The sequence below is a fragment of the Stenotrophomonas sp. GL_101 genome (assembly GCF_057835675.1).
The window spans coordinates 2,781,784-3,237,560 of the sequence record NZ_CM174432.1; the positions used below are offsets into that span (position 1 = coordinate 2,781,784).

The following is a 455,777-nucleotide window of genomic DNA, read 5'->3' on the forward strand; positions in this document are numbered from 1 at the left end:
CCCTCACTCCCGGCGACAGCGTGGCCCTGGCCGGCCAGCCCTTCGTGGACAGCGCCACGCCCGGCGTGGCCACCACCGCCACGGCCATGCACGGCAACCGCACCGCCAGCGTGCAGGTGCATGGGGTGAGCGAGCAGTACTTCCGCGTGCGCGGGCTGGCGTTGGGCCAAGGCAGCTTCTTCGGCCAGCCCGGGGTCGTGGGCTACCAACAGGTCGCGGTGATCGATGTGAATACCCGCGAGCGCTTCTTCGCCGCCCGCGAGAACCCCATCGGGCAGACACTGCTGCTGGGCAACGTGCCGGTGCGGGTGATCGGGGTGACAAAGAAAGACAGTGCCAGCGTCGGCGATGCCTCGGTGCTGAGCGTGTGGGTGCCCTACACCACGGTCATGGCGCGCATGCTGGGGCAACGCCACGTCTCCAGCATCAGCGTACGGGTGTCCGATGCCATCACCATGCAGGCGGCCGAGACGGCCATCGCCGGCCTGCTGACCCGGCGCCATGGCAGCCGCGATTTCTACATGAGCAACAACGCGCAGATCCGTGAGTCCATCGAGCAGACCACCGGCATCCTCACCATGATGATCGGCTCCATCGCCGCCATCGCCCTGGTGGTGGGCGGCATCGGCGTGATGAACATCATGCTGGTGTCGGTGACAGAGCGTACCGGCGAAATCGGCGTGCGCATGGCCGTCGGCGCGCGCCGCAGCGACATCCTGCAGCAGTTCCTGATCGAGTCGGTGCTGGTGTGCCTGCTCGGCGGCCTGCTCGGCATTGCCGTGGCGCTGGGGCTGGGGGTGATCCTGGACATCGCCGACGTGGGCTTCAGCCTGGTGTTCTCGGCCAGCTCCATCGTGGCCGCGTTCACCTGTTCCAGCCTGATCGGCATCGGCTTCGGCTTCCTGCCGGCGCGGCGTGCCGCGCAACTGGACCCGGTAGAGGCGCTGATTCGCTAGGGGGTAAGCAACCGGCAGGTTCGCGCAATGTTGCGCGCGCCTACTTGCAACACCGGGCACATCTGCACGAAGGAGCATTACCCATGTTTTCCCCCGCTGGACGAAACGCCCTGCTACTGGGCGCAGTGGTGCCATTGCTGGCGCTGTTGAGCTGCCCCACGGTAGCGCATGCACAACGCGGCGATGCCTATCGCCCCGACTGGAAGCAGCACCAGGACGACCGCAGCCGCGATGACTACAACGCACGCGAACGTGAGCGGGAACGCGAACGCGAACGTGACCGCCGCGATGATGCCAAGGCCAAGGGCATCGTGGTGGGCGTAGTGGGCACGGCCGTACTGGCCGGCGTGATCGCCGCCGCTGCCAACCGCGAAAAAGAAAAGCGGCAGCGTGCCGATTACTGCATCAACCGCTACGGCAACTACGACCGCGCCAACGACACCTACCGCGGCCAGGATGGCTACACCTACCGCTGCCGCTGAACCCAGGCCTGCGCAACGCCCCCCACCCAAAGGAACACCCATGCCACTTCACAACCTTGCCCTGCTCGTCACGCTGTACGCGGTCACCCACGTAGCAAGCGCCGCCACCCCCGATGCCAAGCAGGCCTACATCGACAGCACCTTCAGCGCCATGGACGCCAACGGCGATAGCCGCGTGGACAAGGCCGAGTTCACCCGGTTCCAGCAGGCGCGTTTCAACAAACAGGCCGACTCCATCGACGTGGCTTTCAAGGAAATGGACAAGAACAAGGACGGCAAGATAAGCAAGGAGGAAGCAGCGATCGTGCCGGAGATCGCGCAGTACTTCGGCGGCCTGGATACCGACGGCGATGGATTCCTGTCGCTGAAGGAAATGCAGCAGGCCATGGTAGCCGCGCAGACGGCCGATACCGCGAAGTAATGCCCTCATCGGCGGCCCGGGTAACCGGGCTCGGCGGGCATGGCCGGGGCCATGGCCCAGCAGAGAAATCTCCTATCTCGCCTTACGCCGCACTTCCAGAAGCAACGCTTCCTGCGCCTTCCCGGACAGCTTGCCGAACTCATCGATGAGCTCGGCAAGCTGGTCAGTTTCCGCAAAGAGATAGGCAACGGAAACGCCCAGGGCGCGCGCAATCTTCTGCGCCGTCTCGATGTCGCAATTGTGCACGGCCCGCTCGTACCGGTTGATGCGAACGCCCGCAACATCTTCTGGCAATCCGGTAATCCCCCCGCAGGTTAGTAGCAGCCAGAAGTGGAATTTTCTCGTAACCTAACCCGAGGAGATCCCATGAAGAAATCACGATTCACCGACAGCCAGATCATCGCCGTACTCAAGCAGGCCGAGGCCGGCACGCCTGTCCCGGACCTTTGCCGACAGCATGGCATCAGCTCAGCGACGTTCTACAAGTGGCGCAGCAAGTTCGGCGGCATGGATGCGTCCATGGTGTCCCAGCTAAAAGAACTGCAGGACGAGAACCGGCGGCTGAAGAAGATGTACGCCGATGCCCAGCTCAGTGCCGAGCTGCTGAAGGAAGCGCTCTCAAAAAAATGGTGAGGCCATCTCAGCGTCGCGAGATGGCCAGACTGGCGGTCCAGGCAGGCATCACCAGCATCGTTCATGCGTGCAGGACGTTCGAGGTGAGTCAGACCTGCTACCGCTATCAGGCCAAGGCCTGCCAAGAAAATGCGATCATCGCTGACTGGTTGCTCAGGCTGACCAGCGCCTACCGCGATTGGGGCTTTGGGCTGTGCTTCCTGCACCTGCGCAACGTGAAGGGCTTCGCTTGGAACCACAAGCGCGTGTATCGGATCTATCGCGATTTGGAGCTGAACCTGCGCATCAAGCCGCGTAAGCGCATCGTCCGAGAAGTGCCGGCGCCGCTAGCGGTTCCGAAGGCGGCGAACCACACTTGGCCGATGGATTTCATGCACGACCAACTGGCTGATGGACGCAGCTTCCGGATGCTCAACGTACTGGATGATTTCAACCGGCAGGGTCTGGCGATGGAGGTCGACATCTCCTTGCCTGCGGCGCGCGTTATCCGCAGCTTGGAACAGATCATTCAATGGCGCGGAAAGCCTCGCGCCATACGCTGCGACAACGGGCCCGAGTACATCAGCGGAGCGCTGCAAGCATGGGCCGAGCAGCAAGGCATTGCGCTGCTCTACATCCAGCCAGGCAATCCTCAGCAGAACGCCTACATCGAACGCTACAACCGGACCGTGCGTTACGCTTGGCTTGCCAGCAATCTGCTCAATGACATCCAGCAGGTCCAGGACATCGCCACCCGTTGGCTATGGACTTACAACCACGAGCGCCCGAACATGGCGCTCGGCGGCATCACGCCAATGCAGAAGCTTGCACTGGCAGCGTAGTTCCACTTTTGGCGACCGCTAAAAGCGGGGGGATTACCCATGACCACGCCGACGCTGGACGCACTGGGCGTGCGTGTCTAATCAGTCGAAACAGAATCCAGCTCCGAGATAGATGAAGGCCCCTTAATCCTGGAGGATGGATTGGCCCTCTCTGATCGGCGGAACAGCTCGGACAGTTTGAGCCTCAGGCCAGGCACCTCTTTTACAGCCTCGTGAAACTCTCTGGACCGCAGCAGCTCATGGAACGGGCTACCTGCAACCTGCTCCTCCACTAACCTCAAAGGAATTTCATCCAGGCGACTCATCGCAATTGAGAACAACTGCGCCTCCATAAGGTCATCCAAACGGGCTGCCTCCGATCGGTAGCCTTCATATGCAGCGGCAAGCGCCGCCTTGTATGCGTAGTCCTCCGCCAGCCGGAAACGCTGGCCTGTCTGCTTCGTAGCCACCCAAGCAAGCCAAACCGGTGCCGCAAGTGACAGGCTAGCAAGTGCAACTTGAGCCACTAGGAAGGGCCAGCCGCCATTCGGAACTTTAGTTGCCGCATCAAGGATCGTGGGAAATCTGACGAATCCGATCCCAATCGCAGTCAAAAGTGCAACGATAAGTACCCCACCCCAGACATATACAGATATCCCCAGCGATCGAGCCCGCGAGTCAAATGAACGAGCTAAGCCTTCGGACGTTGCTGCAGCATATGCCGCACCCACCCTTTTCATGACCTGGTCCGCTTCGGAGAGAAGCGTCTCGATCTGCAGCCTCTTCTCACCAATCTCCTTCAACGCAACTACTGCTTCCTTCTCGCACTCAACCGCACTGACTTGTGCTTGACGGGTATCCTCAAGTGCTCGCTCAAGATCCTCGCGCGTAGTATCAAGATCTGTGGCGATATCATAAGCGCGCGCGATGCGCTCTAGCTTTCTATCAACGTCATCAACACCCCAGTTCGTCTTATCCAACCGGCGTCGCGCACTATCGACGTCACGCTTTAGGCGACCAGGCAAAGTCCAGATCTGACTGACAACCTTGGGATCAATAAAGCTCTGCAGGTGCACTTCCAGCGTTAGAAGCAGCCCCTGGAAAGAAGAAATTACGAGCGGATCATTCTGCAGGTGCGGAAGTAGCCGTGACCTGGCATCATCCACCTTAGCCTTAAGATCGGGAAGATAGACTGACGCTCGTTCTGGATCTACTGTCGACCAGTCGTAGTCCATGTAGCGCTTTCTGAGAATGTCGAAATTGTCTCTTATGTCATCCGCGTCAATGACTGGACCATAAGTCCCAAAGCTAACGAACTTGGTCTCTGCCCATTTTTGAGTGAACTCGTCGACAAGTTGAGTCATCGCCTCGAACAGCCGCGCAGCTGCGTCAGCGGGATCAAATCCTTCCATGCGTCACCCCCCAAGTGGATTTGAATCGTAGGCTTAGCTGGATTCCCATGCAACCCGCTACTGCTCTCGCGCGAATTGGAATGCCCAGAGCCACATCCTGACTATCGTCTTTGGAAGAAGCGGTGGGAACCACTTTCCTTGAACAGCCCCAGCCTTCGGCGCATACATACGGAAAGTTAGCGAAAATCCCTTGTCGGAGGTTGCAGGCAATAGGAACGGACCTCGGTAGAGCGGGAACCACCAACAGGCTAGTTGTGCCATCCTCATTTTCCTCCAGCGGCGAAACGTTGTTGAGGTTGTAGCGCAGGAAGGTCGTCCTTGGAGAATCGGATCTCGCAGGTCTCGCGGCCATCGAGCGGCTTTCGGTCGCTTTCGGTCGCTGTCGGTCTGTCGGTCTGTCGGTCTGTCGGTCTGTCGGACGAAGTAGATCGCCTCATCCACTCGATTAGCCCAAAGAACCGTAGTTGATGACGTTGTGTGCCATCACGTCATCCCGAAAATGCTTGCCCGAATGCGGCAGGGCAGTTGATCCGAAGCAGGCCGGACCTTAGACCCAGCCGCCGACACGCAGCCGCTCCACATGTTAATCTTTCTCATTCTCACCTCCCCTCCCACCCCGATGACCCGCCCGTCGCTTCGTCTCTCCGCCCTGGGCCTGTCCCTGTCCTTCGCCTGCATTTCGGCCCACGCCGCTCCACCCACCTCCCCCTATGTGCAGCAGCTGGACGCGGTGCAGGTACTCGGACGCGCCCAGACCCTCTACCGGGTGGACGACGCCACGGTGGGCACGCGTACGGACACGCCGCTGGCGTTGGTGCCGCAGTCCATCCAGGTGGTACCGCGTGAGCTGATCGAAGACCAGGCGGCCCGCCAGATCACCGACCTGTATCGCAGCATCAGCGGCATCAGTTTCTTCAGCTATGCCGGCGTAACACTGCGCGGCTTCCGCCAGGAAAACGTGCTGTATGACGGCCTGCGCGGCGACCCCTACGCCGGCTTCTCGGTGCCGCAGCTGTTCAACATCGAGCGCGTGGAAGTCCTGAAGGGACCGGCCGGCGCCCTGTACGGCGGCGGTGATGCCGGCGGCGTCATCAACTACGTGACGCGCAAGCCCAAAGCCACACCCGAGCGCCGCATCGAACTGCAGGCCGGCAACAACGGTTTCCGGGCTGCTTCGATCGAGGCCACCGGGCCGATGAACACCGTTGGCAGCGTGCGCTACCGCGCCGGGCTGTATGGCGACACCGAACAGGGCGTGCGCTGGAACGCGGACAGCGAAAGCGTGATCGGCGATGCATCGCTGGCCTTCGACGTGGGTGACACCGGCGAGTTGACCCTGCAGTTCACCGACATCACCCAGAACCTGGGCGGCAACCGCCTGCGTGGCGTGCCGGTGGACGACAACGGCAGTTTTCTCACCGACCGTCGTTGGAACCACAACGAAGCCACCGACTTTCTCGACATGCGCGCCAAGGTTGCGCTTGCGCAGTACCGCTTCTCGCCCAGCAGCAATCTGGACGTGGATGTGGGTGCCCGCTGGTTCGAGAACAACGAGCATCAGATCTACCATGAGCCGATGGGGCTGATCGACCGCAACCGCGACGGCGTGCCCGAATGGATGACCCGCCAGCTGCGCAATCAGATTCGCGACAACGATGCATTCACCGCCAACGGCAACGCGGTGTGGCGCGTCAGCACCGGCAGCATCGAGCACAAGGTGCTGTTCGGCGCCGATGTGTACCAACAGGATGCCGACTTCACCGCGCAGACGGCCAACAGCGCCGACCTGGCGCGGGGTGCCGGCCCGGTGCCGGGCATCGACCTGTTCAACCCGGTGTATGGCGCAAGTTCGTGGCGCGACCACAACCTGGCCGCCCTGCCCTGGCGCAGCACGAGCACGCGCAGCAAGCGCTATGGCGGCTACCTGCAGGACGAACTGACCCTGACCCCACGCTGGCATGTGCTGGCCGGACTGCGCTGGGACGGTTTCAAGGACGATGACCGCGTTGCCGGCACCAGCGTGGACGGCAACGACATCAGCTGGCGGCTGGGCAGCACGTATACCGTGCGGGAAGGCGTCAATGTCTACGCCAACATCGCCAGCGGCTTCATGCCCCAGAGCGCGGCCAACCAAAGCGCCGAGGCGGGCGGCCCGTTCGATGCCGAGCGCAGCAAACAGTGGGAAGTCGGGTTGAAATCCCTGCTGGCCGAGCGCGTCACCCTGAACCTGGCCGCTTACCGGATCGACCGCAGCAATATCGTGCAGGCCACCGGCGAGATCGTGGACGGCGTCAACCAGCTGGCCGCCCTTGGCCTGGTGCGCAGTACGGGCATGGAGCTGGATCTGCTGGCCGATGTCACCGAACGCTGGGTGCTCAACCTGACCTACGCCTACAACGATGCGCGGGTGAAGGATGCCGGCAGCAACGGCATTACCAATGCCTCCGGCGATCGCTTTGCCAATGCGCCGCAGAACAAGCTCGGCCTGTGGACACGCTACGACCTGCCGGCGATCAACTCCGCCATCGGCTTCGGCGCCGATTACGTGGATGAGCGCGTCAGCCTGGATGGCCAACGGGTAAAGCCTTACACCGTGTTCGACATGAGCTGGAAGACGCAGTGGCAGCAGTGGCAGTTCCAGGCCAACGTCAAAAACCTGTTCGACAAGGTCTATGCCGCCAGTGGGTTCACCGAGCGCACCGGCCACTTCCCGGGTGAACCACGCCGCGTGTACGTCCAGGCTGCGTACTCCTTCTGAGCCTGCCCATGCGCCAGCCTGCGCCAGCGCACCCCAACCGCCCTGCGCGCAGCGGGAGTGGGCGCCGGCTGTGGTTCGACCTGCACAGTTGGCTCGGCCTGAAGCTCTGCCTGTTCATGGGCTTTGTCTGCCTCACCGGCACGCTGGCGGTGTTCTCGCAGGAGATCGACTGGCTGCTGCACGCCCCCATGCGCGTGGCCGATGGTGGTGAGCAAGCCGGCTGGGGGCCCGTCATCCATGCCGCGCAGACGGCACATCCAGACTGGGAGCTGGAAGGGATCTCCGCCGGGCACACGCGCCTGTTCGCTGCGCGCGCGCAGATGCGCCTGCCCGATGGCAAGCGACGTTTTGTCTGGATCAACCCTTATACCGCGCAGGTGACCGGCGACACGGGCTGGTTCAATACGCAACGGCTGCTGCGCAACACCCACCGCCACCTGATGCTGCCGGTGGCCTGGGGCGTGCCACTGGTGGCGGCGCTGTCCATCCCGTTGCTGCTGTCGCTGTTGAGCAGCCTGTATATCTACAAGAAGTGGTGGCGTGGTTTCTTCAAACGGCCCGACGCCTCGCGACCGCGCCGCCTGTGGGGCGATGTCCATCGCTTGGCCGGGGTGTGGTCACTCTGGTTTCTGCTGCTGATCGGGTTGACCGGAGCGTGGTATCTGATCGAATCACTCGGCGGCGATGCACCGGCCGCGCCGACCATGCGACTGGCCAAGGACGATGACCGCGCTGCCGCCGTAGACCCGGCCGCCGTCGATGCCGCGGTGCAGACCGTCCGCCAGCAATGGCCTCGCCTTGAAATCCTCGGCGCCATCCCCGCGCGCGATGGCGGGAGCATCCTGTTCCTGGGCGAGGCCGACGCATGGCTGGTGCGGGAGCGGGCGAACAACATCGCCATCGATCTGCATACCGGGCAAGTGATCGGCATGCATGACGGCCGTGCGCTGGGGGTCCATCAGCGCATCGCCGAAATGGCCGACCCCCTGCACTTCGGCAGCTTCGGCGGTTGGCCGATCCGAGTGCTCTGGTTGCTGGCCGGCACGCTGCTGACTGGGCTGTGCTTCACCGGCGTGTATCTCTACGGACTTCGCACAGTGGATTCGCTGCGATCAGCAGCTAAGAGGCGGCAGACATGAGTCATGAAAAACTGCCCGGCCCCTGGCGCGCGGCGTGGCACGGCATGGGTCGCTGGCGCTGGCTGTGGCTGGCACTGCTGCTGGTGTGGGCGTTGCTGGTGCCGCTGGAGGCTATGAAGTAGCAGCGATTGTCGCCTGTGCGTGCTTTCCGCATCACAATCACGACCCATCAAAAATCCCCATTAAGAATCAGCGACTTATGCGTGATTGGCGGAGAGAGTGGGATTCGAACCCACGGAAGGTTTGACCCTTCGCCGGTTTTCAAGACCGGTGCCTTAAACCGCTCGGCCATCTCTCCGTATCGCTGACGCTATCCGCGTCCCGCGTGCCCCGGTCATTGCAACCGGGACATCCGGTCGGGGCAGCGCCCCGTCCGGCATGGCTCCCCGGCATGGGCCGGGGGTGGCATTTTCGCATTTCCGCCCGGTTTTGCCCAGCCGGTGTGCGCTCCTACCCCGCGCGAGCGCCCTGGTCAGGCTGACTGAACGAAACCCGCCTGCCACGCTCCCAGTAAGTTCCGTGTAAGTCCAAGCAGCCAAAGCTCGTAGCGCCTCCCAACGATGCTACCCGCATGCTCAAGTCTGTGCTCGCCCTTCCGCTGCTTGTCCCCACCATTGCCCTGGCCCAAGGCGTTTCCAGCAGCAGCGACCTGCTCGCCGGTGCCAAGGACGACCGCTGGTCAGTGGGCGTGGCGGTGGCCGTCCGCGACAGCCCCTATGTCGGCGAAGGCACCCGTGTGCGCCCGCTGCCGCTGGTCACCTACGACGGGGATCGCTTCTTCTGGCGCGGGATTTCTGGCGGAATCCACCTCGTGCAGGGCAGCGCGTTCTCGTTGGACGCGGTGCTGGCAGGCCGCTTCGACGGGTTCGACATCAAGGATCTGTCCCGGGCCGGGCTGGCCCGCAATGGCCTGGACGCCACCACTCTGGAGGACCGGGACGACGCACTGGACGCCGGGCTGGCGGCCAGTTGGCGTGGACAAGCCGGGGAGCTGAAGGTCAGTGCCCTTGCCGACGTAACCGACACCAGCGGCGGTTACGAACTCGCCGTGGACTACGCGTATGCCCTGCAGTGGGGCCGCACCACGGTCGTGCCTGGCGCCGGGGTCCGCTGGATGTCCAGCGACCTGGTCAACTACTACTACGGCACCCTGGACGAAGAAGTCCGCCGGGGTGCGCCGCGCTACCAGCCGGGCTCGGCGGTGGTTCCGCAAGTCAGCATCGGCTTCTCGCGTCCGCTGGGAGACAAGTGGCGCGTGCTCGGCGGCGTGGACTACAAGTTCCTGCCCAGCGAACTGGCCGACAGCCCACTGCTCGAGCCGGATTCAAACGGGTCTGCCGGGATACGCCTGGGAATCTCGCGAAGCTTCTGATCGTCCATACTGGACGCTGCGCCCCCATGGCTACGTCCTTGCCCATCCCGGCCGTTTCCAATCGAATCGCCCTGGTGGAGGACCACCCCCGCCTGGCCATGCTGGTCGAGCGGGGCCTGGGCGCAGCGGGTATCGCCGTGGATACCTTTGCCACCCTCGAGGCGGCCTGGCACGGCTTGCTTCGCCTTCCCTATGCGCTGGCGATCGTGGATCGCGGGCTGCCCGATGGCGATGGCCTCACCCTGATCATGCGGTTGCGTGCAGCCGACAACCAGCTGCCGTGCCTGATGCTCACCGCCAAGGACGCACTGCATGATCGCGTGGCCGGTCTTGACGCAGGTGCCGACGACTACCTGCCCAAGCCCTTCGCGATAGAGGAGCTTACCGCGCGCGTGAGAGCGCTCATGCGGCGTCCTGTGGAGTACCGGGAGCCGCAGCTTGCCTACCAGGGCCTGCAGGTGCTGCCGGCACTGGGCTGCATGCGGCACCGGGAGGAGCAGGTCAGCCTGGCACCCGCAGAGCTGCAGCTGATCATCCTGCTGGTGAGGTCCGCCGGCCAGATCGTGCGGCGAGCCGCGCTGGAGGCAGCGGCGTGGGGTGTTTCAGAGGCGGTTACCCCCAATGCCCTGGACGTGGCGTTGCACCGGTTGCGGAAAAAACTGGGCACGATCAATGCCCCGCTGACCATCCTCAACGTCCGAAACCTCGGCTTCTCCCTGCTCCACACCGATGCTGCGTAGTCTCACCGGCCGCCTGATGGCCGGCACCATGCTGGCAGTTCTGGTCGCCGCAGTGGCCGCCACCGGGGTCATGCTGGCAATGACCTCGCCCCGGCAACCCGACCGCCTGCTTCGCGCCGAAGTGCAGGAAGAGCTTGAGCACCTGATGGAAGGCCTGCGCACGGATGCGGCGGGAAACCTGCAGGTCGTGCTGAAGCCGCAGAACGCCACCTACGATGCAATGACCAAGGACTCGGCCTACTTCCTCGCCGATGCCACGGGGAAGACGGTGCTGCAGAGTTCACCAGGCCCGGCACTGGATGCGCTCAAAGCCCTGCCGTCGGGCGTTCACGACATGATGGTGAACAGCAATGGCATTGCCGTGCGGCTTTACGTCATGGAAGCGCCCGTGGACTATCGGGGCCAGCACTACACCGCCCGGGTGGCGCGCAGCGAACGACTCGTGGAAACGCTGAGCGAGTATGCCGGCAGGCTCTACCTCCGGGCGGGCTTGGTTACCCTGCTGCTGGCACTGCTCACCTTCACCATCGCGGTGTACTGGACCATCAGGCGGATGCTCCGCCCGCTTCGACAGGCCTCGGCAGTGGCCGCGCAGGTAGGGCCGCGGAACCTGGGGACAAGGCTTCGCACCGAAAACCTGCCCGCTGAAGTGATCCCCGTGATCGATGCCTTCAACGCCGCTCTGGCGAGATTGGAGAATGGGTTCCGGGTTCAACAGGACTTCCTGGCCTCTGCGGCGCATGAACTGAAGACGCCGCTGTCGTTGTTGACGGCCGAGATTGAACTGAGTGGTGCGGCCAACAGGGAGGTGCTGCTGCAGGACGCCGGGCACATGGCACGCCAGATTCATCAACTACTGCACCTTGCCGAAGTCAGCGAGGTGCACAACTACACCTTCGAGCCGGTCCGCCTTGCGCTGATCCTCCAAGATGCTGCCGACTACCTGATACGCATGTCCGGACAACGCTCGGTGACCGTGGATGTGCGCGACCTGGCCGGAGAGAGGCCTCTGCTGGCCGATGCGTCGGCGGTGTTTGTACTGGCCAAGAACCTGGTCGAGAACGCAATCCACCATGCGCCCGTTGGCGGCAAGGTGCACGTTGAGCTGTTTCCTTGGGGCTTCTGCGTGCGGGACTATGGCCCCGGCGTTGCACCCTCGCACCAAACGCTGCTCTTCAAGCGCTTCTGGCGCGCCAATCCCCGCGACAGCGCCGGTGCCGGGCTTGGTTTGGCGATCTGCATGGAGATCTGCACGTCGCACGGCTGGGACCTTCGTTATGAGGCCGCTCACGACGGCGGTGCACGCTTTGTCGTGGAAACGAGCACGGCCGCGGCATCCCCAGGGGACCTGGCGTCCTGATACGGAAATGCCTCACCCGCGCTATGGCCAGTCTCAATACGCGAGACATGTCTCTGGGAAGATGAGTCACCTCCTCCCGGACGTCTGTATGAGCAATCCTCACTACACCCACATTCCCAGCACACTGGAGTTTCTGACCAAGCTCAAACGGCCTTCTACGCCCCCAAGCGTGTTCGACAGGATCGAGCGTGGAGTCTTTATGATCACCGTGCTCCTCGCTGGACTAATGCTGATCTCAGCAGGACTGGGAACGGTGGGAGTATTTTCCAGAGAGATCGTTCGCATTTTGACGCTGTCCATCCTCATAGGGGTCTTGGTTCTGTTCCTCCTGTGGGCGGTTTCTCAGATCGTAGAGATGGTTCTGGCGCTCCGCAGCGGCTATCGCCGCGCCGCCGACCGGGTGGATCTGGAAATCGAGCAGGACCAGGTCATCGTTGAAGAGTTGACGCAATGCGACCCGTTCAACTTGCGCGAGCGATCCAAACACTTGGAAGCCAAGGCCAAGCGCCTTACCCGTCACGCCGGAATAGGCCCCGTTCTGGCCGCCATCGGCGTGGTGGTCATCAATGTCCAAGACTCGGCGGAAAAGGCGGAGCTGTTCGCTCGACTCAACGCCGTGCCCCTCTTTGTCTATTCGGGAAGTCTCGGCGTCCTGTTGGGAGCCGCCACCCTGATGGTGTTTGCCGGGAAGTTGGAACACATCGCAGGGCTTCTGTCACTTGCAGCCGACAGGCTAGATCGCAGGTAGCGGCATCTGCGGATAGCGTGCGGGGCGCTTCTTTGTATGGCGGAGAGAGTGGGATCGGATCACCACCGATCTAACCGATTCTATCCGTTGCGGAAAGCTTCTTCGGCAGGTTTCCTTGGGATGTTTCCTCGATCATAGCCAGTCTTGAGTACGGTTGGTACCGCCCTGCAGGTGGCCAAGCCTCCCGGTGTCGGCACCGTTGGCCAACGATCTAGTGACCCAAGGCGCCCCGATGGCTGCGGGTGCGGAGATACATCTAAGGGCGAGATCTAAGGTCGAATTAGAAGTTCAGATATGTGAAATTCCTCTCATTTCTAATTTGGCGACTATGGGTATGGGTGCTTGGATGGGGCCGTCCACTAACGAAAAGGAAGGCTCTATGCACCACGACACACAGCTCCACATCGCCAGCCAATTGCTCAGCGCCCTCCTGGTTCAGACGTCGAGTCGGGACATCGACGATCGCGACGTAGATATTCGGCATGCTTTGGATGTCGCCGCCGAACTGATGAGGCAGTGGGGACCGACCACGCCCCCAGGGGGCTGCACTCCCCCGCCCGCAGCCGGCAGATCGCAGAGAATGCCCGTTGACCGCTCGCTCCCACCACCGGAGATGCCAGAATCAATGGAGCAATGGCGGAGCAGCAGGATCAACACACCGATGCCCGGTCCGAAGCCAAAGCTGGGCAGACGACCTGGTCTGCACTGAGTAAGAAGTGGCCCCGCAACTGCGGGGCCACTCGCTTTATGGACTCGGCGGCGCCGACGGACGCGATGCCGAACCAGGCCGAGGCACTTCCGGGACCCTGCGCACCGATGGCGACACGAATGCGGGCAACTCACCGCAAGACTGAGCCAACTCCGACGCTTGTTGAAGAATGTCCCTTTCGGCGGCATCCAGCGCCGGCTGAGTCGCCATCTCTTGGGCCTTAGCCAACTCGATTGACCGCATCTCGAGCACAGCCAGACGCCTTTCTCGGCGCTTGGCCCATTCCTTGGGCGACCACTGGCTCCCTTCTCGTGGGTGGTCCGCGTTGAAGCCCTCCCACTGCTGCTGCGCCATGTGGTGAAGCCGGTCTGCTCGCCGAACCGCGCTCTCCCTCCGCCCCCTTCTCAGCAACGCCTGCTTGAGCGTGCGGATCTTGACCGCAACAGGTGCGACCAAGGGGCGTGCCTGGGCGGTGTCACCAAAGCGGACCACGTGACGGCGCACACCCGCAAGCCACTCCCGAACAACGCCCAAAGCCAAGTCCGCGCGGGCTTGGGTAATCTCCCACAGGTCTCTCAGTGCAACATCAATCCACTCGAGGCAGTTCCACTGCCTCGGGGGGCGCTCTGACCCCAATACCCCGTTCTCAATGGGAGGTAAGCGAATGCCCATCACTCCCTCAATCCTGAGATCGCCGACCACGAGGAACGGCGCGTCAGACTTCTGCTTGGCTCGCTCAGCGAGGGCTGCCCGGTGATCGTGCGTGGGAGGAAGTCCAATGGCCCGACCCTCTGCCACAGCGTCGTGGATCAGCGATTCGAACTCTTGGTCGTTTTCCTGCTGAATCGACAGATTGGTCTCTTCAACGTGGGTGGCCTGACCTCTCCTGGCAAGTGCCGTCGCGACCTTTCCTTGATGACGGGTAGGCTCCCTAGATAGCAGCGTTGCCCGAAGTGGATCCCCCTCCAACAATGCCATCTGAGACTGTTCTTCCAAGCTGCGATGGTCCACGCGGGAACGGATGCCAGCCGCCTCCAGATGCGAGTTGATCGTGGACGCCACGGCCTCGCGAACCCACTCCACCTCGATACGCCCCGTCGGCCCACCATCCAACTCTTTGGTCTTGTCACCAAACCCTTCTTCAGTGATCCGCCGTGTGCTCGCCAGGATGTGGACGTGGTGGTTCACACCATCAGTGGTCGGCGGCGAATGGATGCTTGCTTGGACGACGAACCCATAGCGGACTACCAGCACGTCAGCAATAGCCCAAGCAAGTTCACCGCGCTGTTCGGCATCGAGCTCGTGTGGCAGCGACACTTCGAACTCGCGTGCAATCGTGGCGTCTCGGCGACGCTCGGCTGCTTCGACCGCGGGCCAGAGTTCGCCTGGAATCAAGGCCCATGGTGGCGCCTCTGGAGGGCCCAGACACGTGCTTGCGACGACACCACTGCGGCGCTGATAGTCGTGCACTTGTCCTGTCTGAAAGTCTTTAAGGCGCAGACCGCCGCGATAGGCGGCCGCCGCGACGGCGGACTGGCCTCTGGCACGGCTGAAGGTTTTGACGCTGGTGTGGTAGATAGCCATTGAGATCTCCGTGATTGGTCGGAGTCTTTATGCTTTTGTTTTTTCTCTTCGCAAGCGGGAAACCGCTTGGGGTTCAAGGGGCGAAGCCCTTTGCGCACGTGTAACAGAGTTACACCTAAGTGCGCTCTTGCATTGTTCTTTTAAGCATGTCTTTTCAGCGCTCGCTCCTCGTTGCACATCCGTACATCTACAGATGAAGGCGATCTTGACGATGCTGGCTTCTTTGGTTGACTGGTTCCTATCTCAAGCAGGAACTCGACATGATCGCAACCAATCACTACCACGAACGCATCCAGAGGGCCACCGAGCGGCTCGCCCAGCTTCAGGCCCGCGAGCTCTTGGCATCCCAACGCCAGGCAAGCAAAGCCAAGCAGGCGCAGCGTCAGGAAGAAGCGCGCCGCCGTCGCAGCGTTGCGTCGCTTGTTTACCTAGCCGGCGCGGAAGTGCTCGATGACGCAGAACTCCTCGGGGCGCTTTTGATTCACCTGCAGAGCCGCAGGGATGACGAGATCCGAAAGGATGCGCGTGACGTTGGCCAAGCTAAGCTGCAGGCCTCGACTGCTCCGCATTGAAATAGTCGACCTAAGCGCTGGCCGCCTTAATTGGACGGCCAGCCTGACGGCCTCTTCTTTCTACCTTGTCTGGGAACTGACTGAGAGCAGGCGCAGCCAAGGCTTTTCTATATGGCCCAGGCTACTACGACCTTCCCGAGGCCCACCGCCGCTCCCAACCCTCCGAGCAGGAGAAAAGCTGCGGGCACACAACAACCCATGGCCTTCCCTATTTTTTTCTGGCGTCCCGCACGCGTCAGCGGCACACCGATCTGCCTGGATAGCTTGGATTTCGCGGCTGACAGGCCGCTGGCTCGCTTCCAAGAAAAACCCGGTATTCCTCTCCGCCTTCCCATTGCATCCTCCCTGAGCAGCAGATCGCTGACAACTCTCACGGCGCTAAAACTCAGAGCCGGACCCTAGGGAATACCTTATCGCAGGGGCACGCAAGAGTCCCGCAGCGCAAGCTTGCGGGGCGGTGCGACAGATTGCCGCATGGGCCAACACACACAGTCCACGGGGTGGACAAAAGGATGTCTACGGCTACCCGTGCACTATCCCTCCTCGGAGGTTTCGCGCTCGCTTCTTTCAGATTCGGGAGCCGTATTCAGCGAGCCCCAAGACTCGCCCGCGCAGGCGCAGCCTGCGGTAGATAGGCCTGCCGCGACCGGCCTCCGCTGTTGAACTCAATCTGGCACCGGGTGGTTTTAGGACTCGCTTCGGTGCGGTAAACAATCTTTGGGGCTAACGCCGGGGGACCATGCGGCTTCTTGTCTGCATACAGCCGCTGGCCGTATCAATCTTTACCTCCCTCTGGCGATACTATGTGCTTCAAGGAAGCGCCGTAGGCAGGGGGCCACATGGCGAGAAGGAAGCAATCCGCCGCGGGCTGGATCGTCGGTGTCTTGGTCGTTATTTGGCTGATTCCAAAAGAGATTTGGATCGGTCTCGGCATCGCCACGCTCATAGGACTAGTCCTGTGGATCTGGCTCAGATGGCGGACTGAGAAGAAGGAAGCCCCAGCTATAGCACCGCTATCAGAGCCCACGCTGGCAGAGCTGATCCAGTCTTCGGCGCCCAAGGCGGTGCCCAAGGAGCCCATCAGTCGGCCGACGTCCATCCGTGATGAGGCAGCTATTGCTCATGTCGGGCCATTGAAGGCTTCTGGTCCGCCCCTCCTCCCCTCTTCTGGCTTGGGGGGAGCACCGTCCCGAGCGCCCGAACCGGTTTCGCAAGGCGCAGCGGCCGGGGCCCCAGACACAATTGAAATGAGCCTCTCGCCCACAAACGCGGGGACATCCCCGAGCGGCCCTTCCAACGCCCCCGTTGCCATGGCCGATGAGCTCGACCTAAGCCCGGATCTGTCGGTCTCGCAGCTGGAGCCAAGCAACCTGAGCCTGGAGACTTCCTTTCATTCCGCCTCCCAGAAGAATGCTGGAAATCTGGCAGAGGTAATGAAGGCCGTAGCCGAGCGCTCTGCTGCAGGAAAGGCTGCCCGGACCTTTAAGGAACAGGTGCAGGTTCAAATTCCCGCCGCATCAGACCTAGGACAAAGGCTCGCAGCAGCTTTGACGGCCCATGGGACTCAGGCGGCTGGCGAAAGCCGGCCCGGAAACTTGAAGGAGGTGAAAGCACATATTGCCAAGCAAGGAGCGTCCTACACGGGCCCCAACCAACTTGAGACGGAACTGAGGAGCAGCGCTCACGATGATCGCGGACCGCCGCAAGAGCCGCAGGCGCTGCCTCCCATCGCCAGAGCTGTCCCTCCGCCATTGCCGTCAGCACCCGGAATCGCTAAGGGAATGGAAGAGCTGCACCGCGTCGCCATCGTTTCTGACACTCCCTCCAAGGAATTCACCGTCCCTCGTCCGCCGGAAGGCTGGGCGAAGACCCGATGGCTAGGCGCCGATGAGACGGTCGAGATCGGGGGCGTAGCCATTCGAGGCGGCCTCTTCTACACGGGCGTCAAGCTCGACTCCCCCAATGGCGACACCGAGCCCAGCCTTGTCAACAGCGTCCTGGCCGTCGCCCCCTATGGCGATTACAGGGGCTCGACCAACTACTGGCTGGCCTACGCGCAGCTGTCTCCTAGCGAGCGGCGGGCCTACCTGACCTGGCTGGCATCTGACCGAACCGACGGCAATTGCTCAATCAACTATGTCCGTCTTTACTTCTTCGGCCTGGAGCGCCGCGTCCTGCTCGACTCGGTGACCGAGCCAGAGTCGAGAAAGGACTGGCCAGCTATCAAGCACGCCCTCCGAAAGCTGGGCTCCGCTTACGGGGAGATCTACGGTCCTATCCGTGGATACACCAACAGCTTGCTGGACTGGATGGAGCTGGATTCGGTCGAAGAGAAGCTCTACTCAAAGCCAGTTCCTCCCTTTGATCGCTCCTACGAACTCCCCTTCTACCTCCGCTTGGCTCTGGGCCAGTGTTCGCTTGACCGGGCACCCGTCCCTGCTTCACTGGCTCTGGCCTGGATTCGGCTAAACCCGGAGGTTTCGCTGCGAACCGCGGCAGTCCGGTGCGCCGATGAGTTCGATCGCCTGTTTGTAGAGCGGTATCACGAGCTGTTTGGCAGCGGCCTGGTGCTTCCCAAGAACCGCACCAAGCTGAAGTTCGCACGGCAACCAGCTTCGCCCGCCCTGTATGGCGCCTCCCTCAAGCCCAAGACGTTCGGAGACGTTCCTGACGTCACGGCCCTTCGTGCGCCACTGAAGGGCCTGCTCGAGGTTGTTCAGCAGTGTACCGACGAGCTCGGCCCCTACAGCCGATTGGTTGGCAGATCTTCCGATTCGAAGGATGCGCTGGAAGCGCTGCTTTTGCTGCCGCCCAGCATTTGGCCTGAGAGCCAAAGAAGCACCCTCCGTTCAATTGCAGAGGACGTCCAAGCCGGCAACATGACGATCCAGTTGGCAGAGCTGAGCGCTCGGTTCGGCCCAAGCCTCGGCCCTCTCGGCAGGGAAAGGGTTCGCGATCTAGCCCGGGTATTGGAAAGCATGAATGTCGGGATGGAGCCAAATGTCTTGGAGGGAGCACGGGCACCGTCTGAAGCCGATCCGATCGTGATCTTTGCGCTTCTACCTGGTCAGTCGCACAAAACAGATGCCGCAGCGTATCAAACAGCCATCCTTACCCTGCAGCTCGCCTCGGCGGTTGCCCAATCAGACGGCTCCTTCAGCGCGCAGGAGCTGGCGCATCTCTCCCTAGAGATCGACGGCTGGTCTCACCTTAGCGTGGCAGATCACGGTCGACTGCGTGCTCACCTGGACTTGCTTGTCGCGTCGCCCATTTCCCTGCCATCACTGCGGAAAAAGCTCGATCCGCTGGACAGTGCCACCAAAGAGGCGATTGCGGCTTCCATGGCAACTCTCGCCCAAGTGGACGGAATGGTGTCGCCGGAGGAGGTGCGCTTTCTAGAGAAGGTCTACAAGGCCCTAGGTGTCGAACCCAAGCGGATCTTCAGCGACATCCATGCGCCGAGGCCGGGCAAAACCCAGTCCCAGTCCACTCAGTCCGCTTCGTTGCAGCTGGATCCCGAGCGCATCGCCGCGCTGCAGCGCGACACGGCCAAGGTGTCCGCCCTCCTTGCGAACATCTTCACGGAGGACGAGCCCAACTTCAGCCACGAAGATGCTCCTTCTGCATCTCTGGAGGAAACGCCTGAGGTCGGCAACGGCCTACTTGGCCTGGATGAGTCTCACAGCGCATTGCTCCGGCTGATGCTTTCTCGCCCGAGCTGGACGCGTGCCGAGCTCGAGGACGGCGCTGCAGACCTTGAGTTGATGCTGGATGGTGCGCTGGAGCAGATCAATGATGCCTCCTTCGACGCCTATGACATCCCCTTCTCCGACGGCGATGACCCGTTGGAGATCAATCCCGAGTTCATTGAGAAGATCGAGCAATGAGTAACCCTATTCGAACTAAAGACCGCGACGCGGTCGTCCAGTCTCTTCGCGCTGGCGTTGTCCCCCGCGCAGGACAGCACCTGATACAAGTTGGCCGCGCTCGCGAGGTGGAGACGCTGGTCGGCGACATCGACCGGCTCGCCGATGGTGGGTCCTCCTTCCGCTTAGTGATCGGAGAATACGGCTCCGGCAAGACGTTCTTCCTCAACCTGGTTCGCGCCATTGCCATGGAGCGAAAGCTGGTCGTAGCCAGTGCGGACCTGAACCCGGATCGCAGGCTTCATGCATCAGGCGGACAAGCCCGTTCGCTGTATGCGGAACTGATGCGGAATCTGGCGACGCGAACGAAGCCAGAAGGCGGCGCATTGCCCGCAGTGGTCGAGAAGTTCATCGCTACTGCAAAATCCGAATCCAAGGCAAAAGGTGTCCCTACCGAACAAGTCATCCGCGCCAAGCTGGAACAACTGACGGAGCTGGTCAACGGCTACGATTTTGCGGACGTCATTGCGGCTTACTGGCGCGGGTTCGAGGAAGGAAATGAACAGCTGAAATCCGATGCCATCCGGTGGCTTCGTGGTGAGTTCACGACCCGTACGGATGCCAAGGCCGCGCTCGGCGTGCGCACAATCGTTGACGACGCATCCGTCTATGACCAGCTCAAACTCATGGGCAGGTTCATCCACCTCGCCGGCTACAGCGGGTTGCTCGTATGCCTAGATGAGTTGGTCAACCTGTACAAGCTGGCCAACGCTCAGGCACGAAATTCCAACTACGAGCAGCTCCTGCGCATGCTCAACGACTCGCTCCAAGGAACGGCAGTTGGCTTAGGCTTCGTGTTGGGCGGAACTCCTGATTTCCTGATGGACACTCGCCGCGGTGTCTACAGCTACCAAGCGCTGCAAAGCCGCCTCGCACAGAACACCTTTGCCACGAACGGCCTGGTCGACTTCAGCGGACCTGTGGTCCGCCTCTCCAGCCTTACTGCAGAAGACTTCTACGTTCTTTTGACCAAGATCCGCCACGTCTATGCCGGCGGCGACCAGGCCAAGTATCTCCTTCCTGACGAGGCCGTTCATCAGTTCATGGAGCATTGCGCCAACCGCATCGGCGACAGCTTCTTCCGCACCCCTCGGACCACCATCACCGCCTTCATCAATCTGCTTGCTGTGCTTGAGCAAAATCTTGGCACCGACTGGCAGTCCTTGATCGGCGCGGTCGAGGTCAAGCCTGACCTTGGCGGCCAGGGCGACCTTGATGTGGTCGAAGATGACGAACTGACCTCTTTCAAGCTGTGAGTACATGAGCACCTCCAGCGCCTTCCATTCGCTTCATCCCGGCGTCCAGCGCTACCTATGGGCGGAGCAATGGGAAGCATTGCGGGAGGTGCAGGAAATGGCCATTCCGGTCATCCTGCCGGCAGATCGCGATGTCGTCATCGCAGCCAGCACCGCATCAGGAAAGACCGAAGCAGCGTTCCTTCCGGCCCTAACCCACCTTCTGAACGGCGATACAGATGGACTGATCGTCTACATCAGCCCCCTCAAGGCACTGATCAATGACCAGTTCGGGCGGCTGGATCGCCTATGCGAAGATCTGGATATCCCCGTTTGGCCGTGGCACGGAGACATCGGCTCAACTACAAAGCAGCGCTTCTTCAGGAAGCCAACGGGCGTCTTGTTGATCACCCCCGAATCCCTGGAGGCGATGCTGTGCAATCGCGGCACGTCTGTGGCGGGCATCTTCAAGGAAACAGCCTTCGTCATTGTCGATGAGCTCCATGCGTTCATTGGAAGTGAGAGAGGAAAGCAACTCCAGTCGCTCATGCATCGTGTGGAGGTCGTCCTGGGACGGAGAGTCCCTCGGATTGGGCTGTCGGCAACTCTAGGAGACATGCAGGCTGCGGCGTCCTTCCTCCGCTCAGACGGCAGGGCCGCAATCGTCGATGCCCCGTCGGGCAACAACGAACTCCAGCTGATACTTAAGGGGTTTGAAGAGCCTCCTGCCCCCCAAGATGCCAAGCACGAAGAAGTGGCACCGCTAGCCGTTGCCAAGCATCTGCATGAGGTGCTTTGCGGCACGAACAATCTGATTTTTCCCAACAGCAGACGCGAGGTAGAGCGCTACACCCACCTCCTGAACGAGATCAGCGAGCAGGCCAATCGCCCGCGGGAGTTCTGGCCGCACCACGGCAATCTTTCCAAGGAGATTCGCTCAGACACGGAAGCTGCGCTCAAGCAGAAGGAGCGCCCAGCAACCGCAATCTGCACGAATACGCTAGAACTGGGGATCGACATAGGCGCCGTGAAGAGCGTGGCTCAGATCGGGACGCCGCCTTCCGTCGCCAGCCTGCGGCAGCGCATGGGTCGATCAGGTCGCCGCAAAGGCGAGCCGGCTATCCTCCGCGGATACGTCATCGAGGATGCGATCGACTCCAACTCCGATCTGAAGACCCGCCTGAGGCTGGACACCGTTCAGTCCATCGCTTCTGCATTGCTCCTCATCGACAAGTGGTTCGAACCACCCGTCGCCGGCGGCGCTCATCTGTCGACACTGGTGCAGCAGCTTTTGTCTGCAATCGCCCAGTATGGCGGGCTGCGCGCCCCTCAAGCGTATCAGCTGCTGTGCGCGTCCGGCGCGCCGTTCCAAGGGCTCTCAAGCGAATCGTTCGTAGAACTCCTGCGCCATCTTGGGAAGCAGGACGTGCTCACCCAGGACAGCTCCGGGTTACTCCTCCACGGGCTGATCGGCGACAAGCTGGTCAATCACTACTCCTTCTACGCTGCTTTCGTGGCGGACGAGGAGTTCCGCATTGTCGCGGCGGGGAAAACCCTGGGAACCTTGCCAATCACGCAAATGCTCGCGGCCGGCCAGCGCATCCTCTTTGGTGGACGCACCTGGCTAGTGGAGCAGGTCGATGAGGCACAGAAGACGATTTACGTCTTGGCAGCCAAAGGTGGAAGCCCCCCGATCTTTAACGGAAGCGGAGGGCGTGTGCATACCCGTATACGTCAGACGATGCGTGCGCTCTATCGCGGTGAACTACGTCCAACATTTCTGGACGCTACGGCGAGCCGCTTCTTGGAGGAAGGCAAGAGCGCCTATGAGCACCTGGGGCTCGACGAGAACGTCCTACTGGACCAAGGAAGCCATTTCCTCCTCCTCACATGGGCTGGGGACGCTGCCAACGAAGCCATTGCGTGCCTCCTCGGCGCGAGAGACGTCAACGCACAGGCCGGCCGGCTCGGCGTTGAGGTCACCAAAGGCTCGCAGACCCGCAACCATCTGCTGGAAGAAATCGCAGCAATCGCGTCACAGCCTGCACCAATGAGCGAGGAGCTGCTGGTCAAAGCCAAGAACCTCGCCAGCCAAAAATGGGACGGCCTGCTGCCCCCGCGCCTTCTCAAGCACTCCTACGCTTCGCTGCGCTTGGATGTAGCTGAGGGCATGGACTGGCTGAGGGCATATCAGACTGTCAGTCAGACCGGACCTTGAGGCGCACCCTCAAAGGCCCGTCCAGCCACCTAAAGCGTGGAGGGCTCAGTAGAAGAATGCCCGAAACGGGATCTGCGGGTGGCGCTTTGGGCGCGTGAAAGACCTGCGGAGTTCGCTCCCAGCTCCTCCGCCCCATCGTGGGGCGGACGAGCTCGCCTGCTGAAACGTCGATACTTCTGACCCTTCAACTTGTCATATCACTGATCATCATCCGTTGCCCGACTCCCGGTAGGCGGATCTTTTGGCCTAAACCTGCCAGGCCTCTCAGTTCGCCTGACAGCCTTGAGGACCAGGTCCCTGAGGTCTTCAGACAGGTTCGGAACCTTCCTTAGGGCGTCGCGAAACATTGGCGACGCAAAGAATTCGGCATAAGGGCTCCCGTGGTCAGTCTCTGCCATGAAACGCAACGGCTCTTGATCAAGGTGGCGAAGCGCAGACCCAAATAGGTCTTTTTCAAAGTCCGGGTCGATACGTGAAGCCTCGCGCCGATAGCCCTCGTAGGCTGTCGCCAAGGATGCTTTAAATGAATAGTCCTCGGCTAGACGGAATCGCTGAGCTATCTGACGGGTCGCCAGCCACGCTACCCACAGCGGCGCAGCAAGGGAAAGCGTCCCAAGGGCGACTTGAACCCAAAGCAATGACATGAACTACTGGGCCGTCGGGTCCTTCGTCAGTTCGGAGATTGCTTGGACTCTCAGGTAGCCAAGATAGGCACCGGCGCCGAGCGCGCCGATCAAAAGCCCAACCCACCATCTGACCGATACCCGGAGGGCGTTTGCCCGACTATTGAAAGCCTCAGCGAGCGCATGGCTGGTCGTGGCGCGATACACGGCCTCGATCCCGTCCAGCACCTTTTTGGCCTCGACCTCCAATGCCTCCATCCGAGTGAACGACGACGCAGCATCATCTGCTGCAACCTTAGACTTCGACGCAGCTTCAACTGCAGACTGATGTGCTGCGGCAACGTCCTTGCGTGCATTTGCAATCATTTCAGCATCGACCGGAAGGTCGCCGATCAGCTGTGCGCCCTGCTTGATTTCGGCCAACTGGGCTTCGAGGGCCTCTCGATCCACAACAATGGCATCCAATGCCTTCCTGGTTAGCTTCAGTTGACGCCGCAACCTACCCGGCAGCGTCTCTGGGTCCGGCTCGGCCCAAGCCCCATTTGGGAACAGAGTGCGCTCCCACTGATTGAACGTCTCAAAATACGCCCAACCTCCCTGACCTATGTTACCGCTCGTTAGATTGCCCAAATTCCCAGTAAGCATGCTGAGCTGGGCCGGAAGGCTGGCGATCAAGACCGCTTGATCTTGCTCGTCACCATCACTGGAATCGAAGCTAAGATCGGCATCCCTAATCCGCTGGGCCAATCGTGCCGGAACAGCGGCAACTTCTTGGGGCGTCAGCGCAGGCGCCATCCAACCAATCTGCTGTTGAAGGGGGTTGGTCACCCCACTAAACGTCCGCTCCACCGCGGATGCAAAATCATCCAACGCACTGCACGCCGCTTCGACCTGCTCATCCATAGATAGCCCCCCCGTCGTCAGCGCATTGTAGGGGCAGATGCCGCCTCAGGCGCAACCCGGCGTCATGCCAACTCGAAAGGAGATACTGGCCCAAAGCCACTCGGCCAGGCGCCCGTCGCTTGGTTAGGCAGGCGCATTCAGCTTCTATCGTCATTACGATAGAACCTGGCTCGGGAAATCAATTGGCTTAAAGTGACCAACTTCTGCCCAGCACACGGTCCACCGAGGATCAGACTCCCTAGCCACCAAAAGGACGCCGGCAAACGGCTTGACATCCTTTGATATCGCCATATGGTCTGCCGGCCGGAGACCACTATGCGCGCCCCATCGATTCGATACACCGTCCGCTATTTCACCTCTTTGGGCTACACCATCGAGCAAACAGACCCCAAGTTTGGCCTAGGGGATTGGAAGATCAGCGGCGCCGGATTGCCCCTAGATGGCCGCACCTTCAGCACTAGGGTCTTGCTCTGGGTTGAGTGGATGGATTACGTCGCCGAACGGATCTATGAAGACTTCGTAATCAAAGAGATTCAGACCCATTGGATCAATGCCAATCACGCAGACAGGGTGGCGTTTTCCGCAGAACTCAGAGAATGGGGCCGTGGGGTACTTTCACCCAGATTGGAGCAAATTGTCAGTAGCGCACCAGGGTGGAACACCGACAAGCTGCCTCCCGACTGGAAGAAACGGATTAGAAAACTGCTTGGCAGCGACCAAACCTATCGACCCCTCTGGCTCGTGCTTTGGGAGCTAGACGGACAAGTTGTCGGCAGCAGTTTATCGGACGGATAATGGCGCCACTCTTCCTGGGAGACGGCTGTGCCAAATATTCTCCATGCTTCACTTGAGCTAGCCACAGCGCTCATTTCGGCAATGAGCAAGTCCCAGCGCGAGCATGAGGAAACGCTCACCGGCACGCTGCTTGGATCCCTGCTGAGCTCCAACACCCTGCTCAGCCTTGTCTCCGCTCATTTAGACATCATGCCCACGAAGTGCTGGTGGGGCTCTTACAGCAAGTACCAATCAAAGGAGCAGGATGAAACCGAAGCAGGCAGTGGCGCCGATTTCGCACTTCTGACGCTGCTCGAAAGCGGCGGAGCGCGCCTCGCGATATTTCAGGCTAAGCGTGGCGAACTCAAAGATGGAGGCTGGGTGTTCGACGCAAATCGAGTACCCCAGAAGCGAAAAAAGCCTGGCGCCAAGGACCGCCGGTCGCAGATGATCGTTCTGACTGAGACAGCAAAGCGTTTGGCGACTCTAGCCCCACTCACAATAGACGAGGCGTCTCAGCTTTTGCCAACGGCGCCGAGTGAGCCTACTCCGCAAGAACTGGCTCAGACAGATCTGAGCGAATTTGACTGGATCCATTACCTCATCTACACATCCGGCGGCACCGAGTCCATTGCGTTGCGTCACCTCAGCGAAGCCTACCTGAAGGAGGTTGGAGGCCAGAGGTCGCCAACCACCGTGCACTTAGATAGGCGAATCGTTCCGTTTGTGAAGGTTGTTAGTAATGGTTGCGGGATCGAGGGAACTCATTGGTTGAATTTCAAGGATGCTGGGACCGCAATCATGGCGCTGCCCGCCCTATTGCCACTCGTCCCTGTGGTGGTAGGAGATTCGACCGGTTCGCATGGTCCCATGCTAGAGGCGGCGCTTGGCCTAGCCCCGCTTTCCCTCGATCTCAGCGGCGGCGAAGTGGAAGCGCTGATCGCGGCACTGAACGCTGCGCCAGGGGAACCCGAGTGGATACCTCGAACGCCAAGCTGACCTGACCAGCAGACACCACCACGGCAGTCGAAGGGCCTCGGAATGCCGTCCGCAACCATTGGAGCCCATTTGCTGCGCTGGCAACGCTGACCCGAGTCTCAAACGGGGCAAAGCGCTTGCTGACTCTCTCCTCCTACGCCTGGACAGATAATTCGAGCAAGTGCCGCAAAGCGCCTGCTCGATCTTCCCAGTGGTCGACGTTCCAGGACGGGTGGTAAACCCAAGTCATCCACGCCGCCCCACCTTCGTACTTCAACCTCCATACTTCGCGTTCCTCCACGTAGCGGCGCTTGCGAGCGTCTTGATTGACACGCGCGGCACGAAAGAGAGGAATACGCTGTGCGACCTCACCATGGCGGAACTGGCGCCATGCAGTCCGACCGAGCACAAGAATGACGGTGGGACGCAAGACGGGAAGCACCGTCTTCACCAAGACGTCCCCACCTAGGCGCAACTGCTCGTTGCGAGGCCTGTGACCCGCGTGAGACCCGGCGAAGGCCTGCGAGAGATTTAAGAAGCTTACGTGTCTCCAGGCATCAGCCGCTATCTCAACAGGAGGCAACTCCTGGCAAGTGACGATGCGATCCAACTCATCGAAGAACTTTCCGCCGCCTTTCCGCTGACATGTTGCCATGTCATTAAAGGTGCCGCGGGTGAATCCACGAGTGACCGCAGGGTCATCAGTCGAGCCTTCGCAGCGGTAGTGCGACTCGCCCAAAAGAAGCACACGGTGTCCTCGAGGACCAGCCATGTAGTGCTTTCCGACGTACGGCAGAAAGGCGACAGACTCCGGCCAGGCCTCTTCTTGCAGCGCGAATGGATCGATCATTTAACTATCCCCAGCAGTGGCCATGACTCATGGAGGCGGTAGCTCGATCGCACGATCGTCGCCGAATCAGAAGGGGTTCTTACTGGCCTCCACAGTAAAGACGCTGATGCTCGCCAGCACCTTGCGGCGTTCGTTGTATCGACGCCCCAGACACCCGTCCAGCACATAAGTGCCGACGTTCGTGCGCACCACCTTATTGCCCTTGTCCTGATTCCAGATGTTGTAGAGCGAGCCGCTCCGGACTTCTTCCGTTCCGCCGGCGTAGCTGGGACATCTCTCCACGGTCCGACTGTCTGTGACCTGTGGCGCGCCAAACTTTTCCTCAATTTGTGCGGCCACCGTTTTGACCAGCGCCTCGCTGTCGTCCAGGTTTACATACATGCTAGTCAGCGTACCGCCATTGAACGTCAACGTTGCTTTTAGAGGGCCGTCGCTCCAAGGGGTCTGAATCTTCGTATCAAACCGCTCTTCCCCGGGCTTCAACTCCACCGGCCTGCCACCCGGGCTTTGGTATGGCCCAAGAGGAGCGGCCAAATGAACGCCACTTTCAGGAAGTGCCGTGACCTGCTCGGGCGTCAAGCCTAATTGGAGCGAACCGATGCCAGTCGGCCCCTGCGCCCAAGCGTCCATGCAAACGAATACTGCCAAACAAAGGAGCCAACGACCGATCTTCATTCCATCCCCCTAAAACGTGATTAGTCCGAGCTTAGAAAGCTCAAAAACGTAGTCTTGACTATCCAGAACCATCTGTCATTTGACAAAGAGTACTGAGGCCACTGCCCGAGACCCTTGCAGAAAAAGAGACTAAGAGCCCAACTGCGCGAGCTCGTCGCGCATCACTTCACCTCCCCCAGCGGCAGAAGCCGCTCGACCTCCTCCCGATTCCTTAGAACGATCTGCTGCCTGGTCGCTGGACGAGCACACTCCTCTTCTGCCAGTCCCAACTGCTGCAGAACATAGAAGAGCAGCGATTGCCGACACGTTAGTACGCACTCTCCGTCCGTCATCCCATAGTCGAGCTCGATCACTGCGCGGTGGGCCGCTTCCAGACCAGGGTGAGGGGCCAGAACCAACTGAACCATGGTCGACCACGCTAGGTCCTCCCCTCCCCTGCTGCGATCTACCTCTCTTCCCGATACTTCTAGAATTCGAGACAGCAAGAAGTCCCGAAACTCGCCTTTCTGGTGGCAGTAAGCCCGCATGTGCCACCGATACCCATCACTGGCGAGCGCGTGAGGCGTCAATAGACGCTCGGATGGGACAGGGTTCGAAAGAGACTGGTAGCGCACGTTGAGCGCCCGATTCTGCCTAATTGCCTCAACGACACAGATGACAACAGACGCATCCAGTCGCCGCCAAGGCCTCGGCACGACTGCGACTGGCGGATGACCACCAAGAAAACTGCCGTAAGGAAGGTCTGGGCTCACAGCCACCCTGAGCAGATCCTCGAGGTAGCGGACGTGGGAGCTAGAAGGAAAAACCGCGTCAAACGCCGCCGACGTCCGGTAGACCCTGTCGCTGGAGTCGTACTCTAGGTTACCTGGGGCACGGCGCTGATACTCGGCCAGGTCGAGCGATGCTTGGGGCGTAGAAATCCCGAAGAACCCCGTGAGGTCGCTCCTATTCAGCTGCCCACCCCACCTAAGTCTGTAGTCGATGAACTCCAACCGACGCTCCTGGCCCCAGCGAGACCCGGACCTAGCGCCGAGCGCGGGAAGCTTAGGATGCGTTTCTTGGACGTTGCTCATGTGGATCACCCGGACCGGATAAATACTAGACGCGCATAGTATCTATGCGTATAGTTATGCTACGTGAAGAGACCGTGACGTGCAATCCGGCCTCCGATTCGTCTACGCCGTGCCCGAAATGCAAACAACAGAAAAACCTTTGTGAACCATGGATCTGGTGGACGAAGTCGCTCTTTTTTGCGCTGACCGAGATGCCGGACTTCATATAACTATGGAGTAGTAGCCGCATGCCGCTTACCAACACCCAGCTTCTCTACTATGACAGCAACGTGCTGCGCCTTCCCGCGGACAAGCGCACGGAGTACCACCAGCAGGTTGATCGTCTGATCGGCGCCTTGAGCAAGCGGGTGCACGACCAGACGGAGATCAAGATCACGAAAGTCGTGAAGGCTGGCTCCTTCGCCAAGTACACCATCCTACGTAAGACGTCAGAAGATCCGGTGGACGTAGACGTGGTGTTCTACATCTCCGGCCGTTCAGTGGACCAAGAAACCCTGAGCAGCCTGAGCGAGCTGATCTACAAAGCACTTATAGAGCTCTATCCAAACAAGTCGGTCGAAGACTTTGAGATCCAGCGCAAGGCCGCCACCGTAACGTTCATTGGCTCGGGCCTGAGCGTCGACATTGTTCCAGTCATCGAGGACTCGTCGAAACCCGGCTTTGGGTGGCAGTTCGACATCCATGACGGGACAAAGATTCAAACCTGCGCTCCCTGCCAAATAAAATTTGTCAGGGACCGGAAGGATGTCGACAAAGACTTCCGAACCTTGGTGCGACTGGCGAAGAAGTGGCGCAACCATGCTTACATCAAACCGCTCAAATCGTTTGCCATCGAACTGATCATGGCTCACGTCCTGGCGAAGTATGGCAAGGATGGAACGATTGAGAAGCGATTTAGGGACTTCCTGCTCTACATTGCACAGTCAGGGCTTAAGGAGAAGATCTCCTTTCCCGAGAACGGCTCCGTTGTTCCCACCTTCGAACATCCCGTAGTCATCCTTGATCCGGTGTGCAGCAGCAACAACGTCGCGAGCAGGATTTCCGAGGCCGAACGCCAAGCAATTGTCGACGCGGCAAGCGAAGCCTGGGAAACCGCAAACTTCGCCTCCGCAGAGAACGACACTGAGATTTGGAAGGAGATTTTTGGACCTCGATTCAAGGTGGAGGACGACGCGTGAGTCAGACCAGCACTTCTACTAATACCTACTCTGTCGCCGACATCGAAGCAGTGATGCGTCGAGTCACAGCAGACTTGGTCATGATCGCCTCGAGCACGGGTGCCATTACGGAAGCGAAGGCTCGCAACTGGGCGCACGACATGGAGCTCTTGGCTAGCAAGGGCTACTTGCGCATGGCTGACCTGACCCTGCTAAGCGGCGGTATTGAGCAAATGGCGACTCGCTTCACTGTCGAAGCAGAGTCTGGAAGCCTCAAAATGAATCGCCCCGGTGGGCTCATGTGGCCGAAGGTGGCCAACCCCGACCTGCGTATCGTGCTTTTCTACAATGACTCTTATGACCAGGCGGCCAGAGAGAAGATGCGAGACAAGCTGAAGGTCGGTTGGGTTACCTCAACCGCAGACACCAGCCATTCGTCCCTCAGCTTGAGTTCGAATCGCAGCTACTCAAGCAACTCATATGGAATGCAGCGCGAGGACTATAGCCGATGAGCCAGGAAAGTGTATTCGATGCAAAGATCGTCCTCCCGGACCCGAAGCTCGCCCTGCGCGAGAAGACGCTGCTGGGATTCAATGATCGATACGACAGGATCCATGATCAGCTTCGGCTGCTTCTCAGCCTGAGCGAGCTCGATGCGTGGAGCAAGAAGCACCACAAGAGCAAGATTGCCCTGTGCGGCCTCGTATCCGAGCAGTACCCCCTGGTCATCTTCCATGGTGACGTAGGGACTGGCAAAACGGCGACCGCCGAGTGTGTCGTTAATCGCTTGGCGAAAGAATCGCGGACCGAGGACTCGCTTCTCTTCAGACTCAGTAATCGAGTTCGCGGCGGCGGCAAGGTCGGTGAAATGGGCACTCTCCTCAATCAAGCGTTTCAAGAGGTATGTCAGTCGGCGGGCAAGGCGCGCCGAGCCTTCCTGATCATTGACGAAGGTGACTCAATCGCAGCATCGCGCTCCCAAGAGAACAGCCACCATGAAGACAAGGTGGCAGTCAACACTCTGATTCAGGGCGTCGATGATCTCCGTCGTTACGGCGGACGGGTCGTTGTGATTCTTTGCACGAACCGACTCTCTGTACTCGATGCGGCCCTGCGCCGTCGGGCCGCAGTGGTTGAAGAGTTTTCCCGTCCCACCGACAGCGAGCGCCGCCAACTTTTGACGATGGATCTGGAAGGGCTCTCACTCACGACGAAGCACATCGAGCAGCTTGTAGCCGCCACTGGGGCGCAAGGTGAACAGCCTGGCTGGACGTACTCGGATATCCGAACGCGCCTTTACCCGACGGCCATGGCTCGCGCCTTTCCTGATCGCCCACTGTCCTTCGAAGACATCCATAGCGCCGCAACATCACTTCGGCCGTCTCCAGTCATGGAGGACCGGTAATGGCGCCCCCCTCCCTGCTTGGCCGGCGAATCCACATTGCCGGGAGCATCTCCAAAGATTCCTGCACGGCCGCCCCCCAGGAAGTGGAGCGCGCGAGACAGAGCGTCGAGCTCTTGGTCAAGGAGCTGGTGGCCCGCGGTGCAGCATTCGTGGTGCCGATCGACGCCGAGAAGCCCCGTGAAGATGGGTTGCCCATTTGCTTTGACTGGCTAGTCCTAAAGACGATCTTTAACAACTTGGCGTCGCGGCCTGCGAGTGCCACCGGCCCTCTCGTCTTTGCCGTAAAGCACCATAAGAACGAGGATCAAATCCCGGAACAGTACGAAGATCTATGGGCTACGATGCGCTCGTCGGACTTGGTGCAGATTGAGTCTGCTGCGCATTGGAACATGAATGCCAAGCGAATGGAGGCGCAGGCTCGCCATGGCGACATCCTGATTACGTTGGGTGGCGGTGAAGGCGTTCTCTTCTTGGCCAATCTTTACCATGACGCAGGAAAGCCAGTTGTTCCCCTGACGTTCAAGCTGGAATCTGCAACAACGGGCTCGCAGAAGATCTTCGATTTTGCGTCCACCAGCAATAACGCCAAGCGCCTTTTCCTAGTCGAGGGAGCCCCCAATGAGCACGGCTGGCTGAACCGAATCGAGGTCACGTCGCGCAAGGCAGTCGCCGATTGCGTCAAGGATGTGATCGGACTGGTCGAGTCGCTGGTACCTCCACGGGCTTTTGTCGTGCGGCTCCTTAACCCGAGTCACCCGGACTTCGAGAGCGTCGAGAGCTTCTTCGACAACGTCGTCCAGCCTGTGATGGAGAACGAGCTGGGCTACAGACTGACGGTGGTCGATGGCCGCCAGTCATACGACCACGCCCGCATCGACGAGGAGATTTTTGCAAAACTGCATCGCAGTAGGGTCGTTCTGGCCGACATCACAGGTGGACGTCCCAACTGCTTTATCGAACTCGGCTATGCGCTCGGCCGAGGGCTGCCCACGATGTTGATGGCAAAAGAGGGGTCGGATCATCCCTTTGATATCACCACCCTGTCCGGCCATCACTGGAAGCCCACGGGAAGCACGGTAGAACGTCGGAAGGCATTTCTTGAACACTGGAACGCCATCAGGAATCGCCCCTCCCTTGTCCCTACCGAGCCGCTGATTCCATGACAAAGAACCTGGAAGTTTTCATTTCCGTTGACGTCGAAACGGCCGGCCCCATTCCGGGAGAATATGCACTGCTCTCCATTGGCGCTTGCGATGCATATCAGCCAGGACGCACCTTTTCGTGCCAACTCAAGCCCACTACTCGCAAGGCTGATCCTAAGGCGTTGGAAGTGGCCGGGCTTTCATTGGATGAGCTGGATCGGACAGGCCTTGAGCCTGAAGCTGCAATGGGGAAGTTCCGTGACTGGGTACTGGAAGTGGCTGGCGCGGAAGCCGATCCAGTCTTTGTAGGCTTCAATGCCGCGTTTGACTGGTCCTTTGTCAACTACTATTTCCACCGATACCTGTCCACTAACCCGTTCGGATTTGCCGCGCTGGACATTAAATCGCTCTACATGGGGGCAACGAATTGCACGTGGGCAGGTACCAAGTCCAGCCACATAGCCAAGGCGCTTCACCCTAAGCTCGAAGGGACACACGATGCCCTTGAAGATGCGCTTTACCAGGCCGAACTCTTCCGTCGAATCCGATCTGTAGAACGGTAGCGACAAGCCACGAGGCGGAGGGGCCCTCCGCCCCGCTTGAGCAATCATCGGCTCCGCCTCTCCTAGACCTCCCCAAGTCTAATGAAGAGATTCAGTTGAGCTCAGCTAGGCGAGCACGGTAGGCGTCACTAACGCACGAACTGTCCCCGCACGCGTCGCGCACCTCCCTTCTCCAGCGTCCTTGGTCCGTGCTTATAGAGCTAGGATCGGCGGAATGGGAACGTGCCACCTTGAAGGCCTCGGCCGTTTCGCTATCTAGCCGGGCCAGCTCACCATCGGCACATATCATTTGCTCCACTGACGATGATGCCCTGGAGCAGTCAAAGCTAGGGCTGGGGGCGCCCAACGACGGCTCGACCTCCTCGACGTCCGTGTAATCATCTGACTTTACCGATGCCAGGTCGTCAAAGTCCTCCTGCGCCGCGGGTGCGGGCTCACTTGCAAGCGGAGCCGCGGCGGGCTCAGGCGCTTTCTGCTTGCTTTGAAGGTTGGAGCGGATCGCAGCTCCGATGCCGATGAGATCACCAGGAAGCACGCGCACCTCCGCCAAGTGGTCCCCGTCGACGACTTGAGAGGTGTACTCGAGCCGAAGTTTGTAGACGTCCTGGCCGGGGTTGTTGAACGGAGCGGTGAGGTCCGCCTCGCAGCTGTAGCGGCTGATTGCCTCGTCAAAGCTGGTGGGGTGCGCCAAGGAAATGGCCAGAACCTCTCGCAGCGCCTTTGCGTCCAGGGAGGCTGCGGAACTGCCCGCGCCCAGCTCCCGCTGGATGATGCTTCTGATCAAATCCAGCGTGCTTTCATCACCGCAAGCCGGAGGCTTGCTCGCGCCGCAACCGGCCAGCAACAGTGGTATCAACGCCACACTAAAACCAACGATCTTTCTCGACATCCTGTCCTCGCGCATTCTGGCTGGAATAACTTGATGCTCTATCGGCTAAATGCGTCGTTTCTTTAGCTTTCAGAGCCTACAAGCCCCCAGGGGACCCATCCGGGCACTATGCGCCGCCAGTTAAGCCTTAGGAGCTGGGCCACAAATACAGGGCAGCGCGCTCGTCGTCTAAAGCTACACAAGCCCATCAGTCCGATAGGCTCCGAGTCGCCTTACAACCGCTTTGGAACCGGGAGCAACCCAAGAAGGAGCCGTTGCGACCGTTCCGCGACTGAAGCACCCCTTGCTTGCATACGGGGCATTGGGCACCTGCCCGTGTGCTCGCCGGCAGTCGCTGGGTTCGAGGTTTGACCTGGAATTTCAAAGGCGCGTCTTGGTCCGCCTTGAGCTTGAAGGTGCAAGCAGGGAAGCGACTGCATCCGTGAAAGTCGCCGTAAGGTCCCGACCGCAGCTGCAGGATCCCACGCCCACACTGTGGGCACGGCTCCAAGGCCTCACCATCGATGGGTTCGATCTTGAGGTGCCCTTGCTTCACCAACTCCACCAGAAAGCGCGAAGGCTGGCTGAGGGTCGTATACAGCCTAACCTGCTTACGGGCACGGGTCATGGCCACATAGAACAAGCGCCGCTCCTCCGCTACAGGGAAGGGGTCGGGTGCCGGCATGGCTAACTGCAGCGCAGGGTCGTCTTGGATCTGGCTCGGAAACCCTCGGTTGCCCTCCACCACGTTCAGGATGAAGACGTACTCTGACTCCAATCCCTTGGAACCGTGGGCAGTTCGATACTCGATGCTCAGCTTGTCGCCGAAGCGGCGTTGCCACACGTCCAACGCACCCGGCCTGTCATCCCGGTAGCGCCCCAGAAGCATGACGGTGATGTGACGCCCCTTGAGCGGCGTCAGCTTCCCGCTTACAGCCAGGTGGTGCATATGGGCCAATTGCTTCTCCACATGACCCACGATGCTCGCCTGCTCCGCGAACCCGTAGGCAAGGAGTGGGGTCTTGGTCAACGGATTGGTGGTCTTGACATTTTTCTTGATCTGCGCGGGATTGGCCTGGATGAACCGGCTGGAGATATCGCAAAGTTCCGGGGGGCACCGGAACGTGGTGCCCAGGGACAAGCGCGTGGCGTGGGCGAAAGTCTTCTCAAATTCGGTCATCACGGTAATGTCCGATCCAGCGAAGCGATTGATGCCCTGCCAGTCGTCGCCCACCACGCAGAGGTGCGCTGGCGGATCAGATTGGTTCGACAACGCCTTCAACAGCCGAATGCGGGCCCGTGAACTGTCTTGGAACTCATCGGCCAGAATAAGAACGAACGGGCTCTTGTAGGCACCAGACTCCACGTGCCCCGCGGCCAAGATCAGCATGTCCTCGAAGTCAATGAAGTTGCCGCGCTGGAGGCGCCGCTCCCATTCCTCGGCGATCCGCTCGTAGAGCGCCAAATACATGCGTAAGCGTGCACCAAACCCGTCCTGAGACTGGGCTATCAGTGCGGCTTGCAGATCTTGCCGGGTAAGACCGTTGTTCTTGACGTGCTGCTGGAACACCCGGAACGAGCGGGCCAAGTCCTGCGCCTGCACAGGCGACAGTCCTCCCCCCTCCCTGTCAGGCTCAAATACCAGGCGCACACCGCGCGCCAGCAGTGCCTTTGCCAAGGTAGGGATGGCCTCGCCGATCAGCAGGCCATGCGATGTGGTCTCAAACAGGGCCGTCCCGAACTTGGCGTGGAGCTCCCGTTTCCACTCGACCCCCGCCAGATAGTCCTTGAAATGCTTGGGCGCATGCCCTTTCCCGTTAAGGGCGAAATGCTCGTGGTACAGCTGAATTTCTGGGTAGTAGAAGTCTGGAAAATACTGCCGGAACTGGTGATCGGCCGTGTCGTGCTCGTAAGCACGCTCATACTCGTAGGTCACGCCGTTGTAGAACAACCAGTCGGCGATCGTACGCTCCTCTTTGCTTTTGACCACCTCACCACGGGCCGTACGGAAGCCACGCACGCCGTTGCCGTAGGCCTCGGGCTCGTCCGGTTGGCCCCATTTGCCAACATCCCGCGCGTATACGGTCCGGAACATGTCCCAGTCACGTTTGAATGCCTTGTCCTGTTCGCACAGCACTTGAATGATGTCGCCCACCTCCCTTACATCAGCGCCGGGGTTACCGGGATCGACCCAAGGGGCAAGGGACGGCTTCTTGCCCGTGGCCTTCGCGATAACGTCAATGCCAAAAGCGTGGAAGGTGCTGGACCGGACACTCTCCACCTGAGGCACCCCCCTCAACTGCTCTGCAATGCGAACGCCCACTTCCTCGGCGGTAGCCTTATTAAAAGCCAGCAGCAATATCTGCTCGGGCTTGGCCAAACCTTGGTGCAAGGCATAGCCAGTCTTGGCCACCATCGTGGAGGTCTTGCCCGACCCAGCCGCGGCGACGACCATCACCGCATCGTCCATGCAGATGCAAGCAAAGATCTGTTCTTCGGTGAGGGGGTTCTTTTCCACCGTCTTGAAGAAGCTATCGCACGCGACCCTCTGGATCTCCATGTGTTCGCTATTCGAATTCCCATAGCGCAGCCGCAGGGTTTCCTCCGGCGATGACTCCCCAACAGCCTGCTTCCAAGTCTTGGTTTGATGCTTGGGGGCTGGGTGGGATGCCAGAAACCGACTCGCCGTCCCCTTCGGGATCCAGCGCCCTTGACCGGCAAAGGCCAGAGCTTCTTCGATCCATCGCTTGAACTTCTCATCGAAGGCGGCCTGCGATTGGGCTGCGTTGACACGAGCTTCCTCCGCCACCTTTGGATCGACCGGGCGAGGCTTAGGCGGCTTCTTGCCGAAGATCGCGCCCAGAAGCCACAGCACCCCAATGAATATTAGAAACTCCACTGCCCCACCCTCGGTCTTTCTGCCCCGCGCCCTGGGGGACCAATGATGCCATGAGGACGCCAATCCACGGCGAATATCGCGCAATCTGACCAGTTATGTATCGAGGCCCACCCGTCCACAAGATTATTGAGGGTGTGCTGTTGTTGAACGAAATCCGGCCAACTGTGCGCCGACCGAGGAGGCTCGGGAGGCCGCGTTCGTCTGGCGAAGCAGCAGGTCATGATTGGCTGAGAGGCAGCGTAATCCGAGGCCAATGCCCCAGTTGACCACGGAATCGGCTCCAACGACAGGCTTGGAGTCCAGCCAACCAGACCCCTAGAATAGGCCCAGAGCCTGTAGGAGCCGCCCTTAGCTTTGCTGGGCTCAGCCTTCCAAGGCCACGACCACACATTCCATCGGAAGACGCGACCAACGCAAGGAAGAACATGCGCACCCCAACCGCACCCACCATCCTTGCACTACTCATGGCGTTGGTCTTGACGGCTTGCGACAGCAGCCGCGGCCTTCGCACAGAAGTGGAAAGGCTTGGCGAACAAGTTACCCGGAGTCGCGAGCAATGCGACCAAGCCCGCGAGCTGGAAACCCGAGACTCCAACGAGGTTCGACAGCGTCTGATACGCATTGGCGAGCTGAAGGCCGACGAGGAGTGGGACAAGTTGGTCAACACAGGAGAAGCCGGCACTACTGAGCTGCTCATCCAGGCAAAGAGGCGGATGTCGGACCCTGATTACCAAGCCAAGCGTGATCGAGAGTTGGCAGACCTCGATCGAGAGATAGCCCTATATAAAGAGGACCAGCCTCGCCGACGCGAAGATCGGCAGAACGCATGCGCGGCGTTGATCGCCAGCAATGAGGCTTATCGGACGGCGAAAGCAAGGCTCACCGATGCCACCGAGAGCTCCAAGTAGACCTGTGTATCGCTCCCTCTTGGACGAGCATTCTCACCGATCTTCCGTTGCGTCGCGCGACTCAATGCGGTCTTGAGCGGCATATGCCCCCTTTCAAAGGTCGGCGCAACCGGCTGAGCCGACATTAGTAGGCTTACCACACCCTGTCGGGGCCTACCAAGGAATGTCGTCGTCGAGTTCGGTGGCAGCTACCGCTCCAGTCTCTTGGCCCGCCGCGGGGGACATAACTTCCAACAACCGCTCACCTTGTGCCAGGAGGTGGTCGTAAGTCATAACGGTGATCCCATGCATACGCCGGTTGAGCCCATGGAGCGCTCGTTGCTGTTCATCGCTCCAATCATGAGAGCGCCCAATGACGATCGTCGCCCGCGGGTGATAGGCCACTACTTCCTTGTGGTCGAGAAGCCCTCTAGCAGCGAACTCGTGAAGCATGTCTAAGTATCGGTGGCATTGCCCCAATGCCTTGGACACATCGGCGGAGAAATAGAAGTTCTTGTGCGCTTTGTCGTAAAGCAGCACGTCCATGTCCGGCCGCTTCAGTTCTACGATGTCCCTGTAGCCTGCGATGACGTTAGGCAACATTAGGTCGATGTTGTCGCCCGTCGTAATCGACCGCACCTCATCCCGGACGACGTAAGCGTTCCCGAAAGCCCAACAATGCTTCTCACACCACGCCTGGTAGACCTGCTCAGCTGATTCTCTACGTCCCAGGCTGGAGCGCAGTTCAGCGACCGCGGATCGCATTTCATTGAGGCGAATGGACCCTCGCAGCGCCACTGTCAGCTCTTGGGTCAGCTCCGTGCTGGCGAGGTGCTCGACCAGCTCAGAGTGCGATAGGACTTTGGTCAGCGCACCAACCAGTGACTGCGGATCATGACCGGTAAGGTCGACTGCCCCGTTCGCCACCTTGATAAGAATGAACTCCCCAGCCTCAGACTGCTGGGCCAAAGGCAGATGGGTCTGAAGGTACTTAAAAAGCTGGAGAGTGGCTTCTTCGGTGAGAGTAAGCGATTTCAGCTTGTCCTCAACCAAGGGGCGTCCTTTCCCGCCCTTGAAGCCCTCCAACTTCACCGAGAACCCAGTGCGATCACTGTGCGGGATGAACCATCCGATTGCTTGAAGGAGGCTTTGACTGGTCTCGTTCAACACAACAGGCGGGACGAAGTCGACCTTACCGCTACTGGCCTGCTTCCTGACCACTTTTGATATCGAGGACGATTTGCTCATCTCGCCAGCTTTTTCCAGTGACAGAATGGCGTGTTGAAAGAAGCCGCAACTGAAGCGGCCAGCTTGAAGTCGAGGGTATCACCCCTACCAAAGAAGAACTCAAGCCTAGATAGACACTCCGGCCCAGACGGATAAGGCATGGGCGTGCGGACCGCAGATGTGGCCCCACCTTGACGAAGCAGCAGCCTGCGCTAACTTGACTAATCCCAGGAGGGCATCATGAACAGCAATGAGAAGCGACCCAAAAAACCAGAGAGACCAAACGCTGACGAGCTAAAGACAGAAACTCGAATCGTCATTGGGATTTTCGTGGTTGGCATAGCAGCGATTTATGCACGCTTCGCCGGGTGGATAAGCTGACGAAGCTAGGAAATTCTAACAAACTGCTCAGCGCAAAGGAGTAGCGTTCCGACGATGATGCCGGCAGAGCCAATGTAGGTGCGCTTAGAAGTGACCCGTCCTGCCATAGGTTGACACCTGTGGCGGATGATCTGGCCGCCGTCAGGCGGCCAGAGACGCCCGATGCACCGCATCGGGCGTTTGCATTTTAAGCGACAGGTGCGGCCGCTCGGCGTTATAGATCCCCACCGACTCGGCGACCATCTGGCGTGCCTGCAGCAGGTCCCGAGGCCGGTGCAGCAGGAACTCGCCCTTCAAAATTCCATTGACCCGTTCGGCCAGCGCATTCTGGTAGCAGTCGTAGCCATCGGTCATCGAGCAGGTCACCCCATGCCTGGCGTGGATCTTCTGGTAGTAGTCCGAGCAGTACTGGATACCCCGGTCGGAGTGATGGATCAGCTGCTGCCGCGTTTTTCGTTCCTTCAGCGCCATCTGCAGTGCTTGGGCGACCTGTTCGGTCTGCAGGGTGTCGTGCACGCTCCAGCCCACGATCCTGCGCGACCACACATCGGTAATCAGGCTCAGGTATACAAATTTCCCCTGCGTGGGCAGGTAGGTAATGTCGGCTACCCAGACCTGCTCACTGCCGGTCGGTACCACGCGCCCTTCGCCGGGCTTGAGAAGATTGGGGTGCCGCCGGAAGCGGTGATGGCTGTCGGTCGTCTTGTGGTACGCCCGCCGCATGGGGACCAGCAGCCGGGCATCACGAAGGACGCCAAACAGACGGTCGCGCCCCATTGCCACTCCCGATGCTTGAAGCGTCGGTCCAATCAGATGATGCAGCTTGCGCGTGCCGATGCGCGGCTGGCGCGCTCGATAGCCACCTACCAGCGCGAGCGCCCGAGCACCGTCGGCCAATTGCCGCTGCTGACGATGGCCTGCCTGATAGTACGCTTGGCGACTGATACCAAAATGCCGGCAAGCCCTTGCCACGCTTACGCCTTGGAGGCGCCTTTGCGTGAGGACTTGCCGGAAGGCTTTTTTACGATGCGCACCCCGTAGTCTTCCTTGAGCACATCCACGATGGCCTCGAAAAGCTGCGCCTTCTCGGTCGCCTCCCGCAGCTGAACCTGCAGGACTTTGATCTGTTGTTCCGGTGTCAGCGGCTTGGCCGTTCCGGACTTGGGAGCTGTGGTCATGGGGGCAGATGATGCCCCACCTGACCAGTCTTGCCGACCATGTCGCCGAAGCCACGACAGCACGGTGCTCCGTCCTTGGATTCCGTAGCGCTCCTGGGCCTGCTTGTAGGTCAGCTCCCCACGCTCGACCTGGTCCACCACCGACAACTTGAAGGCCAGCGAGTAATCCCGCTGGCTGCGCCTGATTGTTGAATTCATTGAACATTCCTCTTCCTGTGGGAAAAGGTGTCAACTCAATTCAGGACGGGTCAAAGATCTCAAAAAAGCCTGAGCAATATTCTTCGAACTGATCATCGCTCGGCCAGCGTCTTCAACCTCGGAAGTGCTCCAGCGCCGCTCGATTTCATCCTTCGCTTGGCTCAAGCTCCTCTTCACCTCAAGCTCCGAGATAACTTCTACGATAATGTCCACTACCTCTGATCTCGTTGTATAACGCGTCGGGCTTTGACTCTCATCTGAAATAACCCTTCTTGCATGCGAGATCAGCTGGCTAGGCAATATCACGCCGGATGCAATACAGGCTGTTCCGCCGATAACGCATAGATTCCCGAGCCTGACCAGCAGCCCATTTGTTGGCGGCCAAAATGTCAGGGCGATCAAAAGCATGAAAAGCGCAAGATACACATAGGGGAGGCTGTCATAAACGCACTCACGCCATCCTCTAGTCCCCGCATTTCCCACGCCCTCAGCACTGCTTGATTGGGTGTCCGGTTCCTTCCATGCCATAACTTTCCCTGCGGCTCCTTGAGGCTGGAGGAACTATATCCCATTGGCTGGTTGCAGTAGGCTGCGCCTTGCCTATTTCGAGGATTTCAGCCCCACGCAGCAGCGTAAGATCCGCGAAGCGATCGGACGGAACGTCAGTTCGAAGCCGCCTAAACGAGCCAAGGCCGCCAGGGCTCAAAAGATAGACCTGACGCTCCGGTTCTGGCTGCCCTTCAGCGGTGAGACGTGGTCTGGCCGAGGGCGCCCGCTAAAGGCATTCCTTGCCTGGGAGGGAACCGTCGCACATACCGAGTGGAAGAAGCGACACCCCGGCGAGTGATTTCCCCCTTGCCCGGGGTGAGCCAGGCCGTAGCTGAACTGCTTCGACCCCCCAGCTTATCGACAGCCCCGCTGTCGACACATCTTAGGCAGACCCGCGAGGCCCCGCCCCTCTTGTTATCAAGAGACTTCAGAGCCTTGGAGAGGTGATGAGTCTGGGCGTTGAGCCACGCTGGATCTGGTGGGCAGGGGCCTGAGCTCCGCCCAAACCACAACTCTCACTCCGAATCGCCATTACCACCCAACAAATACCCCACGAAATAACCAAACATTCATCCTAGGTACAGCTTAATTTACTAACTAAAATTGGCTGTTTTGTTAGGAAAGTCATTATTGAACAGTATAGTCGATCTCCGGAACATGGCTAGCACGCAACTGAAGAAGCCCTTTAAATATAGGCATGCTGGCGGCATTTGCGAACACAAGAATGCACGCTCCCTTGCCCATCGGAGCGTCCCCTACCCCAATCCTAAAGGTGTTATTCCGCCCATGCGACTCCAGGCGACCACGAATTGACTTGACAAATTGCTCCCGTATCAAGATTGCAGACACCAACGGAAGCAGCCAAAGTGGAAAGCGCAAAGACCACACCAAACCCATCTCAGCTCGACGCCACCGACAGCGTCATTAAGATTGACTTCGTGAAAGTCGGAAGAGTTAAGTTCTGCGGCGTCGAAATAAGCAATGCAAAGTCCAGAACAAATTTTGAAGAACTTCTTCGCTTCGCTCTAGACAAAACCGCGCGCCCCGGGGCACGCAGAAACGGCACGATCTACCCGCCCACACTGCCACTAGCAACGCCGGCCGGATTGTTGTCAGAAGAGATAGCGGACTATCTGCTGCATATGAAACGCAGGAGCATTCGGTCCGGCTCTATCGAGGCATCCGCTCGATCCCTCTCAAACCTTCAGAAGGTTTGTGGAGACATCCGTGTCACAAACATTGAAAGGCATCACATCTACATGCTCTGCGACCTCTTGAGGTGGCAGCCACGATCGCGCGCCCATTCGGATAGGGAACTGAAGCTTCTTCCCGCTAAAGAGCTGATAGAACTGGGCAAAAGCATGAACGTGCCTCCCCCTGCCGCTTCTAGCTTTGCGCTTCAGCGAGCACTCTTGAGCGCCTTCTTCAACGCGCTACTCAGTGCAAAAGCCATTGCTGCCTCACCGATGGATGCGTTCGTCAAGATCCGAAAGGATCTTGTCGGCGTGCAACCGAAGCGCAATCGCTCGCTTGGCAACGCGGAGCTACAGCGCATCTTCGAACAGTCCAACTTTGTACCCTGGGCAAGGAAATGGCCCCACCGATGGTGGGCGCCGATCCTCGGGCTCTACACCGGCGCTCGTATCGGCGAGATTGCTCAGCTCAAGGTCGCGGATATCGCCTTAGAGGAAGACACATGGTTTATCTACCTCCGCGTCACCGCTGACGATGACCTTGCGGGGGCGAAAGGCACGAAGAGCAGACAGAGCCTGAAGGGACCCTCTTCTGTACGAAGAGTTCCAATAGCACAGCCCGTGCTGGACGCTGGTCTCTTGGAGTTCCTGGAGGACATCAAGGAGTGCAGGCATCCGCGCCTCTTCCCGCATCTATCTGCGGGTATCAACCAAAAGACCGGTGAAACAAACGCGCGCTACAGCCAGGCATTGGTACACCAGTTCGGCGCTTACATGAAAACACTTGGCTTCTCGAAAGGCGTCAGCTTTCACTCATTCCGCCACACACTGATCAACTCCCTGATCAGCAAAGGATACACAACGTCGCAGATTGCGGTGATCACCGGCCACTCAACTACTGGACAAGTGAGGGAGGACCAAGCACCTGTTATCAGGGGAGCTTATGAGGGCATGCTGCCGGAACAAGCCCGCCCGTTATCGGTGAAGATGCTCGAGGACTTCACGCCCCCAGTCGTTCTGCCAAAGTATGTACGAGGACAGTTCAAGGAGCGACTGCGGGACAAGAAGAGCTTCTACCCGTAGGTGAGTCGGGAAGATGCGATTAGCGGGCCCTTTCTGCCCTAGGCGGCACCTGCAAATCGGTCTTGTTGACACCGATTGTCGCTCGGTCCATTATTGGTCCTGACAACACCACTTTTGGAGTCGAGATGGACACGACCGTCACCACTGCCCGCGCCGCGGAGATAGTAGGCATCGGCTACGAGGGCTTTCGTAGCTACCTGAAGCGCGGGCTCTTAGGCCGCAGTGGTGTCCTCATCCCGATGGTGGGCAAGGACGCTGCCGCCCCGGATCTCAGCACTGTCCGCGCATCTTGGAAGCGATTTGGCTTCACTGATCTCTGCCTGATGCGGCTGGCGAAGCAACTGATCGAAATGGGGCTGACCTACGACCAGGCCAACTCGGTAGTGTCCCAAGAGGGGCTGAGGCGGCTGTTCCGGACGGGGTCACCTTCCACCGATGCGGCTTTGGTCTGTTCCCCTCCCTACCACGACTACTGGGTGTTCAAAGGGGACGAACGGAGGCACCTCCTTGATCGGCTTTCCGAGATTGGAGACGCTGCGATTCTCATCAACCTTGGTGCCACGGCCACCCATGTTTGGCGGCAGCTCTCCGAAGATCTAGACCCCGCCCAATGAGAGGATGCGCGCCGCTAGCTCAACCGCCGAGTCGTACTCCCCTCGGTCCCGCGGCCCGCTCAATGCCGCACCCGTTTCGATCGAGCTGGCAAAGCCACTCGCCACGGCACCTCAGTGCGGGCTACAGGTTGAAGATCAGGCCCACAACGCCTCTTTGTTTAGGGCTTGCCGCGCCCCCTACTTACACCGTATAACCCGATTGCCAGTCGCAGAAGCGCAGGCGTTGTGCTCGGCCACCTTAGGGGCCGGGTGCCCGAGGTCCACCCAATGGGGGCGCGGGAATCCTTATCGATTCCGGAGTCCACCATGACCAGCAAGACCCTTAGAACTCTCCGCACCCTTGCCTTCCAGGCACAGTCTGGTCGTTGCTACTACTGCGGCTTTGAAATGTGGGAGGCCTCCCCGGATGAACTAGGCCTTCGCCCACGTTCGGCTGCTCCGTTCAGATGTACCGCTGAACACCTAGTGGCCAAACAGGACGGGGGCAAAGACTCCAAGCACAACGTGGTAGCTGCTCACGCCACCTGCAATCACCGCAGGCACAAACGGGCAGCGCCTGCCCCGTCTGCAGAAGAGTTCAAAGTACTGGTGCTCCGTAGGGTCGCGCAGGGAAAATGGTGGCCCTCTGCAAGGATGCCTTGGCATGACATTTGAACCCTCCTCACTAGATCAGATCCGATGGTCTGACCACAACGTCGTAGCGTTCGCTGGCTTAGACATGCATGCACTCACCATGTTCCGCGACGAAGTGGTGGCTCCTTCGCTGGATGCTTTGGAGCACAAGATCTCCGCCATGGAGCAAAGCGAGAACTCGGCCGAAAGAATCTTTGGAGCAGACTCATATGCAGCGCTTCATCACCGGACAGTTGAAGGCTTTCTGTTGACCACTCAATCCATGCATGAGAGAGGGATTCGGAGCCTTCTCCTTGCGATCGCTAAACACCGGGCGTGGGACGCTCCCGCTCAACGAGGAATCCAACGCAGCGACTGGTCTGAAGAAAAGGCCACCAGCGTTCCGGGACACTTCAAGAAGCTGCTAGACGCTCCGATTCAGCTCTTCGGAGACTATCAAGACCTCAAGGTGCTCAGAGTATTGGCTAACGCTCTACGCCATGGGGATGGATCTTCCGCCGAAGAACTCCATATGTTGTGCCCATCGCTCTGGTCCCATTGGCTGGCCCCCGGCACCGTGCTGAGTATCGCCGGCATCGAGATCAGCGTCCCGGCTGATGCGCCATCCCACCCCCTCTTCTCCGCTATTACGCTCCCTCGCAGTTTGTTGGATCAGATGCTTTTCTCTGTTGTCGCCTTCTGGGAGGACATAGAATTTGTTAGATGCAACTCCTTCTCCCAGAGGGATGCATCGACCGAGAACCACATTGAGGCACTCCGAAATAAGCGTACTCACCGGCACTCGGCTCGTGTGTGGAGTCCGGGATGATGTCCGGGCGACCTGATCCATGGACATGGCAAAGCGCCCCCATGCTCAGGACTACCGATCCGCCAAAAGCAGATCCGAGGGCAGCGAAGACAACAGTTTGTCCTGGCTATCGGACCGATAAGAACTAACGAATTCAACGCAGACGAAGCATCGTGGAGGCTATCTCTTCCCGACGGAGAGATATCGAATGCACAGTCTGAAGATCGCGGCCCTGGCAGTCTTACTTACATCCAGCCAGCTTGCTGGCGCTCAGAACCCGCTTACTCGAGACAATGGCGCCAGCGTGGGCGACAACCAGAACTCCCAAACCGCTGGCGCAACCGGTCCCGTGCTGCTGCAGGACATCCAGCTCATCCAGAAGCTCCAACGCTTCGACAGGGAACGCATTCCTGAGCGGGTTGTGCACGCACGAGGCACCGGAGCACATGGAGAGTTCACCGCGACAGCCGATGTTTCATCCCTCACAAAGGCAGCACTATTTCATCCGGGCCAAGTGACGCCGGTCTTTGTTCGCTTCTCTTCGGTCGTTCACGGCACCCATTCGCCGGAAACCTTGCGTGACCCCCGCGGGTTTGCGACCAAGTTCTACACATCTGAGGGTAATTGGGACTTGGTTGGAAACAACTTCCCCACGTTCTTCATTCGCGACGCGATCAAGTTTCCGGACATGGTGCACGCGTTCAAGCCAGATCCGCGGACCAATCTCGACGACGACTCGCGTCGTTTCGACTTCTTCTCACATGTCCCGGAGGCAGTGAGGACTCTGACCCTGCTGTACTCGAACGAAGGCACACCTAAGGGCTACCGCTTCATGGACGGGAACGGCGTCCATGCATACAAGCTGGTCAACGCAGAGGGCGGAATCCATTACGTCAAATTCCGATGGAAGAGCATGCAGGGCCAGTCGAACTTGACCCCTAAAGAGGTCGCAGAGGTCCAAGGTCGGGACTATAGCCACATGACTACAGATCTGGTGGCAGCCATCAAGCGCGGCGAGTTTCCTCGATGGGAGCTTCACATCCAAGTTCTAACACCTGAAGCACTCGCCGGCTTCGAGTTTGACCCGCTGGACGCAACGAAAATCTGGCCGGGCGTTCCGGAAGTAAAGATCGGCGAGATGGTCCTGAATAGGAACGTCGAGAACTTTTTCCAGGAGACCGAGCAGGTGGCAATGGCCCCTGCCAACGTGGTTCCAGGCATTGAACCCTCCGAGGACCGACTCCTGCAGGGCCGGGTCTTTGCCTATTCCGATACGCAGATGTATCGCGTCGGCGCCAACGGCATGAGTCTTCCGATCAATCGTCCAACGATGGCCGTCAATAACGGAAATCAAGATGGCCCAATGAATCACGGGCGCACGACCAGCGGCATCAACTACGAGCCAAGCCGGCTGTCGCCGCGACCTCAGCCAACTGCAAGTCGCTACAGCTCGTTGCCACTTTTCGGCAGCACGCAGCAAATGAAGATTCAGCGCGAGCAGAACTTCCAGCAGGCTGGCGAGCTGTTCCGCTCATACACCAGGAAGGACCAACAGGATCTTATCCAAAGCTTCGGTGAGTCCCTGGCCGGTACCGACGATGTCAGCAAGCACATCATGCTTTCCTACCTGTACAAGGCCGACCCTAATTACGGCAGCGGTGTGGCGCGGGTGGCCGGTGGCAACCTTGCGCGAGTCAAGCAGCTAGCTGCCGCACTTGAGAACTAGCACCTCTACCTACACTGCGCATCGCAACCAGTCGCGATGCGCTAAAAGCCGAGTATGGACATGCGAGTTCTCTACACAATTGCATTGCTATTAGTCACTGCGACCGCTGGTGCCGCCGGTACGGGCCAGCGCCCTCCCCCGCCCCAAGTGGACGCTCGAGCCCAACTCAACGAGATGTTGCTAGACGCCGCACGGGCCGGCCACCAGGCGATGCTGGCCGAATTCATCAGCGCTGGCTTTGACCTCAATGTTAAAGACAGCAAGGGCTACACCGCGTTGATCTTAGCGGCCTATCACGGACATGCGCCTGCGGTCGAACAGCTTCTATCGGCCGGTGCCGACCCATGCGTACAAGACAGTCAAGGGAACACGGCACTCATGGGGGCAATCTTCAAGGGGGAGATGAAGATTGCGAAACGGCTACTGCAATCCAAGTGCGCACCAGACCAACGAAACAGATCCGGTCAGACTGCGGCAATGTATGCCGCCCTGTTCCAAAGGTTAGAAATCCTGGATGAACTGAAGGCCCGAGGCGCAAGGACTGACGTCCAGGATGCTCGTGGAAATTCAGTTGATACGCTGCTGCAAGGCGAGTTCCGGAACGTCCCGAGTCGGTGAGATGGCTCCAGTCTTGGCTTGGAAACAGACGGATCCCCTGTCCTACATGGAACAGTTCATATGCCAGCGCCACGCCCCGAGGTTACCCCCTACGCTGTGGCTGGTACGCCACCCCGCGCTTCTCGCGAACTGCAGAACGCGCCCGACCACTGGCCGGGCGCGCGTAAGCGAAACGAACGCACACTGACTGGCTGAGCGGCAGGCTCAACTACCCTTCTTATGCTTGTGGGGCTTAAGGGCGTCTGTGTTTCCCGGCGTAGCTTTGTTGTCCCTTCTACGCTGATCGGGCTTGCCAGTTGACTTGGCGATAGGCTTCGGACCAGGCTTGATTGCCATCACTTGCGCTCCTCAGATTGTTGGTTGTTAAACACGAATTGAGTGCTGCAGAGCCGATTGCTGAGCGTTTGGGGTTAACCCATTTGGCCGGATTCATCCAAACGCACCGGGAAGCATACAACGTCCTAGGAAAGGGACATCCAACCAACTACGTCCTCACCGCGATACTAACGCCGTTCACGGCCAACGGCATCGTTAATTTCCGCCAACACTAGCTCAAGCACCTACCTCACCAGGCTGCTAACTTCTTGTTTATCCCTTGCCGAGCAACGATTCAGCCGTCCTTGACTCTGTAGCAGGACGCCTAAGAGGTGGGCATCTATGCCCGCAGCGCCACCCAGTAGCATGCGCGCAACAAAGAAAGCGGCGAGCTGGCCGACCCACCAATGCGAAAGCGCGAATATACCGCCTTGAACCAACTGACTGTCGGGCCCTACTACCCAGCTGTATTCGCGCGAACATTGAGCTTCCAGCGGATATCCCCTTCATTGAGCTCATGCTGATGATGATTCTGCGGAGGGAACGGATCGCTCTTGTTCGCGGCAATCTCGCGCTTACAACCGACGACGTCCCCCCAAGATTGAGTAGCGCAGCTGTTTGGAGTCCAATCCTCAGTGACAAGGAGATTGGACGTGAAGAAACGCTTTTCCGAAGAACAGATCATCGGCTTCCTGCGCGAAGCAGAGGCCGGCATGCCCATCAAGGACCTGTGCCGTCAGCACGGCTTCAGCGAGGCTTCGTACTACCTGTGGCGCAGCAAGTTCGGTGGCATGAGTGTGCCCGACGCCAAGCGGCTCAAGGACCTGGAGGCTGAGAGCACGCGCCTGAAGAAACTACTGGCAGAGCAGGTTTTCGAGAACGACGTCATCAAGGATGCGTTGCGAAAAAAGTGGTGACCGCCCCGGCGCGCAGGCTGCTGGTGCGGAGCATGGTCGAGAAGGGGTTGAGCGAGCGGCGAGCGCTGACGGTGGTGCGGATGAGCGCCAGCGCGCTGCGCTATGAGCCTCGGGCCGACCGCAACGTTGAGCTGCGCGAGCAGATCGCTGCGCTGGCGCATCGGCACAGACGCTACGGGGTGGGCATGATCCATTTGAAACTGCGGCAGAAAGGGCTTGTCGTGAACTACAAACGAGTGGAGCGCCTGTATCAGGAAGCGGGCCTGCAGGTGCGTCGCAGAAAGCGTAAGAAGGTGCCGATAGGCGAGCGCCAGCCTCTCCTGCGGCCGTCCGCTGCCAATGAGGTGTGGTCGATGGACTTCGTGTTCGACCGCACCGCGGAAGGCCGGGTGATCAAGTGCCTGACCATCGTCGACGACGCCACCCACGAGGCTGTGGCCATCGAAGTGGAGCGGGCAATTTCCGGGCAAGGCGTGTCCAGGGTACTGGACAGACTGGCCATGCAGCGCGGCTTGCCACGAGTGATCAGGACAGACAACGGCAAGGAGTTTTGCGGTAAGGCGATGGTGGCCTGGGCTCACGAAAAGGATGTTGCCCTGCGTCTGATCGAACCGGGCAAGCCGAACCAGAATGCGTACGTCGAGTCCTTCAACGGACGGCTGCGCGACGAATGCCTCAACGAGCACTGGTTCCCGACGTTGCTTCATGCCCGTACCAGTATCGAAAGCTGGCGGCGCGACTACAACGAAGAAAGACCCAAAAGAGCGCTTGGCGGTCTAACACCCGTCCAGTACGCCGCCCAGTTGGCGGCGAAGAAAGATAACATCAGCACCGGACTCTAAACCCGCCCACTACTCAAGCCGGGGGGACGTCGCCGAGACAACGATAGATACCAGACACAGGAACCTTCTTCCCGGGACCGTAGACCGTCTTCCAGTGCTCTTGCGTTGCATCCCCATTTCCAACTACTGACGTATCGGTAGTCCAAGACATCCTCTTCTCCTTCCAGTTCATCCCAAGGCAACAATGCACTTCAAACAACGGCCCGAGCCCGGGCTAGTCCTGTTCAACAGCACCACGCCTGATCAGGAACGCTGAAAATTCCTCGTCAGCCGACTCCCTTGCATGCTCCAGTGCTCCACCCTCGTCAATGCTGGCTCCGCGTTCAAGTAGCAGCGTGGCGACTTGGACCTTTTGCTCAATGCTTAGAGCTTCATCCCGGGCAACCCATACCAAAGGTGGCTCATCATCCTCGTCCTCGGTGCAAGGATAAGTATCCGGCGCGATCCCTGCATCCAGCAGTGCTCCGACCACCTCCAGGTCAGCCTCCAAGCAGGCATGATGCAACTGAGGAAACGCGAGCTCCCTGGCCCGCGCCTCCAGGTCAGGTGACAGGCTCTCAACGGCGTTGAACATGTCGTCAAACACCGTCTCGAAGTCGGCGTTCGATGCATAGGCCTCTGCCCAGCCCAAATCGCTGGCCACCCTAATCAGGTCTTCCTTGCGCATGCACTTGCTCCTCATCTAGCCACTAGGAGTTCTCTCGCCTTCATTTTGCTTCCGCAGCGTAAACCACGGCTGTCCCCCCTGGGGTAGCCTTCCTCACTTGCCAGACCACTCGACGACGCGCTCGGGTCACGCCCACATAGGCAAGCCGCAACGCCTCATCCGCACTCGCGTCATCGTACGAGTAGCCCACGTACATGCCGCTTGCCGCGTAGAACATGTTGCGCAGCGGATGGGATTCACCGGGTGCGCAGTCGCCCACCATGATGGCGACGTCGGCCTCCAAGCCCTTGGCCTGGTGATAAGTACAGATCCTCATCCCAGGGAATCGAGAAGCCGGCATTGCCTTGACGAGACGCTGAGACAAGGCTCTGCTCCGGGTCATCACAATCACCTTTTCAACCGACTTCGACTTCATTGCGACTGCTGATCTGTAGTGCAATGAAATCTCACTCTGCAGGTGCGCAACTTCAGCATCATTGGACAGGAATCCGTCCTTTGGCGCGTACTGCTGCAGCGATACACCATGGTCACCCGGCAGCTGTTCGACTTGTGGGAAGCACGTCTTCTCCACTTTTGCCCGGACCTTGGCGATCAGCCGCTCGGCGTCCCTGACTACTGGTGGCACGGATTGGAAGTTGGCGGTAAGAACAAGCTCTCGCGCTGGACCGAGAGCGCGGTGTGCCGGGAAATACTCAGCGAACTTGATAAAGAGCTGCGGCGCGCTCCCCCTCCAACCGTAGATGGATTGCCAGTCGTCGCCGATCGCCATGATGCTCACTGGCTTGCTTGGGTTTTCCACGAGGATACGGCGCTGCATCGCTTTCAGCCACGATGCAATCTGAGGCGAGATGTCTTGGAACTCATCAACCAGTAGATGACGCAGACTCCCAAGCCTTGCCAGATCAAAGCGCGCCGTTTCAGCCATGGATGTCAGTGCCAGGAATGCCTGGTTGAAGGTATGCAGCTTCTGAGACTCCATCTCGGAGCGCAAGTGCGGCCAAAAACGCGATAGAGCACTCAAAAAATGGGCATTTGCGTCCATTACCTGCGGCGCGGGCATTGCACCTATCAGCTGGTTCACCTCTGTACCGAGGGTTTCAATGAACGAGCCTTGGGTAAACAGGGCCTCATAGATCAAGACCTCCTTCATCTCCCCTTGTAGCCTCAAGGGAAACACGGGAGCATCAAAATCGCCGTCCAGGCTGGCGGCCGCACGCAGGTGTTTCTGCCTAAGCAGGAAATTCTTTAGATCGGACTCTGACTGGATCAGGATGTAAGGCTTTTCGGCATACCTTGAGATGATCTTGTACTTCTCAGCAACGGCCTGAGCCAATGGGACATCGTTGACGCCCTCGGCCGACACCAATGCCACCCGCTGCTGCTCCTCGGCCGAAGGCGGCAATCCCAGCAAGATGGGAATTCCTGTCCCCTCCTCCACGCCATTGGCAAACAACACCCTTCCGCCAAGTGAGGCTGGGATTGGAGTCAGCTCAGCCCTGACGCCACTGAATGGCCACCCGTCCGCCTGCCAGAGACTCTGAACCATCCGGATAACCGCGCTGTCCCGCTTCTCCGCATAGAAGAAGCGACCCGGCTTCAGTTCCTTACCGGAAACTTGCGGTCTCACCACAGAAAGCTCAGCTCGCAGGATCGAGATGACGTCCGCACGAAAGTCTGGGTCTCGTCTGAATAGAGATCCATAGGCACTAACCAACAGCTCCGCCTGCTTGTCATTTAGGCGTGAGGACGTCATTGGGTTATCAACATCCTCCTCTCCCAGCTGCAAATCCGCTTCGGATTGACCACCAATAAAGTCGAAGAATTTTCTGCCTGGAAGGGACGTAGCCGCAAGGCCACAAAGGACAGAGTGGAATGTTCGTACACGCCGCTCAGCCCATTCCTTCGATAGGGGCCTGCCGCGCCAGTGCGAAAGTACCCGCCTTAGCGACAGACGCAACTCCTCGCACGAGGCTCGCGTGAAGGAGATGATTGTTAGATCTTCGTCAGAGATCCCCAAGTACTCAAGCATGAAGACCACGCGCAGCACCAAGGTCGTTGACTTGCCCGAACCAGCACCTGCTGAGATGCAGGTCGCAGGATGGTCCGCGAGTATCATCTGCCACTGCTCATCCGTCGGAGCACGCACAACGCCCGACGAAACGGCAACGCTCACTGCTTTGCGCATCTCCACTTCCACACTCTTGGTGGGAAAGGTTGAAGGTCCGTATAGGCCAGGATCCAACTGCTTGCGCTCCGGCGGCGCAGCATCTTCAACGAGATACACAAGTTGGCCTTCGTCAAAGCCCATCCTGAAGCCTTCTGAGCGCCCGTCTTCTAGACCCTTGTTAAACCCATCCTGGAAGGACTTATCACAAAGTCTCTCGACTTGATCCCGAGCGAGCGCCAAAAGCACTCTGTCAACGACCCCCTTGACTCGCGCCAATAGAGATCCATCGATTGACGACATCTGATACACCCAACCTAAGGACGACTGATGGTAAGCCTACCAAAACTATCGACCGATGATTGGCGTCAAAATATCGTCGCACTTCGATTGCTACAAACCAACTTTTTGCATGGAAAAAGCAGACCGCTTCCACAGCCGTAAATTCATTGTCAAAGATCCGGCACCTAGCAGTCACCGGACTCAATCTTTGATCAAGCCGTCTTTCTTGCAGCAGGACGTCGCGCCGCGACTGCCTTCTTAACCGTTTTCTTAACGGCCTTCTTGGCAGGCAATTTCTTCGCCGCGGCCTTTTTAGCTGCACCGGAACGCGTGCGCGCCGAAGCTGCTGTCCCTGCGTAACGTGCGGGCTTATCGCCTGCAGCGTCGGCAACAGACGTGGATTTCTTCGCTTTTGCCCCGGCTGCAGATCCTCCAATTTTGGCAAGCAGAGTGTTCAGCACTTGCTTGGCTACGCTATCTTGGAAGATCGAGAGAACGTCGGCGTACTTCCTAGGGGATTTAGAGTCCTGCTCCGCCTCCGCCACGATGCCCTTCTCGATGTACTGCCGAAAAAGATCGTTCTTGCTCGTGTTGGAGGAAAAGGCCTGTTGCTTAAGCCAATCATCCAGCATGGGATCGATATAGATCGTGCGAAGTACAAGATTTCTAGAGTTGGCAGAATTAGAGTCAGCCATTGCGGGCACCGTCACGATAGGACCTGTACATATGTATACGCCCGGGCTAGACCTCTGTCAAATGGTCTTCAATCACTCTGTGTGCCATGCCCCCCAAGGACATCAGGCTTTGAAAACCGGGGCCAATAGTGCTGGCGAGCATTGGAGCGTAGAGACGCGGCAGATCCCAGGAGGGGCCGGCCAACCTAAGGCTTCCAAGCATTCCTGAGCGCAACGCCTCCTTCAACTCTCCCTTGTTTGAGCCCAGAACTGATTCGTGCTCTATAAGACCGAGCCACCAAGCTTCTTGGAAGCCGATGGCATCAAAGACAACTTGAGCTGGAACATTCAACGGCGGCCCATCCGGCTTCGACACGCTGACGCGATAGCTGCCGTCTTTCTCTCCAAACACTCTCTCTGCAGTGCCGAATTCAAACTTGACTGCAGTAGCCATCGACACCTGCTCCATCACTGTGGACCAAACCACACCACGGTTCAGTCGCTCAGCGAATTTAGACTTTGACGTTTCAGGAAGAGACGCCCAAGCATCTTCGTCATTGAATAGTCTGTTCTCAAAGACACTATCGCCTCGCGTGTAGAAGGCAGGCTGACTGGAAATGATCACAATTTCCCTGTCTTTGAATCCATTTCTGACCAGCCACCCCAGAATTGCAGCGGCGGTCCCGCCTGCCCCCAGGATCGCAATCGGCCCCGAGTTCGCCCCCCTTGGACTTGGTCGATCCAACGCCCTCTTAACTGCAGCCAAGCGGTTCCACATGCTCTGGCCGTCGAATATTCTCGTTGCAGATTGCGGCGCCTGGACTCGATTTGCTGGTCCCGGCCCGGTCACCACGATGCTGTCGAACACCCCCGGCTCAAGCCTAGGAGCTGATGAGCGGCGGGCACGCACTCTCCAGTCTGCCTTTGAGGGAAGCAGCCCAACCACCTCCGCATTGACCACTCGAGCTTTTGATTCTCCAATTGCCCAAACGATGTACTCCGCGAACATCTTGTGCGACGGCGGCAACCGCCCACCATCGACCCACTTCACAAAGGCGTTGTCGGACCGTGACAACAGGAAGCTGCTCCAAGAGTAGTTCTGGTGTATCGCCGCGCCGATGGTGGGGCGTGCCTTTGGATAGGGATACCCAAGATCGCGCTCGATCGGTGTACACAGGCGTTGATCTCCATCTGTATACCCACCGCGTCCGGTCCAGCTTGCTCCGACGTGGGCTTTCTCGAAGATCGTCACTTCGATCTTCTGGAATCCCCCCTCAGCGTTCATTACGGCAGCACGAGCAGCTATTGCTGCCGCCTTTGCCCCTCCACCGACAACGGCAATCCTCTTCGGATTCAAGAACCTTCTCCCTAATCGATTGATCCGCCCAGGCAAGGGACCTCGAGCAGAGTTGATCTTCCCTGAGCTACTACGAGGTAGATTTGTTCTCCAAGTCTCGAATTCTCTGGAGGGCTTCCTTCTGCTGGGCTGGCGGAAGTCGGGAGACCAACAAGATGATGTCGGCCAAAACCTCTGGTGTCGCATAGAAGTACGCCAAGGGCAGCCGAAGTGCCTTTGCCAGCGCCTCAGCAGTCGCTGGGTCTGGATCATGCTGACCGGTCTCATAGCGACTCACGCGGGTAGCCCCCGATACGTGGTCGACCATCCCGATGCGCTGCGCCAACTCAGCCTGCGTCCACCCCAAGGCCATCCGAGCGCTTCGGAGCCGTCTGCCGTAGATCGTGGCCGGCGTTTTGGGTTTAGGCATCTAGAACGTTGCACGAAAGCTGAATTCCCTTAAGTGTGCCGCTTGGCTGTCGTCCATACATCTGCGATTATCGTAAATGCCGCCGGGTTGGCGGTCTACAGGGGCTGCATATGAAGTACTCACGACACGGAGCGGTCGCCTCGCTCCTTGCACTGTCTTTCTCCCTCCCCGCCCTCGCTCAAGAACAGGAGCCGGTAGCTGCAAACAAGCCTGGGTTCTTCCGCCAGCTTGGTACCAGCCTTAAGGACGCCGGGCAGCAGGCCATCGGCGTCAAGTCCTCCCCCACTAACCGAGCGGCGCCTGGACGCTCGAACGACATGGGAGCCATCTACACGCCTGTCAGCGGAGGCGGGAAGCTGCCCGGATTGTTCAAACGTGACAATCATCAGTTGGCCCAGCAGGGCAAGCTCGACTGGCCCCGGGTGGCACTGACCTACACCGAGTGGGGCGCGTCCCTGCCCTGCTGGACGGTCGAAGCGCAGATCTGGACCAGCGCCACGGCGTCCACGACCGAGGTCTTCCGGACCTGCGCCAATGCTGCAGTGACAGATACCGACGATCTGGGCGACACCGCCGAGCTGAACACCTCTGCACTGTGGAAGGGGCGGGACACCCTCACCGGGGTCCGCGTGCCCGCTGGCAAGCCCAACACCGGGGCCAGACGCTCCACCGGCCCCAACCCGCCTGCCCAGCCCTTTGTCGTCAACGTATCCCGCCCCGGCGTTTCCGACCGCGCCGTTGACGTGGCTCTCCGAGTCGCCTGGGTTTCGGGCTTCATCCAGACCGCCGACCTGCACCCCGGGGCCAGTGGACTACTGACCCCGTTCAAAGACGGCCGTCTGTGGATCGCAGGATTCAACGCCGATGGCAATCGCGACCGCTGAATACCGGGGCCTGGGCGCCCACCAATAGGAAGAGAATCGACATGAAAGTATGGATCCTGGCCGCTGCGGCGGCTCTCTGCCTGACCGCCTGTAGTTCAACGCCTTCCGAGGCGGAAGCCCGCCAAGCTCTGGCCGACCTGATGGCCCAGAGCGCCTCGGCCCCCGTCCTCACGATCGATGGGTTCTCTCTGACCGGGTGCACGAGGGCCAAGGACGCGGCCGGCTACCGGTGCGACACGCGAGGCACCGTCGTGGTGGGCATGATGGGCAACCGAGTGCCGCTTCCTGTCGACAAGACTTTGCGCTATGCGAAGGCGAACGGATCTTGGAAGGCCTACGCCCAATGACCGCCATTCCTACACCCGCAACCGGCACCACTCAGCTCAATCACAAGAGGCTGCTGACCCCGCGCGATCGCTTCTTCTGGTGGTATTCCCTGACCCTGCTCTTCCTCGGACCTTTTGGCTTCGTCGTCGGGCCGCTGATGGCCCGGCGAGGAACGCGGAAGGCAGAACGCCTGCACTCTTCGGCGGCCTGGGAGGCTCGGCAGCGGGACCACGGCTTCACTTGGTGGCAGTGGTGGATCATGACGCCGCTGACTCTTATGGGAGCCCTCTGGGTGTTCGGAGTGTTGAGTGGGTTGCCCATGACGCTCCTAGTGCTCTGGGCGCAGCTGACCCAATCCTAAGAAGCTTCGCCGGATCAAAGAAGGCCCCAAAGTTGGGGGCCTTCTCGTTGGCGTCGCTCAGAGCGCAGGGGTCAAGTAGCGCCCTTCCACTTCCAAAGTGGCTTCAGAGCGCCCGACGATGCTGCCCTTGGCGACCTCTTCTTCACTCACTAGGGTTCAGTGTTGGCTTATCACAACGATGATGAAAGCATGACTTGCGAGGACCGCGTATCCGCCCTGCTTGGATTTCCTCTTCTTCCCCCTTGGGACCGGCTGGTCAAGCTTCTGTGTGCTCAGGGTGCCGATCCTATGGAGGTGATGGCCGTCTTGGCTTGGTCCTACCTTGACGCCTCTAGACAAAATGGGGAAACAACACTACGTGCAGGCCCCTTTCCCACCATAGCTCGAGACATCAGCTCTGATCAGCCATTGGCGCCAATGCTACTTACCAGAGCATTGAATCAAGTGGGAAGGAGCGCGATTCATCTTGAAGAGTCAACGTGGAACATCCTGATGGCGAAGCTGATCAAGGTCGGCTTGGGCGACCTTCATGCCATCTGCTGGATGTTTGAGGAATATGCCCTGGGCAACTTAGGCCTTGATACACTCGAGGCTCACATAAGGCGATACCGCGTGCTTTTTCGGCCCTAGTCGGAAGCATGGACACGCCTTGGTCTGGCGACGCGTGAAGGCACTTCGGGCTGTTGCCAGAGTCGCAACTCATCCAAGCTCTTCTCGCTCACTTTCACGTCATGGTGGACGCGACTCCAGTCAAGGAATCCGTTGATCAGCGCCCGGCTAGCCCCGCTTAGTCTCTGCAGCTCTGATATATCGACAGGAACTGCCTGGGCCCACCCCATCCGGTTGAACATGATTCGCGTCATCAGAGGACGATGGCGAGCGTTTGTGCGGAGGTGCTTCATCAACAAGGAGAGGTCCACTTAGCAATCCTCCCCTATGGGACCTACAGGGATGCACTGAACAATGTTCAGCAGTCCGATGACCATTGTTTCGTCCAAGCCCACATAGAGCGGGGGATCCGCTGCACAGTAATTCAAGAACGATCGGGTCACCGCGTGGTTCAGCGACCCCAGGGCCATGAGTTCGCTGAGATCCACTGGGTAACCGTCGGCGTCGAACAGTGTGTTCAGCCCTACTCTCGCCATGATCAGCACGTCCCCAGCAGGCTCGGTAAGCGCACTTTTCTTGACATGCTGAATGAAGGAAATTGGATCCATGGCCAAGGCGCTGAAGGGTGAGTTCAGAACCTAGCTCGAATGCGGCGGTTGTCAATCTGCCACTGCTATGTGGAGGTAGAGCTGGCGCAAGGCCGGCTGGTGGCGCCATGGCCGCAGGGCAAGGCGGTGTCCAAGACGTTCTGCCTGGTGCTGCCCGAACCGATCGGCCTAACTACGGGCCCAGTGAAGGCGTTCGCGCAGTGGCTGCTAGCGGAAGTTGGCAAGGGCGGAGCTGCAGATGTGGCTTGGGACACGAGGCCGCGACTCCACGATTGAAACGCACGGATGTAGTCGCATGTCCGGTTTCAGCCAACAGCGGAAGCAGACATCATCAGCAGCACACGGAGTAAGCAGAACTTATCGGAGGGCGAGTGACCAACCCACCTTCGTGCGCGGACTTAGGTACTGCTTTTACCCCCGTTCCTCGTAAGCGTTCGAGCTCGCTCCACCCTGAAAGGCGGTGGGTGTCGTTGCCGTTACCTGCCTGAATGCGGCCGAGAAGGCAGCGGTACTGGCAAAGCCCGCCTGCGTTGCAACAGCAGGGATGCTCTTGCCTCGCGACAGTTGCTCCATTGCCCATACGATCCGCGCCCGCTGTCGCCAAGCCTTCAGCGTCATCCCCGTCTCCAGCGGAAACAGCCTGCTGGCGGACCGGGCCGAGGTCGCGGCGCGGGATGCCAATACGGAGACCTCCAGCGCATTCCGATAGTCTGCCAAGGCAAGGTCTGTTAACCGTCGGCCCAAGGCGCTTTTCGGTATCGGCAAAAAGGTCGGTGCGTCCTGCAGCACGGTCAGCTCATGCAGCGCCAGCCGCACCATCAGCTCGGCCTTCTCGCTTCCAGGGTCGACTGATACGGCCTCGTCAAGGACGGCTCGCAGCAACGGCGTCACCTGCGAGACGAACGCCCGCCCCGGGAACGACGGTGGCGCCCAGTCCCGGATCGCCTCCTTTCGCCAAAGGATGATCCAAAGCTCAGCCTCGGTGAGGATATCCAAGCGATGAGGAACCCCCGCCGGTACCCACGCGACGAGCTGGGGTGGGACGAGCCATACGCCTTCGTCTGTATGCACCTGTACCGTTCCCGACGCCGCGAAGGTGAGTTGCCCTTCGTCGTGGACGTGGTGGGGCAGGTCCGAGCCCTTCGGCTTCAATGCCCGGTGGATCGTGAAAGCGTCCTTCAAGTCTTTGGCCTGTGTGCGATGTGGATTGGCGTCACATCGAAGAAGCTTATCACTATCCTTTCCAGACATTGATGGCCAAGCGAATGAGACTGGAGCGATGACGATGACGATGACGATGACGATGACAACGACGATGAAGAGTGTGCTTATCCGGGCTTATGGGTCCAACGATCAGGTCGAGCTCGCCGAGGTAGCCCGGCCCGTACCCAAAGCGGGCGAAGTCCTGATAAAAGTGGGCGCCGCCGGCGTCAATCCTATCGACTGGAAGATCCGCGCCGGAGCAGGGCAGCGCATGGGCATGACGCTGCCGATTCGACTTGGGAGCGAGGTTGTCGGCACGGTCCAGGCATTGGGCCCGGGCGTCGACCATTTCCGGGAAGGCGAATTGGTGTATGGCATGGTTTCATCAGGCGGCTTCTCGCAATACGCCATCGCCCAGGCAAGCCATCTGGCTCGAACCCCGGGCAATCTCGACATTGTCCATGCAGCCGCCCTGCCCCTGGCGGGCACCACTGCCTGGCAAGCGATGTTCAACGAAGCCGGGCTCTCGGCTGGGCAGCGACTTCTGATCACGAACAGTTCTGGCGGCGTGGGATCTCTCGCAATTCAGTTGGCCAAGGCGCATGGCGCGCACGTCACCGCAGTGGCCTCAGCGCGCAACGAGGCGTTTGTTCGAGGTCTAGGCGCTGACGAATTCATCGACTACACCCGGGAGCCGTTCGAACAGGCCGTCCACGATGTGGATGTGGTTTTCGATACGATGGGTGGCGACACCTTCCAGCGAGCTTTCAAAGTCCTGAGGAAGGGCGGCTCCATGGTGACCATTGTTGCCTTCCCTCAGGATGAAGCGGAGCGCTTTGGCGTGACCGTGAAGCGATCCTTTACTCTGCCAAACGCCGCCAGCCTCAAGGAAATTACTGCGTTGGCCGAGAGGGCAGAGGTTACCCCGCATGTTGAAGCGGCGTTCCCTCTCGCTGAGGCAAGGCAGGCGCTCGCGCTGTCCGAGGCTGGCCGGTCCCGAGGGAAGATCGTCCTGACGATTGCGTAGTGGTGCAGACGCAATCATCCATGGTTCTTTAGAAGAAGCCTGTCGCTTGCGGTTTCCGCTATAGGCCAGAAGCGGACACTCGCCCTACCCCGATAAACATCCCTAATCAGCCAACGACGTCCGCTGGCAGCACTTGGCTCTCCCGGAATGACGCGGCGCACCGTGCCTTTGTTCAAAATTTCGAGCACGTTGGCTCCATCCACCTGACTTTGGCTCTATTTGATGGAAACGTGGCGACTGAAGGAATCGAGACGCATGTTGAGGCAAGCATGCTCCGAACCCTTGCCCCAAACAGCATAAGACAAGGTTGGCACTTCGGAAAACCGGTACGGGCTGACAGCTTGGAAGCACTGCCTCCGGCAAATGCCAGCGAGGGCGCTTAGATGCCCCAACCCATCTACTCACGCGCGTCCACGCCATGTCCGACCGGCAGATCCAGCAAAGGCCTACCGTTCTTGTCCCAACGCACTGGCTGCACGCGCGGGGAACGGTTGGCCGTGCAGCCCATTTCAGGTCCTGGGTTGGCATGGTAGATGATCCACGGGGTGCCATCAGTCATGTGGAAGAAGCCGTTGTGGCCGGGTGCGTACACATTGCCTGCCGGATTTTTGACCAAGATGGGTTGCTTGGCTTTTGACCAGGTCTTGGCATCCAAAGGATCGGCGCCCGCCTTGGCGTGCAGCAGGCCAATTGCGTAGTCATCGGACCAACAGGCGCTGCCTGAATACGTCAGAAACAGATCCCCTTTGGGTCCCTCCAGGAATTCCGGGCCTTCAAGGATCTGTCGGCCGCCCTGCCGCTCCCAGGCTTGGTCGGGGCGCGCGATGATGGTCTCCGCGCCACTCAGCGTCCAGGGATTGGACATGGCCACGATGGCCAGCACGCTGTCCGGACCGACATACGGGGAGTAAACAAAATAGCGCTTGCCCGCGGCAGTGAAGGTCGTGCCATCTATTCCGGGATGGGCGGTGGCCAAGCGGCCTCGGTCGCGCCATTCGCCCGTTGTGGGATCGGCGCTGCTGTTCTCCAGTACGAACACGCCGCGATGCGCGTCTTCCTGTCCTTCGGTGACGCCACTGGCGGCGGCCGTATAGTAGATGTACCACTTGCCCCCGATACGATGCAGTTCGGGCGCCCAGATCGACATGGCGTTTGGCCCGGTCGCCGGCGGGCGCCACACCGTGATTTCCCGTGCCGCATCGAGCTTCGCAAGATCGGTGGTGGCTCGGATCGCCAGGCGATCGCCGTGCGTGCCCATGTAATAGAAGACCTGCCCTTCCCTGGTGATCCACGGGTCCGGGCCCGAGTCCAGCAGCGGATTGTCCTTCGCCGGATCGAGCGCGGATGCGCCTGCCGATGCCTGCAGGAGCGCCGCAATCACTAGCGCACGAAGCGTGCCGTTCACCATGTTCCCCTCCCGTGGAATGCCGCGCTGGCGGACTTGCCAGTGCGGCGCAACCAAACCATATAATCGGACAATAGGCAACCCCAGTCCATTTCACCTAAGGATCAGCCATGCAGCAGCACGACACCGACAGCATCATTGGCATCAACTGGGGCAGTTCAAATCTGCGCGCGTACCTGATCGGTGCCAATGGACGGATGCTGGGCTCGTACGACGCGCCTGTGGGGGTGGCCAAACTACAGCGCGAGGGCATGGCCGCTGCCGCCAGCGCGATCCGGACACGCTGGCCCAACGCCAGTCGTGCCTACGCTGCCGGCATGATCGGCTCAAACGTGGGGTGGGTGGATGCGGGCTACGTGGAGTGCCCTGCAGGCGTTGAAGCGGTGGCACAGGGCCTTGTGCCAGCGCGCATCGGCGAGCTTGAGCTGAGCATCGTCCCGGGCATGGCATGTGTGCGCCCGGTCGACGAGGCGCCGGACGTGATGCGCGGCGAGGAGACGGAGCTGCTTGGCCTGCTGAGTGGTGGCAACGTGGGCCCCGATGCCATGGTCGCCCTGCCCGGCACGCACACCAAATGGATCCAGCTCAGCAACGGACGCGTAGAGAGTTTCATGACCGCCATGTCGGGCGAGTTGTTCGACCGTCTGGCCAGCGGCGGCCTGCTTGCGTCGGCCTTGGAAGGACCGGGGGCGGTGGGCCCCTCGTTCGCCGAAGGAGTGCGTACGGCAGCGGATGGATCGCTCGGGTTGGGTGCCCTGCTGTTCGGGGTGCGTGCACGAATGATCCGTGGCGTACTGCCCCGTGATCAAACCAGTTCGTACCTGCGCGGCCTGCTCGCGGGTGCTGAAATTTCCGACGCACTGGCGTTATTTCCTGCCCTGCGAAGCGCGTCGGTGCCGCTGGTGGGCTCGGGTCCGGTGACCCGCCTCTACCAGGCAGCGCTGGCAGAACTGGGCATCGCAGCGCACACCGTTGCGTCTGCCGAGGCGGTTGTACGCGGGTTTTCCGCCATCCACGCCATCGCCAACAGCCCGCGCTGAGCCACTGGCCCAAAACGCTTGCTGCGTCGCAACGTGCCTATTGTCTGATTATATGTTTTTGTACGCTCCACGACATCGAGAGGGGTCTTGGGCAATGCGTGCTGGCAAGGGGAAGACTGCAGGATTGATCGGCGCTTTGGCGCTGTCCGTGGTGGGGGCCGCAGGCGCCCAGGAACGCACCGTGGTGGGCAAGACCGCCGACGGCACGCAGGTGGAATCGATCCTGCTGCGCGATGGCAGCGGCATGCAGGCGCGGGTGCTCACGTTGGGTGCGGCGCTGCATTCGCTCGAAGTGCCCGACCGCGACGGCAAGTTCGCCGATGTGCTGCTGGGCGACGGCAACCTGCAGGCCACGCTGGACAACCCGCAGTACTTCGGCACCATCGTGGGGCGCTTCGCCAACCGCATCGCCAAGGGCCGCTTCACGCTGGATGGCAAGACCTACCAGGTGCCGGTCAACAACGGCGTCAACAGCCTGCACGGCGGCACCCGCGGCTTCGACAAGGTGGTCTGGAAGATCGTGGAAGCCACGCCCGACCACGCCACGCTGCAGCACGTGAGCCCGGATGGCGAAATGGGCTTCCCGGGCACGCTGACCGTTACCGCCACCTATGCACTGAAGGGCAATGGCCGACTTGAGATCGACTACCGCGCCACCACCGATGCGCCCACCATCGTCAACCTGAGCAACCACGCGTACTGGAACCTTTCCGGTGAAGGCTCCGGCTCGGCGATGGAGCACGAGCTGACCATTCCGGCCAGCGCGTATACGCCGGTGGACAAGACGTTGATTCCAACCGGTGTGCTGCAGCCGGTGGAAGGCACCGTGTTCGATTTCCGCAAGGCCAAGCCGATCGGCCGCGACCTGCGCCGGGGCGATGAGCCGCAGCTCCTTATCGGCCAGGGCTACGACCACAACTGGGTGATCAGCAAGGCGCCGGTGCGTGACCTGCGCGAAGTAGCGCGCGTGCATGACCCGCGCTCGGGCCGGGTGATGACCCTGCTCTCCACCCAGCCGGGCCTGCAGTTCTATTCGGGCAACTTCCTGGATGGCAGCACGGTGGGCAAGAGTGGCCGCGTGTACCGCCAGGGCGATGCCATCGCGCTGGAACCGCAGCTGTTCCCGGATACGCCCAACCAGCCGGCGTTCGGCTCGGCGCGGCTGGCGCCGGGGGAAACCTATCTGAACCGGATCGTCTACGACTTCTCTACGGACCGCGACGCAACACCGCGCCGCTGATTCCGCGCACCGCGCACCCGCCAGTCACCGCACCGGCACCGCTACCACCACGTAATGCCCGCCTCCCGGTTCACGCCAGGACGGGCAGCCCATGACCCAAGGAGATGCATCCCATGCGAAAGTGGCTTTCCCCCTTGCTGGCGACGTTGCTCGCCGTGGCGCCGATGGCGCATGCGAACGATGGTACGCGCTGGACACCGGCCGAAGCCGACGCATGGTATGCGAAGCAGGAATGGCTGGTCGGCGCCAACTACACCACCTCCAACGCGATCAACCAGCTGGAGATGTTCCAGGCCGACACCTTCGACCCGGAAGCGATCGACCGCGAGCTGGGCTGGGCACACGAACAGTTCGGCATGAACACCATGCGCGTGTACCTGCACGACCTGCTGTGGCAGCAGGACCCGCAGGGCTTCATCAAGCGCGTGGATACCTTCCTGAGCATTGCTGAAAAGCATGGCATCCGCCCGATGCTGGTGCTGTTCGACAGCTGCTGGGACCCGGACCCGAAGCTGGGCCCGCAGCACCGCCCCATTCCCGGCGTGCACAACTCCGGCTGGGTGCAGAGCCCGAGCCGCCACATGCTGGTGGACCCGGCCAACGACAAGCACTTCCGCGAGTACGTGGAAGGCGTGGTGGGCGCGTTCGCCAACGACAAGCGCGTGCTGGCCTGGGACCTGTGGAACGAGCCGGACAACCCCGGTGGCGGCAACTACATGGACAAGCAGCTGAAGGGCGAGCAGGAACGCATTGCCGAACTGCTGCCGCAGATCTTCGATTGGGCCCGCGCGAAGAAGCCGACCCAGCCGCTCACCAGCGGCGTGTGGATCGGCGATGACTGGTCGCCGGGTGCCGCTTCGCTCACCTCGATCCAGCGCACCCAGCTGGAGCGCTCGGACGTGATCACCTTCCACAACTACGAGCAGCCCGAAGCCTTCGTTTCGCGCGTGGCGCAGCTGAAGAAGTATGGCCGCCCGCTGATCTGCACCGAGTGGCTGGCGCGCGGCGCCGGTTCCAACGTGGACACCATCCTGCCGATCGCCCGCCGCGAGAACATCGGCATGATCAACTGGGGCTTCGTTGACGGTGCGATCCAGACCCGCTTCCCGTGGGACAGCTGGCAGCGCCCGTACACGATGGAGCCGCCGACCGTGTGGTTCCACGACCTGCTCAAGGCCGATGGCACCCCCTACCGGGCCCGCGAGGCGGAGCTGTTCCGCAAGCTCGCCAAGACCCCGCGCAAGTCCGTTCCCGCTTTCTGACACCCATCCGCCCGCCATCGCCTGATGGCGGGCCACCTACCGCGCTCGCTTTCCGGAATCCGGAGATACCGCCATGAACCGTCGTTCTTCCCGCACCCTGCTTTCCCTGGCCATCCTGTCCGCCCTAGCCCTGCCCGCCCTGGTGCAGGCGCAGGATGCGGCGCAGCCGACCGCCGTTGACCTGGATACGGTTACCGTAACCGCCCTGCGCCAGAGCCTGCAGACCGCACAGACGATCAAGCAGGAAGCGGCGATGGTGGTGGATTCTGTCGTGGCCGAGGATATCGGCAAGCTGCCCGACAACAGCGTGGCCGATGCGCTGCAGCGCGTCACCGGCGTGCAGATCGCCCAGGGCAACCAGGGCGAAACCACCGGGGTGGTGATCCGCGGCCTGCCGAATGTGATCAGCACGCTCAACGGCCGCGAGATCTTCAGCAGCTCCGGCCGTGGCTACGCGTTCCAGAACCTGCCGGCCACCGCGATCAAGAGCTTGAACGTGTACAAGAGCAGCGAAGCCAGCCTGCCGCTGGGCGGCATCGCCGGCCTGGTGGACATCCAGCTGCGCCGCCCGCTGGATTTCGATGGCGCCGAGATTGCCGGCACCGTGACCGGCACGCACAGCAAGTACACCGGCGATATCGATCCCAACGCCAGCCTGCTGCTGAGCAACCGCTGGGATACCGACGCCGGCGAGATCGGCGCGATGGTCAACTTCGGCTACATCGGCAAGCGCTACGCCTACGATGCGGTGTGGGGCGATTTCCCGAAGGTGCTGGAAAACCCGGACGGTACGCCGATGCGCACCGACGACGGCAACCTGATCGCCGCTCCGAACGGCTGGGGCACCAACTACAACCACGGCGACCGCAAGCGCAGCTCGTTCAACTATGCGCTGCAGTGGAAGCCGACTGAAAACACCGAGGTCTACGTCGAAGGCCTGTACGACTATGTGCGCGACGACTACGACCAGGCCTTCCTCTTCAGCTTCCCGGTCGGAGTGGTTCCGCCCACGGGGCTGCAGGTAGGCAACAACTGCTACGCCAACCAGCTGGAGGGCCCGCTGGCCGGGCAGACCATCTGCGACGCCAGCAGCGGCTCCTGGACCGGTGACACCTATGCCGCCAGCAGCACCCAGGCGCACAAGCAGCGTGGCCAGGACATCCAGAACGCGCTGGGCTTCAAGTGGAACGGCGACCAGCTTCACCTCTCCACCGAGGTCACACGCACCTCCGGCTACTATCGGGATGAGAACTTCATCATCGATACCTTCATGAACGGGCCGATCACCACCGTGTGGGATGGCACTGCCGGCAAGCACCAGAACTGGTACCTGGCCGGCAACCCGGCCATGGATCCGTCGCGCTTCTACCTCAACGGCCTGTTCCAGACCTGGGGCGAATCGCGCGGTGAAGAGAACAGCTGGCGCGGCGATGGCAAGTTCGATTTCCTCGATGGCCCCATCGCGTTCCTGCAGTTCGGGCTGCGCTACGCCGACCGCAATGCCAGCGCCAAGGGCAGCGTGGAAATCAGCACCCCGCCCCCGGGCGGCGCCGGCACCGGCAACATCACCGCCAACCCGAACCCGGACAACCAGGTGGTGGGCCTGTTCCCGGCCAACAGCTTCTTCTGCAGCAAGCGCGGCAACTCGGCGCTGAGCCAGTCCTTCCTCACCCCGTGCTACGACTACCTGATCGACAACGCCGACGCGCTGCGCAACTTCTACGGCCTGCCCGACGGGCTGGCGGCGGAAAATCCGGGCCGCTTCTTCGACATCCAGGAGCGCAAGTCGGCCGGTTACCTGCAGGCCAAGTACGATTTCGATGTGTTCGGCCTGCGCGTGGACGGCCTGGTGGGCGTGCGCGCGGAGAAGATCAAGCGTGAGCTCAACGCCTTTTCCTTCGATGCCAGCACCGGGGTGTACAGCGCCATCACCCGCAACACGCAGGACACCAACACCCTGCCCAATGCGAGCATGAACCTGCACTTCAACGACGAATGGCAGCTGCGCCTGCTGGCCGCCAAGACGTTGAGCTACCCGGACTTCGGCGCGTTGAACCCGTCGATCTCGCTCAACCCGGGCACCGTGAACCGGGCCGGCGTGGCCAGCAGCGGCAACCCGGACCTGAGCCCGATCGAGTCGACCAACTACGACCTGTCCCTGGAGTGGTACTTCTCGCCGGTGGGCTACGCCAGCGCCGGTGTGTTCTACCGCGATATCGACGGCTACATCCAGAACTACATCACCAACGTGGTCATCGCCGGGGAAGACTACGAGCTTTCCTCGCCGCAGAGCGCCGGCAGCGGCCACCTGCAGGGCGTGGAGTTGGCTTACCAGCAGACCTTCGATTTCCTGCCCGGTGCGTGGGGCGGCCTGGGTGCGCAGTTGAACTACACCTACATCGACGGCGACACGAAATCGCCGGAGTTCATCGGCGGCCCCATCATTTCGCGCCCGCTGCAGAACGTGTCCAAGAACAACTACAACGCGGTGCTGTTCTACGAGAACTTCGGCCTGTCCGCGCGCCTGGCCTACGGCTACCGCAGCCGCTACATCGACTTCTTCACCCAGCCCACCGTGGCCGGTACCGAAGACCAGGTGGAACCGGCCAGCTCGCTGGACTTCTCCATCAGCTACGACGTGACCCCGCGCGCCACCGTGGTGTTCTCGGCCACCAACCTGCTGGGCAACAACCTGCACCAGTTCTGGGGCAGTGGCGATACCCGCCCGCGTGACATCCGTTACCAGGACAAGACCGTGGGCATGGGCTTCCGGTTCAAGCTCTGATGATGACCTCCCCCATGTCAATGCACGCCCCCTTTATGCCACCCTTTTGTCGGATAATAGGAGTGACCGCAGTCTGCGGAGCACCAAGCCAAAGGGGCGCCTGTGAAACGGATCGAGGTACGCAACCTTCACGACCAAGTCACCCAGGAGATCGGGCAGCGCATCATCAGCGGCACGATCAAGCCGGGCGAGTACCTGCCCAAGGAAGAGCTGTTGGCGCAGACCTTGTCGGTAAGCCGCTCCGCGCTTCGCGAGGGGCTGAAGGTACTCGGCTCCAAGGGGCTGATCGAAACCAAGCAGAAAACCGGTTCGCGGGTGCGCGAACCGCGGTTCTGGAAGCAGCTGGACAGCGACATCCTGGCGTGGCGCTGTGCGCTGATGCCCACGCAGGACTTCGTGGACAAGCTGGTGGAAATGCGCGAAGTGATCGAACCTGCGGCGGCCGCCTCGGCCGCGCAGCGGCGTTCGCCCGCACAGCTGGCCAAGATCAAGGCAGCGTACCAGGCGATGGCCGATGCGCCCGACCAGGACGCGTGGGCCAAGGCGGATCTGTCCTTCCACGAGAGCGTGCTGGAAGCCACCAACAACGAGCTGCTGGGGTCGCTGTTCTCGGTGATCGATGCCGCGCTGGGCACGTTCTTCCTGCTCTCGGCGCAGACCGCAAAGGACTTCAAGTACTCGCTGCCAAGGCACTTCGACGTGTACGACGCAATCCGGCTGAAGCAGCCGGACGCGGCGCGCGCGGCCATGCTGGACATGATTGCCGATTCCCGGGCCAACCTGAAGGGAATCCGCGCCCCACGCAAACCCCCTCGCTGAAGGAAATCCCATGAGCACCGCCTGGATGCAACCCCTCCCATTGGTTGCCATCCTGCGCGGGCTCACCCCGCAGGAGGCACCCGCCATCGGTGCCGCATTGGCCGATGCCGGTTTCCATATCCTGGAAGTGCCGCTGAACTCTCCCCAGCCCCTGGAGAGCATCGAGCTTCTGGCCAGACAGCTGGGCGACCGCTGCCTGATCGGCGCGGGCACCGTGCTCACCACCGCCCAGGTGGATGAGGTGGCCAACGCGGGCGGCCGCATCATCGTGATGCCGCACGCCGATGTCGAGGTCATCGCCGCCGCGCACGCCAAGGGCATGCGCTGCACCCCCGGCGTGGCCACGCCTACCGAGGCGTTCGCCGCGCTGCGCGCCGGTGCCGATGCACTGAAGCTGTTCCCCGCCGAGCAGCTGCCGCCGCCAGTCCTGAAAGCCTGGTCCAGCGTGCTGCCCGCCGGCACCGCGCTGCTTCCCGTGGGCGGCATCACCCCCGAACGCATGGCGGCCTACCGCCACGCGGGCGCGGCCGGGTTCGGCATCGGTTCGGCCCTGTACGCCCCCAAGACCCCGCCAGCAGAAGTGGCGCGCCGCGCTCGCGCGTTCATCGACGCATGGAACAGCACCAACACGGACCCCCACGCATGAAAATCACCGCCATCACCACCTACCTGGTGCCCCCGCGCTGGCTGTTTGTCCGGATCGAAACCGATGCCGGCATCATCGGCTGGGGCGAGCCCATCGTGGAGGGCCGCGCGCATACCGTGGCCGCTGCGGTGGAAGAGCTTTCCGACTACCTGATCGGCAAGGATCCCCGGCACATTGAAGATCACTGGAACGTGCTGTATCGCGGCGGCTTCTACCGTGGCGGCCCGATCCTGATGAGCGCGCTGGCCGGTATCGACCAGGCCCTGTGGGACATCCACGGCAAGGCGCTCGGCGTGCCCGTGCATGCCCTGCTGGGCGGCCCGGTGCGTGACCGCATCCGCGTGTATTCGTGGATTGGCGGTGACCGCCCGGCCGATACCGCGCGTGCGGCCAGCGAAGCGGTGGCACGCGGTTTCACCGCGGTGAAGATGAATGGCACCGAAGAAATGCAGATCGTCGACACCCATGACAAGGTCACGCGGGTGCTGGAAAACGTACAGGCCGTGCGCGATGCGGTCGGCCCCGATATCGGCCTGGCCGTGGACTTCCACGGCCGCGTGCACAAGCCGATGGCGAAGGTGCTCATGCGTGAGCTGTCGCCGTTTGGTCTGATGTTCATCGAAGAACCGGTGTTGTCCGAACACCTGGAGGCGATTCCGGAACTGGCGGCCCTCTCCCCCGCCCCGATCGCACTGGGGGAGCGCCTGTACTCCAGGTACGATTTCAAGCGGGTGCTGCAGGCGGGCGGCGTGGACATCCTGCAGCCTGACCCCTCGCATTCGGGCGGCATTACCGAAACCCGCAAGATCGCAGCTATGGCAGAAGCGTATGACGTTGCCATCGCCCTGCACTGTCCCCTCGGACCGATTGCTCTGGCCGCCAATCTTCAGCTGGATGCGGTCTGCTACAACGCCTTTATCCAGGAGCAGAGCCTGGGCATCCACTACAACGCCAGCAACGACCTGCTCGATTACCTGGTTGACCGCTCGCCCTTCGACTACAACGAGGGGTTCGTCAAGATTCCCAATGGCCCCGGCCTGGGAATCGAGATCAATCAGGCTTACGTCGACGAGCGAGCCGCTGAAGGCCACCGCTGGCGCAACCCTATCTGGCGCCATGCCGATGGCAGCGTGGCCGAGTGGTGAGCGCGGTGAAGACCATGACCCATTACCCCAGTTTAAAGGGCCGCGCGGTATTGATCACCGGCGGCGCTACCGGCATTGGTGCCGCTTTCGTGGAGCATTTCGCCCGGCAGGGCGCAAAGGTGGCGTTCTTGGACATCGATGACAGCGGCGCCCAAGCACTGCTCGATGAGCTGCGTGACGTTGAGCCGGTACCGCATTACCTGCGCTGCGACATCACGGATATCGAGGCCTTCCGAGCCACGATCGCCGAGGCCCGTGGCTTGGTGGGGCCGTTTTCAGTGCTCATCAACAACGCGGCCAACGACGCACGCCATGCCTTGGCCGACACCGGCGTGGCCGATTTCGAGCGCAGCGTGGCGGTCAATCTGCGCCACCAGTACTTCGCGATCCAGGCCGTGGCGCCGGACATGCGGTCGCTGGGCGGTGGCTCGATCATCTGTCTGGGGTCGACCGGCTGGATGATCAAGAACAGTGGTTACCCGCTGTACGCCATGGCCAAATCCGCGGTACACGGGCTGGTGAACGGGCTGGCCCGCGAGCTGGGCCAGGACCGTATCCGCATCAACGCGCTGGTCCCTGGCTGGGTGATCACCGAGAAACAGCAGCGGCTGTGGCTGGATGCGGAGGGTGAAGCGCAGCTGCGGCGCTCGCAATGCCTGCCGGGTTACCTGCGTGCGGACGATCTTGCCCGTGCCGCACTGTTCCTGGCCGCCGACGACAGCCGCATGTGCACCGGCCAGGACTTCATCGTGGACGGAGGCTGGGTGTGACCGCCGCGATGAGCGTGGCGGCTCCCTCGGGAAACACCCTGGGCGAAGGCGTGCTGTGGTGCGACCGCGAGCAGGCGGTGTACTGGACCGATATCCAGCAGTCGAAGTTGTGGCGCTACCGTCCACAGGACGGGGCAATCACCCGCTGGCCGATGCCGGAGCGTCTGGCCGCGATGGCGCTGTGCGAAGCGGACGGTTGGCTGCTGCTCGCCCTTGCCTCCCGGCTGGCGTTCTTCCACCCCGAACGCAACGAATTCCGCGACCTGCAGGACCTGCATGGACTGGCGCCCGCTGATACACGCGCCAACGATGGCGCCTGTGATCGTCAGGGCCGATTCGTGTTCGGCATGCTGCATGAGCCCGCCGAAGGCCCAAAGCAAGCGGTAGCGCCGTTCCTCCGCCTCAATGCGGACCTTACTTTAGAAACCCTGCCGCTGCCGCCGGCCGCCATTTCCAACAGCATTACCTTCAGCCCCTCAGGCGACACGATGTACTTCTGTGATTCGCTGCAGAAGCAGATCCTGCGATGTGATTACGGCAAGACGCTCGGGCCGGCGCAGCTGTTCGTTGACCTGCAGGCCGAACCCGGCGAGCCCGACGGCAGCACCGTCGATGCCGAAGGCGGCCTCTGGAACGCCCGGTGGGGCGATGCACGCGTGGTGCGTTACCTGCCCGACGGTACCGAGGATCGCTCGATTGCCACGCCGGTCAGCCAACCGACCCGCCCGGCCTTCGGCGGGCCTGGACACCGCACGCTGTTCATCACCAGTGCGCACGAGGGGCTGGATGCCGCTGGGCGTGCAGCCGACCCCCTTGCCGGCCACCTGCTCTCCATAGAAAACGCCGGTATCGCCGGCCTTCCTGAAGCCCGGTTCGCCGGCGACCCCAACAGCTTGCCGCCCCGCGCACCGCGTGGGACTTCCGCGGAGATTCCATGAGCCTTTCCACCCTTGATATCAGCATCGTGCTGGCCTACCTGGCGGGCATTTTCATCCTTGCACAGTGGGTATCGCGCGAGAAAGCCGGCCAGCAGAAGTCTGCGCAGGACTACTTCCTGGCCAGCCGCAGCCTGCCGTGGTGGGCCATCGGCGCCTCGCTGATCGCAGCCAACATCTCGGCCGAACAAATCATCGGCATGTCCGGTTCGGGCTATGCGATCGGCCTGGCCATCGCGTCGTATGAGTGGATGGCCGCGATCACCCTACTGATCGTCGGCAAATGGTTCCTGCCGATTTTCCTGCGCAATGGCATAACCACCATGCCGCAGTTCCTGCAAGAGCGTTACGGCAACCGCATCCGCACCCTCATGGCGGTGTTCTGGCTGGGCCTGTATGTGTTCGTCAACCTCACATCGATCCTGTGGTTGGGTTCGATTGCCATTGCCGGTGTTGCTGGCCTCAACCAAGATGTTGCACTGGTGCTGCTCGGCGCGTTCGCGCTGGCTTACCAGCTGTACGGCGGCCTGAAGGCGGTGGCGCTGACCGATATCGTGCAGGTGTGCCTGCTGGTGCTGGGCGGCCTACTGGTGACCGTGATCACACTAAGCAAAATCGGCGATGGCAGCGTCAGCGACGGTTTCATGCAGCTCTGGCAGCAGCACCCGGAGCGGTTCGAGATGATCCTGAGCAAGGAAAACCCGTTCTACAAGGACCTGCCGGGCCTGTCGGTGTTGCTGGGCGGCATGTGGATCGCCAACCTCAGCTATTGGGGTTTCAACCAGTACATCATCCAGCGTGCGCTGGCCGCCAAGAGCCTGCGGGAGGCCCAGAAGGGCGTGGTGTTCGCCGCGTTCCTCAAGCTGCTGATTCCGGCCATCGTGGTTCTGCCCGGCATTGCCGCGGTGATGCTGGCGCCGGATCTGGAGCGACCCGACGCCGCCTACCCCACCATGCTGGCCCTGTTGCCCAGCGGCATCCTCGGGCTGGTCTTCGCGGCGCTGGTAGCGGCAATCGTCGCGTCGCTGGCCTCGAAGATCAATTCGGTGGCGACCATTTTCACCTTGGATTTCTACGCCAAGCGCGCGCCGGACGCCTCGCAGGCGAAGCTGGTGCGGGTGGGCCGGATCGCCGCCTCCATCGCCATCATCGTGGCGGTGCTGACCGCACGCCCATTGCTGGGCGGATTCGACCAGGGCTTCCAGTACATCCAGGAGTTCACCGGCTTCTTCACGCCGGGCATCGTGGTGATCTTCCTGCTGGGTCTGTTCTGGAAACGTGCCAATGAGGCCGGCGCACTGGCAGCCGCAGTGGGTTCGTTCTTGCTCTCGCTGGTGTTCAAGCTGCTGTGGCCGTCGTTGCCATTCCTGGACCGCATGGGCGTGGTGTTCCTGGCGACCCTGCTGCTTGGGGTAGGTGTTGCGCTGGCAACCCGCGCCAGTGGCGACCGTGATCGCATCCGCACCGATGACGTGGGCTATGCCACCTCCCCGTCGTTTAACGTCGCCTCGTTTGCCGTGTTGGCGATCCTGGTGGCCCTGTATGCAACTTACTGGTGATGGACATGCAACTGACGCTTCCCCTGCGCACCCTGACGCTGGCCGTGCTGACAGCCGTTGCACTACCTTCGCTGGCGACCGAGGTGACCTGGACCGATACGGTCACGGTCGATGCGGAGAACGCGGGCTGGGGCCGTCTGGCACGCCTGCCGGACGGACGCTGGCTGGCGGTCACGACGCGCTATCCCGGCAGCGAGACCACCACGCTGCAGCTCTCTGTCAGCGACGACAACGCCCGCACGTGGGCGCCACTGTCCCGGGTGGAAGAGCCCAAGCGAAAGCTTGACAACGGCGAGCTAATCGTCCTGCCCGAAGGTCGCGTTCTGTTGGCCATGCGCTCGCTCATCGATGGAGTGTCTTACCGCCTGAACGTGTATGCCAGCGACGATCAGGGGCGTAGTTGGAGCTTCCTCAACACCATTACGCGCAATGAAAGCCCCGCCGGTCGCAAGGACCGCGGGGTGTGGGAGCCAGTTTTCACACTTCTGGAAGACGGCACCTTGTCGGTGGTCTACGCTGACGAAACCCGTGCGGACGAGCGACCGTCCTACAATCAAGTGGTGTCGCAGCAACTGTCCAGTGATGGTGGGCACACCTGGAGTCCGGCGATGACGATTGCCAGCCAACCCGGTGGCGGTCTGCTCCGGCCTGGCATGCCTGTAATGGCGCGGCGCCCGGACGGCGGATACCTGATGGTGCTTGAGACATGCGGGGATGACCCGCAGTGCCCGGTGTCCTACAAGACATCTCCGGACGGACGCAGCTGGCCCGCAGGCCTTGGTACTCCGCTGGCGGACCAGCGCTGTGGCCCCCATGTCATGAGTACCCAAAGTGGGACCATGTTTGTCACCTCCTGCTCCAACGAAGTCAGCTCAAGCGAGGATGGCGGTGCCAATTGGAAGACAGTGAGGCCGCCCGCATGGCCGATCGGCTTCCGCCACTCATGGCCGGCAGTAGTCGAATTCGGCCCGCAGGAAATTGGCGTGGTCAATGTGGTGGGCGGGAGCGTGAAAGTCCGGTTTGGAACATACACGCCGCCAGATCGCCATTGAGACGATCTGCTTCACGTCGCCCTCCACTGCTCGACGCCATGTCCACCGTGGATCCGCTGGGCGGGAAGGTCGAAGATGAAGCACGGGTTGATGGGCGGTGGAGAACCGACCGCGTCCAGTCGCGCGCTTTGCTCGAGTGAGAGATTGATGGTCAATGACGCGATGTTCTCAAGCAACTGCTCCACCGCGTTCGCGCCCATCAGTATTTCCGATACTCCCGCGCGGCTGGCGGCCCGTGGCAGCGCGCCCTGCGCCATGGGTCGCCCTACTTCCTCAGCGACGGATCGAAGCATGCCAATGGCGCGCACGCAGCGATCTTGTCCCTCTCGTAGTTTCCGGTCAGCAACCCTGCCCCAAGCGGTCCTCAGGCGACAGTACCCATCCCCAACGCGTTGCCTGCGGGGCAACTTCCAGTTCCCGTTGCAGCTACCGCCGCAGGCGAACAACTGCTGCGCTCGCTGCAACCCGCGCTGGTGCAGATTTCCGACGGCGTCAGTGCTCTGGCAGAGTGGCGCGGGAGCCCGTCAGGGCGCATCAGGCTGACGCCCCTCTCCTATGCCGCGCGTATGATTAGCGAGCCTCGGCTGCCTGGCTTCCTGCGCGATAACTCCGATGTCCGGGTGGAGGTCGTCATCGATGACCGACCAGTCGACCCTGTGGCTACCGGTTTGATGCTGGTATCCGCTTGGGGAGCGCCCTTGGAAGACTGGTACCAACCGCTGCCGGGTTGCCATTTGTACTACCCCAACCGCCACAGCACTCCGGCGTTGCGCGCTCATCAACGCGCTCCGATACGAGGTGCCGTAGACCATCAAGGCCCCTCAGAACTATCTTGGTGCTGGCTGATCCAGCAGGCCGCCTCCCATACGTGCGACCAGCGTTCGCAGTGCTGAGCTGTCCAATGCTTGAACGGAATAGCACAGCCCTATACGCCTCATCATCTGTAAACCGTTGGTTGGCCGCATCACCACCCCTGCCACGCCACGGGTCAGAGACTGGGGCGCTACGCAGCAGCCCACCCCGGCGGCCACCAGGTTCAAGGCCAAGCGCATCGAAGCCGCATTGGCGGCGGGCGTGTTTGCCGCAGCGCCATAGTACGGAAGCAGGCGCTGGTGGGTGCCGTGCTCAGGACACACTACCCAAGGCAAGGCAGCGTTGACTGCGGATCCTGCCGGAACAGCCAAGACATAGGGATCAGTTGTCAACTCAAGAAAGACCTCGTCTTCGCAGCAGTCGTCTTCCGTGGATAACCGGGCTTCTCCATCGCACCCTTCCACCAGCTTCACGAACAGCAGCGGGACGATCTCCCGTGCCAATCCAATGAACGCTGCAATATCTTGTGCGGCGATGTCCTTATCGACGCCGATCTCCAGTTCCGAGGTGCGTGCCCCATTACGGAACTGTCGAGCCAGCGCATCGGTCTGAGAGAGGATGCGGCACGCTTGGGGGTAAAGAATTCGGGCATCTTCGGTTACCGAAACGCCGCGTGCTTTCCGTTCAAACAATTGCGTTCCCAGAAGGTCTTCAAGGCTCTTGATCGTGCCCGATAACGCTGGCTGGCTCACATGGAGGCGCCTCGCTGCGCCGGTGATGTTGCGCTCTTCGAACACCGCCACGAAAGCCCTGAAGTGGCGCGTATCCATAAGTAATCCTGATTTCAGCCAGAAGAATATTGTATTTTTCCCCGCCAATTCAAAGGCTTAATCTTCTTCGAATAGTGTTAAGTATACCCGCCATCACGCAAAGGAACGAGCATGTCAGCCACCAAACCTCTCATCGTCATCACAGGCGCCAGTTCCGGCATCGGCATGGCCGCTGCCCGCCTGTTTTCGGCTCACGGCCACCCTTTGCTACTGATCGCGAGGCGGCTCGAGAACATGCAGGCACTGGACTTGCCCAATTCACTGGCGCTGTCCGTAGACGTGACAAAGCGCAATGCATTGGCCGCCGCCGTGCAGGAGGCAGAACAGCTTTTTGGGCCTGTTGATGCGATTGTCAACAATGCCGGAGTCATGCTGCTCGGTGACATCACCCGCCAGCACCCGGACGAATGGGACCGCATGGTTGATGTGAACATCAAGGGTGTGCTGAACGGCGTGCATGCAGTTGCGGAAGCTATGGCGGCGCGCGGACGAGGCACCATCATCAACATCAGCTCCGTCGCAGGCCGCAAAACGTTCCCGAACCACGTCGCCTATGTGGGGACCAAGTTCGCTGTGCACGGTCTGTCAGAGAACTTGCGCGAGGAACTCTCCGCGCATGGGGTACGCGTGGTCACTGTCGCCCCGGGTGCCGTGGAGACGGAACTGCTCGGACACACGACAGATGAGAGCATCAAGACTGGCTATGAGGCATGGAAGGCAGACATGGGCGGCAAAGTGCTCTCAGCTGAAGATGTCGCCAATGCAATCCACTACGCGTATGCGCAGCCCGCGGGTGTCTGCATCCGCGAAATTGTCTTGGCCGCGACCCGCCAGCAGTCCTGAACAGCGCTGACTGACATCGGACAACCCCGAACGCCGGGGTTCTGGAACGCCCGATCAATGGGCGCTCCAGTAAGTTTCAAACCAGCAGGCCGCTGAAGCGACTTGCCATACATCCGCGACGGCGTGCGGCGCAGGACACTACGAGCGGCCAAGCTAGCGGATGCTTCGCAGACGCCAGAGAATCCTCAGCCGTCTGCCCGAGTCAAGCGCGTGAAGCACCGCCTATTCAAGCGTTCTGCACCAAGCTCTTCCGCAGAGATTGCGAAAGTGGCTGAAACTCATCGTAAAGGGCCATCACTTGGCTCTGCTTCGGGCACCCTCATGCAACGGGCGTTGATGAGATAAAGCCGGATGAAGGTACGAGCTCTGGCGACCCGTCGCGGCCAGCAGTCGCCGAAATGTGGAGCAAGCGAACCGCCGCGGCGTTCGCCGGTGCTCCGGATGCCTCACTGGCACAATCATTGAATCAGCATCACTCCGTGGAGCCAGCGCTACTCCAAGCAATTGATGGTGCGCGCCATCGGCGACTATTCCGGGGCACTCCTTCCACAGCGCGGGCGGAGTGCAGGTTTAGACAACACGAAAAAAGCAGTGTGGACGCAGCAGCACCAGTTGCCAGTTGCCTGCCGCCCGTCTTGTCCCGGGGCGGCACACTGCAACATCCCTGATAGAATTAACCGATCGGCCGGAGCGCTCAATCGCCCGAATCGCGCAAGCTGCCCAACTTCCGCGGACTCATCAATGAGACGAAAGCGAAGCAAATCCACGATCATCACGCGCGGGCCACGCAGTGTCATATTTAACGAAGCATCTAAATCTTCAGCAACTTATTCTAACACTGGCCAGCCTCTCGGCACTGGTGATGCTCTTCAATACGACTGCAGCCAGCTACCAGGTCCAGCGCAAGCAGCTAGTTGACAACGCCCTGGAATCAAACCGGGTTTATGCCAGCAAGTTAGCGCAAACAACCCAGTATTTCATTTCTGAATCGAAACAACAACTAGCATACAGTGCCGCGCACCTGGGGCAAAACGCAAACGACATCCGAATGCAGCGAATGGAGGTCGAACGCCTCAAAAGGCAATCAAACTCTTTCAGCTCGGTGGCCGTCATCGATTCAAGTGGCGTCGTACGCGCCACTGCCCCTCATATGCCAACCTTGCAGGGAACTAGATTGACCAGCGCATCCAATAAATTGGCACTGGAGCTTCAATCACCCCTGATCAGCAGCCCATTCGTCGCACCAACTGGAAATCTGATAGTAACGATTTCGCACCCGATCTTCGATAAGAACGGGAGTTATTCTGGATACCTCACCGCCTCAGTGCATCTGGAGGAGCAGAACGTTCTACATTCTCTCTTGGGTACGCATTTCTATCGAGACGGCTCATACCTTTGTGTCGTTGGGCGAGATGGGACGCTTCTCTACCACCCGGAGCGCGAACGCATCGGGGAGTCTGCCATCAGGAATGTGGCTGTCCAAGCAGTCATCCAAGGGCGGGCAGGCGCTCTTCAGGCGACCAATAGCCACGGCATTCAAATGCTTGCGGGCTTTGCCCCCGTCCCCGAGGTAGGCTGGGGCATCGTTGCCCAACGCCCTTTGGCATCCACACTCGCCCCCCTGGGGGGGCTTGTATCCAATGTCATGTGGAAGGCGGCGCCCCTCAGCATCCTCTCGCTGGTGCTTATCTGGTTCTTCTCACGCAGGATAGCGACTCCTTTATGGCAACTGGCACGGGCTGCCCAGCCTACAGACGTTGCCGACTCGATCTCCAGAACTCGCGCCATCAATGCTTGGTACTTCGAGGCAGCCCAGTTGAAAAGTGCCGTGCTCATCAGCTTCCAGGATCTGAATGACCGAATTGGAAAGCTTGATTTAGCAGCACTAACGGACCCGCTTACTAGAATATATAATCGAAGGGGGCTTGAGCGATCCTTGAGTGAGCTCGGCCTGTCGGGGATGGCCTTCGGCGTCATTACTATTGATGTGGATCACTTCAAAAGCATCAACGATAGATTTGGCCATGAAGTCGGCGACCTTGTAATTACTGAAGTGGCCAGGCGCATGAGGAGCAATGCTCGCCCGGAAGACATTCTATGCAGACATGGTGGCGAGGAGTTCATTATTCTTTTGCCGGGAACAGACTCAATAGACACTTTGAAAGTTGCAGACAGACTTCGGAATGCAATAGCGGATCACCAGTTTCCTGTCGCCGGCCGAGTGACCATCTCGGCAGGAGCAAGCCATTTCCCTGAAACAGAAATCGATGCTGACTTGGTGATTCGCCAAGCAGACAAGGCTCTTTATAGCGCCAAGAGGGCGGGAAGGAACCAGGTCATACTCTATCGAAAACATGGCCAATCCAAGGAGTAGCAAGAAGCCCACACTCATGGAACATGGCGTCCGACGGCAGGCAATGCGAGAGATCAGATGTCTATTCTGACGCCGTACAAAGTCGAGGCTGTTCCTTCTCTGCCTTGACCTGACAATCCAAATGCTGCTTGCCGCCGATCTGCGTCGGAGGTAAGCAGCGCTGCAGCTGAAAAGGCCTGTTGAAGGTACTGCGCTCACATCGTCAGCTTCCTGACTGAAGCCGAAGCCGATGATGATAGAAATTTATAAAGGCGCCCATCTGGTTGCTGGCCAGCTCGTCGCCTGTGTTGAGCGTCAAGCAGTGGGGCATGTCGTATGCGAAGTCTGAGCAGATGGTCGTCTGCTCGCGCACAGACTGCGGCGCGTTGCCATAAAACCTACCAGTTGGTAGAGTGGCTGCAGATCCACCTCGGTATTCCTTTGTGCACACAGAGCTTTCTCCCAAAGCCGCTGAGATCGTCGCCTATACCCGTACTCTTCTGGAAGCCGGCGGATATAACAGTTTCAGTTACGCTGACATTGCCATTCAGGTAAACATAAGCAAGGCCAGCATCCACCACCACTTTCCTAGCAAGGTCGACTTGGTGCGTGAAGTGGTGTCGCGTTACCGTGTCGAGGCCCGTGCAGGCCTATCGTTACTGGAGCGCGAGCTCGACGACCCGATGGGCGAACTCTCCGCCTATTCGGACTACTGGTCTTCCTGCATCGTTGGCGGGACGTCTTCGTTCTGCATCGGTGCAATGCTGGCAGCGGAGCTACCCACCCTGCCCCCAGATGTAGCGGTAGAGGTGCGCGGGCACTTCGATGACCTCAGCGGATGGCTAACCACTACGATGGAGCGCGGACTGGCCAGGGGCCAGCTACAGTTGCGCGGCTCGCCTCAGGTGGAGGCCAGGGTGTTCATGGCCGCAGTCCATGGCGCGATGCTCGCTGCCCGCGGCTTGGGCGACCCACAAGCGTTCGAATCCTTGGTTCGGGTGACCCTGGACCGGTTGGCACCTGGCAATTGACGATTGCACCACAGAGAACAAGCTTTCATGACCACCAAGGCATTGCAGCAACAATTAGCGTTCCTACGCGAAATCGACCAGCTTAAGGCTGTCGTGCGCCAATCCCCGCTACTGGATCGCAGTCGCCGGGAAAATTCCGCCGAGCATTCTTGGCACTTGGCCATGTATGCGCTCGTGCTGGGAGAGTACGCAGCCGGGACGGTCGATATGAGTCGCGTACTGACGATGCTCCTACTGCACGATATCGTGGAGATTGACGTAGGCGACCTGCCCATCCACGGCGGCAACTCCGCCGCGCTGCAGGCGCAGCAAGAGGCGGCCGCGGCCGAGCGGCTTTTTGGAATGCTGCCGCAACCACAGGGCGCTGCCATGCTGGTGCTGTGGCAGGAGTTCGAACAGGCCCATAGTACCGACGCGAAGTTCGCCAAGGCACTTGATCGTTTTCAGCCGCTGCTGGCAAACGTTTTCTCCGGCGGCGGCACTTGGACGGAGAACGGCGTATCGATGGAACAGGTGTTCTCGCGCTACGGACCTGTGATCCGTGAAGGCGCACCGGGACTATGGGCGGTATGCGAGCAGTGGGTCATTGCACATTTCCAAGGCCAGCCCATTCCCCGTTGATGTTCTGCCCATACTGGGGCGCACCGAGCGTACAACGGCTTGGTGGCAGGCCGTTCGGCCAAGAATGATTGCGCTGGTTCCGGCGCGATCGATATCGATCCACTCGACGGCACGGTATCACACCTCGGTGCTCATACATCACGCATGTGGGCGATGGGCGATGGGCACGGTAGCCAACGACGTTGGCTTTACGATCGCAGACAGACTGTCAAAGGGGACCCCGCTGCGTCAACGTCGGAGCACCAGAGTCTCGGGCAGACAGGGTATTTGAGTCAGGAAGGGAGGGGTTAGTTCGCAGCGTCACATGAACGGAATGCAACCGGACCATGAAACGGAGGAAGTAACTCATTGACGCCCTACCTACTAGTAGGCCAGTATCAGGTCGTCGGCGCCTGCCTCTCTGAGAGTTCACGTACCGGCTCCCTACCTACTGCGTGGTCGGGCAAACCTGCCACCACTGTTCCCTTCCCGGAGATCCGTCATGCCTGCCACCTCCCACCCCGCTCCTTCAGCAAATCTCTGGCTTCAACGCTACTACTTCTTGCGTGCGGGGGTTTCCATCACATGGATCGCCCTGGCCGTGCTTCTCGGCAGGCAGAATCCGGCCATCGGTGCTGCGCTGCTGGTGCTGTACCCGGCATGGGATGCCCTGGCGAACTATGTTGATGCGCGTCGTACCGGCGGTTTAGGCGCGAACAGCACGCAGATGTTTAACTTCATCATCAGCGTGGTGACCGCCGTTGCCATCGGCATCGCCCTCAGTGCCGGCATGGTCGCCACGATCAAGGTCTTCGGTGTCTGGGCGATCCTCTCCGGCTTGCTACAACTGGCTACGGCTGTGCGTCGTTGGAAGAGCGCAGGTGGCCAGTGGGTGATGATCCTCAGTGGCGCACAATCGGCGGCCGCCGGTGCCTTCTTCTTTAAGCAGGCAAGCAGTGGGATCCCCTTGGATGTCACCACCGTGGCACCGTACGCCGGTTTGGGGGCGTTCTATTTCCTGCTCTCGGCCATCTGGGTGGCCGTCAAGAATGCGCGAGCGCGTTCGGCCGTACAGGCGGGCTGATTCTGTGAGGGATCTACCCCGCCGCTATCGTGATCTACGCGCGCGCAGCATCGCTCTGGCCGTCCCGCTCAGTGTGGAAGACCAAGCGGCTCAATCCATGCCAGATGCCAGCCCGACCAAGTGGCATCTGGCGCACACCAGTTGGTTCTTCGAAACGTTCCTGCTGGCGCCGCACCTCCCGGGATACGCTGCATTTGATCCTATGTTCGGCTACCTGTTCAACTCTTACTACGAGGGCGCTGGTCCGCGGCCGCCGCGTGCCGAGCGCGGCCTGATGACGCGACCATCCGCGCGCGATGTAATGGCGTATCGCGCCCATGTCGATGCTGCAATGGACATGCTGCTTCGCGCGTTGCCGGCCGTTTGCACGGAACTGGTAGAGCTTGGACTGGCGCATGAGGAACAGCACCAGGAACTGATCCTCATGGACGTGCTGCACTTGTTTTCCCGCTCGCCGTTGTCGCCGGCGTATCGGTCAGAACCCCCTTCCCGCCCCCTGTCTGTCGGGCCCATGCAATGGGCGGACATCGCCGGGGGGCTGGTGGACATCGGCGCCAGCGGCAGCGACTTCGCATTCGATAACGAAATGCCACGACACACGGCCTTCCTGCAGCCCTACGCTCTCGCGGATCGGCTGGTCAGCAATGGGGAATGGTTGGCCTTCATCGCCGACGGCGGCTACCGGCGGGCCGTACTGTGGCTCGCCGACGGTTGGGCAACCGCCCAGGCGCAAGGCTGGCAGGCGCCGCTGTACTGGCGCGATGAAGGCGATCACTGGAGCACCCTCACGCTGCACGGTCGTACCCCGCTGGACCCAGGCGCCCCCGTACGCCACGTGAGCTACTACGAGGCCGATGCCTACGCCCGCTGGGTCGGCGCGCGTCTGCCCAGCGAAGCGGAATGGGAACACGCCGCGACAACGCTGCCTAGCCTGGACGGCCTGTACGACCAGACCTGGCAATGGACGCGCAGCTCCTACCATCCCTACCCCGGCTTCCAAACCCCGTCGGGGACCGTGGGCGAGTACAACGGCAAGTTCATGGTGGGACAAATGGTGCTCCGCGGCGGCTCGGCGATCACTCCGCCTGGCCACACAAGGGCCACCTACCGCAATTTCTTTGCGCCAGCCCAGCGCTGGATGTTCAGTGGCGTGCGCCTAGCGCGTGACGCCGAACCTTCTGCGACAGCGCTGTCAAACCCATTCCTCCACGACGTGATGAGAGGCCTGTCGGCGACCCACAAGTCCCTGCCGGCGAAGTACTTCTACGATGCAGAAGGCTCACGCCTGTTCGAGGCGATCTGCGCCACGCCCGAGTACTACCTTACCCGGACGGAACTGGCCCTGTTGCGGACTTCGGCGGCAGACATCGCCCGCCACATCGACACCGATACGGTGCTGGTGGAGTTCGGCAGCGGGGCCAGTGTAAAAACACGTGTGCTCCTCGAGGCCGCCCCTCAGGTTAGTGCCTACGTGCCAATCGACATCAGCGCATCCGCGCTAGCGCAGGCTGGTGCGGCAATCGAACGTGACTATCCCGACCTGAAGGTAGCCGCACTGGCCGCGGATTTCACCACGGCCACCGCCCTGCCTGCCATTGTTCATAGGCATGCGCGCTTGGGCTTCTTCCCTGGCTCTACCCTGGGCAATTTCACCGCTGGGGAATCGGTTGCCTTGCTTGCGCATCTGCGCAAGCTGCTCGGTCCCGGCACTCAGCTCCTGGTCGGCGCCGACCTGGTGAAGGACAGCGATACGCTGTTGGCGGCGTACGACGATGCCGCCGGAGTCACCGCGGCATTCAACCGCAACCTGCTGGCGCGCATCAACCGCGAACTGGGCGCCGACTTCGATCCGGACGCATTCCTGCACCGTGCGCGTTGGAATGCCAGCGAATCCCGCATGGAAATGTGGCTGGTAAGCAGTCGCGTGCAAACCGTACGGCTTGCCGGTCATGCCTTTCACTTCACCCTTGGCGAAGGCCTGCACACCGAACACTCCCACAAATTCACGCCGCAGCGTCTGGCGGCGATCGCAGAATGTGCAGGCTGGAAGATGAAGCACCAATGGCTGGACCATGACCAGCCCTTCGGGCTGTTCCTGTTGTCGGTAGCCTGACCGCTGTTCCAGCAACAACCCCAGCAGGAGTGCACGATGCCACACAAACCTACCCTCGCCGCCGACACAGCGGATGCCTTCGACGCCATCATCATCGGTGCTGGCCAGGCCGGCCCCTCTTTGGCTGCCCGCCTGCAGGACGCCGGTATGCGGGTGGCGATCATCGAACGCCACTTGGTGGGCGGCACCTGCGTGAACACCGGCTGCAAGCCCACCAAGACGCTTGTGGCCAGCGCGTACGCCGTGCATCTTGCCCGCCGCGGCAATGACTATGGCTTTTCCACTGGTCCAGTCCAAGTGGACATGGCAGCGGTCGCTGCGCGCGCGCACAAGGTTGTGCTCGACTCCCGCAAGGGCAACGAAGACTGGCTGGCTGGCATGGCCAACGTCGAGCTGATTCGCGGGCACGCCCATTTCGAGGCGCCGCGCGTGGTGGCTGTGGATGGCCGGCGTTTGACCGCCCCGCGCATCTTCATCAACGTCGGCGGGCGCGCGTCCGTACCGGACATACCTGGCCTGGACAGCATCCCCTACATGACCAACACCGGGATCGTTGCGCTCGACGTGCTGCCCCAGCACCTGATCGTGGTAGGCGGCAGCTATATCGGACTGGAGTTCGCACAGATGTACAGGCGCTTCGGCGCAGCGGTGACGGTGATCGAACGCGCAGACCGATTGATCGCGCGCGAGGACAAGGATGTTTCCGATGCCGTACGCGGTATTCTCGAAGACGAAGGTATCAACGTGCACACCGGTGCCAGTGAGATGCGCTTCCTGCCGCATGTCGACGGTGCCGCAGCGGGCTTCACTACTTCCGGAACGGAATCCATCATCAGCGGCAGCCATGTACTGATCGCCATCGGCCGACGGCCCAACACTGATGACCTTGGCCTGGAAGCTGCGGGTGTAACCTGCGATGCGCGCGGCTACATCACGGTGGACGCACAACTACAGACCAGCGTACCCGGCATCTGGGCGATGGGGGACTGTAACGGGCGCGGTGCCTTTACCCACACTGCCTACAATGATTTCGAGATCATCGCGGCCAATCTCCTTGACGGCGATGCGCGGCGACTGGACCAGCGCGTGCCCGGCTATGCACTGTTCATCGATCCTCCGCTGGCGCGTGTGGGCATGAGCGACACCGAGGCGGTGCGGTCCGGGCGCCGCCTGCTGGTGTCCAAGCGGGCGATGGCCCGCGTCGGCCGTGCAGTTGAGAAGGGCGAGACCAAGGGCTTCATGAAGGTGGTGGCCGACGCAGACAGTCTGCAGATACTAGGCGCGGCCATCCTCGGTACTGGTGCCGACGAAGCCATCCACGGCATATTGGACATGGTGAGCGCCGGTCGTCCCATTGAGGAGCTGCGGTGGGCAGTGCCGATTCACCCCACGGTCTCCGAGCTGATCCCGACCCTTCTGCTGGGACTTGAACCTCCCACTCCCTGAGCGGGGCCGCGTGGTGGTTGACGCAGGGTCGCGGCCCACTTAAAGTCTGCGCCGCTGCCCCGCAATGGGGCCGCCGCAGGCGTTATCGTCATCCAACGCGCCCATACCCGGGAGGGCCTCAGCAGAGGGAGCCCGGAGCACAGGCGCCACGGTTCTGTCCTGCCTTTCCCTTCCAGACAGAAGGGATGCATCAAGCCGTGGCCTTTCCCAAGCACACTCTGGAAAGGCACCATCATGATCCTCACCGGCAACACCATCCTCATCACTGGCGGCAGCCGTGGCATTGGCCGTGCATTGGCCGAAGCGCTGCATGACCGCGGAAACAGCGTCATCATCACCGGCCGCGACTCGACCCGGCTGGGAGCCATCAGCGCGCAGCGTCCGGGCATCACTGGCCTGACGCTGGATCTGGGCGATCACTCATCGCTGGCGAACCTGGCTGACACCGTCCACGCCCGTTTCCCCAATCTGAACGTGCTCATTGCCAATGCGGGGATCTCACGTGCCGAAGATCTGGTCAGCGGTGGCTGGGATGCGCACGATGCCGAGGCTATCGTCGACACCAACATCATGGGTGTGCTGCGCATCGTGTCCACGTTCCTGCCGCTGCTGACGAAGCAACGCAGTGCGACGCTGATGGCGACCAGCTCGGCCCTGGGCTTCCTGCCACTGGCCAGCTTCCCCACTTACTGCGCCAGCAAGGCGTTTCTGCATTCGTGGTTGGTGTCACTGCGTCACCAGCTTCGGCACCTGCCCGTGGAAGTACTCGAGCTGTGTCCGCCGTACGTCCAGACTGGACTAACTGGTCCTGGGCAGGCCAACGACCCGCGCGCCATGCCCGTCGAGGAATACGTGGAGCAAGTGTTGCACAAGCTAGAGCAAGGCGATCATCCGCGCGGGGAGGTTCTGCTCGAACGTGACCAAGGACGGCGCTGGGCTGAGCGGGATGGTACTTACGATGCGCTGTTCGCGCTGATGAACACCCCGTAAGCCCGTCCGAGGCGCTGCATATGAGGCTGCTGGACTACCTCCGGCGGCGAGTCAAGTGGCCGTTGGGTGCGACGCCTGTGCCCACCCGCGGCCGCTCCTGGCGAGGGGGTAGGCAGTCACTTCACCTTGAACCTATTAGTTGGTAGACTGAATTATGCATGCGGGGCTGGCCACGCCAATGTGGTTGCAAGATCCGAACGAGGGCCAGATATGACGAACATCCGTGGGATCTCCCCCGCCTTTTATCCTCCTGTAGCCGCTGGTTATTCCAAGCTGGGTCTCTCTGAAGAAAGCGGCGCCGGTGGCCTGATGGTGCCAAGCTACCGATCATCCGTCGGGCCTTTAGCCATCCATCAGAGATCTCCTGTGGCGTATCCAAATCTCCCACCAGCGCTTCCGCCAGGCCAAACGGATGTCGATGCGCTCCTTCAACAGATACATGCTTCCAGCAGGCTGCAGATCTTCTCATCATCCAGAAACGGCAGAACTGCCCCGGCCGCTTCTACAACAGATACTACTGAGGACGAGTCCGCATCCCAGACGGAGCGCGCAACGACACATACTCAGCCAAGTGCCCGATGCCGGGATAGGCACCCATCCGAGATATGCGGCGAGGACGAAGTAATCGAATGCTTCAGGACGGGGGAGCTTCTCGATCCGAACGAGGTTCCAGTCATGCCCATGAAGGAAGGGGGCATGCCCTCGGGAGCGGCACCTGGTCAGCCAGAGAGATTGATTGTCTGGCAACTCCCGCAAGCATTTCTACTATTCGTTCAGCCCTCACCGGGGCGGCGGCGAAAGCAACGACGATTAAAGGAAAACTCCCAGTCCGCCGGGGGAGTGTCGGATCCTGACGTCGACGTGGATTAGGGAGCCTGGCGGACTTCAGAGAGATTCCCCGGGCCTGCGTCTCACACAGCAAGCCATAGAACTCCTGTCAGTATCCCTTCCGCGCAGGGCCGATAGTCCGCGCCAAAATAAACACTGAGGGTCAGCGGCAGGGCATTCAGCAATCACGTTGCCGAATTGGAATCATGTGTGTCTGTTGGCCTTGCAATGCCGGCATCTACCAGTTTGATTCCCCGCCGTTTCGCTCTTGAAGCAACTCAACTAGCGCCTTAAGGCCCGAAGGTACGTGTCGATGTCCAGGATAGTAGAGTGAAAGCCCGGGGAACTGAGGGCACCATTCTTCCAGGATTCGCTCAAGACTGCCCTCGGCCAGTGCCGCGATTGCAAGATGTTCTGGAACGAATGCAATTCCGATTCCGTCCACCGCGACATCCACCATCAGTGCCTGATCTGTCAACGTGATCGGCCCATCGACATTGACTCGCTCGGAGACCCCGTAGCGTTCGAACTCCCAACGATAAATTGCGCCGCTCTCAAATCGGAAGCGAATGCAATCGTGTTGATTCAGATCCTGAGGCGACAGAGGCCGGCCGTGCTCCTTAAGATATTCAGGAGATGCAATCGCGGCGAATCGCATCGGCTTGCTCACGGGTACTGCAACCATGTCTTTGGGGACGGCTTCGGTAAGCCTGATGCCCGCATCGAATCCTTCCGCCACGATGTCGCTCAAACGACCATCGCTTACGATGTCAAGATGAACGTTTGGATGTTGGCGGAGGAAACGGGCAAGGACGGGCTTTAGCACCATTCGTAAGGCACCCTCGCTGGCATTGATCCGAATCGTTCCACGTGGCGTCTCGGACGCGGCATCAACCGACTGCAGTGCTTCCTCGATAGAAGCCATCGCTGGCCTCAGCCTCTCAGCTAGCCGCTCACCGGCATCGGTCAGGGACACGCTACGTGTGGTGCGATTGAACAGACGGGCATTCAACCGATCCTCAAGTGTCTTGATCGAGTGGCTGATTGCTGACGGCGTGATGTTCAACTGGGCCGCAGCGCTGCGGAAGCTGCAGTGTGCGGCTACAGCCAGAAACGCAGTAAACGCAGCGAGGTCCATACCCTGAGATTGATGAGCAGGTTTCACCATGGTGTGAATTATTGACGCGATTGTTTTGATAGTCAACGCGCTCTACGCTCTGGCTCAGAGGCACTAATTGGTTCGGGGAGTGGCCTCGAACGATGTCTCTACAACGTCCCCGCAGGAAAACGCTTGGCCCAGGCAGGTCCTCGGCGTTGGTAAATCGAGACAGGACAAGATGATGAATACGATGAAGGCAATTGTGATGACCGGACCAAATCAACCTTGGGAAGTCCGGGATGTGCCGATTCCTACCGCCGAGCCCGGGCAGGTGTTGGTCAAGGTGCACGCATCGGGAATGTGCTACACGGATGTGTGGGCTACCCAAGGCTATGGCGGCGACATCTATCCCCAGACGCCAGGCCACGAAGTCGTTGGCGAGATTGTCGAAGTGGGCGCCGGTGTGCACACGAGAAGGGTGGGAGATCGTATCGGTACCACTTGGGTACAATCGTCATGCGGCCGTTGCTCCTACTGCCGCGAGAATCGCCCCCTGACGGGGCAGACCGCGATGAACTGCGACCTGCCCCGCACTACCGGCTTTGCGGCTCAGGGTGGACACGCGCAGTTCATTGCCATCTCTGCGGAGGGCACCGTGCTTCTGCCAGATGATCTGGCCTACGTGGATGCCGCGCCGATGATGTGCGCCGGCTATACCACTTGGAGCGGCCTGCGTGACGCGGCCCCAGAGCCGGGTGAGAAGATCGCAGTGCTTGGGATCGGTGGTCTTGGCCACGTCGCGCTGCAGCTATCCAAGGCCTGCGGCTTTGAGACCATTGCGATTACCCATTCTTCGGACAAGCACGCGCTCGCCCTTCAGCTTGGTGCCGACCATGTGGTCAGCACAGGCAGAGAGCTGAAGGACCTCGGTGGTGCCGATATTCTGCTGGTCACGACGAACGATTTCAATTCGGCTGAAGAGGCCCTCGTCGGCCTGCGTGTCGATGGTCGTGTCGTTCTGTGCGGGCTGGACTTTAGTCAGCCATTCTCGATTTCGTCGGAGGGAGTTCCCTTCCATATGATGCGTCAGCGGGTGATTGGTTCGACTCATGGTGGCCAGCGTTACCTCGGTGAGGTGCTGGATATGGCCGCCAAGGGCAAAGTGAGACCCTTGGTTGAAACCTTTGAGCTCGACCAAGCGCGCGAAGCCTTTGACCGCCTGGCTTCCGGGAAGATGCGATTCCGTGGCGTATTCCTGCCATGGGGGCGTACGCAATCCCTCTAAAAGCTGTAAATCTCGCCCAGCACAACGTTGGGCGAGACCATTCCGGTTTTATAAGTCTTTGCGACACGACTGGCTGCCGAACTTAAGACGCACGGCAGAGTCGATGTCTGGTTAATGCCCGATATCAGACGGACTCGCATCACCTGCCCTGTTGACTTGACCGCTTGCACTTGCGCGGGGGCGCGACGCACTCGAGTTCAGGATCGCAATCAGCAGCGCAACCACGCTGAAGGCCAGCAACTGCACGCTAACGAGAGGCCAGCCCCCCGTACTCCAGGCCCATACGCCGCAATAGGATCCAATCGCGCCGCCGATGAAGAAAATTACCATGAAGACCGTGTTGATACGGCTGTTGGCATTCTTGTCGAGCTTATAGATCTGCGCGAGGTTGTTAACCTGGGTTGCCTGGACGCCAATATCCAGCAAAAGCGTTGCGGCGATCAGGGCGAGTACGGAATGCTGCCACCACTGGCCGCACAAGACACCAACGACCATAATGAGAACGGTCAGCACCTGCATACGTTCAGGACTAGTTCGGTCCGCCAGTCGCCCGATGATGGGGGCCACCAAGGCCCCTGCGATCGCCACCAAACCAAACAATCCGATCTGGCTGCTATCGAACGAGAACGGCTCCGAGCTGAGATGAAACGTCAGGGTGGTCCAAAATGAACAGAAAGCGCCGAAGACGAGTGCGCCCAGAAAGGAGAGCCGTCGAAGCTTGACGAACCGCCGGAACTGAGAGAGGGTCGACGCCATAAGGGAGCCATAGCTGCCTTTGTGCGTGCCGGGCTGGCTTGGAAAGACAGCATGGATAAGCAGAACGATGAGCAGTGCGAGCGCTGCTGACAAGCCGTAGACCCAACGCCACCCGAGCCAATCGGCAAGATATCCGCTGACGACGCGCGAGGCGAGAATGCCGATCAAGGTCCCGGTGAACACAAAACCGACAACCTTCCCCTTGGTTTGAGATGTCGCCATTGACGCCGCCATCGGGACGACGATCTGGACTGCTACCGCAAATACCCCGATCGCAAAACTCGCGATATAGAGACTGGCGAGGCTCCCGGAAACTGACATACCAATCAGGGCCGCTACGAGCAGAACCTCAAGACAGATCACCAGCTTCTTTCTGTCAATCATGTCGCCCAGAGGCGCCAGAAAAAGTAGGCCAAGACCAACACCCACCTGGGTCAACACCGGCAGGTTGCCAATTTGTGAATCGGTCAACGCAAGAGAGTCACGGATCTGCGACAGTATCGGCTGACAATAATAGACATTGGCGATTGTCACGCCCGTGGTGACAGCCATGGCAAACACCTGCCAGCCGAGCCGATCGGCTTTCGCATTAAGTTTCGTAGTCATTGGGGATTGCCTGTATGTGGCTGGGTCAGCCTTGAAGTGGGAACGGCGACCGAGCCGCCGGTCCCATTAAGACTTTTAGCGATCCAGGCTCGCCATGAGGACGTATTTGACTTCCACATATTCCTCGATGCCGTAGTAGCTCCCCTCCCGGCCAAAGCCGGACTGCTTGACGCCGCCGAACGGCACGGAAGCGGTCCCGACGGATGGCGAATTCAGGATGACCATGCCTGCCTCGATGTTGCGCGACAGTCGGAAAGCCCGAGCCAGGTCTTTGGTATAGGCGTAAGCCACCAGGCCATATTCCGAGTTGTTCGCGCGCCGAACGACCTCATCTTCGCTTTCAAATCGATAAAACGAGAAGACAGGTCCGAAGATCTCGGTCTGGGCGACCTTCATCTGATCTGTAACCTCGGCCAGGATCGTCGGTTCGTAGAACAAACCGCCCTTCGCATGGGGTTTGCCCCCGAAAGCCACACGTGCACCGGAAGCCCTGGCATCTTCGACAAGTTCGCAAACCTTGTCGAAACCGATCTTGTTGACCAGCGGACCAACCACGAACTCATCCTGCATACCCTGGTCGACACGAAGCTTGGCTACCCGTTCGGTAACAGCGGCAACAAACCTGTCGTAGATGCTGTCGTGGACGTAGATGCGGTTCGGCGAAATGCACACCTGGCCCGAATTTCTGAGCTTGGCAGCGACAATGCCGGCGACAGCATCGTCGAAATGCGCATCGTCGAAGACGATGAACGGAGCGTTGCCGCCAAGTTCCAGGGTCATCTTCTTGAGGTTCTTGCCGCAGGCCTCTGCCAGCAGTTTGCCGATGGCCGTGGAACCTGTGAACGAGATCTTGCGGATCCGGTCGTCACCGGTAAACAGAGGACCGATTTCGCGCGGGTCACCGGTGACCATCTCGAAGACACCCTCCGGAATACCGGCCTTGCGAGCGTATTCAAGCAGCTTATAGGCAGTGAGCGGGGTCTCTTCGGACGGCTTGATGATCATCGTGCAGCCGGCGGCGAGCGCAGTGGCGATCTTGCGAGCGATCATCATGAACGGGAAGTTCCACGGCGTGATCGACGCGGTCGGGCCAGCAGGCTCTTTGAAGACCAGAACGGCCGCGTTGTTCGCGTGTGAGGGAATCGTGTCACCGTACACGCGCTTGGCTTCCTCCGCATACCATTCAATGAAGCCGAGCCCGTATTCGACCTCACCCAGGGCTTCCGAGAGGCATTTGCCGTTTTCCTTGACCATGATCTCGGCAAAGACGTGTTTGTCGTCACGCACTAGTTCGAACCAGCGACGCAGGAGGTCGCCGCGCTCCTTTGCAAGTTTGCGAGACCAAACCGGGAACGCTTCGCAGGTGCGATCGATTGCGGCTTTGACTTCATCGACCGAGAAATGCGGGACTTCGCCGACAAGGCTTCCATCGGCGGGGTTATAGACCTTGATCATCATATTCTCTCTTTCTGAGGTTGACCCAAAGCATCGATCGACGTTCAGTGGTAATCCCCCCGCAGGTTAGTAGCAGCCAGAAGTGGAATTTTCTCGTAACCTAACCCGAGGAGATCCCATGAAGAAATCACGATTCACCGACAGCCAGATCATCGCCGTACTCAAGCAGGCCGAGGCCGGCACGCCTGTCCCGGACCTTTGCCGACAGCATGGCATCAGCTCAGCGACGTTCTACAAGTGGCGCAGCAAGTTCGGCGGCATGGATGCGTCCATGGTGTCCCAGCTAAAAGAACTGCAGGACGAGAACCGGCGGCTGAAGAAGATGTACGCCGATGCCCAGCTCAGTGCCGAGCTGCTGAAGGAAGCGCTCTCAAAAAAATGGTGAGGCCATCTCAGCGTCGCGAGATGGCCAGACTGGCGGTCCAGGCAGGCATCACCAGCATCGTTCATGCGTGCAGGACGTTCGAGGTGAGTCAGACCTGCTACCGCTATCAGGCCAAGGCCTGCCAAGAAAATGCGATCATCGCTGACTGGTTGCTCAGGCTGACCAGCGCCTACCGCGATTGGGGCTTTGGGCTGTGCTTCCTGCACCTGCGCAACGTGAAGGGCTTCGCTTGGAACCACAAGCGCGTGTATCGGATCTATCGCGATTTGGAGCTGAACCTGCGCATCAAGCCGCGTAAGCGCATCGTCCGAGAAGTGCCGGCGCCGCTAGCGGTTCCGAAGGCGGCGAACCACACTTGGTCGATGGATTTCATGCACGACCAACTGGCTGATGGACGCAGCTTCCGGATGCTCAACGTACTGGATGATTTCAACCGGCAGGGTCTGGCGATGGAGGTCGACATCTCCTTGCCTGCGGCGCGCGTTATCCGCAGCTTGGAACAGATCATTCAATGGCGCGGAAAGCCTCGCGCCATACGCTGCGACAATGGGCCCGAGTACATCAGCGGAGCGCTGCAAGCATGGGCCGAGCAGCAAGGCATTGCGCTGCTCTACATCCAGCCAGGCAATCCTCAGCAGAACGCCTACATCGAACGCTACAACCGGACCGTGCGTTACGCTTGGCTTGCCAGCAATCTGTTCAATGACATCCAGCAGGTCCAGGACATCGCCACCCGTTGGCTATGGACTTACAACCACGAGCGCCCGAACATGGCGCTCGGCGGCATCACGCCAATGCAGAAGCTTGCACTGGCAGCGTAGTTCCACTTTTGGCGACCGCTAAAAGCGGGGGGATTACCCAGTCACGTTCTGCTTCGGGTTGTAAGTCGAGCGGATATCCGCTCGACGGTAGAGTGATGGGATCACTCGCGGTGAAACCGCATTCCGACGTGATGCAGGACGTCGTCGATGAATTCGCCGTCGGCGGTAAAGCCGGTATCGTCCCAATATTCGATGTGATTACCGGATACTTCGTATCGCCCCTGATACGCGCTCTTCCTGTTGCCGCGGGCTTCGTCATAACGCCCATTGGGCAACAATTCCTGACGAATGTATCCGTTCTCCGTGACCCACATGCCGACAAAAGGATGGGGGGCGTTGCTATCTGTCGTTTCCATCTTATGGTCCTGGATCAATGCTGCTTGCGCGGGTACGTTGCCGAAACTGGAGCTAATGGCCGCGATGAAGAATGTAAGCGCGCTTATTCGCATGAGCCTGTCCTTTCTGTTGACCGAAATATACGCAGCCATCAAGAAGATATCCAATATATGGCGTGTTTCTTGTGATACTCTGTATGTATCGTTATTTCGGAGAGCGCAGATGGAGCTAAGGCACTTGCGGTACTTCATTGCCGTGGCGGAAGAAGGCAATTTCCGGCGAGCGGCCGAGAGGGTCGGAATCGCGCAACCTCCGCTTAGCAGCCAGATCAAAGACCTGGAGGAGGAAATCGGCGTACAGCTTTTTCGTCGGCTGCCTCGAGGCGCCGCGCTGACCGAGGCAGGCGAGGCATTCCTGGCGGAAATCCAGGTTGTCTTCGGCCAGATCGAATATGCCAAGAAGATGGCGCTAAGGGGTGCCGCCGGGGAATCGGGGCGGTTGAGGGTAGGCTTTACAGGGTCAGCGGCATTCAACGAAGCCGTCCCCAAAATCATACGGTCGTTTCGACGCGCTTATCCAGGGGTCGAACTGACGCTTGTAGAACTCAACACGGTGCAACTATTGGACCAACTGAGGCATCGCTCGATTGACGCCATTTTTATCCGTCCAGGACCGAAGGCGCCGGAAGGACTGACTGTTACATCCCTACCGGAGGACGCGATGATGGTGGTGGTTCCATCGGGTCACAGGCTCGCGAGCGAATACGCGATCCCCTTGAACGCGTTGAAGGATGAGGCTTTGGTCTTGCATTCCCGTGCACTCGGGCCTGATCTCTACGATGAGGTCATTGATGCTTGCCGACGGGTCGGTTTCGAACCGATCATCGGACAGGTCTCACCCCAGATCACTTCGATTGCAAACCTGGTTGCAGTCGAGCTTGGCGTTTCCATCGTTCCAGCGCCTTTGTCCAACGTCAACGTACCGGGGGTGGTCTTCTTGCCGATCGTCGGGGACGCGCCGCGTGCCAGGCTCGCGTTGGCGACGCACCCCGATGATCATTCCGTCGTGACGCGAAATTTTCGAGAGCAGGCGCGACAGAACATAAAACGGTTGCGAAACGATCCATCGCCTCGATAGCTGTTGGATCGGTATCGCCCCGTCTGGAGCTGCGACCGGCTTAGCATTCGGGCAGAAATCGAGATCCTTAGACAAGCCCATAAGCACGTTCGGCCCACGGGAGATCGAGATCTCGCTCAACAAGCAACTTACGGGCGAGAGTTCGCCGCTGCCAATTTCATCCAAATGGGGAGCAAGTTCCTCGGCTGGCCCATCGTATCCAGAACCCCTGCCCGGATTGCACCGCCGGCGTGGTATCGAAACGGCGGTGGACGGCGTCTTGTGGAAATCATGGCTGGACATGACCACTTTGATGCTCTTTGCATGCGCCTGGTCAACCAAGGCAGTGACGACCTCGGGGGCGCAGAACATCTCCACGTCTAGAAGATCGATGAAACCGGCCTGGATCAACTCGCTGTACAGCGCACATCGCGAAGCACTTCGAGAACTCGCTCGACGAACTGCAAGAACGCAACCCGAGCTACGAAGGCTCTTTCCGTCGAATCGACGCCAACCGCTTCTTCTCCACGATTTACCACGAGGGGAACGACGTTGCTCGGGCAACGATCTACCTGGGGGGAATGCTCGGGGGCATCAACTACAGTCAGGGTGAGACGCTCGATAGCAACTCTTACAACGAATCACTATCGGTTGACTGCGATGATCAATCCCTGTTCCTCACCAGCATGGGCATGTCCGCGTATGGTTCAAATCGGGGTCAGAAGCTGACGCAAGAGGGAGCGGCGGAGCTGCTCTGGAAACAGCTTATTGGTCCCCTTCAAAGCCGTAGCAACCATCCACGCAAGCGCTGAGATGATATCGACCAGCGAGTTCACTGTAGGCAGTGCAGTTCCTGCGCTCCTCTTTCGCTCATACTTCCTAGGCACGATTCAGAGGAGGCTCTGCTTATCGGCGCTTCCAGCAACGGCAAGAGCGCGGCTCTCGTCCTGAGCGGCAGTCAGCAGTTCACCTGGCATCAGGCCGACGGCGAGGGCAATGCGCACGGGCTGGTTTTCGCCGGGGTGCGAATTGAGATCGATGAAAAGAGCGTTTTCAGTCTTGAAGACTCTCAGGCCAAACCGGGCCACCTCGTTCGAAAGGAAACGGTCTTACTTGTGAGGGCCAAGGGAAAGACCGGGGCAGCCAACTTTGTTGTGCTTGAAAGCGATCTGATTTCAACCGGGACACTTTCGGCTGGATTCACAAAGTGGCAAGTCGTTCTGGGCAGTGGATACGAAAAGCGTGTTCTTTGGCAGGTCGGACAGGGTCCTGATGCGGAGCCTAGATCCTCTCGGTAAACGAACTCCACCAAACCCTGGGTCGAGCGATGCGGCTACTCCTCTGATCGAGGCTTAAAGGCGGCACTAGAGCTCCGCCAAATCGGTGATGGTCGCCTGCCCCTTGCGAAGATCGGCTACCAGCAGCCTGCCTCCAGCAACGGTCCGACCCACGCTTTCGTTGAGGTAGGCCGCCTGCAGCCGGCCGGCCTCCAAGACGGCCGCAAGTTCGAAGCTATCTTTCCGCCCCCGCAATGGTTCCCCAGGTGACGCTACGCCGCCTTCCAATGGCCGCACCCGTGTCGGACCACCGCCCGCATCCTTGGCATAGGCCGTGGCCATCATCCGGCCGTTCTTCGGTGACCAGCCGCCCAGCACAAGCTCGCTGTGCAGGATGTCCCGCGTCATGCCCGCCTCCGCAGCCGCTTGAAGGTAGTTCGGCCAAAGATGGTCCATGACCAACCCCAGCTCGGCCATGAGTTGCTCCATGGTGAAATCGGTGCGGAAGCCGGCCTGAAGGCACAGCTCGTAGATCTTCAAGAAAAACTGGGCGGAGCCGCGGCTGGCTAGCACCAGGTTGTGCTGAGGGATGAGCAAGAGCTTGGCGCCCGACGACGGCGTCCGGGTCAGCGCGTCCTCAGCCCACGTGTCGACCGCGACGAGCAGTTGGTCGGGGCGTAGCAGCACATTGAGGATGCTCATGGGATAGACGTCAGCCGAAAGAGGGAGGCTATCGCCGCGGCGCCCTGACTGTCCACCCGGCCTCATGCCTGGCTAGATCATGCGTCAAGCGGGGGAAACAGCCAGCTCGATTTCGTGGCAGGTAGAGCTACATCCTGGTCAGCGGCTCCTCGAATCCCCCCACATCCTTAAGCCGGATGACAACCATCATGCTCAGGTCGGGCGGCTCAATTGAACGCTAATGGTGTGGGCCGACGCCACCCCGAAAGACAGCACTTTTCTAGCGAAGCTCCGCTCAATCTGAACTGCCAATAGGCGGACCGCACTACACGTATGTTGATCAACCTCATACCCTTCAGTACCACATCCATCTAGTCAATAGGGCGCCTACAGATCCACACCAACATCGTAACCAAGTGCACGCAATGCCTTACTGGTTCGACGGTTACGCGGGGGAAACGCATCAGGATTCATCCAGCCGATCAGCTCCCCTAAGATACTGGTCTTCATGTGGGCCAGACGCCAGGCAGGCGAGTTGCACGCGGTCCATAGCCGATCCACGGTCTCTGCAACGGTACCGCCCCAAGCAACATAGTGGATCACCTCCAACGGGGACCTTCCTTCTGCAGTTCGTTGGCTCCACATCCATCGAGCCAGCCCCTCCGTCTTCGCCGCGATTGTCTGATAGGGCTGCAGACCCAACAAGGCGTTGGACACGTGCATGGCATGCTGGTTGAACGCATGAACTCCCGCGACACTCTCTACCCACTCCTGCTCACTCAAGGATAGGACGCGATCGCGCGCAAAGTTCTGCCGAACGACAGGTGCCAGGTTGTTGATAGTCCACATCTCTTGGGAAACGTCGAAGTCGCTCCGCTTCCACCAGCTCAACTGAGCCAACAAAGCAGATGTTGGGTTCTTGCGGTTGCGCTCATGGAACGTCATGTAGGCGTCCTTCTCGCCGCTGCCGCGAACTTCCCTGTAGTAATAGGCGTGTAGAAATTGGTCAGCCTGGACCCCCGGCGGAACCTGTTCGCCTATCCAGGAAGGCCGATTCTCAGGCAAGGAAACGAAGCTGGCGATGTCACGCATGATCTGAAGCGTGGCGATCCATTCGTCATAGAATCGCCGAAATGCGTCGTTAGACTTGAGATCTGTGGGCACCCCAATTGGGTTCAGGGCATGCTTGACTGTTGGATCGGCATCATCGAACCGCTGCTCAATCTTTCGTAGCTGGGCCATCAACCCGTCCCGTTCCTTCTCGATCGCCCGCTGCGCATCCAGATGCTCTTGGCGCAGAGGCTCGGATCGCGCCCTAAGCCCGCTAAAGAATGCCAACAGCTGTATCACCATGCCAGATGTCTCAAGCTCCTCGTCCGGAACGAACACTCCACCCTCGTAGTTCTTGTTCCATGCACGGTCAGTTAGGTTGGCCGAACCAATGTATGCCCCCTGCCCTACCCACCAGATCACTTTGGCATGCAGGTAAGTAGGCACCACACGCCACGATAGGTTGGCCAAATGCCTCGGCTGCAAGGCCCACTCAAGCAACTGCGTGTCGATGGGACACGTGCCATCGTATCGGCCGAAGAACTCCAGCGACTTGCCCTTCCTGAGGCAGTCCTCAAACCACCACCGCTGGTCGTTACCGGCATATGCCACCGCAGCTATGACGTTGCTGCAGCGCTGAATGCTGTTGATGTGTGCATTGCGCAGCAACTTACCAGTCAGCGGCTGTCCTACAAACTCCATGATATCTCCCCTGCTCTTCCAACGGCTACGATTGAAACCCATGGGCGAGACTACACGCGATTCTACTGCCTGCGGTGGAACTCCAATGATCAATGGTGGACTAACGCCACTGGTCGCGACCCTGTTGCCTGCTACCTACTGCGGCATTTCGCCTGAGCGATACCACCCTCGCCAGGCGAGTGCGGCGAGACTCCCTTGACCAACGAAAATTTCGCGTTATAAGCAGTGCCTACAAACACCGGTCTGCGCTATGGACATCGAGTCATTTTGGAATCAAGCATTCATTTCCCTGCTCACGCGGCTGCCTGCCGATGAGGCAAAGGATGAAGCGACAAAGGCAACCCAGCTGTGCATTGCCTACTGGCAGAGCAAGTCTCACGATAGAACAATAGATGGAAGAGACCTATGGCAACATCAACCCATAGCGATGGTGCCTGAGATCATTGCAACAGTACGAATACCTCGTCAGGGAAATGTCACTTTCTTCCCGGAATCTTCAAGCTCCGGCGGTAATCCCCCCGCTTTTAGCGGTCGCCAAAAGTGGAACTACGCTGCCAGTGCAAGCTTCTGCATTGGCGTGATGCCGCCGAGCGCCATGTTCGGGCGCTCGTGGTTGTAAGTCCATAGCCAACGGGTGGCGATGTCCTGGACCTGCTGGATGTCATTGAACAGATTGCTGGCAAGCCAAGCGTAACGCACGGTCCGGTTGTAGCGTTCGATGTAGGCGTTCTGCTGAGGATTGCCTGGCTGGATGTAGAGCAGCGCAATGCCTTGCTGCTCGGCCCATGCTTGCAGCGCTCCGCTGATGTACTCGGGCCCATTGTCGCAGCGTATGGCGCGAGGCTTTCCGCGCCATTGAATGATCTGTTCCAAGCTGCGGATAACGCGCGCCGCAGGCAAGGAGATGTCGACCTCCATCGCCAGACCCTGCCGGTTGAAATCATCCAGTACGTTGAGCATCCGGAAGCTGCGTCCATCAGCCAGTTGGTCGTGCATGAAATCCATCGACCAAGTGTGGTTCGCCGCCTTCGGAACCGCTAGCGGCGCCGGCACTTCTCGGACGATGCGCTTACGCGGCTTGATGCGCAGGTTCAGCTCCAAATCGCGATAGATCCGATACACGCGCTTGTGGTTCCAAGCGAAGCCCTTCACGTTGCGCAGGTGCAGGAAGCACAGCCCAAAGCCCCAATCGCGGTAGGCGCTGGTCAGCCTGAGCAACCAGTCAGCGATGATCGCATTTTCTTGGCAGGCCTTGGCCTGATAGCGGTAGCAGGTCTGACTCACCTCGAACGTCCTGCACGCATGAACGATGCTGGTGATGCCTGCCTGGACCGCCAGTCTGGCCATCTCGCGACGCTGAGATGGCCTCACCATTTTTTTGAGAGCGCTTCCTTCAGCAGCTCGGCACTGAGCTGGGCATCGGCGTACATCTTCTTCAGCCGCCGGTTCTCGTCCTGCAGTTCTTTTAGCTGGGACACCATGGACGCATCCATGCCGCCGAACTTGCTGCGCCACTTGTAGAACGTCGCTGAGCTGATGCCATGCTGTCGGCAAAGGTCCGGGACAGGCGTGCCGGCCTCGGCCTGCTTGAGTACGGCGATGATCTGGCTGTCGGTGAATCGTGATTTCTTCATGGGATCTCCTCGGGTTAGGTTACGAGAAAATTCCACTTCTGGCTGCTACTAACCTGCGGGGGGATTACCCGGCCAAGAGTCTTGACAGCCTTAAGGTTCTTGGTGGAGATGATCTTTAACTCTTCTGAAATCGCCCATCCCGCAGCGACCTTTCGACTCAAGCTTGAGTACAAGATTGCGTTTTCCCCTTGATGCTTTACCGCATATCGGGTTCGAAATGGCATGGTCGAATCCCCCTCGAATGATGCGAATTCAATTAGCTCAATCCCTGTCGATTGGCTAAAGAATCGAACACTAACAACCTCGACGATCTTGTCACTCAACTTCGCCACCAAGTCCGACACTTTTGCTTGGTCTCCTAAGACCTTAAACTGAGACGCCAGCCACAGATGATCGGCCTGCGGCCCTTCCACAATGTTGACCGAGGCATCAGTCAACACAAGCACCGGCACCTCTTCCAGCGACACGCCAACTGGGTTGAGATGAAATAGAACGACTTCTTCCTTTGCGTTTTCTGACATTGACCCCTCCTACAACACGTTAGCCGCGGTTTTAACTCCAAGGACACCAGCGGATTAGCCCATGTTGAGAGCACCCCGCATATCGGTGAGTCTGTAGCTCAACCGTTTCAACCCTGGCGACGTTGCGCCGAGCCCATTCAACTTCTCTACGACGGTGAAAGCTCTGCTGTAAGTTGAGTGGTGCTCATCATCAAGCTCGTGCCCCACGATTTGCGCCCTCAGCTCCGACACCACCCCGGCGCCCTGCAGCTCCTGGATGAAGGTCTTTCGCAGCGAGTGAAAACCCCGCTTCGCGGGTTCCCACTCTTTGCTTACATCGGCCAGGTGTCGGCTAAACGCCTTGGTAATCCAGTTGCCCTGGCCGTTCACCGCTTCTGCCTTGGCGGCCGGGAACAGCCTTACCTCGCCCGACTCGCGTTTACCAGCGACCCAGCTTAAGAACTCCATTTGGAGAAGCTCGGGATGCAGGGGTACCGTGCGAAGGCTCACCTCCGTTTTGACCTTCTGGTGCTCGCCCTCGTCTGAGATGCGAATGCACGGGACGCCGTCCTCTTCGAACACGTCCTTGATAAGGAGCTGCCCCACTTCGGAGGCACGCGCGCCCGTGTAGAGCCCAATGAGCGAGGCCCAGCGAGCCGATTCAGACAGTTTGGCCAGCGCCTCAGGAGCGAACAGAGCCTGGATCTGCGCCCTATCGTAGGCTTTGAAACCCAGCTTCTTCCGGGCGCGCTTTTCGCGCTGGGAGTAGCTCACATGGCCGGAAGCCGGGTTGTCGCCCCGCGGGTAGTGACCAGACGCCATAGCCCACTCGAAGAACCCGCCCTTGCCGCCGATGTAGGACTGCTTGTTCGTCAGAGTTGGCGTAGAAGCCCCCTTCTCTCGCATGTCCTGATACCAGCGGGCCAAGTCCGATCGCGTGATGGTGTGGACCTTGGCCTTTGGGCCCAGGAACGCCACCAATGCCTCGATCGCGGTCTTCTTGATCGTGTAGGTCTTGGGCAGCGTCGAGCCCTTGAGGGTCGCCAAGAACGCATCGCGCGCCTTTCCCAGCGTGATCGTCTCGATCGCCTGAGCCGGTGGTGCTGCTGGTGCGCGGGTCGCCTGTGGCCAGACCTCGCGAGCGGGCCCCCGGTGGGCTGCTGCAGGTTGCTGGACCGTTGCCGCCATCGCTTCCAACTCCATAAGCTGCCGGTAGAGCTTCAAGTCCTTCGGGCTGTCGATCTGCCACTGCTCCGTGACCGTCCCATCCGTTGCCCGAGTCCGGTTCAACGTGAGCTCTCGAAGGTTCTCAGCGCTCGTCAAACGATCAATCAGAAGGTCAGCGTCCGTTTTGCTGAGCTTGGCCACGCGTTGATCCTTCAACTGTGCGAAGAGCCGAGCATAGCCTGCGCCCAGCACGACCGCACGCACGTGGGCCTGAGCCAGGTCTTTCGTTCGAAGGGTGCGTTTGATCAGCCGGCAGTCGAGCACGGCTTGGAGGTCAACAGGAACGCGTTGGACGAACGACCAGCGACCAGTCTCGGACCGACTCAAATGGTGAGGGATGCGCATGCGATTGTCGCCTCTGCATGCTTTCCGCCTACCAATCAGGACACATCAAAAATTCACATTCAGAATCAATGACTTATGCGTGATTGGCGGAGAGAGTGGGATTCGAACCCACGGAAGGTTTGACCCTTCGCCGGTTTTCAAGACCGGTGCCTTAAACCGCTCGGCCATCTCTCCGTATCGGTGACGCTACCGCGTCCCGCGTGCCCCGGTTATTGCAACCGGGGCGTCCGGTCGGGGCATCGCCCCGTCCGGCATGGCTCACCGGCACGGGCCGGGCGGCGCATTTCCGCACTGGTTCTGCCCACCCGGCGCGCAGCGGGCTCAGCCCGCATCCACCGCCAACGCACCCAACGCACTGGCCTTGATCTTCTCCTTGGCCCGCTCGCATGCGCCATCGCAATGCAGGCGCGAGGCCTCCAGCTGCGGCGGCAGGTGCTCGGCCAGGAAGTCGATGAACACGCGCACTGCCGGCAACAGGCCGCGGCGCGAGGCGAACACGGCGTGGCACACGCCCTGCGGCAGCGACCATTCCGGCAGCACCACTTCCAGCTCGCCACTGCGCACGGCGTCGGCGCAGACGGTTTCAGGCAGCATGGTGATGCCGAAGCCGTCCTTGACCATGCTCTGCAGCAGCGGGAAATCGAAACCGGCCACGCGCGGCTGCAGGTCCACGCGGCGTACCGCGCCTTCCGGGCCGTGCAGTTCCCAGCGTTGGCGCGCTTCGTCTTCGCTGATGCTCAGGGTGACGTGGTTGGTCAGCTCGTCGGGGTCCTTGGGGCGGCCGGCACGGTCGAGGTACTTCGGGCTGGCCACCAGCAGTTCCTGCACCTGGCCGAAGCTGCGCATCACCAGGCTGCCGTCATCGTCCAGGCGCGAGCGCACGCGCAGGGCGACGTCGTAGCCTTCATTGATGATGTCCACCCGGCGATTGCTGATGTTCAGCTGCAGGCGCACCTTGGGGTACTGGGCCAGGAACTTGGGTAGCAGCTTGGGCAGCTGCATCTGCGCCAGCGAGACCGGCACGCTGACGCGCACCAGGCCGCGCGGCTCGGCACTGAGGCGGTCCACCACTTCGCGTGCGGCCTGGGCCTCGGCAAGCATGGTCTGCGCGTGGCGGTGCACGCTGGTGCCCACGTCGGTGACCGCGAAGCGGCGCGTGGAGCGCTGCAGCAGGCGTACGCCCAGGTCGGTTTCCAACTGGCTGATGCGGCGGCTCAGGCGCGACTTGGGGATGCCCAGCGCACGCTCGGCGGCGGCGAAGCCACCGTGGTCCACCACCATGGCAAAGTAGTAGAGATCATTGAGGTCTTGCATGTTGAAGTTCCAGATATAGAACAATACGTGGCATTCAACCACCTTTATCCCAAATTGGCAACAACCTATTGTAGGCCCTGTCGGCGGCGATCTACCCGCCCTTCCCTGCAGCCCCCAAGGTGATTGCCATGAAGCTTCTTCACATCGACGCCAGCGTGCTTGGCGAAAACTCCGTCTCCCGCCAGCTCTCCGCGGCCGTGGTCCAGCAATGGCGCGACCAGGTGCCGGCGCTGGAAGTGAGCTACCGCGACCTCGACGCGCAGCCGGTGGCCCACCTGCGCAGCAGCTCGCTGGCCCAGTCCGACGCGGCCGAAGTGGCCGACGCCGAGCAGGTGCTGGAACAGTTCCTGGCCGCCGACGTGATGGTCATCGGTTCGCCAATGTACAACTTCAGCGTGGCCTCCACACTCAAGGCGTGGATCGACCGGCTGGCAGTGGCCGGGCGCACCTTCAAATACACCGACACCGGCCCGGTGGGCCTGGCCGGCGGCAAGCGGGTGATCGTGGCCAGCAGCCGCGGCGGCCTGCACACCGGCGCGCCGAGCGATTTCCAGGACCCGTACCTGCGCCAGGTGTTCGCGTTCTTCGGTATCGACAACGTGGAGTTCGTGCGCGCCGAGGGCATCGCCTATTCGCCGCAGCACCGCACCGATGCGATCGCCAATGCGCTGGCCGCCCTGCCGCAGCCGCAGGACGCCGTTGCCGCCTGAGACGTTCCACCCACGCCACTCCCTCCCCTCGTCGTGGTGGCGTGGTGCGCAGCGCCGGTTTTCTCTCCCCTGCCGGTGTTGCGCCTGATGGCCCCTTTTGGGGCCATCTTTTTTTTGTTCTTCTCCCCTGTGAGGTTGGGTTGACCCATCGGGCGACAGCAGCTTGTGAGGCGTCTTCGCTTGGCTATGTCGCGAGCATCGAGGGCCGCTGGGCGGCCGGCAGGCCCTTGTGCAAATGTCCCCCGGCCGACGCCTGCGGCGACGACCTCCTCCTTTATTTTGCCAAGGACCTGCCGGCCGCCCAGCGGCTCGGCTTGCGGTACGCACAGGCGCCCTCCGATGCCCCTTGCAGAGGTAGGTCACCACCGTTGGTGGTGACGCTCATCGCTGCAGGCCGGCGCCGGGGCGTCGCACGCAAGGGCATCGGTGGTCTGAAACGTCGGCGTTGGCCTGTCCTGCGCTGGCTGTCATGGTTACTCTGAACGGCCATCCGCCGGACACCCCCGCATGCCGTTCATCGTCACCGACCCGCACCGCAGTGAATTCCCCCAGCCGATCACGCTCAAGCGCGGTGACGTCCTGCAGGTAGGCGAACGCTATCAGGGGCCCGAAGACTGGAACGACTGGTATCTGTGCGAGGCCGCCGGGCAGGTCCCGGGCTGGGTACCGGCGCAGGTGATCGTGCGCGATGCGGCCGGGGCTGCCGTGGCAGGCGAAGATTACTGCGCGCACGAACTGGACGTGGATCCCGGGCAGGCCGTCGAGGGCGGGCACGTGCTCAATGGCTGGGTGTGGTGCACGCCGGTGGGCGGCGGCATTGCCGGATGGGTGCCGCTGCGGGTGTTGCGCGCGGTGTGAGCAAGCCGCCCCGCCGGGGGCAACAAAAAACCCGCCTTTCGGCGGGTTTTTGCTGGCTCAGGCGATGGTGTCGATGCCGCCCATGTAGGGCTTGAGCGCGTCGGGCACGGTGATGCTGCCGTCGGCGTTCTGGTAGTTCTCCATCACCGCGATCATCGCCCGGCCCACGGCCACGCCGGAGCCATTGAGGGTGTGCAGCAGCTCGGGCTTGCTGGTTTCCGGGTTGCGCCAGCGCGACTGCATGCGGCGCGCCTGGAAATCACCACAGTTGGAGCACGAGGAGATCTCGCGGTAGGTGTCCTGCGACGGCAGCCACACTTCCAGGTCGTAGGTTTTCACCGCGGCAAAGCCCATGTCGCCGGTGCACAGCAGCACCTTGCGGTACGGCAGGCCAAGCTTTTCCAGCACGACTTCGGCGCAGCGGGTCATGCGCTGGTGTTCGTCATCGCTCTGCGCCGGGGTGCAGGCGACCACCAGTTCCACCTTCTCGAACTGGTGCTGGCGGATCATGCCGCGTACGTCGCGGCCGCCGCTGCCGGCTTCGGCGCGGAAACACAGCGAGTGGGCGGTCATGCGCAGCGGCAGGCGCTCGGCGTCGATGATGTCATCGCGCACGATGTTGGTCAGCGGCACTTCCGAGGTCGGGATCAGGTAGCGGGTGGACTCGCCCACCGCAGTCTTGAACAGGTCGTCCTCGAACTTGGGCAGCTGGCTGGTGCCGCGCAGCGAATCGGCGTTGACCAGCAGCGGCACGTTGGTTTCTTCATAGCCATGCTCGCCGGTGTGCAGGTCCAGCATGAACTGGGCCAGCGCGCGGTGCAGGCGCGCGATCGGGCCACGCAGCACGGTGAAGCGCGACCCGGACAGCTTGGCTGCCGTTTCCGCATCCAGCCAGCGGTTGCGGGCACCCAGCTCGACATGGTCGAGCACCGGGAAATCGAAGCTGCGCGGGGTGCCCCAGCGCTGCTGCTCGACGTTCTCCGATTCATCCTTGCCGGCCGGGACATCCTCGGCCGGCAGGTTGGGGATGCCCAGCGCGATCGCTTCGATCTTGTCGCGCAGCTTGTCCAGGGCCACTTCGGAGGTGTTCAGTTCATCGGCGAACGCGGCCACCTCGGCCATGATCGCCGAGACGTCTTCGCCCTTGGCCTTGGCCTGGCCGATGGCCTTGGAACGGCTGTTGCGCAGGCTCTGCAGTTCCTGGGTACGCACCTGGATGCGCTTGCGATCGGCCTCCAGCGACTCCAACCCGGACACATCCAGCTCGAAGCCGCGCGCGCTGCGCAGGCGTTCGGCAAGGTCGGCGGGGTGTTGGCGAAGCAGGGCTGGATCGAGCATGGCGGCGGGTTGGTTGCGGGTCTGGAGGGGGATTATCGCCTGTTATGCGTTTTTCTGCCGCCCGGTTCATTCCGGCCGTGGCAGAATCGGGGGGTTCACAACGGTATGGCTCATGTCCGCTTCCCGCTCATCGACTGGCAAGAACATCACCTTCCACCTGCCCCGCCGCAGCCTGCTCATTGCCGGGATCGCCTTCGGCGTCGGCATCGCGCTGTTCCTGGTGGTCTGGCTGAGCAGTCGCAACGACGACTTCTACAAGGCCGGCCCGGCGCAGACGCCGCAACAGGTGGCCGAGGTGGAACCGTTGCCCGAACCGCTGGCTGCAGCGGCCGGCTCCAGCGACATGCCCGATGCCAAGGCGCCACCGGCCGATGCCGAGGTGCCCAAGCTGGTGGAAACCGCCCCGCCGCCGCCACCGCCGGCCGCCGTCGCGCCGGCACCGCAAGCCGCACCGACGGCGATGTCGGCAAACGACCGCCCGCAGCCGATCGCCGACCAGTCGCCGCCGCCGTCGTACCCGCCGGCAGCACTGCGCCGGGGCGATGCCGGAACCGTGGTGGTGCGCGTGGACGTGGATGCCACGGGCTACCCCAACAACGTCACCCTCATCCAGCGCAGCGGTTCACGCGAGCTGGATCGCGCGGCCACCGATGCGGTACGCCGCTGGCGCTTCCTGCCCGCGCAAAGCAATGGCCAGCCGGTGCCTGGCAGCCTGGAAGTACCGTTCGACTTCAAGCCGCAGTGACGGCCGCGTTGCGTGGCCATCACGCAACGCTGATGCGGCAACGACCGGTCAAGCTGAACCTCGCCGGCAATGCAATCGCCGCGTTGACGTTGCGATGACACACCGACAACCGCACCCGGGCAAGACTGTTGGCGTCAACTCGACACGAGGAGTCAGCCATGAGTGTTACCCACCCGGACATGCATGCGTCGCCGCAGGACCCGCGCGATATCACCGATGAACCCAACCGCCGTGGCACCTCGCCATGGCTGTGGATGGCGTTGATCGTGGCAATGTTCGCCGCAGCACTGGTCTGGCTGCGTTACGCCAACCCCGACGACACCGCGACCGCCCCGGTGGGCGAACGCATGTTGCCGGCTACTGAAACCCCAGTCGCCACGACGCCGGCCCCGGCCGCACGCCAGGCCACGCCAGCCACCCACAGCGACCGCAAGACCGCAGCGGTGGTACGCAACCGAGAAGCGCGCCCGATGGCTGGCAACGCCAAGCCGGCCTATCCCGCCTCGGCACTGCGTAACGGTGTGCAGGGCAGCGTGGTGGCCAGCTTGAACGTGGACCCGCGCGGCCATGTCACCGATGCCAGCATCGTGCAGCGTAGCGGTGCGCGCAATCGCGACCTGGACCGTTCGGTGCTGACCACCGTGCGTGACTGGACGTTCGAGCCGGCCATGAACAACGGCCGCGCCGTCGCCAGCGTGGTCCGCGTCCCGGTGGATTTCCGCACCGAGCGCTAAGTGGATGCGTTGAGGTAGCAAAAAGGGAGGCCAGTGGCCTCCCTTTTTTTGGGTTCTGACCCGTCCTGAATTGAGTTGACACCTTTTCCCACAGGAAGAGGAATGTTCAATGAATTCAACAATCAGGCGCAGCCAGCGGGATTACTCGCTGGCCTTCAAGTTGTCGGTGGTGGACCAGGTCGAGCGTGGGGAGCTGACCTACAAGCAGGCCCAGGAGCGCTACGGAATCCAAGGACGGAGCACCGTGCTGTCGTGGCTTCGGCGACATGGTCGGCAAGACTGGTCAGGTGGGGCATCATCTGCCCCCATGACCACAGCTCCCAAGTCCGGAACGGCCAAGCCGCTGACACCGGAACAACAGATCAAAGTCCTGCAGGTTCAGCTGCGGGAGGCGACCGAGAAGGCGCAGCTTTTCGAGGCCATCGTGGATGTGCTCAAGGAAGACTACGGGGTGCGCATCGTAAAAAAGCCTTCCGGCAAGTCCTCACGCAAAGGCGCCTCCAAGGCGTAAGCGTGGCAAGGGCTTGCCGCCATTTTGGTATCAGTCGCCAAGCGTACTATCAGGCAGGCCATCGTCAGCAGCGGCAACTGGCCGACGGTGCTCGGGCGCTCGCGCTGGTAGGTGGCTATCGAGCGCGCCAGCCGCGCATCGGCACGCGCAAGCTGCATCATCTGATTGGACCGACGCTTCAAGCATCGGGAGTGGCAATGGGGCGCGACCGTCTGTTTGGCGTCCTTCGTGATGCCCGGCTGCTGGTCCCCATGCGGCGGGCGTACCACAAGACGACCGACAGCCATCACCGCTTCCGGCGGCACCCCAATCTTCTCAAGCCCGGCGAAGGGCGCGTGGTACCGACCGGCAGTGAGCAGGTCTGGGTAGCCGACATTACCTACCTGCCCACGCAGGGGAAATTTGTATACCTGAGCCTGATTACCGATGTGTGGTCGCGCAGGATCGTGGGCTGGAGCGTGCACGACACCCTGCAGACCGAACAGGTCGCCCAAGCACTGCAGATGGCGCTGAAGGAACGAAAAACGCGGCAGCAGCTGATCCATCACTCCGACCGGGGCATCCAGTACTGCTCGGACTACTACCAGAAGATCCACGCCAGGCATGGGGTGACCTGCTCGATGACCGATGGCTACGACTGCTACCAGAATGCGCTGGCCGAACGGGTAAATGGGATATTGAAGGGCGAGTTCCTGCTGCACCGGCCCCGGGACCTGCTGCAGGCACGCCAGATGGTCGCCGAGTCGGTGGGGATCTATAACGCCGAGCGGCCGCACCTGTCGCTTAAAATGCAAACGCCCGATGCGGTGCATCGGGCGTCTCTGGCCGCCTGACGGCGGCCAGATCATCCGCCACAGGTGTCAACCTATGGCAGGACGGGTCATCATCGCGGAATAGCGTGGAGCTTTTGCCGGCTCCCGTTACCCTTGAAGCCTGAAATCAGGGCCTCAGGGGTCAGGTCATGCTGGATCGGAAGACGATTGAGAGGCTGGGTGGCTGGGAAGGCTACCGGGTGGAGCGGATCGCCTGGCCGGAAGGCGACAGCCGGACCGTCACTATCTACCTCAAACCCACGGCCCGCACGATGCATTGCGAGCACTGCGGGAGCCGATGCCGGCAAGTGCACGAGACGACGGTGCGCCGGGTACGCGATCTGCCCCTGATGGCATTGCGCGTTGCGCTGGTGGTGCCGCGACGGCGCGTCTGGTGCCCCCAGTGCGCTGGGCCGCGCCTGGAGAAGTTGAGCTGGCTTGGCCGCTACCAGCGGGTCACTGACCGGCTGGCCGAAGCGGTCAGCCAGTTGCTGGTATCCAGCAATATCCTGGCCGTGGCACGCTTTTTCCAGTTGGGCTGGCATACGGTCAAGGCACTGGATAAAGCCTTGTTGCGTGAGTCTGTCCAAGCCCCGGACTGGAGCCAGATCCACTACCTGGCGATGGACGAATTTGCGCTGCACAAGGGTCACCGCTATGCAACGGTCGTGGTGGATCCGATCAGTCGCCAGGTACTTTGGCTGGGCAACGGGCGCTCCCGCGATACGGCGCGTGCCTTTTTTGAGCAGCTTCCCCCGGGCGTTTCCGAGCAATTGCGCGCCGTGGCGATCGACATGACGACGGCCTATGAAGTGGAGATCCGGGCCAACTGTCCCAATGCCGAGATCGTCTTCGACTTGTTCCATGTGGTGGCCAAGTACGGTCGCGAAGTGATCGACCGGGTTCGCGTGGACCAGGCCAACAAGCTCCGGCACGACAAGCCTGCGCGCCGTGTCATCAAATCCAGCCGATGGCTGCTACTGCGCAATCGCAGCAACCTGGACCGGCATCAGACGGTGCGGCTGGATGAGCTGCTGGAAGCAAATCAACCGCTCCTCACCACCTATCTGATGCGTGATGAGCTCAAGCGACTGTGGTTTTACCGCCATCCCGGATGGGCCAGGAAGGCTTGGAACCAGTGGCTGGAGCAGGCCCAGCGCAGCGGAATCGCCGCCTTGGCGCTGTTTGCACAACGGCTCAAAGCCTATCTGCATGGGATCGTGTCGCGTTGCCGACACCGCCTCAATACCAGCATCGTCGAAGGCATCAACAACACCATCAAGGTCATCAAACGCCGGGCCTACGGCTATCGGGATCAGGAGTACTTCTTCCTGAAAATCCGTGCAGCGTTCCCCGGTATTCCGCGATGAACCTTTTTTTGTGCACGTACAGGACCATCGATGCGAGCGCCCGGCCGTAGCCGCGTTCAATCAACCCTGGCGCAGGCCGAATCCGGCGCCGGTGGCCAGGCCGTCGAAATCCGGGAACGAGGTGGCGACGTTGGCGATGTCGTTCACCCGCACTTCGCCGCCGCTCAGCTGGCCGGCAATGGCGAAGGCCATGGCGATGCGATGGTCGCCGTGGCTTTCGATGGTGCCGCTGCCCAGCACGGCACCGCCGTGGATGGTGGCACCGTCCTCGGTTTCGTCCACCTGCACGCCCAGCGTGCGCAGGCCGGTGGCCATGGCGGCAAGCCGGTCCGATTCCTTGACCCGCAGTTCGGCCGCGCCGCGCACCACGGTGGCGCCTTGCGCGGCCGCGGCGGCGACGAACAACGCCGGGAATTCGTCGATCATGTCCGGCACCAGCGCTTCGGGAATCTCCGCGCCGTGCAGCGGCGCATGACGCACCACCAGGTCGGCCACGGCTTCGCCGCCCTGCTCGGCGTGATTTTCTTCACGGATGTCCGCGCCCATCAGCCGCAGCGCGGCCAGCAGGCCGGTGCGGCGCGGGTTGAGGCCCACCGCGCGCAGGCGCAGGGCCGAGCCGGGAATGACACTGGCGGCGACCAGGAAGAAGGCGGCCGAGGAGAAATCGGCCGGCACCACGATGTCGGTGGCGCGCAGGCGCTGGCCACCCCGCAGGCGGGCCTGGCCCGGCGAAAATTCGATGTCCACGCCAAACGCGCGCAGCATGCGCTCGCTGTAGTCGCGCGTGGGGTGCGGCTCGCGCACGGAGGTGTCGCCCTCGGCATACAGGCCGGCCAGCAGCACCGCGGATTTGACCTGCGCACTGGCCACCGGCGAGGCGAAATCGATGCCGTGCAGTTTTTGCCCGCCGTGTACGCGCAGCGGCGGGGTGCCGTCGGCCTCGGTGTCGATCTTCGCGCCCATCAGCGCCAGCGGGCCGGTGACGCGGCGCATCGGGCGGCGTGAGAGCGATTCATCGCCCACCATCACGCTGTCGAACGGCTGGGCAGCCAACAGCCCGGCCAGCAGGCGCATGCCGGTGCCGGCATTGCCGCAGTCCAGTGCCGCGGCCGGGGCCTTCAGGCCATCCACGCCCACACCGTGGACCACGCGCTGCGATGGCGACGGCGTGTCGATGCGCACGCCCATCTGCGAAAAGATCGCGGCGGTGGCGCGGGTGTCTTCGCCTTCCAGGAAGCCGTCGATGTGCGACACGCCATCGGCCAGCGCGGCGAACATCACCGAGCGGTGCGAAACGGATTTGTCACCGGGAATGGTCAGGCTGCCCTGCAGGGGTTGGCCCTTGTGGGCGATCCAGTACGGCGTAGCGGTCATCATTGATCCTGTGTGGCGGCAGCGCGCGGACGCGCCAGGCAATGCGGAGGAAGCCGTGGCGCCGGGAACGGCGCCAGGCCGGTGCGTCGCGCGCGGCGCGCGGCGACGCGGACAATCAGGGCACGGCCACCGGATAGGAGCCGAGGATCTTGATCTGCGCCGAATGGGCTTCCAGCTCGGCCAGTGCGGCCTGCATCGCTTCGTCTTCGACGTGGCCGGCCAGGTCGATGAAGAAGCCGTATTCCCACTTGGCGTTGTGCGAGGGCCGCGACTCGATGCGGTTCATGCTGATGCCATGCCGCGCGAACGGGCTGAGCACGTCGAACAGCGCGCCGGGCTTGTCATGGATGAACACCAGCACCGAGGTGCGGTCGTGGCCAGAGGTCGGGAAGATGTTGCGGCCCACCACCAGGAAGCGGGTGGTGTTGTCGGCATCGTTCTGGATCGGCTTGGTGACCACTTTCTTCAGGCCGTACACGTGCCCTGCACTCTCGCCGCCGATGGCCGCCGCGTCGTCGGCATTGCGCGCACGGCGCGCGCCTTCGGCGTTGCTGGACACCGGGATCTTCTCGGCCTTGGGCAGGTGCGCACGCAGCCACGAGGAGGTCTGCATGAATGACTGCGGGTGGCCGTAGACGCGTTCGACATCCTCCAACCGGCCACTGCGCGACATCAGGTACTGCTGCACGCGCAGTTCCACTTCGCCGCAGATCTTCAGGTTGGAGGTGAGGAACATGTCCAGGGTGATCTGGATGGTGCCCTGCCCGGAATTTTCCACCGGCACCACGCCGAAATCGGCGTTGCCCGCTTCCACTTCCTGGAACACTTCTTCGATGCTGGCCAGCGGCAGGCCCAACGCCGAGCGGCCGAAGTGCTTGAGCACGGCCTGCTGGCTGAAGGTGCCTTCCGGGCCGAGGTAGCCAATCTTCAGCGGCTCCTGCTGGGCCAGGCAGGCCGACATGATTTCGCGGTAGACATGCACCAGCACTTCATCGCTGAGCGGGCCTTCGTTGCGGTCCACCACCATGCGCAGCACCTGCGCCTCGCGCTCGGGACGGTAGTAGTCCACGGCCGCGGCGAGCTTGCCCTTGGCCTTGCCGACCTGGTGGGCGAAGTTGGCGCGCTCGGCGATCAACGCCTGGATGCTGCGGTCGATGTGGTCGATCTTGGCGCGCACGTCCGACAGCACCGGCGCAGCGGTAGCCGGCACGGCCTTGGCGGGCGCGGCCTTGGCAGGTTTTACGGCCTTGGCGGGCTTGGCGGGCTTGGCAGCACTGGCCTTGGGCTTGGCAGGTTTGGTGGCCATCTGGGGTTCCAATTGCAGTGGGGCGCGAGGCCCCGGTAAAAACGAAAAAACTCAGCCGTGGCGTTGCTGGAAATCAGCCATGAAGGCGGCCAGCGCCTCGGCGCCCTCCACCGGCATGGCGTTGTACAGCGAGGCACGGATGCCGCCGACCGCGGCGTGACCCTTCAGCGCCAGCAGGCCGGCCGCCTTGGATTCACTGACGAAGCGCGCGTTGAGCGTCTCGTCGGCCAGGAAGAACGGGATGTTCATGCGCGAGCGTGCCGAGGCCACCACGTCATTGCGGTAGAAGCCGCCGGACTGGTCGATGGCCGCGTACACCCGCGCCGACTTGGCCGCGTTGCGCCGGGCGAACTCGGCGACACCGCCCTCGGCCAGCATCCACTGGAACACCAACCCGGCCAGGTACCAGTTCCAGGTCGGCGGGGTGTTGAGCATGGAGTCGCGGGTAACGTGTGAGCGGTAATCGAAGATGTCCGCGCGCGGCTGGCCGCTGCGCTCGAGCAGGTCGCGGCGCACGATCAGCACCGAGACCCCGACCGGCCCGAGGTTCTTCTGCGCGCCGGCGTAGATCAGCCCGTACTTGCTGACATCCAGCGGTTCGCTGGCGATGGACGAGCTGAAATCGGCAAACAGCGGTACGTTGCCCACCTCCGGGGTGTCGCGGAATTCGACGCCGTGGATGGTTTCGTTGGCGGTGATGTGCACGTAGGCCGCATCGTTGGACAACTGCCAGCTGTCGCGCGCGGGGATGTCGTGGAAGCCGTTGGCTTCGCTGCTGGCGGCGATGTTGACGTTGACGTAGGGCTTGACCTGCTTGATCGCCGTCTTGCCCCAGTGCCCGGTGAGCACGTAGTCGACGGTCTGCCCCGGCTGGGCGAAATTGAGCGCGAGCAAGGCCTGCTGGGTGGTGGCACCCCCGGCCAGGAACAGCACGGCGTAGTCATCGGGAATGCCGATCAGGCGGCGCAGGTCGGCGTCGGCCTGGGCAGCCACGGCCATGAACTCCGGCCCACGGTGGCTCATTTCGACAATGGAGGCGCCTGCGCCATTCCATTCCAACATCTCTTCCTGCGCCTGGCGCAGGACCGATTCCGGCAGGGTTGCAGGGCCGGCACTGAAGTTGAACGCGCGCGTCATGTCACACCTATAGGGCAAGACCCCTAGTATGCCGCAGCGCACCAGGCTTTAGGCCTTGCAGGACAAGGCGAATTTGGTTGCATCCGAATCTATCGCGGAGATGCGCGCTGAGCCGGTGGTGGTCCATGGCCGGGCATCCCGGTTCCGTGCCGGCGGATGGGTCGCGCGCGTCACGACCAACGGTCGTGACTTACCGGGAAACGCAGATTACCTGGCCCCGAACCACAGCAGGCCGCTGATCGCGGCGGCCAGCAACAGGGCGCTGGCCAGCAGCCAGGGCCAGCGGTTGACCCGTCGCGGCTGGGCCGGGACATCGGTGGAGGTGGGCAGGTCGAGCAGGTCGTCCTCGTCCTCGCTGATGATCCGCTTGCGCCCATCGTGCGGGACTTCCAGCACGAAGCGGTGCTGGGTATCGAACACCAGCTGGTCACCCGGTTGCAGCCAGCAATGGCGAACCGCCACGCCGTTGACCCGGGTCGATTCGCCCGCGCCCAGGTCGCGCAGCAGCAGGCGCTCGCCATGCCGTTCAAGGCGGGCGTGCTGCTCGGCGAAGGCCGGGTCGTCGATCACGATATCGGCATCGGCACCACGGCCGATCATCCGCGGGCGGTCCAGGATGAAGCTGCGCCCATGGTGCTGCCCCCCCACCGCACGCAGCAGGCGCTGGTCGTCCCTGCCCTCGTCGCTGCGCGCAGGTGCCTGCTCCAGGGCCTCGCACTCGCCCTGGATCAGCATCTCCACGCCGTCGGCGTAGACCGCATCGCCGGCGCGCAGCAGCGCCATCCGTCGCACCGGGCGTCCGTTGACGTGCATGCCGCGGATCCCGGTGGCCACCTGCAACCACAAACCGCGGTCGTCCAGGCAGAACTGCGCAAGCAACAAAGTGCCCACGGCCGCGTCGCCGAGCCGGACACTGCCCGACGCATGCCGCACGATACGCTGCACCCCGGGCCGCAGCGGCTGGTCGGGGTGTTGGCGATTGGTGAAGTGAACTAGCAGATCTTGCACGCGGCGCAGACTAGCAGGTTGGACGTCATCGCAGAAGAAATGTGACGCAGACCTTGGAGTTGTCGCAGAGGATGCGCACAATGCTCGCCCTTTCCCCGCTGCCTTCCGCCAGGAGCTTCCATGTCCAGCATCGATATCCGCCACGCACATACCCTGCCCGCCGACGGCGCGCGCCAGGCCATTGAAGAGGTGGCCGCCAAGCTGTCCGAACGCTTCGGCCTGCAGAGCAGCTGGGTCGGCGACGTGCTCAACTTCAACGGCTCCGGCGTGGACGGTGCGATTGCACTGGAACCGGGCCAGGTGCGGGTCACCGCCACACTGGGCTTCCTGCTGTCGGCAATGAAGGGCATGGTCGAAAGCGAGATCCAGCGCGTGCTGCAGGAAAAGCTCGGGTAATGGCGGCAGCTGAACGCCGCTTGGCCGGACGCGGCGGCCCTCACGCCGCACAACGCCAACGCTGATTAGCATCGGGGTGTCCACCCACAGGATTGCCCCATGACCGCACACGACGACTTCGACGACCGCGATACCCGCAGCCCCGACGACAAGCCCTCGCTGCAGGAACAGGCCGAGCGCTTCTCGAAGCGGCTCAGCGGGTCGGCCCAGCAGGTATGGCTGGCCGGGCTGGGTGCGTTTGGCCGCGCCCAGGCCGAGGGCAGCCGCGTCTTCGACACGCTGGTCAAGGAAGGCGAGACCATCGACGCACGCAACCGCGAGCAGGCCGGCGATACGCCGCGCTGGCGCGACAACGTCGAGGAACAGCTCGGCGAGGCGCGCGAGAAAGCCTCAGGCACGTGGGACAAGGTGGAAAAAGCCTTCGACGACCGTGTCCAGGGCGTGCTTAAGCGCCTGCACATCCCCTCCGCCGAGGACGTGGCCGCGCTCAATGCGCGCATCGATGCGCTCAACGCCCGGGTCAACCGCGCCGAGGCCCGCAATGCCTCGCCCAATGCCGACCCGGCGCCGGGCACCCACCAGTCGCCCGGCGGGGCCTGAGCGCCCCCGGCACGCCCCGCCTTGCCCTCGATTGTTGCAAAGCAGCACAACTTTGTTGACAATCAGAACCGACCCGCCAATCGCTTCCCGCGCCGTTTGTTCCCTCCCCTCACGGCTTAGGATTGGCGGGTTTTTCGTGTCTGCGGCAACGAAAGTGAGACGCTCGTCACCAGCCGCGCGCGCGGGCCGCGACCCTACCGGTCCCGAGGCGCCACAGACGGCACTGAGCGCATATAAACTGTCGGGCGCACCTCCGCGTTTCTCTCCTAGCGCCTCATGTTCTCCTGGATTCTGGCTTTACTGTTGGCCCTCATCGTCTGGTCGCTCTGTGCTGCCTGGTTCTGGCTGGTCAAGCGCCGCCGCAAGGAGACCCAACTGGGGCTCAACGCCCTGGCCGGCATGCACTGGCGCGACTTTTCCGAGATTGTCCGGCGCGCCATGCGCGAACAGCGCGGCCTGCAGGACCTGGCCGGCGAAGCGGAGGACAGCCGCGAGCCGCGCAGCGATTTCCTGATGCAGGGCGAGCCGCACCGCTGGCTGGTGTCGTGCAAGCACGGCCGCGCCTACCGGATCGGCACGGCGGCGGTGAACGAGCTGGGCGCCGCGGCGCGGCTGGCCGGCGCCCGGGGCGGCATCCTGATCACCGAAGGCAGGGTCGAGCGCGATGGCCGCGTGGCCGCTGAAAAACAGGGCGTGGAAGTGCTCGACGGGCACCTGCTGTGGCCGATGCTCAAGCCTTACCTGCCCGGCGACATGGAAGCGCAGATCCACAATGCCGCCCGCCACGAAGCGATCCGGCGGACAACCATCGCCGCGCTCGGCTCGCTCACCCTGGGCCTGCTGGTCGGCATGGGCTACCTGACCTCACGGCTGGAGCACGCACCAGCGGCCGCAGGCGTGACAACGCCGTCCGTGCGCCCGGACGCTGCCGCGGCGGCGCCCGGCACGCCCACTGCCACCGCCGATACCGCGCCTACGCCCGCGCCCGCCGACACCCACCCCAGCGTGCTCGGCACCGATGCCGACCCGGACCCCGTCACGCTGGCGCGTTACCAGAAGGAACTCACCCGCACCCTGGCCACCCAACCCGGGGTGGTCAGTGCGTTCTGGTTGACCCGGCAGACCTTGTCGGTCAACCGCAGCGAGGAGATCGACGCGATCTGGCCGCAGATCTGCACCGAGGTGAAGCGCTACCCAGCCCTGCGCACCGTGCGCATCCAGCTCAATCCGCGCCCGGGCATGGCCGAGCCGGTGCGCTGGCGCCAGTGCGCCACGCTCTGACCGCTTACGCCAGCGTGCCAGCCGGGGCGATCGCGGCCGGCACCCGGCGCAGCGCCGATGCGCTCAGCGCGCGCCCGGCGAGAAGCGTGCCACCAGGTCCCAGGCATCGCCCAGGAACATCTGCCGCACGCAGGTGATGGGCTGCTCGCCGCGCCAGGTGAGGCGGTCGATCACCAGGCAGGCCGTCCCCGGCTTGACCTCCAGCAGCGCGGCGGCGGCCTCGTCGGCCCCCCAGGCGCTGATGCGGTGCTGGGCACGCGTCCACGACACGTTCTGCAGCAGCCAGCTGCCCGGCGCGGTGGTCTGGAAATCCACCGCCAGCACCTCCGGCACGCCCACGGGGCTGATCAGCCGGTGTTCCAACGCGAAGGGACGTCCATCGGCGCGATGCAGGCAGCGGATCGCCAGCAGTTTCTCAACGCCGGACAACGCCACCTCCTCGTCAACATCGGCATCGGGACGCCGGTAGGCGCGTTCCAGCAACTGGTAGCCATACACGTGGCCGCGCGCGCCCACCGCCATGGCGATATCGGGGATTTCCAGCGCCACCTGCTCCAGGTGCGGCGGCTGCCGCGCCACGAACGAACCGGCGCGGCGGCGGCGCTCGATCATGCCGCTCTCGGCCAGCGCGGTCAGCACCTTGTTCACGGTCATCCGCGAGCAGCCGTACTGCTCCATCAGCTCGTGCTCGTATGGAATACGGAAGCCCGGTGGCCACTCACCACTGAGGATGCGGCTTTCCAGCTCGGCGCGGATGCGCTGGTTGAGGGTTTCTGCTTTCTTGCCCGTCACTCGGGAATCCTGAAGGATGCGGCCGGCACTCAGCCGGCCGACAACAACGTACGCAATGCACCCGCGAAGCGTGCCGCCACCGCATCACGCTGCAGGTGGCGGCCCTCGCGGACCAGTTGGCGACCGTGGCGCCACACCGAACGCACCGCGCCATTACGTGCGGCGAACACCCAGCTGTCAAGCAAGGCGTCGCCGTCGCGGGCGACCAGGGCCGGGTGGCTCGGATCCAGCTCGACCACGTCCGCCGGCGCCCCCACCTGCAGGCCACTGGCCACGCCCAGCGCCTGGCCGGCACCGGCCAGGGCCTGCTCGAACAGCCAGCGGCCGCTCGACTGGCCATCGCCGGGCGCCAGCACGTTGCGCCCGCGCAGCTGCAGCCGCTGGCCATATTCGAGCAGGCGCAGCTCTTCGGCCGCATCGATCAGCACGTTGGAATCCGACCCGACCCCGAAGCGGCCACCGCCGCGGGCGAAGGCCTGCATCGGGAACAGCCCGTCGCCCAGGTTGGCTTCGGTGATCGGGCACAACCCGACCACCGCGCGGCTGGCCAGGATGCGCTGCACCTCGGCGTCATCCACGTGGGTGGCATGCACCAGGCACCAGCGCTGGTCCACCGCCACGTTCTCATACAGCCACTGCACCGGCCGCTGGCCGCTCCACGCCAGGCAGGCGTCCACCTCGCGGGTCTGTTCGGCGATGTGGATGTGCACCGGCCCCTCGGTGAGCGGCAGCAGCGCGCGCAGTTCCTCGCCGGTCACCGCGCGCAGGCTGTGCGGGGCGATCCCCAGTACCGCATCATCCAGACCGCGCAGCGCGCGCGTGCAGCCCTGCAGCAGCGCGGCGAAACCGTCGAGGTCGTGGATCAAGCGGCGCTGTGCCGGATTGGGCGCGGCACCGCCGAAATCGGCGTGCGCATAGAACACCGGCAGCAGGGTCAGGCCAATCCCACTGGCCTGCGCGGCGGCGGCAATGCGCTCGGCCATTTCAGCGCGGTTGGCATACGCCACGCCATCGGCGGCGTGATGCAGGTAATGGAACTCACCGACGCGGGTGAAGCCGGCCTCCAGCATCTCCACATACGCCTGTTCGGCAATTGCCTGCACCGCCTCCGGTTGCAGGTGGGCCAGGAAGCGGTACATCAGCTCGCGCCAGCTCCAGAAGCTGTCGCCGCGGTTGCCGCCAATCTCGGTCAGGCCCGCCATGCCACGCTGGAACGCATGGCTGTGCAGGTTGCCCAGCCCCGGCAGCGCGATGGCCAGGGCGGTGTCACCGGCCTGCGCGGGCACCCCGGCGCTGACCTCGGCCAGCGTGCCGCCCGCGCAGACGAGCCGCACATCGCGGGCCCAGCCCTGCGGCAGCAATGCCTGGGCGGCATGGAAAACGAGCGGCGGATGGAGCGCGGCGGCGGGGTTGGCTGGCATCACTGGACATCCCGGAAGTGGCACCTATATTGTATAGACATATAAGCCGATGTGGTTGCTGCCATGCACGTTGACACCCTCTGGTACCACGCCCACCTGATCACCGTCGATGGTCCCGGCCTGGGCGTGATCGTCGATGGTGTGATTGCCGCCACCGACGGCCGCATCGTGCATGTCGGCCCGGCCGGGTCGGACGCGCACCTGCAACCGGCCCGGCGCATCGACTGCGCAGGGCGCTGGATCAGCCCCGGGCTGGTCGACTGCCACACCCACCTGGTCTACGCCGGCAACCGTGCCGGGGAGTTCGAGCAGCGCCTGCAGGGCGTGAGCTACGCCGACATCGCGCGCGCCGGCGGCGGCATCGTCTCCACCGTGCGCGCCACCCGCGCGGCCAGCGAGGACGAGCTGATCGCCGCCAGCCTGCCGCGGCTGGACGCGATGCTGGCCGAAGGCATCACCACCGTCGAGATCAAATCCGGCTACGGCCTGCGCCTGGAGGATGAAACCAAGCAACTGCGCGTGGCGCGCGAACTGGGCCGCCTGCGCGCGGTCGAGATCGTGCCGACCTTCCTCGGCGCGCATGCGATTCCGCCGGGGCGCGAGGCCCAGGAGTACATCGACGAGGTCTGCAACGTGATGATTCCTGCGGTGGCCGCGCAGGGCCTGGCCGAAGCGGTGGACGTGTTCTGCGAGAACATCGCCTTCAGCGCCGCGCAGGCCGAGCAGGTTTTCATGGCCGCGCAGCGCCACGGGCTGGCGATCAAGATCCACGCCGAGCAGCTCAGCAACCAGCACGGTGCGGCGCTGGCCGCCCGCCATGGCGCGCTGTCGGCCGACCATATCGAACACCTGGACGCCGAAGGCATCGCCGCGATGCGCGCCGCCGGCACCGTAGCCGTGCTGTTGCCCGGCGCCTTCTACTTTACCCGCGACACCACCCTGCCCCCGATCGCCGCCCTGCGCGCGGCCGGCGTGCCGCTGGCCCTGGCCACCGACTCGAACCCCGGCACCTCGCCACTGACCAGCCCGCTGCTGGCGATGAACATGGCCGCCACCCTGTTCCGCATGACTGTGGACGAGTGCATTGCCGGCTTCACCGTTGAAGCGGCGCGTGCGCTGGGCCGCCACGACCGGATCGGCCGGCTGGCGGTCGGGCTGGACTGCAATCTGGCCCTGTGGGACATCCAGGCACCTGCCGACCTGGTGTACCGCATGGGCTTCAATCCCCTGCACGCGCGCGTGATGCGCGGCATCTCCCTGTGAACTTTGTGATGTCTGGAGCTTCCATGAGTACGACCCTGACCCTGCACCCCGGCGCAGTGACGCTTGCCCAATGGCGCGCGATCTTCGATGGCGCCCGCGTGCGCCTGGACCCGGCCTCGGCCGCGGCCGTGCTGCGCAGTGCGCAGACCGTGGCCGACATCGTGGCCAAGGGCGAGCCGGTGTATGGCATCAACACCGGCTTTGGCAAGCTGGCCAGCGTGCGCATCGAGCGCGACGACCTGGCCACCCTGCAGCGCAATATCGTGCTGTCGCATGCCGCCGGCGTGGGTGAGCCGATGCCGGCCCCGGTGGTGCGGCTGATGATGGCGCTGAAGCTGGCCAGCCTGGCCCAGGGCGCCTCGGGCATCCGCCCGGAAACGCTGGCGCTGCTGGAGGCGTTCCTGCAGCACGACATCGTGCCGGTGATTCCCTGCCAGGGTTCGGTCGGCGCATCGGGCGACCTGGCCCCGCTTTCGCACCTGGCCAGCGTGATGATCGGCGTGGGCGAAGCGTACGTCGGCGGGCAGCGACTGCCGGCCGCCGAGGCCCTGTCCACGCTGGGGCTGACGCCGTTGGTGCTGGGCGCCAAGGAAGGCCTGGCGCTGCTCAACGGCACCCAGTATTCCACCGCGTATGCACTGGCCGGGCTGTTTGCGATCACCACCGTGTTCCATGCCGCGCTGGTCACCGGCGCGTTGTCGGTGGAGGCGGCCAAAGGCTCGGACACGCCGTTCGACCCGCGCATCCATAGCATCCGTGGCCAGCGCGGGCAGATCGCCACCGCCGCCACGCTGCGCACGCTGATGCAGGGCTCGGCCATCCGCGAATCGCACCGCGACAACGACGTCCGCGTGCAGGACCCGTACTGCCTGCGCTGCCAGCCGCAGGTGATGGGCGCGGCGTTCGATGTGATGCGCCAGGCCGCCACCACGCTGGCGATCGAAGCCAACGGCGTGTCCGACAACCCGCTGGTGTTCACCGACACCAACGAGGCACTGAGCGGCGGCAACTTCCACGCCGAACCGGTGGCCTTCGCCGCGGACATGCTGGCCATGGCGATCTGCGAAATCGGCTCGATCAGCGAACGCCGCACCGCGATGCTGGTCGACCCGGCGCTGTCGGGCCTGCCGGCCTTCCTGACCCCGAAGCCGGGCTTGAACTCGGGCTTCATGATCCCGCAGGTGACCGCCGCCGCGCTGGTCTCGGAAAACAAACAGCGCGCCTACCCGGCTAGCGTCGATTCGATCCCGACCTCGGCCAACCAGGAAGACCACGTGTCGATGGCCGCGCATGGCGCGCGCCGCCTGCTGCAGATGGCCGAGAACGCGGCCAACGTGGTCGGCATCGAGCTGCTGGCCGCTGCCCAGGGCTGCGACTTCCACAACGGCCTGCGCTCCAGCGATGCGCTCGAAGCGGTACGCGCCCGCCTGCGCACGCAGGTGCCCACGCTGCAGGACGACCGCTACTTCCACCCGGACATGCTGGCGGCCACCACGCTGGTGCGCAGCGGCGCGCTGGCCGAAGGCCTGGCCGACGTGCTGCCGCAGGTGGAGCCGCTGGCATGAGCGCGCACCCGGAGTGGCTGCAGGTGCATGAAGGCGATGCGCCGCTGATCGTCAGCTTTCCGCATACCGGCAGCGAGCTGCCCGAGGAACTGGCCGGGGATTTCGTCTCGCCGTGGCTGGCACGCCGCGATGCCGACTGGTGGGTGCATGAGTTGTACGACTTCGCCCGCGGCATGGGCGCCACGTTGGTGCGCTCGGCGATCTCGCGCTCGGTGATCGATCTCAACCGCGACCCCAGCGGGGTGTCGCTGTACCCGGGCCAGAACACCACCGGCCTGTGCCCGCTGACCAGCTTCGACAACCAGCCGCTGTACCACCCCGGCCGCGCGCCGGACGCGGCCGAAATCGCGCGCCGCCGCGACACCTATTTCGCGCCGTACCACGACGCGTTGAGCACGCAGATCGCGCGCCTGCGCCAGCGCCACGGCACCGTGGTGGTGTATGACGCGCACTCGATCCGCTCGCAGATCCCGCACCTGTTCGACGGGCAGCTGCCGCAGTTCAACCTGGGCACCGCCGGCCCGTCGGGCGCGGTGGATACCTCGTGCGACAACACGCTCAGTGACGTGGTGGACAACCTGCTGCGGATCAGCGGCATGAGCCATGTGCGCAACGGCCGCTTCAAAGGGGGCTGGATCACCCGCCACTACAGCGACATCCCCGGTGGCGTGCACAGCCTGCAGATGGAACTGGCCTGCCGTGGCTACATGCACGAACCGGCCCCGGACCAGGTGGACGAACACAGCTGGCCCACCCCGCTCGACCCCGACCACGCCGCACCGCTGCGCCACACCCTGGCGCAGGTGCTCAACGCCTGCCTTGAATTCGCCAGCAACCGGAGCGCCGCATGACCCGCAACGACCCGTCCCGCACCATCATCGCGCCGACCGGCACCACGCTCACCGCCAAGAGCTGGCTGACCGAAGCGCCGCTGCGCATGCTGATGAACAACCTGCACCCGGACGTCGCCGAGCGCCCGCAAGAACTGGTGGTATACGGCGGCATCGGCCGTGCCGCGCGCGACTGGGAAAGCTTCGATGCCATCGTGGAAGCGCTCACCCGCCTGGACGATGACCAGACGTTGCTGGTGCAGTCGGGCAAGCCGGTCGGCGTGTTTCGCACGCATGCCGACGCACCGCGCGTGCTGATCGCCAATTCCAACCTGGTGCCGCGCTGGGCCAACTGGGACCACTTCAACGAGCTGGATAAGAAGGGCCTGGCGATGTACGGCCAGATGACCGCCGGCAGCTGGATCTACATCGGCGCGCAGGGCATCGTGCAGGGCACCTACGAGACCTTCGTGGAGATGGGCCGCCAGCATTACAACGGCAGCCTGGCCGGCAAGTGGTTGTTCACCGGCGGGTTGGGCGGCATGGGCGGCGCGCAGCCGCTGGCCGCAGTGATGGCCGGCGCCTCGTGCCTGGCGGTGGAATGCCGCAAAAGCAGCATCGAGATGCGCCTGCGCACCGGCTACCTGGACACCTGGACCGACAACCTGGATGAGGCGCTGCGCCTGATCGAGGAATCCTGCACGAAGAAGCAGCCGCTGTCGGTGGGCCTGCTCGGCAATGTCGCCGACGTGCTGGACGAACTGCTGTTGCGCGGGGTCAAGCCGGACCTGCTGACCGACCAGACCTCCGCGCACGACCCGGTCAACGGCTACCTGCCGCAGGGCTGGACGGTGGAACAGTGGGATGACAGGCGCGTCTCCGCACCGAAGGAAGTGGAAGCGGCCGCGCGCGACTCGATGGCCAACCACATCCGCGCCATGCTGGCGTTCCACGCGCTCGGCGTGCCGACCGTGGACTACGGCAACAACCTGCGCCAGATGGCGCTGGAAGAAGGCGTGGCCAACGCGTTCGACTTCCCCGGCTTCGTGCCCGCCTACATCCGCCCGCTGTTCTGCCGCGGCATCGGCCCGTTCCGTTGGGTCGCACTCAGTGGCGACCCGGAAGACATCGCCAAGACCGATGCCAAGGTCAAGGAACTGATCCCGGACAACCCACACCTGCACCGCTGGCTGGACATGGCCGCCGAGAAGATCAAGTTCCAGGGACTGCCCGCGCGTATCTGCTGGGTGGGCCTGGGCGACCGTGACCGGCTGGGCCTGGCGTTCAACGAGATGGTGGCCAACGGCGAGCTCAAGGCGCCGGTGGTGATCGGCCGCGACCACCTGGACAGCGGCAGCGTGGCCTCGCCGAACCGCGAAACCGAGGCCATGCGCGATGGCTCCGATGCGGTGTCCGACTGGCCGCTGCTCAACGCGTTGCTCAACACCGCCAGCGGTGCCACGTGGGTGTCGCTGCACCACGGCGGCGGTGTGGGCATGGGATTCTCGCAGCATGCCGGCATGGTGATCGTCTGCGACGGCACCGACGCGGCTGCCAAGCGGATCGCGCGCGTGTTGTGGAACGACCCGGCCACGGGTGTGATGCGACATGCCGATGCCGGGTATGAGATCGCGCTGGACTGTGCGAAGGAGAAGGGGCTGGATCTGCCGGGGATTCTGCGCTGACGGAGAAACGTCCCGACCAACGGTCGGGACCTACCGGGTAGCTGGTGCGCCTGGCATCGTCCGGCGCCTACGCCCTGTGTGGCTTGACCTGGTATGGCCCCGTGACCAAGATGCGGCAACGCCGCTGAAGGATCACCGGATGTACCGCACGCTTGCCGCTGCACTGCTCTGCGCCTTCTCTCTCGCCCCAGCTGCATCGGCGCGGGACACCGATGGCTCCCTGCCAACGCAGCTGGACGCCCAGCTGCAGGCCAATCGCGAACGCTACGGCGTCGCCGGCCAGGCCGTGCTGGTCGCGCACAACGGTAAGGTGCTCTATCAGGGCGCCAGCGGCGAACGCGATCTGGCAACCCATGCGCCAGCGACGGTCGACAGTGTGTTCGCCGCCCAGTCGATGGCCAAACTGCTGACCAGCACGCTGGTGATGCAGTTGGTGGAACAAGGCAATGTGGACCTCGATGCACCCGCCAGCCGCTACGTGCCGCACCTGCCAGCAACGTGGCAGGCGATCCATGTGCGCGATTTCCTCAACCACAGTTCGGGCGTGGCCGAGTACTACAGCAAGCAGAACGGGCAGTGGGTCAGCAACGGCTACCGTGGGCTGGCGCCAACCCTCGATGCGGCGTTGGCGGTGGCTGGTGCGGTGCCGATCCAGTTCGCGCCGGGCAGCCGTGTCCTCTACACCCAGACCAACTACCTGGTGCTCAGCGCCCTGTTGGAAGCGCACTACGGCAAACCCTATCCGGCCATCGCCCGCGAGCGCATCCTACAACCGCTGAAAATGCACAGCACCTGGCTCGGACGTTCGGGCGTGCCGCTGGACCGCGCAGCCACGACGTACATCGGCAAACAGGGCCAGCTGCAACCGGCCAACGAAGAACCGTGGCCCAGTTACGGCGGGGGCCACGCCGACCTGCAGACCACCGTGGGCGACATGAATCGCTTCCTGCAGGCCATCGCCACCGGCAGGCTGGTGCGGCCTGAAACGCTGGAAGCACTGTGGCAGCCACGAATGCTGGCCGACGGTGGCAGCAATTTCTTCTCCACCGGCTGGGATACCGTCCGCAGCGATGGCTACACCCACGTCGGGCACGACGGCGGCACCCGTGTCCGCGCGCGCCTGAGCTACAAGAACACCCTGGCCGACGGCTACTGGGTGTTCGTGTACTTCACCAACGGCAGCGCCAACAACGCCTGGTCGAGCACACTGGTGGACAGCACGATGGCCCTGGCCGCACCGGTGGAATTCCCCCACGCGGTGCTATCTGAACGACTGATCGGGTATGCCCTGGACGGCGATGACGGTGGCGAAAACGCATTGCGCATCTGGCTGGGCCAGCACAGCGGGATCCCAGGCAATGAACGGGAGCGGGCGATCAACGCCGCGGGCTATGCCATTCACGAGAACCTGGGCGCACGCGCAGCGTTGAAGGTGTTCACCCTCAACACCACGTTGTATCCAGACTCCGCCAACGTCTGGGACAGCCTGGCCGAATGCCATGCAGCGCTGGGCGAGAAGGACATTGCCGAGACGTTGTATGCCAGGTCACGCGCGCTCGCAAAGCCAGGGGTGTAGCGCCGGGCCGATGCCCGGCTCATCACCAGGAAAGGGCAGCCCTGCACCCGCACAGCAGGCGAGCGGTTCCAGGCTGCCGCCGCTTCCCTGCGTGTCACGGCTGAAGTGAAGCGGAGAGCCACGGGGTGACGCCACGGCCGCAACCTGTTAACTTTCGCGGCCATCGCGTGGTTTACAGCCCTTCCCGGCGGCTGACGCGTGATTCCTTTCCTGTCGCTCCGTACGCATGTCCACTACCTCCAATCGCCCCACCCTGCTTTCCTCCGCCTGCGCTGTTGCCGTAGCCGCCGCTGTGTCGGCCACCGCCCACGCTGCCCCCCAGGCCACTACCCTCGACGCCATCAACGTCACCGCCGCCAGCGAGACCGAACAGGCGCGCACCGCGCTCAAGCGCGTGCCCGGTGCCGGCAACGTGATCGACCTGGCCCAGGCCGACCGCCGCCTGTCCAGCAGCGCCGATGTGCTGGCCTACCAGCCCGGCATCAGTGCGCAGTCGCCCGGTAACGAAGGAACGAAAGTCTCGATCCGTGGCTCGGGCATCAATCGTGGCCCGGGCGCGCATGCGTCGGGCATTGCGGTGTCGCTGGATGGCCTGCCGTTGACCGGCGCGGGCGGCACGCCGTACGAATTGCTGGAGCCGATGTGGCTGAGCCGCGTGGAGGTACTGCGCGGGGCCAACGGCTTCGAGCGCGGCGCACTGGCACTGGGCGGGGCGATCAACTACGTCAGCCGCCGTGGGCGTGATTCGGCCGGGCTGGAACTGCAGTACGAGGCCGGCAGCCGCGGTTACCAGAAGCGCAGCATCGGCTACGGCGGCGTGTCGGGCGATGTCGATTACTACCTGGCCTACACCGATACCGAATCGGACGGTTATCAGTACCACGCCCGCAGCGATGGCAAGGGCGCGATGGCCAACGTGGGCTGGCAGATCACCCCGCAGCTGGAAACCCGCTTCTTCGTGCGCTATCGCCAGACCGATCACCAAACCCCTGGGCGCCTGACCGGCGACCAGATCCGCAACGACCCGCGCGCGGCCAATCCGGCCAACCTTGCCATCGATGCGCGCCGCCCGCAGCCGGGCAGCACCTTCATCGGCAACATGACCACCTGGCAGATCGACGCAGCGTCCTCGCTGCAGGCCGGGCTGGTGTACCACCACTACCCGATGGACTTGAACGAAAGCCTGTACCGCCAGCAGCTGGACTACAGCAACCTCAACGCCACGCTGGACTACCGCCACCGCCACATGCTGTTCGGGCGCGACAGCGTGACCACGCTCGGCCTGCGCGTCACCCATGACCTGGACGCCGATGTGCGCGAAACCCTGCGCCTGCCCAACAACGGCTACGCCGCCGGCACCCACACCCGTGATTTCTCCCACCACGGCACCGACAGCACACTGCACCTGGGCAACGACCTGGCACTGAGCGATACCCTGCACCTGCAGTCCGGCCTGGCCCTGGTCAACACCCGCCGCGACGTGCAGGTGACCTGGCCGGCCACGCCGGAGCGCCTGAAGAACACCGGGTGGGACTACGCCCCGCGACTGGGCTTCACCTGGCAGCAGACGCCGCAGTTGCAGTGGTTCGGCAACCTGAGCCGTTCGGTGGAGCCGGCACATCCGTGGTCGATGATCTGGGGCTCGAACAAGTACTTCGGCGCCGGCAACGGTGCCTCGACCGGCCGCCAGCGTGCCCCGGTGAACCTGGACAACCAGACCGCCACCACGCTGGAACTCGGCGCGCGCGGTGACAGCGTGCTGGGCCACTGGGAGCTGACCGGCTACTACGCCCGCGTGCTGCACGAACTGCTCACCGTGGAAGTCCAGCCGGTGCCGAATCTGTTCGTGGCCGAGAACAACGCCAGCCCGACCGTGCATCGCGGCATTGAAGCGGGTCTGGACAGCACGTTGTGGCAAGGCCGCGACGGGCGGCTGTCGCTGCGCCAGGCGTACACCTTCAGTGATTTCCGTTATCGCCACGACGCGCTGTTCGGCAGCAACCGCCTGCCCGGCCTGCCGCGCCACTACTACCAGGCCGAACTGCGCTACGACCATCCCACGGGTTTCTACGCAGCAGTGAACACCGAGTACGCGTCGACGATGTTCGTCGATTACGCCAACAGTGTCAGCGCCGACAGCCATGCCATCGTCGGCAGCCGGATCGGCTTCGACGCCCCCGGTGGGCGCTGGCAGGCGTGGGCGGAACTGCGCAATATCGGCGACCGCCACTATGCGGCCACCGTCACCCCCGGCTACGACGATGCCGGCAAGGATGTAGCGCGCTCGACGCCGGGCGAAGGACGCGGCGTGTATGCCGGTCTACGCTGGCGGTTCGACTGAGGGCAGATCGGCCGGACACCCTTGGCGTCGGAGGACGCCGCCCCATGGCTCGGCGTCAACCGGGCGGCTGGGCGGCATGATCCAGCAGGAACTGGCTCACCCGCCGCCGCAGTTCCAGGTCGTCGGTGTGCCGGGCCACCTCGTCGGCACGCAGGGCGAAATCGTAGGCGGTTTCCGGCTCACCCCGTTCAACATGGCGTTGCGCCAGCTCCATGCAGATCGACGCCTCCGCCTCGGGCGTGCCCAGCTGGCGCACCTGCTGCAACGCGCGCTGGTACAGCCCGATCGCCACGGCATCGTCGCGGGTGAAGTCGGCCAGCGTTTCCCACAGGAACGGATGGTCGCGCCCGGCATCGGCCATGGCATGGCAGAACTCACGCAGCTCGCCGTGCAACTGCCATTGCGCACGCGTGTCGCCCCGGCCGGAGGCGTCGGCAATGGCGCGCGCCAGGCCGAGTACGTGCTGGTGGATGTCGTCGGGAATATCCATGCCGCCCATCCTAAACCGCCCGCGATCACGCAGGGGGCGCATGTTCGTGCAGTGCCGGGGCGGTCAGCCGATGATCGAGCCCAGCCGGAAATACGGCAGGTACAGCGCGAACACCGTGCAGATCGCACCGAGCGCCAGCGAGCCCATGCCCAACAACGCTGCCAGCCGGGGGCCGACGCGCGAGGGCGCGAACCACCACGCGGCCAGCACCAGCACCGGCAGCAACCAGACCAGCGCAAAGGTGTTCGCGTACAACCGGGTGCCCCACCCGACATCGGCGCCGAACGACCGGTAGGCCTCGATCAAGCGCGGCACGGCCGTGGTGCCGACCACGGTCACCAGCACGGCGGTAAGCCCGCTGCTGGCCAGGCCGGTCAGCAGCCAGCCCACGCCACCGCGGGCCGGACGTGGCGGCAATGCCGGCATCAGTGGCTCGCTTCCTGGCGGGTGACCGCTTCCAGCCGGTGGCCGTCAGGGTCGATCACGAACGCTGCGTAATAGGTGTCGCCATAGTCCTCGCGCAGACCCGCGGCACCGTTGTCGCGTCCGCCCGCCTGCATTGCCGCGCGGTGGAACGCGGCGACGGCATCGGGCGAGTGCGCGGTGAATGCCAGATGGAAACCCGGCCCCGGCGCTGTGGCGTCATCGCGCAATTTCAGACACAGCAGGTCCTGGTCATCGACCAGCCCGTAACCGATCGCGGTGTCGTCGACAAACACGCGGCGGTAGCCCAACGCGCCGAGCGCGGCGTCATAGAAGCGCCCGGCGGCGTCCAGGTCGCGCACGCCCAGTGAAATGTGATGCAGCATCGAAAGCCATCCTTGCCAAGTGCGTCGCGCATGGTAGCCCGGCCATGCGCGGCTGCGCATACCCCCCAGCACCCCGCCGCCGACACGCTCAGTCTGCAGGACACTCCACCATTGCCTGCAACTGCTGCGCGACGCGATCAAACGGTGCGATATCCTGCATCGCCCGGCTCATCGCCACCGCGCCTTCCACCGCGGCAATGATCACCGTCGCGCGCATGGCCGCCTGCTCCGGCCCGTGCCCGGCGTCGATCAACGCCTGGCCAAGCCGCTGCTCCCAGCGCGCGAACACCGCCGCTGCAGCAGCCCGCGCCTGGCTTGGCACCGCCTCCACGGGTTGCTCCACCGACGCGGCCAGGACCGGGCAACCGGCCTCGAAGTGGGTCCGCAGCAGGCGCTCGCGCCACATCTGCAGAAACTGCTGCAGGCCCTGTTGCGCACCGGCCTGCAGAACGCGCTCGAGCAATGCATCGACCTTGTCGCCGGCCAGGGTGGTGGCGAGTGCCAGCAGCTCCTGCTTGCCGCCGGGGAAGTGATGGTAGGTAGACCCCAGCGGCGCGTCGGCCGCCTTGGTCACCTCGCGGATGCTGGTGGCGTTGAGGCCGACCCGCGCCAGCATTTCCGCAGCGGCGGCAACCACGCGCTGCGGTGCATCGGTAGGGCGAGGGCTCATGGCGCCGATCCTTGCTAAGACAGTCGTCATAGATTAGCGTAAACACTCTATAACAGTCGTAATAATTCAATGAATCTCTGGTTCCGCCTGGTGCACCTGCTGCTGTGCAGCTTCTTCCGGCCCACGCTGGCCGCCCCGTTCGGGGTGTCGCGACTGCCGTTGCGGGTGCTGCCCAACGACCTGGACAGCAACCTGCACATGACCAACGGGCGCTACTGGAACCTCTTCGACCTGGGCCGGCTCGACCTGATCCTGCGCATGGGGCTCGGGCGCGTGGCGCTGCGCGAGAAGTGGGCGCCGATCGTCGGCGCCGGCACCATCCAGTTCCGCCGCGAGCTCAAGCCCTTCCAGCGCTTCACCCTGGAAACGCGGCTGGTGGGCTGGGTTGGCACGCGGGTGATCATGGAGCAGCGCGTGCTGTTGGGAGACGGAAAGATCGCCACCCGCGCGCTGCTGGTGACCGGCATCTACGACCGCCGCCAGCGCCGCTTCGTCGACATGCCGCGGATGATGCAGGCGATCGGGGCCGAGTGCCCGCCCTCGCCCGCACTGAGCGCGGCAGCCGAGGCGCTGCTGGCCGCCGATGCGGCATTGAAGCTGGACGACGGCTGAGCCCGGCAAACCTGTTGCCCAGCGTGGCCCGGCGCTAGCGGAGGGCTTTCTGCACGGCCGCGTTGGCCAGCGGCGCCATGCGCGCATAACCGGCGGCGGTGGGATGTACACCGTCGGTGGCCAAAGACCGGTCCAGGCCACCTTCGCGATTGGCCAGCGGCGTGTAGTAGTCCAGATACACCAGGTGGCGTGCACCGGCATACGCGCGCAGTGCGGTATTGAGCGCGCGCACCTTCGGCGCTGGCCGCGCGCCCGGCTGCCACGGATATTCACTGACCGGCAGTACCGAGGACAGCACCACCGCAATGCCGTTGGCCTTGGCCAGCTCCACCATGGAGTGCAGGTTGTCTTCGATCATCGCCTGGCTGGCTGGCCCGGTATTGCCGGCGATGTCATTGGTCCCGGCGAGGATCACCACGACGGCCGGCCGCAGCGCGATCACATCCTGGCGGAAGCGCAGCAGCATCTGCGCGGTGGTCTGCCCGCTGATGCCACGGTTGATGTACCCCTTGCCGGGAAAGAACGTGGCACTGCCGGTACGGCCCCAGCCTTCGGTGATGGAGTCGCCGAAGAACACCACGCGCGGTTTGCCTGCCGGCGCAGGTGCCAGCGCTGCATTCTCATCGCGGTAGCGCTGCAGCTGCGCGAAATCGCCCACCCGTTGCTGCAGGAATCGCACCTGATCCGGGGTGAGCTGCGCAGGCGCGGCCCGCAGCATCGGGTTGACCGCCGGTGTGTCGGCAGCATGGGCTCCCGGTGCGGACAGCGTGGCCAGCAGGATCAGCAGGGCGGTGCTTCGCATCGGTCGATCTCCCTCACAGATGGATGCGACCGATGATGCAGCAGCGGCGCCCCGCACGGAAGCCGGGCGCCTACCCGCCTGCCGTGCGCCATTCCAGCACCGTCGCACGCACCGCCATGGCCTGCTCGATCCGCTGCAGGCAGCCGGCCGTGGGGCTGACCAGGCACCACTGCTGGCTGTTGCGCAGCACCGGCAGGTCGGCATGGTGATCGGTATAGGCCATCGCCCACGGCGGTGCGTACCCGCGCGCGGCCAGCATCGGGATCTTGTTCTCGCCCAGGCAATGCTGTTCGCTGACCCAGCCCCCCAGCAGCGGGCGCAGCGTGGATGCCACCAGCGGCACCTCGCCCAACCCACCGCGCGCCAGCAAGGCGCGCGCCAGCGGCTCCCAGCAGCCGGTGGCGATCACCACGCGGTCGCCCTGCGCCAGGTGTTGCTGCAGGCATGCCACCGCGTCATGCAGGAACAGCGCCTCGTTGCCGGCAAACACCGCATCGGCATGCGCCTGTGCCAAGCCATCCAGGCATTGCGCACTGCGGCCGAAGGTCGCCAGCCACACCGCGAACCGAACCGGCAGGCGCCGCGTGCGCGCCGGCAACAGCAGCGGTGCCAGCACGGGAACGGCCAGCAGCAGCACGCCCAGCCGCCACCGGTCGCGCCGCAGCAGGCCCTTGAAGAAGCGGCTGGCGGTCTCCCAACGGGTCAGGGTCAGGTCGAAATCAAACACCACTACGCTGCCTTGCTGCATCGGTGGCCTCCTTGGCGCGGAGGGGCATTGTTGGTCAGTGCCTGCTCCGCGTCCAGCGCCTGCCAGCAGGTGCACTACAGCTGCGGCATGTTCTTGGTAACGCAATGGATGCCGCCCCCGCCGGCGGCGATCGGATCGATATCCAACGGCTCGATCACCCGGCCGGGATACAGGCGCGCCAGCAGGTCACGGCAATAGCGGTCGGCCGCGGCATCGCCGAACTGCGGGACGATCACCGCACCATTCACCGGCAGGTAGTTGATGTAGCCCAACGCCAGGTCCGGGTTGTCGCGGGTGTAGATGTTGTCGCGCCCATTGCGCGGTGGCGGCAGGGTGTGCACCTGCAGGCGGCCGCCGTCGGCGTCGGTGGCGGCGTTGAGGATCTGCAGATGCTCGCGGGTGACGTCGTAGTCGTAGGAATCCGGGGCGTTGTCCAGGTTGGCCACCACCACGCCCGGGCGAACGAAACGAGCGTAGAAATCCACATGCGCATCGGTGATGTCCCGGCCCTTGATACCCGGCAGCCAGATCACTTTGCGCAGGCCCAGCTGCTGCCTCAGCTCGGCCTCGATCGCCGCCCGGCTCATGCCCGGGTTGCGGTTGTCATTGACCCAGCAGCTCTCGGTGAGGATCGCCGTGCCATGACCGTCCACTTCGATCCCGCCCCCCTCGCCCACCAGCGTGCTGCCGATCAGGCGCGCCCCCAGTTCCCCGGCCAGCGTCTCCGCTACGCCGGTGTCGTTGGCATGGCGTTGCTTGCCGCCCCATCCATTGAAGTTGAAATCGACCAGGCCCAGCCCGCCTTGGTCGTCGACCACGAAACACCCGCCGTAGTCGCGGACCCACACATCATCAAGCGGCATCGGCAGATACTCGACGCCCTGCTCGCCGCAGCGGCGGCGCGCCAAGGCCAGCTGCTCCGGCCGGCACAGCACCGTCACCGCCTGGTGGCGGGCGATGGTGCGGGCCAGCGTAGCAATGCAATCATTGACCGCCGCAGCGCTCTCGCCCCATACCGCCGGGCGGGCCGCGAAGGCCACGATGATCCGCTGCTGGGGGCCATGTTCGTCGGGCATGTACCGGCCCTGTGGCTGCGCGGCCATGGCTGGCGGCAGCGCCGACCCCAGGCCGAGCGCGGCCATGCCGCCGGCACCGGTGGCCAGGCCAAGTTGGGTGAGGAAACGACGGCGGGAAGACATCGCGAAACTCCAGGGGGGCACAGAGAGGTGAAGGTTGGCTTATCAGGCGACGCGAACGGGCTTGCCTGCCTGCGCCCAGCGTAGGCTTGCCTGACTGGCGAAACAAACGATAGATTCTGCAGACAACTGGTTAGCTGGACTTATCAATGACCCTCAAACACTGGCCTCCGCTGCACGCCCTACGCGGTTTCGAAGCCGCCGCCCGGCTGGGCAGTTTTCATCGCGCCGCCGAGGAACTGCACCTCACCCAGTCGGCGATCAGCCAGCAGATCCGCGGGCTGGAGAGCGCGCTGGAGCAGCCGCTGTTCTTCCGCCAGGGCCGCAGCGTGAGCCTCACCGATGCCGGCGCCGACCTGCTCGGGACCACCCAGGCCATGCTGTGCCAGCTGGCGGGGGGCATCCGCCGGCTGGACCAGTACCGCAAGCCCAACCAGTTGATCGTCAACACCACGCCGGCGTTCGCGCGGCATTGGCTGGTGCCGCGCCTGGCCGATTTCCAGCGTCGCCAGCCACAGGCCGACCTCTGGCTGCTGACCACTGACGAGGCGCCGGACATGGACAGCCAGACCATCGACATCGCCGTGCGCGATGATCTGGATGCGCAGGCCGCATGCCGTCATCGCGTGCTGCTGGACGACCGCCTGTACCCGGCGTGCCACCCCACCGTGCTGGCACTGCCGGTGGCCGCGCGCACCACGCTGCACGGCGAGCGCGAGATGGACTGGAGCCACTGGCAGGTGCAGGGCGGCGTGGATGTCGGCCAGCAACGCCAGGGCCTGAATTTCTCCGAGCCGGGGCAACTGCTGGATGCCGCCGGCCAGGGCCTCGGCATTGCCCTGGTCAGCGAACTGCTGGCCACGCGCCTGCGCGGCCAGGGGCTATTGCAGCCGCTCGTTGAGCAGACGGTAGGCGGCCCGCGCTGGAGCTGGCTGGTGCATCGCGACAGCGAAAGCGATCCACTGGTTGCGCAGTTCTGTGCATGGCTGCTGGAGGCGCTGGAATAGCCAAGCGGCGCCGTGTCTTCGCTTGGCTGTAACGCAAGCCGAGCCCGTTGGCGGCCGGCAGGCCCTTTCGCAAATGTCCCCCGGCCGACGCCTGCGGCGACGGCCTCCTCCTTTATTTTGCCAAGGGCCTGCCGGCCGCCAACGGGCTCGGCTTGCGGAACGCACAGGCGCATGCGCACTCCGATGTTTGCCGGGGCCCGTCGTGGTTCCCGACACGCGGGCACCGATACCCTTCCAGGTAGGTCACCACCGTTGGTGGTGACGCTGATCGCGGGCGTACCGACCAACGGTCGGTACCTACCGGGCGTTTTTCACGTAGGTATCGAACCAGTTGAGCATTTCGTAAACCAGCTGCTCGTTCGATTCCAGCGCGGTGTACCAATGCGGTTCATTGGGCAGCATCACCAACCGCGTGGTGCCGCCATTGCCGCGGATGGCCTGGTACAACTTGCGCGACTGGAACGGCTCGGTGCCCGGGTTGGCATCGTCTTCGCCATGCACCAGCAGCAGTGGCAGCTTGATCTTGTCGGCATAGAAGAACGGCGATGCCTTCAGGTACACGTCCTGCGCCTGCCACACCGAACGCCGCTCGTTCTGGAAACCGAACGGGGTGAAGGTCTTGTTGTACGAGCCACTGGTGGCTACACCGGCCTTGAACAGGGTGGTGTGCGCGATCAGGTTGGCAGTCATCAGGCCACCGTGGCTGTGCCCGGTCACACCGATGCGGTTGCGGTCGACCACGCCCAGGTCCACGGCCTTGTCCACCGCTGCCTTGGCATCGGCTTCCAGTTGTTCCAGGTAAGTGTCGTAGGCGTTCTTCGGGTCGCCCACGATCGGGAACGAGGCGTTGTCGATGATCGCGTAGCCGGCCAGCAGCATCAGCCGGTACGGCGCCAGCCGGGTGAAGGTCTGCTGCGAGCCGGACACCTGCCCGGCCTGCGCGGCGTTGGCGAAGTCGGCCGGGTACGCATACAGGATCGCCGGCACGCGCTGGCCTTCCTTGTAACCCGGCGGTGTGTACAGGGTGAAGGACAGGTCCACGCCGTCGGCACGCTTGTAGGTGACCAGGCGCTTGTGGATCTGGCGCACTTCCGGGGTCGGGTCGGTCAACCGGGTCAGTGCGGTGGCGGTGGAGGCGTATTGGGCCTCGCCCTCCTTCGCCGTTGCCTCGCGCTCCCCCTGCTGGCGCAGGAAGGCGTTCGGCGGGTCCATCACCGACTGGTGCCAGGTCAGGTAGCGGCCCGGGGTCGAGGTCAGGCCAAGCACCTGCTCATAGGCATCGGTGCTGCTGCGGAACAGGCGCTCGCTCTTCAGCGAGCCCAGGTCCAGCCGATCCAGGAACGGGCGGTCGCCCTGCGGCGACGCCCCCTGCCCGCGCAGGAACACGAACGGGCCTTCCTGGCGTACCACCGAGGCACCGTTGGGCAGGCGCTTGAACACCAGGTTGCCCGGGTCGGCGTACTGCTCATCGCTGGACAGGTCCCACAACAGCCGGCCCGCTTTCTTCGGCTGGTCCACATCGACGATGCGGGTCTGCCGCCAATGCCGGTTCTCGTCGTTTTCGAACACGAACGACACCGCCGGATCGGCACTCCAGGCAATGCCTTCAAAGCGCTGCGCGGTGCGTGCGATCTCCTGTGGGGTGCCGGTGAACGGTGCCTTCAACGACAACACGCGATCGCGATGCGGCACGGTCACTTTCCAGTCGCCCTTGTCCAGTGCTTCGGCATAGACCAGCGTCGCCGGATCGGTAGCGCGCCAATCGAACTCACGCGGACCTTCGGGCACACCGTGCACCGGCACGCGGTCGGCCAGCGGCAGGCTGGCGACCGGCGTGGCGCGGCCATTGCCGATGTCCAGCACCGCCACGTCATTGGCGAAGCGCTGGTAGGTCACCGCATGCGAGAACGGCGCCTTGAGCGTTTCGGTAAGCACGTGCACGCCATCCGGGGCGGCACTGACCTCGTTGTACAGCGCCGGGGCAGCCACCGGGCGTACGCTGCCGGCCACCGCATCGACCACCGCCAACTGCGACAGCCCGTAATAGCCGAACAGCTTCTCGTCGTGCGCGCTGGTCAACGTATCGCGCGCTTCATAGGTGCTGCTCTCGCCGCTGCTGCCCAGCGACTCCTGCACGTCCGGGCCGCCCGGGCCATTGCCACTGGTGGGCGCCGGGCCCTGGTTGGCCGGCACCAGTTTGACCAGCAGCTGCTGCCCACCGCCCAGCCACTGCAGCGTGTAACCGAAGATCGGGTTGAGCTGCACGTTCGGAATCTGCTTGACCTGCCCGGTGCTCGCATCGCCCACCCACAACTGCACCGCGGTAGCCACCGCATTCTGGAACGCAAAATGCTGGCCATCGGCCGACCACTGCGCCGCACCGGCGCAGCCCTGCGGCAAGGTCACCGGGGTGTGCTTGGCGGTGCCGACCTCCACCAGGGTGAAATCGGCGACGCAGGCCGGAATGCCGTAGCCGCCCTGGGTATCGTGGCGGCTGCGGTTCTTCGGCTCCAGGCGCACCCCGGCCAGCTTCAGGTACGGCTGCGCCACGCGCTCGATCGACGGATAGGTCTGCGCGGTGGTCAGCAGCAGGCGCTGCCCGCTCGGGTCCAGGCTGGGCATCGGCGGCGGCGGCGCCTTGAGCACCTTGAGCAGGTGTTCGGGCGGCTTGGCGTAGTCGGCGAAGGCCGGCGCAGCGGCCAACAGGCCGAGGGTGGCCACGGCAACAGCCGAAGCCAGCATGGAGCGGCGGATGAGCATCCTGATTCCCTTGCAGTGATGGGGTCCCGGGGCCATGCGTGGGCCCGGGCAGACCCAGAATCTAGCACCGGCCCATCGCCACCGGATGGGCCGAAAGCACTAGCCGCCCAATCCGGCAAGGCGGCCGGCCATCGAGGCTCCGGCACGCCCAGGCCCGCGTCAGGCAGGCGTCGGGGTACGCGGCGTCAGCACGCCCCGGAAATCAATGGGAATGGCAAACCCCTCCAGCTTCATCCAGGGCGCCGGGTCGGCCTGCACCTGGATGTCGAAATCGCGGGTGATCAGCGCGCAGAACAGCACCAGCTGCGCGTGACCGACAGCGCTGCCGATACAGGCGCGCGATGAAAACCCAAAGGGCACGTAAGCCCCTTTGTTGGGCTGTCTGCGCGAAGGCAGCCATCGGTCCGGGTCGAACACATCCGGCGCATCCCAGTACTCGGGGGAATGATGCTGGAAATAAGACGACAGCTCGTAAGCGGCGCCCTTCTTGATCGACACCCCGTCGGCCTCGATGTCATGCCAGGCGGGGCGACGCAGCGCAAACAACCCCGGCCAGACCCGGATCGTCTCCTTGACGAATCGCGACGTGCACGGCAGTTCCCGCATCGGCAGCGTATACAGGGCATCCAGGGGCAGCGCGGTGGTCTCCGCACGGATCCGCTCGCGCCACTCCGGGTAGCGGTGCATCGCATAAAGCAGGCTGGCGGCGGTGATCCCCGGGAGGCCGGACATACCGGCCAGGACGGTCGAAATCAGATAGGCCACCCGATCCACGCCGATCCGGTCGACCAGGGGCAGCAGCGACTGCAGGAAGTCGTCGCGCGGGGTCGCTGCGCGCGTACGCTGCTTGATCTGCCGGGCCACCGTGCGCGCGGCCTTGCGCGACAGATGGAAATTCAGCACCCGGCGCAGGAACGAGAAGTCCTGCAGGACGATGCCGTTGTAGCGGGTTTTCTGCTCGCCGATCAAGGCATCGGTATCGCGCGGGCTCATGCCATCGATCAGCAGCGGCAACAGCGGTTCGGAGATGGCCCACCAGCTGAGCTCGCTCAAGTCGTGGACCGCGCCACAGCGCTGCGACAGAAATGCATGCATGCGCCCATACAGGGTGCGCATGTGCTCCGGCGCTGCAAGCCGGCCGCCCTGCTCGCTCAGTAATGCACGCACTTCGCGCCAGGCGACGGGCGCCGCCGATCCGCGCAGGCCCAGGTAATCGATGAGCGAATCGGGCACCGTGTGCTTGTCTGTATTTGCCTTGTCGACCTTGACCGCCAAGGCCGGATCGAAAATGCCGATCACGTCGTTTTCAAACGTGAGAACCGGCCCCTCCTGGCGGACCCGTTCAAGCAGGTGATCAATTGAAATGACTTCCGCGCCCGCGCCCCGATCGACCATATCACCCCCTGAAATACCAGGGGCGGCCATTGACCACCCCTGGCATGATCACGAAAAAAACGCGGCGTCGGTGCGCTTAGAAAATGATCCAGTAAATGTACTTCGAACGGATGCTCTGGGTCGGACTGTGCGAACGCAGGTTCAGTGAAACCTGCAGGGCGCGAACAAGATTAGCCATGGTATGACTCCTTATGTTTCGTCGTGGTTCCGATATCGACTACCAGATGCTGGATGTCTGGCGCCTCCTTTTAGCACGCAAACCCCGGCGCGGCAGGCACTTTTTGATCCTTGGCGGGCTGCCGCCGGAAAACGCTCTGATTTCACATTCCGTCTCGCATATCTGGCGAGACTGGCGTCACAAATCCCGTCGCCCCGGCCCCACTGCCCGTCACGGTAAGATGGCCCGCACTCCCTCCATGGACACCCCGTGCGCACCCTACACGCGCTTCGCTACATCACGCCGCTGCGCGAAGGCGGCTCGTTGCCTGCCGTGGTCGAAACCGACGACGACGGCATGGTCGTGCTCAAGTTCCGTGGCGCCGGCCAAGGCCCGAAAGCACTGATCGCCGAGCTGATCGCCGGCGAGCTGGCACGCACGCTGGGCCTGCCGATTCCGGAGATCATGTTCGTCGAACTGGATCGCGAGTTCGCCCGAACCGAACCCGATCCGGAGATCCAGGACCTGATCCGCGCCAGCGAGGGGCTCAACCTGGGCAGCGATTACCTGCCCGGCGCGATCAACTACGATCCGGCGGCGATGCCGGTCGATGCCGACCTGGCCTCGCGGATCGTGTGGTTCGATGCATTCACCAGCAATGTCGACCGCACCGCGCGCAATCCCAACCTGATGGTCTGGCACCGCAAGCTGTACCTGATCGACCACGGCGCGGCGATGTACTTCCATCACGACTGGGCCAACGCCGGCGACGCCTGCGAGAAGCCGTTCGTGCTGATCCGCGACCATGTGATGCTGCCGTTCTCCACCAGGATCGCCGAGGTCGATGGCGCACTGGCGGCCTTGCTGACCGATGCGCAGATCGAGCGCATCGTGGCCCTGGTGCCCGACAGCTGGCTGGTGGACGAGCCCGCCTTCGACAGCCCGGTCGCCTATCGCCAGGCCTACATCGATTACCTCAAACGCCGCCTGCAGGTGCGGGCCGTGTTCGTCCAGGAGGCCGCCCGTGCGCACGCTGCACACCTATGACTATGCGGTGATCCGCGTGGTGCCGCGGGTTGAGCGCGAGGAGTTCATCAACGTCGGGGTGATCGTCTCCTGCCCGGGAGCAAAGCACCTGGAAGCGGCGATCGAAATCGACCCGGCGCGGATCCAGGCGTTCGCGCCGGCACTGGACATGGAGGCACTGCAACCGTGGCTGGATGCGATCGTGGCGATCTGTCGCGGCGACGCCAATGCCGGGCCGATCGCGCAGTTGCCGGCCCGCGCGCGGTTCCACTTCCTCACCGCCAAGCGCAGCTCGGTGGTGCAGATGTCCAGCACGCATGTGGGGCGCACCGCCGAACCGGCAGGGGTGGTGGAACATCTGTTGACCAGGATGGTGCGGGTGCCGCGCTGATCGCGCGCGCCCCGTCACGATGAGCCCCCCGTCACGATGAGCCCCCCGTCACGATGAACCCCGTCACGATGAACCCGAGGTAGAGCCGACTGTTAGTCGGCTTTGTCGGCTTCATCCAATGCCCACCGGCACCACGCATGCCGATACTCCCCTACCCTTGTAGTGAGATTGGCGCGAACCGGGTTGCCAAGAATGTACATCGCCTGGTCTCGCAATGATTGCTCGGATCGTACTGCGTGCTCATAGTAGCCGGCCTGCCACACCGCACCGGCGCTACCCCGTCTCTGGTTGAGCAGAAAGCCGCTGCGTGCCTTGAAGCGTTGCACGCAATACCCAAGCGTGTGGCCGCGAAGCTGCGCAAGCCAGTGCACGTGATCCGGCATGACTACCCAGGCGATGGAACAGGTCAGTCCTTCCTCGTCCATGGCACGGAGCAGGCGCATGACAATTCCAGCAGCCTCCTCGTCCGTGAATGCAGGTTGCCGACGAAGGCAGACCATTGTCATCGCGTAGACGTTTCCGACCATGGATCGACGACCAAGCTGGAGTCTTGGGCTGCTCATGGCTGCAGCATGCCGAACGCAACTACGTGCCGGCATCGGAGGACGTCGCGCCTTCGGGTGGGGATTTCCCCGGGTGTGTCGGGTGTATCGGGTGTGCCGGGTGTGCCGGGTGTGCCGACCGGGTCGACCGGGTCGACTGTGTTGGATGGGCGCCCGGGCAGCACCCAGGCATCCGTCCGCCTTTAGGTCACCCCTTCGGCAACGCGTACGCAATCACGTAGTCGCCGGCCGGGGTTTCCATGAAGTGATGGCCGCCGGCCATGATCACCACGTACTGCCGTCCACCGAATTCGTAGACCATCGGGTTGGCCTGGCCGCCTGCGGGCAGCTTGGCGTGCCACAGTTCCTTGCCGGTCTTCAGGTCGATGGCGCGCAGCAGGTCGTCGGTGGCCGCGGCGATGAAGATCAGGCCGCTGGCGGTGACCACCGAGCCGCCATTGTTGGGCGTGCCGATCTCGATCGGCAGGCCGGAGCGGATGCCGAACGGGCCGTTGCCGCGCGCACTGCCGAACGGGCGGTCCCACAAGGTCTTGCCGGTACGCAGGTCGACCGCGCGGATGCCACCGTACGGGGGCTGTTTGCACAGCAGCTTGGTGAACGGCAGGCGCCAGCCGGCGTTGACGTCGATGGCGTACGGCGTGCCCACCTGCGGGTCGCCGGCGCCCTCTGCACCGCCCTTGTCGGCGCGTACGTCCTCGCGGGGTACCCAGCCGAGCTTGTCGGCCTTGGCGCGCGGCACCAGCAGGTTGTAGTTGGGCATGTCGTTGTAGTTGGCTACGATCACCCCGCGACGCGGATCGACCGCGACACTGCCCCAATCCGAACCGCCGTTGTAACCGGGGTATTCGATGGAATGACGGTCGGCCGTCGGTGGCGTGTAGAACCCTTCATAGCTGGCCTTGCGGAACTGGATGCGGCACACCAGCTGGTCGATCGGGGTGATGCCCCACATGTCGCGCTCGGTCAGGTCCGGCTTGCGCAGCGTGTGGTACAGCGAGAACAGCTGGGTCGGCGAGCGCTGCTCGGGCTCCACGCCACCGGCAGGCACCTTGCGTTCTTCGGCGGCGGTGAGCAGCGCGCCGGTGCGGCGGTCCAGCACGTACAGGTCGCCCTGCTTGGTGGGCAGCAGGATCGCCGGCACCTTGCCGGCGGCGGTCGGGTAGTCGATCAGCGTGGCCTGCGAGCCCATGTCGTAGTCCCACACATCCTTGCGCACCGCCTGGAAATGCCAGGCCGGCTTGCCGGTGTTGACATCGATGGCGACCAGCGAGGTGGCGTACTTGTTTTCGTTCTCGGTGCGCGAGCCGCTCCAGTAATCGCCGGCCGAATTGCCCATCGGCAGGTAGACCAGGCCCAGTTCGTCATCGCCGGTGGCGGTGGTCCACATGTTCGGGGTGCCGCGGGTATAGGTTTCGCCCGGCGGCGGCGCGCCGTTGCGTTCGGGCTTGACCATGTCCCAGGCCCAACGCAGCTTGCCGGTAACCGCGTCATAGGCCTGGATAACGCCCGACGGTGCATCGCGGCGCTGGCCATCGAGCACCTGATGACCGGTGACGACCACGCCCTGCACGATGGCCGGTGGCGAGGTGATGGAGACATAACCGGCCGGGCTGTCGCCCATGCCGACGGTGATGTCGACCTGGCCATTGTTGCCGAAGCCTGCGCACGGCTTGCCGGTGGCCGCATCCACGGCGATCAGGCGGCCATCCAGGGTGCCTTCGATGATGCGTGCCGCGCACGCGCTGCGGGGCAACTGGGTCAACAGCGGCACCGCCACCTGCCCGCTGGCCAGGTCTGCGGCGACATCGGCATCGGCGCTCTGCTGCGCGCTGGCCGGCACTTCGTAGTACGACACGCCCCGGCAGGCGGCGGTATAGGGAATCGACTTGTCCTTGATCTTCGGGTCATAGCGCCAGCGTTCGGTGCCATCGGCAGCATTGAGCGCGACCAGATGGTTGCGCGCGGTGCACAGGTACAGCGTGTCGCCGACCTTCAACGGGGTGGTTTCCGCGCCCCAGCGCTTCTCCGGCAGGTCGCCGGTGCGGAACAGCCAGGCCTGCTCAAGCGTGCCGACGTTGTCCGGGGTGATCTGCTGCAACGGCGAGAACCGCGTGGCGGCATTGTTGCGGCCATAGGCGGCCCAGTCGCCGTCGGCGGGCCTGTCGGCCGGCTGCAGTGGGGCTTCGGCGGTGGGCGCCAGGCCGGTACTGGTCATCGGCTCGGGAAACTGGCCATCGGCTGCAGTGATGCCGTGCGGCACGAATGCCAGGGTGAATGCCGCCACGAACACCAGCGCCAGCACACCGGCAATACTGCGTGAGACCCGGCGCTGGAACGGCCGGTCCAACGTGGGCAGCAGCAGGGCGAGCACGAAGCCGATCCCCACCACCAGGCCCAGGCGCGGTACCCAGCGCCAGTAATCGCTGCCCGACTCCCACGCGGTCCACAGCAGCGTGCCCAGGAACACCGCGCCGAACCACAGCGCGCCGGCCCGCCGGTTGCCCCACAGCAACACGCCGGCCACCAGCAGGCCCACGCCCGCCAGCACGTAGTACCAGGAGCCGCCGAGCGCGGCCAGCCAGGCGCCGAGCCCACCGAGCACCAGGCCCAGCAGGACCAGCACGATCGACAGCAGGGTGATCAGCACGTGGCGGCGACGCCGCGGCGCGGAGGAGGATACGGGGGGCGAAGCGGACATCGTGCTCTCCAGACAGCGCGGCCGGCGCGCAGCCCGGTCGCAGATGGAATGCCATCGCGGACGCGAAGGTCCGCTGGTTCGGAAGTTGTTATCCCACCGCCGCCGTGAAGTGCATGCGTTCTTTCACCCGGCCGCCATGATCGGCAAGGCCCCCGCCCGACCGGCGCCACCTACAACGACGCCGGCACAAGGCCGGCGTCGTTGGGGTCCTGCAGTGCAGCGGCGATCAGCCCTGCGGTATCTCTTCACCCGCCACCGGCGGCACCGCGACAGCGGCATCGTCGGCAACCGGGACGCCATCCACCCCGTCATCGTCTTCGATCGAGGCATCCATGCGTTCCACTGCCTGGAGCTTCTCGTCCTTGGACAGACGGATCAGGGTGACGCCCTGGGTGTTGCGGCCCACGCGCGAGATTTCCGACCCGCGCGTACGCACCAGGGTGCCGCCGTCGGAGATCAACAGCACTTCGTCGGCGGCGCCCATCAGTACCGCCGCCACCAGCTTGCCGTTGCGCTCGCTGGTCTGGATGCCGATCACACCCTGGGTACCACGGCCCTTGCGCGGGTAATCCGGCAGCGGAGTGCGCTTGCCGTAGCCGTTCTCGGTCGCGGTGAGGATATAGCGCGCGGTGTCGTCGTCTGCCCCGTTTTCGATGACGATATCGCCATCGACCACGGCCTCTTCGACGCTGCTGTCGTCCTCGTTCTCGTCTTCGCTGCCGCCGGCGCTTTCCGAGACGATCAGGCTGACCACCTCCTCGCCCTTGGCCATCCGGATGCCGCGCACGCCGGTAGCGGTACGGCCCATCGAGCGGACCTTGTCTTCAGCGAAGCGCACGGTCTTGCCGTTGGACGCGAACAGCAGGATGTCGCGCTCACCGTCGGTGAGGCCGACCCCTACCAGCGCATCGCCCTCGTCGAGGTTGATGGCGATCTTGCCGCGCGCCAGACGGAAGGCGAATTCGCCGAGCGGGGTCTTCTTGACCGTGCCGTTGCGGGTGGCGAAGAACACGTACTGGCCATCGGCATACTCGCGTACCGGCAGCACCGCCTGCACCCGCTCACCGGCTTCCAGCGGAATCCAGTTGATGATCGGGCGGCCACGGGCGTTGGGGCCGGCTTCGGGCAGCTGGTGCACCGGCAGCCAGAACACCTTGCCCGCGCTGGTGAAGGTCAGCAGCGTGTCGTGCGTGTTGACCAGCCACAGCTGTTCGATGAAATCCTCTTCCTTGGTCGACGCGGCGCTGCGGCCACGGCCACCACGGCGCTGGGCCCGGTAGGCGCTGACCGGCTGGCGCTTGACGTAGCCGGCGTGCGACAGGGTGACCACCACGTCTTCCGGGGCGATCAGGTCGAGGATGTCCAGGTCTTCTTCGCTGTGGCGGATCTCGGTGCGGCGTTCGTCGCCGAACTCGGTACGCACGTTGATCAGCTCTTCGCGGATCACCTGCAGCAGGCGGTCCGGGTCTTCCAGGATATGGATCAACCCGGCGATGACTTCCAGCAGCTGCTTGTATTCGTCGGTCAGGCGGTCCTGCTCCAGCCCGGTGAGGCGGTGCAGGCGCATTTCCAGGATCTGGGTAGCCTGGATCTCGGTCAGCTGGTAGCCGCCCTCGAGCAGGCCAACCCCCTTGGGCAGGTCATCCGGGCGCGAGGCTTCGGCACCGGCGGCACCCAGCATCGACCCGACCAGACCCGGCTCCCACAGGCGGGCGAGCATGCGTTCACGCGCCTCGGTGGGGTTGGGCGAGGTCTTGATCAGTTCGATCATCTCGTCGATGTTGGCCAGCGCAACGGTCAGGCCTTCCAGCACGTGCGCACGGGCACGGGCCTTGCGCAGCTCGAACACGGTGCGGCGGGTCACCACTTCGCGGCGGTGGCGCACGAAGGCCTCGAGCATCTGCTTGAGGTTCATCAACTGCGGGCGGCCATCGACCAGCGCCACCATGTTGATGCCGAACACCGACTCCATCTGGGTCTGCTGGTAGAGGTTGTTCAACACCACCTCGGCCGACTCGCCGCGCTTGATCTCGATGAAGATGCGCATGCCGTCCTTGTCGGACTCATCGCGCAGTTCGCTGATGCCTTCGAGCTTCTTTTCCTTGACCAGCTCGGCGATCTTTTCGATCAACCGGGCCTTGTTCACCTGGTACGGAATTTCGCTGACGATGATCGATTCGCGGCCGTTGTCGGCCACTTCGATATCGGCCCTGGCGCGGATCCGCACCCGGCCACGACCGGTCCGGTAGCCGGCGACGATGCCGGCGGTACCGTTGATGATGCCGGAGGTCGGGAAGTCCGGGCCCGGGATGTACTCCATCAGGCCGTCGACATCGATCTCGGGGTTTTCAATCAGCGCGATGCAGGCGTTGATCGATTCGGTCAGGTTGTGCGGCGGGATGTTGGTCGCCATGCCCACCGCGATACCGGCCGAACCGTTGACCAGCAGGTTCGGGAACCGGGTCGGCATGACCGTCGGCTCCAGTTCCTTTTCGTCGTAATTGGGCTGGAAATTGACCGTTTCCTTGTCCAGGTCGGCCATCAGCTCGTGGGTGAGCCGGGACATGCGCGCTTCGGTGTATCGCATCGCAGCAGCGGAATCGCCGTCGACCGAACCGAAGTTACCCTGGCCATCCACCAGCATGTAGCGCAGCGAGAACGGCTGCGCCAGGCGCACCAGGGTGTCATACACCGACTGGTCGCCATGCGGGTGGTACTTACCGATGACGTCACCGACGATACGCGCCGACTTGAAGTAAGGCTTGTTGCTGTGCGCGTTCAATTCGCTCATCGCGAACAGCACGCGGCGATGCACCGGCTTGAGTCCATCGCGTGCATCTGGCAGGGCGCGGCCCACGATCACGCTCATCGCGTAATCGAGGTAGCTCTTGCGCATCTCGTCTTCCAGGTTGACCTGGATGATTTCCTTGGCGGTTTCTGCCATTCGGGTTCCGTTGTCTGGTAGCGGTCCAGTCCGTCGCACCGGCCCTTTCGGGGCGGCCGCGCCGGAATCTCGATTAACCCTTGGAGTCTACCACAACGGCCCGTCCCCTACCGCCATTTACGGGGGTTTTACCGGCAAGAATCAGGAACTTACGGGGGCGTTGCGGGCGGCGCCTGTACCGACCAACGGTCGGTACCTACCGGGGGGCGACGCCGGTACCTGCCGGGGTAGACGCCGGTACCTGCCGGGGTCGACGTCGGTACCTACCGGGGTCGACGCACCCTGCCGAACCCAACCCGGTAGGCCACGACCGTTGGTCGTGGCGGGCGCACCGCGCCACCCCACGCCCGGCCGTTACCCGAACGCGGCCTGCATGTTCACCTGCGTCGGATTGAGAATCACCCCACGCTCGGTCACGATCGCATCGATCAGGCTGCCCGGGGTAACGTCGAAGACCGGGTTCCAGGCGGCGATGCCCTCGGCCACGGTGCGCGTGCCCCCTACTCCGTACAGCTCGCCCGGGTCGCGCTGTTCGATCTCGATCTGGTCACCATCAGCGGTGTCCATGTCCACCGTGGAGGACGGTGCCACCACCATGAACTTGACCCCGTGGTGGCGCGCGGCGATGGCCAGCTGATAAGTACCGATCTTGTTGGCGGTGTCGCCATTGGCGCAGATCCGGTCCGCGCCGACGATCACCCATTGCACCGCACCGGTCTTCATCAGGTGCGAGGCAGCCGAATCGGCGATCAGGGTGGCATCGATGCCGTCCTGCTGCAGCTCCCACACCGTCAGGCGCGCGCCCTGCAGCCACGGCCGGGTCTCACCGGCGAACACGCGCGCGATGCGGTGCTGGGCCATGCCGGCGCGGATCACGCCCAGCGCGGTACCAAAGCCGGCGGTGGCCAGCGAGCCGGTGTTGCAGTGGGTCAGCACGCCGCTGCCGGTGTCGATCAGGCCGGCACCCAGCGCGCCCATGTGGCGGTTGGCGGCCAGGTCTTCATCGGCGATCGCCTGCGCCTCGGTCACCAGCACCTGCTTCCAGTCGGCCGCGGCCGGGGCCAGCGCGCGGCGCATGCGCGCCAGTGCCCAGGCCAGGTTCACCGCCGTGGGGCGCGCGGCGTTGAGCCGCTGCAGGGCCGGCTCCAGCTTGGCCAGCGCCTGTGCGCCGTCGTCGGCCTGCACCTCACGCGCGGCCAGCACCGCGCCCCAGGCCGCGGCAATGCCGATCGCCGGCGCGCCGCGCACGGTGAGCGCGTGGATGGCCTCGGCCACCGCGTCGCTGTCGCGGCATTCCACGTGCTCCACCACAAACGGCAGCTTGCGCTGGTCCAGCAGCTGCAGGGAATCGCCGGTCCACAGGATCGGGCGGATGTGGTCGTAACGGGCGTAGTCGATGGCGGTGGATGCGTTCATGGCGTCATTGTAGCGGCGCGCTGGCGCATCGCCATCGCCGCGCCTCAGTTGACCTGGAACTCGGCGCGGCAGCCCTTGTCCACCCACACCCCGCGCGTATCCCAGCCCCAGCCGCGGCCTTCCTCGCACGGGCTGCCGGAGAGCTGCTTGCTCAGCTGCACGCCCTTGCTGATGGTGGCACCGCAGAAGCGGCGCTGGCGCGACTTGGATTCGCACACCAGGGTGCGCGGAACGTCGAGGAAGCCCGAGCCATCGGCGGCGCCCACTTCGAAGTCGCCCTGGCACCCGCGGGTCACCCACACCTCATTGCGGCGCACGCCCCAGCTGTGGCCTTCACGGCACGGCATCGACGACAACTGGCGCAGCAGGCGCACCGGCGCGCCCTGCAGCACCACCGGGCAATTCTGCGGGCGGCCATTGGATTCGCAGCGCAGCACCCGGCGCACCTTGCGCGTGCCGGCGTCGGCACGGTTGCCGGCAACCCGGCTGCGGAACTCCGCGCGGCAGCCCAGGGTCACCCAGACACCGGAGCGGTCGGTGCCCCATTCGGTGCCGCGGATGCAGCTGTTGTCGGACAACTGGCGGATCAGGTCGACGCCCTTGTCCACCGGCATGTCGCAGTGCACCCATTCCATGTCACGCGATTCGCAGCGCACCACCTGGCCGGCGTAACCGGTTTCACCGGCCTCGGCCGCCACCGGCAGCATCGCGCACAGCACCAGTGTCCACCACGTCCAGCGCGGCACACTCCATGACGGCAGGTCGGCAACTTCCAACAGCTTCATCAACACAATCCCCGCCGCAACTGAACGATCACTGGAATACCTTCGGGTATCCAGTGTGATCAGAGCATCATCATGCGGGCCGCGCAAGACACGCCTGCGTCATAGCGTGCGACATCCCCAACCGTTCAGGCATGCGCGAAGTCGATCGCCAGCACGTCACCAATGCGACCGGTGCGGTGCATCGCCATCAGCAGGCGGTCCACGCCCACCGCGACACCGGCGCAGTCGGGCAGCATCGGCAAGGCCGCGAGCAGGCGTTCATCCAACGGCGGCAGCACGTCGCCGCGCGCGCGGCGCACCGCGTGGTCACGCTCGAAGCGCGCGCGTTGTTCAGCTGCGTCGTTCAGTTCGTGATAGCCGTTGGCCAGCTCCACCGCGCCGAGATACAGCTCGAAGCGTTCGGCCAACGGCGGCGTGCCAGGGCGCACCCGTGCCAGCGCCGCCTGGCTCGCCGGCCAGTCGTGCACCACGGTCATCGTATCGACATCGAACCGCGGCTGGATGCAGTGGGTCATCAGCAGGTCGAGCCAGTCGTCGCGGCCGAGCCCGTCGGCATCGATGCGGACATCGGCCAGCGGCGCCTGCAACTGTTCCAGACTGGCCTCGAACGGGTCCACGCCCAACTGCTGCTGGTACAGGTTGCGATACTCGATTACCTGCAGGCGCGCCGTGCGCTGTACCAGGTCGAGCGCGGCACGCACCAGCGCGACGGTCTCGCCGATCAGGCGATGGTGATCCCACCCCACCCGGTACCATTCCAGCAGGGTGAACTCGGGGTTGTGGCGGCCACCGGCTTCGCCATTGCGGAACACCCGGCCCAGCTCGTAGCAATCGCCGATGCCGGCGGCCAGCAGGCGCTTGAGCGGGTACTCCGGCGAGGTGCGCAACCAGCGCTGCGGCGTGCCGGCATCGACGTGGCCGCTGAAGCGGGTATGGAAGCTGTCGATGTTGGGTTCGGTATTGCCCGCTTCGGACAGGATCGGGGTTTCCACTTCGAGTACGTCGCGCTCGGCGAAGAACTGGCGGATCCGCGCGTTGAGCGCGGCACGCTGGCGCAGCGCGGCGATCATGCCCGCGCGTCCTTCAGCCGCTCGGCCAACGGCAAGGTCAACAGGTCGCGGGTGTCATCGACATAACCGGTGGCCAGGTACAGTCGTCGCGCCAGTTCGTTGTGGTGGTTCACTTCCAGGCGCATGCGTTGCACGCCGCGTGCATTGGCCCGTTGTTCCAGGATCGCCAGCGCCTGCTTGCCACGTCCCCGCCCGCGCGCGGCGTGGCTGAGGTACAGCTCGTCGAGCAGCGCGAAGTGACCGCCCTGCTCCAGGCTGAATCCCATTGCCAGCGCGGCGTAGCCCACCACGTGGCCGGCGTCGTCCAGCCACAACAGCACCTCGCCGTTGCGCGGCTCGCGCAGCAGCGCATCCAGCGCGCCGCGCACGCGGGCGTCATCGAAATCGAGCTTGTCTTCGCTGTAGAAATCGCGCATCAGGCCGATCAACAACGCGGTGTCGGCAACGGTGGCGACGCGGAAATCCAGGGGTGCGGTCTGCATGGGCGGCCTCGTGTAGTGCAGTCAGTGCTGTGCGAGGAAGGCGACCAGGCGGGCTTCATCCCACACCTCGATGCCCAGTTCCTCGGCCTTGGTGAGCTTGGACCCGGCATCGGTACCGGCCACCACGAACGAGGTCTTCTTCGATACGCTGCCGGCCACCTTGGCACCGAGCGCTTCCAGCCGGGCCTTGGCCTCGTCGCGGGTCAGCTGCGCCAGGCTGCCGGTGAGCACCGCGGTCTGGCCGTCCAGCGGACCGGCAACCTGCGCGGTCGGTTCCGGCGCCAGGGCCAGCAGCTGCTGGCGGTACGCCTCGGCCTTGAGCAGCATCGGCCCGTGGCCATCGCTGTCCAGCCACTCGGCCAGGCCGAGTGCGACCTCGTTGGGCAGCCCGGCCGCAACGAAGCGCACCGGCTCGGCATCCAGCAGGGTCGCCGCATCGGGCAGCATTGCCGTCAGCTTCTCCGCGCGCAGGCGGGTGATGCCCGGGATTTCGGCGTCCACCAGCAGCTGGGCGAAATCCAGGCCGTCGCGCAGCTTCGAGGTCGGCAGATGCACGTCATTGATGCGCACCTGGCCCACCTGCAGCAGCGCGTCGATCGCTTCCTGGTTGCCGGGCTGTTCAAAGAAGTGGCCGAGTGAGCGCGCCACTTCGCCGCCGATATCCGGCACGCGCTTGAACAGCGGCCACGGCAGGTGCCGGATCAGTTCCAGGTCGCCAAACCAGGTGGACAAGCCCTTGGCGGTGTTCTCGCCGACCAGTGCGATGCCCAACGCAAACAGCAACCGCTCCAGCGTGGTGTCGCGGCTGGCATCGATCGCGGCGATCAGGTTGTCGGCCCACTTGGTGGCGATCTTTTTGGTGTTCCAGGTGAACGCGGCCGGCAGGGCCAAGGCCTGCGCGCGCCAGCCGTCGTTGCTGCCGTCCAGCGCGAGGATGCCACGCAGGTAATGGCCACTGCCTTCCGGTGGCAGGTGCAGGCCGATCTGGTTGGCCAGTGCTTCCGGGGAGTCGGCATCCAGCACCAGCTTGAGGTGCAGCAGGTGGTCGCGCTGCAGCTGGTAGAGGTCGGCGACGCGGCGCACGATGCCGGCATCCACCAGGGTTTCGATGTAGCGGCCGCCCAATCCGTCGATATCCATCGCGCGGCGCGAGGCGAAGTGCGCGATGGCTTCCTTGCGCTGCGCCGGGCAGGTCAACTCGCCCGAGCAGCGCCAGGCGGCCTGGCCTTCCTCGCGGACGATCTCCGAGCCACAGACCGGGCATCGGGTCGGCATCTGCCACGGCGAGGTGCCCGCCGGTCGGCGGTCGAGGATCACGCTGACCACTTCGGGGATCACATCGCCGGCACGGCGCACGATCACCGTATCGCCGACGCGCACGTCCAGGCGTTCGATCTGGTCGGCATTGTGCAGGGTCGCGTTGGAAACGATCACCCCGGCCACCGCGACCGGCGCCAGCCGCGCCACCGGGGTTGCCGCGCCGGTCCGGCCGATCTGGATTTCAATCGCATCCACCGTGGTGGTCTGCTCCTGCGCCGGGAACTTGTGCGCGATCGCCCAGCGCGGTGCGCGCGAGACGAAGCCCAGGATGTCCTGGCCGACGCGGTCGTCCAGCTTGTAGACCACGCCATCGATATCGAAGGCCAGGCCATCGCGACGCGCGCCGATGTCACGGTAATAGGCCAACAGGCCATCGCTGCCCTCCACGACCTGGCACAACGCACTGACCGGGAAGCCCCAGTCGCGCAGCTGCGCCAGCGTGGCCGAATGGGTGGGCGGCAGCTCACCGCCCTGCACCTGGCCGGTGCCGTAGGCATAGAAGCTCAATCTGCGCTTGGCGCTGGCCTTGGGATCGAGCTGGCGCAGCGAACCGGCCGCGGCATTGCGCGGGTTGGCCAGCACCTTGCCCTCGTGCAGGCGCGCCTGTGCGTTGTAGGCCTCGAAGTCGGCACGCGCCATGTACACCTCACCGCGCACTTCGAGCACCGCCGGCCAGCCGGTGCCCTGGAGCGTCTGCGGGATCACGCTGATCTGTCGCAGGTTGACGCTCACGTCCTCGCCGGTGGTGCCATCGCCGCGGGTGGCACCCTGCACGAACTGGCCGTTCTCGTAGCGCAGGCTGATCGCCAGGCCGTCCAGCTTCGGCTCGGCGGAAAAGAACAACGCATCGCGGCGCAGGCGCTCGCTGATGCGGCGGACGAAATCCTGCACTTCCTCGTCGCTGAAGGCATTGCCCAGCGACAGCATCGGCACCGCATGGCGCACTTCGGCGAACCGCGAGGACGCCTTGCCGCCCACCTGCAGGGTCGGCGAATCGGTGCTGGCCAGTTCCGGATGGGCCTGCTCCAATGCCTCCAGTTCGCGCACCCACTGGTCGTACTCGACGTCCGGAATCAGCTGCTCGTCGCGCTCGTGGTAAGCCTTGCCGGCCTCTTCGATCTGGCGGCGCAGGGCATCGACACGTTCGGCGGGGCTGGGGGGCATGCGGCGGCAATCCTGACGGGGCGGTTGATTTTAACGCCCCCCGAGGCGCGACGGGCCGCTTCAGCCACATGCAATGCAGGGAAACTTGCCGATCGCCAGCCGCAGCGATAGCGTGCGCTGATTCCTCTCTGCCAGGTGCACCGTGACCGCCGCCACCGTCCCTTCCCGCCGCTCCTTCCTGCACCTGGCCGGCACCGGGCTGGCCCTGTCCGGCCTGGGGTGGTCCCCCACCCCGGCGACCGCCGCGCCGGCCGCATCCAGCACCGCCAGCGATGGCCCGGTGCTGCTGAACTTCAACGAATGCCCGTATGGCCCCGCCCCCGCCGCGCAGGCCGCAGCGCGCGACAGCGTGGCCGGCAGTGGGCGCTACCGGTTCGCCCTGGCCGGCGAACTGCGCGACCTGTTCGCTGCCCAGGAAGGCCTCGACAACGCGCACGTGCGACTGTATCCCGGCTCCAGCGAGCCGTTGAACCGCGCTGCGATCCTGTGGACCTCGGCCAGCGCGGGGCTGGTGGTTGCCGACCCGACGTTTGAAGCCCTCGGCGACCTCGCCGCCGCCCGCGGGGCCACGGTGGCCAAGGTGCCATTGCGCGGTGACGGCGCACATGACGTGCGCGCGATGGTCGCCGCTGCCGCCCGCATCAACGCCGGGCTGCTGTACCTGTGCAACCCCAACAATCCCACCGGCTCGATCACCGCAGCGGCCGACATCGCCTGGCTGCTGGCCAACAAGCCCCGCCAGACCCGCGTCCTGGTCGACGAGGCCTACCTGCAGTACAGCGCGCAGCGCTCGGTGATCGGCCAGGTGCTGCAGCGCGATGACGTGATCGTGCTGCGTACGTTCTCCAAGTTGTACGGCATGGCCGGGTTGCGCCTGGGCGTGGCCGCCGCGCACCCGGACCGGCTGCGCGAGCTGGCCAGCCTGGGCGACAACCCACTGCCGGTGCCTGCGCTGGCCGCAGGCCTGGCCAGCCTGCGCGAACCCGGGCTGGTCGCGCTGCGGCGTACCGAAAACGCGCGTATCCGCCAGGCCAGCGTGGCATGGCTGGGCCAGCGCGGCTTTGCCTGCGTGCCCTCGGAAGCCAACTGCTTCGTGGTCGACGTGCAACGCGATGGCACCGCATTCGCCGCCGCCATGGCCGCGCGTGGCGTGGTGATCGGCCGCAGCTGGCCGATCTGGCCGCAGCGGGTGCGGGTGACCGTAGGCACCGAAGCGGACATGGCGCGCTTCGGCGAGGCGTTCGCCGCGGTGGTGGGCGCGTAGCACCCCATTCGGGGAAATGCCGTGGGTGCCGTGCCATTGATCAGGCGCCCCCTTGAGTCAAGGGGGCGCGCCGACAGGCGCGGGGATATGGCGGAAACATGCGGAACCGGTGGCTTGCAACGCAAACCGCAGGTCGCCTTACCAGCGCGGTGCCTTGGTAAGCGGCGGGGCCTGGTGCTGGCGATCGTAGGCGCGCAGTTCGTCGCGGATGTGGGCGATGCGCTGGCGGCCGAGGGCGTTGCGGCTGTCATCCAGTACCACGCCGTCGAGCAGCTCGCCCATGCGCTGCACGGTGGGCAGCATTTTTTCCCAGGCATCCAGCGCGGTCAACGGTGCCGGCAACGTCAAAAAGAAGGCGATCGCCGGGGTTTCCATCTCGCGGATGTTGGCCATGTCGAAGCTGCCCGGCTTCATGATGCTGGCCATCGAGAAGATCGGGCCGCGCTCGGGATGGCCTTCCACCAGACGGTGGAACACGTTCATGTGGCCAAACACCAGCCCGGTCTTTTCGGCCGCTACCACGATGTCTTCGCCGCGCAGCTGCTCGCCGGCGCGGGCGGCGACGAACAGCGAAACGATCTTGTCGAAGTCCTGGTTGGCGCGCTTGCCCAGGTCGCTGGCGCCATCGACCTCGGGCAGGCCCAACTCGGCCTGGGTCACCCCGTCCTCGCCGGCCGCACCACTGACGGCGGGATCGGCGGTGCCAGCCTCGCCCAGGCTGGGCTCACGGCGCTGGCCGGTGCCCCCCTCGGCCGCGTCCACGCGACGGCCCTGGGACTTCTTCTTCGGGCGGCCAAACAGGAAGATCGCGGCGATCAACAGCAGGCCGGCGGCCAGGATGCCGATGCGGAGCAGTGCCATGTCGGACATTCGGTGGGGGTCTCCGGCTAAATACGTTCAGATAAGCATGGCACGTCAGGCGGCGCCCGCCAATCGTGCCGCCTCTTCCAGGTCCACGCTGACCAGGCGGCTGACGCCCGGTTCGCGCATGGTCACGCCCGACAACTGGTGCGCGGCCTCCATGGTGGCCTTGTTGTGGCTGACGAACAGGAACTGCACCTTCTCGCTCATTTCCTTGACCATGTTGGCCAGACGACCGACGTTGGCTTCGTCCAGCGGGGCATCCACTTCGTCCAGCAGGCAGAACGGCGCCGGGTTGAGCTGGAAGATCGCAAACACCAGCGCCACCGCGGTCATCGCCTTTTCGCCACCGGACAGCAGCGAGATGCTGGACACGCGCTTGCCCGGCGGACGCGCCATGATGGTCACACCGGTGTCGAGAAGGTCTTCACCGGTCAGTTCCAGGTAGGCATGGCCGCCGCCGAACAGGCGCGGATACAGCTGCTGGACGCCGGCGTTGACCCGGTCGAAAGTGTCCTTGAAGCGGCCGCGGGTCTCGCGGTCGATCTTGCGGATCGCATCTTCCAGGGTATCCAGCGCGGTGGTCAGGTCGGTGTTCTGCGCGTCCAGGTAGTCCGACCGCTGCGCGGCTTCGCCGTACTCCTGGATCGCGGCCAGGTTGACCGGCTCCAGGCGGCGCATGCGCCCGTCGATCTGCTGCACCGACTGCTCCCAATCGCCGAGGCGCGCCTCGTCGGGCAGGCTGTTGATCACGTCCTGCAGCACGAAACCGGCCTTTTCCACCGCGGCGGTGAGCTGGTCGGCGCTGAGCACCAGGGCCTGCTGGTCGAGCTTGCGCTGGGAAATGCGCTCGCGCTGGGCCAATGCCTGTTCGTCGCGCTGGTGGCGGGTCTGCTCGAAGCTGCGCAGTTCCGCATCGATGCCTTCGAGCAGGGTGCGCGCTTCGCCAAGCACGCGGTCGACACGGACGCGCTCGCCGAGGGCGTTCTGGTGCTCGGCCTCCAGCGTCTGCACGGGCGAGTCGCCGTGATCGAGCTGCGAATGCAGTTCGCCCAGGCGCGAGTCGAGCTGGCCACGCTGGCTGCTCATGCGCTCCAGCGCCTGGCTCAGCGCGCTGACCTGGGTTCGCTGCGACTCCAGGGTGAGGGCCAGCGAATGGGCGGCCTCGCGCACGTTGCGGGCCGCGTCGCGGGCCTGGTCGCGGGCATCGGTGAACTGGCGGCGCTCGGCTTCCAGCGCCTGCCGCACCGACTCCAGGTCGCCCATGCTGTTGACCGCATCGTCCAGCCGCGCGCGCGCTTCGCGTACCTGTTCGCGGCCAAGGTCGAGGTTTTCCAGTAGTTGCGACAGCTCGCCTTCGATGCGATCAATGCGGGTGCGTGCGGCCTCCACCTTGCCCTGCTGGCTCTGCAGCTGGCCGCCGAGTTCGGAGACACTGCGGTGCGCAAGGTACAGCTGGCGCTGCGCATCTTCGCGCTGTTGTTCGCCGGCCAGCAGCTGGTCGCGGAATCCGGCCAGGCGTTGTTCCAGGTCGGCTTCGCGCTCCTGCAGGCTGTCGATCTGCTCACGCAGGGTGACGATGTCGCGCTCGCGCAACAGCGCGCCCTGCTTGGCCGCACCGGAACGCGACACCCGCACCCAGCCTTCGCCGAGGCGTTCGCCGCTGCGGGTGATGATCGAGTCGCCTTCGGCCAGCTGCGGCAGCAGGGCACGGGCCTGGTCGAGGTCGTCGGCGGCATGCAGGCGGGCCAGCAGGCGACGGATCGCGGTGGGGCCCTGCACTTTGGCCGCCAGCGAGGTGGGCGCAACCTGCAGGGGTTCCTGCCCGGCGGCGACCAGGGCAATGCGGCCGTCGCCGAGTTCGGCCAGTTCGGCGACCAGGTGTTCGGGGGCATCCACCAGCACGCCTTCGATCAACTGGCCCAGCGCGCTTTCGACCGCATTCTCCCAACCGCTTTCCACGCTCAGGCGTTCGCCGACGCGGGCACCGGAATCGAGCTTGCGGGCCTTCAGCCAGGCCACGGCCGCGCCCTGCTCCTGGCCGAGTGCGGCCTGCTGCAGGGTTTCCAGCGAGGACAGGCGGCCGCGGGCGCCCTGGGCCTGCTTGCGGATATCGGCCAGCTCGGTCTGGCCGCTGCGCTGGCGGTCCTGCAGGCCAGCGACGGCGTGCTTGCGTTCTTCCACCTGTTCGTTGAGGCCGTCGAGCGCGCCCTTCTGGGTTTCGTGCTGCAGCTGCAGCGCTTCAAAGGCCAGGTCGAGAGCGTCAAGGTCGAGACCGGTGCGTTCGGTGGTCAGTGTTTCGCGGCGGCGGTCGGCTTCCAGCACCTGTCGGTCGAGATAGTCGACACGGGTACGTTCGACTTCGCCCGTGCGCGAGGCTTCGGAGGTCGTGCGGGTATGGGATTCCCAGCGCGCCTGCCAGTCGGCCAGCCTGGCCTCGGCGTCGCGCAGGGATTCCTGTTTGATGTCGTTTTCTTCCTGCAGCTGCTCGAGCTGGGGTTCGGCCAGGTCAACCGCCTCGCGCAGGACCATCAGCTTGGCTTCGTCGCCGCTGATGTGCTGGCCCAGTTCGGCGAGCGCCTGCTGGGTTTCGTCGCGGGCCTTGTTGAGGCGCTGCGACATTTCACGCTGGTGCTGGATCTGCTGTTCCAGCCGGGCCAGGGTGCTGCCCACCTGGTAGACCTCGGCCTGGGCGGTGCTGAGCGCATCGGCCGCTTCTTCGCGGCGGACGCGGCTGGTTTCGATGCGGGTTTCGGCGTCACGCTGTTCGGCGATCAGCTGCTGCAGTTTGGTTTCTTCGCGCGACAGCGCTTCGCGCAGGCCACCCAGGCGGGTATCCAGGCCGCGGAATTCCAACGCTTTCCACTCGGCATCCTTGACCTTGCGCTCTTCCTGCAGGGCTTGGTACTGCTCGGCCTGGCGGGCCTGGCGCTTGAGGTGTTCAAGCTGCTTGCCGATCTCTTCGCGCAGGTCGCTGAGGCGGTCGAGGTTCTCGCGGGTGTGGCGGATGCGGGTTTCGGTTTCCTTGCGGCGCTCCTTGTACTTGGAGATGCCGGCGGCTTCTTCCAGGTACACGCGCAGGTCTTCGGGGCGGGCTTCGATGATCTGGCTGATCATGCCCTGTTCGATGATGGAGTAGCTGCGCGGGCCCAGGCCGGTGCCGAGGAACAGGTCGGTGATGTCGCGGCGGCGGCACTTGGTGCCGTTGAGATAATAGTTGCTGGTGCCGTCGCGGCTGACCAGGCGCTTGACCGAGATTTCGTTGAACGAGGCGTACTCGCCGGAAATGGTGTGGTCGGAGTTGTCGAAGATCAGTTCGACGATCGCCTGGGAAACCGGCTTGCGCGCCGAGGAGCCGGAGAAAATGACGTCGGTGAGGGAGTCGCCACGCAGGCGGCTGGCCGAACTCTCGCCCATGACCCAGCGCACGGCATCGATGATGTTGGATTTGCCACAGCCATTGGGCCCGACCACGCCGGTCATGTTGGTGGGCAGGTGCAGCGTGGTCGGATCGACGAAGGATTTGAAGCCGGACAGCTTGATCGTGGACAGACGCATGGCGTGGTTGGTTTCCGGGCCGGAGCCTTCAGCAGGCCCCCGCCATGGTGGATGTCGGGGCGATTTTGACCTTCAAGCCATTGATGTTGCTGGAATTCAACGATCCTGAGGGTGACGCGATAGCCCGAGTATAACGGGGCGGGTGTTCCACGGGCGGGAGGGCCGGGAAAGGCTCGGAGCCGAGGCCAGAGCAAGGCTCGCATCTCGTCTCCACCAGGGCGGGCCGGTGTGGGTGGAATCGCGGGACACGCCGTAAACCCGTCCTTGGGGGCTCGTGAGCGCCATCCATGGCGCTCAACGGTCCCGCGACCCCACCCACACCGACCCAAGACAGTGGGCTGGTATGCATGGGAAAAGCCCAAGGCGGCGGCTGCACGCCCCGACTGCCTTCCCCTCATCCCAACCACTACTCAATATCTCGAATGACGCAGCACGAATGAATGATTGCAGGTGCAGCTGCAGTCACCACCCGCCCGCACCAGAAATCTCGGCAGAGGGTGCCGGGTAGCCTTGGCCGGGACCGTAAGCGGCATGGATGCCGCTTACGAGCCCCCATGGACGGGTTCACGGCGTGTCCCGGCCAAGGCTACCCGGCACCCTCCCTCAGATAACCGACGCGCCGGCTGTTGCTGTTGCCGTTGCTCGGCACTGGCTTTTCAGCTTCTAAAAAGAACCAACCCCACAAACAAAAACGGGCACCCTCGCGGGCGCCCGTTTCAGCGATTCCAACCTTTCGGCAGGGATCAGGCCTTTTCGGCTTCCACAACCACCTTGACGGTGGTTTCCACGTCGGCGTGCAGGTGAACGGTCACCTCGTACTCGCCCACGTTGCGGAAGGCGCCTTCGCCCAGGATCACTTCGCTCTTTTCCAGCGGCAGGCCGGCAGCGGTGAAGGCTTCGGCGATGTCGCGCGGGCCAACCGAACCGTACAGCTTGCCTTCCGTCGACGCGTTGGCGGCGATGGAGACGCTCTTGCCTTCCAGCTTGGCCTTGCGGGCTTCGGCGTCAGCGTGGATCGACTGGGCCTTGGCTTCGTAATCGGCGCGCTTGGCTTCGAACTCGGCAACGTTGGTGGTGGTGGCCGGAACGGCCCTGCCGGTCGGGACGAGGAAGTTGCGGCCGTAGCCCGGCTTCACGTCGACCAGATCGCCCAGACCGCCGAGGTTGGTGACCTTCTGGAGAAGAATCAGCTTCATGGTGTAGCTCCAAATATGTATTCGTTAGCGAGGCGTGGCCCCGCAGCGATGGCTGTCCGAATATCCGAACGGCAGACCGTGAAACCGCCCGACGCTTTGCAGCGCGGGCGGCCAGGTCCACGAAAGCGGCGACCGAAGCCGCCGGCTTTCATCAGATGTCGTGATTGTCGGTGTACGGGATCAGGGCCAGGAAACGGGCGCGCTTGACGGCCGTTGCCAGCTGGCGCTGGTACTTCGACTTGGTACCGGTGACGCGGCTCGGCACGATCTTGCCGTTCTCGGTCAGGTACTGGCGCAGGGTGTTGAGATCCTTGTAATCGATCTCCTTGACACCTTCGGCGGTGAACTTGCAGAACTTGCGGCGACGGAAGAACTTGGACATGTCAGTGCTCCTTAAGCGGCCGAAGCGGCGTCTTCGCCGGCTTCGGTGTCAGCGGCGGCGGGGGTGGTGGTTTCACCTTCTTCGTCATCACGACGACGACGTTCGCCACGCTCGGGCTTCTCGCCCTTCTCGTCCTTGCTCTTCATGATCAGCGACTGCTCGGTGTCAGCTTCGTCACGCTTGATGACGAGGTTGCGCAGCACGGCGTCGTTGAAGCGGAAGCTTTCCACCAGCTCGCTCAGCACGGCCTGGTCGCACTCGATGTTGAGCATCACGTAGTGGGCCTTCACCAGGTTCTGGACCGGGTAAGCCAGCTGACGACGGCCCCAATCTTCCAGACGGTGGATGGTGCCGTTGCCGTTCTCGACCAGCGCCTTGTAGCGCTCGATCATGGCCGGGACCTGTTCGCTCTGGTCGGGATGGACCAGGAACACGATTTCGTAATGACGACTCATGTGTTTTAACCTTTCGGATGTGGCCCTCGCGGGCCGGACAGCCCCCCGCAGATGAACGCGGTGGGGCAAGAGCCCTGCCCGGAATCAGGCAGGAAGCCGCAAATTATGGCAGCAACCGGGCTTCACGGCAAGCCAGCGTGGGCATTGCCGTCACCGGGGGGCCGGATTCAGGCCTTGTCGGCCTCGGTGGTGAAACTCTCGCCGCAGCCGCACTCGGCGGTGGCGTTCGGGTTCCTGAACGTGAAAGTCTCGCTCAGCCCCTGCTTGCCGAAGTCGATTTCAGTGCCGTCCACCAGCGCCAGGCTGTCGGCGTCCACGTAAACGCGCACCCCGTCCTGCTCGAACACGGTGTCGCCTTCGCGCTGGTCGCGGGCCAGGTCGGTGATGTGGCCCCAACCGGAGCAACCGGTTCGGGTGACGCCAAAACGCAGGCCCAGCGCGCCCGGGGTCTGGGCGACGAACTTCTGCACGCGGGCAAAGGCAACGGGGGTAAGGCTTACAGCCATGACGGGCAACTCCAGCGGATCGGGACCATTATAGGAGCCTGGGCGGGCCAGAAATGCCTCGCAAGCAGAACGCTGCACCCGTTAAACTCCTCATTCAGAGATCGAGTCGATCAACAGAGGATTCAAGTCATGACGGTGGTCAGCGTTGAACATGCGCTTGCCGGGAAAATCCCGGAAGGCGGCGAGGCAACCGTACGCGGTTGGGTACGGACGGTGCGCGGCTCGGCGGCGCTGGCCTTCGTCAATGTCACCGACGGCTCCTGCTTTGCCCCCATCCAGGTGGTGGCCAATGACACGCTGGGCAATTTCGACGAAATCAAGGCGCTGACCCCGGGCTGCTCGGTGATCGCCCGTGGCACCCTGGTCAAATCCCAGGGCAAGGGCCAGTCCTTCGAGATCCAGGCCAGCGACATCCAGATCGTCGGCCTAGTCGAAGACCCGCTGACCTACCCGATCCAGCCCAAGCCGATGAGCGCGGAGTTCCTGCGTGAAGTGGCGCACCTGCGCCCGCGCACCAACCTGTTCGGCGCGGTCACCCGCATCCGCAACTGCCTGTCCCAGGCCGTGCACCGGTTCTTCCACCAGAACGGGTTCAACTGGATCAGCACCCCGATCATCACCACGTCCGATGCCGAGGGCGCCGGCCAGATGTTCCGGGTCTCGACCCTGGACATGGCCAACCTGCCGCGCAACGACAAGGGCGAGGTCGACTTCAGCCGTGACTTCTTCGGCAAGGAAACCTTCCTGACCGTGTCCGGCCAGCTCAACGTGGAGGCCTACTGCCTGGCGCTGAGCAAGGTCTACACGTTCGGGCCGACCTTCCGCGCCGAAAACTCCAACACCACCCGTCACCTGGCGGAGTTCTGGATGATCGAGCCGGAAATCGCCTTCGCCGACCTGGCCGAAGACGCGCGCCTGGCCGAGCAGTTCCTGAAGTACCTGTTCCGTGCGGTGCTCGATGAGCGTGGCGACGACCTGGCCTTCCTGGCCGAGCGCGTGGACAAGAACGCGATCACCAAGCTGGAAGACTTCATCAACGCGCCATTCGAGCAGATCGACTACACCGAGGCGGTGAAGCTGCTGCAGAAGGCCGACAGGAAGTTCGACTTCCCGGTCGAGTGGGGCCTGGACCTGCAGACCGAACACGAGCGCTGGCTGACCGAAGAACACATCGGCCGCCCGGTGGTGGTGACCAACTACCCCGAGCACATCAAGGCGTTCTACATGCGCCTGAACGATGACGGCAAGACGGTCGCGGCGATGGACGTGCTGGCCCCGGGCATCGGCGAGATCATCGGTGGCAGCCAGCGCGAAGAACGCCTGGACGTACTGGATGCGCGCATGGCGCAGTTCGGCCTGGACCGCGAACACTACGGCTGGTACCGCGATTTCCGCCGCTACGGGTCGGTGCCGCATGCCGGTTTCGGCCTGGGCTTCGAGCGCCTGGTGGTATACGTGTGCGGGCTGGGCAACATCCGCGACGCCATCCCCTACCCACGCGCGCCGGGCAGCGCCGAGTTCTGACCGGCTACGGAGGCACTGGACCATGACCTTGTTTTTCGCGCTGTGTTTCGTCGGCGTGGCCATCGCCGGGTTCAGTGCTTTCGTGATTTTCTGGCCGCTGACCCTGATCCATATCCGTGATCGCCACCCGCCGCTGGCCGAGCGTTTCGGCACCGGCGCGTTCCTGCGCCCGGACGCGCTGCGCTGGCTGCTGGGCCGCGACTACCGGCACACCCCGGACCGCTCGCTGTCCGGGCTGGCCGCGCCGGCCTGGATATCACTGCTGACCTTGTTGGCCGGACTGGGCATGGCCGCCCTGCTCTGGCTGCTTTCGATGGTAATGACATGAACGACACCCTTTCCAACAACGACTCCTGGTTCCTGGCCAGTCTCGGCAATACCCTGATCTGGGCGCGCCTGCGGGTGCGTACCGGCGGCACCGCCGAAGTGCTCGACAGCGATGGCAATACGCTCAGCTACGACAGCGAAGACACCGCCCGTTCGCAGCTGTTCGATGCCGAGTTCGTGGCCTATGACGGGCTGGACGAAGAAGACGCGCTGATCCGCGGTTTCTCGCTGCATGAAGTGCAGCCGCCACAGGCCGGCAGCGACGACGCGCTGCAGGGCCGCATGGTGCAGAGCCTCGGCGCCCGCGCGTAACCGGCGATGTTCACCCCTTCGGCCTTCGCTGACACCGACCTGACCTGGCTGGACCGGCTGCTGGCGCGCGATGCGTTCGTCACCCTGGTGACCAACGGCGCCGACGGCTACCCGCAGGCCACGCGCCTGCCGGTGGTGTACACGCGGGATGCCGACGGCACCCTGATCGAGGGCCACTGGGCCAAACCGAATCCACAGGCCGGCCACGCCGGCCCGGCCACGCTGCTGGTGAACGGCCCGCACGCGTATGTGTCGCCAGGCTGGTATCCGGACAAGGTCGCGCAGGCGCGCGTCCCCACCTGGAACTATGCCGCGGCCGAACTGCGCGGCGTGCTGGAGCCGGTCACCGACCCGGACGCGCTGGTGGCGATGCTGGATGCACTGAGCACGCATTACGAAGGCACGGTGGGCGGCGACTGGGACCTGCTGCCGATCGAGCCGCGCCAGCAGCGCATGCTGGCCGGCATCGTCGGCTTCCGCTTCCGCCCGGCCCAAATACAGATCAAGCTCAAACTGAGCCAGAACCACCCGGAGGCGAACCAGCGCAGCGTGATCGACGCGCTGTCGACGCTGGACGCCCCGGCTTCCCGCGAGCTGGCGCAGTGGATGCGCTGGCGCCGCGACGGCGACACCGCCGGCTGACCCTTCCCGTTTCCCGCGACGCCGCGGCCAGGCTGGCCGCGCCTTGCCCCCCACCCTACGTCAGGGACACCTGCCCCATGAAAGACATCCACAAGCTGCTGCAGAACAACCGCGAATGGGCCGACCGGATCGAGAAGGAAGACCCGGAGTTCTTCCACCAGCTCGCCACGCAACAGCATCCGGAATACCTGTGGATCGGCTGCTCGGATTCGCGGGTGCCGGCCAACCAGATCATCGGCATGGCCCCGGGCGAAGTCTTCGTGCATCGCAACGTGGCCAACGTGGTGGTGCATACCGACCTGAACTGCCTCAGCGTGATCCAGTACGCGGTGGACCAGCTGAAGGTGAAGCACATCCTGATCGTGGGCCATTACGGTTGCGGCGGCGTACACGCCAGCCTGCACAACACGCGCGTGGGCCTGGCCGACAACTGGCTGCGGCACGTGGGCGATGTGGCGCAGAAGCACGCGGCGATCATGGACGCGATCGAGGACCCGGAGCTCAAGCACGCGCGGCTGTGCGAGTTGAACGTGATCGAGCAGGTGGTCAACGCGTGCCGTTCGACGATCGTGCAGGACGCCTGGGCGCGCGGGCAAAAGCTGATGGTGCACGGCTGGGTCTACAGCCTGCGGGACGGCCGGGTGCGCGAGATGGGCATTGACGTGGGCGCGCCGGAAGAGCTGCAGCCGGCTTACGAAAAGGCGTTGTCGTACGTGCCGCGCAGCGGCAAGCGCGACTGACCCTTCCCCACTACGGACATCGCACCATGCTCCCCATGCCGATCAACCTGCTGGGCTGGATCGAAGAACACCGGCATCTGCTGAAGCCGCCGGTGGGCAACAAGATGATCGAGAACGGGGACTTCATCGTGATGGTGGTCGGCGGGCCGAACAGCCGCACGGACTACCATTACGACGAGGGCCCGGAGTGGTTCTACCAGCTCGAAGGCGAGATGGTATTGAAAGTGCAGGAGGATGGCGCGGTGCGCGACATCCCGATCCGCGCAGGTGAGATTTTCCTGCTGCCGGGCAAGGTGCCACATTCCCCGCGCCGCCCACCCGGTGGCGTGGGGCTGGTAGTGGAACGCAAACGCCTGCCGCACGAGCAGGACGGGTTGATGTGGTTCTGCGAGCGCTGCAACCACAAGCTGTACGAAGAGTATTTCGCGCTGGAAAACATCGAAACGGATCTGCCGAAGGTGTTTGCGCGGTACCACGCGTCGGTGGAGCTGCGCACGTGCGGCACCTGCGGGCATGTGGACCCGCTGCCTGGGGTGGGTGTTGTTGAGGGGTGAGGGGCTGAAAAGCTGAAAAGCAACAGCGCAAGCAACAGCAACAGCAACAGCAACAGCCCAGGATCTGCATCATCCTGGCTTGGCCGGTCCGTGTGGATTGTCGGGGCACGCTGCAAGTACATCCTTGTAAGCTCCGTCGCCGCATCCATGCGGCTCAGGGCCCCGCCAACCCACACGGACCGACCTCTGACAGTTGATTGGTGCGGATGGGACGGCAAGTGCAGAGCACAGCGCTCCGGCTGCCGATGTGCCGCCCTCATTGGATGGCAGCGCGGGGTGAAATGGATGGCAGCCGGGCAGAGCCCGGCTCTACCTGCCCACTCCATCCCCTCCCTACTGTTTCGCCGGGCAGCGCCCGGCGCCGCGTGCCCGCGTTTCCCGTGCGCACCGGCCCTGTGTCAGGGCGTGGTGCGGGTGGGTTGCCGGGACCGTGTGTTGCCATGGATGGCAACACCGAGCCTCCATGGACGGATTTACGGCGTGTCCCGGCAACCCACCCGCACCGCGCCAGCCCAGCCACCGCACAGACAGCACGCTTGTGCCGTTGCCGTTGCCGTACGCCTCGAAAAAAACACAAACCACCCCACCCCATACCAGATTCAGCCCACACCGCCACCACCCGGATAAACTGTCCGTCACTGTCACCGCCGGTTGCACCATGTCCGACATTCTCAGCCGCACCCATGCCGTTGCCCTGGACGCCGCCGATCCCTTGCGCGCCATCCGCAACGACTTCCTCTTCCCCCAGCACAACCACCGCGACCAGACCTATTTCGTCGGCAACTCGCTGGGCCTGCAACCGCGTGGCGCGCGTGCCGCCGTGCAGGAAGTGATGGACAAATGGGCGTCGCTGGCCGTCGAAGGCCACTTCACCGGCGATACCCAATGGCTGCACTACCACCGCCTGGTCAGCGAACAGCTCTCCCGCATCGTCGGCGCACTGCCCAGCGAAGTGGTCGCCATGAACACCCTCAGCGTCAACCTGCACCTGATGATGGTCAGCTTCTACCGGCCCAGCGCCGAGCGCCCGGTCATCCTCATGGAAGCGGGCGCCTTCCCCACCGACCGCCATGCGGTCGAAGCGCAGATCCGCTTCCATGGCTTCGATCCGGCCACCGACCTCATCGAAGTCCAGCCCGACGAAGCCAACGGCACGATCTCCCTGCAGGCCATTGAACGGGCCATCGCAGAACATGGCCCCCGCCTGGCCCTGGTGCTCTGGCCCGGCGTGCAGTACCGCAGCGGCCAGGTGTTCGATCTGGACGCCATCACCCGCATGGCCCGCCTGCAGGGCGCGCGCGTCGGCTTCGACCTGGCCCATTCGGTTGGCAACGTGCCGCTGCAGCTGCACGATATCGCCCCGGACTTCGCGGTCTGGTGCCACTACAAGTACCTCAATGCCGGCCCGGGCGCCGTCGCCGGCTGCTTCGTCCACGAACGCCACCACCGCGACACCAGCCTGCCCCGCTTCGCCGGCTGGTGGGGCCACGAAGAGGCCACCCGCTTCAAGATGGCGCCCCAGTTCGTCCCCGCCGTCGGCGCCGAAGGCTGGCAGCTCAGCAACCCGCCCGTGCTCGGCCTGGCGCCCTTGCGCGCCGCCCTGGACGTCGTCGACAAGGCCGGCGGCATCACTGCCATGCGGGAGAAGTCGCTGCGCCTGACCGGCCTGCTCGACGCCCTCGTGCGCGCCCGCCTGCCCGGCGTGCTCGACGTACTCACCCCGTCCGAACCCGAGCGCCGCGGCTGCCAACTCTCGCTGCGCGTGGCCGGTGGTCGCGAGCAAGGGCGCAGCCTGTTCGAATTCCTGCAGACCGTCGGCGTGCTCGGCGACTGGCGCGAACCGGATGTCATCCGCATCTCGCCCACCCCGCTGTACAACCGTTACCAGGACCTGCACCACTTCATCGACGAAGTGGCCGCCTGGGCCGGCCACTGAGCCGCGCCTCCTCCCCCTTGCGGATATCGACGTGATCGCCACCCCCTCCCGCTCGTTGAGCATCATCGGCGCCGGCCTGGCCGGCTCCCTGCTCGCCATCCTGCTGTCCCGCCAGGGCTGGCGCATCACCCTGTATGAGCGTCGCGGCGACCCCCGCGTCAGCGATTACGAATCCGGCCGCTCGATCAACCTGGCGCTGGCCGAGCGCGGGCGCAATGCGCTGCGACAGGCCGGTGTCGAAGACGCGGTGATGGCCAAGGCCGTCATGATGCGCGGGCGCATGGTGCACCCGCGCCAGGGCGAGCCACAGCTGCAGCGCTACGGCCGCGACGACAGCGAAGTGATCTGGTCGATCCATCGCAGTGACCTCAACACCACCTTGCTGCAGCTGGCCGAGGATGCCGGCGCGCAGGTGCACTTCCATCGCCGCCTGCATACCGTCGACTTCGATGCCGGCTACGCCCGCTTCATCGATGATCGCGACGACCAGCCGCACGACATCCGTTTCGATACCCTGATCGGCGCCGATGGTGCCGGCTCGGCGCTGCGCGCGGCCATGAACCGCAAACAGCCGCTCGACGAACGCATCGATTTCCTCGACCACTCCTACAAGGAACTGGAGATCCCGCCGACCGCCGACGGCGGCTTCCGCATCGAGGCCAATGCCCTGCACATCTGGCCGCGCGGCCACTACATGTGCATCGCCCTGCCCAACGACGAAGGCACCTTCACCGTCACCCTGTTCCTGCCCAACGAAGGCAACCCCAGCTTTGCCACCACCTCCAGCGGTGCCGAAGCCGAGGCGTTGTTCGCGCGCGATTTCCCCGATGCACTGGCGCTGATCCCGAACCTGCGGCGCGACTGGGAACAACACCCGCCGGGCCTGCTGGGCACGCTGCACCTCAAGCACTGGCACCTGCAGGGCCGCGCCGTGCTGATCGGCGATGCCGCCCATGCGATGGTGCCGTTCCACGGCCAGGGCATGAACTGCGCGTTCGAAGACTGCATCGCACTGGCCACCCACCTGTCCCAGCAGGACACACTGGCCGCGGCCTTCACCGCCTTTGAGGCCGACCGCAAGCCCAACGCCGAAGCGATCCAGCAGATGGCACTGGAGAACTACCTGGAGATGCGCGACCGCGTCGCCGATCCCGCCTTCCTGCTGCAGCGCGAGCTGGAACAGGCGCTGCAGGCGCGCTGGCCCACCCGCTTCGTGCCGCACTACACCATGGTCACCTTCCTGCACACGCCGTATGCGTTGGCGCGGCAGCGCACCGACCTGCAACGGCGCATCCTCGAAGACGCCACTGCCGGGCTCGACAGCCTGGACCACATCGACTGGACCGCACTGGAGCACATCGTGCATACGCAGCTGCCGGTCCTGGAAGGAGCACGATGACGCGCGCCGACAGCTTTTTGTTCTACGACCTGGAAACCTTCGGCCAGGACCCGCGCCGCACCCGCGTTGCGCAGTTTGCCGCGATCCGCACCGATGCCGACCTGAACATCATCGACACCCCGGTCAGCTTCTACGTCAAACCGGCCGATGACCTGCTGCCTTCGCCGGTGGCCACGCTGATCACCGGCATCACCCCGCAGCATGCACGCGCGGTGGGCATCAGCGAGGCCGAGGCGTTCTCCCGCATCAACGACCTGATGGCGCGCCCGGGCACCTGCTCGCTGGGCTACAACACGCTGCGCTTCGACGATGAGTTCGTGCGCCATGGCCTGTTCCGCAACTTCTTCGATCCCTATGAACGCGAATGGCGCAATGGCAATTCGCGCTGGGACCTGCTGGACATGATGCGCCTGCTGCACGCGCTGCGCCCGGACGGCGTGGTGTGGCCGCAGCGCGAAGATGGCGCCACCTCGTTCAAGCTCGAGCACCTGGCCACCGCCAACCACGTGCGCCAGGGCGATGCCCATGAGGCGCTGTCGGATGTGCATGCCACCATCGGCATGGCGAAGCTGTTCAAACAGGCCCAGCCACGCCTGTGGGACTACGCGCTGAAGCTGCGCGACAAGCGCTTCGTCGGCAACCTGCTGGACCTGGACGCGATGCAGCCGGTGCTGCACATCTCGATGCGCTACCCGGCCCAGCGCCTGTGTGCGGCCCCGGTGCTGCCACTGGCGCGTCACCCCTACATCAACAACCGCATCATCGCCCTGGACCTGGAGGGCGACATCGACAGCGTATTGAACCTGCCGGCCGACGCCATCGCCGCCCGCCTGTACACCCGCGCGGCCGACCTGGCTGAAGGCGAGCAGCGCATCCCGCTCAAGGAAGTGCACCTCAACAAGGTGCCGGCGCTGGTGGCCTGGAACCACCTGCGCCCCGCCGACCACGCCCGCCTCGGCCTGGATGTGGCCGCGATCGAGGCCAACGCCGCGCGCCTGCGGGCGCTGGGCCCCGCGCTGGCCGAGAAGGTGCGCCAGGTGTATGGCGGCGAGCGCCCCCCGGCCGTCAATGATGTCGATGCCTCGCTGTATGACGGCTTCCTCGCCGACGGGGACAAGGCGCTGATGACCCGCATCCGCACCAGCCCGCCAGCCGAGCTGGCCAGCTTCGCCGAGCGCCTGCGCGACCCGCGCATGCCGGAACTGCTGTTCCGCTATCGCGCCCGCAACCACCTGCAGACGCTGGACGATGCCGAACGGCAACGCTGGAACGACTACCGCCGCCAGCGCCTGCTGGGCGACACCGCGCTGGGCGAACAAAGCCTGCCGCAGTTCCGCGACCAGTTGGACGCGCTGGCCACCGAACACGCCGACGCCCCCGACAAGCTCGCCTTGCTGCAGCAGCTGCGCGACTGGGGCACCGACCTGGAGAACAGCTTGTGAGCGCGTATTTCAGCAACGCCAGCTTCACTTTCCTGCGTGGGCTTGCCAACAACAATGACAAGACCTGGTTCAACGAACACAGGCCGCAGTACGAAGACCATGTGCGCCAGCCGTTCCTGCGCCTGATCACCGACCTGCAACCGGACCTGGCCACGGTCAGCGAGCACTTCCGCGCCGACCCGCGGGGCGTTGGCGGGTCGCTGTTCCGCATCTACCGCGACGCGCGCTTCTCCAACGACAAGTCGCCGTACAAGAACTGGCAGGGGGCGCGCCTGTTCCATGAGCGGCGCAAGCAGGTGCCCGCGCCGTCGTTCTACATCCACCTGCAGCCGGGCGCAAGCTTCGTCGGTGCCGGGCTGTGGCATCCCGAACCGGCCACCCAGCGCAAGGTGCGGCACTTCATCGTCGACAACCCCGGTGCCTGGAAGGCTGCCGCGCACTCGCCGGTGCTGCGCAGGAAGTTCGATTTCGAGGAAAGCGAAAAGCTGGTGCGCGCGCCGCGTGGTTTCGAGCCGACGTTCGAGTTCATCGATGACCTCAAACACCGCAACTGGGTGTTCCTGCGCGCGTTGGACGACGCCACCATGACCGGCCCGAAGCTGCGCCAGACCCTGGCCAAGGACCTGGCCACGCTCGGCCCGTTCGTGGACTATCTGTGCGCCGCCCTGGACCTGGAATTCTGAGCACCGTGCCCGCCCCGGTCGCCATGGAAAAGCGCCTGCTGGGCCGCAGCGGCGTGCAGGTCTCGCCGATCGCGCTGGGCTGCTCGGGCTTCTGGGGCAACCGCCGCTTTGCCGAGGCCGATGCCGAACGCATCGTGCGCCGTGCGCTGGAACGCGGGGTCAACCTGTTCGATACCGGCCACAACTACTCGGCCTTCAACGCCGAACCGCGGCTGGGCCGGATTCTGCAGCGCGCGTTCGCCAGCCATCCACGCGATGGCCTGGTGATCTCCAGCAAGGCCGGCACCCTGACCGGGCAGGCCGGGATCAGCGGCGCCGAACAGCGCGATTTCTCCCCGGGGAACATCGAGCGCAGCTGCGCGACCTCGTTGCGCAACCTGCATTGCGACCACCTGGACATCTTCCAGCTGCACGGCATCGGCATCGACGAACTCAGCGATGAACTTCTCGGTGCGCTCGACCGGATGCGCCGCAACGGCATGTTCCGCCTGCTCGGGATCAACACCCATACCGGTGCGATCATGCGCCACATCGCCGCGCACCCCACGTTGTTCGATGTCGCCCTGATCGACTACAACGTCCTGCAGCAGGACCGCGAGCCGCTGATCGCGGCCATGCACAGCGCCGGCATCGGCGTGCTCGCCGGCACCGTACTGGCCCAGGGCCACCTGCTGCCGCCGCGTGCGCGGCTGCCACGGCTGGCCGACGCCTGGTACCTGGCGCGAGCATGGCTGAAGCCCTCCAGCCGCCAGTTGATGCGCAGCGCGCGCGGCATGCAGAAGGCTGTCGCCGGGGTGCGCTCGCAATCGCCCGGGCAGACCGCGTTCGCCTACGTCCTGCAGAACCCGGGCATCGCCAGTGGCGTGCTGGGCACCACGCGGACCGGCAACCTGGACCAGATCCTGGATACCCGCGTGGACGCGCTGCAGCCCGATGAACGCGCACGGCTGGTGGCCGCCTTCCAGCGGGCGGGACGCTCACCCAGCCAGTAACGTTCACACTTGCCGCGCCGTGGTGCGGCAAGCTCGGCATGTTTCCCTGCAGGTATGCACCGATGAAGAAACTTCCGTGGCTGCTGCTGGCCCTGCTGCTGGTGCTGGCGGGCGTGTTTTTCAGCGGCCCCTACCTGACCGTGCGCGGCCTGGGCCAGGCGATCGAAAACCGCGACACCGCCCGTCTGGACCGCTACGTCGACTTCCCGATGCTGCGCGCCAACCTGCGCGCGCAGCTCAACGACTACGTGGTCCGCCGCGCCGGACCGCAGCTGCAGTCCAACGTGCTCGGTGCATTGCTGCTCTCGGCCAGCGAGAAGCTGAGCGGTACGGCGGTGGATGCCATGGTCACGCCCACCGGCATCGGTGCATTGCTGGAAGGCCACACACTGTGGAAACGCGCCAGCAACGACCTGGAAAGCAACGACGCCTACGCCGCCCCGCGCAAGCCGCGCCCGCTGCAGGGCGCCGAGCACCGGTTCGAGTCGTTGTCACGGTTTACCGCCACCGCGCGTACGCCGCAGGGCGAACCGGTGGTATTCATCCTGCAGCGCTTCGGCCTGCGCTGGAAGCTGGTGGATATCCGCCTGCCGTTGGCCGACCCAGCCCGGTAGGTACCGACCGTTGGTCGGTACGGGGCCGTGCCGATCATTTTCACGCGCCACGACCAACGGTCGTGGCCTACCTTTTACGTCGCGTTGCCGATCATTGCCCTGCGCCATGCCCCACGCTCGTGGCCTACCCGTCGTTGGCCACGCCATGCGGGACGTGCCCGGCGGCCACGCTCTGGTGCTGGCGGGCGCTGTCGATGTTGTGCTGCGAATCATCGAAGAAGATATCCGCGCCAAACGCTTCCAGGAACGGCCCTTTGTGCCGCCCCCCCAGGAACAGGGCCTCGTCCAGGCGCACGCCCCATTCGCGCAGCGTGCGGATCACCCGCTCATGCGCCGGGGCCGAGCGCGCGGTGACCAGCGCGGTGCGGATCGGTGCATCTTCGCCGGCCGGGAACACCGCCTGCAGCGTGTGCAGGGCCGACAGGAAATTGCGGAACGGGCCGCCGCTGAGCGGCTCGCGTGCGTTCTCGCGTTCATGCCGGCCAAAGGCCTCCACGCCCTGCTCGCGCGAGATGCGCTCGCTTTCATCGCCGAAGATCACCGCATCGCCATCGAAGGCGATGCGCAGCTGGCCCAGCGGCCGGCCCAGGTCCACCTGCTCGGCCGCCGCGATGGTCTCGCCCGGCGGCTTGGGCAGGATGGTGGCCGCGGCGATGCCGTGCAGCAATGCGCGCCGCACCGATTCCGGGTTGGCCGACAGGAACAGGTCGGTGCCGAACGGCTTCACGTACGGCCAGGTCGGCTCGCCCGCGGTGAAGGTCGCGCGGATGATGCCCAGCCCGTAGTGCTGGATCGAATTGAAGATGCGCAGGCCCGTATCGGCTGAATTGCGCGACAGCAGGATCACCTCCACGCGCGGCTGCTCCGGCGACTGCCCCTGGTTGAGCGCCAACAGCTTGCGTACCACCGGGAAGGCCACGCCCGGGCGCAGCACATCGTCCTCGTGCTTGCGCTGGTACTCGGCGTAGGCGTCCACGCCCTCAGCCTCGAACAGCGCATGGCCCTCTTCCAGGTCGAACAGGGCGCGCGAGGTCACAGCTACGGTCAGCAAACGGGGGGTGTTGTCGCCCATGGCAGTCAGCAATCCAATGCGGCCGCAGCGGCCGGCCAGCCATTGTCCCACAGTGCATGGCCACTACGGCCAGGCCGGCTCAGAACATGAACTGTTCGCTGAGAATGCGGTCTTCGAGGTTGTGTTCCGGATCGAACAGCAAGGTGACCCGGCGCTCGCGCGACTCGCGGATGGTCACTTCGACCACGTCGCGGGTCTCGTGCGAATCGGCGGTGACGCTGACCGGGCGCTTGTAGGGGTCCAGCACGCGGAAGCGTACTTCGGTATCGGCCTTGAGGATCGCCCCGCGCCAGCGGCGTGGGCGATACGGTGCCAGGGGGGTGAGCGCGATGGTGTGCGAGCCCAGCGGCAGGATCGGGCCATGCGCGGAGTAGTTGTAGGCGGTGCTGCCGGCGGGGGTGGCCACCAGTACGCCATCGCCGATCAGCTCGGCCACGCGTTCCTGGCCATTGAGGTCCACGCCGATATGCGCGGCCTGGCGGGTCTGGCGCAGCAGCGAGACGTCGTTGTAGGCCAAGGAGCCGGTGGTGGTGCCCGATTCGGTGAGGGCGAGCATTTCCAGCGGGCGCAGGTGGGCCGGTTCGGCCCGTGCGATCCGCGCCGGCAGGTCTTCGTCGTCGCGGAACTGGTTCATCAGGAAGCCGACCGTGCCCAGTTTCATCCCGAACACCGGCTTGCCCAGCGCACCATGCCGATGCAGGGTCTGCAGCATGAAGCCATCGCCGCCGAGCGGGCACAGCACGTCGGCCTGTTCGGGCGGGCAATCGCCGTAGCGGGCCAGCACCTGTGCCAGCGCCTGCTGCGCGGCCTCGGTGTTGCTGGCCAGGAAGGCGATACGGGGGGAAGCGCTCATCAACGATCCGGTGCGGCGGGTTGTTGCCAGAGCATACCCGCCGCGTCCCCGGTAGGCCACGACCGTTGGTCGTGGCGTGGGGCTCCGGTCACAGGCGCGAAGCCGCAATTCGCTCGGGCTTGCCGCGAGCGTCCGGGGCCCTTGGGCGGCCGGCAGGCCCTTGTGCAAATGTCCCCCGGCCGACGCCTGCGGCGACGGCCTCCTCCTTTATTTTGCCAAGGGCCTGCCGGCCGTCCAAGGGCTCGGCTTGCGGAACGTGCATCAGCGTCACCACCAACGGTGGTGACCTACCTCCGCATGGGCATCGGCGGCCTGCCGGCCGCCAAGGGGCTCAGCTTGCGGAACGAAAGACAAAAAAAACGGCCCCGCCGAGGCGGAGCCGTTTGCTTTTCATGCGTCGTGCAGACCCTTCAACACTGTCTGGGGCAGAGCCCCCCCTGAGTCGGGGGGGGCGCGCCGAAGGCGCGGGGGTTTGGTAGACCGATCCGCATGGGGCCCACGGTTTGCAGCGCAAACCGTGGGGCGTCAGCGCGAAAAGCGCTTACGCACCATGCGCGGCCAACTGACCAAGGCGCTGGACGGCGACCGACACGGTCGGGTAGTCCAGCGTCTTCTGCTCGGCCAGTTCGGCCAGCATCGACAGCGTGAAGCGCAGGCTGCTGTCGTCACGACCGATCCATGCCGCCACCTTGGCTTCGGCACTGCTGCCCTTCATCGACAAGACCTGCGCAGCCAGGTTGCGCTGGTGCGCGGCCAGCTCGTCACGCAGCACGCCACGGGCCACCGCGTGCCAGCGGCCATTGACCTCCAGCGCGTCGATCTGCTCGAACAGCCACGGCAGCTGCAGCGCGTCGCCCAGGCGGAAGTGGACCTTGGACACGTCCACCGGCTTGAGCTTGCGGGTACGCGCCAGTTCGATGATGTCGAACGCCGGCTCCAGGAACTGCAGTTCGGACAGCTGCTGCGACAACGCAGGCGGCAGGCCCTTGTCCTTCCACTCCTGCACGCTGGCCTCGTAGGCCGGGCGCTGCAGGTCCGAGAGTACGCCCGAGGCGACACGGATGTCGTTGAACGCGGCCTGGTAGCGGTTGACCGCTTCGGTGATGCCCGGCATCGCGCCGGGGCGCGACAGCAGCCAGCGCACGAACGAACGCTGCAGCTTCCAGATCACTTCCAGCGCATCGATCTGCACCGATTCGGGCAGGGTGCCGTCGAGCGCATCGATCTGCGCCCACAACGCACGCGCGTCCAGCGTTTCACGGCTGATCGTGTAGGCCTTGGCGACCTCGGCCACGCTGCGGCCGGTGTCTTCCTGCATGCGCATCAGGAAGGTGGCGCCCATCCGGTTGATGGTCTGGTTGGTCACGGCCGTGGCGATGATTTCGCGCTTCAGGCGGTGACGCTCCATCGCGTCGGCGTACTTCTTCTGCAGCGGCGTCGGGAAGTAACGCTGCAGCTCCTTGGACAGGTACGGATCTTCCGGGATGTCCGATTCCAGCAGCTGCTGGAAGGCCACCAGCTTGGAATAGGACAACAGCACCGACAGTTCCGGACGGGTCAGGCCCTGGCCACGCGCCTTGCGGGCCGACAGCTCCGCATCGGAGGGCAGGTACTCGATCTGGCGATCCAGCAGGCCCTGCTGCTCCAGCGTGCGGATGAAGTGCTGCTTGGAGCCCAGGCGTTTGACCGCCATCCGCTCCATCAGGCTCAGCGCCTGGTTCTGGCGGTAGTTGTCGTTGAGCACCAGCACGGCCACTTCATCGGTCATCGATGCCAGCAGCTTGTTGCGCTGTTCAACGGTCAGCTTCTTGGCCCGCACCACGTCGTCGAGCAGGATCTTGATGTTGACTTCGTGGTCGGAGGTGTCCACGCCGGCCGAGTTGTCGATGAAGTCGGTGTTGAGCAGCACGCCGGCCTGGGCCGCTTCGATGCGGCCCAGCTGGGTCATGCCCAGGTTGCCGCCCTCGCCCACCACCTTGCAGCGCAGCTCGCCACCGTTGACGCGCAGCGCGTTGTTGGCGCGGTCGCCCACATCGCTGTGCTGCTCGCTGGCGGCCTTGACGTAGGTGCCGATGCCACCATTCCACAGCAGGTCCACCGGGGACTTGAGGATCGCGCTCATCAGGTCGTTCGGCGACATCGCCTTGACCGACTCGTCCAGGCCCAGCACCTCGCGCACCTGCGGGGTCAGCTCGATCGACTTCAGGGTGCGCGGGAAGATCCCGCCGCCCTTGCTGATCAGCTTGGCATCGTAATCGGCCCAGCTCGAACGCGGCACGGTGAACAGGCGCTCACGCTCGACGAACGTGCTGGCGGCATCCGGGTTCGGGTCCAGGAAGATATGCCGGTGGTCGAACGCGGCGACCAGGCGGATGTGGCGCGACAGCAGCATGCCGTTGCCGAACACGTCGCCGGACATGTCGCCGACCCCCACCGTGGTGAAGTCCTGGCTCTGGCTGTCGCGGCCCAGTGCACGGAAGTGGCGCTTGACCGACTCCCACGCACCGCGCGCGGTGATGCCCATGCCCTTGTGGTCGTAACCGACCGAACCACCGGAGGCGAACGCGTCGCCCATCCAGAAGCCGTGCGCGATGGCCAGGCCGTTGGCGATGTCGGAGAAGGTCGCGGTGCCCTTGTCGGCGGCCACCACCAGGTACGGGTCATCCATGTCGTGGCGAACCACGTCCACCGGATGCACGATCTTGTTGTTGACGATGTTGTCGGTGATGTCCAGCAGGCCCTGGATGAACAGCGTGTAGCAGGCCACGCCGTTGGCGAACACCGCATCACGGTCGCCGTTCACCGGCGGGGTCTTGGCGAAGAAGCCGCCCTTCGCACCGACCGGCACGATGACCGTGTTCTTGACCATCTGCGCCTTGACCAGGCCCAGCACTTCGGTACGGAAGTCTTCGCGACGGTCCGACCAGCGCAGGCCGCCGCGGGCCACCGCGCCAAAGCGCAGGTGGGTACCTTCCACGCGCGGGCCGTACACGAAGATTTCGCGGTACGGGCGCGGCTTGGGCAGGTCCGGCACCAGTGCCGAATCGAACTTGAAGCTGATGACGTGGCCCGGACGGCCCTGCGCATCGGTCTGGTAGTAGCTGGTGCGCAGGGTCGCATCGATCACGCCCATGAAGCTGCGCAGGATACGGTCCTCATCCAGGCTGGACACGCGGTCCATCAGCTTCAGCAGCGCATCGCGCGCGGCGTCCATCTGTGCCTTGCGGTCGCCCTTGCGGGCATCGACCACGGTCTTGAGCACCTTCAGGGTGGCCTCGTCACCGCCGGCCAGGACATTCAGGTGCGCACGCAGCTCGGCCTGGCCGTCGGCGATGGCATCCTTGCTTTCATGCCCGGTGGCCGGGTCGAAGCGGGCTTCGAACAGCTCCACCAGCAGGCGCGCCAGCAGCGGGTAACGGGTGAAGGTGCCTTCCACGTAGGCCTGCGAGAACGGCACGCCGGTCTGCAGCAGGTACTTGCAGTAACCGCGCAGCATGGCGACCTGGCGCCAGTGCAGGCCGGCGGCCAGCACCAGGCGGTTGAAGCCGTCGTTCTCGGCATCGCCGTGCCAGACACGAGCAAAGGTTTCGCCGAAGGCTTCGTCCACGCTCGGCGCGTCGATCGCACCGGCCACCGATTCCACTTCAAAGTCCTGCACGTACACCGGCGCGTTGTCCACCGTGAGGCGATACGGACGCTCGGCGATCACGCGCAGGCCCATGTTCTCCATCATCGGCAGCGCGTCCGACAGCGGGATGTCGTCCAGCTGGCGGTACAGCTTCAGGCGCAGGCCATCGCCACCTTCGCGCTGCACGGCCTGCAGGCTCAGGCGCAGGTCGTCCGGACCGGTCAGCGCGTCGAGCTGGCTGACGTCGTTGGCGGCGATCTCGGTGCTGGAGTCTTCGATGTAACCGGCCGGCAATGCCTTGCCGATGCGTGCGGCAATGCGCAGGCCTTCGCTTTCACCGTGGCGTGCCACCAGCGCTTCGCGCAGGTCGTCCTGCCAGTTGCGCAGCACCTGGGCCAGCTTCTGCTCCAGTTCGCGGGTGTCCACTTCCAGGGTCTGGCCAGCCTTGGGGCGCACGATCAGGTGCACCTGGGCCAGCGGCGATTCGCCAAGCACCACCGAGCTGTCCACGTACTCGCCCTGCAGGGCGTCCTTGAGCATGGCTTCGATGCGCAGGCGCACATCGGTGTTGAAGCGTTCACGCGGCAGGTAGACCAGCGCGGAGATGAAGCGGCTGTACTTGTCGCGGCGCAGGAACAGGCGGCTGCGCACGCGCTCCTGCAGGCCCAGCACGCCCATGGCGGTGCGGAACAGCTCATCCTCGCTGGACTGGAACAGTTCTTCGCGCGGCAGGGTTTCCAGGATGTGGCGCAACGCCTTGCCGCTGTGGCTGGACGGGGCCAGGCCGGACTGCGTCATCACGTATTCGTGGCGTTGGCGCACCAGCGGGATTTCCCACGGGCGGCGGTTGTAGGCGCTGGAGGTGAACAAGCCCAGGAAGCGCTGCTCGCCGATGATCTTGCCCTTGGCGTCGAATTCCAGCACGCCGATGTAATCCATGTAACCGGAGCGATGCACGCGCGAACGGGCATTGGTCTTGGTCAGGATCAGCGCGTCCTTCAACCCGGTGGTGGCGTTGAGACCCTGTGCGGCGAGGGTCTTGACCGGACGCGCGGCGGACTTGTCCTTGCCGCGCATCAGGCCCAGGCCGGTTTCGTTGAGCGGCGCCAGCACCTCTTCCTTGCCCTGCTTCTCCACGCGGTATTCGCGGTAGCCGAAGAAGGTGAAGTGGTTGTCGGCAGCCCAGCGCAGGAATTCCTGCGCTTCGCTGCGCGATGCGGCGTCGACCGGCAGCTGGCGGGTACCGAGGTCGTCAGCCAGGCTCCTGGCCTTGCCGCGCATCGCTTCCCAATCGCCGACGATGGCACGCACTTCGTCCAGCGCCTTGATGATCGCCTTCTCGACGTCGGCCATGGCGTCGGCCGGCTGGCGGTCGATCTCCAGCAGCATCACCGATTCGGTGTTGCCCTCGCCCACGCCGGTCAGCTTGCCGGCCTTGTCGCGTGCGAAGCGCAGCACCGGGTGGCCCAGTACGTGCACGCCCACGCCATGCTCGGCCAGCGACATGGTCACCGTGTCGACCAGGAACGGCATGTCGTCATTGACGATCTGCAGCACCGTGTGCAGCGATTCCCAACCGTTGCCCTTGAGGGTCGGGTTGAACACGCGCACATTGGCCTTGCCCGGCTTGCGGACACGCGCGAACTCCAGCGTGTCTGCGGCCAGTGCGGCCCATTCCTCGGCGGTGTGGTGCGGGAACTCGTCCGCCTCCATGCGCTTGTAGAAATCGGCGGCGAACGCCACTGCCTCGGCCTGCCCGGCCGCCGGGTAGCGCTTGCGCAAGGCCGTGTACACCGGCTCCAGCGAGAAGCCCACTGGCGAAACAGTCTGCGTATCGGCGGGGGGGGATGTCTTTTTCACGGTCTTGGCTGCTGGTTTCTGCGATTTCATGACGGAGCGGTGCGTGTTGCTCAGTTGGGAAAATGAAATTGTAGGCCTACCGCACAAAAATACCTTGCTGCAGGACGGAATAAGTCGATTCGGGTTGGGTGGCGTTTACGTCGAGCATGACAATCCGTCCAGGTACGGGCGCGCATGTCGGGATTCTGCGCAATCGAGCATCGACCACTTCCATGGCAAGCTGAGGTCAGCCCTCAGCTGCGGCGCAAACACAAGGCTTTTCCAATTCTGAACTGGACGGTATAGTCCACCGCGTGAATCCCCCACACCCCGCCGCCAGCACCCTGGATGCGCGCGACCAGCGCGTGTTCGATGCCGTGCGCGACCTGTTCGCCAGCCAAGGCATGCAATTGAGCATGGACGCGGTGGCACAGCAGGCCGGCTGTTCCAAGCAGACCCTCTACAGCCGCTACGGCAGCAAGCAGGAACTGCTGCGCCGGGTGATGCAGCGGCACGTGTGCCGCGCCACCGCCGGATTGCGCGCCAAGGACGGTGAGGACCTGCGCAGCAACCTGCTGCAGTTCGCCACCGACTACCTGGAACACTCCACCCAGCCGCACGTGGTCCAGGCCCACCGCCTGATCGCCGCCGACGCCGGTCAGTTCCCGCAGGAGGCCCGTACGCTGTACCGCGATGGCGCGGGGGCGGTCGCTCTTCACCTTGCTGAATGGCTACAGACGCGCATCGCGCGCGGCCAGCTCAGGCATGACGACCCGCACTTCATGGCCGAACTGCTATTGAGCATGATCGCTGGCCTGGATGTAGAGAAACAGCGCTTCCACTCCCCCCATCGTGCTGACGCGCCCCGGCGCCAGCAGTGGGCCGAATTCTCCGTTGACAGCTTCCTGCGCGCGTTCGTGACGCTGGAAACCGCCGCGGCTCCGCATTCAAACCAACACCGGAGTTTCTCCTGATGATCGCCCCACTCCGCACCCTTGCCCTGACGTGCGCAGTCGCTGTTGCACTGACCGCCTGCAAGAAGCCCGAGCAGCAGACCCCGCCACCGCCGGAGGTGGGCGTGATCGAGGCCAAGCCGCAGACCCTGCCACTGCAGCGTGAGCTGGTCGGCCGGCTGTCGCCGTACCGCAGCGCCGATGTGCGCGCCCGCGTCCCCGGGGTGCTGCTCAAGCGGGTCTACCAGGAAGGTGCCGACGTCAAGCAGGGCCAGGTCCTGTTCCTGATCGACCCGGCGCCACTGCGCGCCTCGTTGAATGCCTCGCAGGCCGAACTGGCCTCGGCCCAAGCCACCTCCGCCAACGCCAAGGCCGCGGCCAACCGCGCCCGTTCGCTGGCCCCGCAGAAGTACGTGTCCAAGTCCGACCTGGATGCCGCTGAAGCGACCGAGCGTACTGCCGCGGCGGCCGTGCAGCAGGCCCAGGCAGCCCTGACCAGCGCCCGGATCAACCTCGGCTATGCCGAAGTGACCGCGCCGATCAGCGGCCGTGCCGGCAAGCAGCAGGTGACCGAAGGCGCACTGGTCGGCCAGGGCGATGTGACCCTGCTGACCACCGTGGACCAGCTGGACCCGTTGTACGTGAACTTCTCGATGAGCGTGGACGAACTGACCCTGATGCGCGCGGCGCAGGCCAAGGGTCAGCTCGCCCTGAGTGGCGATGGCAAGTCCACGGTGCAGGTCAAGCTGGCCGACGGTACGGTCTACGACCAGCCGGGCACGCTGGACTTCTCCTCGACCACGGTCGACCCGGCCACCGGCGCGGTGTCGCTGCGCGCGGTACTGCCGAACCCGCAGCAGATCCTGCTGCCGGGTGCCTTCGTCAGCTTCCAGGCGACCCTGGGTGAGCGCAACAACGCCTTCCTGGTGCCGTTGCAGGCGCTGCAGCGCGATACCACCGGCGGCTATGTGCTGGTGGTCGGCAAGGACGGCAAGGTCGCCCGCAAGAACGTCACCAGCGCAGGCCAGCAGGGCAGCAACTGGCTGGTGACCGCTGGCCTGGATACCGGCGACCAGGTGATCGTGGCCGGCGTGCAGAAGGTCAAGGAGGGCGACCCGGCCAAGGCCGCTCCGTGGAACCCGGCCGCCGCCAATGGCAATGGCCCGGCGCCCGTCGCTGGTGCGCCGGCCGCCGCCGGTGCCAAGCCCGCCGCTGCTCCAACCGATGCCGCTGCCGACAAGGCAGACGCCGCACCGGCCGCCGAACCGACCAAGCCGTAACGGGAAGCCTCCGTCATGCCTAAATTTTTCATTGAACACCCGGTATTCGCCTGGGTGGTCGCGATCCTGATCTCGCTTTCGGGCGTGATCTCGATCCTGGGTCTGGGCGTGGAGTCCTACCCGAGCATCGCGCCTCCCCAGGTGACGGTGAGCGCCACCTACCCCGGCGCCAGCGCCGACACCACCGAAAAATCGGTCACCCAGGTGATCGAGCAGCAGCTGACCGGTATCGATCACCTGCTGTATTTCAGTTCGTCCTCGGCCTCCAATGGCCGTGCCTCGATCACCTTGACCTTCGAGACCGGTACCGATCCGGACATCGCCCAGGTGCAGGTGCAGAACAAGGTGTCGCTGGCCACCCCGCGCCTGCCCACCGAGGTGACCCAGCAGGGCGTGGTGGTGGCCAAGGCCAACGCCGGCTTCCTGATGGTGGTGGCGCTGCAGTCCGATACGCCGACCATTGATCGCGATGCGTTGAACGACATCGTCGGCTCGCGCGTGCTCGACCAGATTTCGCGCATCCCCGGCGTGGGCAGCACCCAGCAGTTCGGTTCCGAGTACGCCATGAACATCTGGCTCAACCCGGAAAAGATGCAGGGTTATGGCCTGTCGGCCAGCCAGGTACTGGCCGCGATCAAGGACCAGAACGTGCAGTTCGCGGCCGGTTCGCTGGGTTCGGATCCGTCCCCGGCCGGTCACTACTTCACCGCCACGGTCTCGGCCGAAGGCCGTTTCAGCTCGCCCGACGAGTTCGAGAACATCATCCTGCGCGCCAATCCCGACGGCTCGCGGGTGATGCTCAAGGACATCGCGCGGATCGCCTTCGGCGCCAACAACTACGGCTTTGATACCCAGTACAACGGCAAGCCGACCGGCGCCTTTGCGATCCAGCTGCTACCGGGCGCCAACGCCCTGAACGTGGCCGGTGCGGTCACCGCCAAGATGGACGAACTGTCGCCGAGCTTCCCGGCCGGCGTGAGCTGGTTCTCGCCGTACGACAGCACCACCTTCGTCAAGATCTCGATCGAGGAAGTGGTCAAGACCCTGATCGAAGCGGTCGCGCTGGTGTTCCTGGTGATGCTGATCTTCCTGCAGAACTTCCGCGCCACCCTGATTCCCACCCTGGTCATCCCGGTCGCCCTGCTCGGCACCTTCCTGGGCATGAGCATCATCGGCTTCACCATCAACCAGCTGACCCTGTTTGCGATGGTGCTGGCGATCGGCATCGTGGTCGATGACGCGATCGTGGTGATCGAGAACGTCGAACGCATCATGACCGAGGAGAAGCTGCCGCCCAAGGCTGCTACCCAGAAGGCGATGACGCAGATCACCGGCGCGGTGGTGGCCATCACCGTGGTGCTGGCGGCGGTGTTCATTCCGTCGGCCCTGCAGGGCGGTGCGGCCGGCGAGATCTACAAGCAGTTCGCGCTGACCATCGCCATCGCGATGGCGTTCTCGGCATTCCTGGCGCTGGGCTTCACCCCGGCCCTGTGCGCGACCTTCCTCAAGCCGACCCACAGCGACAAGCCGAACATCGTCTACCGCACCTTCAACAAGTACTACGACAAGATCAGTGGCACCTACGTGGGCCACATCACCTCGGCGGTGCGCCACGCACCACGCTGGATGATCCTGTTCGTGGTGCTCACCGTGCTGTGCGGGTTCCTGTTCACGCGCATGCCCGGCAGCTTCCTGCCCGAAGAGGACCAGGGCTATGCGCTGGCGATCGTGCAGCTGCCGCCCGGCTCGACCAAGTCGCAGACCAACGAGGCCTTCGCGCAGATGCGCGGCATCCTGAAGGACAAGGAAGGCTTTGAAGGCATGCTGCAGGTGGCCGGCTTCAGCTTCGTCGGTTCCGGTGAAAACGTCGGCATGGGCTTCATCCGCCTCAAGCCGTGGGATGAGCGCAAGGTCACCGTGCCCGAGTTCATCCAGAACATGAACGGCGCGTTCTTCGGCATCAAGGAAGCGCAGATCTTCGTGGTCAACCTGCCCACCGTGCAGGGCCTGGGCCAGTTCGGCGGCTTCGACATGTGGCTGCAGGACCGTGGCGGCGCCGGCTATGAACAGCTGACGCAGGCGCGCAACATCCTGTTGGGCAAGGCAGCGGAGGAGACCGAACTGCTCACCGGCGTGCGCCCGAACGGCCTGGAAAACGCGCCGCAGCTGCAGTTGCACGTGGACCGCGTGCAGGCGCAGACCATGGGCCTGTCGGTGTCGGACGTGTACAGCACGATCCAGCTGATGCTGGCCCCGGTGTACGTCAACGACTTCTTCTACGAAGGCCGCATCAAGCGGGTGACCATGCAGGCCGATGGCCCGTACCGGACCGGCGCGGAGTCGTTGAACAGCTTCTACACGCCCAGCGCGCTGCAGAAGAATGCCGATGGCACCCAGGCGATGATCCCGCTGAGCACCGTGGTCAAATCCGAATGGATGTCCGCACCGCCGTCGCTGAGCCGCTACAACGGCTATTCGGCGATCAACATCGTCGGTTCGCAGGCACCGGGGCGCAGCTCGGGTGAGGCGATGCAGGCGATGGAGCGGATCGTCAGCGATGACCTGCCGGCCGGCTTCGGCTACGACTGGTCGGGCATGTCCTACCAGGAAATTCTGGCGGGTAATGCGGCCACGCTGCTGCTGGTACTGTCCATCGTGGTGGTGTTCCTGTGCCTGGCCGCGTTGTATGAAAGCTGGTCGATCCCGGTCGCGGTGCTGCTGGTGGTACCGCTGGGCGTGCTCGGCGCACTGGCGTTCTCGCTGGCGCGCGGCCTGCCCAACGATCTGTACTTCAAGATCGGCCTGATCACCGTGATCGGCCTGGCTGCCAAGAACGCCATCCTGATCGTGGAGTTCGCGGTGGAGCAGCGTGCGGCGGGCAAGACCCTGCGCGAAGCCACCATCGAGGCCTCGCGCCTGCGCTTCCGCCCGATCCTGATGACGTCCTTCGCCTTCATCCTGGGCGTGGTGCCGATGGCCATTTCCACCGGTGCCGGTGCCAATGCCCGTCACGCAATCGGTACCGGCGTGATCGGCGGCATGGTGTTCGCCACGTTCCTGGGCCTGTTGATGATCCCGGTGTTCTTCATCGTGGTCCGCCGCATGCTGGGCGACAAGCTGGACGAACCGTCCAAGGAGTTCGTCGAGCGCCAGAGCGAAGCCAACGCGACGCACCGCCCGGATCGTTGATCCGGCGGTGAGGCTACCCCGCCGGTAGGTGACCACCGTTGGTGGTCACACTGAAACGAGGAAGCCCCGGCGCGAGCCGGGGCTTTTTTGTGGGCGGTGCATCGCCGGGGGTACAGCCTTTCATCGGCGGGCGAATGTTCGGATGCATGCGTCGATCCGGTAGTGCCGGCCGCTGGCCGGCTCCTCCAGATACGTGCCATGCACGGACCGCCTGGTTGCCGGCCAGCGGCCGGTACTACGCTGTTCTACATGCACCGCTTGGTTGCCGGCCAGCGGCCGGCACTACGGTGTTCTGCACGGACCGCCTGGTTGCCGGCCAGCGGCCGGCACTGCCGCTCAGCGCAGCAGCGCCACCACCGCGCAGGCGACCACGATCACCAGCGACGGCCACTGCATCGGCACGAAGAAGAAATGATGGCGGGCACGCTCACCCGGCGCACGTGGGCCGCGATTGAGCACCAGACCCAGCAGCACATTGATCGCCGCACCACTCCCGAATCCGATCAGCAGCTGTGTCAACGAGGTATTGCCCTTGGCAACGGCAGGATCGGGCCACAGCCACATCAGCAGCAGCAACGTGGCGATGGGGGTGAGCAGGGTCAGGAAACCTGCGCCTCGGTAAATCAGCATGGGATGTCCGGCAAAAAAACGAGGGCACATTCTGCCTCAATCGGCGTGCCGACCAACGGTCGGCACCTACCCCTGACGTCCACGCCTCACCATGTCGTGATCGACACATCGTTATCCATCTGTAGACGGCGGCACGGTCTTCGGTGACCAGTAGGGATACAAAAGACCCTCACGCGATCCACGCCGGATGACCGGCCCGTCGCGCTCAACGGGGGAGAAACGCCATGAAGCACCGTGTTTTCGCTACCACGTCACTGTCGCTGCTGCTGGGAGCCGGACTGTTCCTGTCCGGCGACGCGCACGCCGGTGGACTTGTCGTCTGCGACAACTGCGTCAATCCACGCCAGATTGCCGCGAGCTCAGGCACCGGAACCACGCTCGTGGTCGATCTGGCCCAAGTAAAGCTCCATGGCTTCGAGGTCGAGTACGACCGTGAGCTAAAGCGCTACAGGGCCATCACTACGGCAGTTCCGTCGCCGGTATCCAGTGCCTTCCAGCGCATCATGGGGCTTGCCCATCTGGATGCGTCTGCCAGTGCTGCAGGTGCGGGGGGCAATGGAGCAGTCGTTCCCATCCATCCTGACGATCCCGGCCTGGCCAATGGAATTGCGTTCCCGGAGGAGTTCAAGGACTACCGCGCCTACGACATCATCGAGTCCGCCACAGCGCGCGCAAGGCTTGGCAGCAGCATCGGCGCAGCGTTCTCCGGCGCAACAACCAACAGCACTGCCTGGAATTCGATCTCCACTACCCTGTCATCGGTTGGCTTGAGTTTCGTCAGCCGCCTTTTCGGCGTCGATTCGGTGACCTACAGGATCACGTGGCGCGATGGATCGCAAACCGAGCTCATCATTGAGCCGGATTCGGTCCATCAGGCGCGCTACCTGAAAGGAAAGAGCCGGGACGCGCAAGGAAATCCGCTACCTGACGCTGCGGCAATCGGGCCCGATGCCGGCGACATTTTTGCAGGGGACCACTACTTTCCGGATCGCCGCTCCATGCGCGAGTGGATGCAAGCCGCGAAACTATACGGCATGCGGATAGACGAGTCCGGGATTGAGACCCTGCGGCTGCGCTGCACCTGGAACGGCGAAACGTTGGCGTGTACCAACGGGTAGGGTGAGCGTCATGGCAACGTTGAGCCACTTTTGATTCTTGGGTCTCGCCCGCTGACATCAATCCGGGCGGCGGCTGTCAGAGAATGGGCGCACTGCGCGCACAATCGATCATTCCACGGATGCAGCCCACCAACGAGGCGGCGCCATCCAGGCGCCGCCCTGGGCTCGCTCAGCGCAGCCCGGTCTCGTTGCGCGCGATCACCAGGCGCTGGATCTCCGAGGTGCCCTCGTAGATCTCGGTGATCTTGGCATCACGGAAGTACCGCTCCAGCGGCATTTCCTTGGAATAACCCATGCCGCCGTGGATCTGCACGGCCTGATGGGTGATCCACATCGCCGCTTCGGATGCGGTCAGCTTGGCGATGGCCGCTTCATTGCTGAAACGCTTGCCCTGGCCCTTCACCCATGCCGCGCGCAGGGTCAGCAGCAGCGCTGCATCCAGCTTGCACTTCATGTCGGCGATCTTGGCCTGGGTCATCTGGAAGGTACCGATGGCCGCGCCGAAGGCCTTGCGGTCCTTCACGTACTCCAGGGTCGCTTCATAGGCCGCGCGGGCAATACCGATGGCCTGCGAGGCGATGCCGATGCGGCCGGCGTCGAGCACGCCCATGGCGATCTTGAAGCCCTCGCCTTCCTTGCCCAGCACGTCGTCGGCGCTGGCCACGTAATCCTGGAACTCGATCTCGCAGGTGGCCGAGGCACGGATGCCCAGCTTCGGCTCGGTCTTGCCACGGTGGAAACCGGCCTTGTCGGTGTCGATCATGAAGGCGGTGATGCCGCGCGCGCCCTGGTCCGGGTCGGTCATCGCAAACAGCACGATGTACTTGGCGACCGGGCCGGAGGTGATCCAGCTCTTCTTGCCGTTGATGACATACGTGCCATCGGCCTGCTTGAACGCGCGGCAGCGCATCGCGGTGGCGTCCGAGCCGGACTGCGGCTCGGTCAGCGCGAACGCGCCGATGGCGTCGCCTTCGGCGATGGCGCGCACATACTGCTGCTTCTGCGCTTCACTGCCGTGGGTGAGGATGCCGTTGCAGAACAGCGAGTTGTTGACCGACATGATGGTCGAATGCGCGGCGTCGCCGGCGGCGATCTCCACCATCGCCAGCACGTAGGCAATCGGGTCCATGCCCGCACCGCCGTATTCGGCCGGCACTTCGATGCCCATCAGGCCGTTCTCGCCGAGCAGGCGGATGTTGTCCAGCGGGAACTCGCCCGTACGGTCATGGTGCTCGGCACTGGGCGCGATCTTTTCCTGCGCGATGCGACGTGCGACGTCCTGCAGCATCAGCTGCTCTTCGGTGAAACTGAAATCCACAGCACCCTCCCGGGAAAATGGTGCCGCGATTGTACCGGGAGGCAGGGAATCACGGCTGACTTGACCGCCATGCGGGGAAGGGACGAAAATATCTCTATATCGCGATAGGTAGATATTCATGGATCTCGAGGATTGGTCGGTCCGGCTGAAAGTATTCGCCGACGCCACCCGCGTACGCCTGCTCACCTTGCTGGAGCAGGAAGAACTCACCGTGGCCGAGCTGTCGGCCATCACCACGCTGGCACAGCCGCGCGTGTCCACCCACCTGGCCCGGCTGAAAGAGGCCGGGCTGGTCCGTGACCGCCGCGCCGGGGTGTCGGCGTATTACCGCTTCGACGACGCCGCGCTGGACCCCGCGCAGCGCGCCTTGTGGCACGCGCTGAGCACCGGCAGCGACGACCCGCTGCTGCGCCAGGATGCTGAACGCGTGGCCGCGGTACTGGCCAGCCGGGCGGCCGACCAGAACTGGGCCGACAGCGTGGCCGGCGACATGGAACGCCACTACTCCCCCGGCCGCACCTGGGAGGCGCTGGCGCGCACCGCGCTGCCGCTGCTGGAAACCGGTGACGTGCTCGACATCGCCTCCGGCGACGGCGTGCTGGCCGAACTGGTCGCCCCACACGCCAAGCGCTATGTCTGCATCGACACCAGCGCGCGCGTGGTAGCCGCCGCCAGCGAGCGCCTGCGCCGGTTGGCGAACGTGGAGGTGCGCGAGGGCGACATGCACGCGCTGCCGTTCAAGGACCGCAGCTTCGACCTGGTGGTGCTGATGCATGCGCTCACCTATGCCGCCAAGCCCGCCCAGGCCGTGGCCGAAGGCGCGCGCGTGCTGCGCCCGGGCGGCCGCCTGCTGCTGTGCAGCCTGGCCCGCCACGAACACAAGGCGGCCGTGGACGCCTATGGGCACGTCAACCTGGGCTTCAGCGACAAGGAACTGCGCAAGTTCGCCGAAAAGGCCGGGCTGGTCGTGTCCAACCTGGAAACGGTGACCCGCGAGAAGCGCCCGCCGCATTTTGAAGTCATTTCGCTGATCGCCAGCAAGCCCTGAGGCCCGCCATGCCGTCCCTGCCCTGGCTGCACCCCGAACGCGTCCACGCCCTGCAGGACGCACTGACCCGGCGCATCCTGATCATCGATGGCGCCATGGGCACGATGATCCAGCGCCATGGGCTGCAGGAAGAGGATTACCGTGGCGAGCGCTTCGCCGGCGGCTACGACCACGCGCACGGCCCCGGCTGTGCGCACCCCGGGCAGGCGCCCGAGGGCCACGACCTGAAGGGCAACAACGACCTGCTGCTGTTGAGCAAGCCGGAAGTGATCGCCGAGATCCACACCGCCTACCTCCAGGCCGGCGCGGACCTGGTGGAAACCAATACCTTCAACGCCACCTCGGTCAGCCAGGCCGACTACCACCTGGAACACCTGGTCTATGAGCTCAACAAGGCCGGCGCCGCCGTGGCCCGTGCCTGTTGTGACGCGGTGGCGGCGACCACGCCGGACAAGCCGCGCTTCGTGATCGGCGTGCTCGGCCCGACCAGCCGCACCGCCTCGATCAGCCCGGACGTGAACGATCCCGGCTTCCGCAATACCAGTTTCGATGCGCTGCGCGAGACCTACCGCGAAGCCATCGACGGCCTGATCGACGGCGGTGCGGACACGATCATGGTGGAGACCATCTTCGACACACTCAACGCCAAGGCGGCGCTGTTCGCCATCGAGGAAGCGTTCGACGACCGCGGCGCGCGGCTGCCGATCATGATTTCCGGCACCATCACCGATGCCTCCGGCCGCACCTTGTCCGGGCAGACCGCCGAGGCCTTCTACGCGTCGGTCGCGCACAGCCGGCCGCTGTCGGTGGGTCTGAACTGCGCGCTGGGGGCCAGCGACATGCGCCCGCACGTGGAGACCCTGTCCATCGTCGCCGACTGCCTGGTCAGCGCGCACCCCAACGCCGGCCTGCCCAACGCCTTTGGCGAGTACGACGAAACGCCCGAGGAAATGGCCGCCACGCTGCGCGAGTTCGCCAGCGCCGGCCTGCTCAACCTGGTGGGCGGCTGCTGCGGCACCACCCCCGGCCATATCCGTGCGATTGCCGAGGCGGTCGCCGACCTGCCGCCGCGTGCCCTGCCCGCCGCCCCGCTGGAGGATGCCGCGTGAGCGCATCCGCCGCCCGTTGTCGTTGACCCTCCTCCGCCAGCCCGTGCCCGCCTGACCATGACGCCTTCCCGCCCTACCCGCCTCTCCGGCCTCGAGCCGCTGGTGATCACGCCGGACCTGCTGTTCGTCAACATCGGCGAGCGCACCAACGTGACCGGCAGCGCGCAGTTCCGCAAACTGGTCAAGGAAGAACGTTACGAGGAAGCGGTCGAGGTCGCGCGCCAACAGGTGGCCAGCGGTGCGCAGATCCTCGACGTCAACATGGACGAGGGCCTGATCGATTCCGAGAAGGCGATGACGCGCTATCTCAACCTGATCATGTCCGAGCCGGACATCGCGCGCATCCCGGTGATGGTCGACTCCTCCAAGTGGAGCGTGATCGAGGCGGGCCTGAAGTGCCTGCAGGGCAAGAGCGTGGTCAATTCGATCTCGCTCAAGGAAGGCGAGGCGCAGTTCATCGAGCACGCACGCAAGGTGCTGCGTTACGGCGCCGCCGCGGTGGTGATGGCCTTCGACGAGGAAGGCCAGGCCGATACCTGTGCGCGCAAGGTCGAGATCTGTACCCGCGCCTACCGCATCCTGACCGAACAGGTCGGGTTCCCCCCGCAGGACATCATCTTCGATCCGAACATCTTCGCCGTCGCCACCGGCATCGAGGAGCACGACAACTACGCGGTCGACTTCATCGAAGCCACCCGCATCATCAAGCGGACGCTGCCGCACTGCCATATCTCCGGCGGCGTCTCCAACGTGTCGTTCTCCTTCCGTGGCAACGAGACCGTGCGCCAGGCGATCCACTCGGTGTTCCTGTTCCATGCCATCACCGCCGGCATGGACATGGGCATCGTCAATGCCGGCGCGATGCCGATCTACGACGAGCTGGAGCCGGAACTGCGCGAGCGCGTGGAGGACGTCATCCTCAACCGTCGCCGCGACGGCACCGAGCGCCTGCTGGAGATCGCCGAGCGTTACAAGGGCAAGAAGGGCGAGGTCAAGGGCGAAGACCTGGCCTGGCGCGAAAAACCGGTCGATGCACGCCTGGCGCATGCGCTGGTGCACGGCATGGATGCCTGGGTGGAAGCGGATACCGAAGAAGCCCGGGCACGCTCCACGCGCCCGCTGGATGTGATCGAAGGGCCGTTGATGGACGGCATGAACGTGGTCGGCGACCTGTTCGGGGCCGGCAAGATGTTCCTGCCGCAGGTGGTCAAGTCCGCGCGGGTGATGAAGAAGGCGGTGGCCTATCTGCTGCCGTTCATCGAGGCCGAGAAGGCCCGCAGCGGCGACACCGCCAAGAGCAATGGCAAGATCATCATGGCCACGGTCAAGGGCGACGTGCATGACATCGGCAAGAACATCGTCGGCGTGGTGCTGGCCTGCAACAACTTCGAGGTGGTCGACCTGGGGGTGATGGTGCCAGCGCAGAAGATCCTCGACGCCGCGCGCGAGCACAACGCCGACATCATCGGCTTGTCCGGGCTGATCACCCCGTCGCTGGAGGAAATGAGCCATGTTGCCCGCGAGATGGAGCGCCAGGGCTTCACGATGCCGTTGATGATCGGCGGTGCGACCACCTCGCGCGCGCACACCGCGTTGAAGATCGACCCGCATTACAAGGCGCCCACGGTGTGGGTGAAGGATGCCTCGCGCGCCGTCGGCGTGGCCCAGTCGCTGATCTCGCGCGAGCTGCGCGCGGCCTTCGTGGCCGCCAATGAAGCCGACTACGCCGACATCCGCCAGCGCCACCGCAACCGTGGCGATGCCAAGCGGCTGGTCACCCTGGCCAAGGCGCGCGCGCAACGCTTCGCGGGCGGCTGGGCCGAGTACGTCCCGCCGGCCCCGCGCAAGCCGGGCCTGCACGTGCTGGACGACTACCCGCTGGCCGATCTGGTCGATGTCATCGACTGGACGCCGTTCTTCCAGGCCTGGGAACTGGCCGGCAAGTATCCGGCCATCCTCACCGATGAGATCGTCGGCACCCAGGCCACCGAACTGTATCGCGATGCGCGCGCGATGCTGGCGTGCATCGTCAAGGAGAAGTGGCTGACCGCGAAAGCCGTGTTCGGGCTGTGGCCGGCCAACAGTGTCGGCGACGACGTGCATCTGCGCACCGACGCCGGCCCGGCAGTGCTGCACTTCCTGCGCCAGCAGGTCGACAAGCCAGTGGAGCGCCCGGATTTCTGCCTGGCCGATTTCATCGCCCCGGCCGACAGCGGCAGGCAGGACTGGATCGGCGCGTTCGCGGTGACCGCCGGCATCGGCATCGATGCCCACGTGGCACGCTTCGAGGCCGACCACGACGACTACAACGCGATCCTGCTCAAGGCCCTGGCCGACCGCTTCGCCGAAGCGCTGGCCGAGCGCCTGCACCAGCACGTGCGTACCGACTACTGGGGCTACCAGCCCGAAGAGCAGCTGGACAACGAGGCATTGATCGCCGAGCAGTACAGCGGCATCCGCCCTGCCCCCGGCTACCCGGCCTGCCCCGAGCACAGCGAGAAAGGCACGCTGTTCCGCCTGCTGGATGCGGAAAACAACGCCGACATGCAGCTCACCGAGAGCTTTGCGATGCTGCCCACGGCGGCGGTATCGGGCTATTACTTCAGCCATCCGCGCAGCCAGTATTTCGTGGTCGGCCGGGTCAGCCGCGAGCAGGTGAGCGACTACGCCAAGCGCAAGGGCGTGGACCGCGTCCAGGCCGAACGCTGGCTGGCGTCGAACCTGGATTACGACCCCGAGTAAGACCGGCAAGCCACGACCAACGGTCATGGCCAACCCGGTAGGTGCCGACCGTTGGTCGGCACATCCATCACCGCGCGCGATCCACACGCGCCACGACCAACGGTCGTGGCCTACCCGGTAGGTGCAGACCCAGCAAGGTAGGGGCCGACCCAGCAAGGTAGGTGCCGACCGTTGGTCGGCACATCCATCACCGCGCGCGATCCACACGCGCCACGACCAACGGTCGTGGCCTACCCCTACCAGACCAGGTCGTCGGGCACCTGGTAGGCCGGATCGGCGTAGGGATCCTGTTCGGCACTGGCATTGGGGTCTACCCGCAACGCCACCGACGGGGCGAAGATCGCTTCGGCCTCGTCCAGTACCGCCGCGCTGACCAGCATGTAGCGCCCGTTCTGCTGCAGTACGCCCAGCTCGCCGGCGTTGAGCGCCTTGAGCTGGTCGGCGTTGACGTACACGCGCTTGATCTTGCCGCCATAGTTGAAGTGGCGGGCGATCTCGGCGCCGGCGTCGTTCAACGACTTGCCTTCCAGCAGCACCTCAAGCTTGGCCTTGGCTTCGCGGCGCAGGCGCGCTTCCTCCTGCTTCAGGCGCTCCGCTTCGATGCGGTCGTCTTTTTCCTTCTGCGCGCGGATCGCATAGGCCTTGGCCAGGTCGATGTCTTCGCGCGAGCGCGGCTTGCCCTGGCCGGGATTCTGGCCCTGGCCAGCACGGCCGCCGCCGGGACGGCCCCGGCCCTGCGGACCGCGGCGGGCGGCATCGCCCTCGCGCGGTGGACGTGCGGCATCACCGCTGCGGGCGGCAGGACGTGCACCGTCGCCGGGCTTGCCAGGCGGGCGTGCGCCCTGGGGTTTGTTGCCCGGCCGGCCATCGCGGCGGGCATCGGGTTTGCGTTCGGGCTTGGGCGCGGATTTGAATCCAAGGCCCAGCAGCTGGTCGCGGAGTGTATCGCTCATGACGTGGGATCGATCAGTAGTGCGGGGGCGGCGGCTCTTCGCCCGAATCGGAATACAGCGCGTTGCGGACCTTGCCCAGGTCCTCCAGCAGCAGGCGGGTCAGGTCGGCGTTGCGGCTGCCTTCGATGCGCGCATCGGCCAGTGCTTCGCTTACCTCGGCCAACGCCTGTTCCTGGAAGGACACGCGCATTTCCAGCTCGATCAGGCGCGCTTCCAGCGCCTGCTCACGCGGTGTGGGAATTGAATCATGCATGCAGCGAACGTCCCCGGCCAATGCCGTAGTAGGCCAGGCCCGCCGCTTCGATCTCCTGCGGGTCGTACAGATTGCGGCCGTCGAACACCACCGCGTCGTTGAGCATCTCGCGCAACCGGTTGAAATCCGGGCTGCGGAACTGCTTCCATTCGGTCACCACGACCAGTGCATCGGCACCGTCCAGCGCGTCGTAGGCGTTGTCGCAGAACACCAGGTCATCGCGCTCGCCGAAGATCCGGCGTGCCTCGTCGGTGGCTTCCGGGTCGTAGGCGCGCACCTGCGCACCGCCTTCCCACAACTGCGCCAACAGGCGGCGGCTGGAGGCCTCGCGCATGTCATCGGTGTTGGGCTTGAACGCCAGCCCCCACACCGCGAACGTCTTGCCGCGTACGCCTTCGTCTTCGCCACGGTCGTAGTGGCGCTGGATCAGCTGGTAAAGATGCCCCTTCTGCGCATCGTTGACCGCCTCCACCGCGTTGAGCAGCTTGGGCTCATGCCCGTACTGCTGCGCGGTGCGGGCCAGCGCCTGCACGTCCTTGGGGAAACACGAGCCGCCATAACCGGCGCCCGGGTAGATGAAATGCCAGCCGATGCGCGGATCCGAGCCAATGCCCTGGCGGACCTGCTCGATATCGGCACCGACTTTCTCGGCGATGTTGGCGATTTCGTTCATGAACGAAATCTTGGTCGCCAGCATCGCATTGGCGGCGTACTTGGTCAGCTCGGCCGAGCGCACGTCCATCTCCACCACGCGGTCGTGGTTGCGGTTGAACGGTGCGTACAGGCGACGCATCAGCGCCACCGAATCGGGGTTGGCCGCGCCCACCACGATGCGGTCAGGCCGCATGCAGTCGGCAACCGCGTCGCCCTCCTTCAGGAATTCCGGGTTGGAGACCACGTCGAACGCAATCTCCACCCCACGCGCGGCCAGCACCTCGGCGATGGCGGCACGTACTTTGTCGGCCGTGCCCACCGGCACGGTCGACTTGTTCACCACCACCGTCGGCACGCACATGTGCGTGCCGATGGTGCGGGCCACGGCCAGCACGTACTGCAGGTCGGCACTGCCGTCCTCGTCCGGTGGCGTGCCCACGGCGATGAAGATCACCTGGCCATGCGTGATCGCGCTGGCGGCATCGGTGGTGAAGACCAGCCGCGACGCGGCGTGGTTGGCCTTGACCATCGGCTCCAGGCCCGGCTCGTAGATCGGGATGACGCCCACGTTGAGGCCATCCACCTTGGCCTGGTCGATATCCACGCAGACCACCTGGTGGCCGACATCGGCCAGGCAGGTACCCGTCACCAGACCGACGTAGCCGGTACCGAAAATCGCAACACGCATGTCCGTTGGGACTCCAGTTCCGGTTACGGAAGAACGTTGAGCAGTTCGACGTCGAAGGTCAGCGTCGCGTTCGGACCGATCGGACCGCCCGGGGTGCCCTGTTCGCCGTACGCCAGCTCACCGGGGATCCAGAAGCGGTACTTGGAACCGGTCGGCATCAGCGACACGCCTTCCGACCAGCCCTTGATCACCTGGTCCAGGCCGAATTCGATCGGCTGGCCACGCTGGTAGCTGCTGTCGAACACCGTGCCGTCCAGCAGTTTGCCTTCGTAGTTCACGCGGACCTTGCTGCTGGGCAGCGGGCGCTCGCCCGAACCCGGGCGCAGCACCTGGTACTGCAGCCCCGACGCGGTGGTGACCACGCCCGGAACGGTCTTGTTCTTGGCCATGAAGGCATTGCCTTCGGTACGGTTGGTACCGCCCTGGGCGGCCGCCTTGGCCTGCACTTCGGCCTGCTTGCCGGCCATGAACCCTTCCAGCGTGGCCTTGGCCTGCTCCGGGGTCATCTTGGCGGTGCCCTTGTTGAACGTGGTGGTGACCGCGTCGAACAGCGCATCCAGGTCCAGGTCATCCTTCAGCGGCGCCAGCGACGGGCCGACGGCGTAGCTGCCCAGCATCAGGCCGACCTTCTCACGGTCCACCTTCGGCGGCGCGGTCCCCGGGGCCACGCCCGGCACCGGCTGGCCGCTCTGGGCCATCATCGCCTGGCGCAGGGCGGCATCGGTCTTCTGCGCCTCTTCCTGCGAAATCAGCGGTTCCTTGCCGGCGAAGGCATTGGTGACGCCACGACGCAGCGCAGCCAGGTCGATCTCACTGGAAATCGGTGCGAACGAATTGGCCACATCGATGCCGATGGCGTAGCCGAGCTTTTCCCGTTGGGAGTTCAAAGCGGAAGTCTCCTTGGCAGCCGCGGGGGCGGCCGGTTGTTGCGACATCGCGGTACCGGTGGCACCCATCGCCAGAATCAGAACCGACGCCGCGGCGCCGCGCATTCCCATCTTCATTCGCTGCATTCCTGAAAGTAACTGGACGCCGACGTCGGCGCGAAAGCAATCATTGTCGCACGCACATACGAGATGTCGAGGTGCTCAGCGCTTGGACGTGACCGACAGCTCGCGTTCAATGGCCGCCACCAGCGCCTTGTCGTCCGGCGTGACCTTGCTGGGGAACTGCGCCACTACCCGTCCATCGCGCGACACCAGGTATTTGTGGAAATTCCAGCCCGGCGCCACGCCGGTGGCGGCCGCGAGGCGCTGATACAGCGGTGTCGCATCCGGGCCGGTGACCTGCACCTTCTGGAACATCGGGAACTTCACGCCATAGGTAAGCGTGCAGAATTCCTGGATCTGGGCCTCGTCACCGGGCTCCTGGCCCTTGAAGTCGTTGGACGGGAAGCCCAACACCGAGAAGCCGCGCGCCGCATAGGTCTTCTGCAGCGCCTCCAGGCCCTCGTACTGCGGAGTGAAGCCGCACTTGCTGGCGGTGTTGACCACCAGCAGCACCTTGCCACCGAATGTTTTCTGCAGATTGACCTCGGCCTTGCCGGCCAGCGGCCGGTAGCTCAGGTCAAGCAGGCCGGCAGCCTGGGCACTGGTGCCGGCGAGCAGCCCGCCCACCAGCAGCAACACCCCCCAACGGCGGGCACGGCCACCGACCAGGTGGCGCAGGGACAGCAAAGGACGGATCTGGGGCATTGCAACACTCCGCGAAAGAGGCAAAACGGCGGGAACAAGGGTTGCAACGCACTGCCACAGCAGCGTTTGCAGCCAGCTCCGCACTATATCACCGGCACTTTTACCCTTGCGTGGCGACGGCCCTGCACGCGCCTGGCCAGGTGGACCGGCACCGCCGCGCGCCGATCACCGGCGCGTTTGAATGGCCCTGCCTGGCGGTTTGCACGGCCGACCCGATGTGCCGCCGCCGCGCCCTGAACAGGCAACCGCTTGCCCTGGCGTTGACGCTACTGAACGACGGCAACGTCCGCCACGCCCCTGAAATTCACTTTATTTTGTTAAAAATCAATTGCTTGAGTTAATCGAATTGCGACTGTCATGCCCCTGCCATCAGTTGGGGGTGATACCTGTTGCACTTCGGCGTGCCGGTGTTATAGTTGAATACAACACCAGTCACCTGATGCAGGGGAAGCCCATGAACCACATGCGCCGCCAGTCCACCAAAGCCGTCACTGCCGCCTCCGTGCTGCTGTTGCTCGGCTGGTGGGGTACCCCTGCCGGAGATCGTGGCGGCATCACCGCCACCGGTGCGTTTGAAGGCCCGCAGGACGCAGGCGTCATCGAGGCAGGGACCGCTGACGGCGCCCCCACGCCCCCCCGCCGGCTGCACAGTTCCCTGTCCATGCCTTACTTCTCATTCGCACAGTCGCTGAACCCACGGAGCTGACCATGAGCGATATCCAATGGAGCGATGGTGCTCCGATCTACCGTCAGTTGAAGGAACGCGTGATCGCCATGATGCTTGACGGCATCATCAAGCCCGGCGACGCCCTGCCTTCGGTTCGACAGGTGGCCGCCGAGTACCAGCTCAACCCCATCACCGTGTCGCGCGCCTACCAGGAACTGGCTGACGAAGGCCTGGTCGAGAAGCGTCGCGGGCTGGGCATGTTCATGACCGAAGAAGCGGCCACGCAGCTGCGCAGCAGCGAACGCGACCGCTTCCTCAACGAAGAATGGCCACTGGTGCTGGAGCGTATCCAACGCCTGGGCTTGAATATTGACGAATTGCTGCCCCAGGGGAAATCCTCATGAATGCCGTTGCAAGTGATGTCGTCATCTCCGCCCGCGGCCTGCGCAAGGCCTACAAGCAGACCTTGGCGCTGGACAACACCAGCTTCACCATCGCCCCCGGCCGGATCACCGGCCTGATCGGTCCCAACGGCGCCGGCAAAACCACCCTGCTCAAGGCGCTGCTCGGCCTGACCGCGGTGGAAGGCGAACTGCAGGTGCTGGGGCTGGACCCGGCGGTGCAGCGCAACGCGCTGATGAACGATGTGTGCTTCATCGCCGACGTGGCGGTGCTGCCGCGCTGGATGAAGGTGCGCGAGGCGATCGATTTCGTCGCCGGCGTGCATCCGCGCTTCGACCGGGCCCGTTGCGAACGCTTCCTGGCCTCGACCAAGCTGCAACCCAGGCAGCGTGTGCGCGAACTGTCCAAGGGCATGATCGTGCAGCTGCACCTGGCGCTGGTGATGGCCATCGACGCCAAGGTGCTGGTGCTGGACGAACCGACCCTGGGCCTGGACATCCTGTACCGCAAGGAGTTCTACCAGCGCCTGCTGGAAGACTATTTCGACGAGCAGAAGACCATCATCGTCACCACCCACCAGGTGGAAGAAATCGAGCACATCCTCACCGATGTCATGTTCATCCGTGACGGCCGCATCGTGCTGACCACCGACATGGAAGACGTGGGCGATCGCTACAGCGAAGTGCTGGTGTCGGCCGATGCGCTGGAGGCGGCACGCACCCTGCAGCCGATCGACGAACGCTCGCTGCCGTTCGGCAAGACCGTGCTGTTGTATGACGGGGTGCCACGCACCCAGCTCGCGCCCCTGGGCGAGATCCGCAGCCCCGGGCTGGCGGACCTGTTCGTGGCCATCATGAAGGGAACCTACGCATGAACACCGTCCACCACCCCATCAGCAAGGCCACCACCTTCAAGTGGCTGCTCAAGCGCGAGTACTGGGAAAACCGCGGTGGTTTCCTCTACGCACCGCTGATCGCCGGCGCCATTTCGCTGTTCATGAGCCTGATCGGCATCGTGGTCGGCCTGTGGGGCCTGCGCCGGGCCGCGCAGAGCGGAAACCTGCAGATCGACAACGAGAGCATCAACGTCAACGGGCTCGACCTGAAGATGCTGACCGAGAAGCTCGATCCCAAGGACATGGCCGATCTCGGCAATGCGTTGGACCTTACCCTGCTGCTCAGCTCGCTATGGCCGTTCCTGGTGCTCGCCTTCGTGGTGTTCTTCTACTGCCTGGGCGCGCTGTACGACGACCGTCGCGACCGCAGCATCCTGTTCTGGAAATCGCTGCCGCTGTCCGATGCGCAGACGGTGCTGTCCAAGGCGCTGAGCGCGCTGCTGGTGGCGCCGGTGATCGCGGTGATCGCCTCGGTGCTGACCATGTTCGGCTTCATGCTGATCCTGTCGGTGGTGGTGCTCACCCAGGGCGGCAACCCGATGACCCTGATCTGGGGCCCGGCCAGCCCGCTGAGCTTCGTGCTCAGCCACCTGTCGTGGATCCCGGTGTACCTGCTGTGGGCGCTGCCGACGGTGGGCTGGTTGCTGATGTGCTCGGCATGGTCGAAGACCAAGCCGTTCCTGTGGGCGGTGATGCTGCCGCTGTTCGCCGGGATCATCGTCAGTACCACCCATCTGATGAACCTGTTCAACATGACCAGCGGCTGGTTCTGGCAGCACATCGTCGGCCGCCTGCTGCTGGGCACGCTGCCGGGCAGCGATGTGTTCTACCGCGGCGACCAGCTCCGCGCGGTGGTCGGCGACCGTGACAACCTGGTCGCGGCGCTGTCCCCGGCCAACCAGCTGGCCGTGCTGTCGATGCCGGAACTGTGGATCGGCGCGGCTGCAGGCGTCGTGTTCATCATCATCGCGATCCGCCTGCGCCGACGTGCCGGCGAAATCTGACCCCTGCCGCCTTGCGCACTGCCCCTTACTGACCGAGGAACACACATGATCCGCACGCTCGCTGTTGCCTCCCTGCTGTTGCTGCCGCTGTCGGCGCTTGCCGATGAACCGCAGTGCAAGTTCAACGAACCGCGTGAGCTCAAGCTCGACCTGGCCGGTGCCAAGGCGGTGGTGTTCGAGGTCAACCAGCACGACATCGACCTGCAGGCCGGTCCCGGCCCGGCCACGCTGAGCGGGCGCGCCTGTGCCTCCGACGCCGACTGGCTGCGCGACCTCACCGTGACCCAGCAGAAGGTGGACGGAAAGCTGGTCGTGCGGCTGCAGCGCGAAGGCCGTGGCCGCAGCATCTCCCTCAGCGGCAGCAGCTATGCCTACCTGGACATCCGCGGCAGCATCCCGGACAACATCCTGGTGCAGATGAAGGTCGGCTCGGGTGATGCCAGCGTCAACGGCGCGCACTCGCTCAGCGCCGACGTCGGCTCGGGCGACATCAAGCTCACCGCCATCAAGGGCCTGGTGACCGCGGCGGTGGGTTCTGGCGATGTGGTGCTCGACGGTGCCGGTGCGTTGAACCTGCTGTCGATCGGCTCGGGCGACTTCACCGGCCGCAACATCCGCGAGGATGCCAAGGTGGGCAACGTGGGGTCCGGGGATCTGAAACTGGACGGCGTGGGCGGCAACGTGTCGATCAACGTGGTCGGCTCCGGCGACAGCGATGTGCGCCGGGTCAAGGGCAATGTCAGCGTCGGCAACGTGGGCTCCGGTGACACCGAACTGCGCGACATCGGCGGTGGCGTGAGCGTGGAGCGCCATGGCTCGGGCGATGTGAAGGTGCGCGATATCGGCGGCGACCTGCGCGTGGGCAACAGCGGCAGCGGAGACATCCAGCACAGCAACGTGCGCGGCCGCGTCGAACTGCCGCGCGGCAAGTAACCCCCTTCCGGACGGACCGACCCCATGAACAAGCGACTGCTCCTCCCGACCCTGCTGCTCTGCCTGCCGCTGGCGGCCTGCAGCCCGCCGGAAAGCGGCAAAGGCAAGGCCCCCACCGACCCCGGCGCGGCCGCACCGGCCACCGCTGCGATCGAGTCCAGCACCATCGGCAAGACCGTGCAGAACGCCACCGACCGGGCGCGCAAGGAGATGGCCCAGGGCAACATCAGCATCTCCGACAATCAGTCCAACAAGGCCGAGATCACCCCGCTGGGCGAGTTGCTGATCAACGGCCAGACCGTGCCCACCGATGCCAGCCAGCGCGCCCTGCTGCTGGACTATCGCAAGCAGGTCGAAGCCCTGGCCGGGGCCGGCATGGACATCGGCGTGGCTGGCGCGAACCTCGGCGTGAAGGCTGCGGGCGAAGCATTGAAGGGCATCTTCTCGGGCGATACCCAGGGTATCGAGGAGCGGGTCAATGCCGAGGCGAGCAAGATCGAGAGCCAGGCCAAGCAGCTGTGTTCGCTGCTGCCGGCGATGATGGCCAGGCAGCAGGCGCTGGCCGCCTCGCTACCGGCCTTCAAGCCCTACGCCAGCATGGAACAAAGCGATATCGACGACTGCGGCAAGTAAGTGCGCCGGCTGCGACGTTCGGTCGCAGCCCGGCCCGCATGCACGGGGGGAGGACTACACTAGCCCTCCCCCTTTTTTGTGCATTGCCTGCCATGAAGAAGCTATGCCTGCTGCTGTTGGCCCTGTTCTGCCTCGGCGCCACCGGCTGCGACCAGGAGTACCGCAACCACCGTGCCGAGCGCAGCAAGCCGAAGATCACCGTCAGCGACGGCATGCTCACCGTCCGCCGCGCGCCGGCGCCGAACATCATCGTGCTGCCCAACGGGCACATGAAGATCGACGAGATCGAAATTCCGCTCGACCCCAGCCAGCAGGCGCTGCTGCAGGGTATGTTCGGCCAGCTGCAGGTGCTGCGCCAGAACACCCTCACCGACGCCCCGCCGGACCCGGCCAAGCGCTCGGTCAAGATCCAGGTGCCCGATGGCATGCAGCCGATTCCGCCTGACCTGGTGAAGCGCATTCCGGAGTTCAAGGATTACACCGAGACGTTCGACAACCTGCAGGCCGATCGGCACTGACAAGGGGGTCGCGCGGGGGTCGGCGGGTCGGGCGCTGGGCCCCCATACCCTTTCCGGCGAATGTCCTCCGGCGTCGGCCTGCGGCCGCCCCCTCCCCCTTTATTTCGCCTCCAAGGGCATGGGGCCCAGCGCCCGACCCACCGACCAGCACCAGAAAAGCCTGGCTTCCCCCTGCTTACCGCACGCCGAGCCCCGTAGCGGCCGGTAGGCTCCTGGGCAAAATAATGGAGGAAGCCGCCACGCGGCCGGGGGACATTTGCGCCAGGGGCCTACCGACCGCTACGGGGCCCTCACGCTCGCGGCACGCCCGAACGGAGACCGCCTGACCCCGACGACCCCGCCACGCGCGCGTCGCCGTACGCCATCTGCCATCTGCCATCTGCCATCGAGCAAGACGCTCGCCTCCTTTGGAAGAAGAATCAAAAAAAACGGGCCTTTCGGCCCGTTTTTTTGTTTGCTCCGGGCCTGCCGATCAACCGCCGCCGCTGCTGCCAGCATGGATACCACCGGCAGTCAGCGCCGCCGGATCCAGCAGCTTGCGCAGCTCGGCCTCGGACAACCCGCTGTCTTCCAGCGCCACGTCCAGCACCGGGCGCTGCTCCTTGTAGGCGCGCTTGGCGATTCCCGCGGCCTTTTCATAGCCGATGATCGGGTTCAACGCCGTCACCAGGATCGGGTTGCGGTCCAGCGCCTCACGCACCCGGTCTTCGCGCACGGTCAGCCCGCTGATCGCGGTATCGGCCAGCAACCGGGTGATGTTGCCCAGCAGGCCGATCCCATCCAGCAGGTTGGCCGCAATCAATGGCAGGGTCACGTTCAACTGGAAGTTGCCGGTCTGCCCGGCCACGGTGATCGCGGTGTGGTGGCCGATCACCTGCGCACAGACCATCACCATCGCCTCGGGGATCACCGGATTGACCTTGCCCGGCATGATCGAACTGCCCGGCTGCAGGGCCGGTAGTTCGATCTCGCCCAGCCCGGCCAGCGGACCGGCATTCATCCAGCGCAGATCGTTGGCGATCTTGATCAACGCCACCGCCAACGCATTGAGCTGGCCGGACAGCTCCACCGCGTCGTCCTGCGCCGCCAGCCCTTCGAACTTGTTCTCGGCACTGTCGAACTTGATGCCGGTCTGCTGCTTGAGCAGCTTGGCCACCTTCTCGCCGAAGCGCGGATCGGCGTTGATCCCGGTGCCGATCGCGGTGCCGCCCAGCGGCAACCGGCGCAGACGCTTGAGGCTGTCTTCAATGCGCGCCTGCGCCGAGGCCAGCTGCGCCGACCACGCGCCGAATTCCTGCTCAAAGGTCAGCGGCATCGCATCCATCAGATGGGTACGCCCGGTCTTGACCACCTTGCGCAGGCTGCGGCCCTTCTTGTCCAGGGTCTTGCGCAGGTGCACCAGCGCCGGCAGCAGGTGCTCGTGCACGCCCAGCAATGCCGATACACGCAGCGCGGTTGGAATCACGTCATTGGAGCTCTGCCCCTGGTTGACGTGGTCATTGGGGTGCACCGCCAGCTTGCCGGCCTTGCCGGCACGGTTGGCCAGCGTGGCGATCACCTCGTTGGCATTCATATTCGAGGAGGTGCCCGAACCGGTCTGGTACACATCGATGGGGAAGTGCGCATCGTGCTGGCCTGCGGCCACTTCGCCCGCCGCCACCTCGATCGCCTTGCCGATGTTCTTCGGCAGGTGGCCCAGCTCGACATTCACCGCCGCTGCCGCGCCCTTGACCAGCCCCAGCGCGCGGATGAAACCGCGCGGCATGCGCTGCCCGGACACCGGGAAATTGTTCACCGCGCGCTGGGTCTGCGCGCCCCACAACGCATCGGCGGGAACCTGCAGTTCACCCATGCTGTCGTGTTCGATCCTGAAACCCTTGCTCATTGCATCACTCCGCGTTTCTTTCGGTTTGGAAAGGGAACCTGCGGCTGGCAACGGGCCTGATTCCCTGGCTGGCGGCTCAGCGCACGATACTCCGAGGTGCCGGAAAAGCCCACGTGCAGCGGCGTCGCCCGGTACCGGCGGAGCGTGTCCGTTCATGCCCGGATCGGCCGCCCCGGGCCGCTCGACAGACCGCCCGCGTTGGGTCGCGCGGCCCCGCGCGCACGGGGCACGGGCCGAGCCGGCCGGGGCAGCGTAGAATGACGGCCCCCGCCGTCATTGCCCTGCGCCCGCCATGTCCGAATTCGCCCTGCTCGCCCTGTCCCCGCTCGATGGCCGCTACGCCGGCAAGGTCGACGCGCTGCGCCCGATCTTCTCCGAATACGGCCTGATCAAGGCCCGCGTGAAGGTCGAAGTGGAATGGCTGCTGGCCCTGGCCAACGAGCCGGGCATCGTCGAGCTGGCCCCGTTCTCGGCCACCGCCACCGCCCGCCTGCGTGCCCTGTCCGACGATTTCGCCCCGGCCCACGCCGCCCGGGTCAAGGACATTGAGCGCACCACCAACCACGACGTCAAGGCGGTGGAGTATTTCATCAAGGAACAGCTCAAGGCCGATGCCGAGCTGGGCCCGGCGCTGGAGTTCGTGCATTTCGCCTGCACCAGCGAAGACATCAACAACCTCAGCTATGGCCTGATCCTCGAGCAGGCCCGCCGCGAGGTGCTGCTGCCCGCGCTGGACAACGTCACCGGCCTGCTGCGCACGCTCGCCCACGCCCAGGCCCAGCAGCCGATGCTGTCGCGCACCCACGGCCAGACCGCCTCGCCCACCACCCTGGGCAAGGAAGTGGCCAACGTGGTGGCACGCCTGGAGCGCCAGCGCCGGCAGATCGCCGCGGTGGAACTGACCGGCAAGATCAACGGCGCGGTCGGCAACTACAACGCCCACGTCATCGCCTACCCCGCGGTGGACTGGCCGGCCTTCGCCAAGCGCTTCGTGGAAAGCCTGGGCCTGGTGTTCAACCCCTACACCACCCAGATCGAGCCGCACGACAACGTCGCCGAGATCGGCGATGCCGCGCGCCGCGCCAACATCATCCTGATCGACCTGGCCCGCGACATCTGGGGCTACATCTCGCTGGGCTACTTCAAGCAGAAGCTCAAGGAAGGCGAAGTGGGTTCCTCGACCATGCCGCACAAGGTCAACCCGATCGACTTTGAAAACGCCGAAGGCAACTTCGGCATCGCCAACGCCCTGTTCGAGCATTTCAGCGCCAAACTGCCGATCAGCCGCTGGCAGCGCGACCTCACCGACTCCACCGTGCTGCGCGCGGTCGGCACCGCCTTCGGCCACAGCCAGGTGGCGCTGGATTCCCTCGCCAAGGGCCTGGGCAAGCTGACCGTGAACCCCGAACGCATCAACGCCGACCTGGACGCCTCCTGGGAAGTGCTGGCTGAAGCGGTACAGACCGTCATGCGCCGCCATGGCCTGCCCAACCCCTACGAACAACTCAAGGCCCTCACCCGCGGCCAGGGCATCACCGCCGAGTCGATGCAGGCCTTCGTGGAAACCCTGGACCTGCCCGAAGACGCCAAGCAGGGCCTGCGTGCGCTGACCCCCGGCGGCTACATCGGCCTGGCCGCCGACCTGGCCAAGGCGATCTGAGGATCGCGCCAACGATGTGAGCCCGACCCAGCGTCACCACCAACGGTGGTGGCCTACCGGGGCCCGGGCATCGGGACCCGCGTGTCGAGCATGCGTGGATGCCGCTCTTTGCGTCCTGCAAGCCGAGCCCCTTGGCGGCCGGCAGGTCCTTGGCAAAATAAAGGAGGAGGTCGGCGCCGCAGGCGTCGGCCGGGGGACATTTGCGAAAGGGCCTGCCGGTCGCCGAGGGGCCCCAACGCTCGCGGCATGCCCGAACGACGAGGCCGTCGACGCAAAGCGTCACCACCAACGGTGGTGACCTACCAAGGGTATTGGTGCCCGCGTGCAGGGCACGCGGCACCCCAAGCAGACCGGCAGATCCACGCCATGCATGGATAGCGCTCTTCGCGTCCCGCAAGCCGAGCCCCTTGGCGGCCGGCAGGTCCTTGGCAAAATAAAGGAGGAGGCCGGCGCCGCAGGCGTCGGCCGGGGGACATTTGCACAAGGGCCTGCCGGCCGCCAAGGGGCCCCGACGCTCGCGGCATTCCCGAACGAGGAGGCCGTCGGCGCAAAGCGTCACCACCAACGGTGGTGACCTACCGGCGTCAGGCATCGGGACCCACGTGTCGAGCATGCGTGGATACCGCTCTTCACGCACCGCAAGCCGAGCCCCTTGGCGGCCGGCAGGTCCTTGGCAAAATAAAGGAGGAGGCTGGCGCCGCAGGCGTCGGCCGGGGGACATTTGCACAAGGGCCTGCCGGCCGCCAAGGGGCCCCGACGCTCGCGGCATGCCCGAACGAGGAGGCCGTCGGCGCAGAGCGTCACCACCAACGGTGGTGACCTACCGGGGCCCGGGCCCCGACGCTCGCGGCATGCCCCCACAGAGACACCGCGACACCCCACCGCAGGTGCACATCCGGCCCAACCAGCGGACAATGGCCCTGCTCGCGCCGGCACTGCCGCGCCCCGCTTTCCGTCTACACGCTGCAAGGATTCCCCCATGGCCGCCCGCAAAACCAAGACCCCCGTCATCGAAATCCAGGCCCGCCCCGGCCTGCCGCTGGGCATGCCCGCCGCCGTTTTCCTGCGCGACTACTGGCAGAAACGCCCCCTGCTCATCCGCGCCGCCTTCCCCGATTTTGAAACCCCCGTCCAGCCCGAAGACCTCGCCGGCCTGGCCTGCGAAGAAACCGCCCTCTCGCGCCTGATCAGCCATGACCGCGCCACCGACGGCTGGACCGTCCGCACCGGCCCCTTCCAGGAAGAAGAATTCCCCGGCATGCCCGACCACGACTGGACCCTGCTGGTCCAGGACGTGGACAAGTGGGATGCCGACGTACGCGCGCTCATCGCCCACTTCGACTTCCTGCCGCGCTGGCGCATGGACGATGTCATGATCAGCTTCGCCGCCACCGGCGGCTCGGTCGGCGCCCATGTCGACCAGTACAACGTCTTCCTCCTCCAGGCCCATGGCCACCGCCGCTGGGAGATCGACGCCAGCGAATCGATCAAGGGCAAGCGCCCCCCGCTCGACTTCCGCGACAACGTCGAACTCAAGCTCCTGCGCCGCTTCAAACCCACCCACGCCTGGGTGCTGGAGCCGGGCGACATGCTCTACCTGCCGCCCAACGTCCCGCACAACGGTGTCGCCGAAGACCCCTGCCTGACCTTCTCCTTCGGCATGCGCGCACCGGCCTCGGCCGAACTGATCAGCGACTACCTCGATACCCTGATCGAAGGCGCCGACGAGTCCATCCGTTACCAGGACCCGGACCTCAAGCTGCCCGAAGACCCCAACGAAATCAACGTCCTCGCGATGAACCGCGTGGTCGAGGCGCTCAACGCCATCCGCATGAACGACCCGGACAAACTCGGTGACTGGTTCGGCCGCTTCATCACCACCTACCGTGCGGCCGGTGAAGTGATGGCCGGCGGCGAACCGATCCCGCGCGACAACGTCGAAGCCGCCCTCGCCGCGGGCCTGCAACTGCAGCGCCACCCGTGGGCACGCATGGCCTGGCGCCGGGCCAAGCGCGGCGCCAGCCTGTACTGCAGCGGCCTTGCGTTCGCCCTGCCGGTCAAGGATGCGCAGGCACTGGCTGGCGCCGAGGACATCGGCGCCGCGCGGTACCGCACGCTCTCGGCCAAGGGCCGCGACGCGGTGCAGGAACTGCTCGACGGCGGCTACTACCAGCTGCTGGACCCACAGGCGTTCGAGGACGAGGACGAAGACGACGGCGATTTCGCCGAGTACGCCATCGTCGACGCCAGCGACACCCTCGCGGTGGTCGAGGACAACGTCGTGCAGGCAGACGTCCACGAAGTGACCATCCACGAAGACGGCATCGAGGTCGTGGTCGACTTCGACGACAGCGATGAGCCGGACGGCCAGGCCAGCGGCACCTCCCACTGAGCATGGCAGCGGCCTTCCAGGTCGGCCTCGTCCACTACCCGGCGCAGCGTGAAGCGCTGCACCGGGTCCGGCACCAGGTGTTCGTCGACGAACAGCAGGTACCGGCCGCGCTGGAGATCGACGCGCTCGACCCGCTCAGCAGCCACGTGCTGGCCCACGATGCCGATGGCCAACCCATCGGTGCCGGCCGGCTGACCCCGGATGGCCGCATCGGGCGGATGGCGGTGCTGGCCCGGTGGCGCGGCCAGGGCGTTGGCGAGGCCCTGCTGCTGGCCCTGGTCGACGCGGCCCGTGGCCGTGGCTGGGCCGAGGTCAGCCTGCACGCCCAGTTCCCCGCCCGCCTGTTCTATACCCGGCAAGGCTTCCTGCCCGAGGGCGAGGTGTTTGAAGAGGCCGGCATCGCCCACCAGACCATGCGCCGGGTACTGACCGGCGCGGCCAGCATCGACAGCGCCGAGCAGGCCGTGGCGATCACCACCGCCCTGGTCCACCGCGCGCGTCGCCAGCTGTGGATCCAAAGCCGCCAGCTCGACCCCGGCCTGCTCGACGCCGCCCCGGTGCTGGAGGCGCTGCGCCGCTTCGGCACCGCCCGGCATGCCAAGCGGGCCTGGCTGATCGTGCACGATGCCGGTGCCATCCAGCAGGCCGGTTCCCCCCTGCTTGGGCTCATGCAGCGCCTGCCCAGCGTGTTCGGCGTGCGCCAGGTCAGCGATCCGATCGACCGGGCGCTGGCGTCGGCGTGCCTGCTCAACGATGCCGGCGACTACTACTTTCGTCTGAGCGGGCACCGTTTCGACGGCGAAGCCGCGCTCACGCTGCCGGCACGTTCGCGACCGTTACAGGACGGTTTGCAGCGCATATGGGAACGTTCGCGGGAATGCAGCGAACTCCGCGCGATCGGCCTGTAGCGCACGCCACCGGCTTGAACCTGTCTGGGAATGACACCGCAGGTCCCGTGCAGGGCCGTACGGTGCCCCTTCCTGTCCCGATGGGGGTACAATTTGACCGTTATAGACCGCCTGCGCAGGGCTATTCACTTTTGCCCGCGTGGATCTTCGAAGCCTTACCCCACAAGCGAATCCGACCCTCCATCGTGGACAATCTACTGAAGCAGTTTGCGCAGTCTTCGCAACTCGCCGGCGGCAACGCCTCCTATATCGAGGATCTGTACGAGCAGTACCTCGTTTCTCCGGACAGTGTCGATCCCAAATGGAAGACCTACTTCGACGGCTTCAAGGGCCGCGAAGCCGGTGACATTCCGCACTCGGCCGTCATCGCCCACATTGCCGACGCTGCCAAAAACGCTGTCAACAGCGGTACGGCCACCGGTGCCGGTGACGAGCGCGAGCGCAATGTCGGCCGTCTGATCACCGCCTACCGGTCGCGTGGCCACCTCGGTGCCCGCCTGGACCCGCTGGGCCTGACCCCGCCGACCAATACGCCGGACCTGGGGCTGCCGTTCCACAGCCTGTCCGACAGCGACCTGGGCAGTGAATTCAGCACCGGCGGCGTCGCCGGCCAGCCGCGCATGAAACTGCGCGACCTGCTGGAGCGCCTCAAGGCGACCTACACCGGTTCGATCGGTGCCGAGTTCATGCACATCTCCGAGGTCGAGCAGCGCCAGTGGCTGTACCAGCGCCTGGAGCTGGCCGGTGGCAACTACAACCTGGATGCCGACACCCAGCGCCGCACCCTGGACCGCCTCACCGCGGCCGAGGGCCTGGAGCGCTACCTGCATACCAAGTACGTGGGCCAGAAGCGCTTCTCGCTGGAAGGCGGCGATTCGCTGATCCCGATGATGGACACCATCATCCGCGACGCCGGCAAGGATGGCGTCAAGGACGTGGTGATCGGCATGGCCCACCGCGGCCGCCTGAACGTGCTGGTCAATACGCTGGGCAAGAGCCCGCGCAAGCTGTTCGACGAGTTCGAAGGCAAGTTCGAGCACGACGAGCACGCCTCGGCCGGTGACGTGAAGTACCACATGGGCTTCTCGGCCAACGTCGCCACCGACGGCGGCCCGGTGCACCTGGCGCTGGCGTTCAACCCCTCGCACCTTGAAATCGCCGATCCGGTGGTAGCCGGTTCCGTGCGTTCGCGCCAGGAGCGCCGCAAGGACACCGCGCGCAGGCAGGTGATGCCGATCCTGATCCACGGCGACGCGGCCTTCTCCGGCCAGGGCGTGGTGATGGAGCTGTTCCAGATGTCCCAGGCCCGCGGCTTCGCCGTCGGTGGCACGGTGCACATCGTGGTCAACAACCAGGTCGGCTTCACCACCTCCAACCCGCTGGACACGCGCTCCACGCGCTATGCCACCGACGTGGCCAAGATGATCGCCGCCCCGGTGCTGCACGTGAACGGCGATGATCCCGAAGCGGTGGTGTTCGCGGCCAGGCTGGCCTTCGAGTTCCGCCAGGCCTTCGCCAAGGACGTGGTCATCGACCTGATGTGCTACCGCCGTTGGGGCCACAACGAGGCCGACGAACCGGCGATCACCCAGCCGCTGATGTACCAGGTGATCCGCAAGCACCAGACCACCCGCGAGCTGTACGCCGCGCAGCTGGAACAGGCCGGCGTGATCGCCGCCGGGGCCGGCAAGGCGCTGGTCGATGCTTACCGCAACAAGCTCGATGCAGGTGAAGTCACCACCGAACTGGCCAAGGTCGAAAAGACCCCGCCGAGCAGCCCGCTGTTCGTGGATTGGCCCAAGCTGCTGGAAGGCAAGCTGTCCGACCCCATCTCCACCGCGGTGGGCATGGACAAGGTCAAGCAGCTGGCCATGATGATCAACACCGTGCCCGAAGGCGTGGAACTGCACTCGCGCGTGGCCAAGGTCTACGACGACCGCCGCAAGATGGCCGCCGGCGAGATCCCGGGCGACTGGGGCTTTGCCGAAAACCTCGCCTACGCCACCGTCCTGGACGAAGGCAACAGCCTGCGCCTGGTCGGCCAGGATGTCGGCCGCGGTACGTTCACCCACCGCCACGCAATCCTGCACGACCAGAAGACCGACAACTACTACCTGCCGCTGCGCCAGCTGGTCGAGTCGCCGGAACAGGCCACCATCATCGATTCGCTGCTCAGCGAAGAAGCGGTGATGGCCTATGAGTACGGCTTCTCCACCACCGATCCGAACACCCTGTGCATCTGGGAAGGCCAGTTCGGCGATTTCGCCAACGGCGCCCAGGTGGTGATCGATCAGTTCATCGCCGCCGGCGAAGCCAAGTGGGGCCGTATCACCGGCCTGACCCTGCTGCTGCCGCACGGTTACGAAGGCCAAGGCCCGGAGCACAGCTCCGCCCGCCTGGAGCGTTTCCTGCAGCTGTGCGCGCTGGAAAACATGCTGGTCTGCGTGCCGTCGACCCCGGCGCAGGCGTACCACATGCTGCGTCGCCAGATGCGCATGACCACCCGCAAGCCGCTGATCGTGATGTCCCCCAAGTCGCTGCTGCGCCACAAGCTGGCCGTGTCGACCCTGGACGAACTGGCCAATGGCGAGTTCCAGCACCTGATCCCCGATGCCAAGGCCGAAGCCAAGAAGGTCAAGCGCGTGGTGCTGTGCTCGGGCAAGGTCTACTACGACCTGCTGGAAGACCAGACCAAGCGTGGCCAGGACGATGTGGCCATCATCCGCGTCGAACAGCTGTATCCGTTCCCGCGCGTGGCCCTGGCTGCGGAACTGAAGAAGTACGGCAAGGCAGCCGACGTGGTGTGGTGTCAGGAAGAACCGCAGAACCAGGGGGCGTGGTACCAGATCCGCCACCACCTGCAGTTCTGCCTGGCCGATGGCCAGAGCCTGCATTACGCCGGTCGTGCCCGCTCGGCATCGCCCGCCGCTGGACACATGGCTGACCACATCCTCGAACAGCAGAAGCTGATCGCCGATGCGCTGGTCAACCCGTTCAACGACACGTTCGCCGAATAACTCCCCCTCATTCTAGAAAAGACAAATCAGGAAGCTCCCGCATGGCCACCGAAGTCAAAGCCCCGGTACTGCCCGAATCCGTCGCCGACGGCACCATCGCCACCTGGCACAAGAAGGTCGGCGATGCCGTCAAGCGCGACGAAAACCTGCTTGACCTGGAAACCGACAAGGTCGTTCTGGAAGTACCGTCGCCGGTTGATGGCGTGCTGAAGGAAATCAAGTTCGAGGTAGGCGCCACGGTGACCTCCAGCCAGATCGTGGCGATCATCGAAGAAGGCGCCGTCGCCGCTGCCGCCCCGGCCGAAGAGAAGAAGGCCGATGCGCCGGCTGCGGCGCCGGCCGCTGCTGCACCGGCCGCTGCCACCGCACCGGCGGCGTCCAAATCCGCTGCCGATGCCCTGCCCCCGGGCGCGCGCTTCTCGGCCATCACCGAAGGCGTCAACCCGGCCGACGTGTCCGGCACCGGCCGCCACGGCGCGGTAACCAAGGAAGACATCGTCAACTTCGCCCGCAACGGCGGTGCCGGCAAGGCCGGTGGCGCACGTCCGGAAGAGCGCGTGCCGATGACCCGCATCCGCAAGCGCATCGCCGAGCGCCTGATGCAGTCCAAGAACACCACGGCGATGCTGACCACCTTCAACGAGGTCGACCTGTCCAAGGTCTCGGCCGCGCGCAAGGACCTGCAGGACGAGTTCGTCAAGGCCCATGGCATCAAGCTCGGCTTCATGAGCTTCTTCGTGAAGGCCGCCGCCAACGCGCTGCAGCGCTTCCCGCTGGTCAATGCCTCGATCGATGGCGAGGACGTGATCTACCACGGCTACTCGGACATCTCCATCGCCGTGTCCACCGAGAAGGGCCTGGTCACGCCGGTGCTGCGCAACGTCGAGCGCATGTCGTTTGCCGATATCGAAAAGACCATCGCCGACTACGCCAAGAAGGCCCGTGACGGCAAGCTGAGCCTGGAAGAACTGCAGGGCGGCACCTTCACCGTGACCAACGGCGGCACCTTCGGTTCGCTGCTGTCCACGCCGATCATCAACCCGCCGCAGAGCGCCATCCTGGGCATGCACGCCATCAAGGAGCGTCCGATCGCCCAGAACGGCCAGGTCGTGATCGCGCCGATGATGTACCTGGCGCTGTCCTACGACCATCGCATCATCGATGGCAAGGACTCGGTGCAGTTCCTGGTGGACATCAAGAACCAGCTGGAAAACCCGGGCCGCATGCTGTTCGGCCTGTAAGACCTGCGACCCCTCCGATGCGCTGCATCGGAGGGGTTCGTCGTTCCGGGTGCGGCATCCCCGCCCCCTTCCCCGGCGCAAGGCGCCACCGGCTTCCTGGTGAAGCTCGGGAATGCATCAAGGACTTTTCAAATGGCTGAACAATTCGACGTCGTCGTCATCGGTGCCGGCCCGGCCGGCTACCATGCCGCCATCCGCGCCGCGCAGCTGGGTCTGAAGACCGCCTGCATCGACGCGGCCCTGGGCAAGGACGGCAAGCCGGCCCTGGGCGGCACCTGCCTGCGCGTGGGCTGCATTCCGTCCAAGGCGCTGCTGGATTCCTCGCGCCAGTTCTGGAACATGAGCCACATCTTTGGCGATCACGGCATCAGCTTCAAGGATGCCGAGATGGACGTCGAGGCGATGGTTGGCCGCAAGGACAAGATCGTCAAGCAGTTCACCGGCGGCATCGGCATGCTGTTCAAGGCCAACAAGGTCGCCGCGTATTACGGCTTCGGTGAGCTGCAGCCGGGCAACGTGGTCAAGGTCACCCAGCACGACGGTTCCATCGTCGAGCTGAAGGGCACCAACGTCATCATCGCTGCCGGTTCGGACTCCATCGAACTGCCGTTCGCCAAGTTCGACGGCGACACCATCGTCGACAACGTCGGCGGCCTGGACTTCACCGAAGTGCCGGCACGCCTGGCGGTGATCGGCGCCGGCGTGATCGGCCTGGAGCTGGGCAGCGTGTGGAAGCGCCTGGGGTCGGACGTGACCATCCTGGAAGCACTGCCGGAGTTCCTGGCCGCCGCCGATGCCGAAGTGGCCAAGGCCGCTGCGAAGGAATTCAAGAAGCAGGGCCTGGACATTCGACTGAATGCCAAGGTCTCCAAGGCCGAAGTCGTGGGCAAGGGCAAAAAGAAGGAAGTCGCCCTGACCTACACCGATGCCGAAGGCGAGAAGAGCCTGACCGTGGACAAGCTGCTGGTGGCCGTCGGCCGTCGCGCCGCCACCAAGGGCCTGCTGGCCGAAGGCACCGGGGTCAAGATCAACGACCGCGGCCAGATCGAAGTGGACGCGCACTGCCACACCGGCGTCAACGGTGTGTGGGCGGTGGGTGACTGCGTGCGCGGCCCGATGCTGGCGCACAAGGGCTTCGAGGAAGGCATCGCGGTTGCCGAGCTGATCGCCGGCCTGCCGGGCCACGTCAACCTCGACACCATCCCGTGGGTCATTTACACCGAGCCGGAGCTGGCCTGGGTCGGCAAGACCGAGCAGCAGCTGAAGGCCGAGGGCATTCCGTACAAGGCCGGCAGCTTCCCGTTCGCCGCCAACGGCCGTGCCGTGGCCATGATCGAGCCGGCCGGCTTCGTCAAGGTGCTGGCGCATGCGGAAACCGATCGCGTGCTGGGCATGCACCTGGTCGGCGCCAACGTCTCCGAGCTGGTCCACGAAGGCGTGCTGACCATGGAGTTCAACGGCTCCTCCGACGACCTGGCCCGCATCTGCCACGCGCATCCGTCGCTGTCCGAAGCGGTGCACGACGCGGCCATGGCCGTGAACAAGCGCGCGATCCACAAGGCCAACTGAGCCCTGCGGTCCGCATAACGAAAAACCCCGCCAAGGCGGGGTTTTTTGTACCTGCGTAACGGCTGCTCCGCGACACCGGTAGTGCCGGCCGCTGGCCGGCTCCTCGATCAACCTTCCGTGGAGCCGGCCAGCGGCCGGCCCTACCGGGTGCGCGATGGCCTCAGCAACACTGCAGCCCCAGCCAGGTCTGCGACAGATCCCGCGCGGCCAGGTCCTGTCGCCGAATCCAGGCGTACAGCATCCCGGAATCGCCCCACATCGCCTCATCGTCCGAATCCAGCTGCAGCAGCAGCGACCAGTCGGCCGCACCCTCTTCCAGCGCAGCGCGTCGCGGATCCTGATACCCGCTCGGGTTGCCGCAATACAGGCCATGGCTGACCAGCTGCGCTTCCAGTGCCATGTCGCCCTGCACGTTGTGCGACCAGCCGCCCAAGCCGTGCCGTTCGCGCGGCGTCGGGGAACCCAGGTCGGCAACATCCTCCACCAGCGCGTAGTAGCCCTCCTCGGCCGCGTCATCCCAGCCCAGCCCGGCGTCACGCAGCGCCTGCGCCACCTTCTCGCCCTCGGACGAGCACGGATGCGGCAGGCTCCAGGTGCGGTGGAATGCCAGCGCGGACGGTGCCAGCGCTGCCTCTGCATCCGGCGCAGGCAGCCGCTGCAACCCGCCCGGCGCGAACAGGTGGACGCAATGCCCACTGCGATCGGCCGGGTCAAAGCCCCACGGTTGTGTGTCCGTGTCGTAGAAGAACGACAGCACGCCCTGTGCAGGCAGGTCCAGCCCGCACTCCAGACCCTGCAGGTCGGCCAGGTTGATCTGCAGCAGGAAGTCCAGCGCCCTGCCCTTGTGGGTGGGCCATGCGAAGCCTGCGGGCACATCCGGCCCGCCGCCGATCCGGGATGCGCCGATCGGTGCATCCGTCTCCGCCCGGCGGCTGAAACCCACGCGCGGCCGCAGCCATGGCAGCAGCGTGCCGGCATGCGGGCCAAGCCCATGCGATGCGCAGAGCGCACTGAAATCCTGTTCGGGTAGCGTCACGACCATATCCCTGTCTGAAAGCAGCCAGCAGTCTAGGCGCAGCACCCGCGCGCAGGGTAGTGCCGGCCGCTGGCCGGCTCCACGGATGGTCGTAGTGCCGGCCAGCGGCCGGCCCCCCCGGGTTGCGGGTCAGGCTGCCAGTGGGCGGCCGCCGCCCAGCAGGCGCGCCGGCAGCATGAACAGCGCGCGCAGGAACGCGAACAGCGCCGAGAAGGTGATGCCCACCAGGCGGAACGGCAGGCTCAGCAGCCACACGAAGGGCCAGGCGACCAGCGCCAGGATCGCCAGCGGCCAGCACAGCACGAACAGCAGGCACCACAGCCCCAGCGCGAACAGCGTCTTCATCGTCGGTCTCCACCGGTACCGGGCGGCAATGCCCGCAGGCTCACGTTGCCGCTGCACCGCCCGCGCGGCAAGCGGGATGCGACGAACGCCGACCTCGGCCGACGAAAGCGGGAATACGCCGATGAGCGCCAAGGGAAGAATGACCGCCGCGCTCGTAGAGCCGAGCGTTGCTCGGCTGAACCACCAGGATCGCCGGCCGCAAGAGCAGCCGAGCAAGGGCGTACCGACCAACGGTCGGTACCTACCAGGGGAATCGTCGGCCGTCCCGACAACCGATGGGTACCCACCGGGCCCATCGTCGGCGTACAGGCCCGGTCAATTGTCGGTAGCACACGACCGTTGGTCGTGTGCCCCGGATCATTCGAACGAACCCACCGAGTCGTGCGACAGGTTGTCGAAGCGGGTGTATTCACCGAAGAACTTCAGTTTGCACGAACCGGTCGGGCCGCCGCGGTGCTTGCCGATGATGATCTCGGCCAGGCCCTTGTCCGGCGAGGTTTCCTTGTTGTAGTAGTCGTCGCGGTAGATGAACACGATCATGTCCGCATCCTGCTCGATAGCGCCGGATTCGCGAAGGTCGGCCATCACCGGGCGCTTGTCGGTACGCGTTTCCAGCGAGCGGTTGAGCTGGGACAGCGCGATCACCGGTACGTTGAGTTCCTTGGCCAGGCCCTTCAACGACCGCGAGATTTCCGAGATTTCGGTCGCGCGGTTTTCGCTGTTGCCCGGCACGCTCATCAGCTGCAGGTAATCGATCACGATCAGGCCCAGGTCGTGCTCGCGCTTGAGGCGGCGGCATTTGGAGCGCAGGATCTCCGGCGACACACCGGGGGTGTCGTCGATGAAGATCTTGGTCTCCTTCAGCATCCGGATCGCGCCGGTGACCCGGCTCCAGTCCTCGTCCTCCAGCTGGCCGGTACGCAGGCGCTGGGCGTTGATGCGGCCATTGGAGGAAATCAGGCGCATCGCCAGCTGCGAGGCCGACATTTCCATCGAGAACACCGCCACGCCCTTCTTGGACTTGATCGCGGCGTACTCGGCGATGTTCAGCGCCAGGGTGGTCTTGCCCATTGCCGGACGCGCGGCCAGGATGATCAGGTCGGTCGGCTGCAGGCCCGAGGTCATCGCATCGAAATCGGTGTAGCCGGTCGGCAGGCCGGTGATGTTGCCGCCGTTCTCGAACCGGCTGCGCAGTTCTTCGAACGCATCTTTCAGCGCGCCAGGCATCGCCACGAAATCGGTACGCCCGCGGGCGCCCTGCTCGGCGATCGCAAACACCGACTTTTCCGCCGCCGACAGCAGCTCGCTGCTCTCACGCCCTTCGGGCTGGAAGCCATCGTTGACGATGTCGGTACCGACCTGGATCAGCTGCCGCAGCACGGCCTTGTCGCGCACGATCTCGGCATAGGCGGAGATGTTGGCGGCCGACGGCGTGGTGCTGGCCAGCTCGATCAGATAGGCACCGTCGCCCACCAGTTCCATCTTGCCCTGCGATTCAAACCATTCCCCCAGGGTGACCGCATCGAACGGGCGGTCGCGCTCGGACAGCTCGCGGATCGCACGATAGATGGTCTGGTGGTCGCGGCGATAGAAGTCGGCTTCGGTCAGCTGGTCGTTGATCCGGTCGTAGCTTTCCGGGGCCAGCATCAGCCCGCCCAGCACCGCCTGCTCGGCCTCGATCGAATGCGGCGGCACGCGCAGCTGGTCGAGGCGCATTTCATCGCGATCGAAGCGGTCACCGCGGTCTTTGCGGTCGGAACGGAAGCCAGAACGGGCGGACATGAGGGGGCGTGTTTCCTGCGGTGCGGAGCGTGGGACATGGTAGGCACGCGACGGCCCCCACAGCCATGCACAACCCTGTGGATAAGCGGTGGATGAGCTGGGTATACCGGCCGTGGCCGGCAGCATCGGACGATGCCGTCGCATTGCGTGCGACGGGCGCCGTTGCGGCGCCCGTCGTACCACCATTATCGCAGATGCGCCCGGCTCAATGCTGACCGCCGTGGGTGGCCACCCAGGCCAGGAACCGGTCCATGAACCCCTGCAGGAACGCCTGGGTGCTTTGGTTGCCGATGTTGCCCTCGGCATCGATCAGCCCGTCCTTGAAGTGCAGGAACACCTCCGGCTGGCCCAGCACCGGCATGTCCAGGTAGGCCAGCACGTTGCGCAGGTGCTGCTGGGCCAGCGCGGTCCCGATCACCCCGATCGAGGCCCCCACCACCGCCGCGGGTTTGCCGGCAAACGCGCTGTCGCCATACGGCCGCGAGCCCAGGTCGATGGCGTTCTTGAGCACGCCGGGGATGGAACGGTTGTACTCGGGGGTGACGAACAGCACCGCGTCGGCATCGCGGATCTGCTGCTTCAGGCGCACGCCCTGGGCCGGGTAGTCCGTGTCGACATCCTGGTTGTAGAGCGGCAGGTCGCCGATCGCGACGTGCTCGAAGCGGGCGCGGCCTGCGGCCAGCTTCTCCAGCGCGTGTGCCAGCGCCTTGTTGTGCGAGCCCTTGCGCAGGCTGCCCACCAGTACCGCGATCTTCACTTCGGCCATGGGAGGTCTCCTTGGGTGGGAAGGCCACAGCGTAGGCGGGGCCACCGTTGGCAAGGGTGAAGGGGGGCGGAAAGGCGTGACGACCAACGGTCGTCACCTACCGGGATCATTTCCGCCGTCGCCCGACGCGGTCACCCCGCCCCGTTGTCCACCGCGATCACCCGCCGTCGTCGCCCGACGCGAACACCCACCGCCGTCAGCCGCGCTCGACGCCCGCACGCACCTGCTTCCAGTGCGCCTGCCAGGCCTGGAACATCAGCACGTTCCACAAATGGGTGTGCCACTTGCGTTCGCCCTGCTTGAACTGCTGCCACAACGGAGCCACCGCAGCCACGTTGAACACGCCCTCCTCGGCCAGCCGCGCCGGATCGAGCAGCGCATCGGCCCAGCCGCGCAGGTCGCCCTTGAGCCAGGCACTGACCGGCGCGCCGAACCCACGCTTGGGCCGGTGCACCATGTCCTGCGGTACGTAACGGCCCAGCACGCGCTTGAGCAGGTACTTGCTGACCCCGTCGCGGTGCTTCATCGACAGCGGCAGCGACCAGGCGAACTCGGCTACCCGCCAGTCCAGCAGCGGCGCACGCGCCTCCAGGCTGACCGCCATGCTGGTGCGGTCGACCTTGCACAGCAGGTCATCGGGCAGATAGGTGTTGAAATCGGCCAGCATCATCGCATCGGCCGGGGAACCGGCGCCGTGCAGCGGGTCGGCCAGGTCATAGAAGCTGCCGGCCCCGGCCGCGCCGATGACCGCCGCGACCGGGTCGCGCCAGCGCGTGATGCGGTTGCGGTATACATCGCCGATGCCGCGCGCGCCGGTCTCGGCCAGCAGCGCGGCCAGCCCGCCGGTGCGCGACGCCTCGCCCTGGGTGTGCGCGTGGGCAGCCATCCAGCGTCGCAACGGGGCCGGCACCTTGCCCAGCAGGCTCCAGTTGCGCAGGGCGCGCTGGTAGCGGCTGTAGCCGAAGAACAGCTCATCGCCCCCGTCGCCGGACAAGGCCACCGTGACCGAACCACGGGCCAGCCTGGCCACCAGCGCGGTCGGCACCTGCGAGGCATCGGCGAACGGTTCGTCGAACATCGCCGGCAGCTGCGGCACCACCGCCAGCGCGTCGGCCCCGCTGACATACAGCTCGGTGTGGTCGGTGCCCAGGTGCTGCGCCAACGCCTTGGCCAGCGGCGCCTCGTCGTGGTCGGACCCCTGGAAACCGATGCTGAAACTGTGGATCGGCGAGGACGACTGCGCCTGCATCAGCGCCGCCACCACCGACGAATCGGTGCCGCCGGACAGGAACACCCCCACCGGCACGTCGGCGACCATGCGCAAGCCGACCGCATCGCGCAACAGGCCATCCAGCTGCGCCTCGGCGTCCTCGTCGCTGCCGGCAAACGGTGATGCCAGCGCCTGCTGCATGCGCTCGCGTGCATTCCAGAATGGCACCTGCTGCTGGTCGGGGCGGTGCGCGGCGGCACCGGCAGCCACCGCCGCGGCATCCAGCCGCAGCGCGCGACCGGGCATCAGCTTGAAACAGCGCTGGTGGATGCAGTGCGGGGCGGGAATGTAATCCAGCCGCAGCAGCAGGGTCAGCGCATCGCGGTCGACCTCGTTGTCGAATGCCGGGTGCTGCCACAGCGCTTTCAACTCCGAGCCGAACACCAGCGCGTCGCCGGCCCAGCCGTAGTACAGCGGCTTCTTGCCAACCCGGTCGCGAGCCAGCCACAGGCACTGCTCGGCGTGGTCCCACAAGGCAATGGCGAACATGCCGTTGGCGCGCTGCAGGGTTGCATCGATGCCCCAGGCCACGAACGCGGCCAGCAGCACTTCGGTATCCGAATGGCCACGGAAGACATGGCCGAGGGTGTCCAGTTCGGCCCGCAGCGCAGCGAAGTTGTAGACCTCGCCGTTGTAGGCCAGCACGTAACGGCCATCATTGGAGGCCATCGGCTGGTGCCCCAGCGGCGACAGGTCCAGGATGCTCAGGCGCCGGTGCGACAGCGCGATGCCCTGGCCGGCATCGGCCCACACCCCGCTGTCATCGGGGCCACGATGCAACAGCGCATCGCCCATGCGCCGTGCCAAGTGCTCCAGTGCTGCCTGCTCCGCTACCGGAGCCGGCAACAGCATTCCTGCCAATCCACACATGCGTCAGAGATCCTGCGCCAGTACCCGGGCGGCGCTTACCAACGCATTGTCGCTTGGAAGCACGCACAATGCTGCCCCCGCCAGGGGCGTGTAGGTATCGGCACCACTGACCCGCTGCAGCGGCAGGTGGCCCAGCCCGGCCTCCACCAGTGCGGTGATGATGCCCTCGCCCACCCCGGCACTGTGCCGGCCTTCGTCCACCACCAGTACGCGCTGCGCATCGGCCGCCTGTGCGGCGATGAAGCCGGCATTGAGCGGCACCAGCCAGCGCAGGTCCACCACCCGCACCTGCCAGCCCAGTTCGGCCTCGATGGTGCGCGCCGCGCGCAGGCTCATCGGCACCCCGTTGCCATAGCTGAAAATCACCAGGTCGTTGGCCTCCGGCACATACACCCGGCCCTCGCCCGGCAGCAGGGTCTGCTCCGGCGCGGGATACGGGAACAGCCACTGGCCATCCCCGGGCGCGTAGAGATCCTTGGTCATGTACAGCGCGATCGGTTCCAGGAACACCGAGACGCGCCCGTCCACCTGCGCCAGCGCGGCCAGGGTGCGCAGCATCATCGCCGCATCGTCACCGCGCGACGGACAGCCAACCACCAGGCCGGGAATGTCGCGCAGCGCGGTGATCGAGTTGTCGTTGTGGAAGTGGCCGCCGAAGCCCTTCTGGTAGCCCAGCCCGGCGATGCGCACCAGCATCGGGTTGCGGTACTGGTCGTTGGAGAAGAACTGCAGCGAACAGGCCTCGCCGCGCAACTGGTCGGCGGCGTTGTGCAGGTAGGCCAGGTACTGGATCTCCGGGATCGGCAACATGCCCAGGGTCGCCAACCCCTGGGCCATGCCCAGGATCATGGTTTCATCCAGCAGCGTGTTGAATACCCGGCGGGGGCCGAATGCCTTCAACAGGCCTTTGCTGACCGTGTAGACGCCGCCCTTCTGGGCCACGTCCTCGCCAAACAGCAGCGTGGACGGGTACTTGGCCATCAGCTCGTGCAGGCCCTGGTTGATCTGGATCGCCAGGTGCCGGGGTGGCTGTCGCTCGGGCAGCTGCGCCTCGCCGCCAAAGGCGGCCTGCCGCGCCTCGGCCGCGGCCACGCGCCCGGCTTCGGCCTGCACCGCCGCCGGCGAGTACGGCGCCAGTGGGGCCACGATATCGGCCAACGTGCCCAGCTTGGGCCGGCGGTCGGCGTCGTCGGCCGCGGCAAAGCAGCGCGCGCGGATCGCCTCGTAGCGCTGCAGCAGCGCCTCGCGCGACATCCAGCCCGATTCCAGCGCGATCTGTGCCGAGCGCAGCAACGGGTCGGCCGCTTCGGCCGCGCACAGCTCGGGCAGCGGCCGCCACTCGATCTCGAAATCGGTGCCGGCATGGCCCATCAAGCGCGTGGTGCGCAGGTGCAGGAAGGTCGGGCGGCGCGTGCGCCGGCAGTGCTCCAGCGCACGTTCCACCTGCGCATGCCCGGCAGCCAGGTCCAGGCCATCGGCAAAGAAGTAGTCCAGCCCAGGACGGTGGCTGAAGTTCTGCGCGATCCAGCCGTCCGGCGTCCTTACCGAGATGCCGATACCGTTGTCTTCGCAGACGAACAGCACCGGGGCCGGCAGCCGCTGGTAGGCCGCCCATGCCGCGGTATTGAACGCCGTCTGCGCGGTGGCATGGTTGGAGGACGCATCGCCGAAGGAACAGATCACCACGCTGTCGTCGGGAATCGGCAGGCGATGGCCGATGCGCCGCGCGCTCTCGATGGCCATCGCGGTACCGAGCGCCTTGGGCAGGTGCGAGGCGATGGTGGAGGTCTGCGGCAGCACCCACAACGGTTTGCTGCCCCAGACCTTGTGCCGGCCGCCACTGGCCGGGTCATCGCAGCTGGCGGCGAAGGACAAGGCCGCGTCCAGCACCGGATCCATGCCGGGCAGCTTGCGGAAGCGCTCGGCCATGAACGCGCCGGAGCGATAGTGCAGGAACGCCGGATCGGTATGCCGTGCCAGCCGCGCCACCAGCGCATTGCCCTCGTGGCCGGACGAACCGATGGTATAGAAGACCTTGTTCTGCACGCGCAGCACGCGCGCCATCAGGTCCAGGTGGCGGCTGACCAGCTGGGATTCCAACAGATCATCGAACCCCTGCGCATCCAGCGTACTGCCGGGCAGAATCGGTGCATCCGCAGCGGGGCGCGGGGCGGGGTCGCCCTGCCAGTGCTGGACGAACTGGATGAAGTTGGTATCGCAGATCTCGGCCCGGTTCAGGGCTTTCATGCGTGCGGGAATCGGATCGGGAACCACGGCAAACATCCATCACCCTCCGTGAGGTGCTGCAAAAGCGGCCAACCCGGAGTCTCGCCGCAACCCGCGCCGCTTGCCAAGCGCGGGTGCAGCATGGCGCTCAGCCGGCGCGGCGGGCCCGCCACTGCGTGCGCGACTGGCCCCAGACCTCGATCGGCTTGCCATCATGCGGCGGTGGCAGTTCACCCATGCGCAGCAGCGTACTGCCGAGCTTGCGCGCCACCGCCTTGGAGTTTTCGTTGGCCGCATCGATGGTGTGGATCACCTCGTCCCAGCCCAGCGTATCGAACGCCCAGTCGATGCTGGCAATGGCCGCTTCCGGCGCATAGCCCTTGCCCCAGCTTTCGCGGCGGATGCTCCAGCCCACTTCGGTGCCGGGCCAGTCCAACGGCTGCCACGGCCCCATCCGGCCGACCCATTGGCCCGTGCTTTTTTCGATCACCGAGAACATCGAAAAACCATACAGGTGCCAACTGCCGGCCAGGCAGCTGAAGCTGCGCCAGGCCTGCGACGGTGACTGTACGCCCCCAAGGTGTTGCATGACCTGCGGATCGGTGCAGAAGCGCAGGAACGCGTCGAAGTCTTCGACGCGCGGTGGGCGCAGGATCAAGCGCTCGGTGTCCAGTTGCAGGTCGAAGATGCTCATGCCGGGGCCTTGTACGAATACCGTCCTGGATCTTCGCAGAATCATCGCGCCGGTCCCAGCGACCGCCGTCGCGGTATTGCCGGCCGGCACCGCGCCCGCAAAACGCAACAGGCCGGCAAGTGCCGGCCTGTTGCTCGCTGCGGTCAACGGCGCGACGTTACTGCTTGTTCGAGTCCAGCGCGGCCGTCTGGGTGACCAGCTGGCCATCGATCACCGGCAGGCGATCGCTGGTCGGCTTGCTGGCCATCTTCACGGTCTTCTCGGCGCCGTCGTAACGGTAGGTCACGTTGTAACCGGTGACCGCGTTGGTGGTGCCCATCGCGATGCGGTTGCCCGGCTTGCTGGCCATGCGCATGGTGCCGGTGGTGCCGTCTTCATTGCGGTAGGTGACGTTGTAACCGGTCACCTTGGTCGACTCGGACGTGGCCGTCTCGGTATGGCACTGGCGCTCGGTACGGTTGACCACGCGGCCGCCCACATGGCGCTTGTCCACCTGGTTGCCGATCAGCCCACCGGCCACCGCACCGGCAGCGGTCGCGGCCTTCTTGCCGTTGCCGCCGCCCACCTGGTTGCCCAGCAGGCCGCCGATCACCGCACCGGCGACGGTGCCGCCGACGTTGCCATCGCGCTCGGGCAGGCGCTCCTGCACCACCACGTCCTGGCAGACTTCATGCGGGGTCTGGGTGGTCGAGGTCTGGCGCACCGGTTCGGTGCCGATCACGGTGGCGTAGGCCTTTTCTTTCTGGGTCAGCGGGTCGACCTTGACGATGTCGGCGTATTCCAGCTTGCCGGCCTTGTCTTCCACGGCGAGCGCATCGGTACGTGCACCGTCGTCGGCCAGCGGGGTGGTGTCCAGGGTGGGACGAGGCTGGGTCGCGGTCACCGGATCAGCTGCGGACGAGCCACTCTTCATGAAAGCGGCGGTGGCGATGCCGCCAACAAGCAGCGCGCCAGCGGCGACCAAAGCAGTAGTGGTAGTACTTTTCATATCCGGCTCCCTGCGGACGATCCGCAACGTTCATGAGCGAATTCCAGCACGCCATGCCTGAACGGAATCTCCACATTGCGCACACGCTGCGTTTACCCATTCAGGTTCCAGCCCGATAGTGCCCGTGATAGCGTTTACAGCATCTGTCGAGGAGTGCGTCATGGCCAATCCCCTGCTGCTGCCAGTGCTCGAGTGGGCCCGCCGGTTGCGCTACCCCACCCTGTTCAAACTCACCGCAGGCCTGTTCGCGCTGACCCTGTTGATCCCCGACCCGGTGCCGTTCGTGGACGAGATCCTGCTCGGACTGGGCACCCTGCTGCTGGCCAACTGGAAGCATCGCAGCGCCGCGCTGCCTCCGGCCCTTCCGGGCAAGCGCCGCGCGTGAGGCTGGTCGACAGCCACTGCCACCTGGACGCCGGCGCGTTCGACGCCGACCGCGCCCAGGTGATCGAACGCGCGCGCGCCGCGGGGGTCGGTACCCAGATCGTGCCGGCGGTGACCGCCGCCAGCTGGCCGACACTGCGCGACACCTGCCGGCTCGCCGAGGGGCTGCATCCGGCCTATGGGCTGCACCCGATGTTCCTGCACGAACACCGTGCCGGGCATCTGCTTGAACTGCGCGGATGGATCGAGCGTGAGCGTCCGTGCGCGGTGGGCGAATGCGGGCTGGATTTCTTCGTCGAAGGGCTCGATGCACAGCTGCAGCAGCAGTACTTCGTCGGGCAACTGCGCCTGGCCCGGGAGTTCGACCTGCCGGTGATCGTGCATGCCCGCCGCGCGGTGGAGGCGGTCATCGCGACGATCCGGGCGGTGGGCGGCCTGCGCGGAGTGGTGCACAGTTTCCCCGGCAGTCCCGAACAGGCCGCGCAGCTGCACAAGCTGGGCTTCCTGCTGGGCCTGGGCGGGCCGTTGACCTACGACCGTGCGCAACGCCTGCAGCGGTTGGTGACCCAGATACCGCTGGAACAACTGCTGCTGGAAACCGATGCGCCCGACCAGCCCGATGCGGGCATCCGGGGCGAGCGCAACGAACCGGCGCGGCTGCCGGTGATCCTGGAAACGGTGGCGCGGCTGCGCGGGCAGCCGGCAGACCAGATCGCGATGCAGACCACCGCCAACGCTACCCGGTTGTTCGGCCTACCGTAGAGCCGACCGTTGGTCGGCTTATTGTCGAACCGACCGTTGGTCGGCTTATTGTCGAACCGACCGTTGGTCGGCTTATCGTCCAGCCGACCGTTGGTCGGCTGCTTCTGGTATTGGATCGCGCCAAACGCAGCCGACCAACGGTCGGCTCTACGCGGCGGCAGCGGGCTTCTTCATCAGCATCTCCAGCGCCTTGCCCACTGCGGCGAATGCGAACGCGCCGGTGATGTGGGTGGCCGCGCCCAGCCCCGCGCCGCAGTCGAGCTTCAACGCCGCATCGGCACCGAGCTGCGGGCGCACCCCGCACACCGTCCCATCGGCCTGCGGGTACTTCACGTTCTCCAGCGAGTACACCGCCGGCACCCCGAAATAGCGCGAAGCGTTCTTCGGGAAATTGAAATCGCTGCGCAGCTTCTTGCGGATCAACGCCATCATCGCGTCATGCTCGGTCCGCGACACGTCACGGATCCGCACCAGGGTTGGATCGGTGCGCCCGCCCGCCGCGCCCACCGTCAGGATCGGCAGCTTGCGCCGACGACACCAGGCGATGGTCTCCACTTTGACCCGGAAGCTGTCGCAGGCATCGATCACCAGGTCGAAATCACGGTCCAGCAGCGCCACCATGTTCGACACTGTCAGGAACGCGGCGATGGCATCGACGGCGATGTCCGGGTTGATCGCGCGGCAGCGCTCGGCCATCGCCTCGGCCTTGTTGCGCCCGTACTGGCCCGCCAGCGCCGGCAGCTGCCGGTTGGTGTTGGACACACAGATGTCGTCGGCATCGATCAGGGTCAGGTGCCCCACCGCGGTGCGGGCCAGTGCTTCGACCACCCACGAGCCAACCCCGCCCATGCCCACCACGGCCACCCGGCGGGCCGACAGCAGGTCCACCGTGCCCACCCCATACAGCCGGTCGATGCCGGAAAATCGTTCGCGAAGTACGTCGTTCATCGGCATATTCTACGGGCCCTGCGGCGGTCGGTACGCCACGTGGACAGGACAGCGCGTACGATCGCGGCAGCCACCCTCAAGGAAGCCCCTGCCATGTCCGATCCGACCGCCCCCCGCCGTGCCTCCACCGCCTACCGCTATCTGTTCGTCGGCGTGCTCGGCCTGTTCATCGGGTTGATCGCCACGGTCATGGTGTCGCGCGCCATCCAGGCCCGCCAGGATCGGTTCCCGGACGCGCTGATGCAGGTGATGAGCCGGCAGCTGCAGCTGATGCAGGACGCCCAGGCGCAGAACCGCTGCACCCTGGCCGACAGCATGCCGCGCGTGCAGACCCTGCGCTCGCTGTCCAACGACCTGGACCTGGCCTTTCCCGGGCTGAGCGACAGCCAGGGCTTCCAGCAGCACGCCAGCGCCCTGCGCGCCACCCTCAACCAGGCCCTGGCCGCGCCGCCCACCGACTGCACCGCGATGGGCCAGCTGGTCGAAAAGATCCAGGCCGACTGCAAGGCCTGCCACCAGGATTTCCGCTGATTCATCTGCCAGCCACGCTGGCCGCCGAAGATTGGCGCGCTGTTCACGTTGCACAGGACACGATCTGCGGCATGCGCCCCAGACGCATTCGACCACCCCTCTGGCCAGGAGATACCCCATGAAGATCCAACTCATCGCTGCCGCCGCCGTTGCCACCGTTGCACTGGCCGGCTGCGCGACCACCTCGCCGGGCTATGGCAGCGGTGGTTACAACAACGGCTACGGCAACAACAACAACGGCGGCTACAACACCGGACGCTGTGCCGACTGCGGCATCGTGACCCGTATCAACACGGTGGCCTCGGGCCGCACCGCGCCGTCGGCCACCGGCGCGATCCTCGGCGGCATCGTCGGCGCCGTTGCCGGCCATGAGATCTCCGACCATACCGGCGGCAGCCGTGGCAACAAGAACATCGCCGCCGCTGCGGGTGCGGTCGGTGGCGCGCTGGCCGGCAACCAGATCCAGAAGAACGTCACCAACGATACCTACGACATCAGCGTCCGCATGGATGACGGCCGCACCGTGGTGGTCAACCAGCGCGACCTGGCCGGCATCCGCGAAAACACCTACGTGCGCGTGGTCAACGGCAAGGTGATCCTGCGCTGAGCCAGCCCGGCCACCGCCGCTGCCGCAATGAAGAAGGCCCGCTTGCGCGGGCCTTCTTGTTACCCGCACAAGGCGGGACTTACTCGGCCTGGACCTTGTCGGCCTGCAGACCCTTCTGGCCCTGCACGACCTCGAAACTGACGGTCTGGCCTTCTTTCAGGCTCTTGAAGCCCTGGCTTTCGATGGCGCGGAAGTGCACGAACACATCCTCGCCATTTGCGCGGCTGATGAAGCCAAAACCCTTGGCATCATTGAACCACTTGACAGTACCACTCTCACGATCAGCCATCTCACTACTCCCTGGTGTCTCTTTTCTTGTTGTTGGATACGCCTGGTTGGGCGGCTGACAGCAAGGGGGAAGCGAGGTGCAACGATGCAGCGGATCCAAAGATCTACCATCATCAGGCCACGATCCACGGTGACCTTGCCAAGCTCAGCGCCTGCAACTTAACCCGGGCAAAACCAAAAATCAACTGGCAAAACCTTCACATGTCAACCCTTTTTCACAAACCATACCGGACAGCATGGACTATTCATTCATCTTCTATCTGCTAGCGGCGGCGTTGGTACTGGTGGGCATCGCAGGCGTCGTGCTGCCGGCCCTTCCCGGCATTCCACTGGTGTTTGCCGGCTTGCTGCTGGCCGCCTGGAACGACGGCTTCAACCATGTCGGCTGGATTCCCCTGACCGCCCTGGGGGTGCTGACCCTGCTGTCCTTCGCGGTGGACATCCTGGCCACGGTGGTGGGCGCGCAACGGGTCGGGGCCAGCCGCAAGGCGCTGTGGGGCACCTTCGTGGGCAGCATCGCGGGGCTGTTCTTCATGCCGATCGGGTTGCTGGCCGGCCCGCTGCTGGGCGCGCTGGCCGGCGAGTACTGGCATACCCGTGAACTGGGCCGGTCCACCAAGGTGGGCTTTGCCACCTGGCTGGGCATCCTGCTCGGGCTGGCGCTGAAGATGGCGCTGGTGGTGGCGATGCTGGGGTTATTCGCCTTCGCCTGGCTGGTCTGAAACCGACCCGTTCACACCCTGCGCACAGCCCTGCCGGGCATAAACGCCCGGGCGGGACCGCCGTACCGCGCTGGCGGGATCGTCAGCCAACAGCGACACTGTCCCGGCAACCCCATTCATTCCTGCCACACGGCCGCGCCTTCATGATCCTTCGTCCCCGCTCCGCCCTGTTCACCGCCCTGGCCCTGGCCAGCCCCACCCTGCCCGTGATGGCGCAGGAAGCGGCGCCCACCCCGGCTTCCCCCGAGGCGTGCGCGCTGGTGGATACCGATGCGGCGCGACTGGCGTGCTACGACAAGCTGTTCGGGCATACCCGCGGGGTGACCGTGGCCGCCGATGCGGCGGCCACGGCCGCCCAGCAGGCGCGCCGCGAGGAACGCCAGGCCGCGCGCAGCGCCGAGGCCGGTGCACCGGCTACCCAGCGGGTCAAGCAGCGGCTGGGCGAGCTGTTCCAGAACGATGGTCACGAGGATGCCCTGGCCAACGCCGGCAAGGGCTCGCTGCTGGACAGCCGCTGGGAACTGGCGCAGGACTCCAAGCTGGGCGCCTTCCAGCTGCGCGCCTACAAGCCGGTGTACCTGCTGCCGGCGTTCTGGACCAGCGACAAGAACCAGATGCCGCAGTCGCCCAATCCGGCCAACCAGGTCACCACCCCGCAGCTGCTGGACAGCAACGAGTTGAAGTTCCAGCTGAGCTTCAAGACCAAGGTGGTGGAAAACCTGTTCGGCGACAACGGCGACATCTGGGCCGGCTACACCCAGAGTTCGCGCTGGCAGGCTTACAACGCCGAGAATTCGCGCCCGTTCCGCGAGACCAACTACGAGCCGGAAGTGATGCTGCTGTTCCGCAACGGCTACTCCATCGGCGGCTGGCGCGGCCGCATGAGCGGCATCAGCCTCAACCACATGTCCAACGGCCGCGCCGACCCGCTCTCGCGCAGCTGGAACCGGGTGATCCTCAACATCGGCCTGGACCGCGAAAACTGGGCACTCGTGCTGCGCCCCTGGTACCGCCTGCCGGAAGACCGCAAGGACGACAACAACCCGGACATCGAAGACTACATGGGCCGTGGCGACGCCACCCTGACCTGGAATCGCAACGGTCACGAGGTCTCACTGATGGCGCGCCACTCGCTGCGCGGCGGCGATCGTTCGCACGGCGCGCTGCAGCTGGACTATGGTTTTCCAATCAGCAACCTGCTGCGCGGCCATGTGCAGGTGTTCGACGGCTACGGCGAAAGCATGATCGACTACAACCACAAGGCCACCTACGTGGGCGTGGGCGTGTCGCTGCTGGAGTGGTACTGATGTCGGTGACGATCTGGCACAACCCGCGCTGCAGCAACTCGCGCGGGGCGTTGGAGATCCTGCACCAGCACGGCATCGAGCCGACAGTCATCGACTACCTGAAAACCCCGCCGGACCGCGAGACGCTGCATGCCCTGGTCACCGCGATGGGGATCGGCGCGCGCAGGCTGCTGCGCGACAAGGAAGCGGCCTACACCTCGCTGGGCCTGGCCGATCCGATGCTTGACGATGCCTCGCTGATCGAGGCCATGCTGCAACACCCGGAACTGATCAACCGCCCGATCGTGCGCACCCCGCTTGGGGTGCGCCTGTGCCGTCCCCCGGAAACGGTGCTGGACATCCTGCCACCCGGATAATGCCGGGCGCTGCGCGGCATCGGCCCACGCATTGATGACTCACCCGCCGCAGCGGCTCATGCAGCGGTCGCGATCTTCGCCACACCCAAGCGCGGGCAGCCGGTTACGGCAGTAGTCGATGCTGGCCTCGCACGATCGCCGCAGGTCCGGGTTGTCGATCTTGTCGCAACGACCCTCCCGCTGTGTGGCCACGCCGACGCCGCAACTGTCGCTGCTGCCGGCGCCGAGCCCCGCTCCGCTGGCCATGCAGCTGTCATGGCGGCGTTGGCACTGCGCCATGCACTGGTTGGCGGCGGTGACCTCGCGCAGGCCTGGGGGGTCCTGGTAACCGCCGTCGCTGCTGCAGGCGGCCATCAGCAGCGCCAGCGCTGCAGCCAAAAGCGTCCTTGGCACGGTGGTGCTCCTTGTGGATGAGTGGGGCCGGCAAGCGCCAGTCAGGCCCACAGCCTGCACGCCTGACTGTAGCAGCGGACAACGGCCGGCGACCAGTGCAGACAGCGCGGAGGTTCGCGCGGGCAGCGCGTTATCGGCACAATGGCCGCGTCCCGCACGGAAGCACCTGCTTGAACGCACACCCCCGACGTTCCTTCTTCGCCCATGGCTCGGCGCTGCTGGGCCTGCTCAGCCTGCTGGGCGTGGCCTGCTTCCACTTTCCCGACCTGCTGACCAGTCGCGAGTTCCGCGCGGTCTACAACGAACATTTCGCCCGGCACGTGCTGCTGGTGGGGCTGGCCGCCGCCTTCATCCTGGGCACGCTGGCGATCGTGCGCGACCGCAACAAGCGTATCGCCCTGATCGGCGTCGGCAGCGCCACGCTGGCGGTGCTGCTGGGCGGCACCAACGTGCAGTTCGATGACATCGGCCAAACGCCCTACTCCCTGGGGCTGGACTGGTTCGTGCTGTCGCTGTTCTTCTCGGCCCTGGTGTTCGTGCCGCTGGAGCGTTACTTCGGCAAGCGTACGCTGTCGCCATTACGGCCGGGCTGGCGCACCGACGTCAGCTATTTCTTCATGAGCCACGTGCTGGTGCAGTTCATCCTGATCCTGGTCACCGCGTCCACCGCCACGGTGGCCGGGCTGGCGGCGTTCCCTGCGCTCAAGCAGCTGATCCAGTCGATGCCGATGTGGCTGCAGTTCCTGCTGGCGGTATTCGTGGCGGACATGGCGCAGGCGCTGCTGCACCGCGCGTACCACAACATTCCCTGGCTCTGGCGCTTCCACGCCGTGCACCACTCCAGCCGGCACATGGACTGGCTGGCCGGCTCGCGCATCCATTTCCTTGAAATCGTGATGACCCGCAGCTGCGTGCTGCTGCCGCTGCTGGTGCTGGGTTTCTCCACCCCCGCCGTGAACGCCTACGTGATCCTGGTCGGGCTGCAGGCGGTACTGGCGCACGCCAACCTGGGCATCCGTTTTGGCTGGCTGGAATACCTGCTGGTGCTGCCGCGCTACCACCACTGGCACCATGCGCGGCAGCAGGATTACGTGGACGTCAATTACGCCATCCACCTGCCGCTGGTGGACATGCTCATGGGCACCTTCAAGCTGCCGCGTGACCCGGCCCACTGGCCGCACGAATACGGCGTGATGAAGCTGGAAACGGTGCCCAAGGGCCTGCTCCAGCAGCACATGATGCCGTTCCGTGCACGCAGGACCTTCGACGAATACGTCGACTGACCAGCGCTGCCCTCAACGCCAGTCGGTGATGCCTTCGCGGCGGTACACCTCGACGAACGCCGGGCGCGCTTTCAGCCGATCGGCGTAAGCCTTGAGCACCGGCCAGGTGTCACTCGGGGTGGGCATGTTGCGCGACCAGCGCAGCAGCATCACCAGCATGAAATCGACCACCCCGGGCTGTTCGCCCAGCACATACGGGCCGCCGGCCTGCAGGTGGTCGGCAAGGCGTTGCCAGGCCGCTTCCAGGCGCTCACGCGCGCCCTGCCGGGTTGCCTCGACGTTGTCGGCACCGGCCATTTCATCGGCATAGAACCACGCGCGATAGGCCGGCTGCACGGTGTTGGCGCACCAGAACATCCAGCGGTAGGCCTCGCCACGCGCGGGCGTGCCCGGGGCCGGCAACAGCCCGGCCTGCGGGTGCAGGTCGGCCAGGTGCAGGGCAATGGCAGGCGCTTCGGTCAGCACCTGCCCGTCCAGCACCAGCGTGGGCACCACGCCGGCCGGATTCAGCGCGAGATAGGCCGCCGATTTCTGCTCGCGCTTGTCGAAATCCAGCAGCACCAGTTCGTGCGGCAACGCCAGCTCCAGCAGCGTCCAATGCACCACCAGCGAGGCGGTGCTGGGGGAACCATACAACGTGGTGGCCATGCGCGGATCCTGTCGAGGGAAGCAACCGAGTATGCGCTCACCGCCATCGCCGGTGATGGATACAGATGCACGGTGCCGCGCACGGCCACTGTGGCTGTTGGCCCGCGCGGGCGGAGCCTAGCATGCAGCGCAACCTTCCTGCCCCGAGTGCGGCGCCATGCCAGAGCCTACCCACCTGCTGACCTTCGCCCTGATCTCGCTGGGCATGGTGCTGACCCCCGGGCCGAACATGATCTACCTGGTGTCGCGCTCGATCTGCCAGGGCCGCGCTGCCGGGCTGGTGTCGCTGGGCGGCATTGCCCTGGGTTTTCTGGTCTATCTGCTGTGCGCGGCACTGGGAATCACCGCGCTGCTGATGGCGGTACCGCATGCCTACGACGTGCTGCGCATTGGCGGCGCGCTGTATCTGCTGTACCTGGCGTGGCAGGCGTGGCGCCCGGGCGGGCGCTCACCGTTCCAGCTGCGCGAGCTGGCGCGCGATAGCCCACGCCGGTTGTTTGCGATGGGGCTGTTCACCGCGCTGCTCAACCCGAAGATCGCGGTGCTGTACCTGTCGCTGCTGCCGCAGTTCATCCAGCCCGACGACCACGGCAGCGTCATGGCGCAGTCGCTGTTGTTGGGCACGGTGCAGATCGCCACCAGCCTGGGGGTCAATGCGTTGATCGTGCTGGGCGCCGGCAGCATCGCCGCCTTCCTGGCTGGCCGGCCGCGCTGGCAGACGCTGCAGCGCGGGTTGATGGGCACGGTGCTGGGTGCGCTGGCGGTGCGGATGCTGGTGGAGACGCGGCGTTGAAGGCGTACCAACCAACGGTCGGTAGCTACCCTCCGGCGGCATCGCGGCCTGTTGCGGCCGGCAACGAAAAACGGCGCCCTGAGGCGCCGTTTTCGTCATGACCCGTACCGACTCACCGTCGCTACCGGCAGGCTCAGGCCACCACCACCGGAATCTTGCCGATCCGGGCCTGCCACTCGCGCGGTCCGGTGATGTGCACCGACTCGCCGGTGGAATCCACCGCCACGGTCACCGGCATGTCCTGCACGGTGAACTCGTAGATCGCTTCCATGCCCAGGTCGGCAAAGCCCACCACCTTGGCGGCCTTGATCGCCTTGGACACCAGGTAGGCCGAACCGCCGACCGCCATCAGGTAAGCGGACTTGTTGTCACGGATCGCCTCGATCGCGGCCGGGCCGCGCTCGGCCTTGCCGACCATGCCCAGCAGGCCGGTCTGTTCCAGCACCTGGCGGGTGAACTTGTCCATGCGGGTCGCGGTGGTCGGGCCGGCCGGGCCCACCACTTCGTCGCGCACCGGATCGACCGGGCCCACGTAATAGATGAAGCGGCCCTTGAGGTCCACCGGCAGCGGCTCGCCCTTGTCCAGCATTTCCACCATGCGCTTGTGCGCGGCATCGCGGCCGGTCAGCAGCTTGCCGTTGAGCAGCAGGGTCTGGCCGGGTTTCCAGCTGGCCACGTCTTCGGAGGTGATCGTGTCCAGGTCGACACGGGTGCCCTTGGAGGCGTCGTAGGTGATCTGCGGCCAGTCTTCCAGCGACGGCGGATCCAGCATCACCGGGCCGCTGCCGTCCAGGGTGAAGTGCGCATGGCGGGTGGCCGCGCAGTTGGGGATCATCGCCACCGGCAGGTTGGCCGCGTGGGTCGGGAAATCCTTGACCTTGATGTCCAGCACCGTGGTCAGGCCGCCCAGGCCCTGCGCACCGATACCCAGCGCGTTGACCTTGTCGAACAGCTCCAGGCGCAGCTCTTCGGCGCGGTTGGAGGCGCCACGGGCCTTGAGCTCATTGATGTCGATCGGCTCCATCAGCGATTCCTTGGCCAGCAGCATCGCCTTCTCGGCGGTGCCGCCGATGCCGATGCCGAGCATGCCCGGCGGGCACCAGCCGGCGCCCATGGTCGGCACGGTCTTGAGCACCCAGTCCACGATCGAGTCGGACGGATTGAGCATGGCGAACTTGCTCTTGGCTTCCGAACCGCCGCCCTTGGCCGCCACGATCACCTCGACCGTGTCGCCCGGCACCACCTTGACGTTGACCACGCCGGGGGTGTTGTCCTTGGTGTTGATGCGCTTGCCGGCCGGGTCGGCCAGCACCGAGGCGCGCAGCTTGTTGTCGGGATAGCTGTAGGCGCGGCGCACGCCTTCATTGGCCATGTCTTCCACGCCCATGGTGGCATCGTCCCAGCGGACGTTCATGCCGATTTCCAGGAACACGGTGACGATGCCGGTGTCCTGGCAGATCGGGCGGTGGCCTTCGGCGCACATCCGTGAATTGATCAGGATCTGGGCCATCGCTTCCTTCGCGGCCGGCGATTCCTCGCGCTCGTAGGCGGCGGCGAGGCTCTTGATGTAATCGACCGGGTGATAGTACGAAATGTACTGCAGCGCGTCGGCGATGGACTGGATGAGGTCTTCCTGCTTGATCGATGTCACGACTTGCTCGCTTGCTGGAGGCTGGCGGGGATTCAGCCCATTATTTTACCCCCCTCGCGCCGCCAAGGGGCATCGGCCGTGGCGCGCTCCCCGCCATCGCGCCGGCACGCCGTCTGCGGCACAGTGGCCCTACCCCTGTCACAACCGCGCCCCCGGCGGCGTCCTCCCGTCATGACCCCGACCGATACCTTCCAGATCCACCGCCCCCGCCTGTTCGCCCTGGCCTACCGCCTGCTGGGCAGCCGCAGCGACGCCGAAGACGTGGTCCAGGACGCCTGGCTGCGCTGGCAGGGCGCCGACCTCGCCAGTATCCGCGACCCCGAAGGCTGGCTGGTGACCGCCGCCACGCGCCTGGGCCTGGACCGCCTGCGGGCCCGGCGCAACGCCCGCATCGAGTACGTCGGGCCGTGGCTGCCCGAGCCGCTGGAGATCGCCCTGGACCCCGATCCGCTGCACGACCCGGCCCAGCGGCATGCGCTGGCCGACGAGGTGTCGATGGCCTTCCTGGCCCTGCTGGAGCAGCTGGGGCCGGACGAGCGCGCCGCCTTCCTGCTCAAGGACGTGTTCGATTACGACTACCCCGACATTGCCCCCCTGCTCGACCACAGCCCGGCCAACTGCCGGCAGCTGGTCCACCGCGCCCGCCAGCGGCTGCAGGCCGGCAAGTCCCGCTTCGCGGTCAGCGCCGGGCAGCACCGCGACCTGCTGACCCGCTTCATGGACGCCTCCCAGCGCGGCGACCAGGCCGCGATCCTGTCGTTGCTACATGCCAATGCCGAGATGGTGTCCGACGGCGGCGGCCGGGTCACTGCCGCCATCCGCCCGTTGCTCGGCGCCGAACGCATCGCGCAGCTGTACTGGGCGATCGCGCGGCGCAACGGGGCGCACCCGGCCCGGATCGGCTACGTCAACGGCGAGCCGGCCATCCTGCGTTTCCAGGGCGACCAGCTGCACTCGGTCACCCTGGTCAGCATCGACGGCGACCGTATCGCGCGGGTGCTGAGCGTGCTCAATCCGGAAAAACTCACCGCCCTTGTCACAGCGCGCGACGCGGGCGCGTCCTCCTGATGAAGACGGCCAACGGGGCCGTCATGGAGTCCACCATGTCCGCTTCTCCCCGCGTTCCCTATTTCCGACTGGCCAACGAGGCCATCAAGGGCCTGCTGGCCACCAGCAAGGCCGTGCATGAGAGTTCGATCGACCCCACGTTGATGGAGCTGGTGTTCCTGCGCGTGTCGCAGATCAATGGCTGCGGCTACTGCATGGACATGCACGGCACGGCCCTGCGCAAGGGCGGTATCGAACCGCGCAAGCTGGACACGCTGCCGGCCTGGCACGAAAGCCGTTTCTTCGACGCCCGCGAACGCGCCGCGCTGGGCTGGGCCGAAGCACTCACCCGGCTACCCGACGGCGCGCCCTCCGACGCGGCGTTCGATGCACTGGCGCCGCACTTCGATGAAAAGGGCATCAGCGACCTGAGCGTCGGCGTGGCGGTGATCAATGCCTGGAACCGTCTGGGCGCGGGGCTGCTGCCGCCGCTGCCGTGACCATCCACTGGCTGACAACGTCACTGACAGATGGCGCATTCAGACGCATCTGAATCGCAGCCCAGCGGCGCGCACAGTGGGCGTGTGCCATGGAAGGCCGCGTGACAGTCGAATTCTGGCCTGCTTGCGTCAATGCGCGAATTGCTTGCCAATTGAAATCTTGGCATTTTGCAATTGTTCCTATGTCGCGCCGAAATCCGGCAGGAAGGGGTTAGGTTTCCGCCCCCTTCCTGCCGGACGCCCTGCATGCCCGTCGCCCGCTCTCGTAATTGGACGCCCTCTTCCCAGGCGTGGATGCCCTCTTTCATCCTCGCCATCCTGCTGCTGACGGCGCTGCCGGTAGCCCTCCTGATCGAATGGCCCGACGCCTACGACGCGCGCCTGTTCGCGGCGTTGGGATTGTTCACTCATATGGGGCTGGCGGCCTGCGCCTGTTGCCTGCCGGGTTGGCTATGCGGCCGGGTTGCGCGCCTGTCGCCGGCCGCGACGCCGTTGACACTGGTGATTGCAACGGGATGGATTCTGCTTGTGCTGGTGAACATGCGGGTGTTCCAGCTGTTCGGTTTCCATCTCAATGCGCTGGTGCTGGCATTGCTGGTGCAAGGCGGGCTACTGCAGCAGCTGGGGCTGACAACGGGCGTCTGGGTGGGCGCGGTCGGCGCGGCGCTGGGCCTGCTGGTGCTGCAACTTCTGCTGGTACGCCACCTGCGGCGCGTCCAACGCCACCGTCTGGCGCCCCTGTGGCTGGGCACCCTGTTGCCGCTGGCCGTTGCCACGCAAGGCATGGCCATCTGGTTCGACGCGCGCGGGCGTAGCGATGCGATGTCGGCCATCCAGGCCGTTCCGTGGGCGCACACAGCGACTGCGCGACGGCATCTGGTCGATTGGGGACTGGCGCCGGCTGATGGCACGCCGCCGCATGTCACTGGCAAAGCACAGGAAAGCGCGCTGCTCAACGCACGCGCGCCCCTGCAATGCGGCGCGCATGAACCGCTGAATGTGCTGATGATCGTAGTGGACTCGCTGCGGCATGACATGCTCGGCCCGGAGCAGATGCCCCATACGTTTGCATTTGCGCAACATGCCTGGCGCGCCGACCGTCACTACAGCACCGGCAACAACACCATGCACGGGCTGTTCGGCTTGTTCTATGGATTGCCAGCCCTGCACACCAACACGATGATCCGCCACCGACGCGGTCCCGAACTGGTGCGACAACTGGATCTGCACGGGTACGACTTCCACCTGTATGGCGGCGCTTCGCTGCAGGGCGCCCGCTTGGACAGGGCGGTGTTCGCCGAACTGGATGCCCCGCTGCATACCGCGCCTGCCCACGTGCCACAGGATCAACGTGACCGCCATGTCACCGAGCAGCTTTCCAGCGCCATCCAGGCACAACCGGCCGGGTCCCCTTTCTTCGGCTTCCTGCTACTGGACAGCGCCCATACGCCTTACGCGGTGCCCACCATGGCAGAGAAGCGCTTCCTTCCCCAGGCAAGTGCGGGCGACCATCTCTCAGCGACACCCAGCTGCGCGTGCCACTGCTGGTACGGTGGCCCGGCCGCGCTACCGGCGTCCAGCCGGCCACTACCAGCCACATGGACCTGGCACCGACCCTGCTACGCCACCTGCTGTCCTGCACGACGCCGATCGAGCACTATTCGGTCGGAAGCGACCTGTTTGGGACGCTGCCGCCGCACCGGCCCTTGCTGGTGGAATCCTGGACCACGCGGGCGGTGCGCTTCGGCGACGACACGTGGCTGCTGCGTCCGTATGGCCTCGAAGCGCGTGACGCCCGCTATCAGATCGTCCCCGGTGCAACGCCCAGCGCCGAGGTAAGTGCCGCGCTTGTCGCGCAGATGCAGTTGCCCCAGGCACCAGCAAGCGCTGGCGCCCCGCCATGACCGCCACGTCCTTGCGGCGCAGGTGAAATGGTGGCGGGATCGCCCTCTGCGGCTGGACCCTCGCCAGACCGGCATCCAGCAGCCGGTCATGCCGGCCGCTGAACGGCTGCAGGTACTTCCAACCACTTCGCGTGCCGACCAACGGTCGGCACCTACCGGTTGGGATGGGTGCGCGCTTTGGTGTCGTGGCATGCAACGCATTCATCCCTCCGCCACGGCGCGGGCGCGCACAATAGCGCCCATGCCTGCCTCCCCCGCTGCCGGTGCGCCCGGCGAGAAGAATCCCAGCCTGCGCGAACGCTTCCAGGCGATGCGCAACCTGCCCCCGTTCCTGCGCCAGGTGTGGCAGACCAGCCCCGGCCTGGCCAGTGCCAGCCTGGGCCTGCGCCTGATCCGTGCGTTGCTGCCGGTGGCGATGTTGTACGTGGGCAAATTGATCATCGACGCGGCGCTGCACCTGAGCCAGCACGAGGCCGGGTTCCCGCCGTTCGGCGAGGCGCTGTCCAGCGGCCTACTCAATCCACTGCTGGGCCTGCTGGCGCTGGAGTTCGGCCTGGCGATCGTCTCCGACCTGCTGGGCCGCGCGGTGAACTACGCCGACAGCCTGCTCTCGGAGCTGTTCACCAACGTCACCAGCGTGCGCCTGATGGAGCATGCCGCCGAGCTGGACCTGGAGGATTTCGAAGATCCCGACCTGCAGGACAAGCTGGACCGCGCGCGGCGCCAGACCATGGGCCGGATGAACCTGATGAGCCAGCTGTTCGGCCAGGTCCAGGACAGCATCACCGTGGCCAGCCTGGCCATCGGCCTGCTGGTCTATGCACCGTGGTTGATCCTGCTGCTGGCAGTGGCGCTGGTGCCGGCGTTCATCGGCGAATCGCACTTCAACGCAGCCGGCTACTCGCTCAATTTCCAGTGGACGCCCGAACGCCGCCAGCTCGACTACCTGCGCCAGATCGGGGCCAGCGTGGAAACCGCCAAGGAGGTGAAGATATTCAACCTGCATCGCTTCCTGATCGAGCGCTACCGCTTCCTCGCCGACAAGTTCTTCCACGCCAACCGCGCCCTGGCGCGCAAGCGCGCGTTCTGGGGCACCCTGCTGGCCGCATTGGGCACGCTCGGCTACTACACCGCGTACGCCTACATCGCCTGGCGCACGGTGCGCGGCGATTTCTCGATCGGCGACCTGACCTTCCTGGCCGGCAGCTTCCTGCGCCTGCGCCAGTTGCTGGAAGGCCTGTTGATCGGCTTCTCGCAGGTGGCCGGGCAGGCGCTGTACCTGGATGACCTGTTCTCGTTCTTCCAGATCCAGCCGGAAATCCATTCGCGGACCGATGCCGTGGCGATCCCGCAACCGATCACCCAGGGCTTCGTGTTCGAGAATGTCGGCTTCCGCTATCCCGATGCCGAGTCGTGGGCGGTGCGCCATCTCGACTTCGACCTGCGCGCCGGTGAAGTGCTGGCACTGGTCGGCGAGAACGGCGCCGGCAAGACCACGCTGGTCAAGCTGCTGGCGCGCCTGTATGACCCCGATGAAGGCCGCATCCTGCTGGACGGCCGCGACCTGCGCGATTACGACCTGGACGACCTGCGCGCCAACATGGGGGTGATCTTCCAGGACTTCGTGCGCTACAACCTCAGCGCTGGCGAGAACATCGGCGTCGGCTGGGTCGAGGCGATGACCGACGACGCCCGCATCCGCGACGCGGCCCGCCGCGGCATGGCCGAGGAGGTCATCAATGCCCTGCCCAACGGCTACGAACAGCTGATCGGGCGCCGCTTCAAGCAGGGCGTGGACCTGTCCGGCGGGCAGTGGCAGAAGATCGCCATCGCCCGTGCTTATATGCGCGATGCACAGGTGATGATCCTCGACGAACCTACCGCCGCACTGGACGCGCGCAGCGAGTTCGAGGTGTTCCAGCGCTTCAAGGAACTGTCCGACAACCGCACCGCGGTGCTGATCTCGCACCGCTTTTCCTCGGTACGCATGGCCGACCGCATCCTGGTGCTGGCCGGCGGCCGGATCGAGGCCAGCGGCACCCATGCCGAACTGATGGTCCAGGGCGGCCGTTATGCCGAATTGTTCGAGCTGCAGGCCGCCGGGTATCGCTGAAACCCCCTTTCCACATGCCTTTTCGGCCAGTCAATGAGAATTTATCTCATTTGAGATAAACTGGCCGGGACAACACAGATCAGAACCCCACCCCCATGTCTTCCGCTTTCGGCGCCGAAACGGTGCTTGAGGTCCGCCACTGGACCGACGCCTACTTCAGCTTCACCACGACCCGCGACAGCGGTTTCCGCTTCGAGAACGGCCAGTTCGTGATGATCGGCCTGGAAACCGACGCGCGGCCGCTGCTGCGTGCCTATTCGATCGCCAGCGCGAACTGGGAAGAAAACCTGGAGTTCTTCAGCATCAAGGTCCAGGACGGCCCGCTGACCTCGCGCCTGCAGCACATCCAGCCCGGCGACAAGGTGCTGGTCGGCAAGAAGCCCACCGGCACCCTGCTGATCAGCGACCTGCACCCGGGCAAGCACCTGTACCTGCTGGGGACCGGCACCGGCCTGGCGCCGTGGCTGTCGGTGATCAAGGACCCGGAAACCTACGAGCGCTTCGACAAGGTGATCCTCACCCATGGCGTGCGTTACGAAAAGGACCTGGCCTACCGCGAGCTGTTCGAGAAGGAACTGCGCGCGCACGAATTCCTCGGCGAGATGATCGGCGACAAGCTGCTGTATTACCCGGCCGTCACCCGCGAAGCGTTCCCCAACCAGGGCCGCCTCACCTCGCTGATGGAAAGCGGCGAGATGCAGAAGACGCTCGGCCTGCCGCCGCTGGACCCGGAGAACGATCGCGCCATGATCTGCGGCAGCCCGCAGATGCTGGCCGACCTGCGCAGCGTGCTGGACAGCCGTGGCTTCCAGACCTCCCCGCGGATCGGTACCCCGGGCCATTACGTGTTCGAGCGCGCGTTCGTCGAAAAATAGCGCCGGGGGGTGGGTTATATTCCGCGACAGCCCGGCGCCGCGCCGGTGCCCAGACGGAGTACTGCCGATGATCTGGATGATCCGCCCCTTCCTCGCCAGCCTGCTGCTTGCCCTGGGCGTGGCCGCCCATGCCGCCGCGCCGGTGGCGCCGTCGCCGAAGGTCGGCGAGATTCCACCGCAGCTCCTGGGCAAGGACCGTCAAGGCGAGCAGGTGGATCTTGGCAGCCAGCGCGGCAAGCTGGTGATCGTCACCTTCTGGGCATCCTGGTGCGGCCCCTGCCGCAAGGAACTGCCGGTACTGGGCAACCTGCAGAAGGCGATCGGCCGCGATGCGCTGCAGGTCTATGCGGTCAACTTCAAGGAACCGCGCAGGGATTTCAACAACGTCGTGCGCAATTCCAAGGTGCCCCCGCTGGAGTACATCCACGATGCCAAGGGCACGGTCAGCGAGCAGTACGGCATCCAGTCCATCCCGCACATGTTCATCATCGGTCCCGACGGCACCATCGCCCATGTGCACCGCGGCTACTCCGAAGCGAGCCTGCCGCGCATCATCGAACAGATCCTCGGCCAGCTGCCCGAATCGGTTCGCAACCGCCCGCCGCAGGGGTAAGCGGCACGCACGCGGCCTGCGCGGCCACCACGGCCAACGCTCAGCCCAGCGCGGCCTGGATATCCCCGCGCAGGGAGGCCGGCGTGTCGGTCGGCGCATAGCGCTGCAGCACCTGCCCGTCACGGCCGATCAGGAACTTGCTGAAGTTCCACTTGATCCCGCGCGTGCCCAGCACGCCGGATTTCTCCGCCTTCAGCCACTGCCACAGCGGATGCGCGCCCTCGCCATTGACCTCGACCTTGTCTGACAGCGGAAAATCCACCGCGTAGGTCAATGAGCAGAAATTCTGGATCTCCTCGGCATTGCCCGGCTCCTGGTGCCCGAACTGATCGCACGGAAATCCGATCACCACCAGCCCCTGCGCGGCGTACTCCCGCCACAACGCCTCCAGCCCTTCGTACTGCGGGGTGAAACCGCATTTACTGGCCACGTTGACCAGCAACAACACCTTGCCCCGGTATTGCTCCAGCGCCTGCGGCTGGCCGGTGAGATCCACGAACGAGAAATCGAAAGCGGTGGTCATGGCGGAGATCCTGCGTAAAAAACCATCTTAGCGCTGCCATCGGTGATGCGCCGCCTTGCGCTGTTCGCGTTCAACATGCCTTTCGACACAAGCCCGCCCCCCTCACCCCGGGTTAACCTCGGGCACTTGTCTGACTGGAGAACTCCCCCTTGACCACTCGTCTATCCCTCGCCGTCGCCGTGACCCTCGGCCTTGCCCTGCCCGCCTATTCAGCCGTTGCCGCCACCCCGGCCGCCGCCAATGCCCAGCAGGCCAACCCGTTCTTCGCCGACAGCCCGCTGCCGCTGCACTTCCCGCAGTTCGACAAGATCAAGGACAGCGATTTCGCGCCCGCCTTCGATGCCGGCATGGCCCAGCAGCTGAAGGAAGTGGACGCGATTGCCAACAACAAGGCCAAGCCCACCTTCGACAACACCCTCATCGCCCTGGAAAAGAGCGGTGACACCCTGGATCGCGCCACCACCGTGTTCTTCAGCCTGGTCGGTGCCGACACCAACGACACCCGCAAGAAGCTGCAGGCCGACTACTCGGCCAGGTTTGCCGCCCATAGCGACGCCATCGCCCTCAACGGCAAGCTGTTCGCCCGCATCCAGGCCCTGTACGACACCCGCGCCCAGCTCGGCCTCGACGCCGAAGGCGTGCGTCTGGTCGAAAAGTACTACGACAGCTACGTCCGCGCCGGCGCCAAGCTCAACGAGGCCGACAAGACCAAGCTCAAGGCGATGAACGCCGAACTGGCCAACCTGGGCACCACCTTCAGCCAGAACGTGCAGAACGAAGTGAATGCCTCGGCCGTCGTCGTCGACGACGTCAAGCAGCTCGACGGCCTGTCCCCGGAGCAGATCGCCGCCGCCGCCGAAGCGGCCAAGGCCCGCAAGCTCGACGGCAAGTACGTCATCGCCCTGCTCAACACCACCGGCCAGCCGCCGCTGACCAACCTGCGCAACCGCGACCTGCGCCAGAAAATCTACGAAGCCTCGACCACCCGCGGCAGCCGTGGCGGCCAGTTCGACAACACCGCGCTGGTCTCGCGCATCATGCAGCTGCGCGCGGACAAGGCCAAGCTGATGGGCTTTGCCAACTTCGCCGCCTACAACCTGACCAACCAGACCGCCAAGACCCCCGAAGCGGTCAATGCCATGCTCGGCCAGCTCGCCCCGGCCGCCGTTGCCAACGCCAAGCGTGAAGCGACCGACCTGCAGGCCATGATCGACAAGGAACAGAAGGCGGCCGGCAAGCCGACCTTCGCGCTGGAAGCATGGGACTGGGCGTTCTACAGCGAGAAGGTCCGCCAGGCCAAGTACAACTTCGACGAATCCCAGCTCAAGCCCTATTTTGAACTGAAGAACGTGCTGGAGAACGGCGTGTTCTTCGCCGCCAACCAGGAATACGGCCTGAGCTTCAAGCAGCGCACCGACCTGCCGGTCTACCACGACGACGTCACCGTCTATGACGTGTTCGATGCCGACGGCAGCCAGCTGGCGATCTTCATCTTCGACCCGTACGCGCGCGCCTCCAAGCGCGGTGGCGCCTGGATGAACTCGTATGTCTCCCAGTCCGCACTGACCGGCTTCAAGCCGGTGGTCGCCAACCACCTCAACATCCCCAAGCCGCCGGCCGGCCAGCCCAGCCTGCTGACCTGGGATGAAGTGACCACCACCTTCCACGAATTCGGCCATGCCCTGCACGGCATGTTCTCCAACGTGAAGTACCCGTACTTCTCCGGCACCGCCGTGCCGCGCGACTTCGTCGAGTTCCCCTCGCAGGTCAACGAGATGTGGTCGGACAACCCGGCCATCCTGAAGAACTACGCCAAGCACTACCAGAACGGCACCGCCATGCCGCAGGCACTGCTGGACAAGGTGATCGCCGCGGCCAAGTTCAACCAGGGCTTCGCCACCACCGAGTACCTGGGCGCGGCCATGCTCGACCAGCGCTGGCACCAGATCGGCCCGGACCAGGTGCCGGCCGCCAAGGACGTGATGGCCTTCGAGCGCAACGCGCTGGAGAAGGACGGCATCTACTACGCGCCGGTTCCGCCGCGTTACAGGACCCCGTACTTCAGCCACATCATGGGCGGCTACTCGGCCGGCTACTACGCCTACATCTGGTCCGAAGTGCTCGACGCCAACACCCAGAAGTGGTTCCGCGAGAACGGTGGCCTCAGCCGCAAGAACGGCGACCATTTCCGCGCGACGCTGTTGTCCAAGGGCGGCAGCGTGGATGCGATGGAACTGTTCCGCAACTTCGCCGGGCACGAGCCGCAGATCGAGCCGCTGCTCGAGAAGCGCGGCCTGACCAGTGGTGACGGCAAGAAGTAAGCGTCGGCTGCAACGACGCGCAACAACGAAAACGCCCGGCATTGCCGCAATGTTGTTCACTTAAGAAAAGCGCCGCGATCCCATCAGGGATCGCGGCGCTTTTTGGTTGTTCTCTCCGTTGAGTGGAGAGATTCACTTCAACGGGCAGCAGCAGCGAGCGTGTACGTCTTCGCTAGGGTGTATCGCGAGCTTTCGGTGCCGCTTGGCGGCCGGCAGGCCCTTTCGCAAATGTCCCCCGGCCGACGCCTGCGGCGACGACCTCCTCCTTTATTTTGCCAAGGACCTGCCGGCCGCCAAGCGGCGCGGCTTGCGGTGCGCAACGGCGCACGCCGAAGGTTGGCGTGCGCCGTTGCGGTTTTCCGCGCGCGGGCACCGAAAGGTAGGTCACCACCGTTGGTGGTGACGCTGACCCGAACCACGCATGCCTGGCCAGATACGGGAGGCCGAAAAGTTCGGCGGGCGGAAAAAACGCTGGGCAGAACGCAGGCGGCCTCCCGGAAGCATGGAATTGCCCTGCCTTCCGCAAGCCGAGCCCCTTCGCGGCCGGAAGGTCCTTGGGCAAAATCAAGGAGGAGGCTGCCGCAGGCGGCCGGGGGACATTTGCACCGAGGGCCTGCCGGTCGCGCAGGGGCCCGAATGCTCGCGGTATGCCCGAACGACGCCGCGGCCGCTTAAGTGAACAGCACTACGGCACTGCCGGGCGTTTTCATGTCCAGGCCCCGGGTACGGGCCCCGGATCAGTGCGCCTGCGGATCGAAATACGCCTGCCACGTAGCGTGCGCGGCGGTCATTGCCGATGCCTGCGCGAACACCGCCTGCGCCTGCTCGGCCTGGCCGCTGTTGAGCAGTGCCACGGCCAGATTGAAGCGGGTATTGGCATCCTGACTGCCTTGGCCCACGGCGTGGCGCAGGCACTCGGCCGCACGCAGGTACTCGCCCTGGTCGCACAACACCGCACCGAGGCCGGTCAACAACACACTGTCGCCAGGGTGCAGGGCGAGTGCCCGCTCCAACGTCGCGCGCGCCGCGCCCAATGCCGCATCGGCATCAGTGCTACCGGCGAAGGCGGCGTCCACATGGCAACGTGCCTGGAAAAGAGCGCGGCGTGCCGCTGGAAGGGAAGCCTCTGGCATGGCGACAGCGTACGTTGATCGAGGGAATGCAGTCATCGGGCGCCGCCCTTACCGCGGGGCAATGTAACCACCGGGCACGCCCCCCGGCGACAGCACCAGCTGCCACAATTGCGAATTCCGGCAACGAAAACTTGCCATCGAAGCCGCCAGGTAGAACCGCCACATGCGTTTGAAGCGTTCGTCATAGCGCTGCGGATCCAACCCCGGCCACGCGTTCTCCACATTCAACCGCCACGCCTGCAGCGTACGGTCGTAATCGGGGCCAAAACTGTGCCAATCCTCCAGCACGAACAGGCCTTCGTATGCGTCGGTGATCTGCGCGGCCGAGGGCAGCATCGAATTGGGGAAGATGTAACGCGCAATCCAGGGATCGGTGCGGTGGCGCGAAAGATTGCTGCCGATGCTGTGCAGAAGGAACAGTCCATGCGGGTGCAGGCAGCGCCGTGCCATCTCGAAGTAGCCGCGATAGTTCTTGTCGCCGACATGCTCGAACATCCCGACCGACAGGATCGCATCGAAGGTTTCGGCAACCTCGTGGTAGTCCTGCAGGCGGATCTCGATCGGCAGCCCGGCGCATAGCTGCCGCGCGTAGTCGGCCTGCTCCTGGGAGATGGTGATGCCCACGCCGGAGACACCATACCGTTCGGCGGCAAACTTCAACGCTTCGCCCCAACCACAGCCGATGTCCAGCACGTGCTGGCCCGGGCGCAGTCCCAGCTTGCGGCAGATCAAATCGAGCTTGGCTTCCTGCGCGGTGTCCAGGTCCAGCGCGTCGCGCCAGTAGCCGCAGCTGTACACCAGGCGCTTGCCCAGCATCGCTTCATACAGGTCATTGCCGAGGTCGTAGTGGCGGCGGCCCACTTCAAAACTGCCACTGCCCGCCTGCAGGTTGAACAGCCGTGCCTTGAGCGCATCGGCCACTTCACGCCAGCCGTGCACGCGCTCGTCCAGGTGGGCCTGCATGAGATGGGCCAGGAAGTCGTCCAGCGAGGGCGCGTCCCACTGGCCGTCCATGTAGCTTTCGCCCAGGCCCAGCGAGCCGTGGGCCATGACCCGCGTGTAGAAACGCGGGTCATGCACATCGATATCGTGGGGGCGGTCACCGCCGACGGTGACCCCCGCTTCGCCCAGCAACTCGATGACGCGCCGTTGCAGTCCCGCGTCCACATCGCCTCCTTCGGTCAGCCGCGGGCAAACAAGCCCGCATAGGCGGTGCCGACATGCGGAGCCAGCACGCTGGCCGGCACATCCACGGTCTGCGTGCCATCCGAATACGGCCCCACCTGGTAGGGCGGGAACACGAAACGCACCGCGCTGATCTTGCCGTCCGTCCCGGTCAGCGGCTGGAACTGGCTGAAGTTCTCCGCGCTCGGCTCGGTACCGTCGGCAATCATCCGGCTGGCGCTGCGCAGCGATTCCTGCAGCTGGCCCGGCTCCATGTCCTCGCTGCTCAAGCGCGTCGCCACGCGCTCGCGCAGTTGATCGCCGATGTAATCGGCCACCACCTTCCATCCCTTGCCATCGGCGACCAGCTTGTCGGCGGTCAGCATCTGCTGCTGCTCGGGCAGCCACACGAAACGGGCGACCAGCGGCTCACCATGGGCACCGCCGGTATAGCGGCTGCCATCGGCGCTCACCACCACAAGCTGCGGGGTTTCCAGCACTTTTTCGAAACTCAGCGACAGCTCGTAGGGCATGGTCGGCTTGTCATTGCCGAGCCCGTCGACGGCCTGCTGCAGTTCCGCGCGCGCACCGCTGGCGTAGTCCGACAAGGCCTTGGCCAGGCCCGGATAGCGGACGATGTCCGGCGGGTAGGTAATCCCGACCACGGCCTGCGGCGAGGTTTCGATCACGTCGCGCAGTTCCAGCGGCGCTGCTGGCACCTCGGCAGGCGCTTCAACCGCACCCGGCTGCGTCGCCGCAGCGCTGTCGGCAGCGGCCGGTGCGTGATTGTCAGCGTCGCGCTTGCACCCCGCCAGCAGCACCAGGCCCACGGCCATGGCCAACGCGCTGGCGCGCAGCGCGCGACGGTCTACTACGATGTTCATTGCAATCCCCTTGTGAATACCCAGCATCATGATCCTTCGTGCCTGAAGCCACACCGGCCGCATTCAGCCGGCCAGCAGGTCATCATATTCCTCGTGCCGCTGCATGAAGGCTTCGGCGTACGCACACGCCGGCACCACTTTGTATTTGTGTTCGCGCGCATGCCGCAACGCCACCTTGGTCAGTTCACCGGCAATACCACGCCCGCCGATGGGCTCGGGGACTTCGGTATGGGTGATGACCATGCGCTTGCGCCGGCTACGCGTCTCGATCCGATAGTCCAGCACCGCCAGATGCCCCTGGATACGGGCCTGGAAGCGCTGATTGGCCACATCATGCTCCACCTCATAAGCCAATCCGGGCGGGGTGACCGAAGCCATGGGCGATGTCTCCTGCAGCGACTGAGGCGATAGTGCGCAGCACAGCGCCATGATCGCGTGAAGCCTGAACAGGGGCAAGCATCGACGCTGCGCGTCACATCCGGTCGCCCCCTGACCGGGGAGGGCCGATTGCCCGACCGCGTCGCCACGTGCCCGGCCATCGCCGCGCCTGCACGAAAGCGCTTATGCGGGCGCCGCTAAAGTCCCGCCCATTCAAGCCGATATCGAAGACGGACAGGGCGTGAAAGCTGGCACGAGTTTTGCGACACCTGCCTGCCCGTTTCAGCTCTACAAGGAGGTCCTCATGGACAACGCATCTACCTCCCCCGCACCATCCGACGCCGACAGCTCATTGCTGGAGGGCCTGTTCCAGCTGGCCGTGAATGGCCAGAACCAGGGCTGGGAATTCGACCAGATCGACAACGAGGTCTACGCGCGCCTGCTCAGCACCTACGGTGTGGACGGCAAGAAGGCCGCCTGAGGCCAGCGCCACGACCAACGGTCGTGGCCTACCTCCACCTTGGCCTGTGCGTCACGACCAACGGTCGTGACCTACCCTGCCTTGGTCACGACCTACGGTCGTGACCTACCCATGGGTTGCCGGGGCCTGGCCCTGGTAGGTACCGACCGTTGGTCGGTACGCCGGCATCCTGCTCACCCCAGCGGGCGGAAGCTCGGGTTGCCCAGCTCGCGCAGGAAGTGCTGGAAGATGCTCGGCCGCATCGCCAGCAGGAAGATCACCCCGAACGCCGCACCGGCCAGGTGCGCGCTGTGGTTGATCCGGTCCCCGCCGCGCTTGTCCATCCAGATGCTGTAGCCCACGTAGAACACCGCGTAGAGGATTGCCGGGGCCGGGATGAAGAACACGTAGATCACGCTCCACGGGCTGAGCAGGATGAAGGCGAACAGCACCGCCGACACCGCGCCGGACGCGCCCAGGCTGAGATAGTTCGGGTTCTTCTGGTTCTTCAGGTAGCTGGGCAGGATCGAGACCACCAGCGCGCCGAGATAGAACGCTGGATAGGTGAGGTAGCTGCCGGTCAGGTTGACCATCAGCGCCTCGATCTGGCCGCCGAAGAAGAACAGCGTGATCATGTTGAACGCCAGGTGCGCCAGGTCCGCATGGATGAACCCGTAGGTCACCAGGCGGTCGTACTGGCGATGGCGGTCCACCGCCGGCGGCCACAGGATCAGGCGGTCGCCGAGTTTGCGGTTCTTGAAGGCCATCCACGACACGATGACGGTGATGGCGATCAGCAGCAGGTTGACGGGGGTCATGTCAGGGCTCAGGCGGTACGGTAGTTGTCGACCATACGATAGCGCCTGGCATACCAACCAAAGGCCAACGCCGCCACGAACGCGAATCCGGCGAAGAAGAACATCAGGAACGCCGCCTCGCTCAACCCGGTACTGGCGATGTTGCGGGTCACCGCTTCATTGCGCACCGCCGCGTTGGACAGCAGCACCCACAGGTTGCCGATGGTGGTGGTGAGGTTCCAGAAGCTCATCACCACGCCCTTCATCGCCTGCGGCGCCTGGCTGTAGGCAAACTCCAGGCCGGTGGCCGAGACCAGCACTTCGCCGAAGGTCAGCAGTGCGTAAGGCAGCATCTGCCAGAAGATCGACATGACGTTGCCGCCATCCATCATCACCTGGATGCCGCCCACCACGATCCACGCCAGGCCGCTGAAGGCGATACCGGCGGTCATCCGGCGCAGTGCGGTCGGCTCGAAGCCGAACCGGCGCAGCGCCGGGTACAGCACCAGGTTGTTGAACGGAATCAGGATCATCACCAGCAGCGGGTTCAGCGCCTGCATCTGCGAGGCGGTGAACCATGACGGCATCGCCATCTGCTGGCCCTGCAGCACCCAGGTCGAGGCCTTCTGGTCGAACAGCGAGAAGAACGGCGTGGTCAGCGCGAAGATCACCAGCACGCGCAGCACCGAGCGCACGCCCTCGACCGCCTCGGCCGGGTGGACGCCGCGGGCGCGGTCGAGCTGGATCCAGGTGCCGCCGCCGACACCGGCCAGGACCAGCACCAGCGCGATGCACAGGCAGATCACGATGCCCAGGCTGCCGACCAGGCCCAGCGAGGCCACCGCCAGCACCGCGCCGAGGATGGCCAGGGTACGGCCCGGACGGCCCTTGCCCGGCACCTGCGCGGAGAGTGCGGTACGCACCACGTTGCCGAACGAATGCGGGTCTTTGGGCGGCAGCGGCACCAGCACGTAGCGCTTGCGGCCCAGCCAGAACACGAAGGTGGCCACGAACATCAGGATGCCCGGGATGCCGAACGCCCACTGCGGGCCCCAGTTCTTCAGCACCAGCGGGATCAGCAGCGAGGCGAACAGCGAGCCGAAGTTGATGATCCAGTAGAAGGCATCGAAGACGAACTTGGCCAGGTGCTTGTTGCTCTGGTCGAACTGGTCGCCCATGAACGAGGCCACCAGCGGCTTGATCCCACCGGCACCCAGCGCGATCAGGCCCAGGCCGAGGAAGAAGCCGCCGCGGCTGCCTTCAAACAACGCCAGGCACAGGTGGCCCACGCAGTAGATCAGGCTGAACCACAGGATGGTGTGGTACTTGCCGAAGAACTTGTCGGCCAGCCAGCCACCGAGCAGCGGGAAGAAATACACGCCGATCATGAAGCTGTGCATGATGTCCTTGGCCTCGCCCGCGCGGCCTTCGGCGGTGATCTCCTGCAGCAGCAGCGAGGTGATCAGGAACTGCACCAGGATGTTGCGCATCCCGTAGAAGCTGAACCGCTCGCAGGCCTCGTTGCCAATGATGTACGGAATCTGGCGCGGCATCTTTCCCTTGCCTGCGCTGGCGGCTGCGATCGTGCTCATCCTATGGGGCTGTCCTGCGAATACGAAAGGGCGCGAGCTTACCGGAAGCCCTACCCCGGCGCACGCTGCGGCCCTACATGACAGCGAACGGCGAACATGGCTGGGCAATCAGTGCATTTCGTTACGGAAGTCACGAGGCTTCGACGGACAAAGCGTAAACTTATCGTTATGCGCATGATTCCCCCTGCTGTCGCTGAAGGCTGGCCCGGTTGGCTGTTGTTGCTGCTGCTGGCAGCACCGGCCACCTGGGCGCATGCCCGACAGGCCGAGGGCGACAGCCCGCGCCTGCTCAGGGTGGCCACGCTGGAACTGCCCACCCTGGAAGACGGGCAGTGGGAACAACGCCGCGACCAGGTGCTGCAGTTGCTGGAGACGCTGCAGCCAGACGTGATCGCCGTGCAGCGGGTACTGCAGACCCAGGGCCGCAACCCGGCCTGCTGGCTCGCCTCGCGGCTGCGTTACAGCTGCGATTTCGTCACCGCCGACCCACCCAGCCAGCCCCAGCGCCATGGCAGCGCGATGCTGTCGCGGCTGCCGGTCAGCGAAGACGGCGTCACCCTGCTGCACCCGCCCGGGCAATTCAGCGCCGCGGGCATGCTGCGGATCAAGCTGCAGGAAGAGCTGGTCAACATCTACGTGGCGCGGCTGCGCCCGGAGCCGGACGAGGCCAGCGTGCGCCGGCACCAGACCAGCGACCTGATGACCTGGATCGGCGCCACCGCCGATGGCCTGCCTGCCGTGATCGCCGGCGACTTCTCCGCCGATACCGACGAACTGGTGCGCAGCGCCCCCGGTTTCCAGCCGGCGCGCAAGAATCCGGGCGAACGGGTGGACCCGCCCTCGGCGGCCGGCAGCGCGCGCGGACACGGCCTGGACGTCCTGTTCCAGGTCAAGCACTTCGATGGCATCGGCCAGCAGGCCCTGAGGTTGCCGTCGGCGGCCAATGGCGAGGCCGACAAGGGCGCGCTGCGGCTGGGGGTGATGGCGACATTGCGACTGCAGTCGCCGGTAGCGGCCAGCGCGCCGTAACCTACCGTCACCACCAACGGTGGTGCCCTACGCCGTCCGCAAGCCGCGCCCCATGGCGGCCGGCAGGTCCTTGGCAAAATAAAGGAGGAGGCTGGCGCCGCAGGCGTCGGCCGGGGGACATTTGCACAAGGGCCTGCCGGCCGCCATGGGGCCCCGACGCTCGCGGCATGCCCAGACCAGGAGGCCGTCGCCGCAGAGCGTCAGCACCAACGGGGGTGACCTACCGGTAGAGAAAAAACGGCCAGGCATCACTGCCTGGCCGTTCTGTCGTGCATCAAGCGAAATCGCTCAGGCGATCGCGGCCTGGTAACGGCGCTCGACTTCATTCCAGTCGACCACGTTGAAGAACGCGCCGATGTATTCCGGGCGACGGTTCTGGTACTTCAGGTAGTACGCGTGTTCCCACACGTCCAGCGCCAGGATCGGCGTATTGCCGTCCATCAGCGGGCTGTCCTGGTTGGCGCTGCTTTCCACCACGACCTTCTTGTCCGGGGTGACGCTGAGCCAGGCCCAGCCGCTGCCGAAGCGGGTCAGCGCGGCCTTGGTGAAGGCTTCCTTGAACTTCTCAACGCCGCCGAGCTGCGATTCGATCGCCTTGCCGACGTCGCCGACCGGGGCGCCGCCGCCGTTGGGCGACATCACCGTCCAGAACAGGCTGTGGTTGGCATGACCGCCGCCGTTGTTGCGCACCGGGCCCTGCAGGTTCTCCGGCAGCGACTTGGTCTTCTTCACCAGCTCTTCAATCGGCAGGTTGGCGAACTCGGTGCCTTCCAGTGCCGCGTTGACGTTGTTGATGTAGGTCTGGTGATGCTTGGTGTGGTGGATTTCCATCGTGGCCGCGTCGATATGCGGCTCGAGCGCGTCGTAGGCGTAGGACAGCTTGGGGAGGGTATAGGCCATGTGGTTCTCCTGGTAGCTCACTCACCCGGCGAAGACCGGGCGTTGCGCTGACGATGATGGGGATGGCCGCCAAGCTTACCAAGGGCCATGTAAAGGAAAGTAGGTCCTGCGCATGCATCGGCGGGGTTGTTGTTATGCAGTGGTGAGGATGGCAGTGCGATGACGGTACAGTAGCGGCACCACCCACTGTCGCCCTTCCCATGCGCAAGCCATTGCTGTTGCTGGTCGCCATCGTGCTGCTGATTGGCGGCCTGGCCGTGATCAAACTCTCCCAGCGCTCTCCGGTGCCGCAGTTCGCGCCCTCGCTGACCGGGCCCGATGCCGCCGCGCCAGCCACCCGCGCATCGCGAACGGCGCACGATCCGCTGCCGGCGTTCCTGCCGGCCGAAGCGCGCCAGACCCTCGCGCTGATCCAGCAGGGCGGCCCGTTCCCGCACCGCCAGGACGGCAGCGTATTCGGCAACCGCGAACAACGCCTGCCGCAACGCCCGCGCGGCTATTACCACGAGTACACCGTGGACACCCCCGGTGCCGGTAACCGCGGGGCGCGTCGCATCGTGACCGGTGGCAACCCACCCACGGGCTGGTTCTACACCGACGATCATTACGAGACCTTCCGCAGTTTTGACGTGCCACCGGCCGGGAGCTGGAAATGAACCATGATGGATTCGAGCTGGGCCTGCACGACATCAACAACGCTGGCGTCTATGCGATCGGCAATGGCGACGTCGGCCCATTGTCGGCGGCGATGCGTGATGCGGGCCTGCGCGTGGTGCAGATCGACCTGGACGGCTGCCGCGACAAACGCACCCTGTTGATGCGCCTGGCCACGCGGCTGGATTTCCCGACCGGTTTTGGCGGCAACTGGGATGCATTGACCGACAACCTGCGCGACCTGCAATGGCTGCCGGCCAGCGGCTATGCGCTGTTCCTGACCGATGCCGATGCACTGCGCACGCACGCCAGTACCGATTTCGACACCTTGCTGGACGTGCTCGACGACGCCAGCCGCAGCTGGAGCGACACCAACATTCCGTTCTGGGCGTTCGTGGCCCTGCACGATACGGACGTGGACGTGTCGCCGTAACGCCACGCCGGAGGTAGCGCCCTGCGCTACACATGCAATGAAGCTATGCCTCAGCGGCTTCCATTGTCTTCCTGCAGTTCTTTCTTGAACGGGATGTCCGGCGGCGGGCGGGCCACCGCCGGCTGGTCCTGCATGTTCGGATCACTCAGGCCACAGCCGCCGCCGAACTGCAGGATCGAGACCACGCAGGAGATCTTCGAGCTGCTGCCGGGGATCGGTATCTCCACTGCCTTGATGCCCTTGCGCACCCATTCGGCCAACAGCGACTCGTTGGGCGCCCAGTACTTGTCCAGCGAGGTGGGCGTGTAGTTGTACGGCGGCCGCTTGAGCCAGGTGCCGGACTGTGCGATGCGCTCCTTGGTCCAGCCGTCCTTGTCGCCACCGGGCGCGCCACGTTCGGCCGTGCCCTTGCCGTCCTGCGCAGGCACGCGCACGCTGCCGTCGCCCTTGAACAGGGTGCCGCTGTTGCTGCCGGTATCGCTGACCGCGCGCCCGTTGAGGTCGCGGTCCTGCGGGTGGTTGGCCGCCGCCCAGTCGTCACCGCCGGTCGGCGCGGCCCAGTTGTCCGGGTTCTGTGCGGCGCGGGCTGCCGGCTGGCTGGGGGCGTGTGGCGCCGGCGTGCTGGCGGGCGCGGCGGACGACGTGCTCGGCGTGGCGGTGGCGGTGGCGGTGGCAGCTGTCGACGACGGCGCGGCGGTGGCGACAGCGCGCTCGCGCACCGTTACCTCGGGCGTCCTGCCGGCGGGAGCGGCAACCTCGCGCGGCGACACCGCAGGCATCGTTACCGACGGCGAGGTGATCGTGTGGATCTCGCGCTCGCGCACCTGCAGGTCGCGCGGCGGAAGCGCGGCCTCCACGCGCGGCCCTGGGACGGTGACGCTGGGTGTCGGCGCCTGGACCACGCTGACCTGGCGTTCGCGCACGCTCGGATCGGGCGTGCGCAGTGTGGGCTCGAGGGTGCGCAGCGCCGGAACGGCCGCACGCGCGGTCGGCACCTGCAGCGTGGTGACCGTGCGCTCGCGTACCGCGACGTCCTGCGGATCGCGCGGCACCACGCGCACTTCCGTACGCGGCGTACTCGTCGGCGGCACCACGAAATCGGTGGTGGCCTGCGCCACCTCGGTGGCCTGCACGGGCTGCTCCACGGCCGGCGTGGCCGGCGTCGGCGGGCTCGGCGGCGCGTCGTCGGTCGGCACCGGTGCGGCGCTGGGCTGCGGAGCCGATGCCGAGGCAGACGGTGGCGTGCTGGACGGCGGCGCGGCACGCGACGAGGGGGACTCCGCCGCGGCCGCTTCGGCAGCCGCTTCGCTTTCCTGCTGCGTTGGCGCGCCACGGCCCACCAACGCCACCTGCACGCGCCCACTCTCACCGCCCTGCTCCGGCTCGACCGGTGGGCGGATCAGCGCCACCCACAGCAGCAACAGGGCAAACAGCAGATGCAGCAGCAGGCTGACGGTGGCCGAGGTCCAGCGCATCCAGCGCTGGTCGCGCGGCGCCGGTTCCCAGCCTTGCCACAGCAGCCGTCGCAACGCCTGCAGGAAACCCAGGCGCGGCAGGCGGCCGGGCGACCCCGGCAGCGGCCGCTGGGCCAGCTCGGCGATGACGTCACTGGAACGGAACGGTCGTGGCAGCGGCGTCAGCGCGCGCAGCCACAGGCCCCACCCATAAGGCAGGCCCGTGGTTTTTTCCAGGATGCGTTGGTCCGGCTGGCGTGCCAGCAGCCAATCGAGGATGTCGTCAGCCCGGCGCAGAGGCACGCAGTGCGGTCAGGCGGCCGTGCCGCGCGGGATGTACGGCGCGTTGCCACTGTCATGGTCAGTCGCGTCGCGTACCGCGGTGATGCCCGGCACGCGCCCCATCAGGGTTTTCTCGATGCCCTGCTTGAGGGTCACATCGGCCATGCCGCAGCCCTGGCAACCGCCCCCGAAGCGCAGCAGGACCACGCCGTCGGCGGAGACTTCCTGCACGGCCACCTTGCCGCCATGCGAGGCCAGCTGCGGGTTGACTTCGTTCTCCACCACCCAGCGCACGCGCTCGACCAGTGAGGAGGCATCGCCGGGCGCATCGCCCTTGATCTTGGGCGCCTTGATGGTCAGCTGCTGGCTGCCGGTGGCATTGCTGACGATGTCGATTTCGGCACCGTCCAGCCAGCCCACGCTGGCCGCATCGACGTACAGGGTGAAGCCATCGCAGTCCACCGCCCACTCATCGCCGAGCAGGTCGGTTGGCTCGGAGAACTCCAGGCGGGCATCGGCGCGCGGGGTGCCGGCGTCGACGGCGCTCAGGCGCACGCCCATGCCGGGCACGGCCTCGCGCTCGATCAGCTTGCGGAAATAGGTCTGGGCAGTGTCGGAGATCTGGATCATCGGGCTATTCTAGCTACTTACATGTTATGCGCTCATTCGGTTTATACACCGGCCGGCGCATCGTTCAGGCATCTTGCAAGAAGAATGGGAATGGAGGATTTCATGGCCGACCGGATTCCACTGGCGCAGGCGCATTGCATACCGCGCAAGGGCAGCGACCACAAGCTGGGCGAGGCCCGGGTGGCCGAACTGCTGGCCCAGGTGCCCGGCTGGGAGCTGGCCGAGCTCGGCCAGGCGCTCACCCGCACCTTCCGCTTCGACGACTACCACCGGACCATGGCGTTCGTGAATGCCTTGGCCTGGGTGGCCCATCGCGAAGACCACCACCCCGACCTGGGCGTGCACTACGACCGCGCCGTGGTGCGCTTTTCCACCCACGACGTGGGCGGCCTGAGCGAAAACGACTTCATTTGTGCAGCCAAGGCTTCGGGCCTGACGGAGTGATCCCATGAAACTGCAGACCCTCGTGTTGTCCAGCATTGCCCTCACCGCCCTGGTCGGCTGCAACCGACCGGCCGAACCGGCCGCGCCGGTGGCCGCGCCCACCGAAGTGGCCGCCGTGAAGACCCCGCCACCGCAGTACCCGATCGAACTGGCCTGCCAGGGCATCGGCGGCACCAGCACCTTCAAGGTGGTGATCGGCGCCGACGGCGCGCCCGGCGAAGTGACCCTGCTCACCGGCAGCGGCAACGCCCAGCTCGACGAGCAGGCCAAAGCCGCCGTGCAGGGCTGGCAGTTCAAGGCTGCCACCCGTGCCGGCCAGCCGGTCTCCACGACGATCCAGGTACCGGTCAGCTTCAACCCGCCACAACCCAAACCGGACCAGTGCTTCGCGGTCGAAGAGCGGTTGCGCCGAGGCGGTTGAAGCCTGTTCTTGAGGTCAGCTGTCGCCAGCCTCGTCCCCTTCTCGCGCCCCGGTGGTATCGCCCGGGGCGCGTTGCACTTCTACAAGGACGCTGTGGCGCATGCTCGATATTTCCAGTGAAAACGTTTGGATCGCCCTTGGCGTGACCCTGGCTGCCGGCCTGGCCACCGGCCTGGGCAGCCTGATGGTGCTGTTCTCACGCCGCCCCAATCCGCGCCTGCTGGCATTCGGGCTGGCCTTCGCCGGCGGGGCGATGGTGTTCGTCTCGCTTACCGAGATCCTCAACAAGGCGATTGATTCGTTCACCCTGGCCTACGATGCGCGGCTGGGTTTTGCCTACGGCACCGCTGCGTTCCTGGCCGGCGTGCTGCTGATCGTGCTGATCGACCACCTGGTGCCCAACCCGCACGAGAGCCTGGACAAGCAGGACCCGCTGTTCCGCGACAACAACAAGGCCTACATCAAGCGGGTGGGCCTGTTGACCGCGATCGCGATCACCGCGCACAACTTCCCCGAAGGCCTGGCCACGTTCTTTGCGATGCTGGAAAGCCCTTCGGTGGGCATGCCGCTGGCCTTTGCCATCGCCATCCACAACATCCCCGAGGGCATCGCGATTGCGGTGCCGGTGTATTTCGCCACCCAGAACAAGTGGTACGCCTTCGGCGCCAGCCTGCTGTCCGGGCTGGCCGAACCAGTGGGCGCGGCGATCGGCTATTTCGCGCTGTCGGGCATGCTCAACCATGCCACCTTCGGCTGGGTCTTCGGGATCATTTCCGGGGTGATGGTGTTCCTGGCGCTGGATGAACTGTTGCCGGCGGCCAAGCGCTACGCCAAGGGTCACGAAACGGTCTACGGGCTCGTCGCCGGCATGGGCAGCCTGGCGATCAGCCTGGTGTTGTTCAAGTGGTGAGCGCACACCGGTAGGCCACGACCGTGGGTCGTGGCGCTCGGGGTGCCGGGCGGTGATGCGACGTACCGACCAACGGTCGGTACCTACCGGGCGTGGTCGGTAGGCTCGGTCGGTAGGCGACGACCGTTGGTCGTCGCGCACCGCACGGGGAAACTCACCCCAACCGGCTCAATGCCTCGGCCAGTTCATCGGCCAGCGGCGCGTTGAGCAGGTACGGGGTCTTGCCACTGTCCAGTGCGAATTCCAGCGTGGCCGCGTGCAGGAACAGGCGCTTGAGCCCGATCTGCTCACGAAGCCGCTTGTTGACGTCCGGTTCGCCGTACTTGTCATCACCGGCCACCGCGTGGCCCAGGTGCTGGGCGTGCACGCGGATCTGGTGGGTACGCCCGGTTTCGATGCGCACCTCGCAATAGGAATGCCCGCCCTTGCGCTCCAGCACCTTGAAGTGGCTGATCGACTCCTTGCCGATCGCGTTGACCTGCACGTGCCGCTCGCCCCCTTGGCGCAGGCCGACGTGCAGTGGCGCATCCACGGTCATGGTGCCGTCGGGCATGCGGCCCACCAGCAGGGTCAGGTAGCGCTTGCGGATGCCGGCGCCGTGGTCTTCGCGCAGCAGCGCCTGCAGCTCGCTCAGGGCCGAGCGCTTCTTGGCCACGATCAGCAGGCCAGAGGTATCGCGGTCCAGCCGATGCACCAGCTCCAGGGTCCGGCCCGGGCGCAGCGCGCGCAGGGTTTCGATCGCGCCGAAGCTGATCCCGCTGCCGCCATGACTGGCCACGCCGGACGGCTTGTTCAACGCCAGCAATCGATCGTCCTCGAACACGATGGCATCTTCCAGCCGCTTCATGAACGAAGCGGGCGGACCGGCCTTGTCTCCTTCTTCAGTGAGACGGACCGGCGGCACCCGCACTTCATCGCCGGCCTCCAGCTTGCGCTCGGCCTTGGCGCGGCCGCCGTTGACGCGGACCTGCCCGCTGCGCACCAGCTTGTAGATCAGGCTGCGCGGGGCGCCTTTGAGCTGGCCCAGCAGGAAATTGTCCAGCCGCTGTCCAGCGCGGTCTTCCGGAATGGTGATCATACGGACGCTGGTCATGCTTTCAGCGGGTTTGGAGGACGGCTCGGTGTCAGTCATGGGCCTTTTATTCTGTTACACTCGGCTTGCGAGATAAGGGATTGATTTCGTTGGAAGTTGCTCTGGGCCAGAAGCCCGACTTCCCGCGATTCCGGCACAGTGCGCAGCCACCGCCCCCGGGGCGGCCATGTTAGCGGCTCACCGGTGGTCCCGGCCATCGCCGGATGCCTGACAAGCATCTGTGCTGAAAAAATGTCCCTGTGGCGCTCCAGCCTGGCTGACAGCTGCCTCCGGCCCCGTTACACCCAAACCAAGACAAATGAAGCGCTCCCGCGGCCTGCCGTGGTGTCGTAGCGCTGGAAACCCAAGCCGCCCTCCCCGCGCCTGCGCGATGGGCGTCGAAGCGTGACCAGAAGCGAAACCCCATGGCGTTCCGCGCGGTAGCAGCGCGCGAGGAACGCAATAATGAAGCGAATGCTGATCAACGCCACGCAGGCCGAAGAGCTGCGGGTTGCCATCGTGGATGGCCAGACGCTGTACGACATCGACATCGAACAGCCGTCCAAGGAACAGAAAAAGTCGAACATCTACAAGGGCCGCATCACGCGCCTTGAGCCGTCGCTGGAAGCGGCCTTCGTCGAGTACGGTGGCGAACGCCATGGCTTCCTGCCGCTGAAGGAAATCTCCCGCGATTACTTCCAGGCCGGCGTGGACCCCAACAAGGCCGGCATCCGCGAGCTGTTGCGCGAGGGCCAGGAAGTGGTGGTCCAGGTCGACAAGGAAGAGCGTGGCAACAAGGGCGCCGCCCTGACCACGTTCATCTCCCTGGCTGGCCGCTACATGGTGCTGATGCCGAACTCGCCGACCGCCGGCGGCGTCTCGCGTCGCATCGAGGGTGAAGACCGCGCGGCGCTGAAGGAAGCGCTGGACAAGCTGGACATCCCCGACGACATGGGCGTGATCATCCGCACCGCCGGCGTGGGCCGCGATGCCGAAGAACTGCAGTGGGACCTGGACTACCTGCTGCAGGTCTGGAAGTCGATTGCCGAAGCGGCGCTGACCAAGCCGGCCGCCTTCCTGATCTACCAGGAATCGCGCCTGATCGTGCGCGCCCTGCGTGACTACCTGCGCGCCGACGTCGGCGAGATCCTGGTGGACACCGAGGAACTCTACGAGACCGCCCGCGAGTTCATGCAGCAGGTGATGCCGCAGACCCTGCGCAAGCTCAAGCATTACAAGGACGACATCCCGCTGTTCAACCGCTTCCAGATCGAATCGCAGATCGAAGGCGCGTATGAACGCAATGTCCGCCTGCCCTCGGGCGGCTCGATCGTGGTCGACCAGACCGAAGCGCTGACCGCCGTCGACGTCAACTCCTCGCGCGCCACCAAGGGCAGCGACATCGAGGACACCGCCTTCCAGACCAACCTGGAAGCGGCCGAAGAAGTGGCCCGCCAGCTGCGCCTGCGCGATCTTGGCGGCCTGGTGGTCATCGACTTCATCGACATGGCCTCCAACAAGCATCAGCGCGAAGTCGAAAACCGCCTGCAGAACGCGCTCAAGTACGACCGTGCGCGCGTGCAGCTGGGCCGCATCTCGCGCTTTGGCCTGATGGAAATGAGCCGCCAGCGCCTGCGCCCGAGCCTGGGTGAATCCAGCCAGATCATCTGCCCGCGTTGCGACGGCCACGGCCGCATGCGCAGCGTCGAGTCGATGTCGCTGTCGATCATCCGCGTGGCCGAAGAGCATGCGATGAAGGAAAACACCGGGCAGGTGCTGGTCCAGGCCCCGGTCGAGATCGCCAACTACCTGCTCAATGAAAAGCGCGGTGCCCTGCGTGAAATCGAACTGCGCCATGACGCGCCGATCGTGATCGTCGCCGACGAGCAGCTGCACACCCCGCACTACACGGTCACCCGCCTGCGCGACAATGAACTGGGCGAAGAAAGCGGCAAGCCCAGCTACCAGCGCGGTACCCCGCGCAAGCTGCCGGTGCACGCCCTGACCAAGGCCCAGCTGAACATCCCGGTGGCCCCGGTGGTGACCCAGGTCAAGCACAGCCAGCCGGCCCCGGTACGCGACGCACCCGAACCGGAAGCCGCACCGGCTCCGGCCGTCGTCGCTGCCGTCGCCGCCCCGGCCGCCACCGGCGTGGTGGGTTGGCTCAAGCGCATCTTCGGCGGCGAACCGGCCCCGGCCGCAGCCCCGCAGCCGGGCAACCGACCGGCCCAGGATGGCAACCGCAACAACCGCAACAAGGATCGCAACAAGGACCGCAACGGCCGCCGCGATGAGCGTGGCGAACGCAACGGCAATGGCGGCGCGCAGGCGCAGGGCCAGGGCCGTGGCAAGGACCGGGGTGACCGGGGTGACCGGGGTGACCGGGGTGAACGCGGCGGCAAGACCGAGCGTCGCGACGAGCGCCGCCAGGACGCCAATGCCGCACCGGCCAATGCCGCCGCCAGCCAGGTCCAGGCACCGGGCCAGGGCAAGCCGCGTAACGAGCAGCAGCCCAAGGCACCGCGCAACGAGCCGCAGCAGCCCAAGCTGAAGCAGAAGCAGAACCCGCAGCAGTCCAGGCAGGGCGATACCGACAAGGCCATTGCCGGTGACCGTCCGGCCCGCCAGCCGCAGGCCGATGCGCCCAAGCCGGCGAACCTGGCCGCACCGGTAGCCGATGCCGCCGTGATTGCCGCCGTGGCCGTGGGTGTCGCCGACGGCGTCACCTCCCACGCTGCCCCGCAGGACAGTGCCTACGCCGATGCTTCGGTGGCCGCACCGACCGATGAGGCCCAGGTCGCCCAGGCCGATGCCGGCGAACAGGCCGATGGCCCCGGCACTGCCGACGACGCCAATGGCGAAGGCGCCTCGCGCCGTCGTCGCGGCCGTCGCGGTGGCCGTCGTCGTCGTCGTGGCGCTGGCGAGCAGGCTGCCGGCAGCGATGGACTGAACGATGACGCCGGTCTGGACGACGACGCTGACGACCAGGACAGCGAGCTGGACGGTGACACCACCGCCCATGCCGAGCGTCCGGTTGCCAGCAACGGCCAGCCGCAGCCGGAGTTCGATTTCGACGATGAAAGCAGCACCGCTCCGGTCGCCGCGCCGGTCCAGGCACCGCGCCCGGCCCAGGTCGCTGCTGTCGCCGCCATCGCACCGGCGGCCGTGGTCAGCAGCCCGGTAGTGACCGCCGGTCACACCGAGCCGACGCCGGCGCCGGTGGTGGAACCGACGGCTGACGCCGTGGTCGAGAAGGCCCCGGCCTCCTACACCGACCGCGTGCCGTTCGTGGAAAGCCCGACCCCGGCCCCGGCCGTGGTGGCAGTGGCTGCTCCGGCTCCGGTCGCTGCTCCGACTCCGATCGCTACCCCGGCTCCGGTCGCTGCTCCGGCTCCGGTCGCTGCTCCGGCTCCGGTCGCTGCCCCGGCTCCGGTCGCTGCTCCGGCTCCGATCGCTACCCCGGCTCCGGTCGCTGCTCCGGCTCCGGTCGCTGCCCCGGCTCCGGTCGCTGCTCCGGCTCCGGTCGCTGCCCCGGCTCCGGTCGCTGCTCCGGCTCCGGTCGCTGTCCCGGCTCCGGTCGCTGCTCCGGCACCGATCGCTACCCCGGCTCCGACCGCACCGGCACCGATCGTCACGCCAGTGGTGGACGCCCCGGCCCCGGTCGAGACCGTCCGTCCGGTGCAGACCAGCATGCTGGATGCCACCGAAGCCACGCCGGTCAAGCCGGCACCGACCGCACCGGCACCGATCCGCGTGGAAACGGCCGATACCGCGCCGGTGGCGCAGAACGGCCAGCTGTTCGGCACTGCCGCCAGCGAAACCCCGGCCAGCACCGACGCCGCCGCACAGGCTGCCCAGGCTGAATCCCGCGAGGACATCCCCACCGATGTCGCGCAGGCCGACGACGCCAACACGCACGACCGGGAAAAGAACGACAAGGGCTGATCCCGCCTGCGTGATGCACCAAACAGACAGCGGCCTTCGGGCCGCTGTCTGCGTTTGGGGGGCGTGCGAACAAAACGAGGAGTGCGCGCAGCTTCGCTACGGCGCCATGAACCACGCCTGCGCCATCCCCACGCCCGCAACGATCAGGGCGTGGTTGCCGCCGGTACGCCCGGGCTGGGCGCGAACTGCAGCCACGTCCATACCCCGTAGTGGTCCGAGGCCCAGCGGTCGTCGGCATAGGGCTGGTCGAACAGCAGCCTGGCGTCGCGCGCGAGCAGGCGGTCCTGCTGGAAAAAGACGTGGTCGATGCGCGAGGGCGCGTCGTAGTAGTGCCGGTTGAGCGTGCTGGCCTGGGCCAATTCGTTGTTGACGTGCACGCTGCCGTAGCTGTCGCCGTAGTGGTTGCGCAGCGCGCTCAGGTCGCCGGCATCGACCAGCGCGTTGAAGTCGCCGGCGATCACCACCGGGTCATCACCGGCGGTGGCGGCGATGAACGCCAACAGGTCGGCTACCTGCTCGGCGCGGATGCCGCTGCCGACAGCGTCGGAGCGTTCGTTCAAATGGGTGGCATACACGTTGACCGGCTGGCCGTCGACGTCGATGCGCAGGTGCGCCACGGTGCGGTAGTCGCCCAACGGTGCCAGCAGGTGCTCGTTGCGTGCCACGACCTTGCGACGGGTCAGCAGCGCATTGCCGTAGCGTTTGAAGCGGCCGGGCGGATCGGTGGAAACGAACTGGTAGTCGTAGCCCAGCTTGCGCGCCAGCCAGGCGGCCTGGTTACGCACGTGCGGCTTCTGGATCACTTCCTGCAGGGCGATCGCATCGGGCTGCAGGGCCTGCAGTTCGCGCAGGATCACCTTGCGCCGGGCCGGCCAGTCTTCGCGGTCGTGGTGGAGGTTGAAGGTGACCATGCTCATCCCGGGGGCACTCTTGGCCGCCAACGGGACGGCCGACAGCGGTGCGGCCGGGGTTGCCGGCGGCGCCGCCTGGGCGGTACTGGCCAACACGCCGATCAGGATCAGGCCGCCGAGCGCGGCACCGGTTGCCCGCGCGCCGTCGTGCCGGTGGCCGCTCACTGCGCCTTCCGCTCCGCGCGGCGTACCGCGGCCGGAATCTCGATCTCGACCTTGGCCGGCACCTGGGTGATCCGCAGTTCGCCGTTCACCCATTGCGCCGGCTCGCCGTTGACGGTGGTGTCGCCGGGTTCGCCACTGTAGGGCCACGGCAGGATCACCCCGCCACTGGGCGGTACCAGCCCGGCCGACAGGTCCAGTTCCAGCTGCTTGTCGCTGCGCTTGAGTGCGTAGCTCAGCTGGCCGTTCGGGGTCCGCAGGCCTTTGATCGCCACGCCCTTGTCTTCCAGCCAGCGCGTCGGGACACCGGCGGCCAGCACCAGGCTGTCATCGACATCGCGGTTGTAGGCGAACATGTCCAGCGCCGAGCGCACGAAGTCCGATGCCACCCACGCATGCGGCAGGTCGCCGAGGAAGAACGGCTTGCGTGGCGTGTGCGAGACCACTTCGGCCCACTGGTTCCAGGCCTGCGGCGCACGGTCCTTGAAGAAGAACTCGGTGGCCTGCCAGGCGCGGTCGCGCCAGCCCAGGCGCACGAACGCGGCCACGTTGCGCCATTCGTAAGGGGTGTAGTCCTTCCACTCGCGCTTGCCGTCACGGCGCGCCTGGAACTCTGTCCAGTAACGCTCGAAGGTGTTGTTCAACTGCGGCTGCGGCAACCGGCCCTGCTCACCGCCCGGGGCCAGCGCGATGGTGGTGGAGGTGGCATCGAAGTCGCCAAGCTCGGCCGCGCCGGGCAGGTAGTCGATCTTGTGCTGGGCCATCGCCGCCTGCAGCGACGCGCCCAGGTCATCCCGGAACTGGTCGCGCGACTGGCTGATCTGCAGCGCGTCCAGCTTGCCCAGGGTGGATGCGATGACCGCCGCATCCTTGTAGCCGCGCAACGCCCAGAAGTTGTCCCAGTACGAATGCATCGGCTTGGCCGAGTAACCTTCGTGGCTGATCGACACCGGCATCATCCCGTAGAACGCCGGGTTGCGCGCACGGTTCTCTTCGGTGCGCTCGCTCAGGCGCAGCAGTTCCATGTAGTTGTAGGCGCTCTGCACGTGCGGCCACATTACTTCCAGGAAGGTGCTGTCGCCGGTGTAGCGCCAGTACTCGGCAATGTTGAAGATCAGCTCGCCATGGCTGTCGTTCTCGGGCACCGGATCGCTGCCTCGCGAGTCCACGCAGCACGGCACCTTGCCGCTGTCGAACTGGTGCGGCGCATACCAGGTGACGTACTCACGCACCGCATCGCTGCGACCCATGCGCAGCAGGCCTTCGGAAATCATCGCGCCGTCGCGGATCCAGCTGCGCGAGTAGGAACGCGTCCCCGGCTGGATGCTCGGCCCGATGCGCGAAATCAGCATGTGCGCCAGCGCGGTACGCAGCGTATCGGCCAAGGGCTTGCCGGCTGCCGGCACCTGCAGGCTCACCTGGTCCAGCTTGGTGCGCCACATCGAGGCCACCGCCTGCTGTGCCTTGGCGGCATCGAAGTCCCGGGGCATCGTCCAGTCGCCGGTCTGCGGCAGCACCAGGGCGACTTCGCGGCTCTGCCCCGGCTCCAGCGTCCAGCGGTACAGCAGCGCACCGGAGGCCAGCCCGGTGGGATCCTTCACTTCGGTCGTGGTTGGCAGCGCGCCGCTGGCCAGGTGCATCACGTCCAGCTTGCCGTCGAACGTGGTGGCGAAGGTGCTGTCCGGGGTCTGCGCCGGATACACCCGCGCACGCCCGTTGACCTCGATGTCGGTGGCGTCCACCGACAGGGTGTCGATGCGGCTGACACCGCCGACGGTGTTGAGGAACTGGGTGGGCGGGTTGACCTGCCACGGGCGCACGGCCAGTGCCAGGGTGTACTCGTGGGCCACCTTGTCCGGATTGCGCAGGGTGTAGCGGCCCACCAGCTGCGCCTTGTCCGGCGTGCCCTGGACGAAGCCGGTGACCTGCAGCGCGGCCTTGTCGTGGCTCCAGTGGACACTGGCGATCGGCAGGTAATCGTCCTGCAGCGATTGCCGGGTGCTCACGTCGGCCCAGCTCAGCAGCTTTTTGTCGACCACCACGAAGGGCTCGATGCTGAAGCTGGCCTTGGCCACTTCCAGCGCACCGTCTTCGCCGATCAGCGCCTGTTCGCGGCCGCCGTCCAGGCCCAGCAGGGTCCAGTACGGCTGCTCGCCGCTGAACCCGCGCGGCACCGAGCCACGCGGCAGGTCGGCCCCCACCGAGCGGATGAAGTCGTTCGGCGTGGCGGCGAAGTCCAATGGTTTGAGCGAGATGTCGCGGATGCCATAGCGCCAGTTGGGCCCACCCTTGAGGTCGAAGCGCACATAGCGCGCTTCGGTATCGGGCAGCGCCAGCCAGTCGCGGTCACCACCGCCGCCCACCACCTCGCGTACCTCGCGCCAGCTGCGGCCATCCTCGGAGGTGCGCACCACATAGCGGGTCGCCTCCAATCCCGGCAACCACTGGATCACCGCACCGCCGAACTCACGCACCTTGTGCAGGTCCAGGCTGATGGTCTGCTCAGGTACGCCGCCACTGATCCACACCGTGTCCGGCTTGCCGTCGGCGATGCGGCTCTGCAGCGCGGTGGCGGTATCGGCGATCACCGACGGCGCCAGCGCCGAGGTGTCCTGTGGGGGCAGACCCTGCAGGGTCAGCCGGTCGAAGCACACCGTGCCCTTGCCACCGACCTTGTTGTAGAGGGTGAATTCCACCGCGGCGCTGCGGCTGAGCGTGGGGTCCTTGCCCGGCCCCCAGGCCTTGTCGATCTGGCGGGCGCGGTACTGCACGCTGCTCCACGCCTTGGGGAAGATGTAGCCCGGGCGATTGACCCACCACACGTTGTCGCCACTGGCATCGATCAGCTTGAACTGCAGGTCGTTGGCCGGCGAGTCGCCGCGGATCTGGAAACCCAGCTGGTAGTTGGCCGGATAGGTGATGCCCAGCTCGCGGCGGATGCCGACGTAACCGGAGACCTCGTGGAAGTCATAGTCCACGCACAGCGCGCGCCCGCCGCCGTTGCCGGCCACGCTGCGCAGCGAGCCGCTGACCTGGTCGGACACCACCAGTTTCCAGGCCGCCATGTCATCGAAACTGTCCAGCACCTTCGGCGCCGGCAACTCCGCCGGCGCAGCGGCCCGGGCCGCCATCGACCCCACCAGCCCAAGACCCAGAACCACCGCGACGACGGCATGTTTCACCCTTTGACACTCCCCAGCAGCAGACCTTGGATGTAGTAACGCTGCAATGCCAGGAACAGCAGCAGCACCGGCACCACCGTGACCACCGCGCCGGCCATCATCATCTCCACGTCCATGATGTGTTCGCGCGACAAGGTGGCCAGGGCAACCGGCAAAGTGTAGTGCTCCTGGTCGGTCAACACGATCAACGGCCACATGAAATCGTTCCAGGCGCCCATGAAGGTGAAGATCGACAGCGTCACCAGTACCGGCTTGAGCATGGGCAGCACGATCTGGAAGAAGATCCGCATCTCCCCTGCCCCGTCGATGCGCGCCGCTTCCAGCAGCTCATCGGGGATCGAGCGCGCGTACTGGCGTACCAGGAAGATGCCGAACACGCTGGCCAGCGCCGGCACGATCACCCCGCCGAAGCTGTTGACCAGGCCCAGCTGCTTCATCAGCAGGAACAGCGGCAGCATCGCCACCTGCGCCGGGATCACCAGCGCGGCCAGCAACAGCTGGAAGATCCGCTCGCGGCCGATGAAGTTCAACTTGGCAAACGCATAGCCGGCCATGGTGTTGAGCAGCAGCGAGCCCAGCGTGATCGCCAGCGACACCCCCAGGCTGTTGACGAAGTTGTTGGCCATGCCGGTCCGCGCGAACAACTCGTGGTAGTTGGCGGTGGTGACCGAAGACGGCAGCAACGGCGGCGGGAAATGCGCCGCCTCGCCGGTCGGCATGAACGACACCGACAGCATCCACAACAGCGGCGCCAGGCTGACCGCCGCCAGCACCAGCAGGCCACCATTGACCCACCAGGCATGCCAGCGCGACTGGCCGATTTCACGACTCATACCAATTGCCTCTTGCGGCCGAAACGCAGCATCACGCTGGTCACCGCCAGGATGATCAGGAACAGCAGGAATGCCACCGCCGAGGCGCGTCCCAGGTTCCACCACTTGAAGCCTTCCTCGAACATGAAGTACAGCACGCTGACGGTGCTCTGCAGTGGGTCGCCGCGGGTCATCACGTACGGCTCGGCGAACAGCTGGAAGTAGCCGGACACGGTGATCACCCCGACCACCAGCAGCACCGGGCCGAGCATCGGCAGGGTGATGTGCAGGAACTGCTTCCAGCGCGAGGCACCGTCGATGCGCGCCGCCTCGTACAGGTCATGCGGGATCGCCTGCAGGCCGGCCAGGAAGATCACCATGTTGTAGCCGAAGTTCTTCCATACCGCGAACAGCATGATGGTCGGCATCGCCCAGTTGGGGTCGCCCAGCCAGTCGATGGGGTTGATGCCCAGGTGGCCCAGGCCGTAGTTGACCAGGCCGTAGCTGGTGTGGAACAGGTAGCGCCAGATCACCGCCACGGCCACCAGCGTGGTCACCACCGGGGCGAACAGCGCGGTGCGGAACAAGGCCTTGAAACGTGCCGCCGGCGCGTTCAGCAGGATCGCCGCGCCCAGCGATACCGCAATGGACATCGGCACCCCGACGACCACGAAGTAAGTGGTGTTCCACAGCGACTTCCAGAACATCGGGGTCTGCAGCAGGTCGATGTAATTACCCAGCCCGACAAAGCGCAGGTTGTCGCCGTCGGCCAGCGCGTACAGGTCGAAGTCGGTAATGCTCAGCGCCAGCGCCGAGAACACCGGCAGGCCGAAGAACACGCCGATCACCAGGATGGCCGGGCCGGCGAACATCCAGCCGGCAAGGGTGCGCTGCTTCATGGGGTGGCCTCCGAGGCTGCCGTGCTGGGCGGTGCGCTGGGCGCGGCGGGCGCCTGCTGCGCATCGCGTTCATGCATCCAACGGCGTTTGGCCAGGACCTTGTCCACGCGGTCATCCAGTTGCTTCACTGCCACATCCTGATCAAGGCCACCGCGCACCACCTGTTCGGTGACGATGCGCATTTCCTGCACGATCCGCTCCCACTCCAGCACCTTGGGGGTCGGCTTGACCCGCTCGAGCTGGTCGCGGAACGGCTGCGCCAGCGGGTCGTTGGCCAGCGAGGGGTACTCCCAGGTGCTGCGCCGCGGCGGCAGGTCGCCGATGATGGAATGGAAGCGCTCCTGGATGGCCGGGCGCGACAGGAACTCGATCAGCTTCCACGACGCTTCCTTCTGCTGCGAGGAGCGGAAGATCACCAGGCTGGTGCCGCCTGCGATACCGGCGCCGGGGCCGTCCGGGCCGGGCAGCGCGGCGGTGCCCCACTTGCCCTCCAGTTCCTTGGGCTGCAGCTTCTTGAACTCGCGGATATTCCACGGGCCGGACAGGTAGAACACGTTGAAGCCGCGGAAGAACTCATCCCACACATTGGAGATCTGGGTCTCGGACATGCGCGGTGCCCAGCCCTGGGCGAACATGTTTTCGTAAAAACCCAACGTCCTGCGGAAGCCGGGGCTGCGGAAGTTGCCACGGGTATTGTCATCGCGCAGCAGCGGATCCGGCTGCTGCAGGGCGAAGGACAACTGCTGCTCGAACTCGTTGATCGGCATCAGCACCGCGTAGCGCTTGGGGCCCTGCATCTTCTTGATCGCGGCCATCATGGTGTTCCACTCGTCCCAGGTGCGCGGCGGGTGGTCGAAACCGGCCTGGGCCAGCAGGTCCTTGCGGTAGTACAGCAGCCGGGTGTCCACATACCACGGCACCCCGACCAGCTCGTCGTGGACCACGTTGGTGTCCCAGATGCCCTGGAAATAGTCGGCCGGGTCCACCACCTTGGACTGCGCCACGTAGGGCTGCAGCGGCACCAGCGTGTTGAGCTCGGCGAACTCGGGGATCCAGGTATTGCCCAGCTGGCACACATCGGGCAACCCATCGGCGGCGAACGCGGTGAGCAGCTTTTCATGCGCGGCCGTCCACGGGATGTTCTGCACATCGACATGGATGCCGGGGTTTTCGGCCTCGAACTCCTCGATCAACCCGGTCACCACTTCCGCTTCCCGGCCCATCGCCCAGAAGCGCACGGTCACCCCTTCGGGCTCCTTGCGGCAGCCACCCAGCACCACGCTGCCGACCAGCAGCAGCAACAAAGACCAACCCAACCTGGGACGCGACGACACTGGCACTGCTTACTTCCCCTGCTGCTGGTTGCGGTTCGTATTGGAATTGTTTTTCTGTTCCTGGGCCGCTGCCGCGCGCGATTCGGCGATGCCGACCGAGCGTGCCGAAGCGGCCTTTTCATCCTTCTGCAGCTCCATCGGCTGCTGCTCGCCTTCCGGGGTGAGCCAGCCACCGGTGAAACCGGCGCGTTCCAGGCCCTTGCGGATGTGCACGTTCTTCTTCATCACGTCCCAGACGAAATCATTCCGGTAGTTGGCGATCATCGTCAGGATCGGGCCCTGGTCGATGCCGATGTAGTCGCTGGCCACCCAGCCACGGTCGGGCACCATGCGCCCGGTCTTGATCGGGATGTCGTAGTTGAAGCTGGGATTGAACGAATCCAGGAAGCCGTAGCTGGAATAGATGTAGTCGCCGTAGCGCTTGTGCATCTCTTCGGTGGCCGGGATCACCTCTTCCGGGGCGAACACCACCGAGGCGATCGCGGCGGTGGGGGCGATGGTGCCGTCATCGAAGTTCTCGCGCAGGCCGGCGCCGCGCGAGGAGTAATGGCGGAACTGGCGCTGCTCGCCACGGTATTCCTGGGTAGTGTTCTGCGGGCCATCGCTGGCGGTCAGGCCCCACACGTTCTCACCGTAGTCCTTCCAGTTCATCGGGTTGGCGATGGCGTACTCGCGCTGGGCCAGCGCGGCCGAGCGGCTGTTGAGGAAGTAGGTGCTGCCGCGCTCGCGCATGTAGGCATCCTGGATGTCGCGGAAGTCCACCCACACATGCGTGTACTGGTGGCCAAACAGCGGCCCGAAGGACAGGTATTCCTGGCCCTGGTAGACACCCCAGTCGTTGTCGTAGGTGCGCGTCCACACCGTCCACGCATCCGGGCTGACCGGATGGGTGGGTGAGCCGAGCGCGAGGATGTAGACCATCATCGCCTCGTTGTAGCCCATCCAGTCGTGGTCGATGAAGCCACTTTCGGGGAACCAGCCCATCGAGATCAGCGGCGAGCGCTTCTGCAGCCAGGTCCAGTCCACGCGCTTGTAGAGCGTGTCGGCGATGTCGCGGATCTCTTTCTCGCGTGCATCGTCGCCGCTGTAATACGACTGCGCGAACAGCACGCCCATCATCAACAGCGCGGTATCCACGCTCGACAGTTCCACCCAGCTGTCATAACGGCGCCCTTCCTGCATGTCCAGGAAGTGGTAATAGAAGCCCTTGTAACCGCCCTTGCCGGTGCGTTGCGCGCCCATCGGCAGGTCGCGGAAGAATTTCAGCGTCAGCAGGGTGCGGTCCACCGCCTGGGTACGACTGACCCAGCCGTTTTCCACGCCGATCGGATAGGCGGTCAGCGCATAACCGACCGCGGCGATGCTGGCGAACGGGCGTGACGGATAGCGGTCCGGGCTGAGCCCGTTGACCTCGTTGGTGGTGTCCCAGAAGAACTGGAAGGTGCGGCGCTCGATGTCGTCGAACAACGGCGGCAGGTCCGGCTTCATCGGCCGCGGCGGCACGTCGGCCTCGACCAGGATCACCGGCGGCTTCGGCTTGGCCGGTTTGTCCGGCGCCTGCTGCTGGCAACCGGCGATGGCCACGGACAACAACGCCAGCGACACCATCCGAGATGCATTCATCGACCACCACCTTTTGCGCATGTTCGTACTGGAGAGCATAGCCTCAACCAAGCTGAAATCGTTTACAGATCACGATCCAAAAAAATCCGCCGTGGCGGATGGAGGCGTACCGACCACACACCCGCTTGCCCATCATCGAATGGCAAGCGGCTGGGCGGTCCCGCCGGCAGGCCCAGGCCTGCCGGCGGTTGATGGGTACCGGCCAACGGTCGGTACCTACCCGCCCGGCACCGCCCGGAAGGCGGCGCCGGGTCATACGGTCATCAGAAGCGGAAGCCGACCTCGGCCTTCACCTGGCGCGGCGTACCGATGATGTCGCCGGTCTCGTTGTAGCTGGCCAGCAGCTTGCCGTTGGACTTGGTGTAGTTGTAGTTGGAGAAGTTGTCGAAGTTGAAGACGTTGATGATGTCGATGCGAGCGTACAGCTCGGTCTCGCCCGGCATCTTGAACGTCTTGGTGGCCTGCAGGTCCACCGAGCGGTAGCCGAAGATCTTGCCACCGAGCAGGAACTTGCCGTTGGCGTTGGGCACTGCGGCACCCGGGGTCGGCAGGTCATAGCCGGTGGACTGGGTGACCGGATACCAGTCGTTCACCGCCGTCGGCGTGGCCAGGGTGATCTTGCCACCGAAGGTGATGTCCCAGAAGCCGGCATACGAACCGGTCAGCACCAGGCGGTGACGCGGGGCACCGTTGGAGCGGATGGTCGGGTAGTCGCCGATCACGCCGCGGTCGAACGCGTACTTTTCGTTGATGTCGCGGTTGTGGCGCGCGGTGGTCCAGGTGTAGGCGATCGAGGTGCCCCAGCCGCTTTCCTTGGTGAACGGCTTCTGCGCCGACAACAGCACCTGGGTGGCACGGGTCTTGATGCCCTGCTGGCCGATGATCAGGCTGCCGAAGCCCGGCACGTTGCAGCTCCAGGCCTGGCTCAGGCCCGGGTCGGAGCCACCGCACAGGCGCGGGTCATCGAAGAACTGGCCGGTCGGGTAACGGTTGCCCAGGGTGAAGGCGAAGCCGTCGTAGCTCAGCGTGCGCGCGATGGTGGCGTCGGTCAGCCAGTCACCCACCTGGTTGCTCATGCCCAGGCTGAACTGGTCCGAGTACGGCACCTTCAGGTTGTTGTTCAACAGGTCCACTTCCAGGCCGGCATTGCTGGTCGAACCGACCAGCGACTGCAGGTTGCCGATGCCGTTGAGCAGGTTCGGGTCCCAGTCGTAGCAGGCGGCCTGGCCGTTGAGGCAGGAACCGGTGTTCGGGTTGCGGAAGTAGATGGTCGGCTGCGGCAGGGCCAGCTTGGTGGTTTCCAGCTGCAGGTTGTCGAACAGGTCGCGGTCGTACGAACGACCGGCACCACCGTGGATCACGTGCTGCTCGTCGGCGTTGATGTCATACGAGAAGCCCAGGCGCGGCTGCCAGGCATCCTTGAACGCCTTGCGGTTGCGGCCGTTGCTGATGTAATTGCTGATGTCCAGCCCACCCAGCGCCAGCGAATCGGCGTAGGTCTGGCCCGCGGCGGCGCGCGGATCCTGCGAGTAGATCGCGTCGACCACCGCCTGCGGGGTCACGAAGTCCAGGTAGGCCGGGGTCTTTTCGTAGTCCCAGCGCAGGCCGATGTTCAGCTGCAGGTGGTCGTTGACCTGCCAGTCGTCCTGGATGAACAGGCCGATCTGCTTGGACTTCGAACGCACCTCACCGGACACGCCCGACACGCCGGTCACCGGCTTGACGAACTGCGCCTTGTACGGGATGTCCGACGGGAAGTCCGGATCGCCCAGCGTGTAGGTGAAGGCCGGGTTGATCTGCGCCGCATCCGAGGCGTACAGGTCGATCTGCTTGTACTTGGCGCCCATCTTGATGGTGTGGTCACCGGCCCACTGGATGCCATCCAGGGTCAGGTTGTCTTCAATCGCCCAGCCCTTCTGGCCCTTCACCTGCGAATCCAGCGCCGAGGCGCCGCCGATCTTCACCAGGGTACGGTCTTCGGTTCCGTCCGGCGCGGTGTAGGTGAAGCCGTTGCCCAGGGTCAGCGGGGTCGGGTTGTTGAACGAATCCTCATGGGTGAGCATCAGCTCGTTGTAGTAACGCTCACCGCTGTGGTTCCAGCGCAGCGCGTAACGACGGTCGGTGTTGACCACTTCGCGTCCGGCTTCCGGCGCGGTCTGCCCACTGAACTGCTGCTGGGTCTCGTCGCGGTCCTGGAAGCTCAGCTCGATGCGATCATTGTCGGTCGGCTCGAAATCGATCTTGGCGAAGATCAGGTCCTGCTGGAACGGCTGGCTGGCCGGGCCGAGGCCGGCGGCGGCATCGCCCGGCAGCAGGCCGACGCGATTGGTGACCGAGCCTTCCGGAGCGATGGTCACCGGCAGGTCGAAGCGCTTGGCTTCGTAGGTCACAAAGAAGTGGGCCTTGTCCTGGATGATCGGGCCGCCCAGGGCGAAACCGTATTCCTTCTCGGCCGAGACCATCTTGTCCTGGCCCACCTGACGCTCGGCCGGGGTCTTGGCGCGCATGTCTTCGTTGGTGTAACGGTAGAAGGTTTCACCCTTGAACTCGTTGGTACCGGACTTGGTCGCCGCGGTCACCGCCGCGCTGGACACCTGGCCGTACTCGGCCTTGTAGTTGCCGCTGATGACCTTGTATTCACCAATGGCCAGCTGCGGGAACGGGTTGCCGGCGCTGCCGGACTGGCCGGCCACGCCGCCGCCCTTGACGTAGCTCTTCTGGCCCACGCCGTCGATGTAGACGTTGGTGCCGTCGGCATTGGTGGCACCGCCGCGCAGCGAGGTGTTGCCCTTGGCATCACGGGTGAAGATCATGCCCGGCACCGCGTCGGCGAACTCCAGGAAGTTGCGCGACACCTGCGGGGTGGTCTGGATCTGCTGCAGGCTCACCGTCTTGCCCACTTCGGAAGTACGCACTTCCTGCAGCAGGGTCGGGGCGACCACGTTGACCGTATCCAGGTTGGTGGCGTTGGCGGTGCTGCCGTTGGCCGGCGCGCCGCTGAAGTTCAGGGTCGCCGTGGAGGCCACGGTCACCGTTACTTTCTGCGTCTGGCCGTTGGCCACCACGTTGTAGGTGCCCGGGTCCAGGCCCATCAGCGAGTAGCTGCCATCGGCACGGGTGGTTGCGCGGCGCACGCTGCCGCTGGCCACGTTGGTGGCGACCACTTCGGTGCCGGCCTCGGTCTGGGCGACCTGGCCACGCAGCGACGAGGTGGCCGACTGCGCCATCAGGCTCGGCGCAGCGCCCAGCATCAGGCAGGTGACCAGTGCACTGGCCAGCAGACTGCGCGCCGGTACACGGTTGCGGTGATTGGAATACGTCATGAAAATCTCCGGGTGGTGGTGGCCGTCGTTGCGGCACCTGTCGTTTTTTTGCAGCGTTGTTTGAATGCATCACGACCAACGGTCGTGATCTACAGCGAAGGCGTCACGACCAACGGTTGTGATTTAAAGCAAAGGCGTCACGACCAACGGTCGCGACCTACACGAATCACGCACGATCAGGCGCGGCACAAGCGTCTGCTTGTCTCCGGCCACTTCCGTGTTGTTGCCGTCCATCAACTGCAACAGACGCGTCATCGCCTTATCGCCGAGCTCGGCGATACTCACCTGCATCGTGGTCAACGAGGGGTGGACGAAACGCGCCAGCGGAATGTCATCAAAGCCCGCCAGGGCGACATCGGCTGGCACCTGCACGCCGGCCTGCGCGAACGCATACAGGCAGCCCAGGGCCATCATGTCGTTGGCGGCGAACACCGCATCGGGCAGCGCACCGGCTGCCAGCAACTCCTGTCCGGCGCGATGGCCGGAGGCTTCGTCAAAGTCGCCGGGCAACTCGATGCCTGCCGCCTCGGCGCCGAACGCGGACAGCGCATCGCGGAACCCGCGCAGGCGTTCGCGGGCATCGAAGTTGAGGTCCGGACCCGAAATGAAGGCGATACGGCGGTGGCCTACTTCCAGCAGATGGCGTGTCATGGCCATCGCACCGGCATGGTCATCGATGCTCAGCACCGGATGATCCTGCTCGGGCAGGTAGGTGTTGATCAGCACCGTGGGCAGCGCCTGCGGCAGGTTGTCGGTCAGGAAGCCGGGGCTTTCGGCATACGGCGACAACACCAGCAACCCGTCGACCCGGCCGCGCATGGCACGCAGGGCCGCGCCCTGCTGCTCCTGGTCGCCGTGGTAACTGGATACCAGCAGGTGCTGGCGGCGCTCGCGGGCGACCCCGTCGATGCCGCGCATCAGTTCGGAGAAAAACTCGCCGTACAGGTCCGGCAGCACCACACCGATGGTGTTGGTGCGCCGGCTGCTCAGGCTGCGCGCGGCGGCGTGTGGGGTGTAGCGCAGGCGCGCAGCCACCTCCAGCACCAGCTTGCGCACCGGTTCGGCGACATTTTCATGCCCATTGAGCGCACGCGACACCGTGGCCACGGAGACCCGGGCTTCGCGGGCTACATCTTTGATTGTGATGGATGCCTTGTTCACTTCGCCGCCCTCCACGGCTTAGTAATTTGGGGCTTGGCGCGGAATGTAAGCGTTTTCAATCCTGAATGTAAACACTCCGTTAGGCCAATGTCGTACGGCGGCAACCCAAAGCTGTCCACGCCCGCCCTGCCCGGGACTTGCCGGGACAAGGCAGGACAAGGGTTTCAGCGGTTCGTGACCGGAGTCTCAGCGCGTATGGACAGCGCGTGGATATCGGTCTCCATCATGCTGCCCAGGGCGGCATAAACCGCCCGGTGGCGCGCAAGCGGCAGCTTTCCTTCAAACGCGGCGCTGACCACATGCACGTTGAAGTGGCCACGGCCATCCTGCGCCCCGGCATGGCCGGCATGCCGGTGGCTGTCGTCCTCCACCTCCAGCAGCACCGGGTTCAGGGCCTGCTGCAGGGCCGCGCGGATCCGCTCGACCCGGCTCACGGCAGCACCTTGCGGAACGGGCGCACCTGCACCCGCACGTACACCCCGGCCGCCACGTAGGGGTCGGCATCGGCCCAGGCCTGGGCCTGTTCCAGCGAGTCGAACCCGGCAATCACCACGCTGCCGCTGAATCCGGCCGGGCCCGGGTCTTCGCTGTCGATCGCCGGGCATGGCCCGGCCAGCAGCAGCCGGCCCGCGTCACGCAGGGCGGTCAAACGCGCCAGGTGCTCGGCGCGTACCGACAACCGGGCGGCCAATACGTCGGCACCGTCATAGCCTTCAATCACATACCACACAGGCAACTCCCAAGGCTCAACTAAACGATCCCGGCGATTCTAGCCCGCCTCGCTGGACACTGCGGGCCTGAACCCGTACTCTTGTCCCCATTGCACGTGGCTGGACGCAGCAGCCCCGTCGGCAGATGGCTTCACCGCCAACCGACGATCGCCCGCTGCCCCACACCAGGACACGTAGACGACCTCCTTAGTAGTTCTGTCGCTGCCCATCGCGGCGCGCCTTGCTGTTTGTAGTGTGGAAACGCGCCGACGCAGGCGTGTCATGGCTTGCCATCCTGCCGCCCGGCCTGGTCCGACGCAGGCACGGCGCAGCAACTGGTCCGTTGCAATACTGACGTCAACTTTGATGACTTCCGAACTCGCGCTCGACGCGAACCCGCAAACCCGGCCGACCGCCCCACAGCAGCAGGAAATGCCGCTGGCCGTGGTGCATGGCCAGCCGGTGCTGCAGATCCCGCAGGACCTGTACATCCCGCCGGACGCCCTGGAAGTCATCCTGGACGCGTTCGAAGGCCCGCTGGACCTGCTGCTGTACCTGATCCGCCGGCAGAACCTGGACATCCTGGACATCCCGGTGGCCGAGATTACCCGGCAGTACGTCGAGTACATCAACGTCATGCAGGAGCTGCGCTTCGAACTGGCGGCCGAGTACCTGGTAATGGCCGCGATCCTGGCCGAAGTGAAGTCGCGGATGCTGCTGCCGCGACCGCCCAGCATCGAGGGCGATGAAGCCGATCCGCGCGCCGAGCTGGTGCGACGGCTGCAGGAGTACGAACGTTTCAAGCAGGCGGCCGAGGATATCGACACCCTGCCCCGCCAGGACCGCGACACCAGCGTGGCCCATGCCTTCGTACCCGACCGGGCCGCGGTAAAGCTGCCGCCGCCGGTGGATTTGAAGGAAATGCTGATGGCGCTGCACGACGTGCTCAAGCGCGCCGAGCTGTTCACCGGCCACGCGATCAAGCGCGAGGCGTTGAGCGTGCGCCAGCGCATGGGCGACGTGCTGGGCCGCCTGGAAGACGGCCGGTTCTACCGTTTTGAAACGCTGTTCACCGCCGAAGAAGGCAAGCTCGGGGTCTTGGTCACCTTCCTGGCCCTGCTGGAACTGGCCAAGGAGCAGCTGCTGGACATCGTCCAGGAAGCCCCGCTTGCACCGATCTACGTCAAGTCGCTGGCGTCGGGCAATACCAATGAACCGCTGCAGTTCAACAGCGAGTTCGACGACAACGACGCCGCCAACGAATCCGACTGAGCACCGCCCACGCATGGATCAACCGCTGATCAACCGTATTGTCGAAGGCGCGCTGCTGGCGTCCAGCCAGCCGCTGACGCTGGCGCAGCTGCAGGGCCTGTTCCCGGAAGAGGAACCGGCCCCGCCGGGCAGCATCGAACGCGCGCTGGAGCTGCTGGGCGAGAGCTGCGCGGACCGTGGCGTGGAACTGGTCGAAGTGGCCTCCGGCTTCCGCTTCCAGGTCACCCAGGAAGTGCACGGCTACATCACCCGGCTGTGGACCGAACGCAAGACCCGTTACACCCGCGCCACCCTGGAAACCCTGGCGTTGATCGCCTACCGCCAGCCGATCACCCGTGGCGAGATCGAACAGGTGCGCGGCGTGGCGGTGAGCAGCAACATCATCCAGGCCCTGGAAGAGCGCGAGTGGATCCGCGTGATCGGCCACCGCGACGTGCCCGGCAAGCCGGCGCTGTTCGGTACCACCAAGGGCTTCCTGGATTATTTCGGGCTCAAGCGCCTGGACGAACTGCCGCCGCTGTCCGAACTGCGCGACCTGGGGGAGCTGGAGCCGCAGCTGCCGCTGGACAACGATGGCCAGCTGGCCGGCCGCCTGGCCGCCGGCGCCGCCAGCCCGGAGGCAGCGCTGGACAGCGATGCCGCCAATGACGACACCCCGCTGCCACTGGCGGGTGAAGAAGAATCGCAGGACAATCGGCAGGGCAGCGCGGCATCGCCTGCCACCGATACCCGATACCAGGCGTCGCCGTCGCCCCGCGACGACGACGCAGCAACGACCGCCCCTGATGGCGAACCCGATACCGCGCCGGGAGAGCGTGCGGCGCCCCAGAACGAAACCGAAGACAACGCCGTCGCGACGACGACCGTGGCTGTTGACGAAGCCGATCCCGAACCAGAGGCCGACGAAACCGTCGCCGGCCGGAGCCAAGTAAATGAGTGACACCCCCCGCAAGCCGTCTTTGAACAAGCTTTCGCTCAAGCGCGAATCCGCCACCGAACAGCCCAAGCTGGAAGAGCGCCTGCACAAGGTGCTGGCCCAGGCCGGCCTTGGTTCGCGCCGCGCGCTGGAGCAGCGCATCGCCGATGGCCTGGTCAAGGTCAATGGCGAAGTCGCGCAGACCGGCATGTCGATCAAGAGCGGCGACAAGGTCGAACTGGACGGCCGTGGCTTTGTCGCCACCGCGCTGACCGAAACCTCGCGCGTGCTGGCCTACAACAAGCCGGAAGGCGAAGTAACCACCCGCGAAGACCCGGAAGGCCGCCCGACCGTATTTGAAGCGCTGCCGGCCCTCAAGGGCGCGCGCTGGATCGCGATCGGCCGCCTGGACATCAACACCACCGGCCTGCTGCTGGCCACCACCGACGGTGAACTGGCCAACGCCATGATGCACCCGTCCTACGAGGTCGAGCGCGAGTACGTGGTGCGTGTGCGCGCTCCGGAAGGCGAAGAGAAGGTGCCCGACAGCATCGTCGACCGCCTCACCCGTGGCGTGGCGCTGGAAGACGGCCCGGCCAAGTTCGACGAGATCGAACGCATCGGCGGCACCGATTCGCACGACTGGTTCCGCGTGGTCGTCAAGGAAGGCCGCAACCGCGAAGTGCGTCGCCTGTGGGAATCGCAGGGATGCCAGGTCAGCCGCCTCAAGCGCACCCGCTACGGCAAGGTCAGCCTGCCGCGCGAACTGCTGCGCGGCCAGTCGGTGGAACTGCCGGCCAAGCAGGTTGAAGCGCTGCGCGCCGAACTGAAACTCGAAGAAGGCGCGCCGTCGGCGCTGACCCTGCAGCCGGTGATCGGCCAGCGTCGCGCCGCCAAGACCACCGTGCGCGTGTCGCGCGAAGGTGGCCGCGGCAACGCCTACGTCAATGGCCACAATTCGGCCGACGAAGGCCGCGAACTGCGTCGTTTCGACAACGTACGCGAAGAACGCGGCCGGGGCCGGGGCGGCAACGGCGGCGGCTACAAGGGTGGCCTGACGGTCAGCGGCGAAGCGGCGGCCAAGCAGTCGCAGCGCCCGTTCAAGGCGCGCCCGGACAAGGGCAACCGCGCCCTGCCGGAAGGCAACCCGGCGGCATTCCGCAGCTGGTACGTGCCTGACGGTGTCAGCACCGGCCCGAGCAACCACCGCAATGCCGGCCCGGGCGCAGCCCGTGGCCCGGGTGCGCGCGGTCCCAGCGCAGGTGCCGGCGGCCAGGGTCGTCCGTACGGCAAGCCTAAAGGTCCGGGCGGTCCGGGCGGCGCCGGTGGCCAGGGTCGTGGCGGCTATGGCGGCGAGAACCGCGGTGAAGGCCGTGGCGGTTACGGCGGTGGCGGTGGCGGTGGCGAAAGCCGCGGCGGCTACGGCGGCCAGGGCCGTCCGGCCGGTGCCGGCGGCGGCTATCGTGGTGGCCAGGGCCAGGGCGGTCAAGGTGGCCAGGGCGGCCAAGGCCCGTCGCGTCACCCGTACGGCCATCCGGGCAATGCCCCGAGCTTCCCGTCCGACCACGCCAATCCGGGCAGCAGCCCGTACGGCAGCGCGCGGCCGGCCGGCAACCGTGGTCCCGGTGGTCCGGGCGGTCCGGGTGGCAACCGCGGCTTCGGCGGCCCTGGCGGCCCCGGCGGCAATCGCGGCCCGGGTGGTCCCGGTGCACGCGGTCCGGGCGGTCCGGGCGGTCCGGGCGGCAACCGTGGTCCCGGCGGCGCCAGTGCGCGCGGTCCCGGTGGCCCGGGCGGCAACCGTGGCCCGGGCGGCCCCGGTGCACGCGGCCCCGGCGGCCCGGGCGGTCGTCCCGGCGGCAGCCGCGGCCCGGGTGGCGGTGGCCACCGTGGTGGCGGTCCGCGCGGCGGCTGATCGCTGATACCCTGAGATCAAAAAACCCGGCTTCGGCCGGGTTTTTTTTGTTGCCTCCGCTCTCCTGCGTGCACCACCGTAGAGCCGACCGTTGGTCGGCTGCCGCTGAGGTTCCGCGAGGTTCAAAGCAGCCGACCAACGGTCGGCTCTACGGGCGTTGATTTACGCTGCCAGCCCCCGGGCGGATGGAACGGCTAGCGCCGCTCGATGGTGAACCGGCCTACGCCCACGCCCAGGTCCCAGCCCTTGCCGGTACCGGCCAGGGCCAGCGATACGTCACCCTTGGTCATCACCTGGGCATTGCTGGATTTGTCCGCACCGGCATGCGCTTCCACCGAGGCATACGAGCCAATCAGGTCGTCAAGCGAATAGGCGCCGGTGAACCTGCCCTTGCCGTCTACGATCTTGGACTTGCCCACGGTCAGGCCGCCGCCCTTGACGCTGATCTTGACCGGGATGCGCGCGCCGTTGTCGCAGGTGATGGTGCCGGTGCCGGAGGCGGTTTTGTACAGCACCGACCAGCCGGCAAGGTTGTAGCGCAGTTCGCAGTCGATGTTGCCGGCGGCCTGCGCGGCCGGCACCGCGCTGATGCCCGCCAGTGCGATCAATGCCAGGGAGAATTTCTTCATGGGTCCGCTCGTACTCAGTGGGGAACGAGGCGAATCTAGCAGCGTGCGCGTGTGGTCCGGATGAGCTGGCACGCGCACGTCAGGCCATCGTTCAGCCAGCGTCGACCGGGCCATCCAGGGTGAACCCATCGGCATCGAGCATCGCCGGGAAGCGTGCCCGGTGCGCGGCCAGTGCCGCCGCCGACATCGTGGTGGTGACCACCTGCTCCACCTCGCGCACCTCCACCTGCGGCTGGCCCAGGAAATCGATCACCGCGCTGTCGCCGGCATAGTGCAGCTCATTGCCATCCACGCCAATGCGGTTGACCGCCGCCACGTAGCACAGGTTTTCGATCGCGCGCGCGCGCAGCAGCGTGCGCCACGCATACGCGCGCGCCGACGGCCAGTTGGCCACGAAGATCTGCAGGTCGAAATCCAGCTCGCCGGGGCGCTCGACGTTGAAACGGTTGCGGCAGAACACCGGGAAGCGCAGGTCGTAGCAGACCTGCGGATTGATCCGCCAGCCCTTCCACTCCACGCACAGGCGCTCACTGCCAGCCGCATAACGCAGGTGTTCGTTGCCATACCGGAACAGGTGGCGCTTGTCGTAATGCTGCAGCGCGCCGTCCGGGGTGGCCCACAGCAGCCGGTTGTACACGCCCTGCCCCACCCGCAGCTGCACGCTGCCGGTCACCGCCGCGCCGAGCTTCACCGCCTGCTCGGCCATCCACGCCACGGTCGGGCCGTCCATGCCTTCGGCCTTGTCGATGGCCTCGTTGGAGAAGCCACTGGTGAAGGTCTCCGGCAGGATCACCAGGTCGGTCTGCCCGGCCAACGGCGCCAGCAGCGCACCGTAGTACTCACGGTTGCCGGCCGGGTCATGCCAGCGGGTGTCGCCCTGGACCAGGGAAACGCGCAGATCGCACCGCTCGGTGGCCGCACCCATCACAGCACCTGCAGGCGTTCGATCGCCGCATCCATCGTGGCGTCGTTCTTGGCAAAGCACAGCCGCACCAGGCGCTGCCCTTCCGGCGCGGTTTCATAGAACGGCGACAGCGGGATGGCCGCAACGCCCTTCTCGATGGTCAGCCACCTCACGAATTCATGGTCGGGCAGATCGCTGATCGCCGAGTAGTCCACCAGCTGGAAATACCCGCCGGGCACCGGCAGCGGCGTCAGCCGCGTGGTCAGCAGCTGGGTCCGGAAGCGGTCGCGCTTGGTCTGGTAGAACGCGCCCAACTCCAGGTGGTGGGCAGGCTCGTCGCGGATCATCGCGGCGAAACCATACTGGGCCGGGCCGAAGCTGGTGAAGGTGTTGTACTGGTGCACCTTGCGGAACTCCGCGCTCATCGCCGGCGGCGCGATTGCATAGCCGATCTTCCAGCCGGTGCAGTGGTAGGTCTTGCCGAAGCTGGAAATCACGAACGCGCGCTCGCGCAGTTCCGGATGACGCAGCGCCGATTCATGCCGGCGGCCGTCGTAGATGATGTGCTCGTAGACCTCGTCGGAGATCAGGTAGATACCGGTGCCGCGCAGCAGCTCGGCCAGTGCCTGCATGTCCTCGGCGGTGAGCATCGCCCCGGATGGATTGTGCGGCGTATTGACCATCAGCAGCCGCGTGCGCGGGGTGATCGCCGCACGCACGCGGTCCCAATCCACCGCGAAAGTCTGCGGGTCCAGCGCAACGTGCACCGCACGCGCGCCGGCCAGGTCGATGGCCGGCTCGTAGCAGTCGTAGGCCGGGTCGAGCACGATCACTTCCTCGCCCGGGCGGACCACCGCGTGGATGGCGTTGAAGATCGCCTCGGTGGCACCGCTGGTGACGGTGATTTCCGTGTCCGGGTCCACCTGCGCGCCATACAGGTCCAGCGACTTCTGCGCGATGGCCTGGCGCAGCGGGGCCACCCCGGTCATCGGCGGATATTGGTTCAACCCGCCGTGCATCGCCTTGATCGTTTCATCGAGCAGGCGCTGCGGTGCGGAAAAGTCCGGGAAACCCTGCCCCAGGTTCACGGCGCCATGCTCGGCAGCCAGCTGGGACATCACGGTGAAGATGGTGGTGCCCACTTTGGGCAGCTTGGTTTGCGGTTGCATCGGCCGGAAATCGAAGAAGAAGACTCCCGAAGTGTACGAAATCCGCCGGCGCCATGACGGTAGGCACCCACCGTTGATGGGTGCAACCCTCCCCAACGCCATGAACGCACGCCCCCTCCGCCGCCGGGCGTTCGGCCGATACAATGTCCGCCACGTCCCGCTGCGAAGCCCCCGCCCCTTGAACACCCCTCCGTTGCTGGCCGCACAGGGCCTGTCCTTCCGCCGCAACGACGAGCCCGTGTTCGGACCGCTCGACTTCCACATCGACGCCGGCGAAGCACTGCTGGTGCAGGGCGACAACGGCGCCGGCAAGACCACCCTGCTGCGGGTACTGGCCGGTTTGCTGCGCGCCGATGCCGGGCAGGTACAGATCGACGGCCGCCCCGCCGGGCACAAGGAACGCGCGCAGTTCGTGGCATACCTGAGCCACCTGCCCGCACTCAAGAGCGATCTGGACACGCTGGAGAACCTGCACTTCCTGTGCCGGCTGCACGGCCGCCGTACCCGGCAGATGCCGGGCAACGCGCTGGCCATCGTCGGCCTGGCCGGCTATGAGGACACCCTGGTGCGGCAGCTCTCGGCCGGCCAGAAGCGGCGCCTGGCGCTGGCCCGGATCTGGTTGTCGCCGGCCCCGCTGTGGCTGCTCGACGAGCCCTACGCCAACCTCGACCTGGACGGCATCAACCTGGTGAACCGGATGATTTCCGCGCATCTGCGCAGCGGCGGCGCAGCGCTGGTGACTACCCACGGGGCCTACGCGGCGCCGCCGGTGCAGACCCGCCTGCTCAGCCTGGGAGCGGCGGCATGATCGCCCCGGGGAGCGAACCGGGCCTGTGGCGCACCGCCAGCGCACTGGCCGGCCGCGACCTGCGCCTGGTCTGGCGACGCCGCGGCGATGCGCTGCAGCCGCTGATGTTCGCGCTGCTGGTGGTGGTGCTGTTCGCGCTGGCGCTGGGCCGCGAGCCGCCGGTGATGGCCCAGGTGGCCTCGGCCGTGCTGTGGCTGGCGGTACTGCTGGCCGGCCAGCTGGCACTGGATTCGCTGTTCCGCAGCGATGCCGAGGACGGCTCGCTGGAACAATGGCTGCTGGCGCCGGTGCCATTGGCCTGGCTGGTATTGGTGCGGGTGCTGGTGCATTGGGCCACCACCGCGCTGCCGTTGATCGTGATGGCGCCGCTGCTGGCGGAAATGCTGCATCTGCCGCATGACCAACTGCCGATCCTGATGGCATCGTTGCTGCTGGGAACACCGTTGCTGAGCCTGATCGGCGGCGTGGTAGCCGCCCTGACCGTCGGCATCCGGCGCTCTGGTATTCTCGTGGCGTTGCTGGCATTGCCGCTGTATGTGCCGGTACTGGTGTTTGGCGCAGGCAGCGTGGGTGCTGCCGCACGCGGCCAGGACCCGGTAGGCGCGCTGCTGCTGCTCGCTGCCGGGCTGGTGGTGGCGCTGGTGCTGGCACCGCTGGCCACGGCGGCGGCAATCCGCATATCGTTGAGTTGATCCTCAGTCCGCACCCCAGCAAGTCCACGTCCGCTGCATCGTCACCCTTCGTTGGATAGCCACTGCCGCATGCACTCGATCTTCCGCTGGTTCCACCAAGTCGCTTCGCCCCCCACCTTCGATCGCTTCGCTGCGCGCTGGTCGCGCGTGTTCTACGTGGCAGCGGTCCCGGTGCTGCTGGTCGGGCTGTGGCAGGGCCTGTTCGTGGTGCCGCCCGAACAGAACCAGCTGGACGCATTCCGCATCATCTACATCCACGTGCCCAGTGCGTGGATGAGCCTGTTCGTGTTTGCCCTGATGGCGCTGTATGCGGCCATCGGGCTGATCTGGCGGATCAAGATCTGCGAGATCCTGGCGATGGCGTGCGCGCCGATGGGCGCCGGCTTCACCCTGATCACCCTGCTCACCGGCAGCATCTGGGGCAAAAGCACCTGGGGCACGTGGTGGGATTGGGACCCGCGCATGACCAGCGAGCTGATCCTGCTGTTCCTGTACCTGGGCGTGATCGGCCTGTATCACGCCATCGAAGACCGCCGCAACGCCGCGCGCGCCGCCGGCCTGCTGGCCATCGTCGGGGTGGCCCTGCTGCCGGTGATCCGCTACTCGGTGGACTGGTGGGGTGGCCTGCACCAGCGCCAGTCGATCAGCATGTTCGGCGACAACGCGGTGCGCGACGCGCTGATCGCGCCGCTGTGGTGGATGGTGGCCGCGACCAAGCTGTGGTTCGTCGGTTCGCTGCTGGCCAAGGCGCGCGCGGACAACATCGCCCGCGAAGCGGGCAAAGCCTGGATCGGCGAGCGCTACGGGGCCGCCGATGCCGGGTTGGCCAGGGAGCCACTGCAATGACCCACCTGCCCTTCATCATCGCCGCCTTCAGCGTGTTCGTGCTGGTGCTGGCCTGTGATGCGCTCGGATCGTGGCTGCGGCTTGCCCATGCCCGCCGCCAGGCGCTGCGTCGCCAGCAGCGGTTGCAGGCCCGCGCCAAGCCCCCGGCATCGGTGCCAGCGGCGGCGGAGTTGAGTCGATGACGCCGGTGCAGCGCCGCCGGATGGTCTGGGTCCTGCTGCTGGTGCTTGCCTCCGGCCTGGCCACCACGCTGGTGGCGTTCGCCCTGCAACGCAATGTCGCCTACCTGTATACCCCGGCCGAAGTACTGCGCGGCGATGTCGATGCGCAGTCGCGCTTCCGCCTGGGCGGAATGGTGGTCAACGGGTCCTTCCAACGCGCCCCCGGGTCGCTGGAAGCGCATTTCGTGGTCACCGATGGCGATGCCACCCTGCCGGTGAGCACCTCGCGGATCCTGCCGGACATGTTCCGCGAAGGCACCGCGGTGGTCGCCAGTGGCCGTCTGCAGGACGGACGCTTCATCGCCGATGAAGTGCTGGCCAAGCACGACGAAAACTACATTCCCAAGGAAGTGGCCGACAAGATGGGCCAGGCACACATCAAACACGACGTGCCCGTCGCCGTGCCGGAGACACGCTGAGTGCTGCCCGAGCTGGGGCAGGTACTGCTGGTGACCGCGTTGTTGATGGCGGTGCTGCAGGCGGTGTTGCCGCTGTGGGGCGCGCACTGCAACCGCCCGGCGTGGATGGCGGTGGCGCGGCCGGCCGCGTTCGCGCAGCTGGCGCTGCTGCTGGGGGCGTTCGGGGTGTTGACCGCCGCATTCGTCACCCAGGATTTCTCGGTGCGCTATGTGGCCGAAAATTCCAACTCCCTGCTGCCGCTGGCCTACCGCTACTCGGCCGTGTGGGGCGCACACGAGGGCTCGCTGCTGCTGTGGGCGCTGGTACTGGCGCTGTGGAACGGCGCGGTCGCACGCTGGTCGCGCCAGTTGCCCATGGTGGTGCTGGCACGGGTGCTGGGCGTGCTGGGCATCATCAGCATCGGCTTTCTCGCCTTCCTGATCTTCACCTCCAACCCGTTCGCGCGGCTGCTGCCGGCACCGCTGGAAGGCCACGACCTCAATCCGCTGCTGCAGGACCCCGGGCTGATCATCCACCCGCCGATGCTCTACCTGGGCTACGTCGGCTTTGCGGTGCCGTTCGCCTTCGCCATCGCCGCGCTGCTGGAAGGCCGCGTCGATGCGCGCTGGCTGCGCTGGACCCGGCCGTGGACCAACGTGGCCTGGGGCTTTTTGACCCTGGGCATCGCACTGGGCAGCTGGTGGGCGTATTACGAGCTGGGCTGGGGCGGCTGGTGGTTCTGGGACCCGGTGGAAAACGCCAGCTTCATGCCATGGCTGGCGGGCGCGGCGCTGATCCATTCGCAGGCGGTCACCGAAAAGCGCGGCAGTTTCGCCAGCTGGACCCTGCTGCTGGCCATCGCCGCCTTCGCGCTGTCGCTGCTGGGCACCTTCCTGGTCCGTTCGGGCGTGCTCACCAGCGTGCATTCGTTCGCCGCCGATCCGTCGCGCGGCACCTTCATCCTGATTTTCCTGGCCCTGGTGATCGGCGGCGCGCTGCTGCTGTATGCGCTGCGTGCCGGTGCACTGGGCAATGACGACCCGCGTCGTGGCTTCATGCCCACCTCGCGCGAGACCCTGCTGCTGGCCAACAACCTGCTGCTGGCCGCCGCCTGCGCAATGGTCCTGCTGGGCACGCTGTACCCGCTGCTGGCCGATGCCCTGGGGCTGGGCAAGGTGTCGGTCGGGCCGCCCTACTTCGGCACCCTGTTCCTGCTGTTGATGGCCCCGCTGGTGGCACTGCTGCCGTTCGGCCCGCTGGTCAACTGGCAGCGCGACCAGGCTTCGCGCACGCTGGCGATGCTGGCCCCGTGGGCCGGGCTGGCGCTGCTGCTGGGTGCCATCGCATTTTTCATGGCCCCGCAGGGGGCATGGAAGACCGCTGCCGGCGTGACCGGCGCGGCATGGGTTGCCTTTGGCACCGGGCGTTTGGTCTGGACCCGGCTGCGTGGCAACGGCCGGTTCAACGCCGAAATGGTCGGCATGCTGCTGGCCCATGGCGGCGTGGCGGTGTTCCTGGCCGGTGCGCTGCTGGTGGAAGCGCTGAACGTGCAACGCGAAGTGGCGCTGTCGCCCGGGCAATCGCTGCAGGTGGCCGGTTACGAACTGCGCTTCGAGGGCGTGGACCACCAGCAGGGACCCAATTACAGCGCCGACCGTGGCCATGTGCGGGTGTTGCGCGGCGACCGCGACCTGGGCCTGCTGCATCCGGAAAAACGCACGTATGCCAGCGGCGGCCAGGTCATGACCGAAGCGGGCATCCTCACCCGCGTGGGCGGTGATGTGTACGTGGCGCTGGGCGAGCCGCTGGGCAACAATGCCTGGGCGGTACGCGCGCACATCAAGCCGTTCGTCCGCTGGATCTGGCTGGGCGCGCTGCTGATGGCGCTGGGTGGTTTCGTCACCGCCGCCGATCGTCGTTTCCGTCGTCCCTAGTCGTTGCCGTACAGGAGTTCCCCGTGTCCGATCCGCGCCCCACCTCCCGCCCCCTGCCGCCCATGGCCATCGTCATCGGCGTGCTGTTCTTCTTCGGGCTGCTTGGGCTGATGATTTATGGCGTGATGAAGTCCGGCGCCCCCGATCGCGACGTACTGCCCTCGGCGCTGATCGGCAAACCGGCCCCGGCATTCACCCTGCCGGTGCTGCATGACATGGACATCCAGGTCAGCAGTACCGAACTGCGCGGTGCTCCCTACGTGCTCAACGTGTGGGGCAGCTGGTGCGCGGCCTGCCGCGAAGAACATCCCATCCTGACCCGTTTCGCCGAAACCAAGCGCGTGCGCGTGATCGGTTACAACTGGAAGGACGAACCGGCCGATGCACTGCGCTGGCTGGAGCAACTGGGCAATCCGTTCGTGCTGGTACTCAGCGACATCGAAGGCCGCACCGCAATCGACTGGGGCGTCACCGCCGCACCGGAGACCTTCCTGGTGGACGCCAGCGGCGTGGTGCGCTGGAAGTACAGCGGTGCGCTCAGCCAGCGGGTGATCGACACCCAGCTGATCCCGGAACTGGAAAAGGTGGAGCGCGCCAATGCCGATGCCCAGAACCACCTGCCTGCCGCGCCGTAAGCGCGCCATGCGGCTGCGCAGCGCGCTGCTGGCCGCGGCGTTGGCGCTGCCCGGGGCCGTACTTGCCCAGGCGGTCTCCGACCCGACCCCGTTGCACTACCGCGACAATGCCGAAGAAGCACGCTTCCACGCACTGGCCGCCGAACTGCGCTGCGTGCAATGCCAGAACCAGTCGCTGGCCGATTCCAACGCACAGATCGCCCACGACCTGCGCCGCGAGGTGCTGGCATTGATGCAGCAGGGCCACGACGACGCGCAGATCAAACAGTTCCTGGTCGAGCGCTATGGCCCGTTCGTGCTGTACCGCCCGCCGATGGATGCGCGCAACAGCCTGCTGTGGTTCGGCCCGGCGCTGTTGCTGCTGGGTGGCGCAGGCGTGCTGGTGTGGGTGGTGCGCCGCCGCGCCCGCCAGCTGCAACCCATGGACAACAGCGAGGAGGGCTGGTGAGCGGATCCTGGTTGCCTACGGTAGCGGCACTGACGGCCGGAGCCATTTCGCTGGCCGTGTTGTGGCCACTGCGCGGCGCGGGCCGGCGCATGGCGTTCATCGTGCTGATCGTGGCGATGGGACTGGCTGGCTTTGCGCTGTATTCATTGGTGGGCACGCCAGAGGCGATCGAACAGGCGAGCGCTGACGGCGAGCCGGCCAACCTGCGCGACGGCGTGCAGGCGCTGGAGCAGGCGTTGGCGCGCGAGCCGCAGCGTGCCGATGGCTGGGCCCTGCTGGGTCGTTCGCAGCTGGCACTGGGCAACCTGGCCGAAGCCAACGCCGCCTACGCGCGGGCCCTGCAACTGGCCCCGGACGAAGCCAGCCTGCTGGTCGAAGCAGCCCAGGCCCGTGCCCAGGCCGATCCCGGCAAGCAGTTCGACGATACCGCGCTGCAATGGCTGCGGCATGCACAACAGTTGGCCCCGGAAAGCGAACGGGCCGGCTGGTTGATCGGTATCGCGCTGCGCCAGCGCGGCCAGGACGCCGCCGCCGCCGCCACCTGGGAGGCCTTGTTGCCCAAGCTCGACCCGGGCGCTGCCAGTGCACTGCGCGAGCAGATCGGCATTGCCCGCCAGGCAGCCGGCCTGCCCGCCGCCGCCGCCGCCCCTGCCCCGGCACCGGCACCGACCGCGCCGGCGGCCACCGCCACCGCCCTCACCGTGACCGTCACGCTCGACCCGGATTTCGCTGCGCGCGTGCGCCTGCGCGGGGATGCCAGCGTGTTCGTGATCGCGCGCGTACCGGGCGGCCCGCCGATGCCGGTCGCGGTCGAAAAGCACCCGCTCAGCGCACTGCCGTTGCAGCTGACGCTGGACGATGCGGACAGCCCGATGCCCACCCAACCGCTGTCGGCGCTGCAGGAAGTGGAGGTGTTCGCGCGGCTGTCCGCGTCCGGCCAGGCCACCCGCCAGGACGGCGATATCGATTCGCCCGTGGTGCGGGTACGCCTGCCGCATGCCGGCCCGGTATCGCTGGTGATCGGCACGCCATGATCCGGCCGGCACGATGCAGCGTGCCGTCAGTGGTACGGCGCGCCACGCCGACCCGGCTAAACTGCGCGCATGACTGAATTCATCCCCCCCGGTACGCGTTACCACGCCCTGCCCTCGCCGTTTCCCATCAAGCGCGGCGGGCAGCTGGTGGGCGCGCATGCGGCCTTTGAGACCTGGGGCACGCTGGATGCCGAGGCCGGCAATGCGATCCTCATCGTCACCGGGCTGTCGCCCGATGCGCATGCCGCTGCCAATGCGGTCAACCCGGCCGCAGGCTGGTGGGAAGGCATGCTCGGGCCGGGCAAGCCGATCGACACCGATCGCTGGTTCGTGGTCTGCGTGAACTCGCTGGGCAGCTGCAAGGGCTCCACCGGGCCGGCCACCATCGACCCGGCCACCGGCGCGTTGTACCGCCTGCAGTTTCCCGAGTTGTCGATCGAAGACGGCGCACGCGCCGCGGTCGAGGTGGTGCAGGCGTTGGGCATCCAGCAGCTGGCCTGCGTGATCGGCAACTCGATGGGCGGCATGACCGCGCTGGCGCTGTTGCTGCTGCACCCCGGTATCGCGCGCAGCCACATCAACATTTCCGGCAGCGCGCAGGCGTTGCCATTCTCGATCGCGATCCGCTCGTTGCAGCGCGAGGCGATCCGGCTGGATCCCAAATGGGACGGCGGCCAGTACAACGAAGACAGCTACCCCGAATCGGGCATGCGCATGGCGCGCAAGCTAGGCGTGATCACCTATCGCTCGGCGCTGGAATGGGACGGCCGCTTCGGCCGCGTGCGGTTGGATTCGGACCAGGCCGACGATGATCCGTTTGGGCTGGAGTTCCAGGTGGAAAGTTACCTGGAAGGCCATGCGCGGCGCTTCGTGCGCTTCTTCGACCCCAACTGCTACCTGTACCTGAGCCGCTCGATGGACTGGTTCGACCTGGCCGAGTATGGCGATGGCGACGTGCTCGCCGGGCTGGCGAAGATCCAGGTGGCCAAGGTGCTGGCGATCGGCGCCAACACTGACATCCTGTTCCCGGTGCAGCAACAACAGCAGATCGCCGACGGCCTGCGTGCCGGCGGTGCCGACGCAGCGTTCATCGGGTTGGATTCGCCGCAGGGGCATGACGCGTTCCTGGTGGATTTCGCGCGGTTCGGGCCGGCGGTAAGCGAGTTCCTCGCCGCGCTGTGACGCACGCGCGGCGCTACCTCGCCTTGGCTGCGGCAGGCGCGTTGATCGCCGCGACGATCACCGGCGTGCTACCCGCCTGGCTGGCCGCCTGGTACTTGCTGGCCAGCGTTCTGGCGTTCGCACTGTACGGGCATGACAAGCGTGCCGCCCGCCACGGCAACTGGCGCACGCCCGAACGCACCCTGCAATTGTTGGCCTTCGCCGGTGGCTGGCCGGGCGCACTGCTGGGCCAGTCGGTGTTCCGCCACAAGCACCGCAAGACCGCGTTTCAATGGGTGTTCGCGCTGTGCGTGCTGGCCAACATCGCCTCGCTGGCCGTGCTGCTGAGGTAGTGCCGGCCTCTGGCCGGCACTCCGGATTCCCGATCACTGCTCGCCCGTACGCCGCACTACCGCATACGACGCCTCCAGACGCCCGCAGCGATTCAATCCCCGCCGAACGGACAGCAATGCCATCCGTGCTGCTGCCGTGCCAGCTCCTCCAAACTCCTGTCGTCGCCGACCGCCTTCGGCCTGCGCTCGTTGGCCTCGTTGTTGCCGCCCACCACGTACTCCCGCATCAGCCGACCCAGCACCTGGTCGCGCCACGGTGCTTACGCGCCGCTGTTTCCTGAAAGCGTGCGCACAGCCCCGCGTCTACCTCAACCTGCATCACCACGCGCGCGTTCATGGCGCGCTCCCCGCACGCGCATCCGCACCCGATGCTGCCTCGCGGGCAGCACGTTGGAGCTTGCGCGGGATCTTCACGGGAACCGGCACCGGGCGTTCAACCACCGTCAGGATGATGCAGCCATGCCGCGCTTCGATCTTCAGGCGAGGACCCACATCGAAGCCGAATGTGTCCAGCCAGCGGCCGCGCAGGCGGATGTAAGGCACGACTTCCTCGCTGCCGTACTCTTCGCGGATGGGATAGAACTGCCCGCCCACTTTGCAACAGGGCGCCGGACGGGCGTAGGGTTTGCGTTTGGGGGGCTCGAACAACGGTGAACTGAGCCACTGCGCCTGCATGATGCCCCTCCTGGAAGAATCACCCTCGCCGGGATGGCGAGGGTGTCGGGAGGCTAGAACCGTGCGAATGTCCGGTGGGCGTATTTCCACGAGGGTGTTGTATTTCGCCCACTCCCGACGCAGGAAGTACCACTGTCGCATTCGCGGAGGTTCTAGACTCCGGAACACACCATGCGGGAGGGTGCAGAAGATGGAAAATCGCTTGTTTCTGTTGATCTGCACAGGTTGGTTCACCGTGCCTAAACCGCTGTCGTGATGGGCCCATTGGCTGCGTTCGAGATCACGCAAGCGCGCGGCGCAGCGCTGGCCAGCCACATCCTATGTGCTATGCCCACTACTACGAACATTTCCAGTTACCACTCACTTGCTGGCGGAACGTTCGCGCCCTTCATCGTCGTGTTTCACCGTCGCGCGACTTTTCGCGAAGTCCGGGAAGGTCTCCGCTATCGACGCTTTATCTGGCAGGACGTAGAACACCCCGCCCCGCTCGAACGTGGATTGGACGATTCGCTCGTAGAACTCGGACGAAACGTTGATGCAACCGTGGGTGACGCGGTTGTCGTCCGGGGAAGGCGATGCAAGGCGTTCGGCGCGCTTCTCGGCCGGGGTGCCCGGCGGGGTCGGATGGATGGAAACGGCGGACTCGTAGTCCACCCACAGCACGCGCCCTGCGTCGATGGACGGGCCGTAGCCGCCCACGAAGCGACCGGCGGGCGTGGTGCGATCCCGGCCCGGAATAGCGCGAAGCGCGAGCCCGGCAATGCCGGGGGCAGAATGATCGCCGGTGGCCGAGCCAAACAGCGCGGGCGCTGCGCCGCGCAGCCGGCCATCGCCGCCGAATATCAGGATCTGTGCAGCCGCCTTGTCCATGATCGCGAATGGATAGCCTTGGCTGTCCTTGCTGGCAACAACCCAACCTGCAAGTTCAATCACGGTCTCGGACACTTCCTGGCCAGGCGGAAGCTCATCGACGGCGCCGGTCTGCTGCGGGGCGGCGTCCTTGGCGTTGGCCATGCCGATACTGGCGAAGGCCAACGCCATTGCCAGCGCGCCACGCAGGCCGAGGATTGCAGGGGAAGAGCAGGTACTGATGGGACAACTCCTTAGCAGTGAAAGCGGTGGCATCAACTAAAACCGGTGGCCCGCAAAGGCCACCGGTCCACGATTCAGGCGATCCTTGCAATCAGGAGCGACTAACCGCGCGGCTTGCGACCGGGCACCCTTTCGAGCTGCTGGACGCGCCCTTCGATCTGATCCAGACGCTGGTTGGCCTGCTGCGAAGACTGATTGGCGGACTCGGCACTCTGGGCCGCGCCCTGCACCTTCACATCGAGTTGATCGAGGCGTGAGTTGATCGTTGCAAATTCGTCCTTATAGGTGGCACAGGAACTGAGGCCCACGGTGGCGACAATCGCCACAACGAGCGTACGGGCCATCGTCAACTGCTGCTTGGTCAGGAACATTGCACTCCCTCCTTTCTTCTGGGGTCTCCGGAATATAGCGGGCTTTTGGCCGGAGCCATGAACGGCTTTCAGCTGCAGTTGGAAGACGTGGAGAGGGTGTGAAGAAGTGGTCAACCAGCTGAGCAGCGGCCCCGCAAGGCGACAGGCTATGAAACACCAGTCGAGTGATACCGACGAACCGCGGCATCGATAAGTTGAATCCAAGGCCAGAAGCGCACATACCAGCACTAGGTTTGCCTCCGGCCCGCAGCTAACATCGGCCAACGCCTGCGTACGGAAGAGGTCTCCGAGCCTATGAAGATCGAGTCTATCTCTCCCATCCTTTCAGTAAACCACCTCACAGAATCGATAGAGTTTTATCGCAGCAAGCTCGGATTCGACCTGGCGTGGTCGTGGGGCGAGCCAGCCGACATTGCGGCCGTTTGCCAAGACGGCATGGAAATCACCCTCACGCAACGCGTCGGCGCCAAGCCTGCTGGCGCGGCACACGTCTATCTAGGCATATCAGGCATAGATGACTATTACGAAACCCTCGTGGCCGCGGGGGTCACGATCGTTGTCCCCATCGGGGATCGACCCTACGGCATGCGCGATTTCCGGATAGCGGACCCGAGTGGTAACGAACTAAGCATTGGGCAAGTCATCTAGAACTGAGGCAACACCCAAGAGTAAGAGCCCAGCAAATTCCGCGCCGATTCTCGGCTTGGGTCTTGAGTGATGTCGACTCTCGGCCAGCAGCGGACCTACCGCAGCATTCCAAACAGCCTATCGACTCCCCCTACCCCAACCGCCCCTCACGCAACCGATAACGACGATGCACGATGCCGTCCGGCAACTCGTCGTGGGTAATCATCAGCAAACTACGCTCGCCCAGCGCAGCCACCATGTCATGCAACAACGCATGCGCGGTATCCACGTCCAGCCCTTCAGTGGGCTCGTCCAGCAACAAAACAGGCGCCTCACGCAACAGCGCCCGCGCCAGCGCCAAGCGCCGCGCCTGGCCGGCCGACAGGGTGGCGCCATTCTCGCCAACCCACGCGTCCAGCCCGCCAATCTGCTCTGCCCAACCCTGCAACCGCACGTCGGCCAGCACCGACCACAACCGCGCTTCGCTCGCATCCGGGTCGCCCAGGCGCAGGTTGTCGGCCACGCTGCCGGCGAACACCGGCGCGTTCTGCGGCAGCCACGCAATCTGCCGGTGCCAGTCAGCCTGTCGGAACTGGCGGATGTCGATACCGCCGTAGCGCACGTAGCCCGCCTCGGGATCCCACAGCCGCAGCAGCAGCGAAGACAACGTGGTTTTGCCACACCCGCTGTCGCCGCCGATGGCGATGCGCTCGCCGGGCTGCAGTTGCAACTGCACTTCGTCCAGCAGCGCACGCGCCTGCCCCGGCCAACGGAACGCCACGCGCTCGAAGGCCAGGGTGGCCGCCTCGACCGGCACCGGTACCGGGTCGCGCGGTTCGTCCACGCCCGGAGCCTGCTCGACAATCTGCTGCAGGCGCGCCGCCGCAACCCGGCCTGACAGCCAGGACTGCCAGGCCAGGCCGATCCCCGCCCACAGTTCCAGCAGCGCCACGGTGAGGAACACCAGGCCGGCGGCCAGCGCCGCGTCGATCGCACCGGACTGGAAACCCTGCAACGCCAGCCACAGCATCGCCACCAGCCCCCCCGCCGCGCATAGCCCGTGCAGCGCATTGCCGCCGATCAATCGGAGGCGACGGCGCCGATCGCGCGATTTCAATTGTTTGGCTGCCACCAGTACGCGCTGGTTCCAATGCTCGCGCGCCTGCAGTGCAGTCAGGTCGGCCGCGCCTTCCAATCCCTCGAATGCCTGCGTGCGCAGCTGCGCGCGGTGCAGCGCGCGGTCGCGTTCCTGCTGCCCCGCTCCGCGCACGGTCAGCCATGGCACGCCAACGCCGATCAGCAGCGCCAGCACCGCCAACAACGCGGCTGCCGGCGGATAGATGATCCCCGCTGCAATCACGCCCACCAGCGAAATCCCGCCCAGCGCCAGCAGCGGCCCGATCGCCCGCACCAGCAGGCCGTCCACTTCGCCGATGTCCGACATCAGCCGCGCCAGCAATTCACCGGTCCGCACCCCGGCCAGGCGTGCCGGGGCCAGCGGCAGCGCGCGCCGGAAGAACCACACGCGCAGGTCACGGGCAATGCGCAGGGTGACATCGTGGCCGACCAGCTTTTCGAAATAGCGCGACACGATCCGCGCCATGGTCAGGCCACGGATGCCGGCCGAAGGCGAGAAGAAATTGAAACCGCTGCCCAGCCCGGCCGCGCCGGCAAGCGCGGCGGCGGTCAGGAAGCCACCGGACAGGCCCAGCAGCGCGGTGCCGGCCAGCATGGTGATCCACAGCAGCAGCACCGTCAGCAGCAGGCGACCGCGGTGGCGGGCGAACACGCCGTTGAGCGAATCGGGGTGGCCGGTACTCATGCCGATGCCTCCGAGGCCAAGCGGGTACCGCCTGCGGTCAGGGTCAAGCGGGTATCGGCCCAGCGCATGGCCGCCTCGCTGTGGGTGGCGATCACCACGCTGCGCCCGCGTGCGAAGGCGCCCAGCGTGCGCAGCAGGTCCGCTTCGGTGTCCGCGTCGAGGAAGGCGGTGGGTTCGTCCAGCAACAGCACCTGCGGGTCGCGCAGCAACAACCGCGCCAGCCCGATGCGGCGTCCTTCGCCGCCGGACAGACCGAAACCGCGCTCGCCAATCACCGTGTCCAGGCCCTGCGGCAAGGCCGCGGCGAAACGCATCACCTGCGCCGCCTCGGCCACCGCGCGCAGGCGCGCGTCGCTGGCGCCGGGATCGGCCAGGCGCAGGTTGTCGGCGATGCTGCCGTGGAACAGGTACGGGCGCTGCCCGGCGTAGCCCACTTCCAGCCCCGGGCGCAGCACTATGCTGCCCGACTGCGGCGGCAACCAACCGGCCAGCGCCTCCAGCAGGGTGCTCTTGCCGCTGCCGCTGGGGCCGACCAGCGCCAGCCGCTGGCCGGGCTCGATCTGGAACGACAGCCGCTGCACCACATCGTGCGTGGCGCCCAGCGGACGCAGGCAAAGATCGCGCACCACCACCGGCGGCGCACGCTGTTCCAGCAGTTCCGGTACGCGCACGGGCATGGCGGCGGCATCGGCAAGCTCCCCGGCAGCCGGCAGCTCGCCGAGCAGCCGCTCCACTTCGGCCGCGGCGGCCAGCGCATTGGCGCGGTCATGGTAGTGCGCGGCCAGCCGGCGCAACGGCGCATAGAACTCCGGCGCCAGCAGCAGGCAGAACATGCCCACGCCCAAGGTGGGCACCTGCGCATGCAGCGACATCAAGCCGAGGTAGCTCAGGCCGAAATACAGCGCGACCATCGCCACGCTCACCGAGGCGAAGAACTCCAGCACCGTCGAGGACAGGAACGCAATGCGCAGCACTTTGAGAGTGCGCTCGCGCACGCCTTCGGCCGCGGCAGCCACCCCCGCCAGCTCGGCCTCGCCACGGCCATACAGGCGCAGCAGGCCCAGCCCCTTGATACGGTCGGCGAAATGCCCGCCCATCCGCGCCAGTTCGCCCAGCTGCGCGCGACCGGCGGCTTCGGCGCCCCAGCCGACCAGCATCATGAAGAACGGCACCAACGGCGCGGTGAAGATCAGGATCAGCGCCACCACCCAGTCGGCCCAGGCCACGGCCACGACAATCAACAGCGGCACCACGACCACTTCGATGCGGACCGGCTGATACCCCGCGTAATAGCTCTCAATCGCATCGGCATGGGCCAGCATCAGCTCGCCCAGCTCGCCGCTGCGCTGCTGGCGCAACCACAGCGGGCCGCGCGCGAGCAGCCGCTGGTACACCCGTTCGCGCAGCGCCAGCCGCGCCGCATCGGCCACCTCGCCGGCAGCGGCCTGGGTGGCACTGCCCAGCAGCGCGCGTACTGCCAGCACCGCCAACAGCCCCAGCAACACCGGGATGGCGTCGGCCAGTGGGCGATGCTCCACCAGCACCGCCTGGATCAATCCGGCGATCGCCGCCGCCTGACCAATCAGCAATGCGCCGGACAGGCAGATGCACGCCGCGGCCCAGCGCCTGCGGCCCCGTGCGGCTGCCCCCAGCCCGTCCAGCCAGGACAGGCGCTGGCGGCGCAGCACGGCGGTCTCAACAACAGCGGCGTCGGGGGGTATGCTCAAGACAGGTCACTGGCGGCCACAAGGAGGTTTCCGTCGATTGTAGTGGGTGCCGGCAGGCCCCCCGTGCGGCAAGCGGTCGCAGCCTGCCCCGATTGCATACGATTACCGCGTCGGTCCGTGTGTACATTGATCTGAATCAAGGCTGTTTGAAGTTGCAGGTCACAGAATTCATCCCGTAGACCCCCCTTCCCGCCACCTGAAACGCAAAACCCAACGAGGTAGCCAGGCCATGATTGATCAGACAGTCGTAGAACTGTCGCGGCTGCAATTCGCTCTGACCGCGATGTACCACTTCCTTTTCGTCCCGCTCACGCTCGGCCTGTCCTTCATGGTAGCCATCATGGAGAGCGTGTACGTCATGACCCGCAAGCAGGTCTGGCGGCAGATGACGCTGTTCTGGGGGGCGCTGTTCGGCATCAACTTCGCCATCGGCGTGGCCACCGGCCTGGTGATGGAGTTCCAGTTCGGCATGAACTGGTCCTATTACAGCCATTACGTGGGGGACATCTTCGGGGCGCCGCTGGCGATCGAAGGGTTGATGGCGTTCTTCCTGGAAGCGACTTTCATCGGCCTGTTCTTCTTCGGCTGGAAGCGCCTGACCCCGGTCAAGCACCTCACCGTGACCTGGCTGATGGCGCTGGGTACCAACCTGTCGGCGGTGTGGATCCTGATTGCCAACGGCTGGATGCAGAATCCGACCGGTGCGGTGTTCAATCCGGAAACGATGCGCATGGAGGTGGTCGACTTCGCCGCGGTGCTGCTCAACCCGGTGGCCCAGGCCAAGTTCGTGCATACGGTCAGTGCCGGCTACGTGACCGGTGCGGTGTTTGTGATGTCCATCAGCGCGCTGTACCTGCTGCGCAACAAGCACAAGGACATGGCACGCCGCTCGTTCGCGGTGGCCGCCGCCTTCGGCCTGCTCTCCTCGCTGTCGGTGGTGGTGCTGGGCGATGAAAGCGGTTATGCCGCCAGCGAACACCAGAAGATGAAGCTGGCCGCGATCGAAGCGATGTGGGAAACCGAGCGTGCCCCGGCCGACTTCACCGCGTTCGGCATTCCCAACCAGGAAACCCACACCAACGACTACGCGATCAAGATCCCGTACCTGATGGGGCTGATCGCCACCCGTTCGCTGGACCAGCCGATCCCGGGCATCCTGGAACTGGTGGACCGGGCCGAACACCGCATCCGTGGCGGCCAGATCGCCTACGGTGCGCTGGAGCGCGTGCGCAAGGACAAGAACGACCTGGAAGCGCGCGAGGTGTTCGACCGCCACTGGCAGGACCTGGGCCACGGCCTGCTGCTCAAGCGTTACCGCGAGGACATCCTCAACGCCACCCCGGAAGAAATCTCCAAGGCCGCGATGGATACCGTGCCGCGCGTGGCCCCGCTGTTCTGGACCTTCCGGATCATGGCCGGGCTGGGCTTCTACCTGATTGCCTTCTTCGCGCTGGCCTTCTACTTCTCCTGCCGCAACAACTTCCAGGACAAGCGCTGGTTCCTCAAGCTTGCGCTGTGGTCGCTGCCGGCACCGTGGATCGCGATCGAGTGCGGTTGGTTCGTGGCCGAGTACGGCCGCCAGCCGTGGGCCGTCGATGGCGTGCTGCCCACCTTCTACGCCGCCTCGGGCCTGGCCCTGCATGAAATCCTCACCACCCTGGCCGTGTTCACCGCGCTGTACACGGTGTTGCTGGTGATCGAAGTCAAGCTGATGCTCAAGGCAATCAGGAAGGGGCCGGATGAACTCCTGCCGTCGCTGCAGGCCGATATCCGCCCTGTTTCCCCCAATGCCATCGCCCCAGGCCAGGCCTGAGGCAGGAGAACCCAGATGGAATTCATTGCACTTGATTACACCACGCTCCGCGTGATCTGGTGGCTGCTGCTCGGCATCCTGCTGGTGGGCTGGGCGGTCATGGACGGCTTCGATCTCGGCGTCGGCACCCTGCTGCCGTTCGTGGCCAGAACCGACGAAGAACGCCGGCTGGTGATCAACACCATCGGCCCGGTCTGGGAAGGCAACCAGGTATGGCTGGTACTGGGTGGCGGCGCGATCTTCGCCGCCTGGCCGCCGCTGTACGCGGTGAGCTTCTCCGGCTTCTACCTGGCCATCTTCGCCATGCTGTTCGGCCTGATCCTGCGCCCGGTCGGTTTCAAGTACCGTAGCAAGATGCCGGGCAAGCGCTGGCGCGACAACTGGGACCGCGTACTGTTCGTCGGCGGGCTGGTGCCCGGCCTGATTGCCGGCGTTGCCGTCGGCAACGTGCTGCTCGGCGTGCCGTACCACTTCGATGACAGCATGCGCATCTTCTACACCGGCTCGTTCTTCGGCCTGCTCACCCCGTTCGCGCTGCTGGCCGGCCTGATCAGCGTTGCCATGCTGGTCTCGCACGGTGCGGCCATGCTGGTGCTCAAGACCGACGGCCCGGTGGCCGAACGGTCGGCGCGCTATGGCAGCGTTGCCGCGTTGATCAGCTTCGTGTTGTTCGCCGCCGCCGGCGCCTGGGTGGCCTTCGGCCTGCCGGGCTACCAGATCACCTCGCAGGTGGTCACCGACGGCCCGACCAACCCGCTGCTCAAGACCGCCGAACTGGGCACCACCGCCGGTGGCTGGCTGCGCAACTACAGCACCATGCCGATCACCCTGGTGTTCCCGGTGCTGGGCCTGCTGGGTGCATTGGGCAGCGCGGTACTGCTGCGGGCCCGCCGTGGCGGCCTGGCCTTCCTCGCCTCGGGTGCCTCCATCGCCGGCATCATCCTGACCGTCGGCTTTGCGATCTTCCCGTTCCTGCTGCCCTCTTCCAGCCAGCCCATCTCCAGCCTGACCGTCTGGGACAGCTCGTCCAGCCACCTCACGCTGTGGATCATGCTGCTGGCCACGGCCATCTTCCTGCCAATCATCATCGCCTACACCACCTGGGTGTACCGGGTCATGAAGGGCAAGACGACCGCCGAGGAAATGGGCGACAACCCCAACGCGTATTGATCGCCCGTGTGCCGGCCAACCAGCCGGTACCTGCCCTGCATATCGTGCCGACCAACGGTCGGCACCTACCCTGCAAATCGTGCCGACCAACGGTCGGCACCTACCTTAGGAGATTGACCATGTGGTACTTCGCCTGGATCCTCGGCGCCGGCCTTGCCTCGGTGGTAGCCATCCTCAATGGCATGTGGTTTGAAGCCCGCGAAACGGCCCGCAGCGAAAACCCACCGCGGTAAAGCAGCGGAAACACGCAGAAAAAGGTTGCCGCTCCGGTCTTCACACCGTATCCTTGGCGGCTCCTTCGGGGTGTAGCTCAGTCTGGTAGAGCGCTACGTTCGGGACGTAGAGGTCGCAGGTTCGAATCCTGTCTCCCCGACCACTTCGGTGGTCGCATTGAAGCCTGGTGACGCTGTCCAGGCTTTTTTGTTCCCCGCAGGAAACGCTGCCACGGCAGCGCGCAGTACGGCCCTCCCCCTTGCCGCCACCGGGGGAAATGGCTAGAATAGGCGGCTCCCTTCGGGGTGTAGCTCAGTCTGGTAGAGCGCTACGTTCGGGACGTAGAGGTCGCAGGTTCGAATCCTGTCTCCCCGACCATACAAGTGGTCACATTGAAGCCTGGAAGACTAACGTCCTCCGGGCTTTTTTGTTTTCGTTCCTTGATTTCCCCGGTGGCCGCCAGGCGCAACCGACCAGCGGTCGGCACTACCCGGAGGAAGGCCCGGGTACAATGCCCGCCTCGGGATGCCCGCGCGGTCTGCCCCATCCCTGCCATTGAGTCTCCGCAGAATCCGGCCAGGCGCCGGTCGCTGCGTTTCCGCACATCCGGCCCCCACCGTGATCGCGTCACCTGCAAGAGATCCACGCCATGACCCAAACCCAGCCCCATCATTCGTCCCTGCTGCACGGACGCGTCCTGGCATTCGCCGCCATCCTGCTGGCCGCCCTCAACCTGCGCACTGCCGTCACCTCGGTGACCCCGCTGCTGGACCTGCTCGGCACCACCTTCGGCTTCGGCACCACCATGACCGGCGTGCTCGGCATGCTGCCCACCGCCTCGTTCGCCGTGTTCGGCGTCACCACCCCGCTGCTCGCCCGCCGCATCGGACTGGAACGCACCGCCCTGCTCGCCATGGCCCTGGCCGCCCTCGGCCTGCTGCTGCGCTCGATGGCCGGCGGCATCGGCAGCCTGCTGTTCGGCTCCATCGTCGCCCTCGCCGGCATGGGCATCGGCAATGTCGTCGTACCGCCGCTGGTGAAGCGCTACTTCGCCAACCGCGTCGGCACCATGAGCACCCTCTACATCACCGTCCTGCAGGTAGGCACCATGATGCCCGCCCTGCTCGCCGTGCCCCTCGCCGAACAGGCCGGCTGGCGCGTCTCGCTGGGCATCTGGGCGATCCTCGCCCTCGCCGCCGCCCTGCCCTGGCTGATGCTTGCCCGCCGCCGCCCACACCCGGACACCCTCAGCGCCGCCAACGACCCCGGCGCGCAACCCCACGGCAAGGTCTGGCGCACCCCGCTCGGCTGGGGCATGACGCTCATGTTCGGCATGACCTCGCTGATGACCTATTCGATGTTCACCTGGTTGCCGCGCATCGTCGTCGAAGCCGGCGCCACGCCGGCCTTCGGCGGCATCATGGTCGCCATCTTCGCTGCCTGCGGCCTGCTGCCTTCGCTGACCATGCCGGCCCTGGCGGTGCGCCTGCGCAACCCGTTCCCGCTGGTCCTGATCGGCTTCAGCGCTTTCCTGATCGCCTTCGCCGGCCTGCTGTTCGCGCCCATGAAAGCCCCCTGGTTGTGGGCCATCCTGCTCGGCGTCGGGCCGTCCACCTTCCCCCTCGCCCTGACCCTGATCAACCTGCGTACCCGCACCCCGGCCGGCTCGGCGGCCCTGTCCGGCTTCATGCAGGGCGTCGGCTACGCTTTCAGCTGCCTCGGCCCGTTCCTGTTCGGCTGGCTGCACGCCGTCAGCGGCGGCTGGCACCTCCCGTTCGGCTTCCTGGTGCTCTGCGCAGTGGTCCTGCTGACCGCCTCCTGGGTGGCCTGCAAACCGCAGAAGCTCGAAGACCAGTGGTAAGCGCCACTTGTACACACCGCCTGCGCAGCTACTGACGTAGCGTGTCGCAAACTGACCTGCGCGCTGGCGCAGGCAGTTGGGCCGGGCCTGCCACCATGCCGGCCCGCTGAACGGTTTCAGCGAGCGTGGATCCCCGGGGAGGCGCCGTGGCGGCGGCCGGATGATCTTTTGCATCAAGCCATTACAGCCTGTTTCGAGTGTGTCTCGACAGGTTGTTTTGTCGAACCCGAGAATTAACAATTTGATAACAAGTGAAGAGTAAGTCAGGTTTGACATGTGATGTGCGTCACACTTTTGGTCGATCACTTCTGAAAGGACGCTGGGGGATTCATGTACAACCAACGGCTGCTGGCGCTCTGCGTCGGCCTGGCATGCACCACACTCGTTTACCCCTGCAACGCGGCCCAGGCAGGCACGCGCGCTGAACAGCTGGCCGAAATCAGCCGCTACCGCGACAACGCGCAATGGCTCGACGCGCTGGCCGCGATCGAACGCGCGCAACAGCAATCGCCTGACGACGCGCTGCTGTACAAGCTGCAGGTGCTTGCGCTGTCGGACATCGGCAACGCCCATCGCGCCTGGCAGCTGTACCAGGCCCGCCCGCAGCTGTTCGACGCTGCCCAGAAGGAACGCTTCGAATCCAACTTCCTGGCCAAGCTGGTCGGCTGGAGCCTGGCCTATGGCACCAGCGAAGACACCCGCCTGGACGAAGCCGACGCGGCATTGGCGCAGATGCAGCAGTACCTGGATCGCACTGGCGGCAGCGTGCAGGGCGCGCCCCTGCGGATCCGCCAGGACCGCCTGATCCTGCTCAACCGGCTCGGCCGGCATGACCAGGTGCGGGAGGAGTACCGCGCCCTGCTGGCCGACGGCCATCCGGTGCCGAATTACCTGCTGGCCACCGTCGGCGACTCGCTGATGGCCACCCAGCACCCGCGCGAAGCGATTCCCGTGCTCGAAGCGGCGATCAAGGCCGACCCCTCGCAGCCGGAGGTGCGCTCCGAACTGGCCTATGCCTACCTGGAAAACGAACAGGCCGACACCGCCATCGCCCTGCTCGGCAAATGGCAGGCCGAGGAACCGGCCTGGCGCTGGACCGATGGCGCCAAGGCCCCCTACGCCAACTGGTCGCGTTACGAAGCCGACCTCAACCTGGCCATGGTGCGCGCCTACAGCGGCGACCTGCCCACCGCCCAGCGCGCGCTGGAGAAGATGGTCGAGATCGCCCCGGGCAACACCGGCACCCAGTCGTCGCTCGGCAACGTCTACATGATGCGGGGCTGGCCGCGGCGTGGGCTGGAGCGCTACAGCATGGCCAACACGCTGGACCCGCGCGACGTCCCGGCGCGGCTGGGCCAGTACGATGCCTATGTGCAGCTGCAACGCGACGACCTCGCCCGCCCGCTCCGCGACACCTTGCTGGAACGCTACCCCGGCCAGCCGTCGGTGCAGCGCATGGACCGCAACTGGCGCGCGCATCGCGGCTGGCAACTGCACGCCTATGCCGAAGGCGGCCGCAGTTCCGGTGGCGGCGGCAGCTCGCCGCTGGGCAACGATGACGGCCGCTACGGGGTGGAGGTGCAGTCGCCGGTCATCGACGACCGCTGGCGCGTGGTTGCCTTCGCCGACCGCCGCAACGTCGATTTCCAGGACCAGTCCATCAGCCCGCTGCGGGTCGGCCTGGGCACGCGCTACCGCTACGGCCGCGCCGACGCCGAAGCCTTCGTCAACCGCGCCAACGACCACATCGGCGACACCGGCTTGAGTGCCGGGATGGGCTGGCAGTTCAACGACCGCTGGCACGCCGTCATCACCGCCGCGCGCAACGATGCCGACGCCTCGATGCAGGCCCGCGTATCGGGCATCACCGCCGACAGCGTGGCACTGGCGGTGGATTACCGACGCAACGAGCGCACCCATTGGAGCATGGGCGCCAGCCAGTTCCGCTACGACGACGGCAACCGCCGCGACACCGTCAACAGCGCCATCGAACAGCGCCTGCTGACCCGCCCCACGGTGCTCCTCGATGGCCTGGGCAGCGTTTACGCCAGCCGCGGCAGCCGCGACGACGTGCCGTATTTCAATCCTTCCGAAGACCGCTCGGTCGAACTGGGCCTGCGCGTGGACCAGCAGCTGTGGCGCCACTACGAACGCCACTTCCGCCATCGCCTCACGGTCTCGGTGGGCCAGTACTGGCAGCAGGGCTACGGCAGCGCGCTGGTGCCCTCGGCCGAGTACCGGCACGAATGGCAGCTGGGTGAAGGACGGATCTTCGAGTATGGCGTGAGCTGGTCGCGACCGGTCTACGACGGACAACGTGAACGACATATCGGCCTTGATGTTGGCCTGCGCTGGGGTGAATGACATGCGACACATGGACTTGAAGCGATGGACCCTGGGCCTGCTGCTGGCGGTGCTGGCCGTGGTGGTGCCGGTGCAGGCACAGCCGACGGCGGCGACCCTGGATGCAGCCGACAACGGGCTGCTGGTGCTCAGCTACCACGACATCCGCGATGACGTGGCCACCACCAGCGACCCCGACGCATATGCGGTCAGCACGCAGAACTTCGCCGCGCACCTGGACTGGTTGTCCGCGCACGGCTACCACCCGGTCTCGCTGTCGCAGCTGATCACCGCCTCGCAGGGCGGCACCCCGCTGCCGTCCAAGCCCGTGCTGCTGACCTTCGACGATGGCCTGCGCAGCGTGTACAGCAAGGTGTTTCCGCTGCTGCGCGCCTACAACTACCCGGCGCTGGTAGCGGTGATCACCGATTATGTGGACATGCCCGCCGGCCGCCAGATCGACTATGGCTACCGCCCCTTCACCCGCAACGACTTCCTCACCTGGGAACAACTGCGCGAGATGCACAGGAGCGGGCTGATCGAGCTGGCCAGCCATACCGACAACCTGCACCACGGCGTGCAGTCCAACCCGCAGGGCAACTCCACCCCGGCGGTGATCACCCGCATCTACGACCCTGCCGCCAAACGCTATGAAACCGCGGCCGAGTACCAGGCCCGGGTGCGCGCCGACCTGCGCCAGAGCGTGGATCGGCTGCAGAAGAACGTCGGCGTATCGCCCAAGGCCATCGTGTGGCCGTATGCGGCCTACAACGCGCTGAGCAACGACATCGCCGAGCAGCTCGGCATGCCGGTGTCGTTCGACCTGGAAGGCCGCAGCACCCCGGTCACCCGCGACCTGCATGGCCTGGCGCGCCTGCTGGTGACCAACAACCCCACCGTGGTCCAGCTGGCCTACGAGCTGCGCCGCGATGTCGAACGCGATGGCATGCGCGCGCTGCAGATCGACCTGGATGCGGTCTACGACGCCGACCCGGTGCAGCAGGGCCGGAACCTGGATGCGCTGATCGAGCGGGTCAAGAAGGTCGGCCCGACCCACGTGTTCCTGCAGGCCTTTGCCGATCCCGATGGCAACGGCTCGGCCGACGCGCTGTACTTCCCCAACCGGCACCTGCCGATGCGCGCGGACCTGTTCAACCGCGTCGCCTGGCAGCTCAAGACCCGTGCCGGGGTCAAGGTGTATGCGTGGTTGCCAGTGTTGGGCTACGAGCTCAAGGACCCGGCCATCCGCAAGGCGCTGGCGATCGACAGCCCGGAAAGCGATGGCATTTTCCGGCTGGACTTCACCCGTCCGCAGGTGCGCGGCATCATCAAGGACATCTACGAAGACCTGGCGATCAATTCCTACTTCGAGGGCCTGCTGTTCCACGATGACGCCTACCTGCGCGACACCGAACTGACCCAGCTGCCCGCCGAAGGCGACGACGGGGCGCGCACCCAGGCGCTGATCGATTTCACCCTGGAACTGCGCAACGCCGCGCAGCGCTGGCGGCCCAAGCTGGCGACCGTGCGCAACCTGTACGCGCAGCCGGTGCTGCAGCCGCAGAGCGCCCGCTGGTTCGCCCAGCGCCTGGACCTGTTCAACAAGGCTTACGACCACACCGCGCTGATGGCGATGCCGTGGATGGAAGGCAGCCGCAACCCGGAACGCTGGCTGGACAAGCTGCTGGTGGCCGTGCGCCAGCACGACCCGCAACTGTCCCAGACCATGTTCGAACTGCAGACGGTGGACTGGCGCACCCAGAAGCCGATTCCCGGGGAGCGCCTGCGTGCGCAGATCCGTCGCCTGCAGGCGCAGGGCGTGCGTCATTTCGCCTGGTATCCCGACGATTTCATCGCCGACCGTCCGTCCACCTACGATGCGCGCGCGGCGATGTCCTCGCGCAGCTTCCCGTACGAGGAAAAGTGAGGCTGCCATGCATCCGTTCCTCTTCGCCCTGTTCCAGTTCGCCTTCTTCTATCCGATGGTGATGGCGTTCTTCTGGATGTCCGGCGGGCTGTATTACTTCTTCCGGCGCGAGCGCAAGGCCCGCAACCGCGATGATCCGCCGCCCATGGATACCTACCCGTTCGCCTCGATCCTGATCCCGTGCCACAACGAGGCCGACAACCTCACCGACACGCTGGGTTCGGCACTGCGGCAGAACTACCCGGACTTTGAAGTGATCGCCATCAACGATGGCAGCAGCGACGATACCGGTGCGCGCCTGGATGCCATGGCCGCCCTGCACCCGCGGCTGCGCGTGGTGCACCTGGACCGCAACCTGGGCAAGGCCAACGCACTGCGCATGGGCGCACTGGCCGCGCGTTCGGAATATCTGGTGTGCATCGACGGCGATGCGATGCTGGAGGAGTACGCCACCCACTGGATGGTCTGGCATCTGACTGCCGGCCCGCGCGTGGGCGCTGTCACCGGCAACCCGCGCATCCGCAACCGCTCCACCCTGCTGGGGCGGCTGCAGGTGGCCGAATTTTCCTCGATCATCGGCATGATCAAGCGTGCGCAGCGCGTGTACGGGCGCATCTTCACCGTCTCCGGGGTGATCGCCGCGTTCCGCCGCACCGCGCTGCACCGCATCGGTTACTGGGCCGACGACATGGTCACCGAGGACATCGACATCAGCTGGCGCCTGCAGCTGGACCACTGGGATATCCGCTACGAACCCAACGCGCTGTGTTTCATCCTGATGCCCGAAACGATCAAGGGCCTGTGGCGGCAGCGCCTGCGCTGGGCCCAGGGCGGCGTGGAAGTGCTGCTGCGGCATGGCAAGTCGCTGTTCGACTGGCGCAAGCGGCGCATGTGGGGCGTGCTGCTGGAGTATGTGTTGAGCGTGCTGTGGGCCTACACCATGCTGGCGATCATCGTGCTGTGGGCACTGGGCAAGTTCATCGCGCTGCCACAGGACCTGTACATCGCCACGCTGCTGCCGCAGTGGCACGGGGTGATCCTGGCGCTGGTGTGCCTGCTGCAGTTTGCCAGCAGCCTGATCATCGACCGTCGTTACGAAACTCACATTGGACGCAATTATTTCTGGGTGATCTGGTACCCGATGGCGTACTGGCTCATCAGCCTGTTCACGACCCTGGTAGCCCTGCCCAAGACGCTGTTCAAGCGTCGCGGCAAGCGGGCGGTCTGGGTCAGTCCTGACCGGGGTATCCGATGAACACCGTCAAATCCACCCGTCGTTTCGACTCACGCCTGATCCAGAAGCCGCGCAAGCAACCGCGCCTGCAGCGCACCGCGTGGGGCTTTGTGACGCTGGCGTTCTGGGGGTTCTACTTCTACCTGTGGGCGCCGCTGGTGACCCTGGTCTCGTGGCTGTTGGGTGGCCGCCTGGCCTGGCTGCAGCTGTACGAATACAAGCAGCGCGTCGATCCATTCGTGGTGTTTGCGCTGCCGGTGATGCTGGTGTGCACGGCGGCACTGCTGATTGCCTGGGCCGAGTACAACCGCATGCGCTTCTCCGGCAAGGACCGCCGCAGCCCGCAGGAGGACACCACCCGCGACGAAATCGCCCGTGACCTGGGCGCCAGCCCGGCACTGGCCGCGCAGCTGGCGGCGGCAAAATCGGTGACGTTGCACATGGATGACCAGGCCCGGCCGGTGCGGATCACCGCACAGGTGCTGGCGGGGTGATCGGCGGCTGATGCCCGGCGTTTGTGCCGTGCTGCGCACGCGTACCGACCAACGGTCGGTACCTACCTGGGCTGGTCAATGCCGTGCTGCGCACGGGTACCGACCAACGGTCGGTACCTACCCGGTGCTGGTCGGTAGGTGCCGACCGTTGGTCGGCACGTGTTCAATCGCTGCGTCGTTCAGACGCGCGTCTGCCCTTCCCCACGCACCACGAAACGCTCCACGGTGAGCGCTTCCAGGCCCATCGGGCCGTAGGCATGCAGGCGGGTGGTGGAGATGCCGATCTCCGCCCCCAGCCCCAGCTCGCCGCCATCGGAGAAGCGCGAGGAGGCGTTGACCATCACCACCGCCGAGCGCAGCGACTGCACGAACTGTTCGGCTGCTGCGGCATCCTGGGTGGCGATCACTTCGGTGTGGTCCGAGCTGTACTGCTGGATGTGCGCCAGCGCCTGCGCCAGGTCATCGACCACGCGCACGGCGATGATCAGGTCCAGGTACTCGGCGGCGTAGTCCTCGTCGGTGGCCAGCGCGGCCTCGGTCAGCCACTGCCGCGCACGTGCATCGGCACGTACCTCCACGCCGCGTGCCTTCAGCGCCTGGGCAACCCTGGGCAGGAATGCGGCGGCGATATCGGCATGCACCAGCAGCGTCTCCAGCGAATTGCAGGCCGAAGGCCGGCTGCACTTGCCGTCCACCAGCAGGCCCAGCGCCAACGCCTGGTCGGCCGCATGGTCCACGTAGAGATGGCACACGCCCTTGTAGTGCTTGATCACCGGCACCCGCGCGTGCTCGGCGACGAAACGGATCAGGCCTTCGCCCCCGCGCGGGATCGCCAGGTCGACCAGGTCGTTGAGCTGCAGCAGTTCCAGCATGGTCTCCCGGCGCAGGTCCTCGACCAGGGTCAGTGCGGCATCGGCGATGCCGGCCTGGCGCAGGGCGCGCTTGAGTGACGCGGCAATCGCGGTGTTGGAGTGGATGGCTTCGGAGCCGCCGCGCAGGATCACGCCGTTGCCGGCCTTGATGCACAGCGCCGCCGCATCGGCGGTCACGTTCGGGCGGGCTTCGTAGATCATCGCGATCACCCCCAGTGGCACGCGCACTTTCTGCACGCGGATGCCATTGGGGCGCACGTCGTCACGGGTGATGCTGCCCACCGGGTCCGGCAGCGCGGCCACTTCATGCAGCGCCGCGCCAATGGCGGCGAGTCGCCGGGGGTCCAGTGCCAGCCGGTCCAGCAGCGCGCTGCCGGTGCCTTTCGTTCGTGCCGCATCTAGGTCGCGCGTATTGGCCGCCAGGATAGCATCGGTATCGGCGTCCAGCGCGGCCGCCATCGCCACCAGCAGGTCGGCCTTGGCGCTGGAAGACAACTGTGCCAGCTGCTGTGCAGCGGCACGGCAGTGCAGGGCCTGTTCGCGGATGCTGCTCATGCGGGTCTCCTCGTCGGTGCGGCTCACAGCAGCACCAGGTCGTCGCGGTGGATCACATTGCCACCGTAGTTGTAACCGAGCACGCCTTCGATGTCGCGCGAGTGGCGGCCGGCGATGCGGCGGATGTCGCTGGCCGAATACTGGCTGACCCCACGCGCCAGGTGCACCTCACCGGCATCGGTGCGCAGCCGGATCTCGATCATGTCGCCGCGCCGGAAATCGCCCTCGGCCGCCACCACGCCGCCGGGCAGCAGCGAGGCGCCCTTGTCACGCAGGGCGTTGGCCGCACCGGCATCGACCAGGACCGCGCCGGGTTCCAGCGGCGCATGCCGCAGCCAGTACTTGCGCGCGGCCACCCGGGTCTGCGCGGCATGGATGCGGGTGCCGAACAACCGCCCCTGCGCCAGCGCACGCACCACATCGCTGTGGCGGCCATTGAACAGGCAGGTGTCGATGCCGACCCGGCCGGCCTTGGCCGCCGCTTCCAGCTTGGTGTGCATGCCACCGGTGCCGGCACCGCTGCCGGCGCCCCCGGCCATGCCCAGCACCTCGGCAGTAAGCTCGGGTACGTCATGGATCGGCCGCGCCTGCGGCTCGCGGCGCGGGTCGGCGCTGTACAGGCCGTCGATGTCGGTGGCGATGAACAGCACGTCGGCGTCGATCAGCGCGGCCACGGTGGCGGCCAGGTTGTCGTTGTCGCCCAGCTTGAGTTCGTCCACCGAGACGGTGTCGTTCTCGTTGACCACCGGCAGCGCGCCCAATCGCAGCAGTTCATTGAGCGTGGCGCGCGCATTGAGGTAACGGCGGCGGTTGCGCAGGTCGTCGTGGGTCAGCAGCACCTGCGCCACCGGGCGTTCGAAGAAGCGCTGCCACAGCCCGATCAACTGGGCCTGGCCGAGCGCGGCCAGCGCCTGCCGCGCGGCCATCGCCGCGCCGGCTTCCAGCGCGCGCGGCACGATCGCGCGGCCCGCGGCCACTGCCCCGGAAGACACGATCACCACTTCGCGCCCGGCCAGCACGTTGGCCGAGACGAACTGGGCCAGCCCCAGCGCATGGCGCGGCGACAAACCACCACCATCGGCGGCCAGCAGGCTGCTGCCGACCTTGAGCACGGCACGCTTCCAGGGCGGCAGCAGTTGTTCGGGGAACGGTGATTGCACGGTGTGGGTCATGGGTGGGCTGCGCCTCAGCGCGTGTTCCATTCGTGGATGCGCGCGGTGGCACTGCCGTGCACCAGCAGCGGGTCGGTATCCACCAGTGCCTGCGCGGCGGCCAGGTCGGCCATCTCCTGCAGCACGTAGGCGCCGCCACTCTTGTCGTTGAACCCCCCGGTCAGCAGCAGCTGGCCGCGGCTGCGTACCGCATCGAGGAAACGCGCGTGCTCAACACCGACCGCATCGCGGAACGCCGGGGTACGGGTCACCAGTACCAGGAAGCAGGTTTTCATTGCAGGCCCTTTCAAACGTGCGTATTGCCATGAAAAACGGCGGCCTTGCGGCCGCCGTCGCGATTACAGCAGCGCCGCCCAGCGCGCGCGCAGTTCATCCAGCCGCAGGTCGGCCGCCGCACCGGGTGACACCCGCGCCGCCAGGCTGCCCTCGGGAGTGCGCCCCTGCCCGGCCGTGTCGGCGCCGGCCGCAGCGGCCTTGTAGGCCTCACGGAACGGCACCCCGGCTACCGCCGCTTCGACCGCGACGTCGGTGGCGTACATGCCCGAATCGATCGCCGCGCGCAGCTTGTCGTCGCGCCATTCCAGGTTGGCCAGCAGCGCCGGCAGCAGTTCCAGCGCGGCCAGGCCACGGCCGAAGCCGTGGAAGATCGCGCCCTTGCTGCTCTGCAGGTCGCGGTGGTAGCCCGATGGCAGCGACAGCAGCTGCTCGATCTCGGTCCGTGCGGCGGCCACGCTGGCATGGGTGGCGCGCATCAGTTCGATCACGTCCGGATTGCGCTTGTTGGGCATGATCGAACTGCCGGTGGTGTACTGCGCCGGCAGCGCGACAAAGCCGAACTCGGCGCTGGTGAACAGCGACAGATCCCAGGCGATGCGGCGCAGGTCCAGGGTCGCGCCGCCGAGCGCTTCCAGCGCGGCCAGCTCGAACTTGCCCCGCGAGAGCTGTGCGTAGATCGGCGAGACCTGCATGCGCGCAAAGCCGAGCGCGGCGGTGGTGTGGGCGCGGTCCAGCGGCAGGTTCACGCCATAACCGGCGGCGGTGCCGAGCGGATTGGCGTCGATCAGCGCGAAGGTGTCGTGGGCACGGATCGCGTTGTCGATGAAGGCCTCGGCCCAACCGGCCCACCACATGCCCGCCGAGGACACCACGGCGCGCTGGATGTGGGTATAGCCCGGCAGCGGCAGGTCCTTTTCAGCCTCCGCGCGGTCCAGCGCGACCTTGGCGATCTCACGGCTCAGGCCCGCCACGTGCAGCAGCTTGTCCTTCAGCCACAGCCGGGTGGCCACCAGGATCTGGTCGTTGCGGCTGCGTCCGGTGTGGATCTTGCGGCCGGCATCGCCGAGCCGTTCGGTCAGGCGTGCTTCGATCGCCGAGTGGCAATCCTCGAAACGTTCGTCGAGCACGAACGCACCGCTGCTGAAATCGGCATCGAGTACGTCGAGCTCGCGCAGCAGGCCATCCAGTTCGTCACCGGAGAGGATGCCGATGTGCTGCAGGCCCTGCGCGTGCGCCTTGCTGGCCGCCACGTCGTACAGGAAGAATTCGCGGTCCAGGATCACATCGTCGCCGGCCAGGAAGGCCTGGATCCTGGCGTCCACCGCCACGCCGGGCTTCTGCCACAGAAGGTCTGCCATGTCTTGCTCCATGGGCGGATTCACTCCGCCGGATAGGGGGGCGCGCCGGTCGGCCCGTCGCGCCGAAAGGGATCAGTGCGGAATCGAGGCCAGTTCGTCCAGGCCCAGCGCCAGGTTGAGGTTCTGCATGGCCTGGGTGGCCGCGCCCTTGAGCAGATTGTCCAGGGTCGCCACCACCACCACCCGCTTGCCGCCCGGGGCCACGTCGAAAGCGCCGATCTGCACGCCGTGCCGGCCGGCGATACGGCTCACCCACGGGGCTTCGTCGATCACCTCCACCAGCGGCTCGTCGGCGTAGAACGCCTGGTACAGCGCCTGGATCTGCTCGCGCGTATGCACTTCGTTCAACCACAGGTTGACGGTCATGGTGATGCCACGGAAGTGCGCTGCCACGTGCGGCATGAACTCCACCGGCACGCGCAGGTGCGCGGTGACCTCGCGCTCATGCACGTGGTTGGTCAAGGCGTACGGCATCAGGTTGTCGCGCAGCAGCTCGGGGTTGTTCTTGTCCGAGGGCGAGGTGCCCGCACCGGAGTAGCCGGAAACGCCGAAACACTGCGGCGGCCCGGCCAGCTGCGTGAGCAGTGGACTGATCGCCAGTTGCATCGCGGTGGCGTAGCAGCCGGGGTTGCTGATGTGCTTCTGGCCCAGGTAGTTGCCACGGCCCAGTTCCGGCAGCCCGTAGTACCAGCTGCCCTCGAAGCGGTGGTCGGCCGACAGGTCCACGATCACCGTGTCCGGCTTGGCCGCGTCCAGCGCGGTGACGAACGCGGCGGACAGGCCATTGGGCAGCGCCAGGATCACCGCATCCATGCCCTTGGCGGCCACGGCATCGGCGTCGAGGTTTTCGAAGTAGAGCGGGGCTCTGCCCCGCTGCACCAGGTCGGGAACCGGCTGGCCAGCCAGCTCGCGCGAGGAAACGAAGCCCAGCTGCAGGTTCGGGTGCGCGGCGATCAGCCCGATCAGCTCGGCGCCGGTATGGCCGCGGGCACCGACGATGCCGACGGTAAAGGTCCTGGAAGTACTCATGCGTGGGCGTCCAGACGGTCCTGCAGGTGCCGCTTCACGTCCTGCCATTCGGTATCGATGATCGAGAAGATGACGGTGTCGCGCGGGCTGCCATCGGGATGCCGCTTGTGGTTGCGCAGGATGCCGTCCTGCTTGGCCCCCAACCGCGCGATGGCGGCCCTCGAGGCGGTGTTGAAGGAACTGGTTTCCAGCACCACGCTCAGGCATTCCAGCCGCTCGAAGGCATGCGTGAGCAGCATCAGCTTGGTCTCGGTGTTGATGCCGGTGCGCTGCGCGGTCTGCGCATACCAGGTGTAGCCGATGCTGAGCCGGGGCACGCCGGGCTCCAGGTCGTAGTAGCGGGTGGTGCCCACCACCTGACCGTCGGCATCGAGCACCGCGAACGGCAGTACCTTGCCCTCGGCCTGCGCCTGCAATGCGGCCTGCACGTACTGGGTGGTGGTCTTGGCGCTCGGCACCTGGGTGTACCAGAGCGCGGACAGCGTGCCGTCGCCCAGCGCGCCGCGCAGGCCGTCGATATGGCCCATCTGCAGCGGCTCCAGCCGTGCATGCGTGCCGTCCAGGGTGGGGACTTTGGTCCAGTCAGCGTGATTCATGGGGTTCAGCCCTCCAGGCTCGGCGTGCGCACGGCGCAATGGTCCACGTAGGTCTGGATCTGCTCGAAGCCATCGGCCCCGAACCAGAACACCTTCCAGTGACCCTGCTTGTAGCAGCCGTCCGATTCCGCATAGTAGAAATGATTGATCGGGTTGCCATGGCGCGAGCGCCAGAACAGCTGCGGGGTTTCATCCAGCATCACGTTCCATACCGCGCGCCCCAGGCCTTCACCCTGGGCGTCATCGAGCACCGCGAATTTATCCAGGTACACGCCTTCGGCTTCGTCGGTGAGCACTACCGCGGCGCGGTAATTCTCACTGACATAGGCACGCAGCAGGCGGGTCTTGTCGAAGTAGTCCGGCACCAGCGTGCGGCCGAAGCTGGACTCGATCAGCTGCTTCAGGCGCGGCAGGTCCAGCTCGGCCCACGTGGTGGCGCGCAGCACCTTCTCGCCCTTGCGCACCAGCGTGCCCGAGCCCTTGTGGGTGAACAGTTCCTTGGCCAGGTCCGCAGGCCGGGTGATCGACACCGAGGACTCCAGCGGCAGCCGGTCCAGCAGGTCCTTGATCTGTTCGATCTTGACGCGCATGCCGCCATGGATCCACGGCTGCTGCATCAGCTGGTCGTACTCGGTGGACAGGTTGATCGAGTCGATCACCTTGCCTTCTTCATCGAGCAGGCCGCCGGTGCCGGTGAGGAAGATGATCTTGTAGGGCTGCAGTTCCTGCACCAGTTCGTTGGCGGCGAAGTCGGCGTTGACGTTGAGGATCTGCCCGCAGCGGGTTTCGCCCAGGCTGGTGATCACCGGGATCGAGCCGGCGCGCAGGCTGGCTTCGATCGGGGCCAGGTTGACCTTCTTCACCTCGCCGACCAGCCCGTAGGTGGCCTGGTCCAGGTATTCGGCTTCAAACACGCCACCGGTAATCGAGGTGGCGCGCGCACCGTTCTGCTGCAGGGCTTCAACCAGTTGCAGGTTGGAGGCCTGAAACACCCGGCGCACGATCGCCAGGCCTTCCGGCGAGGTCACGCGCAGGCCGTTGACGGTCTGCTTGACGATGCCGGCCGCCGACAGCTCGGCATCCAGCTGCGGGCCGGCGCCGTGCAGCACGATCGGGGTCAGCCCGACTTCCTGCAGGAACGACAGCGACGAGGTGAGCGCATCGAGGTCATCGCGCAGCACCGCGCCGCCGACCTTGACCACGGCGAAGCGCTTGGCGTCCAGCTGCGAGAAACGCTTGAGGTACTGGCTGATTTCCTTCGCGCTGGCCATGCTCGAAAGCAGGCGCACGATGGTCTGGCGGGTCTGGCGGTGGGGCTGGAGGGAAGAAGGCATTTCAGTATCGTCACTGGCGGCCGAGGCCGCGATGGGGGTTCCGTCATCAACTCGCGAGGACGGCATCATGGGATCAGGCGCCGTTGGCGATGATGCGGTGCACCGACTCGGTGTAACGCTGCAACTGCTCCAGCGTCACGAACTCATCGGCGGTGTGGGCCTGGGCGATGTCGCCCGGGCCATACACCAGCGTGGTGTAACCACCGGCGGAAAACAGCGAGGCTTCGGTCCAGAAGTCCACCGCGTTGCCGATCGGGATATCCAGCGCGTCGGCCACGTCGCGCGCGGCCAGCCGGCGGTTCTCCGCTTCGGCGATGTCGCCGGCCGGGAAACTCGGGCCACGGAAGGTCTCGGTGAACACCGCCGCCTCCGGTTCGGCAAAGCCGGCGAAGGTGGCCAGCAGCGCATCGATGTCCATCGACGGCAGCGGGCGGAAACCGAAACGCAGCTCGGCGGCCGGGGCGATCATGTTGGCCTTGATCCCGCCTTCGACCCGGCCGATGTTGAAGCGCAGGCCGGTGAGGCCACCAAAACGCGCGTGCGCCAAAGTGTCCACATGGTCCAGCGCGCGGTTGCCCCAGCGCATGGCCTGGTGCAACGCGCTGGCGGCCGCATCCTGCTTGCCCGAGGCATGCCCGGCACGGCCGGCGAACTGCATCAGCACCGAGCTGATGCCACGGTGCGCGAGCACCGCTTCGCTCATCGTCGGCTCGGCGACCAACACGGCTTCATAGGGGATGCCACGGGCCAGGAACGCGGCGATGCAGCGCGGATCATTGGCTTCTTCATCGCTGGAAAACAGGAACGCCGCGTCACCACCGGAGGCATTGGCCGCCGCCACCAGCGCGGCCGCGGCCCCTTTGATATCGCACACGCCCAGCCCGATCACGCGATCCTCAGCGCGCCGCATCACGTGCGGGTCGGCACTCCAGTGCGGCGAGTCCGGCACCGTATCCAGATGCACGTTGAACAGGTACTTCGGTGTCCCGCGCACCGCATACAGGCTGACCGCGCCGTCGCCATGGTCGATCACCTCCACGGTGAAGCCGGGCAGGTTCGCGCGCAGGTAATCGAAGATGCCGCCGGTGGTGATCGCACGCGGCGGATTGCGCGTGTCGAACGACACCAGGGCCTGCAGGTGGGTAAGGGTGTTCTCGAGCATGCGGGGTCAGTCCTTCACTGCGGCAACGGCCGCATCCTGGTAGATCGTGGGTCGCGCTATTTCCATCAGCAGCTCCGGGCGCGCCGGCGCGGCGAATCCGAAGCGTGCGTACAGGCCATGCGCGTCGCGGGTGGCCAGCATGAAACGGCGCAGGCCCTGCAGCGACGGTTGCGCCATTACCGCCTCGATCAACGCCGTGCTGTAGCCGCGCCCGCGGTGGCCGGGCAACACGAACACATCGGCCAGGTAGCCGAAGGTCGCACCGTCGGTGATCACCCGGGCAAAGGCCACCTGGCTGCCATCGTCCAGGTAGCCGCCGACGCACAACGAGCCGTCGATCGCCCGCTGCACCGTTTCCCGTGGAATCCCTTCGCTCCAATACGCCTGGGTCGACAGATACTGGTGAATCAGCGCGACATCGAGCCGCTGTTTATCGGTGCAGACATGCAGGTTCATGGTCTCGGTCCGGTTAAACGCCCGGCGGGTAGCGCGCACCCGCCGGACACGTCGATCAATCGATCAGCGATTCACCTGCGCGTACAGCGTGGAGCTCATGCCGAACAGCTTGATGAAGCCTTCCGCCTCTTCCACGCCCCAGTCGGCCGACTGCGCATAGGTGGCGCCCTTGGTGTTGAGCAGGTGCGGCGAGCTCACCGCCACCGCATCGACGCGGCCACCACGGGTTTCCAGCACCACCTCACCGTTGACCTTGGCCTGCGATGACTTCAGGAAGGCTTCGATGTCGGTCTTGAGCGGGTCGTGGTAGAAGCCTTCGTACACCAGCTCCACCCACTTGCGCGCCACGTCGGGCTTGAAGCGGTTCTGCTGCTTGGTCAGCACCGCATCTTCCAGCGCGCGGTGCGCGGCCAGCAGCGAGACCAGGCCCGGGGCTTCAAACACGATACGACCCTTCAGGCCGATCACGGTGTCGCCGGTATACACGCCACGGCCCACGCCATACGAGGCGAACAGCTTGTTGAGCCTGGCCAGGATCTGCTCGCCCGGCAGGGCCTTGCCGTCCAGCGCGACCGCTTCGCCTTCGACGAAGGTCAGCTTCACGGTCAGCGGCTCGATCGGCCAGGCGCTGCGCGGTGCGCACCAGCCGCGGGCACCCTCGCCCGGCGCTTCCCAACGGTCGATCTCGCCACCGGACATGGTCAGGCCGAGCAGGTTCTCGTTGATGGTGTAGGCCTGCTGCTTGGCACGCACGCCAAAACCACGCGCTTCCAGGTACTTCTGTTCGTAGGCGCGGGTCTGGGTATGTTCCTTCTGGATTTCGCGGATCGGCGCGACGATCTGGTAATCGCCCAGCGCCTTCACGGCCAGGTCGAAACGGACCTGGTCGTTGCCCATGCCGGTGCAGCCATGGGCAATGATGTTGGTGCCCAGTTCGGCGGCGCGCTTGAGCGCGGCATCCACGATCAGGTAACGGTCCGAGACCAGCAGCGGGTACTGGCCCTGGTAGCCTTCGCCGGCCCACACGAACGGCTTCACGAAGCCGTTCCAGATCGCCGGGCCACCGTCGACGGTGACGTGGCTGGTGACGCCCAGCTCGGCGGCGCGCTTCTCGATGAAATCGCGCTCGTCGTCATCCACGCCGCCGGTATCGGCGAACACGGTGTGCACGTTGTAGCCGCGTTCCTGCAGGTAAGGCACGCAGAAGCTGGTGTCGAGTCCGCCGGAGAAGGCCAGGACGATGTCTTTGTTGCTCATGGGGGTCAGGTCTCGTAGCGCCGGGCGCTGCCCGGCGGTGGGCAAATGGGGAATCAACGCAATCTCAGCGGCCGATCAATGCCGACATGATCGCCTTCTGTACATGCAGGCGGTTTTCGGCCTCGTTGATGGCGATGCACTGGGTCGAATCCATCACCCCGTCGGTGGCTTTCACGTTGCGGCGCAGCGGCAGGCAGTGACTGAACACGCCGTTGTTGGTGAGGGCCATCTTGGCTTCGTCGACGATGAAGTGCTTGTACTGGTCGCGGATCGGTTTTTCCGGTTCCCAGTTGCCGAAGAACGGCAGCGCGCCCCAGCTCTTGGCGTACACCACGTCGGCACCGGTGTAGGCGCTGGTGATGTCATGGCTGACCTGCAGCGACCCGCCGCTCTCGGCCACGTTCTGCTCGGCCCAGCCCATGTAGCGCTCGTCCAGGAGGTAATCCGGGGTTGGGCACAGCAGGGTCACGTCCATGCCCATGCGGGTGGCGATGGTCAGTGCCGAGTTGGCCACCGCGGTGTTGAGCGGCTTGGGATGGTAGGTCCAGGCCAGCACGAACTTCTTGCCGCGCAGGTCCTGGGTGCCGAAGTGTTCCTGCAACGCCATCACGTGGGCCAGTTCCTGGCACGGGTGGGTGATGGTTTCCATGTTGATCACCGGCACCGGCGAGTACTTGGCGAAGCTCTTGAGCACCAGATCCTGGCGGTCCTGCGACCAGTCGATGAACTTCGGGAACGCGCGCACCCCGATCAGGTCGACGTAGCGGCCCAGCACCTTGGCCACTTCGGCGATGTGCTCTTCGGTATCACCGTCCATCACCGTGCCCAGGTTGAACTCGATCGGCCATGCATCCTTGCCCGGCTGCAGCACGATCGCATGGCCGCCCAGCTGGAAGGCCCCCAGCTCGAAGCTGGTGCGGGTGCGCATGGACGGATTGAAGAACACCAGGGCAATGGACTTGCCCTTGAGCTCGTCGCCCAGCTTGTTGCGCTTGAACAGCGCAGCCTGGGTCAGCAGGGCATCCAGGTCGGTGCGGCTCCAATCCTGGGTGTTCAGGAAGTGCTTCAGGGACATCGATCGATCCTTTCGGGGGCGCCGAGGCGCGTTCATGGCTCAGGAAAACAAATACAGATGAAACTTTTCAGATTGCAGAAACGAAAAAACCCAGCGCGGGGGCTGGGTTTTCCGAACAGACAGCACGAAGCTCCGGTTACCCAGCGAAAATGTGGGGTTCCGGTCGGCGGGCACGCGAGGTCATGCCCGTGGCCATACGGGCGGCGCTGGTGTCGTGCTGGAAGTCGGTGAGTTTCATGGCCGCCCATCTTTGCATGCACCCGGGGTGGGTGCAAGGCCTCAGTTCAACCCGACGCCGTACCCGGTGTGGGTCGGTACGCCGGCGGGACGGCTATCGGGCAACCCGGGTCACGGATTGGCCGGGCCACCCTGCTCGGGGCCGATCCACGGGGTGATCGAGACCCGGATCTTGAGCCGGTTGCCCGGATCTTCGGGCAGGCGCGAGCGGTACTTGGTGCCCTTGTAGACGTAGTCCACGTCATAGGCGATCGGGCGGCGGAACTCGCGACCCACCGGGATGATCCGGCACTCGCGGGTCAGCAGCGGGCCGTTGTTGGCGGCCGGGGCCGGCGCTTCGGCAACCGGAATCTCTTCCTCGGTGCCGTCTTCACGGCGGAAGATCGAGCGCACCGAGTCCATGAAGCGGCCAAAACGGCCCTTGTCTTCCTGCGGCTCCTCGCCGGTCACGTTGACCGGGGCCAGGGTCCGGGTGGAGACCGGCTCGCAGTGTTCTTCGGTCCGGGTGGCGCGCAGGGTCTGGAACACCGGTTCGACATTGAGCACCTGCGCATAGTCGAACTTGACGTTCTCCACGATCACCACCCGGTTACGGGCCTCGCCCTCCTGGGCGCACGCCCCGAAGGCGGCACCTCCCAGCAGGCAGGCCAGCGTCAACAACGAAGTGGATTTCATCGGCAACAGGTTGGAGGACAAGAGGGATAGTTTAGGCAGTGCCAAGCACAAGGGGCTGAACATTACCCTTCCGCGACGATTCTGCCCATAGCCCGCCCCTCGCCCGCCCGGCCCGGGGCCTCGGCGCTGGGGCCCGATGTGATCTAAAATCGAGGGCTTGCCCCCTCTCCACCCCACCACCGACCCATGACCCTGCGCCTGCACAACAACCTGACACGCCAGCTCGAACCGTTCACCCCGCTCGATCCGACCTGTCCGACCCTGTATGTCTGCGGCCCCACGGTCTACAACTACGTCCACATCGGTAATGCCCGTGGCCCGGTGGTGTTCGGGGTGCTGGCCGACCTGCTGCGACGCCGCTTCGGCGGCCTGCGCTACGCCCGCAACATCACCGACGTGGACGACAAGATCAACACCGCTGCGTGTGAACAGGCGGTGCCGATCTCGACCATCACCGACCGCTTCGCCGCCGCCTACCGCGACGACATGGCCGCGCTGGGCGTGGCCCCGCCGGATATCGAACCGGAAGCCACCGCCCACATCCCGCAGATCGTGGCGATGATCGAGCAGTTGATCGCCGCCGGGCATGCCTATGCCGCCGAAGGCCATGTGCTGTTTTCGGTCAGTTCCTATGCCGACTACGGCAAGCTGTCGCGCCGCGATCCGGACGAAATGCTCGCCGGCGCCCGCGTCGACGTGGCGCCCTACAAGCGCGACCCGGGCGATTTCGTGCTGTGGAAGCCCTCCAGCGATGACCTGCCCGGCTGGGACTCGCCGTGGGGCCGTGGCCGCCCAGGCTGGCACATCGAGTGCTCGGCGATGGCCGCCGCGCACCTGGGGCCGACCATCGACATCCATGCCGGTGGCGTGGACCTGCAGTTCCCGCACCACGAGAACGAGATCGCGCAGAGCGAGTGCGCCCACGGCGGGCAGACCTTCGCCCGGTTCTGGCTGCACAACGGCATGCTCAACTTCGGCGGCGCCAAGATGAGCAAGTCGGTCGGCAACATCGAGCGCGTACACGACCTGGTGCGCAAGCACGCCCCGGAGGCGCTGCGGCTGGCGCTGCTGTCGGCCCACTACCGCCAGCCGCTGGACTGGTCGGACGCGTTGATCGAGCAGTCGGTGCGCACCCTGGACCGCCTGTACGGCACCCTGCGCGACCTGGCGGAGATCCCGGCCAGTGCGGTGATCCCGGCCGAGATCGAGGCGACGCTGGACGATGACCTCAACACCCCGCAGGCGCTGGCCGAGCTGGCCCGCATCGCCGGCGAAGCGCGCAAGGCCTCGCCCGCCGACCAGGCCGGCTGGAAGTCCGCGCTGCTCGGTGCCGGCCTGGCGCTGGGGCTGCTGCAGCAGGATCCGGCCGCGTGGTTCGGCAATGCCCCGGGCGATGCCGACGATGACGCGCGCATCCAGGCGCTGATCGATGCACGCGGCACGGCCAAGCAGTCCCGTGACTTCGCCCGTGCCGACGCGATCCGCGACCAGCTCGCCGCCGAAGGGATCGTGCTGGAAGACACCGCCCAGGGCGTGCGCTGGGTACGCAAGCGCTGAACCGCCGCCCGACCTGCTGAATCAAGTCGCCCGACCCACGGTCGGGCGCTACCGGACCTGGCCACGGACGGCCGGGTGCATTCCCCGAACCATCAAGGCCTTACCACGGAAGGCGCACACCGGCCTGGAGTCCCCCATGACCACCGCATCCCCGTTCCCGCTTGAACCCACCGCCGCGCAAGCCCAGGCCGCCATCGCCGAGGAGTTCGCCTTCTTCGGCGACTGGTCCGAGCGCTACCAGTACCTGATCGACCTCGGCCGCAAGCTGCCGGCCTTTCCCGAAGCGTGGAAGACCGAACAGCACCGCCTGCTCGGCTGCCAGTCGATGGTCTGGATCGTCCCCGAAGGCAACGCCGAGGCGCTGCGCTTCCACGCGATCAGCGACTCGGCGATCGTCTCCGGGCTGATCTACCTGGCACTGCGGGTGTACTCGGGCCGCTCGGCTGCGGAGATCCTGGCCACCGAACCCACTTACATCCAGGACATCGGGCTGTCGCGCCACCTGTCGCCCACGCGCAGCAACGGCGTGGCGGCCATGCTCGCTTTCATCCGCGAGACCGCGCAGTCGCAGCACGTCCCCTCGTGAGCCCCGACGCCCCCGCCGACCCGGCCGACAGCGCGCTGGGCCTGCTGGCCCGGCCCGGCTTCTCACTGCTGCTGGCCTACCGCATCTGCGCGATGCTGTCCTACCAGGTGGTGGCGGTCACGGTGGGCTGGCATATCTACGAAGTCACCCGCAATCCGTTCTCGCTCGGCCTGGTCGGGTTGGCCGAAGTGGTGCCGTTCTTCTGCGTGGCGCCGTTTGCCGGCTACCTGGTCGACCACCTGCCGCGCCGCAAGCTGGGCATGGTCGCGGCCAGCGGGCTGGTGCTGACCGCGGTGGTGCTCACCGCCGTCGCCCAGGGCTGGCTGCCGTTCCATGGGGTGTGGCCGATCTACGCGGCGATTGCGATGACCGGCATGGTCCGGGCGTTCCTGTCGCCGATCTACAACGCACTGTTCGCCCGGGTGCTGGAGCGCCAGCACTACGCACGCGGCGCGGGCCTGGGGGCGGTGATGTTCCAGACCGGCATGGTGCTCGGTCCGGCGCTGGGCGGGGTGCTGGTGGCATGGGGCGGCAAGGGCGTGGCCTACGGCGTGGCGGCGTCGGTGGCACTGGTCGCGGTCGGCTGCCTGGGCGCACTGCGGGTTTCCGAGCCGGTACACACGGGCCCGGCCGCGCCGATCTTCAAGAGCATCGCTGAGGGCGGCCGCTTCGTGCTGGGCAACCGGATCATGGTCGGGGCGATGGCGCTGGACATGTTTTCGGTGCTGTTGGGGGGCGTGGTGGCGATGCTGCCGGCGTTCCTGAAGGAGATCCTGCACTACGGTCCGGAAGGCCTGGGCATCCTGCGTGCCGCGCCGGCGCTGGGTTCGGTGTGCGTGGGCCTGTGGCTGGCGCGCCGGCCGCTGCAGCGCAATGCGGGGCGGGTGCTGTTGTTTGCGGTGGCCGGGTTCGGGCTGTGCGTGATCGGCTTCGGGCTGTCCTCGAGCTTCTGGCTGTCGGCGCTGATCCTGCTGTTCTACGGGGCTTTCGATGGGGTGTCGGTGGTGATCCGTTCGACGATCCTGCAGTTGGCGACGCCGGAGGAGATGCGCGGGAGGGTATCGTCGATCAACGGTATTTTCATCAGTTCGTCCAACGAGCTGGGTGCGTTCTACGCGGGCACGATGGCGCGGGTGCTGGGATTGGTGCCGGCGGTGGTGTTGGGCGGGTTCGCGGTGTTGAGCGTGGCGGGAGTGACGGCCTGGAAGAACCCGACGTTGCGGCGGTTGAATCTGCGCGATTTGCAGTAGAGAGGGGTGTTGGCGCGTGCGGCGCGGGTCGCTTTAGAAGCGGAACAGCCGGAGCCGGAGCTAGAGCCAGTGCTCATGGCGTGCTGGCTTCTGGGGCTGGGCCGGGGCGGGTGGGTAGCCGGGGCACGCTGCAAGTACATCCGTGTAAGCTCCGCCACCGCATCCATGCGGTGGAGGGCCCCGGCTACCCACCCGCCCCGACCCCCGACAGTTTTCTGGTGCGCATGGGAACGGCGGAGCCGCTTTTCCCGCCTCCCTTCCCCTCTTCCCCCTCCCCCTCCCCCCAAAACTTTCCAAATCATGAAATCCGAAGATTTCATTGAAATCTGAAATCTGAAATCTGAAATCTGAAATCAGGGATCAGGGATCAGGGATCAGGGATCAGAAAAGGGTTTGGGAAGGTGAGTAAACGTGCGAGGCCTCGCTTGGATCTGCTCTTCCATGGCCACCGGCCACCTGTCTGGGGCGGGGGTGGGTGAGTTTGCGGGGCCCTGAGCCGCATGGATGCGGCGACGGAGCTTACAAGGGTGAAGGCGTGCGCTTGCGAGGCACTGCCTCGCGCACGACTGAACGCCGCGCCGCTATGCGGCGTGGCCGGGCCCCGGAGGGGGACTTGCAGCGTGCCCCGCGAACTCACCCACCCCGGCCCACTCACGGTCGCACGCGGCCTGGGCTCTCTCCCTCAAAGAACGGCCAAAATCGCGGGCACAAAAAAACCCGGCCGAAGCCGGGCTTTTGAAGCTTTTAAGCTTTTAAAAAAACAACCACAACCAATCAGTCACCCTGCTGCTTCTGCATGTGCTCCCAACGCTCCTGGGCGTCGATGGTGCGTTCTGCAGTCAGGCGGGCTTCCAGACGATCCAGACCGATTTCTTCGCCGGTGTCCACGCAATAACCGTAGTCACCGTCTTCCAGACGCTTCAGCGTGCTGTTGATCTTGCCGATCAGCTTGCGGTAACGATCACGGGTACGCAGTTCCAGCGAGTTCTCGGTCTCGCGGGTGGCGCGCTCGGCTTCATCGCCGATATCACGCACTTCTTCCTGCAGGTTCGCGATGGTCTGCTTGGATTCCTCGACCAGATCATTGCGCCAGTGCTGCAGGCGCTGGCGGAAGTACTCCAGCTGCAGCGGGCTCATGTATTCCTCTTCCGCGCTCGGCTTGTAGCCGGTAGGCAGGATCGGACGGCCGGTGGCTTCGTCAGTCTTGTATTCCACCACCTTGACCTTGGTGCGCGGGGCCGGAGCGGCCGAACGCGCTGCCACGGCAACGGCGACCTTGCCGACCGGACGCGACACGGGCTTGGGGGCGGACACGGACTTTGCGGGATTTTTTGCAGGCGATTTCGAAACGGGCACGGGATTCTTGTTTTGCGGGGCCTTGGAGGCGGGGGTGGCCGCTACCGGCGCCGGCGCGGACGCCGGAGAAGTAACAGGTTTGGCCGCGCTCTTGGCCGGGACAGACTTGGCCGGCGCCGGCGATGCCGGCTTCGGTGCGGACTTCACTACAGGTACTGCAACCGGCTTGGCCGCCGGCTTGGTTGCCACGGGCTTGCTGGCGGTTTTGTTGACTGCCTTCACCGGCTTGGCCGGCGGCTGTTTGGCCGCGACCTTCTTTACCGGTGCAGGCCTGGAAACCGGCTTGGCAGCGGCCGGCTTCACGGATTTCTTGGCCACGGTCACCGCAGCGGCCTTCTTCACCGGCGCCTTGGCGACCGGCTTGGACGGTTTGCCGGGCGCAGCCTTCTTGGCCACGACCTTCTTGGCCGGCGCAGCTTTCTTTACCGGCGCCTTGCTCACCACCGGTTTCTTGGCGACGGCTTTCTTGACCGCCTTGGCAGGGGTCTTGGCGACAGGTTTCTTTACGGGTGCCGTCCTGGCCGCCGGTTGTTTGGATGCAGGCTTGCCAGCCGGCTTGGTGGCCGGTTTTTTGGCAACGGACTTGGCCGCCAACTTCTTAGCAACAGGCTTGGCGGTTTTCTTGGCGGCCTTGACGGCCTTCTTTGCAGTTTTTTTAGCAGCCACGAAACGCTCTTCCTTGGTTTCCCCGGGGCCCGGGAAAGCGGGCCTTTATAGCCTACCCGACCAGCAGCGGCAACCACACCTCCTGCTCCGTTCAGCCCCGGAGTCACAAGCCGTGGAACCAGTCCGCCATCGAAACGGACCGTCGCGCGCAGTTCGGTACCTGACCCGGCGCCAAGCGCCGGAGCGGCCTGCCACGCGCGTGGGCGCGAGCAGGTCCAACACCCCATCCTGCGACAAATGCGCCCTTCATGCCAACTGCCTTAAGATTGGCAGGTGATCTCACGCCTGCTCATCGCCCTGCTGCGCCTCTACAAGCGCTTCATCAGCCCGCTGTTGGGGCCGCGTTGCCGCTTCATGCCCAGCTGTTCTGAATACGCCATGCAAGCCATCGCCATCCATGGTCCCGCGCGCGGCAGCTGGCTGGCCGCGCGCCGGCTGGGCCGCTGCCATCCCTTCCATCCCGGTGGTATCGACGAGGTGCCGCCGCGCGCCCCGCACGATGCTGCCTGCCGCTGCACAGGAAAACACTGAAATGTCCTCCACGCTCATCGTCAACGCCCGCCTGGTCAACGAAGGCCTCATCTCCCAGGGCGACCTGCGCATCGAAGATGGCCGCATCGCGCAGATCGGCGCCGGTCTGGAACCCCGCCCGGGCGAAACCGTGGTCGACGCCGCCGGCTGCTGGCTGCTGCCGGGCATGATCGACGACCAGGTGCATTTCCGCGAACCGGGCCTGACCCACAAGGGCGACATCGCCACCGAATCGGCCGCGGCCGTCGCCGGCGGGCTGACCAGCTTCATGGACATGCCCAACACCAATCCGCCGGCGCTCACTGCCGAGATCCTGCAGGCCAAATACGACGCCGCCGCCGGCCGCGCGCGCGCCAACTACGGCTTCTACATGGGGGCCAGCAACGACAACCTGGCCCACATCCAGATCCTGGACCCGAAGACCGCCCCCGGCATCAAGGTGTTCATGGGTGCCTCGACCGGCAACATGCTGGTGGACAACCCGGAAACCCTGGATGCGATCTTCCGCGACGCGCCGACCCCGATCATCACGCACTGTGAAGACACGCCGATGATCGACGCCAACGCCAAGGCGTACGCCGAGAAGTACGGCGATGCGTTGAGTGCCGAGCAGCACCCTGACATCCGCTCGCGCGAGGCCTGCCTGAAGTCCTCCGAGCTGGCGGTGTCGCTGGCCAGGAAGCACGGCACCCGTCTGCACGTGCTGCATATCTCCACCGCCGATGAGTTGAAGCTGTTTGAACGCGGCCCGTTGATCCGTGCCGATGGCAGCCGCAAGCAGATCACCGCCGAGACCTGCATCCACTTCCTGCGCTTCGACCGCAGCGATTACGCGCGGCTGGGCAACCTGATCAAGTGCAACCCGGCCATCAAGGAAGCCAGCGACCGCGAAGCGCTGACCCGCGCCGTGGCCGAGGATGTGATCGACGTGCTGGCCACCGACCATGCCCCGCATACCTTGGAAGAGAAGCAGAAGCCCTACCCCCAGGCCCCGTCCGGCCTGCCGCTGGTGCAGTACGCACTGGTCGCCGCGCTGGAGCTGGTGCACGAAGGCAAGCTGGAAATCACCCAGGTGGTGCAGAAGTTCGCGCATGCCCCGGCGCAGCTGTTCGACGTGAGCGAGCGCGGCTACCTGCGCGAAGGCTACTTCGCCGACCTGGTGCTGGTGGAGGACGTGCCGTTCACGGTCAAGCGCGAGGACATCCTGTCCAAGTGTGGCTGGTCGCCGTTTGAAGGCATGACCTTCCGCTCGCGGATCGCCTCGACCTGGGTCAACGGCGAACTGGCCTGGGATGGCGACAAGCTGGTCGGCGCGCCGAACGGCCAGCGCATGAGCTACGACCGCTGATGCGGGCACACATCGTGGCCCTGGGCCTGTTCGCGGCGGGTGTCGCGGGCGTGGCCGGCCTGCTGCCCTCGCCCGTCGCCGCCCAGGCCGATGCCCGCGTGGTGTTCCCGGCCAGCGCCTCGCAGGGCGCGATGGTGATCGGCAAGGTGCCCGCCGGCAGCGTCGTGCAGTACGCCGGCCGCACGTTGCGGGTGAGCGGCTATGGCAGCGTGGTATTCGGCATCGGCCGCGACGAGAAGGGACCGCTGCAGCTGCAGGTGCAGCGGCCGGACGGTGGTCGTGAAACGGTCAGCATCGCGGTGACCGCGCGCGACTGGCCGACCGAACGCGTGAACGGCGTGCCGCCGAAGACGGTCAATCCGCCGCCGGCGATCGCCGAACGGATCAAGCGCGAGCAGGCCCAGGTCACGGCGGCGCGTGCGCGCGACGACAACCGCGCCGACTTCGCCCAGGCCTTCATCTGGCCGGTGCAGGGCCGCATCAGCGGCCGCTTCGGCAATGCGCGCGTGTACAACGGGCAGCCCGGCTCGGGGCATTCGGGGATGGATATCGCCGTGCCGACCGGCACCCCGGTCAAGGCACCCGCCGCGGGCGTGGTCACCTTCGCCGGCCCGGACCTGTACCTGACCGGCGGCACCTTGCTGCTCGACCATGGCTTCGGGATCAGCTCGAACTTCCTGCACCTGTCGCGCATCGACGTGAAGGTGGGCGACCGGGTCGAACAGGGCCAGGTGATCGCGGCGGTGGGTGCCACCGGACGCGCGACCGGCCCGCACCTGCACTGGGGCATGAACTGGTTCGATACCCGAATCGACCCGCTGCTGGTGCTCGAACGCGGGAAGTAACGCGTGCCGACCAACGGTCGGCACCTACCCGTGAGTGCCGGCCGACCCAAGGGGGTGGCGACGACGTACGGTGGTGGCCAACCCACGGAGTGGCGATGTACGGTGGCGACCGATCCACGGGGTGGCGATGTACGGTGGCGACCGATCCACGGGGTGGCGATGTACGGTGGCGACCGATCCACGGGGTGGCGATGTGCGGTGGCGGCCAATCCACCGGGGTGACGACGTACGGTGGCGGCCAATCCGCGGGGGTGACGACGTACGGTGACGGCCAATCCACGGGGGTGACGACGTACGGTGACGGCCAATCCGCGGGGGTGACGACGTACGGTGACGGCCAATCCACGGGGGTGACGACGTACGGTGACGACCAATCCACGGGGGTGACGACGTACGGTGACGGCCAATCCACGGGGTGGCGATGTGCGGTGACGGCCAATCCACGGGGGTGACGTCGTACGGTGGCGACCAACCCACCGGGGTGGCGATGTCCGGTGGCGCTCAACCCACCGGGGTGGCGATGTACGGTGGCGCTCAACCCACCGGGGTGGCGATGTACGGTGGCGCTCAACCCACCGGGGTGGCGATGTACGGTGGCGCTCAACCCACCGGGGTGGTCAACGTCACCGGTAGGTGCCGACCGTTGGTCGGCACGCGCCGTCAGCCGCGTCCGGCCCACCACGTGCGCAGCAGCGTGCGCATCGGCGTGGCCTGCAGTTCGCGGCCCTCGGCCTGGGCCTGCAGGCGCGTGCGGGCCAGTGAGGCGTACATGCGGCGCGGCCGCGGGCCGGCCACGCGGGCTGGCCATTTCGCCAGCAGCTGCCGTGCCCACTGCTGGGCCGCGTTGCCGTCCGCGGCCGCCAACAGCGAACGCGGCACCGCCGCCACGCCGGCATCCTGCAGCCGCTGGGCCAGGGCCTGCAGCAACACCGGCGTAGCCACGTCGCCGCGCGTCGGGCTATCGAACATCACCGTTTCCACTGCGGCCACGGCGGCTGCATAGCGCTGCAGCGCGTGCAGGGCCTGTGCCGGCTCCAGCGCGACGGCACGCGCGTCGATCAGGTCCGGCAGGGCCTCGGCAAGCGCGGCCCACGGCGCACGCACCGGCTCAAGCAGGCGGCCCAGCGGGTGGCGCGAGCGCTGCCCGGCCCAGCTGCGCAGTTCCTCGCCCCACCACGCCAGCTTGGCGTCGGACGGCATCGGGTCGCCGCTGGTGTTGAGGATGTCGTCGAACTCCTGCAGCAGCGAGAACCACGCGATGACCACGGTGCGCTGTGCTTCGGGCACGAAGGGTTCGGCCACCGACCATTCCGGCCAACGGGTTCGCCATTTGTCCAGGAAGCTGTCGAGGGCGCTGGAAGTACTCACGGGAATCCTTTGAAGAGCGTACCGACCAACGGTCGGTACCTACCGGGGCGCAGGCATGCCGACCAACGGTCGGCATCCACCTTCGCCACCGTTGTTTATCGGGCCAGCGCGCGGGCCGGCGGCCAGGCGTCGGCGCGCTGCAGCTGCGCGGGCTGTTCCACCATCGTCTCGGCGCCCCATGCCAGCGGGTCGTCGGCATCCAGGCGGTAGCCCCACAGCGCGGCCACCGAGGCCATGCCGGCGGCGTTGGCGGCGACGATGTCGCGCTCGTCATCGCCGACATAGATGCAGCTCGCCGGGTCGATCGCCAGGCGTTCGGCGGCGGCCAGCAGCGGCAGCGGGTGCGGTTTGCGCTGGGCCAGGGTGTCGCCGCCGATCAGCACCTTGCAGCGCGCTTCCCAGCCCAGCTGCGGCACGATCAGCCGCGCCAGGTATTCGGGCTTGTTGGTGACGATGCCCCAGGCGCAACCGGCCGCATCGAGTGCGTCGAGCATGCCGGCCACCCCGTCAAACAGCACCGCATGCTGGCCGATCAGGGCTTCGTAGCGGGCCAGGAATTCCGGCACCAGCGCATCGCGCTCGACCTGCCCCAGTTCCGGGAACGCCACCGACACCATCGCCCGCGAGCCCTTGGATACCACCGGCCGCAACATCTCCAAGCGGATCGGTGCGCGATCACGCGCGGCCAGCATGGCATTGGCCGTGGCCAGCATGTCCGGTGCGCTGTCGAGCAGGGTGCCATCCAGGTCGAACAGCACCGCCTGCGGGAAACCGGACTCAGACACCGGCGGCGTCATCGGGCTTCACCGCATGGGCCAGGTAGTTGATGTCGGTGCGCGAACTCAGCCGCGCCTTGTTGCGCCAAGGCTCGTAGGCCATGCCACTGACATCGCGCAGGCTCAGGTCGGCCTCGCGCAGCCACTTGCCCAGCTCGGCCGGCTTGATGAAATCCTGGTAGTGGTGGGTGCCCCTGGGCAGCAGCCGCGCCACGTATTCGGCACCGACAATGGCCACCGCGAACGCGGCCGGGGTGCGGTTGACCGTGGACAGGAACAGGTGGCCACCGGGCTTGAGCAGGCGCTGGCAGGCAGCGATGATCGCGCCCGGGTCCGGCACGTGCTCCAGCATCTCCATGCAGGTCACCACGTCGAAGCTGCCCGGCTGTTCGGCGGCCAGGTCTTCGGCGGCCTGCAGGCGGTAATCCACCTGCACGCCCGATTCCAGGCTGTGCAGGCGCGCGACCTTGAGCAGCTCGGGCGCCAGGTCGACCGCGATGACCTCCGCCCCTTCCCTGGCCAGCGCTTCGCTGAGCAGGCCGCCACCGCAGCCGATGTCCAGCACCCGCGCGCCGCGCAGGCTGACGCGCTGGGCCACGTACTGCAGGCGCACCGGGTTCAGCGCATGCAACGGCTTCTGCGGGCCGTCGGCATCCCACCAGCGGTTGGCAAGCGCGGCGAACTTGTCCAGTTCGGCCTGGTCGAAATTGGTGGAGGCGTGGGGGGCGTTCATAAGCAGGTCCTCGGTGCGGTCAGGCACGGATATGACGGATGCGCTCGCGCCACTGGCGCGCGTTGGCGACGATCGCGGCGGTGTCCATGCCGACCAGCTCGCGCTGCACCAGCTTGGGCTGCCCGGCAATCCAGACATCGCTGACCTGGTGGCGGCCGGCCGCATAGACCAGCTGCGAGAGCACGTTGTGCAGTGGCTGGGTTTCCAGTGCCGACAGGTCCACGCAGACCAGGTCGGCCTGCTTGCCCACTTCGATCGAACCGATGCGCTCACCGAAGCCCAGTGCGCGTGCACCGCCCAGGGTCGCCGCACGCAGCGTGGTGGCCGCATCCAGGCCGGTGGCATCGTTGGCCACGGCCTTGGCCAGGATCGCCGCGGTGCGGTTCTCGCTGAACATGTCCAGGTCGTTGTTGCTGGCGCAGCCATCGGTACCGATGGCCAGGTTGACCCCGGCACGCTGCAGCGCGCACGCCGGGCAGAAACCGGAGGCCAGCTTGAGGTTGGATTCCGGGCAATGCACCACGCTGACGCCGCGCTCGGCGCACAGGTGGATTTCCGCCTCGGTCAGCTGGGTCATGTGCACCGCGATCAGGCGGTCGTTGACCAGGCCCAGCCGGTCCAGCCGCGCCAGCGGGCGTTGGCCGTGCAGCTTGATCGAGTCGCTGATTTCCTGCGCGGTTTCATGCGTGTGCAGGTGCACCTGCATGTCCAGCTGGTCGGACAGCATGCGCACGCGTTCAAAATTGGCGTCGTTGACGGTATACGGCGCGTGCGGCGCGAACGAGGTGCCGATCAGCGGATCGCCGCGCCACTGGTCGTGCAGTTCGCCGGCCTTGGCGAAGTACTCGTCGTCGGTCTTGGCCCAGGCGGTCGGGAAATCGATGATCACCGCGCCCACCAGCGCACGGAAGCCGTGCTGCTTGTAGACCGCGGCCTGGACGTCGGAGAAGAAGTAGTTCTCGTTGGCGCAGGTGGTGCCACCCCGCAGCATCTCGGCGATGGCCAGGGTGGTGCCGTCGGCGACGAATTCCGGCCCGATCACCGCCGCTTCCACCGGCCAGATGTGCTGTTGCAGCCACACCATCAACGGCAGGTCGTCGGCAATGCCACGCAGCAGGGTCATCGGGTTGTGCGTGTGCGCGTTGACCAGGCCCGGCATCAGCGCCGCGTCGGGGCGCGAGACGGTCTGCTTCGGTGCGAAGCGCGCACGCGCCTCGGCACGCGGCAGGATCGCGATGATTTCGCTGCCGCGCACGGCCACGGCATGGTCTTCCAGCACCACCGCATGCGGCTCGATCGGGACCACGTAACCGGCTTCGATCAGCAGGTCGCAGGTTTCGGGAATGCTGGAGGTGTCGGTCATGCTGCTCACTGTGCTGGGGGACGACCCGAAGACGTGGGCGACCGGGATTGTCGGGGGGCGACGGGTGGCGTTACGGGGCCGACCGCGTAGAGCCGACCGTTGGTCGGCTTGCCTTTCGCAGGAAACCCACCGTGGCCGGCTTCTGCTGGAGCAGCCGACCAACGGTCGGCTCTACGTGGATTGGCAGCCGACCAACGGTCGGCTCTACCATGGATTACTTGACGCGTGCGGAGTATTCGCCCGAACGGGTGTCGACCTTGATGATTTCATCCTGGTTGACGAACAGCGGCACGCGGACCACTGCGCCGGTTTCCAGGGTGGCCGGCTTGCCGCCGCCGCCGGAGGTGTCGCCACGGACGCCCGGATCGGTCTCGGTGATCTTCAGCTCGACGAAGTTCGGCGGCTGGACGTAGATCGGCTCGCCGTTCCACAGGGTGACGATGCAGGACTCTTCGCCCTTCAGCCACTTCTCCGCGCCGCCCATGCCGGACTTGACCGCCTGGAACTGCTCGAAGGATTCCGGGTCCATGAAGTGCCAATGCTCACCGTCGGCGTACATGAAGTCCATGTTGGTATCCACGACGTCGGCCTTCTCCACGTCATCGGTCGCCTTCATGGTCATTTCGACCACGCGGCCGGACTTGATGAAGCGGTACTTCATGCGGGTGAAGGCCTGGCCCTTGCCCGGCTTGACGTACTCGGTCTCAGTGATGACCGCCGGTTCGTTGTTGATCAGGATCTTCATCCCGTTCTTGACATCGTTCATGCCAACAGTGGCCATGCTGAAACTCCTGAATGGGCAAACGCCGCGCAGGCGCGGCGAGCCGGATAGAATGGAAAACCCACCGGCACCGGTGGGGTGACTCGTTTTTCTGACCGACATGATAACCGCAGGCCCCCATTCCATGCAGCTTTCCGCCACGCCCCTGCCCACCCCCGTGCGCTGGCAACAGCTGTGGCGCGAGGCGGTCCGCGACCCGCGGGTACTACTGCAGCAGCTGGGCCTGGACCCGGATGCCCTGCCCCTGTCGGCCGAGGCCGCCGGCCAGTTCGCGGTGCGCGTGCCGCAGGGCTTCATCGCCCGCATGCGCCCCGGCGACCGCCATGACCCGCTGCTGCGCCAGGTGCTGCCGGTCAGCGACGAAATGCAGGTGGTGCCGGGCTTCAGCCTGGATGCGGTGGGCGACGGCCTGGCCAAGAAGGCCACCGGGGTGATCCAGAAGTACCGTGGCCGGGCCCTGCTGGTGACCACCGGCAGCTGCGCGATCAACTGCCGCTACTGCTTCCGCCGGCATTTCGACTACGGCAGCGAGAACGCGGCCCGGGAAGGCTGGCGCGATGCGGTCGAGGCGATCGCCCAGGACCCGGACATCGACGAGGTGATCCTGTCCGGCGGCGACCCGCTGTCGCTGGCCACCCACAAGCTGGTCGAACTCACCGATGCCCTGAAGAAGATTCCGCACCTGCGCCGCCTGCGCATCCACAGCCGGCTGCCGGTGGTGCTGCCCGAGCGCGTGGACGACGAACTGGTGCGGTGGATGGCCAGCCTGCCGTGGCCGCTGGCGTTCGTGATCCACGCCAACCATGCCAACGAGTTCGACGCCTCGGTGGACACCGCGATGGCGCGGCTGCGCGCGGCCGGGGCGACCCTGCTCAACCAGGCGGTGCTGCTGCGCGGGGTCAACGATTCGGTGGACGCCCTGCAGGCGCTGAGCGAGCGCAGTTTCGCCGCCGGCGTGCTGCCTTACTACCTGTACCAGGTGGACCGGGTCGAAGGCGTGGCCCATTTCGAGGTCGCCGATGACACCGCCAAGGACCTCCACGCGCAGCTGACCGCACGGTTGTCGGGGTACCTGGTGCCCAGGCTGGTGCGCGAGATCTCCGGCGACAGCAGCAAACGCCCGGTGTGAGGGCATGCGACCACCAACGGTGGTCGCCTACCGATGCGGCGGGATCGCGCATTGCGACCCCCCCACGGTGGCCGCCTACCGGGGCCGGGTGACGGGTGCGGTAGGCAACGACCGTTGGTCGTTGCGCCCTAGACCCCCGATTCGATCAAGGCCACCACCTCGGTGGCGCTGACCGGGTGGCTCAGCCAGTAGCCCTGGCCCAGGTCGCAACCGCGCTGGCACAGCAGGTCGAACTGCACTTCCTGCTCGATACCCTCGGCCACCACCGTGATGCCCAGCGCATGGGCCATGGCGATGATCGCCGTGGTCAGGGCAAGGTCGTCCGGGTCGCGCTGCATGTCGGCCACGAAGCTCTTGTCGATCTTGACCCCGTCCACCGGCACCTGGCGCAGGTGGCTCAGGCCGGAGAAGCCGGTGCCGAAGTCATCCAGCCACACCTTCACCCCCGTGCGGTGCAGCTTGTCCAGCAGCTGCGCGGCCAGCAGTTCATCGCCGATCACCGCCGTTTCGGTCAGCTCCAGGTGCAGTCGCGAGGCCGGCAGGCCGGTATCGCGCAGGCAGTCGGCCACCAGGGTCGGCAGTTCCCCTCCGCGCAGCTGCCGCGGCGACACGTTGACCGAGACGAACAGGCCCTCGTTGTCGGCACCGTGCGGCCATTGCACCGCCTCCATGCAGGCCGCGCGCAGCACCTTGGGCCCGATCACTTCGATCAGCCCGCTCTGCTCGGCCACTTCGATGAACACCGACGGCGGAATTGTGCCCAGGGTCGGGTGCTGCCAGCGCAGCAGCACTTCCACCCCGACCATGCGGCGGTCGCGGGTGCGGAAGATCGGCTGGTAGACCAGCCGCAGCTCGCCGCGCTCCCAGGCCCCGCGCAGCTCCTGCTCCATGTGCACGCGGCGCTCCACCGCGTGGTCCATGGCCCGGCTGTAATAGCGGTAACAGTTCTTGCCGGCCATCTTGGCCTGGTACATCGCGATGTCGCCGTTCTTCAGCAACGTGGTCGCATCGGCAGCATCGTCGGGGAACAGGGTGACGCCGATCGAGGTGCCCAGGAACAACTCCCGGCCCTGCACGAACAAGGGCTTGCCCAGCTCGCGTACCAGCACGTCGGCCAGTTGCCGCGCACCGGCGGCAACGTCCCCGTCGCCGATCAGGATCACGAACTCATCGCCACCAAAACGAGCCAGCAGGGCCTCATCGCCACCGGACTGGGCCACCGCCGTGCTGATCCGCTGGGCGAACTGCAGCAGCGCCTCATCGCCGGCCTCGTGGCCGAGGGTGTCATTGACCCGCTTGAAGTCATCCATGTCGGCAAACAGCAGCGCCAGCCGATGTCCGGAGGCGCGCGCAGCCATCAGCCGATGGTCCAGCGCCTCGCGGAAGGCCAGCCGGTTGGTCAGGCCGGTCAGCGCATCGGTGTAGGCCATGTGCCGCACCTCGCGGTCATGCCGGGCGATCGACTCGCTCATGCGCCCGAACGCACGCACCAGCTCGCCGACCTCGTCCTTGCGCGGGCTTTCATGCAGCGTCAACTGGTAATCACCCGCCTCGATCTGGCGCGCGGCACCGGCCAGCCAGCGGATCGGGGTGACCAGGGTGCGTTGCACGTAAAGGATCATGCCCGCGCCGATGCCCACCAGCAGCCCCAGCATCAGCAGCAGCCAGCCGAGGTGGCGCTTGCCCACCTGCTGCAGGCGCTCGCCCAGGGTCTGGTTGGCACGCAGCTCCATGGCCTGCACGTCATCGAGCGCCATGCCGACACGGACCCCACCCAGGCGCTGGTTGCCGATCATGATCGGCATGGCGTTGTCGAGCACCTTGGGCGATTGCTGCACCACCAGCGCGCGCGCGGCCACCGCGCCCGGCGCCAGCGGATCACGCATGGGCCGGCCGAAGTCGATCACTTCGCTGGAGCCGTCGTGGATCAGCTTGCCGTCTTCGTCGAACACCAGCACGTAGCGCACCACCTGCTGCCGCGAGGTGTTACGCACCAGCGCGCCGACCTGTTCCAGGTCGTTGTAGTACAGCGGATTGGCCAGCGCATCGGACAACTCGCGCGCCAGGGCCTCGCCACGGCTGCGCACGCTGCGATCAAACAGATCGTGGATGACATTGCCGCTGAGGTGCTTGACCTCGTCCTGCATGGCCGCCTGGCGCCCCAGCACCACCGCCACGATCACCACCACCACCAGCATCGCGCCGCTCATGGCCAGCACGAAGCGCGCCTGCATCCCGGAACCCAACAGCCTCATTCCACTTCCATCCGCACGCGTGCAAGCCCTTGTTTCAGCTCATCCAACCGGTGCTGCATCTGCGCATCCACCCGATGGAACCTGGACGTACCAAAAAATTTCTGCAGCGCGTCCTGCGCATCCGGATCCGATGCAGCGTCCAGCAGCACCTGCTGCAGGCGCTCGCGCACCCGGGCGTCGAGCCCGGCACGCACCATTTCCACCGCGCGCGGGTACGGCTCGGTGCGGTGGATGACCCGGAAATCGCGCAGGAAGGTCGCCGGGATCCGCGCGCGGTCGGCCCAGTCCACGCTGCTGACCGCGCCGGCATCGACCACCCCCTTGTGGACCAGGGTGGCGATGTTGCCTTCGGTGCGCGCGAACACGTAACCCACCGTATCCGGGGCCGCCGCGTCCCGCGCCGACAACAGGATTTCCGGGGTCAGCCCTTGCTGGAGCAGGGTCATCACCGGCACCAGGTAGGCGCTGGTGGACGCCACGTTCTGCAGGGCCAGGGTGTGTCCCTTGAGATCGGCCAGCGCGCCGAGGGTGCTGTCGCGGCGCACGAAGAACACGGTGTAGTAGTCCCGCACGCCGCTGCGCTCGGTCAGCAACAGCGGTTGGGCACCGCTGCGCAGGCCCAGCGCGACGGCGGTGCCGGAGGTCTCAGTGACCCAGTCGACGCGACCGCGTCGCAGGTAGCTGGCCATCTGTTGGGCATCGGGTGCCATCAGGATGCGGCCTTCGGTGATACCGACATCACGCATGCGCGGGACCACGTAATCGAGCAGGGGTTGCAGTTGCGCATAGTGTGACTTGGGGTTGTCGCTGATCCGGCCCAGCACCAGCACATTGTCAGGAGCGGCATAGGCCGGCCCGGTCATCAGCGCGATGGCCAGACACAGCACAGCTCCCTGCAACAGCCAGCGCAGACCCGGTACTTGCATTCGTTCCCCCAAGGAATCCGAACAGCCTACCCGAAAAAGTGAGAAGTGCGTCAGCTCATTCGGGCGTATTGTTCGCCAATCGGGCCATCCGCTGCGCATCGGAAAGGATGCCGCGCAGCAGGCGGACTTCCTGTTCACTCAATCCGGTGCGCAGGAACAGCCGCCGCAGTTTGCGCATCGCCGATTCCGGCGCGCGGCCCTTGTGGAAATCGATATCGTCCAGCGCCTGGCCGAGTTGGCCGAACAGCCCTTCGACCTGGGCATGGCTGGCCGGCTGCTCGCGGAACTCCGGATCGGCCAGGGCGGCGCCTTCCACGCCGCCGAGCTGGGCCATGCGCAGTTCGTAGGCCAGCACCTGCACGGCGGCGGCCAGGTTGAGCGAGCTGAATTCCGGGTTGGAGGGGATGTGCACGGCCAGATGGCACAGCTGCAGCTCCTCGTTGCTCAGGCCGGTGCGCTCGCGGCCGAAGACAAAGGCGACCTCGGCCGGCTCGGCCGCATGGGCCAGGCCACGCTGGGCGGCCACGGCGGGCAGCAGCTCTTCCAGCTGGACACGGCGGGCGCGCGCGGTGCAGCCCAGGACGAGGGTGCAGTCGGCCACGGCCTCGGCCAGGGTGGCTACCACCGGGGCATCGCCGAGCACGTCCTCGGCACCGGCCGAGCGCCGGAAGGCGTCTTCGTCGAGCGGTTTTTCCGGGGCGACCAGCACCAGCCGGCCCAGTCCCATGGTCTTCATGGCACGCGCGGCGGCGCCCATGTTGCCGGGATGCTGGGTACCGACCAGGACAAATCGAATGCGGGAAGGAGCGTTTTCAATGGACATGAACAGGCCAGACGCGAGCAGGACAGCTACAAATGGTAAACTGTGCGGCCGGCCTCTGCGCCGGGACCGCTCTTTTCCCCCGCCAAACCCCCAACTCTGCCTTTACGGGAGCTTTTCGCCATGCAGAAACCCGCCGTCACCGTCATGGTCAAGGCCGCCCGCCTCGCCGGCAACGTCCTGTTGCGCAACATCAACAAGCTGGAGGCGTTGAACGTCGTTCAGAAGGGGCGCATGGACTATGCCAGTGAAGTCGATGCGGATGCGGAAAAGGTCATCGTCAAGGAACTCAAGCGTGCCTATCCCGAGTACGGGATCATGGCCGAGGAAGGTGGCGTGCAGGGGGCGAACCGTTACATGTGGGTCATCGACCCGCTGGACGGCACCAGCAACTACCTGCGTGGCTTCCCGCACTACTGTGTTTCCATCGCGCTGGTCGAGAACGGCGAGCCGATCGATGCGGTGATCTTCGATCCGCTCCGCAATGAACTGTTCACCGCCAGCCGCGGCGCCGGCGCGGTCCTGAACGACCGCCGCATCCGGGTGGCCGAGCGCAAGGATCTGGAGGGCGCGATGATCCACACCGGTTTCGCCCCGCGCGAACGCCAGCGCACCAGTGCGCAGCTGAAGGCGATCGATGCGCTGCTGGTCCACGCCGAAGACGTGCGCCGCACCGGTTCGGCCGCGCTGGACCTGGCCTACGTGGCCTGCGGCCGTGCCGATACGTACTTCGAGGCCGGCGTGAAGGCCTGGGATATCGCCGCCGGCGTGCTGCTGGTGCGCGAGGCCGGTGGCCGCGTCTGCGACTTCAAGGGCGCCACCCCGGCCCGCATGGACAGCCGTGGCCCGGAGACCCAGCAGATTGTCGCCGGCAACGTGAAGAACACCGATGTGCTGCAGAAGGTTCTGGTCAACACCGGCTACGCGGCCGAGTTCGACGCGAAGTTCTGATCCACTGCAGATGCTGCACCCCGACAACGGCGCCCTTGGGCGCCGTTGTTGTGTGTGGGGTACTGGGGCGACAGCGAAGGCCACGGCAAAAGCACCGTGCGCGTTGCATGCTCGAGCTGGGCAGGACGGTATGGGTTCGCCGACCTGGTAGGTCACCACCGTTGGTGGTGACGATTTTTCCACCCACACGCGCGTCAATCGATGGCGATCGACCAGAAGCAGAGGCGTACCCCGCTCCACCGCAAGCTGAGCCGCTTGGCGGCCCCGAATGCTCGCGCTGCAGCCAACCGAAGACGCACACGCTCCTCCACTGTCGAACACTCCAGTGAACCCTTCCCCTCAACGCTGAAAAGAAAAAACGGCCCGATCCCTGATGGAATCGAGGCGCTCTTCACAACTGACCAGCATCAGGGCCGAAGCCTGGCGTTTTGCCGTTGCCCAGCCGCTGCCATCAATCAATCACACCGCAGTACTGGCCTTCAGCGCAGCGATGCGCTCTTCCAGCGGCGGGTGGCTCATGAACAGCTTGCGGGCCGTGGACCCAGCGATACCGAACGCGGCGATCTGGGTCGGCAACGTGCTCTGGCCGTGGTTGACCTTCAACCGCTCCAGCGCCGCGATCATCTTCTGCCGGCCCGCCAGGTGCGCACCACCGGCGTCGGCACGGAACTCGCGGTGGCGCGAGAACCACATCGAAATCACCGTCGCGCCCACCCCGAACACCATCTCCAGCACGAACACGATGATGTAGTACGCAAACCCGCGGCCGCCACCCTCGCGGTTGCCCGACAACGCACTGTCGATGAAACCACCGACGATGCGTGCCAGCACGATCACGAACGTATTGAGCACGCCCTGCAGCAGTGCCATCGTGATCATGTCGCCGTTGGCCACGTGCGCGATCTCGTGGCCCAGCACCGCCTCGGCCTCGTCTTCGCTCATGTTGTGCAGCAGGCCGGTGGACACCGCCACCAACGCCTTGTTGCGGTTCGCGCCGGTGGCGAACGCATTGATTTCCGGGCCGTCGTAGACCGCCACTTCCGGCATGCCGATGCCGGCCTCGCGCGCCTGGCGCTCGACCGTGGCCAGCAGCCAGCGCTCGGTCTGGTTGCGCGGCTCGGTGATCACCACCGCGCCGGTGGAGCGCTTGGCCATCCACTTGGACAACAGCAGCGAAATCAACGAACCGCCGAAGCCGAAGATGGCCGCCATCACCAGCAGCCCGCTCATCCGGTTGGGGTTGACGCCCAGCACCGACATCACGATGCCCGCCAGGACGAGCACCGCCAAGTTGGTCAGAAGGAAGAGACTAATGCGCGTGAACATGGGGAAATGACGCTCGATGGAGGTTGATTAGTGCAAATCTGCGGGGACTTCAGCTTGAATTCAAGTCGCAAACTGACCGACGATTCATAGTTCATGTCCATGACCCCTTACCGCGGCCGCTTCGCGCCCTCGCCCACCGGCCCCCTGCACCCCGGCTCGCTGCTGGCCGCGCTGGGCAGCTGGCTGCTCGCCCGCCACGCCGACGGCCAGTGGCTGGTGCGTATCGAAGACCTCGATCCGCCGCGCACCGTGCCCGGCGCGGTGCAGCAGCAGCTGGCCGCCCTGGGCGCCCTTGGCCTGGCCAGCAACGGCCCCATCGTCCACCAGAGCGCCCGCAGCCCCGCCTACCAGGCGGCCCTGGACCGCCTCCTGGACGACGGCACGGCCTTCGTCTGCCACTGCAGCCGCAGCGACCTGGCCGACCAGCACGGCGTCCACCAGCACTGCGTGGCGCGCCGCCCGCGCGCGCAACCGGCCATCCGCCTGCGCGTGCCCCCGGGCAGCATCGTCGGCGTCCAGGACGGCCTGCGCGGCCGGATCGAACAGGACGTCCACGCCGAGGTGGGCGATTTCGTGCTGCGTCGCGCCGACGGCTATTGGGCCTACCAGCTGGCCGTGGTCGTCGACGATGGCGACCAGCACATCACCGATGTGGTGCGTGGCGCGGACCTGCTGGACTCCACCGCGCGCCAGATCCTGCTGCAGCGCGCCCTCGGCCTGCCGACCCCGCGCTACCTGCACCTGCCGCTGCTGTTGGAAGCCGATGGCCGCAAGCTGTCCAAATCCGATGCCGCCCAACCGCTCGACCCCGGCCAGCCGCTGCCGGCGCTGCGCCAGGCCTGGGCCGCGCTTGGCCAGGACCCCGCCTGCGTGCGGGCCGCCAACCGCGTTCCGGACCTGCTCGCCTGCGCCCGTGCCGGATTCGATCCGGCGCGGTTGCCCGCCCACGACATCACCGTCCCGGGCGCGCGCGCCTGAGTCCCCATTTGCCACGGCGATGTTGCAGAATCGCTGTCCCCCTTGTTGGCCCTGCCTTTCGGAGTAGCTGCTCATGACATCTCGCGTCGCACTGGTCACCGGCGGTACCGGCGGCATTGGTACCGCCATCTGCCAACGCCTCGCCGACCAGGGCCACCGGGTCGCCACCAACTACCGCGACGAGGCCAAAGCCATCGCCTGGCGCGAGCGGATGCTGGCCCGTGGCTCGGACGTGGCGATCTTCCCCGGCGACGTCGCCGACCCGGACACGGCCGAAGCGATGGTCCGCAACGTCGAAGCTGCGCTCGGCCCGATCGAAATCCTGGTCAACAACGCCGGCATCACCCGCGACACCACCTTCCACCGCATGCGCGCCGACCAATGGCACGACGTCATCAACACCAACCTCAACTCGGTGTTCAACGTCACCCGCCCGGTCATCGAAGGCATGCGCCGCCGCGGTTGGGGCCGGGTCATCCAGATCAGCTCCATCAACGGCCTCAAAGGCCAGTACGGCCAGGCCAACTACGCCGCCGCCAAGGCCGGCATGCACGGCTTCACCATTTCCCTGGCCCGCGAGAATGCCGGCTTCGGCATCACCGTCAACACCATTTCCCCGGGCTATGTGGCCACCGACATGGTGATGGCCGTCCCCGATGAAGTGCGCGCCAAGATCATCGCCGACATCCCCACCGGCCGCCTCGGCAAACCCGAGGAAATCGCCTACGCGGTGGCCTTCCTGGTCAACGAGGAAGCCTCGTGGATCACCGGCTCGAACCTGGACATCAACGGCGGCCACCACATGGGCTGGTAAAAGGTCGAGCCGACCGTGGGTCGGCTGCCTTTCGGGCGAGGATCGCGAGCAGCCGACCAACGGTCGGCGCTACGGGCCACGGGTGATCCAGGAAAACGTTTTGCTGCACCCCGCGCAAATCCATGCTGCGCAGCATTCAGCACAGACCAATACCCCGCCGCATGGGCCTTCCGGCGGTTGCATGTGCTGCTGCACTGCGCCATGCTGCGCGCCTACTGTGATGAGTGACCGTTTCATGGCTGCGAACCGCATTATCAAGAAATACCCGAACCGCCGGCTCTACGACACCGAGATTTCCAGCTACATCACCATCGAAGACGTGCGCCAGCTCATCCTCGACGGCGAGGATTTTGAAGTCCGTGATGCCAAGAGCGGCGACGACCTCACCCGCTCGGTGCTGCTGCAGATCATTGCCGACCAGGAACAGGACGGCGAACCGATGCTGTCCACCCAGCTGCTCAGCCAGCTGATCCGCTTCTACGGCGACTCCCTGCAAGGCTTCATGGGCAATTACCTGGAACGCAGCATGCAGGTCTTCCTGGACCAGCAGCAGCAGTTCCGCCAGCAGATGGGCAACCTGCTCGGCCAGACCCCCTGGGCCATGATGAACCAGCTGACCGAGCGCAATCTGGAGCTCTGGCAGGATTTCCAGCGCAACATGGGCAGCGGTTTCGGCCCCCGCCCCGGCGGGACCAGCACCGGTACCGGCACTGGCACCGGCAAGCCGGAAACCCCGCCGCCGGCTACCGGCAAGACCCGCCGCTGACCCGCCGCTGACCCGCCGCGGTTGCCGCACGAAGAAAAGGCGCAGCCCACCGGCCGCGCCTTTTTCGTTTCCGGGTGCCGCCACGGCACTCAGCGCTTGGGCTTGGCACACCCCGTGCACACCCGCTCCACCTGGAAGCCCTTCGCGCGCAGTTTCTCCACCACACCGTCGTTGCCCAGCAGGTGCAGCGTGCCCACCACGACCAGCGTGCCGCCCTGCCCCGCCTGCAGGTACTGCTGCAGCTTGGGCACCCACGCATCATTGCGATCGGTGTTGATGCGCTGGTACAGCTGCGGGAACTGACCGCGCATCTCCGAGGCCATCGACGTCCACAGCAGTTTGTCATCGCCACGGCGCCATGCATCGTGCAGCTTGCGGCCCTCGGCATCGCCCTTGTCGACCTGGTCCAGCGCCTCGGCCACCATCTGCTGCTGTTCCTGCACCGACATCCCCGCCAGTACCGCGACCTGCGTGTCGATATCTTCCAGCCCCGAGGTCGCCTTGCCTGCGCTGGCCGCGCGGGTCATGAAATGACGATCCAGCCCCAGGTTGGGGTCCAACCCCATCCGGGTGAACTGCGACAGCGTGATGGTCAGCCCCACGAACCACGGTTTCATGCCCTGCAGCTGCGCCAGCGGCAGGTTGTTGGCGCTGGCGTAGGCCTGCAGCTTGGTCCAGGTGGCCGCATCCAGGTCGCGCTTGAGCTCGCTGCCATCGGTACGCATCGCCGCCTGCAACATTTTCTGCGGCAACTGCGGCGACGCCATGTCCTGCGGCGACAGTTCGAACACCACCCGGCTGGAGGCAGCGAACGCCTGCTCGACATCGGCGGCGAGCGGGTAATCCTGCGCGCGCAGCAGATGGAACGAGCCCAGCAGATACACCCTGCTGTCGCCCGGCCCGGTCACCTTCCACAACAGCGGCACCGGCGGGCTTTGCTTGGCGGCCGGGGCATCGGCGCGCGCCTGCGCCGCGCCGCTGGCCAGCAGTACGCCGGCAGCGATCAACAGCGGGGACAACACACGGGACAACATCGACATGGTTCAGGCCTCTCCTTCAGGGGCATGGTAGGCCTGCTCGCCCGCGTCGATGCGCAGGTCCAGGCGGTTTTCCGGCGGTGCCAGCGGGCAGGTCGCAAACGCGGTGAACGCACACGGCGGATTGTAGGCATGGTTGAAATCGATCAGCACCCGGCCTTGGGCATCGGGCGCCGGCAGGTCCAGGTAGCGTCCGGCCGGGTAGCTGCCATGGCCGCTGGTGCGGTCGGCAAAGATCACGAACAGTTCGCCACCGGGCTCACCCAGCGCCTCCAGCTGCCAGCGGCGTCCATCGCGCTCGAACGCCAACGCACCCGGGTTCGGGGTCGGGGTGGTGAGGCCGGTGATGTCCACGATCGGCAGCGTGCGGCCCGGCGCATGCGGCACGAACTGCGCGCTGACCTGCCACGACGGCCCACCCGGCCAGTACTGCAACCCGGTGAAGTTGGCCCGGCTCGGTGCATCGGCATGCTTGACCCGCAGCGCGTAGCGCTCGCCGCGATGGATCAGGCTCAACTGGCCCTTGCCGTCGTCGAAGGCGATCCGGGTCGGGCTGGGATCGCGATCGCTGGAGAAGCGGATGCGCGTGGTGACCGGCGTGCCGTCCACGCTCAGCGCAACACCGCGCTCAGGCGTGAACCAGACCGTGTCGCCCTGCCGGGCCACCATGCCCAGTTTGTCCGGTCCCACCGCCAGGCGGATACCGCTGCCCGGGCCACGCCCGATGTAATGCGCCTTGTGCTCCAACCAGTGCAGGCCAACCAGGCTGGTCCAGCCGTCGGCGGCATGCAGCTCGGTATAGCGCTGCTGCCGCCACTGTTGCTGTTCGGCGGCAAACGCCGGATCCACCGCCGCCACGGCGGCCGGTGCGGTGTCCGTGTCCCCACACGCCACCAGTCCCAACGCCAGCACTGCCGTGCCAAGCGCCATTCCCCAATTCCGCATGATGCTCCCCTTCAACGTCCGCGCAGGAACCAGCGGTCGATTTCCGCCAGTGAAAAACGTGCCCAGGTCGGTCGGCCGTGATTGCACTGACCCGAGCGTTCGGTGATTTCCATGTCGCGCAGCAGCGCGTTCATTTCCGGCACGGTCAACCGCCGGTTGGCGCGCACCGCGCCGTGGCAGGCCATCGTCGAGAGCAGCTCGTCGCGCGCGGTGGCGATGCGCCGGCTCTGGCCATGCTCGCGCAGGTCGGTGAGCACATCGCGCAGCAGGCCTTCCGGTTCGGCATTGGCCAGCAGCGCCGGAATGCTGCGCACATGCAGCGAGCCAGGCCCGGAACGGGTGATCTCAAAGCCCAACGCCACCAGTGTGTCCGATTCGCGCTCGGCGGTATCGGCATCGCGCTCGCCAACGGCCAGGGTGATCGGTACCAGCAGCGGCTGCGCATGCAGGCCCATGCCGTCGTGCGCGGTTTTCAGGCGCTCGTAGCCGATGCGTTCGTGCGCGGCATGCATGTCCACCACGATCAGCCCTTCGGCATTCTCGGCCAGGATGTAGATGCCGTGCAGCTGTGCCACCGCATAACCCAGCGGCGGCACGCCACTGGCCGCGGCGGTGATCGGCAGCCCGTTCTCGCTCGGCATGGGCGGCAGGCCACTGGCGCCCTCGCCGGACGACGGCGCGGCATACAACGCGGCGTAGGCAGACGGTGCGTCGGCCACGCGCAGGCCAAGCGGCGATTGCTGCGGGCGCCACTGCGCGCCCATGCCACCGCCACCGCCACCGCCGGCACCGGCCAGCGCGTAGCCGTTGCCAGCTGCGCCGTAGCCGGCCATTCCGGCAGCTGCCGTGGCGGGGTTGCCCTGTCCTTCGGCGGCGCCTGCCGTGGCGGTCATGCCGGCGCGCGTTTCGGCCAGCGCTTCCTTCAGCGTGCGGTAGACGAAATCGTGGATCAGGCGCGAATCGCGGAAGCGCACCTCATGCTTGGCCGGGTGCACGTTGACGTCGACCCGGGTCGGGTCCAGTTCCAGGAACAGCACATAGGCCGGCTGGCGACCATGGAACAGCACGTCGCCATACGCCATCTTCACCGCGTGCGCCACGCTGCGGTCGCGCACCGGACGGCCATTGACGTACAGGTACTGCTGGTCGGTGCTGGCGCGCGAATAGTGCGGCTGCGCGATCCAGCCATGCAGGCGCAGGCCGGCACCGCTGTGATCCACGCGCAGTGCCTGCGCGGCGAAATCCTCGCCGAGGGTCTCGCCCAGGCGCGCATCGGAATACAGGTCGCCGGGCTTGTAGCGACGCGAGGGCTTGCCATTGTGCGACACCCGCAGTTCCACGTCCGGCCGGGCCAGCGCGAGCGAGCGCAACCATTCCTCGATGTGGCCCAGCTCGGTGCGCTCGGCGCGCAGGAACTTGCGCCGCGCCGGCACGTTGTAGAACAGCTCACGTACTTCCACGGTGGTGCCCTGCGCATGCGCACGCGGCATCACCTGGCCAAGCTTGCCGCCTTCGATCTGCAGCGACGACCCGTGTTCGTCGCTGGCGCGACGCGAGGCCAGGGTGAAGCGGCTGACCGATGCGATCGAGGGCAGTGCTTCGCCGCGGAAACCGAGCGTGGCCACCGCCTCCAGGTCGTCCAGGCTGGCGATCTTGCTGGTGGCATGGCGCGACACCGCCAACGACAGCTCTTCCGGTGCGATGCCGCCGCCGTCGTCACGGATCCGGATCAGGCGCACCCCGCCTTCCTCCAGGTCGATATCGACCCGGGTGGCGCCGGCATCCAGTGCGTTTTCGACCAGTTCCTTGACCACTGACGCCGGCCGTTCAACCACTTCGCCGGCGGCGATCTGGTTGATCAGGATGTCGGGCAGCTGGCGGATGCTCATGCGCCGCTCCGGAGGGTGGAGCCTGCGAAAGCGGACGTGTGGGAATGCAGGGGACTGGACTTCATTGGCAGATGATAGCGTAGCGCCGGGCCGCGCCCGGGGAGGCGGCGAATCCGGTAGAGCCGACCGTTGGTCGGCTGCCTCTGCAATGGCGGCGCGCTGGGCGTGGTAGCCGACCAACGGTCGGCTCTACCTGCAAGATCACATGCAGCCGACCAACGGTCGGCTCTACGGTAGATGATCCGTGTTGCGGATTATTTGCTTCCGCCCGCCACGGTGCTGGCGGCGTCGATTTCGGCCTGGGCGCGGGCCGCATACAACGTGCCCGGCGGCGGCTGGCGGCTGAAGAAGGTGTGCACGCCGTCCAGCACGGCCCCGGCGATCTGGCGCTGGTAGGCCGGATCGATCAGGCGACGCTCTTCGTCGGGATTGGAGATGAAGGCGGTTTCCACCAGCATCGCCGGCATGTCCGAGGTGCGCAGCACCGCGAAGTTGGCCCGCTCGATGTTCGGCTTGTGGTTCTTGCCGATCCGCTTCAGCCCGCCCAGCACGTGGCCGGCGGCGTCTTCGGAGGCTTTCATGTAACCGCTCTGGGCCAGGTCCAGCAGCACATTGGCCAAGGTGCCTTCGGTCTGCTGCAGGCGCACGCCACCGACCAGGTCGGCGGCGTTTTCCTTGTCGGCCAGCCAGCGTGCACGCTGCGAAGAGGCGCCCTTGGTCGACAGCACGTACACCGACGAACCGGTGGCCGAGCGGTTCTCGGCGGCGTCGGCATGGATCGAGATGAAGATGTCGGCCTTGGCCGCGCGCGCCTTCTGCGCGCGCATCGGCAAGGGGATGAACATGTCGGTGTCGCGGGTCAGATAGGCCTTCAGGCCCGGCGTCGCGTTGACCTGGCGGGCCAGTTCACGGGCCACGGCCAGGGTGATGTCCTTCTCGCGCTTGCCGGTCGGGCCGACCGCGCCGGGATCCTGGCCACCGTGGCCGGGATCGATCGCCACCACCAGCTGGCGCATGCCGGCACGCATCTTGATCCGCGACATGTCGCTGGGCATGGCCGGGCGCGGCGGTTCGGCCGGTACCACCGCGACCACTGCCGGCGTCGGCACGACGGCCGGGGTCGGCTGGCCGGCGAGGATGGCAGCGGGCGATGCGGAATTGCTGGCCGCGTTGGCGTTGCCGGCGGCGGCCACGTTGACGGCCGTGGCGGTCGGAGTGGACGTCGCTGGCACGGCAGTGGCGGCGGTCGCGCTGGCCTGCTGGCGCACCGACGCGGTCAGCAGCGCGGTGGCCCGCGCAGCATCGCTGCGGGCCTGTGCGGTCTGAGCGGGGGTGGGTGGCGGGGTCGGGTTGGACGGGGCAGGCACGGGCGCAGGCGGCGTCGGAACGCCCCCGGCAGTGGCGGGTACGGTGGCGGTCGCCGCGGTGGCAACGCTGGCCGGCGCATCGCCCGGCCATTCGATCACCAACCGCGACTGATCGCCCTGCCGGAGCATCTGCGGGCGGAACGGCGCGACCGATTCGGCCAGGTCGAAGACCACGCGGAACGTGCCGGGGACCGGCTGGCCACTGCGCACCGCCGTGACCACGCCCGTGGGCGCAGGCAGCTTGAGGTTGCGCACGGCGCTGGAATCGGGGAAATCGACCACCAGGCGGTTCGGACCGGCCAGCGACAGGGTCTTGTAGCCCCCGCTCCCGGCCAGCGCGATCTCCGCACGGGTACCGGTGGCGCCGGTTTCCAACGCGACCTGGCGGACTTCGCCCGCCCACGCCATCGCGCTCGCCAGACACAGTCCGACGGCGGCACAGATGGCGGTGAGTGGTTTCCCCATTGGCATAGCTCAGGATTCAATCACCGCCCTGAACGAAATGCAACTCCTTTTCCCTTAATAATCCGTAACCTGCCGGTGTTTCCTAGTGTCAGCCGACAGAAAGGGCCTGCAAGTCGCCCCTTTGGGGCAGCCGGTCGAGCCATTCGCGACCAGCGTCGCTGGCCGCACTGAGACGCACGCGGCGGCCAAGGCCCTCGATTTCCAGCGCCACGATCAGATCGGTCGGGGGCAACGCACCGGCACCGCGCTCAGGCCATTCCACCAGCCACAGCGAGGCACTGCCCTCGTCCAGGCCGAGGAAATCCAGCTCTTCGGCCTGGCCGATCCGGTACAGGTCCAGGTGCCAGGCCTCGTGCCCATCGGCCAGCGGATAGCGCTCCACCAGGGTGTAGGTGGGGCTGCGGATGGCGCCCTGCACGCCCAGCGCGCGCAACAGGGCGCGGGCCAGGGTGGATTTGCCCGCGCCGAGGTCCCCGCGCAGCTGCATCACGGCCTGTGGCGGACGGGTAGCGGCCAACCAGTGCCCGAGCAGGTCGGTGTCGTCGCTCTGCGGCAGGAAAAACTCGATCATGGTGCAGGGGGTTCCGGATTGGCCAGCCGGCGCAGCGGCGCCAGCAGGTCGGTGGGGAGCAGGCCGCGCTGGCCATCGCCGGCGGCCACATCCCCGGCCAGCGCGTGCAGCAATGCACCGCTGCTGGCCGCGTCGAATGCCGCCAGGCCCTGCGCGCGCAGGGCAGCGATGATGCCGGTGAGCAGGTCGCCCATGCCGCCAACGGCCATGCCAGGGTTGCCGGCGGCGATCACCCGCGGCAGGCGCCCGGGCGCGGCCACCACGGTGCCGGCGCCCTTGAGCACCACCACGGCGTGATAGCGCTCGGCCAGCGCCTGGGCTGCGGCGAAACGGTCGGCCTGGATGCCGGCGGTATCGACGCCAAGCAGGCGCGCGGCTTCGCCGGGATGCGGGGTGAGGATGGCATCGGGCAGCGGCTGCGGGGAACGGGCCAGCAGGTTCAGCGCATCGGCATCCACCACCAGCGGCTTGCCGCTGGACAGCACCTGCCGCCATAGCTCGCGCGCCCAGTCGTCCTGCCCCAGGCCCGGCCCGATCGCAACCACGGTGGCCCGCGACAGCAGCGCCTGCAACCCGCCCGCGTCGTCGATGGCATGCACCATCGCCTCGGGCAGGCGCGCCAGCAGCGGCGCGATGTGCGCCGCCTGGGTGGCCACGCTGACCAGGCCGGCACCGGCCCGCAAGGCGGCCTCGCTGGCCAGCATCACCGCCCCGCCACTGCCGATGTTGCCGCCCACGCACAGCACGTGGCCGGATTCGCCCTTGTGGGTGTTGGCGCGCCGCGCCGGCAACTGCGTGGACAGGCAAGACTTCTGCCAGGGCAGCGCACTCGGCAGCACGTCCGCATCGGCGCCGTCGGGCAGTGACAGCGGGGCCAGTCGCCGCGCCCCGACGTGCTCCAGCGCGGTACCGGTGTACAGGCCGCGGTGGCAAACGATGAACTGCAGGGTGACCGTCGCGCGTACTGCGTTGCCGGGCACATGGCCGCTGTTGGCATCCACGCCGCTGGGCACGTCCAGCGCCAGCACCGGCATGCCAGCGGCGTTGATCGCCTCGATCAGCGTGGCCGCCTCGCCCGCAGGGGCGCGGTTGAGGCCAAGCCCGTACAGCGCATCCACCAGCACATCGGCGGCAGGCAGTCGCCCGGCAAAGGTGTCCACCCCGCCGCCGGCGGCCTGCCATTCCTGCAACGCAGCGCGGGCCAACGGCGTGGCGGCGTCATCGGCGGTCGTGCGCAGCACCTGTACCTGGCGCCCGGACTGCCGGGCCAGCCGCGCCAATACATAGCCATCGCCGCCGTTGTTGCCCGGGCCGACCACCACGCAGATGCGCTGCGCCTGCGGCCATTGTTCCAGCAGGCACTGCCAGCCGGCCTGGCCGGCCTGCGCCATCAGCGCGGCCCCGCCGTCGCCCAGCAGCGCGCTGGCCTGGGTATCGATCCGGCGTGCGGCGGCTATATCGAACAGTTCAGCAAGCTTGGGCATGCCGGGATTCTATACTTCCCACCATGTCTGCTGTTCCGCTCCCCGCCCCCGTCAACCTGGCCCGTGCCGCCGAGCGCGTGCGCGCCATCGCGCGCAGCCACGGGTTCCAGCGGTGCGGCGTCTCCGGTATCGACCTGGCCGAGGATGAAGCCCACCTCGCCGATTGGCTGGGCAAGGGGCTGTACGGCACGATGGACTGGATGGCCCGCCACGGCACGCTGCGTGCGCGCCCGGCCGAGCTGCTGCCCGGCACGGTGCGGGTGATTTCGGTGGGCATGGATTATGGCCACAAGGATGACGCCCAGGCCTGGGACACCCTGCACGACGGCGACCGCGCCTACGTGGCGCGTTATGCGCTGGGCCGCGATTACCACAAGCTGATGCGCAACCGGCTGCAGAAGTTCGCCGATGCCCTTGCCACAGAGATCGGCGCATTCGGCTATCGCGTGTTCGTCGATTCGGCGCCGGTCCTGGAGCGTGCGCTGGCGCGCAATGCCGGGCTGGGCTGGATCGGCAAGCACACCTGCCTGATCGATCGCAGCGGCGGCTCGTGGTTCTTCCTCGGCGAGGTCTACATCGACCTGCCGCTGCCGGTGGACACCCCGGCCAGCGCGCATTGCGGCACCTGCACCCGCTGCATCGACGTGTGCCCGACCCAGGCCATCATCGGCCCGCAGCGACTGGATGCGCGACGCTGCATTTCCTACCTGACCATCGAACATGATGGCGCCATTCCCGAGGACATGCGGCCGTTGATGGGCAACCGCATCTACGGCTGCGACGACTGCCAGCTGGTCTGCCCCTGGAACAAGTTCGCGCGGCGGACCGATGAGCCCGATTTCCGCGCGCGCAACGCTCTGGATACGGCCAGCCTGGCCCAGTTGTTCGCCTGGGAAGAAGACGAATTCCTGCGCCGCACCGAGGGCAGCCCGATCCGACGCAGCGGCCACGAGCGCTGGCTGCGCAACATCGCCGTGGCGCTGGGCAATGCCCCGACCCACGCCGACACGCTGGCGGCACTGGAGGCGCGCCGCGCGCATCCGTCGCCGCTGGTGCGCGAGCATGTGCAATGGGCCCTGCACCAGCACGCCACGCGCGACCCGGTACGCTGACCGCTGTGCGACCATGGGCGCCCGTTCGTACCGTTTGACCTGTCCATGGACCGCAGCGCGCAGATCCTCACGCCCAGCCAGCTCAACATCCTGGCCCGCGACATGCTGGAAGGCGCCTTCCCGCTGATCTGGGTGGAGGCTGAGCTGGGCAGCGTCACCCGCCCGGCCTCCGGGCACATGTACTTCACGCTGAAGGATGCCCGTGCGCAGATCCGCGCGGCGTTGTTCAAGCCCAAGAGCCAATGGCTGACGTTCGTTCCGCGCGAAGGCATGCGCGTACTCGCGCGTGGCCGGCTGACCCTGTACGAAGCGCGCGGCGAGTACCAGATGGTGCTGGACCACGTGGAAGAGGCCGGCGAAGGCGCGTTGCGCCGTGCCTACGAGCAGCTCAAGGCGCGGCTGGAGGCCGAGGGCCTGTTCGCCGCGGAACGCAAGCGCGCGTTGCCCACGCATGTGCGCCGCCTGGCAGTGATCACCTCGCCGACCGGCGCGGCCGTGCGCGACGTGCTCAGCGTGCTGGCGCGGCGCTTTCCGCTGCTTGAGGTGGACCTGCTGCCCAGCCTGGTGCAGGGCGACAGCGCGGCCGCGCAGATCACCGCGCTGTTGCGCGCCGCCGACGCCAGCGGCCGTTACGACGTGATCCTGCTGACCCGCGGTGGCGGTTCGATGGAAGACCTGTGGGCCTTCAACGACGAGCAGCTGGCCCGCGCGATCGCCGCCAGCCAGACCCCGGTGGTGTCTGCGGTGGGGCACGAAACCGACTTCAGCCTGGCCGATTTCGCCGCCGACCTGCGCGCGCCCACGCCGTCGGTGGCCGCCGAACTACTGGTCCCCGACCAGCGCGACCTGCAGTTGCACGTCCGCCGCCTGGCCGCCCGCATGGTGCAGCTGCAGCGCCACGGACTGGGCCAGGCGATGCAACGCGCCGACCGCGCGCTGCTGCGCTTGAACGCACAGGGCCCGCAGGCCCGCTTGCAGCTGCTGCAACGCCGCCAGCAGGACCTGGCACGGCGCCTGGCCGCTGTCTGGCGGCAACAGCAGGAGCGTCGCCAGGCGCAGCTGCGGCATGCCGCCGCGGTGCTGCGCAATGGCCACCCGCAACGTCGCCTGGACGCCCTGCGCGCGCGCCTGCAGCGCCTGCAACCGCGCGCCGATGCCGCGATGCGCGGCCAGCTGCAGCGCGACCAGCTGCGCCTGCGTGGGCTGGCCCGCTCGATGGAAGCGGTGAGCCCGCTGGCTACGGTGGCACGCGGCTACAGCATCCTCACCCGCGAAGACGACGGCACCCTGGTTCGCTCACCGCTGCAGGTAAGCCCGGGCGATGCGCTCAAGGCGCGCGTGCAGGACGGCGAGATCCGCCTCATCGCCCGGTAGCGCCGAGCGTTGCTCGGCGGATCTACCCGACGTCAACCGCCCGCGCTTTCGCAGTATTTCTGCCGGTACTCCATGGCCTTGGGCATCAGCGCCTGCAGGTTCTGGATCCGCGTGCCGGGGTTGGGGTGCGTGGAAGAAAATTCCGGCGGTGCCTGCCCGCCACTGGCCTGGCCCATGCGTTCCCACAACGGTACCGCTTCGCGCGGGTCGAAGCACGCGGCCGCGGCCAGCATCAGGCCCACTTCGTCGGCCTGGGTCTCATGGCTGCGCGCATACGGCAGCAGGTAGCCGTAGCCCATCGCCGACATCATCATCTGTTGCTGCTGCGGGTCCATGCCGCTGGCCGCACCGGCCATCTGCCCGATCTGGGTCAGCTTCTGCTGGGCCATGCGCTGGGCGCCGTGCCGAAGCAGCGCGTGGGCGATCTCATGCCCCATCACCACCGCCATCGCATCCACCGTGCGCGCCACCGGAATCAGCCCGGTATACACCGCCATCTTGCCGCCGGGCAGGCAGAACGCATTGGCCTGCTCGGACTGGATCACATTGACTTCCCATTCGAAGTCGCGCGAGAAGTGCCCCGGTTTCAACCCATGCTCTTCGGCCAGCGCGGTTTCCACCACGTCCACCTTGGCGATCAGCCGCTGCGCGATCGCGCGTACGTCGCGCGATACCTGCGCGTTGGGATCCATCGGCCGCTCCTGGGCCAGGATCTCCTGGTAGGCCTGCAGGCCGAGCGCCTTTTCCTGCGTGGCATCCAGCGAGCTGTCGATCAGCACGCGCTCGCCGGTGTAGGGGTCCACCGCACGATTGGAAAACCAGTAGAACGCCGCATAGCCGGCAAAGGCCAGCAGCACCCACCAGCGGATGTTGCCGAACAACCCGGGACGACGGGCGCGGCCTGATTGTTGAGCGCCGAAAGGATCGTTGCGCATGGTGCGGCTTCCTCGCTGGACCGGCACACGCTGGCCGGCACGGCGCCATCTTAGTGGCTGCGGAGGGATTTGAGGTGAGGGTCCACCGCCCTGCCCCGGCTTAGATGCCGCGCACCAGGCGGAAGCCGATGCGCGCACTGGTGGTATCTGAATCCTGCGACTGCCGCCACGCCGCGCGGGTCTGCGCCGGCGCATTGGCCCAGTTGCCGCCGCGGATCACCCGCTGCCGGCAGCCGGGGTTGAACCACGCCGCGCCGTCGGCCGGCGCGCGCCGGTAGCTGGCGTGCCAGCAATCGGCGACCCACTCGCTGAGGTTGCCGGCGACATCATGCACGCCCCAGGCATTGGGCTCGAAGCTGGCCACCGGTGCCGGCCCCCAGAAGCCATCGCCATAGCCGACGAAAGCGTTGTACCAGTGCCGGCCGGAAGGCGAGACATCGTCGGCGCCGGTGAAGTTGCCCGAGCGCGGCGGCGGCGTGCCGTCATCACCCCACGGGTAGCGGCCACTGCTGCCGGCACGCAGCACGTACTCGAACTCGGCCTCGCTGGGCAGCCGGTAGGTACGCCCGGTCTGCTCGGACAGCCAGATCGCATAGTGCTCGGCATCGCGTACGCTGACGTGCATCACCGGCGAATTGGCCAGTGCCGGCGCACCGTTGTAGTCCGACTGCCAATCCACGCCGCTGTGGCGGACGAAGTTGCCGCTGCGCTCGTCATAGACGATCGAATGCCCGCGTCGGGTGGCACGCGGGCGGGCGTTGCTGGTCTGTACGTAACGGCGGAAATCGGCCACGGTGACTTCGGTGATCGACAGCGCAAAGCCCCGCTCGAAACGCACGTAATGCGACGGCTTTTCGGCATCGCTGGCGCCCAGCTCGCCCTCGCCGGCCCCCATCTGGAACCCGCCGTGCGGTACCACGATCATCTGCGGGCCACGGCCCCCGTCGCGCAACGCATCGCTGAACACCTGGCGCGGGCGGAAGCTGCCGTAGTGGGTGGCCAGCTCGATGCGCTCACGCAGCTGGCCCACCACCGGGTCGCCGGGCAGCGCGATGCGCAGCGCATCCTCAAGCTTTTCGCGCGCCGGCTTCAGCCCCTGCGGGGTGGACAGGTCGCGCAGGCCCTCATCGCGCAGGCGGGTCAGCGTCTCGGCGCGGATGCGCTCGATCCGCTCGAACGCATCGGCAATGGTGACCGACGAATCGCGCACCTTGGCCGCCTCGGCAAGCCAGCTGCCGGTGCTGGCGAAATCGCCGCGGCGCGCCGCCGTCTCGGCACGGCGGATCAATGCGCTCTCGGCAGCGGCCAGGCCCTGGCGCGCGCGCGCGTCCTCCGGGTTCAACGCCAGCGCGTCGCGGAAGTTGGGCATCGCGCCGTCGCCGTCCTCGCCGATCCGGTCGGCGCGCAGGTCATCTTCGCCGGCCCGGTTGTAGGCGATCACCCGCTGGGCGATTTCCACCCGCGACTGCAGCTGGCGCACGCGTGCATCCTCCGGGGCGATCGCCAGCAGCACCAAGGCCATCTCGCTGGCCTGGGCCAGTGCCTCGCGTTGCTTCAGGGGCCGCGACAACAGCGTGCCGGCCTCATCGAGCAGGCGCTTCTGCGCACGCTTGCGTCCCTCCAGTGCCTGGCGATCCCGGGCGTCGCGCTGGAGCAGGGCCAGCCAGATCGGGATCGCCGCACCGGCATCGGCATACAGGTGATCCTGTTCAAAGGCCTGCGCCGCCTGGCGGCGTGCCGCGGCCACCGCGTCATCGTCGATCTCCACTACCGGCGGCTGCCAGCGCTGCACGGTCTCGGCGGCATCCTGGCCGCCGATCGTCACCTGGGCCTTGGCCCGCGCCGCTGGCGCCGGCGCAGTGCGCGCGGCGGCCGTCGCCGTGGCCTTTGCCTTGGCCGGCGGCGGTACGTCGGCCGAGCACGCCGCAAGCGTGAGCAGCAGGGCCAGCAGCAGCGGAGGGGAGGCGGAAGCGCGCAAACGAAGGTTCCTTGCAACCAGGGGCAAGCATTGCTGAATCGACCCGGCCAAGGCAAGCCGGGCCCGGGCCGCACGGCCGGCGCGGGCCGGGGAGTTGATGATACCGGCGCGCGGCTCGGCCACGGCGCGCTATCCTCTTGCCCATGCAATTTCCTGCAGTAGACGGAACCCACGTGGCTTACTGGATCAAAACCCCGGCGGAACTGGACGAGCGCTACCGCCAGCGCCCCACCCGGATCGGGCTGGACACCGAATTCATCCGCGAACGCACCTACTGGCCGCAGCTGGCCCTGGTGCAGATGGCCGTCGGCGATGAAATCCTGCTGATCGACCCGCTGATCCCCGGCATGAACGAGGCGCTGGCCCCGTGGCTGGCCGATACCGCCATCCTGAAGATCATGCACAGCGCCAGCGAAGACCTGGTGACCTTCAAGGTCGCCTGCGGCGTGCTGCCGCGGCCGCTGTTCGATACCCAGATCGGTGCATCGCTGGCAGGCATCGGCGGTGGCATGGGCTATCAGAAGCTGGTCAACGCGATCACCGGGGTGACCCTGGCCAAGGGCGAGACCCGTTCGGACTGGATGCGCCGGCCGTTGTCGGACGCGCAGCTGGAGTATGCCGCCGATGACGTCGAGTACCTGTTCGGGATCCACGACGCGATCGAGGCCAAGCTGACCGAGCTGGATCGTCGCCAATGGCTGCAGGACGATGCCGAACGGCTGCTGGCCAGTGTGGAAAACGACGAGGAGCGCTGGCCGCATGTGGCGATGCGTTCGGCGCAGTTCATGGACACCCCCGCGCAGATGCGTTTGCTGCGTCTGCTGCGTTGGCGTGATGTACAGGCCCGCGCCAGCGACAAGCCGCGCAGCTGGATCCTCGACAACGAACTGGCCGCCGTGCTCGCGCGCACGCCACCGGCCGACGTGGCCGCGCTGGACAAGTTGATGGAAGGCTTCCCCAAAGCGCCGCGCAAACTGGTCGGCGCCGTCTGGCAGGCGTTGACCACGCCGTTGGACGACGAAGCCGACGCGCCCCTGGCGCTGCCGGCCAACGACAACAACAAGCAGGTGCTCAAGCGGATGCAGGATGCGGTCAGCGCGCGCTCCGCCGAACTGGGCCTGCCCGATGGCGTGCTGGCCTCGCGCAAGCATCTGGAAAGTTATCTGGAAAGCCAGCAGTGGCCGGTCGCGCTGGCCGGCTGGCGACAGCGCGAACTGGAGCCGGTGCTGGCACCGTTGCTGCCCACCGCCTGAGCAGAGCAAGCGCGTGGCGGCAGGTCGCCACGCGCAGCATTACCGGCAGGGTGTGATCTGCCGACCTGAGCTGCATCGCAGCGGGGCTACCGCTGGGCCGCGCAGCGCAGCGCTTGCTGAATACCTGCTGCAGAAGCATGACTGCAGACACATGAATACGGGTTCGGTCGCGTGCAAGAGTGGCTTGCACGACCTGCCCCACGGCGCCAGCGGATCGACGCCGCCCTTCGGTTTCCCCTACAAGGATTTTCCATGCACTCGATCCCTCTCCGAAGGACCGTCATTGTTGCGCGCGCTCCGTCCCTGCCGCGACGCGCGCGCCACTGGCTTGCCCTCGGCCTGCTGCTGGCCGCCGGTGCCGCGCATGCAAGCCCACCGCTGGCCTCGCGCGTTGCCCAGGCCATGGACGGCACCGCTACCCCGGCCATGGGCGTGCTGGTGATCCGCGATGGCAAGATCGCCGAACAGGCGGTGCACGGCCTGCGCCGCAATGACGACAAGCGCGTCGCCACCGGGGAAGACACCTGGATGATCGGCTCGACCGGCAAGCCGATCACCGTGGCACTGATCGCCCGCCTGGTGGAACAGAAGGTGTTGTCCTGGGATGCACCGCTGTCGGCGATGCTGCCCGACCTGGCTGCGACGATGCTGCCGGCCTACCGCGACGTTACGTTGGTGCAGTTGCTGTCGCATCGCGCCGGGCTGCCGGAGAACCTCACCGATACCGCCGCGCTGGACGCGTTCTTCACCGACACCCGCCCACTGCCGGTGCAGCGCGAGGCCTACATCAAGACCGCACTGACCGAAGCGCCCGTGCATCAGCCCGGCGGCGAGTTCGGCTACAGCAACACCGGCTTCCTGATCGCCGCGGTGATCGCAGAACGTGCCACTGGCCAGAGCGTTGAAGCACTGATGCAGCGCGAGGTGTTCACCCCGCTGGGCATGACCGGTGCCGGCTTCGGCCCCACGCCCGCCGGCCAACCGCTCGGCCATCGCGCGGGCAAGCCGGTCACCGACCTGCCGCGCAAGTCCGATGACGGCGTACCGCCGCTGTACACCGCCGCCGGCAACCTGCACATGCGCCTGCAGGATCTGGCCCTGTTTGCGATCGACCAGCTCGCCGGCAGCCAGGGCAAGGGCAAACTGCTCTCACCGGCCTCCTACACCCTGATGCAGACCGCGCAACCGGGCAGCCCGTCCGGGCTGGACTGGGGCGTGCAGCCGTCCATCGCCGGCCGCCAGGGCCCGGTGCTGGTCCACGGTGGCTCCGATGGCAACTGGCTGGCCTGGGTGGCGCTGTTCCCGGCCCAGAACAGCGGCGTGATCGCCATCGCCAACGCGGCCGAGGACATGGGCGCGGACAAGGCCACGATGGGCGTACTCGGCGGGTTGTTCGCCGAGCTGGCCCCGGCGCTGGCCCCCGTACCGGGCAAGTGACCCGGTGAAGACGCGTGGCCCCGCTCGCGCGCGGCCACGCGTCCCTCACACGTAGCCGCGTGATTTCAACCGTGTCCAGCGCTCGGGGCCGATCGCACTGCGCATCCCCGGCAACGGATCAAGGTTGCCGCTGTTGTCGGCCACGGCGACCACGAAATCATCGGTGGTATGCAGCAGCGCACGGCGTTGTGGCGCATCCAGCCACGCGGCCACCTGCTTCAGCACACGCTTGGCCGACACCGAACTCTGGCGCACCTCCATGTACTGGCCGTGGCGCTGGCATGCCTCGGTCAGCGCGGGGAGATCGAACCAGTGTTCGTCGGCGTCGCCTTGCGCATGGCGGATCTCGTCCGGTGCCCAGAGGTAATAGCGGACGTCCTCGCCACGCGCCAGCACCGCATCGCGGTACGACTGCCGCCCCCAGACCAGGAACGGAGGCCACGCGGCGGGGGTGTCCTCGTCGGTGAAGCACAGCAGCAGGCAATACAGCGGCTCGGCACGTGGAATGCGCGGCAGCTGCGCGGCGATCGCCGCCATCAGCCGGCGCTCGACCTCGGCGCTCAGGGTTGCCAGGGTTTCACCCGGACGTGGGCGCTGGTACTCCAGGCGCCGCTGTCCGCTGGGACTGCCATCGGCCTCCAGGTATTCCAGCACGATCGTATCGAGCTGGCCGGCATCGTCGTAGGTATAGATGTTCTGGCACCACCAGGTGCGTGGGTCCGACGACCAGTTTTCGATCACCACGCGCTGCAGCTGGTCGCCCTGCCAGTGGTAGGTCTGGTTGAATCCGCGCGCAGCGTCGACGAGATCCAGCCCGAGCAGGCGCCCGTCCTGCTCACGGTGCTCCCATGCCGCGTTGATATCGCCATCGGCATCGAACGCCAGGCCGTGGCGCACGCCGGGCGCGTGCAGCCAGGCCATCGTGCAGCCGTTGGGCCAGCACTCGATCACCACCTGGTCGTGCGCGTCCAGGCCGTGGCGCACGTGCACCTGCGGTTTCGCCCTTGCATCGGCGATCCAGCGCGTTGCCGGGCCGCCATGGTGCTCCTGCGAGAAGGGCGTCTGCGACCCCATCGATTCATTGGCCCAGCGCCAACGCACCACCTGCGCCCGGCACCGGGCCAGCAGGTCGATGGCGGCGGATGGGTCACGGTAGCGTGCATGGAGCTGCTTGAGCATGGTCGAGGTCCGTTCAACGGCAGGCGCCCGGGCATCGTGGATGCCAGCTGCGGCTGCGGACGATAGCACGCAGGCACGCCATCGCCCGCCCCTGCAAACGACGACGCCCTGCGGGTGCAGGGCGTCGCGGGTACCACCTTGCGCAGGCTGCCGGCACCGCGTCATCGCGGTGCCGGCGCATGCCACTTACCAGTTCATGTTGAGCGAAACACCCACGGTGCGCGGCTCGTTGTACACCGCGGCCATGTAGTTCTCGATCACGCCCTTGAGGTTCTTCTCGTTGGTGATGTTGCGCGCGAACAGCGCCACTTCCCACGCACCGTAGTTGGCCGAATAGCCCAGCTTGAGGCCACCTTCGAAGCTGCCCTTGGAATTGAACTCGGCCGAGTCGTACAGCACGAAGCTGGTGTAACCCTGCTTGTTCCAGTCGGTGGACACGAAGAACACATCGCTGTCGTTGACCGGCACGTCGTAACGCGCGGCGATGTTGATGTTGTACTTCGGTGCGTTCGGCAGCGGGTTGCCGTTGATCTGGGCGAAGGTGTTGGCACCGACCTTGATGGTCGGGTCGTTCACCGTGCACACCACCGCGCCGTTCAGCGCACAGACCTGCGCGTACACGCGGTCGTCCTGGATCTCGCTGTGCAGCAGGCTGATACCGGCGCTCAGGGCCAGGTTCGGGATCGGACGCAGTTCCATGTCCGCTTCCAGGCCGTAGGCCCTGGCCTTGTCGGCGTTGAACAGCACGCCGTTGCCATCCGAATCGTTGCCGTTGAGCTGGATGTCATTGACCGCGTAGGTGAAGGCGGCGGCGTTCAGGCGCAGGCGGTTGTCCCACAGGCTGCTCTTGATGCCCGCTTCCCAGGACAGGATGGTTTCGGACTCGGCCGTGGTGAAATCGGCGTTGAACACCGCCGAACGGCCCTGGATGGTGGGGCCACGGAAGCCGCGCGCAACGCGGGCATACACGCTGAACTGCGGGTTGAACGCGTACATCGCGCTGACGTCCCAGCTCGGCGTGGTATCGGACATTTCCACGTCGGTGCGACCCTTGTAGGTCACCACGCCGGCGGCGCTGTCGGCGGTCTTGAGCAGGCGCGTGTGTTTCTCATCGCGGGTCTGGCGCAGGCCGGCGGTCAGGGTGAACTTGTCGGTGACGTCGTAGCTGAGCTGGCCGAAACCGGCCCACGAGGTGTTCTCGTTGCGCAGCCGCACCCAGTTGTTCGGGTTGCGTGCGTTGCCCTGCAGGAAGTAGCCGCGCTGGTAGAAATCGGTGGTATCGCGGCCGTCGAAGTAGAACGCGCCAACCTGCCACTTCAGGCGGTTGTCATCGCCATTGGCCAGGCGGACTTCCTGGGTCCACTGGTCGAGGTCGCGGATCTGGCCCATCGACTGGCCATAGCCGTTGGGCAGGCCGTTGACCGGGTAGTTCACCGCCGCGCCGCCATCGGTGTCGCCGCGGCTGTAACCGGAGGTGGTTTCGTAGGCGGTGATCGAGGTCAGCGAGATATTGCCGAAATCGTAGACCGCCTTCAGCGAGCCACCGTAGGTCTTGTACGACTGCGGGTTGTTGTCGGCTTCATCGTAGGCCACGCGGTCGCGCGGCACGTCGGTCTTGTTGGAGCCCCGGGTCAGCGCATTGCGCAGGAACAGCGTCGAGGTGCCGTCGTAATCGCGGGCGTGGGCCGAGGCCAGCAGCGAGAAGTTGTCGTTGGGCTGCAGCAGCAGCTGGGCACGCACGTTGCGGTCGTCGAAGCCCCCCATGGCGTTCTTGCGCGGTGCCACCGTGCCATCGGCGCTGGGGCCGGTGTAGGTGTTGTCCACGTAGTCGTCGCGATGCTGGTACAGCGCCGAGACGCGGAACGAGGCGATGTCGTTGATCGGGCCGCCGAAGCCGCCATCGACGGCCACGCTGCCGTAGCTGCCGTAGCTGGCCTGCACGCGGCCGCTGTAGTCCTGGCTCGGCTTGATGCTGTCGAACTTGACGATGCCGGCGGTGGTGTTGCGGCCGAACAGCGTGCCCTGCGGACCACGCAGTACTTCGATCTGGTCCACGTCGTAGACCGGGTTGGACTTCAGCACCACGTGCTCCAGGACCACGTCGTCCTGGATGATCGAGACCGGCTGCGAGGCACCCAGGTAGAAATCGATGTTGCCCAGGCCACGAATGTAGAAGCGCGGGAAGATGCGCCCGGTGGTGGTCTCGGCGTAGAAGCTGGGCACCTTGCCGGACAGCGCGAGCAGGGTGTCATCGCCACCGGCGGTGTAGTCGCGGATCTTCTCGCCCTGGACCACGCCGACCGAGACCGGCACGTCCTGCAGGTTGCGCTCGCGATGGTCGGCGGTGACGGTGATCGCGTCCAGCGCGGTTGGCGAAGCATCCTGCGCCATCGCGGTGCCGGCCAGGCCGAGCAGCGAGGCGGTGGCACAGGCCAGGGCCAGCGCATGGCGGCGCGGCAGGGCGGTGCGGGGGCAGGAGGAGGAACGCGTCGACACAAGGGAGGTGCGGTGGGCAGGCATGCAAGGGTCTCGGGCAGTACTGATCGGGGTAGCGTGCGGGGCACGCGGGAAAACAACAGCGGCACCCCCGTTTACACAGGGATGCGGCACGGTATTGCGTGGATGTTTCAAGCAGGTTGCAGGGCGCTGACCGGTTGTCGGTGCGGCCGGAAGTCGTGGCGCGGATTATGCCCGGCCTGCCGGTGCCCCGGAAGAGCAACGGCGATCCGCTGGCGATCCCGCCAAGTGCGGCATGGCTATCGGGTGGGTGGCCGTTCGGCACTTGCCCGCCCTCAAGGCAGATGCGATCACTGTGCTCCCGATCCAACCGAGATGACCGTCAATGCTGCGTAGCCTTCTGCTGCCGGTGGCCCTGCTGCTGTCCCCCCGCTGGCCCATGCCGCCGACCCCCGCTACCTGGTCACCACCGACCTGTGGGGCAACCCGGCCTACCAGCTGCTGTCGCTGCCCGATAGCGAGGGTGCGCTGGCAGGCCGCTTCGATGGCGACCCGTTGCAGGGCCGCCGCGACGGGCGCGAGGTGACCTTCAGCGTGACCGGCAGCGACGGCGCGATCTATCGCTTCCGCGCAGAACAGGCCGGCCAGACCCTGCGCGGCCGTGCCGACTACCCCGATTCCAACACCCCCGGGGCACGCGCCGAACATGCCTTCAGCGCACGTCGCCTGCCTGATCGGCCCAGCGGCGGCCCACGTCGGCATGATTTCGTGCCCACCGACTACGCCAACGAATTCTCTGCGCATCGCGCGCCGGTACTCACGGTCTGGCCCGGCGACAGCATCCGCACCACCACCGTGGATTCCGGCGGTGTCGATGCACAGGGCCAGACCCGCGCGCTGTTCGGCAACCCGCAGACCGGCCCGTTCTTCGTCATGGACGCCGAACCGGGCGACATGCTGGCCGTTCACATCACCCGGCTGCGCTTGAATCGGGACTATGCCGACAGCCTGGACAGCATCGTCGGCCGCGCACTGACGCCGGCCTTGGCGGCCAAGGCCCAGGCCCTCGGCAAGCCGGTCCGCTGGACCCTGGATCGCGACCGTGGGCTGGCCCGTCCCAGTGCCGGCACGGGGCCACTGAAGGATTTCCAGGTGCCGGTGCAGCCCATGCTGGGCGGCCTGGCGGTAGCACCGGGCTTCGGCAGCGCATCGCTGTCCACCGGCGACACCGGTCGCGGCGGCGGCAACATGGATTTCAATGAAGTGCGTGAAGGCGCGACCGTCTACCTGCCGGTGCAGCAGCCCGGCGCGCTGCTCTACCTGGGCGATGCGCACGCCCTGCAGGGCGATGGTGAGACCTCGCAGTACGCGCTGGAGACCTCGATGGACGTGGAGATCCGCGTCGAACTGGTCAAGGCCCGGCCGCTGTCCGCGCCCCGGGTGGAATCGGCCACCCAGCTGATGGTGCTCGGCCAGGCCGGATCGCTGGACGAGGCGTTGCGCGCGGCCACCGCCGGCATGGCGCAGTGGCTGGAGCAGGACTATGGGCTGGGCCTGTCCGAGACCGCCCAGGTGATGGGCAGCGCAGTGCAGTTCGTGATGGCCAACCTGGCCGGACGCAGCGTGGGGATCGCAGCGAAGATCGACAAAGCCGTATTGGCACCGATTCCGCGCACGCCCCCCGCACCGGCGGTTCCCGACCACTGACCATCGGCCCCCTTGGCAGCCGGCATCGGGCAGCGCTAGACTAGGACGGTCGTTTGCAGGGCGGCCAGGCCGCTCCGCTTCGATCCCGCAGCACCTTGGGGCCATAGCTCAGCTGGGAGAGCGCGTCGTTCGCATCGACGAGGTCAGGAGTTCGATCCTCCTTGGCTCCACCAAACATTAGCCCGATAGGGCACTCGAAAGGCCGGAAGACCTGCAAAAACAGGGCTTTCGGCCTTTTTCGTTGGACTGGCAAAGACGAGCCGGCACGTTGCAGCTGGTGAGACTCTGGGGGCATATTTTGGGGCACCTGCCCTCCGCCCCCAAAACCGATGCCCCCACTTTCCGATCTCGCGATTCGGCGCGCCAAGCCGACCGGCAAAACCCAGAAGCTGTTTGATGGCGGCGGTCTCTACCTGGAGGTCTCGCCTGCAGGCGGCCGGTGGTGGCGGATGAAGTACCGCTTTGGCGGCAAGGAGAAGCGCCTGGCGCTGGGCGTGTATCCAGAGGTCACCTTGGCGCTGGCGCGGAACCGTCGAGAGGATGCGCGGCGGCTGCTGGCCCAAGGCGCCGACCCTGGCCAGCAGAAGAAGGACGCGGCGGCGGCCAAGGCCGGGCTGGCTGCGCTCACGTTTGAGTCCATCGGGCGCGAGTGGATGAAAGGCCGTATCTGGGCGCCGTCGTACAGGATCAAGGTCGAGGCGTGGATGGACAACGACGTGTTCCCTTGGATCGGATCCAGACAGGCCGCTGACCTTGAGGCTCCCGACTTCCTGTCGATCGCCCGACGCATGGAGCGGCGCGGCGCCATCGAGTCCGGGCATCGAGTCATCCAGAACTGCGGGCAGATCATGCGCTTTGCCATCGCATCGGGCCTCGCCAAGCGCAACCCGGTCGCAGACCTGCGCGGCGCGCTGCAGCCGAAGCCCAAGCGCCACTACGCTGCCCTGGCCGAGCCGAAGGAGTTGGCGCCGTTGCTGCGCGCCATCCACGCTTATCAGGGCCGCCCAGTTACGCGCTGGGCGCTGGCGCTGGCACCGCTGGTGTTCGTACGGCCGGGCGAGCTACGCCAGGCGGAATGGACGGAGTTCGATCTGGACGCCGGCGTCTGGCTGATCCCAGCCGACCGGATGAAGATGCGCGCCGAACACCTGGTGCCGCTGTCGAGGCAGGCTCTGGCCATCCTGCGGGAGATTCACCCGTTGACCAACCGTGGCAAATACGTGTTCTGCGGCCGCAACAGCGTCCAGCGCCCGCTGAGCGAGAACACGGTCAATACCGCACTCCGGCGGATGGGTTTCGAGAGTGATCAGATGACCGGCCACGGGTTCCGCGCCACGGCACGCACCATCCTGGACGAGGTCCTGGGCTTCCGGCCGGACATCATCGAGCACCAGCTGGCGCATGCCGTGCGCGACCCCAACGGGCGGGCCTACAACCGCACCACTCACCTGGTGGAGCGCACCCGGATGATGCAGGAATGGGCGGACTACCTGGACCGGCTGCGCACCGGCACCGTGGTGCAGCTGAGGCAGGATCAGGCCGCCTGACCTTCGTCGCAGGTCGGCAGGCGGATGGCGATCGAGGGGCTACCACTCGCCCGGCAGCTTCAGCGCTTCGCGCAGACGCCGGGTCTGTTGCAGCTCGTTCGCAAGCATATTGACCACTTTTGCTTGCTGGCGCATATTGCAAGCATCCCGAATAGGAATGCTTGCATGACCGATGAGAGCCCGCAGTCCGCAGGAGGAAAGGCACGAGCCAGCTCCCTATCTGGAACCCAGAAGAGCGAAATAGCCCGGAAGGCTGCCGAGGCACGTTGGAACGGCACTGCCAAGGCGACTCACGAGGGGACGTTAACGATTGCGGGGGTCCCCCTTACCTGCTACGTCCTCGAAGATGGAAATCGGTATATCAGTACGCGCGGTATCATGAAGGCCCTCGGACGGCCTTGGCGTGGCCGGAAATATACTGGGACCGAACTGCCCGTTTTTTTGGAAGCCGCCAACCTTTCCCCGTTTATAAACAAAGACTTGCAGGAAATATTGACCGGGACCGAAGTTCGTAGCACGAAGGGGGTCGTTTCGGAGGCGTTTCGGGCAGAGGCGCTCCCCGCCGTATGCGATATCTATCTGCAAGCGCGTCAGGCGGACGCCTTGACGAGGGCTCAGTTGACGGTTGCACAGCAAGCAGAAGCCCTTGTACGCGCACTCGCGCAGTTGGGCATCATCGCCTTGGTCGACGAAGCTACCGGCTATCAGGAAGTCCGGCCCCGCGATGCCTTGCAGCAGTACTTGGATATCGTTCTTCGCAAGGAGCTGGCTGTTTGGTCGAAGCGGTTCCCGGACGAATTTTACGAGAACATCTACAAACTGAAAAACTGGCCTTGGCCTGGAATGCGGAAGAACCGTTTCAGCGTAGTCGCGCATTACACGCGTGATCTTGTCTATGACAGGTTAGGACCAGGCGTGCTGAAGGAACTGGAAGCCCGTACCCCAAAAAACGAAAAGGGCGAGCGCTCCAACAAGCTCCACCAGTGGCTTTCCGACGATGTTGGCCACCAACTGCTTGCGCAGCACCTCCACTCCCTAATCATGTTCCAGCGCCTGGCTATCGCCAGCGGTCATGGCTGGCAGCGATACGTGAAAATGGTCGATCAGGTCCTTCCAAAAAAGGGCGAGACACTCGAGCTTCCTCTCACTGAACCGGATTGATCATCGGGACGACCCGCTAGCCATGCCGCTCGCCAGCGAGTCCCCTTCCATAGAGGCTGAGCGGGCAGCGGCAACTGCATCCAGCTCCTTCACGAGCTGCTGGGCCTCGGCGAATGGAATAGGCCCGACGACACATATCAGCCGCTCCAAGCCATCTACCTGTAGAAGTTGCTGGCTGTAGTGAACTGATTCCCCTGCTCCATTGAGCGCATCAAACTCGCCTCGGTTCGGATCAGGCATTTCCTCGCCGTGAAGTGGACCACCCAAACACCAAATCTTCATGACACTTCCCCCTATCGTCGGTATTGATCAGAGCGGAGTAGCACAGCGCCATCAGCTCCGCGGCTTGATTTACTTATCAGGCGACCCGAAGCGAAATCCCTTTGCCACCCAGCGAATCATGAAGATGAGGAAGTAGGCCAAGAACCAACTCCCCGCTGGGACGACCAATACAGCGAACAGCAACCCGCCCCAGTTAAATACCCTCCCATAAGGTACAGCTGGGTAAAGGCCTCCAGGGACATGGTCACCCCGTACTGGCGGACCAGCTTCTGGTATTCGGCGTTGATCTTGGCGGAATAGCACATGGTGCGGATGAGGCCGCACCCGGCGTATCCGCCGCGTGACGATCTCCTACCCCAGCAGCCCCTGCACCAGGAGCTGCCCGTAACGCCGCAACTCGGCAGGCCCGGGGTGATTGAACAGCGCGGCAGCCCCCAGCGAATTGGCACTTGCCCCCATACCGCCCAGCTGGTCATCGGTGACGATCCAGTGCTGCGCAGCGAAGGCTGCCCCGGATTCCATGGCAGCGCGATACAACGCCTGGTTGGTGTAGTTCCATCCGGTCAGCACTGGCCCGTCCACGGAGTTCCGACGCGGGACCGACATGACCACCACGTCCATGCCCACGGCCTTAGCCTGGCTGACGATGCTCTTGATGTTGGCCAACGTCGACGCCTGCCCAAGCTCATTCATGCCGAAGTGCAGCAGCAACACGTCCGCACCGGAATCCAATACCGCCTGCAATCGAGCAGGCCAGAGCCCGTTGTGCTGGCTGTTGGCTGAGGTGCTGCCGCCACGCCCGAAGTTGAGATAGGTAACCGCCTGCCCGGTGAACTGCTCCAACGCTTCGACCAAGGACCACGCCGCACCGATCTTCACGTGCACCTGGCCCTCCCCATCACCAAAATCGAACTTGGGCAGCGCAGCCACCGTATCGGCCGGCATGTTGATCAGGTAGTTCTCCGGCCGGTCGCGTGCCACCCCATTGGCCGTGTAGGGCGGATCACCCAGTTGGATCGCCACGATGGAGTCACCATAGCTGGCAACGGTGATGGCCTCGCCCCGTGACGCCTTGCCGAGCAGGCGGGCCAGCATCCGGCGATTGTGCTGCAGCAGGTACTGCCAGTCGCTTTCGGCGCCGCGCCGGATGACGCCACCCTCGAACTCGCCGGCAGGAATCACCTCTACTGCCTCGCCCACCACCAGACAGTAGGCGATGATCACCTGCCCCGTATCGGCGGACGGCTGATACTCGATTGCATCGAAGTCCCGCTCGACGCCCTTCTTCACCGTAATCGCCATCGACTGCGGGTCGATCTGAATCAGGTCGTAGCGCTCGCGCGCATAGTCGAAGGTCGTATCGACGTTGAAGGGCGCGGTGTTGACCAGCCCGCGCAGCTTGCCATTGACGTGGGCAGCGTAGTCCGTGCCCAGCACCAGCGCCGAGCTGTCCAGGCTACGCACCGCCGACACGTTGCTGATGTGCCGGCGGCCAAGCCACGGGTTCGGGTTGCTGACGAACAGGGCGCTGGCCACGTAGTACTGCAGCGGGTAGTCCTCGACCACCTGCGTGCCGGTCGCGGCCGGATCCAGAGTGACCGTCCCGCTCAGCGGCAGGCGCTGGTTGCCCGAGTACGCAAGCCCTCCCACATCCACGTCCAGGCCCGTCGCGCCGAAGGTCGGCATGAACCGGTCAAGCAGGTAGGACAGGTCGATATCGGCCAGCCCCTGCACCTTGTCCGAGGCCACCATCAGCTCATCGAAGAAGGCTTCCACCGTGGTGGCACCAGGCGCGGCCAGAGCCGTGAAGCCACCTGCGCCCTGCCGGTAGTAGCCACGCTGGATCTGCGTCAGGCCGCCGATGTTGTTGATCCGGGCCAGACCCATGCGCGCCCGCGCGCCGGTCGAGGTGAGCGCCTCAATGTCCACGATCAGGGTCGAAGCGGCCGGGATCGCCACCGGGTTGAAGCGCAGATCCACATCCTGCGCCACGTCGGTCTGCGGGTACTGCGAGGCCAGAATCGTATTGGTCGCCAGCAGCTGATCGCCATCGGCCGCGCTGGGTGCACCGGCGTAGCTGGAACCGTTCGGTCGGGCCCAGACCTGCAGCACGTACCGGTGGACCGTCGTCAGGTAGTCCAGGTGCGCGCGGATCCGGTTGATGATGCCGCCCTTGGGCGTAAAGCCCACGGCCCAACGATTGAAGTTGCTGGCGCCTGAGAAAACGGTGTCATAGGGCGTGGTGTCGTTGACTGCCACCGACACCAATTCGGTAAGGCCCTGCAACGTCGATATCTGATCGTCCTGCACCACGTTCTGCTCGGCAACTTGCTGGACCGTTTCAGCCAGCGGGTTGGTGGCAACGCGGTTGATGGCCTGAAAAGCGAGCTGGTTGGGGGCTGCGACAAGGTTGTCCGATACGCCTTGGGTGAACCAGCCACGTGCGTACTGCGTCGAACTGGCCGCGTCGTTCTTGCGACCGATCGAAAGGAAGCCGCGAGCACTGAGCTTCCACAGCAACAGGTCGGTTCCGCTGGCAGTCACCGACTGTGGCAGGCGAATGCTGATCTCGCGCCAGTCATTGGAGTCCGACAACAGCGCGCCATCGATGGTCGTCTCAGCCAGCAGCGTGTCATTCGGCCCCGGCGGCATCGCGCCAGAGGCGCCGGTTGCCCGGAGATATGCCTGCAGCGTCAGTGGCCCGATGGACTGCACCCCCTCCATCCAGAAGCGGAACAGGTTGACGGTGGCGCCGGCCGGGGCGAAGCCCGCTGCAAAGGCGGTGATGTTGGATGCCGACGGGTAGGTGCTGTTGCGAACCGTCTGTGCCACCGTCGTCTCGGTGATATCAATCAGCTGCAGCACATCGCTCATGTCACCCGAAAGCTCGCCCACCGAATACTTGTCGGCCTTCAGGGCAAGAATCAGAGGACCATTCCACCGCCATGCGGCGCCGGTCCAGCTGTACTGACCCGAGTTGCTTACCGTTACTCCGCTGACCGGATCCACGTGGGTCCCGGTATCGAACTGCACCTGAGCAGTCATTCCGGTTGGCTGGCCGGTATCTGCCGACAGTTCCGCCCACGTGGCGTAGGAGCGCAGGCCATTGTCGGCCAGGAAGTCCTCAAACTCGGACTCGATCCCATTCCAACTACGCCGGGCAACGCCCTTGCGGTCCTGCCACGTGGGTGCCGGACCGTTGATGCCAGCGTCCAGGTTCTCGGCGTTGTCGTACAAATCCTTGACAGCAGTCGACGGCACCGCGTTCCCGGTGTTGAAGGTCGTCATCTCTATGGTTCTCCGGTGGGGTTACGGCGCGATTGCGTCGTCGTACTGGTAAAAAGCGGGGTCGTACTGCAGTGCGGTCAGCTCCACCGTGCCGTCATCGCCGGGCGTCAGCTCGCTGAGCACAGCGTCATATCCGACGCGGGTGCTGTCGCAGAAGATCAGCTCGGGCGGGTCAATCGCAGGGTCTTCCATGATCCAGGTGCTGAAGGCGTGCTCCGCCGGCAGTGCCGAGGCTGCGATGGTTAGGCGGTGATCATCCACCCGGGTGGGCACGATCACTGCCGAGAGCGATCCGTCCTGGAAGCGGATCAGGCACCGCGGCGCGGGCAAGCTCCAATCTAGGTACTCACCCACCTCGATCAGCACCCGCGTGCCATCCAGGTGGGCCGAATCGATCATCGCGCTGGTGGTGCTGGATCCGGGAATGTCGTCGAACAGCTTGACCCGGTCGCCGTACTGGTAGACCAGGCCCATCATCTCGGTCTTGGTCGTGTAGGTCAGGCGCTGGCCTTGGTGCTTCATCAGCCGTCGCATGCCGATGCGGTACGCGCGATCGCGCGTGCCCACCCCCATCAGCTCGAAGGTGTCCACCTTCCGGGGGGTATCCACGTCCGGCAGGCGGCACTCCACCGTCTCCGCCGCCCAGGTGACCTCATCGATGTAAGTCACGTCCACCCCGTCGAAGTCGTCCGGGCCCGGCGCGGTGAACGCCGTGGTCAGCTGCTCGAGCTGCCGCTGCGGGGAGATGCCGCCACGCCAGGCCTTGATTCCCTCGCGCCCTGCCGAGCACATGGAATCGACCAGCAGGAAGTAGCCCATGCCGGCTTGTCCGGCCATCTGCAGAACGTCCAGCGCGCTGGTGCCGGACTTCTCGGCGCTCAGGTCGAAGAACTCCCCGCGCGGGGTCCAGTAGGTCGCCTCCAGGTGCGCCAGCGTCTCGCTGTCCATCTGGTCGGCCGGCAGCCCGAGAGTGTGCATCACGTGCGTCATCGCGCCGCTGATGGTGCGTGCGGTGCCTGATTCGTACTGCCGCGTCGCCTCCACGTTGAACCGGCGGTCTGACTGCGCAGCCAGCTTCGTGCCGGTGGTCACCGTCAGCCCGATGGTGGTCAGGTCGTTGTAGCGGGTCGGCCGCTGCGACAGGCGGGCGCGCAGCCCTTGCCAGTAGCAGGCGTCCCGCGCCGAGTTGCCGCCGCGCTCGGTGACTCGGCGAACGCGGACCTCGATCTGGCCCGGCATGGCCAGGTTGATGCGCTGCGTGTAGCCCATCGCATCCTCGGTCATCTCGGTGTAGGTGTGGGACAGGACGGACCACGGTGTACCCGAGCCATACACCCGCCACGCCACGCGCACCGTCACCGTGAAGGTGCGCCGCTTGCCCTTGTCGGTGTACCAGATCAACCCGCTGGGGAAATTGATGTCGTACTCGAACGCATTGGTGGTCTCCCCGTCCGGACAGACCAGGAACGGCCCGAGCCATTCCTCGCCCTCTGTGAGCCCGGTTGCCCGGTAGTCGGAGGAAGTTCGGGCTGTCCAGCCTGGCCAATCTGTATCGGGAACGCCGGCCTCGGTCAACCGCTGCACGGTCAACGACAGACCAGAGACGGAGGCGATGCGGTACTCGCTGAGGCCGCGCGACATTGCCAGCGACACGCTGCCCGGGGGCAACCCGCCGAAGGCTGTCCCGGTGGCGCTGTCGTAAGCCAGCGTCACGCGCGGCTGGGTTGCCGGGGTGCCGCCGGACGTGGCTGTGCCTGCGGTCGCTGCCGGGCTGCTGCCGAACACGCCCGCCGGCAACCCACTGAAGGTGATCGATCCACCGGCATAGGGGCTGCCTGCCTCGCCGATGGTCACCACCCCACCCGACTGGGTGGCCACCAGCCCGCTGTCTACCAGCTGGTCATTGATCGCGGTGAGCAGCACGCCCAGGGTGATGTAGTTCGCTTCCAGCGCCACGCCGTAGCTCAATCCTGCCCACCCCAGGGTGAAGCTCGCCGGCGTGCCGCTGTAGTCGTAGGTCGTCGCTGCCGACGAGCCGGTGATCTTGGCAGGGCTACCGCCCACGCCAGGCACTGCCGGCGAACCAGCAACGTAGCTGGCCACGAACAGCGCGTAGTCCGCGCCGCTGTAGGTCAGTAGCACGGGCATGCCCGCCACCGGCGCCAGCTCAGCCACCGCGCTGCCGGCGATGACCGTGTACAGCCCGCTGGTGGACGCCTGGAAGATCGCCGCCGCCTTGATCGTCAGCACGGCACCGGGCACCCAGCCGTCAGGCACTGACGTGGCCGGCCGTTCCTTCCCATCCGAATCGGTATACGTCGCGTTGTTCAGGGTCAGGGCATTGCCGCCGAGGGTGACCGAGTCAGCGTTGATGCTGGTCTCGGTGTCGGCGGTGTCGCTCAGGTCCAGGCCGGATGTGCCAGATGCCGTGGCGCCGACCTCGGTGGAGTTCACCCAGTTCTCGGAGCGCTGATCGCCGCCAACGTCGGCGCCGGGCGGGTAGATGGTCATCTGCACGTCGTCACCGAACGAGCTGAGCGGCGTGTTGCCCAACCGCGCCGAGCCGAACGGGATCACATGCTGGCCCTTCCCGACGCACACGAACATCTGGGTGCGGTAGGAATTGCCGCCAACGAACCTCGATACCGGCTGCACCAGGTAGTCGGCCCACACGCGGCATCGCCCCAGCACCTCGCGAATAGGGCTGCCAAGGCGGGCCGTGTTGGCACGGGCCGTGTCCAGGCTGAGACTGTCGCCCTGCCCATACCGGTTCCCCGATGGCATGTTGGCCACCATGTAGATCGCGTAGGCCGCCATGACTGCAACGACCACCCAATACACGATGGTGAGAGCGCCCTCCGCATGGGGGATCGGGTAGATGCAGACGTTGGATTCGGGATCGATCCACGTGTCCGCCCACGCATCCACTGGCACCATCACCCCGTCCACCTCGATATCGATCGGGTGCGGTCCCTCGCCTGGGTAGCTAGGGACGTTGGAGCGCAGCCACCCATCGATGGTGGCGCGGCCATGCCGGTGGGTCTCCAACGGCTCGCCAGGCAGGCGTGATGGGAAGATCCGGATCACGCGTAATACTCCACCTTGTTGAATCGACGCTCGAAGCGCGACACCGGCAACACGGTCACGTTGTGCACCTCGTTGCATTCCAGCGTGCACATGCGGCCATCCACCTGAACCAGCACAGCGACGTGGGTCACCACGCTTCCCTCGTAGCAGAACGCGACAGCCCCTTCCACAAGATCACTCCCGGCCTGCGCCACAGCCGCCTGTTGCGCGAGTGTTGGCAGGTCTTCCCGGGTTGCCCCGGCATGCTCGTCCCAGGGTGCCAAGCCAAGGTCGCGGCGCACTTCATTGACCACGCCGTAGCAGTCCAGTTCGGGGAACTCGCGGCCGCCGCTGACCCACACCACGTCCAGGTATTTATCCAGATCGATACTCATGAGATGTAGCGCAGCCCCGGGTGTTGAGAGAGAGTGAAACGGTCGCGCGGCCAGGCCGTGTCGAGGATGTTCATGAATCCGGCGGTGATCTGGACCTCCGTGGCAGACCACTGCCCGCCCTTGATCACCATCTCCAGCGGGTTTTTCACCGGCGCCAGCAGGTCGGTGTGCACGTACACCCGGAGCGTGACCTGCATGCGCAGGCGCGCCGCAAGCGCCGTACGGATGGCCGTACTGACCACGCCGTTGATGTTGCTCAATGCGAAGCGCAGGTCCTGGACACCGTCGGCATTGCTCGCGAGCTTCGCCACGTCCATGCCACATGCGGTGAAGGTCACGGTCTCGCCGGTTTCCAGGACCGCGGTGATGTCCTCCCACCCCCTCACCAGGTAGTGGGTAACCTCCCCGACGTGAATGGCGAGCGTTTCCAGCTCAACCTCGATGCCGCCGGATGCATATAGCCTTTCGAGGATAGTCACGACGTGGGCCACTCCCTATTCGCCGCCAGATCCACAATGTCGGAATTCCGCACTGCATCCGGATAGGCGGTCGAGCCATCGGCCAGCAGTGGGCGCCGGAACATCTCGATGGTGGCGCTGACCTGCCAGAAATCCCCCTCCACCAGGATCGGGCCGTCGTAGAAGCTCTCCGTGAACCTTGAGCGGTAGTAGTCCACCCCGATAGGCGCCTTCAGCTTCAACAGGAACCAGGCCGTTCCGTCGTAGAGATCCTCCTGCACCCACTTCTCAAACAGCGCAGCCTGCATGTCGGTGGGGAACAACCACGACAGGCTTACGCGGCTGGGCGTGCTGGTGTAGTTCCTGCGGTTGATGGATGCTCCGCTGACGAACCGCGGGGAAACCAACGGCGAGATGGGTTTGAAGCCGTATCCGTCCCGCAGTGGCATTGGCATCCACGATGGATAGGGGACTGCTGCTGGCATGAGGCACCTCAGTGAAGTTTGCGCAGGTCTACCTGACACGACGCGAGACGTTGTTTCCGTTGCGCAAACCATTTGCGACCTTGCCGTGGCCGGTTGCCATATCGGTGGCCACGCGGTTGTAGGTTTGGTTCATCCCGCGGCTAACTGCGGATTCCACCAGCTGCAACGTCCGCGCATCCGGATCACCGTTGACGCTGATGACAGGGGCATAGGTCACGTTGCCGCGCCCGCCTCCACCGGCGCCGCCACCAGCAGCGATCCGGTCCAGAGTTGCGTCCATCTTTGCCGCCGTCCCTGCGGTCAGCACGCGCTCGCCCTTGTCCAACAGCCAGGTTCCTTCCCGCGGCACGGAGTTGATGCCGTCGTGGGCCATACCAATCGTGCTTGCTGCGGCAACGGCAGCAACGTAGGGTGCGGTCGCCGAGAGCGCTGCCTGCGCAGCAGCAGGCGCCATGGCCGGTCCAACAATGGGAATGGCTGCGGTCGACGCGTAGGCAGCGAGCGCGGCCTGCGCGGCCGTTGCAGCGGCATTGCCCACCAAGGCGCTGGAGGCAGAGACCGAGGCCGAATCACCAACCGCAAGCTGGATTGCCTTGTAGACCAGCCACTGGGCAGCCATCTGCTCTAGAGCACCGACAACTGCATTGCCCATATCGACCGCGATGTTCTTGAATGATTCACCGAGGGACTGGTTGCCTCGGATCAGTTCATCGAACTGCGACGCAATGCTGCTGGTGGTCGTCGCCAGGGTGTTCTGCACTGCGTCTTGCGCCTGCTGGTTGTAGTTGGTGGCGTCGAAGGCATAGTTCTGCCATGCAACCTGAGCCCCCAACCGCCAGTCCCCAAGCATCGCCAGTCGCTGCTCCTGGAACGCGCGCTCCTTGCCCAGTTCCTGGTTGCGGAAGTTGTCGGCATTCGCAGCCAGCAGATCCCACGTTTCCTTGTCCTTGGCCACGTCGCGGCTGCCGATACGCTTCAGCTCCTCCTGGTACTCCTTCTGGATGTCCAGCTGCCGGCGCAGCATTGCCACCCCGTCCGAACCTCGGCCCATTCCCATCAGGTCCAGCTCGTTGGAGCGCTCGCGGTTGCTCCCGGCCTGCACCAGGATCGCCTGTTGACGGGCCAGTGCCTCCGCAGCCTCCTGTTCCTTCTGGTACGCGGCCGACTTCTGGCCGGACAGCAAGAGCTGATCGCGCGTGGCTACCAGCAGCGCCCGGGTGGACGCCGTCATGGTGTTGGTCTTATCCCCCAGTTCCTGCTGGATCTTCGCGGCCTGGCGCTCACTCTCGGTGACCTTCTGCCCCGTCTCCACCAGCTGCCTATTTGCCTCAATCTGCCGCTGCGCGGTCGCCAGCAGATTCTGCGCAGACCCATCATCGGCGTTCTTCTTGCCCACGCCGTCGCGCTTGTTGAACTGCCTATCTACATCGGCGCTGGAGCGCGCCATCAGTCGTTGCATGGAGCCGTCGAGCAGGCGACTATCAGGCGCGAGCTTCCTGCCCTCCTCATCGAAGCGGTCCACATCGATCTTGTTGTACATCTCCACGATCTTGGCGACAGCCAGCCGCTTCGCCGCCTCGCGGTCGAGCCCGGCCAGCTTCCCGTTCAGGGCTTCCGATGCCGCCTTGCGCTCTGCCTCGTTCTCTTGGATGACCTTGCGACGCTCGGCCTCCGCCTTGCTGTCTACCTGGTCCTCGATGTTGGTGGGCATGCGTGCCCTGGCCGAGGCGTTCGGCGTGATGCCAGCGCCTGCCAGCGAGCGGGAGGCAGCATCGGCCACCCCGCCGCGCAGCCACTTCAGCTGCTGCTGCTGCATGTTCCACCACGCGCCTACCGGGTCGCTGCCCAGCCCAACGGAGCTGGACGCCTGGGAGCCGATGCGGGCCATCAGGTCGGCGAACAGCTTCGCCTCGCCCCATGCGCCTGATGCGGCGTCCTTGATGGAATCCCACCACACGGCAACCGCCGGCAGCGCCTCACGGGAGCGGCTGGCCACGTCATCGATGTGCTGGGCATAGATTCGGGTGGCCTCCGAGACGGCCTCCGTGCTCTTGCCCACCGCGTCCAACGCGATCACCCGATCCAGCTGCGCGCGCGTCAGGAAATGCTCGGTCTCGTTGAGCTTCAGCAGTGCCTCGACAGGCTCCTTACCCAAGTCCATGAACTTGCGGATGGTGGAGTCCAGGGACTGGCCCACTGCGCCCTCCATGCGTGCGGCTGCGGCCGACACCAGATCGAACTGCTCGCCGGTGAACTTGCCGGTGGCAGCGACAGCCGTCAACGCTTCCATAGCACCGCCACGCGTCACGCCAGCGAAGGCGTCAAGTCTTGCCGTCAGACGGTCCAAGTCGCTCACCATGACGCCGGCATAGCCGCCAGTCAGCAGTAGGGCGCCATTGAACTCGCGCAGATCCTTCTCGCGTGCGTACAGGGCGGCGCCGAGGGTGGCCAGTGCGGCGGCGCCTACGGTGAGCGGATTCACCAGCCCCACGATGTAGCCCCCCACGGCCCTGGCTGCGGGGCCGATGCCGCCGAACTGGTCCTTCAGCTGGCCGCCCTGCTGGATGGCCACCATCCATGCCGGCTGGCCGCTCACCAGGCTGGTGGTGATATCGGTGATCTGTGCCGGCAGCATGCGCATGCCCTGCCGCAGCTCGCCGGAGGACAGGCCCAGGCGGTTCTGCGCGTTGGCCGCGGCCAGCACCGATGCACGGGTGGAATCCAGCCTCGCCTGGTACTGATCGAACATAGCGGTGTTGAGCATGCCTCCCCGGTGCGCACGCTCCAGGCGTTCCTCCATGGCGGCCAGCCGGTTGAGCGATGCGACGGTCGGGTCGATCTGGCCGAGCAGCTGCTGCAGGTTCAGCTTCTGTGCTTCGGCCGCGCGTGCGGCCTCACGTGCCTGGTTGGTCGCCCGCGCCTCCGCTTCCTGCAGATCCTTTGCACGCGCCGTCATCCGCTCCTGGGCAGTGCCAGCGTTTGCCATGACGGCGACGCGCGAGTTCAGGGCGGAGGTGCTCTCCCTGGCCGCTTCAGCCAGGGCACGCTCGGACAGGTTGGCGCCGCGCATGCTCTCGGCATAGGCCACCGCCTGCACTGCCACCGCCCTGAATCGTGCCTCCTGCGCGGCAATGGCGGCCTCCATCTGCTGACTGCCGGTAGTGACCTCCCTTTCCGCAGCGGCTGCAGCCTTGCCTGCAGCACCGTAGGCCTGGACCTGTCCGGTGGTGCCAGCGAGCTTTCCATCCAGCGCCCCCAGGGATGCAAGGATCTCGGTGTTGGTTCGGTTGAGCAGCTGCAGCTCCCCGATCACCGCCCCTGTACCGGTACCGATGCGATCGAGGGCACCACCCAACCGGTCCCCGAGCACGCTGGAAGACCGTTCGACGGTCCTGGCCAGGGCCTGGTAGTCACGCTCCAGCCTATCGGTGGCCCCGCTGACCTTCTCTGCCGCAGCGGCATTGTCGTCAAGGGCCTTGGTTCCCTCGACCAGTCCGCTGCTGTCGACGCTGTAGCCCAGCTCTGCGATATCCACCATCGTTACCGACTCCCTTTGTTCGCTTCCATCGCGCGCGCGTGGGCGGCGGCCTGTTCTTCCCGCACGGCTGCGAGGTACCGGTCATCCATCGCCATCAGCATTTCGACCTCCTGCGGCGACACTTCCAGCATCAGCAGCCGCTGCCATTCGCCTACGTCAGCAAACGTCAACGGTTCAGGGCCGCTACGCCGGCGGCTTGATAGCTGCCAGAACCAATCCCAGGCGTGATCCGCTTCTTCTGGAACCTCAACCTCTGGAGAGTCCTCGCCGAACCGGGCGTTCCGGGTCCGGCGGGTTTCTCCTTTGCTATCAGGCATGTCGTACCTGACGGTCAGGTAGACCGCCTCAGACAGCCGCCTCGTCAGCGCCGCGAAAGAACTCCGCGCGATCGCCGATGGCGGCATCGACCTGCTCGCTCACCCACGGCAGCTCCTTGAAGAGCTGTCGCAGTGCCTTGTCGCTGAATTCCGGCTTCTCGCCATGGAAGGTCAGGTCACCCACCCACTGCCACCCACCCACGGAGGCCGCCATCATGTCGGTGCGACCTGCTTCAAGCTTCTCCGCGGTCACCTTGCCCCGACCGAACATCCGCTCGTTGGTGAGCTTGCGGGATGCCGCACGCACCTGCGGATGGCTGTCGGGGAGGATGGTGAGCACCAGGCCAACGGGTTCGTCGGTGCCGGGGTGCTTGATGTTGATATCGCGCTCGGCGGCGACGATGTTGGTCAGTTCGGTCATGTCTTTGATCCTTGGTATGGATCCGGGAAAGAACCTGGGGGAAGCCGGCCGGATCAGGTCCGGCTTGTCGGGCGGCCGCCCTATCCCCCAGGAGTGCGTTTACGGCGTGACAGGTGCCGCGACGATGATCGGGGGCTGATTGAGCGCGACGGTGAAGGTATTGAGGCGGAAGTCCTCGTTCCGGCCGCCGGGCACGTTGGGACCGGCGACCAGGCCACGCCAGAATTCCAGCGTCCCGTCGGAGCGCTCGATCTTGAACGCATAGTTGCCCTTGACGGTCGGCGCCCCCGCGGCTCGCATGGCGATCTGGCCGGGGTCCACGAGGTCCTCAGCCATTTCCACTGCGGGATCACCTGCGTTGGTGATGCCCTTTCCCTTGAGCGACACCACGGTGTCCAGGGTGTCGTAGCTGACCACGTTGGTGTTGATGCCCCGTTCGCCGAGACTGCCCACCTTCTTCACCTGGACATAGGTCAGCGCGGCGAACGCAGTGGCGTCCAGGTCCTCGTTCTGGGGCGTGATGCAGATATGCAGCTTGTCGCCGCTGTTGGTTTGAGCTTCGGGCATGGTTGAATCTCCTCGCGATTGGCGAAAAAAAACCCGCCACGGGGCGGGGTCTTGGGGAACGAGAAAGGCCCGCTGGTGGGCGGGCCTCGATGTGGGTGTCGATGATGTGGATTCGAACCACTGCAAGGCGCGACCCTTGCTGGCCCAATCCCATGGCCTGACCCATGGGCATGAATGTGGGCGCGTCCCCCACAACCCCCGGCTGCACCGATCCAGGCCGGGACAATCCATCGACGTTGAACTATTTGGGCTGCGGGCCCAGCTTGGCAGCAACCAGCTTCAGCGCCTGGTCGCGGGTGAAGCCCACCTCGACATAGGCTAGATACTCATCCCGCACGAACCGCGCCTGTTCCCGATTGAACGCATCCAGCAGAGTGCGGTTCCGCCGCATCCGGTCTATCGCCTCTCGCAGCTCCGCCAGCTCGCCCTCAGTGGGCGGCGCATCGCTTCGGACCAGGTGCAGGTTGGGCGGCTTGGGGCTCATGGCCGGATTCTACCCCGACACGAACCCCTGCCACCTGATGGTCACCGGGTGCATGATCCGCTCCGGGTCTTGGATCAGGGCGGAGGTCCACGGCTTCCGGTAGACTCGCATCCCGGCGAAGGTCGTGCCCTTGGCGAAGGCCGCGATGATCTGGTCCGTGATGCGCGTGCCCACCATGATCCCTTGCCCCGGCCGGTAGCAGGCCGAGAGCTGCCCGAAGCCCTGTTTCAGCGATGGGCCGTCATCGGCCAGGCCGTAGTTCTGCGTCTCGTTCTGGAACCACTGCAGCTCCAGCCATGCACCGGTGGCCGGCGGCTTGAATCCCAGCGCCGGGTAGGAGCAAGGCAGGTTCTGGGCCGCGCCGAAGGCGCCCACCAGCCCGGCGAAGGCGTCATAGATCTCCGTGTCGCTCATTTGATCCTGTCCCCTACCGACTTGGTCACGCTGTCCACGATGAAGATCCAGTTCTGGGTGGCCGATCGCATGAAGCCTTTGCCTGGCTGCGCGTAGACCCGGCCCAGGCTGTCCTCGCCGTAGAAGCCGTGCTCCATGCGCAGCGCGTAGGCAGCGGTCCAACCGGCCCACACCGTCTGCCCCAGCTCAACCGCGGCGAAGACCAGACTCGGGGCCCCGCCGGCGCCATCGGGCGGCCCCTCAGTCGAAGCCACCGCCGAGTTTCGGAGGAACGCGGTGTCGACCGGCATCTTGCCGCCCTCGCCCTCCGGGGTGTTCGCCTCCTCCATCACCTGCTGGGCCGACTCGCGGAAGATGGCCAGTTGGCGCAGCTTTGCCTTCTCGGCAAAGGCCTTCACCTGGTCACCGAACTTGTTGGCCACGCAGCACCTCCGCGGTCATGTCGATCCGGTACTGCTTTGTGCAGCGGCAGCCAACAACCTCTTCCGCTCCGGCTCCCAAGCTGGTGTCGCCCGGGTAGTTCAACAGCGCACCGCTCGGCGTTTGGAAAGGCTCGCCGAACATGCGCTTCTGGCCGTTCATTGCTCGATGGCTGTGCCGGGTCCGACGGTCATTGGTGTCCGACCAGGTGCACTCCACGTTCTCCGGCGCCAACTTGCCGGCCTCGATCTGCTGCCGGTAGGCCTCTTCCCTGCCCGCGTTGAGCGAGGCGATGGACTCGGTCCTGGCGATCATCTCGCCGCGCAGCGCCAGCAGGCGATCTGCGTAACGTCCAGCGATCTTGTCGATATCCGCCTGAGACACCGGCTTGCCGGCGGCGATGGCGCGCTTGACGATGCCGTCCAGGCGCTTGTCCCGCCGCTGCCGATCAAAGTACGCCGCCATCGCCTTCGGGTCGCCGCTGGCCAGCTGCGCGCGCATGTTGGTCACGTACTGGCTCTGCTGCGACGTGAGCCCCACGACACCACCTGAGCGCCGCCCTGTCTCGCCCACCCGGCCAACGATATCCAGCGCAGTCTGGCGCGGGTTGCGGCCGGCGATCATCCCCTGCTGCAGCACACCTCGGATCACCTGGCGCTGGCTCTCGATGATCTCGGTGACCAGGCGAGACGAGTTGTTGGCCAGCCACCGCTCCGCCGCCGGATTGCGCAAGTCGAAACTGGCGCGCAGCACCGGCGACGGCGATCGCGGCCGGTAGCTCCCGGTGATGATTGGATCCAGCGACAGCCGCACCGGCGGGATTTCCTGGACGCCGGCACCAGCACCAGCGACGAACGCAGAGCGCACCGCCTCGGCCAGAGGTGAGAACCGTGCGGCATCCATGCCCAGCGCCGTCAGCACCTGTTCCACGCGGCCAGCGCGTAGCAACTCGGCAACGGCCTGCACCGCAGCGTCGTTGCGCGCAGCGACGATGGCCTGCACGAACGCCTTGCGCAGCTCAGGCTCCAGCCGGCGAGCCAGCAGTTCCAGTTCTCGGGAGGTCAGCTTGGCCATCAGCGTCGGGCGTGGAACTCGTACAGCAGGACCTGGCCACCCGGCGACAGCGGCTGCAGGTCAATGAAATGGAAAGGCTCGCCGCCCAGCAGGATCCGGTCATCCTTGGTCGGTGCGATATCGATCGCGGTGGAGATCAGGCCGAGCTTGTCGCCCTGCTGCACCAGCGTGGTGTCGCGGTTGGTGAGGCTGTATTCCAGCTCCACCGCTTTGCAGTCGTGCCGCGTCGGCGTGCCCGGCTGCGGGTTGTGCGGCGGCCCAGTAGGCGCGCCGTCTCGTTCCAGCTGCGTGGCATAGCCGTAGCGATCAATCAGCCGCGTGGCCGTGGCCTGCATGCGGTCATAAAACGCGCTCATACGACCCGCACCGCTGGGCCGACGGCCGGCGTCCGGAGCAGCGGCGCCAGGATCTCGTCGATCGCGGAAATGATCGGGCGGTTCGGGGTCGCACTGCCGGCATTGGAGCCGTCGGCATAGTTGACCTCGATCGGGCCCACCTTCTCCTTGGTGACCTGCTCCACCGCGACGAAGTCCGGCGAGAGGCTGCCGGGGTTAACCAGCTCTCGCAGCGCCGCCTCGTAGGTTGCGCGTTCGACCTCGTCCGGGATCTCATCCGGCTGGATCTGGTCACCGTCGTAATCGACAGCACCGGTGCGGGGCCATTCGTTCGGCTGGCCCCGACCGGCAGTGCGCACGCCGGGGAACATCGACGACCAGCGGCCGGAGGCAAGAAGCACCCGGTACCGGCCGTCGATGTAGTCCGTGGCGCGGACGAGCGCGCCGGTGCGGGCGTCTTCCGATCCCGCTCCCCAGGCGGGGTTGCCGCGCGCCTGGTGGTAGCTGTCCGCGTCTTCCAGCGTGCCGTACATGTCAGCCCTCGCCGCCCGTGTTGCCGGCGCCGGCAGCAGCCTTCTCGACATCAGCGATGGCCGCCTGCAGCTTCGGCACACCCCAGTTGCCCTTGGCCTCGATGCCCAGCTCCTTGGCGCGCGTGATCAGTGCGTCCTTGTCGGCACCGCCCTCGCCGCCCGTGTTGCCGGCGCCGGCATCGTCGCCACCGGCGGCCGTCAGGATCTTGGCATTGAGCCAGCCCTGCACCACGGTGTTCTTCTTGATCTGGTCCCAGCCGGGGACAACGGTCGGCTCACCCTTCGGGAGGATGGTGCCGTCCGGAAGGCCGAGGGGACCGGTGTGGTTGTTCGTGATCTTCATGATTCGCTCCAGTGAGGCCCCGGCACACTGCCGGGGCCATAGGGGTTAGATGCCGTCGAGGTAGACGACTTCCTTCGGCAGGCGAACGTCCAGGCCGCCCAGGCGCATCACGCCCGGGATGTCCCAGCGCAGCGGGCCGCTCTGCCAGGCCGGCAGGAAGCGGTGCGGCATCGGCATGTGCAGCTTCAGCACCTGCGGATCATTGCGGTATGCAACCAGCCGCGTGGTGCCGCCGACACCGGCGGTGTCCAGGCCACGTACGCCACGCACCGTCAGCGGCTGACCGGTCTGCACGGTGTAGACGTTGTTGGCCAAGAACCACTGCAGGATGGTCATATCGCTCTGATCACTCATCTTGCGAGTGGCCAGGAGCAGGTACTTCGACCAGGGCAGAAGCAGGGTGTCGGCGATCGAGGCCGTGTTCGTGCCGTTGAACACATTGAGCAGCGCCTGGTTAAGCACCGCGACGATCAGCTGAGAGTCGGTCGTTGCGTCCCAAGCACCAGTGCTGGCCGCCACCGGCGTGACGCCAGCGGCGTTGAACAAGCCGGTGAAGCCCTTGTCGGAGTCACCCGACAGCGCCACACGGTCAACCATCTCCTCCGACGCCTGGCGCGCTGCTGCGGCATCGTCGGACTGCAGATTGATGCCCAGCAACTGCGCCCGACCGATCTCTTCCCAGCCGAAGCCGTAGCCGATACCAGCGGTGTGCACGCCGGTCTGGTGCTGCGCGCGGGTGGTGCCGGCCTTCGGGATGTCATCGGCATTGCCGTTGATCCACCCGGCCTTGCCGTACTGGTCGGACGAGTAGTAGGTAACCGAGGTGGCGAACTCGCTACCCGAGGTGTCCACCGGCACCAGGCCGCGGTACTGCACCGACGGATAGACGGTCTTGTAAACACCCGGCTCGATGATCGAGGTCTGGGCAACGACGAAACCCAGTGCGGCCTGGGCGTCGAAGAGGGGGATTGCTCCATTCATGGGGTTGGCTCCTTAGCCGAGACGAACGACGGCCAGCTGACCGGCGGCGGTGGTGCTGGTGTCCCAGCGGGCGCCTGCGAAGGCGGTGTTGCCGGTGTCCACGTTGGTGAACGTGCCGGCACCGGTGACGTACACCAGGTCGCCGGCCTTGACCGCGACGGCTGCGGTGACCCACACGTCGCCCTTCGTGATCACGCGGGCGGAGGTGCGCTGCGCGAAGCTGTCCGGGACGCCGGCGCTGCCGACGGCGGAGCGGTCCAGCAGGGTGATGCCGACGAGCTTCAGTGCGCCGGTACCGGCCAGGACGATGCCCTTGTCGGCCGTGCCCTGCGCAACCGCACGACCGAAGCCGATGCCCGGAGCGGTTTCCACGTCACGGGAGATGATCGTCGACGGCAGCATGGTCGCCTGCGCGCCAAGGATGGCCGCCGGCTGGGTGTCCGGATAGTTGTTCTGCAGTGCCATGGCTTAGGCGTCCTTCTGGTTGCGGGTGCGGTAGTCGAGGCCGGCCACGGAGGCCTGCCAGCCGTTGTCCTTGACCTGGGTCGGCTGCACGCGGCTGTCGCGCATGGCCTGCACGACCGGGTCCTGCGGCTTGGCGTTGGTGTAGAGGCCGTCGAACAGGGCCTCCACGTACGCCTCGTGCTTTCCGGCCACCGCGGCGTCGCCCAGCTTGGCCACGACGGCAGCCTGGCGCACCTGGGCATCGGTCTTGCCGCTGTAGTCCGTGTCGTGCACGGCCTTGGCCTTGGCCACCAGGTCGCCGCGCTGTTGGACGCGCTTGTCCAGGTCGGCGTCGCTAAGTACCTGCGCCCTGAGCGCGTCGCGCTCGCCTTCGGCCTTGGCAATGGCCGCGTCCTTCGCGGTGATGGCGGCTTGGTGCGCCGCCTCGGCGGTGCCCGCTGCGGTCTGTGCATCCTTCAGCTGCTGCTGCAGCTTGCCAATGGCCTGGGCGCCGGCGTCGTTGGTGACGACGGACAGCCCATCGACCAAGATGGTCTTGTCACTCATGGGGTGGTTCCTCGTAGATGGATTGTGGTCGTCGCCGTGCTGGTGCTGCTGACCACGCGCCCGGTCGACTAGCGCGAGTTCGTACTGCGTAAGAGGGGTCGGCCCCCAATTGGAGTCGCCGATGCGCGTGTTGCCGGCGCGCGGGTTGTTGTCAGGCAGGTAGGCCACGTGGTTGAAGCGCAGCGGACTGGCCTGCCTGAATTGGTATGCGGTTCCGTCTGGGGCGATCCCTTCATCGGCAACGATTTCCACCGAATAGCCGGCAGACAACGAGCGTGCGCCGGCGGCGACTTCCTTGGCAGAGGCGGCATCCATGATCGCCATTGGCGCAACCACGTGTTCGCCGTCGCGGACCACCCGCCCGCCCACCTGCCCGACCGTCAGTTCCTTCCAGTTGTCGGCGGTAACGCCCTTCGGCGGATGACCGCGCGTTACAGGCCGGCCTACCAGCGAGCGCATGCTGTCCTCATCGAACACTGTTTCCGGATCGCGATATACGCCAAACACCCGGCTGGCGTCGTCGTCCTTCAATCCCAGTTCGCGACCGAGGTAGTGCTGAACATTGCCGGCGCGGGCGACCTTTGCGTCACCGGTCAGAAAGCCGTCGCGCGTGAATGCAAGCCCGGACGCATCGAGCGCCAAGCTGTCGAAGATTTGCATGGGTCAGTCCTCTCGGATCTCTTCGAAGATTTCCGGGCCCAGCACGATGCGGCCGCGGTACGGCTCGACCTTGGTGAGATCGATAGGCGCCTTGGTCAGGCTGATGTGCGGCGTGTAGTCCGGGTAATCGTGCGAGCCGCCGGCGCGGATGATGCTCTCGTGCCGCCAGCACAGCTGAGACGATGCGAACAGGATCACCGCTGACATGCCACCGAGCGGTTCAATCGCGCGCGGGCCGCCTTCGGGGATGACCAGCTGGTCCTTGCTATCGCTGCCCCACTCGTTGGCGTTGCCGGCCTTGATCCAGTCGAAGGCTTGCCTCGAGTAGGCCACCGTCACGTGCAGCTCCTCGGCCAAGCCGGTGATGCCCTGCTCCCGTGCCCAGGCCTCGATCTCGCTGGTGTTGACCACCTTCCGGCTCACGTAAAGCGAGCGCGGAGAGGCATCGCCCAGTTCCGCCGCGCGTGCCGCTGCCGGCGAGCCATCCTCGCCTTCGTCATCATCGGCCGGAGCCGTCGTCGCGTAGTCCTGCATCTCAGCTTCAAGGCCCGGCGCAACCCCGGCCTCGGTGAGCATGTTCACTGCCACCACCGACATCACGTCCTCGGGGATGAGGCGGGTGTCGGCGATGGTCTTGATCGTGTCGGCGGTCGTCTTGCCGATGGTCGCCCGCTCCGTGTCGGTCGTCTGCCACAAGCTGCGCCAGTTGTAGAACACCTCTTCCGGGCGACTGCCCAGTGCGGAGCGGATCAGGCACTCATCCAGCACCTGCAGAGACGGGCCGAGCACCAGCTCCTGGCCAGAGCTGATCCGGTCGTAGTAGTTGCGCAGGTCGCTTTCGCCGCTGGCATTCATGCCGCCCGGCGACTGCCCCAGGAGGCGGGTCATGGGAATGTCGGAAGCGCCGGAAGTCAGCTGCATGAAGGCCATCATCACGTCGGTGAGGCCGCCGAACTGGGCTTGCTTCTGCTCGTAGTCTTCCTCGGCATCCAGCAACAGCGCGCCATTGATGCCCTTGGCCATCATGGCCAGCTGCATACGCTTGAGCATCTGCTCTTCGTACGCCGGATCCGAGAGCATCGACATGAAGTTTGGAATCTTGATGACGTCGACCTTCGCCTCGAACACCAGGGAGGCGATGTTCCCGGCAGTGCTGTCGGCGTCCTTGATGGCCTTGCTGATCGCCAGCAGGACCGAATCGCCCCAGCCGTCGCCGGTATCCAGCTCCGGATCCGGCTTCGTAGCGCCCTGCAGGATGACCAGGCGCGACGGATGGATCCGCAACTGGCCTGCGGTCCCGCTGCTGAGGTTGTAGTAGGCCGGCCGGCCATAGCCAGGGGACTCCGGATCGCGGTCCAGCTCACCCGCCTGCAGCACTCGCTTGGACAGCACGTTGATGTGCTTGATCCCGCCCTTGCTGATCGACTCCGGCTTCAGCGGCTGCATCGGGTCGGACTGCCCGGTGCCGATGTAGAGCGCCGCTCCGCCGGCGAGTCGGGCGCGGATGAGCGCCTCCAGCACCTTTTGCTGCAGGCCCAACCGCTTCTCCTCCGACTCAATCGCGCTGATCTGCGCCTGGTCCGCGCTCCAGCCGCGCCATTTCCGGCAACTGTCCATCGCTGGGATATCGATCACCTTCCGCGCCAGCCAGGTGCCGCGGTACGCGTTGGTGGCGTCAGCTTCCGACAGCACGGGCAGGCCGTAGAACGACCCTGCTGCCTTATCGCGAGGCGTGCCCAGGTTGGCCACCAGATTGACCAGCCCGTCTTTGATTTGTGCGAGCTTGCCCATCAGAGCGCGTTCCCCAAGTTGTAGGTGCTGCCGGTGACCAGCTCAGCGAAGGCGCCGGAGAGCGCGTCCACCTGGTCGTCGTGCTTGGCGTTGGGGAACTCGGCGATCTCGTCCAAGAACGCCGCCACCCATGGGCCAGTCACCAGCTTGATGTTTCCGGCCTCGGCCTGAGCCTCGACCGGTGTTGCCCGGACCTCCTTCGATCCGGATTCCAGCGCGGACTTCACGTCCCAGCCGGCCAGCAGCTTTACCTGGTGCGCGGCGTTGCTCTTGCCGGCGGCGCCAGGGTCCTGCGGGATGCGAACCTTGATCGTCTTCCCATCTCGCAGCGCGGTGTTCTTCAGCATCCGCTCCACGCCGACGGGCGACACCTGGTCGCGCACAACGTCAAGCACGTAGTAGATGCCCTGGCTTTCACCCAGCAGCAGCCCGACCGTGTAGTCGGGGTCGCTGCTGTTCTTCTCCTTCGGGTCCGTAGCGGCGAAGTCCCAGCGCCGGACCTTCCGCGCCGATGCGATCGCCGGCGCCGCCTCCACCACCTCGAACCATTCCCGCTTGAACTTGCCGCCGTCGCGCGGCGTTGGCCGCTGCTGGTACTGGCCGGCCCATGCATAGGAGCCCTTTGCCCGCTTCAGCCGATCCACCTCGGCGCGCGGGAAGCGCTCCGGGAACAGCAGCTCGCCCTCATCCGTGCGGGGGTCTTCGAAGAAGGGCTTCCCATCCACGTAGGTGCGGCACGGGCCGCCGGACTTCTTGCCGTCCTTGTCGACCCGCTCCGCTTCGAACTCCATCGGCAGGTTCAGATGGACGAACCCGAGATCCAGCTCCATCGCCACCGCTGCAATGTCCTGCTGGTGCAGACGCTGCATGATGATGACCATAGCCGACGATGTGATGTCGTTGAGGCGGTCGGTGATGCCCTCGCGGAAGATCCGGACGGCGGTTTTGCGCTCAGCGTCGCTCTCGGCCGTCTCAGTCGAGTGCGGATCGTCCACCTTCACCCGGTCGCCGCGGCCACCGGTCATGGAGCCGAAAGGCCTGGCCTCGCTGAAGCCGTTCCCGGTGTTCTCGAACTTGCCCTTCGCGTTCTGATCGCCGCGCAGCTTCATGGGCCACGCGACCTGGTACTGGTCGCTCTCAATGAGGCGCCGCAACTTCTGGTTGTCGCGTAGCACGTTTGGCTGGCTGTAGGAGGTGGCCAGCGTCTGCAGGTCCGGACGGCCTACCGGCCCCCATTCCCACGCCGTCCAGAACACCATCAACAGCGACTTCATCATGCCCGGGGGCACGGTCATCAGCAGGAACTGGATGCGGCCCTCCGTGACCGCTTCCAGGTGCTTGCACATGGCCCGGAGCGCCCAGCCGAACCTCAGCGGCCGGGTGGGCTCAAGGATCCGCCAGTGCTCCTTGATGAATCCTTCAAGCGACTGCGATCGCGCGCGGATGCCCTCAACGTTTTCCGCGATGCGCTCCCGCTCGCGCTCAGCCACCCTCCTCGTCCGCTCCGCCCGGATCTCCGCCAGCGTCGGCAAGCGGACCGAGGATCTGTTCAAGGCGGTCGAGGTCATTGTCCGAGAGGTCTTTCAGGTTGTAGGTGCCGACGGCGCCGCTGTGCTTGTGCTTCTCCACCAACAGGCCGGCCAGCTTCCCTTTTCCCATCGTGGCGGTGACCGCCGCGCTGGCCTGCTTCTCCTTCAGCGCCAGCTTCCTGGCCTGCTCCAGTTCGGCCATCAGGCTGTCGACGGTCACCGCTGCTTTCGTGGCGACCCGCTTCTGGCCAGCCTTGACGGCAGCCAGGACGGCAGCGCTGGTCAGCAGGCGGGAACCCTGCTGCTTGGCCGTCCGTTCGCTGTACCCAGTGCGGATGGCAGCCTGCGTGCCGTTGTGGTCCTTCAGGTATTCCTGGACAAACCGCTGCTGCTTCGGGGTCAGCGGCGCCAGCGTCTTGCCCGCCATCAGCCGAAGAACCCGCCCCACCAAAGCAGGGCCAGAAGAAGGGCCGAAGCGATCATCGAGGTCCAGGCGTTGTACTGGCTAGGCTTCTTGGCTTCCCCGTGTCGGGCAAGCTCCAGACCGAGGCCGAACAACACGAGAGCGAGATAGATGGCTTGTGGCCAACCAACGTTCATGGCGTCACCTCGGCACGGTCTGCGGCCACGATTGCTTGGCAGGCGCGGAGCTGGTCGTCGGCGTCCCGGCCGATTCGAACAACTCGGCCCGCAAACTCTTCTCTGCGCTGGGTGGCCGCATCACGTTCGAGGGTGCCGGCTGCGGTTTGGGACAGGAGGTCGGTGTGGCACGCGGCGAGGTCGTTGCGCAGGCGGAGAGCACCAGAGCGCAGGTCAGCCACAACAGCATCAGCGACGGCCGGGGCCGCCGCGCGGTCTTCTTCATGCTTCGCTCCGATAGTGGCCAAGGTCTCGGCCTGGGTGTGTTCAGTGGCGCGGGCGTCGTTTACCTCGGCCGCAACTGTCTCGGCAGCGTCTGCGCGCTGATCGGACTGCACGCCCTCGGCGCGATCGCCGCGCCACGCCCAGCCCGCGCCAAACATGCAGGCCGACCAGACCACGAACGCCAGCACCGCGATCAGGGTCCGGTTCATGCGCCTTGGATCCGGCTTCCCACGGTGATGGGGGACACCAGCAGACGGTCTTCGGGGATGAAGCAGCAGGTCAGGTCAAGCACCACGTCGACCATCCAGCACCACACGGTGAGCGCGGGGATCTTGGGGGTGCCGGTGACTTGCTCATCGCTGTCGACCCGCAGCCACGCGGGGACACCGAACAAGCGGCCCTCGTTGGTCATGCCGGCGTCGATAGCGTCCTGGCGGGTTACGTAGATCAGATGGCGCATATCAGGCTCCAGTGCCCCTGCGGGACATGCCGAAGAAGTAGCCGATCACCATGCCGGTGGCGTTGTTCAAGCCGCCGATCAGCATGCCGAATGAATCCTTGTTCTCGGGCGGGATGGCCACCGCGATGAGCGCGGCCATGGCCATGCCGAGAAGGAACAGCACCAGGACGGCGATGCCCACCCGGGCCGCACCGACGTTTCGAGTTGCGAAGGTCATGCGGCACCTGCCAGTGCGTGGATCTCGCGCAGCGCCCAGTGGTACAGCGGCTGGTCGATCACCGTTACCCGGGTGATTTCCTTGCCCCGCACCACGCGCACTACGACCTCGGTGGATTGCTGGATGGCCAGGAGCACGAAGGCGATCTTCTGCTTCGTGGGGTCCGGCTCTTGCATTACCGCCAGCGCGTCGCTCACCATCCCTCGGATGGTCGACAGCAGCTCGGCGGTCGGAATCTTTGTCCTGCCGTCCAGCACCACCAGCACGCCCTGCAGCTGGCTGACCGGCGACAGCCGCGGCTTCTTCTTTGCGGCGGTCATGCGATGCCGAACAGCTTCTTGGCCTGGGCCAGCTTGATTGCCCGGTCGGCCAGGCCGTTGAGGCCGCCGTTTACCTTGCGGGTGCTGCCACGCAGATCGTCCCGCCGTGCCGGCTCACCGCAGCCGCGCCACACCCAGTACCAGCCGGCCGCCAGTGCCGCGTCGGGCAGCTTTTCCAGCATGCTGGGGTCGCGCACCACTCGGTCGTCGCCGTAAATGGCCTGCGAGTAGGCCGTCACGTTCGCCCGTCCAGTCAGGTGGATGAGGCTCCGGCCCGAGAACCGCGCTCCGTCGCCGGGCTGCGTGTTCCCGAGCTCTTCGGCGCCCCATGCGCCTCCATAGATGGCCTGAGCGATCGCGTCCCGTCCGCCGGCGACGATGACCTTGGCCTGCGCCAGCGTCGTCAGACCGTTCCGGCCAGGGAACACTTCCAGCAGCCGCGCGGCGCTGTAGCCAAGGTTCTCGCGCACACGGCTGAATCCCTGCGACTCCACCGCCATGTGCGCCAGGAAGTGGGACTTCTCCAGCGCCGACACGATGCCGAAGCGGATGCAGACCTCTTCCAGCGCCTGCGCGTACTTGCCGGCGCCCATGGCGGCCGCGACTGTTTCAGTGCTCACCATGGTGTCTCCGTGGTTGGTAGCAGCGGCCCGACTCGAACGGGCGACCTCCGGGTTATGAGCCCGGCGAGATGCCTCTTCTCCACGCTGCAAAAGGTGCCCGCCCCGCTACCGGCTGGTGCGAAGTGACATGGTTGGTCCGGGGGGCCGCGGGCGTAGAAGGCCGATCACCACCGCTGGATAGGCACCTTGGCCGGGGTCATGGACCCAGCCGCTCTCCGCCCAGGAGTAGGTGCCGGCCCGTATCGCCTCTCGGCGAGGTGCTCAGGCCTGGTCGCTCGGTGGTCAATCGGTGTCGGGGCGTCAGGAACGCGAAAACCCCGGCCTTTTGGACCGAGGTTTTGGGGGAATTCTTGACGACAACGCGACGATACAACTTTTCTGTGCAACGTCAAGGGGTTTTCCGTTTATTCCGTTTCTCTCCCTTGGCCTGCCGAATTTGGTTCCCGGCCTTGATCAACTCGGTGACCTTGCTCGGTGAAAGCCGCTGCCAGGCGGGTTTGATTCCGGTAACCACCTGTACCACAGCCGAGAGCGTGTCGTGGAAGTCGCGCTTGTCCGCCGGCTCTGTGTAGTCGAACCGATACCACTCGCCACGGGTGTTCCTGGCCTCCCACTCCTTGCAGATCAGCTTCTCGATCTCCTGGCCCTTGTTCAATGATCCCACCCAGACCCATTGGGCCGCGCGAACCGGTGACGGCGACCCACAGTGCACTTGATAGATCCGGTCGAAGGGCGTGCGCGAGATCCCGACCTTCACGAACCCATCCTCGGTGCACGCGGCATAGACGAACACTGCGTGGATTGCGTGCGTCACCAGATCCAGGTCTCGCTTCATATTGACCATGCTCATGCTGCGCTCCTCATCCGAATCCAGTCCACTGCCCTATCCAGCTCCCGCCTGTATTGCCAGATCGATAGCTCCCCGCCGTACTGCTCGGCCACCATCCGTGCCTTGACCGCCTGGCTCGCGGAAACGGTGAACTCGGTGCGGATGATGAGCGCTCGCATCTGGCCCTGCATGCTGCCGTGACCCTTCCCCTCGTATCGCGACAGCGACGCGACGGCGCGGTCGATCCAACGGAGATCGTCCGGCGTGCCTTGGTCGACGGCGATCTCCGGGTTGTCGTGGGGCCGGTCAGCGTCGTTGGAGGCGCGCACCGGATCCACCGCCCAGATTGGCAGCGTGCCCATTCCCTTGACGCCGGACCGCGAGCCCATGAAACGGCGACGCTCGCCGCCGTCCCGGCCAACCAGCTCCCGCTCGGCGTTCTCGCGAGTGCCCGGCGCCAAGTCCCGGGCGTGCTGCAGCACGTGGCCACCGCGCTCAGCATGGGTGAAGGCATAGCGGTTCACCTGGGCGTGGCCCCAGCGGCGGAGTTGTTCGGTCAGCGGATCGTTATTGCGCATCGCGCAGGCCCCCCAGTACAGCAGCGTCGAATCGGAACACGGGCAGGCGCCCGTCGGTGTCGCAGCTCCCCTGCCGCGCGGTGAAGCCCTTGCAGTGATAGCCGTCGGCGCTGTGCTGCCGGAACTGGCAGGCCCAACACCGGCCATGCAGTCGCAGCTGAAGCCGGTACCGCTTGCGCAGGCGCAGGTTGCTGATTGCCTCGCTCTCGGTCATGCCGCCTGCTTCCCGTCCCAGTCGTGGGAGTCGTGATAGAGCGCCAGCAACAACGCGTCCGCCCGACCGTCATGCTTCTTGAACTTCAGCTCGCCAGCGGCCGACGGGAAACGTCGCAGCGCCAGTTGGCGTGCCGCATCCTTGTCCTTGCCGATCAGCCCCATCGAGCGCTTCCACACCGACGGGATGACCCGGGTCTGCGGAATGCCCAGCACTTCCAGGATGGCCTGGAGCTTGCCGGCGGTCTGGCCGAACCGGAAGGCGCTGGTGCCGCCATCGTCCGGCCGCGCGCCGACCTTTTCGATGCAGGCCGAGACATAGGCGCCGGGGTTATTGGCGCGCTGCTCTCGGATGAAGAGGACGATGGGTCTGGCGTCGATCTCCCCCCAGCCATCCACGTCCACCGTGGGCAGGTCCAGAATCGGGCCAGGCACGCCATCCAGAAGCGTGGCTACCGCACCCTTCAGACCAGGGTCGATACCGAAGGTCAGCCGGAGCGCGCTCATGCGGCCTCCTCCAGCTGCATCGCCAGTGGCATCAGGAAGGTGACCTCATAGAACCCATTCGACAGCGGCCCGGCAAGAAAGTCACCGTCCGGATGCGGATCCCACGCGTACCCGCCGCCGCAGCAAACCACCGTATGGTTCGTGCCGCGCGGGCTCTGGCCGCCCAGCAGGTAATAGGCGCGCGGGTTGCGGCTCTGCATGTAGGAGAACACGCCCTCCAGGTCGTCGCCACCGAACGAGACGTCCGCGCTGCACAGCCCCCTCCCCGCCAAGAACTCGGCCACGCCCTCCTCCCAGGTGTACCCGGGGATGGTATTGGCCAGCTGGGTAAAGTGTGGAACCTGCCACGGCTCCATTTCGAGCAGGCAGGCAATGGCCGTTCGGTGGCAGTCACCGAAGATCTCGTTGTGGGGCTCATGGCGGAACAGCTGATGGCGCCGGATCATGCGACCTTCCTCAATGCGGTGTGTTGTTCGATCAGGGTGTTCTGCAGGTCCAGCAGGTAGTCGTCGTTGCCGATCTCCTGGCGGAACCGGCGTGGCTGGCGAGCGTGGGACGGGCCGAACAATTCCTCGCAGCGCGCCGCCGACCATCCGCAGAACGGCTCACCTCGGTGCGACCAAGGGTTCAGGCCGATAGTGAAGTCGTGACCCCGGCGTTTGGCCCCGTGCTTGCCGCCGACCGTCAGGTGATGTACCTCGGCAGGGATCGGCATGTCACCCAGGTCGATGCCGAGGCTGTGGGCAACGATGCAGCCAATCCCGGCGATTGCGTCCATACGCTGCCGCTGAGCGACCGTAGGGTTGCCGGTTGAGCGGCCGCGCTTCATGGAGACACCTTCGGGCTAGCGGCAACGAGAGCGGCCTCTACCGCCTCGGCGCACTGGATCAACACAGCCCGACCCTTAGCGCCTTCTGCAGCATGCCTGCGCCAGCCGATGGCCAATGCGCGCATCACTCGCCCCATCGGCACCTGGACGTGCCCTTCCGGAAAATTCACCGATCTGTCACAGCCAAGGGTTATACCGGGCCCATGCTCCGATGCGACCTCTGCCAACTCGACGCCGACGAAGTGGTCAGCCTGACCACCGATACCTACGGCACCTGCTTCATCTGTCCCGAGTGCGGCCGCCGGAACTACATCGAGTACCTGGGCCGTGACGACGCCGGAGTGCTGCTGGTCCAGCAGGTTGACCGCCCCACCAGTCAGTAGGTCCGTTTTGACGGCCTCGACCGTGGCGGCGCGCCGGTTCCAGGCCTCGACGGCTCCCTCTTCTGTTTCCGACGTCGGCCCTTCGCAGAAGCAGGTGTTGCAGTAGACCGCCTGCTTTTGCCCGCCGTGGATGCTGGGCACCGCGCTTTCGGCGACTTCGGCGCCCCAATCGCCACAGAACGGACACAACGCAATCTCAGCTTTCTTCTCGATGTCGCTCATGCTGCCCCCTGCGGTTTCTGGATGATCAGTTCCACGGCCTCGCGACTCTCTGCGGCCAGGCCGCCGAACACCTCGCGGCGCAGCCAGCCGATCCAGCCGCCGTCGCCGGTACCGCCGTCCCATAGCTCGTTCCAGCGACCTTCGTCCATGTCGGCGAAGTTCAGCGATTCCGGCTCGGTGCGGGTCAGCTTTCCGAGGTTCGGAAGGTCGTACTCCACGGACTCGCAGCCAATGCCGGACAGCTCTTGCAGCTTCTTCAGCGAGTCGTGCTGGGACAGGCCGGTGAAGGCCTCGACGTTGTCGGCCAGCCATCCGGAGAGGACGTGCGCCTTCCGGTAGAACATCGGGTTCCGGTCCTGGCGCAGCGTCGCGCGCAGCAGCCGGCCCGTACCGAACTTGCGCTCGCGCAGGGAACGCTGGTCCACCGGATGCGCAGGGACCAGGGCGCCGATCATCTCGCCGGTATCGGGGTCCACCAGCTTGCGAACCTCCAGGTTCACGTCCCGGGTGCGCAGCTTCTTCTTGGCCTTGGCCAGGGCGGAGGTGTTCATGCGGCCGCTCCTGCCTTGGGGAGGAAGTCGGCGAGGCTCGCCCTCTTCTTACGCGGTGTGGCGCTGCCGGCCCCATCGCTGTCCGAGCTTTGCTTCGGCTGCCAGTACTCCGGCAGCGGCGAGAACCGGAACAACTCGGGCTGGTACAGCTCGCGGACCATGCCGGGGGCGCCGTTGCGCTGGATCGCCACAATCAGCTCCGCGGTGCCTTCCCAGCGGCTGCCGGGGTTATAGATCTCGTCGCGGTAGATGAAGATCACGGCGTCGGCGTCTTGCTCGATCGATCCGGAGTCGCGCAGGTCAGCCACGATCGGCCGCCTGTCCGTGCGCTCTTCCAGTTTTCGGTTCAGCTGGCTCAACAGCAGGATGGGTAGGCCCAACTCGCTGGCAGTGAGCTTCAACGCCATGGTGATATCGCCGATGCCGGCGGCGCGGTTGTCGCCTGTGACGTGCATCAGCTGCAAGTAGTCGATCACCACCAGTCCGAGCGGATTGCGGGCGTGCATACGGCGAATCTGCGCGCAGACGTGCTCTACCTTGGCCTTCCTGGGCCGGCTCACGAAGATCGGAGCATTCGAAAGGCGGCGGATGGCCTCCGTCGCGTTCGCCCAGTCGACGTCGTCCAGTTTGCCCGTGCGGATGCGGTTACCGTTGATGCCGCCCTGATTGGCCAGCATGCGATCGCCCAGTTCTTCTGGCTGCATTTCGAAAGTGAACACCGCCACCGGCTTGTGCAGCCGCAGCGCCACGTGCTCGGCGATGTTGATCGCCTTCGTGGTCTTCCCCATTTTCGGCCGGGCCGCCAGCACGATCAGATTCCCCGGCTGCAGGCCGCCCAGCACCTGGTCGAGCTCGTCGTTGCCTGTCGTCAGGCCACTTATGCCGCCGCCGTTAGCAGCGCGATCGCCCAGCCTGTGGAACACACGTTCCATTACCGGCGCTACCGATTCCAGGTCGCACGGCTCGTTGTCCAGCAGCCCACCGATACTGGTCTGCGCGGTGCCGACCAGCTCAACCGCCGACCGGCCCTCGGGGCTGAAAGCGGCGTCGATCAGGTTCTGGCCGGCCTGGATAAGGTCGCGCAGCATGGCCTTCTCGGCCACGATTTCCGCGTACGCGCGGATGTTCGCCGCCGACGGCACGGTGCTGGCCAGTTCGATCAGGTACGCGCCGTCGCCCACCAGCTCCAGCGTGCCCTGCGATTCAAACCATTCGCCCAGGGTCACCGTGTCGATCGGTTGGCCCTTCTTGGACAGCTCGCAGATCGCGCGCCAGATCAGCTGGTGGTCGCGGCGGTAGAACGATCGCTCCGACAGCAGGTCGTCGACCTCCTGGCTGGCGCGGTTCAGCAGCATCACCCCGCCCAGCACTGACTGCTCGGCCTCGATCGAATGCGGCGGTACGCGCAGACCCTGCTGCTCGCCGTACAGGTGGGCCAGGCGGTCCACTTCGTTCCGAAGGCCGCTCATGCCGCAGCCTCCGACGCAGCGCGGTCAGCCAGCTTCGCGATGACCGTCTCCCGCAGCAGGTACTCGAAGTCGGGCTTCCAGTTCTCATGGCCTGGGCCGCCGGGCAGACGGCCGGAGTGGAAGTCGTCAGCAGCGGCTGAGCCGAAGTAGGCCTGCCAGAACTGCGGGGTGACACGCTCGCTGCCGAACATCGTCTGGCACAGCTGGCGAACCGTCGGCAGCGCCTTCTCGACCGCCTTGATGCGCGGCTTGTTCATGACGGTGCAGGCGGGCAGCTCCCCGTGGGGTTTGGCCAAGATGGCGTTGTAGGCGACCTGGGCTTCCACGGCAATCTGTCGGACGCGGCCTGCCCGCTTTGCCTTGAAGTCAGCAGGTGGCGGCGGGTCGCCCGTCAGCGCCAGCTGCGGGGACGACTCCGAACGAAGTGAGGATGCTCTTTCCTGTTCCTGTTCCTGTTCCTGTTCCTGTTCCTGATTAGGCATAGTCTTCGGGGAAGCCTTACCGGAAGGCTTCCCGAAAGCCTTGTCGAATGCCTTGGTGAAAGCCTCTCCAAGCCCATAAACAAAGGCTCTGAGCGATTCCAGCGCTTCCCACTTCAGGGCGCACTCTGGAATCAGGTCGAACTCGGCGGCCCAGCTCAGCACCACGTTGGGCGACTCAGGGCGGTTATGGTTGATGGCCTTCGGGACCCAGACCACGCGTGATTTGAAATCGGCCTTGACCATCCCTTCCCGGAAGGCTTCCCCGAAGGCTTTGTCAAAGGCTTCCTGTTCCCAATCCAGTTCCTCAGCCATTGCCGCTCGGCCGGCGCGGAACAGGCCGGGGATGGGACCGGTATGGGGGCCTGTGATCAGGAACAGCCACAGGCCCTGGCCACAGGGAGGAATCGGGGTCAGCCGACGGAACTTTTCGTCGCCCCAGGTGCGCACTTCCACCTTGCGATAGCGACCCTTGGCCTGGCGGACATCTGAATCAGCCATGGAAGCGACCTCCGGTATGCTCGGCACTCCAACCGCAAGGAGTTGTCATGGATCTGAGGAACATCTCGAAAATCGCCCACACCGACCGTGCGGACGACGTCAACCAGTTGATTCGCGAAGGGTGGGTGCTGCTGAGCGTCCAAGGCGGACAGAACGACGAAGGACAGCCCGTGTTCTGGCATGCCCTCGGGCTCCCAGATGATCCAGTGGCGCTTGCCATCGAACTGCTGCAGGAAAAGCGCGGCACGGCTGAGTAATTCATTAGGCCTCTCCCAACACCAACAGGCAGCCAGCGATATGCCAGAGCTGCCTGACGGCCCACATAGCCTTTGCCGTAGCGTTCATGCCCCACCCCGCTCCGCTGCAGCGTCAGCGTGCTGGCCGACCTGCACGATTGCCGCCTGGACCAGGGCACAGGCCCGGCCGATCGCGTCTGCTTCGTTGGGGCTGATCCGGCCATCGGCCAGCGCATCAGCGATCAGCTGCGACAGATCGCCCTTGGCGGCGGCGGCGGCCAGCAACGCGCCGATCATCGATCCGGACTGAGGGGCATCTACTCGCTGGAGCACGTAGCCATGCTCAGCCGCCATGGCGTGCAGGATGCGGTGATCACCGGACTTCCCTACCAGTTCGTTGGCCTCCAGCAGGCTCAGCACGTTCCGGTCGTTATTCGGGTTGACCTTGCCGCGCAGGGTGGCGGCGGACATTCCTTTGCTTAGCCGGGGCGCGAGGGACTCGCTGCCGCCGGGATACTCGTGGACGGTGTCGTAAGCGGCATCGGAGACATTCATGGGCGGACTTCTCGATTGGAGACGCCTGGGCGTCGGCGGCGCACGATGGACGCCATGGATACGGTCAGATCACGGACGGAAGAAGGAGTCGCCCCCCTTGCGGTAGGCTGCGGTCACCACACGCACAACCAGTGCCCGCAAGGAGGGCGACATGGAACTGTTGAACAGGGAATTTCAGAGGGAACTGCTCACGTCTCTGGCTGCGATCTATCCGGGCGATGCTGTTGTCAGCTCGCTGCCGGGCTACCAGGACGGAAATCGGCTTGTGGTCAACGCGGCCTATCTCGCGGAGCACAGGCTGATGGAGGCCCGACTGCATCAGATGGACGGCCGGCCGCACCTTGGATACGCCAAGATCAGCGCGAAGGGCATGGACTTCCTCCAGGACGATGGCGGCCTTGGTGCCATCCTCGGGGTGGTCACGATCAGGCTCCACGAAGAGACTCTCCGTCATCTGATGGAAGCAAGGGTTCTGGAATCAGACCTGCCCCAAGCTCAAAAGCAGCGATTGATCGATCAGCTTCGACAGCTGCCCGCCGAGACCACAAAACACCTTGCCATGCAGTTGGTGGACGCGGGCCTGAAAAGCTGGCCAGCTGCACTCCTGCTGCTTCGAAATGCCGTGGGGATTTAGTGTTACGGCGCATCACCAGCCAGGCATCTTCCGTAAGCGGGATCAGGAACTCATCAGGTTCAATGACTCCCTGCTCGTCTTCCACGAACAGGCCCCGGCCCGTGACCACCAGTGCGTGGATCTTCACCAACGAACGGTTGCTAGGCTCAGGCAGCATTGGCCACCTCCGCGTCGCTGGCGGCAGGCGGCCAGATGTCCGGCCGCAGCTCGGTAAGCGACACAGCGCCATCGCTGTGGACGTGCAACTGCCGCACGAGGCCACCGTCGAAGCGCTGGCCCTTGCTCAGGGCCTTCCGCAGGTAGCCAATGGAGGTGCCGGCGCGCTTGGCGTATACCGCCTGCTCTGCCGGGCTCAACGTCGCGAGATAGGTTCGAAGGGTGTCCATGTGCGAACAATACCTGCGGGTAAGTAATGAATCAATACCCACAGGCAATTTACTCGCAGGTAACGAAACCGTGGAATAGCGGCATGGACAAGTACGAACACCGCCGCCTCACCCTGAAGGCGCTCGCAGATGACCTGGGTAGAGGTGGCCTCGCTACCATCGCCGCCCGCATTGGGAAGGACGCCAGCTATGTCTCCCGCATGCTGTACGAGCCCGGAAAGGCCGGCAGGAAGCGTATCGGCGAGGACATGCTGGATCTGCTCGCCCGCGAGTTCCCCGCGCATTTCGAGGGTGCTACCCCTGCGCCAGCCCCTGTCTTAGCGCGTGAGAACACCCCCGGCTATATTCGATTCCACATGATGGACGGGCAGGCCGCAGGAGGTGGGGGGGTGGTAAACCAGGACTATCCAGCAGTACTACGCGAGATCGACATTGCCGAATGGCAGGTGCGCAGCCAAATTGGCTTTATCCCTGAAGAGGGGCGCGTGCAACTGATCACGGTCCGGGGTGACTCCATGTACCCAGACATCAAAAACGGTGACGTGGTGATGGTCGATACGGCTCGGCACTTCTTCGACGGAGACGGTGTCTACCTGATCAACCTCAATGGCTACACCATGGTCAAACGGCTGCAAATGATGCCCAACGGGCTGCACATCGTCAGCACGAATGCGAAGTACCAGAGCGCTGTCATTGGGTCGGACGAGCTGGACATGCTGCACGTTGCTGGCCGAATTGTTGGCGGTGCGCTGATGCGCCGCGGCGAAGAGTTCTAACGATCACCAGGGAGATAGGGATGGCACTGATTGAGTGCACGGACTGCGGAAAACAGGTAAGCGATAAAGCGGCGGCATGCATTGGATGCGGCTCACCGCTGGTGGCCAACTTCGTGCATCCGGGGCAACCCATGCAGGTCACGCAGGTGGTCAAGACTGCAAAAAGCCGAGGCGTCTTCATCATCCTCGGTTTGTTCCTGGGCTGCCTTGGCATCCACAACTTCTATGCCGGCCACCACATGCGGGGGCTGATGCAGTTGGTCATCACGCTGCTTCTCGGCTGGCTTTTCATCGGGTTTGTAATCACCGTGACGTGGGCGCTGATTGAGCTGATCACCGTCGACACCGATGGCGCCGGCGACCGCATGGTCTGACCCTGACCGCCAGGTCGTTTACACCAAGCCCCTCACTGAGGGGCTTTTTGTTGCCCGATGCCGGGCCATCCGGCCAATCCTTACCCGGCCCTTGAAATTAATTTACCCATGGGTATTGACAGTAAAAATACCCACGGGTAACTTAGGCCCCGTCGCCCAGCAACCCAGCCGGGCCGCCGGAGACCGACATGGACCACGCCACCCCACTAATCACCGTAATCCAGTACTCCATCGCCGCTTTGGCTGGCGGCTGCGTCCATTGGCTGGCCACGATCCGCTCCCCGGCGCACAAGAGTCGTTGCCTGCCAGGGCATGCCTTCAATCTCGACGACTTCGCACTGCAGCTCATCCTTGAGGTCAAGCAGCTGCCGGAAGCGGCGGCGGTAGACACGCTCATCCGCAGTGGTGACCTGAATCGTGTCGGCTCCAGCGTCCAGTGGCATGTTCAGCGCCTTGGGGTGGATTCGGAACGCAAGTGCGGTGCCCTTTTCGACAACGGCACCTGCGTGCTCCTTCCCGTATTCGACCCACAGACCATAGGACTTGCACTCCCCTCTCCGGCCAGTCACCACGTCTATGTTCGCGATGGTCACCGGTACGCCGCCACGGTTCACGACCTTGATGACAAGTCGGGTCGGTTCATCACCGCGTGGCTCGAAGCTCACGCCGATCCGGACGTTACGACCGCCTCGCACGTAGTTGATGACCAAGTTCGCGACCGCGACCAGGCAGCCGATCACAGCACCCGCGAACGTAATCCATTGAGCCCACACGGGCATAGCCAGAACTCCCTCTCTGATCGGTAGCGCTGAGCATACCGCGCCCCCGCACATCGATTTCCTAGGACCAGGAGCCGCATATGGGCCAGACCACCGATTCCCGCACGCTTCATCCGGAAGCCGACCTGCGGAAACAGCGCGCCAACGCCAACGTGGTGCGCGCCAATCTCTACAACCAGGGACTGCAGCATTCTGGAGTGACCATCGCCTTCATGGCGGTGCAGTGGGCCACCCGCGACTGCGAACTGGCGTGGGAAGCCGCCCGCCAGCACGAGCTTCAGATGCTGGGCGAGGCCGTCGACATCGTGCCCACCGGCCGTGACGCACGCAGCGACCGGTCGGGGATCACCTCGCTGGAGCTGCAGCGCCGCCGGGACGCCCGGCAGGCCGAGATCGACCGCGTGCGCGGCCTGGCCAACCCGTTCGCTGCCGTCGCGCTGCTGACCGGCCTGGAGCGCGCGGCATGAACACCAACGTCCGCCAGATGCGCGAGTTCCGTGCGGTGCGCGATGCCGTTTCCTGCATCGGCCTCAACCCGGCACCGCTGTACCGCCGCCTCAATGCTGAGCAGCGGCAGGGTCACCGCGGCCTGTCCGTGGTCCAGAACGCCCTGCGCTTGCGCAGCCAGTACCAGGACGAGTTCACCGGTCCGCCAGCACCGGAGGCGGCATGAGCGAGTTCATCACGGGCGTGTCCTTCGGCCTTGGTGCCGGTTGCCTCTTGGCGGTGGTCGTCTTCTACCTCGCCGACCTGGTTTGGCCGGTCTTCCCCACCTGCAGCAAGGAACCGTAATGCGTCAATTCCGCCCCCTGTTCTGGTGTTCCGCCGGTATCGGCATCTGCGTGTCCCTGGTGGCGGCATGCGCCGAACACGGGCTGCTCGCCTTCGCCGCTGCCCTGGCGTTGATGGCGCTGCTCAGCGGAGCTTGGCTGGCCGATGAAAGCAGCCGGTTGCTCGTGGTGCTGCAGCGCGCACGCCGCATTCGCCAGATCCGCGCCTCGCGCGCGCCGGCCGCCGTCTGCACCGACGACATCCACTGATCCCCAACCCGCCGGCAGCAGTCGGCACCGACTCAAGAGGTTCCGATGCCCCCTTCAATGCTTGGACACACCGTCGTTGACCGCATCACCGGTTTCAAAGGTGTGGTGGTCGGCCACGTCGAATACCTGACCGGATGCAACCAGGCACTGGTCGTTCCCCCGGTCGATGCGGACGGGAAGCTCCGCGAAGGCCAGTGGTTCGACGACCAGCGCCTGCAGGTCAGTAAAGGCGATCCGCTGACGCTGGACAACAGCAAGACGCCCGGCCGCGACGCCCAACCCTCTCGCAACTACTGATCGAGGTCCACATGCCTGCTTTCGAGTTGAAGGAACACCCCGCTAGCATCGCCAACGTCAACAACCGCATCCAGCGGCACGGCGAAGAGCGGCAGCTGGCCGCCGACATCAAGTTCAACCTGAGCGCGCCCAACAACATTCTGGACGCGTTCGATCCCTCCCTGCGCAAGGACCTGTTCCGGAAGCCCAACAGGGGCGAACAGCAGGACTTGCCGCACATCGGCGGCGACGGCCTGACCGAGGTCAAGCACACCTGCCTGGAGCCGCTGAAGCTCAACCACGAGTTCACCGGCTACGAGCTGCAGATCGATGGCCACCTCGACGGCACCGAGCCGATCGTGCTGGCCGACGTGAAGCTGAAGAAGTTCGTGGCCACGCCGCGCGAAGGCGGAAGCGTCGATCTGTCGTTCACCGCCTCTGCAGAGATCGACAGCGCCGAAGCAGCGGAGCTGACCGAGGCGTTCCTCCGCGAAGACATCCGTCTGAGCCTCTCGCGCCGCGAGAAGACCGAGCAGCAGCAGACCGACCTCGCCGCCTGATCCCCCTGTAGTCCGTCCCCCTGCGGAATACGCCCCCGCGCCGGCCGGGCAACGCCGGCAACTCTCCAACCGCCCAGGAGCACCGCATGACCAGCAACACCCCGGCCGCTGGCCGCATCCAGCTGTTCGACGTCGATTCCTCGCAGATCCACAGCATCGGGCACGACCCGGCGACCAACACCCTGGCCATCCGCTTCACCAAGGGCTATGGCGCCAATCGCGGCCCGGGCTCGCTCTACCACTACGACAACTTCACCGCCGCCGACTTCGAAGCCTTCAAGGGCGCCGAATCGCTGGGCAAGCATTTCGGCGGTTACATCAAGGCGTTCCCGGCGAAGTACCCGTATCGCAAGGTCGCCGAGGAACAGCAGGCCGCCTGACCGTCCACGGAGAGGAATGCGCTAGCTGAGCGCTGTGTCAGGGAGCGGTGAAGCGGCCATGTCGAGGCATCGATCACGGCGAAGGTGGCCCACCAGTCAGGGCGCGAAACAGGCTTCACCCGGCAGGAGCAAGGCAGTTGGTCTGCGCCGGTTCGGTCCCGCATCACAGCAAGCCGGAGATCAGCACCGGCCCTCTCCACCCCCTATTCCAGCAAAGCCGGCCACGCCGGCCGGAGCATTCAATGAGCAACATCGCACCCATGAAGCAGCGCGGCGGCGAACTGGTGACCGCCGAGCAGGCGGAAGCCATCCGCACCGCGCTGAAGACCAGCCTCTATCCGGGCGCCACCGACGACTCCGTCGACATGGTGCTTGCCTATTGCCGCGCTGGCGGCCTGGACCCGATGACGAAACCGGTACACATCGTCCCGATGTGGGTACCGGAGAAGAAGCAGGGAACGCGTGTGATCAGCCCGGCCGGCATGCGCGACGTGATCATGCCCGGCATCGAGCTGTACCGCACGAAGGCGCACCGCACCGGCGAATACGCCGGTCAGGATGAGGCGACCTTCGGACCGACCATCGAAGAGAACCTGGGCGGGCTCAACGTCCGCTACCCGGAATGGTGCAGCGTTGCGGTCTATCGCCTGGTCAATGGCAACCCGGTGCGCTATTCGGCCAAGGCGTACTGGCTGGAAAGCTACGCCACGCAGAAGCGCGACAGCGATGCACCGAACGCTATGTGGAAGAAGCGCCCTTTCGGGCAGCTGGAGAAGTGCGCCGAAGCGCTCGCGCTGCGGAAAGCCTTCCCCGAAGCCGTGGGCGCGCAGCCGACCGCCGAGGAAATGGAAGGTCGAGTTATCGATGGGGAGGCCACGGCCGTTCGCCAAGACCAGCAGCAACAGATCGCCCGTGAAATGCCGGCATACCCGGCCGACAAGTTCAAAGAGAACCTGCCGGCGTGGGGGGCGCTGATCACCAGCGGCAAGAAGAGTCCCAGCCAGATCATCAACATGGTGAAGACCAAAGGCTCGCTCACCGAGCAGCAGATGCAGGCCATCGAGAAGTTCGAACAGGTCGAAGACGTGGCGAGCACCGATGCCGCCACCGGTACCGACTCCACCAGCACCAGCCCCGATAACGGCCCCATCGATTGGGATGCGCCGGGTGAAGGAGAATCCGCATGAAAACCGTAGACCTGATCCAGGGCACGCCCGAATGGCATGCCCACCGCGCCACGCACCTCAACGCCAGCGACGCGCCGGCGATGATGGGGTGCAGCCCCTATAAGACCCGCAACCAGCTCGTGCGCGAGCTCGCAACGGGCGCCGCCGCCGAGCATGACGCTGCGACCCTGCAACGATTTGCCGACGGCCACCGGTTCGAAGACCTGGCCCGGCCGCTGGCCGAGGCGATCCTGGAGCAGGATCTGTACCCCTGCGTCGGCGTCGACGGGAAGTTCTCGGCCAGCTTCGACGGCCTCACCCTGCTGGAAGACATAGCCTTCGAGCACAAGTCGCTCAATGACGACCTGCGCCTGGCGATCCCTCTGGACGGCGGAGAAGCCTGCCTGCCGTTGCACTACCAAGTGCAGATGGAGCAGCAGGCCATGGTGAGCGGCGCCGAGCGCGTGCTGTTCATGGCTTCGAAGTGGAACGGCGACGACCTGGTCGAAGAGCGCCACTGCTGGTACACGCCGAACCCCGAACTGCGCGAACGGATCATTGCCGGCTGGGCCCAACTGGACGCCGACGTGGCCGCCTACGAGCCCGAGGCACCTGCGGCGCCGGTCGCCGCCGGCCGCGCGCCGGACCAGATGCCGGCGCTGCGCATCGAGGTGACCGGCATGGTCACCGCCTCGAACTTGGCCGAGTGGAAGGATCAGGCCATCGCTGTCTTCCAGGGCATCAGTAAGGACCTGACCACCGATCAGGACTTCGCCGATGCCGAGAAGACCGTGAAGTGGTGCAGCGAGATCGAGGACCAACTGAAGGGCGCGAAGCAACACGCCCTGAGCCAGACGGCCGACATCGATGTGTTGTTCCGCACGATCGATGCGATCAGCGAGCAGGCCCGGGCCACGCGACTGGCGCTGAACACCTTGGTCACGAAGCGGAAGGACGAGCGCCGCACCGAGATCGGCAACAACGCCCGCCGGGCGGTGCAGGACCACGTGCGCGGCATCAACGAGACGCTGGGCGAACACGGCCTCCAGGTGCCGGCCACGCTGATCGCCGACCTGCAGGCAGCCATCAAGGGAAAGCGCTCGTTCGCCAGCATGCAGGACGCCGTCGACGCGGTTGCCACCAACGCGAAGATCACCGCCAGCCAGGCCGCTGACCGGATCCGGGCCAACGTGGCGATCCTGGCCGAGCATCCGGAACACGCCACGCTGTTCGCCGACCGCGTGCAGCTGTGTGCGAGCAAGGCGCCGGAGGACCTGCGCAACCTGGTCGCCGCGCGCATCGCCGATCACCAGCGCGCGGAGCAGGCCAAGCTGGATGCAGAGCGGGAGAAGATCCGCGAGGAAGAAGAAGCCAGGGCGCGGAAGCTGGCCGCCGATGAAGTCGTGGCCAAGCAGCAGCGAGAAGCGGAAGAGCGTGCCGCTGCCGCTCCGGCCCCTGCTCCGGTCGAAGCCGCCGCGCCTGTGCAGCAGGCGGTCGCCCCGGCGCCGCGCCCGGTACCGACGGCGGTGGCCAGCAGTAGCGCACCGGCGGCAGCAGCCGCCCCGCGCGAGGTGGTCAAGATCAAGCTGGGCGACATCAATGCGCGCATCGCCCCGCTGTCGATCTCGGCAGACGGCCTGGCCCAGCTGGGGTTCAAGCCGATCAACGCCACCGGTGCGGCCAAGCTCTACGACCAGGCGCAGTTCCCGGCGATGTGCGAGGCGCTGATCGAAGGCCTGCGCGGCGCTGCCGAACAGTACCCGATGGCCGCCTGATGCACGCCAAGACCTGCACCGGGTGCCACCGCTGCCTGCCGCTGGATGCGTTCCCGCGCGCCGGAAAGCGTGGCCATGAGCCGACCTGCGCCATGTGCACCAACGACGCGCGCCGATTGCGCACGCCGCTGCCGGCGCTCAAGCCGGACCCGGTGCAGGTCCGTCTGTCCAACGTCACCAACCTGTGGTTCGGGCCTGTGCGCCGCGAGCCGCTGAGGAGCATCGCATGACCAGTAAGCACACGCCGGGGCCGTGGGTTGCCCACTCGTTGATGGTGTCAGAGGCAGGCCAACCAGTCGGCAGGGGCCGCGATATCTGCCACTGCGGTATCGGCATGCGCCTGCCTTCGGACGGCCAGCAGTCGATGGCAAACGCCCGCCTGATCGCCGCCGCGCCGGAGATGCTGGAGGCGCTGATTCAGGCCGCTGCACACCTCTCGTCTGGCATCCAGACGAATCAGGGAAGCCACGACGAACCGCCGGAACCGGCCAGCCAGTGGGACTACGAAGCCGGACTCATGGCGGGTGACTTGCTTCGCCTGATCGCCAAAGCCACGGGAGAAGGTGCATGACCAGCATCCACGCACAGACCGTGTTCGACGCCGCCACCGCGCGGCAGAAGGCCGCCGAGGCCGAGCAGCTGGCCGCCGACGTGGCCGAGTTCGAGCGCAAGGGCGGCAAGGTCCAGCGCCTGGGCAATACGCCTATCGACCGGAGCGGCATCAGCCGCCGCCAGGTGGTCGAGGGCGGCGCGGACCGGCGCAAGGCCGCGAAGAAGGGAGCCGGCCATGGGTGACATGGGCGACATCTTCAACGCGATGAAGGCTGCGACAAAGGAACACCGCGCCGAAATGCTGGCCCAAGCCGACACCGCCGGCTGGGAGGAACTGACCGAGTGGCACTTCCGACGCCAGTTCGGCAAGACCCGCGTGGACTGGTGGCCCAGCGGCGGCAAGGCCCAGGTCTTCGAAAAGGGAAGCGGCAGGCCGCCGCGAATGATCTACGGCCACGGCCGAGTCGCGGCATTGATCACCAAACTGAAAGGAGATAGCCAATGAGCCGCCCCGTCAGCCGCCGCGCACCGAAGAAGAACGGCGGCTTCAGCTGGGGCCGGTACCCGATGGGGCTGCCCCGCATCGTGGCCTATCGCCTATTCCGCCGCGACCACACCGGGGCCTTGCACTTCGAGGGCTTCACCGCCCAGCCGCACCACACACGCCCGGAGGTTGCTCAGGGCTTGCGCGCCGCCTGCCACCGCCTGCGCGACCGCGTGGATGAGATCGACCTTGCTGCCATGGGAGTCGCTGCATGAACGCCATCCACCCGAACGACCGCATCTACGCCCTTGAGGTGGCCGTGCGCCTGGCCCAGGAGAACCGCGCCGAGCTGAAGGTGCTGCTGGACCTGCGCGAGATGCTGGCCGAAGCCAGGAAGGACGCCCGCTGATGCCCGCCCTGGTGCTGGCGCCGGTTACCGCCGATGCCGGCGTGCCCGTCCGCATGCGGCAGCCGACCAAGGACGCCGTGCGGCAGTGGCTGGTCCAGGCCGGCGAGCGCATCGAGCAGCTGCAGGCGGAGATCGCCGAGCTGCGCGCCCGGGGCGCCACCACCAGCACCGAGCACGACCAGCTGCTGGCCGAGCTGATCGAAGCGGCCGCCAGCCTGGGCCACCACGAAACGCTGCGCAGCAGCACCGAAGAAACCATCGAATTCTGGCGCGCGGAGGTTCAACGCCTTCGCGCCGCCCTCAACGGAGAACACCATGGCTGACGGCTCCCGCTCCTTCAACTTCCCCCTGCCGCAGCGCTCCCGCCTGCGGCCCGGCGAGATCGTCGTCGATCTGTTCGCCGGCGGCGGCGGTGCCAGTGAGGCCCTCAAGCAGGCGCTGGGCCAAGACCCGGCTTTGGCCTACAACCACGACCCGATGGCGATCGGCATGCATGCCGCCAACCACCCGCTGACCAGCCACCACCAGGAAGACATCTGGCACGCAGATCCGCGCGTCGACGTGGCCGGCCGCCCCATCGGCTGGTTCCACGCCTCCCCGGACTGCACGCACTTCAGCCAGGCCAAGGGTGGCCAGCCGCGAAGCCGGAAGACCCGTGCGCTGTCTTGGGTTCTGATTAAGTGGATCGGCATGCTGCTGCCCGCCGACCTGGTCAACGGCACGAACACCGCGCCGCGCATCTTTTCGATGGAGAACGTCTGGCAGATCCTGACCTGGGGTCCGCTGGTCGCCAAGCGCTGCAAGGCTACCGGCCGCGTGCTGAAGATGGACGGCACCGTTGCAGAGCGCGGCGAGCGCGTGCCGGTGGAGAATCAGCAGCTGGTGCCGGACAAACGCCACACCGGGCGCACTTGGCGCCAGTTCGTGGCTGCGCTGCGAGCGCTGGGCTACGCGGTCGAGTGGCGGAAGCTGGTCGCCAGCGACTTCGGTGCGGGCACCAGCCGAGAGCGGCTGTTCCTGCTCGGCCGCCGCGACGGCGAGCCGATTGTGTGGCCGGCAGCCAGCCACGGCACCGCGCCGGGTCAGAAGCCGCGCGTGTCTGCAGCGGACTGCCTGGACTTCAGCATCCCCTGCCCGTCCATCTTCGGGCGCAAGCGGCCGCTGGCCGATGCCACCATGCGCCGCATCGCCAAGGGCACCATGCGCCACGTCATCCAGTCGGCGGACCCTTTCATTGTGCCGGTGACCCATCAGGGCGCCGACCGTGTGCACGCCGTGGGCGAGCCGCTGCGCACCATCACCGCCGCCCACCGCGGCGAGCTGATGCTGGCCATGCCGGAACTGGCGCCCTTCATCACCGAGCATGCCAACGCCAGCACCCAGCGCACCATGGACGCGAGTGATCCGCTGCGCACCATGTGCGCCGGGGTGAAGGGTGGCCACTTCTCGGTGGTCACCCCGATCCTCGCCGGTGTCGGCGGACGGGCCGGCCAGTCGGAACCGCGCTCTGGTGCCGACCCGCTGTACACGATGACCGCGAAGGCAGACACCGCGCTGGTGACCGCAGACCTGGCCCAGCTGTCGCCGGAGCACCAGGAGGGCCCGCTGCGGGTGGCCGCATTCCTGATCAAGTACTACGGCACCGGCGCCAACGTTCCGAGCCTGTCGGACCCGGTCGACACCATCACCACAAAGGACCGGCTGGCGCTGGTAACGGTGGTGATCCAGGGCACGCCCTACGTCATCGTGGATATCGGTCTGCGCATGCTCAAGCCTCATGAGCTGTTCCGCGCACAGGGCTTCCCGCCGAGCTACGTCATCGATCGCACCGCCAACGGCACGCCGCTGAAGACCACTGCGCAGGTGCGCATGGTCGGCAACAGCGTCAGCCCTCCGCCGCTCTTCGCACTCGCCGAGGCCAACCTGGACCCGGCCGAAGCAGAATTGAGGATCGCCGCATGAACCAGCAGAACAGCATGGCGGCCACCGCCGCCGCCAACCTAGTGCAGGGCATCGCCACCACGCTCTATGGCGAGGCCGGCGCGGACATCACCGACCTGATCACCCTGGCCAACCGCGTGCAGGCGGGTGCCGGAGCGCTGACTTCTGCCGCTGTCCCTGCCGCGCAGGCTGATTCGGCCCCAGAAGCTGCGTGGAACGCAATGCAGGCAGCCGGCTATCTCTTCAGCGGCGAACCTTTCGCCGAGGCGCACGAGGATGACCAGGCCGTGATGCGCGGCGTGGCTGCCGCTGTTCTCGCCGCCCGCCAGACGGTGGGGCAGGAGTCGTTCGGCCATGCGCTGATCGACAAAGACGGGAAAGTCATTGCGGTGCGGCGCTTCACGCCTGACGGGCAGTACGTCTTCACTGTTGCCGAACTTGCCTCCTGCAACAAGCACTGCCCCAGTGCGGCGCCCTTCACTGCTCAGCTGATCTACGCCGCCCCGCCCGCGCAGGGTATCGAGCTGGGGTCGGTTCGCGAGATCCGCATCCCGGCGCGAAACAAGCTGGATCCGATCAGCGTGTTCGTGCAGGACCAGGCCGTGGGCCGTGGCCGGATCGTGGTCACCTGCTACGGCAATGCGTGGCAGGGGTTCTGGAATGCGATCGGCGACCGCACGGTCATGCAGTTCGTCGCCCAGTGCGATCCCGACTACGTTGCGGGCAGCATGCTGCAGGGCCGGCAGACTCGGATCGCCAAGCATGAGCGCGATTACGCGACCCGGATCGCCGCCGAGGTCATCGCCGAATTCCGGACCCTGATCGACGGCCAGCGCGATGCAGCGCCGGGGGTGGGGTCGTGAGCGGCGTGACCTGGGCTGTGTGCAGAAACCAGCGATCCGTCACGGTGTTCTGCCTGGACTGCCGGGAGGTGCTCCACCAGCATGCACCGATGGTTGAGGCCTTGGAACTGAAGATGGCGGCGACAGCCGACCATAACTGCGCGGGCGTACTGGCACCACCACCGCCGGCCACTGATCTTTTCGGGTTCCAGATGGAGCAAGCACATGGCTGACATCGACCAGATCGCCCTCGACGTGGCGCGCCGGTTCACCCAGGACGACGAGCCGCAGCGCCGCGCGCAGCTGCAGGTCGCGGTGGTCGAAGCCATTCGCGCCGGTCAGGCTCCGTTCCCCCTGGTGGAACTGCTGGACGTCCGCAACCAGCTGCACGTCATGGCCACCACCGTGGTGCCGAACTTCTGCGACCTGGCCGCTGGCCTGCAGGCCGAGGTGCAGGCGCTCATCGACAACCACCGCCGCGCCTTTCCGGAGCTGACCCAGTGAGCCTGCCCTACGAGAACGCCACCAGCGGCAACAACGCGATCAACGACATCCAGAAGATGCTGCGGTCGTTCGGCTGCCAGCGCTTCGCCACCGGCGAGGACTACGAGACGGGCGAGCTTTTCATCCAGTTCGAGCACCGCGGCCGGCAGGTGCAGCTGAAGGCCAGCGCGCGCGGCTATGCCGCTGCCTGGCTGAAAGCCCATCCCCATGGCCCGCGCGTGCGCGCCACCCTGAGCGAGCACAAAGCCAAGGCCCTGAAGGTCGGCGGGGTGGCCGTTTGCTCGATCCTTCGCGACTGGGTGAAAGGTCAGGTCACCGCTATTGAGATCGGCATGCTCACCTTCGAGGCCGCCTTCCTGTCTCACATCCTGCTCGCCAACGGCGAAACCGTGATCGAGCACATGCAGCAGCAGAAGCTGCTGCCACAGGAGACCGCGAATGGCTGACCCCTACCGCGAGTTCCTCGAGCGCAAGATCCGCGTTGCCCCGTCGATGGGCTTCGACGTGTCGCCGCAGGACGTGCACCCGATCCTGAAGCCGCACCAGCGCGACAGCGTCGTGTGGGCCTGCGCCGGCGGTCGCCGAGCGCTCTTCCAGCGCTTCGGCCTGGGCAAGAGCGTGCAGCAGCTGGAGATCTGCAGGTTGGCCCGCCAGCACGCCGGCGGCGCGGCCGGCATCGTGATCCCGCTGGGCGTGCGCCAGGAGTTCCGCCGCGACGCGGAGATGCTCGGCATGGCCACCCGCTTCGTGCGCACCAGCGCCGAGGTGGATCCGGACTTCGACGGCGTGCACCTGACGAACTACGAGTCCGTGCGCGACGGCAAGCTGGATCCGAACCTGTTCACGGTCGCCTGCCTTGATGAGGCCTCTGTGCTGCGCAGCTTCGTCTCCAAGACCTACCAGCAGTTTCTGACCCTGTTCGACCAGGTCCAGTACCGCTACGTGGCCACCGCTACCCCGAGCCCCAACCGCTACAAGGAGCTGATCCACTACGCCGGATTCCTCAACGTCATGGATACCGGCCAGGCCCTCACCCGATGGTTCAAGCGCGACAGCAGCAAGGCCAACAACCTGACCCTGTATCCACACAAAGAGCGCGAGTTCTGGCTGTGGGTGGCGAGCTGGGCGCTGTTCCTGCAGAAGCCGTCCGACCTGGGCTACAGCGACGAGGGCTACGACCTGCCTGAGCTGACCGTGCACTACCACGAGGTGCCGGTGGACCACGGCAGCGCCGGGGTGGAGCGGGATGGGCAGGTCAAGATGTTCCGCGATGCCGCCCTCGGTTTGCAGGATGCCGCACGCGAGAAGCGCGACACCCTGCCCGCGCGCGTGGCCGCCGTGCAGCAGATCGTCGGCGAACGGCCTGACGACCACTGGCTGATCTGGCATGACCTCGAGGCCGAGCGGCACGCGCTGCAGGCCGCCGTGCCCGAAGCCGTGAGCATATACGGCGATCAGGACCTGGACGAGCGTGAGGCGGCCGTGGTGGCCTTCAGCGAGGGTGATATCCGGATCCTGTCGGCCAAGCCGGTCATCGCCGGCAGCGGCTGCAACTTCCAGCGGCACTGCCACCTGGCCATCTATGCCGGCATCGGGTTCAAGTTCAATGACTTCATCCAGTCGATCCACCGCATCCAGCGGTTCCAGCAGCAGCACCCGGTCGAGGTCTGGATCGTCCATGCCGAGAGCGAGCGCGAAGTGCTGGCCAGCCTGCAGGCCAAGTGGAAACGACACGAAGAGATGGTGGAAAAAATGAGCGAAATCATTAGGGAATACGGCCTCAGCGAGGCAGCGATGGCGCAGGTACTGACGCGCTCCATCGGCATCGACCGCATCGAGGCGAGCGGTGAAGGCTGGCTGGTCGCCAACAACGACTGCGTGCAGGAAGCGCGCGGCATGGAAGAGAACAGCGTGGACCTGATCGTGACCTCGATCCCGTTCGCGAACCATTACGAGTACAGCCCCAGCTACAACGACTTTGGCCACACCGACGACAACGCGCACTTCTGGGCGCAGATGGACCACCTGTCCAATGAGCTGCTCCGAGTCCTCAAGCCCGGGCGCATCGCCGCGATCCACGTGAAGGACCGAATCCAGTTCGGTGCGGTCACCGGCGCCGGCGTACCGACCGTCAGCCCCTTCCACGCGGAAGCCATCTTCCACTACCGCTCGCACGGGTTCGACTACATGGGCCTGATCACGATCGTGACCGACGTGGTGCGAGAGAACAACCAGACCTACCGCCTGGGCTGGTCGGAGCAGTGCAAGGACGGTACGAAGATGGGCGTGGGCTCGCCGGAGTACATCGTGCTGCTGCACAAGCCGCAGACGGACCGCTCCAAGGGCTACGCCGACGAGCCGGTGAAGAAGGCCAAGACCGAATACACCCGCGCGCACTGGCAGGTCGACGCCCATGCCTTCTGGCGCTCCAGCGGCGACCGCCTGCTGACGGCGGACGAGCTCGGCCAGCTGGGGCCGGACAAACTGGCCAAGCTCTTCACCCAGCACAGCCTGCAGCAGGTCTACGACTACGAAGCCCATGTGCGCATCGGCGAGCAGCTCGAATCGCGGGGCGCGCTGCCGTCGACCTTCATGTCCCTGGCGCCTGGCAGCCACCACCCGGACGTGTGGCACGACGTCAACCGGATGATCACCCTCAACGGCGAGCAGACGAAGCGAGGTCTGGAAAACCATATCTGCCCGCTGCAGTTCGACATCGTCGACCGGCTGATCGAGCGTTACAGCAATAAGGGCGACATGGTGTTCGACCCGTTCGGCGGCCTGTTCACCGTCCCCTACCGCGCCTTGAAGAAGGGACGCCGGGGCCGCGCGGCTGAACTCTCGACCGCCTATTTCATGGACGGGGTGAAGTACCTGCAGGCAGCAGAGCGGGAAATGTCCATGCCCAGCCTGTTCGACGGCCTGGACGAACCGATGGACCGGGCAGCGTGAGCGCCCGTGGCCTGGTGTTCGGCGATGCGCTTGAACGCACCGCCCACGAGCTGGCAGGCATGAGCGGGGTCGACCTGCAGTCGGCCGGCCCCGCTACCGTCCGCGCATGGGAGGCCCGCGGCCTGGCCGCTGGCAACGCAGCGTGACCGTCATTTACCAAAACGAATCAGCCGCACGCCGCGGCGAAGGAGACCAGATGACCAGCACCACCGAACGCCGAGCCCCCAACCTGCTACGCCTGAAAGATGTCATCACCAAGACCGGCCTGTCCAAGAACACCATCTACGACCGGATCCGAAAAAAAGAGTTTCCTGCGCAAATCGACCTCGGGGGCAACTGCGTAGCCTGGTCGGAGGACGAGATCGACCGGTGGATTCAGGCAAAAATGGACGCCCGTCAGGTCAATGAGGACGGATTGCCGAAAGCCGCATGACGCGGGGGCAGATGTGGGGGCATCCGCAAGTGGCTGGACTGCCCTTCCCTACTGCTGCAAGGGCATTATGGCCGAACGGGATTCCCCTTGGCTCCACCAAACACTGGCCCTAACGGGCACAAAAAAGGCCGGAATACCTGCAAAAACAGGGCTTTCGGCCTTTTTCGTTGGACTGGCCCGGTTCCCTGGCGCGCCGCCCACCCCGCGCTCGCCGGTTCCCTCACTCCTCAGCATCCGGGTCCAGCAGCGCGCTGACCGCTGCGGTGTCCTGGTCGAAGACCGGCGCGGCGAACGGTTCCGGGCCGGGTGTGCGGCCGAACACGATCGGGCGGGTAATGCCGCGATAAGTACCCAGCAGCGGATGCTGCAGCGCGCCGATCATGTCCTCGGCCAGCACCTGCGGGTGATCGAACATGTCTTCGACCTGGCGCGCCGCCGCGCATGGCACCTCTTCGGCAAACAGTGCCTCCCACGCCAGCGCACTGCGCGTGGCCAACGCGGCATGCAGCTGCGGCAGCAGTTCGCTGGCGTGCGTGGCGCGCTTGCGCACGCTGTCGTAGCGCGGATCGATCGCCAGGTGCGGCAAGCCGGTTTTCTCGCACAGCGCCTGCCAGAAACGCGGCGTGTTCGCCGAGAGATACAGGTGGCCGTCGGCGGTGGGGTGGATGCCGGTGACGCCACCGGAGCGCATGTCCCGGCCCACGGCCGCCGGCTCGCCCTCGGCCCACACCATCCGCGCGGACTGCATGGTCAGCGCGCTGCGCAGCAGCGAAACCCCGACGAACTGCCCCTCGCCGCTGCGTTCGCGCTCATACAGGGCCGAGGACACGCCTGCAGCCACCAGCGCGGCAGCGTAGTAGTCGACCACCGAGCCATACAGGATTTCCGGCGTGCCCCCGACCTTGCCCTGCATGGTGCACATGCCGGTCATGGTCTGCAGCACCTGGTCGTAACCGGCCTTGTCCTTGAGCGGCCCCTGCTCGCCGTAGCCGGTGACCGAGCAGTACACCAGGCGCGGGTTGAGCTTGTGCAGGCTTGCAAAATCGATGCCAAGACGTACCGGCACGCTGGGCCGGAAATTGTGCACCAGCACGTCGGCCTCGCGCACCAGGCGCATCAGCACCGCGCGCTGGTCGGGTTGCTTCAGGTCCAGCACCACCCCGCGCTTGGAGCGGTTCACGCCGAGGAAGGCGCGGCTTTCCGCTTCCAGCGTCGAAGGATAGCGGCGCAGGTTGTCGCCGACCGGCGGCTCCACCTTGATCACCTCCGCACCCTGGTCGGCCAGCAGCGTGCAGCCATACGGGCCGGCGATGTAGGCGCTCAGGTCGAGCACGCGGATGCCGCTCAACGGCCCGGTGGCGCCCTGCCGGCGGGCGATCGCAAAGGGAGACACTGTGTTGCTTGCGGTCATGGTCAATGCACTCGATTCCTTGATTGCAGTTTCCTCCTGGGGATCGGGAAGAAACAGATCGCGGGGGTATGTTCTGCGTGGACAAAAAGCACGCTGCGACGGCCGCGGCCGCCGTGGTCAGTCGGTGGGTTCCAGCGACAGCCAGCTCAGCCGCCACCGGCCGTGTTCACGGCCGCCGCAGCGGTAGTAGGGCTCGAACCGAAGCGGCGCCCGGCCGTGCAGCTGCATCGTGATCGCGGCGCCCTCGCCCCGGTCCTCGCCGGCCACCAGCCAGTGCGCTGGCGGCCCCTCCGGCAAGCGCACGGTCTCCTCGGTCTTGAAGCCATCGATCAGGCCGGTGGCATACACCAGCGGGCCGTAGCTCACGCCCACGTACTCCCACCGCAGCACTTCCTGGACCACCGGTGATCCGTCCGGCGCCCGCGATTGCTGCAGGTTGATGTTGGCGGCACGGTGCAGCCGGGGCTGCATCGGCAGGCACACGTTGATGACGTCACCGGTCTGCCAGGTACGCTGCAGGGCGACGAATCCATCTGCACCGACCGTCGCTGGCTGCGGGTGTCCATTGACGTCGATGTCGGCGGCCTCGGCCCAGGACGGGATCCGCACCCCGATGCTGAACGCCGCGCTGCGTTCGGGGTGGACGGTGATCGCGATCGTGCCCTCGAACGGATACCGGGTGGCCTGTTGCAGGCTCACGTTGCCGGCCTCGGCATGCGCCAGCGTGGCCTGCCCCGGGCCATACAGGTTCACCCGCAGCCCCCCGTCGGCAGCCGTGCCATAGGCCACCTGCGGCAGCTCTTCCAGCGCCATCGCACCGCTGGATTTGCAGCAGCGCCAGTAGGTGGTGTGCACGCGCTTGCCGTTGGGATAGGTGTAGTAGCACCAGTCCTCGCCATTGGGCGCCATCGCCGCCATCAGGTCGTTGTAGGCGCTGCGCTCCAGCGCATCGGCATGGCGCGCGTGGCCGCTGATGGCCAGCAGTTCGCGGTTGAGCTGCATCCACGCCAGCACCGAGCAGGTTTCCACGTACGCCTGCGGGAAGAACGTGCCGGGGGCATTGAATACTTCGCGCGAGCGATGCGCCACCCCGCCCCACGGCCCGCCCCCCAGGGTGAGGTGCTGCTCGCCGATGTTGTGCCACAGCGCATCCACGGCAAGGCGGTAGTCGTCACGTCCGGTGGCCTTGTACAGCTTGGCCAGCCCCACCAGGTTCCAGCTCAGCTGGTAGGCCTTGCCGGTGGCGATGAAGGCGGCATCCTCGCCGGCCAGGGCCTTGTCGAGCAGGGCCAGGCGTGGATTTGCGTTGGCCTGCTGCACGATGCGCTCGGCCAGGGCCAGGTAGCGTGGCTCGCCGGTCACCAGATACAGATCGGCGGCCGGGTCCAGCAGCACCGTGGCCGACATCCCGTGGTGGTTGCCCAGCGTGGTGATGTCGATCCCCGACTCCAGCGCCTGCCAGCACAGGTCGGCAATCCGGCGGGCGGCCTGCAGGTAGGCGTCGTCGCCCAGCGCGCGCCAGGTTTCCAGCAACCCCAGGATCAGATAGCTGTGGGTCCAGATGTCCCAGGTGCGCAGCGCGGGCTCGCCATTCCAGCTTTCCGGCCGCGGCGGCTGCGGCACGCTGAAGCGGCGCGGCGCGGCGTAGTTGCCCAGGTAACCGTCCGCGTCCTGCTGGCTGATCAGCCAGTCGGCGACCCGGCGCAGGGAGGCCTGCAGCTTCGGCTGCCCGCCCTGTGCCACCGCACGCGCAGTGGCCGACAACCACTTGCCGGCGTGTTCGCCGTACCAGTCGCCTTCGTGGTTCTGCTGTTTGTGGGCCTGGCTGAAAATACGGATCGGTGCACTGTGCTCATCGACGATGAAGGTGCTCAGCCGACCGCTGCGATTGGCGGCCAGCGCCTGGCCGAACACACCGTGCAGCGTGACCTGCTGCGGCGCGATCAAGGTCATGCCGCGTGCGCGGCGATGCAGGCGGTTCATGCCGCATCCACCACGCAGCGGAAGCCCACCGTGCCGGAGCGGTCCTTGCACGGTGCCATCAACAGGTACTTGCCGTGCTGGTCCAGGCGGTAGGCCTGCGGGAAGTACCAGTGCGAGGTCTGCGGCTGGTAGCTGCTGCCCCCGCGCAATACCGCCGCGCGGGTATGCGCGTCACTGAACTCGTCGGTCCACTGCCATACGTTGCCGACCAGGTCCTCGACCCCGAACGGGCTGGCCCCCTGCGGGTGCGCGTCGACATCGGCCGGCGGGGTCAGGCGACGGCCGCGGTTGACCCGCGGCATGCGCGACGGGTCCCAGTCGTTGCCCCACGGATAGACGCGTTCGTCGGTGCCCTGCGCGGCGTACTGCCATTCCCACTCATGCGGCAGCCGCTTGCCTGCCCAGGCGGCGTAGGCACGCGCGTCTTCAATGGACACCCAGGTCACCGGCTTGTTGTCCCAGCCCGGGCGCGGCGCGCCGTCCTTCCAGTCGGCCAGGAAGTTGTGCGGGTCCGCCGGTCGGTAGCCGCTGTCATCCAGGAACTGCTTGAACGCGGCATGGGTGACCGGGTAACGGTCGATGTAGAACGCCGGCAGCGTCATGCGCCGACGGTGCTGGCGGCGGGCGCAGTCCTCCCACGGGTACTGGACATCCAGGCCGGCCCAGGTGAAGCCTTCGATCTCGATACCACCGACCTTGAACAGGAATTCGCCGGCCGGAACAGTCACCATGCCCGCCGGCGCGCTGGCCTGCGCAGGCGTGGGCGCGATCTCCAGCAGTTGTTGTGGCAATGCCGCCCAGGTGCTGGAGAAACTGTTGAGCGGCCGCTGCGCGCCCGTGGCGGTGGTGGCCAGGAACGCGTCCAGTCCCTCCACCACGGTGCCGGCGGCCACGCTCAGCAGCGCACCGAATCCACGCGCTTCCAACGGCACCTCGATGTAGGCCAGGCCGTCGATCATGCGGGGCAACAGCGGTTGGCCGTGCCACACGTCGTAGTACTGCGTGCCCGGCACATGCCGCAACGCGATCTGCTCACCGTCCACCGCGTACTCGTTGCGGTTGATCAGGGTATGCAGGGCCAACCCGTCGAGCGGGAACCGGCTGGCGAAGATGCCGCCCTGCAGGCACACCTGGTACGGCTCCCATTCCATCGACACGATCAACTGCGGGAACTGGCGGTACAGCCGGGCGATCCGGCGCAGGGTTTCGCCATCGCGCGCGGTGAACGCATTCCAGACACCCCAGATATTCTCCCACGCGTTGTAGCCGATGCCGTTGAAGAAGCAGTACTGCAGGTCGTGATTGCGGTTGCGGCCCCAGCGGTTCTCGTAGTTGACCATGTGGCGGGGCTCCAGCCACTTCCACTTGGACACCGGCGGCACCGGGCCATCGGGTGCTTTCTTGCCCCAGCTCTGCACGTTCCAGATCAGTTGTTCTTCGGAACTGATGGTGGACTCGGGCTGCACGACCACCGGCGTACCGCGGGCATCGCAGGCGTCGAAGAAGGCCCGGGGCACGCCGTTGAAGGTGTCGCCGTTGATGCCGTCGGCACCGACCGCCTTGACGATATCGGCCAGCCCGTCCCAATGGCTCACGCCCGGATCGCGGGTGCCGTGGTCCCAGGGTTTGGCCGGCAGGAATACCTTCACCCCGCGCTTCTGGAAGGCCTGCACCGCCGCCCGCAGTCCGTCCAGGCCGCCGGGCATGTCGTGGGCCAGGTCGAACTGATTGCGGTCGTCGATGCCGATGTTCGGGTAGATGTACCAGATCAGTACCGAATCCAGCCCGCCGTAGCGTGCGGTCACATCGTCCAGGTAACGGTCGACCGTGTAGCGACCAGTCGCGGCGTCGAAGAAGTAACGGTCTTCGACCATCATCTGCGCATGCACGACGTTGCGCTGCGCCCACTGCAGTTCGGGGCGGCGATAGTTCTCATCGGTGTAGCCGATCCGCACCAGGTGCTCGCGACGCCAGTCCTTGAGTTCGTCGAGCCAATCGGCGGCGCTGGCGTTGGCATCGATCATCCAGTTGCCGATATCCGCGAACGGCCATGCCGGCGGCTTGCCCGGTGTTGGCAGGTAGCGACCGGTGGTCACATGCGAAAACTTGTACTCGGTAGCGACCGCCTCACGCCCGTAATCGGCTGCTTCGTTGTCATGGTCGGGGCTTTGATAGGGCGTGGTCATGGGCAGGCATCCAGCAGGAAAACGGGAAAGTGGAGCATCAACGTGCGCACCACGCCGCCAGTGCGGCGTGGGCGTGGGCATCGGGAATACGCGCGGGGGCTGACAGCAACGCCTGCACCTCGGCCTGGGCCGGAATGCTGGCCTGCGCGCCGAGCCGGGTACAGGCCAGCGCCGAAGCGGCGGTCGCGGCGAGCAGCGCATCGGCCAGCGGCTGGTGCTGGGCCAGCGCGGCCACCAATGCGCCACAGAAGGTATCGCTGGCTGCAGTGGTGTCGATCGGCGCGATGCCGACGGCCGGTTGCAGCAGCATCTGTCCGTCCACACGCGCCAGGCAGCCGCGCGCGCCGAGGGTCACGATCACGCAGGGAACCGGCACCCGGGCCAGGCCCGTGGCCAGGTCCGGGGGATCGCCGGCCACCACCGCCAGCTCCCCCTCATTGACGATCAGCACGTCCAGCAGCGACAGCAGTTCGGCGGGCAGCACCTGCGCTGGCGCCGCGTTGAGCACGACCTGCAGGCCGGCCGCACGTGCGCGGCGGGCGTAGGCGGTGACCACCTCCAGCGGGGTTTCCAGCTGCAGCAGCAGCCAGCCGATACCGTCCAGCGGTGGCAGGTGCTCGCTGCGCAGCGCGCTGTTGGCGCCGGGGGCGACGGTGATGGCGTTCTCGGCGTTGTCGGCCAGGCAGATAAAGGCGGTGCCGGTGGGCAGCGCAGGATCGCGCACGGTCCACAGCTGCACGCCGGCATCCGCCAATGAGGCTTCGATGGGGCCGGCGAAATCATCCTCGCCCAGCGCCAGCAGCATCTGCGTCGCCGCGCCACCGGCACGCGCGCAGGCGACGGCCTGGTTGGCGCCCTTGCCCCCAGGGAACGTGCTGAAACCGTGCCCGAGTACGGTCTCACCGGGCGCAGGAACGTGCGGGGCACGCACGACGAAATCCAGATTGGCCGAGCCGGCAACCAGTACCGCGCTGGGGGCTTCACCGGTCATGGCTGTATCGCCTCATCCACCCGGTTGTAGAACGCGGTGCTGATGCGTGGCAGGTCGTCCTTGCCGCCGGGCAGATGCTGCAGCAACAGGATCGCAACCAGATGCCGCGCCGGGTCGATGCTGAAATACGTGGAGGCGGCGCCGGACCAGCCAAACGTACCCACCGACGCGGTACGTCCTTTCCGGGTCGGGTCCAGCAGCACCGCGCCGCCCAGGCCGAAGCCTTCGGCATCGCTGAATTCGGTGACCGGCCGGGGCAAGGCGGTATGTACCAGCTGGTTCTGCATCATCAAGGCCACGGTGGCAGGTTTGAGCAGTTGCACGTCGCGATAACGGCCGTGATCCAGCAGCATCTGCGCGAAGCGGCCGACATCGCCAGCGCTGGAATACAACCCACCGGCACCGCTTGGATACGGGCGCAGCGCCGTACCGGGATCACGCGCATGGGGTGCATCGGCAAGTACCTGCTCACCGTGCTCGTCCGTCGTGGTCAGCTCAACTACCCGCGCGCGATCCTGCGCCGGCACGTCAAAGCCGGTGTCGCGCATGTCCAGGGGAGTGAAGATGCGCTGCTGCAGGAACTGCTCGAAGGGCATGCCCGCCACCACTTCCACCAACCGCGCCAGTACCTCGATGGAGGTGCTGTCATAGCGGAAGCGCGTGCCGGGTTCGCTCGCCAGCGGTACCCGGGCCAGCCGTGCGGTGTAGTCGGCCAGGCTGCCCGCATCCTGCACGCGCTGCCGGTCCAGCAGCTGTGTTACTGCCTCGAACCCTTCGCCGCCGGCAGCAAAACCGCTGGTGTGGGTCAGCAGGTGGCGAATGGTCAGCGGCGTACTGGCCGGGCGCAGCTGTGGGGCATCGGCGCTTCCGCCGCTGAATACCTGCAGCCGCGAGAATTCAGGGAGATGCCGCGCCACCGGATCGTCCAGGTCCAGCTTGCCCTCGTCCAGCAGCATCAGGGCCGCGACCGAGGTGACCGTCTTGGTCATCGAATAGATGCGGAACAGGCTGTCACGCTGCATCGGGCGGGTGTGCGCCCGGTCCTGCCAGCCGTAGCTGGCCCAGTGCACGGTGCTGCCCTCGTGCAGCACCAGCGCGACCGCGCCGGTGTAGCCCTTGGCATCGGTCGCCTCACCCAGGAAGTGGTCGACCTGTAGCAGACGCGGCGCGGGCGCGTCGGCGGCCGTCGCGGTCGCGGTCGCGGTGATGCTGCCGAGCAGCGCCACCAACATGGCCGCGGCCGCGTGACGGAGCCAGCGGAGACGGCAATGACCGCGGTCGATCGGTGCATGGGCCAGGCGGTACATCCGTGCTCCTGTGCTGTCGTCGGGTCAGGGTAAGGCAGAAAAAGACAACGGCGCTGCAGGATGACCGCAGCGCCGGGGTCCATGCCATCGATCAGAACGTGAAGGTGTGGGTCAGCGACACCATGCGGCCGCGGCCGGAGAAGAAGTTCTGCCAGCCCGGCAGCTGCGACCAGGTCAGCACGTACTGCTTGTCCAGCAGGTTCTCGATGCCCAGCGACAGCTTGCCGTAGGTGCCGGTGTCGTAGTTCACGCTCAGGTCCCACAGCGCATAGCCGTAGGTATCCTCTTCATTGAGGTAAATCGCGCCATTGGCCGGATTGACGAAGGTCTCGCGCAGATCGCGGCTGAAGGTCCGGCTCACGCCCAGGGTGGCATCCAGGCGATCATTCGGCGTCCAGGTCAGCGATGCGTTGATCTTGTCCGGCGAGATGTCCAGGATGCCCATCTCCCTGCTCAGGCCCGAACCGTCGTAATACTGGGTCTGGCCGCGGATCCGCGAGTACAGCAAGGTGGCCTTCCACTGGTCGTTGAAGGTCCAGGCACTGTTGAGCTCGACCCCTTCGATCCGGGTCGGCGCGCGGGTCAGGATGAAGTCTTCGGTCACCTTGTCCACGGTCAGCGACGAGCCGAACTCGGAGGTGGAGCGGTACGCCGACATCCCCACCTGGGCCTGCGCGCCGCGCCAGTTGAACCCCACCTCCTTGTTCTTGGTGATCAGCGGCTGCAGATCGGCGATGCACGACACCGCCTTGCACGGGCTGTTGGCCTGGATGTTGCGCAGCGGGATGCCGACATTGGCGATGCCGAAGCCTTCCGAATAGGAGGCGAACACCGACCACGCATCGCTGATGCGCCAGATCGCGCCGAAGTTGGGCAGGTTCGCCTTGTAGTCGAGTTTGCCGCCCTGCACCGGGGTGAAGTCGCGGTAGGCGGTGGTGGTGTAGGAGTCGATCTCCAACTGGCCGTCTTCGCGGCGGATGCCCGCGTCCAGCGTCACCGGGCCGATGTCCCAGCTCAGCTGCGCATACGGCGCCAGGCTGGTGTACTTCATCGGCGGCACCCAGACCCGGTTGGTCAGGGCCAGGCGCTGCTCGGCGGTGTCTTCGACCAGGTCCAGGCCGGTGCGCAGGCGCAGGCCCTCCACCGCGAACAGGTCGCCATAGGCGTAGGCCACGCGCAAGCCCTTCTTCTCGGAGTTGATTTCCGACTGGTCCCAGATCCGCTCCGCTTCCGGCGGCGCCGGCTTCACCAGCTGGCGGTCCGTGCCATTCTCGGGCACATACCGCATCGCCTGCTGGGCCCAGTACAGGTCCACGCTCAGGTCGCCGCCGAAGAAATCGGCATGGGTGTATTTGGCCGCAAACTGCTCGAAATCGTTGAACTCGGACAGCGCGTCGGCGATGGAGCCCTTCTCGGCGGTGTTGGTGCTGGGTACCGGGCAGTCGACGGCATCGTAGCGGCAGCCTTCCACCGGACGATAGTTGTGCTTGCCGCCGATGTGGAAATTGCTGTAGCTGGCCTGGATGCGCTGCATCTGCCCTTCGCCGAAGGAGTAGCCGCCCTTCAGGAACAGGTTCTTGCTGTACGAATCGGACAGCGAGCCGGAGGTGTTCAGCCCGACGCGGCGGCCATCGCCGTCGTAGGCGATGCCACGATCGATGTAAGCCCCGCTGATCAGGAAGTCGGCCGCATCGCCCTTGTAGGCATGGGTGATGCCGACCTTGGTCTGCGCACTGTCGTCTTTGAACTGGGTGCCGTAGCGGGTCGATACGGTGGTCTGGTGGCCGTCCACTTCGGGGTTCTTGGACAGGTAGTTGATCACCCCACCGGCACCACCGATGCCCTCGGCCGCCGACGGACCATTGATGACTTCGATCCGGCCGATCACGCCCATGTCGGTGAACGTGCCGTTGCGGCTGCCTTCGCGCAGCGGCGAGCCCTGCGGCACGCCGTCGAACAGGCGCAGCGCGACGCGGCCGCGCAGGGTTTCACCACTGTTGCTCATCGCCTGCGAGGACTCCGAATAACCCGGCACCATCCGCGCCAGCACCGCCGTCGCATCTTCGGTCAGGTTGAGGGTGCGCTGCACCTGCTCCTGGTTCACCACGGTCACCGCGCCGGGCACCTTCTCGATCGAGATCGGGGTGCGGCTGCCGGTCACGATCACCTGGTCCAGGTCGGTGGGCGTAGCGTTCTGGGCCATGGCAGGGCTGATCACGCAGGCAAACAGTGCAGTGCTGATGGCCGCAGAAAGTGGCTTGATCATTGGTCTCTCCCCCCGATATGGAAATGCGGGACAGCCGGCCGGGGAGCCGTCGCCACCGATGACGCGCGTGGGCGTTCGCCCTTCAGCCGGTCGGTGCGATCCCCTTGCGAAGATCCGCGTCCTGTCCAGCACTGAGGCGAGAGCCTAGGCGCGGCTCCATGGCGATAGACCAGTGGTTTTGTATGTTCACTGCCTAGGATTTGTTTGCGCCCGCCGCGCAGACCACGCCGGAACCCGTGCTGTCAGCGTTGCGGCTCGATCAGCGCCGCGCGTCCTTCTTCCAGCAGCACGTTCACCAGCCGTATGCGCACCGACGAACGTGACCACACCACCCCGATCCGGCGTGGTTCGCTGCACTGCGGCAAGGGAATGCGCACAACGTTCAACCCTTCCGGCCAGGGTTTGGCCCAGTCCGGCACCAACGAAACACCCAGGCCCCGGTCGACCATCACCGCGATGGCGTTGAGCGCGTTGAGTTCAAATCGCTCACGCGGCACGATGCCGGCCTGGCGCAGGTAGTCATCGGCCAGCCGGCCGCCCCACTGGTGGCGGTCATAGCGGATCAACGGCTGCTCGCGCAGCAGCTCGTGCGGGTCGCGGCTGCCGAGGTGGGCCGGCGCCAATACCACCAGCGGCTCTTCCCGCAGCAACTGCCATTTGCAGGTCTTGGGCAGCGCGAACGGCGCCTGCAGCACCATCGCCGCATCCAGGTCGCCCGCTTCCACCGCACGGTACAGATCGGCCGAGTAGCCGGGCTGGATGAAGACATTGATCTGCGGGAAGGTCACCACCATCCGCGACAGGATGTCCGGCAGCAGCCCGGCCAGCGCGGTCGGGCAGGCGCCCAGCCGCAGCTCGCCGGCGATGTCCTTGTCGTTGGCCACGCTGCGCAGGTCGGCGACATTGCGCAGCAGGTCGCGTGCCCGTTGCAGGATGCGCGCGCCTTCCTCGGTAACGCTGACGGTGCGCCCGGCGCGGGCGATCAACGGCGCGCCCAGCTCACGCTCCAGCGTGCGTATCTGCTGGGCCACGGCCGCAGGGGTGATATGCAGCAACCGGGCCGCCGCGGCCATCGAGCCGCGGTCCACTACTGTCACGAATGTATTGAGGAACTGGGTTTCCACGAATTGACCTCTCAGCGCGCCAGCACGCTACACCAGCGGCTGACGTAATGCGATACACGCCGCAGCGGGCGCGGCGCTGCCCTGCCCGCCCGATTCATGGCGCCGCCGCTTCGGCAGGCGTGTCGCGGTAGATGGTCAGGCCCTTCAGCGACTGCGCCGGCGCCGGGAAGAACAGGCTGGCCACGTAGCCGATCACGATGCACAGCAGGATCGAGATGGCCAGGTAGAAGTACGGGTGGACCAGGTTCATGCTCCAGCACACCAGGGTGATCAGGATCGAGCCGGCCACGCCGATCGCCACCCCCTGGGCATTGGCGCGGCGGGTGAACATGCCCAGCGTGTAGGCACCGGCAAAGCCGCCGCCCAGCAGGCCGGCCAGTTCGATGGAGACATCGAACAGCGAGTGGATGTCATAGCGGCTCATCACCAACGCAATGCCGATGCCGATCACGCCCACCCCTACTCCGGACCATTCGGCGACCCGCACCGCGGTCTTCTCATTCGGGTCCTTGACCAGCTTCTGGTAGAAGTCCACCGACACCAGCGTGGAGATGGAGTTGATGATGCTCGACAGGGTCGACATCGCCGCGGCGAAGATGCCGGCGATGATCAGCCCGGTCACCCCGGCCGGCAGTTCGGCGGCGATGAACAGCGGGAAGGTGGCATCGATGGGCAGCAACGGGTTCAGGCGTTCGGGATTGTCGCGGTAGTACATCCACAGGGCGGTGCCGATACCGTAGAACACGAAGCCACCCGGGACCATGATCGCCGCGAAGGTCCAGATCGAACGCCCGGCTTCCCGGTCCGACCGGGTGGACAGGGTGCGCTGCATCAGCACCTGGTCCTTGGGGAAGGTCAACACCACGTCGAACACCACCAGGAAGATGAAGCCCCACACCGTGGCCTTGGTCAGATCGAAGCTGAAGTCGAACAGCCGGGTCTTGTCCTCGGCGGCCACGGCACTGAGCAGTTGCGGCAGGTCGCCACTGGTCTGCATGAAAATGAAACCGATCGCAAACAGTGCCCCACCGAACATCACCAGCACCTGCACCACGTCGGTCCAGATCACCGCCTTGGAACCGCCCAGGGTGGAGTAGATGATGGTGAACACGCCCATCAGCATGATCGACCAGACCACGTCGACACCGGTGATGGTGGAGATCGCCAGGGCCGGCAGGAACAGGATCACGCTCATCCGGCTGCCGATCTGCATGATGATGCACAGCGCGCTGGACAGCATGCGGATCGCCGGGTGGAAGCGCGATTCCAGGTAGGAGAACACGCTCATCAGGTCCAGCCGGCGCAGCAGCGGAACGATCCAGACCGCCACGAACATCAGCCCTACCACGGCGATGAGGTTGTTGGTCATGTACTGCCAGTTGGTATCGAATGCCTTGGCCGGGATGGCGATGAAACTGATCGAACTGGTGTTGGTGGCATACAGGCTGATGCCGGCCGCCCAGAACGGAATCGAGCGCCCGCCGACGAAGAAATCGGCGGTGCTGGCGGTCTGGTCGCGCAGGTAGAAGTAGAACCCCATGCCGAGCATGGCCAGCAGGTAGACCGCGATTACCGCCCAGTCGAGCCAGCGCAGCAGATGCTTGCCGCCTTCGATCTCGGCGTACTGGAAGGTGCTGCCGGAGGCGCCCGGCGCGGCCCACAGCAGTCCGTTGCCCCAGGCCATGACCGCCAGCGGGTCGTTGATCGCGGCATCGTCATCCAGCGCGGCCCAGGCGTTGGTGATGGTGTGGAAGGTGCGCGCATGCACCTGGCCCTGGGCATTGCGCACCAGCATCAGCAGATGTGCCTGCCCCAGCGGCCGCATCGACCCGGCAACGATCTGGCCGCCCGGCGCGGCCAGCGCCTGCCAGCCGGTGTCGGTGCTCCACCGCCAGAACTGGTCGCTGCCGCCCTGCGCACCCGCGACAGCCGCGCTCACATACAGCGCGCCCTTCTGCGCCTGCAGGGCGCTTGGCATGCCCGCCTGCGGCCAGGTCGGCTGCCGTTGCCAGGACCGGTCCGCGGCGGAGAGGCTGCTGCGGTACAGCTGGGTGACACCGGCCGCGTCGGTGCCGGTCACATACAGCGCATCGTTGAATGCGGCCGCATGGGCAGCACCCAGCACGCTCGGCAATGCCATCGCCTCACCGGCCACCAGCGTGCCATTACGCAGGCCCACCGACTGCAGCACCGAGGTGGCCGCGCCCTGTCCTTCAAGCAGATACGTCCGGCCGGCCGCGCTCACGCTGCCCTGCAGTACGTCGCCTGTGTCCATGGCCGGACGCGCCAGCGGCTGCCAGGCCGTGTTGTCGGCGTCCAGCACCCAGGCGTTGTCCCTGCTGAAGGCCACCGTGCGACCGTCAACCGGCACCAGACCGGCGGCAGCGATCGGTTCGGGCAACGGCGGCAGGCTGCCGGATTTCACCGTCGTCAGGCTTTCCGCCGCCACCGTACCGCTGGCGGTCAGCACGATCACGGCGGTCAACAACCGCAGGCTGCGCACGCAGCGATGGAACAACGTTGAAGTGAACGCGGACGGTGCAGGCTTGAGCATGAGTCACCCGGGAAAAGCGCGACGAGGCCGGTGCAGGCCGTCACGCGGAAAATGGAAGTACGGAATGTGCCCGATGCCGCGGTCAGCCCACCGGTCCACCGGAGGCGGCAAGGATGGCCTCGGCCCGGCGCAGGAACGGCAGGTCGATCATCCGTCCTTCAAACAGGAACGCGCCATGCCCGTCGCGGGCGGCCTGTACCGAGGCGGCCACGATCCGGCGGGCTTCCTCGACCACGGCCGCCGGCATGCTGAAGATCGCGTTGGCAATGCCCACCTGGCGCGGATGGATGCAGCTCTTGCCGATGAACCCCAGCTCCTGCGCCATGCGTGCTTCCGCAGCGAATCCCTCGATATCGTCCACGTCCGGATAGGCGCCGTCACAGGCGAATACATTGGCTTCGGCCGCGGCGATCTTCACCGCAAACAGCGTGGCATGCACGTTGCCCCGATCGCGGCGGATGCCATTGGGCGCGAACAGGTCGCCCAGGCCCAGCTGCAGGCCGGCCACGCGCGGGTGGGCCGCGGCCAGTTCCGCGGCGGTGCGCAGGCCCTTGGGGGTTTCAATGTTGATCAACAGGCCGATCGGCTGCGCCACGGCGTTGTCCCGCTCAACCTGTTCCAACCGCGCGATCGCCGCCAGCAGCTGTGGCACCGATTCGATCTTGGGGAGATTGAGCAGGCTGACCCCCGGCAGCACCACCGCAGCCAGGTCGGCCTCGAAGTGCGGGCCATCGGTGGCATTGGTCCGCACGATCAGCCGTTTGCCGGTGGCGAGGGTATCGGGGCGTCGCAGGAAATCGGCGACGTGGCCGCGCGCCTGGGGCTTGCCCGCATCGGGAACCGAGTCCTCCAGGTCCAACGACAACGCATCGGCGTCGCCGGCCAGGGCCTTGTCGAACAATTCCGGGCGGGCGCCAGGAACGAAAAGCTTGCTGCGCATGATTTCCCCTCGTCAACCCGCGCAGTTTGCAGAATTGAAAAGGCTTGAAAAGCAGGGTCCCTGACCTTCATTGAATAGCGTTTGTTTCGATTGGACGGGCCCCGGATGCGGCTTCCGCCATCGGCCCGGCGCAGAAGCTCGCCGTTGCCGTCACAATCGACGACATTGGGCGGACAAGCTGGGGAGGTCCCGCCCCGCCCGGTTGCCGGTCAGGCAACCGGGCCGTCAGCGGGCGGCGTCATCCTTGCGAACCGGCCGCCGTGTCTGCGCATCATGAATCTTCTGGTCGGTCTGCCCAGGCCGCTGCTTGGCGGTTTCATCCTGTTTGCGGTCCTGCTGGCTTTCTTCGATGCCTTCCTGCTTGCCCTGCTGCGGGTCGTGTCGGGTCATGTCGGCTGCTCACTGGGATGGTAGCGCCACTCTGGCAGGGCAAGGGTGATGCAGCAGTCGCCGCCATGTGTGCGCCATGTCCGTGCGGCGGCCGCGCATCTCAATCGAGCTTCACCACCAGCTTGCCGAAGTTGCGGCCCTTGAGCAGACCAAAGAACGCCTCCGGTGCCTGCGCAAGCCCGGCCACGATGTCCTCGCGGTACTGCACCCGGCCGTCCTTCAACCATTGGCCCATGTCGGTGAGGAACTGCGGGAAAAGCGCATTGAAATCGGACTGGATGAAGCCGCGCACGGTCAGCCGCTGGCGCAGGACCTGGCTCATGAATCCCGGCAGCCGGTCCGGACCGGGCAGCACCGCGCCGCGCGCGTTGTAGGTGGCAATGGTGCCGCACACCGGGATACGGGCGAAGTCGTTGAGCAACGGTGCCACCGCCTCGAACACGTGGCCGCCCACGTTCTCGAAATACACATCGATGCCGTCTGGCACCGCGCGGCCCAGCTGCGCGGCGAAGTCCTCGGCGCGATGGTCCAGGGCTACGTCAAAACCCAGCGTTTCCAGATAGCGACGCTTCTGCTCGCCACCGGCAATGCCCACCGTGCGCGCGCCCTGCTGCCTGGCGATCTGCCCAACCGTCGCCCCGACCGGTCCGCTGGCAGCGGCCACCACCAGGGTTTCCCCCGGTTGCGGCTTGCCGATCTCGTGCAGCCCGGCGTACGCGGTGAATCCGGGCATGCCATGCACGCCCAGTGCGGTGCTGATCGGCAAGCCGTTGTCGCTCAGTCGGCGGGTAATGCTGTCGCCGGCGACGACGGCATGGGTCTGCCAGTTGCCGCCCGCCACCACGCGCTCGCCCACGCGCCACTGTGGATCGTTGGATGCCATCACCTCGGACACGGTGCGGCCCTCCATCACCGCCTCCAGGGCTACCGGCGGTGCGTACGACGGTCCCTCTTCCATGCGACCGCGCATGTAGGGGTCCAGCGACAGGTAGCGGTTGCGCAGCAGCACCTGGCCCGGGCCCAGTGCCGGCACCGGTACCTGTTCCAGGCGGAAATTGGCAGCCACCGGTTCGCCCTGTGGACGCGAGGCCAGTACCACGCGGGTGTTGGTGAGATCGTTCATCGGCAGCAGGCTCCATGCGGATCCAGAAGTAATCCCGACAGTAAGCCTTCGCGCAGCGTTGCAGGCGCCGGGCAAAACAGCGTTCCACCGATGCGGACCCACCACGCAGCCCGATCCCTTGCCGGGCGGTGATCGCGCACCAGGGTGGAACTACAGCATTCCACCGGCGCTGCAAGCCAGGCCCGGCTCAGCGTGATCGCCGCCATTGCAACGGGCTGATGCCCATCTGCATCCGGAACATGTAATTGAACGCCGACGCCGAGGCGTACCCCAGCTCGTGCGCGATCACCGTTGGCGAACGACCTTGCGCCAGCCATTGAATGGCACGCAACAGCCGCAGCCGGGTTCGCCAGGCACGCACGGTCATGCCGGTCTCGGCTTCGAAATGGCGCGCCAACGTGCGCGCCGAGGCCCCCAGCCGGGTCGCCCAGAACGCCATGTCACGCGCATCGCCGGGATGATCGTGCAGCGTCTGGCACCAGCGTTGCAGGCGCGGGTCGCGTGGCCAGGGCAACTGCAGCGCGTGGCGCGGCTGACGCGGCAGCTGGGCCACGATCAGGCCACACAGCGCAAGGTAGTACGCCGGGTCGGCGTCGGCCACGGTGCGGTCAAGCTCGACGATCAACTCACGCAACAGCGCGGTGACGTCCAGCACCACGCACTGGCTGGGCATGTGCGCACCGGCATCGTCGGCGACATACAGATTGCGGAACGCCGCCGCATCCAGTGCCCCGGTGTGGTGCAGCATGCCGGTCGGTACCCACAACGCCTGCTGCGGGGTGATCACGTGGCGTGCGTTGCCCGCGCTGGCCTGCAGCACCCCCTCGGTGGCGAACACCACCTGGTTCCAGTCATGCGCATGCGGGGGAAAACGCTCGCCCGCCGCCAGCTGCTGGCTGCGCGCTACCACCGGCCACGCCAGGGTGCGCAGCGCCGGGACCGGCACTTCGCGCCAGGGCGTCGCCGCCGAGGCGGCAGCGGATTGTCGTCTGGTCGACATCATGGGTCATTCTATCGAAAGACAGCGCCCCTCCTACCCGCCAGGATGAAATGGCCTGCCGCTGCCGTGCCACTGCCCATGCCTGCCTCCCCCGCGCGTCCCACCCCGCTTCGCCCCTGGCAGGTCATCAGCGCCGGCATCTGCGCCCTGGTGCTCACCGTGGGCCTGGCCCGCTTCGCCTACACCCCGCTGCTGCCGCTGATGCGCGTCGACGCCGGCCTGAGCGGCCGCCCAGGGCGGCTGGCTGGCCACCTTCAACTACCTGGGCTACCTGCTGGGTACCCTGCTGGTGGCGCGGGTGGGCGACATGCGGCAGAAGTTCCGCTTCTACCGGGTTGGCCTGCTGCTGGCGGTGGTCGCCACCGCGCTGATGGGCGCCACCACCCAGCCGTGGCTGTGGAGCGTGCTGCGGTTCGTCGCCGGGATGTCCAGCACCGCCGGCCTGCTGCTGGCCTCCGGGCTGGTGCTGAACTGGCTGCTGGCCCAGCAGCGGCGGCCGCGCCTGGGCCTGCATTTTGCCGGGCTGGGGCTGGGCATCGCGGTGTCCGGGCTGGCCACGGCGGCCTTGGCCGGGCACGCCAACTCCAGCGGCCAGTGGCTGTGGCTGGGCGCGTTGGGCGTGCTGTTCCTGGTACCGGCCTGGGCCTGGATGCCCGCGCCATTGCCGGCTTCGGCCCAGCAAGTGGTGGCCGCTCCGCCCCCGCCCGGCCCGCGCTGGCGCCGGCTGCTGATTGCCGCGTATTTCTGCGCCGGCTTCGGCTTCGTGGTCAGCGCTACCTTCATCGTCGCCATCCTTGAACAGACCGACGCATTCAGTGGCCATGGCAGCGCGGTCTGGGTGCTGGTCGGACTGGCGGCCGTGCCGTCCACCTTCGGCTGGGACGGGTTGGCCGCGCGGATCGGCATGATCCGCGCGCTGATGCTGGCCTTCGCCCTGCAGGCGGTGTCGTTCGTGCTGCCGCTGCTGGACGATGGCCTGGCCGCCGGGCTGGGCAGCGCGCTGCTGTTCGGCCTGACCTTCGCCGGCATCGTCAGCCTCACCCTCACCGTGGTTGGCCGGCACTACCCGCACAATCCGGCCAGGGCCATGGCCACCCTCACGCTCAGCTATGGCGTGGCGCAGATCATCGCACCGGCGCTGGCCGGCACCCTCGCCCGCGACAGCGGCTCGTACCAGGCATCGCTGCTGGTGGCCGCGATCATCATGGCGATCGGGATCGCGCTGTTGTGGTGCATGCCCGACGACGCGCCGCAGCCCGCGCGCTGACCGCCCGCCGCACACGCGCATGAACCGATGTTCATGCCGACGCCGACCTGCGCCACCAAGCGGGATCAGGCACTTGCGACGCCGTCATCCAGGCCGCCGCCACAAATGTGAAATTTTTTGCACGAAAGGCTTGCCGAACCTCCCATACCTCCGTATTATTCGCGTCCTCGCCAGCCGCAACGCAGCGATGAAGTGGCCGAGTAGCTCAGTTGGTAGAGCAGGGGATTGAAAATCCCCGTGTCGGCGGTTCGATTCCGTCCTCGGCCACCATAAATTCAAATGACCTGCAGAAATGCAGGTCATTTTTTTTGCCTTGGCCAAACGTGCATGGCGTTCGCGCAGCGCGTCCGGATGGGCGCGGTCCGACGCGAACTTGATCAAAGCAATGATCACCACGCGCTTGGCGCAGGATCGGCGAATCAACGCGCCGGCCAACCTCATGCCAGCGTGTTGGCGTTGCAACAGGCCGTGGGCACAATGGGGGTCACTGTCATTGAACAAGGATGTCCCATGCGTGCAAGCCTGATTCTGCCTGCCCTGTTGCTGTGCGCCAGTTGTGCGCACCGCAGCGTTGTTGCGCCGCCCCTTGTGCCCGGCTGGATCACCCCCGCCGAAGCGGTGCATGCCGCCAATGATGATCCCGAGCGCGGCATCAGCGGCACCTTCGTGTTCACCGTGCGGAACGTGGACCAGACCGACGATCGCCTCTACCTCAACAGCGAACGCGACTACCGCCATCAGACCGCGTTGAACGTGTCGCTAGACGCCGCCCAGCGCGACGCCCTGCAGGCACAGCTCGGCATCCCGTTGGACCGTCTGGTCAATCGCCGCCTGCTGGTCCAGGGCACCGCACGCCGGACCACCATCGCCTTCGTCAGCGAGGGCAAGCAGAGCGGCAAGTATTATTTCCAGACGCGGGTGCGGGTAACCCATCCCCGGCAGATACGTTTCGCGCCCTGAACCAGGCCGCATCGCTGCAGGACGCCGCGCCGCCGGCGCATGACGGAAACTTCACATTTCGCGCCCGCCCTGCCCCTAAGCTCGGGCGGTCCTGCCGGGAGTGCTGTTGATGCGCATGCGTGGTTCCTTGATTGCCCTTCTGCTTGCGATGGCAGCCGCGCCTGCGTGGGCGGCTGCGCCGGTCACTTCGGTGCAGACTTTCGACATGGACCGCTACGCCGGGCAGTGGCATGAGATCGCGCACCTGCCGGTGTCCTTCCAGAAAAAATGCGTGGGCGATATCACCGCCACCTACAGCCTGCGCGCCGATGGCCGTATCAGCGTGCACAACGCGTGTCGCATCGACGATGGCGAGCGCATCGTCGCCGAGGGCGTGGCACGGCCGGTGCAAGGCCATCCCGGGCAACTGCAGGTGCGCTTCGTGCCCGATTGGCTGTCCTGGGTACCGCTGGTGTGGGCCGACTACTGGGTGATCGCGCTGGACCCGGAGTACCAGTGGGCCTTGGTGGGCGATCCGGACCGCAAGTACCTGTGGATCCTGTCGCGCTCGCCGAGCATGGACACCGCGCTGTTCGCGCAGATCAAGGCCAGGGCCGAAGCGATGGGCTACGACCTGGCGCCGTTGCGGGTGATGGCGCCACTGGACTGAGCGGCGCGCCGCCTAGTGCTTGGCCTTGTTTCGATAGTCCAGCGGTGGTTCCCGGCGATCCAGCAACGGCACGTAGCGGAACTGCGCACCGCGACGCTGCTCGAATTCACGCTTGGCTTCGGCCACCGTCTGCGGTGACTGCAGCAGTGCCACCGTGGCCAGTGCCAAGGCACGCGCCGCATTGAGCGCGCCCTTGTCGCCGATCGGCGCGCCCGAGGCGGCCACCGCCTGCCAGCTGTGCGCGGGCGTGCCCGGCACCCAGGTCGCCGTGCTCAGGCCCACCGTGGGTACGTTCCAGCTCACATCACCGACATCGGTGGATGCCCCGCCTGCGCGGTCTGCCTGATACGGTTCCAGCACGGCGGCGTCAGCCAACGCCGGACGCTGCTGCAGGCTCTGTTGCAGTTGTGTGGCGAAGGCGGTATCGGCGCTGTCGTAGATCACTCCGCCCACGCGCAGCAGCGAACGCTGCATCAGCTGGCCCAGCACGTCGTTGGGCAGCAGCGAATAGACCCCACCGGTGGGCTCGAAACTGACCTCGGTACCGGTGCCCATCGCGGCGCCCCGAGCGGCCAGCTGCAGCCGCTCGATCACCTCGCGGACCACCGCCGGGTCGACATGGCGGACGTAGTAGTAGGCTTCGGCGGCATCGGGCACCACGTTGGGCGCGGCCCCGCCGTTGGAGATCACGTAATGGATGCGGGTGCCATCGGGCACATGCTCGCGCATCATGTTGGCCATCACGTTGAGCGCTTCCACGCCGTCCAGCGCCGAACGGCCCCGATCGGGCGCCAGCGCCGCATGCGCCGCAGTGCCCTTGAAGCGGAACTTGCCGCTGATGTTGGCCAGGCTGGTGCCCTGCGCTGCGGAGTTCTGCGCTGCGGGATGCCAATGCAGGGCAACATCGACATCGTCGAACAGGCCGGCGCGGGTCATGTACACCTTGCCGCTGCCGCCTTCTTCGGCGGGCGTACCATACACGCGGACTTCGCCGTCGCTGCCGCTGGCGTTCAACCAGTGCGCCACTGCCTGCGCCGCGCCCACCACCGCCGCGCCGAACAGGTTGTGTCCGCAGGCCTGTCCGGCCTCCTGGCCGGGAATGGGGCTGCGCGTGGGCAGCGCGGCCTGCGACATGCCCGGCAACGCATCCATCTCGGCCAGCAGTGCAATGACCGGGCCGTTGCCGCGTTTGCCGTAGCGCGCCACGAACGCGGTGGGCATGCCGGCCACGCCGGCCTCGACGCGGAATCCGGCCTTGCGCAGCTCTTGCTGCAGCAGTGCCGACGCCTCGGTTTCCTGGTAGCCCAGCTCGGGCCGGGCCCACAGCGCGCGCCCGACTTCGGCCTGGCGCGGGGCGTAAGCATCCACCGCAGCCAACACGCTGTCGGGGGCGTCGGCGGCAACCGCCGGCAGGCTCGACACCATGCCCAGCAGCACCGCCAGCAGCGCGCGCGGTGGCAAGCGCGTCATCGCGGCCATCTCAGTAGAACCGCACATTGTCGATCTCGAACCAGATCTTCGTGCCGGCCGGGCCGGTACCGTTGATCACAAGTTGCTGCACGTCATCGCCCCGCCACGCCGGCAGCGGGCCCTTGCCGCGGTAAGGCGGCTGCCCCTGCAGCACGCTGAACGGAATCTCCAGCGTCTGCCACGCGCCACTGGCCAACAGCGGCGCCACCCAGCGCTTGCCGTCCAGCCCGCGCGCTTCCAGCCGCAGAGTGGCATCGCCGCGCACGTCCACGCGCACGCCTTGCCAGCCACGCAGGTCCACCGGGGCCACCGAGCCCCGGCTCAGCGGCAGGATCACCGCGGCATACGCGTCCTCCTTGCTGGACAGCCTGGCCTGCATCGACAAGGCCCTGCCACCGCTCTCGCGGTCAATCACGTCGGTGACCTGCACGGTGCGATCATTGCCGCCATCGGCATCGTCATTGCGCAGCGTATCCAGCGCGGTGCGCTGGTCGGCGCGTTCAAAATCATCCACCAGCGCGTCGATGCGCAACGGCGGCAGCAACGTCGCCCGGTTGCCGGCCGGCAGCGTCACGCCCTTGCCCACCACCTGGCGCCCGGCGACGTACACCTGCTCGGTGTTGCGCACGTCGCTGATGTTCTGCCAGGGCCGGCCCTTGACCAGCAGCAGGTCGGCACGCTTGCCCACTTCGATGGTGCCGCGATCGGCCAGCGCCAGCGCCTCGGCACTGGCGGCGGTGCCGGCCTGCAGGGCCTCGCTCGGGCTCAGCCCGGCCTGGACGAACAGTTCCAGCTCACGCAGGGTGGAATCGCCGTGCGGGGTACCGGTCATGCCGGCATCGGTGCCGAGCACGATCGGGATGCCGGCGTCGTGCAGGATCTTGACATTGCGCAACGCGTTGGCGAAGTTCTGCTCGCGCTGGCGATAGGCCTCGGTGCCGGCGCGCGCCTTGCCGCTGCCGTCCACCCGCTCGGGCAGGTACACCGCCAGCGAGGGCGAATAGCGCGTGCCGTGCTGCTTCATCAGCGCGATCAGCTCGGTGTCGGCCACCCCATCCTGCACACTGTGGGCAAGCGCATCCACCCCGGCACGCGCGGCGGTCTTGCCGCGCTTGACCATCACCGTATGGGTGAACACGCGCAGGTGCTGGCGATGCGCCTCGTCCACCAGTGCGGCCAGGGTCTCCTGGTCCATGCTGCTGTTGTCGGCCGCATTGGAGTAGCGCCACCCGTCGGTGAACGCCTTGATGAAATCGGGCTGGTAGGCGGCCACCTGCTTCACCGCCGCGGTGGCGGCCTCGGGCGAGTTGACCCAGCGCGTGGTGTTCTCATCGCCCCAGTCGGCACCATGGCCAAGCGGCGTACTCATGCGCGCGGCGAACTTCACCTCCGGCGCATCGATCGTCTGCAGCCAGGCGCGGCGCGGCGCGTACGCTTCAGGCGGTTGATGAAAATCACTGACCGTGGTCACGCCCGCGGCCAGATAGCGGTTGGCGATCTGCGGCAAGGTTGCCGGCTGCGCGTTGGGCGTCCAGTGGGTGTGCAGGTCGAACAGACCCGGCAGCAGCGCCTGTCCCCGGGCATCCACCTGGCGTGTCTGCGGCGGCGCCTTCAGGCCGTCGCCGATCGCGGCGATGCGGCCATCCTGGACCAGCACGCTGGCCGCATACGGTGCGCGCCCGGTGCCGTCGAAGATCATTGCATGGCGGATCAGCACGTCGTTGTCGGCGGCGTTGGCCACCACGCACGCCTGTGCGCTGCCCAACAACACGGCGGTAACCAGCGACAGGCGGCGGGTACGGGACACGGTCAAGGGCATGCGGGCATCCTGGGTCATTGCAGTGAGCGCGGAGCGCTGTGGAAGGCGTTGTGCGGGGTGCGCAGCCAGACATCGTTACCCTGCTGCTCCACCTCCAGGCCCAGGCTGAGCGCAACGCTGCGCGCGAACCCCAGCGGGTCGTTGGCCGAGTACAGCCCCACGATGCGTCGGCTGCCCACCAGGGGGTCGTCGATCATGATGCGCACGTCGCTGTAGCGCAGGAACTGCGCAGCGGCCACCGACAAGGTGTCGCCGTTGAAGGAGAGCATGCCCTCGCGCCACGCCAGCTGCTGGTCCAGGTCGTCATGGCCGACGCTTTCGATGCGGATGCCGTGGCTGCGGTTGGCCAGCGCGCGGTGGTTGGCCTGCAGCCGGGTCGGCGCGACCGCACCGGTGGCATTGGCCACATCGACGATGCCCTCGCGGACCAGCACCTCCACGCCACGGGTGCGCTGCTCGTTGAGGCTCACCGAGAAACTGGTACCGACCGCGGTGACCGCGGTATCGCGCGCGGTCACCACGAACGGACGCTGCCGGTTCTTGGCCACGTCGAACAAGGCTTCCCCCCGCAGCAGGGTGATCTCGCGGCGCGTGTCGGTGTAATGCACGCGCACCGCCGCCCCCGAATCCAGCGTCACCGCCGAACCATCGGCCAGCGGCACACGTAGGATCTCGCCCTTGCGGGTCAGGTGGTAGTCGCCGGCATCGCTGTGTTCGTGCACGCCCAGCGCCAACAGGCACAGCGACGCGGCGAGGCCCAGCGCCCACTGCTGGCGCGGATGCGGCATGCGGGCTCGGGTGGCGTTGGGCACCCGGTCGGCGCTGCCCAGCGCGCGTGCGCGGCCGGTGCGCGCATACACCGCGTGCGCCCGCGCGTAGGCACCGAAGTGACGACGATCGGCCTGCAGCCAGTGGTCGCGCGCGACCACCTCCTCGGCCAACAGCGGGCCGCGATCCTCGCGCGCCACCCAACGGGCGGCCTGCTCATCGATCGGGTTTTCAACGGCGCCTTGCATGGACCGCCTCCGTGTTGTCCGGTTTCCCTGTGGACCGTGCATTGCCTGCATCCTGTTTCATCGATTCCATCAACAACCGAATACCCTTGCACACGTGCTTTTCCACCGTGTTCTCGCTGATCTGCATGCGCTCGGCGATTTCCCGCTGCGAGAAGCCTTCGACCCGTCGCAGCACGAATGCCTCGCGGCATTTACCCGGCAATTGTGCGATCAGCGCGGTGACCTTGTTGAGTTCCTGGCGCGAAGACGCCAGCCGTTCCGGTGAGGCTTCCTCACCGCTGATCGGCAGCCGATCGAACTCGGCCACCGTTTCCATCGAGACCACCTGCGCGCGGCGCAGCTGCTGCAGCACCACCGATTGCGCCACCTTGTAGACGTACGCGCGCGGTTGCAGCACATGCGACACGTCGGCCAGCGCGGCCAGGATCGCGTAGGTTTCCTGGATCACATCGTCCACGTCCTGCGCCTGCGCCATGCGTCGGCGCAGCCAGTCGCGCAGGCCCTGCTCGTACGGCAGGACATGTTCGGCCAACCACAACGCCCGCTCTGCTGCCAATGTCGCGCCCATTGAAACTCCTGCTGCGCTGCCCGGCCCGTGCCCGGCAGCGGTGGAAGAGAACTGCCGGTCAGAATGCCTTGGTCACGCTCGCATACCAGTAGCGTGGGTAGGCCTGGTACACCGCCGAGGAGTAACCATAGCTGTCATCGGAAACCGGAGGCCGCTTGTCGGCGAGGTTGTTGGCGCCCAGTTTCACCGAAACCCCGTTGAACACGCCCTCGCGGTTGAAGTCGTACTTGACGAAGGCATTGACCAGGGTCTGCGACTTCACCGTCCACGGCGTGCCATCGGCCAGGGTCAGGCTGGTTTCGTGGTAGCTGCTGGCATAGCGCGCGCTCGCCCCGAGGGTGAGGTTCTGGTAGCGCCAGGTCAGGTTGCCGCTCCACTTCCACTGCGGGTTGCCGCCATCGCCGATCAGGTCGCCGCCGCCGGTGATGGCGATTGACGGATCGACCAGGCCGGTGGCCTTGGCATCTTCCAGCGCCTGCAGCGCCGGCGAGCGGTCACGGTAGAACTCGATCAGGCGGGTCCCGCTGACGCCCACGTCGAAACGGCCGACGCGGGTTTCCGGCGAGCGCCAGGCGAGGGTGTAGTCCACCCCGCGTACGGTCTGCGGCTGCATGTTGACGTACTGGTCGGTGACGTAGAGCACTTTGCCCGCCGGGTCCAGCCCGGTACCGGCGAAGCGCGCGATGTCATCGGCGGTGGGCGTGGCACGCACCACGTCCGGATTGCTGCTGCCCTGCTGGCGCAGCAGGTAGTCCAGGATCAACCCGTTGCCCTCGCCGAACAGGCCGATGATGCCTTCCTGCTGGTACTTGTAGTAGTCCACCGCGAAGGTGAAGCGACCGACCTGTTCGGGAATGAACTGCGGCTGGAACACGATGCCGGCGCTGGTGTTGGTCGAGGTTTCCGGCTTGAGGTCCGGGTTGCCCGAGCGGCGCGCGGTGGTGGAAGCGCGGTAGGTGCTGCCACAGGCATTGATCGAGGCCAGCGCGCCGGAGCGCACATCCGCTTCGCACTGGATGTAGTCGGTGCGGGTGTTGGACCGGCTGACCACGGTAGCGTTGACCTGCTCCAGGTTCGGGGCACGGAAGCCCTTGGCCCAGGACGCGCGCACGGTCAGCCCATCGACCAGGGTCCAGCCGAGTGCCAGCTTGGGCTTGGTGACGTTGCCGAAGTCGCTGTAGTGCTCGGCGCGACCGGCCACCTGCAGGTCCAGCGCACGCACGAGCGGAACGCTCATCTCACGCGACACCAGCGGCACCGAGAACTCGGCGAACAGGCCAACGACGGTGCGCGACCCTTCGGTATCGGGGGTCGGGCTGACCCCGTACATGTCGCTGGGGTAGCCGATGCCGGTGATGCTGTCGGTATAGGTGATGCTGCCATCCACGCGTGCATCACGATCGTCGCGCTGGGTTTCCCGGCGCACTTCCAGCCCGGTGGCCATGCCCACGTCGCCGGCCCAGGTACGGAACAGGTCCGGGCGCGAGGCCTTGATATCCCACAGGTACAGTTCGGTCTCGCTGCGCCGTGACGCTTTGTAGAAGAAGCTGTCGAGCTTGCCCCAGTCATTGCAGCCGCCGCAGAACGGGTTGTAGGCCGAGGCGCTGGAATCGGCCAGCGCCTGCTGGAACAAGGTCATGCTGACCGCGTCCTGGGTGTCGATCACCTTGGCCTTGGAGTACAGCGCGGCGGTCTCCCAATCGAAACCGAAATGGAAACCGCGCAGGCCGCCAAGCGCACGCAGCTGGGTGTTCTTGACGTCGATCTGGGTAGGCCGCTCGAAACGGTAGCTGCTGATACTGACCGGGAGGCCGCCGGCGGCAACGTTGAGGTTGGCCAGCCGATTGGGGTTGGCGCTGCCATCGGGCAGCAGCGTGGCGCCGAACGGGTTCCAGTAATTGCTGGCGGCCACGGTCATCGGCAACGCGGTGATGGTGTTGACGCCCGACTGCAGGCTGCGCGCCTTGGACTGGTAGTAACCGGCCTCGCCGAAGGCGGTGATGCCGTTGTCGAAGTCGTGTTTGCCGGTCAGGAACAGATTGACCCGGCGTACGTCGGGGGTGATCGACAGCGGGAACTGCGCCTGCTGGTTGTCCAGCAGGTTGCGGTCGGCCGCCGCGGTGGCCTTGCTGCCGGACTGCACGCACAGGCCATCGGCGATGGTCGCATTGCAACCCTCATTGCTGCTGGGCTGCACGTGGAAAGCGCCCGCGGCGGTGGTCAGGAACGTACTGCCCTGGCGCACGCGCGGGCCGATCGCGGTGAAGTTGCCCCACGGGCTGTTGCTGTTGCGGTTGTCGGTGCCGCTCAGGCCCTCGAACGGCGTGCCGACGAAATCGGCGGCGCGGTCGCCGCTGCCGGTCCAGTCCTGGTCCAGCGAGTTCAGCCCGGTGGTGCGGTAGTAGTTGAACGCCAGGGTGACATTGCTGCGCAGGTCGTCGGAGTTCTTGCCCACCAGGCCATTGATGCCGAGGTCGCGCAGGTGGGTACCTTCGCCGATGCCGCGCTGGATGCTGATGGTGCCGCCGTCGACGTCATCGCGCAGTACGTTGTTGACCACGCCGGCCACCGCATCGGTGCCGTAGATGGCCGCGGCGCCATCGAGCAGCACTTCCACGCGGCGCAGGTTGGCCACCGGCACGGTGTTGGCGTTGTAGGTCAGCACCGGCACGAGGTTGCCGTCGGCCTGGCTGGTGGGATGCACAACAGTGCGGCGGCCATTGATCAGCAGCAGCGTATTGCCGACGCCGAGGCCACGCAGGTTGACCGAGGCGATGTCGCCGCGCGCATAGTTGGAGCTGTTGCCGCCGTTGGTGCCGCTGAAGGAGACATCGCCCATCTGGGGGATGGAGCGGTACAACTCGTCGCCGGAGACCGCGCCGGTGGCTTCGATCTGCTCGGCCTGCAGGGTGGCCACGGGCAACAGCGCGGCGCTTCGGGCGCCCTTGATCTGGGTACCGACGACGGTCACCGAGTCGAGCGTGACCGGTGCGGCGCGCGCCGGTTCGGCCGGCGGGACTTCGGGGGCGACAGTGCTCGCCGACGATTGCGATGCCAACAGGGCGCTGCCACCGAGCGAGGCCAGCAGCGGGCGATTGGCGCGCAGTGTAATCGTACGGCCATCATCGGAGGCGACACTGAGCCCGGTCCCGGACAGCAGCTGGTCCAGGGCCTTGCGGGCGTCCATCTGGCCCTTGAGGGCAGCAACGGCCATGGCGCCTTCGCGATCGCCGACGGCGGGGCTGATGATCTGGATTCCGGCCTGGCGGGCGAATTCAGGCAATGCATCTTCGATCCGCCCCCCGGCGATATCGAAACTGGCCTGCTGTGCCAACGCGGGCCCGGCCATGCCCAGCACCGACACCACCAGGCCTCCGCGAACGGCGCGGGCCAACGGCTGCAACTTGTACGAACGCATGGATACTTCCCCGTGAAAGTGAACATGAGCGGTGATGTTTCGTACCCCCCTGACTAATCCAGATGCACTGGCGTGCGTGTTCCGCCATGGGTGCCGGGTTGTTGGTCGCGCTTTTGTTCGTATCTGACTTTACGGGGTTGGGTGGGGTTTGGGCTTTAGAAGCTGAAAAGCTGAAAAGCTCAAGCGCCAGAGCCAGAGCCTGGGTGTGCGTATTGCGCGGGGCTGGGCCGGGGCGTGTGGGAAAGCGCTGGGGTTTGCTGGCTGAGCGCAAACGGCGAGAGGATTTGGAGTTGGAGTTGGAGTTGCGTGGGTGCCGAGCATGGCTCGGCACTACCTCTCCTCCCCTCTGTTGCTGACTACCTCGACCCACTGCTCTTGATCGCGCCTGCGCGCCGACCATGTCTGGAAGGGTGGGCGTGGGTGGGTTGGCGGGACCGTAGAGCGCCATGGATGGCGCGAACGAGCTTACAGGGACGTACTTGCAGCGTGTCCCGCCAACCCACCCACGCCCGCCCTCCCCAACATCCAGCCACCGCACGGCTCCGGCTCCGGCTCCGGCTTAAAAAACCAAAACCACCCCACACCCACTACCCTTGCACGTACAAAACCCAACGCAGCACAACCACCATACGCCGTAGTATGCTTTTGCCCACGCAGCACCCGCACGAGGATTGCGCCCATGCACCACCGTTTCCGTACCGTCCTGCTGCTTGCCCTCGTGGCCGGCACCGCCCTGGCCCTGGCCGCCTGCAACAGCGGCGTGGTCAAGCGCGTCTCGCCTCCCGCCGCCAGCGTCCAGCAGCTGACCGTGCGTGCTGATGGCGGCTGGGACATCGCCCTGCGGCTGCAGAATTTCAGCTCCATGCCCATGCACTTCGAGGATGTCAGCCTCGCCCTTACCGTGGGCGAAGTGGAGGCGGGCACGCTCAAGATCGCCCCCGCCCTGTCCATCGGCGGCGTCTCCGCCGACGTCATCACCGTCAAACTCCAGCCCACCTCCGGCGCCCGCCTGGTGGTCGCCGACGCCCTCGCCGGTAACCGCACCCTGGCCTATTCCCTCAAGGGCACGGTCAGCGCCACGCCGCAGGAAAAGAAACTCCGCAGCTTCGACGTCGACAACCGCAGCACCCTCAACCAGGCCCCCGGCCTGCCCGGCGTGCTGCGCTGACCCACCGCTTCACCGCCCCCTTTGCACCTGATCGAGACCTGACGATGAGCAGCTACACCGCCCCGCTTTCCGATATCCGTTTCGCCCTGCATGACGTGCTCAAGGTCGAACCCCTGTTCGCCCGCCTCGGCTTTGCCGACGCCACCGCCGACGTGGTCGACGCCGTGCTCGAAGAAGCCGGCCGCTTCAGCACCAGCGTGCTGGCACCGCTGAACAGCGTGGGCGATGAAATCGGCTGCACGCTCGACCAGGCCAGCGGCGAGGTGACCACCCCGCCCGGCTTCAAGCAGGCCTATGCGCAGTTCGTTGAAGGCGGCTGGACCGGCCTCACCGCCGCCCCCGACCTGGGTGGCCAGGGCCTGCCACACACCCTCGGCGTGCCGCTCAACGAAATGATCAACGCCGCCAACCTGGCCTGGGGCAACTTCCCGCTGCTCTCCCATGGCGCCATCGAAGCGCTCAAGCAGCATGGCGAAGCCTGGCAGCAGGAGGCCTTCCTGAAGCCGCTGATCGACGGCCGCTGGACCGGCACCATGTGCCTGACCGAACCGCATTGCGGCACCGACCTGGGCCTGCTCAAGACCAAGGCCGAGCCCAATGCCGATGGCAGCTACGCCATCACCGGCACCAAGATCTTCATCACCGCCGGCGAGCACGACCTCACCGACAACATCGTCCACCTGGTGCTGGCCAAGCTGCCCGATGCACCTGCCGGTGCCAAGGGCATTTCGCTGTTTGTCACCCCCAAGTTCAAGGTGGATCGTGACGGCAAGGTCGGCGCGCGCAATGCGCTGCGCTGCGGCTCGATCGAGCACAAGATGGGCATCAAGGGCTCGGTCACCTGTGTGATGAACTTCGACGGCGCCGAAGGGTATCTGGTCGGCCAGCCGCACAAGGGCCTGCAGGCCATGTTCACCATGATGAACACCGCCCGCCTCGGGGTCGGCCTGCAGGGCATCGGCCTGTCCGAGCGCGCTTACCAGAATGCGCTCAAGTACGCCCGCGAACGCCTGCAGTCGCGCTCGCTCAGCGGCCCCAAGTATCCGGAAAAGCCGGCCGACCCGATCCTGGTCCACCCGGACGTGCGGCGCATGCTGCTCACCATCAAGTCGCTGGTGGAAGGCAGCCGCCTGCTGGCACTGCACGCCGCCACCCTGGTCGATGTCGCCCACCGCGCCGAAGATGCCGGCGAACGCGAGCGCGCCGACACCCTGGTGAGCTTCCTGACCCCGATCTCCAAGGCCTGCCAGACCGAATGGGGCATCGAGAACACCTACAACGCCCTGCAGTGCTTCGGCGGCCACGGCTACATCCGCGAACACGGCATGGAACAGCTGGCCCGTGATGCACGCATCACCACGTTGTACGAAGGCACCACCGGTATCCAGGCGCTGGACCTGATCGGGCGCAAGACCGCTTCCAGCCAGGGCGCCGGGTTGAAACTGATGCTGGCCGAGATCGAGGCTTTCGCCGAGGCCAACGAGGGCAATGAAGCCCTGGCCGAATTCATCGGCCCGCTGCGTGCCAAGGCCGCCGAATGGGGCACGCTGACCCTGGCCACGCTGCAGCGCGCGGCCTCCAACCCCGACGAACTCGGCGCGGCCAGCTTCGACTACCTGTTCTACTCCGGCTACGTGGTGCTGGCCTACTGGTGGGCACGCAGTGTCGCCGCGGCCGATGCGTCCACCCAGAGCGAGGCATTCAAGCAGGCCAAGCGCGAAACCGCGCGCTTCTACTTCGCCCGCGTGCTGCCGCGCACGCTCGGCCACGCCGCCGCGATCAGCGCCGGCGCCGACTCGCTGATGGCGATGACCGACGCGCACTTCGGCTGATCGGGGGGTGCCGGCCGCTGGCCGGCACCCCTGAATCTTCGGCATCGCGTGCGTGGTTGCCGGCCGGCGGCCGGCACTCCCTGTGATGTGTCTGGAGGAGAGCCCCCTTGTTGTTCAAGGGGCCGCGCCAACGGCGCGAGGATAAGGTGGAATGCGCGGACCGGATTCATGGCGAATTGGGTATCGCCACCGGCGGCGATACCCAATTCGCCATGAATCCGGTATAAGCTGTTTTCCCGATGGAGACAGACACTACACGCTTAGGTCTGATCGATACCGGAGCCTCGTCCGCCCCGGTCGCCGAGCTGTCGCCGATCGTTACCCTGTATCGGCCTGGCAGTGTCCGTCTGCTGTCCCTGGACGCCCACGGGCGCGTGCTGGACTGGATCAACTGGCAGGACGCGGCCTGCCTGTATGCCCGCGATGCCGTTGCCTGGACCCTGGGCGACCCGTGCCTGCACATCCACGGCGGCACCAGCCGCATGACCGGCCTGCAGAGCGGCATGGACCTGCACCCGATCATCGCCGCCCGCGGCCACGCCCGCTCGCGCGCACTGGATCCCACCCCGAACCTGTCCAACCAGGCGCTGTTCGCCCGCGATGCGCACCTGTGCCTGTATTGCGGCCAGCAGTTCAACCGCCCGCAGCTCACCCGCGACCACGTCATGCCGATCTCCAAGGGCGGCCTGGACATCTGGGAGAACGTGGTGAGTGCCTGCTTCCACTGCAACTCGCGCAAGAGCAACCGCACCCCGCAACAGGCCAGCATGCCGTTGCTGGCGGTGCCCTACCGGCCCAGCTGGATCGAACACATGATCCTGTCCAACCGCAACATCCTCGCCGACCAGATGGCGTTCCTGCGGGCGCAGCTGCCCAAGCGCTCCAAACTGTCGGCCTGACCTGCGACGTTCTGTCGCAGCCGTGCTCACCGTTTGCTCACTGCAAAGGCGGTTTGCTTGCCCCACCCTCGTTTGGGGGGGAAAATAGGCGCTCAGAACAAGCGCGATAAACATGATCGACTCCGCCCGCTATCCCCGCCTGTCGCGCATCCAGTCACCGGATGACCTGCGCAGGTTCGAAGAATCCGAACTTCCCGCCATCGCGGATGAACTGCGTGCCTACCTGATCGAGTCGGTGGGCAGGAGTGGCGGCCACTTCGGTGCCGGGCTGGGCGTGATCGAACTGACCGTGGCCCTGCACTACCTGTACCAGACCCCGGTCGACCAGCTGGTCTGGGACGTGGGCCACCAGACCTACCCGCACAAGATCCTCACCGGCCGTCGCGACGAGATCCACACGGTCAAGCAGAAGGACGGCGTCGCGCCGTTCCCCAAGCGCGAGGAAAGCGATTTCGACACCTTCGGTGTCGGTCATTCCTCGACCTCGATCTCCGCTGCGCTGGGCATGGCCATCGCGCGCCAGCTGGAGGGTGATGATCGCAAGGTGGTGGCGGTGATCGGCGACGGCGCGATGACCGCCGGCATGGCCTATGAGGCCATGAACCACGCCGGCGGCATGGACCCCGAGCCGAACCTGCTGGTGATCCTCAACGACAACAACATGTCGATCTCCGAAGCGGTCGGCGGGCTGACCAAGATGCTTGGCCGCGCCACCGGCAGCAGCACGCTCAATGCACTGCGCGAGGGCGGCAAGAAAATCCTCGGCGACAAGAAGAACAACCCCACCGCCCGCTTCGTCAAGCGTTGGGAAGAACACTGGAAAGGCATGTTCGTGCCGTCCACGCTGTTTGAGGAAATGGGCTTCCATTACACCGGCCCGATCGATGGCCACGACCTCCCGGCGTTGATCGCCACGCTGAAGACGCTCAAGAGCCTGAAGGGCCCGAAGCTGCTGCACGTGATGACCACCAAGGGCAAGGGTTACGAGCGTGCCGAAGGCGACCAGATCGGCTACCACGCGGTGGGGCCGTTCGACCCGGACAAGGGCCTGATCGCCAAGGGCGGCGCCAAGAAGCCGACCTACACCGACGTGTTCGGCGACTGGTTGTGCGATGCCGCCGCCGCCGAACCCCGGCTGATGGGCATCACCCCGGCGATGCGCGAAGGCTCCGGCCTGGTGCGCTTCAGCAAGCAGTACCCGGAACGCTATTTCGACGTGGCCATCGCCGAGCAGCACGCGGTGACCCTGGCCGCGGGCATGGCCACCCAGGGTGCCAAGCCGGTGGTGGCGATCTATTCCACGTTCCTGCAGCGCGCCTATGACCAGCTGGTCCACGACGTGGCGGTACAGAAGCTCGACGTGCTGTTTGCGATCGACCGTGCCGGCGTGGTCGGCCCGGACGGTGCCACCCACGCCGGCAACCTGGACCTGAGCTTCCTGCGCTGCGTGCCGCACCTGGTGGTGATGGCCCCGGCCGATGAAGCCGAATGCCGGCAGATGCTGAGCACCGGCCTGAAGCATGCCGGCCCGGCCGCGGTGCGCTATCCGCGCGGCAGTGGCACCGGCATCGCCGCCGGCACCGACCTGTCCACGCTGGAGATCGGCAAGGCCGAGCTGCGCGTCCAGGGCAGCCGGGTTGCCCTGCTCGCCTTTGGCAGCACCGTGCCCGCCGCCGAGGCGGTCGGCCGGGAACTGGGCCTGAGCGTGGTCAACATGCGCTTCATCAAGCCGCTCGACCGCACCCTGCTGCTGCAGCTGGCCGCCACCCACGAAGGCTTCGTCACCATCGAAGACAACGTGGTCGCCGGTGGCGCCGGCTCGGGCGTGGCCGAACTGCTCAATGCCGAGCAGGTGCTCAAACCGTTCCTGCACCTGGGCCTGCCCGACAGCTTCCAGCACCACGCCAGCCGCGAAGACCTGCTGGGCGAAGCCGGCATCGATGCCGTTGGCATCCGCGCGGCGGTGCTGAAGCGTTGGCCGCAGCTGGCCAACGATGGCCATCCGCTGAGTGCCGCAAGCTGAGCCACCCCGGGTAGCACCGGGCGCTACCCGGTGCTACCCGTAGCGCACCGCCTCCACCGACGCCCCCCGGGCTTCCACCCGCACCGAACTGCGGCCACCGGTTTCGACGTGGTGCAGACGGGCCAGCGCATCGGCGAAATCGAATGCCTTGGCACTGTCGTGGAACCGGAACGATTCCAGCTTGTCAGGATGCAGTACCCGCCACAGGCGGTGTTCGAGTTGCAGGCGGATCAACATGCGGTGCTCACTCCATGAGGCGGCATACCGGCCGACACCCGCCAGGCGCCGTAGTGAAACGCGGCGTGGCGGGGCGGCAGGGTGAAGCCGGGGGCTTCCTGCCCCGGACAATAACCGATTAAAACTGTGACCTGTATCAGATTTTTCTGAGATCACGCCCGCGCGGGCGACCGGGTCAATTGACCTGGAATTCACCCCGGCAACCGCCGTTCACCCACACCCCGTCACGGTCCCAGCCCCAGCTGCGGCCTTCGACGCAGGCGGTACGCGAGGTCTGGCGGACCAGCCGCGCATCGCGGCGGATGCTGACATTGCAACGGCGCAGGCGATGATCGTTGGAATCGCAGCTGATCACCTGGCCGCGCCCGCCGCCCCAGCCACCTCCATTGTTGCCTCCCCAGCCGCCACCGGGACGGCCCCGCTCGGCGACGAACTCGGCACGGCAGCCCTGGGTCACCCACACCCCATTGCGGGCCTGGCCCCAGGTTTCGCCCTCCA

General features: G+C 65.3%; 416 protein-coding genes, 7 tRNA genes and 4 pseudogenes (2 of these 427 only partly in view). 216 read left to right on the plus strand and 211 right to left on the minus strand.

The features are described 5' to 3' along the window. The 3 genes from AC3IR9_RS12205 to AC3IR9_RS12215 all read left to right on the plus strand — a co-directional run. Window positions 1-956: the final stretch of a MacB family efflux pump subunit gene (locus AC3IR9_RS12205; RefSeq protein ID WP_489291014.1), read on the plus strand. The gene continues 1,012 nt to the left of window position 1, outside the view; the window shows 956 of its 1,968 coding nt (coding positions 1,013-1,968); its start codon lies off the left edge, out of view; it ends in the stop codon at window positions 954-956. 83 nt (window positions 957-1,039) lie between these two features. After that, the gene (locus tag AC3IR9_RS12210) at window positions 1,040-1,438 is read left to right on the plus strand and encodes a hypothetical protein (RefSeq protein ID WP_489291015.1); all 399 of its coding nucleotides are present in this window, start codon (window positions 1,040-1,042) and stop codon (window positions 1,436-1,438) included. 40 nt (window positions 1,439-1,478) lie between these two features. Next, window positions 1,479-1,859: an EF-hand domain-containing protein gene (locus tag AC3IR9_RS12215; protein WP_489291016.1), complete on the plus strand. Its 381-nt coding sequence runs from the start codon at window positions 1,479-1,481 to the stop codon at window positions 1,857-1,859. Window positions 1,860-1,931: 72 nt separating this feature from the next. Here the strand turns inward: AC3IR9_RS12215 and AC3IR9_RS12220 are convergent, their stop codons facing one another. Further along, window positions 1,932-2,105, minus strand: a complete 174-nt coding sequence (locus AC3IR9_RS12220) for a helix-turn-helix domain-containing protein (RefSeq protein WP_489295818.1) — start codon at window positions 2,103-2,105, stop codon at window positions 1,932-1,934. 120 nt (window positions 2,106-2,225) lie between these two features. Between AC3IR9_RS12220 and AC3IR9_RS12225 the strand changes: the two genes are divergently transcribed. Next, window positions 2,226-3,313, plus strand: a protein-coding gene (locus tag AC3IR9_RS12225) for an IS3 family transposase (protein WP_489291017.1) whose coding sequence is annotated in 2 segments (ribosomal slippage) — window positions 2,226-2,478 and window positions 2,478-3,313 — 1,089 coding nt in all. Because the reading frame shifts where the segments join, the coding sequence is not laid out codon by codon here. 77 nt (window positions 3,314-3,390) lie between these two features. Here the strand turns inward: AC3IR9_RS12225 and AC3IR9_RS12230 are convergent. Beyond that, a complete protein-coding gene (locus tag AC3IR9_RS12230; RefSeq protein ID WP_489291018.1) occupies window positions 3,391-4,704 on the minus strand; it encodes a hypothetical protein in 1,314 nt (437 codons plus the stop codon). A gap of 619 nt (window positions 4,705-5,323) precedes the next feature. Between AC3IR9_RS12230 and AC3IR9_RS12235 the strand changes: the two genes are divergently transcribed. The 3 genes from AC3IR9_RS12235 to AC3IR9_RS12245 are packed head-to-tail and all read left to right on the plus strand — an operon-like array spanning window position 5,324 to window position 8,723. Next, window positions 5,324-7,462 carry a TonB-dependent siderophore receptor gene (locus AC3IR9_RS12235; protein WP_489295820.1) on the plus strand — a complete coding sequence of 713 codons (2,139 nt, stop codon included), beginning with the start codon at window positions 5,324-5,326 and terminating at the stop codon, window positions 7,460-7,462. 8 nt (window positions 7,463-7,470) lie between these two features. Then, entirely contained in the window at window positions 7,471-8,601 is a 1,131-nt protein-coding gene (locus tag AC3IR9_RS12240; RefSeq protein WP_489291019.1) for a PepSY-associated TM helix domain-containing protein, read from the plus strand. Next, a complete protein-coding gene (locus AC3IR9_RS12245) occupies window positions 8,598-8,723 on the plus strand; it encodes a hypothetical protein (RefSeq protein ID WP_489291020.1) in 126 nt (41 codons plus the stop codon). The genes AC3IR9_RS12240 and AC3IR9_RS12245 overlap by 4 nt, the downstream gene beginning before the upstream one ends. Before the next feature lie 86 nt (window positions 8,724-8,809). On the opposite strand, the gene AC3IR9_RS12250 is transcribed toward AC3IR9_RS12245, so the two are convergent. Next, window positions 8,810-8,899 (minus strand) — tRNA-Ser (locus AC3IR9_RS12250). Window positions 8,900-9,172: 273 nt separating this feature from the next. Here AC3IR9_RS12250 and AC3IR9_RS12255 point away from each other — a divergent pair. The 4 genes from AC3IR9_RS12255 (at window position 9,173) to AC3IR9_RS12270 (ending at window position 12,821) form a co-directional block, all read left to right on the plus strand. Continuing rightward, window positions 9,173-9,973: a MipA/OmpV family protein gene (locus tag AC3IR9_RS12255; RefSeq protein ID WP_489291021.1), complete on the plus strand. Its 801-nt coding sequence runs from the start codon at window positions 9,173-9,175 to the stop codon at window positions 9,971-9,973. Window positions 9,974-9,999: 26 nt separating this feature from the next. Then, window positions 10,000-10,713, plus strand: coding sequence for a response regulator transcription factor (locus tag AC3IR9_RS12260; protein ID WP_489291022.1), 714 nt, complete (start codon window positions 10,000-10,002; stop codon window positions 10,711-10,713). Beyond that, window positions 10,703-12,073, plus strand: coding sequence for a sensor histidine kinase (locus AC3IR9_RS12265; protein ID WP_489291023.1), 1,371 nt, complete (start codon window positions 10,703-10,705; stop codon window positions 12,071-12,073). Before AC3IR9_RS12260 ends, AC3IR9_RS12265 begins: the two co-directional genes overlap by 11 nt. Before the next feature lie 88 nt (window positions 12,074-12,161). Then, entirely contained in the window at window positions 12,162-12,821 is a 660-nt protein-coding gene (locus tag AC3IR9_RS12270; protein WP_489291024.1) for a hypothetical protein, read from the plus strand. Between the two features lie 745 nt (window positions 12,822-13,566). Here the strand turns inward: AC3IR9_RS12270 and mobQ are convergent. Further along, entirely contained in the window at window positions 13,567-15,114 is a 1,548-nt protein-coding gene (gene mobQ / locus AC3IR9_RS12275; protein WP_489291025.1) for a MobQ family relaxase, read from the minus strand. Window positions 15,115-15,374: 260 nt separating this feature from the next. Between mobQ and traD the strand changes: the two genes are divergently transcribed. From traD to AC3IR9_RS12295, 4 genes are all read left to right on the plus strand, one after another. Beyond that, window positions 15,375-15,686 (plus strand): conjugal transfer protein TraD, encoded by a 312-nt coding sequence (gene traD / locus AC3IR9_RS12280; RefSeq protein ID WP_350463260.1) that lies wholly within the window; start codon window positions 15,375-15,377, stop codon window positions 15,684-15,686. 1,310 nt (window positions 15,687-16,996) lie between these two features. Further along, window positions 16,997-19,573 (plus strand): tellurite resistance TerB family protein, encoded by a 2,577-nt coding sequence (locus AC3IR9_RS12285; protein ID WP_489291026.1) that lies wholly within the window; start codon window positions 16,997-16,999, stop codon window positions 19,571-19,573. Then, window positions 19,570-20,868 (plus strand): ATP-binding protein, encoded by a 1,299-nt coding sequence (locus AC3IR9_RS12290; RefSeq protein ID WP_152151172.1) that lies wholly within the window; start codon window positions 19,570-19,572, stop codon window positions 20,866-20,868. The genes AC3IR9_RS12285 and AC3IR9_RS12290 overlap by 4 nt, the downstream gene beginning before the upstream one ends. A 4-nt stretch (window positions 20,869-20,872) precedes the next feature. Then, entirely contained in the window at window positions 20,873-23,065 is a 2,193-nt protein-coding gene (locus tag AC3IR9_RS12295) for a DEAD/DEAH box helicase (protein WP_152151170.1), read from the plus strand. A gap of 647 nt (window positions 23,066-23,712) precedes the next feature. On the opposite strand, the gene AC3IR9_RS12300 is transcribed toward AC3IR9_RS12295, so the two are convergent. Next, the gene (locus AC3IR9_RS12300; protein WP_489291027.1) at window positions 23,713-24,591 is read right to left on the minus strand and encodes a hypothetical protein; all 879 of its coding nucleotides are present in this window, start codon (window positions 24,589-24,591) and stop codon (window positions 23,713-23,715) included. Between the two features lie 315 nt (window positions 24,592-24,906). Between AC3IR9_RS12300 and AC3IR9_RS12305 the strand changes: the two genes are divergently transcribed. Both AC3IR9_RS12305 and AC3IR9_RS12310 read left to right on the plus strand, forming a co-directional pair. After that, complete coding sequence (locus tag AC3IR9_RS12305) at window positions 24,907-25,386, plus strand: hypothetical protein (RefSeq protein WP_152151166.1); 480 nt, start codon at window positions 24,907-24,909, stop codon at window positions 25,384-25,386. Between the two features lie 81 nt (window positions 25,387-25,467). Next, complete coding sequence (locus AC3IR9_RS12310; RefSeq protein WP_152151164.1) at window positions 25,468-26,364, plus strand: hypothetical protein; 897 nt, start codon at window positions 25,468-25,470, stop codon at window positions 26,362-26,364. 133 nt (window positions 26,365-26,497) lie between these two features. Here AC3IR9_RS12310 and AC3IR9_RS12315 read toward each other — a convergent pair whose 3' ends face one another. The 3 genes from AC3IR9_RS12315 to AC3IR9_RS12325 form a co-directional block, all read right to left on the minus strand. Next, entirely contained in the window at window positions 26,498-27,193 is a 696-nt protein-coding gene (locus AC3IR9_RS12315; RefSeq protein ID WP_489291028.1) for a hypothetical protein, read from the minus strand. 66 nt (window positions 27,194-27,259) lie between these two features. After that, entirely contained in the window at window positions 27,260-27,868 is a 609-nt protein-coding gene (locus tag AC3IR9_RS12320) for a hypothetical protein (protein ID WP_152151159.1), read from the minus strand. Between the two features lie 161 nt (window positions 27,869-28,029). Beyond that, window positions 28,030-28,860 (minus strand): BrxR family transcriptional regulator, encoded by an 831-nt coding sequence (locus AC3IR9_RS12325; RefSeq protein WP_489291029.1) that lies wholly within the window; start codon window positions 28,858-28,860, stop codon window positions 28,030-28,032. 308 nt (window positions 28,861-29,168) lie between these two features. Here AC3IR9_RS12325 and AC3IR9_RS12330 point away from each other — a divergent pair, with 308 nt between their 5' ends. The 5 genes from AC3IR9_RS12330 to AC3IR9_RS12350 are packed head-to-tail and all read left to right on the plus strand — an operon-like array spanning window position 29,169 to window position 33,208. Then, window positions 29,169-30,119, plus strand: coding sequence for a CBASS oligonucleotide cyclase (locus AC3IR9_RS12330; RefSeq protein ID WP_152151155.1), 951 nt, complete (start codon window positions 29,169-29,171; stop codon window positions 30,117-30,119). Beyond that, window positions 30,116-30,610 (plus strand): HORMA-1 domain-containing protein, encoded by a 495-nt coding sequence (locus tag AC3IR9_RS12335; protein WP_152151154.1) that lies wholly within the window; start codon window positions 30,116-30,118, stop codon window positions 30,608-30,610. The genes AC3IR9_RS12330 and AC3IR9_RS12335 overlap by 4 nt, the downstream gene beginning before the upstream one ends. Continuing rightward, window positions 30,607-31,503, plus strand: coding sequence for an AAA family ATPase (locus AC3IR9_RS12340; protein WP_152151152.1), 897 nt, complete (start codon window positions 30,607-30,609; stop codon window positions 31,501-31,503). Before AC3IR9_RS12335 ends, AC3IR9_RS12340 begins: the two co-directional genes overlap by 4 nt. After that, window positions 31,503-32,666, plus strand: a complete 1,164-nt coding sequence (locus tag AC3IR9_RS12345) for a hypothetical protein (RefSeq protein ID WP_152151150.1) — start codon at window positions 31,503-31,505, stop codon at window positions 32,664-32,666. Before AC3IR9_RS12340 ends, AC3IR9_RS12345 begins: the two co-directional genes overlap by 1 nt. Further along, window positions 32,663-33,208, plus strand: coding sequence for a 3'-5' exonuclease (locus tag AC3IR9_RS12350; protein WP_489291030.1), 546 nt, complete (start codon window positions 32,663-32,665; stop codon window positions 33,206-33,208). The genes AC3IR9_RS12345 and AC3IR9_RS12350 overlap by 4 nt, the downstream gene beginning before the upstream one ends. A gap of 91 nt (window positions 33,209-33,299) precedes the next feature. On the opposite strand, the gene AC3IR9_RS12355 is transcribed toward AC3IR9_RS12350, so the two are convergent. Beyond that, the gene (locus AC3IR9_RS12355; protein ID WP_423715296.1) at window positions 33,300-34,097 is read right to left on the minus strand and encodes a lysozyme inhibitor LprI family protein; all 798 of its coding nucleotides are present in this window, start codon (window positions 34,095-34,097) and stop codon (window positions 33,300-33,302) included. 187 nt (window positions 34,098-34,284) lie between these two features. Then, complete coding sequence (locus tag AC3IR9_RS12360; RefSeq protein ID WP_152151144.1) at window positions 34,285-36,951, minus strand: UvrD-helicase domain-containing protein; 2,667 nt, start codon at window positions 36,949-36,951, stop codon at window positions 34,285-34,287. 449 nt (window positions 36,952-37,400) lie between these two features. Here AC3IR9_RS12360 and AC3IR9_RS12365 point away from each other — a divergent pair, with 449 nt between their 5' ends. Then, on the plus strand, window positions 37,401-37,883 hold the full coding sequence (locus AC3IR9_RS12365; RefSeq protein WP_152151142.1) for a hypothetical protein: 483 nt from the start codon (window positions 37,401-37,403) through the stop codon (window positions 37,881-37,883). A 153-nt stretch (window positions 37,884-38,036) separates the two neighbouring features. On the opposite strand, the gene AC3IR9_RS12370 is transcribed toward AC3IR9_RS12365, so the two are convergent. The 3 genes from AC3IR9_RS12370 to AC3IR9_RS12380 form a co-directional block, all read right to left on the minus strand. Then, window positions 38,037-39,110, minus strand: a complete 1,074-nt coding sequence (locus tag AC3IR9_RS12370) for a Shedu anti-phage system protein SduA domain-containing protein (protein ID WP_152151140.1) — start codon at window positions 39,108-39,110, stop codon at window positions 38,037-38,039. A gap of 501 nt (window positions 39,111-39,611) precedes the next feature. Further along, window positions 39,612-40,846, minus strand: a protein-coding gene (locus AC3IR9_RS12375) for an IS3 family transposase (protein WP_489291031.1) whose coding sequence is annotated in 2 segments (ribosomal slippage) — window positions 39,612-40,495 and window positions 40,495-40,846 — 1,236 coding nt in all. Because the reading frame shifts where the segments join, the coding sequence is not laid out codon by codon here. Window positions 40,847-40,876: 30 nt separating this feature from the next. Continuing rightward, window positions 40,877-41,254, minus strand: a complete 378-nt coding sequence (locus tag AC3IR9_RS12380) for a hypothetical protein (protein ID WP_489291032.1) — start codon at window positions 41,252-41,254, stop codon at window positions 40,877-40,879. A 1,007-nt stretch (window positions 41,255-42,261) separates the two neighbouring features. On the opposite strand from AC3IR9_RS12380, the gene AC3IR9_RS12385 reads away from it, so the two are divergent. The 7 genes from AC3IR9_RS12385 (at window position 42,262) to AC3IR9_RS12415 (ending at window position 50,123) form a co-directional block, all read left to right on the plus strand. Next, complete coding sequence (locus AC3IR9_RS12385; RefSeq protein WP_489291033.1) at window positions 42,262-43,671, plus strand: site-specific integrase; 1,410 nt, start codon at window positions 42,262-42,264, stop codon at window positions 43,669-43,671. A 125-nt stretch (window positions 43,672-43,796) separates the two neighbouring features. Continuing rightward, window positions 43,797-44,285, plus strand: coding sequence for a hypothetical protein (locus AC3IR9_RS12390; protein ID WP_489291034.1), 489 nt, complete (start codon window positions 43,797-43,799; stop codon window positions 44,283-44,285). Window positions 44,286-44,672: 387 nt separating this feature from the next. Further along, a complete protein-coding gene (locus AC3IR9_RS12395) occupies window positions 44,673-44,939 on the plus strand; it encodes an HNH endonuclease (RefSeq protein ID WP_489295822.1) in 267 nt (88 codons plus the stop codon). Next, the gene (locus AC3IR9_RS12400; protein ID WP_489291035.1) at window positions 44,929-45,726 is read left to right on the plus strand and encodes a hypothetical protein; all 798 of its coding nucleotides are present in this window, start codon (window positions 44,929-44,931) and stop codon (window positions 45,724-45,726) included. Before AC3IR9_RS12395 ends, AC3IR9_RS12400 begins: the two co-directional genes overlap by 11 nt. 187 nt (window positions 45,727-45,913) lie before the next feature. Beyond that, window positions 45,914-47,431, plus strand: a complete 1,518-nt coding sequence (locus AC3IR9_RS12405) for a catalase (RefSeq protein ID WP_489291036.1) — start codon at window positions 45,914-45,916, stop codon at window positions 47,429-47,431. 60 nt (window positions 47,432-47,491) lie between these two features. Further along, a complete protein-coding gene (locus AC3IR9_RS12410; RefSeq protein WP_489291037.1) occupies window positions 47,492-48,049 on the plus strand; it encodes an ankyrin repeat domain-containing protein in 558 nt (185 codons plus the stop codon). A 968-nt stretch (window positions 48,050-49,017) separates the two neighbouring features. Further along, window positions 49,018-50,123, plus strand: a protein-coding gene (locus AC3IR9_RS12415; RefSeq protein WP_489291038.1) for an IS3 family transposase whose coding sequence is annotated in 2 segments (ribosomal slippage) — window positions 49,018-49,276 and window positions 49,276-50,123 — 1,107 coding nt in all. Because the reading frame shifts where the segments join, the coding sequence is not laid out codon by codon here. 214 nt (window positions 50,124-50,337) lie between these two features. Here AC3IR9_RS12415 and AC3IR9_RS12420 read toward each other — a convergent pair. The 5 genes from AC3IR9_RS12420 to AC3IR9_RS12440 all read right to left on the minus strand — a co-directional run bounded on the left by AC3IR9_RS12420 (window position 50,338) and on the right by AC3IR9_RS12440 (window position 55,676). Then, a complete protein-coding gene (locus AC3IR9_RS12420) occupies window positions 50,338-50,790 on the minus strand; it encodes a hypothetical protein (RefSeq protein ID WP_489291039.1) in 453 nt (150 codons plus the stop codon). Window positions 50,791-50,830: 40 nt separating this feature from the next. Continuing rightward, window positions 50,831-53,098 carry a UvrD-helicase domain-containing protein gene (locus AC3IR9_RS12425; protein WP_489291040.1) on the minus strand — a complete coding sequence of 756 codons (2,268 nt, stop codon included), beginning with the start codon at window positions 53,096-53,098 and terminating at the stop codon, window positions 50,831-50,833. 350 nt (window positions 53,099-53,448) lie between these two features. Beyond that, window positions 53,449-53,931 carry a hypothetical protein gene (locus AC3IR9_RS12430; RefSeq protein ID WP_489291041.1) on the minus strand — a complete coding sequence of 161 codons (483 nt, stop codon included), beginning with the start codon at window positions 53,929-53,931 and terminating at the stop codon, window positions 53,449-53,451. A gap of 46 nt (window positions 53,932-53,977) precedes the next feature. Beyond that, window positions 53,978-55,267, minus strand: a complete 1,290-nt coding sequence (locus tag AC3IR9_RS12435; RefSeq protein WP_489291042.1) for a SidA/IucD/PvdA family monooxygenase — start codon at window positions 55,265-55,267, stop codon at window positions 53,978-53,980. 70 nt (window positions 55,268-55,337) lie between these two features. Continuing rightward, a complete protein-coding gene (locus AC3IR9_RS12440) occupies window positions 55,338-55,676 on the minus strand; it encodes a helix-turn-helix domain-containing protein (RefSeq protein WP_489291043.1) in 339 nt (112 codons plus the stop codon). Between the two features lie 110 nt (window positions 55,677-55,786). Between AC3IR9_RS12440 and AC3IR9_RS12445 the strand changes: the two genes are divergently transcribed. From AC3IR9_RS12445 to AC3IR9_RS12455, 3 genes are read left to right on the plus strand one after another with little or no spacing between them, the layout of a single operon-like run. Then, complete coding sequence (locus AC3IR9_RS12445; protein ID WP_489291044.1) at window positions 55,787-56,560, plus strand: hypothetical protein; 774 nt, start codon at window positions 55,787-55,789, stop codon at window positions 56,558-56,560. Window positions 56,561-56,601: 41 nt separating this feature from the next. Beyond that, window positions 56,602-56,907 (plus strand): hypothetical protein, encoded by a 306-nt coding sequence (locus AC3IR9_RS12450; protein WP_489291045.1) that lies wholly within the window; start codon window positions 56,602-56,604, stop codon window positions 56,905-56,907. Next, window positions 56,904-57,248, plus strand: a complete 345-nt coding sequence (locus AC3IR9_RS12455) for a hypothetical protein (protein ID WP_489291046.1) — start codon at window positions 56,904-56,906, stop codon at window positions 57,246-57,248. The genes AC3IR9_RS12450 and AC3IR9_RS12455 overlap by 4 nt, the downstream gene beginning before the upstream one ends. 920 nt (window positions 57,249-58,168) lie before the next feature. Here the strand turns inward: AC3IR9_RS12455 and AC3IR9_RS12460 are convergent. Both AC3IR9_RS12460 and AC3IR9_RS12465 read right to left on the minus strand, forming a co-directional pair. Next, window positions 58,169-58,465 (minus strand): hypothetical protein, encoded by a 297-nt coding sequence (locus AC3IR9_RS12460; protein ID WP_489291047.1) that lies wholly within the window; start codon window positions 58,463-58,465, stop codon window positions 58,169-58,171. A 411-nt stretch (window positions 58,466-58,876) separates the two neighbouring features. After that, complete coding sequence (locus AC3IR9_RS12465; protein ID WP_489291048.1) at window positions 58,877-59,647, minus strand: AraC family transcriptional regulator; 771 nt, start codon at window positions 59,645-59,647, stop codon at window positions 58,877-58,879. Between the two features lie 103 nt (window positions 59,648-59,750). Between AC3IR9_RS12465 and AC3IR9_RS12470 the strand changes: the two genes are divergently transcribed. Beyond that, the gene (locus AC3IR9_RS12470; RefSeq protein WP_489291049.1) at window positions 59,751-60,695 is read left to right on the plus strand and encodes an NADP-dependent oxidoreductase; all 945 of its coding nucleotides are present in this window, start codon (window positions 59,751-59,753) and stop codon (window positions 60,693-60,695) included. A 397-nt stretch (window positions 60,696-61,092) separates the two neighbouring features. Here AC3IR9_RS12470 and AC3IR9_RS12475 read toward each other — a convergent pair whose 3' ends face one another. Then, window positions 61,093-62,103: a glycoside hydrolase family 43 protein gene (locus tag AC3IR9_RS12475; protein ID WP_489291050.1), complete on the minus strand. Its 1,011-nt coding sequence runs from the start codon at window positions 62,101-62,103 to the stop codon at window positions 61,093-61,095. 107 nt (window positions 62,104-62,210) lie between these two features. Between AC3IR9_RS12475 and AC3IR9_RS12480 the strand changes: the two genes are divergently transcribed. The 11 genes from AC3IR9_RS12480 (at window position 62,211) to AC3IR9_RS12530 (ending at window position 75,353) form a co-directional block, all read left to right on the plus strand. Continuing rightward, window positions 62,211-63,140 (plus strand): 2-dehydro-3-deoxygalactonokinase, encoded by a 930-nt coding sequence (locus AC3IR9_RS12480; RefSeq protein WP_489291051.1) that lies wholly within the window; start codon window positions 62,211-62,213, stop codon window positions 63,138-63,140. Between the two features lie 136 nt (window positions 63,141-63,276). Beyond that, on the plus strand, window positions 63,277-64,380 hold the full coding sequence (locus AC3IR9_RS12485; RefSeq protein ID WP_489291052.1) for an aldose epimerase family protein: 1,104 nt from the start codon (window positions 63,277-63,279) through the stop codon (window positions 64,378-64,380). Window positions 64,381-64,493: 113 nt separating this feature from the next. Then, window positions 64,494-65,642, plus strand: a complete 1,149-nt coding sequence (locus AC3IR9_RS12490; protein ID WP_489291053.1) for a cellulase family glycosylhydrolase — start codon at window positions 64,494-64,496, stop codon at window positions 65,640-65,642. A 73-nt stretch (window positions 65,643-65,715) separates the two neighbouring features. After that, entirely contained in the window at window positions 65,716-68,427 is a 2,712-nt protein-coding gene (locus AC3IR9_RS12495) for a TonB-dependent receptor (RefSeq protein ID WP_489291054.1), read from the plus strand. Window positions 68,428-68,529: 102 nt separating this feature from the next. Further along, window positions 68,530-69,246, plus strand: coding sequence for a FadR/GntR family transcriptional regulator (locus tag AC3IR9_RS12500; protein ID WP_448142779.1), 717 nt, complete (start codon window positions 68,530-68,532; stop codon window positions 69,244-69,246). A 10-nt stretch (window positions 69,247-69,256) separates the two neighbouring features. Then, window positions 69,257-69,892, plus strand: coding sequence for a 2-dehydro-3-deoxy-6-phosphogalactonate aldolase (locus AC3IR9_RS12505; protein ID WP_489291055.1), 636 nt, complete (start codon window positions 69,257-69,259; stop codon window positions 69,890-69,892). Beyond that, on the plus strand, window positions 69,889-71,037 hold the full coding sequence (gene dgoD, locus AC3IR9_RS12510; protein ID WP_423715264.1) for a galactonate dehydratase: 1,149 nt from the start codon (window positions 69,889-69,891) through the stop codon (window positions 71,035-71,037). Before AC3IR9_RS12505 ends, dgoD begins: the two co-directional genes overlap by 4 nt. 14 nt (window positions 71,038-71,051) lie before the next feature. Further along, on the plus strand, window positions 71,052-71,807 hold the full coding sequence (locus tag AC3IR9_RS12515) for an SDR family NAD(P)-dependent oxidoreductase (RefSeq protein ID WP_489291056.1): 756 nt from the start codon (window positions 71,052-71,054) through the stop codon (window positions 71,805-71,807). Beyond that, window positions 71,804-72,745 (plus strand): SMP-30/gluconolactonase/LRE family protein, encoded by a 942-nt coding sequence (locus AC3IR9_RS12520; protein WP_489291057.1) that lies wholly within the window; start codon window positions 71,804-71,806, stop codon window positions 72,743-72,745. Before AC3IR9_RS12515 ends, AC3IR9_RS12520 begins: the two co-directional genes overlap by 4 nt. Then, on the plus strand, window positions 72,742-74,301 hold the full coding sequence (locus AC3IR9_RS12525; protein ID WP_489291058.1) for a sodium/sugar symporter: 1,560 nt from the start codon (window positions 72,742-72,744) through the stop codon (window positions 74,299-74,301). Before AC3IR9_RS12520 ends, AC3IR9_RS12525 begins: the two co-directional genes overlap by 4 nt. A 5-nt stretch (window positions 74,302-74,306) precedes the next feature. Then, complete coding sequence (locus tag AC3IR9_RS12530; protein WP_489291059.1) at window positions 74,307-75,353, plus strand: sialidase family protein; 1,047 nt, start codon at window positions 74,307-74,309, stop codon at window positions 75,351-75,353. 11 nt (window positions 75,354-75,364) lie between these two features. On the opposite strand, the gene AC3IR9_RS12535 is transcribed toward AC3IR9_RS12530, so the two are convergent. Both AC3IR9_RS12535 and AC3IR9_RS12540 read right to left on the minus strand, forming a co-directional pair. Continuing rightward, a complete protein-coding gene (locus tag AC3IR9_RS12535; RefSeq protein WP_489291060.1) occupies window positions 75,365-75,610 on the minus strand; it encodes a hypothetical protein in 246 nt (81 codons plus the stop codon). A 570-nt stretch (window positions 75,611-76,180) separates the two neighbouring features. Then, complete coding sequence (locus AC3IR9_RS12540) at window positions 76,181-76,996, minus strand: LysR family transcriptional regulator (RefSeq protein WP_489291061.1); 816 nt, start codon at window positions 76,994-76,996, stop codon at window positions 76,181-76,183. Between the two features lie 111 nt (window positions 76,997-77,107). Between AC3IR9_RS12540 and AC3IR9_RS12545 the strand changes: the two genes are divergently transcribed. The 9 genes and pseudogenes from AC3IR9_RS12545 to AC3IR9_RS12585 all read left to right on the plus strand — a co-directional run bounded on the left by AC3IR9_RS12545 (window position 77,108) and on the right by AC3IR9_RS12585 (window position 87,456). Then, window positions 77,108-77,839, plus strand: a complete 732-nt coding sequence (locus AC3IR9_RS12545; RefSeq protein WP_489291062.1) for an SDR family oxidoreductase — start codon at window positions 77,108-77,110, stop codon at window positions 77,837-77,839. An 862-nt stretch (window positions 77,840-78,701) separates the two neighbouring features. Beyond that, window positions 78,702-80,213, plus strand: a complete 1,512-nt coding sequence (locus AC3IR9_RS12550; RefSeq protein ID WP_489291063.1) for a sensor domain-containing diguanylate cyclase — start codon at window positions 78,702-78,704, stop codon at window positions 80,211-80,213. 422 nt (window positions 80,214-80,635) lie between these two features. Next, window positions 80,636-81,223, plus strand: coding sequence for a TetR/AcrR family transcriptional regulator (locus AC3IR9_RS12555; protein ID WP_489291064.1), 588 nt, complete (start codon window positions 80,636-80,638; stop codon window positions 81,221-81,223). A gap of 27 nt (window positions 81,224-81,250) precedes the next feature. Further along, window positions 81,251-81,844: an HD domain-containing protein gene (locus AC3IR9_RS12560; protein WP_489291065.1), complete on the plus strand. Its 594-nt coding sequence runs from the start codon at window positions 81,251-81,253 to the stop codon at window positions 81,842-81,844. A 481-nt stretch (window positions 81,845-82,325) separates the two neighbouring features. After that, window positions 82,326-82,907, plus strand: coding sequence for a DUF308 domain-containing protein (locus AC3IR9_RS12565; protein ID WP_489291066.1), 582 nt, complete (start codon window positions 82,326-82,328; stop codon window positions 82,905-82,907). Beyond that, window positions 82,873-84,075: pseudogene (egtB, locus tag AC3IR9_RS12570) on the plus strand (ergothioneine biosynthesis protein EgtB); the annotation flags it as partial. The gene AC3IR9_RS12565 and the pseudogene egtB, both read left to right, overlap by 35 nt. 48 nt (window positions 84,076-84,123) lie before the next feature. Beyond that, window positions 84,124-85,020, plus strand: a complete 897-nt coding sequence (gene egtD / locus AC3IR9_RS12575) for an L-histidine N(alpha)-methyltransferase (protein WP_489295823.1) — start codon at window positions 84,124-84,126, stop codon at window positions 85,018-85,020. Window positions 85,021-85,056: 36 nt separating this feature from the next. Further along, window positions 85,057-86,466 (plus strand): FAD-containing oxidoreductase, encoded by a 1,410-nt coding sequence (locus tag AC3IR9_RS12580; RefSeq protein ID WP_489291067.1) that lies wholly within the window; start codon window positions 85,057-85,059, stop codon window positions 86,464-86,466. Between the two features lie 234 nt (window positions 86,467-86,700). Further along, complete coding sequence (locus AC3IR9_RS12585; protein ID WP_489291068.1) at window positions 86,701-87,456, plus strand: SDR family oxidoreductase; 756 nt, start codon at window positions 86,701-86,703, stop codon at window positions 87,454-87,456. 1,066 nt (window positions 87,457-88,522) lie between these two features. Here the strand turns inward: AC3IR9_RS12585 and AC3IR9_RS12590 are convergent. Next, window positions 88,523-89,452: a LysR family transcriptional regulator gene (locus AC3IR9_RS12590; RefSeq protein ID WP_489291069.1), complete on the minus strand. Its 930-nt coding sequence runs from the start codon at window positions 89,450-89,452 to the stop codon at window positions 88,523-88,525. 172 nt (window positions 89,453-89,624) lie between these two features. On the opposite strand from AC3IR9_RS12590, the gene AC3IR9_RS12595 reads away from it, so the two are divergent. Next, window positions 89,625-90,668, plus strand: coding sequence for an alcohol dehydrogenase catalytic domain-containing protein (locus tag AC3IR9_RS12595; RefSeq protein ID WP_489291070.1), 1,044 nt, complete (start codon window positions 89,625-89,627; stop codon window positions 90,666-90,668). Between the two features lie 111 nt (window positions 90,669-90,779). Here the strand turns inward: AC3IR9_RS12595 and AC3IR9_RS12600 are convergent, their stop codons facing one another. Beyond that, the gene (locus AC3IR9_RS12600; protein WP_489291071.1) at window positions 90,780-92,030 is read right to left on the minus strand and encodes an MFS transporter; all 1,251 of its coding nucleotides are present in this window, start codon (window positions 92,028-92,030) and stop codon (window positions 90,780-90,782) included. Between the two features lie 75 nt (window positions 92,031-92,105). Next, window positions 92,106-93,485 carry an NAD-dependent succinate-semialdehyde dehydrogenase gene (locus tag AC3IR9_RS12605; RefSeq protein WP_489291072.1) on the minus strand — a complete coding sequence of 460 codons (1,380 nt, stop codon included), beginning with the start codon at window positions 93,483-93,485 and terminating at the stop codon, window positions 92,106-92,108. Window positions 93,486-93,603: 118 nt separating this feature from the next. Here AC3IR9_RS12605 and AC3IR9_RS12610 point away from each other — a divergent pair. Beyond that, window positions 93,604-94,691, plus strand: a protein-coding gene (locus tag AC3IR9_RS12610) for an IS3 family transposase (RefSeq protein ID WP_489290575.1) whose coding sequence is annotated in 2 segments (ribosomal slippage) — window positions 93,604-93,856 and window positions 93,856-94,691 — 1,089 coding nt in all. Because the reading frame shifts where the segments join, the coding sequence is not laid out codon by codon here. Window positions 94,692-94,792: 101 nt separating this feature from the next. Here AC3IR9_RS12610 and AC3IR9_RS12615 read toward each other — a convergent pair. Beyond that, on the minus strand, window positions 94,793-95,179 hold the full coding sequence (locus AC3IR9_RS12615) for an Atu4866 domain-containing protein (RefSeq protein ID WP_489291073.1): 387 nt from the start codon (window positions 95,177-95,179) through the stop codon (window positions 94,793-94,795). A 70-nt stretch (window positions 95,180-95,249) separates the two neighbouring features. Here AC3IR9_RS12615 and AC3IR9_RS12620 point away from each other — a divergent pair, with 70 nt between their 5' ends. Continuing rightward, window positions 95,250-96,164 (plus strand): LysR family transcriptional regulator, encoded by a 915-nt coding sequence (locus AC3IR9_RS12620; RefSeq protein WP_489291074.1) that lies wholly within the window; start codon window positions 95,250-95,252, stop codon window positions 96,162-96,164. A gap of 303 nt (window positions 96,165-96,467) precedes the next feature. On the opposite strand, the pseudogene AC3IR9_RS12625 reads toward AC3IR9_RS12620, so the two are convergent. After that, window positions 96,468-96,707, minus strand: a pseudogene (locus tag AC3IR9_RS12625) (hypothetical protein); the annotation flags it as partial. On the opposite strand from AC3IR9_RS12625, the gene AC3IR9_RS12630 reads away from it, so the two are divergent. After that, a complete protein-coding gene (locus tag AC3IR9_RS12630) occupies window positions 96,605-96,955 on the plus strand; it encodes a hypothetical protein (RefSeq protein ID WP_489295825.1) in 351 nt (116 codons plus the stop codon). The pseudogene AC3IR9_RS12625 and the gene AC3IR9_RS12630 overlap by 103 nt on opposite strands. Window positions 96,956-97,051: 96 nt before the next feature. Then, window positions 97,052-97,441, plus strand: a complete 390-nt coding sequence (locus AC3IR9_RS12635) for a hypothetical protein (protein ID WP_489295826.1) — start codon at window positions 97,052-97,054, stop codon at window positions 97,439-97,441. Between the two features lie 66 nt (window positions 97,442-97,507). On the opposite strand, the gene AC3IR9_RS12640 is transcribed toward AC3IR9_RS12635, so the two are convergent. From AC3IR9_RS12640 to AC3IR9_RS12670, 7 genes are all read right to left on the minus strand, one after another. Then, window positions 97,508-98,122, minus strand: coding sequence for a hypothetical protein (locus AC3IR9_RS12640; RefSeq protein ID WP_489291075.1), 615 nt, complete (start codon window positions 98,120-98,122; stop codon window positions 97,508-97,510). A 366-nt stretch (window positions 98,123-98,488) separates the two neighbouring features. Then, window positions 98,489-99,853: a phospholipase D family protein gene (locus AC3IR9_RS12645; protein ID WP_489291076.1), complete on the minus strand. Its 1,365-nt coding sequence runs from the start codon at window positions 99,851-99,853 to the stop codon at window positions 98,489-98,491. 546 nt (window positions 99,854-100,399) lie between these two features. Beyond that, window positions 100,400-101,487, minus strand: a protein-coding gene (locus AC3IR9_RS12650) for an IS3 family transposase (protein WP_489290575.1) whose coding sequence is annotated in 2 segments (ribosomal slippage) — window positions 100,400-101,235 and window positions 101,235-101,487 — 1,089 coding nt in all. Because the reading frame shifts where the segments join, the coding sequence is not laid out codon by codon here. A 14-nt stretch (window positions 101,488-101,501) separates the two neighbouring features. After that, the gene (locus AC3IR9_RS12655) at window positions 101,502-102,008 is read right to left on the minus strand and encodes a hypothetical protein (RefSeq protein ID WP_489291077.1); all 507 of its coding nucleotides are present in this window, start codon (window positions 102,006-102,008) and stop codon (window positions 101,502-101,504) included. 54 nt (window positions 102,009-102,062) lie between these two features. Beyond that, window positions 102,063-103,559, minus strand: a complete 1,497-nt coding sequence (locus tag AC3IR9_RS12660) for a DUF6538 domain-containing protein (RefSeq protein WP_489291078.1) — start codon at window positions 103,557-103,559, stop codon at window positions 102,063-102,065. Window positions 103,560-103,643: 84 nt separating this feature from the next. After that, window positions 103,644-103,733: transfer RNA gene (locus AC3IR9_RS12665), tRNA-Ser, on the minus strand. A 147-nt stretch (window positions 103,734-103,880) separates the two neighbouring features. Further along, window positions 103,881-104,873 (minus strand): LysR substrate-binding domain-containing protein, encoded by a 993-nt coding sequence (locus tag AC3IR9_RS12670; RefSeq protein ID WP_489291079.1) that lies wholly within the window; start codon window positions 104,871-104,873, stop codon window positions 103,881-103,883. Window positions 104,874-105,001: 128 nt separating this feature from the next. Between AC3IR9_RS12670 and AC3IR9_RS12675 the strand changes: the two genes are divergently transcribed. Both AC3IR9_RS12675 and AC3IR9_RS12680 read left to right on the plus strand, forming a co-directional pair. Then, window positions 105,002-105,583 carry an FMN-dependent NADH-azoreductase gene (locus AC3IR9_RS12675; RefSeq protein WP_489291080.1) on the plus strand — a complete coding sequence of 194 codons (582 nt, stop codon included), beginning with the start codon at window positions 105,002-105,004 and terminating at the stop codon, window positions 105,581-105,583. Window positions 105,584-106,090: 507 nt separating this feature from the next. Continuing rightward, window positions 106,091-106,441 (plus strand): SH3 domain-containing protein, encoded by a 351-nt coding sequence (locus AC3IR9_RS12680; RefSeq protein WP_489291081.1) that lies wholly within the window; start codon window positions 106,091-106,093, stop codon window positions 106,439-106,441. A 57-nt stretch (window positions 106,442-106,498) separates the two neighbouring features. Here the strand turns inward: AC3IR9_RS12680 and serS are convergent, their stop codons facing one another. Next, on the minus strand, window positions 106,499-107,779 hold the full coding sequence (gene serS, locus AC3IR9_RS12685; RefSeq protein ID WP_489291082.1) for a serine--tRNA ligase: 1,281 nt from the start codon (window positions 107,777-107,779) through the stop codon (window positions 106,499-106,501). 112 nt (window positions 107,780-107,891) lie between these two features. Here serS and AC3IR9_RS12690 point away from each other — a divergent pair, with 112 nt between their 5' ends. The 4 genes from AC3IR9_RS12690 to AC3IR9_RS12705 all read left to right on the plus strand — a co-directional run bounded on the left by AC3IR9_RS12690 (window position 107,892) and on the right by AC3IR9_RS12705 (window position 111,951). Next, the gene (locus AC3IR9_RS12690) at window positions 107,892-108,524 is read left to right on the plus strand and encodes an energy transducer TonB (RefSeq protein ID WP_489291083.1); all 633 of its coding nucleotides are present in this window, start codon (window positions 107,892-107,894) and stop codon (window positions 108,522-108,524) included. A 158-nt stretch (window positions 108,525-108,682) separates the two neighbouring features. Then, window positions 108,683-109,258, plus strand: a complete 576-nt coding sequence (locus AC3IR9_RS12695; protein ID WP_489291084.1) for an energy transducer TonB — start codon at window positions 108,683-108,685, stop codon at window positions 109,256-109,258. A 109-nt stretch (window positions 109,259-109,367) separates the two neighbouring features. Next, window positions 109,368-110,602, plus strand: a protein-coding gene (locus AC3IR9_RS12700; protein WP_489291031.1) for an IS3 family transposase whose coding sequence is annotated in 2 segments (ribosomal slippage) — window positions 109,368-109,719 and window positions 109,719-110,602 — 1,236 coding nt in all. Because the reading frame shifts where the segments join, the coding sequence is not laid out codon by codon here. A gap of 128 nt (window positions 110,603-110,730) precedes the next feature. Next, a complete protein-coding gene (locus tag AC3IR9_RS12705) occupies window positions 110,731-111,951 on the plus strand; it encodes an ISL3 family transposase (RefSeq protein WP_489291085.1) in 1,221 nt (406 codons plus the stop codon). A 60-nt stretch (window positions 111,952-112,011) separates the two neighbouring features. Here the strand turns inward: AC3IR9_RS12705 and aroA are convergent, their stop codons facing one another. The 4 genes from aroA to AC3IR9_RS12725 form a co-directional block, all read right to left on the minus strand. Then, a complete protein-coding gene (gene aroA, locus AC3IR9_RS12710; protein WP_489291086.1) occupies window positions 112,012-113,325 on the minus strand; it encodes a 3-phosphoshikimate 1-carboxyvinyltransferase in 1,314 nt (437 codons plus the stop codon). Window positions 113,326-113,440: 115 nt separating this feature from the next. Further along, a complete protein-coding gene (gene pheA / locus AC3IR9_RS12715) occupies window positions 113,441-114,631 on the minus strand; it encodes a prephenate dehydratase (protein WP_489291087.1) in 1,191 nt (396 codons plus the stop codon). Between the two features lie 51 nt (window positions 114,632-114,682). After that, the gene (serC, locus tag AC3IR9_RS12720) at window positions 114,683-115,768 is read right to left on the minus strand and encodes a 3-phosphoserine/phosphohydroxythreonine transaminase (RefSeq protein ID WP_489291088.1); all 1,086 of its coding nucleotides are present in this window, start codon (window positions 115,766-115,768) and stop codon (window positions 114,683-114,685) included. 207 nt (window positions 115,769-115,975) lie between these two features. Then, on the minus strand, window positions 115,976-116,776 hold the full coding sequence (locus AC3IR9_RS12725) for an FHA domain-containing protein (RefSeq protein ID WP_489291089.1): 801 nt from the start codon (window positions 116,774-116,776) through the stop codon (window positions 115,976-115,978). A gap of 120 nt (window positions 116,777-116,896) precedes the next feature. Here AC3IR9_RS12725 and AC3IR9_RS12730 point away from each other — a divergent pair, with 120 nt between their 5' ends. The 3 genes from AC3IR9_RS12730 to AC3IR9_RS12740 all read left to right on the plus strand — a co-directional run bounded on the left by AC3IR9_RS12730 (window position 116,897) and on the right by AC3IR9_RS12740 (window position 119,053). Further along, a complete protein-coding gene (locus AC3IR9_RS12730) occupies window positions 116,897-117,172 on the plus strand; it encodes a polyhydroxyalkanoic acid system family protein (RefSeq protein ID WP_489291090.1) in 276 nt (91 codons plus the stop codon). Between the two features lie 99 nt (window positions 117,173-117,271). After that, window positions 117,272-117,772, plus strand: a complete 501-nt coding sequence (locus AC3IR9_RS12735; protein WP_489291091.1) for a phasin family protein — start codon at window positions 117,272-117,274, stop codon at window positions 117,770-117,772. Between the two features lie 276 nt (window positions 117,773-118,048). Next, window positions 118,049-119,053: a restriction endonuclease gene (locus AC3IR9_RS12740; RefSeq protein WP_489291092.1), complete on the plus strand. Its 1,005-nt coding sequence runs from the start codon at window positions 118,049-118,051 to the stop codon at window positions 119,051-119,053. 63 nt (window positions 119,054-119,116) lie between these two features. Here the strand turns inward: AC3IR9_RS12740 and hutC are convergent, their stop codons facing one another. Next, the gene (hutC, locus tag AC3IR9_RS12745) at window positions 119,117-119,845 is read right to left on the minus strand and encodes a histidine utilization transcriptional repressor HutC (RefSeq protein ID WP_489291093.1); all 729 of its coding nucleotides are present in this window, start codon (window positions 119,843-119,845) and stop codon (window positions 119,117-119,119) included. A 29-nt stretch (window positions 119,846-119,874) separates the two neighbouring features. Then, window positions 119,875-121,266 carry a formimidoylglutamate deiminase gene (locus AC3IR9_RS12750; RefSeq protein ID WP_489291094.1) on the minus strand — a complete coding sequence of 464 codons (1,392 nt, stop codon included), beginning with the start codon at window positions 121,264-121,266 and terminating at the stop codon, window positions 119,875-119,877. Between the two features lie 63 nt (window positions 121,267-121,329). Here AC3IR9_RS12750 and hutI point away from each other — a divergent pair, with 63 nt between their 5' ends. From hutI to AC3IR9_RS12780, 6 genes are all read left to right on the plus strand, one after another. Beyond that, complete coding sequence (gene hutI / locus AC3IR9_RS12755; RefSeq protein WP_489291095.1) at window positions 121,330-122,529, plus strand: imidazolonepropionase; 1,200 nt, start codon at window positions 121,330-121,332, stop codon at window positions 122,527-122,529. Between the two features lie 23 nt (window positions 122,530-122,552). After that, on the plus strand, window positions 122,553-124,094 hold the full coding sequence (hutH, locus tag AC3IR9_RS12760) for a histidine ammonia-lyase (RefSeq protein ID WP_489291096.1): 1,542 nt from the start codon (window positions 122,553-122,555) through the stop codon (window positions 124,092-124,094). Continuing rightward, the gene (gene hutG / locus AC3IR9_RS12765) at window positions 124,091-124,945 is read left to right on the plus strand and encodes an N-formylglutamate deformylase (RefSeq protein WP_489291097.1); all 855 of its coding nucleotides are present in this window, start codon (window positions 124,091-124,093) and stop codon (window positions 124,943-124,945) included. The genes hutH and hutG overlap by 4 nt, the downstream gene beginning before the upstream one ends. Further along, window positions 124,942-126,609 (plus strand): urocanate hydratase, encoded by a 1,668-nt coding sequence (hutU, locus tag AC3IR9_RS12770; RefSeq protein ID WP_489291098.1) that lies wholly within the window; start codon window positions 124,942-124,944, stop codon window positions 126,607-126,609. Before hutG ends, hutU begins: the two co-directional genes overlap by 4 nt. A 139-nt stretch (window positions 126,610-126,748) precedes the next feature. Beyond that, the gene (locus tag AC3IR9_RS12775; RefSeq protein ID WP_489291099.1) at window positions 126,749-128,185 is read left to right on the plus strand and encodes a serine hydrolase domain-containing protein; all 1,437 of its coding nucleotides are present in this window, start codon (window positions 126,749-126,751) and stop codon (window positions 128,183-128,185) included. A gap of 226 nt (window positions 128,186-128,411) precedes the next feature. Continuing rightward, the gene (locus tag AC3IR9_RS12780; protein ID WP_489291100.1) at window positions 128,412-130,526 is read left to right on the plus strand and encodes a TonB-dependent receptor family protein; all 2,115 of its coding nucleotides are present in this window, start codon (window positions 128,412-128,414) and stop codon (window positions 130,524-130,526) included. A gap of 55 nt (window positions 130,527-130,581) precedes the next feature. Here the strand turns inward: AC3IR9_RS12780 and AC3IR9_RS12785 are convergent, their stop codons facing one another. The 4 genes from AC3IR9_RS12785 to AC3IR9_RS12800 all read right to left on the minus strand — a co-directional run bounded on the left by AC3IR9_RS12785 (window position 130,582) and on the right by AC3IR9_RS12800 (window position 132,495). Further along, complete coding sequence (locus tag AC3IR9_RS12785) at window positions 130,582-131,016, minus strand: hypothetical protein (protein WP_489291101.1); 435 nt, start codon at window positions 131,014-131,016, stop codon at window positions 130,582-130,584. Window positions 131,017-131,079: 63 nt separating this feature from the next. Then, window positions 131,080-131,442 (minus strand): hypothetical protein, encoded by a 363-nt coding sequence (locus AC3IR9_RS12790; RefSeq protein ID WP_489291102.1) that lies wholly within the window; start codon window positions 131,440-131,442, stop codon window positions 131,080-131,082. Continuing rightward, window positions 131,442-131,825 (minus strand): VOC family protein, encoded by a 384-nt coding sequence (locus AC3IR9_RS12795; protein ID WP_489291103.1) that lies wholly within the window; start codon window positions 131,823-131,825, stop codon window positions 131,442-131,444. Before AC3IR9_RS12795 ends, AC3IR9_RS12790 begins: the two co-directional genes overlap by 1 nt. 88 nt (window positions 131,826-131,913) lie before the next feature. Further along, window positions 131,914-132,495 carry a TetR/AcrR family transcriptional regulator gene (locus AC3IR9_RS12800; RefSeq protein WP_489291104.1) on the minus strand — a complete coding sequence of 194 codons (582 nt, stop codon included), beginning with the start codon at window positions 132,493-132,495 and terminating at the stop codon, window positions 131,914-131,916. A gap of 69 nt (window positions 132,496-132,564) precedes the next feature. Between AC3IR9_RS12800 and AC3IR9_RS12805 the strand changes: the two genes are divergently transcribed. Further along, window positions 132,565-133,107, plus strand: a complete 543-nt coding sequence (locus AC3IR9_RS12805; protein ID WP_489291105.1) for a thioesterase family protein — start codon at window positions 132,565-132,567, stop codon at window positions 133,105-133,107. Window positions 133,108-133,141: 34 nt separating this feature from the next. Here AC3IR9_RS12805 and AC3IR9_RS12810 read toward each other — a convergent pair whose 3' ends face one another. The 3 genes from AC3IR9_RS12810 to AC3IR9_RS12820 all read right to left on the minus strand — a co-directional run bounded on the left by AC3IR9_RS12810 (window position 133,142) and on the right by AC3IR9_RS12820 (window position 135,856). Then, window positions 133,142-133,909, minus strand: coding sequence for an SGNH/GDSL hydrolase family protein (locus AC3IR9_RS12810; protein WP_489291106.1), 768 nt, complete (start codon window positions 133,907-133,909; stop codon window positions 133,142-133,144). A 70-nt stretch (window positions 133,910-133,979) separates the two neighbouring features. After that, window positions 133,980-134,657, minus strand: coding sequence for an HAD family hydrolase (locus AC3IR9_RS12815; RefSeq protein WP_489291107.1), 678 nt, complete (start codon window positions 134,655-134,657; stop codon window positions 133,980-133,982). A 74-nt stretch (window positions 134,658-134,731) separates the two neighbouring features. After that, entirely contained in the window at window positions 134,732-135,856 is a 1,125-nt protein-coding gene (locus tag AC3IR9_RS12820) for an agmatine deiminase family protein (protein WP_489291108.1), read from the minus strand. Between the two features lie 146 nt (window positions 135,857-136,002). Between AC3IR9_RS12820 and AC3IR9_RS12825 the strand changes: the two genes are divergently transcribed. Beyond that, on the plus strand, window positions 136,003-136,860 hold the full coding sequence (locus AC3IR9_RS12825; RefSeq protein ID WP_489291109.1) for a LysR family transcriptional regulator: 858 nt from the start codon (window positions 136,003-136,005) through the stop codon (window positions 136,858-136,860). A 297-nt stretch (window positions 136,861-137,157) separates the two neighbouring features. On the opposite strand, the gene AC3IR9_RS12830 is transcribed toward AC3IR9_RS12825, so the two are convergent. Together AC3IR9_RS12830 and AC3IR9_RS12835 are read right to left on the minus strand one after the other, a co-directional pair. Continuing rightward, window positions 137,158-139,620 carry a S9 family peptidase gene (locus AC3IR9_RS12830; RefSeq protein WP_489291110.1) on the minus strand — a complete coding sequence of 821 codons (2,463 nt, stop codon included), beginning with the start codon at window positions 139,618-139,620 and terminating at the stop codon, window positions 137,158-137,160. A 159-nt stretch (window positions 139,621-139,779) separates the two neighbouring features. Beyond that, the gene (locus AC3IR9_RS12835) at window positions 139,780-141,045 is read right to left on the minus strand and encodes a cytochrome P450 (protein ID WP_489291111.1); all 1,266 of its coding nucleotides are present in this window, start codon (window positions 141,043-141,045) and stop codon (window positions 139,780-139,782) included. 397 nt (window positions 141,046-141,442) lie between these two features. Here AC3IR9_RS12835 and AC3IR9_RS12840 point away from each other — a divergent pair, with 397 nt between their 5' ends. Both AC3IR9_RS12840 and AC3IR9_RS12845 read left to right on the plus strand, forming a co-directional pair. Next, window positions 141,443-142,219: a HipA family kinase gene (locus tag AC3IR9_RS12840; RefSeq protein WP_489291112.1), complete on the plus strand. Its 777-nt coding sequence runs from the start codon at window positions 141,443-141,445 to the stop codon at window positions 142,217-142,219. Further along, window positions 142,197-142,589, plus strand: coding sequence for a DUF3037 domain-containing protein (locus AC3IR9_RS12845; protein WP_489291113.1), 393 nt, complete (start codon window positions 142,197-142,199; stop codon window positions 142,587-142,589). Before AC3IR9_RS12840 ends, AC3IR9_RS12845 begins: the two co-directional genes overlap by 23 nt. A 92-nt stretch (window positions 142,590-142,681) precedes the next feature. Here the strand turns inward: AC3IR9_RS12845 and AC3IR9_RS12850 are convergent, their stop codons facing one another. The 8 genes from AC3IR9_RS12850 to ligA form a co-directional block, all read right to left on the minus strand. Continuing rightward, a complete protein-coding gene (locus tag AC3IR9_RS12850; protein WP_489291114.1) occupies window positions 142,682-143,188 on the minus strand; it encodes an REP-associated tyrosine transposase in 507 nt (168 codons plus the stop codon). A 151-nt stretch (window positions 143,189-143,339) separates the two neighbouring features. Next, on the minus strand, window positions 143,340-145,850 hold the full coding sequence (locus AC3IR9_RS12855) for a membrane-bound PQQ-dependent dehydrogenase, glucose/quinate/shikimate family (RefSeq protein ID WP_489291115.1): 2,511 nt from the start codon (window positions 145,848-145,850) through the stop codon (window positions 143,340-143,342). 226 nt (window positions 145,851-146,076) lie between these two features. Further along, complete coding sequence (gene gyrA / locus AC3IR9_RS12860; RefSeq protein WP_489291116.1) at window positions 146,077-148,794, minus strand: DNA gyrase subunit A; 2,718 nt, start codon at window positions 148,792-148,794, stop codon at window positions 146,077-146,079. A 354-nt stretch (window positions 148,795-149,148) separates the two neighbouring features. Beyond that, complete coding sequence (mtnA, locus tag AC3IR9_RS12865; RefSeq protein ID WP_489291117.1) at window positions 149,149-150,210, minus strand: S-methyl-5-thioribose-1-phosphate isomerase; 1,062 nt, start codon at window positions 150,208-150,210, stop codon at window positions 149,149-149,151. Window positions 150,211-150,254: 44 nt separating this feature from the next. Continuing rightward, window positions 150,255-150,995, minus strand: coding sequence for a DUF3011 domain-containing protein (locus AC3IR9_RS12870; protein ID WP_489291118.1), 741 nt, complete (start codon window positions 150,993-150,995; stop codon window positions 150,255-150,257). Between the two features lie 125 nt (window positions 150,996-151,120). Next, window positions 151,121-152,065: an EF-P lysine aminoacylase EpmA gene (gene epmA, locus AC3IR9_RS12875; protein WP_489291119.1), complete on the minus strand. Its 945-nt coding sequence runs from the start codon at window positions 152,063-152,065 to the stop codon at window positions 151,121-151,123. Next, the gene (locus AC3IR9_RS12880) at window positions 152,062-152,547 is read right to left on the minus strand and encodes a GNAT family N-acetyltransferase (RefSeq protein WP_489291120.1); all 486 of its coding nucleotides are present in this window, start codon (window positions 152,545-152,547) and stop codon (window positions 152,062-152,064) included. Before AC3IR9_RS12880 ends, epmA begins: the two co-directional genes overlap by 4 nt. 21 nt (window positions 152,548-152,568) lie before the next feature. Next, entirely contained in the window at window positions 152,569-155,031 is a 2,463-nt protein-coding gene (gene ligA, locus AC3IR9_RS12885) for an NAD-dependent DNA ligase LigA (protein WP_489291121.1), read from the minus strand. 142 nt (window positions 155,032-155,173) lie between these two features. Between ligA and AC3IR9_RS12890 the strand changes: the two genes are divergently transcribed. Further along, on the plus strand, window positions 155,174-156,295 hold the full coding sequence (locus AC3IR9_RS12890) for a pyridoxal phosphate-dependent aminotransferase (RefSeq protein ID WP_489291122.1): 1,122 nt from the start codon (window positions 155,174-155,176) through the stop codon (window positions 156,293-156,295). Window positions 156,296-156,433: 138 nt separating this feature from the next. Here the strand turns inward: AC3IR9_RS12890 and zipA are convergent, their stop codons facing one another. From zipA to AC3IR9_RS12920, 6 genes are all read right to left on the minus strand, one after another. Next, the gene (gene zipA, locus AC3IR9_RS12895) at window positions 156,434-157,165 is read right to left on the minus strand and encodes a cell division protein ZipA (RefSeq protein ID WP_489291123.1); all 732 of its coding nucleotides are present in this window, start codon (window positions 157,163-157,165) and stop codon (window positions 156,434-156,436) included. Between the two features lie 45 nt (window positions 157,166-157,210). Beyond that, window positions 157,211-160,714: a chromosome segregation protein SMC gene (gene smc / locus AC3IR9_RS12900; RefSeq protein ID WP_489291124.1), complete on the minus strand. Its 3,504-nt coding sequence runs from the start codon at window positions 160,712-160,714 to the stop codon at window positions 157,211-157,213. A gap of 743 nt (window positions 160,715-161,457) precedes the next feature. Next, window positions 161,458-161,910 carry a 50S ribosomal protein L9 gene (gene rplI / locus AC3IR9_RS12905; RefSeq protein WP_489291125.1) on the minus strand — a complete coding sequence of 151 codons (453 nt, stop codon included), beginning with the start codon at window positions 161,908-161,910 and terminating at the stop codon, window positions 161,458-161,460. Window positions 161,911-162,061: 151 nt separating this feature from the next. Next, window positions 162,062-162,292 carry a 30S ribosomal protein S18 gene (gene rpsR / locus AC3IR9_RS12910; protein WP_005926280.1) on the minus strand — a complete coding sequence of 77 codons (231 nt, stop codon included), beginning with the start codon at window positions 162,290-162,292 and terminating at the stop codon, window positions 162,062-162,064. Between the two features lie 11 nt (window positions 162,293-162,303). Beyond that, complete coding sequence (rpsF, locus tag AC3IR9_RS12915) at window positions 162,304-162,747, minus strand: 30S ribosomal protein S6 (RefSeq protein ID WP_489291126.1); 444 nt, start codon at window positions 162,745-162,747, stop codon at window positions 162,304-162,306. 167 nt (window positions 162,748-162,914) lie between these two features. Continuing rightward, window positions 162,915-163,253 carry a HesB/IscA family protein gene (locus tag AC3IR9_RS12920; RefSeq protein ID WP_489291127.1) on the minus strand — a complete coding sequence of 113 codons (339 nt, stop codon included), beginning with the start codon at window positions 163,251-163,253 and terminating at the stop codon, window positions 162,915-162,917. A 129-nt stretch (window positions 163,254-163,382) separates the two neighbouring features. Between AC3IR9_RS12920 and asnS the strand changes: the two genes are divergently transcribed. The 12 genes from asnS (at window position 163,383) to AC3IR9_RS12980 (ending at window position 174,418) form a co-directional block, all read left to right on the plus strand. After that, window positions 163,383-164,777 carry an asparagine--tRNA ligase gene (gene asnS / locus AC3IR9_RS12925; protein WP_489291128.1) on the plus strand — a complete coding sequence of 465 codons (1,395 nt, stop codon included), beginning with the start codon at window positions 163,383-163,385 and terminating at the stop codon, window positions 164,775-164,777. Between the two features lie 22 nt (window positions 164,778-164,799). Further along, window positions 164,800-165,105, plus strand: a complete 306-nt coding sequence (locus AC3IR9_RS12930; RefSeq protein WP_489291129.1) for a hypothetical protein — start codon at window positions 164,800-164,802, stop codon at window positions 165,103-165,105. After that, window positions 165,102-165,416 carry a hypothetical protein gene (locus AC3IR9_RS12935; RefSeq protein ID WP_489291130.1) on the plus strand — a complete coding sequence of 105 codons (315 nt, stop codon included), beginning with the start codon at window positions 165,102-165,104 and terminating at the stop codon, window positions 165,414-165,416. Before AC3IR9_RS12930 ends, AC3IR9_RS12935 begins: the two co-directional genes overlap by 4 nt. Window positions 165,417-165,422: 6 nt before the next feature. Beyond that, window positions 165,423-166,058 (plus strand): FMN-binding negative transcriptional regulator, encoded by a 636-nt coding sequence (locus AC3IR9_RS12940; protein WP_489291131.1) that lies wholly within the window; start codon window positions 165,423-165,425, stop codon window positions 166,056-166,058. Window positions 166,059-166,135: 77 nt separating this feature from the next. Further along, window positions 166,136-166,798, plus strand: coding sequence for a carbonate dehydratase (can, locus tag AC3IR9_RS12945; protein ID WP_489291132.1), 663 nt, complete (start codon window positions 166,136-166,138; stop codon window positions 166,796-166,798). A 26-nt stretch (window positions 166,799-166,824) separates the two neighbouring features. Then, entirely contained in the window at window positions 166,825-167,352 is a 528-nt protein-coding gene (locus tag AC3IR9_RS12950) for a 3-hydroxyanthranilate 3,4-dioxygenase (protein WP_489291133.1), read from the plus strand. 658 nt (window positions 167,353-168,010) lie between these two features. After that, the gene (kynU, locus tag AC3IR9_RS12955) at window positions 168,011-169,288 is read left to right on the plus strand and encodes a kynureninase (RefSeq protein WP_489291134.1); all 1,278 of its coding nucleotides are present in this window, start codon (window positions 168,011-168,013) and stop codon (window positions 169,286-169,288) included. 31 nt (window positions 169,289-169,319) lie between these two features. Next, window positions 169,320-170,687 carry an FAD-dependent oxidoreductase gene (locus tag AC3IR9_RS12960; RefSeq protein ID WP_489291135.1) on the plus strand — a complete coding sequence of 456 codons (1,368 nt, stop codon included), beginning with the start codon at window positions 169,320-169,322 and terminating at the stop codon, window positions 170,685-170,687. Further along, window positions 170,684-172,129: an exodeoxyribonuclease I gene (sbcB, locus tag AC3IR9_RS12965; RefSeq protein ID WP_489291136.1), complete on the plus strand. Its 1,446-nt coding sequence runs from the start codon at window positions 170,684-170,686 to the stop codon at window positions 172,127-172,129. Before AC3IR9_RS12960 ends, sbcB begins: the two co-directional genes overlap by 4 nt. After that, window positions 172,126-172,812, plus strand: coding sequence for a DUF2461 domain-containing protein (locus tag AC3IR9_RS12970; RefSeq protein ID WP_489291137.1), 687 nt, complete (start codon window positions 172,126-172,128; stop codon window positions 172,810-172,812). Before sbcB ends, AC3IR9_RS12970 begins: the two co-directional genes overlap by 4 nt. Window positions 172,813-172,835: 23 nt before the next feature. Beyond that, entirely contained in the window at window positions 172,836-173,804 is a 969-nt protein-coding gene (locus AC3IR9_RS12975; RefSeq protein ID WP_489295828.1) for an aldo/keto reductase, read from the plus strand. A gap of 62 nt (window positions 173,805-173,866) precedes the next feature. Next, entirely contained in the window at window positions 173,867-174,418 is a 552-nt protein-coding gene (locus AC3IR9_RS12980; protein ID WP_489291138.1) for a DUF2939 domain-containing protein, read from the plus strand. A 124-nt stretch (window positions 174,419-174,542) separates the two neighbouring features. On the opposite strand, the gene AC3IR9_RS12985 is transcribed toward AC3IR9_RS12980, so the two are convergent. From AC3IR9_RS12985 to AC3IR9_RS12995, 3 genes are all read right to left on the minus strand, one after another. Further along, window positions 174,543-175,490 (minus strand): 5'-nucleotidase, encoded by a 948-nt coding sequence (locus AC3IR9_RS12985; RefSeq protein WP_489291139.1) that lies wholly within the window; start codon window positions 175,488-175,490, stop codon window positions 174,543-174,545. Between the two features lie 79 nt (window positions 175,491-175,569). Next, the gene (locus AC3IR9_RS12990) at window positions 175,570-176,343 is read right to left on the minus strand and encodes an NAD kinase (protein WP_489291140.1); all 774 of its coding nucleotides are present in this window, start codon (window positions 176,341-176,343) and stop codon (window positions 175,570-175,572) included. A gap of 541 nt (window positions 176,344-176,884) precedes the next feature. After that, a complete protein-coding gene (locus tag AC3IR9_RS12995; RefSeq protein WP_489291141.1) occupies window positions 176,885-181,861 on the minus strand; it encodes an NAD-glutamate dehydrogenase in 4,977 nt (1,658 codons plus the stop codon). A gap of 263 nt (window positions 181,862-182,124) precedes the next feature. Here AC3IR9_RS12995 and AC3IR9_RS13000 point away from each other — a divergent pair, with 263 nt between their 5' ends. The 3 genes from AC3IR9_RS13000 to AC3IR9_RS13010 are packed head-to-tail and all read left to right on the plus strand — an operon-like array spanning window position 182,125 to window position 187,232. Next, window positions 182,125-182,784, plus strand: coding sequence for a TetR/AcrR family transcriptional regulator (locus tag AC3IR9_RS13000; protein WP_489291142.1), 660 nt, complete (start codon window positions 182,125-182,127; stop codon window positions 182,782-182,784). Next, window positions 182,784-184,043, plus strand: coding sequence for an efflux RND transporter periplasmic adaptor subunit (locus tag AC3IR9_RS13005; protein ID WP_489291143.1), 1,260 nt, complete (start codon window positions 182,784-182,786; stop codon window positions 184,041-184,043). The genes AC3IR9_RS13000 and AC3IR9_RS13005 overlap by 1 nt, the downstream gene beginning before the upstream one ends. A 15-nt stretch (window positions 184,044-184,058) precedes the next feature. Then, window positions 184,059-187,232 (plus strand): multidrug efflux RND transporter permease subunit, encoded by a 3,174-nt coding sequence (locus tag AC3IR9_RS13010; RefSeq protein ID WP_489291144.1) that lies wholly within the window; start codon window positions 184,059-184,061, stop codon window positions 187,230-187,232. A 336-nt stretch (window positions 187,233-187,568) separates the two neighbouring features. Here AC3IR9_RS13010 and AC3IR9_RS13015 read toward each other — a convergent pair whose 3' ends face one another. Then, window positions 187,569-187,862, minus strand: coding sequence for a hypothetical protein (locus tag AC3IR9_RS13015; RefSeq protein ID WP_448133996.1), 294 nt, complete (start codon window positions 187,860-187,862; stop codon window positions 187,569-187,571). A gap of 224 nt (window positions 187,863-188,086) precedes the next feature. On the opposite strand from AC3IR9_RS13015, the gene AC3IR9_RS13020 reads away from it, so the two are divergent. Further along, on the plus strand, window positions 188,087-188,980 hold the full coding sequence (locus tag AC3IR9_RS13020) for a hypothetical protein (RefSeq protein ID WP_489291145.1): 894 nt from the start codon (window positions 188,087-188,089) through the stop codon (window positions 188,978-188,980). 169 nt (window positions 188,981-189,149) lie between these two features. Here AC3IR9_RS13020 and AC3IR9_RS13025 read toward each other — a convergent pair whose 3' ends face one another. Next, on the minus strand, window positions 189,150-190,298 hold the full coding sequence (locus AC3IR9_RS13025) for an acyl-CoA dehydrogenase family protein (protein ID WP_489291146.1): 1,149 nt from the start codon (window positions 190,296-190,298) through the stop codon (window positions 189,150-189,152). Window positions 190,299-190,416: 118 nt separating this feature from the next. On the opposite strand from AC3IR9_RS13025, the gene AC3IR9_RS13030 reads away from it, so the two are divergent. From AC3IR9_RS13030 to metH, 3 genes are read left to right on the plus strand one after another with little or no spacing between them, the layout of a single operon-like run. Then, window positions 190,417-191,346, plus strand: coding sequence for an ArsR/SmtB family transcription factor (locus tag AC3IR9_RS13030; RefSeq protein ID WP_489291147.1), 930 nt, complete (start codon window positions 190,417-190,419; stop codon window positions 191,344-191,346). A gap of 8 nt (window positions 191,347-191,354) precedes the next feature. Continuing rightward, complete coding sequence (locus tag AC3IR9_RS13035; protein ID WP_489291148.1) at window positions 191,355-192,455, plus strand: homocysteine S-methyltransferase family protein; 1,101 nt, start codon at window positions 191,355-191,357, stop codon at window positions 192,453-192,455. Between the two features lie 57 nt (window positions 192,456-192,512). Then, window positions 192,513-195,197, plus strand: a complete 2,685-nt coding sequence (gene metH / locus AC3IR9_RS13040) for a methionine synthase (RefSeq protein WP_489291149.1) — start codon at window positions 192,513-192,515, stop codon at window positions 195,195-195,197. Between the two features lie 236 nt (window positions 195,198-195,433). Here metH and AC3IR9_RS13045 read toward each other — a convergent pair whose 3' ends face one another. The 5 genes from AC3IR9_RS13045 to AC3IR9_RS13065 all read right to left on the minus strand — a co-directional run bounded on the left by AC3IR9_RS13045 (window position 195,434) and on the right by AC3IR9_RS13065 (window position 199,439). Next, window positions 195,434-196,150, minus strand: a complete 717-nt coding sequence (locus AC3IR9_RS13045; protein ID WP_489291150.1) for a DUF2058 domain-containing protein — start codon at window positions 196,148-196,150, stop codon at window positions 195,434-195,436. 13 nt (window positions 196,151-196,163) lie between these two features. Further along, the gene (locus AC3IR9_RS13050) at window positions 196,164-196,403 is read right to left on the minus strand and encodes a SlyX family protein (protein ID WP_489291151.1); all 240 of its coding nucleotides are present in this window, start codon (window positions 196,401-196,403) and stop codon (window positions 196,164-196,166) included. Then, window positions 196,396-197,745 carry a UDP-glucose dehydrogenase family protein gene (locus AC3IR9_RS13055; protein WP_489291152.1) on the minus strand — a complete coding sequence of 450 codons (1,350 nt, stop codon included), beginning with the start codon at window positions 197,743-197,745 and terminating at the stop codon, window positions 196,396-196,398. Before AC3IR9_RS13055 ends, AC3IR9_RS13050 begins: the two co-directional genes overlap by 8 nt. Before the next feature lie 23 nt (window positions 197,746-197,768). Further along, window positions 197,769-198,749 carry an FKBP-type peptidyl-prolyl cis-trans isomerase gene (locus tag AC3IR9_RS13060; protein ID WP_489291153.1) on the minus strand — a complete coding sequence of 327 codons (981 nt, stop codon included), beginning with the start codon at window positions 198,747-198,749 and terminating at the stop codon, window positions 197,769-197,771. 84 nt (window positions 198,750-198,833) lie between these two features. Further along, entirely contained in the window at window positions 198,834-199,439 is a 606-nt protein-coding gene (locus tag AC3IR9_RS13065) for a glutathione peroxidase (RefSeq protein ID WP_489291154.1), read from the minus strand. Here AC3IR9_RS13065 and AC3IR9_RS13070 point away from each other — a divergent pair. The 8 genes from AC3IR9_RS13070 to AC3IR9_RS13105 all read left to right on the plus strand — a co-directional run bounded on the left by AC3IR9_RS13070 (window position 199,439) and on the right by AC3IR9_RS13105 (window position 204,491). Then, a complete protein-coding gene (locus tag AC3IR9_RS13070; protein ID WP_489291155.1) occupies window positions 199,439-199,780 on the plus strand; it encodes a hypothetical protein in 342 nt (113 codons plus the stop codon). The genes AC3IR9_RS13065 and AC3IR9_RS13070 overlap by 1 nt on opposite strands. A 113-nt stretch (window positions 199,781-199,893) precedes the next feature. Continuing rightward, window positions 199,894-200,145, plus strand: a complete 252-nt coding sequence (locus AC3IR9_RS13075) for a hypothetical protein (RefSeq protein ID WP_489291156.1) — start codon at window positions 199,894-199,896, stop codon at window positions 200,143-200,145. A 2-nt stretch (window positions 200,146-200,147) separates the two neighbouring features. After that, a complete protein-coding gene (locus AC3IR9_RS13080; protein ID WP_128096337.1) occupies window positions 200,148-200,510 on the plus strand; it encodes a GntR family transcriptional regulator in 363 nt (120 codons plus the stop codon). Further along, window positions 200,507-201,382: an ABC transporter ATP-binding protein gene (locus AC3IR9_RS13085; RefSeq protein ID WP_489291157.1), complete on the plus strand. Its 876-nt coding sequence runs from the start codon at window positions 200,507-200,509 to the stop codon at window positions 201,380-201,382. Before AC3IR9_RS13080 ends, AC3IR9_RS13085 begins: the two co-directional genes overlap by 4 nt. Continuing rightward, complete coding sequence (locus AC3IR9_RS13090; protein ID WP_489291158.1) at window positions 201,379-202,407, plus strand: hypothetical protein; 1,029 nt, start codon at window positions 201,379-201,381, stop codon at window positions 202,405-202,407. Before AC3IR9_RS13085 ends, AC3IR9_RS13090 begins: the two co-directional genes overlap by 4 nt. A gap of 45 nt (window positions 202,408-202,452) precedes the next feature. Beyond that, a complete protein-coding gene (locus tag AC3IR9_RS13095) occupies window positions 202,453-203,340 on the plus strand; it encodes a GIN domain-containing protein (RefSeq protein WP_489291159.1) in 888 nt (295 codons plus the stop codon). 24 nt (window positions 203,341-203,364) lie between these two features. Continuing rightward, entirely contained in the window at window positions 203,365-203,973 is a 609-nt protein-coding gene (locus AC3IR9_RS13100; protein ID WP_489291160.1) for a YggN family protein, read from the plus strand. Between the two features lie 92 nt (window positions 203,974-204,065). Then, a complete protein-coding gene (locus AC3IR9_RS13105) occupies window positions 204,066-204,491 on the plus strand; it encodes a hypothetical protein (protein WP_489291161.1) in 426 nt (141 codons plus the stop codon). Between the two features lie 472 nt (window positions 204,492-204,963). Here AC3IR9_RS13105 and AC3IR9_RS13110 read toward each other — a convergent pair whose 3' ends face one another. Then, window positions 204,964-206,376, minus strand: a complete 1,413-nt coding sequence (locus AC3IR9_RS13110; RefSeq protein WP_489291162.1) for a class II fumarate hydratase — start codon at window positions 206,374-206,376, stop codon at window positions 204,964-204,966. A 292-nt stretch (window positions 206,377-206,668) separates the two neighbouring features. On the opposite strand from AC3IR9_RS13110, the gene purB reads away from it, so the two are divergent. From purB to lpdA, 6 genes are all read left to right on the plus strand, one after another. Beyond that, window positions 206,669-208,036, plus strand: a complete 1,368-nt coding sequence (gene purB, locus AC3IR9_RS13115; protein ID WP_489291163.1) for an adenylosuccinate lyase — start codon at window positions 206,669-206,671, stop codon at window positions 208,034-208,036. A gap of 979 nt (window positions 208,037-209,015) precedes the next feature. Next, on the plus strand, window positions 209,016-210,428 hold the full coding sequence (locus AC3IR9_RS13120) for a ribosomal protein uL16 3-hydroxylase (protein WP_489291164.1): 1,413 nt from the start codon (window positions 209,016-209,018) through the stop codon (window positions 210,426-210,428). A 2-nt stretch (window positions 210,429-210,430) separates the two neighbouring features. After that, the gene (locus AC3IR9_RS13125; RefSeq protein ID WP_489291165.1) at window positions 210,431-211,336 is read left to right on the plus strand and encodes a GNAT family N-acetyltransferase; all 906 of its coding nucleotides are present in this window, start codon (window positions 210,431-210,433) and stop codon (window positions 211,334-211,336) included. Window positions 211,337-211,521: 185 nt separating this feature from the next. Further along, a complete protein-coding gene (locus AC3IR9_RS13130; protein ID WP_489291166.1) occupies window positions 211,522-214,353 on the plus strand; it encodes a 2-oxoglutarate dehydrogenase E1 component in 2,832 nt (943 codons plus the stop codon). A 41-nt stretch (window positions 214,354-214,394) separates the two neighbouring features. Further along, a complete protein-coding gene (gene sucB, locus AC3IR9_RS13135) occupies window positions 214,395-215,594 on the plus strand; it encodes a dihydrolipoyllysine-residue succinyltransferase (RefSeq protein ID WP_489291167.1) in 1,200 nt (399 codons plus the stop codon). A gap of 132 nt (window positions 215,595-215,726) precedes the next feature. Then, window positions 215,727-217,163, plus strand: coding sequence for a dihydrolipoyl dehydrogenase (lpdA, locus tag AC3IR9_RS13140; RefSeq protein WP_489291168.1), 1,437 nt, complete (start codon window positions 215,727-215,729; stop codon window positions 217,161-217,163). Window positions 217,164-217,323: 160 nt separating this feature from the next. Here lpdA and AC3IR9_RS13145 read toward each other — a convergent pair whose 3' ends face one another. The 8 genes from AC3IR9_RS13145 to AC3IR9_RS13180 all read right to left on the minus strand — a co-directional run bounded on the left by AC3IR9_RS13145 (window position 217,324) and on the right by AC3IR9_RS13180 (window position 227,140). Then, on the minus strand, window positions 217,324-218,199 hold the full coding sequence (locus tag AC3IR9_RS13145; RefSeq protein WP_489291169.1) for a YwqG family protein: 876 nt from the start codon (window positions 218,197-218,199) through the stop codon (window positions 217,324-217,326). A gap of 129 nt (window positions 218,200-218,328) precedes the next feature. After that, window positions 218,329-218,544: a hypothetical protein gene (locus tag AC3IR9_RS13150; RefSeq protein WP_489291170.1), complete on the minus strand. Its 216-nt coding sequence runs from the start codon at window positions 218,542-218,544 to the stop codon at window positions 218,329-218,331. Window positions 218,545-218,901: 357 nt separating this feature from the next. Continuing rightward, on the minus strand, window positions 218,902-220,326 hold the full coding sequence (locus tag AC3IR9_RS13155; RefSeq protein ID WP_489291171.1) for a replicative DNA helicase: 1,425 nt from the start codon (window positions 220,324-220,326) through the stop codon (window positions 218,902-218,904). Window positions 220,327-220,531: 205 nt separating this feature from the next. Next, complete coding sequence (locus AC3IR9_RS13160) at window positions 220,532-221,092, minus strand: NADPH-dependent FMN reductase (RefSeq protein WP_489291172.1); 561 nt, start codon at window positions 221,090-221,092, stop codon at window positions 220,532-220,534. Between the two features lie 196 nt (window positions 221,093-221,288). After that, entirely contained in the window at window positions 221,289-223,232 is a 1,944-nt protein-coding gene (gene asnB, locus AC3IR9_RS13165) for an asparagine synthase (glutamine-hydrolyzing) (protein ID WP_489291173.1), read from the minus strand. Between the two features lie 3 nt (window positions 223,233-223,235). Continuing rightward, window positions 223,236-225,515: a thiamine pyrophosphate-dependent enzyme gene (locus tag AC3IR9_RS13170; RefSeq protein WP_489291174.1), complete on the minus strand. Its 2,280-nt coding sequence runs from the start codon at window positions 225,513-225,515 to the stop codon at window positions 223,236-223,238. A gap of 91 nt (window positions 225,516-225,606) precedes the next feature. Further along, window positions 225,607-226,152 carry a GNAT family N-acetyltransferase gene (locus tag AC3IR9_RS13175; RefSeq protein WP_489291175.1) on the minus strand — a complete coding sequence of 182 codons (546 nt, stop codon included), beginning with the start codon at window positions 226,150-226,152 and terminating at the stop codon, window positions 225,607-225,609. A 157-nt stretch (window positions 226,153-226,309) separates the two neighbouring features. Next, entirely contained in the window at window positions 226,310-227,140 is an 831-nt protein-coding gene (locus tag AC3IR9_RS13180; protein ID WP_489291176.1) for a glycine zipper 2TM domain-containing protein, read from the minus strand. A 160-nt stretch (window positions 227,141-227,300) separates the two neighbouring features. Between AC3IR9_RS13180 and AC3IR9_RS13185 the strand changes: the two genes are divergently transcribed. Next, on the plus strand, window positions 227,301-227,525 hold the full coding sequence (locus AC3IR9_RS13185) for a DUF6116 family protein (protein WP_489291177.1): 225 nt from the start codon (window positions 227,301-227,303) through the stop codon (window positions 227,523-227,525). Next, complete coding sequence (locus AC3IR9_RS13190) at window positions 227,522-228,286, plus strand: TatD family hydrolase (RefSeq protein WP_489291178.1); 765 nt, start codon at window positions 227,522-227,524, stop codon at window positions 228,284-228,286. The genes AC3IR9_RS13185 and AC3IR9_RS13190 overlap by 4 nt, the downstream gene beginning before the upstream one ends. 147 nt (window positions 228,287-228,433) lie before the next feature. On the opposite strand, the gene AC3IR9_RS13195 is transcribed toward AC3IR9_RS13190, so the two are convergent. Then, a complete protein-coding gene (locus AC3IR9_RS13195) occupies window positions 228,434-229,234 on the minus strand; it encodes a tRNA threonylcarbamoyladenosine dehydratase (RefSeq protein WP_489291179.1) in 801 nt (266 codons plus the stop codon). Between the two features lie 93 nt (window positions 229,235-229,327). Between AC3IR9_RS13195 and AC3IR9_RS13200 the strand changes: the two genes are divergently transcribed. Continuing rightward, the gene (locus AC3IR9_RS13200) at window positions 229,328-229,765 is read left to right on the plus strand and encodes a hypothetical protein (protein ID WP_489291180.1); all 438 of its coding nucleotides are present in this window, start codon (window positions 229,328-229,330) and stop codon (window positions 229,763-229,765) included. Window positions 229,766-229,883: 118 nt separating this feature from the next. Continuing rightward, a complete protein-coding gene (locus AC3IR9_RS13205; RefSeq protein WP_489291181.1) occupies window positions 229,884-230,372 on the plus strand; it encodes a glycine zipper 2TM domain-containing protein in 489 nt (162 codons plus the stop codon). 79 nt (window positions 230,373-230,451) lie between these two features. On the opposite strand, the gene AC3IR9_RS13210 is transcribed toward AC3IR9_RS13205, so the two are convergent. Next, a complete protein-coding gene (locus AC3IR9_RS13210) occupies window positions 230,452-230,661 on the minus strand; it encodes a cold-shock protein (RefSeq protein WP_489291182.1) in 210 nt (69 codons plus the stop codon). A gap of 235 nt (window positions 230,662-230,896) precedes the next feature. Between AC3IR9_RS13210 and AC3IR9_RS13215 the strand changes: the two genes are divergently transcribed. The 3 genes from AC3IR9_RS13215 to arsC all read left to right on the plus strand — a co-directional run bounded on the left by AC3IR9_RS13215 (window position 230,897) and on the right by arsC (window position 233,045). After that, entirely contained in the window at window positions 230,897-231,382 is a 486-nt protein-coding gene (locus AC3IR9_RS13215) for a DUF456 domain-containing protein (RefSeq protein ID WP_489291183.1), read from the plus strand. Between the two features lie 143 nt (window positions 231,383-231,525). After that, window positions 231,526-232,689, plus strand: coding sequence for a phospholipase A (locus tag AC3IR9_RS13220; RefSeq protein WP_489291184.1), 1,164 nt, complete (start codon window positions 231,526-231,528; stop codon window positions 232,687-232,689). Continuing rightward, complete coding sequence (gene arsC / locus AC3IR9_RS13225; RefSeq protein ID WP_489291185.1) at window positions 232,689-233,045, plus strand: arsenate reductase (glutaredoxin); 357 nt, start codon at window positions 232,689-232,691, stop codon at window positions 233,043-233,045. Before AC3IR9_RS13220 ends, arsC begins: the two co-directional genes overlap by 1 nt. 39 nt (window positions 233,046-233,084) lie before the next feature. On the opposite strand, the gene AC3IR9_RS13230 is transcribed toward arsC, so the two are convergent. After that, entirely contained in the window at window positions 233,085-233,438 is a 354-nt protein-coding gene (locus AC3IR9_RS13230; RefSeq protein WP_489291186.1) for a hypothetical protein, read from the minus strand. 170 nt (window positions 233,439-233,608) lie between these two features. On the opposite strand from AC3IR9_RS13230, the gene AC3IR9_RS13235 reads away from it, so the two are divergent. Next, on the plus strand, window positions 233,609-234,721 hold the full coding sequence (locus AC3IR9_RS13235) for a sterol desaturase family protein (protein WP_489291187.1): 1,113 nt from the start codon (window positions 233,609-233,611) through the stop codon (window positions 234,719-234,721). A gap of 12 nt (window positions 234,722-234,733) precedes the next feature. Here AC3IR9_RS13235 and AC3IR9_RS13240 read toward each other — a convergent pair whose 3' ends face one another. Beyond that, window positions 234,734-235,369: a glutathione S-transferase family protein gene (locus AC3IR9_RS13240; RefSeq protein ID WP_489291188.1), complete on the minus strand. Its 636-nt coding sequence runs from the start codon at window positions 235,367-235,369 to the stop codon at window positions 234,734-234,736. A gap of 157 nt (window positions 235,370-235,526) precedes the next feature. Between AC3IR9_RS13240 and AC3IR9_RS13245 the strand changes: the two genes are divergently transcribed. Next, window positions 235,527-236,162, plus strand: a complete 636-nt coding sequence (locus tag AC3IR9_RS13245) for a LysE family translocator (protein WP_489291189.1) — start codon at window positions 235,527-235,529, stop codon at window positions 236,160-236,162. Between the two features lie 133 nt (window positions 236,163-236,295). Here the strand turns inward: AC3IR9_RS13245 and AC3IR9_RS13250 are convergent, their stop codons facing one another. Beyond that, the gene (locus tag AC3IR9_RS13250; protein WP_489291190.1) at window positions 236,296-237,813 is read right to left on the minus strand and encodes a fumarate hydratase; all 1,518 of its coding nucleotides are present in this window, start codon (window positions 237,811-237,813) and stop codon (window positions 236,296-236,298) included. 171 nt (window positions 237,814-237,984) lie between these two features. On the opposite strand from AC3IR9_RS13250, the gene sigJ reads away from it, so the two are divergent. The 7 genes and pseudogenes from sigJ to AC3IR9_RS13285 all read left to right on the plus strand — a co-directional run bounded on the left by sigJ (window position 237,985) and on the right by AC3IR9_RS13285 (window position 244,865). Next, window positions 237,985-238,881, plus strand: a complete 897-nt coding sequence (sigJ, locus tag AC3IR9_RS13255; RefSeq protein WP_489291191.1) for an RNA polymerase sigma factor SigJ — start codon at window positions 237,985-237,987, stop codon at window positions 238,879-238,881. A 35-nt stretch (window positions 238,882-238,916) separates the two neighbouring features. Further along, a complete protein-coding gene (locus AC3IR9_RS13260) occupies window positions 238,917-239,360 on the plus strand; it encodes a carboxymuconolactone decarboxylase family protein (protein ID WP_137189891.1) in 444 nt (147 codons plus the stop codon). Between the two features lie 294 nt (window positions 239,361-239,654). Then, window positions 239,655-240,815: pseudogene (locus AC3IR9_RS13265) on the plus strand (DUF3413 domain-containing protein); the annotation flags it as partial. 80 nt (window positions 240,816-240,895) lie between these two features. Then, a complete protein-coding gene (locus AC3IR9_RS13270; protein ID WP_489295830.1) occupies window positions 240,896-241,264 on the plus strand; it encodes a hypothetical protein in 369 nt (122 codons plus the stop codon). 241 nt (window positions 241,265-241,505) lie between these two features. After that, window positions 241,506-243,377: an ABC transporter ATP-binding protein gene (locus AC3IR9_RS13275; RefSeq protein WP_489291192.1), complete on the plus strand. Its 1,872-nt coding sequence runs from the start codon at window positions 241,506-241,508 to the stop codon at window positions 243,375-243,377. Window positions 243,378-243,472: 95 nt separating this feature from the next. Then, on the plus strand, window positions 243,473-244,252 hold the full coding sequence (locus tag AC3IR9_RS13280; RefSeq protein WP_489291193.1) for a ferredoxin--NADP reductase: 780 nt from the start codon (window positions 243,473-243,475) through the stop codon (window positions 244,250-244,252). A 67-nt stretch (window positions 244,253-244,319) separates the two neighbouring features. Next, window positions 244,320-244,865 carry a TlpA family protein disulfide reductase gene (locus tag AC3IR9_RS13285; protein WP_489291194.1) on the plus strand — a complete coding sequence of 182 codons (546 nt, stop codon included), beginning with the start codon at window positions 244,320-244,322 and terminating at the stop codon, window positions 244,863-244,865. Window positions 244,866-244,905: 40 nt separating this feature from the next. Here the strand turns inward: AC3IR9_RS13285 and AC3IR9_RS13290 are convergent, their stop codons facing one another. Continuing rightward, on the minus strand, window positions 244,906-245,388 hold the full coding sequence (locus AC3IR9_RS13290; RefSeq protein WP_489291195.1) for a glutathione peroxidase: 483 nt from the start codon (window positions 245,386-245,388) through the stop codon (window positions 244,906-244,908). Window positions 245,389-245,537: 149 nt separating this feature from the next. Here AC3IR9_RS13290 and AC3IR9_RS13295 point away from each other — a divergent pair, with 149 nt between their 5' ends. After that, window positions 245,538-247,709: a M3 family metallopeptidase gene (locus AC3IR9_RS13295; protein ID WP_489291196.1), complete on the plus strand. Its 2,172-nt coding sequence runs from the start codon at window positions 245,538-245,540 to the stop codon at window positions 247,707-247,709. 737 nt (window positions 247,710-248,446) lie between these two features. Here AC3IR9_RS13295 and AC3IR9_RS13300 read toward each other — a convergent pair. The 4 genes from AC3IR9_RS13300 to AC3IR9_RS13315 all read right to left on the minus strand — a co-directional run bounded on the left by AC3IR9_RS13300 (window position 248,447) and on the right by AC3IR9_RS13315 (window position 251,268). Beyond that, window positions 248,447-248,842, minus strand: coding sequence for a tetratricopeptide repeat protein (locus tag AC3IR9_RS13300; protein ID WP_489291197.1), 396 nt, complete (start codon window positions 248,840-248,842; stop codon window positions 248,447-248,449). 48 nt (window positions 248,843-248,890) lie between these two features. Beyond that, window positions 248,891-250,009 (minus strand): cyclopropane fatty acyl phospholipid synthase, encoded by a 1,119-nt coding sequence (gene cfa, locus AC3IR9_RS13305; protein WP_489291198.1) that lies wholly within the window; start codon window positions 250,007-250,009, stop codon window positions 248,891-248,893. 14 nt (window positions 250,010-250,023) lie between these two features. After that, window positions 250,024-250,890 (minus strand): DUF3298 and DUF4163 domain-containing protein, encoded by an 867-nt coding sequence (locus AC3IR9_RS13310; RefSeq protein WP_489291199.1) that lies wholly within the window; start codon window positions 250,888-250,890, stop codon window positions 250,024-250,026. 63 nt (window positions 250,891-250,953) lie between these two features. After that, window positions 250,954-251,268 (minus strand): GNAT family N-acetyltransferase, encoded by a 315-nt coding sequence (locus tag AC3IR9_RS13315; protein ID WP_489291200.1) that lies wholly within the window; start codon window positions 251,266-251,268, stop codon window positions 250,954-250,956. Between the two features lie 304 nt (window positions 251,269-251,572). Here AC3IR9_RS13315 and AC3IR9_RS13320 point away from each other — a divergent pair, with 304 nt between their 5' ends. After that, complete coding sequence (locus tag AC3IR9_RS13320) at window positions 251,573-251,749, plus strand: hypothetical protein (RefSeq protein WP_489291201.1); 177 nt, start codon at window positions 251,573-251,575, stop codon at window positions 251,747-251,749. A 173-nt stretch (window positions 251,750-251,922) separates the two neighbouring features. Here the strand turns inward: AC3IR9_RS13320 and AC3IR9_RS13325 are convergent, their stop codons facing one another. Then, window positions 251,923-252,546, minus strand: a complete 624-nt coding sequence (locus AC3IR9_RS13325) for a rhomboid family intramembrane serine protease (protein ID WP_489291202.1) — start codon at window positions 252,544-252,546, stop codon at window positions 251,923-251,925. Window positions 252,547-252,554: 8 nt separating this feature from the next. Next, window positions 252,555-254,117 carry a POT-type proton-dependent oligopeptide transporter gene (locus tag AC3IR9_RS13330; protein WP_489291203.1) on the minus strand — a complete coding sequence of 521 codons (1,563 nt, stop codon included), beginning with the start codon at window positions 254,115-254,117 and terminating at the stop codon, window positions 252,555-252,557. A 174-nt stretch (window positions 254,118-254,291) separates the two neighbouring features. Here AC3IR9_RS13330 and AC3IR9_RS13335 point away from each other — a divergent pair, with 174 nt between their 5' ends. Then, the gene (locus AC3IR9_RS13335; RefSeq protein ID WP_489291204.1) at window positions 254,292-255,146 is read left to right on the plus strand and encodes an endonuclease/exonuclease/phosphatase family protein; all 855 of its coding nucleotides are present in this window, start codon (window positions 254,292-254,294) and stop codon (window positions 255,144-255,146) included. A 288-nt stretch (window positions 255,147-255,434) separates the two neighbouring features. Here AC3IR9_RS13335 and AC3IR9_RS13340 read toward each other — a convergent pair whose 3' ends face one another. After that, a complete protein-coding gene (locus tag AC3IR9_RS13340) occupies window positions 255,435-256,046 on the minus strand; it encodes a superoxide dismutase (RefSeq protein WP_489291205.1) in 612 nt (203 codons plus the stop codon). A 200-nt stretch (window positions 256,047-256,246) separates the two neighbouring features. Between AC3IR9_RS13340 and AC3IR9_RS13345 the strand changes: the two genes are divergently transcribed. Beyond that, window positions 256,247-256,702 carry a guanyl-specific ribonuclease gene (locus AC3IR9_RS13345; RefSeq protein WP_489291206.1) on the plus strand — a complete coding sequence of 152 codons (456 nt, stop codon included), beginning with the start codon at window positions 256,247-256,249 and terminating at the stop codon, window positions 256,700-256,702. Further along, entirely contained in the window at window positions 256,699-257,133 is a 435-nt protein-coding gene (locus AC3IR9_RS13350; RefSeq protein WP_489291207.1) for a barstar family protein, read from the plus strand. The genes AC3IR9_RS13345 and AC3IR9_RS13350 overlap by 4 nt, the downstream gene beginning before the upstream one ends. Before the next feature lie 50 nt (window positions 257,134-257,183). Here the strand turns inward: AC3IR9_RS13350 and AC3IR9_RS13355 are convergent, their stop codons facing one another. Continuing rightward, window positions 257,184-258,890 carry a hypothetical protein gene (locus AC3IR9_RS13355; protein ID WP_489291208.1) on the minus strand — a complete coding sequence of 569 codons (1,707 nt, stop codon included), beginning with the start codon at window positions 258,888-258,890 and terminating at the stop codon, window positions 257,184-257,186. A gap of 9 nt (window positions 258,891-258,899) precedes the next feature. Then, a complete protein-coding gene (locus AC3IR9_RS13360; protein WP_489291209.1) occupies window positions 258,900-259,499 on the minus strand; it encodes an NfuA family Fe-S biogenesis protein in 600 nt (199 codons plus the stop codon). Between the two features lie 102 nt (window positions 259,500-259,601). Here AC3IR9_RS13360 and AC3IR9_RS13365 point away from each other — a divergent pair, with 102 nt between their 5' ends. The 3 genes from AC3IR9_RS13365 to zupT all read left to right on the plus strand — a co-directional run bounded on the left by AC3IR9_RS13365 (window position 259,602) and on the right by zupT (window position 261,274). Continuing rightward, window positions 259,602-259,943: a 4a-hydroxytetrahydrobiopterin dehydratase gene (locus AC3IR9_RS13365; protein ID WP_489291210.1), complete on the plus strand. Its 342-nt coding sequence runs from the start codon at window positions 259,602-259,604 to the stop codon at window positions 259,941-259,943. 4 nt (window positions 259,944-259,947) lie between these two features. Beyond that, entirely contained in the window at window positions 259,948-260,364 is a 417-nt protein-coding gene (locus AC3IR9_RS13370; RefSeq protein WP_489291211.1) for an energy transducer TonB, read from the plus strand. A 100-nt stretch (window positions 260,365-260,464) separates the two neighbouring features. Continuing rightward, entirely contained in the window at window positions 260,465-261,274 is an 810-nt protein-coding gene (gene zupT, locus AC3IR9_RS13375; RefSeq protein WP_489291212.1) for a zinc transporter ZupT, read from the plus strand. 154 nt (window positions 261,275-261,428) lie between these two features. On the opposite strand, the gene AC3IR9_RS13380 is transcribed toward zupT, so the two are convergent. Continuing rightward, entirely contained in the window at window positions 261,429-262,367 is a 939-nt protein-coding gene (locus AC3IR9_RS13380; RefSeq protein WP_489295831.1) for an RluA family pseudouridine synthase, read from the minus strand. Between the two features lie 444 nt (window positions 262,368-262,811). Between AC3IR9_RS13380 and AC3IR9_RS13385 the strand changes: the two genes are divergently transcribed. Continuing rightward, a complete protein-coding gene (locus tag AC3IR9_RS13385) occupies window positions 262,812-266,291 on the plus strand; it encodes an Rne/Rng family ribonuclease (RefSeq protein ID WP_489291213.1) in 3,480 nt (1,159 codons plus the stop codon). A 143-nt stretch (window positions 266,292-266,434) separates the two neighbouring features. Here the strand turns inward: AC3IR9_RS13385 and AC3IR9_RS13390 are convergent, their stop codons facing one another. From AC3IR9_RS13390 to AC3IR9_RS13435, 10 genes are all read right to left on the minus strand, one after another. After that, on the minus strand, window positions 266,435-267,310 hold the full coding sequence (locus AC3IR9_RS13390; RefSeq protein WP_489295833.1) for an endonuclease/exonuclease/phosphatase family protein: 876 nt from the start codon (window positions 267,308-267,310) through the stop codon (window positions 266,435-266,437). Window positions 267,311-267,363: 53 nt separating this feature from the next. Then, window positions 267,364-270,495 (minus strand): discoidin domain-containing protein, encoded by a 3,132-nt coding sequence (locus tag AC3IR9_RS13395; RefSeq protein WP_489295834.1) that lies wholly within the window; start codon window positions 270,493-270,495, stop codon window positions 267,364-267,366. A 47-nt stretch (window positions 270,496-270,542) separates the two neighbouring features. Beyond that, the gene (locus AC3IR9_RS13400) at window positions 270,543-271,379 is read right to left on the minus strand and encodes a carbohydrate ABC transporter permease (protein ID WP_489291214.1); all 837 of its coding nucleotides are present in this window, start codon (window positions 271,377-271,379) and stop codon (window positions 270,543-270,545) included. Continuing rightward, window positions 271,376-272,257 (minus strand): carbohydrate ABC transporter permease, encoded by an 882-nt coding sequence (locus AC3IR9_RS13405; protein ID WP_489291215.1) that lies wholly within the window; start codon window positions 272,255-272,257, stop codon window positions 271,376-271,378. Before AC3IR9_RS13405 ends, AC3IR9_RS13400 begins: the two co-directional genes overlap by 4 nt. Further along, the gene (locus tag AC3IR9_RS13410; protein ID WP_489291216.1) at window positions 272,254-273,561 is read right to left on the minus strand and encodes a sugar ABC transporter substrate-binding protein; all 1,308 of its coding nucleotides are present in this window, start codon (window positions 273,559-273,561) and stop codon (window positions 272,254-272,256) included. Before AC3IR9_RS13410 ends, AC3IR9_RS13405 begins: the two co-directional genes overlap by 4 nt. Before the next feature lie 39 nt (window positions 273,562-273,600). Then, window positions 273,601-275,214: a glucoamylase family protein gene (locus AC3IR9_RS13415; protein WP_489291217.1), complete on the minus strand. Its 1,614-nt coding sequence runs from the start codon at window positions 275,212-275,214 to the stop codon at window positions 273,601-273,603. 263 nt (window positions 275,215-275,477) lie between these two features. Continuing rightward, complete coding sequence (locus AC3IR9_RS13420) at window positions 275,478-278,537, minus strand: TonB-dependent receptor (RefSeq protein ID WP_489291218.1); 3,060 nt, start codon at window positions 278,535-278,537, stop codon at window positions 275,478-275,480. Window positions 278,538-278,660: 123 nt separating this feature from the next. Beyond that, window positions 278,661-279,713 (minus strand): LacI family DNA-binding transcriptional regulator, encoded by a 1,053-nt coding sequence (locus AC3IR9_RS13425; protein ID WP_489291219.1) that lies wholly within the window; start codon window positions 279,711-279,713, stop codon window positions 278,661-278,663. 149 nt (window positions 279,714-279,862) lie between these two features. After that, the gene (locus AC3IR9_RS13430) at window positions 279,863-280,132 is read right to left on the minus strand and encodes a BolA family protein (protein ID WP_489291220.1); all 270 of its coding nucleotides are present in this window, start codon (window positions 280,130-280,132) and stop codon (window positions 279,863-279,865) included. Continuing rightward, complete coding sequence (locus tag AC3IR9_RS13435; protein ID WP_489291221.1) at window positions 280,129-280,428, minus strand: YciI family protein; 300 nt, start codon at window positions 280,426-280,428, stop codon at window positions 280,129-280,131. Before AC3IR9_RS13435 ends, AC3IR9_RS13430 begins: the two co-directional genes overlap by 4 nt. A gap of 346 nt (window positions 280,429-280,774) precedes the next feature. Between AC3IR9_RS13435 and AC3IR9_RS13440 the strand changes: the two genes are divergently transcribed. The 3 genes and pseudogenes from AC3IR9_RS13440 to AC3IR9_RS13450 all read left to right on the plus strand — a co-directional run. Next, window positions 280,775-281,680, plus strand: a complete 906-nt coding sequence (locus AC3IR9_RS13440; RefSeq protein WP_489291222.1) for a segregation and condensation protein A — start codon at window positions 280,775-280,777, stop codon at window positions 281,678-281,680. Between the two features lie 13 nt (window positions 281,681-281,693). Continuing rightward, window positions 281,694-282,620: an SMC-Scp complex subunit ScpB gene (scpB, locus tag AC3IR9_RS13445; protein WP_489291223.1), complete on the plus strand. Its 927-nt coding sequence runs from the start codon at window positions 281,694-281,696 to the stop codon at window positions 282,618-282,620. Next, window positions 282,613-284,343, plus strand: a pseudogene (locus tag AC3IR9_RS13450) (pseudouridine synthase); the annotation flags it as partial. The gene scpB and the pseudogene AC3IR9_RS13450, both read left to right, overlap by 8 nt. A gap of 359 nt (window positions 284,344-284,702) precedes the next feature. On the opposite strand, the gene AC3IR9_RS13455 reads toward AC3IR9_RS13450, so the two are convergent. From AC3IR9_RS13455 to AC3IR9_RS13465, 3 genes are all read right to left on the minus strand, one after another. Beyond that, a complete protein-coding gene (locus tag AC3IR9_RS13455; RefSeq protein WP_489291224.1) occupies window positions 284,703-285,137 on the minus strand; it encodes a hypothetical protein in 435 nt (144 codons plus the stop codon). A gap of 91 nt (window positions 285,138-285,228) precedes the next feature. Further along, entirely contained in the window at window positions 285,229-286,062 is an 834-nt protein-coding gene (locus AC3IR9_RS13460) for an amidohydrolase (RefSeq protein ID WP_489291225.1), read from the minus strand. After that, on the minus strand, window positions 286,062-287,210 hold the full coding sequence (locus AC3IR9_RS13465) for a pyridoxal phosphate-dependent aminotransferase (RefSeq protein ID WP_489291226.1): 1,149 nt from the start codon (window positions 287,208-287,210) through the stop codon (window positions 286,062-286,064). The genes AC3IR9_RS13460 and AC3IR9_RS13465 overlap by 1 nt, the downstream gene beginning before the upstream one ends. Window positions 287,211-287,310: 100 nt before the next feature. Here AC3IR9_RS13465 and ccmA point away from each other — a divergent pair, with 100 nt between their 5' ends. The 11 genes from ccmA (at window position 287,311) to AC3IR9_RS13520 (ending at window position 295,741) form a co-directional block, all read left to right on the plus strand. After that, a complete protein-coding gene (gene ccmA / locus AC3IR9_RS13470) occupies window positions 287,311-288,018 on the plus strand; it encodes a heme ABC exporter ATP-binding protein CcmA (RefSeq protein ID WP_489291227.1) in 708 nt (235 codons plus the stop codon). Next, window positions 288,015-288,710, plus strand: a complete 696-nt coding sequence (gene ccmB / locus AC3IR9_RS13475) for a heme exporter protein CcmB (protein ID WP_489291228.1) — start codon at window positions 288,015-288,017, stop codon at window positions 288,708-288,710. Before ccmA ends, ccmB begins: the two co-directional genes overlap by 4 nt. A gap of 69 nt (window positions 288,711-288,779) precedes the next feature. Further along, window positions 288,780-289,556: a heme ABC transporter permease CcmC gene (gene ccmC, locus AC3IR9_RS13480; RefSeq protein WP_489291229.1), complete on the plus strand. Its 777-nt coding sequence runs from the start codon at window positions 288,780-288,782 to the stop codon at window positions 289,554-289,556. Continuing rightward, on the plus strand, window positions 289,553-289,738 hold the full coding sequence (locus tag AC3IR9_RS13485; protein ID WP_489291230.1) for a heme exporter protein CcmD: 186 nt from the start codon (window positions 289,553-289,555) through the stop codon (window positions 289,736-289,738). The genes ccmC and AC3IR9_RS13485 overlap by 4 nt, the downstream gene beginning before the upstream one ends. Beyond that, window positions 289,735-290,196 (plus strand): cytochrome c maturation protein CcmE, encoded by a 462-nt coding sequence (gene ccmE, locus AC3IR9_RS13490; RefSeq protein WP_489291231.1) that lies wholly within the window; start codon window positions 289,735-289,737, stop codon window positions 290,194-290,196. The genes AC3IR9_RS13485 and ccmE overlap by 4 nt, the downstream gene beginning before the upstream one ends. After that, a complete protein-coding gene (locus tag AC3IR9_RS13495) occupies window positions 290,197-292,110 on the plus strand; it encodes a heme lyase CcmF/NrfE family subunit (protein WP_489291232.1) in 1,914 nt (637 codons plus the stop codon). A gap of 62 nt (window positions 292,111-292,172) precedes the next feature. Then, a complete protein-coding gene (locus AC3IR9_RS13500) occupies window positions 292,173-292,745 on the plus strand; it encodes a DsbE family thiol:disulfide interchange protein (RefSeq protein ID WP_489295836.1) in 573 nt (190 codons plus the stop codon). A 13-nt stretch (window positions 292,746-292,758) separates the two neighbouring features. Next, entirely contained in the window at window positions 292,759-293,193 is a 435-nt protein-coding gene (locus AC3IR9_RS13505; RefSeq protein ID WP_489295837.1) for a cytochrome c-type biogenesis protein, read from the plus strand. Next, a complete protein-coding gene (locus AC3IR9_RS13510; protein ID WP_489291233.1) occupies window positions 293,190-294,227 on the plus strand; it encodes a tetratricopeptide repeat protein in 1,038 nt (345 codons plus the stop codon). Before AC3IR9_RS13505 ends, AC3IR9_RS13510 begins: the two co-directional genes overlap by 4 nt. Window positions 294,228-294,296: 69 nt before the next feature. After that, entirely contained in the window at window positions 294,297-295,409 is a 1,113-nt protein-coding gene (metX, locus tag AC3IR9_RS13515) for a homoserine O-acetyltransferase MetX (protein ID WP_489291234.1), read from the plus strand. Then, window positions 295,406-295,741: a DUF1294 domain-containing protein gene (locus AC3IR9_RS13520; protein WP_489291235.1), complete on the plus strand. Its 336-nt coding sequence runs from the start codon at window positions 295,406-295,408 to the stop codon at window positions 295,739-295,741. The genes metX and AC3IR9_RS13520 overlap by 4 nt, the downstream gene beginning before the upstream one ends. A 333-nt stretch (window positions 295,742-296,074) precedes the next feature. On the opposite strand, the gene AC3IR9_RS13525 is transcribed toward AC3IR9_RS13520, so the two are convergent. The 3 genes from AC3IR9_RS13525 to AC3IR9_RS13535 all read right to left on the minus strand — a co-directional run bounded on the left by AC3IR9_RS13525 (window position 296,075) and on the right by AC3IR9_RS13535 (window position 297,879). Then, window positions 296,075-296,416: a SymE family type I addiction module toxin gene (locus AC3IR9_RS13525; RefSeq protein ID WP_489291236.1), complete on the minus strand. Its 342-nt coding sequence runs from the start codon at window positions 296,414-296,416 to the stop codon at window positions 296,075-296,077. Between the two features lie 360 nt (window positions 296,417-296,776). Next, window positions 296,777-297,457, minus strand: a complete 681-nt coding sequence (locus tag AC3IR9_RS13530) for a hypothetical protein (RefSeq protein WP_489291237.1) — start codon at window positions 297,455-297,457, stop codon at window positions 296,777-296,779. 152 nt (window positions 297,458-297,609) lie between these two features. Beyond that, on the minus strand, window positions 297,610-297,879 hold the full coding sequence (locus tag AC3IR9_RS13535) for a hypothetical protein (RefSeq protein ID WP_489291238.1): 270 nt from the start codon (window positions 297,877-297,879) through the stop codon (window positions 297,610-297,612). A 294-nt stretch (window positions 297,880-298,173) separates the two neighbouring features. On the opposite strand from AC3IR9_RS13535, the gene AC3IR9_RS13540 reads away from it, so the two are divergent. Further along, window positions 298,174-298,527, plus strand: coding sequence for a VOC family protein (locus AC3IR9_RS13540; protein WP_489291239.1), 354 nt, complete (start codon window positions 298,174-298,176; stop codon window positions 298,525-298,527). Window positions 298,528-298,657: 130 nt separating this feature from the next. On the opposite strand, the gene cydC is transcribed toward AC3IR9_RS13540, so the two are convergent. Beyond that, window positions 298,658-300,328, minus strand: coding sequence for a thiol reductant ABC exporter subunit CydC (gene cydC, locus AC3IR9_RS13545; RefSeq protein WP_489291240.1), 1,671 nt, complete (start codon window positions 300,326-300,328; stop codon window positions 298,658-298,660). After that, entirely contained in the window at window positions 300,325-302,055 is a 1,731-nt protein-coding gene (gene cydD / locus AC3IR9_RS13550; RefSeq protein WP_489291241.1) for a thiol reductant ABC exporter subunit CydD, read from the minus strand. The genes cydC and cydD overlap by 4 nt, the downstream gene beginning before the upstream one ends. A 229-nt stretch (window positions 302,056-302,284) precedes the next feature. Between cydD and AC3IR9_RS13555 the strand changes: the two genes are divergently transcribed. The 10 genes from AC3IR9_RS13555 (at window position 302,285) to pgaD (ending at window position 313,110) form a co-directional block, all read left to right on the plus strand. Further along, window positions 302,285-303,868, plus strand: a complete 1,584-nt coding sequence (locus tag AC3IR9_RS13555) for a cytochrome ubiquinol oxidase subunit I (RefSeq protein ID WP_489291242.1) — start codon at window positions 302,285-302,287, stop codon at window positions 303,866-303,868. Between the two features lie 15 nt (window positions 303,869-303,883). Beyond that, window positions 303,884-305,038 (plus strand): cytochrome d ubiquinol oxidase subunit II, encoded by a 1,155-nt coding sequence (gene cydB / locus AC3IR9_RS13560; RefSeq protein WP_489291243.1) that lies wholly within the window; start codon window positions 303,884-303,886, stop codon window positions 305,036-305,038. A gap of 119 nt (window positions 305,039-305,157) precedes the next feature. Beyond that, a complete protein-coding gene (gene cydX / locus AC3IR9_RS13565) occupies window positions 305,158-305,271 on the plus strand; it encodes a cytochrome bd-I oxidase subunit CydX (RefSeq protein ID WP_489291244.1) in 114 nt (37 codons plus the stop codon). A gap of 66 nt (window positions 305,272-305,337) precedes the next feature. Beyond that, window positions 305,338-305,414, plus strand: a tRNA-Pro gene (locus AC3IR9_RS13570). A 138-nt stretch (window positions 305,415-305,552) separates the two neighbouring features. Further along, window positions 305,553-305,629: transfer RNA gene (locus tag AC3IR9_RS13575), tRNA-Pro, on the plus strand. A 271-nt stretch (window positions 305,630-305,900) separates the two neighbouring features. After that, window positions 305,901-307,112, plus strand: coding sequence for an MFS transporter (locus tag AC3IR9_RS13580; RefSeq protein WP_489291245.1), 1,212 nt, complete (start codon window positions 305,901-305,903; stop codon window positions 307,110-307,112). A 330-nt stretch (window positions 307,113-307,442) separates the two neighbouring features. Beyond that, the gene (pgaA, locus tag AC3IR9_RS13585) at window positions 307,443-309,476 is read left to right on the plus strand and encodes a poly-beta-1,6 N-acetyl-D-glucosamine export porin PgaA (RefSeq protein WP_489291246.1); all 2,034 of its coding nucleotides are present in this window, start codon (window positions 307,443-307,445) and stop codon (window positions 309,474-309,476) included. 10 nt (window positions 309,477-309,486) lie between these two features. After that, complete coding sequence (gene pgaB, locus AC3IR9_RS13590) at window positions 309,487-311,382, plus strand: poly-beta-1,6-N-acetyl-D-glucosamine N-deacetylase PgaB (RefSeq protein WP_489291247.1); 1,896 nt, start codon at window positions 309,487-309,489, stop codon at window positions 311,380-311,382. A gap of 7 nt (window positions 311,383-311,389) precedes the next feature. Continuing rightward, window positions 311,390-312,637 carry a poly-beta-1,6-N-acetyl-D-glucosamine synthase gene (gene pgaC, locus AC3IR9_RS13595; protein WP_489291248.1) on the plus strand — a complete coding sequence of 416 codons (1,248 nt, stop codon included), beginning with the start codon at window positions 311,390-311,392 and terminating at the stop codon, window positions 312,635-312,637. Further along, window positions 312,634-313,110, plus strand: a complete 477-nt coding sequence (gene pgaD / locus AC3IR9_RS13600) for a poly-beta-1,6-N-acetyl-D-glucosamine biosynthesis protein PgaD (RefSeq protein ID WP_489291249.1) — start codon at window positions 312,634-312,636, stop codon at window positions 313,108-313,110. The genes pgaC and pgaD overlap by 4 nt, the downstream gene beginning before the upstream one ends. A gap of 179 nt (window positions 313,111-313,289) precedes the next feature. Here pgaD and AC3IR9_RS13605 read toward each other — a convergent pair whose 3' ends face one another. From AC3IR9_RS13605 to AC3IR9_RS13660, 12 genes are all read right to left on the minus strand, one after another. Next, window positions 313,290-314,537, minus strand: a complete 1,248-nt coding sequence (locus AC3IR9_RS13605; RefSeq protein ID WP_489291250.1) for a glutamate-5-semialdehyde dehydrogenase — start codon at window positions 314,535-314,537, stop codon at window positions 313,290-313,292. A 23-nt stretch (window positions 314,538-314,560) separates the two neighbouring features. Continuing rightward, a complete protein-coding gene (proB, locus tag AC3IR9_RS13610) occupies window positions 314,561-315,709 on the minus strand; it encodes a glutamate 5-kinase (protein ID WP_489291251.1) in 1,149 nt (382 codons plus the stop codon). Between the two features lie 14 nt (window positions 315,710-315,723). After that, a complete protein-coding gene (locus AC3IR9_RS13615; protein ID WP_489291252.1) occupies window positions 315,724-315,984 on the minus strand; it encodes a YciI family protein in 261 nt (86 codons plus the stop codon). Between the two features lie 63 nt (window positions 315,985-316,047). Then, on the minus strand, window positions 316,048-317,343 hold the full coding sequence (gene argH, locus AC3IR9_RS13620; protein WP_489291253.1) for an argininosuccinate lyase: 1,296 nt from the start codon (window positions 317,341-317,343) through the stop codon (window positions 316,048-316,050). Window positions 317,344-317,415: 72 nt separating this feature from the next. Beyond that, on the minus strand, window positions 317,416-318,372 hold the full coding sequence (argC, locus tag AC3IR9_RS13625; protein ID WP_489291254.1) for an N-acetyl-gamma-glutamyl-phosphate reductase: 957 nt from the start codon (window positions 318,370-318,372) through the stop codon (window positions 317,416-317,418). Then, complete coding sequence (locus AC3IR9_RS13630) at window positions 318,369-318,968, minus strand: GNAT family N-acetyltransferase (RefSeq protein ID WP_489291255.1); 600 nt, start codon at window positions 318,966-318,968, stop codon at window positions 318,369-318,371. The genes argC and AC3IR9_RS13630 overlap by 4 nt, the downstream gene beginning before the upstream one ends. Before the next feature lie 5 nt (window positions 318,969-318,973). Next, a complete protein-coding gene (locus AC3IR9_RS13635) occupies window positions 318,974-320,302 on the minus strand; it encodes an acetylglutamate kinase (RefSeq protein WP_489291256.1) in 1,329 nt (442 codons plus the stop codon). 73 nt (window positions 320,303-320,375) lie between these two features. Then, entirely contained in the window at window positions 320,376-321,464 is a 1,089-nt protein-coding gene (locus AC3IR9_RS13640; RefSeq protein ID WP_489291257.1) for an acetylornithine deacetylase, read from the minus strand. Between the two features lie 6 nt (window positions 321,465-321,470). After that, window positions 321,471-321,920, minus strand: a complete 450-nt coding sequence (locus AC3IR9_RS13645) for a GNAT family N-acetyltransferase (RefSeq protein WP_489291258.1) — start codon at window positions 321,918-321,920, stop codon at window positions 321,471-321,473. A gap of 63 nt (window positions 321,921-321,983) precedes the next feature. Further along, window positions 321,984-323,177 carry an argininosuccinate synthase gene (locus tag AC3IR9_RS13650; RefSeq protein ID WP_489291259.1) on the minus strand — a complete coding sequence of 398 codons (1,194 nt, stop codon included), beginning with the start codon at window positions 323,175-323,177 and terminating at the stop codon, window positions 321,984-321,986. A gap of 64 nt (window positions 323,178-323,241) precedes the next feature. After that, complete coding sequence (locus AC3IR9_RS13655) at window positions 323,242-324,252, minus strand: N-acetylornithine carbamoyltransferase (RefSeq protein ID WP_489291260.1); 1,011 nt, start codon at window positions 324,250-324,252, stop codon at window positions 323,242-323,244. 348 nt (window positions 324,253-324,600) lie between these two features. Further along, complete coding sequence (locus AC3IR9_RS13660) at window positions 324,601-325,164, minus strand: hypothetical protein (RefSeq protein ID WP_489291261.1); 564 nt, start codon at window positions 325,162-325,164, stop codon at window positions 324,601-324,603. Between the two features lie 186 nt (window positions 325,165-325,350). Here AC3IR9_RS13660 and cysS point away from each other — a divergent pair, with 186 nt between their 5' ends. The 3 genes from cysS to AC3IR9_RS13675 all read left to right on the plus strand — a co-directional run bounded on the left by cysS (window position 325,351) and on the right by AC3IR9_RS13675 (window position 328,557). Continuing rightward, complete coding sequence (gene cysS, locus AC3IR9_RS13665) at window positions 325,351-326,721, plus strand: cysteine--tRNA ligase (protein WP_489291263.1); 1,371 nt, start codon at window positions 325,351-325,353, stop codon at window positions 326,719-326,721. Window positions 326,722-326,857: 136 nt separating this feature from the next. After that, window positions 326,858-327,307, plus strand: a complete 450-nt coding sequence (locus AC3IR9_RS13670; RefSeq protein WP_489291264.1) for a SufE family protein — start codon at window positions 326,858-326,860, stop codon at window positions 327,305-327,307. Next, a complete protein-coding gene (locus tag AC3IR9_RS13675) occupies window positions 327,304-328,557 on the plus strand; it encodes an MFS transporter (RefSeq protein ID WP_489291267.1) in 1,254 nt (417 codons plus the stop codon). Before AC3IR9_RS13670 ends, AC3IR9_RS13675 begins: the two co-directional genes overlap by 4 nt. 774 nt (window positions 328,558-329,331) lie before the next feature. Here the strand turns inward: AC3IR9_RS13675 and dksA are convergent. After that, window positions 329,332-330,579 carry an RNA polymerase-binding protein DksA gene (dksA, locus tag AC3IR9_RS13680; protein WP_489291269.1) on the minus strand — a complete coding sequence of 416 codons (1,248 nt, stop codon included), beginning with the start codon at window positions 330,577-330,579 and terminating at the stop codon, window positions 329,332-329,334. A gap of 273 nt (window positions 330,580-330,852) precedes the next feature. Between dksA and yidD the strand changes: the two genes are divergently transcribed. The 3 genes from yidD to AC3IR9_RS13695 are packed head-to-tail and all read left to right on the plus strand — an operon-like array spanning window position 330,853 to window position 333,303. Then, window positions 330,853-331,110, plus strand: coding sequence for a membrane protein insertion efficiency factor YidD (gene yidD, locus AC3IR9_RS13685; protein ID WP_489291270.1), 258 nt, complete (start codon window positions 330,853-330,855; stop codon window positions 331,108-331,110). Between the two features lies 1 nt (window position 331,111). Next, window positions 331,112-332,458 (plus strand): dihydroorotase, encoded by a 1,347-nt coding sequence (locus AC3IR9_RS13690; protein ID WP_489291272.1) that lies wholly within the window; start codon window positions 331,112-331,114, stop codon window positions 332,456-332,458. Next, window positions 332,458-333,303 carry a M23 family metallopeptidase gene (locus tag AC3IR9_RS13695; protein ID WP_489291274.1) on the plus strand — a complete coding sequence of 282 codons (846 nt, stop codon included), beginning with the start codon at window positions 332,458-332,460 and terminating at the stop codon, window positions 333,301-333,303. Before AC3IR9_RS13690 ends, AC3IR9_RS13695 begins: the two co-directional genes overlap by 1 nt. A gap of 660 nt (window positions 333,304-333,963) precedes the next feature. Here the strand turns inward: AC3IR9_RS13695 and AC3IR9_RS13700 are convergent. The 5 genes from AC3IR9_RS13700 to efp form a co-directional block, all read right to left on the minus strand. Beyond that, window positions 333,964-334,671 carry a squalene/phytoene synthase family protein gene (locus AC3IR9_RS13700; protein ID WP_489291275.1) on the minus strand — a complete coding sequence of 236 codons (708 nt, stop codon included), beginning with the start codon at window positions 334,669-334,671 and terminating at the stop codon, window positions 333,964-333,966. A gap of 95 nt (window positions 334,672-334,766) precedes the next feature. Beyond that, window positions 334,767-335,468, minus strand: a complete 702-nt coding sequence (locus AC3IR9_RS13705; RefSeq protein WP_489291277.1) for a phosphoglycolate phosphatase — start codon at window positions 335,466-335,468, stop codon at window positions 334,767-334,769. Further along, window positions 335,449-336,180, minus strand: coding sequence for a bifunctional 2-polyprenyl-6-hydroxyphenol methylase/3-demethylubiquinol 3-O-methyltransferase UbiG (gene ubiG, locus AC3IR9_RS13710; protein ID WP_489291278.1), 732 nt, complete (start codon window positions 336,178-336,180; stop codon window positions 335,449-335,451). Before ubiG ends, AC3IR9_RS13705 begins: the two co-directional genes overlap by 20 nt. Before the next feature lie 19 nt (window positions 336,181-336,199). Continuing rightward, window positions 336,200-337,543: a TRZ/ATZ family hydrolase gene (locus AC3IR9_RS13715; RefSeq protein ID WP_489291280.1), complete on the minus strand. Its 1,344-nt coding sequence runs from the start codon at window positions 337,541-337,543 to the stop codon at window positions 336,200-336,202. Between the two features lie 214 nt (window positions 337,544-337,757). Next, entirely contained in the window at window positions 337,758-338,324 is a 567-nt protein-coding gene (gene efp, locus AC3IR9_RS13720; RefSeq protein WP_489291281.1) for an elongation factor P, read from the minus strand. 124 nt (window positions 338,325-338,448) lie between these two features. Between efp and epmB the strand changes: the two genes are divergently transcribed. Next, window positions 338,449-339,453 (plus strand): EF-P beta-lysylation protein EpmB, encoded by a 1,005-nt coding sequence (gene epmB / locus AC3IR9_RS13725; RefSeq protein ID WP_489291282.1) that lies wholly within the window; start codon window positions 338,449-338,451, stop codon window positions 339,451-339,453. A 128-nt stretch (window positions 339,454-339,581) separates the two neighbouring features. Here epmB and AC3IR9_RS13730 read toward each other — a convergent pair whose 3' ends face one another. Genes AC3IR9_RS13730 through AC3IR9_RS13740 form a run of 3 tightly spaced genes read right to left on the minus strand, consistent with a single transcriptional unit; the run spans window position 339,582 to window position 343,457 of the window. After that, on the minus strand, window positions 339,582-341,708 hold the full coding sequence (locus tag AC3IR9_RS13730; protein ID WP_489291283.1) for a putative bifunctional diguanylate cyclase/phosphodiesterase: 2,127 nt from the start codon (window positions 341,706-341,708) through the stop codon (window positions 339,582-339,584). Continuing rightward, entirely contained in the window at window positions 341,705-342,634 is a 930-nt protein-coding gene (locus tag AC3IR9_RS13735) for a phosphate/phosphite/phosphonate ABC transporter substrate-binding protein (RefSeq protein ID WP_489291284.1), read from the minus strand. The genes AC3IR9_RS13730 and AC3IR9_RS13735 overlap by 4 nt, the downstream gene beginning before the upstream one ends. A gap of 55 nt (window positions 342,635-342,689) precedes the next feature. After that, window positions 342,690-343,457: an RNA methyltransferase gene (locus AC3IR9_RS13740; protein WP_489291286.1), complete on the minus strand. Its 768-nt coding sequence runs from the start codon at window positions 343,455-343,457 to the stop codon at window positions 342,690-342,692. Window positions 343,458-343,577: 120 nt separating this feature from the next. Between AC3IR9_RS13740 and AC3IR9_RS13745 the strand changes: the two genes are divergently transcribed. After that, a complete protein-coding gene (locus tag AC3IR9_RS13745; RefSeq protein WP_489291288.1) occupies window positions 343,578-344,405 on the plus strand; it encodes an inositol monophosphatase family protein in 828 nt (275 codons plus the stop codon). Between the two features lie 459 nt (window positions 344,406-344,864). Here AC3IR9_RS13745 and htpX read toward each other — a convergent pair whose 3' ends face one another. Further along, on the minus strand, window positions 344,865-345,731 hold the full coding sequence (gene htpX / locus AC3IR9_RS13750; RefSeq protein ID WP_489291289.1) for a protease HtpX: 867 nt from the start codon (window positions 345,729-345,731) through the stop codon (window positions 344,865-344,867). Window positions 345,732-345,824: 93 nt separating this feature from the next. Here htpX and gluQRS point away from each other — a divergent pair, with 93 nt between their 5' ends. The 3 genes from gluQRS to phaR all read left to right on the plus strand — a co-directional run bounded on the left by gluQRS (window position 345,825) and on the right by phaR (window position 348,289). Further along, window positions 345,825-346,709, plus strand: a complete 885-nt coding sequence (gene gluQRS, locus AC3IR9_RS13755; protein WP_489291291.1) for a tRNA glutamyl-Q(34) synthetase GluQRS — start codon at window positions 345,825-345,827, stop codon at window positions 346,707-346,709. A gap of 73 nt (window positions 346,710-346,782) precedes the next feature. Beyond that, complete coding sequence (gene phbB / locus AC3IR9_RS13760; RefSeq protein ID WP_489291292.1) at window positions 346,783-347,523, plus strand: acetoacetyl-CoA reductase; 741 nt, start codon at window positions 346,783-346,785, stop codon at window positions 347,521-347,523. 235 nt (window positions 347,524-347,758) lie between these two features. Continuing rightward, window positions 347,759-348,289, plus strand: coding sequence for a polyhydroxyalkanoate synthesis repressor PhaR (phaR, locus tag AC3IR9_RS13765; protein ID WP_489291294.1), 531 nt, complete (start codon window positions 347,759-347,761; stop codon window positions 348,287-348,289). A gap of 89 nt (window positions 348,290-348,378) precedes the next feature. Here phaR and AC3IR9_RS13770 read toward each other — a convergent pair whose 3' ends face one another. The 6 genes from AC3IR9_RS13770 to AC3IR9_RS13795 all read right to left on the minus strand — a co-directional run bounded on the left by AC3IR9_RS13770 (window position 348,379) and on the right by AC3IR9_RS13795 (window position 356,047). Further along, window positions 348,379-349,329: a TraB/GumN family protein gene (locus AC3IR9_RS13770; protein ID WP_489291295.1), complete on the minus strand. Its 951-nt coding sequence runs from the start codon at window positions 349,327-349,329 to the stop codon at window positions 348,379-348,381. A 3-nt stretch (window positions 349,330-349,332) separates the two neighbouring features. Next, a complete protein-coding gene (locus AC3IR9_RS13775; RefSeq protein WP_489291297.1) occupies window positions 349,333-350,271 on the minus strand; it encodes a DUF1684 domain-containing protein in 939 nt (312 codons plus the stop codon). Between the two features lie 11 nt (window positions 350,272-350,282). Then, window positions 350,283-352,160, minus strand: a complete 1,878-nt coding sequence (gene mutL, locus AC3IR9_RS13780; protein WP_489291299.1) for a DNA mismatch repair endonuclease MutL — start codon at window positions 352,158-352,160, stop codon at window positions 350,283-350,285. Between the two features lie 254 nt (window positions 352,161-352,414). Further along, window positions 352,415-353,992: an N-acetylmuramoyl-L-alanine amidase gene (locus tag AC3IR9_RS13785; RefSeq protein WP_489291301.1), complete on the minus strand. Its 1,578-nt coding sequence runs from the start codon at window positions 353,990-353,992 to the stop codon at window positions 352,415-352,417. 88 nt (window positions 353,993-354,080) lie between these two features. Then, on the minus strand, window positions 354,081-354,563 hold the full coding sequence (gene tsaE, locus AC3IR9_RS13790; RefSeq protein ID WP_489291303.1) for a tRNA (adenosine(37)-N6)-threonylcarbamoyltransferase complex ATPase subunit type 1 TsaE: 483 nt from the start codon (window positions 354,561-354,563) through the stop codon (window positions 354,081-354,083). Then, entirely contained in the window at window positions 354,560-356,047 is a 1,488-nt protein-coding gene (locus AC3IR9_RS13795; protein ID WP_489291305.1) for an NAD(P)H-hydrate dehydratase, read from the minus strand. Before AC3IR9_RS13795 ends, tsaE begins: the two co-directional genes overlap by 4 nt. A gap of 23 nt (window positions 356,048-356,070) precedes the next feature. On the opposite strand from AC3IR9_RS13795, the gene queG reads away from it, so the two are divergent. Beyond that, window positions 356,071-357,159, plus strand: coding sequence for a tRNA epoxyqueuosine(34) reductase QueG (queG, locus tag AC3IR9_RS13800; RefSeq protein WP_489291307.1), 1,089 nt, complete (start codon window positions 356,071-356,073; stop codon window positions 357,157-357,159). Window positions 357,160-357,204: 45 nt separating this feature from the next. Continuing rightward, window positions 357,205-358,533, plus strand: a complete 1,329-nt coding sequence (xseA, locus tag AC3IR9_RS13805; protein ID WP_489291308.1) for an exodeoxyribonuclease VII large subunit — start codon at window positions 357,205-357,207, stop codon at window positions 358,531-358,533. Window positions 358,534-358,565: 32 nt separating this feature from the next. Here the strand turns inward: xseA and AC3IR9_RS13810 are convergent, their stop codons facing one another. Further along, window positions 358,566-359,468 (minus strand): M48 family metallopeptidase, encoded by a 903-nt coding sequence (locus tag AC3IR9_RS13810; RefSeq protein WP_489291310.1) that lies wholly within the window; start codon window positions 359,466-359,468, stop codon window positions 358,566-358,568. Between the two features lie 100 nt (window positions 359,469-359,568). After that, window positions 359,569-361,446: a formylglycine-generating enzyme family protein gene (locus AC3IR9_RS13815; RefSeq protein WP_489291311.1), complete on the minus strand. Its 1,878-nt coding sequence runs from the start codon at window positions 361,444-361,446 to the stop codon at window positions 359,569-359,571. 173 nt (window positions 361,447-361,619) lie between these two features. Between AC3IR9_RS13815 and rnd the strand changes: the two genes are divergently transcribed. Both rnd and AC3IR9_RS13825 read left to right on the plus strand, forming a co-directional pair. Beyond that, on the plus strand, window positions 361,620-362,699 hold the full coding sequence (gene rnd, locus AC3IR9_RS13820; RefSeq protein ID WP_489291312.1) for a ribonuclease D: 1,080 nt from the start codon (window positions 361,620-361,622) through the stop codon (window positions 362,697-362,699). Window positions 362,700-362,951: 252 nt separating this feature from the next. Continuing rightward, window positions 362,952-364,136 (plus strand): serine hydrolase domain-containing protein, encoded by a 1,185-nt coding sequence (locus AC3IR9_RS13825; protein WP_489291314.1) that lies wholly within the window; start codon window positions 362,952-362,954, stop codon window positions 364,134-364,136. Window positions 364,137-364,181: 45 nt separating this feature from the next. On the opposite strand, the gene AC3IR9_RS13830 is transcribed toward AC3IR9_RS13825, so the two are convergent. Both AC3IR9_RS13830 and AC3IR9_RS13835 read right to left on the minus strand, forming a co-directional pair. Continuing rightward, window positions 364,182-365,315 carry a hypothetical protein gene (locus tag AC3IR9_RS13830; RefSeq protein WP_489291316.1) on the minus strand — a complete coding sequence of 378 codons (1,134 nt, stop codon included), beginning with the start codon at window positions 365,313-365,315 and terminating at the stop codon, window positions 364,182-364,184. A 186-nt stretch (window positions 365,316-365,501) separates the two neighbouring features. After that, window positions 365,502-367,835: a TonB-dependent receptor gene (locus tag AC3IR9_RS13835; protein WP_489291317.1), complete on the minus strand. Its 2,334-nt coding sequence runs from the start codon at window positions 367,833-367,835 to the stop codon at window positions 365,502-365,504. A gap of 492 nt (window positions 367,836-368,327) precedes the next feature. On the opposite strand from AC3IR9_RS13835, the gene AC3IR9_RS13840 reads away from it, so the two are divergent. The 4 genes from AC3IR9_RS13840 to AC3IR9_RS13855 all read left to right on the plus strand — a co-directional run bounded on the left by AC3IR9_RS13840 (window position 368,328) and on the right by AC3IR9_RS13855 (window position 372,187). Next, window positions 368,328-369,479, plus strand: coding sequence for an acetamidase/formamidase family protein (locus AC3IR9_RS13840; RefSeq protein WP_489291318.1), 1,152 nt, complete (start codon window positions 368,328-368,330; stop codon window positions 369,477-369,479). Between the two features lie 97 nt (window positions 369,480-369,576). Further along, window positions 369,577-369,652 (plus strand) — tRNA-Ala (locus AC3IR9_RS13845). 156 nt (window positions 369,653-369,808) lie between these two features. Continuing rightward, window positions 369,809-371,026: a tyrosine-type recombinase/integrase gene (locus AC3IR9_RS13850; RefSeq protein ID WP_489291320.1), complete on the plus strand. Its 1,218-nt coding sequence runs from the start codon at window positions 369,809-369,811 to the stop codon at window positions 371,024-371,026. Window positions 371,027-371,050: 24 nt separating this feature from the next. Continuing rightward, a complete protein-coding gene (locus AC3IR9_RS13855) occupies window positions 371,051-372,187 on the plus strand; it encodes a P63C domain-containing protein (protein ID WP_489291321.1) in 1,137 nt (378 codons plus the stop codon). 633 nt (window positions 372,188-372,820) lie between these two features. On the opposite strand, the gene AC3IR9_RS13860 is transcribed toward AC3IR9_RS13855, so the two are convergent. The 39 genes from AC3IR9_RS13860 to AC3IR9_RS14050 form a co-directional block, all read right to left on the minus strand. Further along, window positions 372,821-375,757, minus strand: a complete 2,937-nt coding sequence (locus AC3IR9_RS13860) for an SGNH/GDSL hydrolase family protein (RefSeq protein ID WP_489291322.1) — start codon at window positions 375,755-375,757, stop codon at window positions 372,821-372,823. A gap of 21 nt (window positions 375,758-375,778) precedes the next feature. Continuing rightward, window positions 375,779-378,844 carry a host specificity factor TipJ family phage tail protein gene (locus tag AC3IR9_RS13865; protein ID WP_489291323.1) on the minus strand — a complete coding sequence of 1,022 codons (3,066 nt, stop codon included), beginning with the start codon at window positions 378,842-378,844 and terminating at the stop codon, window positions 375,779-375,781. Then, window positions 378,841-379,218: a hypothetical protein gene (locus AC3IR9_RS13870; RefSeq protein ID WP_489291325.1), complete on the minus strand. Its 378-nt coding sequence runs from the start codon at window positions 379,216-379,218 to the stop codon at window positions 378,841-378,843. Before AC3IR9_RS13870 ends, AC3IR9_RS13865 begins: the two co-directional genes overlap by 4 nt. Continuing rightward, window positions 379,215-379,697 (minus strand): DUF1833 family protein, encoded by a 483-nt coding sequence (locus AC3IR9_RS13875; protein WP_489291326.1) that lies wholly within the window; start codon window positions 379,695-379,697, stop codon window positions 379,215-379,217. The genes AC3IR9_RS13870 and AC3IR9_RS13875 overlap by 4 nt, the downstream gene beginning before the upstream one ends. Further along, window positions 379,694-380,161, minus strand: a complete 468-nt coding sequence (locus AC3IR9_RS13880; RefSeq protein WP_489291327.1) for a hypothetical protein — start codon at window positions 380,159-380,161, stop codon at window positions 379,694-379,696. Before AC3IR9_RS13880 ends, AC3IR9_RS13875 begins: the two co-directional genes overlap by 4 nt. 28 nt (window positions 380,162-380,189) lie before the next feature. Continuing rightward, window positions 380,190-383,699 (minus strand): phage tail length tape measure family protein, encoded by a 3,510-nt coding sequence (locus tag AC3IR9_RS13885; protein ID WP_489291328.1) that lies wholly within the window; start codon window positions 383,697-383,699, stop codon window positions 380,190-380,192. A 2-nt stretch (window positions 383,700-383,701) separates the two neighbouring features. Then, a complete protein-coding gene (locus AC3IR9_RS13890) occupies window positions 383,702-384,016 on the minus strand; it encodes a phage tail assembly chaperone (protein ID WP_489291329.1) in 315 nt (104 codons plus the stop codon). Window positions 384,017-384,044: 28 nt separating this feature from the next. Next, a complete protein-coding gene (locus AC3IR9_RS13895) occupies window positions 384,045-384,437 on the minus strand; it encodes a hypothetical protein (protein WP_489291331.1) in 393 nt (130 codons plus the stop codon). 99 nt (window positions 384,438-384,536) lie between these two features. Continuing rightward, window positions 384,537-385,004, minus strand: a complete 468-nt coding sequence (locus AC3IR9_RS13900; protein WP_489291333.1) for a hypothetical protein — start codon at window positions 385,002-385,004, stop codon at window positions 384,537-384,539. A 241-nt stretch (window positions 385,005-385,245) separates the two neighbouring features. Next, complete coding sequence (locus AC3IR9_RS13905) at window positions 385,246-385,488, minus strand: hypothetical protein (RefSeq protein ID WP_489291334.1); 243 nt, start codon at window positions 385,486-385,488, stop codon at window positions 385,246-385,248. Window positions 385,489-385,497: 9 nt separating this feature from the next. Continuing rightward, window positions 385,498-385,902 carry a phage tail terminator-like protein gene (locus AC3IR9_RS13910; protein ID WP_489291336.1) on the minus strand — a complete coding sequence of 135 codons (405 nt, stop codon included), beginning with the start codon at window positions 385,900-385,902 and terminating at the stop codon, window positions 385,498-385,500. Beyond that, window positions 385,899-386,324, minus strand: a complete 426-nt coding sequence (locus AC3IR9_RS13915; RefSeq protein ID WP_489291338.1) for a hypothetical protein — start codon at window positions 386,322-386,324, stop codon at window positions 385,899-385,901. Before AC3IR9_RS13915 ends, AC3IR9_RS13910 begins: the two co-directional genes overlap by 4 nt. Beyond that, window positions 386,305-387,396: a phage minor head protein gene (locus tag AC3IR9_RS13920; RefSeq protein WP_489291339.1), complete on the minus strand. Its 1,092-nt coding sequence runs from the start codon at window positions 387,394-387,396 to the stop codon at window positions 386,305-386,307. The genes AC3IR9_RS13915 and AC3IR9_RS13920 overlap by 20 nt, the downstream gene beginning before the upstream one ends. Continuing rightward, the gene (locus AC3IR9_RS13925) at window positions 387,396-387,752 is read right to left on the minus strand and encodes a hypothetical protein (RefSeq protein WP_489291341.1); all 357 of its coding nucleotides are present in this window, start codon (window positions 387,750-387,752) and stop codon (window positions 387,396-387,398) included. The genes AC3IR9_RS13920 and AC3IR9_RS13925 overlap by 1 nt, the downstream gene beginning before the upstream one ends. Beyond that, window positions 387,749-388,264, minus strand: a complete 516-nt coding sequence (locus AC3IR9_RS13930) for a DnaT-like ssDNA-binding protein (protein WP_489291342.1) — start codon at window positions 388,262-388,264, stop codon at window positions 387,749-387,751. The genes AC3IR9_RS13925 and AC3IR9_RS13930 overlap by 4 nt, the downstream gene beginning before the upstream one ends. A gap of 1 nt (window position 388,265) precedes the next feature. After that, window positions 388,266-388,607 (minus strand): hypothetical protein, encoded by a 342-nt coding sequence (locus AC3IR9_RS13935; protein WP_489291344.1) that lies wholly within the window; start codon window positions 388,605-388,607, stop codon window positions 388,266-388,268. Window positions 388,608-388,652: 45 nt separating this feature from the next. Then, complete coding sequence (locus tag AC3IR9_RS13940; RefSeq protein WP_489291345.1) at window positions 388,653-389,588, minus strand: DUF2184 domain-containing protein; 936 nt, start codon at window positions 389,586-389,588, stop codon at window positions 388,653-388,655. Window positions 389,589-389,600: 12 nt separating this feature from the next. Continuing rightward, window positions 389,601-390,053 carry a structural cement protein Gp24 gene (locus AC3IR9_RS13945; protein ID WP_489291346.1) on the minus strand — a complete coding sequence of 151 codons (453 nt, stop codon included), beginning with the start codon at window positions 390,051-390,053 and terminating at the stop codon, window positions 389,601-389,603. Window positions 390,054-390,056: 3 nt separating this feature from the next. After that, window positions 390,057-391,259, minus strand: coding sequence for a DUF2213 domain-containing protein (locus AC3IR9_RS13950; protein ID WP_489291348.1), 1,203 nt, complete (start codon window positions 391,257-391,259; stop codon window positions 390,057-390,059). Window positions 391,260-391,262: 3 nt separating this feature from the next. Continuing rightward, complete coding sequence (locus AC3IR9_RS13955; RefSeq protein WP_489291349.1) at window positions 391,263-393,050, minus strand: anti-CBASS protein Acb1 family protein; 1,788 nt, start codon at window positions 393,048-393,050, stop codon at window positions 391,263-391,265. Further along, window positions 393,050-394,618, minus strand: coding sequence for a phage terminase large subunit (gene terL, locus AC3IR9_RS13960; RefSeq protein WP_489291351.1), 1,569 nt, complete (start codon window positions 394,616-394,618; stop codon window positions 393,050-393,052). Before terL ends, AC3IR9_RS13955 begins: the two co-directional genes overlap by 1 nt. Continuing rightward, on the minus strand, window positions 394,533-395,006 hold the full coding sequence (locus tag AC3IR9_RS13965; RefSeq protein ID WP_489291353.1) for a terminase small subunit: 474 nt from the start codon (window positions 395,004-395,006) through the stop codon (window positions 394,533-394,535). The genes terL and AC3IR9_RS13965 overlap by 86 nt, the downstream gene beginning before the upstream one ends. Then, window positions 395,006-395,179, minus strand: coding sequence for a hypothetical protein (locus tag AC3IR9_RS13970; protein ID WP_489291354.1), 174 nt, complete (start codon window positions 395,177-395,179; stop codon window positions 395,006-395,008). Before AC3IR9_RS13970 ends, AC3IR9_RS13965 begins: the two co-directional genes overlap by 1 nt. Continuing rightward, on the minus strand, window positions 395,176-395,652 hold the full coding sequence (locus AC3IR9_RS13975; RefSeq protein WP_489291356.1) for a lysis system i-spanin subunit Rz: 477 nt from the start codon (window positions 395,650-395,652) through the stop codon (window positions 395,176-395,178). Before AC3IR9_RS13975 ends, AC3IR9_RS13970 begins: the two co-directional genes overlap by 4 nt. Continuing rightward, window positions 395,649-395,903: a hypothetical protein gene (locus AC3IR9_RS13980; RefSeq protein WP_489291357.1), complete on the minus strand. Its 255-nt coding sequence runs from the start codon at window positions 395,901-395,903 to the stop codon at window positions 395,649-395,651. The genes AC3IR9_RS13975 and AC3IR9_RS13980 overlap by 4 nt, the downstream gene beginning before the upstream one ends. Window position 395,904: 1 nt before the next feature. After that, complete coding sequence (locus AC3IR9_RS13985; protein WP_489291359.1) at window positions 395,905-396,120, minus strand: hypothetical protein; 216 nt, start codon at window positions 396,118-396,120, stop codon at window positions 395,905-395,907. After that, the gene (locus AC3IR9_RS13990; protein WP_489291360.1) at window positions 396,117-396,440 is read right to left on the minus strand and encodes a hypothetical protein; all 324 of its coding nucleotides are present in this window, start codon (window positions 396,438-396,440) and stop codon (window positions 396,117-396,119) included. The genes AC3IR9_RS13985 and AC3IR9_RS13990 overlap by 4 nt, the downstream gene beginning before the upstream one ends. After that, window positions 396,437-397,063 carry a glycoside hydrolase family 19 protein gene (locus AC3IR9_RS13995; protein ID WP_489291361.1) on the minus strand — a complete coding sequence of 209 codons (627 nt, stop codon included), beginning with the start codon at window positions 397,061-397,063 and terminating at the stop codon, window positions 396,437-396,439. The genes AC3IR9_RS13990 and AC3IR9_RS13995 overlap by 4 nt, the downstream gene beginning before the upstream one ends. A 14-nt stretch (window positions 397,064-397,077) precedes the next feature. Then, window positions 397,078-397,152 (minus strand) — tRNA-Met (locus tag AC3IR9_RS14000). Between the two features lie 299 nt (window positions 397,153-397,451). Continuing rightward, complete coding sequence (locus tag AC3IR9_RS14005; RefSeq protein ID WP_489291363.1) at window positions 397,452-397,913, minus strand: GIY-YIG nuclease family protein; 462 nt, start codon at window positions 397,911-397,913, stop codon at window positions 397,452-397,454. Next, window positions 397,910-398,470, minus strand: a complete 561-nt coding sequence (locus AC3IR9_RS14010) for a hypothetical protein (protein WP_489291364.1) — start codon at window positions 398,468-398,470, stop codon at window positions 397,910-397,912. The genes AC3IR9_RS14005 and AC3IR9_RS14010 overlap by 4 nt, the downstream gene beginning before the upstream one ends. Continuing rightward, entirely contained in the window at window positions 398,460-398,684 is a 225-nt protein-coding gene (locus tag AC3IR9_RS14015; RefSeq protein ID WP_489291366.1) for a hypothetical protein, read from the minus strand. Before AC3IR9_RS14015 ends, AC3IR9_RS14010 begins: the two co-directional genes overlap by 11 nt. Further along, window positions 398,681-399,190, minus strand: a complete 510-nt coding sequence (locus AC3IR9_RS14020) for a hypothetical protein (RefSeq protein WP_489291368.1) — start codon at window positions 399,188-399,190, stop codon at window positions 398,681-398,683. The genes AC3IR9_RS14015 and AC3IR9_RS14020 overlap by 4 nt, the downstream gene beginning before the upstream one ends. Then, window positions 399,187-399,636 (minus strand): hypothetical protein, encoded by a 450-nt coding sequence (locus AC3IR9_RS14025; RefSeq protein ID WP_489291370.1) that lies wholly within the window; start codon window positions 399,634-399,636, stop codon window positions 399,187-399,189. Before AC3IR9_RS14025 ends, AC3IR9_RS14020 begins: the two co-directional genes overlap by 4 nt. Further along, window positions 399,633-400,019, minus strand: coding sequence for a Ref family recombination enhancement nuclease (locus AC3IR9_RS14030; protein WP_489291372.1), 387 nt, complete (start codon window positions 400,017-400,019; stop codon window positions 399,633-399,635). The genes AC3IR9_RS14025 and AC3IR9_RS14030 overlap by 4 nt, the downstream gene beginning before the upstream one ends. Then, window positions 400,016-400,624 (minus strand): Lar family restriction alleviation protein, encoded by a 609-nt coding sequence (locus AC3IR9_RS14035; protein WP_489291373.1) that lies wholly within the window; start codon window positions 400,622-400,624, stop codon window positions 400,016-400,018. The genes AC3IR9_RS14030 and AC3IR9_RS14035 overlap by 4 nt, the downstream gene beginning before the upstream one ends. Beyond that, a complete protein-coding gene (locus AC3IR9_RS14040; RefSeq protein ID WP_489291374.1) occupies window positions 400,621-401,175 on the minus strand; it encodes a hypothetical protein in 555 nt (184 codons plus the stop codon). Before AC3IR9_RS14040 ends, AC3IR9_RS14035 begins: the two co-directional genes overlap by 4 nt. After that, window positions 401,172-402,644, minus strand: coding sequence for a replicative DNA helicase (gene dnaB, locus AC3IR9_RS14045; protein ID WP_489291375.1), 1,473 nt, complete (start codon window positions 402,642-402,644; stop codon window positions 401,172-401,174). The genes AC3IR9_RS14040 and dnaB overlap by 4 nt, the downstream gene beginning before the upstream one ends. Then, window positions 402,641-403,624 (minus strand): hypothetical protein, encoded by a 984-nt coding sequence (locus tag AC3IR9_RS14050; RefSeq protein WP_489291377.1) that lies wholly within the window; start codon window positions 403,622-403,624, stop codon window positions 402,641-402,643. The genes dnaB and AC3IR9_RS14050 overlap by 4 nt, the downstream gene beginning before the upstream one ends. 47 nt (window positions 403,625-403,671) lie before the next feature. Here AC3IR9_RS14050 and AC3IR9_RS14055 point away from each other — a divergent pair, with 47 nt between their 5' ends. Beyond that, on the plus strand, window positions 403,672-403,881 hold the full coding sequence (locus tag AC3IR9_RS14055; RefSeq protein ID WP_489291379.1) for a hypothetical protein: 210 nt from the start codon (window positions 403,672-403,674) through the stop codon (window positions 403,879-403,881). 84 nt (window positions 403,882-403,965) lie between these two features. Here the strand turns inward: AC3IR9_RS14055 and AC3IR9_RS14060 are convergent, their stop codons facing one another. Next, on the minus strand, window positions 403,966-404,415 hold the full coding sequence (locus AC3IR9_RS14060; RefSeq protein ID WP_489291381.1) for a phage regulatory CII family protein: 450 nt from the start codon (window positions 404,413-404,415) through the stop codon (window positions 403,966-403,968). Window positions 404,416-404,566: 151 nt separating this feature from the next. Here AC3IR9_RS14060 and AC3IR9_RS14065 point away from each other — a divergent pair, with 151 nt between their 5' ends. Continuing rightward, complete coding sequence (locus AC3IR9_RS14065) at window positions 404,567-405,049, plus strand: hypothetical protein (RefSeq protein ID WP_489291382.1); 483 nt, start codon at window positions 404,567-404,569, stop codon at window positions 405,047-405,049. 146 nt (window positions 405,050-405,195) lie between these two features. Here AC3IR9_RS14065 and AC3IR9_RS14070 read toward each other — a convergent pair whose 3' ends face one another. Next, window positions 405,196-405,435, minus strand: a complete 240-nt coding sequence (locus AC3IR9_RS14070; protein WP_489291384.1) for a hypothetical protein — start codon at window positions 405,433-405,435, stop codon at window positions 405,196-405,198. Between the two features lie 83 nt (window positions 405,436-405,518). Between AC3IR9_RS14070 and AC3IR9_RS14075 the strand changes: the two genes are divergently transcribed. Together AC3IR9_RS14075 and AC3IR9_RS14080 are read left to right on the plus strand one after the other, a co-directional pair. Beyond that, window positions 405,519-406,211, plus strand: a complete 693-nt coding sequence (locus tag AC3IR9_RS14075; RefSeq protein WP_489291385.1) for a S24 family peptidase — start codon at window positions 405,519-405,521, stop codon at window positions 406,209-406,211. A gap of 20 nt (window positions 406,212-406,231) precedes the next feature. Further along, window positions 406,232-406,585 (plus strand): TM2 domain-containing protein, encoded by a 354-nt coding sequence (locus AC3IR9_RS14080; RefSeq protein ID WP_489291386.1) that lies wholly within the window; start codon window positions 406,232-406,234, stop codon window positions 406,583-406,585. Between the two features lie 206 nt (window positions 406,586-406,791). Here AC3IR9_RS14080 and AC3IR9_RS14085 read toward each other — a convergent pair whose 3' ends face one another. Then, window positions 406,792-407,364 carry a hypothetical protein gene (locus AC3IR9_RS14085; RefSeq protein WP_489291387.1) on the minus strand — a complete coding sequence of 191 codons (573 nt, stop codon included), beginning with the start codon at window positions 407,362-407,364 and terminating at the stop codon, window positions 406,792-406,794. A gap of 80 nt (window positions 407,365-407,444) precedes the next feature. Between AC3IR9_RS14085 and AC3IR9_RS14090 the strand changes: the two genes are divergently transcribed. From AC3IR9_RS14090 to AC3IR9_RS14200, 23 genes are all read left to right on the plus strand, one after another. Then, window positions 407,445-407,831: a hypothetical protein gene (locus tag AC3IR9_RS14090; RefSeq protein ID WP_489291388.1), complete on the plus strand. Its 387-nt coding sequence runs from the start codon at window positions 407,445-407,447 to the stop codon at window positions 407,829-407,831. Further along, the gene (locus tag AC3IR9_RS14095) at window positions 407,828-408,037 is read left to right on the plus strand and encodes a hypothetical protein (protein WP_489291390.1); all 210 of its coding nucleotides are present in this window, start codon (window positions 407,828-407,830) and stop codon (window positions 408,035-408,037) included. The genes AC3IR9_RS14090 and AC3IR9_RS14095 overlap by 4 nt, the downstream gene beginning before the upstream one ends. Then, entirely contained in the window at window positions 408,034-408,156 is a 123-nt protein-coding gene (locus AC3IR9_RS14100; RefSeq protein ID WP_489291391.1) for a hypothetical protein, read from the plus strand. The genes AC3IR9_RS14095 and AC3IR9_RS14100 overlap by 4 nt, the downstream gene beginning before the upstream one ends. Then, a complete protein-coding gene (locus AC3IR9_RS14105) occupies window positions 408,156-408,404 on the plus strand; it encodes a hypothetical protein (protein ID WP_489291393.1) in 249 nt (82 codons plus the stop codon). Before AC3IR9_RS14100 ends, AC3IR9_RS14105 begins: the two co-directional genes overlap by 1 nt. A 45-nt stretch (window positions 408,405-408,449) precedes the next feature. Next, on the plus strand, window positions 408,450-408,701 hold the full coding sequence (locus AC3IR9_RS14110; RefSeq protein WP_489291394.1) for a hypothetical protein: 252 nt from the start codon (window positions 408,450-408,452) through the stop codon (window positions 408,699-408,701). An 11-nt stretch (window positions 408,702-408,712) separates the two neighbouring features. After that, window positions 408,713-409,240, plus strand: a complete 528-nt coding sequence (locus tag AC3IR9_RS14115; RefSeq protein ID WP_489291395.1) for a hypothetical protein — start codon at window positions 408,713-408,715, stop codon at window positions 409,238-409,240. Window positions 409,241-409,326: 86 nt separating this feature from the next. Beyond that, window positions 409,327-409,620, plus strand: coding sequence for a KTSC domain-containing protein (locus AC3IR9_RS14120; protein ID WP_489291396.1), 294 nt, complete (start codon window positions 409,327-409,329; stop codon window positions 409,618-409,620). 242 nt (window positions 409,621-409,862) lie between these two features. Next, window positions 409,863-410,807 carry a phage recombination protein Bet gene (gene bet, locus AC3IR9_RS14125; protein WP_489291397.1) on the plus strand — a complete coding sequence of 315 codons (945 nt, stop codon included), beginning with the start codon at window positions 409,863-409,865 and terminating at the stop codon, window positions 410,805-410,807. Then, window positions 410,804-412,561, plus strand: coding sequence for a YqaJ viral recombinase family protein (locus AC3IR9_RS14130; RefSeq protein WP_489291398.1), 1,758 nt, complete (start codon window positions 410,804-410,806; stop codon window positions 412,559-412,561). The genes bet and AC3IR9_RS14130 overlap by 4 nt, the downstream gene beginning before the upstream one ends. Next, window positions 412,561-412,791, plus strand: coding sequence for a hypothetical protein (locus AC3IR9_RS14135; protein WP_489291400.1), 231 nt, complete (start codon window positions 412,561-412,563; stop codon window positions 412,789-412,791). Before AC3IR9_RS14130 ends, AC3IR9_RS14135 begins: the two co-directional genes overlap by 1 nt. After that, window positions 412,788-413,132 carry a hypothetical protein gene (locus tag AC3IR9_RS14140; protein ID WP_489291402.1) on the plus strand — a complete coding sequence of 115 codons (345 nt, stop codon included), beginning with the start codon at window positions 412,788-412,790 and terminating at the stop codon, window positions 413,130-413,132. Before AC3IR9_RS14135 ends, AC3IR9_RS14140 begins: the two co-directional genes overlap by 4 nt. After that, complete coding sequence (locus AC3IR9_RS14145) at window positions 413,129-413,356, plus strand: hypothetical protein (RefSeq protein ID WP_489291403.1); 228 nt, start codon at window positions 413,129-413,131, stop codon at window positions 413,354-413,356. Before AC3IR9_RS14140 ends, AC3IR9_RS14145 begins: the two co-directional genes overlap by 4 nt. After that, the gene (locus tag AC3IR9_RS14150) at window positions 413,349-413,618 is read left to right on the plus strand and encodes a hypothetical protein (RefSeq protein WP_489291405.1); all 270 of its coding nucleotides are present in this window, start codon (window positions 413,349-413,351) and stop codon (window positions 413,616-413,618) included. Before AC3IR9_RS14145 ends, AC3IR9_RS14150 begins: the two co-directional genes overlap by 8 nt. Next, a complete protein-coding gene (locus AC3IR9_RS14155) occupies window positions 413,615-413,872 on the plus strand; it encodes a hypothetical protein (RefSeq protein ID WP_489291406.1) in 258 nt (85 codons plus the stop codon). Before AC3IR9_RS14150 ends, AC3IR9_RS14155 begins: the two co-directional genes overlap by 4 nt. After that, the gene (locus AC3IR9_RS14160) at window positions 413,869-414,006 is read left to right on the plus strand and encodes a hypothetical protein (protein WP_489291407.1); all 138 of its coding nucleotides are present in this window, start codon (window positions 413,869-413,871) and stop codon (window positions 414,004-414,006) included. The genes AC3IR9_RS14155 and AC3IR9_RS14160 overlap by 4 nt, the downstream gene beginning before the upstream one ends. After that, window positions 414,006-414,329: a hypothetical protein gene (locus AC3IR9_RS14165; protein WP_489291408.1), complete on the plus strand. Its 324-nt coding sequence runs from the start codon at window positions 414,006-414,008 to the stop codon at window positions 414,327-414,329. Before AC3IR9_RS14160 ends, AC3IR9_RS14165 begins: the two co-directional genes overlap by 1 nt. Further along, entirely contained in the window at window positions 414,322-415,968 is a 1,647-nt protein-coding gene (locus AC3IR9_RS14170) for a DNA cytosine methyltransferase (RefSeq protein ID WP_489291410.1), read from the plus strand. The genes AC3IR9_RS14165 and AC3IR9_RS14170 overlap by 8 nt, the downstream gene beginning before the upstream one ends. Further along, on the plus strand, window positions 415,965-416,810 hold the full coding sequence (locus AC3IR9_RS14175; RefSeq protein ID WP_489291412.1) for a phiTE_072 family protein: 846 nt from the start codon (window positions 415,965-415,967) through the stop codon (window positions 416,808-416,810). Before AC3IR9_RS14170 ends, AC3IR9_RS14175 begins: the two co-directional genes overlap by 4 nt. Window positions 416,811-417,014: 204 nt before the next feature. After that, a complete protein-coding gene (locus tag AC3IR9_RS14180) occupies window positions 417,015-417,293 on the plus strand; it encodes a hypothetical protein (protein ID WP_489291413.1) in 279 nt (92 codons plus the stop codon). After that, window positions 417,290-417,739 (plus strand): hypothetical protein, encoded by a 450-nt coding sequence (locus tag AC3IR9_RS14185; protein WP_489291414.1) that lies wholly within the window; start codon window positions 417,290-417,292, stop codon window positions 417,737-417,739. Before AC3IR9_RS14180 ends, AC3IR9_RS14185 begins: the two co-directional genes overlap by 4 nt. Further along, on the plus strand, window positions 417,732-420,245 hold the full coding sequence (locus AC3IR9_RS14190) for a DNA methyltransferase (protein ID WP_489291416.1): 2,514 nt from the start codon (window positions 417,732-417,734) through the stop codon (window positions 420,243-420,245). Before AC3IR9_RS14185 ends, AC3IR9_RS14190 begins: the two co-directional genes overlap by 8 nt. Continuing rightward, a complete protein-coding gene (locus AC3IR9_RS14195; RefSeq protein WP_489291417.1) occupies window positions 420,242-420,391 on the plus strand; it encodes a hypothetical protein in 150 nt (49 codons plus the stop codon). The genes AC3IR9_RS14190 and AC3IR9_RS14195 overlap by 4 nt, the downstream gene beginning before the upstream one ends. 50 nt (window positions 420,392-420,441) lie before the next feature. Continuing rightward, window positions 420,442-420,678 (plus strand): helix-turn-helix transcriptional regulator, encoded by a 237-nt coding sequence (locus AC3IR9_RS14200; protein ID WP_489291418.1) that lies wholly within the window; start codon window positions 420,442-420,444, stop codon window positions 420,676-420,678. Between the two features lie 220 nt (window positions 420,679-420,898). On the opposite strand, the gene AC3IR9_RS14205 is transcribed toward AC3IR9_RS14200, so the two are convergent. From AC3IR9_RS14205 to AC3IR9_RS14260, 12 genes are all read right to left on the minus strand, one after another. Next, on the minus strand, window positions 420,899-422,089 hold the full coding sequence (locus AC3IR9_RS14205) for a CaiB/BaiF CoA transferase family protein (protein WP_489291420.1): 1,191 nt from the start codon (window positions 422,087-422,089) through the stop codon (window positions 420,899-420,901). A 117-nt stretch (window positions 422,090-422,206) separates the two neighbouring features. Then, window positions 422,207-424,072 carry a glycoside hydrolase family 127 protein gene (locus AC3IR9_RS14210; protein ID WP_489291421.1) on the minus strand — a complete coding sequence of 622 codons (1,866 nt, stop codon included), beginning with the start codon at window positions 424,070-424,072 and terminating at the stop codon, window positions 422,207-422,209. Beyond that, window positions 424,069-426,258 (minus strand): formylglycine-generating enzyme family protein, encoded by a 2,190-nt coding sequence (locus AC3IR9_RS14215; protein ID WP_489291423.1) that lies wholly within the window; start codon window positions 426,256-426,258, stop codon window positions 424,069-424,071. Before AC3IR9_RS14215 ends, AC3IR9_RS14210 begins: the two co-directional genes overlap by 4 nt. A gap of 37 nt (window positions 426,259-426,295) precedes the next feature. Then, entirely contained in the window at window positions 426,296-427,249 is a 954-nt protein-coding gene (locus tag AC3IR9_RS14220; RefSeq protein ID WP_489291424.1) for a ribokinase, read from the minus strand. Next, window positions 427,246-428,481, minus strand: coding sequence for a serine hydrolase domain-containing protein (locus AC3IR9_RS14225; RefSeq protein WP_489291426.1), 1,236 nt, complete (start codon window positions 428,479-428,481; stop codon window positions 427,246-427,248). The genes AC3IR9_RS14220 and AC3IR9_RS14225 overlap by 4 nt, the downstream gene beginning before the upstream one ends. A gap of 166 nt (window positions 428,482-428,647) precedes the next feature. Beyond that, a complete protein-coding gene (locus AC3IR9_RS14230) occupies window positions 428,648-430,822 on the minus strand; it encodes a TonB-dependent receptor (protein WP_489291427.1) in 2,175 nt (724 codons plus the stop codon). Between the two features lie 242 nt (window positions 430,823-431,064). Continuing rightward, window positions 431,065-431,946, minus strand: a complete 882-nt coding sequence (locus AC3IR9_RS14235; RefSeq protein ID WP_489291429.1) for a LysR family transcriptional regulator — start codon at window positions 431,944-431,946, stop codon at window positions 431,065-431,067. Between the two features lie 94 nt (window positions 431,947-432,040). Beyond that, window positions 432,041-434,500, minus strand: coding sequence for a sodium:solute symporter family protein (locus AC3IR9_RS14240; RefSeq protein ID WP_489291430.1), 2,460 nt, complete (start codon window positions 434,498-434,500; stop codon window positions 432,041-432,043). 82 nt (window positions 434,501-434,582) lie between these two features. Then, window positions 434,583-435,440 carry an HpcH/HpaI aldolase/citrate lyase family protein gene (locus AC3IR9_RS14245; protein ID WP_489291432.1) on the minus strand — a complete coding sequence of 286 codons (858 nt, stop codon included), beginning with the start codon at window positions 435,438-435,440 and terminating at the stop codon, window positions 434,583-434,585. A gap of 225 nt (window positions 435,441-435,665) precedes the next feature. Continuing rightward, window positions 435,666-435,830: a hypothetical protein gene (locus AC3IR9_RS14250; RefSeq protein ID WP_489291433.1), complete on the minus strand. Its 165-nt coding sequence runs from the start codon at window positions 435,828-435,830 to the stop codon at window positions 435,666-435,668. 100 nt (window positions 435,831-435,930) lie between these two features. Continuing rightward, window positions 435,931-436,953, minus strand: coding sequence for an NADP-dependent oxidoreductase (locus tag AC3IR9_RS14255; RefSeq protein ID WP_489291435.1), 1,023 nt, complete (start codon window positions 436,951-436,953; stop codon window positions 435,931-435,933). Window positions 436,954-437,140: 187 nt separating this feature from the next. Continuing rightward, on the minus strand, window positions 437,141-437,956 hold the full coding sequence (locus AC3IR9_RS14260; protein ID WP_489291437.1) for an AraC family transcriptional regulator: 816 nt from the start codon (window positions 437,954-437,956) through the stop codon (window positions 437,141-437,143). 286 nt (window positions 437,957-438,242) lie between these two features. Here AC3IR9_RS14260 and AC3IR9_RS14265 point away from each other — a divergent pair, with 286 nt between their 5' ends. The 4 genes from AC3IR9_RS14265 to AC3IR9_RS14280 all read left to right on the plus strand — a co-directional run bounded on the left by AC3IR9_RS14265 (window position 438,243) and on the right by AC3IR9_RS14280 (window position 440,829). Beyond that, window positions 438,243-439,220, plus strand: coding sequence for a YbfB/YjiJ family MFS transporter (locus AC3IR9_RS14265; RefSeq protein WP_489291439.1), 978 nt, complete (start codon window positions 438,243-438,245; stop codon window positions 439,218-439,220). 194 nt (window positions 439,221-439,414) lie between these two features. Continuing rightward, window positions 439,415-439,490: transfer RNA gene (locus AC3IR9_RS14270), tRNA-Phe, on the plus strand. A 240-nt stretch (window positions 439,491-439,730) separates the two neighbouring features. Then, entirely contained in the window at window positions 439,731-440,180 is a 450-nt protein-coding gene (locus AC3IR9_RS14275; protein ID WP_489291440.1) for a hypothetical protein, read from the plus strand. 115 nt (window positions 440,181-440,295) lie between these two features. Next, on the plus strand, window positions 440,296-440,829 hold the full coding sequence (locus AC3IR9_RS14280) for a lipocalin family protein (RefSeq protein WP_489295839.1): 534 nt from the start codon (window positions 440,296-440,298) through the stop codon (window positions 440,827-440,829). Window positions 440,830-440,841: 12 nt separating this feature from the next. Here AC3IR9_RS14280 and AC3IR9_RS14285 read toward each other — a convergent pair whose 3' ends face one another. From AC3IR9_RS14285 to AC3IR9_RS14305, 5 genes are read right to left on the minus strand one after another with little or no spacing between them, the layout of a single operon-like run. Next, the gene (locus AC3IR9_RS14285) at window positions 440,842-442,299 is read right to left on the minus strand and encodes an amidohydrolase (protein WP_489291441.1); all 1,458 of its coding nucleotides are present in this window, start codon (window positions 442,297-442,299) and stop codon (window positions 440,842-440,844) included. Between the two features lie 10 nt (window positions 442,300-442,309). After that, the gene (locus tag AC3IR9_RS14290; protein ID WP_489291443.1) at window positions 442,310-444,118 is read right to left on the minus strand and encodes an amidohydrolase family protein; all 1,809 of its coding nucleotides are present in this window, start codon (window positions 444,116-444,118) and stop codon (window positions 442,310-442,312) included. Between the two features lie 14 nt (window positions 444,119-444,132). Further along, a complete protein-coding gene (locus AC3IR9_RS14295) occupies window positions 444,133-445,134 on the minus strand; it encodes a FecR family protein (RefSeq protein ID WP_489291445.1) in 1,002 nt (333 codons plus the stop codon). Further along, complete coding sequence (locus AC3IR9_RS14300) at window positions 445,118-445,702, minus strand: RNA polymerase sigma factor (RefSeq protein WP_489291446.1); 585 nt, start codon at window positions 445,700-445,702, stop codon at window positions 445,118-445,120. The genes AC3IR9_RS14295 and AC3IR9_RS14300 overlap by 17 nt, the downstream gene beginning before the upstream one ends. A 58-nt stretch (window positions 445,703-445,760) precedes the next feature. Further along, window positions 445,761-449,120 (minus strand): TonB-dependent receptor, encoded by a 3,360-nt coding sequence (locus tag AC3IR9_RS14305; RefSeq protein WP_489291447.1) that lies wholly within the window; start codon window positions 449,118-449,120, stop codon window positions 445,761-445,763. Window positions 449,121-449,799: 679 nt separating this feature from the next. Between AC3IR9_RS14305 and AC3IR9_RS14310 the strand changes: the two genes are divergently transcribed. The 4 genes from AC3IR9_RS14310 (at window position 449,800) to dxs (ending at window position 455,042) form a co-directional block, all read left to right on the plus strand. Then, on the plus strand, window positions 449,800-450,288 hold the full coding sequence (locus AC3IR9_RS14310) for an LEA/WHy family protein (protein ID WP_489291449.1): 489 nt from the start codon (window positions 449,800-449,802) through the stop codon (window positions 450,286-450,288). A gap of 44 nt (window positions 450,289-450,332) precedes the next feature. Next, window positions 450,333-452,120, plus strand: coding sequence for an acyl-CoA dehydrogenase C-terminal domain-containing protein (locus tag AC3IR9_RS14315; RefSeq protein WP_489291451.1), 1,788 nt, complete (start codon window positions 450,333-450,335; stop codon window positions 452,118-452,120). Between the two features lie 239 nt (window positions 452,121-452,359). After that, a complete protein-coding gene (locus AC3IR9_RS14320) occupies window positions 452,360-453,019 on the plus strand; it encodes an HNH endonuclease (protein ID WP_489291453.1) in 660 nt (219 codons plus the stop codon). A 112-nt stretch (window positions 453,020-453,131) separates the two neighbouring features. Next, window positions 453,132-455,042, plus strand: coding sequence for a 1-deoxy-D-xylulose-5-phosphate synthase (gene dxs / locus AC3IR9_RS14325; RefSeq protein WP_489291455.1), 1,911 nt, complete (start codon window positions 453,132-453,134; stop codon window positions 455,040-455,042). A gap of 33 nt (window positions 455,043-455,075) precedes the next feature. Here dxs and AC3IR9_RS14330 read toward each other — a convergent pair whose 3' ends face one another. Next, complete coding sequence (locus AC3IR9_RS14330; protein WP_489291457.1) at window positions 455,076-455,279, minus strand: hypothetical protein; 204 nt, start codon at window positions 455,277-455,279, stop codon at window positions 455,076-455,078. Window positions 455,280-455,454: 175 nt separating this feature from the next. Beyond that, a protein-coding gene (locus AC3IR9_RS14335; RefSeq protein WP_489291459.1) for a DUF3011 domain-containing protein crosses the window boundary here: on the minus strand, window positions 455,455-455,777 show its 3' portion. It continues 211 nt past the right edge of the window; only the last 323 of its 534 coding nucleotides appear in the window; its start codon lies off the right edge, out of view; it ends in the stop codon at window positions 455,455-455,457.

Bases quoted from the DNA above. Each gene is read 5' to 3' on its own strand.
- AC3IR9_RS12210 (WP_489291015.1), top strand. From the start codon at position 1,040: ATGTTTTCCCCCGCTGGACGAAACGCCCTGCTACTGGGCGCAGTGGTG.
- AC3IR9_RS12215 (WP_489291016.1), top strand. From the start codon at position 1,479: ATGCCACTTCACAACCTTGCCCTGCTCGTCACGCTGTACGCGGTCACC.
- AC3IR9_RS12230 (WP_489291018.1), bottom strand. From the start codon at position 4,704: ATGGAAGGATTTGATCCCGCTGACGCAGCTGCGCGGCTGTTCGAGGCG.
- AC3IR9_RS12235 (WP_489295820.1), top strand. From the start codon at position 5,324: ATGACCCGCCCGTCGCTTCGTCTCTCCGCCCTGGGCCTGTCCCTGTCC.
- AC3IR9_RS12240 (WP_489291019.1), top strand. From the start codon at position 7,471: ATGCGCCAGCCTGCGCCAGCGCACCCCAACCGCCCTGCGCGCAGCGGG.
- AC3IR9_RS12245 (WP_489291020.1), top strand. From the start codon at position 8,598: ATGAGTCATGAAAAACTGCCCGGCCCCTGGCGCGCGGCGTGGCACGGC.
- AC3IR9_RS12255 (WP_489291021.1), top strand. From the start codon at position 9,173: ATGCTCAAGTCTGTGCTCGCCCTTCCGCTGCTTGTCCCCACCATTGCC.
- AC3IR9_RS12260 (WP_489291022.1), top strand. From the start codon at position 10,000: ATGGCTACGTCCTTGCCCATCCCGGCCGTTTCCAATCGAATCGCCCTG.
- AC3IR9_RS12265 (WP_489291023.1), top strand. From the start codon at position 10,703: ATGCTGCGTAGTCTCACCGGCCGCCTGATGGCCGGCACCATGCTGGCA.
- AC3IR9_RS12270 (WP_489291024.1), top strand. From the start codon at position 12,162: ATGAGCAATCCTCACTACACCCACATTCCCAGCACACTGGAGTTTCTG.
- mobQ (WP_489291025.1), bottom strand. From the start codon at position 15,114: ATGGCTATCTACCACACCAGCGTCAAAACCTTCAGCCGTGCCAGAGGC.
- traD (WP_350463260.1), top strand. From the start codon at position 15,375: ATGATCGCAACCAATCACTACCACGAACGCATCCAGAGGGCCACCGAG.
- AC3IR9_RS12285 (WP_489291026.1), top strand. From the start codon at position 16,997: ATGGCCGATGAGCTCGACCTAAGCCCGGATCTGTCGGTCTCGCAGCTG.
- AC3IR9_RS12290 (WP_152151172.1), top strand. From the start codon at position 19,570: ATGAGTAACCCTATTCGAACTAAAGACCGCGACGCGGTCGTCCAGTCT.
- AC3IR9_RS12295 (WP_152151170.1), top strand. From the start codon at position 20,873: ATGAGCACCTCCAGCGCCTTCCATTCGCTTCATCCCGGCGTCCAGCGC.
- AC3IR9_RS12300 (WP_489291027.1), bottom strand. From the start codon at position 24,591: ATGGATGAGCAGGTCGAAGCGGCGTGCAGTGCGTTGGATGATTTTGCA.
- AC3IR9_RS12305 (WP_152151166.1), top strand. From the start codon at position 24,907: ATGCGCGCCCCATCGATTCGATACACCGTCCGCTATTTCACCTCTTTG.
- AC3IR9_RS12310 (WP_152151164.1), top strand. From the start codon at position 25,468: ATGAGCAAGTCCCAGCGCGAGCATGAGGAAACGCTCACCGGCACGCTG.
- AC3IR9_RS12315 (WP_489291028.1), bottom strand. From the start codon at position 27,193: ATGATCGATCCATTCGCGCTGCAAGAAGAGGCCTGGCCGGAGTCTGTC.
- AC3IR9_RS12320 (WP_152151159.1), bottom strand. From the start codon at position 27,868: ATGAAGATCGGTCGTTGGCTCCTTTGTTTGGCAGTATTCGTTTGCATG.
- AC3IR9_RS12330 (WP_152151155.1), top strand. From the start codon at position 29,169: ATGCCGCTTACCAACACCCAGCTTCTCTACTATGACAGCAACGTGCTG.
- AC3IR9_RS12340 (WP_152151152.1), top strand. From the start codon at position 30,607: ATGAGCCAGGAAAGTGTATTCGATGCAAAGATCGTCCTCCCGGACCCG.
- AC3IR9_RS12345 (WP_152151150.1), top strand. From the start codon at position 31,503: ATGGCGCCCCCCTCCCTGCTTGGCCGGCGAATCCACATTGCCGGGAGC.
- AC3IR9_RS12350 (WP_489291030.1), top strand. From the start codon at position 32,663: ATGACAAAGAACCTGGAAGTTTTCATTTCCGTTGACGTCGAAACGGCC.
- AC3IR9_RS12355 (WP_423715296.1), bottom strand. From the start codon at position 34,097: ATGTCGAGAAAGATCGTTGGTTTTAGTGTGGCGTTGATACCACTGTTG.
- AC3IR9_RS12365 (WP_152151142.1), top strand. From the start codon at position 37,401: ATGCGCACCCCAACCGCACCCACCATCCTTGCACTACTCATGGCGTTG.
- AC3IR9_RS12370 (WP_152151140.1), bottom strand. From the start codon at position 39,110: ATGAGCAAATCGTCCTCGATATCAAAAGTGGTCAGGAAGCAGGCCAGT.
- AC3IR9_RS12380 (WP_489291032.1), bottom strand. From the start codon at position 41,254: ATGCTTTTGATCGCCCTGACATTTTGGCCGCCAACAAATGGGCTGCTG.
- AC3IR9_RS12390 (WP_489291034.1), top strand. From the start codon at position 43,797: ATGGACACGACCGTCACCACTGCCCGCGCCGCGGAGATAGTAGGCATC.
- AC3IR9_RS12395 (WP_489295822.1), top strand. From the start codon at position 44,673: ATGTGGGAGGCCTCCCCGGATGAACTAGGCCTTCGCCCACGTTCGGCT.
- AC3IR9_RS12400 (WP_489291035.1), top strand. From the start codon at position 44,929: ATGACATTTGAACCCTCCTCACTAGATCAGATCCGATGGTCTGACCAC.
- AC3IR9_RS12405 (WP_489291036.1), top strand. From the start codon at position 45,914: ATGCACAGTCTGAAGATCGCGGCCCTGGCAGTCTTACTTACATCCAGC.
- AC3IR9_RS12410 (WP_489291037.1), top strand. From the start codon at position 47,492: ATGCGAGTTCTCTACACAATTGCATTGCTATTAGTCACTGCGACCGCT.
- AC3IR9_RS12420 (WP_489291039.1), bottom strand. From the start codon at position 50,790: ATGCGCAAGGAAGACCTGATTAGGGTGGCCAGCGATTTGGGCTGGGCA.
- AC3IR9_RS12425 (WP_489291040.1), bottom strand. From the start codon at position 53,098: ATGGGCTTTGACGAAGGCCAACTTGTGTATCTCGTTGAAGATGCTGCG.
- AC3IR9_RS12430 (WP_489291041.1), bottom strand. From the start codon at position 53,931: ATGGCTGACTCTAATTCTGCCAACTCTAGAAATCTTGTACTTCGCACG.
- AC3IR9_RS12440 (WP_489291043.1), bottom strand. From the start codon at position 55,676: ATGCCTAAACCCAAAACGCCGGCCACGATCTACGGCAGACGGCTCCGA.
- AC3IR9_RS12445 (WP_489291044.1), top strand. From the start codon at position 55,787: ATGAAGTACTCACGACACGGAGCGGTCGCCTCGCTCCTTGCACTGTCT.
- AC3IR9_RS12450 (WP_489291045.1), top strand. From the start codon at position 56,602: ATGAAAGTATGGATCCTGGCCGCTGCGGCGGCTCTCTGCCTGACCGCC.
- AC3IR9_RS12455 (WP_489291046.1), top strand. From the start codon at position 56,904: ATGACCGCCATTCCTACACCCGCAACCGGCACCACTCAGCTCAATCAC.
- AC3IR9_RS12460 (WP_489291047.1), bottom strand. From the start codon at position 58,465: ATGGATCCAATTTCCTTCATTCAGCATGTCAAGAAAAGTGCGCTTACC.
- AC3IR9_RS12470 (WP_489291049.1), top strand. From the start codon at position 59,751: ATGACGATGACGATGACGATGACAACGACGATGAAGAGTGTGCTTATC.
- AC3IR9_RS12475 (WP_489291050.1), bottom strand. From the start codon at position 62,103: ATGGTGAACGGCACGCTTCGTGCGCTAGTGATTGCGGCGCTCCTGCAG.
- AC3IR9_RS12480 (WP_489291051.1), top strand. From the start codon at position 62,211: ATGCAGCAGCACGACACCGACAGCATCATTGGCATCAACTGGGGCAGT.
- AC3IR9_RS12490 (WP_489291053.1), top strand. From the start codon at position 64,494: ATGCGAAAGTGGCTTTCCCCCTTGCTGGCGACGTTGCTCGCCGTGGCG.
- AC3IR9_RS12495 (WP_489291054.1), top strand. From the start codon at position 65,716: ATGAACCGTCGTTCTTCCCGCACCCTGCTTTCCCTGGCCATCCTGTCC.
- AC3IR9_RS12505 (WP_489291055.1), top strand. From the start codon at position 69,257: ATGAGCACCGCCTGGATGCAACCCCTCCCATTGGTTGCCATCCTGCGC.
- dgoD (WP_423715264.1), top strand. From the start codon at position 69,889: ATGAAAATCACCGCCATCACCACCTACCTGGTGCCCCCGCGCTGGCTG.
- AC3IR9_RS12515 (WP_489291056.1), top strand. From the start codon at position 71,052: ATGACCCATTACCCCAGTTTAAAGGGCCGCGCGGTATTGATCACCGGC.
- AC3IR9_RS12525 (WP_489291058.1), top strand. From the start codon at position 72,742: ATGAGCCTTTCCACCCTTGATATCAGCATCGTGCTGGCCTACCTGGCG.
- AC3IR9_RS12530 (WP_489291059.1), top strand. From the start codon at position 74,307: ATGCAACTGACGCTTCCCCTGCGCACCCTGACGCTGGCCGTGCTGACA.
- AC3IR9_RS12535 (WP_489291060.1), bottom strand. From the start codon at position 75,610: ATGGCGCAGGGCGCGCTGCCACGGGCCGCCAGCCGCGCGGGAGTATCG.
- AC3IR9_RS12540 (WP_489291061.1), bottom strand. From the start codon at position 76,996: ATGGATACGCGCCACTTCAGGGCTTTCGTGGCGGTGTTCGAAGAGCGC.
- AC3IR9_RS12545 (WP_489291062.1), top strand. From the start codon at position 77,108: ATGTCAGCCACCAAACCTCTCATCGTCATCACAGGCGCCAGTTCCGGC.
- AC3IR9_RS12550 (WP_489291063.1), top strand. From the start codon at position 78,702: ATGCTCTTCAATACGACTGCAGCCAGCTACCAGGTCCAGCGCAAGCAG.
- AC3IR9_RS12560 (WP_489291065.1), top strand. From the start codon at position 81,251: ATGACCACCAAGGCATTGCAGCAACAATTAGCGTTCCTACGCGAAATC.
- AC3IR9_RS12565 (WP_489291066.1), top strand. From the start codon at position 82,326: ATGCCTGCCACCTCCCACCCCGCTCCTTCAGCAAATCTCTGGCTTCAA.
- egtD (WP_489295823.1), top strand. From the start codon at position 84,124: ATGAGAGGCCTGTCGGCGACCCACAAGTCCCTGCCGGCGAAGTACTTC.
- AC3IR9_RS12580 (WP_489291067.1), top strand. From the start codon at position 85,057: ATGCCACACAAACCTACCCTCGCCGCCGACACAGCGGATGCCTTCGAC.
- AC3IR9_RS12585 (WP_489291068.1), top strand. From the start codon at position 86,701: ATGATCCTCACCGGCAACACCATCCTCATCACTGGCGGCAGCCGTGGC.
- AC3IR9_RS12590 (WP_489291069.1), bottom strand. From the start codon at position 89,452: ATGGTGAAACCTGCTCATCAATCTCAGGGTATGGACCTCGCTGCGTTT.
- AC3IR9_RS12595 (WP_489291070.1), top strand. From the start codon at position 89,625: ATGAATACGATGAAGGCAATTGTGATGACCGGACCAAATCAACCTTGG.
- AC3IR9_RS12600 (WP_489291071.1), bottom strand. From the start codon at position 92,030: ATGACTACGAAACTTAATGCGAAAGCCGATCGGCTCGGCTGGCAGGTG.
- AC3IR9_RS12605 (WP_489291072.1), bottom strand. From the start codon at position 93,485: ATGATCAAGGTCTATAACCCCGCCGATGGAAGCCTTGTCGGCGAAGTC.
- AC3IR9_RS12615 (WP_489291073.1), bottom strand. From the start codon at position 95,179: ATGGCTGCGTATATTTCGGTCAACAGAAAGGACAGGCTCATGCGAATA.
- AC3IR9_RS12620 (WP_489291074.1), top strand. From the start codon at position 95,250: ATGGAGCTAAGGCACTTGCGGTACTTCATTGCCGTGGCGGAAGAAGGC.
- AC3IR9_RS12640 (WP_489291075.1), bottom strand. From the start codon at position 98,122: ATGAGCATCCTCAATGTGCTGCTACGCCCCGACCAACTGCTCGTCGCG.
- AC3IR9_RS12645 (WP_489291076.1), bottom strand. From the start codon at position 99,853: ATGGAGTTTGTAGGACAGCCGCTGACTGGTAAGTTGCTGCGCAATGCA.
- AC3IR9_RS12655 (WP_489291077.1), bottom strand. From the start codon at position 102,008: ATGTCAGAAAACGCAAAGGAAGAAGTCGTTCTATTTCATCTCAACCCA.
- AC3IR9_RS12660 (WP_489291078.1), bottom strand. From the start codon at position 103,559: ATGCGCATCCCTCACCATTTGAGTCGGTCCGAGACTGGTCGCTGGTCG.
- AC3IR9_RS12670 (WP_489291079.1), bottom strand. From the start codon at position 104,873: ATGCAAGACCTCAATGATCTCTACTACTTTGCCATGGTGGTGGACCAC.
- AC3IR9_RS12675 (WP_489291080.1), top strand. From the start codon at position 105,002: ATGAAGCTTCTTCACATCGACGCCAGCGTGCTTGGCGAAAACTCCGTC.
- AC3IR9_RS12680 (WP_489291081.1), top strand. From the start codon at position 106,091: ATGCCGTTCATCGTCACCGACCCGCACCGCAGTGAATTCCCCCAGCCG.
- serS (WP_489291082.1), bottom strand. From the start codon at position 107,779: ATGCTCGATCCAGCCCTGCTTCGCCAACACCCCGCCGACCTTGCCGAA.
- AC3IR9_RS12690 (WP_489291083.1), top strand. From the start codon at position 107,892: ATGTCCGCTTCCCGCTCATCGACTGGCAAGAACATCACCTTCCACCTG.
- AC3IR9_RS12695 (WP_489291084.1), top strand. From the start codon at position 108,683: ATGAGTGTTACCCACCCGGACATGCATGCGTCGCCGCAGGACCCGCGC.
- AC3IR9_RS12705 (WP_489291085.1), top strand. From the start codon at position 110,731: ATGCTGGATCGGAAGACGATTGAGAGGCTGGGTGGCTGGGAAGGCTAC.
- aroA (WP_489291086.1), bottom strand. From the start codon at position 113,325: ATGACCGCTACGCCGTACTGGATCGCCCACAAGGGCCAACCCCTGCAG.
- pheA (WP_489291087.1), bottom strand. From the start codon at position 114,631: ATGGCCACCAAACCTGCCAAGCCCAAGGCCAGTGCTGCCAAGCCCGCC.
- serC (WP_489291088.1), bottom strand. From the start codon at position 115,768: ATGACGCGCGCGTTCAACTTCAGTGCCGGCCCTGCAACCCTGCCGGAA.
- AC3IR9_RS12730 (WP_489291090.1), top strand. From the start codon at position 116,897: ATGTCCAGCATCGATATCCGCCACGCACATACCCTGCCCGCCGACGGC.
- AC3IR9_RS12735 (WP_489291091.1), top strand. From the start codon at position 117,272: ATGACCGCACACGACGACTTCGACGACCGCGATACCCGCAGCCCCGAC.
- AC3IR9_RS12740 (WP_489291092.1), top strand. From the start codon at position 118,049: ATGTTCTCCTGGATTCTGGCTTTACTGTTGGCCCTCATCGTCTGGTCG.
- AC3IR9_RS12750 (WP_489291094.1), bottom strand. From the start codon at position 121,266: ATGCCAGCCAACCCCGCCGCCGCGCTCCATCCGCCGCTCGTTTTCCAT.
- hutI (WP_489291095.1), top strand. From the start codon at position 121,330: ATGCACGTTGACACCCTCTGGTACCACGCCCACCTGATCACCGTCGAT.
- hutH (WP_489291096.1), top strand. From the start codon at position 122,553: ATGAGTACGACCCTGACCCTGCACCCCGGCGCAGTGACGCTTGCCCAA.
- hutG (WP_489291097.1), top strand. From the start codon at position 124,091: ATGAGCGCGCACCCGGAGTGGCTGCAGGTGCATGAAGGCGATGCGCCG.
- hutU (WP_489291098.1), top strand. From the start codon at position 124,942: ATGACCCGCAACGACCCGTCCCGCACCATCATCGCGCCGACCGGCACC.
- AC3IR9_RS12775 (WP_489291099.1), top strand. From the start codon at position 126,749: ATGTACCGCACGCTTGCCGCTGCACTGCTCTGCGCCTTCTCTCTCGCC.
- AC3IR9_RS12780 (WP_489291100.1), top strand. From the start codon at position 128,412: ATGTCCACTACCTCCAATCGCCCCACCCTGCTTTCCTCCGCCTGCGCT.
- AC3IR9_RS12785 (WP_489291101.1), bottom strand. From the start codon at position 131,016: ATGGATATTCCCGACGACATCCACCAGCACGTACTCGGCCTGGCGCGC.
- AC3IR9_RS12790 (WP_489291102.1), bottom strand. From the start codon at position 131,442: ATGCCGGCATTGCCGCCACGTCCGGCCCGCGGTGGCGTGGGCTGGCTG.
- AC3IR9_RS12795 (WP_489291103.1), bottom strand. From the start codon at position 131,825: ATGCTGCATCACATTTCACTGGGCGTGCGCGACCTGGACGCCGCCGGG.
- AC3IR9_RS12800 (WP_489291104.1), bottom strand. From the start codon at position 132,495: ATGAGCCCTCGCCCTACCGATGCACCGCAGCGCGTGGTTGCCGCCGCT.
- AC3IR9_RS12805 (WP_489291105.1), top strand. From the start codon at position 132,565: ATGAATCTCTGGTTCCGCCTGGTGCACCTGCTGCTGTGCAGCTTCTTC.
- AC3IR9_RS12810 (WP_489291106.1), bottom strand. From the start codon at position 133,909: ATGCGAAGCACCGCCCTGCTGATCCTGCTGGCCACGCTGTCCGCACCG.
- AC3IR9_RS12815 (WP_489291107.1), bottom strand. From the start codon at position 134,657: ATGCAGCAAGGCAGCGTAGTGGTGTTTGATTTCGACCTGACCCTGACC.
- AC3IR9_RS12820 (WP_489291108.1), bottom strand. From the start codon at position 135,856: ATGTCTTCCCGCCGTCGTTTCCTCACCCAACTTGGCCTGGCCACCGGT.
- AC3IR9_RS12825 (WP_489291109.1), top strand. From the start codon at position 136,003: ATGACCCTCAAACACTGGCCTCCGCTGCACGCCCTACGCGGTTTCGAA.
- AC3IR9_RS12830 (WP_489291110.1), bottom strand. From the start codon at position 139,620: ATGCTCATCCGCCGCTCCATGCTGGCTTCGGCTGTTGCCGTGGCCACC.
- AC3IR9_RS12835 (WP_489291111.1), bottom strand. From the start codon at position 141,045: ATGGCCGCCCCTGGTATTTCAGGGGGTGATATGGTCGATCGGGGCGCG.
- AC3IR9_RS12850 (WP_489291114.1), bottom strand. From the start codon at position 143,188: ATGCCGGCACGTAGTTGCGTTCGGCATGCTGCAGCCATGAGCAGCCCA.
- AC3IR9_RS12855 (WP_489291115.1), bottom strand. From the start codon at position 145,850: ATGTCCGCTTCGCCCCCCGTATCCTCCTCCGCGCCGCGGCGTCGCCGC.
- gyrA (WP_489291116.1), bottom strand. From the start codon at position 148,794: ATGGCAGAAACCGCCAAGGAAATCATCCAGGTCAACCTGGAAGACGAG.
- mtnA (WP_489291117.1), bottom strand. From the start codon at position 150,210: ATGAACGCATCCACCGCCATCGACTACGCCCGTTACGACCACATCCGC.
- AC3IR9_RS12870 (WP_489291118.1), bottom strand. From the start codon at position 150,995: ATGAAGCTGTTGGAAGTTGCCGACCTGCCGTCATGGAGTGTGCCGCGC.
- epmA (WP_489291119.1), bottom strand. From the start codon at position 152,065: ATGATCGCCGCGCTGCGCCAGCGTGCCGCGCTCAACGCGCGGATCCGC.
- AC3IR9_RS12880 (WP_489291120.1), bottom strand. From the start codon at position 152,547: ATGCAGACCGCACCCCTGGATTTCCGCGTCGCCACCGTTGCCGACACC.
- ligA (WP_489291121.1), bottom strand. From the start codon at position 155,031: ATGCCCCCCAGCCCCGCCGAACGTGTCGATGCCCTGCGCCGCCAGATC.
- zipA (WP_489291123.1), bottom strand. From the start codon at position 157,165: ATGTCCGACATGGCACTGCTCCGCATCGGCATCCTGGCCGCCGGCCTG.
- smc (WP_489291124.1), bottom strand. From the start codon at position 160,714: ATGCGTCTGTCCACGATCAAGCTGTCCGGCTTCAAATCCTTCGTCGAT.
- rplI (WP_489291125.1), bottom strand. From the start codon at position 161,910: ATGAAGCTGATTCTTCTCCAGAAGGTCACCAACCTCGGCGGTCTGGGC.
- rpsR (WP_005926280.1), bottom strand. From the start codon at position 162,292: ATGTCCAAGTTCTTCCGTCGCCGCAAGTTCTGCAAGTTCACCGCCGAA.
- rpsF (WP_489291126.1), bottom strand. From the start codon at position 162,747: ATGAGTCGTCATTACGAAATCGTGTTCCTGGTCCATCCCGACCAGAGC.
- AC3IR9_RS12920 (WP_489291127.1), bottom strand. From the start codon at position 163,253: ATGGCTGTAAGCCTTACCCCCGTTGCCTTTGCCCGCGTGCAGAAGTTC.
- asnS (WP_489291128.1), top strand. From the start codon at position 163,383: ATGACGGTGGTCAGCGTTGAACATGCGCTTGCCGGGAAAATCCCGGAA.
- AC3IR9_RS12930 (WP_489291129.1), top strand. From the start codon at position 164,800: ATGACCTTGTTTTTCGCGCTGTGTTTCGTCGGCGTGGCCATCGCCGGG.
- AC3IR9_RS12935 (WP_489291130.1), top strand. From the start codon at position 165,102: ATGAACGACACCCTTTCCAACAACGACTCCTGGTTCCTGGCCAGTCTC.
- AC3IR9_RS12940 (WP_489291131.1), top strand. From the start codon at position 165,423: ATGTTCACCCCTTCGGCCTTCGCTGACACCGACCTGACCTGGCTGGAC.
- can (WP_489291132.1), top strand. From the start codon at position 166,136: ATGAAAGACATCCACAAGCTGCTGCAGAACAACCGCGAATGGGCCGAC.
- AC3IR9_RS12950 (WP_489291133.1), top strand. From the start codon at position 166,825: ATGCTCCCCATGCCGATCAACCTGCTGGGCTGGATCGAAGAACACCGG.
- kynU (WP_489291134.1), top strand. From the start codon at position 168,011: ATGTCCGACATTCTCAGCCGCACCCATGCCGTTGCCCTGGACGCCGCC.
- sbcB (WP_489291136.1), top strand. From the start codon at position 170,684: ATGACGCGCGCCGACAGCTTTTTGTTCTACGACCTGGAAACCTTCGGC.
- AC3IR9_RS12975 (WP_489295828.1), top strand. From the start codon at position 172,836: ATGGAAAAGCGCCTGCTGGGCCGCAGCGGCGTGCAGGTCTCGCCGATC.
- AC3IR9_RS12980 (WP_489291138.1), top strand. From the start codon at position 173,867: ATGAAGAAACTTCCGTGGCTGCTGCTGGCCCTGCTGCTGGTGCTGGCG.
- AC3IR9_RS12985 (WP_489291139.1), bottom strand. From the start codon at position 175,490: ATGGGCGACAACACCCCCCGTTTGCTGACCGTAGCTGTGACCTCGCGC.
- AC3IR9_RS12990 (WP_489291140.1), bottom strand. From the start codon at position 176,343: ATGAGCGCTTCCCCCCGTATCGCCTTCCTGGCCAGCAACACCGAGGCC.
- AC3IR9_RS12995 (WP_489291141.1), bottom strand. From the start codon at position 181,861: ATGAAATCGCAGAAACCAGCAGCCAAGACCGTGAAAAAGACATCCCCC.
- AC3IR9_RS13005 (WP_489291143.1), top strand. From the start codon at position 182,784: ATGATCGCCCCACTCCGCACCCTTGCCCTGACGTGCGCAGTCGCTGTT.
- AC3IR9_RS13010 (WP_489291144.1), top strand. From the start codon at position 184,059: ATGCCTAAATTTTTCATTGAACACCCGGTATTCGCCTGGGTGGTCGCG.
- AC3IR9_RS13015 (WP_448133996.1), bottom strand. From the start codon at position 187,862: ATGCTGATTTACCGAGGCGCAGGTTTCCTGACCCTGCTCACCCCCATC.
- AC3IR9_RS13020 (WP_489291145.1), top strand. From the start codon at position 188,087: ATGAAGCACCGTGTTTTCGCTACCACGTCACTGTCGCTGCTGCTGGGA.
- AC3IR9_RS13030 (WP_489291147.1), top strand. From the start codon at position 190,417: ATGGATCTCGAGGATTGGTCGGTCCGGCTGAAAGTATTCGCCGACGCC.
- AC3IR9_RS13035 (WP_489291148.1), top strand. From the start codon at position 191,355: ATGCCGTCCCTGCCCTGGCTGCACCCCGAACGCGTCCACGCCCTGCAG.
- metH (WP_489291149.1), top strand. From the start codon at position 192,513: ATGACGCCTTCCCGCCCTACCCGCCTCTCCGGCCTCGAGCCGCTGGTG.
- AC3IR9_RS13045 (WP_489291150.1), bottom strand. From the start codon at position 196,150: ATGAGCGATACACTCCGCGACCAGCTGCTGGGCCTTGGATTCAAATCC.
- AC3IR9_RS13050 (WP_489291151.1), bottom strand. From the start codon at position 196,403: ATGCATGATTCAATTCCCACACCGCGTGAGCAGGCGCTGGAAGCGCGC.
- AC3IR9_RS13055 (WP_489291152.1), bottom strand. From the start codon at position 197,745: ATGCGTGTTGCGATTTTCGGTACCGGCTACGTCGGTCTGGTGACGGGT.
- AC3IR9_RS13060 (WP_489291153.1), bottom strand. From the start codon at position 198,749: ATGAAGATGGGAATGCGCGGCGCCGCGGCGTCGGTTCTGATTCTGGCG.
- AC3IR9_RS13065 (WP_489291154.1), bottom strand. From the start codon at position 199,439: ATGCCCCAGATCCGTCCTTTGCTGTCCCTGCGCCACCTGGTCGGTGGC.
- AC3IR9_RS13075 (WP_489291156.1), top strand. From the start codon at position 199,894: ATGAACCACATGCGCCGCCAGTCCACCAAAGCCGTCACTGCCGCCTCC.
- AC3IR9_RS13080 (WP_128096337.1), top strand. From the start codon at position 200,148: ATGAGCGATATCCAATGGAGCGATGGTGCTCCGATCTACCGTCAGTTG.
- AC3IR9_RS13085 (WP_489291157.1), top strand. From the start codon at position 200,507: ATGAATGCCGTTGCAAGTGATGTCGTCATCTCCGCCCGCGGCCTGCGC.
- AC3IR9_RS13090 (WP_489291158.1), top strand. From the start codon at position 201,379: ATGAACACCGTCCACCACCCCATCAGCAAGGCCACCACCTTCAAGTGG.
- AC3IR9_RS13095 (WP_489291159.1), top strand. From the start codon at position 202,453: ATGATCCGCACGCTCGCTGTTGCCTCCCTGCTGTTGCTGCCGCTGTCG.
- AC3IR9_RS13100 (WP_489291160.1), top strand. From the start codon at position 203,365: ATGAACAAGCGACTGCTCCTCCCGACCCTGCTGCTCTGCCTGCCGCTG.
- AC3IR9_RS13105 (WP_489291161.1), top strand. From the start codon at position 204,066: ATGAAGAAGCTATGCCTGCTGCTGTTGGCCCTGTTCTGCCTCGGCGCC.
- AC3IR9_RS13110 (WP_489291162.1), bottom strand. From the start codon at position 206,376: ATGAGCAAGGGTTTCAGGATCGAACACGACAGCATGGGTGAACTGCAG.
- purB (WP_489291163.1), top strand. From the start codon at position 206,669: ATGTCCGAATTCGCCCTGCTCGCCCTGTCCCCGCTCGATGGCCGCTAC.
- AC3IR9_RS13120 (WP_489291164.1), top strand. From the start codon at position 209,016: ATGGCCGCCCGCAAAACCAAGACCCCCGTCATCGAAATCCAGGCCCGC.
- AC3IR9_RS13125 (WP_489291165.1), top strand. From the start codon at position 210,431: ATGGCAGCGGCCTTCCAGGTCGGCCTCGTCCACTACCCGGCGCAGCGT.
- sucB (WP_489291167.1), top strand. From the start codon at position 214,395: ATGGCCACCGAAGTCAAAGCCCCGGTACTGCCCGAATCCGTCGCCGAC.
- lpdA (WP_489291168.1), top strand. From the start codon at position 215,727: ATGGCTGAACAATTCGACGTCGTCGTCATCGGTGCCGGCCCGGCCGGC.
- AC3IR9_RS13150 (WP_489291170.1), bottom strand. From the start codon at position 218,544: ATGAAGACGCTGTTCGCGCTGGGGCTGTGGTGCCTGCTGTTCGTGCTG.
- AC3IR9_RS13155 (WP_489291171.1), bottom strand. From the start codon at position 220,326: ATGTCCGCCCGTTCTGGCTTCCGTTCCGACCGCAAAGACCGCGGTGAC.
- AC3IR9_RS13160 (WP_489291172.1), bottom strand. From the start codon at position 221,092: ATGGCCGAAGTGAAGATCGCGGTACTGGTGGGCAGCCTGCGCAAGGGC.
- asnB (WP_489291173.1), bottom strand. From the start codon at position 223,232: ATGTGTGGATTGGCAGGAATGCTGTTGCCGGCTCCGGTAGCGGAGCAG.
- AC3IR9_RS13170 (WP_489291174.1), bottom strand. From the start codon at position 225,515: ATGTTTGCCGTGGTTCCCGATCCGATTCCCGCACGCATGAAAGCCCTG.
- AC3IR9_RS13175 (WP_489291175.1), bottom strand. From the start codon at position 226,152: ATGAGCATCTTCGACCTGCAACTGGACACCGAGCGCTTGATCCTGCGC.
- AC3IR9_RS13180 (WP_489291176.1), bottom strand. From the start codon at position 227,140: ATGAAAAGTACTACCACTACTGCTTTGGTCGCCGCTGGCGCGCTGCTT.
- AC3IR9_RS13185 (WP_489291177.1), top strand. From the start codon at position 227,301: ATGGCCAATCCCCTGCTGCTGCCAGTGCTCGAGTGGGCCCGCCGGTTG.
- AC3IR9_RS13195 (WP_489291179.1), bottom strand. From the start codon at position 229,234: ATGAACGACGTACTTCGCGAACGATTTTCCGGCATCGACCGGCTGTAT.
- AC3IR9_RS13200 (WP_489291180.1), top strand. From the start codon at position 229,328: ATGTCCGATCCGACCGCCCCCCGCCGTGCCTCCACCGCCTACCGCTAT.
- AC3IR9_RS13205 (WP_489291181.1), top strand. From the start codon at position 229,884: ATGAAGATCCAACTCATCGCTGCCGCCGCCGTTGCCACCGTTGCACTG.
- AC3IR9_RS13210 (WP_489291182.1), bottom strand. From the start codon at position 230,661: ATGGCTGATCGTGAGAGTGGTACTGTCAAGTGGTTCAATGATGCCAAG.
- AC3IR9_RS13215 (WP_489291183.1), top strand. From the start codon at position 230,897: ATGGACTATTCATTCATCTTCTATCTGCTAGCGGCGGCGTTGGTACTG.
- AC3IR9_RS13220 (WP_489291184.1), top strand. From the start codon at position 231,526: ATGATCCTTCGTCCCCGCTCCGCCCTGTTCACCGCCCTGGCCCTGGCC.
- arsC (WP_489291185.1), top strand. From the start codon at position 232,689: ATGTCGGTGACGATCTGGCACAACCCGCGCTGCAGCAACTCGCGCGGG.
- AC3IR9_RS13240 (WP_489291188.1), bottom strand. From the start codon at position 235,369: ATGGCCACCACGTTGTATGGTTCCCCCAGCACCGCCTCGCTGGTGGTG.
- AC3IR9_RS13245 (WP_489291189.1), top strand. From the start codon at position 235,527: ATGCCAGAGCCTACCCACCTGCTGACCTTCGCCCTGATCTCGCTGGGC.
- sigJ (WP_489291191.1), top strand. From the start codon at position 237,985: ATGACCCCGACCGATACCTTCCAGATCCACCGCCCCCGCCTGTTCGCC.
- AC3IR9_RS13260 (WP_137189891.1), top strand. From the start codon at position 238,917: ATGTCCGCTTCTCCCCGCGTTCCCTATTTCCGACTGGCCAACGAGGCC.
- AC3IR9_RS13275 (WP_489291192.1), top strand. From the start codon at position 241,506: ATGCCTGCCTCCCCCGCTGCCGGTGCGCCCGGCGAGAAGAATCCCAGC.
- AC3IR9_RS13280 (WP_489291193.1), top strand. From the start codon at position 243,473: ATGTCTTCCGCTTTCGGCGCCGAAACGGTGCTTGAGGTCCGCCACTGG.
- AC3IR9_RS13285 (WP_489291194.1), top strand. From the start codon at position 244,320: ATGATCTGGATGATCCGCCCCTTCCTCGCCAGCCTGCTGCTTGCCCTG.
- AC3IR9_RS13290 (WP_489291195.1), bottom strand. From the start codon at position 245,388: ATGACCACCGCTTTCGATTTCTCGTTCGTGGATCTCACCGGCCAGCCG.
- AC3IR9_RS13300 (WP_489291197.1), bottom strand. From the start codon at position 248,842: ATGCCAGAGGCTTCCCTTCCAGCGGCACGCCGCGCTCTTTTCCAGGCA.
- AC3IR9_RS13310 (WP_489291199.1), bottom strand. From the start codon at position 250,890: ATGAACATCGTAGTAGACCGTCGCGCGCTGCGCGCCAGCGCGTTGGCC.
- AC3IR9_RS13315 (WP_489291200.1), bottom strand. From the start codon at position 251,268: ATGGCTTCGGTCACCCCGCCCGGATTGGCTTATGAGGTGGAGCATGAT.
- AC3IR9_RS13320 (WP_489291201.1), top strand. From the start codon at position 251,573: ATGGACAACGCATCTACCTCCCCCGCACCATCCGACGCCGACAGCTCA.
- AC3IR9_RS13325 (WP_489291202.1), bottom strand. From the start codon at position 252,546: ATGACCCCCGTCAACCTGCTGCTGATCGCCATCACCGTCATCGTGTCG.
- AC3IR9_RS13330 (WP_489291203.1), bottom strand. From the start codon at position 254,117: ATGAGCACGATCGCAGCCGCCAGCGCAGGCAAGGGAAAGATGCCGCGC.
- AC3IR9_RS13335 (WP_489291204.1), top strand. From the start codon at position 254,292: ATGATTCCCCCTGCTGTCGCTGAAGGCTGGCCCGGTTGGCTGTTGTTG.
- AC3IR9_RS13340 (WP_489291205.1), bottom strand. From the start codon at position 256,046: ATGGCCTATACCCTCCCCAAGCTGTCCTACGCCTACGACGCGCTCGAG.
- AC3IR9_RS13345 (WP_489291206.1), top strand. From the start codon at position 256,247: ATGCGCAAGCCATTGCTGTTGCTGGTCGCCATCGTGCTGCTGATTGGC.
- AC3IR9_RS13350 (WP_489291207.1), top strand. From the start codon at position 256,699: ATGAACCATGATGGATTCGAGCTGGGCCTGCACGACATCAACAACGCT.
- AC3IR9_RS13360 (WP_489291209.1), bottom strand. From the start codon at position 259,499: ATGATCCAGATCTCCGACACTGCCCAGACCTATTTCCGCAAGCTGATC.
- AC3IR9_RS13365 (WP_489291210.1), top strand. From the start codon at position 259,602: ATGGCCGACCGGATTCCACTGGCGCAGGCGCATTGCATACCGCGCAAG.
- AC3IR9_RS13370 (WP_489291211.1), top strand. From the start codon at position 259,948: ATGAAACTGCAGACCCTCGTGTTGTCCAGCATTGCCCTCACCGCCCTG.
- zupT (WP_489291212.1), top strand. From the start codon at position 260,465: ATGCTCGATATTTCCAGTGAAAACGTTTGGATCGCCCTTGGCGTGACC.
- AC3IR9_RS13380 (WP_489295831.1), bottom strand. From the start codon at position 262,367: ATGACCAGCGTCCGTATGATCACCATTCCGGAAGACCGCGCTGGACAG.
- AC3IR9_RS13385 (WP_489291213.1), top strand. From the start codon at position 262,812: ATGAAGCGAATGCTGATCAACGCCACGCAGGCCGAAGAGCTGCGGGTT.
- AC3IR9_RS13395 (WP_489295834.1), bottom strand. From the start codon at position 270,495: ATGGCGGCCCGGGCCGCTGCGCCGGCGGAGTTGCCGGCGCCGAAGGTG.
- AC3IR9_RS13400 (WP_489291214.1), bottom strand. From the start codon at position 271,379: ATGAGTCGTGAAATCGGCCAGTCGCGCTGGCATGCCTGGTGGGTCAAT.
- AC3IR9_RS13405 (WP_489291215.1), bottom strand. From the start codon at position 272,257: ATGAAGCAGCGCACCCTTGCCGGCTGGATGTTCGCCGGCCCGGCCATC.
- AC3IR9_RS13415 (WP_489291217.1), bottom strand. From the start codon at position 275,214: ATGAATGCATCTCGGATGGTGTCGCTGGCGTTGTTGTCCGTGGCCATC.
- AC3IR9_RS13420 (WP_489291218.1), bottom strand. From the start codon at position 278,537: ATGACGTATTCCAATCACCGCAACCGTGTACCGGCGCGCAGTCTGCTG.
- AC3IR9_RS13440 (WP_489291222.1), top strand. From the start codon at position 280,775: ATGACTTCCGAACTCGCGCTCGACGCGAACCCGCAAACCCGGCCGACC.
- scpB (WP_489291223.1), top strand. From the start codon at position 281,694: ATGGATCAACCGCTGATCAACCGTATTGTCGAAGGCGCGCTGCTGGCG.
- AC3IR9_RS13455 (WP_489291224.1), bottom strand. From the start codon at position 285,137: ATGAAGAAATTCTCCCTGGCATTGATCGCACTGGCGGGCATCAGCGCG.
- AC3IR9_RS13460 (WP_489291225.1), bottom strand. From the start codon at position 286,062: ATGGGTGCGGCCACCGAGCGGTGCGATCTGCGCGTTTCCCTGGTCCAG.
- AC3IR9_RS13465 (WP_489291226.1), bottom strand. From the start codon at position 287,210: ATGCAACCGCAAACCAAGCTGCCCAAAGTGGGCACCACCATCTTCACC.
- ccmA (WP_489291227.1), top strand. From the start codon at position 287,311: ATGAACGCACGCCCCCTCCGCCGCCGGGCGTTCGGCCGATACAATGTC.
- ccmB (WP_489291228.1), top strand. From the start codon at position 288,015: ATGATCGCCCCGGGGAGCGAACCGGGCCTGTGGCGCACCGCCAGCGCA.
- ccmC (WP_489291229.1), top strand. From the start codon at position 288,780: ATGCACTCGATCTTCCGCTGGTTCCACCAAGTCGCTTCGCCCCCCACC.
- AC3IR9_RS13485 (WP_489291230.1), top strand. From the start codon at position 289,553: ATGACCCACCTGCCCTTCATCATCGCCGCCTTCAGCGTGTTCGTGCTG.
- ccmE (WP_489291231.1), top strand. From the start codon at position 289,735: ATGACGCCGGTGCAGCGCCGCCGGATGGTCTGGGTCCTGCTGCTGGTG.
- AC3IR9_RS13500 (WP_489295836.1), top strand. From the start codon at position 292,173: ATGGCCATCGTCATCGGCGTGCTGTTCTTCTTCGGGCTGCTTGGGCTG.
- metX (WP_489291234.1), top strand. From the start codon at position 294,297: ATGACTGAATTCATCCCCCCCGGTACGCGTTACCACGCCCTGCCCTCG.
- AC3IR9_RS13525 (WP_489291236.1), bottom strand. From the start codon at position 296,416: ATGCAGGCGCAGTGGCTCAGTTCACCGTTGTTCGAGCCCCCCAAACGC.
- AC3IR9_RS13530 (WP_489291237.1), bottom strand. From the start codon at position 297,457: ATGGCGTTGGCCTTCGCCAGTATCGGCATGGCCAACGCCAAGGACGCC.
- AC3IR9_RS13535 (WP_489291238.1), bottom strand. From the start codon at position 297,879: ATGTTCCTGACCAAGCAGCAGTTGACGATGGCCCGTACGCTCGTTGTG.
- AC3IR9_RS13540 (WP_489291239.1), top strand. From the start codon at position 298,174: ATGAAGATCGAGTCTATCTCTCCCATCCTTTCAGTAAACCACCTCACA.
- cydC (WP_489291240.1), bottom strand. From the start codon at position 300,328: ATGAGTACCGGCCACCCCGATTCGCTCAACGGCGTGTTCGCCCGCCAC.
- AC3IR9_RS13555 (WP_489291242.1), top strand. From the start codon at position 302,285: ATGATTGATCAGACAGTCGTAGAACTGTCGCGGCTGCAATTCGCTCTG.
- cydB (WP_489291243.1), top strand. From the start codon at position 303,884: ATGGAATTCATTGCACTTGATTACACCACGCTCCGCGTGATCTGGTGG.
- cydX (WP_489291244.1), top strand. From the start codon at position 305,158: ATGTGGTACTTCGCCTGGATCCTCGGCGCCGGCCTTGCCTCGGTGGTA.
- AC3IR9_RS13580 (WP_489291245.1), top strand. From the start codon at position 305,901: ATGACCCAAACCCAGCCCCATCATTCGTCCCTGCTGCACGGACGCGTC.
- pgaA (WP_489291246.1), top strand. From the start codon at position 307,443: ATGTACAACCAACGGCTGCTGGCGCTCTGCGTCGGCCTGGCATGCACC.
- pgaB (WP_489291247.1), top strand. From the start codon at position 309,487: ATGGACTTGAAGCGATGGACCCTGGGCCTGCTGCTGGCGGTGCTGGCC.
- pgaC (WP_489291248.1), top strand. From the start codon at position 311,390: ATGCATCCGTTCCTCTTCGCCCTGTTCCAGTTCGCCTTCTTCTATCCG.
- pgaD (WP_489291249.1), top strand. From the start codon at position 312,634: ATGAACACCGTCAAATCCACCCGTCGTTTCGACTCACGCCTGATCCAG.
- AC3IR9_RS13605 (WP_489291250.1), bottom strand. From the start codon at position 314,537: ATGAGCAGCATCCGCGAACAGGCCCTGCACTGCCGTGCCGCTGCACAG.
- proB (WP_489291251.1), bottom strand. From the start codon at position 315,709: ATGACCCACACCGTGCAATCACCGTTCCCCGAACAACTGCTGCCGCCC.
- AC3IR9_RS13615 (WP_489291252.1), bottom strand. From the start codon at position 315,984: ATGAAAACCTGCTTCCTGGTACTGGTGACCCGTACCCCGGCGTTCCGC.
- argH (WP_489291253.1), bottom strand. From the start codon at position 317,343: ATGGCAGACCTTCTGTGGCAGAAGCCCGGCGTGGCGGTGGACGCCAGG.
- argC (WP_489291254.1), bottom strand. From the start codon at position 318,372: ATGAGTACTTCCAGGACCTTTACCGTCGGCATCGTCGGTGCCCGCGGC.
- AC3IR9_RS13630 (WP_489291255.1), bottom strand. From the start codon at position 318,968: ATGAATCACGCTGACTGGACCAAAGTCCCCACCCTGGACGGCACGCAT.
- AC3IR9_RS13635 (WP_489291256.1), bottom strand. From the start codon at position 320,302: ATGCCTTCTTCCCTCCAGCCCCACCGCCAGACCCGCCAGACCATCGTG.
- AC3IR9_RS13640 (WP_489291257.1), bottom strand. From the start codon at position 321,464: ATGCTCGAGAACACCCTTACCCACCTGCAGGCCCTGGTGTCGTTCGAC.
- AC3IR9_RS13645 (WP_489291258.1), bottom strand. From the start codon at position 321,920: ATGAACCTGCATGTCTGCACCGATAAACAGCGGCTCGATGTCGCGCTG.
- AC3IR9_RS13650 (WP_489291259.1), bottom strand. From the start codon at position 323,177: ATGAGCAACAAAGACATCGTCCTGGCCTTCTCCGGCGGACTCGACACC.
- AC3IR9_RS13655 (WP_489291260.1), bottom strand. From the start codon at position 324,252: ATGTCCCTGAAGCACTTCCTGAACACCCAGGATTGGAGCCGCACCGAC.
- AC3IR9_RS13660 (WP_489291261.1), bottom strand. From the start codon at position 325,164: ATGAAATCCACTTCGTTGTTGACGCTGGCCTGCCTGCTGGGAGGTGCC.
- cysS (WP_489291263.1), top strand. From the start codon at position 325,351: ATGACCCTGCGCCTGCACAACAACCTGACACGCCAGCTCGAACCGTTC.
- AC3IR9_RS13670 (WP_489291264.1), top strand. From the start codon at position 326,858: ATGACCACCGCATCCCCGTTCCCGCTTGAACCCACCGCCGCGCAAGCC.
- AC3IR9_RS13690 (WP_489291272.1), top strand. From the start codon at position 331,112: ATGTCCTCCACGCTCATCGTCAACGCCCGCCTGGTCAACGAAGGCCTC.
- AC3IR9_RS13695 (WP_489291274.1), top strand. From the start codon at position 332,458: ATGCGGGCACACATCGTGGCCCTGGGCCTGTTCGCGGCGGGTGTCGCG.
- AC3IR9_RS13705 (WP_489291277.1), bottom strand. From the start codon at position 335,468: ATGACGCCGCCGGTGTCTGAGTCCGGTTTCCCGCAGGCGGTGCTGTTC.
- ubiG (WP_489291278.1), bottom strand. From the start codon at position 336,180: ATGAACGCCCCCCACGCCTCCACCAATTTCGACCAGGCCGAACTGGAC.
- AC3IR9_RS13715 (WP_489291280.1), bottom strand. From the start codon at position 337,543: ATGACCGACACCTCCAGCATTCCCGAAACCTGCGACCTGCTGATCGAA.
- efp (WP_489291281.1), bottom strand. From the start codon at position 338,324: ATGGCCACTGTTGGCATGAACGATGTCAAGAACGGGATGAAGATCCTG.
- epmB (WP_489291282.1), top strand. From the start codon at position 338,449: ATGCAGCTTTCCGCCACGCCCCTGCCCACCCCCGTGCGCTGGCAACAG.
- AC3IR9_RS13730 (WP_489291283.1), bottom strand. From the start codon at position 341,708: ATGAGGCTGTTGGGTTCCGGGATGCAGGCGCGCTTCGTGCTGGCCATG.
- AC3IR9_RS13735 (WP_489291284.1), bottom strand. From the start codon at position 342,634: ATGCAAGTACCGGGTCTGCGCTGGCTGTTGCAGGGAGCTGTGCTGTGT.
- AC3IR9_RS13740 (WP_489291286.1), bottom strand. From the start codon at position 343,457: ATGTCCATTGAAAACGCTCCTTCCCGCATTCGATTTGTCCTGGTCGGT.
- AC3IR9_RS13745 (WP_489291288.1), top strand. From the start codon at position 343,578: ATGCAGAAACCCGCCGTCACCGTCATGGTCAAGGCCGCCCGCCTCGCC.
- htpX (WP_489291289.1), bottom strand. From the start codon at position 345,731: ATGTTCACGCGCATTAGTCTCTTCCTTCTGACCAACTTGGCGGTGCTC.
- gluQRS (WP_489291291.1), top strand. From the start codon at position 345,825: ATGTCCATGACCCCTTACCGCGGCCGCTTCGCGCCCTCGCCCACCGGC.
- phbB (WP_489291292.1), top strand. From the start codon at position 346,783: ATGACATCTCGCGTCGCACTGGTCACCGGCGGTACCGGCGGCATTGGT.
- phaR (WP_489291294.1), top strand. From the start codon at position 347,759: ATGGCTGCGAACCGCATTATCAAGAAATACCCGAACCGCCGGCTCTAC.
- AC3IR9_RS13770 (WP_489291295.1), bottom strand. From the start codon at position 349,329: ATGTCGATGTTGTCCCGTGTGTTGTCCCCGCTGTTGATCGCTGCCGGC.
- AC3IR9_RS13775 (WP_489291297.1), bottom strand. From the start codon at position 350,271: ATGCGGAATTGGGGAATGGCGCTTGGCACGGCAGTGCTGGCGTTGGGA.
- mutL (WP_489291299.1), bottom strand. From the start codon at position 352,160: ATGAGCATCCGCCAGCTGCCCGACATCCTGATCAACCAGATCGCCGCC.
- AC3IR9_RS13785 (WP_489291301.1), bottom strand. From the start codon at position 353,992: ATGGGGAAACCACTCACCGCCATCTGTGCCGCCGTCGGACTGTGTCTG.
- tsaE (WP_489291303.1), bottom strand. From the start codon at position 354,563: ATGATCGAGTTTTTCCTGCCGCAGAGCGACGACACCGACCTGCTCGGG.
- AC3IR9_RS13795 (WP_489291305.1), bottom strand. From the start codon at position 356,047: ATGCCCAAGCTTGCTGAACTGTTCGATATAGCCGCCGCACGCCGGATC.
- queG (WP_489291307.1), top strand. From the start codon at position 356,071: ATGTCTGCTGTTCCGCTCCCCGCCCCCGTCAACCTGGCCCGTGCCGCC.
- xseA (WP_489291308.1), top strand. From the start codon at position 357,205: ATGGACCGCAGCGCGCAGATCCTCACGCCCAGCCAGCTCAACATCCTG.
- AC3IR9_RS13810 (WP_489291310.1), bottom strand. From the start codon at position 359,468: ATGCGCAACGATCCTTTCGGCGCTCAACAATCAGGCCGCGCCCGTCGT.
- AC3IR9_RS13825 (WP_489291314.1), top strand. From the start codon at position 362,952: ATGCACTCGATCCCTCTCCGAAGGACCGTCATTGTTGCGCGCGCTCCG.
- AC3IR9_RS13830 (WP_489291316.1), bottom strand. From the start codon at position 365,315: ATGCTCAAGCAGCTCCATGCACGCTACCGTGACCCATCCGCCGCCATC.
- AC3IR9_RS13835 (WP_489291317.1), bottom strand. From the start codon at position 367,835: ATGCCTGCCCACCGCACCTCCCTTGTGTCGACGCGTTCCTCCTCCTGC.
- AC3IR9_RS13850 (WP_489291320.1), top strand. From the start codon at position 369,809: ATGCCCCCACTTTCCGATCTCGCGATTCGGCGCGCCAAGCCGACCGGC.
- AC3IR9_RS13855 (WP_489291321.1), top strand. From the start codon at position 371,051: ATGGCGATCGAGGGGCTACCACTCGCCCGGCAGCTTCAGCGCTTCGCG.
- AC3IR9_RS13860 (WP_489291322.1), bottom strand. From the start codon at position 375,757: ATGACGACCTTCAACACCGGGAACGCGGTGCCGTCGACTGCTGTCAAG.
- AC3IR9_RS13870 (WP_489291325.1), bottom strand. From the start codon at position 379,218: ATGAGTATCGATCTGGATAAATACCTGGACGTGGTGTGGGTCAGCGGC.
- AC3IR9_RS13880 (WP_489291327.1), bottom strand. From the start codon at position 380,161: ATGCCAGCAGCAGTCCCCTATCCATCGTGGATGCCAATGCCACTGCGG.
- AC3IR9_RS13885 (WP_489291328.1), bottom strand. From the start codon at position 383,699: ATGGTGGATATCGCAGAGCTGGGCTACAGCGTCGACAGCAGCGGACTG.
- AC3IR9_RS13890 (WP_489291329.1), bottom strand. From the start codon at position 384,016: ATGCCTGATAGCAAAGGAGAAACCCGCCGGACCCGGAACGCCCGGTTC.
- AC3IR9_RS13895 (WP_489291331.1), bottom strand. From the start codon at position 384,437: ATGACCGAACTGACCAACATCGTCGCCGCCGAGCGCGATATCAACATC.
- AC3IR9_RS13900 (WP_489291333.1), bottom strand. From the start codon at position 385,004: ATGCCCGAAGCTCAAACCAACAGCGGCGACAAGCTGCATATCTGCATC.
- AC3IR9_RS13905 (WP_489291334.1), bottom strand. From the start codon at position 385,488: ATGAGCCCCAAGCCGCCCAACCTGCACCTGGTCCGAAGCGATGCGCCG.
- AC3IR9_RS13910 (WP_489291336.1), bottom strand. From the start codon at position 385,902: ATGAGCGACACGGAGATCTATGACGCCTTCGCCGGGCTGGTGGGCGCC.
- AC3IR9_RS13920 (WP_489291339.1), bottom strand. From the start codon at position 387,396: ATGGCCAAGCTGACCTCCCGAGAACTGGAACTGCTGGCTCGCCGGCTG.
- AC3IR9_RS13925 (WP_489291341.1), bottom strand. From the start codon at position 387,752: ATGAGCGCGTTTTATGACCGCATGCAGGCCACGGCCACGCGGCTGATT.
- AC3IR9_RS13930 (WP_489291342.1), bottom strand. From the start codon at position 388,264: ATGTACGGCACGCTGGAAGACGCGGACAGCTACCACCAGGCGCGCGGC.
- AC3IR9_RS13935 (WP_489291344.1), bottom strand. From the start codon at position 388,607: ATGAAGATCACGAACAACCACACCGGTCCCCTCGGCCTTCCGGACGGC.
- AC3IR9_RS13940 (WP_489291345.1), bottom strand. From the start codon at position 389,588: ATGAATGGAGCAATCCCCCTCTTCGACGCCCAGGCCGCACTGGGTTTC.
- AC3IR9_RS13945 (WP_489291346.1), bottom strand. From the start codon at position 390,053: ATGGCACTGCAGAACAACTATCCGGACACCCAGCCGGCGGCCATCCTT.
- AC3IR9_RS13950 (WP_489291348.1), bottom strand. From the start codon at position 391,259: ATGCAAATCTTCGACAGCTTGGCGCTCGATGCGTCCGGGCTTGCATTC.
- AC3IR9_RS13955 (WP_489291349.1), bottom strand. From the start codon at position 393,050: ATGGGCAAGCTCGCACAAATCAAAGACGGGCTGGTCAATCTGGTGGCC.
- terL (WP_489291351.1), bottom strand. From the start codon at position 394,618: ATGACCTCGACCGCCTTGAACAGATCCTCGGTCCGCTTGCCGACGCTG.
- AC3IR9_RS13965 (WP_489291353.1), bottom strand. From the start codon at position 395,006: ATGGCGGGCAAGACGCTGGCGCCGCTGACCCCGAAGCAGCAGCGGTTT.
- AC3IR9_RS13970 (WP_489291354.1), bottom strand. From the start codon at position 395,179: ATGAACGTTGGTTGGCCACAAGCCATCTATCTCGCTCTCGTGTTGTTC.
- AC3IR9_RS13975 (WP_489291356.1), bottom strand. From the start codon at position 395,652: ATGAACCGGACCCTGATCGCGGTGCTGGCGTTCGTGGTCTGGTCGGCC.
- AC3IR9_RS13980 (WP_489291357.1), bottom strand. From the start codon at position 395,903: ATGCGCCATCTGATCTACGTAACCCGCCAGGACGCTATCGACGCCGGC.
- AC3IR9_RS13985 (WP_489291359.1), bottom strand. From the start codon at position 396,120: ATGACCTTCGCAACTCGAAACGTCGGTGCGGCCCGGGTGGGCATCGCC.
- AC3IR9_RS13990 (WP_489291360.1), bottom strand. From the start codon at position 396,440: ATGACCGCCGCAAAGAAGAAGCCGCGGCTGTCGCCGGTCAGCCAGCTG.
- AC3IR9_RS13995 (WP_489291361.1), bottom strand. From the start codon at position 397,063: ATGGTGAGCACTGAAACAGTCGCGGCCGCCATGGGCGCCGGCAAGTAC.
- AC3IR9_RS14005 (WP_489291363.1), bottom strand. From the start codon at position 397,913: ATGAGCATGGTCAATATGAAGCGAGACCTGGATCTGGTGACGCACGCA.
- AC3IR9_RS14010 (WP_489291364.1), bottom strand. From the start codon at position 398,470: ATGCGCAATAACGATCCGCTGACCGAACAACTCCGCCGCTGGGGCCAC.
- AC3IR9_RS14015 (WP_489291366.1), bottom strand. From the start codon at position 398,684: ATGACCGAGAGCGAGGCAATCAGCAACCTGCGCCTGCGCAAGCGGTAC.
- AC3IR9_RS14020 (WP_489291368.1), bottom strand. From the start codon at position 399,190: ATGAGCGCGCTCCGGCTGACCTTCGGTATCGACCCTGGTCTGAAGGGT.
- AC3IR9_RS14025 (WP_489291370.1), bottom strand. From the start codon at position 399,636: ATGATCCGGCGCCATCAGCTGTTCCGCCATGAGCCCCACAACGAGATC.
- AC3IR9_RS14030 (WP_489291372.1), bottom strand. From the start codon at position 400,019: ATGAAGCGCGGCCGCTCAACCGGCAACCCTACGGTCGCTCAGCGGCAG.
- AC3IR9_RS14035 (WP_489291373.1), bottom strand. From the start codon at position 400,624: ATGAGCGACATCGAGAAGAAAGCTGAGATTGCGTTGTGTCCGTTCTGT.
- AC3IR9_RS14040 (WP_489291374.1), bottom strand. From the start codon at position 401,175: ATGAACACCTCCGCCCTGGCCAAGGCCAAGAAGAAGCTGCGCACCCGG.
- dnaB (WP_489291375.1), bottom strand. From the start codon at position 402,644: ATGAGCGGCCTTCGGAACGAAGTGGACCGCCTGGCCCACCTGTACGGC.
- AC3IR9_RS14050 (WP_489291377.1), bottom strand. From the start codon at position 403,624: ATGGCTGATTCAGATGTCCGCCAGGCCAAGGGTCGCTATCGCAAGGTG.
- AC3IR9_RS14055 (WP_489291379.1), top strand. From the start codon at position 403,672: ATGGATCTGAGGAACATCTCGAAAATCGCCCACACCGACCGTGCGGAC.
- AC3IR9_RS14060 (WP_489291381.1), bottom strand. From the start codon at position 404,415: ATGAATGTCTCCGATGCCGCTTACGACACCGTCCACGAGTATCCCGGC.
- AC3IR9_RS14065 (WP_489291382.1), top strand. From the start codon at position 404,567: ATGGAACTGTTGAACAGGGAATTTCAGAGGGAACTGCTCACGTCTCTG.
- AC3IR9_RS14070 (WP_489291384.1), bottom strand. From the start codon at position 405,435: ATGGACACCCTTCGAACCTATCTCGCGACGTTGAGCCCGGCAGAGCAG.
- AC3IR9_RS14075 (WP_489291385.1), top strand. From the start codon at position 405,519: ATGGACAAGTACGAACACCGCCGCCTCACCCTGAAGGCGCTCGCAGAT.
- AC3IR9_RS14080 (WP_489291386.1), top strand. From the start codon at position 406,232: ATGGCACTGATTGAGTGCACGGACTGCGGAAAACAGGTAAGCGATAAA.
- AC3IR9_RS14085 (WP_489291387.1), bottom strand. From the start codon at position 407,364: ATGCCCGTGTGGGCTCAATGGATTACGTTCGCGGGTGCTGTGATCGGC.
- AC3IR9_RS14090 (WP_489291388.1), top strand. From the start codon at position 407,445: ATGGGCCAGACCACCGATTCCCGCACGCTTCATCCGGAAGCCGACCTG.
- AC3IR9_RS14095 (WP_489291390.1), top strand. From the start codon at position 407,828: ATGAACACCAACGTCCGCCAGATGCGCGAGTTCCGTGCGGTGCGCGAT.
- AC3IR9_RS14100 (WP_489291391.1), top strand. From the start codon at position 408,034: ATGAGCGAGTTCATCACGGGCGTGTCCTTCGGCCTTGGTGCCGGTTGC.
- AC3IR9_RS14105 (WP_489291393.1), top strand. From the start codon at position 408,156: ATGCGTCAATTCCGCCCCCTGTTCTGGTGTTCCGCCGGTATCGGCATC.
- AC3IR9_RS14110 (WP_489291394.1), top strand. From the start codon at position 408,450: ATGCCCCCTTCAATGCTTGGACACACCGTCGTTGACCGCATCACCGGT.
- AC3IR9_RS14115 (WP_489291395.1), top strand. From the start codon at position 408,713: ATGCCTGCTTTCGAGTTGAAGGAACACCCCGCTAGCATCGCCAACGTC.
- AC3IR9_RS14120 (WP_489291396.1), top strand. From the start codon at position 409,327: ATGACCAGCAACACCCCGGCCGCTGGCCGCATCCAGCTGTTCGACGTC.
- bet (WP_489291397.1), top strand. From the start codon at position 409,863: ATGAGCAACATCGCACCCATGAAGCAGCGCGGCGGCGAACTGGTGACC.
- AC3IR9_RS14130 (WP_489291398.1), top strand. From the start codon at position 410,804: ATGAAAACCGTAGACCTGATCCAGGGCACGCCCGAATGGCATGCCCAC.
- AC3IR9_RS14135 (WP_489291400.1), top strand. From the start codon at position 412,561: ATGCACGCCAAGACCTGCACCGGGTGCCACCGCTGCCTGCCGCTGGAT.
- AC3IR9_RS14140 (WP_489291402.1), top strand. From the start codon at position 412,788: ATGACCAGTAAGCACACGCCGGGGCCGTGGGTTGCCCACTCGTTGATG.
- AC3IR9_RS14145 (WP_489291403.1), top strand. From the start codon at position 413,129: ATGACCAGCATCCACGCACAGACCGTGTTCGACGCCGCCACCGCGCGG.
- AC3IR9_RS14150 (WP_489291405.1), top strand. From the start codon at position 413,349: ATGGGTGACATGGGCGACATCTTCAACGCGATGAAGGCTGCGACAAAG.
- AC3IR9_RS14155 (WP_489291406.1), top strand. From the start codon at position 413,615: ATGAGCCGCCCCGTCAGCCGCCGCGCACCGAAGAAGAACGGCGGCTTC.
- AC3IR9_RS14160 (WP_489291407.1), top strand. From the start codon at position 413,869: ATGAACGCCATCCACCCGAACGACCGCATCTACGCCCTTGAGGTGGCC.
- AC3IR9_RS14165 (WP_489291408.1), top strand. From the start codon at position 414,006: ATGCCCGCCCTGGTGCTGGCGCCGGTTACCGCCGATGCCGGCGTGCCC.
- AC3IR9_RS14170 (WP_489291410.1), top strand. From the start codon at position 414,322: ATGGCTGACGGCTCCCGCTCCTTCAACTTCCCCCTGCCGCAGCGCTCC.
- AC3IR9_RS14175 (WP_489291412.1), top strand. From the start codon at position 415,965: ATGAACCAGCAGAACAGCATGGCGGCCACCGCCGCCGCCAACCTAGTG.
- AC3IR9_RS14180 (WP_489291413.1), top strand. From the start codon at position 417,015: ATGGCTGACATCGACCAGATCGCCCTCGACGTGGCGCGCCGGTTCACC.
- AC3IR9_RS14190 (WP_489291416.1), top strand. From the start codon at position 417,732: ATGGCTGACCCCTACCGCGAGTTCCTCGAGCGCAAGATCCGCGTTGCC.
- AC3IR9_RS14200 (WP_489291418.1), top strand. From the start codon at position 420,442: ATGACCAGCACCACCGAACGCCGAGCCCCCAACCTGCTACGCCTGAAA.
- AC3IR9_RS14205 (WP_489291420.1), bottom strand. From the start codon at position 422,089: ATGACCGCAAGCAACACAGTGTCTCCCTTTGCGATCGCCCGCCGGCAG.
- AC3IR9_RS14210 (WP_489291421.1), bottom strand. From the start codon at position 424,072: ATGAACCGCCTGCATCGCCGCGCACGCGGCATGACCTTGATCGCGCCG.
- AC3IR9_RS14215 (WP_489291423.1), bottom strand. From the start codon at position 426,258: ATGACCACGCCCTATCAAAGCCCCGACCATGACAACGAAGCAGCCGAT.
- AC3IR9_RS14220 (WP_489291424.1), bottom strand. From the start codon at position 427,249: ATGACCGGTGAAGCCCCCAGCGCGGTACTGGTTGCCGGCTCGGCCAAT.
- AC3IR9_RS14225 (WP_489291426.1), bottom strand. From the start codon at position 428,481: ATGTTGGTGGCGCTGCTCGGCAGCATCACCGCGACCGCGACCGCGACG.
- AC3IR9_RS14230 (WP_489291427.1), bottom strand. From the start codon at position 430,822: ATGATCAAGCCACTTTCTGCGGCCATCAGCACTGCACTGTTTGCCTGC.
- AC3IR9_RS14240 (WP_489291430.1), bottom strand. From the start codon at position 434,500: ATGCTCAAGCCTGCACCGTCCGCGTTCACTTCAACGTTGTTCCATCGC.
- AC3IR9_RS14245 (WP_489291432.1), bottom strand. From the start codon at position 435,440: ATGCGCAGCAAGCTTTTCGTTCCTGGCGCCCGCCCGGAATTGTTCGAC.
- AC3IR9_RS14250 (WP_489291433.1), bottom strand. From the start codon at position 435,830: ATGACCCGACACGACCCGCAGCAGGGCAAGCAGGAAGGCATCGAAGAA.
- AC3IR9_RS14255 (WP_489291435.1), bottom strand. From the start codon at position 436,953: ATGAACGATCTCACCAACACCCGCGTGGTACTGGCCTCGCGTCCACAG.
- AC3IR9_RS14260 (WP_489291437.1), bottom strand. From the start codon at position 437,956: ATGATGTCGACCAGACGACAATCCGCTGCCGCCTCGGCGGCGACGCCC.
- AC3IR9_RS14275 (WP_489291440.1), top strand. From the start codon at position 439,731: ATGCGTGCAAGCCTGATTCTGCCTGCCCTGTTGCTGTGCGCCAGTTGT.
- AC3IR9_RS14280 (WP_489295839.1), top strand. From the start codon at position 440,296: ATGCGTGGTTCCTTGATTGCCCTTCTGCTTGCGATGGCAGCCGCGCCT.
- AC3IR9_RS14285 (WP_489291441.1), bottom strand. From the start codon at position 442,299: ATGACGCGCTTGCCACCGCGCGCGCTGCTGGCGGTGCTGCTGGGCATG.
- AC3IR9_RS14290 (WP_489291443.1), bottom strand. From the start codon at position 444,118: ATGCCCTTGACCGTGTCCCGTACCCGCCGCCTGTCGCTGGTTACCGCC.
- AC3IR9_RS14295 (WP_489291445.1), bottom strand. From the start codon at position 445,134: ATGCAAGGCGCCGTTGAAAACCCGATCGATGAGCAGGCCGCCCGTTGG.
- AC3IR9_RS14300 (WP_489291446.1), bottom strand. From the start codon at position 445,702: ATGGGCGCGACATTGGCAGCAGAGCGGGCGTTGTGGTTGGCCGAACAT.
- AC3IR9_RS14305 (WP_489291447.1), bottom strand. From the start codon at position 449,120: ATGCGTTCGTACAAGTTGCAGCCGTTGGCCCGCGCCGTTCGCGGAGGC.
- AC3IR9_RS14310 (WP_489291449.1), top strand. From the start codon at position 449,800: ATGCACCACCGTTTCCGTACCGTCCTGCTGCTTGCCCTCGTGGCCGGC.
- AC3IR9_RS14315 (WP_489291451.1), top strand. From the start codon at position 450,333: ATGAGCAGCTACACCGCCCCGCTTTCCGATATCCGTTTCGCCCTGCAT.
- AC3IR9_RS14320 (WP_489291453.1), top strand. From the start codon at position 452,360: ATGGAGACAGACACTACACGCTTAGGTCTGATCGATACCGGAGCCTCG.
- dxs (WP_489291455.1), top strand. From the start codon at position 453,132: ATGATCGACTCCGCCCGCTATCCCCGCCTGTCGCGCATCCAGTCACCG.
- AC3IR9_RS14330 (WP_489291457.1), bottom strand. From the start codon at position 455,279: ATGTTGATCCGCCTGCAACTCGAACACCGCCTGTGGCGGGTACTGCAT.